The organism is Burkholderia sp. AU6039, assembly GCF_002223365.1.
GTDB lineage: Bacteria > Pseudomonadota > Gammaproteobacteria > Burkholderiales > Burkholderiaceae > Burkholderia.
Genome location: NZ_NKFK01000005.1, coordinates 223,629 through 685,001, shown reverse-complemented (window position 1 = coordinate 685,001; position 461,373 = coordinate 223,629). Strand labels below are relative to the sequence as shown.

General features: G+C 66.6%; 416 protein-coding genes, 2 pseudogenes and 2 riboswitches (1 of these 420 cut by a window edge). Of the genes and pseudogenes, 183 read left to right on the top strand and 235 right to left on the bottom strand.

All coding sequences use genetic code 11. From position 1 onward, the window contains the following. The 3 genes from CFB39_RS20880 to CFB39_RS20870 all read left to right on the top strand — a co-directional run. Window positions 1-1,073 carry the 3' portion of an FAD-containing oxidoreductase gene (locus CFB39_RS20880; RefSeq protein WP_089474278.1) on the top strand. The gene continues 307 nt to the left of window position 1, outside the view, so only the last 1,073 of its 1,380 coding nucleotides appear in the window; its start codon lies beyond the left edge, outside the window; its stop codon occupies window positions 1,071-1,073. A gap of 86 nt (window positions 1,074-1,159) precedes the next feature. Further along, entirely contained in the window at window positions 1,160-2,062 is a 903-nt protein-coding gene (locus tag CFB39_RS20875) for a LysR family transcriptional regulator (protein WP_089474277.1), read from the top strand. Between the two features lie 123 nt (window positions 2,063-2,185). Then, a complete protein-coding gene (locus tag CFB39_RS20870) occupies window positions 2,186-3,175 on the top strand; it encodes a zinc-dependent alcohol dehydrogenase family protein (RefSeq protein WP_089474276.1) in 990 nt (329 codons plus the stop codon). Window positions 3,176-3,235: 60 nt separating this feature from the next. Here CFB39_RS20870 and CFB39_RS20865 read toward each other — a convergent pair whose 3' ends face one another. After that, the gene (locus CFB39_RS20865) at window positions 3,236-4,129 is read right to left on the bottom strand and encodes an SDR family oxidoreductase (RefSeq protein WP_089474275.1); all 894 of its coding nucleotides are present in this window, start codon (window positions 4,127-4,129) and stop codon (window positions 3,236-3,238) included. A gap of 95 nt (window positions 4,130-4,224) precedes the next feature. On the opposite strand from CFB39_RS20865, the gene CFB39_RS20860 reads away from it, so the two are divergent. From CFB39_RS20860 to CFB39_RS20845, 4 genes are all read left to right on the top strand, one after another. After that, complete coding sequence (locus tag CFB39_RS20860) at window positions 4,225-5,082, top strand: helix-turn-helix transcriptional regulator (RefSeq protein ID WP_089474274.1); 858 nt, start codon at window positions 4,225-4,227, stop codon at window positions 5,080-5,082. A 195-nt stretch (window positions 5,083-5,277) separates the two neighbouring features. Beyond that, window positions 5,278-6,507, top strand: a complete 1,230-nt coding sequence (locus CFB39_RS20855; protein ID WP_089474273.1) for a cyanate transporter — start codon at window positions 5,278-5,280, stop codon at window positions 6,505-6,507. A gap of 142 nt (window positions 6,508-6,649) precedes the next feature. After that, the gene (locus tag CFB39_RS20850; RefSeq protein WP_089443156.1) at window positions 6,650-7,420 is read left to right on the top strand and encodes an ABC transporter substrate-binding protein; all 771 of its coding nucleotides are present in this window, start codon (window positions 6,650-6,652) and stop codon (window positions 7,418-7,420) included. Between the two features lie 275 nt (window positions 7,421-7,695). After that, window positions 7,696-8,184 carry a RidA family protein gene (locus CFB39_RS20845; protein ID WP_089443157.1) on the top strand — a complete coding sequence of 163 codons (489 nt, stop codon included), beginning with the start codon at window positions 7,696-7,698 and terminating at the stop codon, window positions 8,182-8,184. Window positions 8,185-8,238: 54 nt separating this feature from the next. Here CFB39_RS20845 and CFB39_RS20840 read toward each other — a convergent pair whose 3' ends face one another. Next, window positions 8,239-8,622: a hypothetical protein gene (locus tag CFB39_RS20840; RefSeq protein WP_089428203.1), complete on the bottom strand. Its 384-nt coding sequence runs from the start codon at window positions 8,620-8,622 to the stop codon at window positions 8,239-8,241. 203 nt (window positions 8,623-8,825) lie between these two features. On the opposite strand from CFB39_RS20840, the gene CFB39_RS20835 reads away from it, so the two are divergent. Beyond that, window positions 8,826-9,347, top strand: coding sequence for a GNAT family N-acetyltransferase (locus CFB39_RS20835; protein ID WP_089474272.1), 522 nt, complete (start codon window positions 8,826-8,828; stop codon window positions 9,345-9,347). 149 nt (window positions 9,348-9,496) lie between these two features. On the opposite strand, the gene CFB39_RS20830 is transcribed toward CFB39_RS20835, so the two are convergent. The 11 genes from CFB39_RS20830 to CFB39_RS20780 form a co-directional block, all read right to left on the bottom strand. After that, complete coding sequence (locus CFB39_RS20830; RefSeq protein WP_089474271.1) at window positions 9,497-9,961, bottom strand: Ivy family C-type lysozyme inhibitor; 465 nt, start codon at window positions 9,959-9,961, stop codon at window positions 9,497-9,499. A gap of 84 nt (window positions 9,962-10,045) precedes the next feature. Further along, window positions 10,046-11,518 carry an amidohydrolase family protein gene (locus CFB39_RS20825; protein ID WP_089474270.1) on the bottom strand — a complete coding sequence of 491 codons (1,473 nt, stop codon included), beginning with the start codon at window positions 11,516-11,518 and terminating at the stop codon, window positions 10,046-10,048. Window positions 11,519-11,574: 56 nt separating this feature from the next. After that, complete coding sequence (locus CFB39_RS20820) at window positions 11,575-13,053, bottom strand: sodium:solute symporter (protein WP_089474269.1); 1,479 nt, start codon at window positions 13,051-13,053, stop codon at window positions 11,575-11,577. Further along, window positions 13,050-13,271 carry a DUF3311 domain-containing protein gene (locus CFB39_RS20815; protein WP_089474268.1) on the bottom strand — a complete coding sequence of 74 codons (222 nt, stop codon included), beginning with the start codon at window positions 13,269-13,271 and terminating at the stop codon, window positions 13,050-13,052. Before CFB39_RS20815 ends, CFB39_RS20820 begins: the two co-directional genes overlap by 4 nt. 39 nt (window positions 13,272-13,310) lie before the next feature. Then, window positions 13,311-14,438, bottom strand: coding sequence for a porin (locus tag CFB39_RS20810; protein WP_144030337.1), 1,128 nt, complete (start codon window positions 14,436-14,438; stop codon window positions 13,311-13,313). Between the two features lie 371 nt (window positions 14,439-14,809). Beyond that, a complete protein-coding gene (locus CFB39_RS20805) occupies window positions 14,810-15,196 on the bottom strand; it encodes a BON domain-containing protein (protein WP_256991437.1) in 387 nt (128 codons plus the stop codon). A 39-nt stretch (window positions 15,197-15,235) separates the two neighbouring features. Continuing rightward, window positions 15,236-16,297: a porin gene (locus CFB39_RS20800; RefSeq protein ID WP_089474266.1), complete on the bottom strand. Its 1,062-nt coding sequence runs from the start codon at window positions 16,295-16,297 to the stop codon at window positions 15,236-15,238. A 125-nt stretch (window positions 16,298-16,422) separates the two neighbouring features. Next, window positions 16,423-17,721, bottom strand: a complete 1,299-nt coding sequence (locus CFB39_RS20795) for an MFS transporter (RefSeq protein ID WP_089474265.1) — start codon at window positions 17,719-17,721, stop codon at window positions 16,423-16,425. Between the two features lie 44 nt (window positions 17,722-17,765). Beyond that, on the bottom strand, window positions 17,766-18,911 hold the full coding sequence (locus CFB39_RS20790; protein WP_089474264.1) for a CaiB/BaiF CoA-transferase family protein: 1,146 nt from the start codon (window positions 18,909-18,911) through the stop codon (window positions 17,766-17,768). Continuing rightward, window positions 18,908-20,095: an acyl-CoA dehydrogenase family protein gene (locus CFB39_RS20785; RefSeq protein ID WP_089474263.1), complete on the bottom strand. Its 1,188-nt coding sequence runs from the start codon at window positions 20,093-20,095 to the stop codon at window positions 18,908-18,910. Before CFB39_RS20785 ends, CFB39_RS20790 begins: the two co-directional genes overlap by 4 nt. Before the next feature lie 11 nt (window positions 20,096-20,106). Next, entirely contained in the window at window positions 20,107-21,660 is a 1,554-nt protein-coding gene (locus tag CFB39_RS20780) for an AMP-binding protein (RefSeq protein ID WP_089474262.1), read from the bottom strand. A gap of 101 nt (window positions 21,661-21,761) precedes the next feature. Between CFB39_RS20780 and CFB39_RS20775 the strand changes: the two genes are divergently transcribed. Then, a complete protein-coding gene (locus tag CFB39_RS20775; RefSeq protein WP_089474261.1) occupies window positions 21,762-22,652 on the top strand; it encodes a LysR family transcriptional regulator in 891 nt (296 codons plus the stop codon). 144 nt (window positions 22,653-22,796) lie between these two features. After that, the gene (locus CFB39_RS20770; protein WP_089474260.1) at window positions 22,797-24,134 is read left to right on the top strand and encodes an MFS transporter; all 1,338 of its coding nucleotides are present in this window, start codon (window positions 22,797-22,799) and stop codon (window positions 24,132-24,134) included. 131 nt (window positions 24,135-24,265) lie between these two features. Here the strand turns inward: CFB39_RS20770 and CFB39_RS20765 are convergent, their stop codons facing one another. Beyond that, window positions 24,266-25,276, bottom strand: a complete 1,011-nt coding sequence (locus CFB39_RS20765; protein ID WP_089474259.1) for a 3-hydroxybutyryl-CoA dehydrogenase — start codon at window positions 25,274-25,276, stop codon at window positions 24,266-24,268. Then, the gene (locus CFB39_RS20760; protein ID WP_089474258.1) at window positions 25,273-26,388 is read right to left on the bottom strand and encodes an NAD/NADP-dependent octopine/nopaline dehydrogenase family protein; all 1,116 of its coding nucleotides are present in this window, start codon (window positions 26,386-26,388) and stop codon (window positions 25,273-25,275) included. Before CFB39_RS20760 ends, CFB39_RS20765 begins: the two co-directional genes overlap by 4 nt. 150 nt (window positions 26,389-26,538) lie before the next feature. Between CFB39_RS20760 and CFB39_RS20755 the strand changes: the two genes are divergently transcribed. Both CFB39_RS20755 and CFB39_RS20750 read left to right on the top strand, forming a co-directional pair. Further along, on the top strand, window positions 26,539-27,513 hold the full coding sequence (locus CFB39_RS20755) for an AraC family transcriptional regulator (RefSeq protein ID WP_089474257.1): 975 nt from the start codon (window positions 26,539-26,541) through the stop codon (window positions 27,511-27,513). After that, a complete protein-coding gene (locus CFB39_RS20750) occupies window positions 27,510-28,544 on the top strand; it encodes a LysR family transcriptional regulator (protein ID WP_089474256.1) in 1,035 nt (344 codons plus the stop codon). Before CFB39_RS20755 ends, CFB39_RS20750 begins: the two co-directional genes overlap by 4 nt. 44 nt (window positions 28,545-28,588) lie before the next feature. Here CFB39_RS20750 and CFB39_RS20745 read toward each other — a convergent pair whose 3' ends face one another. Next, complete coding sequence (locus CFB39_RS20745) at window positions 28,589-29,707, bottom strand: porin (RefSeq protein WP_089474255.1); 1,119 nt, start codon at window positions 29,705-29,707, stop codon at window positions 28,589-28,591. Between the two features lie 410 nt (window positions 29,708-30,117). Here CFB39_RS20745 and CFB39_RS20740 point away from each other — a divergent pair, with 410 nt between their 5' ends. Then, window positions 30,118-31,512, top strand: a complete 1,395-nt coding sequence (locus CFB39_RS20740) for an MFS transporter (protein ID WP_089474254.1) — start codon at window positions 30,118-30,120, stop codon at window positions 31,510-31,512. Between the two features lie 157 nt (window positions 31,513-31,669). Beyond that, window positions 31,670-32,662, top strand: coding sequence for a PDR/VanB family oxidoreductase (locus tag CFB39_RS20735; protein WP_089474253.1), 993 nt, complete (start codon window positions 31,670-31,672; stop codon window positions 32,660-32,662). Between the two features lie 265 nt (window positions 32,663-32,927). Here the strand turns inward: CFB39_RS20735 and CFB39_RS20730 are convergent, their stop codons facing one another. From CFB39_RS20730 to CFB39_RS20705, 6 genes are all read right to left on the bottom strand, one after another. Next, on the bottom strand, window positions 32,928-33,848 hold the full coding sequence (locus CFB39_RS20730; RefSeq protein WP_089474252.1) for a LysR family transcriptional regulator: 921 nt from the start codon (window positions 33,846-33,848) through the stop codon (window positions 32,928-32,930). A gap of 86 nt (window positions 33,849-33,934) precedes the next feature. After that, a complete protein-coding gene (locus tag CFB39_RS20725; RefSeq protein ID WP_089474251.1) occupies window positions 33,935-34,855 on the bottom strand; it encodes a LysR family transcriptional regulator in 921 nt (306 codons plus the stop codon). Window positions 34,856-34,922: 67 nt separating this feature from the next. Then, window positions 34,923-35,633, bottom strand: a complete 711-nt coding sequence (locus CFB39_RS20720) for an ethyl tert-butyl ether degradation protein EthD (protein ID WP_089474250.1) — start codon at window positions 35,631-35,633, stop codon at window positions 34,923-34,925. Window positions 35,634-35,636: 3 nt separating this feature from the next. Next, window positions 35,637-36,164, bottom strand: a complete 528-nt coding sequence (locus tag CFB39_RS20715) for a flavin reductase (protein WP_089474249.1) — start codon at window positions 36,162-36,164, stop codon at window positions 35,637-35,639. Window positions 36,165-36,202: 38 nt separating this feature from the next. Then, window positions 36,203-37,396, bottom strand: coding sequence for an acyl-CoA dehydrogenase family protein (locus tag CFB39_RS20710; RefSeq protein WP_256991436.1), 1,194 nt, complete (start codon window positions 37,394-37,396; stop codon window positions 36,203-36,205). Between the two features lie 49 nt (window positions 37,397-37,445). Beyond that, window positions 37,446-38,780 (bottom strand): MFS transporter, encoded by a 1,335-nt coding sequence (locus CFB39_RS20705; protein ID WP_089474248.1) that lies wholly within the window; start codon window positions 38,778-38,780, stop codon window positions 37,446-37,448. Window positions 38,781-39,104: 324 nt separating this feature from the next. Between CFB39_RS20705 and CFB39_RS20700 the strand changes: the two genes are divergently transcribed. The 3 genes from CFB39_RS20700 (at window position 39,105) to CFB39_RS20690 (ending at window position 41,456) form a co-directional block, all read left to right on the top strand. After that, on the top strand, window positions 39,105-40,388 hold the full coding sequence (locus CFB39_RS20700; RefSeq protein ID WP_089474247.1) for a Rieske 2Fe-2S domain-containing protein: 1,284 nt from the start codon (window positions 39,105-39,107) through the stop codon (window positions 40,386-40,388). Next, window positions 40,385-40,888 (top strand): aromatic-ring-hydroxylating dioxygenase subunit beta, encoded by a 504-nt coding sequence (locus CFB39_RS20695; RefSeq protein WP_089474246.1) that lies wholly within the window; start codon window positions 40,385-40,387, stop codon window positions 40,886-40,888. The genes CFB39_RS20700 and CFB39_RS20695 overlap by 4 nt, the downstream gene beginning before the upstream one ends. A gap of 181 nt (window positions 40,889-41,069) precedes the next feature. Then, entirely contained in the window at window positions 41,070-41,456 is a 387-nt protein-coding gene (locus tag CFB39_RS20690) for a tautomerase family protein (protein WP_089474245.1), read from the top strand. Between the two features lie 59 nt (window positions 41,457-41,515). On the opposite strand, the gene CFB39_RS20685 is transcribed toward CFB39_RS20690, so the two are convergent. Further along, window positions 41,516-43,099, bottom strand: a complete 1,584-nt coding sequence (locus tag CFB39_RS20685) for a sensor histidine kinase (protein WP_089474244.1) — start codon at window positions 43,097-43,099, stop codon at window positions 41,516-41,518. 144 nt (window positions 43,100-43,243) lie between these two features. Between CFB39_RS20685 and CFB39_RS20680 the strand changes: the two genes are divergently transcribed. The 5 genes from CFB39_RS20680 to CFB39_RS20660 all read left to right on the top strand — a co-directional run bounded on the left by CFB39_RS20680 (window position 43,244) and on the right by CFB39_RS20660 (window position 47,405). After that, window positions 43,244-44,437, top strand: coding sequence for an acyl-CoA dehydrogenase family protein (locus tag CFB39_RS20680; protein ID WP_089474243.1), 1,194 nt, complete (start codon window positions 43,244-43,246; stop codon window positions 44,435-44,437). A 94-nt stretch (window positions 44,438-44,531) separates the two neighbouring features. Beyond that, on the top strand, window positions 44,532-44,909 hold the full coding sequence (locus CFB39_RS20675; protein ID WP_069259244.1) for a hypothetical protein: 378 nt from the start codon (window positions 44,532-44,534) through the stop codon (window positions 44,907-44,909). Window positions 44,910-44,917: 8 nt separating this feature from the next. Then, a complete protein-coding gene (locus tag CFB39_RS20670; protein WP_089474242.1) occupies window positions 44,918-45,439 on the top strand; it encodes a nuclear transport factor 2 family protein in 522 nt (173 codons plus the stop codon). Between the two features lie 38 nt (window positions 45,440-45,477). Next, a complete protein-coding gene (locus tag CFB39_RS20665) occupies window positions 45,478-46,602 on the top strand; it encodes an amidase (RefSeq protein ID WP_089474241.1) in 1,125 nt (374 codons plus the stop codon). 59 nt (window positions 46,603-46,661) lie between these two features. Further along, window positions 46,662-47,405: an SDR family NAD(P)-dependent oxidoreductase gene (locus tag CFB39_RS20660; protein WP_089475616.1), complete on the top strand. Its 744-nt coding sequence runs from the start codon at window positions 46,662-46,664 to the stop codon at window positions 47,403-47,405. Between the two features lie 45 nt (window positions 47,406-47,450). Here the strand turns inward: CFB39_RS20660 and CFB39_RS20655 are convergent, their stop codons facing one another. Beyond that, complete coding sequence (locus CFB39_RS20655; RefSeq protein ID WP_011356098.1) at window positions 47,451-48,083, bottom strand: response regulator transcription factor; 633 nt, start codon at window positions 48,081-48,083, stop codon at window positions 47,451-47,453. A 352-nt stretch (window positions 48,084-48,435) separates the two neighbouring features. Between CFB39_RS20655 and hpaC the strand changes: the two genes are divergently transcribed. Further along, the gene (gene hpaC, locus CFB39_RS20650; protein WP_089475615.1) at window positions 48,436-48,981 is read left to right on the top strand and encodes a 4-hydroxyphenylacetate 3-monooxygenase, reductase component; all 546 of its coding nucleotides are present in this window, start codon (window positions 48,436-48,438) and stop codon (window positions 48,979-48,981) included. A gap of 20 nt (window positions 48,982-49,001) precedes the next feature. Here hpaC and CFB39_RS20645 read toward each other — a convergent pair whose 3' ends face one another. Next, on the bottom strand, window positions 49,002-50,270 hold the full coding sequence (locus CFB39_RS20645; protein WP_089474240.1) for a YbfB/YjiJ family MFS transporter: 1,269 nt from the start codon (window positions 50,268-50,270) through the stop codon (window positions 49,002-49,004). Between the two features lie 226 nt (window positions 50,271-50,496). Beyond that, entirely contained in the window at window positions 50,497-51,042 is a 546-nt protein-coding gene (locus CFB39_RS20640; RefSeq protein ID WP_089474239.1) for an alpha/beta hydrolase, read from the bottom strand. 118 nt (window positions 51,043-51,160) lie between these two features. On the opposite strand from CFB39_RS20640, the gene CFB39_RS20635 reads away from it, so the two are divergent. The 3 genes from CFB39_RS20635 (at window position 51,161) to CFB39_RS20630 (ending at window position 53,116) form a co-directional block, all read left to right on the top strand. Further along, window positions 51,161-51,616 (top strand): Lrp/AsnC family transcriptional regulator, encoded by a 456-nt coding sequence (locus tag CFB39_RS20635; RefSeq protein ID WP_089432202.1) that lies wholly within the window; start codon window positions 51,161-51,163, stop codon window positions 51,614-51,616. 365 nt (window positions 51,617-51,981) lie between these two features. Beyond that, window positions 51,982-52,104, top strand: a complete 123-nt coding sequence (locus tag CFB39_RS40885) for a hypothetical protein (protein ID WP_006766865.1) — start codon at window positions 51,982-51,984, stop codon at window positions 52,102-52,104. Between the two features lie 58 nt (window positions 52,105-52,162). Continuing rightward, a complete protein-coding gene (locus tag CFB39_RS20630) occupies window positions 52,163-53,116 on the top strand; it encodes a leucyl aminopeptidase (protein WP_089474238.1) in 954 nt (317 codons plus the stop codon). 16 nt (window positions 53,117-53,132) lie between these two features. Here CFB39_RS20630 and CFB39_RS20625 read toward each other — a convergent pair whose 3' ends face one another. After that, window positions 53,133-53,642, bottom strand: coding sequence for a GNAT family N-acetyltransferase (locus CFB39_RS20625; protein ID WP_089474237.1), 510 nt, complete (start codon window positions 53,640-53,642; stop codon window positions 53,133-53,135). A 55-nt stretch (window positions 53,643-53,697) separates the two neighbouring features. Next, entirely contained in the window at window positions 53,698-54,729 is a 1,032-nt protein-coding gene (locus CFB39_RS20620) for an AraC family transcriptional regulator (RefSeq protein WP_089474236.1), read from the bottom strand. 145 nt (window positions 54,730-54,874) lie between these two features. On the opposite strand from CFB39_RS20620, the gene CFB39_RS40295 reads away from it, so the two are divergent. The 5 genes from CFB39_RS40295 to CFB39_RS20600 all read left to right on the top strand — a co-directional run bounded on the left by CFB39_RS40295 (window position 54,875) and on the right by CFB39_RS20600 (window position 60,452). Beyond that, window positions 54,875-55,039: a hypothetical protein gene (locus CFB39_RS40295; RefSeq protein ID WP_179257712.1), complete on the top strand. Its 165-nt coding sequence runs from the start codon at window positions 54,875-54,877 to the stop codon at window positions 55,037-55,039. Window positions 55,040-55,065: 26 nt separating this feature from the next. Continuing rightward, complete coding sequence (locus CFB39_RS20615) at window positions 55,066-56,781, top strand: GMC family oxidoreductase (RefSeq protein WP_089474235.1); 1,716 nt, start codon at window positions 55,066-55,068, stop codon at window positions 56,779-56,781. Next, entirely contained in the window at window positions 56,768-59,218 is a 2,451-nt protein-coding gene (locus tag CFB39_RS20610) for an alpha/beta hydrolase fold domain-containing protein (protein WP_089474234.1), read from the top strand. Before CFB39_RS20615 ends, CFB39_RS20610 begins: the two co-directional genes overlap by 14 nt. A gap of 211 nt (window positions 59,219-59,429) precedes the next feature. Beyond that, complete coding sequence (locus CFB39_RS20605; RefSeq protein WP_089474233.1) at window positions 59,430-59,984, top strand: protein tyrosine phosphatase; 555 nt, start codon at window positions 59,430-59,432, stop codon at window positions 59,982-59,984. Window positions 59,985-60,122: 138 nt separating this feature from the next. Further along, complete coding sequence (locus CFB39_RS20600) at window positions 60,123-60,452, top strand: DNA-binding protein (RefSeq protein WP_089474232.1); 330 nt, start codon at window positions 60,123-60,125, stop codon at window positions 60,450-60,452. A gap of 16 nt (window positions 60,453-60,468) precedes the next feature. On the opposite strand, the gene CFB39_RS20595 is transcribed toward CFB39_RS20600, so the two are convergent. Together CFB39_RS20595 and CFB39_RS20590 are read right to left on the bottom strand one after the other, a co-directional pair. Further along, on the bottom strand, window positions 60,469-62,487 hold the full coding sequence (locus tag CFB39_RS20595) for a VTT domain-containing protein (RefSeq protein WP_089474231.1): 2,019 nt from the start codon (window positions 62,485-62,487) through the stop codon (window positions 60,469-60,471). A 102-nt stretch (window positions 62,488-62,589) separates the two neighbouring features. Continuing rightward, a complete protein-coding gene (locus CFB39_RS20590) occupies window positions 62,590-63,042 on the bottom strand; it encodes a hypothetical protein (RefSeq protein ID WP_089474230.1) in 453 nt (150 codons plus the stop codon). 322 nt (window positions 63,043-63,364) lie between these two features. Between CFB39_RS20590 and CFB39_RS20580 the strand changes: the two genes are divergently transcribed. The 3 genes from CFB39_RS20580 (at window position 63,365) to CFB39_RS20570 (ending at window position 66,607) form a co-directional block, all read left to right on the top strand. Continuing rightward, complete coding sequence (locus tag CFB39_RS20580; protein WP_089474229.1) at window positions 63,365-64,009, top strand: response regulator transcription factor; 645 nt, start codon at window positions 63,365-63,367, stop codon at window positions 64,007-64,009. Continuing rightward, on the top strand, window positions 64,006-65,808 hold the full coding sequence (locus CFB39_RS20575; protein ID WP_089474228.1) for a sensor histidine kinase: 1,803 nt from the start codon (window positions 64,006-64,008) through the stop codon (window positions 65,806-65,808). The genes CFB39_RS20580 and CFB39_RS20575 overlap by 4 nt, the downstream gene beginning before the upstream one ends. 118 nt (window positions 65,809-65,926) lie before the next feature. Then, window positions 65,927-66,607, top strand: coding sequence for a hypothetical protein (locus CFB39_RS20570; protein ID WP_144030291.1), 681 nt, complete (start codon window positions 65,927-65,929; stop codon window positions 66,605-66,607). 12 nt (window positions 66,608-66,619) lie between these two features. On the opposite strand, the gene CFB39_RS20565 is transcribed toward CFB39_RS20570, so the two are convergent. Together CFB39_RS20565 and CFB39_RS20560 are read right to left on the bottom strand one after the other, a co-directional pair. Next, window positions 66,620-67,930, bottom strand: coding sequence for an MFS transporter (locus CFB39_RS20565; protein ID WP_089474226.1), 1,311 nt, complete (start codon window positions 67,928-67,930; stop codon window positions 66,620-66,622). 100 nt (window positions 67,931-68,030) lie between these two features. Continuing rightward, on the bottom strand, window positions 68,031-69,047 hold the full coding sequence (locus CFB39_RS20560) for an ABC transporter substrate-binding protein (protein ID WP_089474225.1): 1,017 nt from the start codon (window positions 69,045-69,047) through the stop codon (window positions 68,031-68,033). A 271-nt stretch (window positions 69,048-69,318) separates the two neighbouring features. Between CFB39_RS20560 and CFB39_RS20555 the strand changes: the two genes are divergently transcribed. Further along, window positions 69,319-69,984 carry a response regulator transcription factor gene (locus tag CFB39_RS20555; RefSeq protein ID WP_069250848.1) on the top strand — a complete coding sequence of 222 codons (666 nt, stop codon included), beginning with the start codon at window positions 69,319-69,321 and terminating at the stop codon, window positions 69,982-69,984. Then, the gene (locus CFB39_RS20550) at window positions 69,971-71,392 is read left to right on the top strand and encodes a sensor histidine kinase (RefSeq protein WP_089474224.1); all 1,422 of its coding nucleotides are present in this window, start codon (window positions 69,971-69,973) and stop codon (window positions 71,390-71,392) included. Before CFB39_RS20555 ends, CFB39_RS20550 begins: the two co-directional genes overlap by 14 nt. Before the next feature lie 43 nt (window positions 71,393-71,435). Here CFB39_RS20550 and CFB39_RS20545 read toward each other — a convergent pair whose 3' ends face one another. The 5 genes from CFB39_RS20545 to CFB39_RS20525 form a co-directional block, all read right to left on the bottom strand. Next, entirely contained in the window at window positions 71,436-71,882 is a 447-nt protein-coding gene (locus CFB39_RS20545) for a hypothetical protein (RefSeq protein WP_089474223.1), read from the bottom strand. A 95-nt stretch (window positions 71,883-71,977) separates the two neighbouring features. Continuing rightward, on the bottom strand, window positions 71,978-72,742 hold the full coding sequence (locus CFB39_RS20540; protein WP_089474222.1) for an ABC transporter ATP-binding protein: 765 nt from the start codon (window positions 72,740-72,742) through the stop codon (window positions 71,978-71,980). After that, entirely contained in the window at window positions 72,739-73,596 is an 858-nt protein-coding gene (locus CFB39_RS20535; RefSeq protein WP_089474221.1) for an ABC transporter ATP-binding protein, read from the bottom strand. The genes CFB39_RS20540 and CFB39_RS20535 overlap by 4 nt, the downstream gene beginning before the upstream one ends. 11 nt (window positions 73,597-73,607) lie before the next feature. Further along, complete coding sequence (locus CFB39_RS20530; RefSeq protein WP_089474220.1) at window positions 73,608-75,419, bottom strand: ABC transporter permease; 1,812 nt, start codon at window positions 75,417-75,419, stop codon at window positions 73,608-73,610. A gap of 40 nt (window positions 75,420-75,459) precedes the next feature. Continuing rightward, the gene (locus CFB39_RS20525) at window positions 75,460-76,653 is read right to left on the bottom strand and encodes an ABC transporter substrate-binding protein (RefSeq protein ID WP_089474219.1); all 1,194 of its coding nucleotides are present in this window, start codon (window positions 76,651-76,653) and stop codon (window positions 75,460-75,462) included. A 354-nt stretch (window positions 76,654-77,007) separates the two neighbouring features. Here CFB39_RS20525 and CFB39_RS20515 point away from each other — a divergent pair, with 354 nt between their 5' ends. The 4 genes from CFB39_RS20515 to CFB39_RS20500 are packed head-to-tail and all read left to right on the top strand — an operon-like array spanning window position 77,008 to window position 80,617. Further along, window positions 77,008-78,024, top strand: coding sequence for a LysR family transcriptional regulator (locus CFB39_RS20515; RefSeq protein ID WP_089474218.1), 1,017 nt, complete (start codon window positions 77,008-77,010; stop codon window positions 78,022-78,024). Further along, on the top strand, window positions 78,021-79,451 hold the full coding sequence (locus CFB39_RS20510) for an NAD(P)-binding domain-containing protein (protein WP_089474217.1): 1,431 nt from the start codon (window positions 78,021-78,023) through the stop codon (window positions 79,449-79,451). Before CFB39_RS20515 ends, CFB39_RS20510 begins: the two co-directional genes overlap by 4 nt. A gap of 45 nt (window positions 79,452-79,496) precedes the next feature. Continuing rightward, complete coding sequence (locus tag CFB39_RS20505; protein ID WP_089474216.1) at window positions 79,497-80,027, top strand: CMD domain-containing protein; 531 nt, start codon at window positions 79,497-79,499, stop codon at window positions 80,025-80,027. After that, window positions 80,024-80,617, top strand: a complete 594-nt coding sequence (locus CFB39_RS20500) for a peroxidase-related enzyme (RefSeq protein ID WP_089474215.1) — start codon at window positions 80,024-80,026, stop codon at window positions 80,615-80,617. Before CFB39_RS20505 ends, CFB39_RS20500 begins: the two co-directional genes overlap by 4 nt. A 45-nt stretch (window positions 80,618-80,662) precedes the next feature. Here CFB39_RS20500 and CFB39_RS20495 read toward each other — a convergent pair whose 3' ends face one another. Then, window positions 80,663-81,094 carry an Lrp/AsnC family transcriptional regulator gene (locus CFB39_RS20495; RefSeq protein WP_089474214.1) on the bottom strand — a complete coding sequence of 144 codons (432 nt, stop codon included), beginning with the start codon at window positions 81,092-81,094 and terminating at the stop codon, window positions 80,663-80,665. A 346-nt stretch (window positions 81,095-81,440) separates the two neighbouring features. Here CFB39_RS20495 and CFB39_RS20490 point away from each other — a divergent pair, with 346 nt between their 5' ends. Next, window positions 81,441-82,520 carry an ornithine cyclodeaminase gene (locus CFB39_RS20490; protein WP_089443214.1) on the top strand — a complete coding sequence of 360 codons (1,080 nt, stop codon included), beginning with the start codon at window positions 81,441-81,443 and terminating at the stop codon, window positions 82,518-82,520. Between the two features lie 59 nt (window positions 82,521-82,579). Next, entirely contained in the window at window positions 82,580-83,593 is a 1,014-nt protein-coding gene (gene ctlX, locus CFB39_RS20485; RefSeq protein ID WP_089474213.1) for a citrulline utilization hydrolase CtlX, read from the top strand. 250 nt (window positions 83,594-83,843) lie between these two features. Here ctlX and CFB39_RS20480 read toward each other — a convergent pair whose 3' ends face one another. The 6 genes from CFB39_RS20480 to CFB39_RS20455 all read right to left on the bottom strand — a co-directional run bounded on the left by CFB39_RS20480 (window position 83,844) and on the right by CFB39_RS20455 (window position 90,780). Continuing rightward, a complete protein-coding gene (locus tag CFB39_RS20480) occupies window positions 83,844-84,350 on the bottom strand; it encodes a GNAT family N-acetyltransferase (protein WP_089474212.1) in 507 nt (168 codons plus the stop codon). Next, complete coding sequence (locus tag CFB39_RS20475) at window positions 84,347-84,652, bottom strand: DUF1778 domain-containing protein (RefSeq protein ID WP_089443216.1); 306 nt, start codon at window positions 84,650-84,652, stop codon at window positions 84,347-84,349. Before CFB39_RS20475 ends, CFB39_RS20480 begins: the two co-directional genes overlap by 4 nt. A gap of 253 nt (window positions 84,653-84,905) precedes the next feature. Continuing rightward, window positions 84,906-87,650, bottom strand: a complete 2,745-nt coding sequence (locus tag CFB39_RS20470; RefSeq protein ID WP_089474211.1) for an Hsp70 family protein — start codon at window positions 87,648-87,650, stop codon at window positions 84,906-84,908. Window positions 87,651-87,655: 5 nt separating this feature from the next. Further along, on the bottom strand, window positions 87,656-89,497 hold the full coding sequence (locus tag CFB39_RS20465; RefSeq protein WP_089457644.1) for an Hsp70 family protein: 1,842 nt from the start codon (window positions 89,495-89,497) through the stop codon (window positions 87,656-87,658). Then, complete coding sequence (locus CFB39_RS20460; protein ID WP_089474210.1) at window positions 89,494-90,087, bottom strand: DUF2760 domain-containing protein; 594 nt, start codon at window positions 90,085-90,087, stop codon at window positions 89,494-89,496. Before CFB39_RS20460 ends, CFB39_RS20465 begins: the two co-directional genes overlap by 4 nt. A gap of 252 nt (window positions 90,088-90,339) precedes the next feature. Beyond that, a complete protein-coding gene (locus tag CFB39_RS20455; RefSeq protein WP_089474209.1) occupies window positions 90,340-90,780 on the bottom strand; it encodes an Rrf2 family transcriptional regulator in 441 nt (146 codons plus the stop codon). 161 nt (window positions 90,781-90,941) lie between these two features. On the opposite strand from CFB39_RS20455, the gene CFB39_RS20450 reads away from it, so the two are divergent. From CFB39_RS20450 to CFB39_RS20430, 5 genes are all read left to right on the top strand, one after another. Continuing rightward, entirely contained in the window at window positions 90,942-91,856 is a 915-nt protein-coding gene (locus tag CFB39_RS20450) for an NAD(P)/FAD-dependent oxidoreductase (RefSeq protein ID WP_089474208.1), read from the top strand. Between the two features lie 147 nt (window positions 91,857-92,003). Beyond that, window positions 92,004-92,930 (top strand): LysR substrate-binding domain-containing protein, encoded by a 927-nt coding sequence (locus CFB39_RS20445; protein WP_089443222.1) that lies wholly within the window; start codon window positions 92,004-92,006, stop codon window positions 92,928-92,930. 128 nt (window positions 92,931-93,058) lie between these two features. Then, a complete protein-coding gene (locus tag CFB39_RS20440; protein WP_089474207.1) occupies window positions 93,059-94,189 on the top strand; it encodes a DSD1 family PLP-dependent enzyme in 1,131 nt (376 codons plus the stop codon). A 109-nt stretch (window positions 94,190-94,298) separates the two neighbouring features. Then, window positions 94,299-95,270 carry an ornithine cyclodeaminase family protein gene (locus CFB39_RS20435; protein WP_089474206.1) on the top strand — a complete coding sequence of 324 codons (972 nt, stop codon included), beginning with the start codon at window positions 94,299-94,301 and terminating at the stop codon, window positions 95,268-95,270. 22 nt (window positions 95,271-95,292) lie between these two features. Next, window positions 95,293-96,015, top strand: coding sequence for an HAD family hydrolase (locus CFB39_RS20430; protein ID WP_089474205.1), 723 nt, complete (start codon window positions 95,293-95,295; stop codon window positions 96,013-96,015). Between the two features lie 128 nt (window positions 96,016-96,143). Here CFB39_RS20430 and CFB39_RS20425 read toward each other — a convergent pair whose 3' ends face one another. Then, entirely contained in the window at window positions 96,144-96,761 is a 618-nt protein-coding gene (locus CFB39_RS20425) for a glutathione S-transferase family protein (RefSeq protein WP_069250828.1), read from the bottom strand. 88 nt (window positions 96,762-96,849) lie between these two features. After that, on the bottom strand, window positions 96,850-97,218 hold the full coding sequence (locus tag CFB39_RS20420) for a hypothetical protein (protein ID WP_089428263.1): 369 nt from the start codon (window positions 97,216-97,218) through the stop codon (window positions 96,850-96,852). An 80-nt stretch (window positions 97,219-97,298) separates the two neighbouring features. Here CFB39_RS20420 and CFB39_RS20415 point away from each other — a divergent pair, with 80 nt between their 5' ends. Next, the gene (locus tag CFB39_RS20415; protein WP_089474204.1) at window positions 97,299-97,766 is read left to right on the top strand and encodes a MarR family winged helix-turn-helix transcriptional regulator; all 468 of its coding nucleotides are present in this window, start codon (window positions 97,299-97,301) and stop codon (window positions 97,764-97,766) included. 36 nt (window positions 97,767-97,802) lie between these two features. On the opposite strand, the gene CFB39_RS20410 is transcribed toward CFB39_RS20415, so the two are convergent. Next, complete coding sequence (locus CFB39_RS20410) at window positions 97,803-98,396, bottom strand: TetR/AcrR family transcriptional regulator (protein WP_069250827.1); 594 nt, start codon at window positions 98,394-98,396, stop codon at window positions 97,803-97,805. A 117-nt stretch (window positions 98,397-98,513) separates the two neighbouring features. On the opposite strand from CFB39_RS20410, the gene CFB39_RS20405 reads away from it, so the two are divergent. The 4 genes from CFB39_RS20405 to CFB39_RS20390 all read left to right on the top strand — a co-directional run bounded on the left by CFB39_RS20405 (window position 98,514) and on the right by CFB39_RS20390 (window position 101,916). After that, on the top strand, window positions 98,514-99,572 hold the full coding sequence (locus tag CFB39_RS20405; protein ID WP_089474203.1) for a trans-acting enoyl reductase family protein: 1,059 nt from the start codon (window positions 98,514-98,516) through the stop codon (window positions 99,570-99,572). Further along, window positions 99,569-100,330 (top strand): isocitrate lyase/phosphoenolpyruvate mutase family protein, encoded by a 762-nt coding sequence (locus tag CFB39_RS20400; RefSeq protein WP_089474202.1) that lies wholly within the window; start codon window positions 99,569-99,571, stop codon window positions 100,328-100,330. Before CFB39_RS20405 ends, CFB39_RS20400 begins: the two co-directional genes overlap by 4 nt. A 134-nt stretch (window positions 100,331-100,464) precedes the next feature. Continuing rightward, window positions 100,465-101,022 (top strand): carboxymuconolactone decarboxylase family protein, encoded by a 558-nt coding sequence (locus CFB39_RS20395; RefSeq protein ID WP_089474201.1) that lies wholly within the window; start codon window positions 100,465-100,467, stop codon window positions 101,020-101,022. Between the two features lie 48 nt (window positions 101,023-101,070). Beyond that, window positions 101,071-101,916: a helix-turn-helix domain-containing protein gene (locus tag CFB39_RS20390; RefSeq protein WP_089474200.1), complete on the top strand. Its 846-nt coding sequence runs from the start codon at window positions 101,071-101,073 to the stop codon at window positions 101,914-101,916. 30 nt (window positions 101,917-101,946) lie between these two features. Here the strand turns inward: CFB39_RS20390 and CFB39_RS20385 are convergent, their stop codons facing one another. Beyond that, window positions 101,947-103,158 (bottom strand): MFS transporter, encoded by a 1,212-nt coding sequence (locus tag CFB39_RS20385; RefSeq protein ID WP_089428270.1) that lies wholly within the window; start codon window positions 103,156-103,158, stop codon window positions 101,947-101,949. Window positions 103,159-103,228: 70 nt separating this feature from the next. Here CFB39_RS20385 and CFB39_RS20380 point away from each other — a divergent pair, with 70 nt between their 5' ends. Continuing rightward, complete coding sequence (locus CFB39_RS20380; protein WP_089474199.1) at window positions 103,229-104,278, top strand: AraC family transcriptional regulator; 1,050 nt, start codon at window positions 103,229-103,231, stop codon at window positions 104,276-104,278. A gap of 93 nt (window positions 104,279-104,371) precedes the next feature. Here the strand turns inward: CFB39_RS20380 and CFB39_RS40290 are convergent, their stop codons facing one another. Both CFB39_RS40290 and CFB39_RS20375 read right to left on the bottom strand, forming a co-directional pair. Then, entirely contained in the window at window positions 104,372-104,539 is a 168-nt protein-coding gene (locus CFB39_RS40290; protein ID WP_174976067.1) for a hypothetical protein, read from the bottom strand. Window positions 104,540-104,595: 56 nt separating this feature from the next. Continuing rightward, on the bottom strand, window positions 104,596-106,503 hold the full coding sequence (locus CFB39_RS20375) for a DUF3857 domain-containing protein (RefSeq protein ID WP_089475614.1): 1,908 nt from the start codon (window positions 106,501-106,503) through the stop codon (window positions 104,596-104,598). Window positions 106,504-106,868: 365 nt separating this feature from the next. Here CFB39_RS20375 and CFB39_RS20370 point away from each other — a divergent pair, with 365 nt between their 5' ends. Then, window positions 106,869-107,054 carry a hypothetical protein gene (locus CFB39_RS20370; RefSeq protein ID WP_089474198.1) on the top strand — a complete coding sequence of 62 codons (186 nt, stop codon included), beginning with the start codon at window positions 106,869-106,871 and terminating at the stop codon, window positions 107,052-107,054. 221 nt (window positions 107,055-107,275) lie between these two features. Here CFB39_RS20370 and CFB39_RS20365 read toward each other — a convergent pair whose 3' ends face one another. Next, entirely contained in the window at window positions 107,276-109,246 is a 1,971-nt protein-coding gene (locus CFB39_RS20365; RefSeq protein ID WP_089474197.1) for an APC family permease, read from the bottom strand. Between the two features lie 476 nt (window positions 109,247-109,722). Here CFB39_RS20365 and CFB39_RS20360 point away from each other — a divergent pair, with 476 nt between their 5' ends. Then, window positions 109,723-110,586 carry a crotonase/enoyl-CoA hydratase family protein gene (locus tag CFB39_RS20360; RefSeq protein ID WP_089474196.1) on the top strand — a complete coding sequence of 288 codons (864 nt, stop codon included), beginning with the start codon at window positions 109,723-109,725 and terminating at the stop codon, window positions 110,584-110,586. A gap of 48 nt (window positions 110,587-110,634) precedes the next feature. Here CFB39_RS20360 and pdeR read toward each other — a convergent pair whose 3' ends face one another. The 4 genes from pdeR to CFB39_RS20340 form a co-directional block, all read right to left on the bottom strand. After that, a complete protein-coding gene (gene pdeR / locus CFB39_RS20355; RefSeq protein ID WP_089428273.1) occupies window positions 110,635-112,638 on the bottom strand; it encodes a cyclic di-GMP phosphodiesterase in 2,004 nt (667 codons plus the stop codon). Window positions 112,639-113,202: 564 nt separating this feature from the next. Then, a complete protein-coding gene (locus CFB39_RS20350; RefSeq protein WP_089474195.1) occupies window positions 113,203-116,853 on the bottom strand; it encodes a hydantoinase B/oxoprolinase family protein in 3,651 nt (1,216 codons plus the stop codon). 120 nt (window positions 116,854-116,973) lie between these two features. Next, entirely contained in the window at window positions 116,974-118,272 is a 1,299-nt protein-coding gene (locus CFB39_RS20345) for an MFS transporter (protein WP_069250815.1), read from the bottom strand. An 83-nt stretch (window positions 118,273-118,355) separates the two neighbouring features. Beyond that, window positions 118,356-119,129, bottom strand: coding sequence for a putative hydro-lyase (locus tag CFB39_RS20340; protein ID WP_089474194.1), 774 nt, complete (start codon window positions 119,127-119,129; stop codon window positions 118,356-118,358). Window positions 119,130-119,335: 206 nt separating this feature from the next. On the opposite strand from CFB39_RS20340, the gene CFB39_RS20330 reads away from it, so the two are divergent. The 5 genes from CFB39_RS20330 (at window position 119,336) to CFB39_RS20310 (ending at window position 125,706) form a co-directional block, all read left to right on the top strand. Beyond that, window positions 119,336-120,268: a LysR family transcriptional regulator gene (locus CFB39_RS20330; protein ID WP_089428277.1), complete on the top strand. Its 933-nt coding sequence runs from the start codon at window positions 119,336-119,338 to the stop codon at window positions 120,266-120,268. Window positions 120,269-120,422: 154 nt separating this feature from the next. Next, entirely contained in the window at window positions 120,423-120,692 is a 270-nt protein-coding gene (locus tag CFB39_RS20325) for a PAAR domain-containing protein (protein ID WP_089475613.1), read from the top strand. Continuing rightward, the gene (locus CFB39_RS20320) at window positions 120,693-124,547 is read left to right on the top strand and encodes a type VI secretion system Vgr family protein (protein ID WP_089474192.1); all 3,855 of its coding nucleotides are present in this window, start codon (window positions 120,693-120,695) and stop codon (window positions 124,545-124,547) included. Beyond that, on the top strand, window positions 124,513-125,409 hold the full coding sequence (locus CFB39_RS20315) for a hypothetical protein (protein ID WP_256991435.1): 897 nt from the start codon (window positions 124,513-124,515) through the stop codon (window positions 125,407-125,409). Before CFB39_RS20320 ends, CFB39_RS20315 begins: the two co-directional genes overlap by 35 nt. Before the next feature lie 78 nt (window positions 125,410-125,487). Continuing rightward, window positions 125,488-125,706: a hypothetical protein gene (locus CFB39_RS20310; protein WP_144030290.1), complete on the top strand. Its 219-nt coding sequence runs from the start codon at window positions 125,488-125,490 to the stop codon at window positions 125,704-125,706. A 233-nt stretch (window positions 125,707-125,939) separates the two neighbouring features. Here CFB39_RS20310 and CFB39_RS20305 read toward each other — a convergent pair whose 3' ends face one another. The 6 genes from CFB39_RS20305 to CFB39_RS20280 all read right to left on the bottom strand — a co-directional run bounded on the left by CFB39_RS20305 (window position 125,940) and on the right by CFB39_RS20280 (window position 133,040). Next, window positions 125,940-127,640, bottom strand: a complete 1,701-nt coding sequence (locus CFB39_RS20305) for a hypothetical protein (protein WP_089474190.1) — start codon at window positions 127,638-127,640, stop codon at window positions 125,940-125,942. Between the two features lie 197 nt (window positions 127,641-127,837). Further along, complete coding sequence (locus CFB39_RS20300) at window positions 127,838-128,164, bottom strand: antibiotic biosynthesis monooxygenase (protein ID WP_089474189.1); 327 nt, start codon at window positions 128,162-128,164, stop codon at window positions 127,838-127,840. A 65-nt stretch (window positions 128,165-128,229) separates the two neighbouring features. Then, the gene (locus tag CFB39_RS20295) at window positions 128,230-129,216 is read right to left on the bottom strand and encodes a YkgJ family cysteine cluster protein (protein ID WP_089474188.1); all 987 of its coding nucleotides are present in this window, start codon (window positions 129,214-129,216) and stop codon (window positions 128,230-128,232) included. Then, window positions 129,210-130,019, bottom strand: coding sequence for a MetQ/NlpA family lipoprotein (locus tag CFB39_RS20290; RefSeq protein ID WP_089474187.1), 810 nt, complete (start codon window positions 130,017-130,019; stop codon window positions 129,210-129,212). Before CFB39_RS20290 ends, CFB39_RS20295 begins: the two co-directional genes overlap by 7 nt. Further along, a complete protein-coding gene (locus CFB39_RS20285) occupies window positions 130,016-131,065 on the bottom strand; it encodes a formylglycine-generating enzyme family protein (protein ID WP_089474186.1) in 1,050 nt (349 codons plus the stop codon). Before CFB39_RS20285 ends, CFB39_RS20290 begins: the two co-directional genes overlap by 4 nt. A 16-nt stretch (window positions 131,066-131,081) precedes the next feature. Beyond that, complete coding sequence (locus CFB39_RS20280) at window positions 131,082-133,040, bottom strand: arylsulfatase (protein ID WP_089474185.1); 1,959 nt, start codon at window positions 133,038-133,040, stop codon at window positions 131,082-131,084. A gap of 613 nt (window positions 133,041-133,653) precedes the next feature. Here CFB39_RS20280 and CFB39_RS20275 point away from each other — a divergent pair. The 6 genes from CFB39_RS20275 (at window position 133,654) to csgH (ending at window position 138,137) form a co-directional block, all read left to right on the top strand. Further along, window positions 133,654-134,235, top strand: a complete 582-nt coding sequence (locus tag CFB39_RS20275) for a CsgE family curli-type amyloid fiber assembly protein (protein WP_179257711.1) — start codon at window positions 133,654-133,656, stop codon at window positions 134,233-134,235. A 30-nt stretch (window positions 134,236-134,265) separates the two neighbouring features. Continuing rightward, window positions 134,266-134,703, top strand: coding sequence for a curli assembly protein CsgF (locus CFB39_RS20270; protein ID WP_089474183.1), 438 nt, complete (start codon window positions 134,266-134,268; stop codon window positions 134,701-134,703). Between the two features lie 77 nt (window positions 134,704-134,780). Further along, window positions 134,781-135,665 carry a CsgG/HfaB family protein gene (locus tag CFB39_RS20265; RefSeq protein ID WP_256991434.1) on the top strand — a complete coding sequence of 295 codons (885 nt, stop codon included), beginning with the start codon at window positions 134,781-134,783 and terminating at the stop codon, window positions 135,663-135,665. A 31-nt stretch (window positions 135,666-135,696) separates the two neighbouring features. Next, complete coding sequence (locus CFB39_RS20260; protein WP_144030289.1) at window positions 135,697-136,236, top strand: hypothetical protein; 540 nt, start codon at window positions 135,697-135,699, stop codon at window positions 136,234-136,236. 132 nt (window positions 136,237-136,368) lie between these two features. Further along, entirely contained in the window at window positions 136,369-137,745 is a 1,377-nt protein-coding gene (locus tag CFB39_RS20255; protein ID WP_089474180.1) for a hypothetical protein, read from the top strand. Between the two features lie 71 nt (window positions 137,746-137,816). Next, entirely contained in the window at window positions 137,817-138,137 is a 321-nt protein-coding gene (gene csgH / locus CFB39_RS20250; RefSeq protein ID WP_089474179.1) for a curli-like amyloid fiber formation chaperone CsgH, read from the top strand. 45 nt (window positions 138,138-138,182) lie between these two features. Here csgH and CFB39_RS20245 read toward each other — a convergent pair whose 3' ends face one another. Further along, the gene (locus CFB39_RS20245; RefSeq protein ID WP_089428290.1) at window positions 138,183-139,094 is read right to left on the bottom strand and encodes a LysR family transcriptional regulator; all 912 of its coding nucleotides are present in this window, start codon (window positions 139,092-139,094) and stop codon (window positions 138,183-138,185) included. Between the two features lie 126 nt (window positions 139,095-139,220). On the opposite strand from CFB39_RS20245, the gene CFB39_RS20240 reads away from it, so the two are divergent. After that, window positions 139,221-140,240: an NAD(P)-dependent alcohol dehydrogenase gene (locus CFB39_RS20240; protein ID WP_089474178.1), complete on the top strand. Its 1,020-nt coding sequence runs from the start codon at window positions 139,221-139,223 to the stop codon at window positions 140,238-140,240. Between the two features lie 53 nt (window positions 140,241-140,293). Here CFB39_RS20240 and CFB39_RS20235 read toward each other — a convergent pair whose 3' ends face one another. Genes CFB39_RS20235 through CFB39_RS20225 form a run of 3 tightly spaced genes read right to left on the bottom strand, consistent with a single transcriptional unit; the run spans window position 140,294 to window position 143,497 of the window. Then, window positions 140,294-141,484: a porin gene (locus tag CFB39_RS20235; protein ID WP_089474177.1), complete on the bottom strand. Its 1,191-nt coding sequence runs from the start codon at window positions 141,482-141,484 to the stop codon at window positions 140,294-140,296. Between the two features lie 52 nt (window positions 141,485-141,536). Then, entirely contained in the window at window positions 141,537-142,325 is a 789-nt protein-coding gene (locus CFB39_RS20230) for an ABC transporter substrate-binding protein (protein ID WP_089457612.1), read from the bottom strand. 50 nt (window positions 142,326-142,375) lie between these two features. Continuing rightward, on the bottom strand, window positions 142,376-143,497 hold the full coding sequence (locus tag CFB39_RS20225; protein ID WP_089475612.1) for a M20 aminoacylase family protein: 1,122 nt from the start codon (window positions 143,495-143,497) through the stop codon (window positions 142,376-142,378). A 184-nt stretch (window positions 143,498-143,681) separates the two neighbouring features. On the opposite strand from CFB39_RS20225, the gene CFB39_RS20220 reads away from it, so the two are divergent. Next, on the top strand, window positions 143,682-144,641 hold the full coding sequence (locus tag CFB39_RS20220; protein WP_089474176.1) for a LysR substrate-binding domain-containing protein: 960 nt from the start codon (window positions 143,682-143,684) through the stop codon (window positions 144,639-144,641). Window positions 144,642-144,686: 45 nt separating this feature from the next. Here CFB39_RS20220 and CFB39_RS20215 read toward each other — a convergent pair whose 3' ends face one another. From CFB39_RS20215 to CFB39_RS20180, 8 genes are all read right to left on the bottom strand, one after another. Then, on the bottom strand, window positions 144,687-146,999 hold the full coding sequence (locus tag CFB39_RS20215; RefSeq protein WP_089474175.1) for a TonB-dependent receptor: 2,313 nt from the start codon (window positions 146,997-146,999) through the stop codon (window positions 144,687-144,689). Between the two features lie 192 nt (window positions 147,000-147,191). Then, window positions 147,192-148,409, bottom strand: coding sequence for an MFS transporter (locus tag CFB39_RS20210; RefSeq protein WP_089474174.1), 1,218 nt, complete (start codon window positions 148,407-148,409; stop codon window positions 147,192-147,194). Further along, window positions 148,406-149,482 carry an ABC transporter substrate-binding protein gene (locus CFB39_RS20205; RefSeq protein ID WP_089474173.1) on the bottom strand — a complete coding sequence of 359 codons (1,077 nt, stop codon included), beginning with the start codon at window positions 149,480-149,482 and terminating at the stop codon, window positions 148,406-148,408. Before CFB39_RS20205 ends, CFB39_RS20210 begins: the two co-directional genes overlap by 4 nt. A gap of 34 nt (window positions 149,483-149,516) precedes the next feature. After that, a complete protein-coding gene (locus CFB39_RS20200) occupies window positions 149,517-149,927 on the bottom strand; it encodes a biopolymer transporter ExbD (RefSeq protein ID WP_089474172.1) in 411 nt (136 codons plus the stop codon). After that, the gene (locus tag CFB39_RS20195) at window positions 149,927-150,643 is read right to left on the bottom strand and encodes a MotA/TolQ/ExbB proton channel family protein (RefSeq protein WP_089428299.1); all 717 of its coding nucleotides are present in this window, start codon (window positions 150,641-150,643) and stop codon (window positions 149,927-149,929) included. The genes CFB39_RS20200 and CFB39_RS20195 overlap by 1 nt, the downstream gene beginning before the upstream one ends. A 41-nt stretch (window positions 150,644-150,684) precedes the next feature. Next, the gene (locus CFB39_RS20190; RefSeq protein WP_089474171.1) at window positions 150,685-151,494 is read right to left on the bottom strand and encodes an energy transducer TonB; all 810 of its coding nucleotides are present in this window, start codon (window positions 151,492-151,494) and stop codon (window positions 150,685-150,687) included. Window positions 151,495-151,527: 33 nt separating this feature from the next. Next, window positions 151,528-152,574, bottom strand: a complete 1,047-nt coding sequence (locus tag CFB39_RS20185; protein ID WP_089432154.1) for an ABC transporter substrate-binding protein — start codon at window positions 152,572-152,574, stop codon at window positions 151,528-151,530. Between the two features lie 50 nt (window positions 152,575-152,624). After that, the gene (locus CFB39_RS20180; RefSeq protein ID WP_089474170.1) at window positions 152,625-153,797 is read right to left on the bottom strand and encodes an LLM class flavin-dependent oxidoreductase; all 1,173 of its coding nucleotides are present in this window, start codon (window positions 153,795-153,797) and stop codon (window positions 152,625-152,627) included. A gap of 455 nt (window positions 153,798-154,252) precedes the next feature. Here CFB39_RS20180 and CFB39_RS20175 point away from each other — a divergent pair, with 455 nt between their 5' ends. The 4 genes from CFB39_RS20175 to CFB39_RS20160 are packed head-to-tail and all read left to right on the top strand — an operon-like array spanning window position 154,253 to window position 158,087. Next, window positions 154,253-155,329 (top strand): ABC transporter substrate-binding protein, encoded by a 1,077-nt coding sequence (locus CFB39_RS20175; protein WP_089457604.1) that lies wholly within the window; start codon window positions 154,253-154,255, stop codon window positions 155,327-155,329. 31 nt (window positions 155,330-155,360) lie between these two features. After that, a complete protein-coding gene (locus CFB39_RS20170; RefSeq protein WP_089474169.1) occupies window positions 155,361-156,467 on the top strand; it encodes a PhnD/SsuA/transferrin family substrate-binding protein in 1,107 nt (368 codons plus the stop codon). Further along, on the top strand, window positions 156,467-157,282 hold the full coding sequence (locus tag CFB39_RS20165; RefSeq protein ID WP_089474168.1) for an ABC transporter permease: 816 nt from the start codon (window positions 156,467-156,469) through the stop codon (window positions 157,280-157,282). The genes CFB39_RS20170 and CFB39_RS20165 overlap by 1 nt, the downstream gene beginning before the upstream one ends. A 16-nt stretch (window positions 157,283-157,298) precedes the next feature. Continuing rightward, complete coding sequence (locus CFB39_RS20160; protein WP_089474167.1) at window positions 157,299-158,087, top strand: ABC transporter permease; 789 nt, start codon at window positions 157,299-157,301, stop codon at window positions 158,085-158,087. Here CFB39_RS20160 and CFB39_RS20155 read toward each other — a convergent pair. After that, complete coding sequence (locus CFB39_RS20155; RefSeq protein ID WP_089474166.1) at window positions 158,078-159,202, bottom strand: sigma-54-dependent Fis family transcriptional regulator; 1,125 nt, start codon at window positions 159,200-159,202, stop codon at window positions 158,078-158,080. The two genes, CFB39_RS20160 and CFB39_RS20155, sit on opposite strands and share 10 nt — an antisense overlap. 120 nt (window positions 159,203-159,322) lie before the next feature. Continuing rightward, on the bottom strand, window positions 159,323-160,003 hold the full coding sequence (locus tag CFB39_RS20150) for a class II aldolase/adducin family protein (protein WP_071333159.1): 681 nt from the start codon (window positions 160,001-160,003) through the stop codon (window positions 159,323-159,325). 388 nt (window positions 160,004-160,391) lie between these two features. Between CFB39_RS20150 and CFB39_RS20145 the strand changes: the two genes are divergently transcribed. The 7 genes from CFB39_RS20145 to CFB39_RS20115 all read left to right on the top strand — a co-directional run bounded on the left by CFB39_RS20145 (window position 160,392) and on the right by CFB39_RS20115 (window position 166,538). Continuing rightward, entirely contained in the window at window positions 160,392-161,675 is a 1,284-nt protein-coding gene (locus CFB39_RS20145) for an alpha/beta fold hydrolase (protein WP_089474165.1), read from the top strand. Between the two features lie 143 nt (window positions 161,676-161,818). Then, the gene (locus CFB39_RS20140) at window positions 161,819-162,109 is read left to right on the top strand and encodes a co-chaperone GroES (protein ID WP_011694564.1); all 291 of its coding nucleotides are present in this window, start codon (window positions 161,819-161,821) and stop codon (window positions 162,107-162,109) included. 12 nt (window positions 162,110-162,121) lie between these two features. After that, on the top strand, window positions 162,122-163,762 hold the full coding sequence (gene groL / locus CFB39_RS20135) for a chaperonin GroEL (RefSeq protein ID WP_039354347.1): 1,641 nt from the start codon (window positions 162,122-162,124) through the stop codon (window positions 163,760-163,762). A 531-nt stretch (window positions 163,763-164,293) separates the two neighbouring features. After that, on the top strand, window positions 164,294-164,665 hold the full coding sequence (locus tag CFB39_RS20130; protein WP_089474164.1) for a DUF6697 family protein: 372 nt from the start codon (window positions 164,294-164,296) through the stop codon (window positions 164,663-164,665). Between the two features lie 58 nt (window positions 164,666-164,723). Further along, window positions 164,724-164,942: a hypothetical protein gene (locus tag CFB39_RS20125; protein WP_230624101.1), complete on the top strand. Its 219-nt coding sequence runs from the start codon at window positions 164,724-164,726 to the stop codon at window positions 164,940-164,942. Window positions 164,943-165,074: 132 nt separating this feature from the next. Further along, complete coding sequence (locus CFB39_RS20120; protein WP_089474163.1) at window positions 165,075-165,596, top strand: PTS sugar transporter subunit IIA; 522 nt, start codon at window positions 165,075-165,077, stop codon at window positions 165,594-165,596. Between the two features lie 48 nt (window positions 165,597-165,644). Beyond that, a complete protein-coding gene (locus CFB39_RS20115) occupies window positions 165,645-166,538 on the top strand; it encodes an acetylglutamate kinase (RefSeq protein WP_089474162.1) in 894 nt (297 codons plus the stop codon). 60 nt (window positions 166,539-166,598) lie between these two features. Here the strand turns inward: CFB39_RS20115 and CFB39_RS20110 are convergent, their stop codons facing one another. The 5 genes from CFB39_RS20110 to CFB39_RS20090 form a co-directional block, all read right to left on the bottom strand. Then, a complete protein-coding gene (locus CFB39_RS20110) occupies window positions 166,599-168,599 on the bottom strand; it encodes a family 2A encapsulin nanocompartment cargo protein cysteine desulfurase (RefSeq protein ID WP_089474161.1) in 2,001 nt (666 codons plus the stop codon). Then, entirely contained in the window at window positions 168,574-169,506 is a 933-nt protein-coding gene (locus CFB39_RS20105; protein ID WP_006479760.1) for a family 2A encapsulin nanocompartment shell protein, read from the bottom strand. The genes CFB39_RS20110 and CFB39_RS20105 overlap by 26 nt, the downstream gene beginning before the upstream one ends. Before the next feature lie 138 nt (window positions 169,507-169,644). After that, window positions 169,645-169,866 carry a helix-turn-helix domain-containing protein gene (locus tag CFB39_RS20100; RefSeq protein ID WP_011356215.1) on the bottom strand — a complete coding sequence of 74 codons (222 nt, stop codon included), beginning with the start codon at window positions 169,864-169,866 and terminating at the stop codon, window positions 169,645-169,647. Window positions 169,867-169,874: 8 nt separating this feature from the next. Further along, complete coding sequence (gene epsC, locus CFB39_RS20095; protein ID WP_089474160.1) at window positions 169,875-170,813, bottom strand: serine O-acetyltransferase EpsC; 939 nt, start codon at window positions 170,811-170,813, stop codon at window positions 169,875-169,877. A 28-nt stretch (window positions 170,814-170,841) separates the two neighbouring features. Beyond that, the gene (locus tag CFB39_RS20090; RefSeq protein ID WP_089474159.1) at window positions 170,842-171,312 is read right to left on the bottom strand and encodes a rhodanese-like domain-containing protein; all 471 of its coding nucleotides are present in this window, start codon (window positions 171,310-171,312) and stop codon (window positions 170,842-170,844) included. Window positions 171,313-171,784: 472 nt separating this feature from the next. Between CFB39_RS20090 and CFB39_RS20085 the strand changes: the two genes are divergently transcribed. Next, window positions 171,785-172,885 (top strand): AAA family ATPase, encoded by a 1,101-nt coding sequence (locus CFB39_RS20085; protein ID WP_089474158.1) that lies wholly within the window; start codon window positions 171,785-171,787, stop codon window positions 172,883-172,885. Continuing rightward, entirely contained in the window at window positions 172,875-175,088 is a 2,214-nt protein-coding gene (locus tag CFB39_RS20080) for a S8 family peptidase (RefSeq protein WP_089474157.1), read from the top strand. Before CFB39_RS20085 ends, CFB39_RS20080 begins: the two co-directional genes overlap by 11 nt. Before the next feature lie 186 nt (window positions 175,089-175,274). Here CFB39_RS20080 and CFB39_RS20075 read toward each other — a convergent pair whose 3' ends face one another. The 10 genes from CFB39_RS20075 to fabI all read right to left on the bottom strand — a co-directional run bounded on the left by CFB39_RS20075 (window position 175,275) and on the right by fabI (window position 185,773). Then, window positions 175,275-176,675: an amidase family protein gene (locus tag CFB39_RS20075; protein ID WP_089432145.1), complete on the bottom strand. Its 1,401-nt coding sequence runs from the start codon at window positions 176,673-176,675 to the stop codon at window positions 175,275-175,277. A 76-nt stretch (window positions 176,676-176,751) separates the two neighbouring features. Beyond that, window positions 176,752-177,543, bottom strand: a complete 792-nt coding sequence (locus tag CFB39_RS20070) for an alpha/beta fold hydrolase (RefSeq protein WP_089474156.1) — start codon at window positions 177,541-177,543, stop codon at window positions 176,752-176,754. Window positions 177,544-177,627: 84 nt separating this feature from the next. Beyond that, entirely contained in the window at window positions 177,628-177,972 is a 345-nt protein-coding gene (locus CFB39_RS20065) for a DUF4148 domain-containing protein (protein WP_089474155.1), read from the bottom strand. Between the two features lie 301 nt (window positions 177,973-178,273). Beyond that, complete coding sequence (locus CFB39_RS20060) at window positions 178,274-178,816, bottom strand: cytochrome P460 family protein (protein WP_089474154.1); 543 nt, start codon at window positions 178,814-178,816, stop codon at window positions 178,274-178,276. After that, window positions 178,816-179,859: an alpha/beta fold hydrolase gene (locus CFB39_RS20055; protein ID WP_089474153.1), complete on the bottom strand. Its 1,044-nt coding sequence runs from the start codon at window positions 179,857-179,859 to the stop codon at window positions 178,816-178,818. The genes CFB39_RS20060 and CFB39_RS20055 overlap by 1 nt, the downstream gene beginning before the upstream one ends. A gap of 270 nt (window positions 179,860-180,129) precedes the next feature. Next, window positions 180,130-180,384, bottom strand: a complete 255-nt coding sequence (locus CFB39_RS20050; protein WP_089428318.1) for a hypothetical protein — start codon at window positions 180,382-180,384, stop codon at window positions 180,130-180,132. 28 nt (window positions 180,385-180,412) lie between these two features. Next, window positions 180,413-181,591 (bottom strand): acetate/propionate family kinase, encoded by a 1,179-nt coding sequence (locus CFB39_RS20045; RefSeq protein ID WP_089474152.1) that lies wholly within the window; start codon window positions 181,589-181,591, stop codon window positions 180,413-180,415. Window positions 181,592-181,595: 4 nt separating this feature from the next. After that, window positions 181,596-182,534, bottom strand: a complete 939-nt coding sequence (locus CFB39_RS20040; protein WP_089474151.1) for a phosphate acetyltransferase — start codon at window positions 182,532-182,534, stop codon at window positions 181,596-181,598. Window positions 182,535-182,553: 19 nt separating this feature from the next. Beyond that, the gene (locus CFB39_RS20035; RefSeq protein ID WP_089474150.1) at window positions 182,554-184,902 is read right to left on the bottom strand and encodes a DUF3141 domain-containing protein; all 2,349 of its coding nucleotides are present in this window, start codon (window positions 184,900-184,902) and stop codon (window positions 182,554-182,556) included. A gap of 61 nt (window positions 184,903-184,963) precedes the next feature. Continuing rightward, window positions 184,964-185,773 (bottom strand): enoyl-ACP reductase FabI, encoded by an 810-nt coding sequence (fabI, locus tag CFB39_RS20030; RefSeq protein WP_373452740.1) that lies wholly within the window; start codon window positions 185,771-185,773, stop codon window positions 184,964-184,966. Window positions 185,774-186,191: 418 nt separating this feature from the next. Between fabI and CFB39_RS20025 the strand changes: the two genes are divergently transcribed. Next, window positions 186,192-186,698 carry an RICIN domain-containing protein gene (locus tag CFB39_RS20025; RefSeq protein WP_144030288.1) on the top strand — a complete coding sequence of 169 codons (507 nt, stop codon included), beginning with the start codon at window positions 186,192-186,194 and terminating at the stop codon, window positions 186,696-186,698. 185 nt (window positions 186,699-186,883) lie between these two features. Here CFB39_RS20025 and CFB39_RS20020 read toward each other — a convergent pair whose 3' ends face one another. Together CFB39_RS20020 and CFB39_RS20015 are read right to left on the bottom strand one after the other, a co-directional pair. Further along, window positions 186,884-188,161: an epoxide hydrolase family protein gene (locus CFB39_RS20020; RefSeq protein ID WP_089428323.1), complete on the bottom strand. Its 1,278-nt coding sequence runs from the start codon at window positions 188,159-188,161 to the stop codon at window positions 186,884-186,886. A gap of 205 nt (window positions 188,162-188,366) precedes the next feature. Further along, window positions 188,367-189,071, bottom strand: a complete 705-nt coding sequence (locus CFB39_RS20015; RefSeq protein ID WP_039354670.1) for an SDR family oxidoreductase — start codon at window positions 189,069-189,071, stop codon at window positions 188,367-188,369. A 134-nt stretch (window positions 189,072-189,205) separates the two neighbouring features. Between CFB39_RS20015 and gcvA the strand changes: the two genes are divergently transcribed. After that, window positions 189,206-190,099 carry a transcriptional regulator GcvA gene (gene gcvA / locus CFB39_RS20010; protein ID WP_039354300.1) on the top strand — a complete coding sequence of 298 codons (894 nt, stop codon included), beginning with the start codon at window positions 189,206-189,208 and terminating at the stop codon, window positions 190,097-190,099. Between the two features lie 16 nt (window positions 190,100-190,115). Here the strand turns inward: gcvA and CFB39_RS20005 are convergent, their stop codons facing one another. The 6 genes from CFB39_RS20005 to CFB39_RS19980 all read right to left on the bottom strand — a co-directional run bounded on the left by CFB39_RS20005 (window position 190,116) and on the right by CFB39_RS19980 (window position 195,559). Further along, window positions 190,116-190,712: a pyridoxamine 5'-phosphate oxidase family protein gene (locus CFB39_RS20005; RefSeq protein WP_089474148.1), complete on the bottom strand. Its 597-nt coding sequence runs from the start codon at window positions 190,710-190,712 to the stop codon at window positions 190,116-190,118. Window positions 190,713-190,807: 95 nt separating this feature from the next. Next, window positions 190,808-190,999, bottom strand: a complete 192-nt coding sequence (locus CFB39_RS20000; RefSeq protein WP_089474147.1) for a hypothetical protein — start codon at window positions 190,997-190,999, stop codon at window positions 190,808-190,810. Window positions 191,000-191,011: 12 nt separating this feature from the next. Beyond that, on the bottom strand, window positions 191,012-192,211 hold the full coding sequence (locus CFB39_RS19995) for a PLP-dependent aminotransferase family protein (RefSeq protein WP_089474146.1): 1,200 nt from the start codon (window positions 192,209-192,211) through the stop codon (window positions 191,012-191,014). A 320-nt stretch (window positions 192,212-192,531) separates the two neighbouring features. Beyond that, window positions 192,532-193,500: a hypothetical protein gene (locus tag CFB39_RS19990; protein WP_089474145.1), complete on the bottom strand. Its 969-nt coding sequence runs from the start codon at window positions 193,498-193,500 to the stop codon at window positions 192,532-192,534. Window positions 193,501-193,606: 106 nt separating this feature from the next. Beyond that, window positions 193,607-195,250, bottom strand: coding sequence for a DUF2334 domain-containing protein (locus tag CFB39_RS19985; RefSeq protein ID WP_089474144.1), 1,644 nt, complete (start codon window positions 195,248-195,250; stop codon window positions 193,607-193,609). A gap of 12 nt (window positions 195,251-195,262) precedes the next feature. Continuing rightward, on the bottom strand, window positions 195,263-195,559 hold the full coding sequence (locus CFB39_RS19980; RefSeq protein WP_175238053.1) for a hypothetical protein: 297 nt from the start codon (window positions 195,557-195,559) through the stop codon (window positions 195,263-195,265). Window positions 195,560-196,438: 879 nt separating this feature from the next. Here CFB39_RS19980 and CFB39_RS19975 point away from each other — a divergent pair. Next, window positions 196,439-198,493, top strand: a complete 2,055-nt coding sequence (locus CFB39_RS19975) for a glycosyl transferase family protein (RefSeq protein ID WP_256991433.1) — start codon at window positions 196,439-196,441, stop codon at window positions 198,491-198,493. After that, complete coding sequence (locus CFB39_RS19970) at window positions 198,490-200,184, top strand: bacteriophage N4 adsorption protein A (protein WP_089474142.1); 1,695 nt, start codon at window positions 198,490-198,492, stop codon at window positions 200,182-200,184. The genes CFB39_RS19975 and CFB39_RS19970 overlap by 4 nt, the downstream gene beginning before the upstream one ends. Window positions 200,185-200,223: 39 nt before the next feature. On the opposite strand, the gene CFB39_RS19965 is transcribed toward CFB39_RS19970, so the two are convergent. Both CFB39_RS19965 and CFB39_RS19960 read right to left on the bottom strand, forming a co-directional pair. Further along, complete coding sequence (locus tag CFB39_RS19965) at window positions 200,224-201,156, bottom strand: hypothetical protein (RefSeq protein ID WP_373452747.1); 933 nt, start codon at window positions 201,154-201,156, stop codon at window positions 200,224-200,226. A 452-nt stretch (window positions 201,157-201,608) separates the two neighbouring features. After that, the gene (locus CFB39_RS19960; protein ID WP_089474140.1) at window positions 201,609-203,909 is read right to left on the bottom strand and encodes an NADP-dependent malic enzyme; all 2,301 of its coding nucleotides are present in this window, start codon (window positions 203,907-203,909) and stop codon (window positions 201,609-201,611) included. 136 nt (window positions 203,910-204,045) lie between these two features. On the opposite strand from CFB39_RS19960, the gene CFB39_RS19955 reads away from it, so the two are divergent. After that, window positions 204,046-205,017, top strand: a complete 972-nt coding sequence (locus CFB39_RS19955) for a LysR substrate-binding domain-containing protein (RefSeq protein ID WP_089447068.1) — start codon at window positions 204,046-204,048, stop codon at window positions 205,015-205,017. A 95-nt stretch (window positions 205,018-205,112) separates the two neighbouring features. Here CFB39_RS19955 and CFB39_RS19950 read toward each other — a convergent pair whose 3' ends face one another. The 4 genes from CFB39_RS19950 to CFB39_RS19935 form a co-directional block, all read right to left on the bottom strand. Beyond that, window positions 205,113-205,790, bottom strand: a complete 678-nt coding sequence (locus tag CFB39_RS19950) for a hypothetical protein (protein ID WP_089474139.1) — start codon at window positions 205,788-205,790, stop codon at window positions 205,113-205,115. Window positions 205,791-205,894: 104 nt separating this feature from the next. Then, complete coding sequence (locus CFB39_RS19945; RefSeq protein WP_089428337.1) at window positions 205,895-206,389, bottom strand: GNAT family N-acetyltransferase; 495 nt, start codon at window positions 206,387-206,389, stop codon at window positions 205,895-205,897. Between the two features lie 331 nt (window positions 206,390-206,720). Continuing rightward, window positions 206,721-206,927 carry a hypothetical protein gene (locus tag CFB39_RS19940; protein ID WP_089474138.1) on the bottom strand — a complete coding sequence of 69 codons (207 nt, stop codon included), beginning with the start codon at window positions 206,925-206,927 and terminating at the stop codon, window positions 206,721-206,723. 75 nt (window positions 206,928-207,002) lie between these two features. Beyond that, a complete protein-coding gene (locus CFB39_RS19935) occupies window positions 207,003-207,377 on the bottom strand; it encodes a VOC family protein (protein WP_089474137.1) in 375 nt (124 codons plus the stop codon). 514 nt (window positions 207,378-207,891) lie between these two features. Between CFB39_RS19935 and CFB39_RS19930 the strand changes: the two genes are divergently transcribed. Then, window positions 207,892-208,350: a GNAT family N-acetyltransferase gene (locus CFB39_RS19930; RefSeq protein WP_089474136.1), complete on the top strand. Its 459-nt coding sequence runs from the start codon at window positions 207,892-207,894 to the stop codon at window positions 208,348-208,350. A 124-nt stretch (window positions 208,351-208,474) separates the two neighbouring features. Here CFB39_RS19930 and CFB39_RS19925 read toward each other — a convergent pair whose 3' ends face one another. Together CFB39_RS19925 and CFB39_RS19920 are read right to left on the bottom strand one after the other, a co-directional pair. Next, entirely contained in the window at window positions 208,475-210,514 is a 2,040-nt protein-coding gene (locus CFB39_RS19925; protein WP_256991432.1) for an SMI1/KNR4 family protein, read from the bottom strand. A 60-nt stretch (window positions 210,515-210,574) separates the two neighbouring features. Further along, window positions 210,575-211,678 carry a NucA/NucB deoxyribonuclease domain-containing protein gene (locus CFB39_RS19920; protein ID WP_256991431.1) on the bottom strand — a complete coding sequence of 368 codons (1,104 nt, stop codon included), beginning with the start codon at window positions 211,676-211,678 and terminating at the stop codon, window positions 210,575-210,577. 462 nt (window positions 211,679-212,140) lie between these two features. Between CFB39_RS19920 and CFB39_RS19915 the strand changes: the two genes are divergently transcribed. Then, window positions 212,141-213,370 carry a M23 family metallopeptidase gene (locus tag CFB39_RS19915; RefSeq protein WP_089474134.1) on the top strand — a complete coding sequence of 410 codons (1,230 nt, stop codon included), beginning with the start codon at window positions 212,141-212,143 and terminating at the stop codon, window positions 213,368-213,370. Window positions 213,371-213,616: 246 nt separating this feature from the next. Here CFB39_RS19915 and CFB39_RS19910 read toward each other — a convergent pair whose 3' ends face one another. Further along, the gene (locus tag CFB39_RS19910; protein WP_089474133.1) at window positions 213,617-214,744 is read right to left on the bottom strand and encodes an aminotransferase class V-fold PLP-dependent enzyme; all 1,128 of its coding nucleotides are present in this window, start codon (window positions 214,742-214,744) and stop codon (window positions 213,617-213,619) included. Between the two features lie 364 nt (window positions 214,745-215,108). Here CFB39_RS19910 and CFB39_RS19905 point away from each other — a divergent pair, with 364 nt between their 5' ends. Then, complete coding sequence (locus CFB39_RS19905) at window positions 215,109-216,290, top strand: serine hydrolase (protein WP_089474132.1); 1,182 nt, start codon at window positions 215,109-215,111, stop codon at window positions 216,288-216,290. Between the two features lie 118 nt (window positions 216,291-216,408). Here the strand turns inward: CFB39_RS19905 and CFB39_RS19900 are convergent, their stop codons facing one another. The 5 genes from CFB39_RS19900 to CFB39_RS19880 form a co-directional block, all read right to left on the bottom strand. Next, window positions 216,409-217,581: an FAD-binding oxidoreductase gene (locus CFB39_RS19900; protein WP_089474131.1), complete on the bottom strand. Its 1,173-nt coding sequence runs from the start codon at window positions 217,579-217,581 to the stop codon at window positions 216,409-216,411. Next, complete coding sequence (locus CFB39_RS19895) at window positions 217,578-217,778, bottom strand: hypothetical protein (protein WP_089474130.1); 201 nt, start codon at window positions 217,776-217,778, stop codon at window positions 217,578-217,580. Before CFB39_RS19895 ends, CFB39_RS19900 begins: the two co-directional genes overlap by 4 nt. Beyond that, window positions 217,775-218,926: a branched-chain amino acid ABC transporter substrate-binding protein gene (locus CFB39_RS19890; protein WP_089474129.1), complete on the bottom strand. Its 1,152-nt coding sequence runs from the start codon at window positions 218,924-218,926 to the stop codon at window positions 217,775-217,777. The genes CFB39_RS19895 and CFB39_RS19890 overlap by 4 nt, the downstream gene beginning before the upstream one ends. A gap of 419 nt (window positions 218,927-219,345) precedes the next feature. After that, window positions 219,346-219,537 (bottom strand): CsbD family protein, encoded by a 192-nt coding sequence (locus CFB39_RS19885; protein ID WP_089428345.1) that lies wholly within the window; start codon window positions 219,535-219,537, stop codon window positions 219,346-219,348. Window positions 219,538-219,678: 141 nt separating this feature from the next. After that, the gene (locus CFB39_RS19880) at window positions 219,679-221,211 is read right to left on the bottom strand and encodes a helix-turn-helix transcriptional regulator (protein ID WP_089432129.1); all 1,533 of its coding nucleotides are present in this window, start codon (window positions 221,209-221,211) and stop codon (window positions 219,679-219,681) included. 371 nt (window positions 221,212-221,582) lie between these two features. Between CFB39_RS19880 and CFB39_RS40285 the strand changes: the two genes are divergently transcribed. From CFB39_RS40285 to CFB39_RS19855, 6 genes are all read left to right on the top strand, one after another. After that, window positions 221,583-221,747 (top strand): hypothetical protein, encoded by a 165-nt coding sequence (locus CFB39_RS40285; protein WP_174975033.1) that lies wholly within the window; start codon window positions 221,583-221,585, stop codon window positions 221,745-221,747. 62 nt (window positions 221,748-221,809) lie between these two features. Beyond that, window positions 221,810-222,160 carry a BON domain-containing protein gene (locus CFB39_RS19875; protein WP_089428347.1) on the top strand — a complete coding sequence of 117 codons (351 nt, stop codon included), beginning with the start codon at window positions 221,810-221,812 and terminating at the stop codon, window positions 222,158-222,160. A gap of 56 nt (window positions 222,161-222,216) precedes the next feature. Then, a complete protein-coding gene (locus tag CFB39_RS19870) occupies window positions 222,217-222,414 on the top strand; it encodes a CsbD family protein (RefSeq protein WP_009694074.1) in 198 nt (65 codons plus the stop codon). Between the two features lie 214 nt (window positions 222,415-222,628). After that, window positions 222,629-222,850: a hypothetical protein gene (locus tag CFB39_RS19865; RefSeq protein WP_089428348.1), complete on the top strand. Its 222-nt coding sequence runs from the start codon at window positions 222,629-222,631 to the stop codon at window positions 222,848-222,850. Between the two features lie 128 nt (window positions 222,851-222,978). Beyond that, a complete protein-coding gene (locus CFB39_RS19860; RefSeq protein WP_089428349.1) occupies window positions 222,979-223,233 on the top strand; it encodes a GlsB/YeaQ/YmgE family stress response membrane protein in 255 nt (84 codons plus the stop codon). 343 nt (window positions 223,234-223,576) lie between these two features. Then, window positions 223,577-225,085, top strand: coding sequence for a DKNYY domain-containing protein (locus CFB39_RS19855; RefSeq protein ID WP_089474128.1), 1,509 nt, complete (start codon window positions 223,577-223,579; stop codon window positions 225,083-225,085). 138 nt (window positions 225,086-225,223) lie between these two features. On the opposite strand, the gene CFB39_RS19850 is transcribed toward CFB39_RS19855, so the two are convergent. Beyond that, window positions 225,224-226,252: a DUF1338 domain-containing protein gene (locus tag CFB39_RS19850; RefSeq protein WP_089463203.1), complete on the bottom strand. Its 1,029-nt coding sequence runs from the start codon at window positions 226,250-226,252 to the stop codon at window positions 225,224-225,226. 226 nt (window positions 226,253-226,478) lie between these two features. Here CFB39_RS19850 and CFB39_RS19845 point away from each other — a divergent pair, with 226 nt between their 5' ends. After that, window positions 226,479-227,426 (top strand): LysR family transcriptional regulator, encoded by a 948-nt coding sequence (locus CFB39_RS19845; RefSeq protein ID WP_089474127.1) that lies wholly within the window; start codon window positions 226,479-226,481, stop codon window positions 227,424-227,426. A 19-nt stretch (window positions 227,427-227,445) separates the two neighbouring features. On the opposite strand, the gene CFB39_RS19840 is transcribed toward CFB39_RS19845, so the two are convergent. Both CFB39_RS19840 and CFB39_RS19835 read right to left on the bottom strand, forming a co-directional pair. Further along, window positions 227,446-227,940 carry a hypothetical protein gene (locus tag CFB39_RS19840; RefSeq protein ID WP_256991430.1) on the bottom strand — a complete coding sequence of 165 codons (495 nt, stop codon included), beginning with the start codon at window positions 227,938-227,940 and terminating at the stop codon, window positions 227,446-227,448. A 66-nt stretch (window positions 227,941-228,006) separates the two neighbouring features. Beyond that, window positions 228,007-230,136: a TonB-dependent siderophore receptor gene (locus tag CFB39_RS19835; RefSeq protein ID WP_089474126.1), complete on the bottom strand. Its 2,130-nt coding sequence runs from the start codon at window positions 230,134-230,136 to the stop codon at window positions 228,007-228,009. Between the two features lie 931 nt (window positions 230,137-231,067). On the opposite strand from CFB39_RS19835, the gene CFB39_RS19830 reads away from it, so the two are divergent. After that, window positions 231,068-232,696, top strand: a complete 1,629-nt coding sequence (locus tag CFB39_RS19830) for an NADP-dependent glyceraldehyde-3-phosphate dehydrogenase (RefSeq protein WP_089474125.1) — start codon at window positions 231,068-231,070, stop codon at window positions 232,694-232,696. An 87-nt stretch (window positions 232,697-232,783) separates the two neighbouring features. Here the strand turns inward: CFB39_RS19830 and CFB39_RS19825 are convergent, their stop codons facing one another. The 3 genes from CFB39_RS19825 to CFB39_RS19815 form a co-directional block, all read right to left on the bottom strand. Beyond that, on the bottom strand, window positions 232,784-233,980 hold the full coding sequence (locus CFB39_RS19825) for a T6SS immunity protein Tli4 family protein (RefSeq protein WP_256991428.1): 1,197 nt from the start codon (window positions 233,978-233,980) through the stop codon (window positions 232,784-232,786). 111 nt (window positions 233,981-234,091) lie between these two features. After that, window positions 234,092-235,258 (bottom strand): Xaa-Pro peptidase family protein, encoded by a 1,167-nt coding sequence (locus tag CFB39_RS19820; protein WP_089474123.1) that lies wholly within the window; start codon window positions 235,256-235,258, stop codon window positions 234,092-234,094. A gap of 128 nt (window positions 235,259-235,386) precedes the next feature. Continuing rightward, window positions 235,387-236,715, bottom strand: coding sequence for an MFS transporter (locus CFB39_RS19815; protein ID WP_089474122.1), 1,329 nt, complete (start codon window positions 236,713-236,715; stop codon window positions 235,387-235,389). A 271-nt stretch (window positions 236,716-236,986) separates the two neighbouring features. On the opposite strand from CFB39_RS19815, the gene CFB39_RS19810 reads away from it, so the two are divergent. Next, the gene (locus tag CFB39_RS19810; protein WP_089474121.1) at window positions 236,987-237,961 is read left to right on the top strand and encodes a LysR family transcriptional regulator; all 975 of its coding nucleotides are present in this window, start codon (window positions 236,987-236,989) and stop codon (window positions 237,959-237,961) included. Window positions 237,962-237,979: 18 nt separating this feature from the next. Here CFB39_RS19810 and CFB39_RS19805 read toward each other — a convergent pair whose 3' ends face one another. Next, window positions 237,980-238,612 (bottom strand): LysE family translocator, encoded by a 633-nt coding sequence (locus CFB39_RS19805; RefSeq protein ID WP_089474120.1) that lies wholly within the window; start codon window positions 238,610-238,612, stop codon window positions 237,980-237,982. A gap of 592 nt (window positions 238,613-239,204) precedes the next feature. Between CFB39_RS19805 and CFB39_RS19800 the strand changes: the two genes are divergently transcribed. The 6 genes from CFB39_RS19800 (at window position 239,205) to CFB39_RS19775 (ending at window position 246,830) form a co-directional block, all read left to right on the top strand. Continuing rightward, window positions 239,205-239,528 (top strand): hypothetical protein, encoded by a 324-nt coding sequence (locus tag CFB39_RS19800; RefSeq protein WP_021162626.1) that lies wholly within the window; start codon window positions 239,205-239,207, stop codon window positions 239,526-239,528. A 230-nt stretch (window positions 239,529-239,758) separates the two neighbouring features. After that, window positions 239,759-240,244 carry a hypothetical protein gene (locus CFB39_RS19795; protein ID WP_089474119.1) on the top strand — a complete coding sequence of 162 codons (486 nt, stop codon included), beginning with the start codon at window positions 239,759-239,761 and terminating at the stop codon, window positions 240,242-240,244. A gap of 242 nt (window positions 240,245-240,486) precedes the next feature. Beyond that, entirely contained in the window at window positions 240,487-241,950 is a 1,464-nt protein-coding gene (locus CFB39_RS19790) for a PepSY domain-containing protein (protein WP_089474118.1), read from the top strand. Then, a complete protein-coding gene (locus tag CFB39_RS19785; protein WP_144030285.1) occupies window positions 241,928-242,371 on the top strand; it encodes a DUF2946 domain-containing protein in 444 nt (147 codons plus the stop codon). The genes CFB39_RS19790 and CFB39_RS19785 overlap by 23 nt, the downstream gene beginning before the upstream one ends. Window positions 242,372-242,544: 173 nt before the next feature. After that, complete coding sequence (locus CFB39_RS19780) at window positions 242,545-244,659, top strand: TonB-dependent receptor domain-containing protein (RefSeq protein WP_089474117.1); 2,115 nt, start codon at window positions 242,545-242,547, stop codon at window positions 244,657-244,659. 53 nt (window positions 244,660-244,712) lie between these two features. Further along, window positions 244,713-246,830, top strand: a complete 2,118-nt coding sequence (locus tag CFB39_RS19775; protein WP_089474116.1) for a TonB-dependent siderophore receptor — start codon at window positions 244,713-244,715, stop codon at window positions 246,828-246,830. Window positions 246,831-247,002: 172 nt separating this feature from the next. On the opposite strand, the gene CFB39_RS19770 is transcribed toward CFB39_RS19775, so the two are convergent. Next, entirely contained in the window at window positions 247,003-248,247 is a 1,245-nt protein-coding gene (locus CFB39_RS19770; RefSeq protein ID WP_089474115.1) for an NADH:flavin oxidoreductase/NADH oxidase family protein, read from the bottom strand. A 77-nt stretch (window positions 248,248-248,324) separates the two neighbouring features. On the opposite strand from CFB39_RS19770, the gene CFB39_RS19765 reads away from it, so the two are divergent. The 3 genes from CFB39_RS19765 to CFB39_RS19755 all read left to right on the top strand — a co-directional run bounded on the left by CFB39_RS19765 (window position 248,325) and on the right by CFB39_RS19755 (window position 250,144). Beyond that, the gene (locus tag CFB39_RS19765) at window positions 248,325-248,795 is read left to right on the top strand and encodes a MerR family transcriptional regulator (protein WP_089474114.1); all 471 of its coding nucleotides are present in this window, start codon (window positions 248,325-248,327) and stop codon (window positions 248,793-248,795) included. Between the two features lie 104 nt (window positions 248,796-248,899). Continuing rightward, the gene (locus CFB39_RS19760; RefSeq protein ID WP_089474113.1) at window positions 248,900-249,604 is read left to right on the top strand and encodes a hypothetical protein; all 705 of its coding nucleotides are present in this window, start codon (window positions 248,900-248,902) and stop codon (window positions 249,602-249,604) included. 219 nt (window positions 249,605-249,823) lie between these two features. After that, on the top strand, window positions 249,824-250,144 hold the full coding sequence (locus CFB39_RS19755) for a DUF1330 domain-containing protein (protein ID WP_089474112.1): 321 nt from the start codon (window positions 249,824-249,826) through the stop codon (window positions 250,142-250,144). A 19-nt stretch (window positions 250,145-250,163) separates the two neighbouring features. Here CFB39_RS19755 and CFB39_RS19750 read toward each other — a convergent pair whose 3' ends face one another. Continuing rightward, on the bottom strand, window positions 250,164-251,000 hold the full coding sequence (locus CFB39_RS19750; RefSeq protein ID WP_089474111.1) for an NAD(P)-dependent oxidoreductase: 837 nt from the start codon (window positions 250,998-251,000) through the stop codon (window positions 250,164-250,166). A 120-nt stretch (window positions 251,001-251,120) separates the two neighbouring features. On the opposite strand from CFB39_RS19750, the gene CFB39_RS19745 reads away from it, so the two are divergent. Further along, window positions 251,121-252,173 carry an RNA-guided endonuclease TnpB family protein gene (locus CFB39_RS19745; RefSeq protein ID WP_089475607.1) on the top strand — a complete coding sequence of 351 codons (1,053 nt, stop codon included), beginning with the start codon at window positions 251,121-251,123 and terminating at the stop codon, window positions 252,171-252,173. Window positions 252,174-252,289: 116 nt separating this feature from the next. After that, complete coding sequence (locus CFB39_RS19740) at window positions 252,290-253,393, top strand: LacI family DNA-binding transcriptional regulator (RefSeq protein ID WP_089474110.1); 1,104 nt, start codon at window positions 252,290-252,292, stop codon at window positions 253,391-253,393. Between the two features lie 86 nt (window positions 253,394-253,479). On the opposite strand, the gene CFB39_RS19735 is transcribed toward CFB39_RS19740, so the two are convergent. Further along, on the bottom strand, window positions 253,480-254,772 hold the full coding sequence (locus tag CFB39_RS19735) for an MFS transporter (RefSeq protein WP_069252842.1): 1,293 nt from the start codon (window positions 254,770-254,772) through the stop codon (window positions 253,480-253,482). Between the two features lie 322 nt (window positions 254,773-255,094). Between CFB39_RS19735 and CFB39_RS19730 the strand changes: the two genes are divergently transcribed. Continuing rightward, entirely contained in the window at window positions 255,095-256,573 is a 1,479-nt protein-coding gene (locus tag CFB39_RS19730) for a bifunctional transcriptional activator/DNA repair enzyme AdaA (protein WP_089474109.1), read from the top strand. Continuing rightward, entirely contained in the window at window positions 256,570-257,103 is a 534-nt protein-coding gene (locus CFB39_RS19725) for a methylated-DNA--[protein]-cysteine S-methyltransferase (protein WP_089474108.1), read from the top strand. The genes CFB39_RS19730 and CFB39_RS19725 overlap by 4 nt, the downstream gene beginning before the upstream one ends. A gap of 19 nt (window positions 257,104-257,122) precedes the next feature. On the opposite strand, the gene CFB39_RS19720 is transcribed toward CFB39_RS19725, so the two are convergent. Next, window positions 257,123-257,941: a helix-turn-helix domain-containing protein gene (locus CFB39_RS19720; RefSeq protein WP_089474107.1), complete on the bottom strand. Its 819-nt coding sequence runs from the start codon at window positions 257,939-257,941 to the stop codon at window positions 257,123-257,125. A 77-nt stretch (window positions 257,942-258,018) separates the two neighbouring features. Here CFB39_RS19720 and panB point away from each other — a divergent pair, with 77 nt between their 5' ends. Continuing rightward, entirely contained in the window at window positions 258,019-258,876 is an 858-nt protein-coding gene (panB, locus tag CFB39_RS19715) for a 3-methyl-2-oxobutanoate hydroxymethyltransferase (protein WP_089474106.1), read from the top strand. 59 nt (window positions 258,877-258,935) lie between these two features. Here the strand turns inward: panB and CFB39_RS19710 are convergent, their stop codons facing one another. Continuing rightward, window positions 258,936-259,427, bottom strand: coding sequence for an Lrp/AsnC family transcriptional regulator (locus tag CFB39_RS19710; protein ID WP_021160045.1), 492 nt, complete (start codon window positions 259,425-259,427; stop codon window positions 258,936-258,938). A 156-nt stretch (window positions 259,428-259,583) separates the two neighbouring features. Between CFB39_RS19710 and glmS the strand changes: the two genes are divergently transcribed. Then, window positions 259,584-261,413 (top strand): glutamine--fructose-6-phosphate transaminase (isomerizing), encoded by a 1,830-nt coding sequence (gene glmS / locus CFB39_RS19705; RefSeq protein ID WP_089474105.1) that lies wholly within the window; start codon window positions 259,584-259,586, stop codon window positions 261,411-261,413. A 618-nt stretch (window positions 261,414-262,031) separates the two neighbouring features. On the opposite strand, the gene CFB39_RS19695 is transcribed toward glmS, so the two are convergent. After that, window positions 262,032-262,844 (bottom strand): hypothetical protein, encoded by an 813-nt coding sequence (locus tag CFB39_RS19695; protein WP_089474103.1) that lies wholly within the window; start codon window positions 262,842-262,844, stop codon window positions 262,032-262,034. 253 nt (window positions 262,845-263,097) lie between these two features. Between CFB39_RS19695 and CFB39_RS39515 the strand changes: the two genes are divergently transcribed. Together CFB39_RS39515 and CFB39_RS19690 are read left to right on the top strand one after the other, a co-directional pair. After that, window positions 263,098-263,415: a hypothetical protein gene (locus CFB39_RS39515; RefSeq protein ID WP_144030284.1), complete on the top strand. Its 318-nt coding sequence runs from the start codon at window positions 263,098-263,100 to the stop codon at window positions 263,413-263,415. After that, complete coding sequence (locus CFB39_RS19690) at window positions 263,402-264,664, top strand: hypothetical protein (protein ID WP_089474102.1); 1,263 nt, start codon at window positions 263,402-263,404, stop codon at window positions 264,662-264,664. The genes CFB39_RS39515 and CFB39_RS19690 overlap by 14 nt, the downstream gene beginning before the upstream one ends. Window positions 264,665-265,194: 530 nt before the next feature. On the opposite strand, the gene CFB39_RS40280 is transcribed toward CFB39_RS19690, so the two are convergent. The 4 genes from CFB39_RS40280 to CFB39_RS19660 all read right to left on the bottom strand — a co-directional run bounded on the left by CFB39_RS40280 (window position 265,195) and on the right by CFB39_RS19660 (window position 267,893). Next, the gene (locus CFB39_RS40280) at window positions 265,195-265,581 is read right to left on the bottom strand and encodes a hypothetical protein (protein WP_179257710.1); all 387 of its coding nucleotides are present in this window, start codon (window positions 265,579-265,581) and stop codon (window positions 265,195-265,197) included. A 42-nt stretch (window positions 265,582-265,623) separates the two neighbouring features. Further along, a riboswitch (SAM-I-IV-variant riboswitch) is annotated at window positions 265,624-265,727 on the bottom strand. Window positions 265,728-265,978: 251 nt separating this feature from the next. Continuing rightward, window positions 265,979-267,067, bottom strand: a complete 1,089-nt coding sequence (locus CFB39_RS39510) for a hypothetical protein (RefSeq protein ID WP_144030283.1) — start codon at window positions 267,065-267,067, stop codon at window positions 265,979-265,981. Window positions 267,068-267,277: 210 nt separating this feature from the next. Continuing rightward, window positions 267,278-267,700, bottom strand: coding sequence for a hypothetical protein (locus tag CFB39_RS19665; protein WP_089474098.1), 423 nt, complete (start codon window positions 267,698-267,700; stop codon window positions 267,278-267,280). 13 nt (window positions 267,701-267,713) lie between these two features. Then, the gene (locus CFB39_RS19660) at window positions 267,714-267,893 is read right to left on the bottom strand and encodes a hypothetical protein (RefSeq protein ID WP_089428376.1); all 180 of its coding nucleotides are present in this window, start codon (window positions 267,891-267,893) and stop codon (window positions 267,714-267,716) included. A 226-nt stretch (window positions 267,894-268,119) separates the two neighbouring features. Between CFB39_RS19660 and CFB39_RS19655 the strand changes: the two genes are divergently transcribed. Then, a complete protein-coding gene (locus CFB39_RS19655; protein WP_306426928.1) occupies window positions 268,120-269,322 on the top strand; it encodes a YafY family protein in 1,203 nt (400 codons plus the stop codon). 93 nt (window positions 269,323-269,415) lie between these two features. Here the strand turns inward: CFB39_RS19655 and CFB39_RS19650 are convergent, their stop codons facing one another. The 3 genes from CFB39_RS19650 to CFB39_RS19645 form a co-directional block, all read right to left on the bottom strand. Continuing rightward, entirely contained in the window at window positions 269,416-270,306 is an 891-nt protein-coding gene (locus CFB39_RS19650; RefSeq protein ID WP_089474096.1) for a hypothetical protein, read from the bottom strand. A gap of 122 nt (window positions 270,307-270,428) precedes the next feature. Further along, on the bottom strand, window positions 270,429-270,593 hold the full coding sequence (locus tag CFB39_RS40275; protein WP_179257709.1) for a hypothetical protein: 165 nt from the start codon (window positions 270,591-270,593) through the stop codon (window positions 270,429-270,431). Window positions 270,594-270,625: 32 nt separating this feature from the next. After that, window positions 270,626-271,663: a hypothetical protein gene (locus CFB39_RS19645; RefSeq protein ID WP_218829809.1), complete on the bottom strand. Its 1,038-nt coding sequence runs from the start codon at window positions 271,661-271,663 to the stop codon at window positions 270,626-270,628. Between the two features lie 12 nt (window positions 271,664-271,675). Here CFB39_RS19645 and CFB39_RS40590 point away from each other — a divergent pair, with 12 nt between their 5' ends. Next, window positions 271,676-272,053: a hypothetical protein gene (locus CFB39_RS40590; RefSeq protein ID WP_218828880.1), complete on the top strand. Its 378-nt coding sequence runs from the start codon at window positions 271,676-271,678 to the stop codon at window positions 272,051-272,053. 65 nt (window positions 272,054-272,118) lie between these two features. Here CFB39_RS40590 and CFB39_RS19640 read toward each other — a convergent pair whose 3' ends face one another. After that, window positions 272,119-272,979, bottom strand: coding sequence for a hypothetical protein (locus CFB39_RS19640; RefSeq protein ID WP_089474095.1), 861 nt, complete (start codon window positions 272,977-272,979; stop codon window positions 272,119-272,121). A gap of 375 nt (window positions 272,980-273,354) precedes the next feature. Here CFB39_RS19640 and CFB39_RS19635 point away from each other — a divergent pair, with 375 nt between their 5' ends. Both CFB39_RS19635 and CFB39_RS19630 read left to right on the top strand, forming a co-directional pair. After that, window positions 273,355-274,263, top strand: coding sequence for a 5'-nucleotidase (locus tag CFB39_RS19635; protein WP_089474094.1), 909 nt, complete (start codon window positions 273,355-273,357; stop codon window positions 274,261-274,263). Between the two features lie 16 nt (window positions 274,264-274,279). Beyond that, window positions 274,280-274,666, top strand: a complete 387-nt coding sequence (locus CFB39_RS19630) for a hypothetical protein (RefSeq protein WP_144030282.1) — start codon at window positions 274,280-274,282, stop codon at window positions 274,664-274,666. Between the two features lie 31 nt (window positions 274,667-274,697). On the opposite strand, the gene CFB39_RS19625 is transcribed toward CFB39_RS19630, so the two are convergent. The 11 genes from CFB39_RS19625 to CFB39_RS40875 form a co-directional block, all read right to left on the bottom strand. Then, window positions 274,698-275,786: a porin gene (locus tag CFB39_RS19625; RefSeq protein ID WP_089474092.1), complete on the bottom strand. Its 1,089-nt coding sequence runs from the start codon at window positions 275,784-275,786 to the stop codon at window positions 274,698-274,700. A 196-nt stretch (window positions 275,787-275,982) separates the two neighbouring features. Further along, window positions 275,983-276,318, bottom strand: a complete 336-nt coding sequence (locus CFB39_RS19620; RefSeq protein ID WP_089474091.1) for a Rieske 2Fe-2S domain-containing protein — start codon at window positions 276,316-276,318, stop codon at window positions 275,983-275,985. 3 nt (window positions 276,319-276,321) lie between these two features. Next, the gene (locus CFB39_RS19615; RefSeq protein WP_046549162.1) at window positions 276,322-276,633 is read right to left on the bottom strand and encodes a YciI family protein; all 312 of its coding nucleotides are present in this window, start codon (window positions 276,631-276,633) and stop codon (window positions 276,322-276,324) included. Between the two features lie 5 nt (window positions 276,634-276,638). Next, window positions 276,639-276,782, bottom strand: a complete 144-nt coding sequence (locus CFB39_RS40270) for a hypothetical protein (protein ID WP_175239312.1) — start codon at window positions 276,780-276,782, stop codon at window positions 276,639-276,641. A 28-nt stretch (window positions 276,783-276,810) separates the two neighbouring features. Continuing rightward, a complete protein-coding gene (locus CFB39_RS19610; protein WP_089474090.1) occupies window positions 276,811-277,878 on the bottom strand; it encodes a maleylacetate reductase in 1,068 nt (355 codons plus the stop codon). An 8-nt stretch (window positions 277,879-277,886) separates the two neighbouring features. Continuing rightward, window positions 277,887-279,353, bottom strand: a complete 1,467-nt coding sequence (locus tag CFB39_RS19605) for an aldehyde dehydrogenase family protein (protein ID WP_089474089.1) — start codon at window positions 279,351-279,353, stop codon at window positions 277,887-277,889. A 51-nt stretch (window positions 279,354-279,404) separates the two neighbouring features. Continuing rightward, entirely contained in the window at window positions 279,405-280,424 is a 1,020-nt protein-coding gene (locus tag CFB39_RS19600; RefSeq protein ID WP_089474088.1) for a hydroxyquinol 1,2-dioxygenase, read from the bottom strand. A 38-nt stretch (window positions 280,425-280,462) separates the two neighbouring features. Then, the gene (locus tag CFB39_RS19595) at window positions 280,463-280,957 is read right to left on the bottom strand and encodes a hydroxyquinol 1,2-dioxygenase (protein ID WP_089474087.1); all 495 of its coding nucleotides are present in this window, start codon (window positions 280,955-280,957) and stop codon (window positions 280,463-280,465) included. A gap of 115 nt (window positions 280,958-281,072) precedes the next feature. After that, window positions 281,073-282,002 carry a LysR family transcriptional regulator gene (locus CFB39_RS19590; protein WP_089474086.1) on the bottom strand — a complete coding sequence of 310 codons (930 nt, stop codon included), beginning with the start codon at window positions 282,000-282,002 and terminating at the stop codon, window positions 281,073-281,075. A gap of 147 nt (window positions 282,003-282,149) precedes the next feature. Continuing rightward, window positions 282,150-283,406, bottom strand: a complete 1,257-nt coding sequence (locus CFB39_RS19585; protein ID WP_089474085.1) for an MFS transporter — start codon at window positions 283,404-283,406, stop codon at window positions 282,150-282,152. A 615-nt stretch (window positions 283,407-284,021) separates the two neighbouring features. Further along, window positions 284,022-284,399, bottom strand: a complete 378-nt coding sequence (locus tag CFB39_RS40875; RefSeq protein WP_256991486.1) for a hypothetical protein — start codon at window positions 284,397-284,399, stop codon at window positions 284,022-284,024. Here CFB39_RS40875 and CFB39_RS19580 point away from each other — a divergent pair. From CFB39_RS19580 to CFB39_RS19560, 5 genes are all read left to right on the top strand, one after another. Continuing rightward, the gene (locus CFB39_RS19580) at window positions 284,295-286,982 is read left to right on the top strand and encodes a type VI secretion system Vgr family protein (protein WP_256991477.1); all 2,688 of its coding nucleotides are present in this window, start codon (window positions 284,295-284,297) and stop codon (window positions 286,980-286,982) included. The two genes, CFB39_RS40875 and CFB39_RS19580, sit on opposite strands and share 105 nt — an antisense overlap. Window positions 286,983-287,001: 19 nt before the next feature. After that, window positions 287,002-289,314 carry a hypothetical protein gene (locus tag CFB39_RS19575; RefSeq protein WP_089474083.1) on the top strand — a complete coding sequence of 771 codons (2,313 nt, stop codon included), beginning with the start codon at window positions 287,002-287,004 and terminating at the stop codon, window positions 289,312-289,314. Further along, window positions 289,311-290,792 (top strand): virulence factor, encoded by a 1,482-nt coding sequence (locus CFB39_RS19570; RefSeq protein ID WP_256991427.1) that lies wholly within the window; start codon window positions 289,311-289,313, stop codon window positions 290,790-290,792. The genes CFB39_RS19575 and CFB39_RS19570 overlap by 4 nt, the downstream gene beginning before the upstream one ends. Before the next feature lie 79 nt (window positions 290,793-290,871). Next, window positions 290,872-291,129: a PAAR domain-containing protein gene (locus tag CFB39_RS19565; protein ID WP_089474081.1), complete on the top strand. Its 258-nt coding sequence runs from the start codon at window positions 290,872-290,874 to the stop codon at window positions 291,127-291,129. Between the two features lie 18 nt (window positions 291,130-291,147). Continuing rightward, entirely contained in the window at window positions 291,148-291,462 is a 315-nt protein-coding gene (locus CFB39_RS19560; RefSeq protein ID WP_089475604.1) for a TrfB-related DNA-binding protein, read from the top strand. An 18-nt stretch (window positions 291,463-291,480) separates the two neighbouring features. On the opposite strand, the gene CFB39_RS19555 is transcribed toward CFB39_RS19560, so the two are convergent. Next, window positions 291,481-292,104, bottom strand: a complete 624-nt coding sequence (locus tag CFB39_RS19555; RefSeq protein WP_256991426.1) for an NIPSNAP family protein — start codon at window positions 292,102-292,104, stop codon at window positions 291,481-291,483. Window positions 292,105-292,294: 190 nt separating this feature from the next. Here CFB39_RS19555 and CFB39_RS19550 point away from each other — a divergent pair, with 190 nt between their 5' ends. Next, the gene (locus CFB39_RS19550) at window positions 292,295-293,791 is read left to right on the top strand and encodes an aminotransferase class V-fold PLP-dependent enzyme (RefSeq protein WP_089474080.1); all 1,497 of its coding nucleotides are present in this window, start codon (window positions 292,295-292,297) and stop codon (window positions 293,789-293,791) included. A gap of 135 nt (window positions 293,792-293,926) precedes the next feature. On the opposite strand, the gene CFB39_RS19545 is transcribed toward CFB39_RS19550, so the two are convergent. Continuing rightward, on the bottom strand, window positions 293,927-295,030 hold the full coding sequence (locus CFB39_RS19545; RefSeq protein WP_089474079.1) for a DJ-1/PfpI family protein: 1,104 nt from the start codon (window positions 295,028-295,030) through the stop codon (window positions 293,927-293,929). An 88-nt stretch (window positions 295,031-295,118) separates the two neighbouring features. Here CFB39_RS19545 and CFB39_RS19540 point away from each other — a divergent pair, with 88 nt between their 5' ends. Both CFB39_RS19540 and CFB39_RS19535 read left to right on the top strand, forming a co-directional pair. Continuing rightward, window positions 295,119-296,129 carry a GlxA family transcriptional regulator gene (locus CFB39_RS19540; RefSeq protein WP_089474078.1) on the top strand — a complete coding sequence of 337 codons (1,011 nt, stop codon included), beginning with the start codon at window positions 295,119-295,121 and terminating at the stop codon, window positions 296,127-296,129. 349 nt (window positions 296,130-296,478) lie between these two features. After that, a complete protein-coding gene (locus CFB39_RS19535; RefSeq protein ID WP_089474077.1) occupies window positions 296,479-298,011 on the top strand; it encodes an amino acid permease in 1,533 nt (510 codons plus the stop codon). Between the two features lie 129 nt (window positions 298,012-298,140). Here the strand turns inward: CFB39_RS19535 and CFB39_RS19530 are convergent, their stop codons facing one another. Together CFB39_RS19530 and CFB39_RS19525 are read right to left on the bottom strand one after the other, a co-directional pair. Beyond that, complete coding sequence (locus CFB39_RS19530) at window positions 298,141-298,920, bottom strand: SDR family NAD(P)-dependent oxidoreductase (protein ID WP_089474076.1); 780 nt, start codon at window positions 298,918-298,920, stop codon at window positions 298,141-298,143. A 33-nt stretch (window positions 298,921-298,953) separates the two neighbouring features. Next, window positions 298,954-300,201 (bottom strand): D-arabinono-1,4-lactone oxidase, encoded by a 1,248-nt coding sequence (locus CFB39_RS19525; RefSeq protein ID WP_089474075.1) that lies wholly within the window; start codon window positions 300,199-300,201, stop codon window positions 298,954-298,956. A 175-nt stretch (window positions 300,202-300,376) separates the two neighbouring features. On the opposite strand from CFB39_RS19525, the gene CFB39_RS19520 reads away from it, so the two are divergent. Further along, window positions 300,377-301,381 carry a helix-turn-helix domain-containing protein gene (locus CFB39_RS19520; protein WP_089474074.1) on the top strand — a complete coding sequence of 335 codons (1,005 nt, stop codon included), beginning with the start codon at window positions 300,377-300,379 and terminating at the stop codon, window positions 301,379-301,381. 80 nt (window positions 301,382-301,461) lie between these two features. Here CFB39_RS19520 and CFB39_RS19515 read toward each other — a convergent pair whose 3' ends face one another. Both CFB39_RS19515 and CFB39_RS19510 read right to left on the bottom strand, forming a co-directional pair. Next, the gene (locus CFB39_RS19515) at window positions 301,462-301,893 is read right to left on the bottom strand and encodes a 2-oxoglutarate dehydrogenase (RefSeq protein WP_089474073.1); all 432 of its coding nucleotides are present in this window, start codon (window positions 301,891-301,893) and stop codon (window positions 301,462-301,464) included. Window positions 301,894-301,946: 53 nt separating this feature from the next. Then, window positions 301,947-303,791 carry a peptidase S10 gene (locus CFB39_RS19510; protein ID WP_089474072.1) on the bottom strand — a complete coding sequence of 615 codons (1,845 nt, stop codon included), beginning with the start codon at window positions 303,789-303,791 and terminating at the stop codon, window positions 301,947-301,949. A gap of 234 nt (window positions 303,792-304,025) precedes the next feature. Here CFB39_RS19510 and CFB39_RS19500 point away from each other — a divergent pair, with 234 nt between their 5' ends. Further along, complete coding sequence (locus CFB39_RS19500; protein ID WP_256991425.1) at window positions 304,026-304,256, top strand: hypothetical protein; 231 nt, start codon at window positions 304,026-304,028, stop codon at window positions 304,254-304,256. A gap of 245 nt (window positions 304,257-304,501) precedes the next feature. On the opposite strand, the gene CFB39_RS19495 is transcribed toward CFB39_RS19500, so the two are convergent. The 8 genes from CFB39_RS19495 to CFB39_RS19460 all read right to left on the bottom strand — a co-directional run bounded on the left by CFB39_RS19495 (window position 304,502) and on the right by CFB39_RS19460 (window position 311,974). Beyond that, a complete protein-coding gene (locus CFB39_RS19495; protein WP_089474071.1) occupies window positions 304,502-306,316 on the bottom strand; it encodes an ExeM/NucH family extracellular endonuclease in 1,815 nt (604 codons plus the stop codon). 220 nt (window positions 306,317-306,536) lie between these two features. Further along, complete coding sequence (locus CFB39_RS19490; protein WP_089474070.1) at window positions 306,537-307,478, bottom strand: CopD family protein; 942 nt, start codon at window positions 307,476-307,478, stop codon at window positions 306,537-306,539. Beyond that, entirely contained in the window at window positions 307,475-307,855 is a 381-nt protein-coding gene (copC, locus tag CFB39_RS19485) for a copper homeostasis periplasmic binding protein CopC (RefSeq protein WP_089475602.1), read from the bottom strand. Before copC ends, CFB39_RS19490 begins: the two co-directional genes overlap by 4 nt. Before the next feature lie 14 nt (window positions 307,856-307,869). Then, complete coding sequence (locus CFB39_RS19480) at window positions 307,870-308,217, bottom strand: copper-binding protein (protein ID WP_089474069.1); 348 nt, start codon at window positions 308,215-308,217, stop codon at window positions 307,870-307,872. Window positions 308,218-308,284: 67 nt separating this feature from the next. Beyond that, complete coding sequence (locus tag CFB39_RS19475) at window positions 308,285-309,580, bottom strand: multicopper oxidase family protein (RefSeq protein ID WP_089474068.1); 1,296 nt, start codon at window positions 309,578-309,580, stop codon at window positions 308,285-308,287. Between the two features lies 1 nt (window position 309,581). Beyond that, window positions 309,582-311,078 carry a TolC family protein gene (locus tag CFB39_RS19470; protein WP_089474067.1) on the bottom strand — a complete coding sequence of 499 codons (1,497 nt, stop codon included), beginning with the start codon at window positions 311,076-311,078 and terminating at the stop codon, window positions 309,582-309,584. Further along, on the bottom strand, window positions 311,075-311,356 hold the full coding sequence (locus CFB39_RS19465) for a hypothetical protein (RefSeq protein ID WP_089474066.1): 282 nt from the start codon (window positions 311,354-311,356) through the stop codon (window positions 311,075-311,077). The genes CFB39_RS19470 and CFB39_RS19465 overlap by 4 nt, the downstream gene beginning before the upstream one ends. 90 nt (window positions 311,357-311,446) lie before the next feature. Continuing rightward, window positions 311,447-311,974 carry a DUF2946 family protein gene (locus CFB39_RS19460; protein ID WP_256991424.1) on the bottom strand — a complete coding sequence of 176 codons (528 nt, stop codon included), beginning with the start codon at window positions 311,972-311,974 and terminating at the stop codon, window positions 311,447-311,449. Between the two features lie 115 nt (window positions 311,975-312,089). Here CFB39_RS19460 and CFB39_RS19455 point away from each other — a divergent pair, with 115 nt between their 5' ends. Together CFB39_RS19455 and CFB39_RS19450 are read left to right on the top strand one after the other, a co-directional pair. Then, window positions 312,090-312,761 carry a heavy metal response regulator transcription factor gene (locus tag CFB39_RS19455; protein ID WP_089474064.1) on the top strand — a complete coding sequence of 224 codons (672 nt, stop codon included), beginning with the start codon at window positions 312,090-312,092 and terminating at the stop codon, window positions 312,759-312,761. Further along, on the top strand, window positions 312,758-314,167 hold the full coding sequence (locus CFB39_RS19450; protein ID WP_089474063.1) for a heavy metal sensor histidine kinase: 1,410 nt from the start codon (window positions 312,758-312,760) through the stop codon (window positions 314,165-314,167). The genes CFB39_RS19455 and CFB39_RS19450 overlap by 4 nt, the downstream gene beginning before the upstream one ends. Before the next feature lie 82 nt (window positions 314,168-314,249). Here the strand turns inward: CFB39_RS19450 and CFB39_RS19445 are convergent, their stop codons facing one another. The 5 genes from CFB39_RS19445 to CFB39_RS19425 form a co-directional block, all read right to left on the bottom strand. Continuing rightward, window positions 314,250-314,435: a DUF1289 domain-containing protein gene (locus CFB39_RS19445; protein ID WP_089474062.1), complete on the bottom strand. Its 186-nt coding sequence runs from the start codon at window positions 314,433-314,435 to the stop codon at window positions 314,250-314,252. Window positions 314,436-314,437: 2 nt separating this feature from the next. Continuing rightward, entirely contained in the window at window positions 314,438-315,451 is a 1,014-nt protein-coding gene (dmeF, locus tag CFB39_RS19440; protein ID WP_089474061.1) for a CDF family Co(II)/Ni(II) efflux transporter DmeF, read from the bottom strand. A gap of 12 nt (window positions 315,452-315,463) precedes the next feature. Further along, a complete protein-coding gene (locus tag CFB39_RS19435; protein ID WP_089428418.1) occupies window positions 315,464-315,739 on the bottom strand; it encodes a metal/formaldehyde-sensitive transcriptional repressor in 276 nt (91 codons plus the stop codon). Between the two features lie 459 nt (window positions 315,740-316,198). Then, complete coding sequence (locus CFB39_RS19430; protein ID WP_089474060.1) at window positions 316,199-316,879, bottom strand: hypothetical protein; 681 nt, start codon at window positions 316,877-316,879, stop codon at window positions 316,199-316,201. Continuing rightward, the gene (locus CFB39_RS19425) at window positions 316,852-318,096 is read right to left on the bottom strand and encodes a DUF6402 family protein (RefSeq protein ID WP_089474059.1); all 1,245 of its coding nucleotides are present in this window, start codon (window positions 318,094-318,096) and stop codon (window positions 316,852-316,854) included. The genes CFB39_RS19430 and CFB39_RS19425 overlap by 28 nt, the downstream gene beginning before the upstream one ends. 556 nt (window positions 318,097-318,652) lie before the next feature. Further along, window positions 318,653-318,827: riboswitch (yybP-ykoY riboswitch) on the top strand. A gap of 74 nt (window positions 318,828-318,901) precedes the next feature. Here CFB39_RS19425 and CFB39_RS19415 point away from each other — a divergent pair. Continuing rightward, complete coding sequence (locus tag CFB39_RS19415) at window positions 318,902-319,912, top strand: sodium:calcium antiporter (protein WP_089474057.1); 1,011 nt, start codon at window positions 318,902-318,904, stop codon at window positions 319,910-319,912. Window positions 319,913-319,993: 81 nt separating this feature from the next. Here CFB39_RS19415 and arsH read toward each other — a convergent pair whose 3' ends face one another. From arsH to CFB39_RS19365, 10 genes are all read right to left on the bottom strand, one after another. After that, window positions 319,994-320,731, bottom strand: a complete 738-nt coding sequence (gene arsH, locus CFB39_RS19410; RefSeq protein WP_144030281.1) for an arsenical resistance protein ArsH — start codon at window positions 320,729-320,731, stop codon at window positions 319,994-319,996. Next, on the bottom strand, window positions 320,709-321,131 hold the full coding sequence (gene arsC / locus CFB39_RS19405; RefSeq protein WP_089474055.1) for an arsenate reductase (glutaredoxin): 423 nt from the start codon (window positions 321,129-321,131) through the stop codon (window positions 320,709-320,711). The genes arsH and arsC overlap by 23 nt, the downstream gene beginning before the upstream one ends. 20 nt (window positions 321,132-321,151) lie before the next feature. Beyond that, a complete protein-coding gene (gene arsB, locus CFB39_RS19400) occupies window positions 321,152-322,222 on the bottom strand; it encodes an ACR3 family arsenite efflux transporter (protein ID WP_089474054.1) in 1,071 nt (356 codons plus the stop codon). Then, window positions 322,219-322,551, bottom strand: a complete 333-nt coding sequence (locus tag CFB39_RS19395) for a helix-turn-helix transcriptional regulator (protein ID WP_089474053.1) — start codon at window positions 322,549-322,551, stop codon at window positions 322,219-322,221. The genes arsB and CFB39_RS19395 overlap by 4 nt, the downstream gene beginning before the upstream one ends. 194 nt (window positions 322,552-322,745) lie before the next feature. Then, the gene (locus CFB39_RS19390; protein ID WP_089474052.1) at window positions 322,746-323,117 is read right to left on the bottom strand and encodes a copper-binding protein; all 372 of its coding nucleotides are present in this window, start codon (window positions 323,115-323,117) and stop codon (window positions 322,746-322,748) included. Continuing rightward, entirely contained in the window at window positions 323,114-326,320 is a 3,207-nt protein-coding gene (locus CFB39_RS19385; RefSeq protein ID WP_089474051.1) for an efflux RND transporter permease subunit, read from the bottom strand. Before CFB39_RS19385 ends, CFB39_RS19390 begins: the two co-directional genes overlap by 4 nt. Next, on the bottom strand, window positions 326,317-327,846 hold the full coding sequence (locus CFB39_RS19380; RefSeq protein WP_089474050.1) for an efflux RND transporter periplasmic adaptor subunit: 1,530 nt from the start codon (window positions 327,844-327,846) through the stop codon (window positions 326,317-326,319). Before CFB39_RS19380 ends, CFB39_RS19385 begins: the two co-directional genes overlap by 4 nt. An 11-nt stretch (window positions 327,847-327,857) precedes the next feature. Continuing rightward, entirely contained in the window at window positions 327,858-329,150 is a 1,293-nt protein-coding gene (locus tag CFB39_RS19375) for a TolC family protein (RefSeq protein ID WP_089474049.1), read from the bottom strand. Between the two features lie 92 nt (window positions 329,151-329,242). Next, window positions 329,243-329,626, bottom strand: a complete 384-nt coding sequence (locus tag CFB39_RS19370) for a hypothetical protein (protein WP_089474048.1) — start codon at window positions 329,624-329,626, stop codon at window positions 329,243-329,245. Between the two features lie 87 nt (window positions 329,627-329,713). Continuing rightward, window positions 329,714-330,346 (bottom strand): glutathione binding-like protein, encoded by a 633-nt coding sequence (locus CFB39_RS19365; protein WP_089474047.1) that lies wholly within the window; start codon window positions 330,344-330,346, stop codon window positions 329,714-329,716. Window positions 330,347-330,482: 136 nt separating this feature from the next. Between CFB39_RS19365 and CFB39_RS19360 the strand changes: the two genes are divergently transcribed. The 4 genes from CFB39_RS19360 (at window position 330,483) to CFB39_RS19345 (ending at window position 333,748) form a co-directional block, all read left to right on the top strand. After that, window positions 330,483-330,875 carry a helix-turn-helix domain-containing protein gene (locus CFB39_RS19360; protein ID WP_089474046.1) on the top strand — a complete coding sequence of 131 codons (393 nt, stop codon included), beginning with the start codon at window positions 330,483-330,485 and terminating at the stop codon, window positions 330,873-330,875. Between the two features lie 31 nt (window positions 330,876-330,906). Beyond that, window positions 330,907-331,275, top strand: coding sequence for a hypothetical protein (locus CFB39_RS19355; protein ID WP_089428430.1), 369 nt, complete (start codon window positions 330,907-330,909; stop codon window positions 331,273-331,275). A gap of 47 nt (window positions 331,276-331,322) precedes the next feature. Then, window positions 331,323-332,180, top strand: a complete 858-nt coding sequence (locus tag CFB39_RS19350; RefSeq protein ID WP_089474045.1) for a hypothetical protein — start codon at window positions 331,323-331,325, stop codon at window positions 332,178-332,180. Window positions 332,181-332,362: 182 nt separating this feature from the next. Further along, entirely contained in the window at window positions 332,363-333,748 is a 1,386-nt protein-coding gene (locus CFB39_RS19345) for an MFS transporter (protein WP_089474044.1), read from the top strand. 77 nt (window positions 333,749-333,825) lie between these two features. Here the strand turns inward: CFB39_RS19345 and CFB39_RS19340 are convergent, their stop codons facing one another. The 4 genes from CFB39_RS19340 to CFB39_RS19325 form a co-directional block, all read right to left on the bottom strand. After that, on the bottom strand, window positions 333,826-334,902 hold the full coding sequence (locus CFB39_RS19340) for a C45 family peptidase (RefSeq protein WP_089475601.1): 1,077 nt from the start codon (window positions 334,900-334,902) through the stop codon (window positions 333,826-333,828). A 67-nt stretch (window positions 334,903-334,969) separates the two neighbouring features. Beyond that, entirely contained in the window at window positions 334,970-336,550 is a 1,581-nt protein-coding gene (locus CFB39_RS19335; RefSeq protein WP_089474043.1) for a DUF3138 family protein, read from the bottom strand. Window positions 336,551-336,648: 98 nt separating this feature from the next. Next, on the bottom strand, window positions 336,649-337,764 hold the full coding sequence (locus CFB39_RS19330; protein WP_089474042.1) for a polyamine ABC transporter substrate-binding protein: 1,116 nt from the start codon (window positions 337,762-337,764) through the stop codon (window positions 336,649-336,651). Window positions 337,765-337,987: 223 nt separating this feature from the next. Beyond that, window positions 337,988-339,721 (bottom strand): amidohydrolase, encoded by a 1,734-nt coding sequence (locus CFB39_RS19325; RefSeq protein WP_089474041.1) that lies wholly within the window; start codon window positions 339,719-339,721, stop codon window positions 337,988-337,990. A 238-nt stretch (window positions 339,722-339,959) separates the two neighbouring features. Here CFB39_RS19325 and CFB39_RS19320 point away from each other — a divergent pair, with 238 nt between their 5' ends. Beyond that, window positions 339,960-340,790 (top strand): helix-turn-helix transcriptional regulator, encoded by an 831-nt coding sequence (locus CFB39_RS19320; RefSeq protein WP_089474040.1) that lies wholly within the window; start codon window positions 339,960-339,962, stop codon window positions 340,788-340,790. A gap of 175 nt (window positions 340,791-340,965) precedes the next feature. Here the strand turns inward: CFB39_RS19320 and CFB39_RS19315 are convergent, their stop codons facing one another. The 4 genes from CFB39_RS19315 to CFB39_RS19300 all read right to left on the bottom strand — a co-directional run bounded on the left by CFB39_RS19315 (window position 340,966) and on the right by CFB39_RS19300 (window position 345,201). Further along, window positions 340,966-341,886, bottom strand: a complete 921-nt coding sequence (locus tag CFB39_RS19315) for a LysR family transcriptional regulator (RefSeq protein WP_039353976.1) — start codon at window positions 341,884-341,886, stop codon at window positions 340,966-340,968. Window positions 341,887-342,019: 133 nt separating this feature from the next. Beyond that, window positions 342,020-343,210 carry an MFS transporter gene (locus CFB39_RS19310; protein WP_089474039.1) on the bottom strand — a complete coding sequence of 397 codons (1,191 nt, stop codon included), beginning with the start codon at window positions 343,208-343,210 and terminating at the stop codon, window positions 342,020-342,022. A 103-nt stretch (window positions 343,211-343,313) separates the two neighbouring features. Next, window positions 343,314-344,771 (bottom strand): FAD-binding oxidoreductase, encoded by a 1,458-nt coding sequence (locus CFB39_RS19305; RefSeq protein ID WP_089474038.1) that lies wholly within the window; start codon window positions 344,769-344,771, stop codon window positions 343,314-343,316. 85 nt (window positions 344,772-344,856) lie between these two features. Further along, window positions 344,857-345,201 carry a cupin domain-containing protein gene (locus CFB39_RS19300; protein ID WP_089474037.1) on the bottom strand — a complete coding sequence of 115 codons (345 nt, stop codon included), beginning with the start codon at window positions 345,199-345,201 and terminating at the stop codon, window positions 344,857-344,859. Between the two features lie 198 nt (window positions 345,202-345,399). Here CFB39_RS19300 and CFB39_RS19295 point away from each other — a divergent pair, with 198 nt between their 5' ends. The 3 genes from CFB39_RS19295 (at window position 345,400) to CFB39_RS19285 (ending at window position 348,905) form a co-directional block, all read left to right on the top strand. Continuing rightward, window positions 345,400-346,284, top strand: a complete 885-nt coding sequence (locus CFB39_RS19295) for a helix-turn-helix transcriptional regulator (RefSeq protein ID WP_089474036.1) — start codon at window positions 345,400-345,402, stop codon at window positions 346,282-346,284. Window positions 346,285-346,450: 166 nt separating this feature from the next. After that, the gene (gene speB / locus CFB39_RS19290) at window positions 346,451-347,401 is read left to right on the top strand and encodes an agmatinase (RefSeq protein WP_089428442.1); all 951 of its coding nucleotides are present in this window, start codon (window positions 346,451-346,453) and stop codon (window positions 347,399-347,401) included. Window positions 347,402-347,423: 22 nt separating this feature from the next. Beyond that, the gene (locus tag CFB39_RS19285; RefSeq protein WP_089474035.1) at window positions 347,424-348,905 is read left to right on the top strand and encodes an aldehyde dehydrogenase family protein; all 1,482 of its coding nucleotides are present in this window, start codon (window positions 347,424-347,426) and stop codon (window positions 348,903-348,905) included. 141 nt (window positions 348,906-349,046) lie between these two features. Here the strand turns inward: CFB39_RS19285 and CFB39_RS19280 are convergent, their stop codons facing one another. Next, complete coding sequence (locus tag CFB39_RS19280; protein WP_218829808.1) at window positions 349,047-349,973, bottom strand: patatin-like phospholipase family protein; 927 nt, start codon at window positions 349,971-349,973, stop codon at window positions 349,047-349,049. A 416-nt stretch (window positions 349,974-350,389) separates the two neighbouring features. Here CFB39_RS19280 and motA point away from each other — a divergent pair, with 416 nt between their 5' ends. From motA to CFB39_RS19260, 4 genes are all read left to right on the top strand, one after another. Then, the gene (gene motA / locus CFB39_RS19275; protein ID WP_089474033.1) at window positions 350,390-351,259 is read left to right on the top strand and encodes a flagellar motor stator protein MotA; all 870 of its coding nucleotides are present in this window, start codon (window positions 350,390-350,392) and stop codon (window positions 351,257-351,259) included. Window positions 351,260-351,269: 10 nt separating this feature from the next. Continuing rightward, window positions 351,270-352,232 carry a flagellar motor protein MotB gene (motB, locus tag CFB39_RS19270; protein ID WP_089474032.1) on the top strand — a complete coding sequence of 321 codons (963 nt, stop codon included), beginning with the start codon at window positions 351,270-351,272 and terminating at the stop codon, window positions 352,230-352,232. 234 nt (window positions 352,233-352,466) lie between these two features. Beyond that, a complete protein-coding gene (locus CFB39_RS19265) occupies window positions 352,467-353,024 on the top strand; it encodes a hypothetical protein (protein WP_089474031.1) in 558 nt (185 codons plus the stop codon). A 120-nt stretch (window positions 353,025-353,144) separates the two neighbouring features. Next, window positions 353,145-354,491, top strand: a complete 1,347-nt coding sequence (locus CFB39_RS19260) for a DUF2325 domain-containing protein (RefSeq protein ID WP_089474030.1) — start codon at window positions 353,145-353,147, stop codon at window positions 354,489-354,491. A 74-nt stretch (window positions 354,492-354,565) separates the two neighbouring features. On the opposite strand, the gene CFB39_RS19255 is transcribed toward CFB39_RS19260, so the two are convergent. The 4 genes from CFB39_RS19255 to CFB39_RS19240 all read right to left on the bottom strand — a co-directional run bounded on the left by CFB39_RS19255 (window position 354,566) and on the right by CFB39_RS19240 (window position 357,118). Then, window positions 354,566-354,889, bottom strand: a complete 324-nt coding sequence (locus tag CFB39_RS19255; protein WP_034188511.1) for a winged helix-turn-helix domain-containing protein — start codon at window positions 354,887-354,889, stop codon at window positions 354,566-354,568. 105 nt (window positions 354,890-354,994) lie between these two features. Further along, window positions 354,995-355,486 (bottom strand): molybdopterin-dependent oxidoreductase, encoded by a 492-nt coding sequence (locus CFB39_RS19250; RefSeq protein WP_089428448.1) that lies wholly within the window; start codon window positions 355,484-355,486, stop codon window positions 354,995-354,997. Between the two features lie 140 nt (window positions 355,487-355,626). Further along, a complete protein-coding gene (locus CFB39_RS19245) occupies window positions 355,627-356,394 on the bottom strand; it encodes a DeoR/GlpR family DNA-binding transcription regulator (protein WP_089474029.1) in 768 nt (255 codons plus the stop codon). A 43-nt stretch (window positions 356,395-356,437) separates the two neighbouring features. Beyond that, on the bottom strand, window positions 356,438-357,118 hold the full coding sequence (locus CFB39_RS19240; protein ID WP_089474028.1) for an MgtC/SapB family protein: 681 nt from the start codon (window positions 357,116-357,118) through the stop codon (window positions 356,438-356,440). A 268-nt stretch (window positions 357,119-357,386) separates the two neighbouring features. Here CFB39_RS19240 and CFB39_RS19235 point away from each other — a divergent pair, with 268 nt between their 5' ends. From CFB39_RS19235 to CFB39_RS19220, 4 genes are all read left to right on the top strand, one after another. Beyond that, window positions 357,387-358,331, top strand: coding sequence for a choline ABC transporter substrate-binding protein (locus CFB39_RS19235; RefSeq protein ID WP_089474027.1), 945 nt, complete (start codon window positions 357,387-357,389; stop codon window positions 358,329-358,331). A gap of 23 nt (window positions 358,332-358,354) precedes the next feature. After that, entirely contained in the window at window positions 358,355-359,035 is a 681-nt protein-coding gene (locus CFB39_RS19230; protein ID WP_089474026.1) for an HAD family phosphatase, read from the top strand. A 169-nt stretch (window positions 359,036-359,204) separates the two neighbouring features. Next, window positions 359,205-359,342: a hypothetical protein gene (locus CFB39_RS40870; RefSeq protein WP_256991423.1), complete on the top strand. Its 138-nt coding sequence runs from the start codon at window positions 359,205-359,207 to the stop codon at window positions 359,340-359,342. A gap of 44 nt (window positions 359,343-359,386) precedes the next feature. After that, a complete protein-coding gene (locus CFB39_RS19220; protein ID WP_089474024.1) occupies window positions 359,387-361,837 on the top strand; it encodes a phosphocholine-specific phospholipase C in 2,451 nt (816 codons plus the stop codon). Window positions 361,838-361,986: 149 nt separating this feature from the next. Here the strand turns inward: CFB39_RS19220 and CFB39_RS19215 are convergent, their stop codons facing one another. Then, window positions 361,987-363,150, bottom strand: a complete 1,164-nt coding sequence (locus tag CFB39_RS19215; protein ID WP_089474023.1) for a porin — start codon at window positions 363,148-363,150, stop codon at window positions 361,987-361,989. Between the two features lie 749 nt (window positions 363,151-363,899). Here CFB39_RS19215 and CFB39_RS19210 point away from each other — a divergent pair. After that, complete coding sequence (locus CFB39_RS19210) at window positions 363,900-364,490, top strand: GNAT family N-acetyltransferase (protein WP_089474022.1); 591 nt, start codon at window positions 363,900-363,902, stop codon at window positions 364,488-364,490. Between the two features lie 40 nt (window positions 364,491-364,530). On the opposite strand, the gene tam is transcribed toward CFB39_RS19210, so the two are convergent. Then, on the bottom strand, window positions 364,531-365,316 hold the full coding sequence (gene tam / locus CFB39_RS19205) for a trans-aconitate 2-methyltransferase (RefSeq protein ID WP_089475600.1): 786 nt from the start codon (window positions 365,314-365,316) through the stop codon (window positions 364,531-364,533). A 145-nt stretch (window positions 365,317-365,461) separates the two neighbouring features. On the opposite strand from tam, the gene CFB39_RS19200 reads away from it, so the two are divergent. Together CFB39_RS19200 and CFB39_RS19195 are read left to right on the top strand one after the other, a co-directional pair. Continuing rightward, the gene (locus CFB39_RS19200; protein ID WP_089474021.1) at window positions 365,462-366,352 is read left to right on the top strand and encodes a LysR family transcriptional regulator; all 891 of its coding nucleotides are present in this window, start codon (window positions 365,462-365,464) and stop codon (window positions 366,350-366,352) included. 146 nt (window positions 366,353-366,498) lie between these two features. Further along, window positions 366,499-367,782: a cystathionine gamma-synthase family protein gene (locus CFB39_RS19195; RefSeq protein WP_089474020.1), complete on the top strand. Its 1,284-nt coding sequence runs from the start codon at window positions 366,499-366,501 to the stop codon at window positions 367,780-367,782. 138 nt (window positions 367,783-367,920) lie between these two features. Here the strand turns inward: CFB39_RS19195 and CFB39_RS19190 are convergent, their stop codons facing one another. The 8 genes from CFB39_RS19190 to CFB39_RS19160 all read right to left on the bottom strand — a co-directional run bounded on the left by CFB39_RS19190 (window position 367,921) and on the right by CFB39_RS19160 (window position 373,726). Continuing rightward, a complete protein-coding gene (locus CFB39_RS19190) occupies window positions 367,921-368,355 on the bottom strand; it encodes a GNAT family N-acetyltransferase (RefSeq protein WP_089474019.1) in 435 nt (144 codons plus the stop codon). A 172-nt stretch (window positions 368,356-368,527) separates the two neighbouring features. Beyond that, window positions 368,528-369,367, bottom strand: a complete 840-nt coding sequence (locus tag CFB39_RS19185; protein WP_089473679.1) for an ABC transporter permease subunit — start codon at window positions 369,365-369,367, stop codon at window positions 368,528-368,530. Beyond that, on the bottom strand, window positions 369,364-370,350 hold the full coding sequence (locus tag CFB39_RS19180) for an ABC transporter permease subunit (RefSeq protein ID WP_089473678.1): 987 nt from the start codon (window positions 370,348-370,350) through the stop codon (window positions 369,364-369,366). Before CFB39_RS19180 ends, CFB39_RS19185 begins: the two co-directional genes overlap by 4 nt. 10 nt (window positions 370,351-370,360) lie before the next feature. After that, complete coding sequence (locus CFB39_RS19175; protein ID WP_244115294.1) at window positions 370,361-371,461, bottom strand: ABC transporter ATP-binding protein; 1,101 nt, start codon at window positions 371,459-371,461, stop codon at window positions 370,361-370,363. 84 nt (window positions 371,462-371,545) lie between these two features. Further along, a complete protein-coding gene (locus tag CFB39_RS39500) occupies window positions 371,546-371,731 on the bottom strand; it encodes a hypothetical protein (RefSeq protein ID WP_144030279.1) in 186 nt (61 codons plus the stop codon). Between the two features lie 253 nt (window positions 371,732-371,984). Beyond that, the gene (locus CFB39_RS19170) at window positions 371,985-372,452 is read right to left on the bottom strand and encodes a nucleoside deaminase (protein ID WP_089428463.1); all 468 of its coding nucleotides are present in this window, start codon (window positions 372,450-372,452) and stop codon (window positions 371,985-371,987) included. 107 nt (window positions 372,453-372,559) lie between these two features. Continuing rightward, window positions 372,560-373,030, bottom strand: coding sequence for a cyanase (gene cynS, locus CFB39_RS19165; protein ID WP_089428464.1), 471 nt, complete (start codon window positions 373,028-373,030; stop codon window positions 372,560-372,562). Between the two features lie 36 nt (window positions 373,031-373,066). Beyond that, window positions 373,067-373,726: a carbonic anhydrase gene (locus tag CFB39_RS19160; protein WP_089474017.1), complete on the bottom strand. Its 660-nt coding sequence runs from the start codon at window positions 373,724-373,726 to the stop codon at window positions 373,067-373,069. Between the two features lie 113 nt (window positions 373,727-373,839). Between CFB39_RS19160 and cynR the strand changes: the two genes are divergently transcribed. Then, entirely contained in the window at window positions 373,840-374,736 is an 897-nt protein-coding gene (cynR, locus tag CFB39_RS19155; protein ID WP_089474016.1) for a transcriptional regulator CynR, read from the top strand. Window positions 374,737-374,811: 75 nt separating this feature from the next. Here cynR and CFB39_RS19150 read toward each other — a convergent pair whose 3' ends face one another. Together CFB39_RS19150 and CFB39_RS19145 are read right to left on the bottom strand one after the other, a co-directional pair. After that, window positions 374,812-375,015 carry a hypothetical protein gene (locus tag CFB39_RS19150; RefSeq protein WP_089429190.1) on the bottom strand — a complete coding sequence of 68 codons (204 nt, stop codon included), beginning with the start codon at window positions 375,013-375,015 and terminating at the stop codon, window positions 374,812-374,814. A gap of 34 nt (window positions 375,016-375,049) precedes the next feature. Beyond that, a complete protein-coding gene (locus tag CFB39_RS19145; RefSeq protein ID WP_089457473.1) occupies window positions 375,050-376,369 on the bottom strand; it encodes a DUF3422 family protein in 1,320 nt (439 codons plus the stop codon). A gap of 161 nt (window positions 376,370-376,530) precedes the next feature. On the opposite strand from CFB39_RS19145, the gene CFB39_RS19140 reads away from it, so the two are divergent. Beyond that, window positions 376,531-377,406 (top strand): LysR family transcriptional regulator, encoded by an 876-nt coding sequence (locus CFB39_RS19140; RefSeq protein ID WP_089428468.1) that lies wholly within the window; start codon window positions 376,531-376,533, stop codon window positions 377,404-377,406. Here CFB39_RS19140 and CFB39_RS19135 read toward each other — a convergent pair whose 3' ends face one another. The 3 genes from CFB39_RS19135 to CFB39_RS19125 form a co-directional block, all read right to left on the bottom strand. Continuing rightward, a complete protein-coding gene (locus CFB39_RS19135; protein WP_089474015.1) occupies window positions 377,407-377,967 on the bottom strand; it encodes a hypothetical protein in 561 nt (186 codons plus the stop codon). Between the two features lie 141 nt (window positions 377,968-378,108). Beyond that, complete coding sequence (locus tag CFB39_RS19130) at window positions 378,109-378,459, bottom strand: hypothetical protein (protein ID WP_089474014.1); 351 nt, start codon at window positions 378,457-378,459, stop codon at window positions 378,109-378,111. 224 nt (window positions 378,460-378,683) lie between these two features. Beyond that, on the bottom strand, window positions 378,684-379,604 hold the full coding sequence (locus CFB39_RS19125) for a LysR family transcriptional regulator (RefSeq protein WP_089474013.1): 921 nt from the start codon (window positions 379,602-379,604) through the stop codon (window positions 378,684-378,686). Between the two features lie 325 nt (window positions 379,605-379,929). Here CFB39_RS19125 and fae point away from each other — a divergent pair, with 325 nt between their 5' ends. From fae to CFB39_RS19105, 4 genes are all read left to right on the top strand, one after another. Next, window positions 379,930-380,454 carry a formaldehyde-activating enzyme gene (fae, locus tag CFB39_RS19120; RefSeq protein WP_011356415.1) on the top strand — a complete coding sequence of 175 codons (525 nt, stop codon included), beginning with the start codon at window positions 379,930-379,932 and terminating at the stop codon, window positions 380,452-380,454. 48 nt (window positions 380,455-380,502) lie between these two features. Continuing rightward, complete coding sequence (locus tag CFB39_RS19115; protein ID WP_089474012.1) at window positions 380,503-381,525, top strand: aldo/keto reductase; 1,023 nt, start codon at window positions 380,503-380,505, stop codon at window positions 381,523-381,525. Window positions 381,526-381,578: 53 nt separating this feature from the next. Continuing rightward, a complete protein-coding gene (locus CFB39_RS19110; RefSeq protein ID WP_089474011.1) occupies window positions 381,579-383,030 on the top strand; it encodes an NAD-dependent succinate-semialdehyde dehydrogenase in 1,452 nt (483 codons plus the stop codon). A 167-nt stretch (window positions 383,031-383,197) separates the two neighbouring features. Further along, window positions 383,198-384,532, top strand: coding sequence for an MFS transporter (locus tag CFB39_RS19105; RefSeq protein WP_256991475.1), 1,335 nt, complete (start codon window positions 383,198-383,200; stop codon window positions 384,530-384,532). Between the two features lie 161 nt (window positions 384,533-384,693). Here the strand turns inward: CFB39_RS19105 and CFB39_RS19100 are convergent, their stop codons facing one another. Together CFB39_RS19100 and CFB39_RS19095 are read right to left on the bottom strand one after the other, a co-directional pair. Next, entirely contained in the window at window positions 384,694-384,987 is a 294-nt protein-coding gene (locus CFB39_RS19100; protein WP_373452739.1) for a type II toxin-antitoxin system RelE/ParE family toxin, read from the bottom strand. 2 nt (window positions 384,988-384,989) lie between these two features. Beyond that, entirely contained in the window at window positions 384,990-385,247 is a 258-nt protein-coding gene (locus tag CFB39_RS19095; protein ID WP_089474009.1) for a type II toxin-antitoxin system ParD family antitoxin, read from the bottom strand. A gap of 230 nt (window positions 385,248-385,477) precedes the next feature. Between CFB39_RS19095 and CFB39_RS19090 the strand changes: the two genes are divergently transcribed. The 3 genes from CFB39_RS19090 (at window position 385,478) to CFB39_RS19080 (ending at window position 387,381) form a co-directional block, all read left to right on the top strand. Beyond that, window positions 385,478-386,197: a hypothetical protein gene (locus CFB39_RS19090; RefSeq protein ID WP_089474008.1), complete on the top strand. Its 720-nt coding sequence runs from the start codon at window positions 385,478-385,480 to the stop codon at window positions 386,195-386,197. Between the two features lie 75 nt (window positions 386,198-386,272). Further along, window positions 386,273-387,031 (top strand): hypothetical protein, encoded by a 759-nt coding sequence (locus CFB39_RS19085; RefSeq protein ID WP_179250208.1) that lies wholly within the window; start codon window positions 386,273-386,275, stop codon window positions 387,029-387,031. Beyond that, window positions 387,028-387,381: a hypothetical protein gene (locus tag CFB39_RS19080; RefSeq protein WP_089443491.1), complete on the top strand. Its 354-nt coding sequence runs from the start codon at window positions 387,028-387,030 to the stop codon at window positions 387,379-387,381. Before CFB39_RS19085 ends, CFB39_RS19080 begins: the two co-directional genes overlap by 4 nt. Before the next feature lie 170 nt (window positions 387,382-387,551). On the opposite strand, the gene CFB39_RS19075 is transcribed toward CFB39_RS19080, so the two are convergent. Then, entirely contained in the window at window positions 387,552-388,427 is an 876-nt protein-coding gene (locus CFB39_RS19075) for a LysR substrate-binding domain-containing protein (protein ID WP_089474007.1), read from the bottom strand. Between the two features lie 211 nt (window positions 388,428-388,638). Between CFB39_RS19075 and CFB39_RS19070 the strand changes: the two genes are divergently transcribed. From CFB39_RS19070 to CFB39_RS19040, 7 genes are all read left to right on the top strand, one after another. Further along, complete coding sequence (locus tag CFB39_RS19070) at window positions 388,639-389,577, top strand: LysR substrate-binding domain-containing protein (protein ID WP_011356424.1); 939 nt, start codon at window positions 388,639-388,641, stop codon at window positions 389,575-389,577. Window positions 389,578-389,890: 313 nt separating this feature from the next. Further along, window positions 389,891-391,315, top strand: a complete 1,425-nt coding sequence (aldA, locus tag CFB39_RS19065; RefSeq protein ID WP_089474006.1) for an aldehyde dehydrogenase — start codon at window positions 389,891-389,893, stop codon at window positions 391,313-391,315. Window positions 391,316-391,445: 130 nt separating this feature from the next. After that, window positions 391,446-392,777: a nitrate/nitrite transporter gene (locus CFB39_RS19060; protein ID WP_179257707.1), complete on the top strand. Its 1,332-nt coding sequence runs from the start codon at window positions 391,446-391,448 to the stop codon at window positions 392,775-392,777. Then, window positions 392,774-393,991: a mandelate racemase/muconate lactonizing enzyme family protein gene (locus tag CFB39_RS19055; RefSeq protein ID WP_089474004.1), complete on the top strand. Its 1,218-nt coding sequence runs from the start codon at window positions 392,774-392,776 to the stop codon at window positions 393,989-393,991. The genes CFB39_RS19060 and CFB39_RS19055 overlap by 4 nt, the downstream gene beginning before the upstream one ends. 15 nt (window positions 393,992-394,006) lie before the next feature. Next, entirely contained in the window at window positions 394,007-395,674 is a 1,668-nt protein-coding gene (locus CFB39_RS19050) for a GMC family oxidoreductase (protein ID WP_089474003.1), read from the top strand. 34 nt (window positions 395,675-395,708) lie between these two features. Next, on the top strand, window positions 395,709-396,341 hold the full coding sequence (locus tag CFB39_RS19045) for a class I SAM-dependent methyltransferase (RefSeq protein WP_179257706.1): 633 nt from the start codon (window positions 395,709-395,711) through the stop codon (window positions 396,339-396,341). 373 nt (window positions 396,342-396,714) lie between these two features. Then, a complete protein-coding gene (locus CFB39_RS19040; RefSeq protein WP_089475598.1) occupies window positions 396,715-397,647 on the top strand; it encodes an MBL fold metallo-hydrolase in 933 nt (310 codons plus the stop codon). Window positions 397,648-397,800: 153 nt separating this feature from the next. Here the strand turns inward: CFB39_RS19040 and CFB39_RS19035 are convergent, their stop codons facing one another. The 3 genes from CFB39_RS19035 to CFB39_RS19025 form a co-directional block, all read right to left on the bottom strand. Further along, window positions 397,801-398,622, bottom strand: a complete 822-nt coding sequence (locus tag CFB39_RS19035) for a glycine betaine/L-proline ABC transporter ATP-binding protein (RefSeq protein WP_089474001.1) — start codon at window positions 398,620-398,622, stop codon at window positions 397,801-397,803. A gap of 14 nt (window positions 398,623-398,636) precedes the next feature. Continuing rightward, entirely contained in the window at window positions 398,637-399,602 is a 966-nt protein-coding gene (locus CFB39_RS19030) for a proline/glycine betaine ABC transporter permease (RefSeq protein WP_089474000.1), read from the bottom strand. A gap of 69 nt (window positions 399,603-399,671) precedes the next feature. Further along, a complete protein-coding gene (locus CFB39_RS19025) occupies window positions 399,672-400,709 on the bottom strand; it encodes an ABC transporter substrate-binding protein (protein WP_069250603.1) in 1,038 nt (345 codons plus the stop codon). A 569-nt stretch (window positions 400,710-401,278) separates the two neighbouring features. Between CFB39_RS19025 and CFB39_RS19020 the strand changes: the two genes are divergently transcribed. The 3 genes from CFB39_RS19020 to CFB39_RS19010 all read left to right on the top strand — a co-directional run bounded on the left by CFB39_RS19020 (window position 401,279) and on the right by CFB39_RS19010 (window position 404,702). Further along, window positions 401,279-402,430, top strand: coding sequence for a porin (locus CFB39_RS19020; RefSeq protein ID WP_089473999.1), 1,152 nt, complete (start codon window positions 401,279-401,281; stop codon window positions 402,428-402,430). 326 nt (window positions 402,431-402,756) lie between these two features. Next, entirely contained in the window at window positions 402,757-403,566 is an 810-nt protein-coding gene (gene blaOXA / locus CFB39_RS19015) for an OXA-1043 family class D beta-lactamase (RefSeq protein WP_089473998.1), read from the top strand. Continuing rightward, a complete protein-coding gene (locus tag CFB39_RS19010) occupies window positions 403,563-404,702 on the top strand; it encodes an acyltransferase (protein ID WP_089473997.1) in 1,140 nt (379 codons plus the stop codon). Before blaOXA ends, CFB39_RS19010 begins: the two co-directional genes overlap by 4 nt. Before the next feature lie 124 nt (window positions 404,703-404,826). On the opposite strand, the gene CFB39_RS19005 is transcribed toward CFB39_RS19010, so the two are convergent. The 7 genes from CFB39_RS19005 to CFB39_RS18975 all read right to left on the bottom strand — a co-directional run bounded on the left by CFB39_RS19005 (window position 404,827) and on the right by CFB39_RS18975 (window position 412,558). Beyond that, the gene (locus CFB39_RS19005) at window positions 404,827-405,567 is read right to left on the bottom strand and encodes a hypothetical protein (RefSeq protein WP_089473996.1); all 741 of its coding nucleotides are present in this window, start codon (window positions 405,565-405,567) and stop codon (window positions 404,827-404,829) included. 33 nt (window positions 405,568-405,600) lie between these two features. Further along, window positions 405,601-406,992: an alkaline phosphatase gene (locus tag CFB39_RS19000; RefSeq protein ID WP_089473995.1), complete on the bottom strand. Its 1,392-nt coding sequence runs from the start codon at window positions 406,990-406,992 to the stop codon at window positions 405,601-405,603. 32 nt (window positions 406,993-407,024) lie between these two features. Then, window positions 407,025-408,458 (bottom strand): alkaline phosphatase, encoded by a 1,434-nt coding sequence (locus CFB39_RS18995; protein WP_089473994.1) that lies wholly within the window; start codon window positions 408,456-408,458, stop codon window positions 407,025-407,027. Between the two features lie 154 nt (window positions 408,459-408,612). Then, window positions 408,613-409,203: a class I SAM-dependent methyltransferase gene (locus tag CFB39_RS18990; protein ID WP_089473993.1), complete on the bottom strand. Its 591-nt coding sequence runs from the start codon at window positions 409,201-409,203 to the stop codon at window positions 408,613-408,615. Window positions 409,204-409,545: 342 nt separating this feature from the next. Continuing rightward, window positions 409,546-409,986: a GNAT family N-acetyltransferase gene (locus CFB39_RS18985; RefSeq protein ID WP_089473992.1), complete on the bottom strand. Its 441-nt coding sequence runs from the start codon at window positions 409,984-409,986 to the stop codon at window positions 409,546-409,548. 105 nt (window positions 409,987-410,091) lie between these two features. Further along, window positions 410,092-411,813 (bottom strand): ubiquinone-dependent pyruvate dehydrogenase, encoded by a 1,722-nt coding sequence (gene poxB, locus CFB39_RS18980; RefSeq protein WP_089473991.1) that lies wholly within the window; start codon window positions 411,811-411,813, stop codon window positions 410,092-410,094. Between the two features lie 244 nt (window positions 411,814-412,057). Continuing rightward, window positions 412,058-412,558, bottom strand: coding sequence for an Lrp/AsnC family transcriptional regulator (locus CFB39_RS18975; protein WP_089473990.1), 501 nt, complete (start codon window positions 412,556-412,558; stop codon window positions 412,058-412,060). 197 nt (window positions 412,559-412,755) lie between these two features. Here CFB39_RS18975 and CFB39_RS18970 point away from each other — a divergent pair, with 197 nt between their 5' ends. Further along, entirely contained in the window at window positions 412,756-413,772 is a 1,017-nt protein-coding gene (locus CFB39_RS18970) for a 1-aminocyclopropane-1-carboxylate deaminase (protein WP_089473989.1), read from the top strand. Window positions 413,773-413,848: 76 nt separating this feature from the next. Here the strand turns inward: CFB39_RS18970 and CFB39_RS18965 are convergent, their stop codons facing one another. The 8 genes from CFB39_RS18965 to CFB39_RS18930 form a co-directional block, all read right to left on the bottom strand. After that, window positions 413,849-414,988, bottom strand: a complete 1,140-nt coding sequence (locus CFB39_RS18965; RefSeq protein ID WP_179257705.1) for a polysaccharide pyruvyl transferase family protein — start codon at window positions 414,986-414,988, stop codon at window positions 413,849-413,851. Beyond that, a complete protein-coding gene (locus CFB39_RS18960; protein ID WP_179257704.1) occupies window positions 414,985-416,115 on the bottom strand; it encodes a glycosyltransferase in 1,131 nt (376 codons plus the stop codon). The genes CFB39_RS18965 and CFB39_RS18960 overlap by 4 nt, the downstream gene beginning before the upstream one ends. A gap of 46 nt (window positions 416,116-416,161) precedes the next feature. Further along, window positions 416,162-417,205: an EpsG family protein gene (locus tag CFB39_RS18955; protein ID WP_144030278.1), complete on the bottom strand. Its 1,044-nt coding sequence runs from the start codon at window positions 417,203-417,205 to the stop codon at window positions 416,162-416,164. A gap of 31 nt (window positions 417,206-417,236) precedes the next feature. Next, window positions 417,237-419,393 carry a glycosyltransferase gene (locus CFB39_RS18950; protein WP_089473985.1) on the bottom strand — a complete coding sequence of 719 codons (2,157 nt, stop codon included), beginning with the start codon at window positions 419,391-419,393 and terminating at the stop codon, window positions 417,237-417,239. After that, entirely contained in the window at window positions 419,390-421,615 is a 2,226-nt protein-coding gene (locus CFB39_RS18945; RefSeq protein WP_179257703.1) for a polysaccharide biosynthesis tyrosine autokinase, read from the bottom strand. The genes CFB39_RS18950 and CFB39_RS18945 overlap by 4 nt, the downstream gene beginning before the upstream one ends. Next, a complete protein-coding gene (locus tag CFB39_RS18940; protein ID WP_089473983.1) occupies window positions 421,612-422,073 on the bottom strand; it encodes a low molecular weight protein-tyrosine-phosphatase in 462 nt (153 codons plus the stop codon). Before CFB39_RS18940 ends, CFB39_RS18945 begins: the two co-directional genes overlap by 4 nt. Before the next feature lie 52 nt (window positions 422,074-422,125). Next, the gene (locus CFB39_RS18935; protein ID WP_256991422.1) at window positions 422,126-423,193 is read right to left on the bottom strand and encodes a polysaccharide biosynthesis/export family protein; all 1,068 of its coding nucleotides are present in this window, start codon (window positions 423,191-423,193) and stop codon (window positions 422,126-422,128) included. Between the two features lie 118 nt (window positions 423,194-423,311). Beyond that, window positions 423,312-424,730 (bottom strand): undecaprenyl-phosphate glucose phosphotransferase, encoded by a 1,419-nt coding sequence (locus CFB39_RS18930; RefSeq protein WP_089473981.1) that lies wholly within the window; start codon window positions 424,728-424,730, stop codon window positions 423,312-423,314. An 864-nt stretch (window positions 424,731-425,594) separates the two neighbouring features. Here CFB39_RS18930 and CFB39_RS18925 point away from each other — a divergent pair. From CFB39_RS18925 to CFB39_RS18885, 11 genes and pseudogenes are all read left to right on the top strand, one after another. Continuing rightward, window positions 425,595-427,289: a ShlB/FhaC/HecB family hemolysin secretion/activation protein gene (locus CFB39_RS18925; RefSeq protein ID WP_256991421.1), complete on the top strand. Its 1,695-nt coding sequence runs from the start codon at window positions 425,595-425,597 to the stop codon at window positions 427,287-427,289. A 172-nt stretch (window positions 427,290-427,461) separates the two neighbouring features. Continuing rightward, window positions 427,462-430,401 carry a GLUG motif-containing protein gene (locus CFB39_RS18920; protein WP_089473979.1) on the top strand — a complete coding sequence of 980 codons (2,940 nt, stop codon included), beginning with the start codon at window positions 427,462-427,464 and terminating at the stop codon, window positions 430,399-430,401. Between the two features lie 262 nt (window positions 430,402-430,663). After that, complete coding sequence (locus tag CFB39_RS18915) at window positions 430,664-434,062, top strand: filamentous hemagglutinin N-terminal domain-containing protein (RefSeq protein WP_089473978.1); 3,399 nt, start codon at window positions 430,664-430,666, stop codon at window positions 434,060-434,062. A 381-nt stretch (window positions 434,063-434,443) separates the two neighbouring features. After that, window positions 434,444-434,539: pseudogene (locus CFB39_RS41270) on the top strand (1-aminocyclopropane-1-carboxylate deaminase); the annotation flags it as partial. Window positions 434,540-434,977: 438 nt separating this feature from the next. After that, window positions 434,978-435,988, top strand: coding sequence for a fimbrial protein (locus CFB39_RS18910; protein ID WP_089473977.1), 1,011 nt, complete (start codon window positions 434,978-434,980; stop codon window positions 435,986-435,988). Window positions 435,989-436,241: 253 nt separating this feature from the next. Beyond that, complete coding sequence (locus CFB39_RS40265) at window positions 436,242-436,469, top strand: hypothetical protein (protein ID WP_179257702.1); 228 nt, start codon at window positions 436,242-436,244, stop codon at window positions 436,467-436,469. Further along, entirely contained in the window at window positions 436,466-436,765 is a 300-nt protein-coding gene (locus CFB39_RS40260; RefSeq protein ID WP_179257701.1) for a POTRA domain-containing protein, read from the top strand. Before CFB39_RS40265 ends, CFB39_RS40260 begins: the two co-directional genes overlap by 4 nt. Before the next feature lie 342 nt (window positions 436,766-437,107). Continuing rightward, the gene (locus CFB39_RS18900) at window positions 437,108-437,704 is read left to right on the top strand and encodes a fimbrial protein (protein ID WP_256991420.1); all 597 of its coding nucleotides are present in this window, start codon (window positions 437,108-437,110) and stop codon (window positions 437,702-437,704) included. Between the two features lie 60 nt (window positions 437,705-437,764). Next, window positions 437,765-438,484 carry a molecular chaperone gene (locus tag CFB39_RS18895; protein WP_089473975.1) on the top strand — a complete coding sequence of 240 codons (720 nt, stop codon included), beginning with the start codon at window positions 437,765-437,767 and terminating at the stop codon, window positions 438,482-438,484. A gap of 115 nt (window positions 438,485-438,599) precedes the next feature. Continuing rightward, window positions 438,600-441,089: a fimbria/pilus outer membrane usher protein gene (locus CFB39_RS18890; protein WP_218829807.1), complete on the top strand. Its 2,490-nt coding sequence runs from the start codon at window positions 438,600-438,602 to the stop codon at window positions 441,087-441,089. 75 nt (window positions 441,090-441,164) lie between these two features. Beyond that, complete coding sequence (locus CFB39_RS18885; RefSeq protein WP_144030277.1) at window positions 441,165-442,175, top strand: fimbrial protein; 1,011 nt, start codon at window positions 441,165-441,167, stop codon at window positions 442,173-442,175. 197 nt (window positions 442,176-442,372) lie between these two features. Here CFB39_RS18885 and CFB39_RS18880 read toward each other — a convergent pair whose 3' ends face one another. Further along, window positions 442,373-442,843: an Hpt domain-containing protein gene (locus CFB39_RS18880; protein WP_144030276.1), complete on the bottom strand. Its 471-nt coding sequence runs from the start codon at window positions 442,841-442,843 to the stop codon at window positions 442,373-442,375. Between CFB39_RS18880 and CFB39_RS18875 the strand changes: the two are divergent. Continuing rightward, a pseudogene (locus CFB39_RS18875) lies at window positions 442,806-443,075 on the top strand (1-aminocyclopropane-1-carboxylate deaminase); the annotation flags it as partial. The gene CFB39_RS18880 and the pseudogene CFB39_RS18875 overlap by 38 nt on opposite strands. A 190-nt stretch (window positions 443,076-443,265) precedes the next feature. On the opposite strand, the gene CFB39_RS18870 reads toward CFB39_RS18875, so the two are convergent. From CFB39_RS18870 to CFB39_RS18815, 12 genes are all read right to left on the bottom strand, one after another. Further along, on the bottom strand, window positions 443,266-444,405 hold the full coding sequence (locus CFB39_RS18870) for a fimbrial protein (RefSeq protein WP_179257700.1): 1,140 nt from the start codon (window positions 444,403-444,405) through the stop codon (window positions 443,266-443,268). Between the two features lie 86 nt (window positions 444,406-444,491). Further along, window positions 444,492-445,613, bottom strand: coding sequence for a fimbrial protein (locus tag CFB39_RS18865; protein ID WP_089473971.1), 1,122 nt, complete (start codon window positions 445,611-445,613; stop codon window positions 444,492-444,494). A gap of 25 nt (window positions 445,614-445,638) precedes the next feature. Beyond that, entirely contained in the window at window positions 445,639-448,308 is a 2,670-nt protein-coding gene (locus tag CFB39_RS18860; RefSeq protein ID WP_089475595.1) for a fimbria/pilus outer membrane usher protein, read from the bottom strand. Window positions 448,309-448,396: 88 nt separating this feature from the next. After that, complete coding sequence (locus tag CFB39_RS18855) at window positions 448,397-449,137, bottom strand: molecular chaperone (protein WP_373452738.1); 741 nt, start codon at window positions 449,135-449,137, stop codon at window positions 448,397-448,399. Window positions 449,138-449,251: 114 nt separating this feature from the next. Beyond that, window positions 449,252-449,836: a fimbrial protein gene (locus CFB39_RS18850; protein WP_089475593.1), complete on the bottom strand. Its 585-nt coding sequence runs from the start codon at window positions 449,834-449,836 to the stop codon at window positions 449,252-449,254. Window positions 449,837-450,407: 571 nt separating this feature from the next. Next, window positions 450,408-453,419, bottom strand: a complete 3,012-nt coding sequence (locus CFB39_RS18845) for a hybrid sensor histidine kinase/response regulator (protein WP_089473970.1) — start codon at window positions 453,417-453,419, stop codon at window positions 450,408-450,410. Between the two features lie 123 nt (window positions 453,420-453,542). Continuing rightward, the gene (locus CFB39_RS18840) at window positions 453,543-454,217 is read right to left on the bottom strand and encodes a response regulator (protein ID WP_089473969.1); all 675 of its coding nucleotides are present in this window, start codon (window positions 454,215-454,217) and stop codon (window positions 453,543-453,545) included. A gap of 450 nt (window positions 454,218-454,667) precedes the next feature. After that, window positions 454,668-454,853: a hypothetical protein gene (locus CFB39_RS18835; protein WP_179257699.1), complete on the bottom strand. Its 186-nt coding sequence runs from the start codon at window positions 454,851-454,853 to the stop codon at window positions 454,668-454,670. A 118-nt stretch (window positions 454,854-454,971) separates the two neighbouring features. Then, on the bottom strand, window positions 454,972-458,031 hold the full coding sequence (locus tag CFB39_RS18830; protein ID WP_256991419.1) for an ATP-binding protein: 3,060 nt from the start codon (window positions 458,029-458,031) through the stop codon (window positions 454,972-454,974). A 338-nt stretch (window positions 458,032-458,369) separates the two neighbouring features. Beyond that, the gene (locus CFB39_RS18825) at window positions 458,370-459,407 is read right to left on the bottom strand and encodes a hypothetical protein (protein ID WP_089473966.1); all 1,038 of its coding nucleotides are present in this window, start codon (window positions 459,405-459,407) and stop codon (window positions 458,370-458,372) included. A gap of 122 nt (window positions 459,408-459,529) precedes the next feature. Beyond that, entirely contained in the window at window positions 459,530-460,357 is an 828-nt protein-coding gene (locus CFB39_RS18820; RefSeq protein ID WP_089457441.1) for a hypothetical protein, read from the bottom strand. Window positions 460,358-460,478: 121 nt separating this feature from the next. Beyond that, complete coding sequence (locus CFB39_RS18815) at window positions 460,479-461,066, bottom strand: tetratricopeptide repeat protein (protein ID WP_089473965.1); 588 nt, start codon at window positions 461,064-461,066, stop codon at window positions 460,479-460,481. Window positions 461,067-461,373: the final 307 nt, after the last annotated feature.

The following is a 461,373-nucleotide window of genomic DNA, read 5'->3' as shown; positions in this document are numbered from 1 at the left end:
TGCGCGGCCTCGCGAACACGACCGTGTTTCAGGGTCACGCCCGCTTCGAGCAGGCCAACACGGTGCGCGTGGGCGACGACGTGCTCGAGGCGGAACGCATCTTCATCAACGTCGGCGGGCGCGCGCAGGTGCCGGCCATGCCGGGCCTCGACACGGTGCCCTACCTGACCAACTCGACGATGATGGACGTCGACTTCCTGCCCGAGCATCTCGTGATCGTCGGCGGCAGCTACATCGGGCTCGAGTTCGGCCAGATGTATCGCCGCTTCGGCTCGAAGGTCACGATCGTCGAGCAGGGTTCGCGCCTGATCCGGCGCGAGGACGAGGACGTGTCGCAGGCAGTGCGCGAGATTCTCGAAAACGAAGGGATCGACGTGCAGCTCGACGCGACCTGCCTGAGCGCGCGGCGCGACGGCAGCGGCATCGCGGTCGGCCTCGACTGCGCGGGCGGCGGCCGCGAGGTCGCGGGCTCGCACCTGCTGCTCGCGGTCGGACGCGTGCCGAACACCGACGATCTCGGGCTCGACCGCGCGGGCGTCTCGACCGACGCGCGCGGCTACATCGAGGTCGACGAACAATTGCGCACGAACGTGCCCGGCATCTGGGCGCTCGGCGACTGCAACGGGCGCGGCGCGTTCACGCACACCGCATACAACGACTACGAGATCGTCGCGGCCAACCTGCTCGACAACGATCCGCGCAAGGTGTCCGATCGCATCGCGGCATACGCGCTGTACGTCGATCCGCCGCTCGGCCGCGTCGGCATGACGCTCGCGCAAGCGAAGCAGACCGGCCGCCGGCTGCTCGTCGGCACGCGCCCGATGACGCGCGTCGGCCGCGCGGTGGAAAAAGGCGAGAGCCTGGGTTTCATGAAGGTGATCGTCGACGCGGACAGCCACGCGATCCTCGGCGCGTCGATCCTCGGCGTGACGGGCGACGAAGTCGTGCACGGGATGCTCGACGTGATGGCCGCCGGCGCGCCGTACACGACGATCAGCCGTGCGATGCATATCCACCCGACCGTGTCGGAGCTCGTGCCGACGCTGCTGCAGGATCTGCATCCGGTCGAATGACGAGCGGCGGGCGGCTGCGCATCGGCGTCGCACGGGGGGCGAGCGGTATGCGAAGATGGCCGCTCGCCACGACATCCGGGAGCGCCATGGACCGCCTGCAAGCGATGCAGATCTACGTACAGATCGTCGAACGCGGCAACTTCACGCAGGCCGCCGACGCGCTGCAACTGCATCGGCCGGCCGTGACGAAAGCCGTGCAGCAGCTCGAGCAGGAACTCGGCGTCCGGCTGCTGAACCGCAGCACGCGCCGCGTCAGCGTGACCGCCGAAGGCGAGGCATTCCATGCGCGCTGCGTGCAGTTGCTCGGCAGCATCGACGACGCGTTCGCGTCGTTCCCGAAGCAGCGCGCGATCCCGAAAGGCCGGTTGCGCATCGACATCGCGCTCGCGCTGGCGAAGACGGTCGTGATTCCGGCGTTGCCCGATTTCCAGCAACGCTATCCGCAGATCGAGCTCGTGCTCGGCGCGAGCGACCAGCCGGCCGACCTGATCGGAGAAGGCATCGACTGCGTCGTGCGGGTCGGCAAGCTGAAGGATTCGAGCATGGTCGCGCGCACGGTCGGCGCGGTGCCGATGGTCACGTGCGCGTCGCCCGGCTACATCGCCCGCCACGGCTTGCCGCGCACGCTCGACGACCTTCGTGCGCATCGCGCCGTCAACTTCTTTACCGGCAGCAATCGCAAGGTGCTCGAATGGACGTTCCGCCCGCACGGCGAAACCGTCGCGGTGAAGCTCACGAGCAGCCTGCTGACCGACAACTCGGAAGCGCTGCTGTCCTGCGGGCTGGCCGGCCTCGGCATCGTGCATGCGTTGCGGCCCGCGCTGCAGCCGAGCATCGACTCGGGCCAGCTGATCGAGCTGCTGCCCGGCGTGCCGGCCGAGCCGAAGCCGGTGTCGGTGCTGTACCCGAACCGCGCGCATCTGCCCGACAAGGTGCGCGCGTTCATCGACTGGCTGACCGAGCTGTTTGCGCGGCGTTATCCGGCGTAGAACAGGTGTGCGCCGATTGTCATTCGTCGAATAACAATCAATGATCCCGCCGCGCGTTTCTCCGGCGCGGATACCCGCCTACAGTGCTTCTTCATCGACACCCGTTCATTGAAGGAGCCACCCATGTCCCGTATCGTTCGTTTCCACCGCGTCGGCGGCCCCGAGGTCCTGCAGATCGACACCGTCGACGTACCGGCACCCGGCCCCGACGACATCCAGCTGCGCGTGAAGGCGATCGGCCTCAATCGCGCGGAAGTCATGTACCGCAGCGGCGAATACACGTTCATGCCGCGCTTTCCCGCGGCGCTCGGCTACGAGGCGTCGGGGATCGTCGCGGCGGTCGGCCGCAACGTGACGGCGTTCGCCGAAGGCGATGCGGTGAGCGTCGTGCCGTCGTTCTCGTTCGCCGACTACGGGATGTACGGCGAGGTCGTCAACGTGCCCGCGCATGCGGTGGTCAGGCATCCGGCGAGCCTGTCGTTCGAGGAAGCGGCCGCGACGTGGATGATGTTCGTCACGGCGTGGGGCGCGCTGATCGAACTGGGCGGGCTGCAGCGCGGCGACGCGGTGCTGATCGGCGCCGCGTCGAGCAGCGTCGGGCAGGCGGCGATCCAGATCGCGAACCACGTCGGCGCGGTGCCGATCGCGCTGACGCGCGGCGAATCGAAACGCCAGGCACTGCTCGACGCGGGCGCGAAGCACGTGATCGTCGGCAGCCCTGCGGACCTGCCGCAGCAGGTGGCGGACCTCACCGGAGGCACCGGCGCGCGCCTCGTGTTCGATCCGGTCGGCGGCCCTGATGCCGCGAACCTGCTGCGCGCGCTGGCCACGAACGGCACGTTCTTCCAGTACGGTGCGCTCGACACGCGCGACATCCCGGTTCCGGTGATGGACCTGCTCGCACGCCACCTGACGCTGCGCGGCTACGAGCTGTTCGAGATCACCGGCGACGCGCAGAGGCTCGAACGCGCGACGCGCTTCATCGTGGACGGGCTCGCGGCCGGCACGCTGAAGCCGCTGATCGATCGCACGTTCGCATTCGACGACATCGTGGAAGCGCATCGCTACATGGAGGCCGGTGCGCAGGTCGGGAAGATCGTCGTCACGGTCTGAACGGTGCGAGGCGGGCGGGCCGCTTGTCTGTCAACAGCGGCACACCCGCCCGCCCCCCGTTCAGCTTTCGAAATACCGCGGCCGGTCGATATCGGCCAGCAACCCCGGCTGCGTCGGCGCCCAGTCGAGCGATGCACGCGTGCGCTCGCTCGTGGCCGGCGCATCCATCCCCGCGAACATCGCGAACCAGCCGAAGTGTTCGCCGGCTTCCGCCGCCGTTTTCGCGACGACCGGCACGTTCAGCCGCCGGCCGATCACTTCCGCGATGTCCCTGAACCGCACGCCGGTATCGTCGACCGCGTGATAGCGCGCGCCGGGTGCGCCGCGTTCGATCGCGAGCCGATAGACGCGCGCCGCGTCGAGCCGGTGCACGGCGGGCCAGCGGTTGTCGCCTTCGCCGATGTAGGCCGACGCGCCCTTCTCCCGCGCGAACGCGATCAGGCGCGGCACGAAAGCGTGATCGCCGTCGCCGTGCACGGACGGCGGCAGGCGCACGACCGATGCATGCACGCCGCGCGCCTCCAGCGCGACCGCGGTCGCTTCGGACGCCCGCGGGTAGGTCGACGACACCGGCACGTGCGGATCGTCCTCCGTCGCCGCGCGCCCGGGTGCGACGAGCGCGAGGCCCGACGTGACGACCAGCGGCCGCGCCGAGCCCGCGAGCGCCGCACCGATCGTCTCGATCGCGCGCCGGTCGAGCTCGCAGTTCTGCGCGAAGCGCGAGAAGTCGTGATTGAATCCCGTATGGATCACCGCGTCTGCGGCTTCGGCGCCGCGCGTGAGGCTGTCGAGATCCTCCAGCGACCCGCGATGGACATCGGCGCCGGCCGCCGCGACCGACGACGCGGCCGCATCGGACCGCGCGAGGCCGAGCACCGAGTGCCCGGCAGCAATGAGTTCGGCCACGACGGCCGCGCCGACGAAGCCCGACGCTCCAGTAACAAAGACACGCATGTTCAACACCTCCGGATGGCAGGGAGGCTTACTATCTGTCGATCGCCGTGCACGGTGAAGTCGTGACGGTTTACCGGTAAACGAACTAACAGGCTATGGCTGACGCCCCCGACAACCTGCTCGGCGCCTACCTTCGGGCCCGCCGCGAGAAACTCGACCCGGCCGCGCTCGGCCTGCCGGCCACGCGCCGCCGCACGCCGGGCCTGCGGCGCGAGGAAGTCGCCGAGCGTGCGCACGTGAGCACCGCGTGGTACACGTGGCTCGAACAGGGGCGCGGCGGGGCGCCGTCGGCCGACGTGCTCGACCGGCTCGCCCGCGCGCTGCTGATGAACGACGCCGAGCGCGAGCACCTGTTCCTGATCGGCGTCGGCCACCTGCCGGAAGTGCGCTATCACGCAGCCGACCATGTGTCGCCGCGCGTGCAGCACGTGCTCGATTCGCTCGACGCGAGCCCGGCGATCGTGCGCTCGGCGACGTGGGACGTCGTCGCGTGGAACGACGCGGCAGCCGCGACGCTGACCGACTACACGACGCTGTCGCCGCAACGGCGCAACATCCTGCGGCTCATCTTCGTCGATCCGCACGTGCGCGGCGTGCAGGCGAACTGGGAACGCGTCGCGCGGTTCGCGGTGGGCGCGTTTCGCGCCGACGTCGCGCGCGGCGGTGCGACGCAGGCCGTTCAGGCATTCGTCGACGAGATGCGCGCGGCGAGCGCGGAGTTCGACGCGCTGTGGCGCGACCACGATGTCCGCTCGCACGAAGAAGGGACCAAGGAGATCCACCATCCTGTCGTCGGGCGCATCGCGCTCGAATACTCGGCGTTCGCGGTGAGCGGCCGGCCCGACCAGACGCTCGTGATCTTTACGCCGGAAACGGCGGCCGATCGCGCGCTCGTCCGGTCGCTGGTGGCCGCGCGCGCGCAAGCGCTGGCCGAGCAGATGCCCGTCGCATGACGGCGCGCGTTTCATCCGATGAATGAGCTTTCACGCCGTATCGCCGGTCGCCCCATCCGGCCCCGTCGCCCCGCTCCGCCCCATCGCATTCCGCACTGATTCCCAGTCGAATATTTAATTTTCACCTGGCGTAGCGCGCGCTTACCCTTTCGGCATCGCATCACAGGGCCACCGGCCCCTCCCTGGAGCATCCCGATGTCCGAACCCGGCACCGCGCAAGCCGTCCACCGCCCGCATGCGGCTTCCGTGTCCCATGGCGCGCTCGCGCTGCTGGTGCTGGCCGGCCTCAACCTGCGGCCGTTCCTGACCGCGTTCGGCCCCGTGCTCGACGTCGTGCGCGCCGACACGGGCCTCGGCTTTCGCGCGGCCGCGCTGCTGACCACGCTGCCGTTCGTGCTGATGGGGGTCGTCGCCGGAGTCGGCGTCGGGCTCGCGCGGCGCGTGGGCGAGCAGCGCGCGCTGAGCGTCGCGCTGGCGCTGATCGCGGCCGGCTGCACGGCGCGCCTGTGGAGCGACGGCAGCGCGGGCCTGATCGGCACCGCGATCGTCGCGGGCGCCGGCGTCGCCGTGATCCAGGCGCTCGTGCCCGGCCTCGCGAAACGCTGGTTCGTCAACCGGCTGCCGCTCGCGATGGGCCTCTACTCGGCCGCGCTGGTCGGCGGCGGCGCGTTCGGCGCGGTCGCGAGCCCGTGGCTCGCCGCGCATGGCGGCTGGCATCTCGCGCTCGCCGTGTGGGCCGTGCCCGCGCTCGTCACGCTCGCGCTCTGGCGGGCGAAGGCGCCGCGCGACGCCGTGCGCGCGACGGCCGTGTCGGCTCCGCTCACCGCGTTCATCCGCATTCCGCGCGCGTGGCAGCTCGCGCTGTTCTTCGGGCTCAGCAACAGCGGCTACGCGAGCCTCGTCGCGTGGCTGCCCGCGTTCTACCGCGGCATCGGCATGCGTCCGCAAGCGAGCGGCAACCTGCTCGCGTGGATGGCACTGTTCCAGGCGATCGGCGCGCTCGCGATGCCGATGCTCGCAAAACGCTCGCCCGACCGCCGCGCCGTGCTGTGGCTCACGCTCGCGCTGCAGGCAGTCGGCTTCATCGGGTTCGCGACGCTGCCCGCGCACGCGCCGTGGCTCTGGGTCGCGAGCGTCGGCCTCGGTCTCGGCGGCTTCTTCTCGATGAGCCTGATCGTCACGCTCGACCACCTGCCCGATGCGCGGCTCGCCGGCGCGCTCGCCGCGTTCGTGCAGGGCATCGGCTTCCTGACCGTCGCGGCCAGCCCCTGGCTGATCGGCTGGCTGCGCGATGCAGGCGGCGGCTTCGCGATCGCGTGGTGGATGCATCTCGGCGTGATCGCCGCGATGGCCGCGCTGAACGCCGCGTTCGCGCCCGCCGGCTACCGGCACTGCATGGTGCGCGTCACCGGCGCCGCCCGCTAACGCCCCCTTCGAATCCGGACGTTCGCCGGCCGCTGCCGGCGCAACGTCCCGCCGCCCGCGCATGGCCGGACGCGGGCAGTCACGCCCGACGGCCGCTGGTTCGCTTCAAAACAAACACACTCAATCGGTATTGGAGACAGACATGAAAAAACTCGTCCTGGCCGTTGCGCTCGCGCTGACGGCCGGCGCCGCCGCCGCGAAAGACCCGGCAGTGCTGCGCCTCGGCGTCGACCCCAGCTATGCGCCGTTCGAATCGCTCGCGCCCGACGGCAAGCTCGTCGGCTTCGACATCGATCTCGGCAATGCGATCTGCGAGCGGATGAAGGTGCGCTGTGTGTGGGTCGAGAACGCGTTCGACGGGATGATCCCCGCGCTGAAGGCGCGCAAGTTCGACGGCGTGCTGTCGTCGATGAGCGTGACCGAGAAGCGCCTCGCGCAGATCGCATTCACGGACAAGATCGACAACGTGCCGCCCCGGCTCGTCGCGCGGCGCGGCTCGAACCTGCAGCCGACGCCCGAATCGCTGCAGGGCAAGAGCGTCGGCGTCGAGCAGGGTTCGACGCAGGAAACCTATGCACGCACGTACTGGGAGCCGAAGGGCGTGATCGTCCGCACGTACCAGACGCAGGATCTCGTCTACCAGGACCTGCTGTCGGGGCGGCTCGACGCGTCGCTGCAATCGTCGGTGCAGGCCGACCTCGGTTTCCTGAAAACCGCGAAGGGCGCGAACTTCGAATTCGCGGGGCCGCCGCTGCATGATCCGAAGACGCTCGGCGTGGGTTCGGCGATCGGCGTGCGCAAGGATGACGACGCGCTGCGCACGCAGATCAACCAGGCGCTGGCGAGCCTGATCCAGGACGGGACGTACCAGCGGATCGCGAAGAAGTATTTTTCGTTCGACATCTACAACTGACGGGAACGAACGAGGCAACGCGAAGGGGTGTCGTACACGAATGCACGACGCCCCTGCATAATTTCCTCGACCCGTCGATGCCGATCGCCAGCCGCCTTTCGTAGGACAAACGGAGCACCGGCCGCCCCCTTCTCCCGGTACGGCACCCTCCCGCGCGGGAAACCTAACCCTTTGTACTTCGATTTCCTAAACTGTCTGGAGGAGATCACGATCCGCTGTCTCGCAGCGTGCCCACTGCCGGATCGCGCACTGGACCGATCCCGGGAGAGAACACGATGCGAACGCCCTTCCTTGTTGCCGGACTCGTCGGATCCGGCCTCCTTCTGGACGGCTGCGCGACACCGATGGGTCAGCAAGCCGCTTCCGCTCGGACACCGCTGGAATATGTGCAGCCCCCCGATCAGTACGTGATCCCCGTACCACTCGCCCCGGCCATCAAAGCCGGCAATCTTGTGTTCGTTTCGGGGATTCCCGCTTATGACCGAAACGGCAAGCTCGCCGTCGGCGATTTCACCAGGCAGATGACCCAGGCGATGGAGAACGTCACGGGCATCCTCAAGGCCGCAGGCACAGGATGGGACCGCGTGGTGAAGGTGGATGTGATGCTGGTGCGCCGGGAAGACTTCAAGGAGATGAACCGCATTTACGCGGGATACTTCCAGGCCGGGAAATTCCCGACCCGAAGTACCGCCATCGTGGCGTCATTGCCGAATCCCGACTTTCTCGTCGAAATCGACTGTATCGCCGTGCTCGACAAGCCATGACGCCTGTCGCGAGCGATCGCGACAGGCACGACCCGTCAGCGTCGTACGGAGCGACTACGCCGCTCGCTGCAACAGATCGGTGGCGAACGACTTCGCGTGCGCGACGGCTTCCTGCGCGTCGCCGAACACACCGAGTTCATCCCAGTGTTCTTCGGCCGCGTACGTTCCCTTCACGGCGAGCGCCCGCTGAACACTCAACTGCGCGGCGTATTTGCCGTCCTGCAACGGCCGGGCCGTTGCCACCACCTTGTGCGGCGGGCTGGCTCGCTCCGGCTGAACCAGTTCGACGGCGCCGCCGGCCACGTCGACATACATCAACTCGTTCCGGGTGTTGCAGTCCGGGCAGTAGAAGCACCACCCCGCGTCCTCTTGATGGGGCCTGACCTGCCCGCGAGCCAGCACGGCGCGGCATGCAACGTTTTCGCAGATGAACGGCATGGCAGTCTCCGAAGTTGTTTGTCGGAAATCCTAGCATGTCCGTCGGCCGTCAACCACCGGCATCGGCAGGATTGCCTTGCGGTTGATCAGGTCCGGGCTTATACGCCCTTGATACGGCTTACACGCAGGTCGACCCGGCGCTCGCAAGCCTCGCGTCAGCCGGGATAAACTGTCTGCCCGATCCACGAACCCGGCCATCCTCCATGTTGATCCGCGTTGCCACGCCGTCCGATGCCATCCCGCTTGCCGAACTGAAGCGCGACACGTTTCGCGAAACCTTTCTGCAAGACGGATTCAATATCGACTACCCGCCGCACGATCTGGCTGCGTACGAGACCCAGGCCTACTCGGTGGAAACGGTCACGGGCCAGCTCAACGATCCCCAGTGCCGCACGTGGGTCGCCGAAAGCGACGACGGCCGGCTGGTGGGGTATGCGCACGCGGGGCCGTGCAAGCTCCCGCACCCGGAGGTTACCGACGGTGCGGGGGAAATCCATCAGATCTACCTTCGGCGCGGCACGCAAGGGACCGGCGCCGGGCGCGCGTTGTTCGATTCCGCACTGGACTATCTGGCCACGGAACGCCCCGGCCCGGTGTGGCTTGGCGTGTGGTCCGGCAACGCGAAGGCCATCGCCTTCTACGAGAAGGCCGGTTTCAGCAAGGTCGGCACGTACGATTTCAAGGTCGGGGAAGCGACTGACCTGGAGTTCATCTACCGTCGCTGACTTTCGCAGCGGCATGCCGGCCAAGCCGCGCCGGCGAAAGAAAAGGGGCGTCGCGCATGATCGCGCGGCGCCCCTGTTTCACTTCGGCCGGCCGGCCCGTTCGGGCAGCGACGGCGATTGATGCGTGAACGGCCGTCAATCGGCCCGCGTCACTTGTAATTGAACGCGTCCGGGTGGTTCTCGAGGCTGCCCGTCAGCGCCGCATACAGAATCGTCCGTCCGTCGATCGATTCGCTACCGCCGCCGATATTGAGCCATGTCAGCTTCTCGGCGCCCTCCTTCGGGCCTGCGACGGACAGCACCCCGTACATGACCTTCTTCTGCGGGTCGTACAGCACCGCGATGCGCTCCGACCCGCAGTTGTGCGGCTTGCAGGCCGTCATCACATAGACGTCGTGCCCGCCGAACACGACGGTGGTTCCCGGGGATTCGGTGCCTTTTGTCACCCATGCCGGCACCGCGTGACCTTTCTTCATCGCGGCGAACGCGTCGCTCGCCGCGCGATCGCCGGGGATGGCGCTCATCGTCCAGGTTTTCGTCGGCGTGGGGCCCGCGGCCCATGCGGCCTGGGCGAGGATCAGCGCGGCAGCGGCGAGGGGAATCCTGACGTTCATTTATCCATACTCCTGTCAATGTGGCGATTGCTTAGTCGCCGCAACACCGACAAGAGTTCGTCACGTCGTGTCAATTTTTGTCAGTCAATAGTGACTCCGCCTCCACAATGTCTTCGGCTCGTCGAGCAGGTGACGCAACCCGCTGCGCTCGATCGTGCGTTCCGCGACTTCGTTCACCCGTTCGAGCACCGCGCCTTCGTCCACCGACAACACCTTCCGATCCTCCATCAGCACCCTTCCGCCGACCATCGTCATGCACACGTCGGCCGCGTTCGCGAAGCACGTCACGCGATACACCGGCATGTTCATCGGCATCATGTGCGGCCGGAACAGGTCGATGAGGATGACGTCGGCGAGCTTGCCGGCTTCGAGCGAACCGACTTCGTGAGCGACCGACAGCGCCTTCGCCGCGTCGATCGTCACCATCTCCAGCACCTTGCCGTGCGGCAGCACGTCCGGGTCGCGGAAATGCCGGCGGTGGTAATGCATGCACTGCCACATGTGGCGGAACATGTCGTAGCCGCGATCGGGCGCCGCGCCGTCCGACGCGATCGCCACCGTCACGCCCGCATCGATCAGCTCGGGCACCGGGCAGCGCCCGATGATCGACATGATCGCGCTCGGGTTGTGGACGATCGCGGTGCCCGTCTCGACGCATGCCGCGATGTCGTCGTCGGTCAGGTCGATGCTGTGCGACATGAACGACGTCGGGCCGAGCAAGCCGAGCTCGCGATGCGCGAACGCGAGCGTGCCCGCGCGGTGGCCGTCCTGCGTGAACGTCAGCCCGCGCTCGCGCGCCAGCGCGCCGTAACGGGCGGCCTGGTCGCGGAAGTCGCGTTCGTGCCGCGCGAGTTCGGGGTCGTGCTCGGGCCCGTACACGGGCAGCGTGAGCGCGATGCGGATCCGGCCGTCGGCATCGCCGTGGCATTCGTCGATGATGCTTTGGCACACTGCGTACATCGTGTCGAAGCCGATGTCGCGCGTGTCGCTGCCGTCCGGCGTGTGGCGCGTGTAAGCACGCGGCGCCGGTGGCCGCGACGGGCCGACCGCGACGATCGAGCGCGTGCCGGTGCGCACGACCGCATCGCAATGGCGCCGTGCATAGACCGGATCGTCGACGCGCATGATCGAGTTGCCGCCGCCGAGCAGCGACACGCCCGTCGTCACGCCGGCCTTCAGCCGTTCGAGCGCGGCAAGGTGCGATTCGGTTTCCCAGAACGCCTCGTCGGACGCACGCGTGTAGATCGTCTCGGCCGCGGCCGACCATGCGTCGCCGTCCGCGCCGCCGATCGTGCGCAGCATCGCGTGGCCCGCATGCGCATGCGCATCGATCAGGCCCGGCAGCACGGCCTTGCGGCGCGCGTCGATCGTGCGTGCGGCGCAGTAGCGGGCCTGCAGTTCGTCGGTGCCGCCCACGGCGACGATACGATCGCCTTTCACGGCAACCGCGCCATGCTCGATCACACGCCGCCGCGGGTCCATCGTGATCACGCAGCCATTCGCGATCAGCGTGTCGATCGCTTCGCGGTTGTCCGCTCGGTTGTCCTCGGTCGTCATCGCACAATGTCCTGTTGTCGTTCGATTGATTTCATTGCCGTCCAGTCGCCCCGTCATCACGCGGAACCGACCGGCGTAGCAACCCGCGCCTTCAGCCTGCGCTGCCCCGCGCTGATCACGACGAACACCACCGCATTCACCGCAAGCGCGACGAGCCCGGGGTTGATCGACGTCAGCGTGTTCGACGCGCGCGGGAACAGCGACGCGAGCGTCACGCCATAGTAGTTCGTCATCGCGATCACGATCGCGCCGGCGGCGATCCCCGCGAATGCACCTTCGCGCGTGCCGAACGGCCGCTTCAGGAAGCTCGATGCGAGCATCGGCACGAGCTGCGTGAGCAGGCTCGACGAGAAGATCGCGAGCGTGACGAACGTCGCGCCGCCGCGCAGCACGAAGTAGACGACCACCAGCGTGAAGATCGGCAGCGCGATCCGCGCGACGCGCGTCACCTCGCGGTCGGTCGCGTTCGGCGCGAAACCTTCGCGGTAGATGTTGCGCGCGATCGTCGTCGACGCGTTCAGCATGATCAGCGAACCCGGCACCAGCGCGGTCAACAGGCCCGTGCCGCCGACGATGCCGACGAACCACGCCGGGAACGTCTGCTTCACGAGCCGCAGCAGCGCGAGATCGGCCTGCGCGCCTTCGAGCCCGTGCACGGTCATCACGGCCGCGAAGCCGACGAGGAACAGGAACGCGATCAGCACCTGGTACAGCGGCATCAGGATCACGTTGCGGCGCAGCGCGCGCTCGTCCTTCGCGACGTAGATCGCGGTGAAGCCGTGCGGATACAGGTAGTAGCCGAGCGACGTGAGCAGGATCGTCGAGTTGTACCAGCTCAGGTTGAAGCCGTGCTCGGGCATGCGCAGCAGTTCGGGATGCGCGGCGTCGAGCTTCGCGAACATCGCGCCGAGGCCGCCGTAGTAATGCATCGGCAGGTACAGGCCGAGGAAGATCGCGATCGCGAGGATCAGCACGTCCTTGAAGATCGCGATGCTCGCCGAACCGTGGATGCCCGACACGACCATGTACACGGCCATCAGCGTCGCGGCGATCCAGATCGCGGCCGCTTGCGGAATCAGCCCGTACGACATCTCCGACACGATCACGCCGAGCCCGCGCAACTGGATCATCAGCAGCGACACCATCGCGAACACCGCGACGACCGACACCAGCACGCCGATCGCGCGGCTGTCGTACTTCGCCGCGAAGTAGTCGGCGAACGACACGAGCCCGCGCGCCTTCGCGTAACGCCAGACGGCCGGCAGCATCCAGTAGCCGATCACGAACGCGAGGCAGCCGTACGACAGGATGTAGAACGCGGGCACGCCCTTGCTGTAGGTCCAGCCGCTCGCGCCAAGGAACGAGAACGTCGAGAACGCCTCGCCGGCCATCAGCAGGAACGTGAGCAGCGAGCCGAAGCCGCGACCGCCGACCGCCCACTGCTCGAGCGTGAGCTTGCGGCCGCGGCGCGCCATCACGCCGATCGCGAGCGCGAACACGGCGAACGCCGCGATGATGAGGATCGATGCGTTCATCGCGCTTCTCCCGAGCGGCCGGCGCGGGCCGCGTCGCGCTCGTCGCGCTCGTCGAGATGAAACAGGATCGCGAGGATCGCGGCGGTGGCCGCCATCCAGGCCAGGTTCCACACGAGCAGGAACGGCAGCCCGAACAGCAGCGGCCGCACCTCGGCGAGCGAGCCGCCCGCATACATTCCGACGAACGGCAACGCCGCCAGCAACAGTTTGAGTTTCATGAGTGCCTCCTCCGGAAGACGCGCGTATGCGTCAGAACATCAGAACTTCTGGCGGATGCCGACCACCACCGCCACCTGGGACGTCGTCGACGACGCGCTGTCGGTGCCGTCGATCCACGCCCGGCCGACACCCGACGACGCCTTCTGGTAGAAGCCGTTCACGTACACGTCGGTGCGCTTGGACAGCAGGTACTGGACGCCGGCCGATACCTGGTGGTAGTGGCCGCTGTCGCTGGCGCGCGCGACCTGCGTATAGGTGTAGCCGGCGGCGGCCATCAGCGCCGGCGTGATCAGGTAGCGCAGGCTGCCTTCGTAGTTGTTGAAGCGCAGCGCGCCGCCCGTCGCCTGCCCGAAGTTCGAGCCCGTGTACAGCAGGCCGAGCGTGGCCGGCCCGATCGCGTAGCTGCCGCCCGCGCCCCAGATCTGCTGGCGGAGCGCGTTCCCGAGGCTCGCGCCGAACACCGATTCCGACGCCGGATAGTAGTTGTCCGAAGCAACGGCGCCGCTCGTGCTGACAGCGGGATGGTTCACGCGCGCATACGCGGCGCCCGCGTTGAGCGGCCCGTTCACGTACGTGACGCCCGCGCTCCAGCTGTTGTCGTTCGCGAAGCCGGTCGAGTTGGAGAAGCCGTACACGAGATTCGCCTGCAGGCCCGCGAGCGTCGGCGACACGTACTTCACCGCGTTGTTGGTGCGGAACGTGTTGTTGATGTCGTCGTTGTCGAACGGGTGCGTCGAGTACTGCGCGAGGAAACTGCTCATCTGCAGCGAGCCGAGGATGTCCTGCGTCGAGTTGTACTGGCGGCCGAGCGTCACCGCGCCCCAGTTCGCGCCGCTCAGCCCGACCCACGCCGACCGCCCGAACATCCGGCCGCCCTGCCCGAGCGTGCCGTTCGCGACGTTGAAGCCGTTCTCGAGACGGAAGTTCGCCTTCAGACCGCCGCCGAGATCCTCGGTGCCGATCAAGCCCCAGCGCGGGCCCGATTCGTTGCCGCCGGTGAATTGCCACAATGCGTGGCCCTTCGCGTTGTTCGTGTAAGTCACGCCCGCGTCGACGATCCCGTACAGCGTCACCGTCGACTGCGCGTGCGCGGCGCCGGCAAACAGCATGGCCACGGCCGCGCCCACGCGTGCGGCGCCCGTCTTCCCACCCTTCATTCGCACCATCTCCGTCTTCTCCGCTCCAAACCTGTTCATCGATGTGTTGTGTTTTTTTGATCCTGCCCATACGCGCCGATCGGGTTGTATAGACAGTCGCTGGATGGTATCCAGCCGCAATCACATCAAGAAATGAAATGTTCAACTGGGCGGCAGTTGAAAATCGAATGGCGGGGAGATGAGCGGGGAGGTTGCGCCGCTGCAAGAAAAACGAAAGCGCGCGAGTCCGCTGGACATGGCGCGCTTTGCTCAGACGTGAATGGCTCGCGTAAGCAAGCTGACGAAACGGCGACGCGTGATGCGTCCATACGGTTTTCCCGGATAGCCCGTGCGGTGCGCGCAACGGAATGCGCTCGGGCCGTGAGCCCGAGCCGTGCGCGTCACAACGGCTGGCTATCGATCCGCAGCAGGTTCACGACCGACACGACGCCGTCGACGCGCCGCGCCGCCTCGGCCGCGAGCGCCACCTGGCCCGTGTCGGACACCGACCCGGCGAGCGTCACGACACCGTCGCGCACGCGCACGAGCACGCGCGTCGCATTCAGCCCCTGCGTGCGGGCCAGCGCCGCGCTCACGCGCCGCATCAGCTTGCGGTCGGCCGCCTTGCGCTGCCTGGCGACCGATGCCGCCGCCGGCGCGGCAGCGGCAACCGGCGCGGATGACGGCACGGCTGCCGCGTCCGATTGCGCCAGCGCCGGCGTCAGTGCGGTACAGCACGCCGCGATCGCCAGCACGGTGCGAGCAACCGACTTCATCAGGATTTTCATGAGGATTCCTTTTTTCGTAGAATGAGAAAAACGCCGCGTTCAGAAGCGCGTCATCATCCCGAGCGTCACGCCGGTCGTTGCGCTCGCGCCTGGCCGCAAACCCAACGCGGCGCGCGTCACGGGGTCGCGCATATAGGCGCCTGTCATACCGTTGCGATCGAGTTCGACATACAGTTCGGTGCGCTTCGACAGGAAGTACTCGGCAACCGCGTAGACCGTCAGCTTGTTGCCGTCCGCACGCGGGACGTTGCCGATGCGGCGCGCGATGTCGTAGAAGCCGGCTGCGGAAAACTGCAGGCGCGGCGTCGGCTGCACGAGCAGCGCGAGCGACGGAATATCGTCGTGTCGCGTCGGCGCGCCGGCGCCGTGCGCGGTCACGGTCAGCGACGCGTAGCTCGCGTACAGGCGTGCGGGGCCGAACTGCAGCGTGCCGCCCGTCTGGATCGTCTGCGCGGATTGCGTGCCGTCGGCGCTGTACGTCTTCGAATAGGACGCGCCGCCCATCACGTTCGCAAACGAATACATCGCCGCCGCCGAAAAGTTCGTGCCGGCACGCGTATTGCCCGCGACACCACCCGGCGAATAGCTCGCGCCGAACCGCAGGCCGCCCGCCTGGCCGAGATACTTGATCGTGTTGTTGAAGCGCGAATCGAGCGTGAAGAAGTTGCCCGCGAACTGCACGCCCGGCTCGACCGCCAGCGATTGCCCGCGCCCGCCGAGCGGATCGAGTGCGATGCCGAGATCCTCGGCCGCATTGAACTGGCGGCCGAACGTGAATCGCCCGAACGCGCCCGACACGCCGACATAGGCCGCCTGCGAGAACAGCGTGCCCGGCGTCTTCAACGCGCCGGTGCCGGTGTTGTACGCACCGTCGAGCACGAACAGCGCGGTCGTGCCGCCGCCCAGATCCTCCTTGCCGCGAATCCCGAACTCGTTGCCGGCAATGATGTTGGTGCCGTTGAAGCCAACCTGGCTGCCGCCCTGTTGCCCGTTGACCCATCGCACGCCGCCACCGACCTGGCCGAACAGCGTCACGCTCGACTGCGCGTGCGCGGTCCCCCACAGCGCGCCGATCAGCGCCGCCGCGATCATCTTCTTCATGTCTCCTCCTGCCGCGTCGTCGCGCGGCGTTTCGTGGTGCTGCTTCCCGTCGAAAGGCGCCGCGGCCCGGCTGGCGGGCCGTACGCCGAATGCGATGCAATGCGATGCGACTTGCGCGCCATGCGCTAGCGGCCGCACGCGCCGACCGTCGGCACGGCACGCTCCGTGTCGCCCGCGAGGCGCCGCAGCGAACGCTGCGGATCGAGGCACCAGGCGCCGAGCACGCCGCACGCGATCAGCACGACGCCGCACACGACGCCCGCCTGTTCGAAGCCGCGCGCGACCGACGCGCCGCTCGCCTCGATCAGCATCCCGGTGACGACCGGCGCGCCGAGGCCCGCGAGCGACGCGAAGCCGTTGCTGAGCGCCAGCACGCCGCCGCGCTGCGCGTCCGGCGTCACCTCGGCGAGCATCGCGGGGCCGATCGAGTACATCGTCAGCGTCAGGCCGCTGCCGAGCGTCAGCAGCACGAGCTTCGCCGCGCGCGGCAGCTCCGGCACCGGCAGCATGGCCAGCATCGCGCCGGCGATGGCGAGCGTGACCGCGATGAACGTGCCGCGTCCGTGCCGCGACGGCATGCCGCGCGCGAGCAAGGTTTGCGACAGCCAGGCCAGCGCGAGACTGAGCGGCGACGTGACCGCGACGAACAGCGCGAACATGCGCCCCGCCTCGTGCGGCCCGAAGCCGAGCCCGAGCTGCAGGTAGGTCGGCATCCACGTGAGCGTCATCGCGAGAATCCAGTTCGCCGCGAAATGGCCGAGGAAGTTGCCGAGCACCGTGCGGTCGGTCAGCAGCCGCCCGTACGGCACACGCTCGCCGCCGGTCGCGCGCGGGCCGCGCGACAGCGTGCCCTCCTCGCCGAGCACCGCCCACGCGATGCACCACACGGCCCCGAGCACCGCCAGCACCGCGAAGTTCGCGCGCCAGCCCCAGTGCGACGTGACGACCGGAATCGCGAGCCCCGCGATCAGCAGGCCGAGCGCGCTGCCCTGGTGCAGCAGCGCGACCGGGAGATTGCGCCGCGTATCGGGAAACCATTTGTAGATCGCGTGCGTCGCGACCGGCGATGCGGGCCCTTCGCCGATGCCGAGCAGCACGCGGCACGCAATGACGACCCAGATCGAGCTCGCGGCGAGCATCGGCAGCTGCAGCAGCGCCCACGCGGCCGCCATCGCGAACAGCAGCCATTTCGCGGGCCAGCGGTTCGCGGCGATACCGCCCGCGACCGCCGCGACCGCGAACAGCCAGTTGAGGCTGCCGCCGATCACGCCGAACTGCGTCGGGCTCAGATGCAGGTCGCGCATCATCGGCACCGACACGAGGCCGAGCACGACCTTGTCGAGAAAATTCACCAGCATCATCAGCGCGAGCATCGTCGCGATGGACCACGCCCGTCCGGGGCGGTACTGCGCACCATTCGTCATGGCTGTCTCCTGTTTATTGGTCGTCGGCGGCCGGCGGCGTCGCGCTATCCGCCGCCGTGCTCGCCGGGCGCCGGCACCCGGTCGTCACCGTCCGGCAGGCCGAGCGAGAACTTCACCGGAAAGCGCACCGCGAGCGACCGGTCGGCCGCCACCTCGCGGGCGACGCCGCGCTCGCGCACGTGCGGATCGTCGAACACCGCGCCCGCGTCGGGCACGCGCGACACCGGCAGCCCGAGCGCGCCGAGCACGCGCATCCAGTCGTCCTGCGTGCGGGTCGCGAAGGTCGCGCGCAGCAGCGCGCCCAGCGCGTGCCGATGCTGCTGCCGGCCCGCGCGCTGCGCGAAACGCGGTTCGCGCAGCGCCGGATACGCGTCGCCGAGCGCATCGGCGAACACGGCCCAGAACTTGTCCTCGAGCGTCGCGAGCACGATGTGCCGGCCGTCGGCGGTCTCGAACAGGTCGTTGTCGGGCATCACCCAGCGCGCCGTGTCGTGCGTATCGCGGCCGGTGCGCAGCGCCCACGCGGCCGGCGCGGTCCACGCGAAGATCGCGTCGTGGATCGACACGTCGAGATGCTGGCCGACACCGCTCGCGCGGGCGCTCATCACGGCGACCGCCAGCGCGAGCGCGGCGTGCAGCGCGGCCGCGTGATCGGCCAGCCGCACGCGTGGCCGCGAGACGGTGTCATGCAACTGCGCGGGCACCGACCAGTAACCGGCGTCGGCCAGGAAGTTCAGGTCGTGGCCGGGACGGTGCGCATACGGGCCGTCCTGCCCGTAGCCGGTGATCGAACACAGCACGACGCGCGGGTTCGCATGCGCCAGCACGTCGTAGCCGAGCCCGAGCCGCGCCATCACGCCGGGCCGGTTGCCTTCGACCACCGCATCGGCGTCGCGCACGAGATCGAGAAAGCGTGCGCGGCCGTCGGGCGTCTTCAGGTCGAGCACGATCGAGCGCTTGCCGCGGTTGAACTGCGCGAACGTGTCGGCGCCGAACTGGCGCAACGCGTCGCCGCCCGGCGGCTCGACCTTGATCACGTCGGCGCCGAGCTGGCGCAGCAACGCGCACGCATGCGGGCCGGGCAGCAGCTGGCCGGCATCGACGATCCGCACGCCGCGCAGGCACGACCAGGCGGGGCCATCGCCATCGGCGGCAGGCCACGCGCCACGTGCGTCGTCGCGGGCCGTCATGCAGCGCCTCCCGCGCCGGCCGGCTCGAGAATCGCCTTCGCGATCGTGTTGCGCTGGATCTCGCAGGTGCCCGTCAGGATCCGGAACATCCGCAGCTTGCGGAACGTCTGCTCGACCGGATGGCCGCGCGTGACGCCGACGTTGCCGTGGATCTGCACGGCCTTGTCCGCGACCTCGAAGCAGCGCTCCGACACGTAGAGCTTGCAGGCGGCGGCCGTCATCCGCAGGTCGGCGCCCGCATCGGCGAGCGCGGCCGTATGCGCGATCATGCTTTCGCATGCCCACAGCGCGGCGGCCATGTCGGCGAGCATGTGCTGGATCGCCTGGAACCGCGCGATCGGGCCGCCGAACTGCCGGCGCGTGCGTGCGTAATCGAGCGACGCCCGGTACGCCGACATCGCGAGGCCAAGCATCGTCGGGCAATGCAGCAGCCGGTTCACGTTGATGCGCGACATGCCGAGCCGGAAGCCGTTGCCGAGCCCGCCGAACACGTTCTCGCGCGGTACGCGCACGTCGACGAAGCGGAGGTCCGCATCGATGTGCTGCCCGGACATCGGCACGTATTCGTGCTCGACGCTCACGCCGGGCAGGTCGAGATCGACCAGCACGGCCGTGATCTGCGGCGGCGTCGCGGACGCATCGGTCACGCACATCACGATCGCGAAATCCGCGAACGGCGCGCCGCTGATGTAGTGCTTCGTGCCGTTGATCACGAGCGCATCGCCGTCCTCGACCGCCGTGGTGCGGATGCTCATCGCGTCCGAGCCCGAGTGCGGTTCGGTCAGCGCGAAGCACGTCGATTTCTCGCCACGCATCACCGGCTTGAAATAGCGATCGAGCTGCGCGGGCGTCGCGTACTTCAGCATGTTGCCGACGCGCGGCGGCCCGCCGAGTTCGCCGAGCACGTGCGGCGCGAGCGCCGCGCCGCTCGCGGCGAGGTCGGCCTTCAGCGCGCACACCTCGGCGATCGACAGCCCCTGCCCGCCGATCTCGACGGGCAGGCTCGCCGTATAGAAGCCGAGCGCGGCCGAGCGTTGCCAGACGCGGCGCAGCACGTCGCGCGGCCACACGTCTTCCGAGTCGAGCCGCAGCTCGCGCTCGATCGGGCGCAGTTCGTCGTCGACGAAGCGCAGCACGGCCGCGCGCAGCGCGACGAATTCAGGGCGTTGCAGATGATCGAACATGGCGGATTCCTTCAGTTGACGCGGCGCGCGACACCGCGCCAGTACTGCTCGCGCACGAGCTTGCGGGCGATCTTGCCGTTCGCGTTCTTCGGCAGCTCGGCGACGAAATCGATGGAGCGCGGCAGCTTGTAGTCGGCCAGCTGCGCGCGGCAGTGCGCGACGAGATCGTTCGCGTGCGCGTCACGGCCGGCACGCAGCACGACCACGGCCTTCACGGCCTCGCCCCACTTGTCGTCGGGCACGCCGACCACGCAGGCCTCGAGCACGCCTTCGTGGCGGTACAGCGCCGCTTCGACTTCGGTCGGATACACGTTGAAGCCGCCCGAGATGATCATGTCGTGCTTGCGGTCGACCAGATAGATGAAGCCGTCGCGATCGGTGCGCGCGAGGTCGCCCGTGTGCAGCCAGCCGTCGACCAGCACCTCGCGCGTCAGCTCCGGCGCATTCCAGTAGCCCTGGAACACGTCCGCGCCGCGAATCACGATCTCGCCGATCGTGTCGCCTTCGACTTCGCGCCCGTCGGCATCGACCACCCGCACCTCGGTTTCGCCGAGCGGCCGGCCGCACGACGCGAGCCGCTCGCGGTCGTGCAGCAGCGCGTGCGCGTGATCGGCGATGCCGAGCCGCGTGACGCCCGACGTCGATTCGCTCGCGCCATAGCCTTGCGACAGCACGGGACCGATGCGCGCCCACGCTTCCTCGATGCGCGCCGGCGCCATCGGCGCCGCGCCGTAGCCGAGCACCTTCAGGCTGCGCAGGTCGGCCTGCGCGAGCTCGGGCGCGTTCAGCAGCATGTTGACCATCGCCGGCACCATGAACGTGTGCGTGATGCGCTGGCGCGCGATGTCGGCGAGGAAATGCGCGGGCTCGAACGCGTCGAACAGCGCGAGCGTCGCGCCGCAGAACAGGTACGGCTGCATCAGCATCCCGGACGCATGCGTGATCGGGCCGATCAGCGCGAGCCGGTCGCCGGGCTGCGCGGGGCGATCCATCCCCAGCACGATCTTGCGCAGCGACGCGAGCCGGTTGCCGTAGCTCTGCATCGCGGCCTTGATGCGCCCCGTCGAGCCGGACGAGAAATGCAGCACGGCGAGGTCGTCCGGCGCCGGCAGATGGTCGGGCGGCGTATCGCTGCCCTTCGCGACCAGCGTGTCGTAGTCGAGATAGCCGGCCACCGCACCGCCGATCGACACGAACCGCTCGACCGACGAAAAGCCCGGCGAATCGGGTGTGTAATCCGTGTAGCCGCGCCCGCCGATGAACGCGGCGGGCGCGCAGTTGCCGACGACGTCGGCCGCCTCGGCCGCCGTGAAGCGCGGATTCAGCGCGGCTTTCACGAGGCCGGCCTTGTACAGCGCGCATTCGATCTCGACGAGTTCGATGCAGTTGCGCGCCTGCACGGCGATGCGGGTGCCGGGTGCGAAGCCGAGGCCGCGCAGCGCGTTGGCGAGCCGGGTCGAGCGCTCGTCGAGCTGGCGGTACGTGACGGCGCGGTCGCGGTGGATCACGGCGGGCTGGCTGCCCCAGTAGCGGGCCGCGCGCCGCAGGAAGTAGGCGAAGCTCAAAACGATTCTCCTGGTCGAACAGTGCCGCCAGTCTGTAAGATGCCCAGGCATCACCACAATGCATCACCGGATATAAAGTCATAACCGACAGGAATCCCACGATGGACACGCGCGATCTGGAGTACCTGCTGGCCGTCGAGCGGCACGGCAGCATCGGCAAGGCCGCCGAGGCGCTGGGGCTGTCGCAGCCGGCGCTCACGAAAGCCGTGCAGCGGCTGGAAGGGCAAGTCGGCGTGACGCTGTTCGAGCGCACCGCGAACGGGATGACGCCGACGCCGGCCGGCGCACGCTTCGTCGCGCGCGCGCAGCGGATCGCGCTCGAGTTCGATGACGCGATGCAGGAGATGCGCGCGATCCGCGGCGGCGAACAGGGCGTGGTGCGGATCGGCTACTCGCCGACCGTGCCCAATGCGTTCGTGCTCGGGGCGTGCCGGCAACTGATCCGCGAACGGCCGGCCGCGCGGCTGCGGCTGCGCTGCCGGCTCGCGCGCGAACTGCTCGACCTGCTCGCGGCCGGCGAGCTCGATCTCGTCGTCGCGCCCGAACCGCAGCAGCCGGACGCGGGCCTCGACACCATCGCGCTGTTCGACGACCGGCTGACCGTGCTCGCCGACGCCGCGCACCCGCTGCAGCGCAAGCGCGGGCTCACGCTCGCGGATCTCGCCGATCAGGAATGGCTGCTGCCGGAAGCGACGATTCCCGTGCGGCACCGGATCGACGACGCGTTCCGCGCACGCGGCCTGCCCGCGCCGCGCCTGCGCATCGAGACCGATTTCGGCAATACGTCGCTGCTGCAGCTGTTGCGCGGCACGCGGCTGCTGTGTGTCGGCGGCACGGACGCGCTCGACCAGATGAGCGGGTTGCGCGCGCTCGACCTGCGGGCCGGCGAGCTCGACCTGGACCGCCGCATCGGCGCGATGCACCGGGCCGGCGCGTACGTGCCGCCGCTGGCGCAGCGGATGATCGCGCTGCTGCGGGAAGGCGTGGGGTAGGCGCGGGGACGCGCCGCGACCATCATCAGCGGGAGTGATGTCACTCCCCTTTTTCTGCGGATTTGACCGGGGGCACGGTGCCGACAACACTAGCCCGCAGTGCTGCACAGACGGCACGCGCCCGCCTCCCCTTCAGAGTCCGCCATGGTCCCGACCGACATCATGCAATCCCCGAGCGCCGCCCGGCCGCTCGCCGACCGGCAACTGCGCCGAATCGTCATCGCCTCCGTCGCCGGCAACGCGATGGAGTGGTACGACTTTTTCGTGTACGGCACGGCCGCGGCGCTCGTGTTCGGCCATGTGTTCTTCCCGCCCGGCGCATCGGCGCTCACGGGCAGCCTCGCCGCGTTCGCGGCCTTCGCGCTGGGCTTCGTCGCGCGGCCGCTCGGCGGGATCGTGTTCGGCCACGTCGGCGATCGCTACGGGCGCAAGGCGTCGCTCGTGTGGACGCTGCTGATCATGGGCGCATCGACATTCGCGATCGGCCTGCTGCCGACCTATGCGCAGATCGGCGTGTGGGCGCCGGCCGCGCTCGTCGTGCTGCGCCTGCTGCAAGGCATCGCGTCCGGCGGCGAATGGGGCGGCGGCGTGCTGATGATCAGCGAGAACGCGCCGCCGGAACAGCGCGGCTACTACGCCGCATGGAGCCAGCTCGGCGTGGGCGGCGGTTTCGTGCTGTCGTCGGCCGCGTTTCTCGCCGCGCAGGCGCTGCCGGACGACGCGTTCCGCACGTGGGGCTGGCGGCTGCCGTTCCTCGCGAGCGTCGTGATCTTCGCGATCGGCATCTACATCCGCCGTCATCTGCCGGAAAGCCGCGACTTCGAGCAGGCCGGCAAGCGCGGCGCGCACACGCACCTGCCGATCGTCGAATGCATCCGGCGCCATCCGAAGGAAATCCTGCTCGCGATGGGGCTGCGCGTGGCCGAGAACGGCGGCGCTTATATCTTCCTCGCGTTCTCGCTCGTCTACGGCAAATACGTCGGCATCCCGAACGGCGTGATGCTGACCGGCGTGATGATCGCGATGATCGTCGAGATGGGCGCGATGCTCGCGTGGGGCAAGCTGTCCGACCGGATCGGCCGCAAGCCCGTGTACCTGATCGGCGCGCTGAGCCTCGTCGCGTGCGCGTTCCCGTTCTTCTGGCTGCTCGACACGCGCGTGACGCCGCTCGTGTGGCTCGCGCTCACGGTCGGCACCGCCGTAAGTCACGGCGCGATGATCGGCACGCTGCCCGCGCTCGTCGGCGAGCTGTTCAGCACCGAGGTGCGGTACTCCGGCGTCGCGCTCGGGCATGAAGTCGCGTCGATCTTCGCGGGCGGGATGTCGCCGCTGATCGCGACCGCGCTGCTCGCGCGCTATCAGGCGTCGTGGCCGGTGTCGCTGTTCCTCATTGCGCTCGGCCTCGTGACCGTCGCGACGCTGTGCGTGATGCGCGAGACGCGCGTCGCGCCCGACGCCGGCACGCGCGGCGATACGGTGTGAGCGTGCCGCACGCGTCGGCCGCATCCGCTTCCGTTCCCGTGCGCTTGACCGCGGGTGTCGGACACACCGGCTCACGGTGCCCCGTGCGCGCTTTCGTGGCACCGCGAGCGCACGCGGCCGGGTCGTCCGGGCTACTCGCGCGGGTCACGCCGCGCGCCGTCGAACACCGGCGCCAATCCCAGGTGATCGAGCAGCCGCGCGAATTCGCCGAGCCGCTGCCGCATGTACGCGGGCACGTCCACGTCCGCATAGTCGTGGAAGCCGCCCCCCGTGCGCACGCCATCACGCCCGGTTTCCATGTTGCGCACGACGCTCGCGGCCGGCGCGAAGCGCGGGCCGATCTCGCCGGCCAGATACGTCGACGCGTAGTACAGGATGTCGCAGCCACCCCAGTCGATGAATTCGAGCAGCCCGAGCACCGCGAAGCGCGGGCCGAAACCCGTGCGGATGGCCGTGTCGATATCCTCCGCGCTTGCGACACCCTCCTCGACCATCCGCGCCGCCTCGTTCATCGCGAGCGCCTGGATGCGCGGCACGATGTAGCCGGGCGCCGGCCCGCAGATCACCGGCTTCTTGCCGACACGTTCGAGCAGCGCGGCGAGCGCATCGACCACCGACTGGCCCGTTGCGTCGCTGCGGCTGATCTCGACGAGCGGCATCAGCAATGCAGGGTTCAGCCAGTGCGCGTTCAGCATCCGTTCGGGGTGTGCGACATGGCGTTGCAATTCCGTGACGACGAACGTCGACGTGGTCGATGCAATCGTTGCGCGTGCATCGACATGCTCGCCGAGCCAGCGCAACGCGTCGGCCTTCGCGTCGAGCACTTCGGGCAGCGCCTCGAACACGACCTCTGCATCACTCACGGCTTCGGCCGCGCCATCCCTGGAAACGATCTCGATGCGTGCGACGACCGCATCGGCCTGCGCGGCATCGATGCGTCCGAGCGCAACCTGCGCATGCAGTGGCCTGGCGATCTCGTCACGCGTACGATCGTCGAAGGCGCGTTGGCCAGCCGCATCGCGCCGCTTGAAGTCGATCAGCGTCACGTCGATTCCGGCAAAGGCAAACACGAGCGCGATCCCCTGCCCCATGCGTCCCGCGCCGAGCACGTGTACACGCGCCACATCGGCGGCCGCGCTCATGCTGATACTCCCGCGACTCCGTTGTCGAGCAGCGCACGCATCGCGTCCTTCGACAGCGCCGCGATCCCGAGCCGCTCCAGCGTGCGCCCTTCCGCATACAGGTCGCGCACCGCCACCGCGCTCGCGATGCTCAGCAGCCCCTGCGCGACCGGCGTCGGCACGCCGGCCCAGCGCCCGCACGACACGATGAACGACAGCCCGAGCCGGGTATCCTCGAGCATGTAGCGATGGGCACGCAGATCGATCTTCTCGCGCCAGTCGCCGCTATCGGTCAGCTTGCCGTGCGCGCCGCGCCCATACATCCATTCGTCGCCATCGGCCGCGTAGTGATCCGCGAGCGGGAAATGCGGCGCGCGGTAGCCGAGCGCTTCGCGCACCGCGATGCGTTCGGCATCCAGCGCGTTCGTCACGCGGCGGATCGACGGCTGCGTGCCTTCGTTGTGGATGTCCCATGCGTCGAAGTGTTCGAGCGGCCCGGCGTTCATCAGGATCAGCGGCGGATGGATCACGGGCCCCGCATTCATCAACGCACCGGACAACGCATCCTCGACCGGCTCGACCGACGGATAGCCCGCACGCAGCACGTCGAACGCCCAGCCGGCCGCATTCGCGGGAAATACGCCGGTCGGCAAGCGTGTCGCATACGCGCTGATCACGACGTCGTTGTCGCCATGCTTGCGCACCAGGTACGGCAGCGTGCCCGTCTCGGCGAATGCGACGCGCGAACGGTTGCCGGCATCGGCCGCCGCCTGCGCGAACACGACGCTGCCGAACGTGCCGGGCGGCAGGAACACGACCTGGCCGTCCTCCAGCAGCGGCGCGACCTGCGCGGCGAGCGCGTCATGCGACGTAGCCGGCAGCGGCACCACGACGAGTTGCGCACCGCGCAGCGCGGCCGCGAGCTCGCCGGTCAGGCGGATCGCACCCGGCGCGTCGCCGAGCGGCACCGCGCGCGTGCCGCGATAGTCGGTCACGTTCAGCACGCCAAGCTCGCGCAGCCGCGCGTGCGGCTCGCGGTCGCGCCGCCACCACGTCACGTCGTGGCCCTTTTCGAGCAGGTCGATCGCCGCCGCATGGCAGCCGTGGCCGCCGCCCAGAACACATACCTTCATCGTCTTCTCCCGGTGATTGAGTGTTTCCGAGACTACGCGGCCGCCCCCGCCGCGTCGCTTCAAAACGCGCAACGGCACGCCCGTTCGCGCAACGCAATCGCGGCGATGCGCATGCCGCCGCGCCCGCCGCATCCGCTACGAGGCCCGTGAATGGATATCGCCCTGTCACGCCATGCGCCGAACCGGCTCGGCACGCTGCACGCCCCCGACGAAGTCGAACGCGCGGTCGCCCACCGGCTCGGGCCGCACCGGATGGCCGCGCGCGGCCGTGATCCGTTTCATGCGGAGTTGTACGAAGTGCCGCTGCATCACGGCGCGCTGCTTGAACTCTGCTACGGCCGCGAAACGCGCATCGACTTCGGCGACGATGCCGAGCACTTCCTGTTCAGGCTGACGCTCGCCGGCGCATGCGAGCTGCAGGCCGGCAGCGTCGTCGCGCGCGCCGGCCCCGGCGAGCTGACCGTGTCGTCACCGGCGCTCGCGAGCCGCCTGAGCACGAGCCCCGATTGCCGCAACCTCGTGCTGCGGCTCGAACGCGGCGCGCTCGAGCGCAAGTTGCAGGACATGCTGCAGGCCACGCTCACGCGGCCGCTGCAGTTCGATCTCGCGGCCGGTGGCACCGGCGCGGGCGCCGCGCTGCTGCTGCCGACCTTCGAATACCTGTGCCGGCTCGGCGCGCAGCCGGGCCTCGGCACGGCCGCAGCGACCTTCGGCGCCGATCTCACGACGTGGCTGATGTCGCTGCTGCTCACGCACCTGCCGCATTCGTACAGCGACGCGCTCACGCGCGGCACGCCGCCGCTACCGGCGCACTTGCGGCGCGCGTGCGATCACGTCAACGCGCACCTCGGCGAACCGCTCGCACTCGCCGCGCTGGCGGCCGTCGCGGGCGTCGCGCCGCGCACGCTGCAGCACGCGTTCCGCGCGTTCCTGCACACCACGCCGGCCGCGTACGTGCGCGAATGCCGGCTCGCCGCCGTGCACGCGGCGCTGCAACGCGGCGACGCGCGCAGCGTGACCGACGTGCTGATTGCGCACGGCATCCATGGCTTCGGCCATTTCGCGAAGGCGTATGCGCGGCGTTACGGCCACGCGCCTTCCGTCACCGCGAGGCAACCCCGATGACGCACTCCGCACCTGGCCGCCCGGCGGCCCCGGCCCGCACCGAACCCGCACCGCACGACAACGATGCATCCGAACTGCGCGTGCAGGATCTCGATCTCAACTTGCTGAAGACGTTTCGCGCCGTATACGAGGAGCGGCACGTCGGCCGCGCGGCGCTGCGGCTCGGCGTCACGCAGCCGTCCGTCAGCTACGCGCTCGGCCGGCTGCGGCTGATGTTCCGCGACGCGCTGTTCGTGCGCACCGGCACCGGCGTCGAGCCCACGCCGCGCGCGCAGCGGCTCGCGCTGTCGGTCGACAAGGCGCTCGCGATCCTGCAGGACGTGCTCGACGAAGGCTCGCGCTTCACGCCCGACAGCACGCAACGCGTGTTCCGCCTGCACATGAGCGATTTCGCGGCGAGCGCGTTCCTGCCGACGCTGCTCGCGGCCTTCGACCGCCGCGCGCCGGGCGCGGTGATCGAGACGCTGCACGTCGACGAATGCCAGCTCAATGTCGCACTCGAATCGGGGCGTATCGACTTCGCGCTCGGGCATTTCGCCGATGCATCGAGCCACTTCCAGCGCACCGCGCTGCTGCACGAGCGCTGCGTGCTGCTGATGCCGCGTCGCACCGCGCAGCGCGTCGCGCTATCCGACGACTACGTGCTCGACGGCGACGCGCCCGACACGCTGCGCTTCGTCGCGGTCACGTCGCATCCGCAATCGATGCAGTTGCTGGAGCGGCACGGGCTGATGCCGCGCGTGCGCGCGGCGCTCCCCGATTTCATGGTGGTGCCCGCGCTGCTGCAGGACGGCGACTATGCGCTGATCCTGCCGGAGACGATCGCGATCACGTTCGCCGCGCGGCAGCCGTGCGCGCTGTACGAGATCGCCGGTGCGAGCGAATGGGCCGTCAACGCGTACTGGCACCGGCGCTTCGACGCCGACCCCGGCCATCGCTGGCTGCGTGCGCTGCTGCTCGAACTGTTCAACATCGGCGAGCTGGCGCCGTTCGACGCATGGCTCGCGCCGCAGCCCCCCGCCTGCGCGTAGCGGCGCAAGCGGGAAGGCACGCGGTTCCGGAGCGACCGAAACGCTCAGAACGACGTAAGGATGCCCGCGACGATCGAACTCGCGGTCGCGCCCGGCTTGGCGACCGCGACCCCGCCACCCGCCGCGCCGTTCACGACGAAGCGTGCATGCGCGCCGTTGCGCACCATCGCGGCACCCGTGTACAGCACCGTGCGCTTCGACAGCGGATAGTCGAAGCGGATGCCATACGAATCGGCGTTGCCGTCGCTGTCCGCGACCTTGCGGTAGTGGCCGACGCTCAGCAACAGCGACGCACGCCCGATCGGCACCGTCGCGCTCAGCTCCATGATGTCGCTGTGCGGATACGCGCTCTGGCTGTCGATCGCGGTCGCGACGTCGGGGCCGCCGCGATGACGCATGTACAGCGCGGCCACCTTCACGACGCTGAAATCGTACGAAATCGCGCCGAGCGTGTAGTTGCCGTTCGCGGCCGGGCTCGTGCCGCCGAGCGCGGACGCCGCCACCGGGCTGAACTTCTGCTGCATGGTGTCGACGTCGACCGACAGGCCGCCGCGCACGTAGTTGAGTCCCACGCCGTACGTATCGCCGAGCGTCGACGGCTGCCCGGCCGCGCCGTTGGTGCCGCGGGCGGCCATCGCGCGCAGCATGAAGCCCGCATGGCGCGGCGACGTGTAGCGCATCGAGTTGCGCACGCGCAGGAACGCGGGCCCCACGAAGTTGTTCGTCGCATTGCCCCACGCGAGCCCCGCGCCGAGGCCCGGCAGGCTGTACGTGACGAGCGTCGTGTGCAGGATCGTGTAAAGCTCGCCGAACTGCACGCCACCGAACGGCCCCGTGATGCCGACCCACGCTTCGCGGCCGAACAGTGCGCTGCTGTTCGACAGTGCGCCGCTTCCCGCATTGAAGCCGTCTTCCAGCTTGAAGATCGTCGCGTAGCCGCCGCCGAGATCCTCGACACCCTTCAGCCCCCACTGCGACGCCCACTGGTTGCCGCTGCCCATGCGCGTCACGTGGTTCGGCCCGGCGTTCGCGTATTCGATCGCGGTGTCGATGCGGCCGTAGAGCGTCACGCTCGATTGCGCGAAGGCGGGCAGCGCCGCGCAGGCAAGCAGCGCGGCAAGCGGTACGGCAAGCCGGTCGGCCCGCCCGTTCGGTTGGTTCATCGTCGTCGTCCCGTAGAGTTTGCGGCGCCGGTCGGCGTTGCGCCGTGTGGTGTGAAGCGCGTTCGCCGCGAAGGGCCAACGCTGCCGATCAAAAACGGGCCGAGTCTAGGAACGACAATTTCGGACGTCGACGCAATGCGCTCTATAACGCTTATAGATGCGCCGCATGATGCACGTGCGCCCCGCCGCAGGCGCGCTGCGCGGCGGCCGGCGCGCGCGACCCTGGTGTTTTCTTTATCCGGGTCGGTAAATGCCCGCGTGGCGCGGCTGTCACTCCGGCTATGGCGGCTGAATTTGGCCGACTACGCTGCGTCTCCGATACGTGCCCCCGCACGCTTTCGCGCCGCGACGGCGCCCGGCCCGCCAGGCCGCTGCCGCGCGTTTCCATCGCCCGCTCCTGGAGAATCCGCATGTCCGCATCCACGGCCCGCGCTGCCGGCAAGCGCTATACGTACGAATGGTATGTCGTCGTCATCTGCATGCTCGCGTACGTCTTCTCGTTCGTCGACCGCCAGGTCCTCGTGCTGATGATCGAGCCGATCAAGCGCGACCTGCACCTGTCCGACACGCAGTTCAGCCTGCTCAACGGCTTCGCGTTCTCGCTGTTCTATGCGGTGATGGGGCTGCCCGTCGCGTATCTCGCCGACCGCTATGCGCGGCCGCGGATCATTTCGCTCGGCATCGCGCTGTGGAGCGTCGCGACCGCCGCGTGCGGGCTCAGCCAGCATTTCGTGCAGATGTTCATCGCGCGGATGGGCGTGGGTGTGGGCGAAGCCGCGCTGTCGCCCGGCGCGTACTCGATGCTCGCCGACTACTTCCCGAAGGAGAAGCTCGGGCGCGCGATCGCCGTGTACTCGCTCGGCTCGTTCATCGGCGGCGGCGTCGCGTTCCTGATCGGCGGCTACGTGATCGCGCTGCTCAAGCATGCGAGCGCGTTCACGCTGCCGGTGGTCGGGCAGGTGCATGCGTGGCAGGTCACGTTCCTGATCGTCGGGCTGCCGGGGATCCTCGTCGCACTGCTGTTCGCCGCGACCGTGCGCGACCCGCAGCGCAAGGGGCTCGCGCAGGATCGCTCGGGCGCCGTGCGACGCGTGTCGATGCGCGATTCGCTGCGCTTCGTCGGCACGCATCGCGCAACTTTCTCGTGCCACTACCTCGGCTTCTCGTTCTACGCGATGACGCTGTACTGCCTGCTGAGCTGGACGCCCGCGTTCTATATCCGCCACTTCGGGATGACGGCCGTCGAAGCCGGCTACACGCTCGGCATCGTGCTGCTGGTCGCGAACACGGCCGGCGTGTTCTGCGGTGGCTGGCTCAACGACTGGCTGCTGCGGCGCGGCCGCGAGGATGCGCCGATGCGCGCCGGTGCGATCGGCGCCGCGTGCATGGTAATCCCCGCGACGCTGTTCACGCAGCTCGACTCGCTGCCCGCGTCGCTCGCGATGCTCGTGGTCGCGATGTTCTTCGCGTCGTTCCCGATGCCAACGTCCACCGCCGCGATGCAGACGCTCGCGCCGAACCAGATGCGCGCGCAGATCTCCGCGCTGTTCCTGCTCGTGTCGAACCTGATCGCGCTCGGGATCGGCACGACCGTCGTCGCGCTGTTCACCGACCGCGTGTTCGGCGCGCCGGCGGCGGTCGGTCATTCGATGTCGATCGTCAACGTCGCGGCGGCCACGCTGGCTGCGCTGCTGCTCGCCGCCGGGTGCCGGCACTATCGCCGCAGCCTCGATCGCGAACGCGGCCTTGCGTCCGCCGCCGCGCCGCACGCGGCCGAAGCGGGCAACGCGATCGCCGCGCGCTGAACGCCGGCGCAATCGCGCCGCCCGACCATCATCCATCTCACTGATTCTGATATCGCTTTTTAATCGATTTGATTTATGCGATGCCCATCCCTATTCTCGATCGCATGACGGCGCGGTGTCTGCCGCGCCGCGTTCCCCCTACCCCATGGATTGACCCATGCAAGCGAACCGCCACCAAGTCCGGATCGACGCGCTGATCGACGCGGCGCAGGACATCCGCTGTTTCCGGGTGTCGCGCGTCGACGGCCAGCCGTTCGACGCGTACGAACCAGGCGCCCATATCGATGTGACCGCGCCGTCAGGCATCACGCGGCAGTACTCGCTGTGCGGTAACCCCGACGAGCGCGGCAGCTACCTGTTCGCGGTGAAGAAGGAAGCGCAGTCGCGCGGCGGCTCGCGTTCGCTGCACGACGACGTGCAAGTCGGCGCCGAGCTGTCGATCGGCGCGCCGCGCAACCTGTTTCGTCTGACGGATGACGCGAGCGAGCACGTGCTGATCGCGGCCGGCATCGGCATCACGCCGCTGCTGTCGATGGCGTATGCGCTGCACCGGCGCGGCGCGCGCTATCGGCTGCACTACTTCGCGCGCAGCCGCGAGCATGCGGCCTTCGTCGACGAACTGTCGGCCGAGCCGTTCGCGTCGCACGTGACGTTCCACTACGGCGTCGAGCCCGCCGCGCTCGCGGCCGAGCTGAACCGCTGCGTCGAATCGGTCGACGCGCACGCACACGTCTATACATGCGGCCCGGGGCCGTTCATGGATGCGGTCGTCGCGGCGGCCGCGACGCGCTTGCCGGAAGATTCGATCCATCTCGAACGCTTCGCGGCGGAACCGGCCGCCGCCGATGCGGGCAATGCCGATGCCGGCGCCGGCCCGGCCGCCGACGGTTTCGAAGTGCGCCTGCAGCGCAGCGGGCAATCGGTACGCGTCACGCCCGACACGTCGATCGTCGACGCACTCGCACGCATCGGCATCGAGGTCGACACGTCATGCGGCGAAGGCGTGTGCGGCACCTGCATGGTGCCCGTGATCGACGGCGAGCCCGACCATCGCGACCATTGCCTCAGCAAGGCCGAGCGCGCGAGCAACACGGTGATCTGCTGCTGCGTGTCGCGTGCGCGCTCCGCGGTGCTCGTGCTCGATCTCTGATGCGCGCGGTTCGGGCGGCGTCCGTCAAGGACTTCGCGCGCGCTCGAACGGCTCGATGCATTCGGCCAGCCACGCGCGCCTCCAACGCACTGCCCGCGCTCTCGTGGATCACACGTCGCCGACGCGCTCGACGAGCTCGACGCGCTCGACCAGCGGCGTGCGCATCCGCGCGCTGCCCTCGTCCTCATGCGTCACGCGTCGTCGCGCGATCCGATCCGCTCGGCAAGCAACGCGAACAACTGTGCGTTGCTGGCGCCCTCATCGATCACACGTCATCGAACCGCTCGACAAGCTCGGCCAGCAGCGTGCGCATCCACGCGTTGCCTTCGTCTTCATGGAAATGCTCGTGCCAGTGCATCGTCACCGGCGCGGGCGGCAGCGTGACGGGCAGCTCGTACAGCCGGAACGCATTGTCGCGGTTCAGGATCTGCGCGAGCCGCTTCGGCAGCGTCGCATACAGATCGGTGACCGACAGCACGCTCGGCAGCGCGACGAAGTGCGGCACTTCGAGCGCGATGTTGCGGCCCACGCCCTGCGCGCGCAACGCATCGTCGAGCGCGTGGTGGCTGTGCTCGACCGATTTCACGTTGATGTGCGCGGCGCGCACGAATTGCTCGAGGCTCAGCGCGGCACCGCTCGGCACCCCGCGCCGGCGGCCCGTCATGCACACGTAGGTTTCCTCGAACAGCGTCTGGTGACGCGTGCGCGGCATCAGCTCCGGCAGGTTGCCGATCGCGAAATCCAGCCGGCTCGCGCGCAACGCTTCCTCGATTTCCTCCACCGGCAGCGGCTGCACGCTCAGCGTCACGCGCGGCGCGCGCTCGCGCAGCGCCTGGCAGATCGCCGGCAGGTACGCCATCTCGCCCGCGTCCGACAGCGACAGCCGGAACGTGCGCGTGCTGGTGGCCGGATCGAAGCGCTCCGCATAACGCAATGCCACGCGCACCATGTCGAGCGCCTTGCCGACGATGCCCGCGAGTTCGAGCGCGACCGGTGTCGGCTGCATGCCCGCGCGCGTGCGCACGAACAGCGGATCGTCGAACAGCGTGCGCAACCGGCCGAGCGAATAGCTGACGGCCGGCTGCGACAGCGCGAGCCGCTCGCCGGCCTTCGTCAGGCTGCGTTCCTCGACGATCGCCTGGAATACGCGCAACAGGTTCAGATCGAGATGATCGACCGATGTCATGACCGCCTCCACTATTCGTCGAATTGATGCGTGAACGCATTCTAAATCAGTGGAGCGGATTTTTATGCAGGCGAGCGGAATCGCCGTCAGGCATCCGGACGATGGAACATCTCGTAGATCACGGCGCGCAGCCATGCGATGCCCGGGTCCGTCGAGAACTGCACGTGCGTGTGCATCTGGATCTCGATCGGCGGCAGCACGAACGGCAGCGGAAAGATCCGGAACGCGCGGCCGCGGTTGAAACGCTCGGCGACACTGCGCGGAAACAGGATCGCCAGGTCGGTGTGCTGCACGATCTCGGGGGCGACGATGAAGTGCGGCAGCCGCAGCACGACGGTGCGCTCGACGTGCAGTTCATCGAGCCACTTCTCGACCATCCGGTGGCCGGTCGCGTTGCTGCTGGCATAGACATAGCGCAGCGCGGCCAGGTCTTCCTGCGTCGGCGCGCGCTTGCGCAGCGGATGGCCGGCCCGCACCATGCAGACGTGCTCGTCCGAGAACAGCGTTTCGCTCACGCAGCCGGGCCCCGGATCGGGCACGTAGCCGAGCGCAAGGTCGATCTCGCCGCTGCGCATCGCGGCGCCGACCGCGTCGACTGCCGCGCTCGTGATGTCGACGCGAATGCCCGGCGCGATTTCCGCGAGCCTCGCCAGCAGCGGCGGCAGGAAATAGAACTCCGACATGTCCGACATCGAGATGCGGAAGGTACGGCTCGCGGTGGCTGGATCGAAATGCGCGACCTGCTGCACCGCGAGATCGATGATGCCGAATGCGCGTGTGAGTGGGCCGTGCAACTGGCGCGCCGCGTCGGTCGGCGCCATGCCGGACGGCGTGCGCACGAACAGCGGATCGTCGAACAGGTTGCGCAGGCGCCGCAGTGCGTGACTGACGGCCGGCTGCGTGAGCCCGAGCCGCTCGCCGGCCGCGGTCAGGCTGCGCAGTTCCGAGATCGCGAGAAACACCCGCAGCAGGTTGAGGTCGGTGACGACCGGATGGGATTTGGTCATGGCGCTCGCAAGTCGCGGCGAAGGCGCGTCGGCACGACGGACAAGCGGTCGCGCGACGCGGCGCAGACTACTCGGCCGATGTTATCTCAAAACTTTCGCTGGTCATCGGGAAATGCGGCGTGGCGCCCGTGAACGACGGCAGCGCATCGAAATCCTCGCGCATGCGCAGCCGAACCGGCGACGCAAGCGCGTGCGCCAGCGCACCGGCATCGTCGAACACGACCTTGTTGCGCTGCATCGCGTCCGCGCGCGGCACCGGCAGCGCGGTCCGGTAGTCGACGCGCGTATAGATCTCGATCGCGCGAATGCCCGGCAATTGCGCCATCAGCGGCGGATGATGATCGAGGTAGTGCGACAGCCATGCGTTCGGGTCCGCGGCTTCGCCGTCGTAGCTGACGAGGTAGGTGCAGCTTCGCGCGGCCGCGCCCGGGCCGGCCAACGGGATCCGGCGCACGGCCATTGCCTGCTGGACGACGCGCCGGCCGGCCGCCTGCCATCGCGCGACGCAGGCGTGTGCGGCGCCTGTCGGCGCCAGCATTGCTTCAAGCGCATCGAGCTCGGAGAAATAGCATTGCAGCACGCATCCCGGCGACGGCGGACGCGCCACCGGGTCGGCGCGATCGGCGCCCAGCGCGACGGGCCGATGCACGACCAGCCGCGCCAGCCCGCGCACCGCGCCCAGCGCCGCCCATGCGTCGTCGGCAGCGTGCGCAAAGGCGTCGGCATCGGCGTCATCGTCGTCGCCACGATCGGCGATCAGGAACAGGCAGACCTCCATCCGTCACCCCGCCTGCGCAGCCAGCGGATGCGCGAGCCGATGGAACGCGCGGCCGAAATAGATGAGCCCGTCGGCTGCCGCATGCAGCGCGATGTGGTCGACCTCGACGAACATCACCGAATGCGAGCCGACCGGCTTGCTGTCGATGATGCGTCCTTCGAGGCTGACGTTCGCATCGGCCAAAACCGGCACGCCGGTCTTGCCGTCCAGCCAGCGCGTCTCGTCGAAGCGGGCATCGCCCGGCGCCGGCGTCATGCCGGCGAACGTCCGCGCCACCTCCTGGCACGCGTGCGGCAACAGGTTGATCGCGACCCGTCCGTTGCCGCACATGATGTCGTGCGCGCGGCTGCCGCGGTTGATGCACACCAGCATCGTCGGCGGCGTATCGGTCACGGAACAGACCGCACTCGCCGTGATGCCCCAGCGGCCGTGTGCGCCGTCGGTGGTAATGACATTGACGCCGGCCGGCAGGCGCGACATCGCCTCGCGGAAATCCTGCCGGACGTCGTGGTCGATCGTTGCATCGTTCATGGAAAACTCCTGCTGCGAAAAATCGGCATGGCGGCCGGTCACGGATACGGCGTCACGGGTGCGATACCGGCAAACACGGCGCCGGATCCGTCGTAGGTCGCCTCGCCGAGAAACGCGTGTTGCGTGACCACGATCGAATCGCGCACCAGTTGCTGCAAGCGGTTCTCGCGATAGATCGCCGCCGTGCCCGCGAGCTGGTACGCCTGCATCACGACCTTCGCGCACACCTGCGCGGCATGCGTCGCGCTCAGCCGCAGCAGGTTGGCCTGCTGCGGCGACACCGGCCGGCCGGCGGCCAGCGACGCCCACGCCGCTTCCGCCGTCTCGTAGAAAAACGCCCGCGCGCTGCGCCAGTCGGCCTCCGCCTTCGCCAGGCCCTCGCGGTAATACGGCCGGTCGGCAAGGCGCGGTGCGCCGGTCGTCGTCTTCGTCGCGCCCGACATCGCGGTGAGCAGGTCGAGCGCGGCGCGCGCGATGCCGACGTTCACGGCCGCATGTACCTGCGCCTGGTACGCCACCGCCGGATAGCGGTACAGCGGCTCATCGACGGTCGGCTCGCCGCCGCGCACGAACGTCCACGCTTCGTCGACGAACCGGTCGTTCAGCGCGAGGTCGTGACTGCCGGTTCCCTGCATGCCGACCACGCGCCAGTTCTCGACGATCTCGACCTCGTCGGCACGAAACACGGCCGTGAACGGCTTGCCCGGCGCGCCGCCGTCGGCCGGCGCACCGCCGATGCCGACGCCGATCCAGTCCGCCCCCTTGCAGCCGCTCGCAAACCGCCAGCGCCCCGTCACGCGGTAGCCGCCCGGCACGCGCCGGGCCGGCTGCAACGGGTAGAGGCCGCCCGCGAACACCTGGTCGGGGCCGTCCGCATAGATCGTGCGTTGCGTATCGAGCGGCAGCGCGGCGAGATAGGTATTGGCCGAGCCGAACGCCGCCACCCACGCGGCCGACCCGTCGGCGATCGCGATCCGTTCGAGCATCGCGAGGAACGCGTGCGGCGGCAGTGCATCGCCGCCGAAGCGGGCCGGCGTGCCGGCGCGGAAGATGCCCGCGCGCTTCATCATCGCGATCACGTCGCGCGGCACGTGCGACAGCCGGTCGAACTCGTCGCGCCTGCGTTCGACTTCGGCGATCACCGTATCGAGCGACAACGGCGACCGGTCGGCAGGTGGCAGCGGAACAGGCGCGCCGGACACGGCGGCGCGGAGGGCGGATTGGGCTTGCATGGTGACGTCCTGAAAGGGCGAAGGGTCTGGAAGAAAAGCGGCGTGACGGTCAGCGCGATCGGGCCGCATCGCGCATCGCCTTCGGATAGGTTTCCGGCGCGATGCAGGTCGCGACGACCGTGATCGCACCGAGGATCACGAGATAGATCACGATCGGCGTCGCGCTGCGGTAGTGCGCCAGCAGCGCGGTCGCGATCACCGGCGACAGTCCGCCGCCGAGCACCGATGCGATCTCGCGGCCGATGCCGAGCCCCGAAAAGCGCAGGTGCACGGGCAGCAGTTCGCTGATGAACGCGGGCTGCGCGCCTTCGAGGATGCCGATCGCGACGCTGTTGGCCAGGATCAGCGCGACGATCACGTGCGAGAACCGGCCCGACTGCAGCAGCGTGAAATACGGATAGGCGATCAGCACGACGGCGACGGCGCCGAGCATGTAGACGGGCTTGCGGCCGATCCGGTCGGTCAGGCGGCCCGCGAGCAGCGTCACCGGAATCATCAGCAGCATCGAGATCACGACCCCGCTCAGCAGCCACGATGCGTCGAGGCCGATGAACTTCCCGTAGGCCAGCGAGAACGCGAAGAACACGTACGACACAGCGCCTTCACCGAAACGCAGGCCGAATACGGTCAGCACGGCGCGCGGGCATTCGCGCAGCACGTCGACGAGCGGCGTCGCGCTGGCCTTCTGTTTCGAACGCGCTTCGGCGAATGCCGCGCTTTCGCCGATCGAGCGGCGCATCCACAGACCGAACCCGACCAGCACGATGCTCGCGAGGAACGGGATGCGCCAGCCCCAGCGCGCGATGTCGGCGGCCGGCAACTGCTGCACGAGCAGGAATGCGGCGGTCGACAATACGAAGCCGAATGCAGCGCCGCACGGGCTCCATGCGGCCAGCGCACCGCGCCGGTCGGCCGGCGCGTTCTCGTGGATCAGCAGGATGCTGCCGCTCCACTCGCCGCCCGCGGCGAGCCCCTGCAGCACGCGCAACAGCACGAGCGCGACCGGCGCGGCGATGCCGATCTCGCGATAGGTCGGCAACAACCCCATCCCGACCGTCGCCGTGCCCATCGTCAACATGGTCAGCATCATCACGGTCTTGCGGCCGTAGCGATCGCCGATGTGCCCGCACAGCAGGCCGCCGATCGGGCGTGCGATGAAGCCGACCGTGAAGCCACCGAACGCCGCGATCGTGCCGGTCAGCGGATCGCTGCCGACCGGGAAGAACAGCTTGCCGAACAGCAGCGCGGCGGCCGTCCCGTACAGGAAGAAGTCGTACCACTCGAGTGCCTGCCCAAGCACGGCCGTGATGACCGCACGTCGGACCGCACTCGTGCTGCGGGAGACGGGCAACGTAACCGCTGACAGGGGTGCTGGTGAGTTCATGGGGAGTCGGGAATAAGTTCAGTTGTCCTGCCTTCCAGGTATCTGGCGGCAGGTCCTGGATCGCGTTCTTGCGCTGCGTGAAACCAACGATAAGAGCGCAGCCGGGCCCGGTCAAATTCCCGCCAAAAATGGTGCCCATGAATCACATGCATGGGCGCGGCGCGTCGCGAGTCTCCCGTCTAATTATCAATCAAGCTTATTTGAATGCCTTTTTTAGATCAATTTGACGGATTAAAACGTGACGGCGAAACTGGCCCCGCTACCTGCACGGGGTCCGCCCGACCGGGCCTTGCACTTCCTCGCGACTCTTTCCCCACGACAACGATGAGCGACATTTCCTACCAGACGATCGACACCAGCGCGTTGCATGGCCTCGCGCAACCCGACCGCATCGCGCCCGCGATGTATCACGATCCCGCGCTGTTCGAAGCCGAGCTCGACCGCATCTTCTACCGCACCTGGATCTGGGTCGCGCACGAAAGCGAGCTGCCGAACCCGGGCGACTTCATCACGACGACGATCGGCCGCCAGCCGGTGATCGTCGTGCGCGACAAGACCGGCGAGATCAACGTGCTGCAGAACCGCTGCCGCCATCGCGGCGCGACCGTGTGCGAATCGCACAAGGGCAACGCGAAGGGCTTCACGTGCCCGTATCACAGCTGGTCGTACGCGCTCGACGGCACGCTGCGCGCGCTGCCGTACGGCGACGGCTACGAAGGCGTGTGCGAGAAAGGCGACCTGCCGCTCGTGAAGCTGCGCGTCGGCGTGTACCAGGGGCTGATCTTCGCGAGCTTCAACGACGCGATCGAACCGCTCGAGGATTTCCTCGGCGGCGCGAAGCCGTGGATCGACCTGTTCATGAAACAGGGCGCCGGCTACCCGATCAAGGCGAACGGCGAGCACAAGTTCAGGTTCAAGGGCAACTGGAAGATCCAGCTCGAGAACACGACCGACCTCTATCACTTCCCGGTCGTGCACAAGTCGTGGATGAAGTCGATCGACGACGAGACGGCCGCCGCGATCACGAGCTTCATGACGAGCGAGGACGCGTTCTGCCGCGGGCTCGGCAACGGCCACAGCCTCGCGGTGCTGATGCCCGAACTGATCGACCTCGACGAAGACGACGGCGCGCCGCTGCCCGAGCGCTTCGCTCCGCTCGCGGCCAAGCTCGCCGAGCGCCACACGCCGGAGGAAGTGCGCCGCATCGTGCGCTCGCTGATGGGCGTCGGCTTCAACCTGAACCTGTTCCCGAACCTCGCGCTGTCGATGGCGTTCTTCCGCGTGCTGCGGCCGATCTCCGCGAACGAAACCGAGATCCGCCACGTCGCGCTCGCGATGGACGGCGGCCCCGACGAAGCGAATCGCGAGCGGCTGCGCATTCACGAACACTTCCAGGGCCCGTTCGGTTTCGGCAGCCCCGACGACGCGGAAGCATGGGAGCGCGTACAGCGCGGCGCGCATGCGGGCCCCGACGTGCCGATCCTCGTGAATCGCGGGCTGAACCGTGAGACGACCGCCGCGAACGGCGAAAAGACCGCGCATGCAACCGATGAGACCGGCATGCGCGAGGCCTACCAGCAATGGCGCACGATGATGGAGCAACAATGATGGACGACCGCAACGCCCTCTTTTCCGAGCAGACCTTCGCCCGCGCGGTCGAATTCGTGTGGCGCGAAGCCGAGATGCTCGACCGCCGCGACTATCGCGCGTGGCTCGACCTGTGGGAGCCGGCCGGCCACTACGTGGTGCCGATCGATCCCGACACGACCGACTTCGCCGCGACGCTGAACTACGTGTTCGACGACCACGACATGCGCGAGAAGCGCGTGCAGCGGATGGTGTCCGGCTATTCGGCGTCGGCGACCGACGCGGCGCGCACGGTGCGGACCGTGTCGCGCTTCACGCTGGAAAGTGGCAGCGCCGATACCGTCGAGCTGAAATCGGCGCAGGTCGTCGTCGCGTACAAGCGCGGCGTCGCGACGCTGTTCGCGGCCGATGTCACCCACAAGCTGCACGTCGATGCGGAAGGCGAGATAAGGATCGCCGAGAAGGTCGTGCGCCTGATCGATTCGACCGAAGCGCTCAGCGCGATCGGCTTCCTGCTGTGAGCGGCCGCCGGTTCGCCGTCGCCAACGCAACGGTGAGCCGGTCACCTTCACCTTTAAGCGACCACCGGTTCGCCCGTCGCCGGCGCAACGGTGAGCCGGTCACCTTCACCTTTAAGCGGCCACCGGTTCGCCCGTCGCCGGCGCAACGGTGAGCCGGTCACCTTCACCTTTCCCGACGACCATGCCCACACTCGAAGTTTTCCTGCCGGCCGGCCATGACGACGCCCGCAAGGCCGAACTGATCGCACGGCTGACCGGTGCGACCGTCGAATCGATCGGCGCACCGATCGAATCGGTGCGCGTGCTGCTGACCGAATTGCCCGCGACGCACATCGGCCTCGGCGGCCGCAGCGCCGCCGACGGTGCACCGCCGTCGCTGCCCGTGATCGTCGCGATCCTGATCGCCGGCCGCACCGACGAGCAGAAGCGCGCGCTGATCGCTGCGTTGTCGGAGACAAGCGCCAGCGTGCTCGGCGCACCGCTGCAAGCCACCCGCGTGATGATCAAGGACATTCCGAACACCGATTTCGGCATCGGCGGGCAAACCGCACGGGCGCTCGGGCGCTGATCATGCGCTGCGCGCATGCCTGCCCGCTCATGCAACGCGGCCGCCGGGCGGCCGCGGCATCAAGCATTCCCCGGCGACGATGTGCCCGCCCGAGCCTTCGTCCCGGCGAGCGGCAGCGTCACGCGGCAGTCGAGCCCGCCGCCATCGGCCGGGCTGGCAGCGATCCGGCCACCGTGGCGCGTCACGATGCTCTTGCACAGCGACAGCCCGATTCCGTTTCCACCGGCCTTCGACGACGAAAAGCCGTCGAACAGCCGGTCGTGCGCATCGGCCGCGATACCCGGGCCGTTGTCGATCGCGCGCAGCTCGGCATGCCCGTCGACGTTCGCAGTGCCGAGCGTCAGCGTGCGCGACACCCGCTCGCAACCGGCGAACGCCTCGATCGCGTTGAACGCGAGATTCAGGATCACCTGCCCGATCAGCACGCGCTCGCAGCAGATCGGCAGCGGCGCGTCGGCCTGCACGATCGTGACCGTCACGCCGGCTTCCTTCGCGCGCAGCTCGATGAAATACGCGACGTCCGCGAGGATGTCGCGCAGGTCGGCGAGCGCGACGACCGGTTCGCGCTTCACGATGAACTCGCGCACGCTCTTGATGATCAGCGCCGCATGCTCGGCCTGCCGGTCCGCGCTGCGCAGCCCCCAGATCGCATCGTCGATCGCGCCGCGCCCGTTCAGCCGCTGCACCGCGCCTTCGATGAAATTGCGCACGGCCGCGAGCGGCTGGCTCAACTCGTGCGCGATCACGCTCGCCATCTCGCCCATCGCGTTGTAACGGCCCGCGTGTTCGAGCATGCGTGCTTCCGCGCGGCGCGCATCCTCGATCGCGACTTCGTCGCTCACGTCGCGGAACTGCACGAGCAGCCCGTCGAGATCGTCCTCGATCTCGACCTGCCGGCACAGGATGCGCAGCCAGCACGACGAGCCGTCGCGCCGCACGATCCGGTAGCGCTGCGGCGCGGACGGATACGCGGACGGCGCATCGCGCAGCTGCGCGACGAGCCGGTCGCGGTCGGCCTCGGAGCAGTAGTCGAGCACCTCGCCGAGCGCTTCGTCGGGTGCGAGCCCGAGCACGCGGCGGCCCGACTCGCTGATGAACTGCACGCCGCCGTGCGGCGTGACGACCGCGATGCCTTCGTCGAGGTCCTGCATGAATTCGCGCAGCCGCGCCTCGTAGCGGCGCAACTGCTGGCGCACCGCCTCTTCCGCGCTGATGTCGCGGAACTGCACCATCACGACGTCGCGCCCGCGCAGCGGCACGTAGGTGGCGGTCGCCTCGGACAACATGTCGACGCCCGTGCGCGACCGGTAGCACCACTCGTACACCTGCGGCCCGTCGACGAGCGCGCGATCCCACGCGCTCACCGCGATCTCGCGTTGATATTTCGGTTCGGGACGCGTCATGTCCGGCGCCTTCAGCGGCAGCAGCTCCTCGACGGAAAAACCGAGCGCGATGCACGCGGCGCGGTTCGCCCACACGATCGCCTTGGTGTGCGCGTCGTGCAGCAGCACGCAGGTCGTCAGCGCGTCGAGCAGCCGGTGGAAATCGTCTTCGTCGGGGAAACTCATGATCGGCTTCGGATGGGGTCGCGCGGCGTCGCGCGGCCGGAAACCCAACATAGCACCGGCGCGCGCCGCCCGCATCTGAAGATTTCTTTAGTGCGGCACGGAACGTCACCAGTCGCACGGCTTGTCGTCCCAATTGCTGCGTGTTTTCGGCGTTTCTAGACTGGTTGCATCGTCGTGACCACCCCGCATTCGAACCCCAATCCGCCCCAGGAGACAGCCATGCCCCACGCCGCCCTCGCCCTCGACACCGCACCGAGCGCTCCCCACGCGGCCAGCGAACCGGCCGCCCGGCTGTCGCCGCTCGACGCCGTGATCGAGACGGTCGCCGCGCGCCGCGAAGAATTCGACCGCCTGTCGCACGTGCCGCGCGACGTGATCGCGCTGTTCAAGCAGGCCGGCATCTATCGCGCGGGCACGCCGCGCCGGTTCGGCGGCGACGCGCTCGCGCCGACCGCGTTCCTCGACATGATCGAGCGGATCGCGACCGCCGACGGCTCGGCCGCATGGGTCGCGAGCTTCGGCTCCGCGAACGTGTATCTCGCCGCGCTGCCGCTCGACACCCAGGCCGAGCTGTATGCGAGCGGCCCCGACCAGGTGTTCGCGGGCGGTTTGTTCCCGGTGCAGCCGGCCCAGCCCGCGCCGGGCGGCTGGCGCGTGAACGGCACGTGGAAGTTCGCGAGCGGCTGCAAGGGGGCCGACTGGCTCGGCGTCGGCATCGCCGTGCCGGGCGCGCAGGACGCCGCGCCGAACAAGCCGCGCACGGCCGTGTTCCGTGCAGCCGACGTCGAGATCGTCGAGAACTGGAGCGTGGTCGGCATGCAGGGCACCGGCAGCCACGACCTGCGCGTGGACGACCGCTTCGTGCCCGAAGCGTGGACCTTCGTGCGCGGCGGCGAGCCGACCGTCGACGAGCCGCTGTACCGCTATCCGACCGTCGCGTATGCGGCGCAGGTGCTGGCCGTCGTGAACCTCGGCCTCGCACGCGCGGCGCTCGACGTCGTGAACCGCATGTCGGGCGGCCGGCAGACGACAACCGGCGCACCGCGCCTCGCCGATCGCGCGTACTACCGCATCGAACTCGCGAAGGCCGAAGCGCAACTGCGCTCGGCGCGCGCGTTCTTCTACGACGCAACCGACGGCGTATGGCAATCGATCCTCGCCGGCAACCCGGTGACGCCCGACCAGGTCAGCCTTCTGCGCCTCGCGGCCACGCAGATCGCACGCGAAGGCGCGAGCGTCGTCGAACGCGCGTACCGCCTCGGCGGCACGGCGGCGATCTATCGCACGCACCCGCTGCAGCGGCTGCTGCGCGACGCGATGGTCGTCACGCAGCACGCGTTTCTCGGCGAAGGCAACTTCGACGGCGCCGGCGCGGTATTCACCGGCGTCGCGCCGTTTCCCGGCTATCTGTAACCGGCATCGACCGAATTGTTTTGAACGCGCATGACGCCGAAGCGCCGTCGCCGGCCGGTTCATGCGCCCCACCGATTCCTCTGGAGAACCTGATATGTCCGATTCGAATCCGCTGCCGCTGCGCGTCCTGTTCTGCTGCGGCGTGTCGCAAAACTTCTTCGACCTGCCGCGCGAGAAGATCGGCGAAGTGTGGCAGGCGTACGGCGCGATGCTCGCCGCCGTCGAAGCGATGCCCGGCGTGCGCGTGCTCGGCGTGATGGACGACGACCGCCTCGTGGTCGGCCAGGCCGACGGCGCGCCGTGGACCTTCTACATCATGGCCGACGTCGCCGACTTCGACACGACGGTCGCCGTGTGCAACCTGTATCGCACGACGCCGGTCGGCGAATACAACCTGTGGCGCTACGGCAAGATCGAGGCGCGCGTCGGCCGGGCGCTGACGGTGCCGTCAGCCGCGAAGCCCGCGGCGTGAGGCGCGCGATGACCGACCTGTCTCCCGGCCTGATCGATACGCTTGCGCAGCGCGTGGCGGCGCTCGACGCCGAGCGCGCGGTGCGCGCGACAATGACGCGCTACATGGCGCTGTGCGACGTGCCCGAGGATGCCGGCGACGGCCCGTCGCTCGCCGGGCTGTTCACGCCCGATGCCGTGTGGGAAGGCATCGGCCCGCAGTATGCGAAAAAGTTCGGCCGCCTCGAAGGCACGGCCGCGATCGTCGCGATGCTGGGCCGCTACCTGCCGCCCGATCCGCACTTCTCGGCGAACCTGCACTTCCTGACGTCGGAGTCGATCGAGATCGGTGCCGGCAACACGAGCGCGCGTGGCCGCTGGATCATGCTGCAGGCGTCGCGCTACACGGACGGCTCGGCCGAACTGATCGCCGCGCGGCTGACCGTCGATTTCGCGCCGGCCGCTAACGGCTCTGCGTGGCTGATCCGCCATTTCCGCACCGAGCGCGTGCTCGACGGCCCCTGGCCGCTCGCCGCCGCGCCACGGCCCTGATTCCTGCTCCTTTTCACCGCTTGCTCACGATACCGACCATGACAGGCTTCATCGACACCTTCACGCTCGGCGGCCCCGGCCCCACGATCGCGATCAAGGACACGATCGACATCGCGGGCTATCCGACCCGTGCGGCGAGCCGTGCGCTCGCCGACGCACCGCCGGCCACGCAACACGCGGACGTCGTCCGCCTGCTGCTCGACGCGGGCTGGCAGATCGCCGGCAAGGCGAACATGCACGAGCTCGCATTCGGCATGACCGGCATCAACGACTACACGGGCACGCCCGTCAATCCGCAGGATGCGACGCGCATTCCGGGCGGCTCGTCGAGCGGTTCCGCTTCGCTCGTCGGGCTCGGCACGGTCGATGCGGCGCTCGGCACCGACACGGGCGGCTCGATTCGCGGGCCGGCGGCCTGCTGCGGCGTGGCCGGGCTGAAGCCGACGTTCGGCCGCGTATCGCGGCGCGGCGTCGCGCCCGCCGACACCACGCTCGATTGCGTCGGGCCGTTCGCACGCGATATCCGCACGCTGGTTGCGGTGATGGCCGCGATCGCACCGGGCTTCGATCGTGCGCAAGCCGCGGCCTCCGTGGCAGGCTGCACGGTCGCGCACGTCACGGTCGACGCCGACGCGGCCATCGCCGCCGCGCTCGATGCGGCCGTACGCGCGTCGGGCCTGCGCTCGCACGCGGTCGTGCTCGACGACATGCCGGCGTCGTTCGCCGCCGGGCTCACCGTGATCAACGCGGAAACCTCGCGCGCGTTCGGCCATCTCGTCGAAACCGGCAAGCTCGGCGCCGACCTCGATGCGCGATTGCGTGCGGCCGCAACGACTACGCCCGCGGCATTGAAAGAAGCCGAAGCCGTACGCGCATGCTTCACCGCACAGATCGACGCAGCGCTCGAACACGCGGACGTGCTCGTGCTGCCGACGTTGCCCGCGCTGCCGATCACGCTGCAGCAGGCGCGCGATGGCGTATCGGTGATCGCGATGTCGTCGCTGATCCGGCCGTTCAACCTGAGCGGCCATCCGGCACTCAGCCTGCCGCTGCCGCTCGCTGGTTCGCCGCTGAAGGCCGGCCTGCAGATCGTCGGCCGCAAGGGTGCGGACGAACACGTCTGTGCGATTGCGGCACACTTCGAAACGGCACTCGCCGCATGAACCACGATGCGGGCGCGACATCGACGGATGCGCGCTCGCGAACCACGGAATCACACACCATGTCAGACCGAGTCGTCCTCGTCACCGGTGCCGCGCGCGGGCTCGGCACCGTCATCGCCGAACGCTTTCATGCGGCCGGCTACCGCGTCGCGCTGGCCGATATCGCCGCCGACGCCATCCAGGCGCATGCGCGCGAACTCGACCCGAGCGGCGAACGCGCGATCGCGCTGCCGCTCGACGTCACGTCGAAACGCGATTTCGAAGCCGCGCGCGATGCGCTCGTCGCGCGCTGGGGCACGATCGACGTGCTCGTGAACAATGCGGGCGCATCGAAGGTCGTGCCCGCGATGGAGATCACGGCCGAGCAGTTCGACCAGGTGATCGACGTGAACCTGCGCAGCGTGCTGTTCGGCTGCCAGGTATTCGGCCGGTACTTCGCGGAACGCGGCGCGGGCCGTATCGTCAACATCGCGTCGCTTGCCGGGCAGAACGGCGGCTCGGCGACGGGCGCGCACTACGCGGCCGCGAAAGGCGGCACGCTGACGCTGACCAAGGTGTTCGCGCGCGATCTCGCCGCGCAGGGCGTGACCGTCAACGCGATCTCGCCCGGCCCGCTCGATTTGCCGATCGTGTATGAAAGCGTCGCACCGGAGAAGCTGCGCCAGGTACTCGCGAGCCTGCCGGGCGGCAAGCTCGGGTCGGCCGGTTTCGTGGCGGATGCCGCCGTGCTGCTCGCGTCGGGCGACGCGCATTTCGCGAATGGCGCGTGCTGGGACATCAACGGCGGGTTGTACATGCGCTGAGCGTCGAGCGCTGCGTGCAGCGCTTCGTCGAATCGCGGCGAGCCCCTATCGCGACGCTTCCCCGTCGTCGCCCCACACGACCATCACGTCGCGCACGAGCGCGGCGATCGACGTCGCGCCGAGCTTCTCCTTGATGCTCGCGCGATGCACGTCGACGGTCTTCACGCTGATCGACAGATCCGACGCGATCTGCTTGCTGCCCTTGCCGTCCACCACGCCGCGCAGCACTTCCTTCTCGCGCGCGGTCAGCGCATCGAGCCGCTGGCGCAGCTCGCGGTGACGCTGGCTCACCGCATGCCGCTGCTGCGCGAGCCGCAGCGCGCGTTGCACGCGCTCGAGCATCTGCTGCGAGTTGTACGGTTTCTCGACGAAATCGATCGCGCCGTTCTGCAGCGCACGCACGGACATCGGGATATCGCCGTGCCCGCTGACGAAGATCACCGGCAGCGTCGCGCCGCGCGCGTTCAGTTCCGCCTGCACGTCGAAGCCGCTCTTCTCCGGCATCCGCACGTCGAGCACCAGGCACGCAGGGAGGTTCACGTCGAAGCGCGCGAGAAAATCGGTGGCGTTCGCGAACCCTTCGGACGCGATGCCGACCGATTCGAGCAGCCACGCGAGCGACGTCCGCATGCCGTTGTCGTCGTCGACGATGTATACGATCGGTGCGGGTGACGTCATCGCGGGTGTCTCACTGAATATCGGTATCGGTATCGCACGCGCCGCATACGGGGCCGGTTCCGGCTCGTCGCGCGCGTCGTTCGCTGGGGGTGTGCGGCACATCATAACGAGCCGAAAACCCGCTGAAAACCCCTTCACGTGCCGCATGAACATGCAATCGCGCTTTTTTTCGCGCGGTGCGGCGCGCATCTAGGTAGAACCTTTAGACGCGTTGGCGAGAACGCCATCTCCATCGTCAATCGTGCGAATGGTCGCCGGCATTTTCGCGTCGTACGCTTGGGTCATCATCGGCGATCCGGCGCTGCACCGGCAGTGCCACGCGATCGCCGCGTTCGTCCAATCAGGAGCGCCCATGTCTTCCACGACCGATATCCAGCGACCGGCACGCGTCGAGCCGACCGACGCGCAGAAGGCCTTCCGGCAAGCGATGGCCCACCTCGGCGCGGCCGTCAACGTGATCACCACCGCCGGGCCGCACGGCCGCTGCGGGATCACCGCGAGTGCCGTGTGCTCCGTCACCGACACGCCGCCGACGCTGCTCGTGTGCCTCAACCGGTCGAGCGCGATGCGTGCGACGTTCGAGCGCAACCGCCACGTTTGCATCAACGTGCTGCCGGCCGAACACGAGCTACTCGCGCGGCATTTCGCGGGGCTCACCGACCTGCCGATGGAGCGCCGTTTCGACCTGCCCGTGTGGGATCGCGGCGAGCAGGACGTGCCCGTGCTGCGCGACGCGCTCGCGAGCCTGCAGGGCACGATCGCCGACATGAAGGAAGTCGGCTCGCATTCGGTGATGTTCATCGAGGCGACGTCGATCCGCGTGCGCGACGACGGCGACAGCCTGATCTACTTCAGCCGTGCGTTTCATCGCGTGTCGCGCACGGCGTGCGTGCGGTGAATGGCGCGTGTCGCGCGTGATTACGCGGCGGCCCGCAACGCGCGCTGCCCGGCCGCGAGCGCGGCGCCCGCGAACAGCGTCAGCGCCGAATATACGAGCCCGCGCGCGAGCCCGGCACTATCCGACACCCAGCCGATCGCGACCGGCCCGGCGATCTGCCCGAACGCAAAGACCGTCGTGAACGCGCTGATCCCCTTCGCCCAGCCGTCCGGCGGCAGGTTGTGGCGCACGAACGCCGTCGTCGATGCGACCGCCGACAGGAACGTCGCGCCGAACAGCACACCCGACGCGAACGCGGCCACCGGATGCACGAACATCGCCGGCATCAGCGTCGCGATGCCGAGCAGCGCGTTGAGCACGGCGAGCGCCTGGCCGCCGCGCATCCGGTCGAGCAGCCCCGACCACAGCCGCGCCGACACGACGGTCGCCACGCCGAGCATCACGTAGAACGCGGCGACCACCGTGCCGCTCATCCCCGCGCCGCGCAGCAGCGCGACGATGAACGTCATGTAGCCGATGTAACCGACGCCGAACAGGCCGTAGCCGGCCAGCGCGAGCGCGAAGCGGGCGGGGCTCGCGGTCGCGGCCGCCGTCGCACCGTCACCCGGTGCGCTCGGTGCCGCGTGCACGCGCTCGATGCGGCGCGCGGCCGACACGGCCACCACCGAGAACAGCACGCACGCGAACGCGAGCGCGAACCACGCGGGTTGCCAGCCGTGTGCGCCGTGTGAGAGCGTCGCCGGCACGAGCAGTGACGATGCGACGATGCCCCATCCCGTGCCACCGTAATAGAGGCCGAGCAGCAACCCTGCATCGCGTGGCGACGCCGATGCGAGCCGCGCGGCCAGCACGCCGCCGCTGATGAAGATCAGCGCGCTGCCGACGCCGGTCGCGAGCCGCAGCACGAGCAGCGCATGCATGCCGGACGTGAGCCCACATGCGGCCATCAACAGCGCAGTCAGCACGCATCCGGCCGCCAGCAGCGAGCCCGTGCGCCAGCGCCGCGACAGCCACGGAAACGCGAGTGCGCCGACCAGGTAGCCGGCCGCGTTCGCCGTGTTCAGCGCGCCGGCCTGCGCGAACGTCCAGCCGAGATCGGCCTTCATCGGCGGCAGCAGCAGCGCATACGAAAAGCGCGCGAGGCCGAGCGCGATCGCGCTGCCGAACGACAGGCAGATCGCGAGCCGCCACGCGGCGATGCGATCGGGGTCACGTTCCGGGAAGGGGCTGGTCGCGCCGGTGCCAGGCCGTGACGGGCCGGCCTGCTCCGGTTGCGGCGCTGCGCGCATCGCATGTCTCCTTGGTCGTTCGAAGCCGCGGCCAGTCGTGACGGCGGAACCGGTGTTCCGCACGCGCCCATCCCGACTGTCGAGGCTTCCGATTCTGTCGGACGATCATACTTGAGCCGTCGCGGGCCGGCATGCGTTGTCGATAGCAGCCCGGCCGCGGCAGGCGGATCGTCCATGCATCGCCCGCCGCAAGCCATCGCGAAAGTACGTCGGCTGCCTGCCCGCGCTACCCCCGCAATCCCGCCATGAAAGCCGTGAACAACGCGCGTCCCTCGGGCCATTCCGCCAATCCCGCTTCCGTATTCAGATGGCCGCGCGGGCCGAGCAGCAACGGCGTCGCGCCGCGCGCTTGCGCCCATGCAATGCCGCGCCCGGCCGGGTCGTACCCGTCATCCGAACTGGCGATCGCCAGCACCGGCAAGCCGCCGAAATCGCCCGCCGGCACATCCGCGAACGCACGGGCCGCAACCGGAAAACGCGGGCCGCCCGGATCGGGCACCGCCACGAGCCACGCACCGCGCACGACGCGCGTCGACGCCGCCCGCCAGTGCGCGAACAGCAGGCACCCCAGTGAATGACAGATCACCACCGGCGGCGTCGCGGCTTGCGCAACGGCTTCATCGAGCGCCGCCATCCAGTCGCGCAGGTCGGGCGCATCCCATGACGCAGGCGCCATGCGCACGGCGCCCGCAAGCGCGGCCTCCCAGTGGCTCTGCCAATGATCCGGTCCCGAGTTGCCGATCCCCGGCACGATCACGATCGTCTGGCCCATCTCCGTCTCCATGAATTAAGCGAGCTCGCAGTCTGGCTTGCCGGAAACCGGCCGGGAATGGCAAATCATCGGATATTGAGACAATATGCCGATGAATTAACGGAGCGGGAAAGCGGACATGTCGAACGGAGAGCTCGATCGCCTGGATCTGTCGATCCTCGAGGCGCTTCAGGACAATGCACGGATGCCGCTGTCAGAAGTGGGCCGCCGCATCGGCCTGTCGCAGCCGGCTACGTCGGAGCGCGTCAAGCGGCTGGAAGAGCGCGGCATCATCGCGGGCTACGGCGCGCGGATCGACCCGGCCGCGCTGGGGCTGGGGATGATGGCCATCATCCGGTTGAAGACGACGCACGAACACATCAAGCCCGCGCTGCGTGCGTTCGCGGAGATGCCGCACGTCATCGAGGTCCACCGGATGACCGGCGAGGATTGCTTCCTGCTGAAAGTCCTGGTGCCGACACCGGGACAACTCGAAACCATCATCGACGCGATCGCCCGCTTCGGCGCGGTCACGACGTCGCTGGTGCTGCGGTCCGAGCCGGCCAAACCGCTCGGCAAGGCGCTGCTCGGTTGACACGCGCAGCGGGCCGCTGACGCGCCGCCGATGACCGGCGACGCGTTCGCGCGCAGGCAGCGTTGCGGCGATAGAATTCCCAATGAAAAATCGCCGAATGCAATACAACGCTCGGGATTCCCGTCATTGAAAAAATGACATCGAATCCGTCATTCGCTTTATCCGTGCTTTACGTCACGCGCCCCGCCAATCCCCCGTGTTTAGCACGCTTCGGCTAAAAACCTTGCAACGCATTGCATTCGTAAAATCATCAGACTAATATCAACGCCACTCGTCGCGCATTCACGAAATACGTGATGAGGAGTGGCAACTTTTTAGCCGCGCTTTCATGTTGAATCACTCATGTTCACCACAGGAGAATTGACATGCAGGACACCCAGCAGATCGAATTGCTTGACTGGATGCAGGAAGACACGCACCCCGAGGCCGTCGACATGATGGTCGAGGACGCCGTGGTGCCGTTCGGCACCGCGCTCTGGCCGGTCTGAGCGGGCCACCCGTTCTCGCGGAAGGGCCGCGGCCCTTCCGCCGCTTCCGGAGACACGCATGCTGAACCTGCATCGCGCGCTGGGCTTCCACCCCGCGCTGCGCGACAAGCTGGCGCGCGGCGAGTCGGGAAAACTGCTGGTCGGCCATGACACCCGCAACCGCGACATCGCGTTGCGCGCGTTTTCCGCCCTGCCCGATTCGCTCGACGCGACCACCCTCTGCCTCGAAAGCACCCCACCCGCCGATATCGCCGCCGCGCTCGATCGCGCCGATCTGTTCGTGCTGCTGTACGACTCGTCGTGCCTGCCGACGCCGTCGCCGAGCGGGCCGCCGTTCCTTGCCGCGATCCGCCCCGCGATCGTCGAGCACTGGAGCAAGTCGGTGCTGTTCAAGGATTACGGCCCGCATCTCGACGAGGCGTTCGCCGAATCGCTCGACGACATCGCGGCACGCAACGGCCGGCTGATCGACGCGGCCGCACGCGCATCGCGGATCCGCTTCATCGACGAAGCCGGCAACACGCTGACGGGCTCGCTCGCGCCGGACCAGAAATGGACGAGCGTGGACGGCATGGGCAACCTCGACGTCGTGCCCGGCGAGATCGCGACGCACGTCACCGACCTCAACGGCTCGGTCGTCTTCAGCGGCACGTTTCTCGGCACCGTGCCGTTCGCGATCAAGTACAAGGTGGCCGAGCAGCTCGCCACGCTGCAGGTCGAGAACAGCACGATCGTCGGGTTCGACACGGACAACGAAGGTTTCCGGCGCGACTTCTCGACCTATCTCGACCGGCATCCGAATCATCGACGAATCGAGGAGTTCGGCATCGGCACGAACCTCGGCATTCGCGGGCTGTACGGCCGCAACGCGGGGTTCGAGGAACGCCATCCGGGCCTGCACCTCGGGCTCGGCGGCGGCGAAAACGGCAGCCACCATCTCGACCTGATCTTCGCGCGCGGCACGCTCGCGCTCGACGACCGGATCGTGTTCGACGGCGCGTTCGCCGTCTGACGAAGCGGCTGCGTGCTCAGGCTTCGGCGGCCGCCGTGTCGCCGAGCCACTTGTACATCACGAGGCTGTCGACGAAGCCGAGCCGCGCGTGACGATACGCACGCGGCAGCCGGCCGACGATTTCAAACCCCAGCTTCTGCCACAGCGCGACCGCCACTTCGTTGGTCGACACCACCGAGTTGAACTGCATCGCGAGGAAACCGCGCTCGCGTGCGACCTGCTGCGAGTGCTCGCACATCAGGCGCGCGACGCCGCGGCCGCGGGCGGCCTCGCTCACCATGTAGCCGCAGTTGCTCACGTGATCGCCGGGGCCGCCCGCGTTCGCCTTCAGGTAGTACGAGCCCAGGACCACGCCGTCCTCTTCGGCGATCCACGTGCACAGCGGCGCATCGAGCCACAGTGCGCGCGCCGCTTCCTGTGTCGGCGCCGGATCGAATGCATAGGTTTCCTGAGCGGCGACGATCGCGCGATAGATCGGCCAGAAGCGCGGGAAATCGTCGTCGGTCATCGGGCGAATCGTGATCATGCGAAGTCTCTCGTGATGGGAATGTCGGCAGGCATGCCAGCGATCGTACCGTGATTCAGGAACGGCTGCCGTCCCGTTGCGCCGCGCTGCGATACGCGCCCGGCGGCACGCCGTACCAGCGCTTGAACGCCTGCGAGAAACTCGACAGGTCGCTGAAACCGAGCCGCTCGGCCACTTCCGCAAGCGACAGGCGCGCGTCGCCGAGCAGCGTCTCGGCCATCGCGCCACGCGCCTGCGCGAGCAGTGCGCGGAACGTCGTGCCCTCCTCCTGCAGCCGGCGCTTGAGCGTGCGCGGGCTCGTGTTCATCAGCCGCGCCATGTCCTCGAGCGAGAACGGCGCGGGGCCGGGCGTCGCGCTCAGGTACTGGCGCACCATCTCCGACGTGCCCACGCGCGCACGCCGCGCTTCGAGCAGCTGGCCACACATCTGCTCGCACATCGACACCGTCAGCGGATTCGCGTGCGGCAGCAGCCGGTCGAGAAACGCGCGGTCGAAAGCGAGGCTGTTCGCGCGCGCCGAGAACGCGGGCTCGATGCCGGCGATGCGCGGCACCGGCAGGGTCGGCGTGCGCGCCGCCTGCACCGTGAAGCGCGACAACGCGAATGTGTCGTCGCCGATTTCCTGCAGCAGCACGGCCGCGGCCGTCATGTCGCGCTCGACCAGGAACCGGCTCAGCGTGCCGTCGAGTTCCGGTGCGCCGAAATTGAGCACGCACGTGCCGCCTTCCTCGCGGTACGTGATCACCGTGAACGCATAGGTGAGCGGCAGGAAGCGCAGCGCCAGCGCGAGCGCGTCGCGTGCGGTCGCGCTCGCGATCAGCCCGTAGCCCCACACCCCGTACGCGGAGAAGTGATAGCGCTGGCCGACCTCGAACCCGAGGCCCGGCGCGCGCCCGAGCGCGCGCAACAGGTTGCCGGTCAGCCGCAGTTCCTGCGCGGCCGTCACCTCGACCTTCGGATCGTCGAGCTGCGCGTTGGCGAGCCCGGTGCCGGCCAGCAGCGTCGTGTGCGGCACGCCGCGTTCGTCGCCGAAATCGACCAGCAGCCGGGCGCTGGCCGGACTCCGGGTGAAATCCCAGAAGCTCATGCGGAGAAACCCTCGAAGCGCCGATTTGGCCCAAATACTAAAACAATTGTCCCGAAGCAGCATTGGTGTTTTCCCATGCGGCCAGCACCATCGGCGTCATCCAGTCGTCATCCGAACGACGCCATCGCCCTCCGGAGGAGACACCATGCGACCGAGTCGCCCGACCGATCCCGCAGCCCGCTTCGCATGCCGGCGCGACGCTTTCGTCGCGTTCCTCGCGTTCGCCGCGTTTGGCCGCGCCCCCGCCCCGCCGCTCGCGCCTCGCCTGCCGCACACCGGCCGCTCGTGCACGCTGCCGCGCCCCGCTTGATCCATCGACCCTCAGAGGACCAATCCATGAGCAAGACTTTCGACTACATCGTCGTGGGCGGCGGTTCGGGCGGCAGCGTCGTCGCCGGGCGGCTGACCGAGGACCCGGCCGTGACCGTCTGCGTACTCGAGGCCGGCGGCCGCGGCGACGGCACGCTCGTCAACGTGCCGACCGGCGCGGTCGCGATGATGCCGACCCGCATCAACAACTGGGCCTTCGACACGGTGCCACAGCCGGGCCTCGGCGGGCGCATCGGCTACCAGCCGCGCGGCAAGGTGCTGGGCGGCTCCTCGGCCATCAACGCGATGGTCTATATCCGCGGCCATCGCGTCGACTACGACGGCTGGGCCGCGCTCGGCAACGAAGGCTGGAGCTACGACGACGTGCTGCCGTACTTCCGCCTGAGCGAGCACAACGAGCGCTTCGACGATGCGTGGCACGGCCGCGACGGCCCGCTGTGGGTGAGCGACCTGCGCACCGGCAACCCGTTCCATGCGCGCTACCTGGAAGCCGCGCGGCAGGCCGGCCTGCCGCTCACCGACGATTTCAACGGCGCGCAGCAGGAAGGCATCGGCCTCTACCAGGTCACGCAGAAGCACGGCGAACGGTGGAGCGCCGCGCGCGCATACCTGCTGCCGCACGTCGGCCGCCGCGACAACCTGACGGTCGAGACGCACGCGCAGGTGCTGCGCATCCTGTTCGACGGCACGCGCGCGATCGGCGTCGAGGTGCGGCAGCGTGGCGAGGTCCGCACGCTGCGCGCGCGGCGTGAAGTCGTACTCGCGGCCGGCGCGCTGCAAACACCGCAGTTGCTGATGCTGTCGGGCGTCGGCCCAGGCCGTGAACTCCAGCAACAGGGCATCGCCGTGCATGCCGACCTGCCCGGCGTCGGCCGCAACCTGCAGGATCATCCGGATTTCATCTTCGGCTACCGCACGCGCAGCGTCGACACGATGGGCGTGTCCGTGGGCGGCGGCCTGCGCATGCTGCGCGAGCTGGCGCGTTTTCGCCGCGAACGGCGCGGCATGCTGACGTCGAATTTCGCGGAAGGCGGCGGCTTCCTGAAGACGCGCGCCGAGCTCGACGCGCCGGACATCCAGTTGCACTTCGTCGTCGCGCTCGTCGACGATCATGCGCGCAAGCTGCACGCCGGCCACGGGCTGTCGTGCCACGTATGCCTGCTGCGGCCGCGCAGCCGCGGCTCGGTCACGCTGAACAGCGCCGATCCGCTCGCGGCGCCGCGCATCGATCCCGCGTTCTTCGACGACCCGCGCGATCTCGACGACATGGTCGCGGGCTTCCGCCTCACACGACGGCTGATGGAAGCGCCGGCACTCGCCGGCTGGACCACGCGCGACCTGTTCACCGCGAACGTCGACACCGACGATGAAATCCGCGACGTGCTGCGGCGGCGCACCGACACCGTGTATCACCCGGTCGGCACATGCCGGATGGGGCACGACGCGCTCGCCGTCGTCGATCCGCAACTGCGCGTGCACGGCCTGCAGGGGCTGCGCATCGTCGATGCGTCGGTGATGCCGACCCTCATCGGCGGCAACACCAACGCGCCGACGATCATGATCGCCGAGAAGGCCGTCGACCTGATGCGGGGCGTGTGCCGAACGTCCGCACAACCGCAACGCGAAACCGTCAGGATGACGACGGATATCGACACGGTTCCTGCCGCGAGTGCCGCGCACGATGCCATCCAGCCCGAGGAAACCCGCCATGTTGTCGCCTGATACTTCTCGCACCGCCGACTCCGCCGCACCGCTTGCGGCGATCATCATCGGCGCCGGCTTCGCCGGCATCGGCATGGCGATCGCGCTGCAACGCGCCGGCATCCACGACTTCACGATCGTCGAACGCTCGCACGACGTGGGCGGCGTGTGGCGCGACAACCGCTACCCGGGCGCCGCCTGCGACGTGCCCTCGCACCTGTACTCGTTCTCGTTCGAGCCCAATCCGGCGTGGTCGCGCGTGTTCGCGCCGCAGCCCGAAATCCATGCGTACCTGCAGCATTGCGCGCGCAAGTACGGCCTCGCGCGCTACCTGCGCTTCGGCGCCGAGGTCGCGCACGCCCGCTACGACGAAGCCGCCGCGCTGTGGCGCGTCACGCTCGCCGACGGCACGACGCTCAGCGCCGCCGTGCTCGTCAGCGGCACCGGGCAGTTGAGCCGCCCGGCGATGCCCGACCTGCCCGGCATCGACACGTTTCGCGGCCGCGCGTTCCACTCCGCGCACTGGGATCACGACTATTCGCTCGCTGGCAAGCGCGTGGCGGTCGTGGGCACCGGCGCGTCGGCGATCCAGTTCGTCCCGGCGATCGCGGGCGACGTGAAGCAGTTGGTCGTATTCCAGCGTTCGCCGGCCTATGTGATGCCGCGCCCCGACCGCGCGTACCGCCCGTGGGAGAAAGCGCTGTTCCGCCGGTTGCCGTGGGCGATGAAGCTGCATCGCGCATCGATCTACCTGCGCTACGAATCGCGCGCGATCGCGTTCACGCGTCTGCACAAGCTGATGAAGGTCGCGGTCGGCCGGCCGTTCCACACACTGCTTGCACGCGACGTGCCGGACCCCGCGCTGCGTGCGCGGCTCACGCCCGACTACCCGATCGGCTGCAAGCGCATCCTGCTGTCGAGCGACTACCTTGCCGCGATGAGCCGCGACAACGTCGAACTCGTCACGCAGCGGATCCGGCGCGTCACGGAGGACGGCATCGAGACCGCCGACGGCGTGCACCATCCGGTCGATGCGATCATCTACGGCACCGGGTTCGCGGCGACCGAGTTCCTGTCGCCGATGCGCATCACCGGCCGCGACGGGCTCGACCTGAACGACGCATGGCGACGCGGCGCGCAGGCGTATCTCGGGCTCACCGTGCCCGGCTTTCCGAACTTCTTCATGCTGTACGGCCCGAACACCAACCTCGGCCACAACTCGATCGTCTATATGCTCGAAAGCCAGATCGCGCACGTGATGCGTTGCCTGCGCATGATGCGGCGCGACGGCGCGCGCGAGATCGACGTCGACGCGCGCCGCTACCGGCGCTTCAACGTGCATGTGCAACAGCGGCTCGAAGGCTCGGTGTGGAACAGCTGCAAGAGCTGGTACGTCGATGCGTCGGGCCACAACAGCACGAACTGGCCGGGCTTCACGCTGACCTACCGGTGGATCACGCGCCTCACCGGGATGGGCGCTTACCGCTTCACGCATCCGTTGCCGGAGTCGGCCGCACCGGCGCGCGACGTGGTGGTCGCGCCGCCCGCCGGCCGGCTGGAGGCACTGACCGCCGCATCGCTGCGCGGCTTCCTGCGCGTCGCGTTCCGGCCGCTGATCGGGCCGCCGTTCGGCGCGCGCATGCAACGCCGCGTCGTCGCGCTGCTGTCGCCGCTGATGCCGGGTACGGGCGGCACGCTGCGCTACCGCACGTCCGCGCATCGCGTGCCGGTCGAAGTCGTGGCGCCGAAACGCGGCGACACGGGCGGCGCGATCCTCTATCTGCACGGCGGTGCGTTCTGTCTCGGCGGGCCGCATACGCATCGCGGCGTGACGACGCGGCTGGCGAACGAGGCCGCCCTGCCGGTGTGGGTGCCCGATTACCGGCTGGCGCCCGAGCATCCGAGCCCGGCCGCGCTCGACGATGCGCTGGCCGTCTACGACGCGATGCGCGCGCAGGGCCATGCGCCGCACCGGATCGTGATCGCCGGCGATTCGGCGGGCGGTGCGCTGGCGCTGGCACTGGCCATCGCGCTGCGCGAGCGCGGCGAGCCGGCCGCCGCCGCGCTGCTGCTGATCTCGCCGGTGACCGATCCCGCGCTCGGCGGCGCGACGCTGGCTTCGCGCCGTCATGACGATCCGATGATCCGTCGCGGCTGGCTCGAACAAGGGTTGCGCTGGTATCACGGCGCCGGTTCGATTGCCGCCCGCGGCCCGCTCGACACCGACCTGCGCGGCCTGCCGCCGATGCTCGTCCAGGCCGGCGACCAGGAGGTGCTGCTGTCGGATGCGCAGCGGCTTGCCCGTCATGCGCAGGCCTGCGGCGTGCCGTGCCGGCTGGAGGTTCATGCGGCGCGCTGGCATGTGTTTCATCTGCAGGCGTTTTACCTGCGGTCGGCACGGGATGCATTGCGGACGCTGGCGGGGTTTGCGGCGCAACGGGTGGCGATGAAGGCGTGACGACGAAGCAGTCACGCGCCGCGATCGAGGCCGTGGTTCGCGGCCTCCCCGGTCGGGTGCGCGGTGCATGCGCCGTCACCGGACCCGCTTGCCGCGAAGCGACGTCGTCTTGCAAAAACCGGCCGTTTATTTTTTTCCGTCGCATGCGGCCGTCATGATCTCCCGCAAGCCCCGGCGCGCCGCCGGGGTTCCCCACCCTCGCGGAGACATCATGAAAAGAAGGCACACCCTCAACACGCTTGCACTGCTCTGTTGCGTCGGCATCCAGTGCGCGACGTCGGCGTTCGCCGACGAGCCGAAGAAGGTGGCGTTCGTCGACACCGGCAACACCGGGCGCAGCGTGATGGCCGAAGCGATCGCCGGCCAGTTGATCGCGCAACGCCACGCGCACATCGCGGTGATTTCACGTGCGGTCGACGAAGATCCGTATGACGAAAAGCCCGAAGAAAACGGCGTGATCCTGATGAAGCGCCGCGGCATCGACACGTCCGCGCACCGTTCGGTGCAGTTGAACGCGAACGACATCAAGCATTCCGATGTAATCCTGACGATGACCGACAAACACAAGGAGAAGGTGCTCGCGCTCTATCCGTCGGCCGCCGGCAAGGTGTTCACGCTGGCCGAGTATGCGTCCGGGAAGCACGTCGACGTGCCCGATGCGTGGGGCAAGCCGATCGATTTCTACGAATCGGTCACGGCGCAGCTCGATACGTACATCCCGGCGGCGCTCGACAAGATCGCGACGGCCGCGCCGGCGAAGCAGTAACGTCAGGAGGCCTGTCGGCTCGCCAGGCGCGACGCGCCGGCACCGACAGGTTTGCTGCTCGCACACCTCCTCCCCCCCTCTTTTTGTAACTTATAAGCTACAATTGCGACCAAGGTCGAACTGGACACGGAGGTAAGCATGAAGCAGGTCAAATCTGCGGTATCGCACCACGACGCGGAAGTCGCCGAACTCGGCGCCGACCGCGAACTCGCGGTGGCCTGTCTGCGTGTCGCAATGGAGTCGCTCGACGATCCCGACAACCGCGCGGCCGGCCTGCTCGCGCTGCGTACGGTCGCGGAAGCGTACGGCGGGCTCGGCGCCGTCGCGGCCGAAGCCGGCATCAGCCGCGAATCGCTGTATCGCACGCTCTCCCCAAACGGCAACCCGACACTGAAAACCCTGCTCGCCGTGCTCAAGACCGTCGGCCTGCGCCTGTCCGTCGTCCCTGCACAGCAGGTGCACGCATAAGCGGCACACCGCCCGCTCACGGCCGCACCATCCACACCAGCAGCATCTCCGCCGGCGCGTTCGCCATCCCCGCCGGCGGATGCTCGATCGCCGGCTCGACCGACAGCGCCTTCGCCATCGTCGCCGCATCGTCGATCGTCGTCGTGCGCACGATCGTCATCAGTCGCGCCGGCCGGTGCAGCGTCTCGCGATACAGCGCGCCGTACCACAACGGCCGCATGCCGAGCGCGTCCTGCAACACGTACGGATAACGCCACAGCCGCAGCACGAGTCGGCTTTCCGGCTGTCCCGGATCGACGCGCACGAACACGCGGCGCGTACTTTCGCCGTGCGTGTAGCGCGGCAGCACCGGCAGCGCCTCGGCCGGCGCCTGCGGCAGCAGCCAGCGCAGCGCGGTGGCCGGCGACCACGGCGTCGCGCGCTGCCAGCCGGCCTGCGCGAGATGCCGGTCGAGCGTGTCCGACGTCGCGCTCCATTGCAGCGGCAGATATTCCTCGCGGTCGCCGCCGATCTCGGTGCGCCGCACCGGCACGCGCTGCCACCCGCCGCGCAGCCACTGGTCGACGGTCATCGCGACCACGTCGCCGACATGCGGGCGCGCCGCGCGGTCGAGCTGCCATTGCGCGGGAACCGTCCATACCCCGGCCGTCGCGAGCACCACCGTCACCGCGACGAGCGCGCCCCTCGGCTGCACGTGCTCGCGCACGCGCCAGTACGCATAGGCGCCGGCCAGCAACGCGAACCAGGCGAGCCCGAGACTCCAGCCGCCCAGCAGGCCCGACAGCCACGTGTCGCCCACATACAGCCGCGCGAAGCCGCCGAGCACGATCCACAACACCACCGCCGTCACGACCGGAATCCGCCACCGCGCGGGCCGGTCGCGCGCGAGCACCCAGCCGAGGCCGCTGCTCGCGAGAATCGCGAACGCCGCTTCGGCATCGGGCAGCGGCACGTGCGGCGCACCGGGCGGCAAGCTCGCGGGCGTCGCGCCGGGTATGCCCGCGCCGAACACCGGCCCGAGCACGACGGCGACGCCGACCGTCACGAGCCACCACGCGGCCGTCAGCCAGCAGCGATGGATCATCAGCCAGACGAGAAACGCGGCCGCGACGATCAGCCCGGTATCGTGCCCGTGCAGCACGGCAAGCGCGCGCATCGTGGCGTCCACCGGCGGCGTGCGCAGGTTCTGCAGGAACGCATACAGCGCGATGTCCGCGTGCATCAGCGGATCGTTCGCGACGACATCCTGTACAAGGCCCGCGAACAGCCACACGCAGCCGATGAACAGCAGCGCGAGCACGGGCACCGCGCCGGGCAGGCCGCGCACATACGCGATCGTGCCGTGCAGCCGCGCACCGAAGCGCGGCCAGCGGCGCGCGCAGGCGTGCAAGCCGTCGACGAGCGCACGGCGCAACAGCGGCCAGCCGCGCCGCAACGCGACCCGCACGCCGATCCACACGAGCGCGACGAGCGCCGCGACCACCAGCAGGATCACGGCGACCCGCACGCTGATCGCCGCGGCCAGCGCGGCCGACGCGCCGAACAGGATGCCCGGCGCGACGTGCACGGGCGCCCAGATGAGCGCCGAGACGACGTTGACCGGATAGAACGACCGGCGCGGCAGCGTCGCGCAGCCGACCACGACCGGCACGACCGCGCGCACCGGCGCAAGAAAACGCGCGAGCACGATGCTCTTCATGCCATGGCGCAGCACGAACTCCTCGCCGCGCGCGAAGGCGGCCGCATAGCCGAAGCGCGCCCATGCGTTGCGGATCACGCCGCGGTAGTGCCGCCCGAGTTCATAGCTGATCCCGTCGCCGATCACGGCGCCGACCGCCGCGACACCGATGGTCGTCCAGGCGTCGAGCGCGCCCGCGCCGATCAGCGCACCGGCCGCGAACATCACGGCGCCGGCCGGCACGACCGTGCCGATCAGCGCGATCGCCTCGGCGCAGGCCGCCATGAACACGATCGCGAGCACGAGCAGCGGATGTGCGCCGATCGCGCCGATCCATGCGTGGATCGTGTCGCTCATCGCACGCGCCTCGGCGGAGCGACCCGGTGTGCGGACACCGGGCCGGTGATGGCATGGGGAATGTTCATCGGGCGGTGCGCGCGGTCGCGCCGGCGGGGCGGGTCAATCGAACTCGTGCTGCCGCGCGTCGGCCTCGAGCGGCGCGTCGTGGTAGCCGACCGTCGCGATCTCCTGCAGATAGCGCGCGAGAAACGCGCCGATCGAGCCGGCAGCCTCGTACTGATGCACGTGGCGCAACTCGTGGGTCAGCAGGCGGCGCGTGTCCTGCCCGCGCAGCACGTACACCGCATGGCCAAGCGTGAGCCCGATCGTCCCCGGCGCCAGGAGCCCCGAGTCGCGGGCGATCGCGGCCAGCGACGGCACCTCGGGGAACGGCATGCGGTCGACGGTCACCACGCGGACCCGCTCGGGCTGCGCGACGCCCACCGTGCGCGCGTCGTCGGCCTGCTCGGGCGTCAGCGGCGCCCCCTGCGCGATCCCGCGCGCCGCCTCGGCTTCCGCCCATGCAACGGCAGCGGGCAGTGCGGACGGCAGGATATCGGCAAGATCGATCATCGCGGGGCTCCTCGGGGGGGTGTAGTGGCATCGGGCACCAGTTTAGTCCCGAATCGGAACGGTTCGCGGGGTAGCGCGCGACACGACGGGCCGCCTCTTCACCGTCTCAATAATAATCAGGGAATACCCTGATTTCCGCCGGCTCCGCCGCCTGCCTTTTCCCTGGGATTGTTTCGTTTCAGTACACATTCCACGTTCGGCTATCTCGAAAATTTCCCGGATGTGTACCGTTTTCGGATTCGGCGGAATATATTGATCAGAAGAACAGCCGCGGCGACACCCGGACAGCAGGGCGCGGCGTCATCCCGAAGAGGATCGCTAGATGATCAGGGTAATTCTGGCTGACGATCACGCAGTCATGCGGGACGGACTGCGTTACATCCTGGAAACGGCCGGCGGTTTCGAAATCGTCGGCGAGGCGAGCGACGGCTCGGCCACGCTTGCGCTGGTCGAGCGCGGCGCCGCCGACGTGCTGCTGCTCGACCTGTCAATGCCCGCGCCGACCGGCATCGAGCTGATCCGGCTGGTGAAACGCCACGCGCCGTCGCTGCGCACGCTGGTGCTGACGATGCATGCGGAGGCGCAGTACGCGGCGCGGGCGTTCAAGGCCGGCGCAACCGGCTACCTGACGAAGGACAGCGCGACCGCCGAGCTCGTCGAGGCGGTCGGCAAGGTGGCCGCGGGCGGCGTCTACGTGAGCCCGTCGGCGGCCGAGAGCCTCGCGCTCACGCTGCGCACGCCGGCCGCCGCGCTGCCGCACGAACGGCTGTCCGCGCGCGAGTTCGACGTGATGCGCCGCATCGTCGCCGGCCAGACCGTCACGCAGATCGCGACCGAACTCGCGCTCAGCGCAAAGACGGTCAGCACCTACAAGACCCGGATCCTCGAGAAGATGGAACTGCCGCACGAAGCCGCGCTGGTCCGCTACGCGGTGCGCCACGAACTCGACCCCGGCGGCGACGCATGACCGCCGCCTTCCGCTTCCCGCCCTCATCCCCGCCCCCGCCCGCGGACGACGACGAACCGGACGCGTCGCGCCTGTTCATGTCGTCGCTGCCGCCGGGCCGGCGCGAACGGCGGTTCGCACTCGCGACCGTCCTCATCTCCGCCGTGATCTTCGCCGCGCTTGCACCGTTCGCGGGCAGGCCGCTTGCGCCGGGCTGGGCGTTCATCCCCGTGTACCAGTCGGCAATCGTCGTCAACGACATGGTGACCGCCGGCCTGCTGCTCGGCCAGTACGCGATCCTGCGCCAGCGGCCGCTGCTCGTGCTCGCGGGCGGCTACCTGTTCACGGGTTTCATGGCCGGCACCCACATGCTGACCTTTCCCGGGCTGTTCGCACCGACCGGCCTGCTCGGCGGCGGCGACCAGACCACCGCCTGGCTGTACCTGTTCTGGCACGGCGGCTTTCCGCTGGCGGTCGCCGCGTACGCGCTGCTGCGCGCGAAGTCGCGTGCGCCGGGGCCGATCCCGGCCCCGCAGCGCCGCGCGGCGATTCCGATCGTGCTGTGCATCGCGGCCGCGATCGGCGCGACCGTCGCGCTCGCGCTGCTCGCGACGGCCGGCCACGACCTGCTGCCGCGCATCATGAACGGCAACCGGATGGCCGCGACGATGACGAACGCGATCACGATCGTCTGGGGGCTGAACCTGGTCGCACTGATGCTGATGTGGCGGCGGCGGCGGCGCCATTCCGTGCTCGACCTGTGGGTGATGACGGTGCTCGTCGCGTGGCTGTTCGACATCGCGCTGTCGTCGATGCTGAATCACGGGCGCTACGACCTCGGCTTCTACGCGGGGCGCGCGTACGGCCTCGTCGCGTCCGGCGTCGTGCTGTTCGCGATGCTGTTCGAGAACGGCCGGCTGCATGCGCAGACGGTGCGCGCGCTGGCCGGCGCGCGCTACCAGCATCTGCTCGTCGTGCAGAAGAGCGCGCAGCTGAACGACGCGAACGAACGGCTCGAACAACGCGTCGCCGCGCGCACCGCGCAACTGAGCGCGTCGAACCGCGACCTGCGGCGCGAAGTCGAGGACCGCGTGCGTGCCGAGCGGGCGTTGCAGGCGTCGCGCGAGGAGCTGCGCGAGATCGCCGCGATCAGCGCGAGCGCACGCGAAGCCGAGCAGCGCCGCATCGCACGCGAGCTGCACGACGAACTCGCGCAGACGCTCGCGACGCTGAAGAACGATCTCGAATGGCTGATCGACCGCGTGCCGCAGGACGATGCGCAGTTGGCGCGCAAGATCGCGGCGATGCACGCGCTGGCGCGCGGCGCGGTGGCCGCGACGCGCCGCATCGCGTCGGACCTGCGCCCGCTGATGCTCGACGATCTCGGCTTCGCCGCGGCGATGCAGTGGCTCGTGGAGGATTTCCGGCACCGTCACGGCATCGAGTGCACGCTGCATGTCGAGCCGCCCGAGCTGCAGCTCGACGAGCCTTACGCGACGGCGGTGTTCCGCATCGCGCAGGAAGCGCTCGCGAACGTCGCGCGGCACGCGGCCGCGTCGCATGCGACAGTCGAACTCGTGCATGCGAGCCATGCGATCGAGCTGACGATTCGCGACGACGGCGCGGGGTTCGATCCCGGCGTGCCGCGCAAGTCGGGATCGTTCGGGCTGGTCGGGTTACGCGAGCGCGCGTATCTCGTCGGCGGCACGCTGCGGATCGCGACGACGCTCGGCGAAGGGACGACGGTCGAGGTGGAGATTCCGCTGGCGCCTGCGCAAGTGACGGTCGCGCATGGTGGGGTTGGGGGCGCGCGCGGGTAGATGAACCCCGCGCGCCGCGCGCGGTGACAGCATCGGCGTAACGCTACAATCCCTGGCCATCACCGTCCCTCGTCCTTGCGCGCTGATGCGCCAGCCGATCGCATTCCGCCTATTCACGATGAAATCCATCCTGAGCTATCCGCTCTTCTTTCTCGCCGCCCTGGCCGGCTGGCTGGCCGTATCGCTGCTGTGCTGGCCCGTCCTGCTCGCCCTTCAGGCCCTGACGACGGCCGTGTTCATCCCGCATCCGGCCGGCAGCTACATCGGGCTCGGGTTCGTGTCGACCGCGCGGTTCCTGGATTTTCCGTCGACCTTCGTCGGCGCCTACTCGGTGCCGTTCATGAACGTGCCGCTCGGGTTCATCGCGATCGCCTGGTGGTTCGGCACGGTGCTCATCGTGCAACCCACCTACGCGCGCTACCGCGTCATGGTGCGCGGCCGCCCGTCGGCACGGGCCGTCCTGTGGCGCGGCGCCCGCTCGTGGCTGATCTTCACGGCGGTGCTCCTCGTCATCGCAACGCCTTTCCTGCGGCGCTACGAGATCGTCACACCCGATCACCTCTACGTCCGACACCTGTTCGACTGGCACGAGCGCGCGTATCCGCTCGCGTCGCTGAAGGAGATCCACGTGGACGATCCCGGTACCAGCCGCGGCATCGTCACGTGGGACTTCATTTTCGACGGCGACAACCGCTTCACGACGACCGCCCCCGACATCCACGCGCTCAAATACCTGCTGTCGAACACGCACGCTACAGCCAACTTCACGTTCGTCGGGAACGAGTTGATGAAGCGATAACACCACGCCCCCTCACGCGCGCGCCGCCACCATCCCCCGCTCCGAGCGCGTCCACGCGACCAGCGCGCCGATCCCGAGCAACGCGAGACACACGATCGGCACGATCATCGGGCCGAACGCGGTGCCCGTCACCTTGCCGGCAAACGGCATCAGGTTCTGGCTGAAGAAGCCGCCGAGGTTGCCGATCGAGTTGATCGCCGCGACGCTCGCCGCCGCCCGCGCGCCGGTGAAGTAGCGCGGCGGCATCGACCAGAAGCACGGATACAGCAGCGGGATGCATGCGCCACCGAGCACCAGCGCGATGAAGCGCAGCGGCGTCGACGGCAGCACGAGGCTCAGCAGGAAGCCGAGCGCACCGAGCGCCGCGACGATCGCGATCGTGCGCAGGATGCTCTTCGCGCGGCGCAGCTTCGCCGGCAGCCACAACAGCAGCAGCACCGCGAGCGCCCACGGCAGCATGCTCAGGAAGCCGTTCATGCTGCTCGACACGCCGAACGATTTCACGAGCGTCGGCAGCCAGTACGTCACGCCGTACAGCGACGTCGACATCAGCATGTAGGTCGCCGCGAACAGCATCACGCGCGGATCGAGCAGCGCCTTCCACGGCTGCCCATGCTCGGCCTTCGCGGGCTTCTCGCGTTCGAGCGCGGCCTCGACGATCTGCTTCTCGCGGTCGTCGAGGAAACGTGCGTCGCGCACCGACGCGGGCAGCACGCGGAACACGACGACCGCGACGATCACCGCCGGGATGCCCGTCGCCACGAACACCCACTGCCAGCCCGCCAGCCCCCATACGCCGTTCAGGCTCAGCAGCACGCCGCCGACCAGCGAGCCGAGCATGTTCGCGAGCGCGCTGCCGAGCGTGAAGATGCCGAGCACCTTCGCGCGGTAGCTCTGCGGGAACCACAGCGTCAGGTAGTAGATCACGCCCGGATAGAAACCGGCCTCGGCGATACCGAGCACGAAGCGCAGCCCGCAGAACGCGGGCATCGACGTCGTGAAGCCCATCAGCACGGTGATGAGCCCCCACGTCAGCATGATCCGCGCGAGCCACACGCGTGCGCCGTAGCGATGCAGCGCGAGCGTGCTCGGCACCTCGAACAGCAGGTAGCCGATGAAGAACAGCGACGACGCGAGCCCGAACGCGGCTTCCGTCATCCCGAGGCTGTGCACCATCTGCAGCTTCGCGAAGCCGACGTTCTGCCGGTCGATGAACGCGATCAGGAACATCACGACGAGGATGGGCATCAGGCGCCGCGCCATCTTCGACATGATGCGCTGCTCTTCGGCGGACGCGGGGTCCAGGGTTTCGGTGGCGTTCACTTGAGGCTCCTTGCGTGAAACGGTTGCATAGCGGTTGAATCGGCGCTGCGCGCGACAAGCGCGCAGGCACGAGGTATTTCGATGAAAGGGTGCGGCGGCATCAACCCGATCGATAGTCGTCGAGCATCGGCGCGAACATCTCGTGCCACGCCCGCGGCTTCGCCTTGATCGTGCCGGCGAGGTACAGGAATTCGACGTAGTCCATCAGCTGGTTCGGCAGCACCGAGAAGCGCGTGTCCGGCGCGGCGAGCATCCGCATCACGTCGTCGTGCGACACGCCGACGCCCGACGACGCCGCATAGAGCGCGGCCGCCGCGCGCGGGTCCTGCGCGATCTGGCGGTTCGCTTCGTCGAGCGCGCCGAGAAACGCGCTGGCCAGCGCGGGCTCCGTGTCGACGAGCCGCTTCGGTGCGAACACGACGTCGAGCGTCAGCGGGCCGAGCACGTCGACCGAATTCACGACGCGGTGAATGCCCGGCTGCCGCAGCTCGAGCGTCGAGAACGGCGGCGACGTGAAGTGCGCGGTGACGCCGTTCTCGCGGCGAATCAGCGCCTGCATCGCCTGCGGATGCGGCAGGTTCACGGTGATCGAATCGAGCTGCGCGAAATGCTTCGGGCCGAGCTGCCGGCTCGCGACCATCTGCAGCACCACCGCCGACAGCGACGTGCGGATGCCCGGCACCGCGATCCGGTCGGCCGGCGTGAAGTCGCGCAGCGACACGAGGCCCGGCCGGTTCGCGTTCAGCGACAGCGACGTGGTCGACAGCCCGCTGATGCCGATCACCTCGACGTTCGGAATGCCGCGCGCCCGCGCCCACAGCTCGATGAAACCCGGCGCGCCGGCCCCGGCGAAATCGAGCGTGCCGGCCATCATCGCGTCGTTGACGGAATTGCCGCCGTCGAGCAACACCCAGTCGACCGCGACGTCGCGCACGCCGTGGCGTGCCGCGTGCCGCTCGAACAGCCGCTGCTTCTCCATCACGAGAAGCGGCAGGTACAGCACGCCATAGCCTTTGGAAATCCGCACTGTGCGCGGCTTCGCGCGCACGAGCGCAGGCGCGGCGAGCACGCCGAGGCCGGCGGCGATCAACGCGCGGCGGCGCGGCGACGTCGTCATGCGCCGGCCTTCCCTGCACGAGCGGCACGAGCGGCAAACGCCGGGCGGTCGGGGCCCGCTTCGCCGCACCGGCGAGCGCCGGCCGGCGACGCGCCGAACCGCGCGTTCGTCGCACCCGTTTGCTGCTGCATGTTGCCGTCTCCTGTGGTTCTGGTATTAATGGCCGTCCTTGCATCGTCCGGCTCGACACAGGTTATCGACCGAGTCTGAGAAAATGCTGACATCCCGGCCCCGGGAAAACCCCTAACCCACCCACCTGCGAAACGGCACCATGCGCATTCTCGTCGTGGAGGACGATGCCGAAATCGGCGCCGCGATCCGCAGCCGCCTGGCGCGGCTCGGCCACGCCGTCGATCTCGAAACCGACGGCGCGACCGCGCACGGGCTGCTGCGCGTCGAGCGCTTCGACCTCGTCGTGCTCGACGCGAACCTGCCCGGCATGGACGGCTTCACGGTGCTGCGCCACCTGCGCGCATCGGGCAGCACGACGCCCGTGCTGCTCGTCACCGCGCGCTCGGCGATCGACGACCGCGTAAGCGGCCTCGGCCTCGGCGCCGACGACTACCTGGTGAAACCGTTCGACTACCGCGAGCTCGATGCGCGCGTGCAGGCGCTCCTGCGCCGCAACAGCGGCCACGCGAACGACGTGCTGACGCTCGGCGGCCTCGTGATCGACCGCAGCAGCCGCCTCGCGGAACTCGACGGCCAGCCGCTGTCGCTGTCGCGCCAGGAATTCGCGCTGCTCGAGATCCTTGCCAGCCGCCCGCAGCGGATCTTCTCGAAGGATGAACTGCTGAACCAGCTGTTCAGCTTCGGCAACGAGCCGACCACGAACGCGGTCGAGCAATACGTGACCCGTGTGCGCAAGAAACTGCAGGGCAGCTCGGTCGAGATCCGCACCGCGCGCGGGATGGGGTATCAGATTGCGGCGCACTGACTGGTTCCCGAAGACGCTGTTCGGACGCACGCTGCTCTTCATCGCGCTCGTCGTCGCGACCGGCGCGCTCGCGCTCGCGGCGATCGCGCGCTACTACGCGGGCGTCGCGGCCGAACGCGCGTACGACCAGTTGCTTGCGGGCGCATCGATCCAGGTCGCGGAAAACCTCTACGTGCAGGGCGGCGTGCTCGCGCTGAATCCGCCGGTGGCCGCGCTGTCGACGCTGTCGCGCTACGACCTCGTCTACTACAAGGTGGTCGATTCGCGCGGCATCGTCGTGGCCGGCTACAACGATCTCGCGAGCCCCGCGACGCTCGCCGCCGCGAAACAGGGCCCCGCGTTCGCGAACGGCCTGTACCAGGGGCACCGGATCCGCACCGCGACCATCGCGCGCTACATGCCCGAGGAAAGCACGCCGGGCTGGGCGCTCGTGACGGTCGCGCAAACCACCAACGCGCGCCAGCAGCTCACGAACGACATGAGTTTCAAGGTGTGGACGCTGATCCTGCTGATGAGCGTGCTCGCGATCGGCGCGAGCGGCCTCGCGATCCGGCGCGGCCTGCGTCCGCTCGCGCAGATCGGCACGATCATCGCCGCGCGCGACCCGGCCGACCTGCGGCCAGTGGCCGTCGACACGCCGAGCGAGATCGACGCGATCATCGGGTCGATCAACGGGCTGATGCACCGCCTCGCCGAGCGGATCAACGCGATGCAGCGCTTCATCGCCGATGCCGCGCACCAGATGCGCACGCCGCTCGCGCGGCTCGACGCGCAGATCGAGCTGCTCGACGGCGAATCCGATCCCGCGCGTCACGCAGCGCGGCTCGATGCGCTGCGTGCGACCTCGTCGGACGTCGGCCGGCTCACCGGCCAGCTCCTCAATCATGCGATGGTGATCCATCGCACCGAGGCCGTGCCGCTGCAACCCGTCGAACTCGTCGCGCTCGCGAAGGACGTGCTCGGCCGCGCGATTCCGCTCGCGGGTGAGCGCGATGTCGCCGTCGCGTTCGCGAGCGACGCGCCGCTCGCGTGGATCGACGGCGACGCGATCAGCCTGCAGGAAGCGCTGTCGAACGTGCTGCACAACGCGCTGCTGCATGGGCATGCGGACGACATCGTCGTGTCGGTCGCGACGCAGGGCAACGCGGACGATGCGGTGACGCTGACCGTCACCGACAACGGTCGCGGGATTCCGCGCGAGCACTGGGACGCCGCGCTGCAGCCGTTCGTGCGGATCGCGCCGGACGGCAGCGAGCGGCGCACGGGGTCGGGCCTCGGGCTTGCGATCGTGCAGGAAGTGATGAAGGCGCACGGCGGGCGCGTCGGGTTTGCGTTTCCCGAGGCGGGCGGGTTTGCGGTAGTGCTGACGTTTCCGCGCGCGGCGGGGAGCGGCGAGGAGGAGGCATGAACCGACGGACCCGGGCCGGTTCATGCACATGCGAGGCAGGCGCTCAATCGTCGCTGTCGTCATCGAAGCGGTTGCGCTCCGCATGCCGCGCGACCAGCCGGTCCAGCTCGTCATACTGACGATCGCAGAATAGCCGGCACAACGTATCGACATCCGCGCGCGTGTCGACGTCGATCGTATCGACATGCTGCTCCAGCTTGCCCTTGCCGATCCCGAACAGCCCCTTTTTCATCCTCATCGAGACGGCATTCAGCTGGAAGCCGCCCGCGTGCGCATCGCTCAGCGCGGTCACCCACAACTCCCGCTGATCGTCGACATGCTGCAGCACGAGGGCCGGCAACGGGCCGTCCTGCGTGTTGTCCCATTCGGCATGCTGCGCCGCCCACGGGAACGCGTCGAACGCCTGCGTGAACGACGGATAATCCGTCGCGCCCTGCGGATCCAGTTGCTCGAATGCGTAGCCGACTTTCTGAACGGAATAGGTCAACATGGTGCGGCGCTCCCGGTGGCGGTGATGGCGACTGAGCGCCAATCTACCTGACAATCCGGCGTCTATCACCGTTTTTTGCCCCGCCGCCCCGCCCGCTACGCCGCCACCGCCTCCCCGCCGAGATACGCATCGCGCACACGCTCGTCGTCGAGCAGCGTCTTCGCGGGCCCTTCGAGCACGACGCGTCCCGTCTGCAGCACGTATCCGTAATGCGCGATCTCCAGCGCGAGGCTCGCGTTCTGTTCGACCATGAACACGGTCACGCCCTGCCGGTTGATCGCGTCGATCAGCTCGAGCACCTTGTCGACATAGAGCGGCGACAGCCCCATCGTCGGCTCGTCCATGCAGATCAGCTTCGGCCGCGCCATCAGCGCCCGCGCCATCGCGAGCATCTGCTGCTCGCCGCCCGACAGCGTGCCCGCGCGCTGCGTCAGCCGTTCGCGCACACGCGGAAACAGGTCGAGCACGCGCTCGTAGTCCTCCGCCACCGCAGCACGGTCGCCACGCGTGTACGCGCCCATCAGCAGGTTCTCGCGCACGCTCATGTCGCCGAACAGCCGCCGCGCCTCGGGCACGGCCGCGATCCCGCGCCGCACGCGCTGCGGCGTGGCGAGCGCCGTCACGTCGTCGCCGTCGAAGCGCACGACGCCGCGGCGCGGCCGCATCAGCCCGAGGATCAGCTTCATCGTCGTCGACTTGCCGCTCGCGTTGCCGCCGAGCAGGCTGACGATCTGCCCGCGGCCCACTTCGAAGTTCACGTCGAAATGCACCTGCACCGGCCCGTAGAACGTGTCCAGGTGTTCGAGTTTCAGCAGCGCATCGGTCATGGTCGTGTCGGGTCCGGAAGAAAGTGCCGTCATGCGGCCGCCTGTGCCGTGCGGTCGGCCGGCGCGCCGCCCGCATGCCGGCGGCCGAGGTACGCCTCGATCACGCGTGGATCGTGCCGCACGTCGCGCGGCGCGCCTTCGGCGATCTTCACGCCGTTGTCGAGCACCATCACGCGGTCGGACACGCGCATCACGAGTTCGAGCTTGTGCTCGATCAGCAGGATCGTCAGGCCGCGCGCCTTCAGCGACTGGATCAGCTGCAGCATCTCGGCCGTCTCCGTCTCGTTCATCCCGGCGGTCGGCTCGTCGAGCAGCAGCAGGCGCGGGTGCAGCGCAAGCGCGCGGCCGATCTCCACGCGCCGCCGGTTCGCATACGACAGGCTGTGCGCCGGATGATCGATGCGCGGCGTCAGCCGCTCGCCGAACCCGGCGACGATCGCGCGCGCCTCGTCGCGCAGCGCGGCTTCCTCGCGCCGCACCGCCGCGGGCCGCACGAGCGCGCGCAGCACCTCGGCCGCCGCACCCAGCGCGGGCCAGCCCGGCCGGGCCGCGCGCAGCCGCGCATGCGCACCGATCAGCACGTTGTCGAGCACGCTCAGGTTGCCGAACACGCGTCCGTGCTGGAACGTGCGCGCGATGCCGAGCGTCGCGAGGCGTTCGGGCGCGGTGCCCGTGATGTCGCGGCCGTCGAACGTCACGCGGCCGGCATCGGGCCGGTCGGCGCCCGCGATCAGGTTGAACAGCGTCGACTTGCCCGCGCCGTTCGGCCCGATCACGCTCAGCAGTTCGCCTTCGGCGAGTGACAGGCTCGCGCCGTCGAGCGCGGTCACACCGTCGAAGCGGCGCGTCAGGCCCTGCACGTCGAGCAAGGGTGGATGGGTGGTCATCGCGTTCCTCCTCACACCGTGCCGAGCAGGCCCTGCGGCCGGAACCGGACGAGCAGCAACAGCACGAGGCCGTAGATCAGCATCCGGTAGTCGGCCGCCCAGCGGAACAGCTCGGGCAGCCCGATCAGCGCGATCGCGCCGGCGATGCCGCCGAGCACGTTGCCGAGCCCGCCGAGGATCACCATCGTCAATGCGAGGATCGACACCTGCGAATCGAAGGTCTGGTGATTGATGTAGCTGTACAGGTGCGCGGCGATCCCGCCGCTCACGCCGGCCGCGACGCCGCCGACCGCGAACGCGATCGCCTTGTAGCGGTTCGGTGCGATGCCGTGCGCACGCGCGGCGACGTCGTCCTCGCGCACCGCGCGCAGCGTGCGGCCGAGATGCGAGCGCAGCAGCCGCACCTGCACGAGCGCGAACCCGACGAGCACCGCGAACGTGAACCAGTACGCCGCACGTGCGGTCGTCGCCCACGGCAGCGGCGCGATGCCGGTGATGCCGAGCGGGCCGCGCGTGAGGCCGTCCCAGTTCAGGATCACGAGGCTCACCACTTCGCCGATGCCGAGCGTCGCGATCGACACGTAGTGCCCGCGCAGCCGGAACGCCGGATACACGAGCAGCGTGCCGAGCACGGCGGTGATCACGCCCGCGCACGGGATCGTCACGGCCGGCGACCAGCCGAGATCCGACGACAGCAGCGCCGACGCATACGCGCCGATCACGAGCAGCGCCGCGTGGCCGAGCGAGATCTGCCCGACCGTGCCCGCCACCAGCGTGAGACTCAGCGCGAGCAGCCCGTACAGCCACGCGTTGGTCAGCGTCTGCAGCACGTATGGCGACGCGCCGAGCCACGGCAGCACGGCCGCCGCCACGATCAGCGCAACGAGGACCGGACGCGGCACGCGCACGGCCTTCGCGGCCGCGAGGAAGGTGCCCGTCATCGGCTCGGGCGGCAGCGCGCGGTTCGCGCTGAACAGCCCGTTCGGCCGCCACACGAGGAACACGATCAGCAGCCCGAACGCGAACAGGTCGCGATAGCTTGTGCCGAACAGCGCGACGCCGTAGCTTTCGACGAGACCGAGCAGCAGGCTGCCCGCGATCGCGCCCGGCACGTTGCCGAGCCCGCCGATCAGCAGCGCGACCACGCCCTTCAGCGTGGCCTGGAAGCCCATCGCCGGATCGATGCTGTTGTAGTACATGCCGACCAGCAGCCCGCTCACGCCGCCGAGCGCGCACGCGATCGCGAACACGGTCTGGTTGACGCGGTCGACGTCGACGCCCATCTGCAGCGCCGCGTCGCGATCCTGCGCGGTCGCGCGCACCGCCCAGCCGAGCCGTGTGAAGCGCAGGAAGCCGTACAGCAGCGCGGCCGCCGCGATGCCGATGCCCGCGATCAGCAGGTCGAGCGAGCCGAGCGTCGCGCCGGCGATCCGCAGATGCCAGTCGGGCAGCGGCGTCGGCACCGCGCGCGGGTCGGCGCCGAACGCGAGCTGCGCGAGCTGGTCGAGGATGAAGCTGATGCCGATCGTCGCGAGCAGCGGCGCGATGCGTGCCGCGTGGCGCAGCGGCCGCAAGCCGATCCGTTCGATCGCGATGCCGAGCGCACCGCAGCCGACGACGACCGCCGCCAGCGCCGCCGGCAGCGGCAGCCCGAAGCGCGTCAGGCACAGCCAGCCGATGAACGCGCCGACCATGTAGACCGAGCCGTGCGCGAAGTTGATCAGGTGCGACACGCCGAAGATCAGCGCGAGTCCGACCGCGAGCAGCGCGTAGATGTTGCCGACGATGAGGCCGTTGAGCGTGTAGTCGAGCCAGGAAGCCATCACGATGCGTCCGTTACATGCATGCTGTTCAGGGCCGGGCTCAACGCGCGGCGAGCTGCGGTTTCGCGCCGTCCCACAGCGCCCACTGCCCTTGCTTCACGACCAGATACACGGTGCGTGCGCCCGCGACGCGACGCGTCTGCGGATCGAAGCGCACCTTGCCGAAGATCACGCTCGGCACGTCGCTGATTTTTGCGAAGCCGTCGTGCGCGGCCTGGCGCGTCGTGCCGTAGCGGCGCAGCACTTCCGCCGACAGGATCAGCGCATCGTATGCACGCGCGACGAACGAATCGGGATCGGCGTGGAATTTCGCGCGATAGCGCTGCACGAACGCCTGCACCTCGGGGCGCGGTTCGGCCGGGAAGAAGTTCGATTCGGTATAGACGCCGTCGACGGCCGTGCCACCCAGTTCGAGGAACTTCGGCGAGTACACGGAGCCGACCGCCGCGATCGGCAGCGTGAGCCCCGATGTACGCGCCTGGCGCACGATCTGCGCACCGTCCGCGTAGTAAGAGATCAGCACGATCGAATCGGGCTTCGATTCGCCGATGCGCACGAGCGTCGAGCGGAAATCCTTCTCCGCCGGCTGATAGCCTTCGGCCGCGACGACCTGCGCGCCGAGCCCGGCCACCGCCTTCGCGAAGATGTCCTTGCTGGTGCGGCCCCAGTCGGTGTTCAGGTACAGCACCGCGATCCGCTTGAAGCCGAGCTCCTTCACCGCGTAGCGCGCGAGCAGCGGCTGCTCCTCGGCCTGGCTCAGCGCGGTGCTCCACAGATAGTCGCCGCCCTTCGTGAAGTCCGGATGCGAGTTCGTGAAGCCGAACTGGATCAGCTGCCCGCGCTGGTAGATCGGCGATGCGGCCATCGACGTCGCGCTGGAGAAGTCGCCCAGCTCGATCGCGATGCGCGGATCGGCGACGAACTTCTGCGCGATCGCCACGGCCTGGCGCGGGTCGCTGCGACTGTCCTGGAAGTCGACCGCGAGCGGACGGCCGTGAATGCCGCCGCTGCCGTTGATCTCGTCGAGCGCGAGATCGAAGCCGCGCTTCCATTGTTCGCCGTACTGCGCATCCTGCCCCGTCAGCGGCCCGCTCACGCCGATCACCACCGGCTCGCCCGACACGCCCGCCGCGAGCGCGCCGCCCGTCGACAAGCCCCATGCGGCAGCGAGCGCCGCCACCGTGCCCAGCACGCGCCGCCATGCGCCGCGTGCGTCGTTCCCCGAAACGTTCATGCGTCCCCCAGCCTCAGTCAGTCGAAAAGAGTGAGGGCATGTAACCACCCGGTTCAGGACGATCCAACGAAGTTTTGCGCATATCGATATCGTGCGCGGCGCGAAGGAGTGATGCTGGCGAGCGGCCATCCTCACTCCCCGCCTCGCGCGATGTATCCGCATGCAACGCATCACGTTGATTCGATTGGCGTTTCGTTCACGGCGCCGATCGCAACCTACGCTCAGGCACGCACCACCGGCCGTCGCAACGATCGGGCCCTTCGCAGTTTTCGCGCTGTCGATAGCAAAAATCATTATATGAATCACGCATGCTCACACTTCTACAATGCGCAAATCGCATCATCGGAAGGTGTCATGGAGCTGCATCAACTCGAAGCCTTTTCCGCGGTCATGTCGGCCGGCAGCGTGACCGGCGCGGGCGAACTGCTCGGCCGCTCGCAGCCGGCCGTCACGCGGCAGATCCAGGAGCTCGAAGCCGATCTCGGCTACGCGCTGTTCGACCGGCACGGCCCGCGCGTCACGCCGACGCGGCGCGCATTCCTGCTCTACGAGGAAGTCGAACGCTCGCTGGTCGGCCTGCGCGCGATCGAGGCGCGCGCCCGGGCGCTCGGCGATGAAAGCGCCGAGCCCGTGCGCATCGCGGCCACACCTTCGCTCGCGGCCACGCTCGTGCCGGCCGCGCTCGCCGCGCTGCCCGACGGCGCGCAGGCGCCCCACTACCAGTTGCGCAGCGAATCGGCCGAGCATGTCGTGCACGAGGTGCTGGCCGGCACGGCCGATGTCGGCGTCGTCACGCTGCCGATGGCGCACGCGGGGCTCGACGTGCACTGGATCGCGCAGACGCCTTGCGTGGCCGTGCTGCCGGCCGGCGACCCGCTCGCGGCGCAGCCGCGCATCGCGCTGCGCGATCTCGCCCGCCGCCGCATCGTGACGGTCGCGAACCGCCACCGGCTGCGCCAGCGGATCGATGCGGCCTTCGCGACCGCGCGGGTCGATGCACGCGTGTTCATCGAAACCAACGCGTCGCTGAATGCGGTGATGGCCGCGCGTGCAGGCATCGGGATCGGCATCGTCGATCCGGCAACAGGCGTGGCACTGCCGGTGGAGGGCGTCGTCGCGCGCCCGCTCGACGTCGACATCCCGTTCGCGTTCGGCATCGCGACGCCCGCCGGCAAAGCACGCACGTCAGCGGTCGATGCGCTGCTCGACGCGCTGCACCGTACGACGCGCGCGCTGCTCGACGACGTGATCTTTCACGACGCCGCCGCGCACGACGAATTGCTGCGCGGCGACCGGCTGCGCGCCGAGCGTGCGCCGCGTGGGGCAACCCGCACGACGCGTGCACGCCGGACCCGCCCGGAGGCCGCATGACGACGACCGATCCATTGCAGGCACTCGAAGCCCGGCTCGCGCAAGACCTGCGCTGGCTCGACCTGCCCGCGCCGTCTTGGGTGCCGCCGCGCGAGGCCGACGGCACACGCGTGCTCGACGTCGCGATCGTCGGCGGCGGCATGGCCGGGCTCGCGGCGTCCGCCGAACTGCGCCTGCTCGGCATCGACAACCAGTGCGTGATCGACCGCGCGCCGGCCGGCTACGAAGGCCCGTGGGTCACGTTCGCGCGGATGGACACGCTGCGCTCGCCGAAGCAGCTCGCGGGCCCCGCGCTCGGCCTGCCCGCGCTGACGTTCCGCGCGTGGTTCGAAGCGCAATACGGCCGCGACGCATGGGACGCGCTCTACAAGATTCCGCGCACGCAATGGATGGACTACCTGCGCTGGTACCGGCGCGTGCTCGACCTGCAGGTGCGCAACGACACCACGCTCGTCGCGCTGCGCCCGCGCGACGACGGCCTGCTCGCGCTCGACGTGCGCGGCAACGGCGAAGCGCAGACGCTGCTCGCGCGGCACGTGGTGCTCGCCACCGGCCGCGACGGGCTTGGCGGCCCCTACGTACCGCCCGTCGCGCAACGCACGCCGCGCACGCGCTGGGCCCATTCGTCCGAGCCGATCGATTTCGCGGCGCTCGCGGGCAAGCGGGTCGGCGTGGTCGGCGCGGGCGCGTCCGCGTTCGACAACGCGGGCACCGCGCTCGAAGCCGGCGCCGCGCGCGTCGACCTGTTCTTCCGCCGCACGGACATCCCGCGCATCAACAAGCTGACCGGCATCGGCAGCCCGGGGCTCGTGCATGGGTACGCCGATCTCGACGACGCGACGAAATGGCGCTTCATGCACTACGCGCTGACGTCGCAGACGCCGCCGCCGCGCGACAGCGTGCTGCGCGTGTCGCGTCACGAACACGCGCACTTTCATGCGGGCAGCCCGATCGAGACGCTCGCGGAACATGCGGACGGACTCGACGTGACGACGCCGCGCGGACGCTACACGGTCGACTTCCTGATCTTCGCGACCGGTTTTCATTCGGACTGGACGACGCGCGCGGAATTCGCGTCGTTCGGCGCGCAGGTGCGGCGCTGGAAGGATCGCTATCGACCGGAGCCGGGCATGTGGATCGACGAGCTCGCCGAATCGCCCGATCTCGGCCCCGCGTTCGCGTTCCAGGAGCGCGAGCCCGGCGCATGTGCGGCCATCACGCGAATTCACTGCTTCAACCATGCGGCGAGCCTGAGCCACGGCAAGCTGTCCGGCGATATCCCGGCCATCAGCGCGGGCGCCAGGCGGCTCGCGCACGGGATTGCGAGCCGGCTGTTCGACGCGGACCGCGATCGCCACTACGACGCGCTCGTCGCGTATGCCAACGCCGAACTGCAAGGCGACGAATGGCGCGACGCCGACGCATGAGCGCGCGTTCATCGATCACATTGACGACGAAGGGAACCCGAAACGATGACTGAATCCATCACGCCGGCCGATGCGCCGGACACGATCGATGCGGTGGCCGGCCTGCGCGATGGCGACGCCGTCGCCGCGCTGCGTCGCGCACGCGACAAGGTGCTGCTCCATACGCGGCTGAGCGAAGCGGCGCTGTTCGATCCCGCGTTGCCCGATCTTTCGTTGATCGAACGACTGCACGCGGCGCGGTATGTCGCAGAACAATCGAACGCTCGCGTGCTGGCCGACACCTATCGCGCACGACTGATCGACGCAGGCGGCACGCTCGACGATATCGCACGTGCGGACGCTGATGCATTCGACACCTTGCCCCGCCGCATCGGCGCGATCCTCGCGCATGCACGCCTGCTGACGCGCGCGCCGGTCGATGCACGTCCGTCCGATCTCGACGCGCTGAAGTCGGCCGGACTCACGACGCCCGCGATCGTCGCGCTGTCGCAGCTCGTGGCGTTCGTCGCGTATCAGTTGCGCGTCGCGGTGGCCGCGCAGGCGCTTCAGGCACGTGCCGCAGCGGAGGCCGCATGACGACGACCACGCACGGCTTCACGTCCGACACGCTCGGCTGGCGCGCCTGGCTCGACACCGTTTCGCTCGATGCCGCGACGCCCGACCAGCTGGCCGTGCTCGAAGCGAGCCACCCGCAAGCGAAGACGTCCGACTATTACCTGCTGCTCGTCCATCTTCCCGAGATCCTGCGGCAGCGCTCGGGCGTATTCAACGCGATCATGTACGGCCCCGGCGGGTTGTCGCGCGCGGAGCGTGAACTGGCGAGCACGGCCGTGTCGCGCGTGAACGGCTGCGTGTACTGCGCGTCCGTGCATGCGCAGCGCTTTACCCAGCTCGCGAAGCGCACCGACGCGATCGAGCAGGTGTTCGACGATCCGGTGACGGCCGGCACGACGGCGCGCGAACGCGCGATCATTCGCTATGCGATCGCGCTGACGGAGCGGCCCGATACGGTCGACGCGAGCGATATCGCCGCGCTGGAAGCCGAAGGGCTGACGCATGAGGAGATTCTCGACCTGTCGCACGCGGTCGCGATCTTCGCGTGGGCGAACCGGTTGATGCTGACGCTAGGTGAGCCGGTATTTCCGGAATCGGCGACCAGCGCCTGACGCCTGAGCAAACCTGAGCGCTGACGCCGGCGCCGCCTGCCCGCGTCACGCCTTGTGCGTCGACAGCAAAATGCTCGTCTCGGTACTCGCGATTCCGTCGATTAGCCGGATCGCGCCGAGCACGCGATCGAAGTGCTCGAGCGAATCGGCATGCAGTTCGGCGACGAGATCCCAGCGCCCGTTGGTGCTGTGGATCGACGCGACGTTCGGATGCCCGCGCAGCACCTTCACCACTTCCGCGCCGCGATTGCCCTGCACGGCGATCGACATCAGCGCGCGGATCCGGTGCCGTTCGGCCGCCGGCTTGAGCCGCACCGTATAGCCGACGATCACGCCGTGCTTCTCCAGCCGCGTCAGCCGGTTCTGCACGGTTGCGCGCGCGACGCGCAATTCCTTCGCCAGCGCGACGACGGGCAGTCGCGCGTTGTCGCGCAGCAGCGCGATGAGCTGCCGGTCGACGTCGTCGAGCGTGATCATGAACGAGCCTTCCTGTTGAACGTGAACCGGCCGCCAGCGTGCCGGAGCCTTCGCCTATCGACCAGTGCAACTTGGTCAAACTGCCATATCTGGCCAGCAATTTGCAAAGTCTATCGATAAATCTGCCACTTTTGCCGTCTTTTTGTTGGCTCGACTCGCCGAAATAATGACGCTATCGACCCGCGAGATGTGCCGCACCGCCGCTTCCAGCAAGCCGGGACGCGCGCCGAAGCACCGCGCGGTCGACCAGAACGCCAGGGACACCCGTACCGGCACTGAGCATTTGCAAAGCATGGGACCCGAGTAAGCGCTAAAGCGCTAACTCGGGTCGACAGGAGACAAACGCATGACCCGCTTCCTCGACGTTCCCGCCACCGCCCGACTGATCGCCCAGACCGGCGTCACGACGTTCCTCCGCGAGCTCGTCGACACGCTGCGCGCCGATTACCTGCACTGGGCCGACTTCGACAAGTCGCCGCGCGTCGCGTGCCACTCGCGCGACGGCGTGATCGAACTGATGCCCGTCGCGAACGCGTCGCTGTTCGCGTTCAAGTACGTGAACGGCCACCCCGTCAACGCCGCGCGCGGAATGCACACGGTGATGGCATTCGGCGCGCTCGCCGAAGTCGATACCGGCTACCCGCTGCTGCTCGCCGAACTCACGCTGACCACCGCGCTGCGCACGGCGGCGACGTCCGTGCTCGCCGCGCAAGCCCTCGCCCGCCCCGATTCACGCACGATGGCGCTGATCGGCAACGGCGCGCAGAGCGAATTCCAGGCGATCGCGTTCCACACGCTGCTCGGCATCGACGAAATCCGCGTGTTCGACGTCGATCCGCACGCGACCGACAAGCTCGTGCAGAACCTCGCCGCCTACCCGGCGCTGCGCGTGGTGCGCGCCGCGTCGACCGCCGACGCCGTGCGCGGCGCCGACATCGTGACGACCGTCACCGCCGACAAGGCCTACGCGACGATCGTCACGGCCGACATGATCGAACCCGGCATGCACCTGAACGCCGTGGGCGGCGATTGCCCGGGCAAGACCGAACTCGAGGCCGGTGTGCTGCAGGCGGGCCGCGTGTTCGTCGAATTCGAGCCGCAGTCGCGCATCGAGGGCGAGATCCAGCAGATGCCGGCCGACTTCCCCGTCACCGAGCTGTGGCGCGTGCTGCAGGGCGAGACGACCGGCCGCGAACGCGCGGATGAAGTCACGGTGTTCGACTCGGTCGGCTTCGCGCTCGAGGACTACTCGGCGCTGCGCTACCTGTATGCGCTCGCGCAGCAGCACAACGCGGGCGTCGAGATCGCGCTGATTCCGCCGGCCGTCGACCCGAAGAACCTGTTCGCGCTGATCGACGACCCGGCCGCGATCGCGCAGGGTCACGCGGCGTACGTGACCGAAGCCGTCGCCGCGTTCGCGCGCTGACCGTCATCCCCGGGCGGCCCGCGCGCCGCCCGGCCCGTTGCCTTTCGTTCCTGCCTTCCATGAATCTCGTATCGATCCAGGCACCGGCCGCCGTCGTGATGATCCGGCCGCACCGCTTCCTGCCGAACCCGCAGACCGCGGCCGACAACGCGTTCCAGCGCGCGGCGACCGGCGGTGGCACACCAGACGCATCGTCGGTATCGGCCGCCGCGCGCGACGAAGTCACGGCCGCCGCGCGGACGCTCGCCGATGCGGGCGTGCGCGTGCACGTGTTCGACGACCACGGCGAGCGCGACACGCCCGACTCCGTGTTCCCGAACAACTGGTTCTCGACGCATCCGGGCGGCCACGTCGCGCTCTTTCCGATGTTCAGCGCGAACCGGCGCCGTGAGCGGCGCGCGGACGTGATCGAGATGCTGAAGGCCGAGTACCGCGTGCAGGACGTGATCGACTACTCGGGCCTCGAATACGACGACGTGTTCCTCGAAGGCACCGGTGCGATGGTGCTCGACCACGTCGCGCGGATCGCGTACACCGCGCGTTCGCGCCGTGCCGATCCGGTCGCGCTCGAACGCTTCTGCACGCACTTCAATTTCGAGCCGATCTGCTTCGATACGGCCGATGCCGACGGGCGGCCGATCTATCACACGAACGTGATGATGAGCGTCGCGACCGAGTTCGCGATGGTCGGCCTCGAACTCATTGCCGACAGCCGCCGTCGTGAAGAAATCGCGCAACGGCTCGCCGAGACGGGCCGCACGGTGATCGCGCTCGATGCCTCGCAGATCGCGAATTTCGCGGGCAATACGCTGGAATTGTCGGGCAAGGAAGGGCGTGTGCTCGCGCTGTCGCGGCGCGCGTACGACTGCCTCACGCCGGTGCAGCGCGCGACGATCGAGCGTTCGGCACGGCTGCTGCCGCTCGATGTGCCGACGATCGAACTGGCCGGCGGATCGGTGCGCTGCATGCTGGCGGGGATTCATCTGGCGCGGCGGGCGGCCATTCAGAACGCACCGGACGTGCCTGCAATCGAATTGGCCAAACCGCAGCGTGCGCGGGAACCGCAGGCCTGACATCGAGAGGCGAAAAGCCCGCAACGTTCGTTGTTTGATACGCCAGCGCGGAGCAGTTTCGGTACGGCTGCCACCGAGCGCAGCAAACGGCGCTGCCACGGGTACCGACACGCAAGTCTGGGCGGCCGTCGCGGTCAGTTGGTAGAGCAGGTGGACATATCAGGCTCCGTCCTCGGCAGGCGTCATGTCGATCAGCCGGAGCACGCTAGTACGCAATGCCATGGTCGGTCGGGACATGTTCGATGCGCGCTCACGTCAACGACGCGCGCAAATCGGTCAGTGTGATCATGACTGTCATAGGGTCAAGCGGCGACGGCTCGAATCCGACCTGCAGATAGAAGCGCTGCGCGTCGGCCGACAGTGCATGTGCGAGCAGCCCGCGAATCCCGATGGTGTCCGCCGCCTGCATGACCCGTAGCCCGGCGTCACGCAACAGCCCGCGGCCCAGTCCGCGGCCCTGCCAGGCCCGGTCTACCACGAGCCTGGCCAACACGACGACCGGTACGGGGTCCGGCATGTTGCGGCGAAACCGTCCGGGCGCGGCCGCGACATCCACCGCACCCGACGCTAGCGCGTAGTAGGCAACGACGCGCTGGTCATCACACACCACAAAGGTACGTGACGCGCCGCTCACGTGGTTACGCAGGGCTCTCCGCTTGAGCCAATCGTCCAGGTTCGGCTCACCCGAATCGAAGGCGTCCAGGGCGCCCGCCTGCGCATGTTCGAGCGTAATCGGGGTGGGCGCGCGCAGCGTCATGCGACGGGGTCGGCCGAGCCGTCCCACGGCGCGGGCGTCCGCATCGTGCGCCGCAACTGGGGATTCGGCGCCGGTGGCGCGTCGAGCCGCGCGACGAACGCGGCGTACGCGTCGGGACTGGCGCGCACCAGCGTCGCCTCGAGCAGGGTTTCCTCAGCGGCCGCGCGGGCGGCGGACAGGATGAAGTCGGTGCGGTTCTGCCCGCGTGCGGCGGCCGCGCGATCGATCAGGTCGCGTTCGTCAGGCTGCACGCGCAAGTTCAGGGTGTCGCGCTTGGTCGGGGGGCTATGGGTAGCGGACATGGAGGAGCCTCCGGTCAACAAGAGTTCTTGGATACCCATATCGTACTGACATTGTCAGTACAATTCCACCGACTATCAACGTCCAGAACACCGGCCGGAGGCATACAAGGCGGGAACAGAATCCGTCTGCGACTATCGCGCCCTGTTCAGGCGCATAGTCGGCTAGCGGCTAGGCGGTCGGATCCGCCCAACGAAGTTGCTTGCATCTCCACTACCCGCTCCGAACGGTGCCTAAACGCGGGGCAGTACGCGCTCACCCCGCCAGCAGCTTCAACCCCGCCGGCAGCGTTTCACCGAACACGCGCACCGTGTCGGCTTCGTCGAACGCGATCGCCTCGCGCACCATGTCGATCCACGCCGCCGATGCATTCGCGGCCGACAGGCGCTTGATCACGGCCTCGCGCGTGTCGTCGGGCAGGTCGCGCGAACGGTCTCCGGTCATCCGCGCGATCTGCGCGGCCGCGAACGCCGCCGGCTCGACCTGTTTCCAGTCGAGCGCGAACAGCGCATCGAGCCAGCCGGTGGCGACGTCCGCCGGCACGACGCTGTGCGCGCTGCCGTAGAACGGCCGACGCGCACCGATGCGTCCGAGTGCCCACGCGCACAGCGTGCGCTCGGCCGGCTTCTGCAATTGCGCGATCAGCCGCTCGGCCAGCTCGACCTTGCGTTCGACGGGCAGCCGTTCGAGCGACGCGGACAACCGCGTCATGTCGGCCGGCCCGACCTTGCCCGGATCGAACGGCAGCTTGCGCCGCTTGTCGTCGGTCGGTTCGAGAAACGCGATCGCGTCGCGCACCTGCGTCTGCGCGTCGTCGTCGAGGCCGCCGGCCACGCGCCGCCACAACGTCCACCACTCCGACCACACCTGAGCGTCGGTCACATACTGAATCCCGTCGTCGAACAACGGCCACAGCTGCTCGATGCGCCATGCATCGAGCGGATGCCCGAAGCCCGGACGCAGGCAATAGCCGGCCAGGTTCAGCCACGCACGTTCGTGATCGGCCGAGCGCCGGCGGCGCCGCGCGCGTGCCAGCAACGCGTCGAACAATTCACGCGCGAGCGCGACGTCCCAGTCTTCACGCGCACCGAGCACCTGCTCGAGCTGCGCGCGCAGCCGGCGCGTATCTTTCGGCGTGACACCGGCGGCCTTGCTGCCGAACGAGCGCTCGATCAGTTCGAGCGCCTGGTCGAGCCGCGGATGGCGCGCGAGCGCAGCGTCGTCGCCGTACGCGGGCGCATCGCCGCGCAACTGGAATTCGAGCCGCCAGCGGCGCGACGCATCGTCGGTCGCGATGCAGTGCATTTCGAGCGTGCCGACTTCCGTCAGCGACGCGGTGAGCTTCACCGGCGTTTCGCGCGCATCACCGCCCGCTTTCGCGTCGACGACCGTCGCGATCGGCGGCAGCCGCACGAAATCGCCGCCATCGAGATCGACGAGATCGCCGGGCCGATACGCGGTGTCGGCCACCGTGGATACGAGGTGGAAACGCACCGGCTGCCCGAGTTGCAGCGCGAACATGCGATCGTCGAGCCGGATCTCGTGGCCCTCCTCCGTGCCGCGCGGCAGCAGGCACACGCCACGCGCGGCCGCGCCTTCGACGCCATCGTCGAGCACGAGGAAATAGCTGCGCGCGGAACCGCCACCGATGCGCGGCGCATGCCCGGCGCGCGCGAGCCCGTAGGCCACCGCGCCGCGCGCGACCGCGACGTCCGGATGCGCGTTGTGCAGCACGTCGAGCGGCGCACCGCGCCACGCGCCGAGCGTCTGCGCGAGACGGCCGGCGAGCGCGCCCGCGCGGAACACGCCGCCGTTGAGCAGCAGCGTGTCGGGCAGCGGGCCTTCCGCATGACGGTTCAGGAACGCGGCGACGTGCCGCGTGACGGCCGCGTCGCTCGCATACGGCAGCCCGAATTCAACGATCGCGGCACGCGCACGGCGCGGCAGTTCGCCGGCTTCGACCTGCGGGAAGAAACCGTCGACGACGATCTGCTCGACTTCCTGCCGCGTCAGCTCGGCCGAACGCGCGCCACCGACGAGCTTGCTGCCCGCGCCGAGCAGCGTGACGTTGACGGACTCGGGGGCATCGTCGCCGAGCAGCCGCTCCTTCGCGGCACGGCAACGCTCGACGAGCTGCGACAGGCTCGCGGCGGACAGCCGCGTGCCGGGCTCGGTCAGCCGCGACTCGACCAGGCGCGCGAGCGCGAGGTCCATGTTGTCGCCGCCGAGCATCAGGTGGTTGCCGACGCCGACGCGCGTGAACGTCGGCTCGCCGTCGCCGCCCGGCGCGACATCGACGAGCGTCAAGTCGGTCGTGCCGCCGCCGACGTCGCAGATCAGCACGCGGCGCGCAGCGGCAAACGTCTCGCGCAGCGTGTCGCGCTGCCCGTACAGCCAGTCGTAGAACGCGGCCTGCGGCTCTTCCAGCAGCCGCAGCGCGGGCAGCTTCGCACGTCGCGCGGCCTCGACCGTCAGCGCACGCGCGCCATCGTCGAACGATGCGGGCACCGTCAGGATCACGTCCTGCTTCGCGAGCGGTGCATCGGGAAAGCGGGCGTCCCACGCGTCACGCACATGCGCGAGATAGCTCGCGCTCGCATCGACCGGCGACACCTTGTCGACGCCATCGGCCGCGCCCCACGGCAGGATCGCCGCGAGCCGGTCGACCGACGCGTGCGACAGCCAGCTCTTCGCGCTCGTCACGAGCCGGCCCGGTACCTGCGCGCCGAGCGTGCGCGCGTAGCGGCCGATTACGGCCGGCGTCGCACCGGCCGCGCTCGCTTTCTGCTGGGCCGCCCACGGCAGCCGCAGCGTGTCCGGCGGCAGCTCGCCCGCCGCCGGGTGATAGCGCACCGACGGCAGCAGCGGCTGCGCGGCCACCGCGCCGGGGCCGACCAGCTGCTCGACGTCGAACACGCGGATCGCGTCGGAACCGGCCTCGACGTACGCGACGACCGTATTGCTCGTGCCGAGGTCGATCCCGACCGTATAGCGCTTCATCGCGCTCAGGCGGCGCCGCGCACGTCGAACTCGACCTTCCAGCGCTCGTCCGTACCGCTCGGGATCGCCTCGAGTTCGAGCGTGCCGGCTTCGGTCACGCGCGCATGCAGCTTCACGGGCACGACTTCGCCGACGGTGCGGCCTTCGGCGGGCAGCGTCGCCTGGATTTCTTCCAGCTCCTGCAGCTCCTCCGGCGACCAGTAGTCGAGCAGCGTGCCGACCTGGTCCTGGCGGCGCACCGACGAACCGAAGAAGCGGAACTGCACCGGTTCGCCGACGACGAGGCCGAACTCCTGCGGCGGCAGTGCCGCGTCCGAGCCTTCCTCCATCCCGAACGGCGCGACGCACAGCGCCTGCACCGGCGGTTCGAGCCCCGGCACGGCCGGCATCGCCGATTCGATCGCGACGTAGTACGCACGCGCCGTGCCGCCGCGAATGCGCACGCCACGGCCGCGCTTCACGTAGCCGTAGTACGCGGCGCCGCGCGCGACCGCGAGATCGAGATCCGCGCCTTCGAGCAGGCGCGCGGGCGGCGCACCTTCGGCGGCGAGCCAGCTGTTGAGCGTATCGAGCACGCGCTGCGTGAGCAGCGCCGACTTGAACACGCCGCCGTTGAACAGCACGGCGGTCGGATGCAGGAACGTCGCGCCTTGCGGCAGCGTGCGCTGCACGCCTTCGAGCGAGTCGAGCGCCGCGACCTGGCGGCCGAGGAACGCCGCGAGATGGCGCGTGATGCCGGCGTCCTGCGCATACGGCAGGCCGAGCTGCGTCAGGCCGACGCGCGCGCGGCTCACCGGGCGCGCGGCCGCGTCGACTTGCGGGAAGAAGCCTTCGAGGATCGTCTGCGTGAGTTCCGCGCGCGTCAGCTCCGTGCGGATCGAGCCGCCGATCAGCTTCGAGCCGCGGCTCGGCACGACGAGCGGCACCGCGTCGGTCGTCGGGTCGGACAGCAGCGTTTCCTTCGCGGAACGGCATGCGTACGTGAGCGCGCGCAGTTGCCACGGATCGGCCTGCGTGCCCTGCTGCGCGAGCTTGCGCGCGACGACATGCGCGAGCGCGAGGTCCATGTTGTCGCCGCCGAGCAGGATGTGCTCGCCGACCGCCACGCGATGCAGTTCGAGATTGCCGTCGCGCTCGACCACCGCAATCAGCGACAGGTCGGTCGTGCCGCCGCCGACGTCGACGCACAGGATCAGGTCGCCGACCTGCACCTGCTTGCGCCAGCCGCCCTGGCTCTTCTGGATCCAGCTGTACAGCGCGGCCTGCGGCTCCTCGAGCAGCGTCATCCGCGAGTAGCCGGCGGCGCGGGCGGCCTCGGCCGTCAGCTCGCGCGCGGCCGGGTCGAACGACGCGGGGATCGTGACCGTCACGTCCTGGTCGGCGAACGGCGCGTCGGGATGCGCGTGGTCCCATGCTTCGCGCAGGTGCGTCAGGTAGCGGATCGAGCTTTCGAGCGGCGACACGCGCGCCACTTCCGGCGGCGCATCGCTCGGCAGGATCGCCGCGCGGCGATCGACGCCCGGATGGCACAGCCAGCTCTTCGCGCTCGACACGAGGCGGATCGGCGTGCCGGCGCCGCGCGTGCGCGCCATCTCGCCGACCGCGAAGCCGCGCGAGGCCGTCCACGGCAGCGTCAGGTCGCCCTGCGTGAGTTCGCTCTCATGCGGCAGGTAGAGGAACGACGGCAGCAGGTCGCGCGACTCCAGCGCGCCGGGCGCGGTGAGCTGCGCGATCGGCAGCACCTGCTGCGTGATGGTTTCGCCGTCGCTCGCGGCGCTGTCGACGTACGACAGCGCGCAGTGGGTGGTACCGAGATCGATACCGATCGAATAGCGCGGATCGCTCACAGTTCCACCTCCGCCGGTGCGATGACCGACGCGTCATGGCTGCCCGTCAGCTTCGGCAGGCGCACGTCGGCGACCCGCCAGCCGCGATGGCTGACGGTGCCCGTGAATGGCGCGGCGCCGACCACGTTGCCGGTCACGCGCACGGCCGTCGCGTCGAAGCCGGCCGGCAGCGTCACGCGGCTGCCTTCGGCTTCGTCGCGCACCGGCACGATCGTGAAGTGTTCGCGCAGCGCGGCACGGCAGCCGTCGTGCACGAGGCGCGCGGCCGCGCCGATGTCGGCGTCCGCGTAGCCGGCGATGTCTTCCTCGACGAAGTCGATGAAGCGCGCATCGCGCTGCAGCAGGCCGAGCAGTTGCAGCGCAGCCTGCGGGCTCGCTTCGCGCAGTTCGGGCGCCGGCGCCTTCACGGGCGCGGCGGCAGGCGCCGGGGCCGGCGCGGGAGCCGCGGCGGGGGCCGGCGCGACCGGTGCCGGGGCGCCATCGCGCACGCGCAGCACGCCGGCCGCGAACTCGCGGTTGCCGAGCACGGAGAAAAACGTGCCGACGGCCAGCGACAGCCGGCCGAAGAAGGACAGGTTGGATTCGGGCATGGGGTCTGGACTCCTGTGGGCTCGCGACATGGCGAGCGTTTCTTGCCTGGGCGCCCGGCGACGGCGTGCGGATGGCGCACCGCCGCCGCCCGGCGCGTGATTCGGTCGCGCCCTCGCGGGTGCGGAAAACCCGTATTTTGCCCTGTGGCGGGCGAACCGGGCAGAAGTTGGGGGACAGAACATCGCGGTGCAGCGTTTTCGGCCGCGTCGGCGTGCGCTTTGCGCGACGCCCGGCCGCGATGCTGCGGCGCGTCAGCGCGGCTTGCGCCGCTTCGCGTGTTTCGCCTCGAAATCGCGCGACAGCATGCCGAGCGTGACTTCGCCGAAGCGGGCGAGCAGCGTCGTCTCGGCCTCCTTCAGCGTGGCCGACAGGTGCGCGTTGACGGCCTGCTCGACCAGGCATTCGGCCTCGTCGTCGGTCACCAGATCGGAGAACAGCGGCGGCTCGCCCACCGCGCGATAGACGTCGAGCAGCGTGATGTCGTCGAGCGCGACGCTCAGCACCCAGCCGCCGCCATGCCCCTTCTCCGACTGCACGTAGCCGCAGTCGCGCAAGCCGCCGAGCAGGCGCCGCACGACGACCGGGTTCGTGCCCAGCATCGTCGCGATCGCGTCGGACGTCATCGGGCCGTCGGCCTGATCCATGTGGATCAGCGCATGCAGCATCCGCGACAAGCGGCTATCGGTTCTCACGAGCGGCGCTCTCCTCTCTCGAAACTTTTGAAGTTGCGTGAATGATACCATCGCCCTATCATGCAACTTCTCGTGTTTCGTGAGTTGGGTTGAGTTGAGTCGAGACGACCACCATCGGAGCACGTCCGTCATTCACGCAGGTTCAGGAAAGGAGTCGGTGCATGCAGGACCATCATGAAGTGATCGTGATCGGCGGCAGCTTTGCGGGGCTGTCGGCCGCGATGCAGCTTGCGCGGGCGCGCCGCCGCGTGCTCGTGATCGATGCCGGCCGGCCGCGCAACCGCTTTGCCGCGCACGCGCACGGTTTTTTCGGGCAGGACGGCAAGCCGCCCGCGCAGATCGTCGAGGAAGCCGCCGCGCAGCTCGCCGCGTACCCCACCGTGCAGCGGATCGCGGGAGACGTGCGCACGGCCGAGCGCGATGCGGACGGCCGCTTCCACGTGACGCTCGCCGACGGCAGCCGTGCGAGCGCCGACCGGTTGATCCTCGCGACCGGTATCCGCGACGAACTGCCCGCGCTGCCGGGGCTTGCGGAACGCTGGGGGGTGAGCGTGCTGCATTGTCCGTACTGCCATGGATACGAGGTGAGCGGCCAGCGGCTCGGCGTGCTCGCCACGCATCCGCTGTCGGTGCATCAGGCGATCCTGATTCCGGATTGGGGCCCGACGACGTGGTTCACGCAGGGTGTAGTCGAGGCGAACGAAGAAGAAGCCGCGTTGCTCGATGCGCGCGGCGTGCGCATCGAACGGTCGCCGGTCGTGGAAATCCTCGGCGATACGCCGCGGATCGATGCGTTGCGGCTCGCCGACGGGCAGGTCGTGCCGATCGATGCGCTGTTCGTCGGCGCGCACACGGCGATGGCGAGCGATCTCGCGCAGCAGCTCGGCTGTGCATTCGACGACGGGCCGCTCGGCCCGGTCGTGCGCGTCGATGCAATGAAGCAGACGAGCGTCGCCGGCGTGTTCGCGGCCGGCGACGCGTCGACGCCGATGACCAACGCAACGTTCGCATCGGCGTCGGGCGTGATGGCCGGGGTCGCCGCGCACCGGTCGCTGATTGTCGGGCTCGGCCGGTAACGGTGCGTGGCGTCGCGGGCCGTGTGATTCGAAGCGGCCGGGCAATCCGATTCGATGCGCGACCGACGCGATCCACCGCCGCATCGATGGATTCGCGTCGCGATGTGCGGTTTAATGCTCGGCACACCCAGCATTAAGAGACACGAAATGCTCGACCTCGACGACCTTCGACTCGTCCGCGCGATCGGAACATCACGCTCGCTGGCCGCGGCGGCGCGATTGCTCGATCTCACGCCGCCCGCGGTCACGATCCGCCTGCAGCGGATGGAAGCGCGACTGAACGCCCGGCTCGCCGTGCGGCAGCCGAAAGGGATCGCGTTGACCGACGAAGGGCAGCGTCTGTACCAGGAAGCCGTCGACATCCTCGAGCGCGTGGAGGCGCTGCCGGTCAGCATCTCGGGCGACCACGGCGACGTGCGCGGCACGCTGCGCGTCGTCGCCCCCCTCGGCTTCGGCCGCAAGTACGTCGCGCGGATCGTGCGCGACGTGCAGCGCGCGCATCCGAAGCTCGACATCGCGCTCCACCTGTCGGAGAGCCCGTTGACCAGCGCGCCGGGCGCCGACGTGGTCGTTCACGTCGGCAGCCTCAAGTCGTCGTCGTGGATCGGGTATCCGCTCGCGCCGAATGACCGCTTTCTGTGCGCGAGCCCCGCCTATGCGCGCCGTATCAAGGAATTGAACCATCCGTCCGACCTGGCCCGCTACGACTGCCTGTGCCTGCGCGAGAACGACGAGGACATCCCGCGCTGGCGCTTCTCGCAAGGCGGCGACGTGAAGGGCGAACCGCGCCGGTCCGCCGTGATCCGCGTCAGCGGCGCGCTGTCGTCGAACGACGGCACCGTCATCACGGAATGGGCGCTGGCGGGGCTCGGGATCGTCGAGCGCTCCGAGTGGGACGTCGCGCCGCTGCTGGCGAACGGCAAGCTCGTGCGGTTGCTGCCCGACTGGCATCTGCCGCCCGCCCCCGTGACGGCGCTGCTGCCGTCGCGCACCGGCCGTTCCGCGCGGCAACGGGTGTTCCTCGAAGCCGCGACACGGTTTCTCAGCCCGCCGCCGTGGCGCGGCAATGCGTGAGCCGCGCCACGGTCCACGCGGTCTTGTCGATTAAACAGTCTTTAATGGCGGATTAGCAGCGCGTTAAACCCGAGACTCATCGACAGCCATACAGTGTCCACATCGGCAACCCTCCGAGGCAACGCATCGTGGACCTTCAAACCCTCAACACCCCGGCCGCCCTGATCGACGTCGGCCGCATGCAACACAACATCGGCCGCATGCAGGCCCATCTGGACGCACTCGGCGTCAGGTTCCGGCCGCACGTCAAGACCACCAAATGCACACAGGTCGTCGATGCCCAGATCGCGGCTGGCGCGCAGGGCATCACGGTGTCGACGCTCAAGGAAGCCGAACAGTTTTTCGCGCACGGTATCCGGGACATCGTCTACGCCGTCGGCATGGTGCCCGCGAAGCTGGGCCAGGCGCTCGCGCTGCGCCGGCAGGGCTGCGACCTGAAGCTGGTCGCCGACAGCCTGTCGGCCGCGCACGCGATCGCCGAATTCGGGCGCGCGCACGACGAGCGCTTCGACGTGTGGATCGAGGTCGACGTCGATGGTCACCGCTCGGGGATTCCGCCCGACGCCGACCTGCTGATCGACGTGGGCCGCGCACTGGTCGACGGCGGGATGGTGCTCGGCGGGGTGTTGGCACACGCGGGCTCCAGCTACGAATACAACACGCCCGACGCGCTGGCGGCGATCGCCGAGCAGGAACGCAGCCGCACCGTGCAAGCCGCGGAGCGCCTTCGGGCTGCCGGGCTGCCTTGCCCGGTCGTGAGCATCGGCTCGACCCCCACCGCCCTCACGGCGAAACATCTCGAAGGCGTGACCGAAGTGCGCGCCGGCGTGTACGTGATGTTCGACCTCGTGATGCACAACATCGGCGTGTGCGACCTGTCCGACATCGCGCTGTCGGTGCTGACCACCGTCATCGGGCACCAGGAAGAGAAAGGCTGGGCGATCGTCGACGCCGGCTGGATGGCGATGAGCCGCGACCGCGGCACGCAGCGCCAGGCGCACGATTTCGGCTACGGGCAAGTTTGCACCGAACACGGCGACGTGCTCGGCGACTACGTGATGAGCGCCGCCAACCAGGAGCACGGGATCGTGTCGCGGGCAGGCACGCCCGACGCCGGCATCGCGCAACGGTTTCCGATCGGCACCCGCCTGCGCATCCTGCCGAATCACGCGTGCGCCACCGGTGCGCAACATCCCGAATATCAAGCGATCGGCGAAGAAGGCGGCGCGCAAACGTGGCCGCGCTTCTACGGGTGGTGAGCAAAACCGCGCGCCCGTGCCGCCCCGTCGATTCATTGACTATTTGTCCAAATCTGGACAAAATTTAAACCACCCCGATATGCGTGGCGCCGAAAGCGCTTGCCCGAACATGCCGACCGACGACCGACTCCTGCTTCTCGACCGCGATACCGTCGCGCCCGCCCTCCAGGCCGCGCAAGTGACGGCGGCCGTTCGCGAAGCCTTCGTGCTGCACAGTCAACGGGCCGGACGCGTGTTCCCGGTAGTGCGCGAGAAACTGCACACCGGCGGCGTGTTCGGCATCAAGTCGGGCGATGTCGCGAATCAGGACCTGCTCGGTTTCAAGGCGGCCGGATTCTGGCCCGGCAACCGCGGGCTCGGCGGCGAACCGCATCAGGCCACCGTCGCGCTGTTCGACCCGGCTACGGGCCGCCCGCTGTGCATCATGGACGGCAATGCGATCACCACCGCGCGAACCGGCGCCGCCGGCGGCCTCGGTCTGCAACTGCTCGCGCGACGCGACAGCACGCGAATCTGCGTGTTCGGCACCGGCGTGCAGGCGCGTGTCCAGCTCGACTATGCACTCGGGCTGCTGCCGCAACGGTGCACCGTGCAGTACGTGAGCGCCAGCGGCGAGCCCGACCCGGCGTTCGAATCGGCCTTCCGGGAACGATGCACGATCGGCGTGGCGCGCGAGCGGAACGACGCGGTGGCCAATAGCGACGTGGTGATCACGGCAACGCCGGGCGGCGGCCCGCTGTTCGATGCGGATGCGGTGCAGCCGGGCACCCACCTGACCTGCGTGGGCGCCGATACCGCCGGCAAGCGCGAGCTGCCGGCAGGCGTGCTGGACCGCGCGCGGGTTTTCGTGGACGATCACGACCAGGCGCGCAGCATCGGCGAGTGCCAGTGGGCGCCCGATTTGCCACGCACGGAAATCGGTGACATCCTCGCGGGAACCGCGACGGTCGACCGCGCGCCGCACGAGATCACCGTCTTCGACATGACCGGGCTCGCGCTGCAGGACCTGACCGTCGCACGCTTCCTGTATCGGCAGGCCCTCGAAAACGGCACCGGAATCTCCATTCCGTGGCCCTGGTAAACGAAACTCCCCGTCAAGCTCCATGCGTCTCACCCAAGTTTCCGCCCTCTCGTTCGACCTGGACGACACCCTGTGGCCGTTCGGGCCATCCGTCGTACGGGCCGAAGGGGAGCTTCGCACGTGGCTGATCGAGCATGCGCCCGGTACCGAGCGTGTGCTGCCCACGCAGCAGGCGCTCAGCGACTTGCGTGAGGAATACGAACGATTGTGCCCCGACCTCGCCGGCGACTTCCGCGCGATGAGAATCGGCTCGATCCGGCTTGCGCTGGAGCGCGCGAACGAAGATGTCGCGCTCACCGACCGTGCGTACGCAGCCTTCTATGCCGCGCGCAACCGGGTTGAATTCTATGAAGATGCGTTGCCGGCGCTCGCGTGGTTGAGCGCGCGGTTTCCGTTGATCGCGGTGACCAACGGCAACGCGGATCTGCGACTGACCGGCGGCGGCGAATTCTTTCGTGCGACGCTCAGTGGGCAGGCGTTCGGGGTCGCGAAGCCGGAGCCCGGGATCTTCCATGCGGCGGCGGAGGCGCTCGATGTGCGGCCGGCGGAATTGCTGCATGTCGGCGACGATTACCACCTCGATATCGTCGGCGCATTGAACGCGGGGCTTCAGGCCGCGTGGGTGGTGCGCGATACGCATCCGGAAGCGGAGCGTGTGCAGCAGCAGGCCGCGACGCCGCACGTCACGCTCAGCGACCTGTCGATGCTGTGTCGCATGCTCGGCGGGCCTGACGACGTGGCGTGAGCACCTGCGTGCGCCGCGTTCGCGACGCACGCTTCATCATCCTGAAACGCGGCAAGACTGCCGCTCGCCGACCGCACCAACGTAACGGCCGGCCGTGCCGATCCAACGCATGACCGGCCGCGGCCCGTTCACGCCGCCTTGCGCGCGTCCGCGATCCGCTGCGGTGCCTTCGGCCGCGCATACAGCCGTTCGAGATACGCACGCAACTGCGGAAACGGTTCGATCAGGTTGCACTCGCCGGCCCAGTCGATCAGGTAAGCCGTCACGCAATCGGCCACCGTCAGCGTGTCGCCGACGATGAATTCGCGCCCTTCGAGATGCTTGTCGAGGATCGCCGCCATCGTCCTGAAATCCTCGCGCGCCAGTTCGATGTCGGCCGGCGAACGCTTCTCCGGCGGATAGATGAACGAGTGCCGCGTGATCCGCCACAGCGGCTGCTCGAGCTCCGTCACCGCGAACATGACCCACCGGTAAGCCTCGGCCCGCAGCGCCGGATCGACCGGCAGCAGCGCCTTCTCCGGGTACTTGTCCGCGAGATACAGCACGATCGCGGCCGATTCGGGAATCACGAGGTCGCCGTCCACCAGCACGGGCACCTTGCCGGCCGGATTGAGGCGCAGGAATTCGGGCCGCTTGTGTTCGCCCTGGAGCAGGTTCACCGAGATGAACTCGAAATCGGCATCCAGTTCCTTCAGCCCCCACAGCGCGCGTTGCGAGCGGGTGCCGGCAAATCCGTAAAGCTTCATCGCCAGTCTCCATCCAGAATGTCGGGAAAACGTCCACCTGCCGGCCACGGCGCATCGCCGATACACGGCGCCGGGCCTCGCGCGTCGTTCACGCGCCGGGAATCGCCAGCACCGGCATCACATCGATCGCCACGCCCGGGAACAGCGTGAAATGCGGATGGCCTTCGAACAGCGCGGCCGCGGCTTCGTGCGAGGCCGCCCGCACGACGGTGAAGCCGCTCATCGCGTTCGCCGTGTCCTTGACACCGGCGGCATCGATGGTCTTCGTCTTGCCGAGCGGGCCGCCCATCTCGACGATCGCGTCGCGATGCCGGTCGACCCACGCATGCCATGCGGCGATGCCGTCGCGCTCGCGCGTGCGCCGCTCCTCGTCCGGCAGCGCCATCCACGCCTTCATCGCCGGGCTCTCCTTCGTCCCGAGAAATACCGCGAGATACAACTGCTGTTGAGCACTCATGTGTCCCCTCCGGTGACGGACGCGACGGGCTGCCGCGCCTCGACCTTGACAAGATAGGTTGATATCAACACAATTGCAACATGGCACGAAAAGAAAAGCTCCCCTTCGAAACGACGCTGATGGTGCGCGATTGCTGCCTGTGCCTGCACATGCAGCGCGCGGCGCGCAATCTTGCGCGGATCTTCGACGATGTGCTGCGCCCGCTGGATCTCACCAACGGCCAGTTTTCGCTGCTGATGTCGCTGAACCGGCCCCAGCCGGCGCCGATGAAATCGGTCGCGTCGCTGCTCGCGATGGACCGCACCACGCTCACGGCCGCGCTCAAGCCGCTCGAGCGGCGCGGCCTGGTCACGATCAGCCAGGATCCGGACGACCGGCGCAGCCGCCTGCTCGAACTGACGCCGGCCGGCCAGGACCTGCTCGCCGCGGCGTTTCCGCTGTGGCAGCAGACGCATGCCGAGATCGAACGGCCGTTCGCGCCGGGAGAAGTCGATCAGTTGCGCGGCCAGTTGCGCGCGCTGTCGGTCGATCCGGCCGCGCGCGATTGAGCCGGACCGGCGCGCGGATCGCCGCGGCCGGGCGGCTTACTTGCGGCCCTTCTTCGGCAACAGCAGTTGCGCGAATTCCTGCAGGAAAGCCACGGGCCCATGCGCATGCAACGCCTGCCCGCTGCTCAGCGCGCCGTCGATCACGGTCGCAAGCCGCAGCGCGAAGGTTTCCGGCTCGTCGACACCCATCGCATCCGCCAGCTCGGTCAGCCGGCGCCGCAATTCCTGCTTGTGCGCGACGGCCACCTTGCGGGCCGGATGGTTGCCGTCCGCGTATTCGGCGGCGATGTTGATCTGCGGGCAGCCGCGATAGCCGGGGCGCGCAATGCGCTCGCCGATCCATTGCAGCTGCGCATCCAGTTCCTCGCGCGGCGTGCGCCGGTATTGCGCGGCCACCGCATCCCAATGCGCCCAGAAATCGGCGTCCTCGCGCAGCAGGAACGCTTCGATCAGGTCGTCCTTCGTCGTGAAGTAACGATAGAGGCTCGTCTTCGCCACGCCCGCCTGCGCGACGATCAGGTCCACGCCGACCGCGCGCGTACCCTCCCGGTAGAACAGCTCGCTGGCCGTCTGCAGAATGCGTTCGCGCGTATCGGGCGCGTTCCCTGGTGTGCCTGTTTCCTTTTTCATCTCGACCCGGCCGTGCTGGCCGCCCCTACCGCAACAGTGAGCCGATCATAGCACCGCGTGCTTGACGACGCTACAGGTCTGTACTATAAAACAGACCGTTCTGTATCGGAGTGGATCATGGATGATCGAATGACGGTTGCAGTCTATGGCGCCACGGGTCATACCGGGCGGTTCGTCGTCGCGGAACTGGCGCGGCGCGGCGTGCGCGCGATCCGCATCGGGCGCGACGCCGCGCGGCTCGCGGAGGACGGCGGCGATACGGCGCTCGCGCTCGCGCTCGCGCGCGTCGCCACGATCGACGATCCGGCCGCGCTCGACGCCGCGTTGCGCGGCGCGGATGCGGTGATCAACTGCGCGGGCCCGTACCTGGATACCGCGCTGCCGCTGGCCGATGCGGCGCTGCGGGCCGGCATCCCCTATCTCGACCTGACCGCCGAGCAGCCGTCGGTGCTGGCGCTGGCCGAGCACTGCGATGCGCGGGCGCGCGCCGCGGGCGTGACCCTCGTGCCGGCCGCGGCGTTCTACGGCGGCCTGGCCGACCTGCTCGTCACGGCCGTCGTGGACCCGCACCAGCCGATCGAGCGCGTCGATATCGCAACCGGCCTCGACCGCTGGCACCCGACGCGCGGCACGCGCGTGACGGGCGAACGCAATCGCGCGGTGCGGCTCGTGCAGAAGGACGGCAAGCCGACGCCGGTGCCGTCGACCGCACGCGAACGCGCATGGCCGTTTCCGCCGCCGATCGGCCGCGTCGACGTGACGCTGCTGCCGTTTTCGGAAGTGATGACACTGTCGCGTCACCTGCGCATCGATACGATTGAATCGTGGCTCGCCACCGTCGCGCTGCGCGACGTGCGCGATGCCGCCACGCCGCCGCCCGAGCCGACCGACGCGCTGGGCCGCTCGGCGCAGCAGTTCGCGATGGACGCGATCGTCGTGCAGGGCGGCACGACGCACCGCGCGACGGCGTCCGGGCAGGACATCTACGCGGTCAGCGCACCGATCATCGTCGAGGCAGCCGTGCGCCTGATCGCGGGCGACACCGGGGTGTCGGGCGGCGTGCGCAGTCTCGGCGAGCTGTTCGACGCACGCGATTTCCTCGCGGCGCTCGAATCGGTGGCAGTATCGTTCGGCACGACAACCGATCCGGTTTTCAACCAGGAGACGCAAGCATGAGCAGCAATGAGAAAGGCGCATATTTCCGTTCGCTTCACCGTGCGGGCCAGCCGCTGGCGCTGTTCAACGTGTGGGACGCCGGCAGCGCGCGCACGGCGGCCGATGCGGGCGCCGTCGCACTGGCGACCGGCAGCTGGTCGGTCGCGGCGGCCAACGGTTTCGGCGACGGCGAGCAGATGCCGCGCGCGCTGATGATGGACGTGCTCGAGCGGATCACGCGCGCGACCGACCTGCCCGTCACCGTCGATCTCGAAAGCGGGTACGGCGAGCGGCCGGAAGATGTCGCCGAAACGATCGCGCTCAGCATCAAGGCCGGCGCGATCGGCTGCAACCTCGAGGACAGCTTCCCGGCGACAGGCGAATTGCGTGACGTCGACGCAGCGGCGGCTCGTCTCGCGGCAGCACGGCAGGCTGCCGATCGCGCGGGCACCGACTACTTCATCAACGCGCGCACCGACGTGTTCTTCACGGCGCCGGCCGACACGCACGACGAGCGCCTGCTCGACGCCACGCTGGCCCGCGCACGCGCGTATGCCGCGGCCGGTGCCGATGGGCTGTTCGTGCCGGGGCTGGGCTCGCCTGCGCTCATTCGCGCGCTGACGGCCGCGTCGCCGCTGCCGGTGAACGTGATGCGCGTCACGGAAACGCCGACGCTCGCCGACTTCGCGGAATACGGCGTGGCCCGCATCAGCCACGGGCCGTATCCGTACCTGCAGGCGATGAAGACGCTGGCGGAGATGGTCAGGCAAGGCGGCTGACAGCTTCGCGGAGCGGTCAGCCTCGCGCGCCCATCGAACGATTACATCGCATGTAATTGGCGCACGACACGGCCGCTCCTACGCTTCGGGTGTCGCGCCGCCATTCCGGCGGCGCTCACCACCCCGGAGACACCATGTCCGCCTACCCGCTTCACACCATCGACTCGGCACCGGCCGCCTCAAAGCCCGTCCTCCAGCAGCTCCAGCAAACCTTCGGCATCGTCCCGAACATCGCGGCGGCCATGGCCGCGTCGCCGGTGCTGATCAACGGCTTCATCGGCCTGTTCGAGCGCGTGCACGCGAGCAGCCTCACCGAGCCGCAGATCCAGACGCTCCTGCTCACCAACGCGGTCACGAACGCGAGCGAATGGCCGGTCGCGTTCCATACCGCGCTGGCGCTGAAACAGGGTGTGACCCACGCCGACGTCGACGCGATCCGCCGCGGCGCCCTGCCCGGCGACCCGACACTGGCCGCGCTGTCGGCCACCGCACGCAAGCTGATCGACACCCGCGGCCGCCTGCCCGAGGCCGACCGGCAGGCGTTCCTCGACGCCGGCTTCAGCGCCGAACAGTTGCTGGAAGTGATCGCGGTGGTCGCCGCATCGACGATCACGAACTACGTCGGCAGCGTGACGCAGCCCGCGCTCGAAGCGCCGTTCGACGCATTCGCATGGCAGGCGAACGCCGCGTGAGTCCGATATAGTCGATCGCGTCGCTCACGGAGCGCCCAGGGAGGCACGATGAACGCCAGCCGTCGCGAACCGCACGCGCCGCCGCACGAACTCGGCCAGTTGCTGCGCTACTGGCGCGACGTGCGCGGCGTGAGCCAGCTCGACCTGTCGCTCGACGCGGGCATCTCGCAGCGCCAGATCAGCTTCATCGAAAGCGGACGCAGCGTGCCGGGCCGCGACACGCTGCTGACGCTCGCGCAAACGCTGGACGTGCCGCTGCGCGAGCGCAACGCGCTGCTGCTCGCGGCCGGGTATGCACCGGTGTATTCGGAAGCGCCGTGGGATGCGCAGGAGATGCAGGGCGTGATCGGCGCGCTCGAACGCGTCGTGCGCCAGCACGATCCGTTTCCGGCGATCGTGATGGATCGCCACTGGAACGTGCTGATGACCAACGACGCGGCGCCGCGCTTCTTTGGCTGCTTCATCGACCTGGCCGCGCGCGACGGCCCGCGCAACCTGCTGCGCCTGATGTTCGATCCGCAGGGGATGCGGCCGTTCCTGGCCGACTGGGAGACGGTGTCGCGCAGCCTGCTGCAGCGCGTGCATCGCGAAGCGGTCGGCCGCGTGATCGACGACGACACGCGGCAGTTGCTCGACGACCTGCTCGCGAGCCCCGATGCGCCGCGCGACTGGAAAACGCCGCCGGCGCCGGCCGCCGCCCCGTCGCTGCCGGTCATCCCGATCGGCTTCGTGCATGAAGGCGTCGTGCTGCGTTACTTCTCGCTGGTCACGACGGTAGGGACGCCGCAAAGCGCCGCCGCGCAGGAGTTGCGCATGGAATGCATGTTCCCCGCCGACGACGCGACCGAAGCGCGTCACCGGCAGTTGCTCGACACGCACGCCCCGGTGCGCTGAGCGGCGGGCCGGGCGGCCCGCCGGTGCCGGTCATTCCGCCAGCGCGGACACCACGCCGACCCGCTTCGGCACGCCGGTCACGATCGTCGCGACCGCGACGGCCAGCACGACGGCCGCGGCCACGAACACGCCGGCCGCGCCGTTCGCGTCGAACACGACGCCGCCGGCCGCCGCGCCCGTCGCGATCGCGAGCTGGATCGCCGCGACGATCAGGCCGCCGGCGCTCTCGGCCTCATCGGGCACGGTGCGCGTGACCCACGTCGACCACGCGACGGGCACGCCGCCGAACGCCATCCCCCACAACGCGACGAGCACCGCGTCGATCATCGGCGCGCGGCCGAGTGCGACGAGCGCGACGCCGAGCACGACCATCAGCGCGGGCATCCCGATCAGCATCGGCCGCAACCGGTGTTCGAGCACGCGGCCCGCGAGCGACGTGCCGACGAAGTTCGCGATGCCGTAGCCGAGCAGGATCGCCGACAACCCGTTCACGCCGACACCCGCGACCTGTTCGAGGAACGGCCGCAGGTACGTGAAGAACGCGAAGTGCCCGGTGAACACGAGGATCGTCGCGAACATGCCGAGGCCGACGGTCGGCCGGCGCAGCACGTCGATCAGCGTGCGCAGCCGCGTCGTGCCGCTCGGCGGCATCGACGGCAGCGTGAGGATCTGCGACACGAACGCGATGCCGCCGAGCGCGGCCGCGATCAGGAACACGTTGCGCCAGCCGATCAGGTGACCGAAGTAGCTGCCCATCGGCGCGGACGCGATCGTCGCGACCGCCACGCCGCTGAAGATGATCGACAGCGCACGCGGCACCATCGCCGTCGGCACGAGCCGCATCGCGGTAGCAGTGGCCATCGTCCAGAAGCCGCCGAGCGCGATGCCGAGCACGACGCGGCCGACCAGCAGCATTGCCAGGTTCGGCGCGAACGCGACCGCCAGGTTCGACGCGACGAGCAGCACCGAGAACACGAGCAGCACGCGCCGACGGTCGATCGTGCGCGTCAGCGCCGAGATCAGCAGGCTCGTGACGAGCGCGACCGTCGCGGTGGCCGTGACGGCCTGCCCGGCCACGCCTTCGGTCACGCCGAGGCTGTCGGCCATCGGCGTCAGCAGGCTGGCCGGCAGGAATTCGGCCGTGACGAGCCCGAACACGCCGAGCGTCATCGCGAATACCGCGCCCCAGGCCGGTTCGCGGGGGGCCGCCGTCGAGGCGGCCGTGGAGGTTCCGGGATTCATGCGTGGTTCCGTGTCGGTTAGGGAAAGTACTGATGAGGGCGTATCGTAAGGAACCACGTCAGGACGGTCTATGACATACAATCCGTTCTTGTTGATCGTTCGTCCGAATCTCGCCATGTCCGAGCCCCTGCTTCCGCCCATCCCCGACGTGCACGACCTCGTCAGCGAGCTGCTGCTGGGGATGCGCCTGAGCGGCGTCCAGTACCGCCGCATCCAGGTCGCACGGCCGTTCGGGCTGAATTTCGGCCACGTGACGGGCCGCGCGCAGTTCCATTTCGTCGGGCGCGGGCCCGTGCTGCTGCGCGACGCGTCGGGCGCCACGATGCGGCTCGAGGCCGGCGACGCGATCCTGCTGCCGCACGGCGGCATGCACGCGCTGGTGTCGGACCCCGATGCACCGTGCCGCGAGATCAACGGCTTCGAGGTCGCGAAGATCTGCGATACGGTCGCGTCGGTGGCGTCGGCCGGCGTGTCGCCCGCCCGTTGCGCGACGACCGAGCCGGGTGCCGGCGATGCGCTGATCTTCAGCGCGTGCATGGAGCTCGATCTCGGCGGCATGCAGCCGCTGGTCGGCACGATGCCCGAGTTCATGCACGTCGGCACGCTGCTCGCGCGCTATCCGGAAATCCGCCCGATGCTCGATGCAATGGAGCGCGAAGCGTGCTCGGCGCGCGCGGGTTTCGCGGGCATCCTCGCGCGGCTCGCGGATGTGGTCGCGGCGTTCATCGTGCGCGGCTGGGTCGAATGCGGATGCGGTGATGCGACGGGCTGGGTACAGGCGCTGCGCGAACCGAAGCTCGGCCGCGCGATCGTCGCGCTGCATCGCGATCCGGGCCGCAACTGGAGCGTGGCGGAACTCGCGACCGAAGCGGGCGTATCGCGTTCGGTGTTCGCCGAACGCTTTCTCGCGGCCACCGGGATGACGCCGGTGCGCTACCTGACCGAGCTGCGGATGCGGCTCGCCGCGCAATGGATCACGCGCGACCACGAGACGATCGAGGCCGTCGCTTACCGGCTGGGCTACGGCTCGCTCGCCGCGTTCAGCCGCGCGTTCAAGCGCGTGGTGGGCAAGCCGCCGGGCGCCGTGCGCGCGGATGGCGAGGTGCGCGTCGAAGCGTAGTGCATGACGTGGCGCGCGTCACGCCTCACGCGTGATGCCGGCCGCGCCGCCAGGCGTCGCCCCAATGGCCCTCACACGTGATGGCAGCGTCGTTCAGTCGCTGCGCGCTTCCAGCTTGTCGATCAGCGCCGTCGCGCACTGCACGGCAAGCGCCGCGCACTGCTCCACGTCCACGACCGCACCGCTCGCCACGGTGCCTTGCACGATCCGGCCCAGCAATTCCTTCGAGAGATCGGCGATCTCGTGATCCCGTTCCGTCATGATGTTCCTCCTGCGCATCGACCGATCGCATCAATGCGTTCACCTTCCCTGCCCGTTCAACGCCCTTTCGCCCGCACGACGATCTGCGCCTGCGTGTCGCGTTCGATCCGCTCGAGCGACGCGCGCAGCGCCGTGAATTCGTCCGCCGTACACACCTGACGGCCGAAATCCGCCGTCATGCGCCGCGTGACCTGCACGACACGCGCGGCCGCGTCGAATACGTAATGCGACGTGAAGTCGACGAAGCGGTCGTGCACGGCCGTATCGGCCGGCAGATCGGTCACCGCGACGTCCGCCGGCAGCGCGATCTGGCCGGTCTCGTCGAACGTGCCGCCGATGCAGCCCCACGGCTGCGTGCGCACGGGCTCGGCGAGCCAGTTCTCGACCTGCGTCGCGATGCCGCCCGTCAGGCTCGACAGCGCGGGCAACGCGGTCGTGCCGTCGGGCCACACGAAATGATCGAGCGTGCCCGACATCGTCACGTCGAACGGGCCGTCGGTCACGCGCCGGTCGCTGGTCGACAGCTGCGCGCGGCCGCGCAGGCCGCTTTGCCGCAGCCGGTTGTTCGCGAGCTGGGTGACGGCGTCGGGCGTCGCGCGGCGAAACAGGTTGCGTTCGAGTTCGGCCGTCCAGCCGTCGTCCTCGGTGTGCGCGTGAAAACGCGCGGCGCCCGGCCCCGCGGCGTCGATCTCGACCCGCGCGATGCGGCCGCGCGGTTGCGTGGCCGGCGTGCGCGACAGCACGCCCGTGTCGACCAGCAGCGCGGGACGGTCCATCACGATCGGCGGCAGATAGCCGAATGCGATGCCGGCCGTCGTCGTGTCCGCATAGCGCGCGAGATCGGGCAGCCACGTGATCGCGTGATTGATCGCCCCGCCGCCGTAACCGGGCACCGACGGCAGCGTGTAGACGGACCCGAGATTGAGCAGCACCGGCTCGCTGCGGATGCCGACCGCCGCGAGCAGCGCGCCGAACAGCGCGACATGATCCTTGCAGTCGCCGTAGCGGTTGCGCAGGATGTCGGTGACGCGATGCGGGGCGGCGGCCGTTTCGCCGAGAAACAGCCCGACGTAGCGGATGTTCGCCTGCACCCAGTCGTACAGGATGCGCGCCTGGCCGTGCGGATCGGCGACACCCGCGGTGAGCGTGCGCGCCAGCTGCGCGACGGCCGGATCGTCCGCGCCCGGATCGACGGCCGCGTTGCGGTAGCGCGCGGCGAACGCCGCGTAGTCGGGCAGCGTCGACACGACGAGCCGGTCGCCGTAGGTCGCATAGCCGACCGCGCCGCTTTCGATGCGGTCGTACGGGCCGTGCCGGTAGTCGAATTCGTAGCGCGTGCGGCCGTTCGCGGTGACCGGCGGCAGCGCGACGTAGCCGTGCGCATCCGCGTACAGCGGCATGTCGGCCGGCACGTCGAAGATCAGCCGCTGGCGGTCGACCGGCTCGCGCGACGGCTCCACGGTATAGCCGAAGTAGCCGCGGTTGACCGGCTTCGTGCGGGTCTTGCGGAACGCCACGCGCGTACTCGACCCGGCTTCGACGCCGGGAAACACGACGGTGCGCAGCAGCCCGTCCTGGAACGTCGGCGCGCCGGCCGAGCGCGGTTCCTGCACGTCGCGGATGCTATCCGCGCCGACCGGATGCGCGACGCCGTCGCGGTCGATCGTCTCGGCCGCGAGCAGGTCCACCTTCTCGAGATTCCTGTCGAACCACACGTAGCGCTGCGCGATGGCATCGATGCCGTTCGCGTCGTTCGCGCGCAGCGTCGAATCGTCGTGCTCGTCGAGCGAGCCGTCGTGCTGGATCACGAATTCGTGGACGTCGCTGACGACCGTGACGGGCGCGCCGCCAGCCGTGTCGATCGTGTTGCCGTGGTCGCGCACATCAGCCATGGCCGCACCGGGGCCGAGCGCGATGGCGCAGGCGAGTAGCCGGCCGGTCCATCGGATAGGAAAAAGCACCACGTCGAAGCTCTCCGCGCGTTCGTCGCCGGGCGCCAGGGCCGCGCGCCGGCGCGAATGGTTCGATCCGCGTGACGCGCACATGACAACCCACGCCGCGTGCCCGTCGTGCGAACCAGTGTGGGTGACGTGCCGGCGAGCGTCAAGCCGCGCAGCGGCGAGCCGGCTGCGCGATGCGGCGAGCTCGCCGGGCGTGCAGCGCCGGCTTCGCCACGCCGATGCGCCGCCCCCGTGCATCCTGTCCCGAGCTGGAGCGCCTTTTTTGCATCACGTCGCAACCTATAATTCATTCAGGTCATCCCTGCATGCAACGTCGACGAAACGACGCTCTGCCGGACACGACGTGCCGACGTGGGGAAGGAGGCATCATGGCGATCATCAATAGCGATTTCGAAATGGGTTACCTCGTGATCGCGTTCACGCTGCTGGGCCTGATCCTGTTCGGCGCACTGCTGACGGCGCTGCATCTGCGGTGGCATCCGAGACTGATCGGCGCCGCGATCGGTGCGTTGCTCGGCATCGCGCTGATCGAAGCGATACCGATGCTGACGTGAGTACGGCCCGGCGCCCCTTCGTCCGGTCACGCGCCGCGCGGGGTCGGAACGACCGGCGCCTGCCGCAGAAGCCGTCGTAGCTTCGCCGCACCGGAAATCGGCCGGCGCGATGCGCGCCCGCACACCCCACATCACGATAGCGGGTGCGGCACAGGGCCGAAACGTGATCCGCATCGTCATTGCGCCTGGTCGTCACCTGGCGCGGAACACGACGTGCGCCGCTACCCGACGTTCATCGGCAACAGCACCATCTGCTTGCCCTCGACGTGCAGCCGCGCCTGCAGCTCCACGGGCGTCTGGTTGTGCAGCCAGGCCGTGAGGAAATTCACGCGCCGGAAGATCAGCTTGCTCGCGAAGCACACGGCGTTCGGGTATTCGTCGAGCGTCGATGAAGCCAGGTTCATGAACTCGACGACGGGATTCGTGCCGAACGCGATCCGGTAGTCGGCCGCGATGCCGTTGCGGCGGCAGTGCGCGACATAGTAGTCGAGCGCTTCGGTGATCGTGTGCCGCAGCCGCTCGAGGTGTTCGTGACCGTCGTACGCCTTCGCGTCGACTTCGCCGACCGCGAGGAAGATCACGTTGCGGAAATGCCCCGGAAACAGCCGGTTGACCCACAGCAGCGCGTGCATGCTCGCGCCGCGATGCTTGCCCACCAGCAGCACCGCCGTCGGCTGCGACGGGTCGGGCTTGCCCGGCGCGGTGGCCTCGTCGACTTCGGGCGGCTTGCCCGAGAACAATTCGTCCTCCTTCGCGAGCTGCGCGCGCGTATAGGCGTAGTGGCGGTTGATCATGAAGCACAGCGCGATCACCGCGCTCGTCACGAGCACCGTGAGCCAGCCGCCCGCCGTGAACTTCTCGATCAACGTGATGACGAGCACGGTTGCCGTCACGCTCAGCCCGAGCGCCGACAGGAAGAAGTGCTTGAACCAGCCCGGCTCGCGGCGATGGCGCCACCAGTACGTGCACAGCCCGAGCAACGACAGGCTGAACGTGAGGAACACGTTGATGCTGTACAGCACGACGAGCACGTCGACGCTGCCGTGCGTCCACAGGAGGATCAGCAGGCTCGACAGCCCGACGACGATGATGCCGTTCTGCCGCACGAGGCGCCCCGACAGGTCGCGGAAATGGCGCGGCACCCACGAATCCGACGCCATGTTCGACAGCACGGCCGGGCCGTCGAGGAAGCCGGTCTGCGCGCCGACCATCAGCAGCCCGGCCTCGAACGCGAGCACGGCCGCGAGCAATGCGTGGCGCGCGAAGGCCGAGCCGAGCCCGAGATGGTCGATCACGCTGCCGAACACGACCGCGTTGAGCGTCTGGCCTTCGACGGGCCGGGCGTGCCACAGCATGTACAGCAGGATGATGCCGCCGGCCGTGAACGCGAGCGACGTCGACATGTACCACATGGTCACCTTGCCGTTCGGCACGCGCGGATCGGCGAGCATGTTCACGTTGTTCGACACGGCCTCGAGGCCCGTGTAGGTGCCGCCGCCGAGCGAGAACGCGCGCATCAGCAGCGCGAGCATCACGAACAGGCCGAGCGATTGCGACATCCCGTGCGCTTCGTGCACGGCGTCCGGCACGATCATCGCGAGGTTGCTGCCGTGCACGGCGAACCCATAGACGATCAGCGCGAAGTGCAGGATCACGAAGCCGATGAAGATCGGCAGCAGCACCATGATCGATTCGCGCATCCCGCGGAAGTTGAGCCCCGTCATCAGCACGATCAGCACGATCTCGGTCGTGAGCTTGAACGCCTGCGCGCTGACCGGCAGCAGGCTGAAGAACGCGTCGACGCCGCTCGCGAGCGACGTCGCGACGGTCAGCACGTAGTCGACCAGCAACGCGGCACCCGACACGAGCCCCGGCTTCGAGCCGAGCAGCGACGTCGCGACGCGGTAGCCGCCGCCGCCCGTCGGGAACAGCTCGATCACCTGGTTGTAGCCGAGCGCGATGATGAACACGGTCGCCGCCGTCGCGAGCGCGAGGAACAGCGCGAGCGGCGTGTGGTGCGCCAGCGCGAGGAACGCTTCTTCCGGGCCGTAGCACGACGACGACAGGCCGTCGGCGCCGAGCCCGACCCAGGCCAGCAGCGGCGTCACGGCGATCGCATGCCGCGTGCGCGGATCGAGCGGGTCGAGCGGCTTTCCGACGAGCAACTGCCACACTTTCTGGAACGTGGTCATGGTCCCCTCCCGCACGCCCGGTGCCACGCGCGGCGTGATCCTTTAAAGCTAATCGACGCACGGGCGCGGCGCCAGTCCGCATCTTCCATAGGGACCGCACGGCGGCCCGGCACCGCTTTCAGCATGTAAGCGGACAACGCCGGCGGCCACGCGCCGGATCGGCCGTTTACACGCATCCGCGCGACACGGCGAACCTGCCCGGCTACCGTTCAGGCCGCCTTCACACGCCTGCCGGCTCCGCCCGACGCGCCGCCCACCTTGGCCCGATAGCGGCCGGCCGTGCCCGCCGCCCCCTTCCCCACCCGCACCGATGCGACCGGCGCCCGCGTCCCGGTCGTGCGTGGTTCCTCGCAATTCGACTTTTGTGCGCGCGCAACAATGGCGATGCCTCGCGCCCGGCGCCCTGCAGGACACTCGCCTCCCGCTCGGCACCGGGCGCGATGGTCTTCAAAAACCACATCTCACGAGGACATACCATGCAACTCCAATCCCATCCCGCGTGCCGCCCGTTTTATGAAGCCGGCGAACTCACGCAACTGACTGCCTTTTATGAAGAGGGACGTAATGTCATGTGGATGATGCTGCGATCGGAGCCGCGGCCGTGCTTCAACCAGCAACTCGTTACCGACATCATCCATCTCGCACGCGTCGCACGCGATTCGGGCCTGCCGTTCGACTTCTGGGTGACGGGCTCGCTCGTCCCCGAGCTGTTCAACGTCGGCGGCGACCTGAGCTTTTTCGTCGACGCGATCCGCAGCGGCAAGCGTGACCTGCTGATGGCCTACGCACGCTCGTGCATCGACGGCGTGTACGAGATCTACACGGGCTTCGGCACCGGGGCGATCTCGATCGCGATGGTCGAGGGCAGCGCGCTCGGCGGTGGCTTCGAGGCCGCGCTCGCGCATCACTACGTGCTCGCGCAGAAGGGCGTGAAGCTCGGGTTTCCCGAGATCGCGTTCAACCTGTTCCCGGGCATGGGCGGCTATTCGCTCGTCGCGCGCAAGGCCGATCGGGGCGTTGCGGAGCAACTGATCTCGACCGGTGAAGCGCACGCCGCCGAGTGGTACGAGGATCGCGGGCTGGTCGACCAGACGTTCGACGCGGGTGACGCGTATCTCGCGACGCGCACCTTCATCGACGTGACCAAGCCGAAGCTGAACGGCGTGCGCGCGATGCTGCGCGCACGCGAGCGGGTGTTCCAGCTGACGCGCTCCGAGCTGATGGACATCACGGAAGCCTGGGTGCATGCGGCGTTCACGATCGAGCCGAAGGACCTCGCGTACATGGAACGCCTCGTGATGCTGCAGAACCGGCGCGTGTCGAAGCTGCGCACGGTGTAATGCGACGGGCGCCGCCGCTGGCCGGCGGCGCCTGTTCGTGAACGAAGCTCAGGCGATCAGCCTGAGCTTCCTCGTCTCCGCGAGCCACGCCTCGAACGCCTGGGCCGGCATCGGGCGGGCGTAGTAGTAGCCTTGCGCATGATCGACGTCGAGCTGCTTGAGGAATTCGGCTTCCGCATGCGTTTCGACGCCTTCGGCGACCACCGCGAAATTCAGCGCCTTCGCGAGCGACACGACCGAGCGCACCAGCGCCTGCGAGCGCGGATTGCGGTCGATGCCCGTGATGAAGCTGCGGTCGAGCTTGATCGCGTCGAGCGGCAGGCGCGACAACTGCGACAGCGACGAATAGCCGGTGCCGAAATCGTCGAGATGGATCTCCGCGCCGAGCTGGCGGAACTGTCGCATCAGCCCGTTGGCCGCATCCTCGTCCTCGATGAAGCAGCTCTCGGTCAGCTCGATGTCGAGCAGGCCGGGCTTGAGCCCCGCGGCGTCGAGGATCGACGCCAGCTGATGCACGATGTTCATGTCCTGCAGCTGCCGGGCGGACACGTTCACCGCGATCCGGATGCCGAGCCCCTTCGCCTTCCAGGCGGCGGCCTGCGCGGCCGCGGTACGCATCACCCAGCGCCCGAGCGGCGCGATCAGGCCCGACTCCTCCGCGAAGCGGATGAACTCGACCGGCGCGACGAGCCCGCGATCGGGCGACTGCCAGCGGATCAGCGCCTCGACACCGTGCACGTCGCCGGTCGCGATATCGACGACCGGCTGGTAATGCAGCACGAACTGCTCCTCTTCGAGCGCCTTGCGCAGGTTCGTGTCGAGCCACATGTACTTCGCGACCTTCTGGTTCATCTCCAGCGAGAACACGCGATACGTATGCTTGCCCTCCTCCTTCGCGACGTACATCGCGGTATCCGCGCTGCGGATCAGCGTCTCGAGCGAATCGCCGTGCTGCGGATGCATCGCGATGCCGATCGAGCAGCTCGTGTAGACCTCCATCAGCCCGAGATGAATCGGCGTGCGCAGCCGTTCGAGAATGATCTGCGCGGTCGCTTCGAGCAGCGGCCGCGTGCCGTGCTCGAACAGCACGAGGAATTCGTCGCCGCCGAGCCGCGCGAGCGTCGCGCCGGACGGCAGGCAGCCGCTGATGATCGCCGACACGTCCTGCAGCAGCCGGTCGCCGGTGATGTGCCCGTAGTGATCGTTGACGCGCTTGAAGTTGTCGAGATCGAGGAACAGGATGCCGACCTGCCCGCGCGTCGCGGCGGTCTCGGCGGCGATCGCCGCGTGGATGCGCTCGCTGATCGCATGGCGATTCGGCAGGCCGGTCAGCACGTCGGTGTTCGCGAGCTCGATGAGCCGCTGCTGCGCGCTGCGCTCCTCGGTGATGTCGATGCCCGAGCAGATCAGGAACTGCTCGTCGACGCCGCTGCCGCTCTGCACGAACTTGTTGCGGAACTGGAACAGGCGCGGCCCGTTGACCGTGTTGATGTAGCGCTCGACCGCGAACGAATGGTTGCTCGCGAAAAATCCCGTGATGTTGCTGCGCGACTGCGCGCCCTGCTCGGGGGTCATGAACAGCTCGAACGCGCTGCGGCCGATCACGTCGACCTCGCGCTTGCCCGTCACTTCCTCGCACAGGCGGTTGAAGCGCTGCACCATCCCGTTGCGGTCGAGGATCACCACGAGCGAATTCACTTCGGACACGACCTGCTCGGCGAACGCGAGCCCGTGCGCGAGATCGCCCGCGACGGACTCGGCATCGGAATAGGCGGACGCCGTGCCGGCCCAGTTGGTCGTGTCGACCTTCCGGCCGACGAGATGGAGCTTGACCGGTTCGCCGAACAGCGCGATGTCGAGCACCAGGTGCGACGTGACACCGGTCAGCGCGCGGATGCACGCGGCCTGTTCGACCGTCAGCGCGACGGCGACGTTGGTCAGGCCGCGGACGGCCGCCAGTTCGAGTGCGTTGCTGTCGCTGCCGAGACGCCAGCAGGGGCTGCGCGTACCGACGTGCGCCTCGAGCACCGCGCTATCGTTTTCGTCATCCATGGAGACGCCCCGATCCAGAAAAAACGCACAGTGTAGACGGAGGCGAGCCGGCCGGCCGCCGTGCCGGGGCGCGCGTGATGCGCGTCCGGCAAGGCGGCCGTGAGTGCCGTGATGATGGGCCTCGTCCCGTACTTGTTTCCCGCTAATGCGACCCGGCGTTCGCGCGTCATGCGCGCAGGTGCTGCCTAACGAATGATGAGAGCCATCTTATCAAATGACGATCAGGATTGGCACTCACATTTAGAGCAGAGTGTCAAGGAATTGGGACTCGATTGGCAAGCCGGATTTTTCATGATGGGCAGGCGGCTCAATCGCGGTTGCGGCGGTGCGCAACGGGTTCGGCGAGTCGGGCCGAGCGCCCCGCCAGGCGGGCGTTTGCGGCTGATTTCAGGATTCGGCGGCAATGCTTTGGCCCGCGCCTGGCGGCGGGGTCGGATCGCCCTCCGGCGACCCGACTTTCCGTCGAATTTGATTCCTTTCGTGCGTCAATGCGCAGCTTTATTCCACAGTCCGTTGCAATGCCGCTCGAGCACCGGCGCGGCACGCCGGCACCGGCTACCCGGCTCAGCCCGCCGCGCCGTATCCGCCGCCGCCCGGCGTTTCGACGACGAATACATCGCCCGGCGCCATCTGCGCGCGGCCGATATGGTCGAGCGCCTCGACCGTGCCGTCCGCGCGCTCGATCGTGTTGCGGCCGAGCGCGCCGGCCTCGCCGCCCGCCGCGCCGAACGGTGCGTGGATCCGGTTGTTCGACAGGATCGACGCGGTCATCGGCTCGAGGAAGCGAATCCGCCGCACCGCGCCGTCGCCGCCGCGCCAGCGCCCGCCGCCGCCCGACCCGGCGCGGATCCGGTGCGAGTCGAGCCGCACCGGGTAGCGCCATTCGAGCACCTCCGGATCGGTGAGCCGCGAGTTCGTCATGTGCGTCTGCACCGCGCCGACGCCCGCGAACCCGTCGCCGGCGCCGCTGCCGCCCGCAATCGTCTCGTAGTACTGGTAGCGATCGTTGCCGAATGTGAAGTTGTTCATCGTTCCCTGGCTCGACGCGACGCAGCCGAGCGCGCCGTACAGCGCGTTGGTGATCGCCGACGACGTCTCGACGTTGCCCGACACGACCGCCGCCGGATACTCGGGGTTCAGCATCGAGCGGGCGGGCACGATCACCGTGAGCGGCTTCAGGCAGCCGGCGTTCAGCGGGATGTCGTCGCCGACCAGCGTGCGGAACACGTACAGCACGGCGGCCATGCACACGGCCTTCGGCGCGTTGAAGTTGTTGTCGAGCTGCGCGGACGTGCCCGTGAAATCGATTTCCGCGCGCCGCGCCGCCCGGTCGACGCGGATCGCGACGCGAATCTCCGCGCCGTTGTCGAGCGGGTAGCGGTACGCGCCGTCCTGCAGCGCGCCGATCACGCGCCGCACGGCTTCTTCCGCGTTGTCCTGCACGTGCCCCATGAACGCGAGCACGACGTCGCGGCCGAACTGCGCGACCATCCGGCGCAGCTCGTCGACGCCCTTCTGGTTCGCGGCGACCTGCGCGCGCAGGTCGGCCATGTTCTGCTCGACGTTGCGTGCCGGGTAGCGGCCCGACGCGAGCAACGCGCGGGTTTGCGCATCGCGCAGCGTGCCGGCCGACACGAGCTGCCAGTTGTCGATCAGCACGCCCTCCTCGTCGATGTGGGTCGAATCGGGCGGCATCGAGCCCGGCGTCGTGCCGCCGATGTCCGCGTGGTGGCCGCGCGAGCCGACGTAGAACAGCGGCGCGTCCGACCCGTCCGCGAACACCGGCGTGATGACCGTCACGTCCGGCAGGTGCGTGCCGCCGTGATACGGGTCGTTCAGCATGAACACGTCGCCGTCGCGCATGCGGCCGCGGTTGCGCTCGATCACCGTGCGGATGCTCTCGCCCATCGAGCCGAGGTGCACGGGCATGTGCGGCGCGTTCGCGATCAGGTTGCCGTCGCCGTCGAAGATCGCGCACGAGAAGTCGAGGCGCTCCTTGATGTTCACCGAGTACGCGGTGTTCTGCAGCCGCAGCCCCATCTGCTCGGCGATCGACATGAACAGGTTGTTGAAGATCTCGAGCCGCACCGGGTCGGCATCGGTGCCGAGCGAGCGGCGCGTCGGCAGCGGCGTCGTGCGCGCCAGCACGAGGTTGCCCTGCGCGGTCATCTGCGCGCGCCAGCCGGGCTCGACGACGGTCGTGCCGTTCTGCTCCGCGACGATCGCCGGGCCGTCGATCGCGTCGCCGGCCAGCAGCGTGTCGCGCACGTAGAGCGCCGCGTCGTGCCATTGGCCGCCGGAATGGAAGCGCACCGCGGAATGGGCGCGCGGCGCGGCATCGTCGCCGTTGCCCGCGTGACGCGGCGCGAGCGGTGCGATCTCCACCGGCGCGTCGGAGCGGCCGATCGCCTCGACCGACGCGAGCTCGGCGACGAGCGGCGTGCCGGGCATCAGGAACGCGTAGCGCTGCCGGTAGGCGGCCTCGAACGCTTGCTGCATCTCGGCGACGCTGCCGGCCGGCACGTCGAGCGCCGAATCGGTGCCCTGGTAGCGCAGGTGCACGCGCCGCTCGGTCGCGATTCGCTCCGGCGGCACGCCCTGCTCGAGCAGCGCGCCGACGGCCTCGTCGGCCAGCCGGTCGAGCGCGCCATTCAGCGCCGGCAATGAATCGTCGGACAACACGGCCTCGACCGCACGCTCGCGCATCGCGGTCTGGTCGGCGAGGCCCATCCCGTATGCGGACAGCACGCCCGCGAGCGGATGCGCGAACACCTGCGTCATGCCGAGCGCATCGGCGACGCCGCACGCGTGCTGGCCGCCCGCGCCGCCGAACGTCGTCAGCACGTAGCGCGACACGTCGTGGCCGCGCTGCACGGAAATCTTCTTGATCGCGTTCGCCATGCTGCCGATCGCGATTTCCAGGAAGCCTTCGGCGAGCGCCTCGGGCGTCTCGCGCCGCCCGGTCGCCGCGTGGATCTCGTCGGCGAGCGCGGCAAACTTCGCGACCACGCCGTCGCGGTCGAGCGGTTCGTCCGCGTGCGGGCCGAACACGCGCGGGAAATGATCGGGCTGGATCTTGCCGAGCATCACGTTGCAGTCGGTCACCGTCAGCGGGCCGCCGCGCCGGTACGCCGCCGGCCCCGGGTTCGCGCCGGCCGACTCGGGCCCGACGCGCAGCCGCGCGCCGTCGAAGCCGAGCACCGAGCCGCCGCCCGCGGCCACCGTATGGATGCTCATCATCGGCGCGCGCATCCGCACGCCGGCCACCTGCGTCTCGAACACGCGCTCGAACTCGCCGTGATAGTGCGACACGTCGGTCGACGTGCCGCCCATGTCGAAGCCGATCACGCGCTCGAAGCCGGCCGCCTGCGCGGCGCGCACCATCCCGACGATGCCGCCGGCCGGGCCCGACAGGATCGCGTCCTTGCCCTGGAACGCGTCGGCGCGCGTCAGCCCGCCGCTGCTCTGCATGAACTGCAGGTTCACGCCCGGCATCTCGTGCGCGACCTGCTCGACATAGCGGCGCAGGATCGGCGACAGGTACGCGTCGACCACCGTCGTATCGCCGCGCGACACCATCTTCATCAGCGGCGACACCTCGTGCGACACCGACACCTGCGTGAAGCCGATGCGGCGCGCCAGGTCCGCCAGCGCGCGTTCGTGCGCGGTGTAGCGATAGCCGTGGATCAGCACGATCGCGAGCGCGCGCACGCCCGAGTCGAACACGCGGCGCAGCGACGCCTCGGCGCCCTGCGCATCGAACGGCACGACGATGTCGCCGTGCGCGCCGATGCGCTCGTCGATCTCGACGACGGTCTCGTACAGTGCATCCGGCAGCACGATGTCGAGATCGAACAGGCGCGGCCGGTTCTGGTACGCGATGCGCAGCACGTCGCGAAAGCCGCGCGTCGTCACGAGCGCGGTGCGTTCGCCCTTGCGTTCGAGCAGCGCGTTGGTCGCGACCGTCGTGCCCATCTTCACCATGTCGACGCGCTCGGGCGTGATCGGCTCGCCGGCCGCGAGGCCGAGCAGGTGGCGAATGCCGGCCACGGCCGCGTCGCGGTACTGCTCGGGGTTCTCCGACAGCAGCTTGTGCGTGACGAGCGTGCCGTCGGGCCGGCGCGCGACGATGTCGGTGAAAGTGCCGCCGCGGTCGATCCAGAATTGCCAGCGTGCGGCGTCGGACGGAACGGAGGAAAGGTGTCGGTCGGTCATGATGTCGGGTCGATGCGTCGTGGAATCGAGGGATGAGCGCCGCCGCACGGCGCGCGTCGCGCGCCGTGTCACGGGGTCGGTCAAAGGGGAAGAAAAGCGAAGGGCGGGCTGCCCCGCCGCTTACGCGGCGTCGAGTTCGCGGCCGCGGGTCTCGGGCAGCGTCAGCGCGGCGACGATCACCACGCCGTACGCGGCGACCGCGAAGATGCCGATGCTCGTGCCGAGCCCGTATTGCTTGGACAGCGCGCCGATCAGGAACGGGAACAGCGCACCGATCGCGCGGCCCACGTTGTAGCAGAAGCCCTGGCCGGAGCCGCGCACGCGGGTCGGGAACAGTTCGGTGAGGAACGCGCCCATCCCCGAGAAGATGCCCGATGCGAAGAAGCCGAGCGGGAAGCCGAGCCACAGCATCGACGCGTTGGTCAGGTTCAGCGACGTGTACGCGAACGCGATCACCATCGAGCCGACCGCGAACAGGATGAAGTTCGGCTTGCGGCCCAGGCGGTCGGTCAGGTACGCGCTCGTCAGGTAGCCGACCCACGAGCCGAAGATGATCATCGCGAGATAGCCGCCGGTGCCCATCACCGTGAGGTGACGCTCGGTCTTCAGGAAGGTCGGCAGCCACGTCGTGATCGCGTAGTAGCCGCCCTGCGCGCCGGTGGTCAGCAGCGCCGCGCGCAGCGTCGTCGTGATCAGCTTCGGCGCGAAGATCTCGGTGAGGCGCGGCGCATCGGCCACTTTCGCCTGCGCGGCCTTCTCCTTCTCGTAGACGTCCGGCTCCTTCACGTAGCGACGGATCGCGACGACCAGCAGCGCGGGCGCGAGGCCGACCAGGAACAGCGCGCGCCACGCCTGCTCGGCCGGCAGCACCGAGAACAGCAGCGCATACAGCAGCGCGCACAGCCCCCAGCCGATCGCCCAGCCCGACTGGACGAGGCCGACCGCCCTGCCGCGGTCGCGCGCGCGGATCACTTCGCCGATCAGCACCGCGCCGGCCGTCCATTCGCCGCCGAAGCCGAAGCCCATCAGCGCGCGCGCCGCGAGCAGCTGGTGGTAGTTCTGCGCGAGCCCGCACAGCGCGGTGAACACGGCGAACCACAGCACGGTGAGCTGCAGCGTGCGCACGCGGCCGATCCGGTCGGACAGGATGCCGGCGATCCAGCCGCCGGCCGCCGACGCGAGCAGCGTGATCGTGCCGATGAAGCCCGCGTCGGCGAGCGAGATGCCCCAGGTCGCGACGAGCGTCGGGATCACGAACGACAGCATCTGCGTGTCCATCCCGTCGAGCATGTAGCCGACCTTGCAGCTCCAGAACGCGCGGCGCTCGCGCGGCTGCGCGTCCCCGTACCACGAGAACAGGCCGTTACGCTCGGGGCTCGCGGGCTCCGCGGCGTGCGCCGCGAGGGTCTTGCTTTCCATGGTGGTACTCCTGTCGTTATGCGCCGTCGAATGATTGTCGCGCGTGCGGCGTGCCGTGCGGGTCGGGTCGTCGTCGTCCGGGCTCAGAACACGGCCAGCGACGCGTTCGTGATGTCGGTCATCAGCATGTGGCCGGGCGTATGCGCGATCGCGATCGGCAGCTTCGCGTCCATCAGCGCGGTTTGCGGCGTCACGCCGCACGCCCAGAACACCGGCAGCTCGCCGTCGCGGATCGTCACCGCGTCGCCGAATTCGGGGGCGTTCAGGTCGGTGATGCCCAGTTCGCGCGGATCGCCGAGATGGATCGGCGCGCCGTGCACGCCCGGAAACCGGCTGGTGATCTGCACCGCCCGAATCGCGTCGGCGCCGCGCATCGGCCGCATCGACACGACGAGCTGGCCGCCGAAGATCCCCGCGCGGCGATTCGGAATCGACGTGCGGTACATCGGCACGTTGCGCCCCTCCTCCACATGGCGCAGGCCGATGCCTTCGCGCGCCAGCATGTCCTCGAACGAGAACGAGCAGCCGATCGCGAACACGACGAAATCGTCGCGCCACAGCGCTTCCAGCGACTCGACGCGTTCGGTCAGGCGGCCGTCGCGGTAGACGTTGTAGCTCGGCACGTCGGTGCGGATGTCGAGATCCTCGCCGAGCACGTCGACCCGGAACGCGCCCGGTTCGCCGACGCCCAGCAGCGGGCAGGCTTTCGGGTTCGCCTGGCAGAAGCGCAGGAAATCGTGCGCGAACGCGTCGGGCAGGATCGCGAGGTTCGCTTGCGCGTACGGGCCGCAGTGGCCGGCGGTCGGGCCGCGGAACGCGCCGTGGCGCACGGACTGGCGGAATTCGGAAGGGGTCATGAGGTTCTGTCGCGGATCGGTGTGACGTCGGGATGACGGTGCCGTGTCATCGGATACAGCGAAGAGTAGAAAAGAAAAAATTTTGTCGCCAACGAGTTTTTTTGCGCTTCGTGTATAGAATTTCTTAACGGATCTTGGGGTTTTCCCCGGCTCCGTTCACTTTTCCTCACCGGCAAAGTGCGCGCTCACCCTCCCGTCCGACCGCCATGAACACGCGTTTTCTCGAAACCTTCGTCACGCTCGCGAAGCTGCGCAACTTCCGCACGACGGCCGCCGCGCTGCACGCGACGCCGGCCGCGATCTCGCAGCGCCTGAAGGCGCTCGAGGACGAACTTCAGACGGTACTCGTCGACCGCGACAGCCGCGAATTCCGGCTCACGCCGAACGGCGAATACCTGCTCGGCTATGCGAAGGCCGTGGTCGAGGCGACGCAGGAGCTGCAGGCCGCGGCCTCCGGCGAGCGCGCGCTGCGCGGCAAGCTGCGGCTCGGGGTGATCGAGACCGTCGTGCACAGCTGGCTGCCGCACTACATGCGGCGGCTGGCGGCCGACTATCCGCAGCTCGAGATCGACCTGACCGTCGACGTCAGCGTCGTGCTGCAGCGCCGGCTGATGGCCGGCGAACTCGACCTGATCATCCGCGTGGAAGGCAGCGACGAGGCGTCGGTCGTGTGCGATGCGCTCGCGAACTACCCGGTGCGCTGGATCGCGCGCGCGGGGCTGCTGCCGAACACGCGCACCGGGCTCGCCAGGCAGGTGCTGCGGCAGCCGATTCTCACCTACGGGCGCGGTACGGCGCCGCATCGTGCGCTGGAGGACATCGTCCGCACGCTCGCGCATGCGCACGGCGTGCCGCTGTCGGACACGCGCATCACCGGCTCGCCGTCGATCTCGGTGATCGTGCAGCTCGTGCGCGACGGGTTTGGCGTGGCGGCGATTCCGGTGCTGTTCGTCGATGCGTTGATCGAAAGCGGTGAAGTCGTCGAGTTGCCGCTGCAGCCGTCGCCGCCGTCGATCGTCGTGTCGATGTCGCGGCGGGCCGATGCGCCGCGGTTCGTGCATGGCGCGTCGATTGCCGCGCGGGCGGCGTGTCATGAGTATTGCGAGAAGAGCAAGCGGTTGCTGGTTGAGGCGCTTTGAGGCGGTGTGCGTACCGCCATTCAACGGTAGCGCGCAAACAGAAAACTCATTTTTCTTTAACGAAAGTCAAAGTCCGAAAAATCGTATTCATCCCATAGTCGGCTTCGAATTTCCGCGTTATCAATCTCGCTCCACGTGATAGATGAGATCGATGATGAAGAATGCACGAGGCCGCGAAATGGTCCGCCTGGGTGACTCAACCGACCACGGCGGCGAAGTCGTCGAATGTGCGCATGACCTGAAACATCTCGGAATTGGCGTAGCGCTTGATGGCCACGGCGTCCATTGTCCGAAATGCGGTGGCGTTTTTCCGTTGCTGGCGAGTGGCCGGCGCACGCATCACGGCCGGCGCGTGGGCTATCACGGCGACAAGACCGGGTGCGGTGCGACCATCATTGGTCAGCGGACGACAGGGGCAGCGTAAATGGCGCTTTTTGCTCAGGCTCGCACGCTGTCGATCGCGGGTGCGTCATTGCCGACCTATGGCGTGGATGCGCTGCCGGTATTCATCCCGGTGCGCCTGCAAGGCACCGAAACCATCGGCCGCCTCGACGAATGCCGCTACCTCGTCACACTGCGCACCGACGACGCCTATGCTATTTCGCCGAGCCGCACGGCCGATCTCGATCTGGACAAGATAGTCGGCACGGAAGTCACCGTGTCGATCCTGCTCGAAGGCAAAGGTCGGTTCATGCCGGGGCTGGCGGGTAACACCGGGCGCGGCAACATTGGGGCGGGTACGCGCGAGATCACCGGATTGGTCGAAGTGGCACGGCTTGCCGGTCAGGATCGTGACGCGATCCTGTACGAACTCGAACTGCGGCCATGGCTCTATCGCGCGACCCTCACGCAGGATTGCCGGCTGTTTCAGGATATGACCGTCGTTGAAATCACCGACGCGGTGCTTTCGAAATATCCCTACCCCGTCGACAAGCGTCTGGGCGCATTCAGGGGCGTCTATCCCAAACGCGACGTGCAGCGCCAGGCGTTTGAATCGGACTGGGCGTTCCTGCAACGGCTCTGGGAGGAATGGGGCATCTGGTGGTGGTTCGAACATGATGACGGCCATCACCGTCTGGTCTTGTGCGACACGATGGGCGGACACCAACCGCACGGCGAGGCTTACGAGACCTTGCGCTATCTGCCACCCGGCGGTCAGCGCATCGACGAGGAACACATTCATACGCTGTCCGTAACCAGTCGATTGACGGCAGGATCCGTGAGCGTGACGGATTACGACTACACGCGGCCACGCGCGAGGCTGGACACTACCGTGGAAGACCCTCGTCCGACGGCCAGCTCGGATGGCGAGATTTATGACTGGGGAGACTACAGTCAGCCGCTCGCCGGCGCGCAAGGACTGACGGGCCAGCCAAACGATACGGAGTGGGAGGCGCGGCACTTCGCGCGTGTGCGGCTTGAGGCGCAGCGCTGTGCCGGGCGACGGGCGAACGGTAAAGGAAGTCTGCGCGGCCTCACGGTCGGCCACACCTTCACGCTCATCGGCCATCCGCAGCAGGCGGCGAATCGCGAGTATGTGGTTGTGACCTGCACGCTCGATATCGAGGAAGTCGCAGGGCGAGCCGGCGGCGCGCGGACCTATCGCGCCGACGCGCAATTCGAACTGCTGCCGACGAACGAGCTGTTCCGGCTCGAGCGCAGCGTACGCAAGCCCATTATGGGCGGCCCCGAGAAAGCGATTGTCGTCGGCCCCGCCGGACAGGAAATCTGGACGGATCAATACGGCCGCGTGAAGGTGCAATTCGCATGGGACCGGCAGGGCAAGCACGACGAGAATTCGGGCATCTGGCTGCGTGTGCTGTCGCCTTGGCAAGGCGCGGACATGGGTGCGACGTTCATTCCGCGCATCGGTCATGAAGTGGCGGTGTCGCACTACTACGGCGATCCGGACTTGCCGGTGATCATCGGGAGCGCCGTCAATGCGTTCCGCCAGCCTGCACTGGACCAACCGCACAACCACGCGGTGTCGGTCATTCGTGGCAGGGAGCTCCATGGCACGGCATCCGGCCATCTGGCGATCGACGATACGCGGGAACAAATCCAGACGCAGCTTGCCAGCGACGCGGGCATGTCGATGCTGAGCCTCGGCAACCTTCGGCGAATGACGCGCAAGACGGGGCGCGCCGATGCTCGCGGCAGAGGCTTCGATCTTCGGACCGATGACTGGGGCGTTGTCCGGGCATTGAAGGGCATGCTCTTCTCGGCAGACGGACAACCAGGTGGCCCAGGCCATGCGAAGGACGCCAAGGAGGCGGTGGGCCGGCTGACGCAGGCGCGCGAGCTGCAAGAAAGCCTTACGAATTTGGCGCAGCAGCACGACGCACAACAACGTGGTGCAGACCAGAGCGATGTAACCCGTGCGATCAAGGCGCGTTGCGATGCGATTCGGGGAACACCGTCCGGTACGGTGGACGAATTCCCGGAGCTGACGGAACCCGACATTGTGATGACCGGGCCGGCAGGGATTAGTCTTGCGTCCGAGCGTAGCACCCATATCGCGAGCGCAGAGGATGTGGCGGTGACGACCGGCCGGCATGTCGGGTTCGCCGTGGGGCGTTCGCTGTTCGCGAGCGTGTCGAATGCGTTTTCGCTGTTCGTGCAAAAGGCCGGCATCGCGCTGGTCGCCGCAGCGGGGAAAGTGCGGATCGACGCGCGGACCGATGGTGTTGACGTGAGCGCCAGGAAGGCAATCCAGATCACGAGCACGGCCGACAGTATCCACCTGCACGCGGCAGAGGAAATCGTGCTGCACGCGGGCAGTACGGAGGTTCGCATCAGCGATCAGGGGTATGTGGTGCGAACGGCCGGCGAACATACGATCTATGCCGGCAGTCATCAGACAGACGAAGGCCAGGTGCGACCCATGCGCCTGCCGGTCACACCCGACAATCCGGGGCAGTACGCGGCGCACTTCGTGCTGTTGGAGCATGACAGCGGATTTGCGCTGCCGAACCAGCCGTACCGGGTCACGCTCGACAACGGACGCGTGATGGAGGGCGTGAGTAACGAGCTGGGCGAAACGGACGTGGTGACGAGCCACGATATCGCGTTCGGCACGGTGGAGCTGCTGGCGGCGAGCGATCCGGACAAGGTGATTGCGGTGAATCGGGCCGCCATCGTGCGCGAGAACACGACGCCCTACACCGCGCAAGCGCCGAACGCCGACAAACGCACCACGACGATCAAGGGCAAGAAGGTCAGCACCCCCGAACAGGGGGCGACGTCCGAGCGTCAGCCGGCCGCGTTCGCGACCTGCGATCCGCTGAACTTCGGGTTGCGCTTCCATCACTTCATCGACGGGGCTAAACAGGGTGATGCACCTCCTGACATGCCGGTGCGCCGGGATGTCGAGTATCCGGTGGCGAAGGCCTATGCGGTAGCGATCAAGAAGGCACTCAACGGGATCGAGTGGGGCAGGTTCGATACGTTAAGCGGCGAGATATCCGATAAGGCAAAGGAAAGCATCGCGCTCGCGGTTGGCAATGTATTGAATACCGCCCTTGCCGCTGGGCCGTTTGGCTTGCCAAGTGGTTCTTCAGGGGACCCGATGAATTCAAATGGGGCGACTCCCAAGATCGATATTGTTAATTCAACGGAAGGTTTTGCCAAATACAACATGCGCTCGGACGTAAGCGCGTCGTTCTCCATACCAAAGTGGACAATCATCATTCAAGAAACCGAGATACTGAAGATCATCACATCATCAAACAATGCAGCGGCCTTGAATGGCAACCTGAAGGCATTCGCCGACTTGCTTTATCACGAAGCACGACACTGCCAGCAGGCATTCTGGATGATGGCTTTGCTTAATCAGCACAGCGACGATTATTCTTTGTTTCAGAAAATAAATGCCGTTTATCAACAATACATCCACGAAGATATTTACGCGATTGCAAAGAAAACTCAAATCCCAAGCGATGCACGGGTTGCCACCGGACTTCATCGCATGTTGATTTTCCACTATTACTGGATGATTTCGTATCTGCAGAATCAGACGGGCGGATCCTATCTGAAGCCCGACGTGCCAATTGCACAGGCTGAGGTGTGCAAGCTGTTGAGAGTGTCGCCAGAAACAGCGGCCAAGATGGTGAGATTCGAAGAGGGATACCGGAGCCAGTTACATGAAGAAGATGCTTATGCGTGTGCGGAAGTGGTGCAAGCCTATTGGGACCGCCGTGATCGTGCTTTCGTGCGCAACCCCGGCACGTGCACAGGAGGATACGATGCTTCACTTAACGCCGTTGGGGGAGGGATTTGAAATGCACACGACAGCCGAGGAGCAGCGCGTCGCGCTGCGCACCATCCTTAAAACAGCAATGTCGATCCTGCGCGATGATGCGCCATACGATCCGAAGAATATTATCTTTGGGACAAACTACACAACGTGGACGCATCCTCCCGCAAAAGGATTTCTTTATAAATACGCAAATCGTGCGCTGCACGGGACGAAGATTGAATTTTCCACAGGCGACGACCCGGAGGACTACAGCGATAATCGCGACAAGGTAAAAATTGTTCCGGCCGGAGTAAGGATTATCTTCGACGCAAGGGTTGCTGGTTTGTCGGCTACGGAAATGAAATCGCTTCTTCAGTTGGAGGACTACTGGGTCGACGGAGAGGGAACTCGTCGATACGGGAACGAGATGATGGTACACGATCCGAATATGCCGAATTTGCGATCCTTCCGCTACCGCTCAAAAGACATTCCGGGAAGCAAGTTTCCCGTGAATGTGAATCTATTTTACGTAAATTCGCTAGACGGATCATCTCCGCCCTTCCTTGATGAAGTGAGAATTCGCCGCACATACAAAATCTTGACGCCCGAGGAACGCAGGCAACGTCGCCTTGAAGAGCGGCAGGCGAAACGTCAGAAATACGGCGAAATGAACCTGTGCACTGGCATGTTGTGTCCCGAGACCGGGTTGTGGGAGGGATTCTCCACGGTTTCCAGCCACTCATTGGTGGTCTACAAGGGGCGAGCATTCCCCAACGGTCCGCACGTTGATGCCTTGGGAGGAACGCGAACAACGGCGGCCTACCGAGCACGTGCCGGGCCGCTGGATGTGGCTGCGAGAGCCGCACGATCATCCGGTATGGTGGATGCACGACCCGGAATTTAATCAAGCGTGACCCGGAAAGACGAAAGCCCATAAGCAAAAAGATGGTGAGATTCGAAGAGGGATACCGGAGCCAGTTACATGAAGAAGATGCTTATGCGTGTCCGGAAGCGGTTCAAGCCTATTGGGACCGCCCTGATCGTGCTTTCGTGCGTAACCCCTCATGCGATCAGGAAAGGTCAGAAATTTCCCGATGTCCGCAAGCTCACCCCTCGGGAGCAAGCAGAACGAAACCAGTACACGAACCTGTTTGAGCCGGGTCGGTGGATGTGGTTCGAGGAATATCAGGAACGATCGTAAGACCCATCCGATTGAGTTCGTACTGGCAAGCCCATACCGGTGGTACGCGAAAGCCCGACGGGCGATTTGCACTGGTACGAAGAAGTACCTAGCCCCCGTCCCTCTTAAGACCTGGAGCGCACGAGGCAAACCCGCGCGCCCAGCGACGGGCAAACCCAACCAACTAAACGCGGCCGCCGCCATCCGGCAGCCGCGTTCGCCTTCAACCCCGGCCTCAACCGAGCCCCGTTACCTCAGCGCCACCGCCCCGTATCCGTCCCCGGCGCGAACTCGATCCCCCGCAGCACTTCCGCGAACTTCGCAGTCCGCAGCACCGCGAATTGCTCATGCGCAGCCGTGGCCGCACTCGTGTTCTTCAACACGTCACGCACCGCCACCAGCCGGTTCGGATCCGCACCGACGTCGCCGTTGCCGCTGACGGTCGACGTAATCGCCCAGATCGTCACCGTGCCGTCGCGCTCGACGCGGCCCGTCAGGTTGCGCAGGCCGGCCGTCGCCGGTGCCCACGGCAGGCCCGTGGCCGAATTGTTGCCCGCCGGATAGCCGGCGACCGAATACGGCTGACCGAGATTCAACCCGTTCTGCAGCGTATAGGCGAGCTTCCACTGCTTCGTACCCGCGTCGTAGACCCACTTCTGCAGGCCCGCCGTCTTCTGCGCAGCGGCATGCGTGTACAGGTCCGCGCCGCCCGTGTAGCCGTCGCCCTCGTCCGCGACATACAGCGTGTTCGCGTCGGCGAACCAGATCCCGAACGGATAGGCAAGCGTCGTCGCGGTCTTGTTCGGCGTGCTCGGGAAGCCGGCCAGCACGCACATGGTGTTCGGCAGGCCAGCCGTCTGCAGCGTGGCGGCGTTGTACGCGAGCGGCGCGGTCGGCAGCACGGCCTTCGGTGACGGCACGCCGACGCCCGACGGGCACGCGGTGCCGGTCGTATCGACGAAGTACACCGTGTTCACGCCGTTGCCGCCGCTGCCCTTCGTGTAGTACACGACGTTGTCGTGCACCGCGATGCCGCGGAAGTTGTCGTCCTTGCCGATCTTGTCGGCCTTCGCGCCGAGTTCCGTGACCGAGAAGCTCGCGAGCGGCGTCGGCACGCCCGGATCCTGCTGCGCTTCGTGATGCGTCGCCCCGTCGATGAGCTGCGCGCCCGCGCCGAGGATCACGTTGTCCGGCTGCGGGTTCGCGCCGTTGCCGGCGTTGCCCGACGTGTAGTAGATCTCGCGGCCGTCGCGATTGTTCAGGATCGCCGCGCGGCCGTTGTTGCCGCTGTACGCGTTCGTCTCGGTGAAGCGGAAATGCCCGTGGCGATCGACGCGCGCGATCGCGCGATAGAAGTTCTGCCCGTCCGGGTTGGTTGTATCGACCGCCAGCGGCGTGTTCGAGTTCGACACGTCGACCGCATTGACCGGCGCGACGTAGCCCATGAACGTCAGATAGCGGCCGTCGAGCGACAGGTGCAGGCCGAGTTCCGACTTCGAGCTGAAGCTCGTCACCAGCTGGTCGTGCGCGAAGCCTTTCTGCAGGCTGTTCGGCACTTCGAGCGTGCTGACGACACCGCCGGCCGGCGTGATCTGGTCGAGGAAGATGCGCGACGTGATGCCGAAGCTGCCGTCGTAGCGGTCGTTGTTCCACACGGTCGGATAGGTGCCGTCGTTCGGCGCGCCGGATGCCGCGCCGCAACCGCCGGTGGTCTTCGCGCAGTTCGGCGGCAGGATCGCGCCGGGCTGGACGTTGCTCGACACGTTGTCGTACACGCTGCGGCTGACGACCAGGAAGCCGGGCACGAAACCCGGCACGAAACGGCTGTCGCCGTCGTCGTCATGCGGGGCAGCATGTGCGCCGATGCTCGCGGCAATCAGCGTCAGTGCGAAGACGGGAACGGCACGATCGCGCAGCGCGCGGCGGCGCTTCGCGGACAAGGCGAGATTCGGCATGGACAAGGCTCCGTACGACATCGAGTGAGGACGTTGTGGGTGGACAGACTGACGACGTGAAGCCCCGCCACCTTAGCCATGCTTGATGAAGAATTGATTGCACGCGATCCCGCGGAAACCCGCGAGAAAACACGGGCTGCCGAGTGCGGCGCCTTGTTATTGATCCGTAATGCGAAAGAAATGAATCAGACAGCCAGTCAGGCGGATTGGCCCGCATGCGGCTGCGCGAGCTTGCCGTCGCCATACTCGCGCAACACTTTCGAAATCACGACGCGATAGCCGTCCAGCCAGCGCGCCTGTTTCGTCTTCGCCTCGAGATGCGCCGGGTGCTGCATCAGCTGCTGCAGCGCCGCCTCCGACTCCCAGTAATAGACGTTCTGGATCAGCCCCGATTCGGCGTTCTCCCACGTCTCCTCGCCGAGATAGCCGGGCGTTGCGCGCGCCATGTCGGCGATCTGCCGGTCGAGACGGTGGAATTCGTCGTCGTATTGCCCGGCACGGAAAATGAAGGTCGACGCGTACATGCCCGCTCCATCGAAAGCGATTGAAAGAGCGCCGATTGTAAGGCACGTGCGGCTGGCCGCTGTCATTACGTGGCGAGCGTATCGAGGTCGGGCCGGTCGGCGAGCCACGCGTCGATGTGCGGTGCGTCCTCACGGATCCCGGCCGCGGGCGCCGGCATCGCGGCCAGGGCGTGCCGTGCCCGTTCAAGCGCCTGCGCGAAGCCGCGCAACTCGCGCGTCGCGGGCCGGTCGTCGGCATGCCGGCGCGCGAGTGCTGCTTCGATGTTCAACCCGATCAACGCGAGTTGCGCGTCGATGAACGCGAGGCAGCGTGTGCGGCAATGCGCCGATATCGATGCGACGGCCAGCAGGACCGGCACGATCGACACGGTCAGGTAGCCGCCGGGCGCAAGCCGCGACAGTGCATGCCGCACATCCTGCCCGCCATCGGTCAACGATGCGAACACGGCATCCCGCCACACCGCGCGCTCGAACACCAGCGCATCGCGATACGCGTCGAGCGCCGCACGGTCCGCGACCTGCCCGGCCGTCACCAGTGGAATCGGGAATGACGATTCAACAGAAGATTGCGTGCTCGCCGCTTCGATGATGCAGTTCGCGCCAAGCCATCCCGCATCGTCGCGGCGTGCGGCCAGCACGCGGGACTGCAAGCGGTCGGGCAGCATCGGATCGAGCGGCACCGCGCGGCAGATCGACGGCTTGTCCGCATGCACGCTGCAGCGTCCGTCGTCGGCCAGCGCCGCGCAACGGCCGAGCGACGGATAGTCGTAGCCCTGCAGCGTCAGCGCGATCCATTCGCTCGCCGCGCCGCCGCTGCGATGAAACAACCGCGCCGACAGCGCATCGGACGCCGCGACGTCCTCCGCATCGAGCGTGTGCTCGCGACCGCCCGCACGCCAGCGCTCGCCGGTTCGACGCGTCGGCACGCGACGGATCGTCAGCGCACCGACGAAGCGATGCCCGTGCCGGAACAGTTCGCGCAACGACAGCGTCGGCGCGCTGTTGCAGCAGCGTCCGCATGCGTTGCACGCGAGCAGGTACGTGTCTACCACGGCCGCCGCACCGAATCCTGGTAGCGCGTGAGGATGAAGCGCGCGACGTCGTCCGAGTGATACGCGGCGACGAGCTGCGTGACCCACGGCTTCGCGCGATCGGCATCGCGCACCGTCAGCACGTTCGCATACGGCGAGCGCGCATCCTCGATGCTGATGCTGTCGCGTGCGGGCTGCAGCCCGGCACGCGCGGCATCGTCGCTGTCGATCGCGACGAACGCGGCCGTGTCGAGCGCGGCATAAAGGCGATCGCGGCGCAGTGCGACGAGCTTCAGCCCGAGCCGGTTGCCGGTCACGTCGCGCAGCGTCGCACGCAGGCCGGCCCGCTCGCGCAGCGTCACCAGCGTGTCGTTCTGCAGCAGCACGAGCGCGCGCGCCATCCCGCGCGGATCGGCGGGAATCGCGACCGTCGCGCCGGGCTGCAGTTCGTTCAGGTTCTTCAGCTTGCGCGAATAAAGCGCCATCGGCAGCGTGACGGTCGGCGCGACTTCGGTCAGCGCGTAGCGCTTCTGTGCGCGCGTCGCGGCAAGCTGTTGTGCATCCTCGAAGCTGGCTGCGTCGATCCGGCCGTCGGCCAGCGCCGCATCGATGCGCGATGCATCGTCGAATTCGACCACGTCGATGCCGAATCCTCGCGACGCGGCGACCCGCTTCACTTCGTCCAGGATCTGCGCATGCACACCGCGCGTCACGCCGACGCGTACCGCCGGTGCGGCCGATTCGGCGGCCACGGTCAAACCCGAATGAACGATTGCGCACGCAACCATCAGCCACGCGCCCACGTCATGCACGACCCGCCTCATGTTGCATCCCTCAGAATCGTGCGAAACCCGATATGCGACGCGCCGAGATCGGCTTCCTGCTGTTCGCGCGACGACGCGCGATAGCGCACGCAGTAGTCGCGCGAGCACAGGAACGAGCCGCCCTTGATGACCATCGGCGTATCGTGCCGGCGCGTCGGCGGCGCGACGGCCGCCGTGTCGCCGTTCGTATGCGGCTGGTGCGGGCCCGTGTACGTGTCCTTGGTCCATTCCCATGCGTTGCCGATCATGTCGTAGAGCCGGAACCCGTTCGCCGCGTAGCAGCCGACGGGCGCGAGCCCCGCATGGCCGTCCTCGGCCGTGTCGAGCACCGGGAACACGCCCTGCCAGTAGTTCGCGGCCGGCTTGCCCTGCGCATCGCGCGGCGCCGCGTCGAGCGCTGCGTCGTCGCGGCCGGCCTTGCCCGCGTATTCCCACTCGGCTTCGGTCGGCAGGTCGCGGCCGAGCCAGCGCGCATACGCGAGCGCATCGCGCTGCGTGACGAGCGTGACGGGCAGGTTGCCGAGCCCGTCGATGCCGCTGCCCGGCCCGTGCGGATGACGCCACGACGCGCCCTTCACCCACGACCACCAGGCAAGATCGCGCGTGTTCATCTCGTCGCGCGTCGGCACGTGGAACACGGCCGCCCCGTCCTGCTGCTCGGCCTCGGTCACGTAGCCGGTCGCCTGCACGAACGCGGCGAACTGCGCGATCGTCACGTCGGTCTGGTCGATCCAGAACCCGCCGACCCGCGTGCGGCCGTCGCCCGCCGGGCGCTCGTCCGCATAGCCGCGCGTGCTGCCGAACACGAACGCGCCGCCGCGCAGGTGCACCATTCCGGCCTTCGGGTCGTCGCGCCATCCGGCCGGCAGCCCCGAATAGCGCGCGCACTGTCGCTCCGAGCCGAGCGGCGCGAGCGCGCGGCCGCGATTCGCGTCGTCGAAGGCGCCGCCCGCCGGTGCGACGGGATTCGCATAGCCGGCCGCGAACGCGGCGGCGAACAGCGTGCCGGCCAGCGCCGCGCCGATCGTCCAGAACCGGAACCGCATCGTGTCGCCCCCGGCTTCAGTAGTAGCCGCGCGGACGCAGCGGTTCGACACCGCCGACGTTGCTCATGTAGCTCTTCCACTGGTCGACGAGCGTGCTGATCACCGACGGGTTCTGCGCGGACACGTCGGTCGTCTCGCCGCGATCCGCCGCGAGGTCGTACAGCTGCCAGTGACCGTCGAGCGGCCCGAGCGGCGGCTCGGTCCACAACGCCTTCCAGCGGCCGTCGGCGCTGCGCAGGTACGCGCGGCCGTATGCTTCGTCGCCGAACGGCGCGGTATGCACCTCGCCCGTCGCCGTGCCCGTCAGCACCGGCAGCAGCGACTGGCCGGTGACCGGATACACGTAGCGGTTGTTGTAGATCACCTTGCCCTTGTTCTGGTCGACGCCCGTCAGCGTGTTGACGAGCGGCGGCGCCGGCTGCGACGGCGGCGTGACGCCCGCGACCGCGAGGAACGTCGCCGTGTTGTCGGTCACGTGCGTGAACGCGCGCAGCGTCGGCAACGGCTGCGTCTGGCCCGGCAGGCGCACGATCGTCGGCGTCGAGACGCCGCCTTCGGCCGAATAGCCCTTCGTGAGCCGGAACGGCGACGCGCTCACTTCGGCCCAGCGCAACCCGTACTGCAGGCGCTGCGCGTTCTGCTTGCCGTTGTCGGTGCCGAGCGTCGAATAGATCGGGTCCTGACCGTTCGCGGTGTCGGTCGCCGTCGGGTCGGCGCCCGAATCGATCGGCCAGCCTTCCGCGCCGTTGTCCGACTGGAACATGATGAACGTATTGTCGTATTCGCCGATGTCCTTCAGGTGCTGGATCAGCAGGCCGATGTTGTAGTCGAGGTTCTCGACCATCCCCGCATAGATCTCCATGTAGCGCGCCTGAGCCTTGCGCTCGGCCGGCGACAGGCTCGGCCACAGCTTGTCGACCTTGCCGGGGCCGTAGTCGCTGTAGCCGTCCGCGGCCGAATGCACCGCGCTGATGTATTTCGCGGCGGCCGTGCCGTTGTTCGCGGTCGCGGGCGACGCAGCCGTGGTTTCAGGCAGGCCGTCGAACGGCTTGAAATCGGCGGGGATCAGGCCGAGCGCCTTCTGCCGCGCGATCCGCGCGTTGCGGATCGCGTCGTAGCCGGCGTCATAGACGCCCGCGTACTTGTGCAGCCATGGCTCGGGCACCTGCAGCGGCCAGTGCGGCGACGTGTAGGCCGCGTACGCGAAGAACGGCTTGCCGTCGCGCTGGTTCGAATCGATGTACGAGATCAGCTTCTGCGTATAGAAATCGGTCGAATAGAACACGGCGGGGCTGCCGCCCGTGCCGCCCGGCTGCCCGGGCTGGCCAGGCTGCACGTAGCGGCCGTCTTCCGTGTAGTTCGACGAGCCGGCCGGCTCGTGCGCGAAGTGATTCGTCGCCGCGCCGCCGAGCAGCACGTAGCTGCGCTCGAAGCCCCACTGGTCGGGCGTCTGCCCGCTGCCCGTCGCGCTGCCGACGATCCCCGAGCCGATATGCCACTTGCCCGCGATGTACGTGTGGTAGCCGGCATCCTTCAATAGTTGTGCGAACGACAGGGCACGGTCGTTCAGGTAGCCCTCGTAGCCGGGCAGCCCGCGCCGTTCATCGGTCGGCACGCCCATCGTGCCTTCGCCGACGAGATGGTGGTCGGTGCCGGACACCAGCATCGCGCGCGTGATCGCGCAGACGGTGCCCGTGTGATGGTTCGACAGGATGCGGCCCGACGCGACGAGCGCGTCGAGGTTCGGCGTGTTGATCTCGCCGCCGAATGCATGGATGTCGGAATAGCCGAGATCGTCGGCCATGATGTACAGGATGTTCGGGCGTTTCGCGGCCAGCGGCGGCGGGTTGTTCGTCTGGGACGACGGCGTATCGCTGTCGACGCCGCCGCACGACGCGAGCGACAGCGCGCCGGCAATCGCGGCGCAGACGACACGGAAACGAAAGGCATGCAACGGCGACGCGGACTTTTTCATTGTTCTGGAACGCTCGATCTACGGGATCGGCGATCTTAGCGTCGCGTGCGCGGCAACCAAAGTCCGATTCGTCACATGCTAACGGGGTGGCGGAATATGCGCGCAAACAGAATACCCGCCATCAGCGCGCACACATGTGCGCGTGCGCGATGCGCGCCGACACCGGCGCGCGGGCATCGTCGCGAGCATCGGAACCTGCGTTTTCATCGGACGATTCCATGTGCGTAACGGGACGTTACGTCGTGTCGTTACGGCCGAACCCGTAGCAACACGTTACGTTTTCTCCGCGTCAGCATCGCGAGGAATTTCCAAATCACGATTTTCATTAAATATCGTCTGATTAAACTGTAATGCTCCATTTATAAAAGAAAGCTTGTAAATGAATATCGAACTCGCAAACGTTTTACGTGACGAGAATATGCGATTCAAAAATTAGACGAATAACGACTTAAACAAATATACCGTTTAAAACAGCGGCGGGCATGCCTCTTGCTGACTCCCCCCACCATGTGCCGCGTTCGACCAGGAACGAATAACCCGAAAATCGGGCGGGGCCTTATTTCGTACAAATGATTCCGGGGTCGGGGAAATGGTATCGAGCGCAAGCAGGCGATTGGCCTGGGGGGCCGTGACGTGCCTGTCGCTATTCGCGACGGCGCGCGCGCAGGCACAAGACACCGTCGACGCACCGCCTTCCGCGGCGGTGAACGGCGGGCATCCGATTGCGCCGCCGTCGACGCTGCTGAACGCCGAACGCGTCCTTGAAGCACCGCAGCCCGCGCCCGGCGCGGGCCCGGCCGCGGCGAAGCCGGCCACCGGCGCCGCGTCGGCCGGCGCCCGGGCCGCCGCGCGCCACGCCCTTCCCGAAGACCAGCTCGGCGGCACGGTCACGACCGATGCCGTGACGCTCGCCGGCCGCGATTTCTATACCTACTTCTCGCAGACGTGGTCGGAAATCCCGCTGAGCGAGCGCTACATGGTCGCCATTCACGAACGTCCGTCCGGGCGTTACGGCAGCCTGATCTGGGTCGAATTCCAGCAAAAGCGCGTATTCCAGACCTTCCTGCCGATCGCACGCGCAAACGTCAAGGCCGTGGCCGAAAGCGCCGCCGGTATTTCCTTTCAAACCGTCATTCAGGACGATCTGTCGAATTTGCTGTTTCCCGATTCGGATCTGGCCAAAGACGAGATTTAGTCGATTAATCAAAAACAGGGGTGAGGGAAAATGAATCGAATCAGATTGAGCGTGATCGCGCTGGTCGCGATGACCGCGGTGTCGCCGTATGCGTGGTCGTCGACGCTGGTTTATCAGCCGAACAACCCGAATTTCGGCGGCAACCCGGCAAACGGCCCCAATCTGCTCAACGAGGCCAACGCGCAGAACAAGCACACGGATCCGTCGCTGTCGGCGTATTCATCGCCGACGTCCACGTCGTCGCTCGACCAGTTCAATGCGCAGCTGCAGCAGGCAATCCTGTCGCGCGTCGCCGGCTCGGTGACGAACTCGATCGTCGGCACCAACGGCGAACTCAAGCCGGGGACGATCAGCACGGGCAACTTCACGATCGTCGTGAGTGCGGCCGGCAACGGCAACCTGCAAGTGACGACCACCGACAAGACGACGGGTGCGACCTCGACGTTCATCGTCAGCAACGGCCAATAAATCAAAAAACGACTGAGCGAATCATGAAAACAAATGCTGAACGCACACGCTTGAACACGGGGACGACACGGATCGCCATGGGCGCGCTGTTGCTGCTGTCGCTGGTCGGCTGCGTCACGCGGCCGATGCCGGCCTTGAGCAACGCGACGCTGACGCCGCCGACGCGCACCACGCGCGACCTCACGCACCTGCCGCCGCCGAAGGGCAAGATCGTCGCGGCCGTGTACGGCTTTCGCGATCTGACCGGGCAGTACAAGGCATCGCCGGACAGCTCCTTCTCGTCGCAGGTCACGCAGGGCGGCGCGTCGTTCCTCGTCAAGGCGATGCGCGACTCCGGCTGGTTCACGCCGGTGGAACGCGAGAACCTGCAGGACCTGCTGACCGAACGCAAGATCATGCGCGCCACCGACGGCACGGATGCGAAGAAGGCGCAGAACGATGCGATGGCGCCGCTGATGCCCGCGAACATCGTGCTCGAGGGCGGCATCGTCGGCTACGACACGAACGTCCGGACCGGCGGGGCCGGCGTCGCCTACCTCGGGATCAGCGGGTCGACGCAATACCGGATCGACCAGGTCACGGTCAACCTGCGCGCGATCGACATCCGCACGGGCCAGGTGCTCAACAGCGTGTCGACGACCAAGACCGTCTACTCGTATCAGGTCGACACGGGCATCTATCGCTTCGTCGGCTTCAAGGACCTGCTGCAGGCGGAAGCCGGGCTGACACGTAACGAACCCGCGCAGATCTGCGTGAACGAAGCGATCGAATCGGCGCTCACGCACCTGATCGTCCAGGGGGTCGCGAACCAGACCTGGGTGCTGAAGAACGACCAGGACTGGTACGACCCGACGATGCAGCGGTATCTGCAGGAAGACCGGAAATACGCGCAGGACATGGAAGACGCGAACACCGCGTACGACCCGCAGAAGATCGATCGCCAGGGCGCGTCCACTCATTAACCGGCCCACGCCGGCCAGCGGAGAACACATGATGAATCGACACCATGATCGGAACGGGCGCGCCCGCGTGGCGCGGCAGGCGCTCGCGACCGTGTGGGCAGCAGCCGCCATGCAGGCGGCGTTTGCGGCACCCGTGCCGCTCAACGATCTCGGCCCGCCCGAACCGGCATTCGACTACAGCGGCAACATCGTCGCGGTCCGCCAGAGCGGTGTCGGCAATGCCGCGTCGCTGGACCAGGCCGGCCACAACGGTGCGCTGATCTGGCAGGCCGGCGACGGCAACGCGATCGTCGCGCGGCAGGCCGGTGCGCAGAACTGGATCGCGGCGTCGCAGGCCGGCTTGGGCAACAGGTTGAATGCGACGCAGCGCGGCAACGGCAACACGTTGCAGGTGCAACAGAACGGCGCCGGCAATTCGGTCGACTCGACGCAGGTCGGCACGTCGCTGTCGGCGCGCGTCACGCAGAACGGCAGCAACAACGCGGTGAACCTCGTGCAGGGCGGATCGAACACCGGCATCCAGGTGATCCAGACCGGCAACGGTGCGCGCGCCACGGTGCTGACGCGGTAACGGTTATGCAGTTTGCAGGTGCTTTGCTTCAAGTGGTGTGAGGTGCGGGACGTGAGAGCGTCCTCAATTGGCGGGGGTGCCGGCAAAAGATCCACTTTTCCGGCGAATTTTCTTTCGAATCAGGAGCAACAAATGAAGGTGACCAAGTCTGCAATCGCAATCGCAGTGCTGATGCTCGCATCGGCTGCCGCACAGGCCGATTCGTCGGGTAACACCGTGAACATCGGTCAAACCGGCAACTTCAACTCGGCAACCGTCGAACAGACGGCGACGAACGGTGATGCGGTGTCGATCAACCAGTCGGCAGCCGGCAACGATCCCCGCTACGGGTTCGTCGCCAACGTGACGACGCAGGGCGGCAACGGCGACACGACCGTGATCCAGCAGAACTCCTGGTGGGCGCAGCCGTATTCGAGCGTGAACGTGTCGCAGACGGGCACGTCGAACGAGCGGAACTATGTGACGCAGTCCGGCGGCGGAGACTTCTCGGCGACCATCACGCAGACGACGTCGGCCTACACGGGCGGCCCGCAATACGACACCAACACGATCAACCAGTACAGCTACATCGACAGCGCGTCGATTTCGCAACAAGGCGGCGGCTGGAACAACGTGACGATCAACCAGGGCACGCCGAGCCAGTCGGCGATCGGCAACAACGCGACCGTCGCGCAGACGGACACGGTCGGCAACACCGTCGGCATCGCGCAGACCGGCAACAACGGCACCGCGAACGTCCAGACGACCTGGGGCGGCGGAAACGCGACGTCGATCACGCAAACGGGCGGCACGACCAACGCCAGCGTGACGCAGTTCGCCGAGGCTGGCGACCAGGTCACGACGACCCAGAGCGGCACCGAAACCGCCACCGTGAACTCGTCGTTCGGCGGCGGCAACACGACGACGATTTCGCAATCGGGCGGCGTGAGCGGCAACAACGCCACGGTGCACCAGCTCGCGGCGGCCGGCAACGCGACGTCGATCACGCAGACCGCCGACGGCAACAACGCAACCGTCAATCAGTGGTTCGAGTTCGGCGACAACGCGACGATCAACCAGTCGGCCGCGTCGAACAACGCGACGATCACGCAGCAGTACGGCTACGGCAACGGCGCGTCCATCACGCAAACGGCCGCGTTCAACACGGCGTCGATCACGCAGAGCAGCTCGGCCGGTTCGACGGCATCCATCACGCAGGCGTCGGCGGACAACCTGGCGTCGGTGACGCAGTCGGCCGCATCGGGCTCGTCGGTGACGGTGAGCCAGTCGGGCGACATCGGCAACTACGCCAATGCGTCGCAGACGGGTGCGGATGACGTGCTGAGCCTGTCGCAGGCCGGCGGCTTCAACATCATCAACGCGTCGCAAGTGTCGGGCACGGGCAACCAGGGCTACGTGACGCAGATCGGCTACAACAACAACGCCACGCTGGTACAGCAAGGCAACGCGAACTACGCGAGCATCAACCAGAACGGTTTCAACAACACCGTTTCGCTCAAGCAGCACTAAGCACCGCCGGTGTAACGAAAAGGCCGGACGGTTACCCGTTCGGCCTTTTTTTCATTCGACAGGGGACGATCATGGTTGGCATTCACGATCTCAACGCCTATTTCGACATCGCCGCCAGTGCCGGCGGCGTGAACATCGTGCCGCACGTGCGGGCGGCCGCGCCGGTCGACGTGTCGTACAGCCTGCGCATCACCAGGACCGGCGGCGCCGGCTCGGCCTCGCTGACGCGCTCCGGCGAATCGCGACTCGCCGGCGGCGAGGATCAGCCGCTGGCGACGCTGCGGCTGAGCGTCGAATCGGGCGACATCTGCCAGGCGACGCTGGTCCTGCACGTCAATGGCGAGCACGCGGAGTATTCGGTGGACTGCAATCCGCACCGGGCCACGAATTGAGCCGGTGCGGCGCGGGCCTGTCGCGATCGCCGCACCGCGCCGGCCTCAATCATCCGACGCCAGCATGCGCGGTATCTCGTCGACGAGCGCATCGATGACGACGCGCACCTTCGACGGCACCTGGCGCGAGGCCGGCCGCACCGCGAACACTTCGGCGCCCGACACGCTGTTGCTGTCCATCACGAGCGCGAGGCGGCCGTCGCGCAGGTAAGGCGCCATCAGCCAGCACGGCAGCCACGCGAGGCCCGCGCCGGCGGCGGCCGCATCGGCGATCGCCTGCAGGTCGTCGAGCCGCAGGCGGCCGGCCGGACGATGGTCGTGCACCGCACCGTCCGCGCCGAGAACCCGCCACGGCGTCGGTTGCCCGCCGCGCGAATACGCGATGCCGACGTGCGACGCGAGCGCGTCGAGCCCCGCCGGCCGGCCATGACGGTCGAGATACGCGGGCGACGCGCAGATCCCCATGCGCTGCACGCCGAGCTTGCGGCCGACCAGCGCACTCGTATCGGCCAGCTCGCCGATGCGCACCGCGATGTCGAAGCCGTCATTGACCAGGTCGGCCACGCGGTCGCTGAACGACACGTCGATCTCGAGCCGCGGATGGCGCTCGACGAGGCGCCGCATCACGGGCGCCACGCACTGCCGCCCGAACAGCACGGGCACGCTGACGCGCAGCCGCCCCGCCGGCTCGCGCTGCCCCGCGTCGAGCGCGGCCTCCGTCTCGCCGAGTTCGGCCAGCAGCCGCCGGCACTGCTCGTAATAGACGAGCCCCTCGTCGGTCAGGCCGAGCTGGCGGGTCGTGCGCTGCAGGAGCCGCGCGCCGAGGCGGCGCTCGAGCCGCGCGACGACCTTCGCGACAGCCGAGCGCGTGACACCGAGCCGCAGCGCGGCCGCCGCGAAGCTGCCCGACTCCACCACGTCGACAAATTCGGCCACGCCTCTCAGCCGCTCGTCCATGCCATTCCGCTCCGGTTGGGTCACAGGGTTGTGTCCGCACAGGCGACAGTCGTCGGCCGAATTCTCGCCAATGCGTCCCCGTGCGCAACACTATGATAGTCCGCTCTATCTCGAAAAGGAGTCGACATGCACGCATGGCAAGTGAAACCGGGCGACGGCGCGGCCGGGCTTCGGCGCATCGACGCGACACGCCGCGCGGTCGGGCCGACCGACGTCGTCGTGAAGATCCACTCCGCCGGCCTGAACTACCGCGACCTGATGTTCGCGCGCGGCGACTATCTCGGCATCGGCACGGACGCGCTGATCCCGGTGGCCGACGGCGCCGGCGAAATCATCGAAACCGGCCGCGACGTCACGCGCTTCAAGCCGGGCGATCGCGTGATCAACACGTACTTCCCGCACTGGATCGACGGGCCGCCCACGCCGCGGAAAGTCTCGGGGTCGCCCGGCGCGCAATTCGACGGCGTGCTGGCCGAACATTTCGTGTCCGACGAAGCCGCGCTGGTCGCGATTCCCGCGCATCTGAACTACGACGAGGCAGCGACGCTGTCGTGCGCCGGGATTACCGCGTGGAACGCGCTGTTCGCCGACGGCGACCTGCGGCCCGGCGCGACCGTCGTGCTGCTCGGCACCGGCGGCGTGTCGATCGTCGCGCTGCAGCTCGCGCATGCGGCGGGGCTGCGCACCATCGTCACGTCGTCGAGCGATGCGAAGCTCGAGCGCGCCCGCGCACTCGGTGCGGACGCAACCATCAACTATCGCGCGACGCCCGAATGGCAGCACGACGTGCTGCGACTCACCGGCGGCGCGGGGGCGGATCTGGTCGTCGAAGTCGGCGGCAAGGACACGCTGCCGCGCTCGGTCGCCGCGACGAAGCTGGGCGGCATCGTGTCGGTGATCGGCGGCCTCAGCAGCTTCGCCGGCCCCGAACTCGGGCTGCTGTCGCTGATCGGCGGGATCCGGCAGTTGCACGGGATCATGGTCGGCAGCCGCGCGATGCTCGACGACGTCGTGCGGCTCGTCGACGCGAAGCAGATCCGGCCGGTGGTCGATCGCGTGTTCGGCTTCGACGAAGCACCGCAGGCTTATGCATATCTGCAGTCGGGGCAGCACTTCGGGAAGGTCGTGATCCGCGTCGCGCCGTAAGCGCGTCGAGGCGGCGGGTCGCTCGGCCCGCCGCCTCTTCCGTCATCGCGCCATCAGAACTTGTGACGGATCCCCGCGTGAACCATCAGCTGCTTCGAGGTCGACGACAGGTCCGCCGCGCCGGGAACATAGGCCTGGTCGAGCGACGAGCCCGTCGCATCGCCCGCGATCCGCTGGTACGCGCCCATCAGGTACACGTCCGTGCGCTTCGACAGGTTGTAGTCGGCCATCAGCCCGAGCGAATGGATCTTCGGCTTCGCGCTGCCCGTCGTCGCGTCGTAGCGCACCGTCGTGTACACGTACTGCGCGCCGACGAACAACGCCGGCGTGAACTGGTATTTGCCGTTCACCTCGAAGTTCTGGTACTTGATCGACGACACCGTGCCCCCCGCGAGCGGGCCGGTCACCGGCTCGATCGTCTCGTCGCCGAACAGGTAGCCGACGTTCGCGCTCGGCCGCGTGACGTTGCTGTTCGTGTACGCGAACCCGACCGTCGCGGGCCCCGCCGTGTAGTTGATGCCGGCACCGAAGATCCGCAGCCGCGCCGACGCAAAGTTCGCATCGGCGCCGACCGATCCCGAGCCTGCGATCGCACCGCCCGACGTCGCGCCCGGGTTGTCCGCATTCAGGAACGCCGCGCCGACCAGCAAGCCGCCCTGCTCATACTGCGCGCCGACGCTCCACTGCCGGTTGTTCGCGAAGCCCGTGTCGTTGCTGAAGCTGTATGTGCCGCCGAACGAGAAGCCGGCGAAATCCGGGCTCGCATACTTCACCGTGTTGTTCACGCGGAACGTGTTACCGGTGTTGTCGTTGTCGAGCGGATGCGAGAACGGGTAGACGCCCCAGCTGCCGTTCGCGGTCGTCGGCGCGAGATAGTCGACCACCGCATCGTATTGCCGGCCGAGCGTCAGCGTGCCGAACCGCGGGCTGCCGAGCCCGACGTACGCCTGCCGCCCGAACATGCGGCCGCCTTGCGCGAGCGTGCCGTTGTTCACGTTGAAGCCGCTCTCGAGCTGGAACAGCGCGCTGTAGCCGCCGCCCAGATCCTCGGTGCCTTTCAGCCCCCAGCGGCTGCCTTGCGCGAAGCCGCTTGCCATCTGCCATGCAGCGTGGCCGCCGACGTTGTTCGTGTAGTCGATACCCGCATCGACCAGGCCGTACAACGTGACGCTGCCCTGCGCGAATGCGAGCGCGGGCGCCGCACACAGCGCCGGAACCGCGACGAAAGCCAATCTCCAGTTCATTCGTTTTCCTCATTTATCGTGTCGTGACTGCCCGTTTTCCGGGCGTCGCCGCTTACTTCGCGCCGTAGATGTCGAAGTCGAAGTACTTCTTGTTGATCCGCTGGTACGTGCCGTTCGCGAGGATCGTCGCAAGTGCGTGGTTGAAGGCGTCGCGCAGGTCGTTGTCCTGCTTGCGCAGCCCGAGCCCGTCGCCCTGCCCGAAGTACTTCACGTCGTCGATCGCCGCGCCGACGAACGCGAAATCCTTGCCCTGCGGCTTCTTCAGGAAACCGTCGCTCGCCGCGATCGATGCCTGGAACGCCGCGTCGAGCCGGCCCGTCACGAGATCGGCATAGACCTGGTCCTGGTTCTGGTACGACACGACCTGCACGCCGGCCGGCTGCCAGTTCGCAACCGCGTAGTCGGCCTGCGCGGAACCCTGCTCGACGCCCACGCGCTTGCCCTTCAGCGCGTCGGCCGTCGGCAGCAGCGGCGAGCCCTTGCGCGCGACGAGGCGCGCCGGTGCATTCGAGATCCGGTTCGTGAACGCGATCTGCTGCTGCCGCTTCGGCGTGATCGTCATCGACGACGCGATCACGTCGAACTTGCGCGCGAGCAGCCCCGGTATCATCCCGTCGAAACTCGACTCGACCCACACGCAGCGCGCATGCAGCTCCGCGCACAACGCGTTCGTGATGTCGATCCCGAAACCCGTCAGCGTGCCGTCGGGCAGCTTGTATTCGAGCGGCGGATAAGTCGGATCGACCGCGAGGCGGATCTCCTTGCCCGCCCAGTCGCCCGCATGCGCCGCCCCTGCCGCCAGCGCCACCGCGAGCGCCGCCATCCGTTTCCACTGCTTCATTACCAGTCTCCTTCCTTGTGTGAATCGTCAGTCAAAATCGTGCGGGCCCATCACGCGAGGTAGCGCTCCGCCAGTGCAATCCAGTAGCTCGCGCCGGTGGCGAGGCACGCGTCGTTGAAGTCGTAGCCCGGGTGGTGGAGCCCGCATCCGGCGGCGCCGTCGCCGTTGCCGATCGACAGGTAGCTGCCGGGGCACGCGTCCAGCATGAACGCGAAATCCTCGCTGGCCGCGATCGGCCGCAGATGCGGGATCAGCGCGCCGTCGCCGCCCCATTCGCGGGCGACGTCGCGGGCAAACGCGGTTTCCGCGGCGTGATTGACGAGCACCGGGTACGCGTGCCGGTAGTCGATCTCGGCGCTCGCGCCATAGCTGGCGGCCTGCCCGTGCACGATCTCGCGAATGCGCCGTTCAAGCAGCGCCCGCACGTCCGGCGACAGCGCACGCACGCTGAGTGCCAGATCCGCCTGCGGCGGAATCACGTTCGATGCGGCGCCCGCATGGATCGAGCCGGCCGTCACGATCGCCATCTCCTGCGGGTTCACGTTGCGCGACACGACGGTCTGCAGCGCCATCACGATCGACGCGCACACGACCACCGGATCGATCGTCGTATGCGGCGCCGCGCCATGCCCGCCGTGCCCGGTCACACGCACCTGCACCTCGTCGGCCGAGGCCATCGCCGGGCCGTCGCAGAAGCCGAGCACGCCGGCCGGCAGGCCCGGCACGTTGTGCATCGCGAACACCGCATCGCACGGAAACTGGTCGAACAGCCCGTCGTCGATCATCCGCTTCGCGCCGCCGAGCCCTTCCTCGGCCGGCTGGAAAATCAGGTTCAGCGTGCCCGTGAAGCGTTCCCGCCCGGCCAGGCAGCGCGCCGCCGCGAGCAGCATCGCCGTATGACCGTCGTGGCCGCACGCGTGCATCACGCCGTCGCACCGGCTCGCGTGCGGCAGCCCGGTCGCCTCGCGGATCGGCAGCGCGTCCATGTCCGCGCGCAGCCCGAGCCGCTTGCCGGGGCCGCGCGTCAACGTGCCGACCACGCCCGTGCCGCCGAGCCCGCGCGTCACCCGATAACCCCACGTTGTCAGCAACCCGGCGACCAGATCGCTCGTCGCGTGTTCCTCGAAGCCAAGCTCCGGATGCGCGTGCAGCCGGTGGCGCAGCGCAATCATCTCCGCCTCGATGGCTGCCATTTCCGGATGGATAGGTGTGTGGTCCAACCCCGATTCTCCTCGATGCGTTCCGGTTGCCGATCGCCCGAATGACCGACCGTGCCCGCATCGTAGGCAGCGAAAATCCCGGCGAACAGCCGCGGTTTCGTTATGATGACAACCTTTCGTTGTCGGGTATCGCACCATGAGCACGATCAAGCTGCATCAGTTGCAGGCGCTCGTCGCGAGCGCGGAGGCCGGCAGCATCCGCGGCGCGGCGCGCACGCTCGGGCTGTCGCAGGCGGCCGTCACGCGCGCGCTGCGCGAGCTGGAGGCCAGCGAACGCCTGCCGCTGCTGGTCCGCGCGCCGGAGGGGATCGGCTTCACCGAATACGGCAAGACGCTGCTCACGCACGCGAAGCTCGTGCTGAAGCAGCTCGAACACGCGCAGAGCGATCTCGAGCGCATGCGCGGCCGCGTCGAGGGCCGGCTGAGCCTCGGCGTGACGCCGTGGCTGACGATGACCTTCCTCGCGGAAGCGGTGCTGCGTTTTCGTGAGCAGATGCCGGACGTGCGCCTCGAGCTCTACGAAGCGCTGATGGCCGTCGCGCAGCCGCTGTTGCGCGACGGCAGCATGGACTTCGCGCTCGGGCACGTGCAACCGGGCGGTACGCCGGAATTCGCGTTCGAGCCGATGCTGCGCTACGAGACCGCGGTGATGGTGCGCGCCGGCCATCCGCTCGAGCACGCGCGGTCGATCCACGACCTGCTCGACCACGACTGGGTGCTGAATTTCGCGGCCGACGGCCAGGCCGCGCTCGTCGATTACCTGTTCACGCGCCACGGCGCCAAAATCGACGAGCGGCGCATCGTGCGTGCGCAGTCGGTGGCGATGCTGCAGACGATGCTCGAGCAGGCCGACATGTGCACGTGGTGCCCGACGATCCTCGCGGCCGTGCCGTCGTTCGGCGAACGGATGCGTGCGTTGCAGCTGAAGGAGACCTTCGAGCCGCGCGACCTCGGGATCGTCACGCGGCGCAGCAGCACGCTCGGCGACGCCGCGCGCTGCTTCATCGACTGCCTGCTGCACGTGATCCGCCGGCATGCGCGCTCGGCACGCAAGGCGGATCTCGCGCTGTTCAGGACGCTGTCGCTGCTGATCTGACGCGCGGCAGGCGCGGCTCGCCGCCGCGCCGCCGCATGTTGCCCGTCAGATCTTCGCCGTCAGCGTGATCCCGACCGTGCGCGGATCGCCGTACAGCGCCGGATACGCGCCATACGACGGCAGCAGCTCGAGCTTCTTGTAGACCTTGTTGGTCAGGTTCGTCACGTAGCCCGTCACGATGTACTTCTGGTTCGGCGTCGTGTAGGACACGTGCGCGTTCAGCACCGTGTAGCCGCCCTGCCAGAGTTGCGGCATCGTCTGCCGCGTCGCGCTGAAGTACTCGCGGCTGCGGTAATTCACGTCGCCGCCGGCCGTCAGCGTGCCGAACGACACCGGCACGCGATAGTCGAAGCCCGCGTTGATCGTCGTATGCGGCGAACGCGCGAACGAATTGCCGACGGCGGTCGGCACGTAGCGGAACTCCGTGTAGCGCGTGTTCAGCATCCCGAGGTTCGCGAACAGGTAGAGGCTGTTGACCGGCTGCGCCTTCAGCTCCAGCTCGAAGCCGTCCGCGCGCCCCTGCCCCGCATTCGACAGCGTCGACACCGGCGGCCCGCCGAACGGGTTCGGCGCCAGCGCGAACACCTGGATGTCGCGATAGTCGTAGTGGAACACGCTCGCGTTGACGATCAGCCGCTTGTCGAACCACTCGCTCTTGATGCCGACCTCGTAATCGGTCAGGTACTCCGGCGACACGGTCGACACCGTGCTCTGCGTATACGCGTTGCCGTTGTAGCCGCCCGAGCGGAAGCCGCGCGCATAGCGGAAATACGCGCGCACGTTGCTGCTGAGCGCATATTCGGGCGTGAGGTCCCAGGTCGGCGCGCGCCACGTGTTCGTCTGGTTCTGCCGCGCGCTGACCGCCAGCGGCGACGACACCGACGACGGATCCCACCAGCTTCCCGGATTGCTGAACGTCACGTTGCCGGTGCCCTGCAGCCCGGTCAGGTTGATGTTCTTGCGCTCGATCGTGTAACGCAGCCCGCCCGTCACGTTGAAGCGGTCGGTGAAGCGGTACTTCACGCTGCCGAAGATCGCCGCGCTCTGCGTGTGCTGCGTGAGGTCGGTCAGGTGGTAGAACGCGGGCGACGGCGAGCCCGGCAGGCCGCCGCCGGCGCCCTGCTCGGCCAGTTGCTCGGTGAACAGGTGCGTGCCGACGAGCCAGCTGAACCGGTCGTTCTGCGGCGATTCGAGCCGGAATTCCTGCGAGAACTGGCGGCTCGACAGGCGATCGTGCGAGCGTGCGACGTCGAGCGCGGAATAGTCCTCGTCGTCCTGGTACCAGCGATGCAGCCCTTCGAACGCGGTGATCGACGTCAGCGTCACTGCCGGGTTGATGCGCCAGTGCGCGGTGAGCGACGTGCCCCAGGTCGAGATGTGATCGCTCGACGGCGCGTTGAGCGATACCGTGTACGGATCGCTCGACCCGACGAAGCCGAACTGGTTCGCGCCGCCCGGCCCCGCACCCTGCGCGTGCCACGCATTGCCGCCGCCCGTGTAGTTGCGGCCGTGGATGTTGAACAGGAAATCGGTATCCGAGGTCGGCACGGCCAGCACCTGGAAGCGCACCGCATTGTCGTGGAAGCCGCCGAAGCGCCCTTGCTGCACCGTGTTCGTGTAGAAGCTGTCGGCGTTCTCGTGATACACCGACACGCGCGCGGCCAGCACGTCGTTCTTGCCGATCGGCCCGCCGATCGCGGCCTCCGCGAGCCGGCTGTTGTACTGGCCGAGCCCGATCTTGCCGTAGCCGCTCACGTCGAAGGTCGGCTTCTGCGACGTGATGCTGAGCGCGCCGCCGACGGTATTCTTGCCCCACAGCGTGCCCTGCGGGCCGCGCAGCACTTCGATGCGATCGAGGTCGAACAGCGGGAAGCCCTGCCCGAACACGCTGTTGATGTAGACGTCGTCGAAGTACACGCCGATCGGGCTCAGCGACAGGTCCGACGGATCGTTGCTGCCGACGCCGCGCAGGAACCAGCGCGGCCGCTCGCGGCCTTCGGTCGACTGGCCGGTGAAGTTCGGCACATATTTCGTGACGTCGTTCACCACGCGCAGCTCGTTGTTCTTGATCGTGTCCCCGCTCAGCGCGCTCACCGCGACCGGCACGTCCTGGATGCTCTCCTTGCGCCGGCGCGCGGTCACCGTCACCGTGCCGAGATTCGTTTCGCGTGCGGCCGTGCCGCGGGTCGCACGGGCGGCCTTCGGCGCTGCCGCGGCGGCATCGTCCGCGCCCTGTTGCGCCGGCTTCGCGTCCGGCGCCGCCGTCACCGCGCCATCTTCCGCCCAGGCGGGCAACGATACGGCTGCACCCGTCAGCAGCCCCCCCAGCGCGGTGACGATTAGTTTTTTCCTGAACATCGATGAGTCATCCTGTTTGATCGGTTGAACGCACGTGCGTGCGCGACGCACGGGTGATCTATTGCAATTCGGATGCCAGCATCGAGAGGCCCGTCGCACGGGGCTTCCGGCATGCAGGTGGCGCAGGTGTTGCTGCATGCGCATCTGTGACGGGAAGCAAACTGCTTGTCACGCAACACCCGATGAGGGTCGTCAGGAGAGCTTTGCAGTCATGGGCCGCGATGCGTCGCGCCGCTTCGTTGCGACGCGTAATGCGAACGTAACGAGCACGACGACGGGCAGCCAGCACAGAAACACGCCCGGCAACCCGACAACCGGCACGAGCGCGCTGCCGGCCAGCGGGCCGCAGAACGCGCCCGTCATCGACGCGAGGTTGTAGAGGCTCGACACCTGGCTCTTGTCGGCCGGGTGACGGCCGAGACGCTGCATGTTGACGAGATGCAGCAGCGACGACCCGGCGCACAGCGCGGCGAGCCCCACGCCGACGACCCATGCGTCATGGGCGAGACCCAGCGCGAGCAATCCGGCCACGGCGCCGGCAAGACTGAGCGCGTGGCAGCGGCGCGCGGTCATCCGCTGCGCGACATGCCCGAGCCCGAACAGCGCGATCACCGCGACGACGCCCTGCAGCGTCAGCAGCGCGACGGCTTTCGTTTGCGACAGCCCGAGCGACTGGATCGCCAGCACCACCGTATACGCACCGGCGAGCGAACGGGTCGCGCTGTTCACGGCTTCCAGCACGAGCTGCTCGCGCACGTCGTGACTCCACGCGAGCGCCAGCAACGCGCGCAGGCCACCGGGTTCAGGCGGCACACCGCGCGCCGCGGGCTCCGCATCGCCGAGCAGCGTCCGGCTGAACAGCGCCATGCCCGCGAAACTCGCCGATGCCGCGCAGAACGTCGCGACCGCGCCATGCGCGCCGAGCAGCCCGCTCGCGAGCCACGGCCCGACCATGCCGGACCCGACCGACATCGCCGCACGGTACCAGCCGGCGCGTGCGAGGCCGATCTGCGCGAGACGCGCGAGGAACACGCCGTTGATCGACACGATCCGGAACGGGATGCACAGCCCGATCAACACTTGCGTGAGCGCGATCAGCGACCATGCGCCGGTAAACGGCACGACGAGATTGAGCAGCATCGGCCCCATGCTCGCGACGAAGTACACGCGCCGCGCGCCGTAGCGGGCGACGAGCAGCCCGGCCGGCAGCGTCATCAGCGCGATGCCGAGCGGCTCCATCGCCGCGATGATCCCGAGCCGTGCGCTGTCGACGCCGAGCGCGAGCGCGTACAGCGTCGTCGCGAGCTGCGCCATGCTGATCGTCGTGCCGCTCGCGAGCGCCAGCAGCATGAAGCCGCCGGTGAAGCGCTCGCGCCGCCATGCGTCGGCGACGCGTGCCGATGCGCTCACCGCGCGGCGTCGCGAGACCGCGTCGCGATGCCGTCGAGCGCGCGCCGGTCGATCCACGCGCGCACGTCGAAGTCGGCCGGCAGGAAGCGCCATTCGACGAGGAAGCGCTTGAAATCGTCGAGCGCGGCGATCGACGCTTCGTCGAGATCCGTGCGCAGCCGCCGGTGCACGTCCGCGCCGTACGCGAGCCTCAGCCAGTCATGGCCCGATCCCGTCTCGCGGCCGAGATAGCCGAGCACGTCCTGCTCGTGCTCGCGCGCCCAGCCTTCGACACCGGTCACGCGCGCGAGGAAGCGGCTGACGATGTCGGGATGCCGGTCGAGCGTCGACGCATTGACGGTCAGCGGCCGCGGCGACCCGTTGTTGATGCGGATCTGCGGATCGGGATGAAAACCGATGTCGACGACCGCCTGCGCGCCGATCAGGTGCGCGGTTTCGAGCCCGAGCGAGCCCTTCACGTAGATCGCGTCGACCTCGCCGCGCACGAGCGCGGCCGCTTCGGCCGCGTAGAGCCGGCGGCTCGACAGGCTCGCGGGATGGCTGAAGGCCGCGTCGCGCGTCGCCGGTGTCGACACCGGTGCGCGCAGGTTCGACGCGGGCACGTCGACCCATTCGACGTCGGCGGGGCCGAGCCCGTCGAGCGACAGCGCGCTGACGAAGCCGCGCAGCGCTGCCGCGCGGAAGATGTCGATGCGCTCGCCGTCGCGGCGCGGCAGGCCGATGCGGCGCCCGCGCAGGTCCTTCGGCCGCTTCAGGCCGCTTTCCGGCAGCGCGACGATCGCCTGCGCCTCGTCGACCCAGGTCAGCGCGACCACGCGCGTGTCGGCGCCGGCCGCGCGCGCCCACAGCGCGGGAATGCTGCCGCCCTGCCGGAATGCGTTGTCGAGCGAATGATCGACGTGCGCGTGATGCAGTGCCGCGTGCTGGCTCTCCTGCAACGCGCGCACGGTGATGCCGTCGCCGGCGAATTCGCTGTCGAGCCAGCCGAGATGCGCGGCGATGCCGAGCGGCGTCGGCACCGGACAGCGTGTGTACCAGATCGACTGGACGTTGGAGGAAGCCGTGATGCTCATGGATGCGTTCTTGGACAGAGTCGTGAACCGCGCGTCAGCCGCGCGGCGCGGTGAGCACCGACAGCCGCGTGATGCCCACATGCTCGATCGCGGCCATCAGCTTCGCGACCGTGCCGTACGGCACGTGCTCGTCAGCCTGCAGGTCGAGCGCGACGTCGGGCCGGCCGGCCTTCAGCGCGGCCAGCTCGGCCGGCACGGCGGCGAGCGCGACCGCCCGCTTGTCGAGATACACGACGCCCTTGTCGTCGACGCTCACGGTGACGTTCGGCTTGCGATCGGCCGGCGCCGTGGCGACGGTGTTCGGCAGATTCACGTGCACCGCGTTGTTCAGCAGCGGGGCCGTGACGATGAAGGCGACGAGCAGCACGAGCATCACGTCGACGAGCGGCGTGATGTTGATTTCGCTGAGCACGTCGTCGTTGTCGGAGGAATAGGAGAAGGCCATTATGCGAAGGCCTCCTGACGGGTGTCGCCGGCACGGCGTGCCGGCGCGGGCGCGGCGGCGGCGGCCGGCACGCGGAAGCCGGCCTTCTGCGCGAGCGTGACGAAATCGGTGGCGAACGCGTCGAGGTCGGCCGACGCGGCCTTCACGCGGCGCACGAAGAAGTTGTACGCGAGCACGGCTGGCACGGCGACAGCGATGCCGATCCCGGTCGCGACGAGCGCCTCGCCGATCGGCCCGGCCACGACGTCGATGCTCGCCGACGCGCTGTGCGTGATCGCGGTCAGCGCATGGATGATGCCGAATACGGTGCCGAACAGGCCGACGAACGGCGCGGTGCTGCCGATCGACGCGAGCACCGCCAGCCCCGCCTCCTCGCGCCGGCGCGCGTTGTGGATCTGCTGCCGGAGATGCCGTTCGAGCAGGTCGTGGCGGCTCCAGCTGTGTTCGAGGTCATGCGCGCTGCTCTCGTCGGCGCGCCGCAGCGCGTCGAAGCCCGTCGCGGCGAGTTCGCCCACCGGGCTGTTCGCGCCGTCGAGCGCGGCCGCCTCGTGGAAGCTGTTCGCCGCCCAGAACGCGCTGACGTAGCGCCGGTTGCGCGCGCTCGCCCGCAGGCTCTGGATCGCCTTCACGACGATCAGCGTCCACGTGACGACGGAGAAGACGACGAGCAGCCAGAGCGCGCCCTGGACGATGAAGGTGGTCGGAATACCGTTCATGATGTGAGTTCCTTTGAAAATGTGGCGGGCTGCCCGGCGGGTCAGCCCAGCTTGAAATCGATCGGCACGTTGACCCAGCCGTCGACCGCTTCGTCGCCGCGCTTCGCGGGCACGAACGTCCAGCGCTTCACGGCGGCCACCGCCGCCGTGTCGAGCATGCGGCGGCCACTGCTCGTGCGGACCTCGACGGAATCGGGTGAGCCGTTCGCGAGCACGTGCACGCGCAGCACGACGCGCCCTTCCCAGCCCTGGTCCTGCGCGAACGCCGGATAGTCGGGCGCCGGGTTGCGCAGGTACGCCGCGTCGCCGATCGGTGCGGTTTCGCGCACCGGTGCGGCAGGCGCGGCCGGCGCGGGAGCCGGCGTGGCGGGCGCGGCGGCGGCCGGTGCCGCCGTCGCGGGGGCCGCCTCGCGGGTGACTTGCGGCGCGGCAGCGGGCGCAGGCGCCGGATGCGCGACGACCGCACGCGGCTTCGGCGGGGTCGGCGCCTGCTTCAGCGGCTTCGGCGGCACTGCCGGCGGCGGCGGATGCGCGGCCTGCGGCAACGGTTCGGGCGGCCGCATCAGTTCGACCGTCATCGGCTGCGGCCGCGGCGGCTGCACGGGCGGCGCGGCAGGTGTGCGCGCGGCCAGCAACGCGACACCTGCATGCAGCGCCGTGACGGCGAGCGCAATCGCACCCGTGACGCGCCACGCGCCCGGCTTCGCCTTCGGCGCATCCGGCCGTGCCGACGGCGAAGCGGATGGCGGCCGCACCGCCGCCGCCGTCCTGCCCGTATCCGCACGCGGCGCAGCACGCGCCGCATGCCGGCGCGCCGGCGGCACGCCGTATTCGATCGTCAGACCTGTCATGCTCGACTCCTTGCAATGACGCGCCGCGGCGCGCTATGCGACCCACGCATGGCGTTGCCGGTCGATGCGCGTGAACGGCGCCGGGTCGATCCACGCGCGCGCATCGAAATCCTGTTCGAGAAAGCCCCATTCGACGAGGAAATCCTTGAACGCGACCAGCCCGTCGATCGACGTCTGCGCGAGCCCCGTCTCCAGATGGCGGTGCACGTCCGCGCCGTACGCATAGCGCACCCACTCGTCGGATGCGCGCGTCTCGCGGCCGATATACGCAACCGTCTCCGCCGGATGGCGCGCGGCCCAGTCGCCCGCTCCCACCACCACCGACAGGAAGCGGCTCACGAGATCGGGGCGCGCGTCGATCAGCGCGCGGTCGACGGTCAGCGTGCGCGGCGTGCCGTTGCCGATCCGCACGAGCGGATCGGGGTGCGCGCCGAGATCGATGACGACCTGCGCATCGATCAGATGCACGGTCTCGAGCCCTTCGACGCCTTTCACGAACACCGCGTCGACTTCGCCACGCACGAGCGCCGCGATCTCGATCCCGTACTCGTGCGGGCCGCGCGCAAACGATGCGGGCCCGGTGCGACGTTCACGTTCGTCGGGCAGGTCGACCCATTCGGCGTCGCCGTGCCCGAGCCCTTCCAGTTCGAGCGCGCTCAGGAAGCCTTTCAGCGCGGCCGCCCGCCAGAAGTCGATGCTGATCGGATGGCGCGGCAACCCGAGCCGCCGGCCGCGCAGATCGCGCACCGAGCGAATGCCGCGATCGGGCAGCGTGACGATCGCCTGGAATTCGTTGGTCCACGACAGGCCGATCACGCGCGTATCGGCGCCGCGTGCCCGCGCCCACAGCGCCGGAATGTTGCCGCCCTGCCGGAACGAGTGCGGCAGGCTGTGATCGAAATGCGATTCGCGCTTGCCGGCATCGGCCGTCTCCTGCAGCGAATTCAGCGTGATGCCGTCCGGCCCGAACTCCTCGTCGAACCAGCCGCGGTGCACGGCGATGCCGAGCGCGGTCGGCACCGGGCAGCGCGTGTACCAGAGTGCGTCGCAGGCCGTGGCCTGCGCAGCGAGTGTCGTCATGGTGGATGTCCTTGTCGATGTCGTTGGATGGCGCGGCAATGCCGTCGCGTTCATGCGCCGGCCACGCGCAGCGCCGCCTGCGTGCCGCGCGCGTTCAGCGCACCGTCGACGAGCGGCAGCACTTCCTCGCCCACGCGGTACGCCTCCTCGAGATGCGGGTTGCTGGCGAGAATGAACGTCGACACACCGATGTCGACGTATTCCGCGAGCCGCTCGGCCACCTGCTCGTGGCTGCCGACGATCACGCAGCCGGGGCCGCCGCGAATCTGCGACATCCCGGCCCACAGGTTCGGGCCGACGATCAGGTCGTCGAAGTGCTGCGTGTTGCCCTGGTGCAGCGCGAACTGGCGTTTCGCGCCGACCGACTCCGACGATTCGCCGCGCCCGCCGAAGCCGCCGCGCGTCACGTCGCCCACCGTCGCGAACATCTGCCGCAACTCGGCCCACGCCTGCTCCTCGGTCTCGCGCGCCAGGATGTCGATGCGCATGCCGAAGCGCAGGTCGCGCTCGGCGTTCTGGCGGTCAAGCGCGCGGCGCGCCGCATCGATCACTTCCTTCTGCTTCGCGAGCGGCTCGCCCCAGCTCAGGTGCACGTCGCCGTGCTTCGCGGCGACCGCGAGCGCGGCGTCGCTCGCGCCGGCCAGGTAGATGCGCGGCGGCTTCTGGCCGCTCAGCGGCGGCAGCAGGCCGCCGGCTTCGACGCGGTAGAAGCGGCCGTCGAACGTGAACGGTTCGCCGGCCGCGACGCCCTTCACGACATCGAGGAATTCGTCGGTGCGCGCATAGCGGCTGTCGTGATCGATGAAGTCGCCGTACGCACGCTGGTCGGGGCCGCCGCCGCCCGTGACGACGTTCCACTCGACGCGCCCGCGGCTGATCCGCTGCAGGCTCGCGGCCATCTGCGCCGCATAGACCGGATGCACGAAATGCGGCTGCAGCGCGATCAGGAGCCGCAACCGGCGCGTCTCGCGCGCCAGCGCGGCCGCCACGACCCACGGTTCCTCGGTGAAGCGAAAGATCGGAATCAGCGCGCCGTGGAAGCCGGCGATATCGGCCGCGCGCGCGACCTGCGACAGATAGTCGATGTAGCCGAAATCGTCGTCGTCGACTTTCGGCGCGACGCGCGATGCGCGCTGGCGGTTCCATTCGCCGCGCGTATGCAGGTCGTGTGCGCGCCGGCCGTCGCCATGCATCGGCAGGCGCCACAGAAATTCAACAGCCATCGGAGTTCTCCTGGTCGGGCCATTCGGATTGCGTGCGGCATCGGCGTGCCGCGCGAGTGCTGCGCTGTAAAGCACGCGGTGTGCCAACGCGCTCGCCGCTGCGCGAACGTGGTCGCCGGCGATCCCGCGCCGTGCCTTGCATACCGGGCGTCAGCGGCAATCGGATCGCAGCCGCTCGCAGTCGCCCATGCCGTCACGACACGCCCGTCTCGCGCTGCTGCACCGCCCCCACTGCTGCTGCGCGTGCAACAGCAACCGACGCGACTGTTGCTGGCGCAACAGGCCCTGCATCGGTACGCGCACCGCTCCTCCCGCGCGATGCCCGCGCCGCGTGCGGCCGCGCCGTTTCCATTCACTGGCCCGGAACTTGCAACGTTGACCGGCCCGCGCGTGCGACACCGACACCGTGCGCGACCGGGCTTCAACCATGCTTACGCAGAGAGGGAATCTCACCCATGACAGACAGGCCCGATTCGTCATCGGACAAGCAGCAGACGTTCTGGTACGCCCGGTCGCCCGTGCCGACCCCGCTCGGCATCGCCGTGCATCTCGGCTGGCTCAACGGCGAGACGTCGGCCGACGGCGTCGCGATCCGCTCGCCGCGCGGCGCCACGCGGCACGACGTGTCGTCGATCAGCGATCACACGCTCGCGCAGTCGTTCCGCCAGGGCGGCAGCATCCCCGCGATGTGGGCGCGCTCGAACGGCGCGAACACGCGCGTGATCGGGCTGTCGTGGGTCGACGAATCGCAGTTGATCCTCGCGCGGCCCGAGTCGGGCATCCGCTCGGTGAAGGCCTTGCGCGGGCGCCGCATCGCGATCCCGAGCCGCCCCGACGACCGCATCGACATCTTTCGCGCGTCGGCGCTGCGCGGCTTCGTCAACGCGTTGAGCCTCGACGGGCTGACCACGCGCGACGTCGAACTCGTCGACGTGCGCGCCCGCACGCTGCAGGCCGTCGGGCCGGCGCGCGCGGCGGACCTGTTCGCGTCGCCACACGGTTTCTCGAGCCGCGCGCTGTACGCGGCCGAAGCCGGCGCGCTGCTGCGCGGCGAGGTCGACGCGATCTACGTGAAGGGCTCGACCGGCCTCGAGATCGCGCAGCTGATCGGCGCGCACGTCGTGATCGACATCGGCTTTCATCCGGAGCGAGCGATCCGCAACAACAACGGCACGCCGCGCCCGTTGACCGTCAACGCGGACGTGCTCGCGAATCATCCGGACATCGTCGCCGGCTTCCTGAAGCTCGTGGTCGCGGCCGGCGACTGGGCCGGCACGCATCCCGACGAAACCGCGCTCTACGTGGCCGGCGAAACCGCGTCGTCGATCGACTGGGTCCGCGCCGCGTACGGCAACCAGCTGCACCGGCACCTCGGCGTCAATCTCGACGACGAATCGGTTGCCGCGCTCGACGACTTCAAGACGTTCCTGCACGACCACGGCTTTCTCGAAGCCGACTTCGACGTCGCCGACTGGATCGACCCGCGGCCGCTCGCCGACGTGCTGCGGCCGTCGCTGCAGAAGCGCGCGTGAGCCCCTTTTCCGCCTACCGTTCCGAACCATCATGAAACACACGCTCTCCCTCGCCGCGCTGCGCCGCCCGCTGCGCGCGCTGTTCGCCGCGCTGCCGTTCGTCGCGGCATCGCTCGCCGCACCGGCCGCGCATGCGGACGACGCGCCCAAGGTCGTGCGAATCGCCGCCGTCGCCTATTCGAGCGGCGGCAAGACGCAGTACGCGGGCGCGTCGGCACTGATCGACGCCGACAAGTCGCTCGAGAAGGCGCTCGCCGCGCGGCACGTGAAGCTGCAATGGGTGCCCGTGTCGACCGCGGCGGTCGGCACGCTCGTGAACGAAGCGTTCACGAACGGCAGCATCGATTTCGCCGGCTACGGCGACCTGCCGTCGGTCGTCGTCAACGCGTCGGGCACCCATACGCGGCTGATCGTGCCGGGCGGTGTCGGCAGCAACACGTATCTCGTCGTGCCGGCCGGCTCGACCGCGAAGTCGATCGTCGACCTGAAAGGCAAGCGCATCGCGCTCAATCGCGGCCGGCCGTGGGAAGTCCCGTTCAGCAAGCTGCTCGCCGAGAACGGGCTGAAGCTGTCCGACTTCAAGATCTACAACCTCGACCCGCAGGCCGGCGCGGCGGCCGTCGCGGCCGGCCGCGTCGACGGCTTCTTCACGCTGTCCGACGCGTATTCGCTCGTCGACAAGAACGTCGGCAAGATCATCTGGTCGACCAAGACCGCGCCCGACGACTGGAAGATGCGCGCGGAACTGTGGGCGTCCGACGATTTCGTGCGGCGCTACCCGGACATCACGCAGCTCGTCGCGACCGCCTACGTGCGTGCCGCGCACTGGATCTCGCAGCCGCAGAACCGCGACGCGTACGTGAAGATCCTGAGCGCGTCCGGCCAGCCGGAAAGCATCGTGCGCCGCGAATACGCGGATGAGGCGACACCGTGGAAGGACCAATGGGCGCCGCTCTTCACGCCCGCGCTGACCGGCCACTACCGCGACGTCATCGCGTACAGCCGCCAGGCCGGCCTGACGTCCACGCCGGTCGACGTGAACGCGCTGCTCGCGCCGACGTTCGTGTCGACCGCGCTCAAGCAGCTCGGGCTCGACGGCTACTGGCGCACCGACGCGGCGCGCGTCGCGAGCCGCTGATGCCGATGCATGCCCTCGCGTCGACCGGCGCACGCGCGCTCCGCCTGCCCGGACTCGCACGGCTCGGCGGCATCGCGCTGTGGTGGGCCACGCCCGTCGCATTCGTCGCGCTGTGGTGGCTCGCGAGCGCGCAGCGCTGGTTTCCGCCGCAGCTCGTCGTACCGCCCGAGCGGCTTGCGGCAACGCTGCGCACGCTGCTCGACACCGGCGAACTGCGCGACAACCTGCTGATCACGCTGCATCGCCTCGCGCTCGGCTTCGCGATCGGCGCGACCGGCGGTGCCGCGTTCGGCATCCTGCTGGCGCGCAGCCGGTTGTTCGCCGATTACCTGCGGCCGACGTTCGACCTGCTGCGGCAAGTGCCGACGCTCACGCTGATTCCGCTGCTGATCCTGTTGATCGGCGTCGACGAGCCGCTGAAGCTCGTCGTCGTCGGCAAGGCCGTGTTCTTTCCGGTCGCGCTGGCCGCGTACACCGGCGTGCACGACGCGCCGCGCGATCTCGTCGAGATGGCGCGGCACTATGGGCTCGGCCGCTTCGCGCTGCTGCGCGACGTGCTGCTGCCGGCCGCGTTGCCGCCGCTGCTGACCGGCGTGCGGATCGCGCTCGCGCGCGCGTGGCTCGCGCTCGTCGCGGTCGAGCTGCTCAGCGCCGACAGCGGAATCGGCCAGATGATGGAACTGGCGCGGCAGATGCTGCGCCTCGACGTCGTGCTCATCGACGTCGCGGTGATCGGGCTGATCGGCTTCGCGATCGACCGGTCGATCGCGCTCGTGCAACGCTACGCATTGCGCTGGCAGACGCCCGCGCGCTGAACGAACAGGTATCCGAATGACCCGCGCCATCCCCTCATTCTCGTTCGCCGCGCTGCGCCGTCGTGCGCGCGGCCTCGTCGTGCCGGCCCTGCTGGTCGCCGCCTGGCAATCCGCGTCGTCCGGTGACGCGGCCCATCAATACGCGTTCGTGCCGTTGCAGCAGGTGGACGCCGCGCTCGTCGAACTCGCGCGCAGCGGCGAACTCGCCACCGATCTCGGCGCGAGCCTGCGCCGCACGACGCTCGGCCTCGCGGCCGGCGTCGCGTTCGGGCTCGTGTTCGGCGCGGCGATGGCGCGCTCGACGCTCGCGCGCAAGCTCGGCGAGCCGGCGTTCCAGGCGCTGCGCTATGTGCCGCTGCTCGGGCTGATTCCGCTGCTGAGCCTGTGGGCCGGCACCGGCGAATTCGCGAAGGTGTTCATCATCGCGCTCGCCGCGTTCTACCCGATGACCACCGCCAGCTTCGACGGGCTGCGCCGCGTCGATCCGCGCTACGTCGAACTCGCGCAGTCGTATCGCCTGACGCGCATCGGCCTGTGGCGCGACGTGCTGATTCCGGGCGCGCTGCCCGACCTGTTCGCGGGCGTGCTGCAGGCCGTGCCGTTCGCATGGATCACCGCGACCAGCAGCGAGCTGCTGTTCAACGCGGGTGCGGGTGTCGGCAGCCTGATGCAGAACGCGCAGGCCGGCGCACGTGCCGACGTGTTGCTGGTCTGCGTGCTGGGCGTGACGGCGCTTGCCGTCGGCATGAGTGCGCTATGCGAGCGAATCGCGCAGCGCGCGCTGCGCTGGCGCGATCACGCCTGACGGCGCAGCCGCGCGTCGGCGTCGGCGTCGCCCGCGTCGCGCGGCTTCAGGATGCCGAGCTGCGCGAGCCGCGCGCGCACGATGTTGCGCGACTGGTCGAGCAGGCGCGACATGCGCAGCTGGTTGTGGTCGCTGTAGTCGAACACGCTGCGGTAGACGGTGTCCTCGATGTGCTGCCACAGCGCCGGCGTGCCGAGATCCAGCAGTTCGATCACCGCGTGGCGCAGCGCATCGGTCGCCTCGGCCACGTCGCGCGCACGGCGCGGTGGTGCCGCCGCCGTGCTGCGCGGATCACCGGCATCGGGCGCCAGCGACAGCGCGGAAAACTGCAGGTCGCCTACATCGATCGCGCCGCCCGCGCAGATCAGCACCGCGTGGTGGATCACGTTCTCGAGTTCGCGGATGTTGCCGGGCCATGCGTGCGCATGCAGCCGGGCGCGCGCGGCGTCCGTCAGCGTCGGCGCGGCCACGCGCAGCCGCTTCGCGTAGGTGTCGATGAAGTGCTCGATCAGCGGCGCGATGTCGCCGGGCCGCTCGCGCAGCGGCAACAGGCTCAGCTTCACGACGTTGAGCCGGTAGTACAGATCCTCGCGGAAATTGCCCGCGCGCACCGCGGCTTCGAGATTCACGTTGGTGGCCGCGACGAGCCGCACGTCGATCTTCACGGTCTTGCGCGAGCCGACCGGCGTCACCTCGCGCTCCTGCAGCACGCGCAGCAGCTTCACCTGCGCGGACAGCGGCAGGTCGCCCACCTCGTCGAGAAACAGCGTGCCGCGATTCGCGGATTCGAACCAGCCGGGCTGGCTGTTGATCGCGCCGGTGAACGCGCCGCGCTCGTGGCCGAACAGCTCGCTCTCGATCAGCGTCTCGGAGAACGCGCCGCAGTTGACCGCGACGAACGGGCCGTCGTGGCGCTCGCTCAGCGAGTGCACGAGGCGCGCGATCAGCTCCTTGCCGGTGCCGCTCTCGCCGGTGACGAGCACGGTCGCGTCGCTGGGCGCGACGAGCTGGATGCGCTCGAGCAGCACCCGCGATTTGGGATCGTCGAACGTCAGCGCCTTCGCACGAATCGTGATCGCATGCGAAGTCGGGTCCGGCAAGCTGAAGATGGCCATGGCACGACCGGCGTGTTGAACGGGGAAGGCTCGACGATAGCAAGGCGCGCGCCGGCCACGAACCAATTCATCGAGCTATCGGTATGACGACGGCCGGATTGCGCCGGCCGCGGCACGAGGTCACGCGAGACCGGTCATCTTCCATTGCTGCTCGAGCGCGCCCGGCCCGAACTCGAGCGAGCCGCCGAGCGGTTCCGCGAGCGCCTGGAAATACGCGGCTTCCTCGAGAATCAGGATGTACTTCGACACGTCGAGGATCGATTTGCCCCAGAACGTCGCACCGCCATTCGCCTCGATGATCGCCGGCACCTCGGGGTCGCGGCGGATCGTGTCCACGATGAAGCGCGGCTCGCCGGGGCGACGATCGACGTACACCGGAATCTCGCGGGCGCGCGTGTAGCGCGCGGCCGGCGCATAGCGGATCGGCAGCGGGCGATGCGCGCTCGCCCACGCACCGAGGTACGGGCCATGCACGTGGATCACGACGCCGACTTCCGGCGCCTCGCGGAACACGTCCGCATAGCGCGGCCCGTTGCCGCCCGCGCGCGCGTCGCCGTGCAGCACGTCGCCGTCGAACGTCACGACGACGGGCTGGATCTCCTGCGACGCGGCCCACGGGCTCGGCGCCGACAGCGCGACGATGAGTTCCGTGCCCGGCACGCGCTGGAACGCCTGGAACGTGTTGGTCGCGGACAGCGTGCGCGTGTCCTTCAGCACGCGCTCGGCCTGCGTGAATTCGCGCGTGGCGCGCTCGACGAATGCCACGAGTTCGCCGCTGTCGATGGTTGAGGTGACTGGCATGAGGACGGGTTCCTTGATCGGATGGACGGATGGGCTCGCGTCGCGATGTCGTAACACCGCGACGCACGGCCACTGGATCAGCAGCATTCGTGCCAGCCGGGCAGGCATGCGCCGAAGGCCCGTGCCACGGTGCGTGTGCGCCTGGCACGACGCGCGCCGTGCGATCCACGCGTGCGCCTCTGTTGCGGGAGCAACAGCCTGCCGGCCCGGATTGCTGCGCGACGCGCAGCCGCCGAAAGCGTGCGCGGCTCGCCGTACGGCGCAGCGGCCCGTCGTGTCTCGCGCCACGCGCCCAACGGCTGCGCTGGTTCGAAACTTGCGTCGTGGTCGGCCCGCGCCACACGCTGTCCGGCGCGCCCGATCCGACTTCACCGACACCCATCCGACCATGACGCTCCTCCCCCTGCGCGGCTACGCCGCACGCACGCTGCTGGCTTCGGCGCTCGCCGTCTCGTCTCTCCTCTCGCATGCAGCTTCCCCCGGCCGCGTGCCTGCGCCCGATCCGTTGCAAGGCGACGGCCGCGTGTCCGCGTTCTACACATGGGACCGCGACATTCCGGCGACGCCCGGCGTGCTGTTGCGCACCGAGCCGCTGCCGGCGACGCTCGGGCTCGCGAGCGCCGGCCGCCAGCTGCGCATCCTGTATGCATCGACCGACGGCGTCGGCGGCCGCACGCCGATCGCCGTGTCGGGCGCGCTGTTCGTGCCGCGCGGCACGCCGCCGGCCGGCGGCTGGCCGATCGTCGCGTGGGCGCACGGCACGTTCGGGATGGCCGACATCTGCGCGCCGTCGTGGTTCGGCCGCTCGTATCGCGACGTGCGCTACCTGAACGCGTGGCTTCAGCAAGGGTTCGCGGTCGTCGCGACCGACTACCAGGGGCTCGGCACGCCCGGCCCGAATCCGCAGCTCAACAACCGCTCGAACAGCTACACGCTGCTCGACAGCGTGCGCGCGGTGCTCCGCGGCGTGCCGGGCCTCGCGAACGAGGTCGTGCTCGTCGGCCAGTCGCAAGGCGGCTCGGCCGTGTTCGCGGCGGCCGGCTACGCACCCACCTATGCGCCCGAACTCGCGATCCGCGCGACCGTTGCCACCGGCACGATCTACAACGCGTCGCCCGCCACGCTCGCGTCGCTGCCGAAGTTCGAGAGCGCGTACCGGCGCGATCCCGAGCGCGTCGATCCGACGCTCGCGTACCAGTTCTATTCGGTGCTCTCCGCGCAGCAGATCGACCCGTCGCTGCGCGCGGACGACGTGCTGACCGACCAGGCATTGCCGATCCTCGAACAGTCGCGCATCAGTTGCCTTGCATCGCTCGAGGACGACGCGGCGCTCGCGCACCTCACGCACGCGAACACCGTGAAGCCCGGCGGCGATGCACGGCTGAAGGCCTGGTGGGACGAATACCTGAAATACCCGACGCTGAAGATCGCCACGCCCGTCTTCATCGGCGCGGGCGCGGACGACGGGCTCGCGCCGCTCGAACTCGCGCTTGCGAAGGATGCGTGCACGGCCGGCACGACGGTCGAGGCGCACCTGTATGCGGGCCGCGAACACAACGGCACCGTGAACGCGTCGCTCGCCGATTCGATTCCGTTCGTGAAGCGCGTGCTCGCCGGCGAGACGATCCGCCCGGTCTGCACACCCGCCGCCCAGCAGGCCGTTTCGCAATAGCGGAGGCAACGTGCTTTTGCACGACGGCGCGAATGCATTTCGGAATCCGTTATTGGATCGCGCCGCCGCGCATTTTTATACTCGTCAGCACTCTCTGTTAAAGAGTGCCAGCCCAATTCAACAGATCAGCACAGGACGAACCAATGAGCCTACGCCCCTTGCACGACCGCGTGATCGTGAAACGACTCGACCAGGAAACCACCACCGCATCGGGCATCGTGATCCCCGACAGCGCGGCGGAAAAGCCCGACCAGGGTGAAGTGATCGCCGTCGGCCCCGGCCGCAAGGATACGGACGGCCAGCGCATCGTGCCCGACCTGCAGGTCGGCGAGCGCGTGCTGTTCGGCAAGTACGCGGGCCAGGCCGTCAAGGTGGACGGCAACGAGTTTCTCGTGCTGCGCGAAGAAGACATCGTCGCGGTCGTCAATCAATAACGGAGCGCAATCATGGCAGCGAAGGAAATCATTTTCAGCGACGTCGCACGGGCGAAGCTGACGGAAGGCGTGAACATTCTCGCGAACGCGGTAAAGGTCACGCTCGGGCCGAAGGGCCGCAACGTCGTGCTCGAACGCAGCTTCGGCGCGCCGGTCGTCACGAAGGACGGCGTATCGGTCGCGAAGGAAATCGAACTCGCGGACAAGCTGCAGAACATCGGCGCGCAGCTCGTGAAGGAAGTCGCGTCGCGCACGAGCGACGCCGCCGGCGACGGCACCACGACGGCCACCGTGCTCGCGCAGGCAATCGTGCGTGAAGGCCAGAAATACGTCGCGGCCGGGCTCAACCCGCTCGACCTGAAGCGCGGCATCGACAAGGCCGTCGCGGCGGCCGTCGACGAGCTGAAGAAGATCAGCCGCCCGACCACCACGAGCAAGGAGATCGCGCAGGTCGCGACGATCTCCGCGAACGGTGAGGAATCGATCGGCCAGCGCATTGCGGAAGCGATCGACCGTGTCGGCAAGGAAGGCGTGATCACCGTCGAGGACGGCAAGTCGCTCGCGGACGAGCTCGACGTGGTCGAAGGGCTGCAGTTCGATCGCGGCTACCTGTCGCCGTACTTCATCAACAACCCGGACAAGCAGATCGCCGAGATCGAAAGCCCGTACATCCTGCTGCACGACAAGAAGATCTCGAACATCCGCGACCTGCTGCCGGTGCTCGAACAGGTCGCGAAGTCGGGCCGGCCGCTGCTGATCATCGCGGAAGACGTCGAAGGCGAAGCGCTCGCGACGCTGGTCGTGAACAACATCCGCGGCATCCTGAAGACGGTCGCCGTGAAGGCGCCGGGCTTCGGCGACCGCCGCAAGGCGCTGCTCGAGGACATCGCGATCCTCACCGGCGGGCAGGTGATCGCCGAGGAAACGGGCCTCACGCTCGAGAAGGCGACGCTGGCCGAACTCGGCCAGGCGAAGCGCATCGAGGTCGGCAAGGAAAACACGACCGTGATCGACGGCGCGGGCGATGCGAAGAACATCGAGGCGCGCGTGAAGCAGATCCGCGTGCAGATCGACGAAGCCACGTCGGACTACGACCGTGAAAAACTGCAGGAACGTGTCGCGAAGCTCGCGGGCGGCGTGGCGGTGATCAAGGTCGGCGGGGCCACCGAGATCGAAGTGAAGGAGAAGAAGGACCGCGTCGACGACGCGCTGCACGCGACGCGCGCGGCCGTCGAGGAAGGCATCGTGCCGGGCGGCGGCGTCGCGCTGATCCGCGTGCGGCAGGCGATCCGCGAGCTGCAGGGCGTGAACGCCGACCAGAACGCGGGCATCAAGATCGTGCTGCGCGCGCTCGAGGAACCGCTGCGCCAGATCGTCACGAACGCGGGCGAGGAAGCGAGCGTCGTCGTCGCGAAGGTGGCCGAAGGCTCGGGCAACTTCGGGTACAACGCGCAGACGGGTGAATACGGCGACCTCGTCGAATCGGGCGTGCTCGATCCGACCAAGGTCACGCGCACGGCGCTGCAGAACGCGGCGTCGGTTGCGGGGCTGCTGTTGACGACCGATGCGACCGTGTTCGAGGCGCCGAAGGACGCGGCACCGGCGGCGGCGCCGGGCGGCCCGGGTGCGGGTGGGCCGGGGTTTGATTTCTGACGACCCGACGCGTATGCCGGTTCGCCGGCATACGCGCCGTCCTGAATCAATCGGAAACGCGTGGCGACGATAGTCGTCACGCGTTTTTTTGCCTGGTGCGCCGGACCGCACGGACTACACAACCTTTACGACCTTTTTACTTGCGCCCGCGCATGCGTTCACTAGAATGTGTTCGCAATCCATCCCTCACCGAGTAGGCACATGCGCATCCGAAGTCCTCGCCCGCCGAGTTGCTTTTCTGCCTGACCGGCAGGACGCCTGCGTCTCTTTTCCCGAGCCACCGTCCTGCCAGCAGGCGGACGGTGCGCGCCGTAGTCCTTCCCGTGCACGCTTGAACACGACGTCGATGCGTTAGCCGCGCATCGCGCGATGCAAGCGTGTTCGCGCGGAAACTCCCGCCTCACGACGCGCCATCGATCCGCCGCCCCGGCAACGATCGATTGGCATGCCTGCATCATAAATGTCGATCCGATCGCATTGCTTTGCATACCTGATTTAACCAACGGATAGTCCCGATACCGGAGCCCGATCATGTTCGAGATCGACAAGCAGTACACCCGCGAATTCATCCACACCGCGTGCGGCGGCAGCAAACAGGCATTCCTGCCGACGAAGAACGGCAAGGTCGTGGCCGCCTGCCTGCGCACGGACCTCAACCCGCACGCGCCCGACGTGATCCTCTGCGACGGCAGAGCATCCGCGCGGGCGGCCGGCAGGACGCTCGCCGCGCAACGCGATGCGATTCCGGTGTTCATCCGCATCGCCACCGACGCGTACCGCTTCGTCGGCCAGTACGTCGTCAGCGAATCACTCACCGCTCCGCTCGACTGCGCGCCTTACGTGCGCAACAGCAGCTTCACGCCCGGGCAGATCTCGCGCGTGCTCAAGCTCAAGCGTTGTTGACCCGCCTGGCGGGCGCGTCGCGCGCCCAGCCCCGGCCATCTTTCATACAGGAGCCATCATGCTTGGCCTGACGTTCTGGAAACACGTGATCGGTACGCGGACCGATGCAATCCGCGATGACAGGGCGGCTGCACACGACCGGCACCGACGGGTGTCGAGAACGCTCGTGCTGACCAGCGCCGCGGTGGCGTTCGCGGCGATCGCGTTCGGTGCGCCGGTGGTCGGCATTTCGGTGTTTCTGCTGACGACGCTGCCGTTCGTGCTGTCGGGTACCTGAAGCGCTACGTTTCGGGCCCGGTTCCACCGGCAATCGATACACAATTTTAATGCCGGGCCCGCTCGTATCTGACACCGTCTTTACGCGGTTTTGTCTAGGATTTCCCTGTCATCCCGACACGGAGAGATCCGCATGCAAACGCAGCAGGCCGCCGCCGGCGGCCAACCCGACCTTCCCTACCGACGCGGCGGCGCACCGTTCGCGACCCGGCTGGCCGACGCCTGCCCGCCGGACCACATCCTGCTCGACGTACCGGTCGAAAGCGCGATCCAGTTGTTCGACCTCGTCGCGCGCTATGTCGAGCGCAGCAGCGGCGTATCCGCGGAACGGATCAGGACCGAACTGACGAAGCGCGAGCAACTCGGCTCGACCGGCCTCGGCCAGGGCGTCGCAATTCCGCATGCGCGCGTCGCCGGTCTTCGCTCGGCCATCGCGCTGTTCGTCCGCGCGCAGTATCCGTTCACCTTCAACGCGCCAGACCGCAAGCCCGTGCGCGAGTTCATCGTGCTGGTCCTGCCGCAGGAAGACAACCGCGCACATCTCGAACTGCTCGCCGACGCGGCGCGGTGTTTCAGCGAACGCCCGTTCCGGCAGGCATCGCGCGACGCGCTGACGCCCGGCGAGATTCACCAGCTGATGCAACGCACGCCCTGATGCCGCACCCTGCGGCGACAGACACGCCCTTCATCCATTCGAAATCCCATGTTCCCAGACCCTGAAAGTCCCACCCTGACGTCGCGCCGCGTAGCCGGCCTGGCGCGTTCGCTGCCGTTCATGCAGGCCCTGCACGGGCAGACCGTCGTGATCGTCGATGGCGGCGCCGCGAGCGATGCGCGCGCCCGCCAGGCATTCGCGCAGGATGTCGCGCTGCTCGCGCTCACCGGCGTTCGACCGATCGTCGTCCAGGGTGTGCCGGCCGCGGCCGGCACGCAATCGATCCACGCCGTTCACGCGGCGATGGCGGGCGTCAATCATGAACTGGTGCGCCTGATCGGCAGTCACGGCGCCAAGGCGATCGGCATCGACGGGCACGACGGCGGCCTGCTGGTGGCGAGCGCGGATTCCGACCGCGTCGGCACAAGCGCGGTCGCACGGTTCGACGGCACCGCGTTCAACGCGTTTCTCGAGAACGGGCTGGTGCCCGTCGTGATGCCGGTCGCCCCGGACGACGCAGGCCACGATCACCTGCTGCGCGCGGAACGGCTCGGCAGCCTCTTCGCGCAGCGCACCGGCGCCGTCACGCTGGTGATGATGGTCGACGGCACGCTGCTGCGCGAACTTGGCGAACTCGCGGGGCTGTACGGCATCACGGAACTCGAGCACTGGCTCGCCGAGCACCCGGCGGCCACGGCGGCGCCTTGCGTACGGGACGCGCTCGATGCGCTTGCGCACGGCGTGCAGAACGTCCATCTCGCCGATATCGGGCAACCCGAATCGCTGATCGACGAACTGTTGACGGAGGAAGGATCGGGGGTCGTGTTCTGCCGTCGCGGCAACACCGACCTGCTGTCGGAAACCCGCCGCTACTTCGCGGATTCGGCGAGCGTGCTGCGCGACGGCTTCAGCGTCGAGCAGAAGCAGGTCGTGCGGTTCTGACTTTCTGGTAGCGATAAAGCGCTTGCGGCGACCCACCCGGGCCGCCGCAAGCGAATGGCGTCAGCGCCGCGTCGCAAGCCGCCGCACGACGCTCACCAGCGCATCGACTTCGTCGCACGTGTTGTAGAACGCGAGCGACGGCCGCACCGTGGCCTCGAGCCCGAAGCGCCGCAGGATCGGCTGCGCGCAGTGATGCCCCGAGCGCACCGCGATGCCCTCCTCGTTCAGCGCCTGCCCGACTTCCTCGGTCTCATAGCCCTTCAGCACGAACGACAGCACGCTCGCCTTGTCGCGGGCCGTGCCGACGAGCCGCACGCCCGGCACCGGCGCGAGCACGCTCGTTGCATACGCAAGCAGGTCGTGCTCGTAGCGCGCGATGTTCTCGATGCCGACCCGGTTCACGTAGTCGAGCGCGGCGCCCAGCCCCACCGCATCCGCGATGTTGCCGGTGCCGGCCTCGAACCGGTTCGGCGGCGGCTGGAACACCGTGCGCTCGAACGTCACGTCCGCGATCATGTTGCCGCCGCCCTGCCACGGCGGCATGTCGTCGAGGATCGCGCGCTTGCCGTACACGACGCCGATCCCGGTCGGCCCGTAGATCTTGTGCCCGGAGAACACGAAGAAATCCGCATCGAGCGCCTGCACGTCCACGCGCATGTGCGAGATCGACTGCGCGCCGTCGACGAGCGCCTTCGCGCCCGCACGATGCGCGAGCTCGACGATCTCCTTCACCGGCACGACCGTGCCGAGCGCGTTCGACACCTGCGTGACGGACACGATCTTCGTGCGGTCGTTGAGCAGCTTCCGGTATTCGTCGAGCAGCACCTGCCCCGAATCGTCGACCGGAATCACGCGCAGCTTCGCGCCCTTGAGCGCAGCAAGCTGCTGCCACGGCACGATGTTCGCGTGGTGCTCGAGATGCGACACGATGATCTCGTCGCCTTCGCCGACGTTCTGCACGCCCCACGTCTTCGCGATCAGGTTGATCGCCTCGGTCGTGCCGCGCACGAACACGATCTCGTCGGGCGACGATGCGCCGATGAAACGCTGCACCGTTTCCCGCGCATGCTCGTACGCGTCCGTCGCGCGGCCGGCCAATGCATGCGCGGCGCGGTGGATGTTCGAGTTCTCGTGCGCATAGAAATACGCGAGACGGTCGATCACGGCCTGCGGCTTGTGGGTCGTCGCTGCATTGTCGAACCACACGAGCTGCTTGCCGTTCACGCGCTCCTGCAGGATCGGGAAATCGCGGCGGATCGCATTCACGTCGAACGGGGGATGCGCGCCGCGATACAGCTGGCCTTGCGGCTCCGCCGCGTGCGTGTCGTCGATGAAGTAGCGCGGCACGTCGGCGCCCGACGCACGCGACACCGGCACGTCGCGATGCACGGCGAGCAGTTCGCGCAGCGCGTCGTCGCCCGGCAGCCCGAACGCTTCCGGCGAAGCAAGGCCGTTCGACGGCACGACGATGTCCTGCGGCGTCGCCTGCCAGCCCTGCAGCGAGCCGTCGGTGAAGTAGTACGGCGAGGCCTTCGCCGCGCCTTCCGATACCGGCGCGTTCACTTGCGGCACGCCGAGCGCCGCGCCGCCAACGCGCGGTTCGAGCGCGGGCGCGATCGACACGACGTTGTCGGGCAGCCCGTTCTGCGCGGCCGCATGCGGCGCGAGCGCGGGGGCGCGGTTGCCGAGCGACAGCACGTGCGTCGGCGCGGACGGCGCGAGGTTCGCACCGGGCACTTTCCCTTGCGGGAGCGCGAGACCGGGCACGCCGGTGCCCGCACCGCCCGGGCCCGCGAGCGGCGAACCGCCGGGTACCGGGTTGCTCACCGACGCCAGGATCGGCGCGGCGGCCGGCAACGCGGACGGCACGCCGCCCACCGCACCGCTGCCCGCCGACAGCCCGGGCGCGGTGGCCTGCCCGGGCGGCGTCGCGAAGAACTCGGACGCGAGCCGCGCAAGCGTCGCCGGGTCGGGCAAGCCGGCCGGCAGCGGCGCGTGCGGCAGCGCGTGCGCGTCGCCGCCGGCCAGGCCGGGATTAACGGTAGGTGTCGGGATAGTCATGGAACTTGGCGATTTCGACGTCATCGAGGACAGCCAGCGCATCCGGCGAATGGACCGCGAGCGAGCAATACAGCGAGATCAGGTACGACGCGATCGCCTGGTTGTTGATCCCCATGAAGCGCACCGACAGGCCCGGGCCCTGCTCGCCCGCGACGCCCGGCTGATAGAGGCCGACCACCCCCTGGCGCTTGTCGCCGACGCGCAGCAGCAGGATCTTGGTCTTGCCGTCCGCGACCGGCACCTTGTCCGACGGGATCAGCGGGATGCCGCGCCACGTGAGGAACTGCGAACCGAACAGGCTGACCGTCGGCGGCGGCACACCGCGCCGCGTGCATTCTCGGCCGAACGCGGCGATCGCGAGCGGGTGCGTGAGGAAGAACGCGGGCTCCTTCCACACCTTGGTCAGCAGCTCGTCGAGATCGTCCGGCGTCGGCGCGCCCGTCAGCGGGAAGATCCGCTGCTCGTCGGTCACGTTGGCCAGCAGCCCGTAGTCGGGGTTGTTGATCAGCTGGCTTTCCTGCAGCTCCTTGATCGTCTCGATCGTCAGGCGCAGCTGTTCCTTGATCTGGTCGTGAGGACTGCTGTAAAGATCGGAGATCCGCGTATGCACGTCGAGCACCGTGCTCACCGCGTTCAGGAAATACTCGCGCGGCTGTTCCTCGTACGGCACGAAGGTCTGCGGCAGCACGCTTTCGTCCTCGAGCTGCGTGCACGCGGCGCGCACGGCTTCCGGGTTCTTCACCTGGTTCAGCCGATAGATGCCGGCCTCGACCGGCACCCATTGCAGCAGGTGGGTCAGCCAGCGCGGCGTGATCGTGGACAGCTGGGGGACGGTCTTGGTAGCGTTCGCTAGTTGGCGGGCGGCGTGATCGCTCAGCGCGGCCGTGCCGCTTGCAACGGTCGACATGTGTGGCTCCGGGTTCTTTAGATGAAAAACGGGATTGCTTATGACGCTCGGTGATTATCGGAAGCACGCACCTGCCGGCTCAACATGCTATAGCCGTCAGGTCGCGTGCAACCGAAAGGGAAATGAAACGAGGCAGCCTCAGGTGACGTACGCGCCCGGCAGCAGTGTCGAGATCGACACGTCGAACGCGCGCGCGATCTTGTCGGCGGTGACGATCGACGCGATCGCCTCGCCGCGCTCGATCTCGCCGACATACGAGCGGTTCAGCCCCGCATGCTCGGCCAGCTGCTCCTGCGACCACGTGCGCGCTTCGCGCAGCTTGCGCACGTTGGCGCCGAAGTGATGGATGAGGTCACTCATCGCGCCTCCTAGGCGACGCGCGCCGCCGCGCGCGGCGCGGTGTTCGCTTCGCTGCGCAGCACGGCCTGCGTGATGTTCGCGCCGGCCGGCACGTCCTGCGTGAGCCATACGTTGCCGCCGATCACCGCACCGCGTCCGATCGTCACGCGGCCGAGGATCGTTGCGCCCGCATAGATCACCACGTCGTCCTCGACGATCGGATGGCGGGCGTGCCCCTTCTCCAGATGGCCGTCCGCATCGCGCGGAAAGCGCTTCGCGCCGAGCGTGACGGCCTGGTACACGCGCACGCGCTCGCCGATGATCGCCGTCTCGCCGATCACGACACCCGTGCCGTGGTCGATGAAGAAGCCCGCGCCGATGCGCGCGCCCGGATGAATGTCGATACCCGTTTCCGCGTGCGCCTGCTCGGCGATGATCCGCGCGAGCAGCGGCAGGCCGAGCCCGTACAGCTCGTGCGCGAGCCGGTGATGGATCATCGCGAGGATGCCCGGGTAGCACAGCAGCACCTCGTCGACGCTGCCGGCCGCCGGATCGCCATGGAACGCGGCCAGCACGTCGCTGTCGAGCAGCCGGCGAATCTCGGGCAAGCGCGCGGCGAATGCCTGCACGGCGCTCGACGCCACGTCATCCACGTTATCGACCGGTTCGTCGGCATTGCGCTGTCGCGCCGCGTAGCGCAATTCCAGCTTCACCTGTGCGAGCAGCGCATTCAGCGACGCGTCGAGCGCATGGGCCACGTGGAAGTTCTCGCTCTCCTGGCGCAGGTCGGGCGGCCCGAGCCGCATCGGAAACAGCACGCCTTTCAGCGCGCCGATGATCTGCGCGAGCGCCTCGCGTGCCGGCAGGTCGCGCCCGCCCGGTTCCAGCGAGCGCCGCTGCTTCTCGCGCCATGCACGGCGCACGCTTTGCAGCGATTGAACGATGTCGTCGATGTCGAATGCGGCCATGCTGCTTTCTCCCCGTAACGGCCGTGAATCAGTCCTGCGCCCACGGCAGGCCGCGAAAACGCCAGCCATTGCTGCCGCCGCGATGCTGCCGTTCGTCGAGGTCGCCCTCGAACCCTTCGAGCACGTTGAATACCTGCGTAAAGCCCCCCTTCGTCGCGGCCTCGGCCGCCTGCGCCGAGCGGTTGCCGCTGCGGCACAACAGCAACACGACGGCCGTCTTGCCGGTCTTCGCTTCCAGTTCGCGCACGAAGCGCGGGTTGCGCGTCAGGCTCGTGCCCGTTGCCCACGGCACATGCAGCGACTCCGGCACGTGGCCGACGAATTTCCGTTCCTCGGCGGTGCGTACGTCCACCAGCAATGCGTCGCCGGCGGTGAACAGCGCCCACGCCACTTCCGGCGCGACGCCGCCCGCATAGGGCGTGCCGGCCGCCGTAGCCGCCGCGCGCGCGTCTTCGAGCGCCTGTTGCGCAGCGGTTCGTTCTTCCAATGCAACCGTCATGACACTTCCTTGTTTTCGTTGATTCGTATGATCAAAGACACCGGGAATGCGGCCGTTGCAGCTTGCGTGCTGTCTATAGCCGTCAGCGCCACTATGCGAGCGAGGAAGAGCAAGCAGAACCAATAAAAATTCATTTCCTAATCAGCGGCACGGGGAATGCAATAGCAGACGTGCGCTATCGGGGCGGGGCCGGGGGTCCGTTCCATCAAATGCCGGGACTATCCCGGTATTTGGATCGCAGCCCTAGGCTCTACGGATGACGTTGCCCCTCGACTCAGTCGAACGCGGCTAAGCGTGTCTGCACCATATGATCAGAGGTGTCGCAGCCCTTCATGGCTTGTGGTGCCCGCACCTCTGCTCCGACGCGCTCCCAAGGCAAGAGATGTCGGTTAGTTGCGTTGGTAAATTTTGTGGTACACCACACGCCGATAATGTACCATTCCACAAAAACACCATCATTTTTGGCATTGAAATGGTACACATCGAAGAGAATGATCTTCTTAGCCTTATGCAACAAGGGCTAAGGGGGAATGCGCAAGGGTTCGCCTTGATATCGCGAAAAATTGTCAGCAGTCTGCGACGAAGACAACCTGACGAGGCTGCGCGGCTCGCAGAAGTTCTGTCCTCAGACTCTGCAACGCGCGGCAGCGTCATTCAGCCGCCGCCTGTAGATAGCGACAGCCGTCGCCAATTGCTCCGGGAGGTGCAGGCTGTGGTTCTTGCCGAAGAACCAATTTGGCCGCAACAGATTGAAGCTTCACTAAACGGAGTCATCCGAGAGAGAAAGGAAGCAGCCAAGTTGATCGCAGCAGGTCTCGAACCGATACATGCTCTGCTTTTCAAAGGACCGCCGGGAGCCGGCAAGACGCTGGCTGCTCATTGGTTAGGTCGCGAATTGAAGCTACCGGTCTTGACCCTCGACCTTGCCACGGTGATGTCTAGTCTGCTCGGCAAGACCGGTACAAATATCAAGTCGGTCATTGACTACGCACGCAGCTTTCCTTGTATTTTGTTGTTAGATGAATTTGACGCCGTCGCGAAGAAGCGCGACGACGACAAAGATGTCGGAGAATTAAAGCGCCTCGTAACCGTGCTTCTTCAAGCGATAGACGATTGGCCGTCGACTTCGGTCCTAGTTGCAGCAACAAATCATCCGGAAATTCTGGACCCCGCTGTCTGGAGACGATTCGATTTGGTCATGGACTTCGGCACACCTGACGTCGACACGATTAGGCAATTCTTTCGATCAGAGGGAATCAGGGAAGTTATCGCGGATGAACTGGCTCCAATCGTTTTGGGGTACTCCTTCGCTGATATTCGACGGCTGGTGGATGCCGCGAGAAAGCAAGCTATTCTCGACAACATTTCGGCCAATGAGGCGATTGTGAATATCGCATTGCAATCGCTCTTAGTCTCAGGGCGACTGGACGGCGAAGCCAGAAAGCTGCAAATTATTCAGCTTGCTATACAAGGTTACTCGCAACGAAAGATTGCCGAAGCGGTTGGCGTTTCCCATCCGACAGTCGGTCGCATTTTGAAGGCGTTGAAACAGGAAAAGATCAATGACGACTAAGAAAAATATTTTGCTGGGAGGCGGCGAGGCACTTGAATCGACGAGTGCCATCGACCGAGGGCCGAATAATAAGACATGGCCGTATGACATCGGCGAAGTACGCAGTGCAGTTCAAGCTCCGCTGGAGTTCATCCGTAAGTCGCTGGAGGTGCTTAGAAGCGACGCCAAGCCGCGCCAGGAAGGGGTTTTTGAATTGATTCTCCATCCAGCGTTTCTTGGGAGATCCTATTATCCAACCAAGGCACTGAGAAGAAGCGGGCTCCGTGACGTGGGAAGCAAAGAGGTAGAAATCGTCCCCCGCAAATCGACACGGACGGTACGCCAGGGCAACAAGCAAGCAACGGCATCACTGTTCGTCGCCGGAGACGTGCGTGGCATTGATCGCTTCAAGGATCTCTTGTTCGCAGAGAAGCCACCCAAAGGAGTCGCTACCGACCTGCTTAAGATTGAAACTGTTCGGTGGATAACCCCGGACGAGAAGTTGCGCGGCGCGATCCCGCAGGATGCGAGCTCGCACGCGTTCGAGGTTGCACTTCATGCTGGCGCAGACGAGGAGGATATCGTCGTAGCCTTTGCCGATTTTGCCAACGAACTGTCTGCGAGCGTTGATCTTGCCCGCCGAATTCGTGTCGGCGGCCTCACATTCTTGCCGGTGACGGCGACTTGCGATGTGCTCAAAGCGCTTGCTGAATTCTCGTTCCTTCGGGTCGCGCGGCCAATGTCAAAGATTCGTGAGGCGTTACCGAATATACCTAGACAGACCGTTCTGATGCCGCCGCCAGCCTTTCCTGAAGCACCCGCACTTGACATATCAAGACGGGCTGCCATCTTCGATGGCGGGCTCGGCACATCCGATCTCGCGACATGGGCAAACGAGATCGTCTACGACGAAACACAAAGCACACACGGATCCCTCCTACTGCATGGTAGCGAAGTGACATCAACATTTCTATTTGGTCGTCCCGTTAGCGGGAAAGGATTACCTCGGCCATACATGAATGTCGATCACTTCCGAGTGCTGTCCCCTTCGTCCGGCAGAGATCCTGATCTATTCGACGTTCTTCACCGAATTAAAGCTGCCCTAGAGACCGGCAAATATAAGTTTGCGAATTTCAGCATCGGACCGCGCATGCCAATCGCGGATGACGAGGTTCATGCGTGGACGGCCACAATCGATCAGCTATGTGCCCGACACGGAATTTTTGCGACTGTCGCTGTCGGCAACGATGGGGACGTCGAGGGCGCCAACCGTATCCAGCCGCCAAGTGACATGGTGAACGCGATTGCTGTTGGGGCAGCAGACTCTCCAGGTCCGAAATGGGGGCGAGCACCTTATAGTTGCGTTGGACCCGGCCGAAGCCCGGGATTCGTAAAGCCTGACGGCATTGCGTTCGGAGGCACCAGCAAACATCCGCTCCTTGTCTACAGTCCGATTCTGAATTCAGTCGTGGGTGTACAGGGCACGAGCTACGCATCTCCTTTGACTCTCCGGACCGCTGCGGGGACGGCGGTGTCTACCGCGTACGAAATGACAGCGACGGCACTCAAAGCACTAATGATCCACTGGGCAGAACGCCGCCCGCGTTCTGCGCGTGAGGAAGTGGGCTGGGGCCGCTTCGTAGAAGACCCTATGCGCCTTCTGGAGTGCGACGACGATTCAGCCACAATCATTTTCCAAGGCACTCTCGCGAAGAATCAATATCGGCGCTGCCCCGTACCCTTTCCGAATGTGATACTTCCGGACTCTGTCACGATCTCGGCGACACTTTGCATTCAATCTCATACCGATCCCGAGCATGCACTTAACTACACTCGCTCCGGTATGAGCGTTAAGTTTCGGAAGCAACAGGGAATCGGAGATAAGACCGCTTCGGATTTTTTCGGCTTCCGCTCCCAGTACTACCCCTCCGAACGCGAGCAACGAGATAGTGCCCATAAGTGGGAAACGACATTGCACCGGAAGAAGACGTTTGAAGACCCAACGAGTCTTGCCGACCCGGTATTCGACATCGAATATCACGCTCGCAACGCCAGCCGCAGTGTCCCAGCATCGTCGGCACCCGATGTGAAATATGCCTTGGTCGTTACCGTGACGGCCAAAGGCGTGCCGAACGTGTATGACTTGATCCGCCAGCGCTACCCAGTCCTTGTCCCCGTTCAGCTACAGGTGGATCTCGACGTGGGCACGAGCCTTGGATCATAGATGCCCGAAACCGAAAGCTTTTGAAAATAGAACGAGATAGCGAACGGTGCGCCACGCGGCGGACTGTATGTCATCTTGGTATTCGAAACGTAATTGTGCGTCGTCTGGAACGGCGCACGCATGATCGATCGTTGAAGATCAGCCGATCGGCGCGCGCATCGCCGACACACCACGCCCATCACCACATCACACCACCGGATCCACCGGCGCGACCGGCACGCCGCGCGCTTCGATATCGCGCCCCGCGAGCAGGCACAGATCCTCGCGATGATGCGCGGCAACCACCTGCACGCCGACCGGCACGCCATTCACGAGCGCCGTGGTCACGGCCAACCCCGGCAGCCCCATCGCCGGCAACGCGCGCAACGTGAGCTGCGCCTCCCACACGCGATCGAACCCGTCCTGCCCCTGGCGGTCGAGATCGTCCGGGAACGGCAGTTCCGACGACACCGGCAGCAGCAGCACCGCATACTCGTCGAGAAACAGCCGCCACTGCCGCGTCAACGTCGTGCGCCGGACGAGCGCGCGGCTGATCACGTCGGCCGGCAGGTCACGCACCTTGCCGCGCACGGCCTCGACCACGGCAGCCGCCCCCGGATCGCCGTCTTTCACGACCGCGTTCGTCAAAGCGTCGAATCCGTCGCCGAGCCAGAGCTGCTCCTGCAACAGTGCCGCCTCGCGCATCGGCGGTGTGTCGTCGATCTCGTCGACGGTCCAGCCGGCATCGATCAACCGCCGCGCGGCATCGCGCAATGCGGCCTCGACCTCGGGCACGACCTGCAAGCCGCCGGGCCGCACGCACAGTGCCGCGCGCTTCGGCACCTCGCGCCCGTCGAACGGCACCGCCACGTGCCACGGATCGCGCGGGTCCGGTGCGGCGAACGCACGCAACGCGAGCGAGAGATCGTCGATCGTGCGTGCAATCGGCCCCGCCGTCGACATCAGCTGCGCGCCGATCGCCCGCTCGGGCGACGACGCGTTGAACGCCGGCACGCGACCGAGCGACGGACGAATGCCATGCACGCCACAGGCGTAGGCCGGGTAACGCACCGAGCCGCCGATGTCGGTACCGACGGCAAGCGGGCCGATCCCGGCGGCCACGGCTGCCGCCGCACCGCCACTCGATCCGCCCGGCGTCAGCGACGGGTTGCGCGGATTGCGCGTGTGGCCATGCACGAGATTCGACGTGAACCAGCGCAACGCGAACGTCGGCGAATTGGTGCGGCCGAGCAGGATCCCGCCGGCCTTTCTGATGTTGCCGACCACCGGGCTGTCGGCGTGCGCGATCAGGTTCTCCTGCAGGCGCGTGCCGTTGGTCGTCGCGAATTCCGCCTGGTCGACGTTGATCTTCACGGTGACGGGCACGCCCGCGAGCGGCCCCGGATCGTCGCCGCGCGCGATCGCGCGATCGACTTCGTCGGCTTGCCGCCGGACATCGTCGGGCCGGTGCTCGATCACCGCGTTGATCGCCGGATTCACCGCCTCGAGACGGTCGAGCACCGCATCCGCCACTTCTCGCGCGGACACGTCACGATGCCGCACGCGCTTCGCGAGTTCGGTTGCGGGCAGTTGCCAGAGTTCCGTCATGACTTCTCCTTGTGGAAGGACATCACACTCACTCATGGCGCCGCACTTTCCTGCGAAAGCGCGGCGCCGCGTTCACTCACTGCGTATCCTGCTTCGCGCGCTCGGCCGCCGCGATGATCGCGTCGGCCACGGCCTTCGGCTGGCTCAGCATCGCCACATGGCTGCCGTTCACGCGCGTGACCGTCGCGCCGATCCGCTTCGCCATCGCTTCCTGCAGCGTCGGGTCGATCATCTTGTCCTGCGTCGCGACGACGAACGTCGACGGCTTCGCATGCCACGCGGCCTGCGTGACCTTCTCCGAGAGGCAACCGCCATACCACGGCCCCTGGGTCGCCGCAACGATGCGCTGCTGCGCGGGCGGCAGGTCGGGTGCGAAATCCTGCGCGATCGCCTTGTCCGACAGCGTCGCGAAACCGCCCGCGTCCTTGCGCAGCTCACCGGCCCACGCGGGCGCCGGCAGCCCCTGCGTGACGTCGGCGATCGACTGGCCGTTGTCGGGCGCGAACGCGGCGACGTACACGAGCGACTTCACCTTGTCGTCGTTGCCCGCCTCGCTGATCACGACGCCGGCCCACGAATGGCCGACCAGCACGACCGGCCCCTTCTGCGCGTCGACGGTACGCTTCGTCGCGGCTGCATCGTCGGCGAGCGAGCTCAGCGGATTCTGCACCGACACCACGTGCAGCCCGCGCGCCTCGAGCAGCGGAATCACGCGGTTCCAGCTCGACCCGTCGGCAAACGCGCCGTGCACGAGCACGACGTTCGTCCCCTTCAGATCTTCTTTCGGCGCGGCCTGCGCCGCCACCGCACCGAACAGTCCGCCGATCACCGCGGCGGATATCAGAACGCGTTTCATCGAACCGGCCATCGTCATGCTCCTTGCTCTGTTGTGTTTTTCACATGTAGTGCTGCAGTGGTGGCCGCGCCCGCCTGAGGCAAGCGCGGCAGCCAATCACGAATGCGCGTACAGGTCGTCGGCGGCATTCCGTGCGGAGCGCGACTGGGACGCGTCGTGATGGCCGGCCGGCGTCGACGCATCGGCCACATTGTCGCCTTGCGACTTCGACGGGCCGTTCTGGTCGGAACGCGCGACCTGCTGCGCGGCGACGGCGTTCTCCGCGGCCGCGATATCGTTCGGGTAGTTCGCTTCGCTGCTGGCCGGGCTGTAGCCGGCCTTCTCCAGGCGGACGAGATCGGCGCGTACGTCGGCGCGCGTGAGGCCGTGGCCGGTATCGGCGAACGACAAGGCGGGGATGGCGGCGAGGACGGCAACGGCGAGGATTCGAGCGGCTTTCATGAGGGTTCTCCTTGAGAGAGGTAGGTCAGTCGATCATTCGGCATCCGATCCAGATCGTCTGGCATCGAACGTTTCCTGCATGTCGACAGTAGAACCCGCGCACGTATCTGCGATGTTTCCGAAACCGGGGCTTTCTGCATGCCAGTTTTTCAGGAACGGCCGCAGATACAGTGCGATACAAACCGGGCTGCCGCATCGTTCACGGCCCGTCTGCTGACGCGATCCCCTCAAGCCCATTCACCATGAAAAAAGGCGTGCCATACACGGCACGCCTTCGGTCGAATCCATCAAACCACGCACGTCACGGCGCAAGCCGCGTGAACACGTAGTCGTGGTTCTTCACACGCGCCTGGTGGCACGCAAAGCACGTCTGATGCTGGCCGATATCGGCCGGCACGCCGTTGATGAAGCGCCCGAAGCCCCAGCCGCCCGTCGATGCATAGCGGCGCGAGTCCTTCACCATCACCTGCACGGTCGTCGCCTGGCCCGGCACCGTCGCACTCGGGAGCTCGTCGGACTGCTTGCGCTTGTACGCGAGCTTCACGAGGATCGTGCCGTCCGGGAACGGCAGCGTCGCCTGTTCGAGCGCACGGATCGCGACGGGGTTGCCGAGCACCACATGGAGTTCATCGAGTGGCGCGGCTTCCTCGGCCGGCGCGACCATTTCCCACTTCCGGTAGCCGGGCGGGATCGTCACGCCATAGATCGGTGAAGCGGCGGCAGCCGGCTTCGGCTGCTCCGCGAATGCGGCCGGACCGCTGGCCGACCACGCGCCGGCCAGCAGCACGCCCGCGACGACCGTGCGTCGCATGATGCGGCGCATCACACCCACGCGCGCCCGCATCACAGATGCTCCACTTGCAGGATCGCATCGGCGAACGCCTGCGGCGCTTCCTGCGGCAGGTTGTGGCCGATGCCGCCGGTGATCGTGCGGTGCTGGTACTTGCCGGTGAACTTCTTCGCGTAGGCGGCCGGCGCGGGATGCGGCGCGCCGTTCGCGTCGCCTTCCATCGTGATCGTCGGCACGGTGATCGCCGGCCCGGCCGCGAGGCGGCGCTCGATGTCGTCGTACTGCGCTTCGCCCTTCGCGAGCCCGAGGCGCCAGCGATAGTTGTGAATCACGACGGCGACGTGATCGGGGTTCTGGAACGACGCGGCCGTGCGCGCATAGGTTTCGTCGGAGAACTGCCATTTCGGCGACGCGAGCTGCCAGATCAGCTTGTTGAACGCATCGCGGTTCTGCGTGTAGCCGAGTTCGCCGCGCTCGGTCGTGAAATAGAACTGATACCACCACTGGAGCTCGGCCTGCGGCGGCAGCGGCGCGGCGTTCGCCGCCTGGCTGCCGATCAGGTAGCCGCTCACCGACACCAGCGCCTTCACGCGCTGCGGCCACAGCGCCGCGATCACGTCGGCCGTGCGTGCGCCCCAGTCGTAGCCGCCGAACACCGCGCGGTCGATCTTCAGCGCATCCATCAGCGCGACGATGTCGACGGCCGTCACGGCCTGCTGGCCGTTGCGCACCGTGTCGGCCGAACGGAACGTCGTCGACCCGTAGCCGCGCAGGTACGGCACGATCACGCGATAGCCGGCCGCGACGAGCAGCGGCGCGACTTCCGCGTAGCTGTAGATGTCGTACGGCCAGCCGTGCAGCAGGAACACGACCGGGCCGTTCTTCGGCCCGAGGTCCGCATACCCGACGTTGAGCACGCCCGCGTCGATCTGGTGAATCGTGCCCAGCGACGCGACGCCGGCCGTGCGCTTTGCGGGCGCGGCATCGGGCGCCGACTGCGCATGCGCGAGGGCGCTGAAGCCGAGGTCGGCGAGGCTCAGGCTTGCCAGCGTCGTACCGAGGATCAGGCGGCGGCGGGTATTCACGGTTTCAGGCATGACTCGTTCTCCAGTGTCGATCGCTAAGGAAGGGGGACCACGGCGCGCAGGGGCGCTCGGGAATCCGCGTTCGCGGCGGCGGCGCTGGCACTGCGCTGCCGTGTGAATCGCTTCACCGGATTTATATCCGATCCATCCAGAGGCTTTGTATCCCAACGTATCTGTGCGTGAACACGACACACGGCGATTCAAAAATCGTGCTGGAGAGGCGTGTTGACAGGGGAATCAGCCCGCATCCCCCCCTTCAACCACGCTGACATGAGAATCCGCTCATACCTTCCGATCCGGCAGGATATGCGCACGGATCGACCGTCCCCGCCACGACAGGTGATCGATCCGTGCGCGCAACGTGTAGAGCGCCACCGACGACAGCGTACTGAACCTGAGCAGCGCGATCGGATTACCGATCCCGGCCGGCACCCGCTCGATCGAATCGAACAGCGGGAATCCATACCGGGTCAGGAACGCGCCGACCTCGTCGTCGCGTGCGTGTTCTTCGACATTGACCAGCAACAGTTCGGCCATGACGGCTCCTTGCTTGATTCGACCGCACTCACCGGATCAGCCGGCGCGTATGGTGCGCGATCATCAGTTCTTCGTTGGTCGGGATCACCCACGCCGACACGCGACTCGACGCCGTCGTGAGCAGCGGCCCGCCGGTCTGGTTCGCGTCGACGTCGATCTCGACGCCGAGCCAGGCCGCACGGCGCATCACGCCTTCGCGAATCGCCGCCGCGTGCTCGCCGATCCCCGCCGTGAAGACGATCGCGTCGATGCCTTCCATGGCGGCGGCGAGCGATCCGAGTTCGCGCGCGATGCGATAGACGTACAGCTCGATCGCGAAGCGCGCATGCGGATCGTCGCTCGCGAGCAGCGTGCGCATGTCGCTCGAGATGCCGGACACGCCGAGCAACCCGGAGCGCCGATAGATCAGATCCTCGACGGCGCGCACGTCCATCCCGAGCGCTTCCATCAGGAAAAGCACGACGCCCGGGTCGAGGTTGCCGCTGCGCGTGCCCATCGGCAGCCCGTCGACGGCGGTGAACCCCATCGTGCTCGCGACGCTCTTGCCCGCCACGAGCGCGCACATGCTCGCGCCGTTGCCGAGGTGGGCGACGACCGTGCGCCCGCGCGCCGCCTGTGGCGCGACGTCGGGCAGCACGCTCGCGATGTACTCGTACGAGAGCCCGTGGAAGCCGTAGCGGCGCACGCCCCGGCTGGTGATCGACTCGGGCAGCGCGAACGCCTGGGTCACCGCGGGCTGCGTGCGGTGGAATGCCGTGTCGAAGCAGGCCACCTGCTCGATGCCGGGCTGCACCGTTTCGAGGATGCGAATCGGCGTCAGGTTGTGCGGTTGATGCAACGGCGCGAGCGGCGTGAGCTTGTCCAGCTCGGCCACGATCTCGGGCGTGACGCGCACCGGGCCGCTGAAGCGTTGGCCGCCATGCACGACGCGATGGCCCACCGCCGCGAGACGGTGCCCTTCCTGGTGAGCCTCCAGGAACGCGGCGATCTGCTCGAGCCCTTCGTGATGGCCGAACGTCTCGCCGCCGGCCCATTGCTGCTCGTGATGTTCCCCGTGATGGTCGACGGCGCTGAAGTGCGCGGCGGCCGTGTAAAGCCCATCGACCTGACCGTGCACGATCAGCCCGAGCGTGTCGCCCTGCACGTCGAATGCGGAAAACTTGATGCTCGACGAGCCGGCATTCAACACCAGAATCACGTCTGCCATGGCGTCACCCCGCGTGCGTGGCCGCTTCACGCTGCCCATTCGCGACGAGCATCGCGACCGCGCATGAAGCCAGCCGGGTGATCAACGAATCGGCGCGACTCGTCAGGATGATCGGCACGCGCGCGCCGAGCACGATCCCTGCGGCGTCCGCGCCGGCCAGGAACGACAGGCTCTTGGCGAGCATGTTGCCTGCTTCGAGGTCGGGCACCATCAGCACGTTCGCGTGCCCGGCCACCGGCGAATCGATCTGCTTGATGCGCGCAGCCTCGGGATCGATCGCGTTGTCGAGCGCGAGCGGGCCGTCGACGAGCGCGCCGGTAATCTGCCGCCGGTCCACCATCTTGCACAGCGCGGCGGCTTCGAGCGTCGACGGCACTTTCGGGTTGACCGTCTCCATCGCCGACAGGATCGCCACGCGCACCTGCGGAAAGGCCAGCGCATGCGCAAGATCGATCGCGTTCTGCAGGATGTCGACCTTTTCTTCGAGCGTCGGCGCGATATTGATCGCCGCGTCGGTCACGATCAGCGGATCGGCATGCGCGGGCACGTCCATGACGAAGCAATGGCTGATGCGCCGGCCGGTGCGCAATCCGGCATCGTGACGCACCACTTCGGCCATGAGCTCGTCGGTGTGCAGGCTGCCCTTCATCAGCGCGGCCGCCCGCCCGTCGCGGACGAGCCGCACCGCCGCGGCTGCCGACGCCTCGCTGTACGGCGCATCGACGATCTCGTGATCGATGATCGACAGCCCGCACGCCGCGGCGGTCGCTTCGATCCGGGCACGCGGGCCGACCAGGATCGGCTCGATCAGCCCCTTGCGCGCCGCCTCCAGCGCCCCTTCGAGCGAGCTTCGATCGCACGGGTGCGCGACGGCCGTCGGCATCGGCGCCAGCGTCCGGCAGTGTTCGATGAGGCGGAGATATTTCTCGTGTCTGTTTTCCATCGTGGTTCCTGGCTGTCCGTCACTGCACACGCTCGAGGGCCGCTACCGGCTCCTTGGCCGGCCGCTTCGCGGGCGGCGCGCCCAGCACCGCGCGGATGCGTTGCAGGGCCGCCCACTGTTGCTCGCTCACCGACGCGCTCTGCACGCGCGGATCGCCCAGCAGCTTGTCCAGCAACGTCAGCAGCCGCTGGCGATCCTCCGGCCGGACCAGCAGCGCCGGCAGCGTCGCGACGGCCTGCTGCGGCGCGTAGGTCGCGATGATTTCCTGCTCGCCGTAGATGCGCCGCCACTGGTCGGGCGGCAGGTCCGGCAGATACTCGGCGTAGGTTTCGGCGACTTCACGCTCGGTCGCCAGTTGCGCCAGCGGAAACGGCTCGCCGCTGCGTTCGAGCAGAAAGGCTGCGCGCGCAACCGCCTCGGTGTAGCCGCCCCGATCGATCGACGCGAGCGCGTCCTTCACGAACGGCAGGTCGCGAGGGTCCGTCGCCGCCGGCGACGCGGCATGACGGTCGCGATACTGCTCCGCGAAATGAAGCATGAAGGGCTGCGTGTACAGCGTGAAAAACAGCGACTCGGTGCCGGCATCGCGCATCGCGCGGAAAAAATCGAGCGATGCGCTGACGACGTCCGAGCCACGGCGTTCGAGCTTGCGCCACGGTTCGATATCGTCGGCCGGCTGGCGATGCGCGTTGACCGTGTCGGCAGCCGGCTTCAGCCAGCCAAGCCACGGGTTCAGATCGGAAAACGCCCAGCGCTGAAAGCGCAGCGGATGAAATTCCCGCAACACGCGCGCCGTGGTTTCGTTCGAGGCCTGCTGCACGAACGGCTGCATGAACAGTTCATAGGCGCGCTGCGTGAATTCGGACAACTCGGCGACCGCCTCGAACGCCTGTTCGTCCTTGCGCCCGAAGCGGTTGAAGTGTTGCGCGATCTCTTCGAGACGGTGCTCGGCAAACGTGACCTCGTAAGCAACCTTCCCGTCGGCGCCTTTCACTTCCTCGATCGACATCGCATAGAGGCCGGGCGGCAGCGTTTCGACGGCATCCAGCACGCTGACGATCTGTGCGTGCTCCTTCTTCGCGACCTTGCCCGACACGAAGATGCCCAGATGCCCGACATCCTCCTCCATCAACCCGATGATCACCTGCCCGCGCGACTTGATCTCCTCCGTGCTGCCGTAGATGTCCGCGACCCAGTTGAACGCCTGCTGCGGTGGCGTGATGTTGTCGCCCATCGACGCGAACAGGATGATCGGCGAGCGGATCTCGCGCAGGTCGAACGCCTTGCCCGTCCCGTCGCGCACCTCGCCGGACCAGAGCTTGTTGCCGATGAACAGGTTGCGCGTGATCCATTCGATCTCCTCGCGGTTCATCAGGTAGTAGCCGCCCCACCAGCGCTCGAACTCGAGGAAGCGCGGCGGCTCGGTGTCGATGTGGTCGTACACGTGGTAATACTTGTCCCACAACGTGTTCGCCGGGTTCAGGTTCTCGAAGTTCTGCACGAGATACGCGCCGTCGAACTTGCCGTTGCCGAGGTCCGACGAGAACGACGCGAGCCACGTGCCGCCGAGCAGCCCGCCGGCATAGCGCATCGGATTGTCGCCGGGCCCGTCGCTCCACGCGCCGCTCCAGTACGACATCGGCGCGCCGTTGATGACGATCGGGCCCGTATCGTCCGCCGACGAGCTCGCGAGCATCATCGCGGCCCAGCCGCCCTGGCAGTTGCCGACGATGGCCGGCTTGAGGCTGTCCGGATGCAGCGCCCGCACTTTGCGGACGAACGCCTGTTCCGCCGCACACACGTCGAGCAGCGTCTGGCCGGGCTCGGGTTCCTGGAAGAACACGACGAAGTACACCGGATGCCCGGCGCGCAATGCTACGCCGACCTGGGAATCGTCCTTGAAGCCGCCGATACCGGGGCCGTGCCCCGCGCGCGGATCGATGATCAGGTAGGGCCGCTTGGCGGCGTCGACGATCACGCCGTCCGGCGGCTGGATGTGGACGAGCGCGTAATTGACGGGCCGCTCGAACTGCCGGCCGTCGAGCACCACGTCGTAGTCGAAATGCAGCACCGGCTTGAGTCCCTGGGCCGCGCGCTCGACGTATTGCGTGCCGCGCTCGCGCAACGTGTCCCAGAACAGCAGCGAGCGCTGGACGGCGTCGACCGCGTAATGCCATGCGCTCAACGGCGAGAGCGGTGCGGCGAAAGGGGCGGCGCCCGGGTCGTGGCCGGAGCTGTCGCTCCCGTCGAATGCTTCGCTCAACCGCTTCCCGTACTGTTCCAGCGCGTGCTGCGTGCGCTTTTGCAGGACGTGGACAATCTCCGCGGCGATCTCGTGACTGCGCGCCAGTTGCGTGGCAGCATCCATAACACTGTTCTCCAGAGGGGCAAGGTGAATCCCGACGCATTCCGGGAGCGGCCGTCTCGCGTCAGCCGAGCACGTGCATTCCCGCGTCGACGTAGTGAATGCCGCCGGTCATCGCGCGTGCGGCATCGCTGGCAAGAAAGGTGCATAGCGCGCCGACGTCGTCGATGTCGAACGGCCGGCGCAATGGCGCGCGCCGTGCGGTGTCGTCGAGCAGGTGATCGAAGTTCGGCAGCCCGGAGGCCGCGCGCGTGGGCAATGCACCGGGCGACACCGCATGCACGCGGATGCCTGCCGGCCCCAGCTCGACGGCCAGATAGCGAACGGCAGCCTCCAGCGCCGCCTTGACCGGCCCCATCACGCCGTACTCGGCGATGACCTGGTCGGCGCCGATATAGGTCATTGCCATCAGGCTGCCACCGGAATCCATCAACGGCTCGGCAAGCTTCGCCATCCTGATGAACGAGTGGCAGGAGGTATCCATCGCGAGCGCGAACCCTTCCGGCGAACTGTCGACGACCCGCCCGTGCAGGTCGGCCCTCGGTGCATAGGCGACGGCATGCAGCAGAAAATCGAGGCGGCCCCACTGCTCGCCGATCGTGTCGAAAACGTCGCGCATCTGATCGGTCCGGCTGACATCGAGCGGCATCGCGATCGCCGGCTTCAGCTGCTCCAGCAGCGGCTCGACGTACGGCAACGCGCGGTCGGATTGCCAGGTCACGGCCAGTTCGGCCCCCGCTGCGTGAAAGGCGCGCGCACATCCCCAGGCGATGCTCTGCTCGTTCGCCAGGCCGACGACGATGCCTCTTTTGCCTTCAAGCGGCCGCATGCCATTGCCGGGCGCGCGCGACTCGCGCACGTCGTTATTCGTCATCGCGAAACCTCGGAACGTATTTTTTCATCGGGCGAAACTGCGAAAGGGCCGAATTGCCTTTGTGCCGCGAATCATTGTATTGAGGGTTTCAAACTACCAGATCATTCACGCGATATATTTTTGATTTTTATCAAAATCGCTTTCAAATCAGATAATTACGATGGAATGTTTCGATCCGGATGGATCGATTTCATCGATATGTCATTCAATCGTGGGCAATTCATCAGGCCAGCGTTGCAGGTCGACCCGTTCCCGACGCGGTAGCGGCCCTTCGTGTAATCGCATGTAATTGATTCAGCGATGTGGCGAGCCTAATGTTTGTCCCAGGCAGACGCCCATCATTAAACCTTGCCAATCAAGCGCCGACGATTTTTCGTCGAATATATGCAGATACATCAAGGGCAAGAATGATTTCCACGTGAGGCTGCTGTCGGGAAAGAAGCGTTCATTTATCGACTCATCCAATTACCGCTCAGAGGAAAAAATGGCAAAAATTTATTACTCGGCCGACAACAGCTGGCTCATCGGCGTCACCGATCGCGTCCAAGGCAACCGGTTGGTGCTCCTTCCCACCAGTACGGACAACCTGTATACCGAGTGGGACTTCCAACCGGATGGCGGAATCACGCTGCACAGCGACCCCACGCTCGCCATCGACTGCGGAACGGTATCCGCCGAGCAATACCTTTACCTGAACACTTACAAGAAAAACAACGCGTCGGCCTCTCAGCAATGGCAATTCGACCCGCAATCGGACGACGCGCAATCGGGCTACATCGAAAACGTGGGCAATTCGCAACTTGTCTTCGATCTCCAATGGAGAAACGTCGCGAAGGGCACGTACATCTGGACGTTCACGGCCAACGCATCGGATGCGGAGATCTGGAGCCCGGTTCCCGTCCCGCAGGATTCGTTCAAGAAGTGACCTGACCCGGGCTTCGATGGTGCGCCGATCGACTTGTTCGGCGCACCATCGTCACGGCCTGTAGGCACGACACACCGAACCGCAGGCAGCCGAGGTTGCCATCCGCGGGGGCGCGCTGAACCGCAAACAGAAAGGAACGCAGGCCGCATGACCGCGCCGGCCCGCGTTCGCCATTCCTTCCCCGCTTACACGCGCCGCAGCGGCCGGAATCCGGCACGCACTTCACGCGCAAATAGCTCCGGCTCCTCCCATGCCGCGAAATGCCCGCCCTTGTCGACTTCGTTGAAGTAGATCAGGTTGTGATAGCTGCGCTCGGCCCAGCTGCGCGGCGCCTGGTAGATCTCGCCCGGAAACACCGTGATCGCGGCCGGCAGCGAGATGTCCACCGCGTTGAAGTTGTTCGAGTGATCCTCCCAGTAGATCTGCGCGGCGGACGTCGCGGTGTTCGTCAGCCAGTACAACGAAATGTCGTCGAGAATCTCGTCGCGCGGAATCGAGCGTTCGGGCACGCCGCCGCTGTACGTCCATTGCGAAATCTTGTCGTACATCCATGCCGCCTGCCCCGACGGCGAATCGGCGAGCGCATAGCCGACCGTCTGCGGGCGCGTGACCATCATCGCCGAGTAGCCGCAGTTGTCACGATAGAACGTCGCGAGCTTCTCGTACGCGGCCTTTTCCTTCTGCGACAGCGAAGCCGGCGCGGGCGCATCGGTCGCGAGCAGCGTCGCGATATCCGGCGGCACCGTCGCCGGCATGTTCACGTGGATCCCGGCGAGGCCCTGCACGCGCTGCATCGCCATCCGGTGCGAGATCACCGAGCCGCAATCGCCGCCCTGCGACACGAAGCGCGTATAGCCGAGCCGCGCCATCAGCTCGCCCCATGCGCGCGCGATGTGATCGGAACCCCAGCCGGTTCGTGTCGGACGGCCCGAGAAGCCGAAGCCCGGCAACGACGGCACGACGACGTGAAACGCATCGTCCGCGCTCGCGCCGTGCGCGGTCGGATCGGTCAGCGGACCGATCGCCTTCAGCAACTCGAAGATCGAGCCCGGCCAGCCGTGCGTCATGATCATCGGCATCGCGTTCTCGTGTCGCGAGCGCACGTGAATGAAATGAATGTCGAGCCCGTCGATTTCCGTGATGAACATCGGGAAGCCGTTCAGGCGCGCCTCGCCCTTGCGCCAGTCGTAGTCGGTGCCCCAGTAACGCAGCAGCGCCTGCATGCGCGCGAGGCGCACGCCTTGCGATTCGTCGGCGACGGTCTCGCGCCCCGGCCAGCGCGTCGCGGCGATGCGGCGGCGCAGGTCGGCCACGGCGTCATCGGGAATGTGCGCGGTGAACGGGCGTATGCCGGTCGCGCCGGTCGCCGCATGCAGCGCGGTGGGCAACATCGCCGAGACCCCGGCGGCCACGGAGGTGGCCAGCAGGTGGCGACGCATCGGGGAAAACGGTGTGGAAGACATCGTTCGGCATCTCCTTTCGTGAAGTGGAAAGTGAACATGCCGCGCGCGGGAAACGCGCCCACGCTTTCAATCCGGCGCGCCCGCGTCACGCGGCGTCGCCCATTTGAAAGGTCTGATGTATCCGGTATTTGTCTGATTTGTACGCGTTTGTAGCGGCTGCGCGGCGAGCGGCCCGGCCCCTGCAGCCGCCCGCGCCGCGCGCCGCTCAGAGCGCCTTGACGATCGCGCCGTCGACGCGAATGTTCTGGCCGGTGATGTAGCCCGCCCCGTCCGACAGCAGGAACGCGACCGTCTTCGCGATCTCGCCGGTCTTGCCGAAGCGGCCGGCCGGAATGCGTGCGACGATCTCCGGCGTTTCCGGCCAGCTGTCGATGAAGCCCGGCAGCACCGCGTTCATCCGGATGTTCTCGGCCGCATAGCGTTCCGCGTAAAGCCGCGTCCACGCGCTCAGCGCCGCGCGCAGCGCCGACGAAACGGGCATCGGCTGCTCGGGCGCATCCGCCGCGAAACTCGAGATGTTGACCACCGCGCCGCCGCCCTGCTTCTGGAAGATCGGCGTCACGCGGCGCATCACGCGCACCACGTTCAGCAGGATCAGGTCGAGCCCCGCGTGCCAGTTGTCGTCGGTGATCGCCAGCAGCTCGCCCTTCGGCGGGTGCCCGGTGTTGTTCACGACCGCATCGATGCGGCCGTAGCGCGCGACCGTTTCCTGCACGAGCCGGTCGATGTCGGCTTCTTCCGTCACCGAGCCCTGGATGCCGAACCCGCCCAGTTCCTCGCCGAGCGCCACCGCGCTGCCCGACGGCGACATCAGCGCGACGCGATAGCCCGTCGCCGCCAGTTCGCGCGCGATCGCCGCGCCCATGCCCTTGCCCGCCGCCGTGATCAACGCTACTTTTTCTACAGTCACGATGTACTCCTCGTTCGAATCCTGCCGCCGCGCAGCCGCCGTTCGGCCCGCCATGGTGGTAATGTAGGCGCATCCCTCCCGACTGTCGAACCAGTATTTCTGCCTCCAGACGATAGTTTTTCTACAGCCTGACGATGCCGCCTCGCCCCTCCCGCCTGCCGCCGCTGAATGCGCTTCGTGCCTTCGAAGTGTCCGCGCGGCACCTCAATTTCCGCGCCGCCGCCGACGAGATCGGCGTCACGCAGGGCGCCGTCGCGCAGCAGGTGCGCCACCTCGAGGACGTGCTCGGCCTGAAGCTGTTCGAACGCCTGCCGCGCGGCCTCGCGCTGACGCATGACGGCGCCGCGTATTTCTCCGACGTGCAGCGCGCGCTGCATGCGATCGCCGACGCGACCGACAAGCTCGTCAAGCGCCGTGCCGCGCTGACGATCAGCACGACGCCGTCGTTCGCGTCGAAATGGCTGATCCCGCGGCTCGCGCAGTTCACCGACGCGCATCCCGACTACGACGTGCGCGTGATCGCCGATCCACAGATCGCGACGTTCCGGCACGACGGCGTCGATCTCGCGATCCGCTACGGCAAGCCGCCGTTCGGCAAGCATCTCGCCACGCATGCGCTGTTTCCGCTCGACGTGTGTGCCGTGTGCAGCCCCGCGCTGCTGGCCGCGCCCGCGTCGCCGCGCGCGCTCGCGGGTCACGTGCTGCTGCACGATGCGCACGACCTGTGGCCCGAGTTCCTCGCCGCGATGCCCGAGCCCGTCGACATCGATCCGCACAAGGGGCTGCGCTTCAACCAGACGTCGCTCGCGATCGATGCGGCCGTCGCCGGCCAGGGCATCGCGCTTGCCACCGATCCGCTGGTCGAGCGCGACATCGCCGCAGGCAGGCTGTGCAAGCCGTTCGACTTCGCGTTTCCGCTGTCGGTGGGGTTCTATCTCGTGTATCCGGCCGAGCGGCGCGACGACGATGCGATCGTCGTGATGCGCGAGTGGATGGCCACACAGGCCGTGTCGGACGGGCGCCCTTGAGCGGGCGTCGGCAGCGTCAGGGCGCGACCCAGCGGCCTTCGTAGCCGCGTTCGTGCAGATCGAATACCGCGCGACGATGGCCGGTGCGCGCGAGTTCGAGCCAGTCGATACGCGTCACGGTCACGTGGAGCAGGCAGAAGTTGTCGTAGCCGTCATCGGTTGATGCTGCACTCTGGCTCGCCGGGACATGCGCGGCTTCCGGCGACGCGACCGGCGTACCGGGCGGCAACGGTGCGCGATACAGCAGCAGCGTATGCGGACGGCTCGCTTGCCAGATCGCGCGCCGTTGCGCTTCGTCGTCGCAGATCGACGCCGCACCTTCCACGCGAATCTGCACGAGCGCATCGAGATCGTTGGCGACGAGCGCGATGCGCGGATCGCGGCGCAGCTCCGCGACCTTCTCCGAACGCGCATCGGTATGAAACGACAGCACGCGATCGGCGCGGCTCACCTGACGCAACACGATCGTGCGCACCTTCGGCGCGCCGTCGATGCCGAGCGTCGCGGCCTGCAGCATCGTGAACGGCGAGCGTTGCGCGCTCACGCCGGATTCGAGGCAGGACCACAGGCGCTCGTAGGTTTGCGCGAGTGATTCGGAAGTGGAGTCGGGCATGACGAAGCGGCGATCGTGCAGGTTGCGATCGCGCCAGCTTAACCGTTTGCAGCAGCGACGGCACGCGTGTGGCGCGCCGGCCGTCGCCGCGCGGCTCAGTTGTAGCCGAGCACGACCGGTGCCGCGTCGCCGAGGTCGGCCGCCGGCTCCGCGCCGAAGCGGCCGAGCACGTCGGCCACATACTGCGGCCCGGCGCTGATCTGCGACGACCGGTGTGCAACCGGCCGGTTATCGCTCGCGCCCGGCGCTGCGCCCATCGATACGGTGTCGTTGACGGTGATCGTCATGTTGGTGTCTCCTCACGCGGCCAGCGCCGCACCATACGCGCGCACGAGGCGCGCCACGCCTTCCCGGATCGCGTCGACGTCCGGCGCGGCGAACGACAGGCGCAGCGAGGCCGCGTCAACGTTGTCCGCGAAGAACGCCTTGCCCGGCACGAACACGACCTTGTTCGCGATCGCCTGTTGCAGCAGCACGTCCGACGACACCGCGCCGATCCGCGCCCACACGAACATCCCGCCTTCGGGACGATGGAATTCGATCGCATCGCCGAGGCCGTCGCGCAACGCGTCGCACATCGCGTCGCATTTGCGCTGGTACGCGGCCGTGATGCGCGGCAGATGGCGTTCGAGCGCACCGTCGGCCAGATACTCGGCGGCGGCCGCCTGGGTCCACGGCGTGCTGCACAGATCGACCGTCTGCTTCGCGATCACGCAGCGCCGCGCGATCTCGGCCGGCGCGATCGTCCAGCCCACGCGCAGCCCGGGCGCGACGATCTTCGACAGGCTCGCGAAATGCACGATCCAGTCGCGCGCGCCGTCCACTTCATCGGCGAGTGCGAGCATCGACGGCACGGCTTCGCCCGCGAAACGCAGGTCGCCGTATGGATCGTCCTCGATGATCAGGAAACGGTATTGCACCGCGAGACGCAGCAGCTTCAGCCGGCGCTCGCGCGTGAGCGTCGCGCCCGTCGGGTTCGCGAAGGTCGGGACCGTGTAGAGCAGTTTCGGCTGCGCGATCGCGCCGGACGCGAGCTGTTCGCCGAGACGATCGACGTCGAGGCCCGCGCCGTCGACCGGAATCGTCACGATGCGCGCCTGCTGCAGACGCATCGCCTGCAGCGTCGCCGGGTAAGCCGGTTGCTCGGTCAGCACGACGTCGCCGGGCGACACCATCACGCGCAGCAGCAGGTCGAGACCCTGCTGCGAACCGGTCGTGACGAGCAGTTCGGCCGCCGTGCACGTCACGCCGCGCCGCCCCATCAGCGCGATCAATTGCTGCTTCAGTTCGGCGAGGCCGTCGGTCGGGCCGTATTGCAGGCAGCGCACGGGCTGCGCGTACGCGCGCCCGGCGGCTGCGTTCAGGCCGTCGACGTCGAACAGGTCGCTGGCCGGATAACCGCCCGCGAAGGAAATCATGCCCGGTTCGGACAGGTACTTGAACAGTTCGCGGATCGGCGAGCCGGCGGGATTCTGGAATGAGGGAGTGAACGCGTACATGTCGTCGTGAGCTGGATGGCGCGGACGGCCGGGATAGCCGCCCGATACCGGCCACCGCGGCGCTTCTGGCGCCACGGCGGTGAAATCGAGCCACGATTGTCGATAGTCATTAAGGCCGCGGCAAACGATATCTATGCACTAGGTCTTGCGGTTTGGTCATCACATCGGGCGCTGGCGGGCGCAGCGAAACGCGCGGTCCGCCAGCGTTTCGACCCAGGGCTTGACGCACGTGTTGCCGGCGGAAAGCCAATCCGCCCGATTGTTTCGTTTCGCCGCGCGCTCACCCTGCCCGCCCAGCTTGTGGCCGGGACCCGGCCGAATCAGTGCGCCGGCCCCGCAGGCGCGGGCGGCGGCGGCTTGGGCTTCCACGTCGAGAGCGCGCGCGTGAGGTCGTCCGACACGTAGTGCGGACCGTCGAACAGATAGACCGAGTAGCCGCGATAGGCCACCAGTTGCTTGCTCAGCTCGTCGGCGCTGGCGGCGCGAAACCCGCCCCGCTCGGCGGGCCGGAACGCCTCGGCGATCACCCGCACGCGTTGCTTGCCCAGTTTTGAAACGAGTTCGTCGAGGTAGCTGCGCGCGACATACGGCTCGCGGGCATAGACGCCGCAGCCGTCCTGGAAGAACACGCCGACGTCCGCGGGCAGCCACGCCGCGAGCCAGTCCGCGAGCGTCTTTCCGCCGATGTTGGTCTGGTCGTACACGCTCACCCAGAGCGGACGCGGCAGCCGTTGCAGGATCGCGGCGAGCTTGGGCGCGTCCTGCCAGGTCGGATCGATCTCCACCGGAAAGTAATAACCGGTGACATGCAGCGGGATCGTTGCGTGCGCTACTTCGAGGGATTGATCGGCGAGCGTCGACAGATGGGTGCGCGCCCGTTTTTCGTCCTGGTAGCCGGCGAGGCCCAGGATCACGTTCCTCGCCCAGGGCTCACGACCGATACGCTCCCAGTCGGGAAGGTGCGCGGCAGGCTGGATGCGGGTGTTGGCGATGAACGCGGTATCGTCGACGACGGTCCATTGAATCAGCAGATCGTGGATGCCGAGGATCTGCCAGTTGCCGGCCGGATTGGTCGTCGTGTTGTCCACCTGCCAGGCGATGCCGTCGGCGTGCACGTCGTGCGCGGTCCAGCTGCAGGCGGCCACGACGAGCGATGCGCCGATCGCCGCGAGCGTCGCCGCGCGAGGCGAACGCGGCGCGGCGGCGAGCGAGCCCGGTTGCGTTGCGAGTCGAAGCCGGCCCATGCGTTGTTGAATCCTGCGCCAGGCCGGGATCCCATACGTGGTCATCGCTGGCTCTCCGGAAGCATGCCTGCGCGTCATCGTAGCCGATCAAATGCAAACGTGCGACCCGCGTTGCCAATGCGGGTCGCACGTTGCTGTCGCTACGCCTGCGTCACTTGGCCGTCGTGCCGTCCACCCACGTGTAGCCGAGATTCGTAATGCCGGTAATCATGCTCTGGAAGTCCTGATACGCCGGCAATCCGAGATCCGGTTCGAGCCAGTACGGATGGAAGAAGAAGGACGCGAAACCGTCCCGCACCGCCAGGCCATACTGCGCATTGGTCACGATTTGCTGCCACGTGTAGGTGATGCACGAGAACGGGTCGACGTTGCAGATGTTGTACTGCACGCTACCCAGGTTCTCCGGAATGATCCGCTGCCCGTAGTAATCAGCGTTGATGATGTACGGGAAAAACTGCCCGGCCGAAAAATCCTGGTTGGCGGCACCCGTGCCGAGTTGCGGTTTGGTCGCGGTGTAATACACGGCCCGCTGGAACGTGGTCGGGAACGTGAGGGCTGTCGCCGACGACGCAGCCGGGGACATCTGGTACTGCGGTGCGGCCCAGCCGACGATCTTGTAGCCGTTGAGCGTGAACTCGAGCAGGCCATCGGCCATTCTGCCTTCCGCCCATTGCACGGAATCCTCATCAACCGGCCGGTTCTGCACCGCGTACCAGAACTCGTAGTCGCTGCCGCTGACGGCATTCAACAGGTTCGGTGTCGAATCGTACTGGTGCGTATAGCCGTGCATCACGATCGAGCCGCCGCGCAACAGCGCATAATTCAGCGCCCGCTTGAGGCCCGTTGCCTGCGCCAGATGGATCGTCTCCGGCACACCGCCGTTGTAGTAGCCGTTCGGGTCCGTATACAACGGGATGGTGGCCATCGTGAACGGAATCCGCTTCGAGTACATGTAGTTCGTCAGCAGCTGCATCGAACTCGTCGTGGTATACGCGTCGAGGTCCTCCAGGCGGACGAGCGCACGATGATTCACCGGTGCATTGGTCTGCAGGATGTCGTGCAGGATGTCGCAGATCACCAGGTAGCGATCCGTCGGGCCGATATAGGAAAACGGCATGTCCGCGAAGTACCAGAAGTTGCCCGAGCGCATGACGTACGGTGCGGTTGCGCCGCTCTTGCTGTTCTTGATGGTGACGAGCGCCTGCGCCTTGGTGGCATCGACGACCTGGGTCAGTCCGACGTCCGGATCCGCATTGATCGTGCCGGACGACGCGTCATAGGCGTAGTACTTGACCATCGGCAGGTTCTTGTACGTGACCGTGTCGTAGAACCCGGGATTCGGATTGCTCGACGATGGCGTCGCGTTCATCCCGGCGAGGCCCAGGAAGCTGAACCCGTAGGTCTGGTTGAACGTGTAGGCCGTGTTCCATGCCAGTTGCCACAGGTTGTACTTGAACCAGACCACCGTCTTCTTGGTGGTCATCACGTCGCTCATGAACGCGGTCGGAATCGGGTTGTTGTAGTAGTTGCCGATATAGAACGTCGCGTCGTGATTCCCGACCATGCCGGCCGTGTAGTTCTGGATCGGAACCAGATCGACGGTCGTATTGAAGTGACCCAGCAGGTTTCTCAGCATGATGCTGTACATCAGGCCCAGCTTCGAAAACGGATCGTTGGCCGGATTGTCGTACAGGATGAGCGTATGGGCAGTGGTGGCCTGCGCGTGCGCGGTGCCCGGCAATGTCATTTGCGCGAGTCCCGCAAGCAGGGCGATGACGAGCAAGATCTTTTTCATGGCCGTTTCTCCCTATTCACGTTCCACATTGCCGTTGGATTTACTGACCGACTTCTTGCTGAACTTCGGGCGGCCCGTTTCCTTGTACGCCTTTTCCCAATCCTCGTCGGACATGCCGGCTTTCACGTTGACGTGCGCCGAGCCGTTCGGCAGCGGAGGCGGCTTGATCTTCTGTGCAGAGGAATTACTCGTCTGCTGCGCACCCACATCCTGAACGCCGACGGCGAAGACGAGCGTCGTGATCAATGCGACGATTGATCCGGCGGCGCTCAACCCGTTTCGAAAAGATTGATTGCGATGCGAAGGCATGATTTTCATCCTTTGATATGCGAAATAAGTTCATCTCGTCAGCGAAACGAGCACGTCGAATCACCATCCGGAATCGGGGCGCCATGTCGTGAAGATTTTGATGCGCAATTGAAACCAGACAAATAAATCCGGTAGGAGATGGTTTTACTTTCAAGCTAGAACCGTACCATCCGTCGCAAATGGGCATAGCGCCAAGGCGACGAAATTGGCGCATCGAGGCCGCTCGAAAATGCGTCGATAAAACGTTTCAGGCGTGCAACGCGGCGATGTCACGAATTTAATCGGACAAACACGCGAAACCCGCTCATGCGCCCCAAGTGAAACCTGTCGTGCCCCACGCTTCGCGGATCGCGATGCGACGATCGCCGTGGATGGCACGCTCGCACGCGCAACGACGCCTGGCGCGCTCGATTTTCGGTTCAACCTCCATTCATCCGGCCGATCACCGCAGGAATCGCATGACGATTTTCGAGGGCCGCCAGCCGCGCACGTGCCGAGGGTCCGAAAACGATGTGTCATCCGGTCGATCTACGGCGTGTTTCAGCACTGAAACATTTGGCTCGGATTCGGCGGGCCGATCCTGTGCGGCGGTTCGCGACGCCCGCAACGTCAAGGGTCGCGCGGCGATGGCGCACGACTTGCTACATGAGCACTGTGTTGCGAAGTCGATGCGCGGGGAGCCATGCGCGCGCGCCGGGCGGAGAGCGGCTGCGAGCGTTGAAGGATGCAGTGACGGAGGCAGGCAGGCGGAAATGGGCTGTCCAAAAGTCATCCACGGAACACGTTGCATCGCTCGCGATGTGACGTGGCTGCATCGACGAAGCGCGCGCGGCGCGCGCTTTTTCGAGCGGCAGGCATTCGCGTGGCGCACACCACGCAGTGGACGTGACGGGGCGACGAGGGCGAATGAACGTTTCGTCTTGCGTCGGTACGAGGGGAAATAATCAAATAAAAGATAACAGCGCGGGAAAGATGATGGACAACATGGTTTGGAGTGCGTATTTATATGCGCTTAACATCGTCACCATTGTGACCGCAATCGTCATCCTGGTCAGCACACTGGATGACCTCACGCTGGATGCCTGCTATTGGTCCTTTGAGATCGGGCGCATCCTGCGCCGCGAAAAATCGCAAACGATCGATATCGGCATGCTGCGCGCGCTGGAAGAGCGGCATCTGGCGCTGATGGTGCCGGCGTGGAAAGAATATGACGTGATCGCCAAGATGATCGAAAACACGTTGGCGACGCTCGAGTACGAGCGCTACGTGATATTCGTCGGCACCTATCACAACGATGCCGAAACCACGGCCGAGGTCGAACGCATGGTCCGCCGGTATCCGGGCCGGGTCACGCGCGCGACCGTGATGAACGACGGGCCGACCTGCAAGGCGGACTGCCTGAACTGGATCGTCGAAGCCATCCTGCGTTACGAATCGGTCCATCACATCCAGTTCGCGGGCGTCGTCATGCACGACTGCGAGGACGTCATTCATCCGGTCGAGCTCAAGTACCTCAACCACGCGGTGGCGGACAGCGACCTGGTCCAGCTTCCCGTGCTGTCGTTGCCGCGGAAATGGAACGAGTTCGTCGCCGGCTGCTACCTCGACGACTTCAGCGAAACGCACCAGAAGGACGTGCCGGTGCGAGCCCGGCTGACCGGCGTCGTCCCGGGCGCGGGCGTGGCGTCGTGCTACAGCAGGCGCTCGATCGAAGCGGCGATGAAGGAACGCAACGGCTCTCCGTTCAACACCAGTTCGCTGACCGAGGATTACGACTTCAGCTTCCGGTTGAGAGACCTGGGGATGAAGGAAACCTTCGCGTGCATTCCGCTGACGGGGATCGCGCGCGATGACACCAACGAGCGCGCGCAGGGTGGCGTCGTCAGCCGAAACCTGCTGGCCACGCGCGAGTACTTTCCGAAAACATTCCGTACCGCGTACCGTCAGCGCACGCGCTGGATCCTCGGCATTGCGTTTCAGGGATGGGAGCAACTCGGCTGGAAAGGCAACCTGCTCACCCGATACATGTTCTTCCACGATCGCAAGGGCATCGTGACCTCGCTGTTTTCGGTCGTTGCCTATGGCGTGCTGCTCAACTTCCTGCTGCTGGGCGCGCTCCAGAGAGCCGGCCATGTCATCCCGAACGGCGCCTCGCTCGTCATGGCGGCCGACTGGGTCGCACCACTGCTGTGGATCAACACCGCGATGCTGTTTGCACGCGCCGGGCAGCGCTTCCATTTCGTCAGCAAGCTGAACGGCCCGACCCAGGGGCTGCTCTCGATTCCGCGGATGTTCGTCAACAACCTGATCAACTTCTACGCGGTGTGCCGCGCGTGGCGCATCTATATCCGCCACCTGGCGACCGGCAAGCCCATAGCATGGGACAAGACCAGTCATACCTATCTGTCGAACGAAGCGCTCGGGAAAGTGCGCCTGAAAGTCGGCGAGATCCTGGTCGGCTGGGGCGTGGTGACACTGGAGCAATTGCAGGCGAGCCTGGAGAAGCAGCTGACCTGCGGCAGACGGCTCGGGGAACTGCTGGTCGAAGGCTGCGCGATATCCGCCGAATCGCTCGCGGACGCGATCGCCGAGCAAGCCGAGCTGCCCCGGGTGAGCCTGGGCAACGTCGCGGTGGGCCACTTCGCGGATTCGCTCGCCTTCGAGCTGCAGTACGCGTATCGGGCCGTCCCGTTTTCAACGGCGGACGACGGCACGCTGAACATCGCGGTCGGGCGGCCGCTCACGCCGGACGAACAGGACGTCGTGCGGCGCGGCGCCCGGGCGAAGGTGGCCTATTTCATTGCCTGCGACACGGAGATTACCGCCGAGCTCGCCCGGCACTCGCGCTTCGTCGAACTCACGCGCCTGCGCGACGGCGACCCGGCCGCGCAGCAAGGCGCTCCCGCGCAGAAACCGTCGGGAGAACAGGCATGAAGCATTCGACACTCCCGATCGCGGCCAGCGTCAAGCGCTGCGCACGGTTGAGCGCACTGGCGATCGCCGTGTCGCTGGCCTGGCAGGCGCCGGCGTCCGCCGCGCAGCAACTGACGCCCAAGGCCTACAAGCTCGCCGACAGCGCCTACAAGGCAATCAATGCCGGCGACCTGCCCCTCGCGGAAGTGTATGCGTCGCGCGCCATCAAGCTTCAGCCCGGAAGCGAACAGCTCGGGCTGCTGCTCGTCGACGTATACAGACGGGAAGGAAAAGTCGACGAAGCGGATTCGATGGTGGAATCGCTGATCGTTCGTTTTCCGAAGAGTGCGGCGGTACGCGCGCAACATGGCTACCTGGCGCAGCGGCAGATGCGCTACGACGTTGCGTGCAGCGATTTCGCGGCCGCCGTCGCGACCGGGAAATGGAGCAAGGAACAGCAGCGCAACCTGCGTCTCGCCTGGTCGGACAGCGCGCTCGCGGCGAAGCTTCCGCATGAGGCCGGCATCGCGCTGGCGCCGCTGGCCGATGAAAAATCGGCCGTGGTCCAGGTGCGCATCGCGCAGATGAGCCTGCAGGCAGGCGACCGCGACACCGCCATCCGCATGGCCGACCTGGCGGCCAGCGACGCGACGACCGAAGGCGAGCGCAACATGGCCGCGTCGATCGCGGCGCAGGCGCGGCTGGACGATCAGGCCGCCGAGGCGCCGGTCGACAATACCGCGCAACAGAAGTTGCAGGATGCCTATGACCTGCTGCGCGACCACAAGGATCGCGAGGCGCTCGACGCATTCCAGGCGGGATTTTCCGGCGGTGCCGGCAATGCGATGAACTACGCGGACGCGGGCTACGCCGCCAAGCGGATCGGGCTGAACCAGGAGTCCATCGACCTGTTCGAGCACAGCCTCGACGCCGACGAAAACGAACACACCTTCGATGCGCAACACAAGTTCGGCTATCGGCGGGAGGTCGAGCAGCTTCAGCGCAGCTGGGGGTTCGTCCTGAGCGCGCCGTACCAGTCGGCCGCGTTCGGTCCACAAGGCACCATCAGCGTGTTGCAGCCGGGTGTGGAAGTGTATTGGCAGCCGCCGAAGATCGGCTATCAGAACGGCCGCATCTTCCAGTTCTTCGTGCGCGGCTACGGCACGGCCTACGACGGATCGGGCAACACGACCGGGCTGCCGACCGTGCAGGGTTCGGTGGGCGCGCGCTACAAGCCGCTGCCCGACCAGAACGTCGTGCTGACCGCCGAGCGGCTGTTCCACGTCGGCAGCCAGTCGATGACGGACTGGCTGATGCGCCTGGGTTATTCGTCGGAAGGCGGGACCGACCTGAGGGTCACCGAGCCGAGCTGGCGCAGCTGGCAGGCCTACGTTGAAGGCGCTTACTTCATCAGCGCGGGGCGATACATCATTTATTCGGAGTTGCGTTACGGGCACACCTGGCGTTTGCCGATGATCAGCGATCGGCTGACCATCTACCCGCACGCCGCGGTGGCCGGCGATCACGACAATCGGCAACCGGACAAGACGGCGATCGGTGCCGGGCCCGGCATCCAGTTTCGGTACTGGTTTCGCGAAGGCCGATATAGCGCGCCGGCAAGCTATCTGGATGTCACGGTGCAATACCGGTTCGGGTTGACGTCAGCGGCACGCGCACGTGGTCTCGTGGTACGCGCGACATTGTGGTTCTAACAGCGACGCTGACGCTTGCTCATGGATGGCGCTTTTCGCTTAGTTGGGCGCCTTGAGCGGAAGGATCGTTTGACGCAACAGCTGGAAGTACGAGCTCGTCGAATACGGAACCATCTGCTCGGCGTAGTTCCACCAGAAGAATCCGCCGATGAAACGCGGATCGGTCATGCTGTTGACCATCGGGTAGTACGTCTTGATCAGGTTCTGCTGCACCGACGCCGGCGCGGCGGTATCCGAGGTGCCGATTTCGCCGAAGCCGACCTTCGCGTTCGGGAAGATGCTTTCCAGCGCCGCGAAATCGTTCTTCCACGTCGGATTCAGCCCCGGGCAATCCTGGTACGGGTAGTAGCTGAACAGCGCGTAGTCGGCTTGCTGGCGGACCGTCGACGACAGGAAGGTGGTCGGCCACGTCTTCCAGTAATCCTGCGGCTTCTCCCAGCAGTTGGTGCCCTTGCTGTCGTCGTTGTAGTACAGCGTGATGGCCGTCTTGCCGCCGTTCGATTTGACGATCTGGTTGGCCGCCGCGACCATCTGGCCGATCTGCTGCTCTTGCGCGTTGACCACGCTGTTCGTCCCGCTCGGGTCGTTACGCAGCCATTCGCCGTTGATTTCGTTCGCGATCTCCCAGACGTCGACCGTGTTCTTCAACTGCGACACCAGTTCCTGCGTCCTGGCCTTGTACGTGGCGAGATCCGTCGGGAAATAGTAAGAATCGTAGACTTCGCCCATCACGTACGCGACGGCGTGCAGGCGCAGCAGCGGTGCGTAGTAGTCGGCGGCCGACGTACCCGGATCGAACACGACACGCACGGTGGGCTTGTACGGCAGGTTCTGCAGCGACGCGACGATCGCGTCCAGCTTGGTCAGGTCGTCGAGGGTCACGCCGTAGACGGGATTCTTCAGAGGTTCGACCTGGGCTTCAGCGGGCCGGGATAAAGGCAGGAGCCCGGCATAAGCGACGCATGCGGCGATGGCCGTGCGCGAGAGATTTTTCGTCAGTCTTTTCAAAACGCTTTCCGTCCTAAAGTAAGAAGAAGCGCGATTTTAGACGAAAATAAAAGGTAATTATCGGATGATATTGAAAGTGGCGAGCCCTAAAAAGATCGTTAGGATCGGTATCAAAAGTGGATGCGGCAGGATGTCGCGCCGGGCAAGTTGTTACGTGATACTTATTAAATGCACTGCAGCATCGGCGCGAGAAGCTGCTGCCGAAGGAAGTAGGCGGCGGGTGCGTCTCAGGGTAAAACCGAGGTGCGGGTGGCTGCGTGCAAACGATTGCCGACGCCCGAAGCTAGCCGCAGCCAGTCGCCCCTGACACACGCGGCTCAGCGACATGAACCACCCACACCCCTGTTCATTCAGGCGACCGGATAGCGGAACCCGCTACCACCCGGATTCCGCTACGCGGCGCCTTCGTTGCCTGCTCAGGCAGACGCGTTGCGATTCGCCTCGATCACCGTCAGCGCCGCCATGTTGACGATCCGGCGCACCGTCGCGCTCGACGTCAGGATGTTCACCGGCGCGTTGACGCCCAGCAGGAACGGCCCCACCGCCACGTTGCTGCCCGCCTCGGTCTTGAGCAGGTTGTACGCGATATTCCCCGCATCCACGTTCGGGCAAACCAGCAGGTTGGCAGCGCCCTTCAGCGGCGACATCGGCAGCAGCTTCGACCGCAAGCCCTCGTCGAGCGCGCAGTCGCCATGCATCTCGCCGTCCGCCTCGATATCCGGCGCCTGCTCCCGGACGATCTCCAGCGCCCGGCGCATCTTCACGCCCGACGCCGCGCTCCCCGACCCGAAGTTCGACCGCGACAGCAGCGCCGCTTTCGGCGTCAGGTTCAGCCATTCCATCTGGCGCGCCGCGGCGATCGTGAATTCCGCGATCTGCTCCGCGTCGGGGTTGTCGTTGACGTGCGTATCCACCAGCGCGACCGTCCGCTGGTCGAGCAACAGGATGTTCATCGCCGCATAGGTCGACGCCCCCGGCTTCTTCCCGATCACCTCGTCGACGAACCGCAGGTGGTTGTGATACTCGCCCACCGTCCCGCAGATCATCCCGTCCGCGTCGCCGAGCCGCACCATCATCGCGCCGATCAGCGTCAGGCGGCGCCGCATCTCGACCCGCGCCATCTCCTTCGAGATGCCATCCCGGCAGCGCAGCTCCCAGTACTTCGTCCAGTACTGCGGGAAACGCTCGTCATACTCGGGATTGGTCACCTCGACATCCTGGCCGAGCCGGATCCGCAGGCCGAATCGCTCGATGCGCGCCAGCAGTACCTCAGGGCGCCCGACCAGGATCGGCCGCGCCAGCTTCTCGTCGACGATCACCTGCACCGCGCGCAGCACGCGCTCGTCCTCGCCTTCGGTAAAGACGATCCGCGCCTTGCCGCCGTCGCGCACCAGCCGGCGCGCCGTCGCGAACAGCGGCTTCATGAATGCACCGGAGTGGTAGACGAATTGCTGCAGTTGCTCGACGTACGCGTCGAGATCGGTCAGCGGGCGCTTCGCCACGCCGCCGTCCATCGCCGCCTTGGCCACGGCCGGCGCGATACGGACGATCAGGCGCGGGTCGAACGGCTTCGGAATCAGGTATTGCGCGCCGAACGCCACGTCGTACGCCCCGTAGGCCGCCGCGACGACTTCGTTCTGCTCTTCCTCGGCCAGCCCCGCGATCGCGTGAACGGCGGCGATCTCCATTTCGCGGGTGATCGTCGTCGCGCCCACGTCCAGCGCGCCGCGGAAGATGTACGGGAAGCAGAGGACGTTGTTGACCTGGTTCGGGTAGTCCGAGCGGCCCGTCGCGATCACGACGTCGTCGCGCGTCGCATGCGCCAGTTCCGGGAATATTTCCGGCGTGGGGTTGGCCAGCGCGAGAATCAGCGGGCGCGGCGCCATCGCCTTCAGCATCTCGGCGCTCAGGATGCCGCCGACCGACAGGCCCAGGAACACGTCCGCGCCGCCGATCACGTCGGCCAGCTTGCGCGCGTCGGTGTCCTGCGCGAAGCGCGACTTCGCCGGGTCCATCAGCGTGGTGCGGCCGCGATAGACGACGCCCTCGATGTCGGTCACCCAGACGTTTTCAACCGGCAGCCCGAGGTCGACCAGCAGGTCCAGACAGGCCAGCGCCGCGGCGCCAGCCCCCGACGTCACGACCTTCACTTCCGAAATCGACTTCCCGACGACCTTCAACCCGTTGATGAACGCGGCGGAGACGGTGATGGCGGTGCCGTGCTGGTCGTCGTGGAAGACGGGGATCTTCATGCGGTCACGCAGCTTCTGCTCGACCGTGAAGCACTCGGGCGCCTTGATGTCCTCGAGGTTGATGCCGCCAAAGGTCGGCTCGAGGCCGGCAATGATGTCGACCAGCTTGTCCGGATCGGTTTCGTTGATCTCGATGTCGAAGACGTCGATCCCCGCGAACTTCTTGAACAGCACCGCCTTGCCTTCCATGACCGGCTTCGACGCGAGCGGGCCGATGTTGCCCAGGCCGAGCACGGCCGTGCCGTTCGTGATCACGCCCACCAGGTTGCCGCGGCTCGTGAACCGGTGCGCCTGCAGCGGATCGGCGGCGATGGCCTCGCACACGCCCGCCACGCCCGGCGTGTACGCCAGCGCGAGATCGCGCTGGGTCACGAGCGGCTTGCTGGCGACGACCGAGATCTTTCCCGGCGTCGGAAATTCGTGATAGTCGAATGCTGCCTGCTGCTGTGTCTCAGTCTGTTTCATGTTTTTCGATCCGGGCACGGGCGCCAGGCCAGTCCCGGCGCGATCCATGAAGGGGATTCTAGGGATCCGCCATAAGGTGTTGATTCTGTTTTAATATCGGTCCATCACTTTTTCATGATGGATACGTGACCAGTCAATGACTTTTGACGCAAACGACGTGGTCAGGCGGCTGGGCGCCCGCTTGAAGATGCGGCACCTGGTGCTGTTGCTGCAGATCCAGCAGCACGGGTCGCTGACGCGCGTCGCGGAGCACATGGCCAGCAGCCAGCCCGCCGTGACCAACGCGCTGTCCGAGCTGGAGAGCATGTTCGGCACGCCGCTGTTCGAGCGTTCGTCGCGCGGCATGCGGCCCACCGCGCTCGGCGCGGTCGTGCTCGAGCGGGCGAAGGCGATGATCAAGGATCTCGACCACCTCGCCCGCGAGATGGAGGCCGTCGCCGCCGGCCATGCGGCCCACCTGCACATCGGCGTGATTCCGTTCATTTCCGGGCAGATGCTGTCGGCGGCGCTCAAGCGGCTGCAAGCGCGCATGGAGCGGCGCCTGACCGTGACGATTCACGAGGGCACCAGCGATCAACTGCTGCTGCAGCTCAGGGATCACGGCGTCGACATCGTGATCGGGCGGGCTTCGTCGGCGATCGACCTGGGGCAGGTCTCCTTCGAAGTGCTGTACCAGCAGCAGCCGCGCATGATCGCGAGCCGGCGCCTTGCCGCGAAACTGGCCCGCACCGCGCTCGACTGGCACAAGCTGCACGCGCTCGACTGGATTCTCGGCGCGCCGCATACGCCGATGCGGGAACAGGTCACCGACCTGTTCCTGTCGGCCGGCATCGCGCCGCCCGTTCCGATCGTCGAGAGTTATTCATCCAAGCTGATCGGCGAGATGATCGCGTCGAGCGACGAGGCCGTGTCGATCGTGCCGGCCGATATCGCGGAAGAACTGGTGCGGATCGCCGGCGTGGCCATCGTGCCGTACACGCTGGTGTGGACGCTTCCGCCCATCGCGCTGTTTACCCGCGCCGCCGATTCGCGCTCGCCGGCGCGGGATCTGCTCGTCGAGGCGCTGCGTGGGGTGTGCAGGGAGACTTACGGGGACGCGCAGCGGTAGGGTTTCGCGAGCCACACCTGCGTTGAACGGCCCGCCGGCCCCGCCAAAACCCGTCGTGCGTCTCGACGGCTTCCCGGTGCGCCACCGGCCCCGGGCTACTTGCTGGCCGCGAGGCGCCGCAGAATTTCTGCACGCTCGGAAGTCAGCACATGGTCGGAGCCCTCGCCGCGGTCATAGCGTTTGGTCGTGCGGTAGGACAACCGCTTCTTGTACTGGTTGGTAGCGGGATCGAACACCCACGCATCGACGTCGAACAGGTGCGCTTCGAAATGACTCTCGTCCTTGCCCCACACATAATCGGCCCGAACGAACACCGGATAGGACGACACGTCCGGCACCTTCCACATCGCGCGGTCGGCCAGCTCCGTCTGGGTGACTTCCGGCATCAGGTTCTCGATCTTGCCGTTCGCGCCATAACGCAGGATCGCCACGCGCTCCAGCATCCCGCTGCCGCCGCCCGAGAACATTCCCGAGAAGAACACCCACGAGCCGCCCGACGCAATCGGCAGCCGCTCGGACCTTGGCGTCAGTCCGAACTGGTAAAGCTCCTTCGGCGAATTGGGCAGCGGCACGGGCGGCATCTCGAAGCATGGCGCATGGTCGGGGAGCACGCAGAGTTTCACGCCGGACAGCGGGAGGCCGTCGGCGTCCGTTCGGCCCTCCACCTGGGTGAAACGGGGGAAGGCGAGTTCGCTGGAAGCGGCTTGAACGCCGGTGACGCCAACGACGGAAAAGCCCAGGATCACCCCAAGCGTTTTACGGAACCCGCGCATGCACCTGCCCTCTTCTCTCATGTTTTGATAGGCGCGAATTGTCGATGATCCGGCCGGTTCTGTCGAATGAGCGTGCGTGACGTGGCGTGAGGTACAAGGGAGCGCTACTCAGCCGCCTTCTCGTACAGTGACCAGACGATCCCGTCTGATTTCGACCCGACGCGAATGAAGCCCAGCGACTCGTAGTAAGCGCAGAGCGTCACGTTCTCCACGGCGCAATCGAGTCGAACGAAACGCCGGTTCAAGCTGCTCACCTTGCGCCCGCACCAGTCGAGCATGAAGCTGCCGAGCCCTTGCCCGTTGAAACCTTCCCGCACGCACAGCCCGTGCACATAGCCAGCGATCGGTTCCTGCGGCCCCCAGTGCGTGTCCTCGTCGAAGGCGAGCGAGAACGTTCCGGCCAACGCGCCGCCCACTTCGACGACATACACGTCCTTTTGGGACACGTTGTTGCGTACCCACGCCTCGGAAAATCCGTCGCCTTCCTTGCCCCATACATGGTCGTCGTACGTGAGCTTCTTCGCGTGTGCGTCATTCCGGATCCGCGTCAGCACCGGTACGTCGTCTGCCGTTGCCCTGCGGATGCTTTTCGAGGTCATTGCTCGTTTCTCCGTTGCAGCGAGTCGGTGAAGGAACAACCGCGATTCACAGTTCACGGCTGCGTTGCCGGAAAAGTCCGGCATGCGGGTGCAAACCCGCCCGAAGCATTCGATGTGCCGCTACACAAAGCATCGCCTGCAATTTCATATCGACTGTCTCGGCCAGCCCTGACCGGATATTCACGCTCAATCAGCGCTCTTTCCGCCACGCGTTGACGCTCCGGGTACCGAGACCCGGCGCCTGCTCCTGACTGGCCGCACTCCGACGCGTACAACGTTCGCACGCCGGCAACGTTTTGCACGCCATGCGCCAGCGTGATTTTCCTGAACGCTAACCCAGGGACAAGTAAATGCCGGTGCCAGCATCAACGACGAACAGGAGCGCAATGACGAGGCAGACAACTTGCCAGACACCGCGCAGGCGAGTTGCCCCGACATACAATCCTGCCACGCCGACACAAAGCGTCACGGGCCAGTATTCCATGCCAGTTCCAAGCACAACGAGATAAAAAGGAAAATCAATGGTGATGTTACTCATCCCGGAATGCTCGGTTGCGTGCGTGGCGTATGCGTTCGCTCATGGTGTGAATGACATCGATCAGTCGCCGGAAGCTCACCCCTGCGCCTGATGGCACACCACCTCGATATTGTGCCCATCCGGCCCGATGACGAACGCCGCGTAGTAATTCGCGTGATAGTGCGGCCGCAGCCCCGGCGCGCCATGGTCCTTCCCGCCTGCCGCCAGCGCCGCGCGATAGAACGCGTCGACTTGCTGCCGGTTGTCGGCCACGAACGCGATGTGGAGATGCGCCGGTTTCTCCGACGTCTGGAACAGGCACAACGAAGGCTTGCCCGGCGGAGATATCTCGATGCCGTACGACGGCTCGCCCTCGCCCTGCACCACGACGCCAAGCGGCTCGAGTGCGCTCAGGAAAAATGCCTTGCTCGCTGCAAAGTCGGTCACGCCGAATTTGACATGGTCAAACATGACTCCCCCTCGGATAGATGGGTCTGCCGGCACCCGGATGGAACGTCGAAATCACCGCGATGTTGCCACACGCAGCCGTCGCCGGCATCCCCTGCGCGACCGAGCAAGAAAAGCCCGACACAGTCGGATCAACGAGCGGGATACTCACCCGTCATCGAGCAGTCACGGCGTGCGGCACAACGTCATTGTGATGCTGGCGACACCCGGCGATCGCGCACGAAGCTGTGACTGATCGTCGATCGACAGGCATGTCTGGAAGGATTCCGAACGAAAAGGTCACTGCGAAACAGGCGCATCGGACAGACGATACGGGAATGTCGGCGCCCGGGAATCCCGGAATGAAGCAGCGAACCGGTGACGGGATCTCGCTGCCGGTTCGCTGTACCGCACACTCGATACGTCGCACTGAACTTCCGGCCTCGCCGGTTTCAGCGGCATGCTTCCGCGATCTTGGAAGGTCGATTCCGTGCTGCTATCGTGGTGCACCTTTTGACGATTTCGGAGCGGGAGATACATGCCCTTGATCTTGCGTCGAGCGATTGCCGCTGATGCCGCAGAGGTGGCTGAAGTCTATCTACGGTCGCGCAACACGCTGGCATCGTACGCGCCGCTCGCGCATTCCGAAGCCGCCGTCCGCGATTGGGTGGCCAACATGCTTGTGCCGTCGGGCAACGTCACCGTTGCCGTGAACGATGACCGCATCGTCGGCATGGCCGCGCACGTTGTCACCGACGGCGTGGCGTGGCTCGACCAGTTGTATGTGTGCCCCGAATTCAAGCGACGAGGGATCGGGTCTTCCCTCCTGGAATCGGTGAAGTCGCAGACGGTTGGCAAGCTCCAGCTCCATACGTTCCAGATGAATCTCGATGCCGCTGCGTTTTATGAGCGGCATGGGTTCGTTGCGGTTGAATACAGCGATGGGAGCAGGAATGAGGAGGGCTGTCCCGATGTTTTGTATTGCTTGACGCGGTAGCGCACGAAACGCTGGTCCGTCCCGCGCAGCCAAGCGCTTGCCCAAGGGTCCACCGGCATTGCCCTGGGTGCACGCTCATCAACGTAGCGGCCAACACCCCGCCACCATCATGCTCGGCGCGTGCTCAGCCTGATCGTCCCTCGTCGGCGATGCGGGCAAGCCACTCCGAAAAGCCTCCCGCTATGCGCTCGCGTCGCGCGTCATCATGCCAGACCCGAATCACTTGTCCCGAGCAACCGTCTTCCGCGGGTTCGAGGTCGAGACACAGATGATTGCCGCTACCGTCATGCGTGAATGGAATCCACTTCAGGTTGTACCAGTCATCCCCGATGCCCGGATCCGGTTCCGATTCCATGCCGTCGAAATCGCCTCCGTCGACGAGACCTTTCCAGATACGCCATTGCGCGAGGATCTCGTGCGAGCTCAGCAGCGCATCACTTCCGGAGAATTCATCCCCCGAATCGGCCTGGCCATCGTGAATGCGCAGGCTGTCGACGAATGCGTCAGGCAGGCGTGTTCCCAGCGCAGTCTGCAAGGCCGCGATCTCGTCGTCGGACGCCGGCCCGTTGAGACCCCCCGGCAGACGTGACGCATCGGCGGCGAAGGCTGCCTCGAGCCGTTGCCATGTTTCGCGAAGATCGATGCTGCGTGCGTCGTCGATTTCGCGGGTCGTCGCGCGGGCGTCGACCACCGGCGACGGTGAGGCTGCCTCGGCGGATGTTTCCGCCACGGGGCGCGGCGGTTCACTGGCGAGGTCGCGGTCGAGACGCAGGAACAGCACGGACGAACCGGCCGCCATGGGACATTCCGCAGCGGGGATCGCGACGAGCACATCGGCACGAACGACGCCGCCGATCAGCCCGTCGCCTTCGGACGGCAGCAGGCGGACGACCGGGTTTCCGTCGACGCCGCGATGCAGATTGCCCCATCGCATCGCGTTCAGTTGACCATCGCGCTCGACGCCGTGGTCGACGATGCCGGACTCCCAATGAGGCCCCGGTGTTGCCGCGTGCTCGAGCAAATCGAGCACACGCGGCATGATCGCGTGCATCAGCATCGCCACGGCACCCGTGTGGCCCGACAGGTTGATCAGGGTGGCCTGATCGTAGCTGGTCAGGACCGTCATCCCGCTTTGCGTACCGTCCGGACGCGTGAACGGCAGCATGGTTTTCTTCGGCGGCGAGCGATTGTCGCTGCGTCCGAAGTTGAAGCGGTTGGCCGGCGTTTGCTTGATGTCGACCGTCGTTTCGTCGTAGGCGTACACCTGCTGCGTATTCAGCCCCAGATCCAGAAATGGCCGCACGGCAGGCAGCCCGGCCCCCACGATCAGGTCGTAACGCTGCGCGAGCTCGGCCAGTTTCTTCTTGAACGCGTATTCGTTCTGTTGCACCTCGAGCGGCGGCCGTGCCATGTCCGGCGGCTCGATGTACTCGACCGTAGCCACCTCGTATCCCCAGCGCCGCAGTACCGCACGGAGGTAGGGCCCGCTCGTGTCGGGGCGCCGCCAACCCTCGCGTGCGGTGCGGGGCGCGCACGGCTCATACCCGACGATCACCACGCCGATGCGCGGCCGTTTCGTCACCTCGATGTCGCGTATGCCTGCGGCCGTCAGCGCGATCTGCCGTTCGGCCGTTATCCGGCTGCCCTTGGGCAGGAGCAGGCTGCCTTGCCGACATTCGCTGCCCGGTGCGATCACATGTTGGCCGGCGGATCGCGGCGCGTGCAGCAGCAAAAAAGATCGAGCGCCACGGTACGAAACCTCGAGGTCGCTTTTCGGGACGACGGTGTCGGCATGTTCCGGCAGCGGGAAATACGGTGGGACATCGACCGCGCACTGCGCGCCGATTGCGCGAGCCGCCGGACTGCCGGCCGGCGAGGCCAGCGCGCGCCGGCTGAACTGGAATTCGAGTTCGACCGGTGCATCGTGCGCCGCATGCACGGTATCGAATGCGCGTAACGCATAGCCTTCGACCGCCGCGAGCGCAACGGGCGGAACATTCTCGAGGGCGAAAACGTCCGCCGCCGTCACGCGCGTCAGCGCATCCTCGACCGGAATAGTCTCGGATTGCATCGCGCCCGGCACGGACCGTCGACAGAGATCGTAGGGCTGTTTGAGCCAGAAGGGGAAGTTCTCGTGATTGCTCATGGTGCCTGGAGTGGTCATGCCGTGGTTCGAGGGATGCCTGCGAACCACGGCAAAAATGCGGTTTTCGTCGCCCGCGGCTCAACGTTTTGCGGCAGGCTGCGAAGAACCGACGTCGACATAAAACGCCTCCTGGTCGATCACGCGCTGGTTCAAATAGAAACTTCCGAGGAAAGCGCCTGCGCGCCGATTATCGCTCGCATCGATACGCTTGACCGATACTTCCGGTTCTCGTGATGCGCCTTGCTCCGTCGACGCAAACGGATACTCGTCGCAATCGCAATCGCTCGGCGTTTCGTCCGGATCACCCGTGAATGTGCACTGGCCAGTGACCGGGCCGAATTTCTCGATGCATTGCGCCTTGGAATCGCTCCGGTTGGCCCGCCGCCATGCTGCGTCGCGCGTGCGTGTCAGCGGCCTGGCTTCAAAGGCCGGAAAGATCGTGCCGTCGCCCTTCGGTACGAACTTTCCGGGACGCCCGGCGGCTTGCGCCTCGCGTATGTGGATTGCGGATTCGTTGACGTCGGGATTCGTGTCGACGATGGTACGCAGGACGGCCGGTGCGTCCGCGTAGATGCATCCTTGCGAGTTGCTCTTGACGAGCGCGACGTCGCATCGAATGTTGGGAATATAGCCGGCGCCCGCGTAGGGATTCATGCTTGCGCCGTTCTCGAACGAGTCTCCCGATTTCGCCACCCGGTACTCGAGCGTCGGACTGAACCTGAGCGGATTACCGGATCCCATGTTGGGCGTGATCATCACCGATAGCTCGTTGGACAGCCCGCCAAGGGCAAGCGGCACGCCGGCATTGGGCGCAACCGTACAATCCGCGCCGCATTCGACGATCGGCTTGATCATCAGGCCGGGCGGATTGCCGGACAGGACGCGCGTGCGGAAGCGGAACGTCACCGGCCATGCGAGCTGGTTCGACGGATTGTCGGAATACGCATAGGCATCAATCGCCACCCGGCCGATTTCATTGTTCTGGCCGTCTGTCGCGACATAGACGAGCGGTTCGGTTTTCTGGCAGTAACTGGTCCGGCTCAACAGCGAATCCTTGCTCGTTTCGGTCCGGACGGTCGTGCAGACGGGGGAAACGTCCGTCGCACTTTCCGCATGGGCGGGCATCGCCGTCGCAAGCACGATCGCACCGGCAAACAGCCGGCCAAACAGCATTCGATACATCACATCCCCTCCTGAAAATTCATCAATCGAAATGATTTATTTTGTCGCGACTCAATTTAAATCTCGATCCGATTGAAATCAAACTGTTATATTTGTCAGGAAGATGTAACTTATATCAACAAGACCACCTCACGATCGTTTCTTTTCCATAAATAATCCAGTCCAATTCACCGGCCATTGAATCCTGTGTCGATCAAAGCAACTCACGACGCGGTTCGCCACAATGCTGGGCATGGACGGCGCTTCGAGGCCATCCCGCAAGGTGATTCCAGATCAATCGACTCCGGTTTACCGAGTGGTCAATTCACTTTGAAACTATCGCGTCAACAATTACATCCGAAGCATCCAATTTAAAAACGCATCCACGTATATTTCATTTTCCTTGCAATGACTGGCGAATGATGTAGGCTTGCCGGCGCCGTCATGAACTTCTTGCCAACTCTCTTCGCGGTGCAATTGACCATGCGCAATTTATTAAGTCGTTCTGCCTCGAATTCGATTCAATACTCCATTGGAATCCTGCTGATTGCGGCCAGCCTTGCCGAAGTCGCGCATGCGGCCCCAATCGAGACGTCGTTGCAACGCTCGATCGGGCAGGCGCTTCAATCCCGATCGGGTGGGACGTTGAAGCTGCCGGCCCGGTCGGACGACAGCCTGGTCGAGGCCATCAAAACCGACGACGTTTCCGGATGGGTATTTGGCACTGCGACACACATCCTGCGCGAGGATGAATCCGGTGATCCCGTCACGAAGCTGTTCATCGCGCACAACGTGAATGGCCGATGGATCTCGGGTGTGGAGGGCAGCAGCGAGTTTGGAGCATTGCTCGATGCGGCGCCACCCACGCTGCTCGCGGCCGACGAACGGAAAAATCTGGCGTCGAGACGCGCATCGCTCGCACCAAGGTCGGCTGCATTGCCGCAACCGGGCCTTGCGTTGCCGTGGGAACCGAATGCCGGGTGGTATTGGACGGGCGGTGCACACGGCTGGTCCGGACAAAGCAGGCCGTATAACTCCCTCGACTTCTCGGGTGGCAACGGCCGCGTGCTGGCGGCGCGAGACGGCTATCTTTACAAGAGCTGCGAGCGCGGCGGCAGCGCCATCGTGAAGGTGGTTCACGACAATGGCTATGCGACGACCTATTACCACATGGTCCAGCTGACGTCGCTGAACAGCGGTACGCGTGTTCGCCAGGGGGAGTATCTCGGCAGCGTCGGAAACGGCCTGCCGTGCGGCGGACAAACGACGGGGCCGCATGTTCACTTTTCATTGAGCAAGGATGGCAATGACGTGTCCGTCAATGGCATGACGATCGGCGGCTGGCAATTCTTCGAAGGCACTTCGCCGTATTCCGGATACGCGGTTCGCAATCAGCGGCGCGTCTCCCCTCAGGCATGGCTGGTCAACTACGGGAGCGCGGATTCCGGCGATCCGTCCACGCCCGTCAGCGCGCGTGTACAGGCACCGGGTCCGGCGAATCTGCGCAGCGCGCCTTCATTGTCGGCGCCGGTCGTCGGTTCGCTCGAGAATGGGCGCACCGTGCAGCTCGCGTGCCACCAGTACGGCGACTCCGTGAACGGCAACTGGGGCGCCACACGGCTTTGGTACCGACTGGACTCGAATCAATGGATCTCCGACGGGTTCGTCTACACGGGCAGCAATGACCCGGTGGTGCCGGAATGCGTGAATTAGCGCGGGCGCACCGCGACAGGAAACACGATGCCCCACATGTCGAGATTTTCCGGACCGAAACCGATCCATCTTTGCGGTCACGTCGGACGCTCCCGAACCGGAAGCTTTGACCACGCTCCATCTGTTTCCAACCCACTGCGACTCGACCCGAACGCGCACGTCAGACAAGACCATCAATCCAGCAAGGCAGTGGGCCGCAGGCGCGCACGCCCACTGCCAATTGCCTCGCCCAATCCGCAAAGCGTCTTAAATGATCCGCTCCAACGCATCCGCAAACCGCCCAACCGCCCCATCGACATCATGCAGCTTGTCGAGCCCGAACAACCCCAGCCGGAAGGTCTTGAAATCCTCCGGCTCGTCGCACATCAGCGGCACACCCGCCGCGATCTGCAACCCGACGTCGGCAAACTTCTTCCCGGTTCGAATCCCGTCGTCGTCCGTATAACTGACCACGACACCCGGCGCTTCGAACCCTTCCGCCGCCACGCTCCGGAAACCCTTCTCGGCCAGCAACGCGCGAATCCGCTTGCCCAGCTCGAGCTGCTCCGCTTTCACCTTGTCGAAGCCGTACGCCTCGGTTTCCTTCATCACGTCGCGCAGCGTCGTGAGACTGTCCGTAGGCATCGTCGCGTGGTACGCGAACCCGCCACCTTCATACGCTTCCATGATCTGCAGCCACTTGCGCAGATCGCACGCGAAGCTGGTGCTGGTCGTGCCATCGATGCGTTCGCGGGCCAGTTCGCCGAGCATCACCATCGCGCAGCACGGCGACGCGCTCCAGCCCTTCTGCGGCGCGCTGATCAGGATGTCGACGCCGCTCGCCTGCATGTCGACCCACACCGTGCCGGACGCGATGCAATCCAGCACGAACATGCCGCCGACCGCGTGCACGGCGTCGGACACCGCGCGCAGATACCCATCGGGCAACATCATCCCGGACGCGGTTTCGACGTGCGGCGCAAACACCAGATCCGGCTTGTGTTCGTTGATCGCGGCAACCACTTCGTCGATCGGCGCCGGCGCATAGGCGGCCTGCCGTCCCGCTTCGACCGGGCGCGCCTTCAGCACCGTCGTTTCGGACGGAATGCTGCCCATGTCGAAAATCTGCGACCAGCGGAAGCTGAACCAGCCGTTGCGGATGACGAGGCACTTCTTGTTGGTGGCGAACTGCCGCGCGACGGCTTCCATGCCGAACGTCCCGCTGCCGGGGACGATCACGACGGACTTCGCGTTGTAGACCTTCTTCAGCGTGCCGGAGATGTCGCGCATGACACCCTGAAAGCGCTGCGACATATGGTTGACCGAGCGATCGGTGTACACCACCGAATATTCGAGGAGCCCCTCGCGGTCAACATCGGGAAGTAATCCTGGCATGCTCGCCTCCGGTGAAAGATGAACGATGGAATCTGGGCGAGCAGTGTCCGTGATGCGATACCGCGCTGCACCCATGCAATTGCGTTATTTTCTCGACGAAAGCAGATTCTAACGAAGGCCGCGTGCCGCTTGGGGCATATTTTGTCGGCTGTCCGGCGCAGGCGTGACGGCGCGCCGCCGCCGGCCGACGCGCCGCGCTGCAACGGAGCCGCGGCGGCCCCGGCTGAAGCGCCCGCCCCGTGGCCGTCCATGCCGATCGTTGCAGCGCACGACGCCCACGAAGCCCTGTTCCATGTACGGATAAATGGCCCGTCCGCCGCGTGCCGCCTACCATGTGGGCTCTTCCTTCACGACAGAGTCTTCGATGATCCCCCACCGAGCATCATCACAGCAGCCGTCGGCCGATCCCGCGCTCGCCGAGCGCGTCGATGCGGTACTGTCCCGCCAACTCGACACGCAACGCCTCGTCGGCGTGGTCGTCCTGGTCGCACGCGACGGCGAGCTCGTCTATCGCCGCGCGGCCGGGTTCGCCGACCGCGAAGCACGCACGCCGATGCAGGAAGACACGCTGTTCAGGCTCGCGTCGGTGACGAAGCCGATCGTCTCGGCAGCGGCCATGGCGCTCGTTGCCCGGCACAAGCTGTCGCTCGACGACGACGTCACGAAGTGGCTGCCCGAGTTCCGCCCGGCGCTGCGTGACGGCAGCGTGCCGGTGATCAAGGTGCGCCACCTGCTCACGCATTCGGCCGGCCTCGGCTATCGCTACGCGGAAGCCGACGCGGCCGGCCCGTATGCACGCGCGGGCGTCTCCGACGGGCTCGATGGCGCCTCGATCACGCTCGCCGAGAACATGCGCAGGATCGCGAGCGTGCCGTTGCAGTACGCACCCGGCGCCGGCTGGAACTATTCGCTCTCCATCGACGTGGTCGGCGCGGTGATCGAGGCCGTCACCGGACAGCCGCTCGCCGATGCGGTCGATGCGCTGGTGCTCCGCCCGCTCGGCACCCGCGACACGGGATTCGTCGCACGCGATGCCGCGCGGCTCGCGACGCCTTACGTCAACGACACGCCGCAGCCGCACCGGCTCGCCGAGAACGAAGCCGTGCCCATCTACGAAGGCTCCGTCGGCGTGACGTACTCGCCGTCGCGCGCGCTCGACAAGGAGGCGTTCGCATCGGGCGGCGCCGGGATGGTCGGCACCGCCGGTGACGTGCTGAACGTACTGGACACGCTGCGCGCGGGTGGCGGCGCCATTCTGCCGGCCGAGCTGGTCGACGAGATGGGCCGCATCCACACCGGCAACCTCCAGTTGCCCGACCTGCCCGGCGCGGGTTACGGGATCGGGTTTTCCGTGTTGCGCGACCCGCGCGCGGCGCTGTCGCCGGAGTCGCCGGGCACGTGGCGCTGGGGCGGCGTCTACGGTCATTCGTGGTTCGTCGACCGCGCGCGCGGGCTCACCGTCGTGTCGCTGTCGAACACGCTTTACGAAGGGATGAACGGCCCGTACACGCTCGATCTGCGCGACGCGGTCTACGGCGTCGGTTGACACACGCAGACCCGCGCCATGTCATTGCGCGCGCAACAAAAAAGGCCCGACACGGTCGGGCCAATGAGGTGAGACACAAGGAGAATCCCGCCCACCACACCGGGCGGGTCACGCCGCGCTACACGACGTTCTTTTCGACGATCGGCCGGTTCTCCAGCACGCGCGCCCAGCCGAGCGTCGACAGGTCGAGCGTGTCGTAACGCCCGCCCAGAATGAGTTCACTGACGCCGCGCCCCGTCGCCGGCCCCTGCTGCAGCCCGTGGCCGCTGTAGCCGTTCGCGAACACGACGTTGTCGAGGTCCGGGTGATACCCGATGATCGCGTTGTGGTCGAACACGTTGTACTCGTAGTACCCGGACCAGCAGTTCTCCACGCGCAGCGCTTCGAACTCAGGCACGCGGTTCGCGAGCGTCGGCCAGATCACCTCGTCGAACAGGTCGTGGTCGACTTCGTCGAGCGGCAGGTCGTCCGGGTCGCGGTCCGGGCTCGGCGACGTCCCGCAGATATACGTGCGCCCTTCCGGCCGGAAATACACGCCGGTCGGATCGATCAGCAGCGGGCAATCCGTGAGCTTCGCCGGCGACGACACGTTGAAGATGCTGCGGCGCCGCGCATACACGGGGATGTCGATGCCCATCATCGACGACAGCGTGCGCGTCCATGCGCCGGCCGCGTTCACGAGCGTGTCGCACGCATAGCGTTCGCCGTCGGCCGTGACCACGTGCGTCACCTTGCGGCCGTCGCGCACCACGTCCTTCACGTCGGACGGCACATAGCGTGCACCGAGCGCCTGCGCCTTCTTGCGCAGCGCCTGCACGAGCCCGTAGCCGTCGAACCAGCCTTCGCCGCTCACGCCATACGCACCCGACACGAGATCGTCGACGTTCAGCCACGGGAACTTCGCGCGCAGCGCATCGCGATCCATCAGCCGGATGTCCGCGCCGAGGCTCGTCTGCAGCGCGTGGTTCTCGCGCAGCGTCGCGTCGCCGGCCGGCGTCGCGAGGAACAGGTAGCCGCCTTCGTGCAGGTCGATCGACGGCTGGTGGCCGTCCACTTCGAGGCGTTCGCCGATCGTGCGCAGGAAGTCGATGCCGAACAGCGACATCTCGATCGACAGCGGCGTCGAGAACTGCTGGCGAATCGACGCGGCCGACAACGCCGACGACGATCGCGCATAGGTGGGGTCGCGCTCGATCACGGTCACGGAAACCGTGGGATCGGTGGCGCGCACGAAATAGGCGATCGAGCTGCCGATCACACCACCGCCGACGATGACGACTTGAGAACTCACGACTGACTCCAGTTGCACAGATTGGGCGCGGCCAGCCGGCCGCGCCCGTGGGTTGTTCGTGCCGCTTCACGCGCGGCGTCGCGCGGGCAGACCGGTGCGGCTGCCACGCCGGCGTGCGCCGCGATCGCCACCGATCGCTGATGGCATTTCAGCACGTCCGGCGTCGCCGCGAAAGTCCGCGCGCGGGTGGCGTTCAATCAGCCGATTTCGTCGTGACGGGCTGCCACGCGGCGTTCTTCACCTCATACAGCGTCGAACTCGGGTTCTTCAGGTCGCCCGTGTTCGTGAACGCGATCGTGCCCGTGATGCCGTCGTAGCGCGTGCCCTTCAGCGCGCCGTTGAAATCGGCCGGCTTCGTCGAGTTCGCCTTCTGCATCGCGTTGATCGCGATCCACGTCGCGTCGTACGCGAACGGCGCGTACGCGAGCATGTCGATGCCGTACTTCTGCTTGAATTTCGTTTCGAATTCCTTGCCCTTCGCGAGACGCGCGAGCGGCTGCCCGTATTCCCACACGGACGCACCTTCCGCCGCATTGCCGGCCAGCTTGATGAAGTTCGCGTTCATCACGCCGCCGCCCGCGAGGAACTGCGCGCGGATGCCGAGCTGGCGCATGCGCTTCACGAGCATCGCGGCCTGTGCGTCGAGCCCGCCGAAGAACACGAGATCGGCGTTGGTGCTCTTGATCTTCGTGAGCTGCGCGCTGAAGTCCACCGCCTTGTCGTTCGTGAATTCGCGCGCGACGATCGTGCCGCCGTTCGCCTTCACCGACTTCTCGAATTCGTCGGCTTCGCCCTGGCCGAATGCGGTGCGGTCGTCGATGATCGCGATGCGTTTCGCCTTGGTCACGCTCGCCGCATACGCGCCTGCGTTGCCGGCGTTCTGCGTGTCGGTCGCGATCACGCGGTACACGGTGCCGAGCCCGGCGCGCGTGATGTCGGGATTGGTCGCCGACGGCGTGATCATCGGAATGCCGGCCTTCGCGTAGATCTTCGACGCGGGCAGCGTCGTGCCCGAGTTGAAGTGGCCGATCACGACGGCCACCTGCGCGTCGGCGAGCTGCTGCGCGGCCTGCACGCCGGTGCGCGGATCGCTCTGGTCGTCCTGCGACGCGACGACGAACTTGACGGGCTTGCCGCCCACCGTCGTACGCGCGGCGTTCGCTTCGTCGACGGCCATGCGCACGCCGTTCTCGATGTCCTTGCCGTAGGCAGCGCCGCCGCCCGTCAGCGGGCCGGCCACGCCGACCTTGACGACCGTCTCCTGCGCGTGAACCGCGCCGGTCTGAAGCGCGAGGATCGCGGCGGTCAATGCGACGCCGGAAAGCGAACGAATGCGGAACGTCATGACAATCCTTGTTCTGGGGGCCGGGATGCAACGCGCGACTGCCGCGCGTCGGCAACCTCCCGCGTGCCGGTCATGTCGTCCGCCTGCGAGGCGTCTTGCAACGCCGCTACCGGCCGGTCGATCGCCGCGGCTCCGTCTCCGAAGAGCCTTTCATCGCGAAAGAGGTGAATGGATTGTGGATAGCCAATACCCGTGCAGCAAACGAAATATCGGAACTATGTTGTGAGGATTTGTCATCAAGTGCCGCGTACGCGGGCGGCCCGCGGCCTACGCCACGGTGGGCCGCGGGTAAATCATTACCGTGGAATGCCGCGCCGACGCCCTGCCATCAAGGCCGGCCGTGGTCATGCCGGCGACGCATCATCGTTGCGATGACGGCCCGGCCGGCCATCGCGACGCCCGCGGCGCCGCGTCATCGGTCAGTGCCGATCGGTGCCCGTCTGCTTGCGCACCGCATCGGCCGCCTCGCCGGCCTGCTCCTGCATCTTGCCGGCCTCTTGTTCAGCGACGCCTTCCGCTTCCGTCTCGCGGTCGCCCGTGACCTTGCCGAGCGCTTCCTTGACCGAACCCTTGACTTGTTTGAGCTTGCCTTCGATGCGATTCCTGTCCATGGTCGTCTCCTGCGATGGTTGGGGGAGAGCCGGCGGCGTGACGGCCCGCGTCGCACCGCCGAGTGGACAGGATCGCAAGCGGCGGCCGCGCGCGGCAGATGCGGATGCACCAGCGCGCCTGGTGCATTCGTACCGGCGGCGTCAGTCCTTGTCCTTCGCGCCGCCCTTCTCGCCACGCGCGCCGTTCGCATCGGCCGCGCCGACGATCCCGCGTTCGCGCGCCCACACGATCGCCTCGCCGCGGCTGTGCACGTCGAGCTTCGCGTAGATCGTCGCGACGTGATTGCGCACGGTGTTCGGCGCAAGCCCGAGGCGGCCGGCGATCTCCTTGTCGGCAAGACCGTGGCACAGCAGGTCGAACACGTCGCGCTCGCGTGCGGTCAGGTCCGACAGCTGGGCGCCCGCATCCGGCGCATTCGCGCGCCGCACGTTCGCGAGCTTCTCGATCAGCGTACGGCTGAACCACGATGCATCCTGCATCGCCGTTTCGATCGCGTAGACGAGCTCCATCTCCGTGCGCTTGCGGTCGCTGATGTCGAGCAGCGCGACGAGCAGGCAGTCGCGCCCGTGAATCGCGACGGGATCGGCCGACACGACGCAATCGCGCACGTCGCCCTCGCGCGTGCGGATCTGCACGTCGGCGTTGCGCACGTTGCCGTCGCGCGCGAGCCGGCCTTCGATGCGCTGCCACGCGCCGCGCTCGGCCCACAGCCCGATCTCGTCCGCGGATTTGCCGAGCAGGTCGTCCTGCGCATGGCCCGTCAGCGCGGCGAACGCGTCGTTCACGTCGAGCAATTCGAAGCGGTCGGCGGTGACGATCGCGGTGGCGACCGGCGCCATCCGGAACGCCGTCGCAAAGCGTTCCTCGCTCTGCCGCAACGCGCGCTCGGCCTGCTTGCGCGGCTCGAGATCCATGAACGTGAACAGCATGCACGCCTCGTCGTTCATGTCGATCGGCTGCCCGGCGACCACCACGGCCTTCGTGCTGCCGTCCGCGAGCTTCAGCACGGCCTCCATCTGCGGGATCGTCGCGCCTTCGCCGAGCCGCTCGATCGCGAGGTCGCGCCGGTCGGCCTGGTCGAGCACGTCGATCTCGTACACCGAGCGGCCGAGCACGTCGTCACGCGCGTGGCCGGTCAGGTCCAGAAAGCCCTGGTTGACCTTCACGTAGCGCAGGTCGTCGAGCCGGCAGATCACCGCCGGCGCCGGGTTCGCGTTGAAGGTGCGCTCGAAGCGCTCCTCGGCGCTCGCCCATTCGGTCGCGTCGTGCAGCACGAGCGCGAGGCAATCCGGTTCACCGGCCGCATTCGTCAGCACGAGGCTGCGGATGCGGTGAACCCAGCTCACGGTTTCGTCGGCGGCCGATTCGACTTCGACCGTCACGTCGCTGAACTCCTCGCCCGCGATCACGCGATCCATCGGATAGTGGCCGTCGCGCACCGGATGGTTGTTCCGGTAGCGCAGCCGGAAGCGCTCGCGGTAGTCGGTGACGGTCGCGCCGAGCGCCTTCAGCTCGGTCACGCCGTGCATCGCGAGCGCGGCTTCGTTCGCCCAGACGATCCGCTGGTCGGGCTCGACCAGGATCACGCCCTCGGTGAGCCCCGCGATGATCTGGTGCAGCTGGCGCCGATCGGTATGCGACTTCAGCGCCTGTTCGTTTACCTGTTCGTTCATCGAATGGTTGTCCCTGTCGTCAGCATGACTGCCGGCCCGGTTGCCGCTTCGTCGACACGCGCCGGCCGGCGCGTGTGGCGATGATCGCGTGCCGCACCGGTGCACGACAGACGCGGATGCACTATTCGTCATAGTACATGCGCACGGCCTGCCCCATCGTGCGGTGTCCCGCCTTTCCCCGAAGCATCCACCGCGCCTGCTTTCCGCACGTCCCGTGCCGACAGGCGCACCACCTCCCCCTTCTCGCCGCCCCGTGCAAACGCACTAGCCGATCAGGTGAATTTGCGCGATGTCGACGCACGTTTGCATCGGTACGCTGGTACTGCATCGGCGCTCATGCGCTGCCTTCCGAACCGCAGAGGAGAAGCACGATGAAGCTGCATCAGACACCCGATCCGACGCGGCCCGAACCGGCCCCGGACAATCCGCCCGAACCGCCGCCCGGCACCGATCCGCCGGTTCCGCTGCCGCCCGACGTGCCGCGCCCGGACATGCCGCCGCGCGAGCCCGGCTACGACACGCCGATCGCCCGTTGATCCGGGCACGCGCCATGCTCGGCAGTCAATCCATTCACCACGCCCATCGAAGGAGAACATCAATGAACAAGACCTCGCACCTTTCGACGCTGCTCGCCGCCAGCGCGGCCTTCCTGCTTTGCGCCGCACCGCTCACGAGTGCGCAGGCGCAAGCCTCGTCCACCGACAGCGGCATGACGGCCGAATCGAACCAGCCCGTCACCGACACGTGGATCACCACCAAGGTGAAAGGGGAACTCGCGACCACCGACGGCGTGAAGAGCACTGACATCAGCGTGAAGACGGTCGACGGTGTCGTCACGCTCACCGGCGTGCTGCCGTCGAAGGTCGCCGTGAAGAAGGCTATCGCCGTCACGCGCGCGATCAAGGGCGTGAAGCACGTCGACGCATCCGGCCTGAAGGCGAAGGCCTGACCTCCCGGCGCGGCATGCCGCCGCGCCTTTTATCCCTGCATGACAAGGAGCACATGATGAACGAGGACAAGATCAAGGGTCAGTGGAAGCAACTCTCGGGCAAGCTGAAGGCCAAGTGGGGCAAGTTGACCGACGACGACCTGAAGGTGGCCGACGGCAATCGCGAGTATCTGGCCGGCAAGATCCAGGAGCGCTACGGCATCGCACGCGATGAAGCCGAGAAGCAGTTGAAGGAATTCGACCGCGAGCTGTAACGCGATCGCGCTTCGATCGCGCTTCAATGTAACCGCCGCGGCGCCCACGGCGTCGCGGCCACCAGGACAACGACATGGGCAAATACCTGATCGCCTGGCTGCTCGGCGTGCCGGTCGGGCTGCTGGTGCTGTTCTTTCTGATCACGCACGTCTTCTGAGCGTGCCGGCTCGATCAGAGCCGATCAAAACAACTCGTTTTCAAGGGAGATGAACAATGAAATTGCTTTCGATCTCGGTCGCCTGCATCGCCTTGATGACCGCTTCGATCCCGGGATTTGCGGCAGGGTGCCTGAAGGGCGCGGCCGTGGGCGGGGTCGCCGGCCACGTCGCGGGGCACCACGGGGCAGTGGGTGCCGCCGCGGGTTGCGCGATCGGCCACCACCACGCGGCAAAGAAAGCCAAGGCGGCAAGCGCGGCAACGGCCGCGTCGCAATGAACGCGTCACGACGGGGCCGGCCGACGTTCTTCGAAACGGCCGGCATTGCGCCGCGTGCGCGATGCCACCGGTAAGGACATGACCACCCGATTTACAACAATTTCGCCAATCCAAGGGGAATATCGTTCATGGACATGCATGGCTTGATCATATGGCTGGTCATCGGCGCCATCGCCGGCTGGCTTGCGGGCGTACTCGTCAAGGGCGGCGGTTTCGGCCTGCTCATCGACATCGTTGTCGGGATTCTGGGCGCGGTGATCGGCGGCTGGCTCGCCGGACTGCTCGGTATCGGCTTCAGCGGGATTCTCGGCTCGATCGTCATCGCCCTCATCGGTGCGGTGATCCTCTTGCTCGTGATTCGCCTGTTCCGTCGCGCAACGTGACGGGTCATCGAGCGCGTCGGCGAAGCGCCCCGTCAAAAAACGCCGGCATGACAGGTTCAACGCCATGAGGGACGAGCCCGGCGTTCGACACCGGGCTCGCGACACTTAGTGCCCCTTGTAGAGTTTGGCCGCGGTTCGTGCATGGGCCGGCCAATCGGTCGCGGCCGACGCAGCCCCTGCTTTCCTTTCGTTACTTCGACGCGTTCGCCGTCATCTTGAAGATACCCTGCGCGTTACCCGCATCGAAACGCAGGTCGGTCACCCAGCGGCGCGCCGCCCGCATTCCCGCCCGCGTTCCACGGCATACTACGGCGACTGCCACGACGCCCGCGCGCCATCCGCCATGCCCCAGCCGCCCTTGCAGGACACCAACCATCCCGACTACGCGATCGCCGGCGACACCGTGATCCGCCGCGCGGACGGCCTGCCGCTGTGGGCCAAGGACGGCAAGCCGCTGCCGATCGAGCGTCCACAAGCGTTCCGCTGCATCGGCGGCCGCTGGTTCACCGACGGCGTACACGTAATCGTGCAAGGTCAACTCGGCAGCGCGACGGTGATGTTGTATTACTACCGGATCGAGGACGCCGATCTCGACACCTTCGAGATCCTGAACCAGCGCTACGCGCGCGATGCGCGGCAGGCGTACTACATCACGGGCCGGACGATCCGCACGCGCAGCCCGCACGCGTTCCGGCCGCTCGTCTACGAAACCTGGAACCGGCCGGCCGACGGTCGCGGCGTGACGTTCGAGATGTGCGAGCACGAGTACATCGCGACCGACGACGAATCGATCTACATGAACGGCCGGCGCATCAACGGCTCGCATGGCGCGAGTGCGATCGGCTTCTCGGGCGGCTATTTCGCCGATGCCGACCGCGTGTACTACTACGGCCGGCCGAAAGACATCGATCGCGCGAGCTTCCTGTGCGGCCCCGACGAGGCCGGCTACCTGAGATGCACCGACCGGATCGGCCCGATCGAATCCGGCGAACGGCAGACGGTGCAGGAGACGCGCATGTTCGACGACTGGCGCAGCTTCTTCACGATGCGCCCCGAACTGCGGGACTACTGGTGGCATCGGCAGCCACGGCCGGCGGCAGACACGACGGTGCAGTTCCGGGACGCGACGCTGACCGGCTTCGATCCCGCGTCCTTCGCCGCGCGCGAGACGCTGTTCGATTTCGGTTCGATCGAATGGCTGTGCGGCGACGCGCACGGCATTCATTGGGCGCACCGGACCTGTGCGGAAATGCCGATCGAGCTGACCCGCTTCTCGGACCAGCCGATCGATGCGCTGCGCGTGCTCGGCCCGCACTACTTCACCGATGGCGTCAATGTGTTCTACGCGTTCACGCCCGCCCAGCCGCAGCCGCTGCGCGGCGCCGATCCGGCCGCGTTCCGCGTGCTGTCGGGCGGCTGGGCGCGCGATGCGACGCGGGCGTTTCACCTCGGTGTCGTCAAGAAAGGCATCGACCCCGCTCGGCTGCATGTCGAGGGCAGCTACGCGTGGGACGGCGAGCGCCTGTTCTGCGACGGCAAGCCGCTGCAGGTCGACGTGCCGGCCAGCGCGTTCCAGGTGCTGCACCCGACTTTCCTGCGCGCCGGCGACAAGCTGTTCTTCGGGCGCCGGCCGGTATCGACGAAGCGCGTGCACCTACCGACGCTCGAATTCCTCGACGACGATTTCGCGCGCGACAGCAAGCACGCGTACATCGTCGGCTACGTGAGCCTCGTCGAGATCGACGGTGCCGATCCGGCCACGTTCCGCGTCGTTGAGCCGGGGACCGCGGAGGACGGCGCCCGTCGCTACGACGCGCGGACCTTGCGTGACGCGACGGCGCCGCGCGACTGACGCGCGCCGCCAAACGCAATCGGGCAGGACGCTGTCGCGCCCCGCCCGATCGATCATCATTTCCTTCAGCAGCGGCCCGCCGGCACCGGCACGGCGATCACGCCGCCGCCGCACGCACCGCTGGCCGCTTCACCGGCGTTACTTCGCCGCGTTCGCCGTCATCTTGAAGATGCCCTGCGCGTTGCCCGCATCGAAACGCAGGTCGGTCACCCAGCGGCGCGCCGCCTGGTCGAACGTGCGCTTGCGCGTGATGAACTCGTAGAACGAACCCGGCACGTTGCGCTTCACCGTGCCGCCGTCGCGCGTGCGGAATTCGCGTTCGACGGTATCCGCGCGATACGCGGTCTGGAACACGCGGCCCGAGCGCGAGCGCTCGACTTCCGGCTTCATCGGCCGGCCCTTCGCTTTCTCGTCGTCGGACAGCTTGAACACGTCGGCGACGCGGTCGGTCGCGTGGTTGAACGCATTGCCTTCGGTCGCGATCCACGCCATTTCCGCCGATTCGAGCAGCAGCGTCTCGTAGTCGAGTTCGTTCGGCAGGTCGTGCTGGCGTGCGAACGCGCCGACGATCTCCGGCAGCAGCGCATGCGCGGCCTCCAGCGGCAGCCAGCCTTCGCGCTCGACTTCCCACAGCAGCGCGACGGCCGCCGGCGACAGCGGATCGCGCGACGTGCTCACGACGTTCGTCACGGCCTGCTGGAATTCCTTCGAGAAACGTTCCGGATGCAGCTCGCTGACGAAGAACTGCGCGATTTCGTCCGGTGCGTCTTCATGCGCATACGCGCGGCCGGTCATGCCGAGCTTGTCGAGCGGGTAACGGCCGTTCAGGCGGAAGCCGAGCGGACGCAGGATGCGCGTGAACGCGGCCTCGCCCGGCGGCAGCGCGCCGGTGTGCGGCCAGCGCACCGTGCGCAGCGCGCCGTGGTCGAAATAGACCGAGCCGCCGCTTTCGACCGCTTCGGCCGTATACGCACGGCCGTTCGCCGAACGTTCGAGCAGCCCTTCGAACAGCGCCATGTTCATCGCCTGCGCGATTTCCGCGCGCGTCACGACGCCGTCTTCCCATTCTTCGAGGATGGCCGGCATGTTCAGGGTCGAGAACAGGGCGTCGGTCTTCGCCTGTCCCAGCAGCTTCGTCAGCAAGCTCTCGATATTCGGATTGCGCATCAGGATTCTCGTCTCGGGGGACCGCCGGCAAACGTGCCGGCAACTCGTCGGCCGGCCGCCCCACGGGCGCCTGACCTTGCGTGGAGAGCATTATTCAAAGGGTTGCAGCCGGGCGTAAAGCGAGATTAAATTGATATGTGATGAGTTTTTGGAATTATCAGCCGTTGCCCGGCCCCGCCGTCCGCCTTGTGCCGAATGGGCCTGATCGTCAGACGAATCGAACATCATGCGTAAATTCAAGATCCCCAACATGGGCGCGCTCGTGGCTTTCGAAGCCGCCGCGCGCCACGAAAGCTTCACGCACGCGGCCAAGGAGCTGTTCCTGACCGAAAGCGCGGTATCGCGCCAGATCGCGACGCTCGAAGCAAGCCTCGGCGTGCGGCTGTTCGCCCGCGTGAAGCAGCGCGTCGTGCTGACGCGCGCCGGCAAGCTGTACGGCACGCAGGTGCGCCGCGCGCTGGAGGCGCTCGACCGCGACACGCTGTCGATCATCGCGCACGGCAGCGGCGGCGGCTACCTGGAGCTGGCGGTGCTGCCGACCTTCGCGTCGCACTGGCTGATCCCGCGCATCAAGAGCTTCTACGACCGCACGCCCGACGTGCGCGTGAACATGGGCAGCCGCACCGACCTGTTCTCGTTCGAGGACACCCACTTCGAGGCCGCGATCCACTACGGCAAGCCGACCTGGCCCGGCACGTCGTCCGACTACCTGTTCGGCGAGGAAGTCGTGCCGATCTGCTCGCCGGCGCTGCTCGACGGGCCCGTGCACAGCGTCGAGGACCTGCTCGCCTACCCGCTGCTGCACTCGACGACGCGCCCCGGCGCGTGGGCGCAGTGGTTCGAGACGCACGGCGTCGAGGACATCCGCACGATGCAGGGCGTGCGCTACGAGCTGCACACGATGCTGATCAGCGCGGCCGCGGCCGGGCTCGGCATCGCGCTCGTGCCGAAGTTCTTCGTCGAGGAACAGTTGCAGCAGCTCGGGCTGGTGGTGCCGTGCGATGCGGCGACGGTCGGCGATTCCGCGTACTACCTCGTCTATCCGACGGAGTTCAGCCACAGCAAGCCGCTGGAGCTGTTTCGCGGCTGGCTGCTCGAGCAGGCGAGCGCGTATGCGGCGCCGGATGTCGACGCGGATGGCGGCGATCTGGTGGACGACGAGGACGTCGAGTAGCGGCGCGGTCGCGCCCGCCTCATGGCGCGGCGGCCTCGCACGCATGTCGCGTCGGCAGGCTGGCCTTCACGACCTTCACCAACCGCGCGTGATCGGGCTCTTCCAGCCCCGGGCACACGGTTTCCAGATCGCGAATCACGAGCGTCGCGTGCCCGTCGAAGCGGCATACACCTTCAGGTTGCGCGGCGGGCAGCCGCAGACTGCGCCGTGCATCGCGCTGGTTCGTGAACCGGATCACACCCGCGCGTTGCGAACGGTCCGGCAGGCGCCGCGCCGATGCGTCGTCCTCCTCGAACCACACGTCTTCCCCGCTCTCTTCGTCGCCGTAATCCACTACGTAACGGCCCGACAACGTGATCGCACGGCCGACGTACACCGAATGGCATTCGGGTTCGGCGTCGGCCGGGATCGTCTGCGCGTGCGCCGCGGCCGCGCCGCAAGCCAGCACCAACACGGCGCACAGCACGCGGGCGCGGCCGGTCAGGTTCGACACATCAATCGATTGGCGAATCATGGGCAATGAGGTGCGGGTCATCGTGACGACGACCCGCATTGTCACCCGGCGCCTGCATCACGTGCATTACATGTGCCACTTCACCGTGGCGGTCAGCGTGCGCGGATCGCCGGGCATGTTGTACAGGTCCGCATTGCCGTGCGCGGCGATTAAGTAGCGACGATTGAACAGGTTGTCGAGCGTGAGCGTCACGTCGACCTTCTTGCTGCGATAGCCGGCGCCCAGGTTGAACACGGTAAACGACGGCAGCGTGACGAGATCGCTCGCCGACGTGTAGCGCGCCGACTGGAACTGCATGCCGGCCGCCGCGTAGAAGCCGTACGGCAGCTCGCGCTTCACCCACAGGTTCGCGCTATGGCGCGGCATCAGCCCCGGCGTGTTGCTCGACACCGCGACGCCGGCCGCCGTCGATTGCGCGGAACCGTCGACCGTTCCGTTCAGGTACGCGTAGCCCGCATACACCGACCACTTCGGCGCGATCTCACCGGTAAAGCCAAGCTCCATCCCGTGCACGTGCTGCGTGCCGATCGGCAGCGCATAGCCGGGATTCGCCGGGTCGCCGATCTGCTGGTTGGTCTGGCGCATGTCGAACAGCGCGACGCTGGCCGTCGCCTTGCCGCCGAGGTCGAAGCGCGAGCCGACTTCATACGCGGTGGTCTTCTGCGGCGCGAGCGCGGCGCCATTCGAGAATGCGCCCGAGCTGATCAGCGTATCGGCCAGCGGCGAGAACGACTGGCTGAACGACCCGTACAGCGTCAGCCAGTCGAGCGGTTCGTAGATCAGGCCGACGCGCGGGCTCCACGCGTGATCGGTGCGGTCGAGGTTGACGTTCGACGACGTGTAGTCGTGGCGGATCTGGTTCAGGTAGTCGAAGCGCAGCCCCGCGAGCACCTTCCAGTGCTCGGTGAGCGAAATCAAATCCTGCGCGTACACGCCCGCGAGCCCGACGACGGTCGACGCGTTCGTCTTCGCCCGCGTGCCGGTCGGCACGCCGGGCAGCACCACCTGCTGCGGATTGAACAGATCGTAGGTCGCGACCTTCGACACGCTGTAGATCGTGTCGAACTTCTGCTGCTGCGACAGTTCGAGCCCATACAGCAGCTCGTGGCGCATGCCGAACAGCGACGTCTTCTGCGTGAGCTCGAACAGGCCGTCGATGCCGTGGTCGGTGCGCTGGCGCGTCGACTGGTCGAGCGTGACGACCGGATGCGCGGCCGTCTTGATCGGCTCGTACGTCACGTAGTTCTTGCGTTCGAGCGAGAAGTCGTACGCGCGGATCGCGCCATGGAACGACAGCGAATCGTTGAAGCGATGATCGAGCGACACCGTCGCGCTCTTCGCGGAGACATCGTTGTACGAGCTGTTCGCCGCGTCGGCCGAGCCGTAGAACGTGTTGATCGGCACGTCGACCGGCCGGCCGAGATACGCGGGCAGCCCCTGGTCGGACGTGCGGCGGTCGTGCAGGTAGTCGAATTCGACGTTCAGCACCGTGTCGCGGTCGAGCTTGAACTGCGCGGACGGCGCGATCGCCTGGCGGTTGAGCTGGAACTGATCGCGGAAGCTGTTCGAGTTCTCGGCCGCGCCGGTGATCCGGAAACGCGCCGCGTCGTTCGCATTCCAGCCGAGGTCGAATTCGCCGCGCCGCTCGCCGCGCGTGCCGAGCGTCACGCCCACGTCGCGCACCGGGTTCGCGTCCGGCCGCTTCAACACGCGATTCACGATGCCGCCCGCCGAGCCGCGCCCGTACAGCACGGCCGCCGGCCCTTTCAGCACTTCGACGTGATCGACGTTCGACAGGTCGCGATAGTAGAGCGCATCGTCGCGGATGCCGTCGACGTACTGGTCCGTGATGCTGTTGAAACCGCGGATCGTGATCTGGTCGCGCTGGCCGTCGCCGACCGAGAAGCCGACGCCCGGCACGTTGCGCAGCGCATCCTGCATCGACGTCGCGTTCTGGTCCTCGATCACCGCGTGCGGCACGACGTTCACCGTCTGCGGTACGTCCATCAGCGACATGTCGGTCTTGGTTGCGGCACGCGAGCGGCCGCCGTCGTACGACGCATGCTCGGCGGTCGCCTTGACCGAGATCGCGGGCAAGGTTGCCGCGGCGTCGCTCGCCTGTGCGAAGGAGGTGCGTGCGCCGGCCAGCGACGTGGCGATCAGCAGCGCATGGCAAGCGCTCTTGTTGAGTTTCATCGTTGAAGTAGAGGCTGAGGGAAAACGGCGAACGGAAACGCATCCGGCCAACGCGCGAACCACGCTGTGAATCGGGCTGGCGAAATCCTTTCCGTGAACAAGCAGCGGCGCGCAGGGATCGCCTCGTCGCGCCGACGGGCCGGTGAACGGCCGGCGGCGGGTGGCAGCCGGCCGGCAGAACCGGCACGAAAGAGGCCGTGACGCTCCGTCACGGCTCGTAACGGAGCGAAATATTAAACGAGAATGATTCGTGTTTTTAGTTAATTTTTAACGTGTCGCCTGCCCGCAACGTGCGTGCGCATCGCGCTCTGCATTCCTGACGAATGCCTTTCTATTCCGCGCTTTTATGCGACCCGGCCGTAATAAAGACGAAAGAAATGCTTCGGCCGCATCAGGCGATGACGGGCCAGGCAACAGGCGGGATTCGGGAGACGACGACGAAAGGACTGGAGAGGATCACGAAGCATCCGTCGAAGCGGACGGCGCGCATTCGAAGTCCGGTGCGCGCCGGACCGGGCAACCCCGACCCGGCGCTCCGGGCAGCCGACCTCGCATCGGCAGCGCGGCGGACCTTCTTCCGTTCTTCACTACATATGCTCTCAGGCTCGCTTCATTTTTTTCTTCGCCGCGCCGGGCCATTATCCGCTGAAACTGGCCCGTTTGAAACGTTTGCGAGCGCTGTTGGCGGCTTATACCAAGCATTCGGCAACAGTCTTTCTGAATGCTTACGATGCATGCGGCGCGATTCGGCAATTCTTGCATTCGCGCCGGCGTTCCTTTTTAATGGAACTGGTTCCAGTCGTTGAATCGGCCAGGGTCACGCGTGACGTGTCGTCGTCCGCGCGTCATGATGCCGATTCAGGATCGAGGATCTTCCGCTCAGGATTCGCATCGCCCGTCCTTCCCGGACACCCCGTCAAACGAGACCGTCATGCCCGATTCCGCCTCCCTGCAGCAGCTGTTTCCCGCCTTTCAGGACATCCCCGCCGAGTACCGGCTCGCTTCGCCGATTCACCAGCGCGTGTCGCTCGTCGACGGCGCGTTACGGCCGTGGGACGGCGCGACCAAGACCGTGCTGTCGCCCGTGTGCGTGCGACAGGCGGACGGCAGCGTCGAGCAGGTCGAGATCGGCAGCTACCCGGTGATGGGCGAAACGGAAAGCGACGCGGCGCTCGACGCCGCGGTGCGCGCGTACGACGCCGGCCGCGGCGAGTGGCCGACGATGAAGGTCGAGCAGCGCATCGCGTGCATGCAGGACTTCATCAAGCGGATGGTCGCGCAGCGCGAGCTGGTGGTGAACCTGATCATGTGGGAGATCGGCAAGAGCCTCGCCGATTCGCAGAAGGAGTTCGACCGCACCGTCACGTACATGACGCAGACGATCGACGCGCTGAAGGAGCTCGACAACGCGAATTCGCGCTTCGTGATCGCCGAAGGCACGATCGGCCAGATCCGCCGCACGCCGCTCGGCGTGGTGCTGTGCATGGGCCCGTACAACTACCCGCTGAACGAAACGTTCGCGACGCTGATCCCCGCGCTGCTGATGGGCAACACCGTGGTGTTCAAGCCGCCGCAGTACGGCACGCTGCTGTTCGAGCCGCTGCTCGAAGCGTTCCGCGACGCGTTCCCGAAGGGCGTGATCAACACGATCTACGCGCCGGGCGCGGTGGTCGTGCCGCACATGCTTGCGTCGGGCAAGATCAACGTGCTCGCGCTGATCGGGTCGAGCAAGGTGGCCGACCACCTGAAGAAGCAGCACCCGAAGTCGCACCGGCTGCGCGCGATCCTCGGCCTCGACGCAAAGAACGCGGCGATCGTGCTGCCCGACGCCGATCTCGACCTCACCGTGAAGGAATGCCTGCTCGGCGCGCTGTCGTTCAACGGCCAGCGCTGCACCGCGCTGAAGATGCTGCTCGTGCACCGCTCGATCGTCGACGAATTCCTGAAGCGCTTCACCGCCGCGCTCGAACAGCTGAAGATCGGCATGCCGTGGGAGAAAGGCGTCAGCATCACGCCGCTGCCGGGCATGCATCGCACGGCGTACATGACGGACGCGATCGACGACGCGAAGGCCAAGGGCGCGCGGGTCGTCAACCATTCGGGCGGCGAGTTCAGCAAGACGCTGTTCTATCCGGCTGTCGTGTACCCGGTGTCGGAAGGGATGAAGCTGTACCGCGAGGAACAGTTCGGGCCGATCATTCCGGTGGCGACGTTCGACGACGTGGACACCGCGCTCGACTACGTGACGACGTCGGATCACGGCCAGCAGGTCAGCATCTTCGGGTCCGATCCGGCGCAGATCGGCGCGCTGGTCGATCCGCTCGTGAACCAGGTGTGCCGCGTGAACATCAACTGCCAGTGCCAGCGCGGGCCGGACGTGTTCCCGTTCGCGGGCCGCAAGGATTCGGCGGAAGGCACGCTGTCGGTGAGCGACGCGCTGCGCGCGTTCTCGATCCGCTCGATGGTCGCGGCGAAGCAGACCGAAGGGAGCAAGCAGCTGCTCGATTCGATCGTGTCGGATCACCACTCGAAGTTCATCAATACGGGTTTTATTTTCTGAAGCCGCTCTGATTCGGGTGCCCTCCGCCGCGCGTCAGTGCGGCGGAGTCATCGGGTTGAGTGCGCACCCCACCTCGTCCGCCTCCGGTCAGATCGCACCAGGCCTCGCGCGCAGGCTGTTCAGCAGTGTGTCCCATACTTGCAACGCGCCCGCTTCGTCCACCGGCGAGGTGGCCTTTTCCGGTGGCAAGTCGTCGCGCGCGGGCGCGCCCAGCAGCAGTTCGACCGATGTATGCGGCTGCTCCACCGTCGCGGGATTCCCCGGCGCGAGCAAGTAGAAGCGATAGACGGTGACCGCGCCATCCCTGAGCGCAAACAGCACCTCCTCCGCGTCCATGCCGGCGACCTGCCGTTTGCCCTGGCGCAGAATGCTGTAGCGTCCCGGCATGCGATTGAGTGTCGCGCGCAGCGCGCGCAGATTGCGGGTGAGCGGTTGCTCCAGATCGACGTCCACCGCATCCCGCAGCTTGATCACGAGCAGCGCCGGGCGGCCCGGCATCAACGCGAACGACTGGCTCACTTCTTCCGAGTAAGTTGACGGGCCGGCGACGACCCCGCCATCGAAGCAAAAGCCGGATTCCGTCGGCACGGCCCAGTTGTCGCGCACCTTGATACGGCGGTAGGTATCGTCATAGATGCTTTCGGCCCGGTCCAGCACATCCGCACCGATCAAGCTCGTCGTCCGGACGAGCGTGCGGTTCGCGAACAGATAGCCTTCCGTATCGAACGGCAAGGCGACAGCTTTCACCACCGCATCGTTGAAGACGAAAACCCGTGAGTGCGGCACCGGAGAGAAGGCCTTTTCCAGCGACATGCGTCCCGTCTGCTCCTGCAGATCGACGGGATTCACCCGCTGTTTGGTGCGCAGTTCCTTCTCGCGCGCCGCGACTTTGGCGTCGTAGTCCTCCACTGACACATCGTGCGTCGTCACCAGCTTTTCGCCGCGGTACTCGTAATGCTCGTCCGAGATCTCGCTCGAGACGGGCCGGTCGAACATCAGGCGACCGATGCACCACGGACGCAATTCCGATAACAACGGATTGTTCATCCCGGGTTCCACGGCATACGCAAACGAGCAGGCACACAGCCCCGTCAGCAAGAGCAGCGAACGAACAAAACACGCCATCACGATCCTCCCCGCACATTGATATCTTTCATTGTCTGCACCCTGTTGCCGAGAAGCACCCGGCGCGTCCATGTTCGGCGTGAAGCAAGCCTCGACACCGATGTCTTTCGTGACTATAGGCGAGCCCATGACGTCCGGTATGAAATTCACCGGAATCATGGGGTGCAGATCGTGAAGTTCGTCGATGGACGCTTCAAGTTCGGAAGCGCGCCGCTCGCAAAAAAGCCGCTGCACCCACCCGTGCAGCGGCTTTTTAACGCCAGCGCGTCACTACGCCCGAACCGGGAACGTCAACGCGTCGAGTTCCAGCGGCCCACCGGTCAGCTGAACCGGGCCTTCATCGCCGATCAGCACCGTATCGGAATGACGGAAGCCGCCGACACCCTCGATATAGATGCCCGGCTCGATCGTCAGGCACATCCCCTTCTCGATGGGCCGGTCGTAGCCTTCGGCGAAGAACGGCGCCTCGTGCGCGGTGACGCCCATTCCGTGCCCGGTCCGGTGCAGCAGCCGGTCGCCCATTCCCGCGCGACGGAAATAGTCGTTGACCTTGCGATCGACGTCGCTCAGCAGCGCGCCCGGCATCGCCGCGTCGAACGCGAGCCGCCGCCCTTCCGACATCACGTCGAACGCGCGTCGCGCCGCGTCGGGCACGTGGCCAAGGAAGAAGGTCCGTTCGACTTCCGCGCCATAGCCGTTCATCACCGCATTGACGATCGACACGTGCGGGCCACCCTCCTCCATCCGCATGTCGATGTTGCTGAAGTTGTGCGGATCGTGCGACACGCTGCCCGGCTGGAACACCGCGCCGATGCGCGTCGCCAACGGGTTCAGCGTCGGATCGTCGGCCAGCAGCCGCTGCATGATGAAGCCGCGAATGCGCGACGACATCTCCGCCATCCCGAGGCCCGGGCGCGCTTCGTTCAGCAGCAGGTTGTGCGCGTCGGTCGCGATCCCGCACGCATACACGTGGCGGCCGATCTCGTAGTCGGACTTGATCATCCGCACGTCGTCGATGATGTCGATGCATACGCGCTCGCCCGGCGTCTGCGCATAGACCTGCAACGGACACACCGACTCGACGCCGACACGCTCGCCCGCCCCGAACAGCGCCTTGAACCGGTCGCTCCACTCGCGCCCGGCCGGCGCCGGAAATTCGAAATACGGAATCAGCTCGAGTTCGCCAATCGAGCGCGTCCGCACATGCGGCTGCTCGAGCTGCGGCACGACGAACTGCGGCGGGCCGCTGCGCGAAATGACCAGCACGAACGGCCGCTCGTGGACGATGTTCGCGAAGTTCGTCAGGTAGTAAATGTTGTCCGGCGAGAACACCACATAGCGATCGAGGCCGGCTTCCGCCATGCGGGCGCGCACGCGCTCGAGGCGTCCTTTGAGTTCCGCCTCGCTGGGCGGCGCAAACGTAGGGGTGAATTTCATGCGTGACTTCTCCTGTTGAGAGTGACGGGACGGCCGCATCGGTCGGCCATTGCGACGTCGCCATACCGCTTCACTTGATTCGTTATCCTGCATTTCAGCGATACGAATGGCGACCGAACCCGGTTCGCTTATTCGCTCGGCAAGCGTCGAAACCCGAGCAGCGCGACCAGGCTCACGACCGACATCGCGACGATGTACAGCGCCGGCGACGCCTTGTTGTGCGTGGTCGCGATCAGCCACGTGACGATCAATGGGGAAAAGCCGCCGAAGATCGTCGTCGGGATGTTGTACGACACCGCGAGCCCGGTGCTGCGCACCGCGGCCGGGAACGCGCGCGCGGCCAGCGCGGGCACCAGCCCGACGAGCACGCCCATCGGCGCGGCGGCGGCGGCCTGCATGATCAGCAGGTTGCGCAGCGAAGGGCTCGCGATCACCCACATGTAGAGCGGCAGCGTGATCGCGGACAGCACGACGATCGCGGCGGCGACCATCGCGACCGGACGGCGCCAGACGTCGCCGAGCAGGCCCGCGAGCGGCGCGATCGCGACCATCACGATGCCGGCGACCGTCGTGCTCATGAACGGCGCGGACATCGGCAACCCGAGCTGCTTCACCGCGAACGTCGGCATGTAGATCAGATACATGTAGAACGCGGCGGTACTGACGATCGTCACGCCGATCGCCGCGAGGAACGACGCGAGATGCTCGCCGAACAGGCGCTTGAGCACCTGCACGACCGGCAGCGCTTCGCCATGCACGAACGCATCGGTTTCCGACACGCTCCTGCGGATGTAGAAGCCGACCGGGCCGATCAGCAGGCCGACCACGAACGGCACGCGCCAGCCCCAGCTTTCGAGCTGATGCGGGCTGAGCGACGTCGTCAGGATCGTGCCGATCGTGCCGCCCAGCACGATGGCCAGCATCGTGCTCGCCATCTGCAGGCTCACGAAGAAGTTGCGCCGATGCGGCGGCGCCTTTTCCGCGAGGAACGCGACGGTGCTGCCGAATTCGCCCGATGCCGCGAAGCCCTGCACGAGCCGCGCCAGCACGAGGATCGTCGCGCCGAGCCAGCCGGCCTGCGCATACGGCGGCGCCACCGCGATCGCGGCCGTGCCGGCCAGCATCAGCCAGATCGTGACGGACATCGCCGCCTTGCGGCCGTACCGGTCGCCGTACAGCCCGAGCACGACACTGCCGAGCGGCCGCACGACGAACCCCACGCCGAAGGTCGCCGTCGCGAGCAACAGCGATCCGACCGGCCCGGCCACCGGGAAAAACAGCCTCGCGATCACGCTGGCGAAATAGCCGTAGATCACGAAGTCGAACCATTCGAGCGCGTTGCCTGCCGCGGCCGCCGCGACGTCGCGCAGCGTGCCTGCCCGCTCCGACGGCTGCGCCGCGGCCGAAAGGCGATCGAGCGCGAGGGCGCCCGCCGGATTCACTGCATCCTCTTTCATCGTCTGTCTCCTCCCGCTGCTGGCTGCAGTGGTTTCGTGCTCATGTTCGATGCGCACCGTTACCGCGTCCAACGGATTTCCGGAATATGATCATCACCAACGTGAATAACGGTGCGAGCGCGGCGCGCGATTTCGTCGCGGCGCCAGCCGGCGCTCTGCAAGGGCAAACGCGACCTTGCGCGAACGGCCCGCGGCCCGGACACTGGCCGCCACGACGTTCCGGCTCGCGACGTCACGCGCGGGATGCCGGCATCCGAATGGGAGATGTGCGATGAAGGATGTGTTCCGCCAGCTCGACCTCAACCTGCTGCGCGTGTTCGCGGCATTGATGGCCGAAGGCAACGTCACGCGCGCCGCCGAACGGCTGGCGCTTTCACAGTCGGCGGTCAGCAATGCGCTGCGCCGGCTGCGCGAGTCGCTCGACGACGTGCTGTTCGAGAAAACCGTCTCCGGTGTGCGGCCGACCGCGCGGGCGCGCGAGCTGTGGTCGGCGGTCCAGCCGCACTTCGACGCCTTGAAGCAGGCGATCTCGCCCGACCAGTTCGACCCGCAAGAACATCGGGGCACCTTCACGATCGCGATGTCGGACTACTCGGTCGAGCGCATCATGCCGCGCCTCGCGCAGTACATGGGCACGCATGCGCCATCGATGCGAATCGAGCTCACACCGTTCAGCGTCGCCGACCTGCCGGGCATGTTCGACCGTGGAGGCGTCGACCTCGCGATCGGCGGCTACCTGAACGACTCGAGCCCGAGCAGCGGCGTGCGCACGCACGAGATGTGGCCGATCCACTGGAGTTGCCTGATGCGCAAGGATCACCCGCTCGCGAAGGGGCCGCTCACGCTGAAGCGCTTTCTCGCGGCGCGGCATCTCGACGTCGGGTTTTCCGGCATGCGGGTGCCGGTGTACGACAGCCTGCTCTCCGCGCACGGCCTGCAGCGCAATCTCGTCCTCACGCTGAATGCGTACTCGCCCGCGCTGGCGATCATCCGGGAGTCGGATTTCATCGGCGTGCTGCCGACCACGCTGCTCGATCTGTCGATCCACGAGAAGGAACTGGTGTCGCGGCAACCGCCGGTGCGCATGCCCGCGCGGCCTTACTGCGTGATCTGGCATCAGCGTTGGGACAGCCATCCCGCGCACCGCTGGCTCCGGCAAACGATCGTGTCGTTGTTCACACGCCCGGCGGAGCAGCCGGGCGACGCCGTGCGTTCGCCCAAGCGACGCGCCACCCGCCAGAGCTAGACGCGCGGGCCTGCCGCGTCAGACGTTCGACACCAGCAGCCTGATCCCCGCCACGCCGAACACGACGGCAAGACACGCTTCCATCGCGCGCCGGCCGCGCACGTACAGCCGGCGCGCACCGTCCATCGAGAACACGAGCGCATAGCCGCCGAACACCAGGCACCCGATCACGATGCAGCCCGGCACGACGGCGCCGTGCGACGCGCCCGCGCCGTTCGACGACAGCGCGACGATCGACACCCACACGAGGATCGCTTTCGGATTGGTCAGGTGCAGCATCGCGCCGCGTACATAGAAGCGCGACAGCCGCTGCTCGCCCGCTGCATTCGTCGACGCCGCTGCCTTGCCCGACCATGCCGTGCGCCCCGACTTGAACGCGAGCCACAGCAGGTACAGCCCGCCGAACAGCTTGATCGCGACCAGCAGCTTCGACCACGCGAGCAGCGCGGCCGACACGCCGAGCGCCGCCACCGTCGCCCAGCACATCGACCCGGAAATGACGCCGAGTGCGAACGCGAGCGCCGCCTTGCGGCCCTGGTTCGCGGCGACCGACATGATCGCGAGATTGCTCGGCCCGGGGCTGGCCGTCCCGATGAAATAAGCCGTGTAGGCCAGCAGCAGGTTGGCCGAGAAGAAGGCGTGGACGCTCATGTCGAACCTCGCAGGGATGATCGGGGCATTGTTGGCAAACGCGCGCCGTCTGCCCATGGACAATTGGCCGACAATTCGCTGGGCCAGTTGGACGAGGCGCGCAACCGGATCGCCACGGGTAAATCCGTCTCGGATTTGAAACACCCGTCACATTCGCCGGTGGCTTTTGCCGCGCATGGCGGACCTCCTGTCCCCCCGCTTCCGCCGGCTCGAACGCTTGACAGGCGCAGGCGGCACGCGCGGGCCGGCCCGTTTCGTCAGACTGCCGGGGAACGCGCCACGCAATTTATCCCGGCGTTACGTTACATCCGTGAAGCATTTCGCGTCGGCGAGCCGCTCCGCGTACGCGATATGCATCGCGCCGCGCCGGTAGACCGCCTCCTCGGTCCCCTCAACCACCCAGTACCGGCGGGACTCGCCGCCCTCGTCGCGTCGCGGCTCAACAATACTCAACAATCGTCTCGCGCCGCTGGTACGAAACCTGCATCCCGTTCGGGTAACCACCGCGCCGATCACCGCGCGGACACGAACCCACCGTCGGGCGCATCCAGCGGACACGCCCGAACGATCCGAGCAAGTAACGAGGCCCTTCATGGATGCGCTGCCCAATTCGTCCGACACGTCGTTCCAGCTCTTTCTCGCGAAGCTGCTCGAACAGCCGTTGCCCGACTGGACCGAAAAACAGCAGATGGAACTCGAGATGGCACGCTCGTTGTCCACCGAGATGGTTCACCTCGCCGAGGACATGCGCGGCCGCACGCCCGATCTCGCGCGCTGCCTCGTGCTGCTCCGCTACGCGAAGGTGCTCGACTTCATGCTGACGTCGCTCGCCGCGCACCGCGACATTCATCCGCAGACGCTGCGCACGCTGTTCCGGCTCGCGAACCTGAAAGTCGACGATGCGTATCCGGCCTGAGCCGGCGCGCTGCATCGGCTGCCGCGGGCGTCACGTACGGCCGCGGCGGCCCTTCCCCGATTCGCGGCACACGCATGCCCGATGACCTCGCCGCATGATCTCCAGGAACCCGTCCGGTTCCGAATAGCCGCCGTGGGCCCGCCATCCGCTTCCAGCAGCGCGCCGGGCTGATGCCGTGCATCAGCGTGGCGGACGGCCCCGCCCCGCAAACGGAGGTACAATCGCGCGCCATGAACGCACTTCGCCGCTTCCTGCTCCGGCAAGGCGTCGCGCGACAGCTTCTGTGGGGGGTCCTCCTCGTGACGCTGCTGTCCCGCGCGCTGATGTCGGGCGCCGTGATGCTCGATCCGGACGGTCCGGATGCGGGCTCGGTGGTGCTGTGTTCGGGCCGCGGCCCGCTGATCGTCAACGTGGCCGCGCTGGCGGCCCGTTTCGATGCCGGCGCGCCGATCACACCGGCCAACGACGCGCTCGCGCTCGCCGATGCGCTCAAGCATGACGGCCATGCCGACAATGCGACCTCGTCCGGCAGCGGCGACAGCCTGTGCGCATTCGGCGCCGCGCTGTTCACCGCGCTGGCGTCGTTCGTGCTGCTGGTGCTGCTGTTTCCCGCCGCCGCGCCACGGCGCTTCCGGGTTTACTTCGACCGTATTCCCGTCGTGCGATCGATCCTCGACGATCGCCCACCCTCCCGCGCCCCTCCGCTGTTCTGCTGACGGTTCCGCCCCGCGGCTCGTGCACGTCGACGTGCGCGGGCCTGCATGCCGTTCGTCTCACACGACCTGATTCAAGCGTTCACCCGCCTGCCCGCCTCGCGCGGGCGACGCCGTCATGCGCCGCTTCCGCGCATGGCGTCGCGCCGCCCGTTTCGTCGATGCCGGCCGGCGGGCGCGACGCGCGTTGACGTCCGCCGGCCCGTGCCGGCGTGGCCGCTCAACGAACCCGAGGAGCTGACACCATGTCGACCACCGTCGAACGGGCGATCTCGCCCGCCCAATCCACCCACGCCGGCTACCGGACGCTCTGGCGCTGGCACTTCTATGCCGGCTTGTTCGTCATGCCGTTCCTGGTGGTCCTCGCGATCACCGGAACGCTCTATTGCTTCCAGCCGCAGATCGAGCCGCTGCTGTATCCGCACCGGCTCGTCGTCGAGCCGCGCGCCACGCCGCGGCTCGATGCCGACACACTGCTCGCGAGCGCACGCACCGCGATGCCGGCCGGCGCGACGCCGGTGTCCGTGCAGGTCTCGACCGCACCGGACCGCAGCGCCGAATACGTGTTCCGGCTGCGCGACGGCAGCCGCGAGAGCGTGTACGTGAACCCGTACGACGGCAGCGTGCTCGGCACGCTGAGCGTCGAGAACCGCTTCATGCAGATCGACCGGATGCTGCATCGCAAGCTGCTGCTCGGCAAGACGGGCGAGTTGCTGATGGAGCTCGCCGCGTGCTGGACCTTCGTGATGATCGGCACCGGCATCGCGCTGTGGTGGCCGCGCGGCGCGGCGCGCGTCGGGCAGGCGCTGCGCCCCGACCTGTCGCTGCGCGGCCGGCCGCTGTGGAAGAACATTCACGCGACGGCCGGCATCTGGCTCGCGGCCGGCACGGTCGCATTCATCCTGACCGGGCTGCCGTGGTCGGGCTCGTGGGGCAAGAACTTCAAGGCGCTGGCCGCGACCGTGAACCTCGGTGCGCCGGAAGGCGCATGGGGCGGCGGGTCGGTTCGCTCGACGCGCCCCGGTGCCGCCGCGGCGCCCGCACCTGCCCAGGCTGCCGCGCCGTCCGGCCATCACCACGAATCCGGCGAGTCGATGCCGGGGATGGTGATGGACGACCTGCCGTTGCCGCAAACGCCGTGGGCGGTCGGCAACGTGCCCGTCCCGCATTCGCCGTCGGCACCGACGCCGGCCCCGCTGCCGCTGGCCCGCGCGATCGCGATCGTCGCGGGCCTCGGCGTGACGAGCGGCTATACGCTCGCGCTGCCGTCCGGCGCGGATGGCGTGTTCACCGCGTCGTACTTCCCGGACGACCCGAAAGCCGAGCGGACGATCTACCTCGACCAGTACAGCGGGGCCGTGCTGAAGGACATCCGCTATGACGACTACGGTGCGGTATCGCGCGCCGTGTCGTACGGCACGTCGCTGCACATGGGCCGCTACTTCGGGCTCGCGAACCAGATCGTCTGCGCGGTGCTGTCGCTCGGGCTGGCCGCGATGGCCGTCACGGGCACCGTGATGTGGTGGAAGCGCCGTCCGGCTCGCAAGTTGGGCGCGCCGTCGCGCGAACGCGGCGCGCCGCCGATGCGCGGCTGGATCGCGGGGCTCGTGCTGCTCGGCATCGTCTTCCCGCTGATGGGCGCGACGATCGTTGCGGTCTGGTTGATCGACCGTCTGCTGTTCGGCCGTGCGGCACGCGCAGCGGCCTGATTCATCGCGCGCCGGCATACGCGGCGCGCCGACGCGACACGCCCGGGCCACCGCGTGGCTCGGGCTGTTCGCGCTCGTGCTCGCGCTCGTCGCGCCGCTGATCTCGCAACTGCGCGCTGCCGCACCCGATGACGGCCTGCCGGCCGCGCCGATCTGCTCGGCAACCGCCAACACGCTCGTGGCGCACGCGCAATCGCAGGCGTCGCCCGATTCGTCGTCCGATTCTCCATCGGACAGGCATTTCGACCGCTGCGGCTATTGCGGCCTGCTCGCCGGCCATCCGCCGCTGCAGTCCGCGGTGTTGCTCTCCGCCTCCCCGGCCGTGCGGCATGCGCCGCCCGCGCCGCCGATCCCCTCTGCCTGCCACCCGCCGAAGCGCTACGCGCTCGCCGCGCGCGGGCCGCCTTCCGACCGCGCCTGACGCACCTCGCGACCGCGCCGCCGCACACCGCACGGCGCCGCCCGCTTCGCCTGCCCGCCCTGCCGGCGCCCGATGCCGAACCCGCGCGCGTGACCACGCGCGGCGGCCGGCGCCGCGCATGGCGCGCATCGTGTTCGACTCATCATCGTCACCATAACCATACGTACAACGACATGTTTACCTCGACCCGTATTGCCGCCGCGCTGTCCGGCGCGATCTCCGTTCTCTTCGCGTCGGCCGCCTGCGCGCAAGGCGCCGACGCGCCCACCGATGCACCGGCCGCGTCGACGCTGCCCGCGATCAACGTCAACGCAACCCGCGAGATGGACTCGCTGACATCGCAATCGACCGGCCAGCTGAAGCGCACGCTCGAGCAGACGGTCGGCTCGGTGGGCTTCGTCGATGCCGACAGCTACCGGAACACCTACGCGTTCACGCTGCGCGACGTGCTGAAGGACGTGCCCGGCGTGTTCGTCGAGAACCGCTACGGCCAGGAACTGCGGCTGTCGATTCGCGGCTCGGGAATCGCCCGCTCGTACCACACGCGCGGCCTCGAGATCCTGCAGGACGGCATCCCGACCAACCTCGCGGACGGCAGCGGCGACTACTACCAGATCGATCCGCTCGCACTGCAGGCGGTGCAGGTCTACAAGGGCGGCAACGGCCTCGCGTATGGTGCGTCGACACTCGGCGGCGCGATCGATTTCATCACGCCGACCGCCCATACCGCCGACGCGCCGAACATCCTGCGCGTGGAAGGCGGCAGCTACGGCACGGTGCGCACCAGCGCGCAGGTCTCGCGCGTGCTCGGCCCGCTCGACTTCCTCGCGAACTTCAGCGTCAATCACGCGGACGGCTATCGCGATCATTCGAAGGGGCAATACGAGCAGTTCAACGCGAACGTCGGCTACCGGTTCAGCCCGACGGTCGAGACGCGCTTCTACGTCGGCGTGTACGTCGTCGACCAGTTGCTGCCCGGCACGCTGTCGCTGTCCGACGCGCTGAACAATCCGACCAAGGCCGCGCCGAACGCGATATCGGGCGACCAGGCGCGCAACACGCGCACCGAGCGGATCGCGAACCGCACGACGGTGAAGCTCGATTCGGGCGAGCTGCAGTTCGACACGTGGGCGATCCACAAGAGCCTCTATCACCCGATCTTCCAGGCGCTCGACCAGGACGGCTGGACCTACGGCTTCGCGCCGCGCTACACGGGCCACCTGACGCTCGGCGGGATGCGCAACGACCTGATCGTCGGCGCGCGCTTCTTCGGCGGCCGCACGCAGGCGAACCAGTACGTGAACGTCAACGGCAACAAGGGCGCGCAGACACTCGATTCGACGCAGACGGCCTTCAACTACGAGGCGTATGTCGAGAACCGGCTGTTCTTCGTGCCGACCGTCGCGCTGATGACGGGCGTGAAGGTTCTGCACTCGGTGCGCGAGTACATCGACAACGGCGGGCTGCCGCGCGACCCGAACACCAAGTCGACGAACGCGAGCTACAGCGGCGTCAATCCGAAGCTCGGGCTGCTGTGGCAGCCGGATGCGCACACCCAGGCCTACGTCGACATCACGCGCAGCCAGGACGTGCCCGACTTCACCGACCTCACGCAGACCTTCTCGAACACGACGCGCTTCACACCGCTCGCGGCGCAGCACGCGTGGACGATCGAGTTCGGCACGCGCGGCGCGCGCGAGCGCGTGAGCTGGGACGTGACCGCCTATCGCTCGCTCGTGCGCGACCAGCTGCTGCAGTACACGACGAACCCGGACGTGCCGGCGTCGACGTTCAACGCAAACAAGACGGTGCTGCAAGGGATCGAAGCCGGCGCGTCGGTCGAGCTGCTGCGCAACGTCACCGGGCGCGGCGCGGGCGACAAGGTCACGCTGTCGGGCATCTGGAACCTGAACGACTTCCGCTTCAAGAACGACCCGCAGTACGGCAACAACCGGATCGCCGGCGTGCCGCTGAACGTGCTGCGCGCGACGCTGGGCTACGCGCGGCCGAGCGGCTTCCACATCGCGGCGACGCTCGACTGGGTGCCGTCGGGCGCGTGGGCCGACGATGCGAACACGTTGCGCGTGCCGAGCTACACGTTGCTCGGGCTGCAGGCCGGCTACGACTTCCGCAATGGCCTCTCGCTGTTCGTCGACGCGCGCAACCTGACCAACAAGCGCTATGTGAGCGACATCAGCACGGTCGCCGATGCGCGCACCGCGAACACCGCGATCTTCTATCCGGGCGAAGGGCGCAGCGTGTTCGCCGGCATGCGGTACGCGTTCTGATGCCCGGCCTGACAAGAAACACCGCATTGAACAGATTCAAAGGATCTCGAAACATGAAGTTCAGATTGATGCTGCCCGCCGCCTTGCTCGCGGCCTTCTCGCCCGCCGGGCAAGCCCAGGAGAGCGATGCCGCGAGTGCCGGCGCCACGCTCGCACCGATTCGCGTCAGCGCCCAGAAGGCGACACCGCTCACGCAGCCGCTCGACACCGGCAGCCGTCTCGGCCTGACTTCGCTCGAAACGCCCGCGAGCGTCGAGCAGATCGATCGCAAGACGCTCGACACGCGCGGCGACAGCGCGATCGTCGACGCGGTGAGCCGCGCCGCCGGCATCAGCGCGTCGCCGCATCCCGGCAACGGCGGCTCGGAGCTCGGCGCGCGCGGCTTCGTCGGCGCGTCGTCGGTCACGCAGCTCTATGACGGCGTGCGCCCGTACGGCGCGATCGGCATCACGTTTCCGTTCGACACGTGGTCGGTCGACCATATCGACGTGCTGCGCGGGCCCGCTTCGGTGATCTACGGCGAAGGCGCGATCGGCGGGGTCGTCAACATCGTGCCGAAGAAGCCGACGCGTGGCGCGATCCAGAACGAGCTGCAGGTCGGCGGCGGCACCGAGGGCACGGCGCGGGTCGCGTTCGGCAGCGGCGGCGCGATCAACGACAAGCTGTCGTATCGCTTCGACATCAGCGGCAACCGTTCGTCGAACTGGGTCGACCGCGGCAATTCGCGCAACCTGTCGATCTCGGGCGCGCTGCGCTACGACGTGAGCGCCGACCTGTACGTGACGGCGTCGTACGCGCAGGGCTTCCAGCATCCGATGCAGTATTTCGGCGTGCCGCTCGTGAACGGCGCGCGCGATCGCGCGTTCGACAAGAAGAACTACAACGTCGGCGACAGCGACATCGCGTTCCGCGACAGCTGGGCGACGGTCGCGGCGAACTGGCAGCCGAGCGACAGCCTGAACGTGACCAGCACGCTGTACCGGATGAAGAGCAACCGTCACTGGAAGGATGCGGAGTACTACACGTACCTGCCGTCGACCGCGCAAGTGCGGCGCAGCAGCTTCACGGAAATCTTCCACGACCAGGAGCAGTACGGCAACGTGACGGCGGCCACCGTCACCACCGCGCTGCTCGGCATGCGCAACACGTTCTCGACGGGCTTCGAGTTCAATCACACGACGTTCCAGCACGACAACAACTCGCCGTATTCGGGCACGTCGACGGTCGATCCGTTCAACTTCGATCCGGGCAGCTTCATCAACACGGCCGGCACCTATCCGAAGTACCGCAGCCAGGCGAACCAGTACGCGCTGTTCGCCGAGAACCGGCTGGAGATCACGCCGCGCTGGTCGGTGATCGGCGGGCTGCGCTACGACCACGCAAGCGTGAACCGCGACGATCTCGTGAACGGCGGCGCATTCACGAAGGTGTTCGCGAACACCGGCTGGCGCATCGGCACCGTGTACGACGTGCAGCCCGGCCTCGCCGTATACGGCCAGTATTCGGTCGCGGCCGATCCGATCAGCTCGCTGCTGTCGCTGAATGCGTCGAAGGCGAACTTCACGCTCGCGACCGGCCGGCAGATCGAGATCGGCGTGAAGCAGTCGTTCCTCGGCGGCAAGGCGGAATGGACGCTGGCCGCGTACCGGATCGTCAAGAGCAATCTGCTGACGGCCGATCCGCTGAACCCGAACCAGTCGATCCAGATCGGCCAGCAGTCGTCGCGCGGGCTCGAGGCCACGGTCGGCGCGGAGATCGCGCAGGACTGGCGCGTCGACGCGAACGTGTCGATCCTGCGCGCGAAATACGACGACTTCCAGCAGACGTCCGGCGGCACGACGGTATCGCGCGCGGGCAACGTGCCGGTGTCGGTGCCGCAGCGGCTCGCGAACCTGTGGGTGAGCTGGCGCTTCGCGCCGGACTGGACGGGCATCGCGGGCGTCAAGTACGTCGGCAAGCGTTTCGCCGACACCGCGAACCAGCTCGTGATGCCGTCGTACACGACCGTCGACCTCGGCCTCGCGTGGAAGCCGCGCAAGGACACGACGATCACCGCACGCGCGTACAACGTGTTCAACCGGCGCTTCGTGCAGTCCGCGTACTACAACGAGACGCAATACCTGCTCGGCAACGACCGGCGGCTCGAAGTGGTGGCGAACTACCGGTTCTGATGCGGTGCGATGCGGTGCACCGCACCCGCCCGCCAGTGCGCATGCCCTGCCGCGGGGGCATGCATTGCGACCTCACCGCGAAGGCGCGGCCACTCACGCAACCGCATGAACGCCCCGGACCGGCGAACAGTGGCGGCCCGACGAATCCCTCGCCGGGTCGCATGACCGCGCGTCACGCACGCGTGCCCGCCGCGCGCCCCGCCATCCACTTCCGGTAGCGCCGCGTCTGGCACTGCGCGGCCAGTTGCTGCGTGACCAGCGCGCGCAGCGGCGACACCTGCGGGTGCGTGCGCCGGCCAACGCTCAGCCGCGCGAGCTGGAACTTGACGACCGCCATGTTGGCCAGCGCGCCCAGCGCCTTGTTCTTCCAGCGGATCGGTTCCAGCACCGGCGCGCTGTCCTTGCCGGCCCGCCAGTCGCGCGGCAGGTTCGGCTCGATCGACAGCGCGGTCGCGATGCCGACCATCGCCACGCCGCTGTCGACCACCTGCTCGGCCACCACGCGACGCCGGATGCCGCCCGTCACCATCAGCGGCATCCGCGCAACCGCCGTGATGTCGCGCGCGAACTCGAGGAAATACGCTTCGCGGGCCAGCGTGCGCCCGTCGCGTGCCTCGCCCTGCATCGCCGGCACTTCATAGCTGCCGCCCGACAGTTCGACGAGATCGACGCCGAGCGGATTCAGCAGTTCGACCACGCGCTTCGCATCGTCCGCGCTGAAGCCGCCGCGCTGGAAATCGGCCGAGTTCAGCTTGACCGCGACCGCGAATTGCGGCGACACCGTCGCGCGCACGTCCCGCACGATGTCGAGCAGCAGGCGTGCGCGATTCTCGATGCTGCCGCCCCACGGGTCCTGCCGGCGGTTCGTCAGCGGCGACAGGAACTGGCTCAGCAGATAGCCGTGCGCCGCATGGATCTCCACGCCGGTGAAGCCGCTCTGCTCCGCGAGTTGCGCGGCGCGCACGAAGCGCTGCTGCACGTCGGCGATATCGGCCGGCGTCATCTCCTTCGGCACCGGGAACTGCTTCGACAGCGCACCTAGCGCGAGCGGCACGGCCGACGGCGCGAGCGTCGTCTGGCCGAGCGCCGCCTGCATCTGGCGCCCCGGGTGATTGATCTGCATCCACACGTGCGCGCCGCCCGAGCGCGCCACCTGCGCCCAGCGGCGGAAGCGGTCGAGATGCGCATCGCTCTCGAGCACGACGCCATTCGGCCCCGTCATCGCGCGGCCGTCCACCATCACGTTGCCGGTCAGGATCAGGCCGACCTGGCCATCGGCCCACGCCTGGTACAGGCGCAGCAACGCGTCGGACGGTGCGTGGTTCGCATCGGCCATGTTCTCTTCCATCGCGGCCTTGGCCAGACGGTTCGGAATCACCGCCCCGTTGGGCAGTGTCAGCGGTGTAAACAGGTTCATGGAGGGCACCCTCGATTGACGATGCCCAACGATAACTTTAAAGTCAACTTTAAGGTCAAGCCCTTTTGGAGCACAGCATGAAAATCGGCGAACTGGCGAAAGCGAGCGGCCTCGCGGCGTCCCGTATCCGCTTCTACGAAGCGAGCGGGCTGCTCGAACCGGCCCGTCGGCAGGCCAACGGCTATCGGGAATACGGGTCGGAAGCGTTGACGCGGCTCGCGATCATCGACCGTGCGCAGCGCGCGGGTTTTGCGCTCGACGAGATCCGCGCGGTGTTGCCGCCCGATCTCGGCGCGTGGCCGCGCGACGAGCTGCTGGTCGCGCTGCGGCATAAGGTCGACGAAATCGTGCGGCTCGAACAGCGTCTCGCGCAGAACCGGCAACATCTGGAGGTGCTGATCGAGGAAATCGAGAACAAGCCGGAGGGCGAGGATTGCGCGGAAACCGCGCAACGGATGCTCGACCGGATGTGCGCGCAGGCCGACGAAGCGCCGGCGCCGGCACCGGTGCCCGCGCCGGTCCCGCGGCCGACACGCAAGCGCGCGTGACTGGTTAAACTGCGTCTCCTGACGAACAATCAACCTTCGCTGCGGCGAGACGGGTCGACGCGTGTGCGCCGGCTTCCGCGGCGCGACTTCAAGACCCGATCCGCATGACGATCCCCCGCACCGCAGGATTCCTCGTCGCCGCACTGCTGACGTTCGGCATCGGCGTCGGCAACGCTTGCGCCCGGACGTGCGCCGATACGCCTGCATCGTTCGCGTGCCCCGCCGCCCCCGACCTTCCGGACGAAATCGTCGCGCAACTGCCCGCCGGCTACGAAGCGATGGACGCCGCGTCAGGGCGACTGACCGACGGCCCCCCTATCGGCTATGTCGTCGTCGCGCATCAGCCCGACGACTCGATGCGCAAGGCGTCGCTGCGTCCGCTGATGATCTTCCTGCCGGGCAAGGACGGGCACTACCGGCTCGCGGCGCGCAACGATGCCGTGATCATGAAAGCCGACGAAGGCGGGATGGGCGACCCGTATCTCGATGGCGTCGCCGAGAACGCGCTCACGATCGAACCGCGCACCTTCACGATCGAACAGGGCGTATTCGCGGGCCACGATCACTGGCGCGACCGTGTCACGTTTCGCTACGACAACGCGCATCGCACGTGGGTGTTCCATCGCGAGGTGTTCCGGAACTGGCGCTTCAACGACGACCCAAACGGCGATGCGCTGAAAGCCGACCCGGTGCGCGTCACGCGCGCCAATGCGGCGAAAGCGGTCACGTTCGAAGCGTGGCGGCCGGGTTACTGGTGTGATTCGGCCGAGCGGCGAGGTAGCGATCCGGCTTGCAGCAAGACGCGTTGACGGTGACGCAGCGCCGCCGCGCCGCGACTGGCGATGCGTGCGGATAAGCGGTATGCACGGACGCTGCCGCGCCGCACGCGCAGTGTGTCTGCCGGCACGCGCCTGCCCCCTTCCGCAGCCGCGCGGATTTGCTTACGTCGCAGGTAATCGACGCGCGCCGCCCGCGCCGCGATCATGGCTCCATCGACGCACGAACCGCATCACGCCAAGGAGCCCGCCATGACCGCCTACGCCATCGCCCACCTGCACGACGTCGAGATGGGCGACGACATCGTCGAATACCTCGAACGCATCGACGGCACGCTCGCGCCGTTCAACGGCCACTTCGTGATTCACGGCGCGCGGCCGGAGGTACGTGAAGGCGTGTGGCGCGGCGACCTGATCGTGATCGCGTTTCCCGATCTGGACACGGCGCGCGCGTGGTACGAATCGGATGCGTACCGGCAGATCCAGCCGCTGCGCGCACGGCACGCGAGCGGCCCGCTGATCCTGATCGACGGCGTCGACGCGCGGCACAAGGCGACCGACATCCTGCGCTGAGCCGCGACGCCGGCGACGCTTACGACGCGTCGCGCTCCATCGGCTCGCCGACGACGAACCCGCCGCCCTGGAACCGCTGCGCGGGATCGTCGTAGTCGGCGGTCGGCGCCGTCACCGGGAACAGCCCGGCGAATTGCTCGGAGCTGTCGCGCGGGCGGAAGCCGAGGAAGCCGGCCTTCGTGTTGTCCCACCACTTCACCGGGTTGTCCGACGCGCCGTACACGATCGCGTGCCCGACGCGGTTCGTCAGCAGCGAGCAGCGCACGAGCTCGATGAAGTCGCGGTAGCTGAGGAACGTCACGAGCATGCGCGGATTCTTTGGCACTTCGAACGATGAGCCGATCCGCAGGCACACGGTCTCGATCCCGAAGCGGTCGAAGTAGTAGCGCGACAGCGATTCGCCGAAGCACTTCGTCACGCCGTACAGGCTGTCGGGCCGCAGCGGCGAATCGGCGTCGAGCACTTCCGTGACCGGATGGAAGCCGATCGCATGGTTCGAGCTCGCGAACACGACGCGCTTCACGCCGTGCTTGCGCGCGGCTTCGTACAGGTTGTACGTGCCGGTGATGTTCGCGCCGACGAGATCGTCGAACGGCGCATCGACCGAAATGCCGCCGAGGTGGACGATCGCGTCCACGCCGTCGACCAGCTGCATCACCGCGGCCCGGTCGGCCAGGTCGACGACGCGGGTTTCTTCATGCGCGGCCGCGTCGCCGAGCGTCGCGATGTCGCTGACGCGCACGACGTCGGCCCAGTCGGCGAGCGCGCCGCGCAACTGGCGGCCAAGGTTGCCGGCCGCGCCCGTCAGCAGCAGGCGCCCGAACGGTTTGCGCGCGCCGGTGGATGAGGCGTTCATCAGAATTTTCTCCGAGAGACTCCGCTCTTTTCCTCAAGGAAACTTCCTTGGGGACACGGGGCGGAGAGTGAAAGGAGTGCGCTTGACAGGCAGCTTCTTCCACGGGTTAGGATGGCCGGCATGATCCTTGTCTACCGTTACCGGGTGAAATCGCTCAACGGACTGCTTAACAAGCAGAGCCGTGCGGTGAACTACGTCTGGAACTTCTGCAACGACACGCAGAAGCACGCGCTCAAGTGGAACAAGAAGTGGCCCACGGGTTTTGATCTGAACGTGCTGACCACCGGCAGCAGCAAGGAGCTCGGCGTTCACTCCGGCACGGTCAACGCGACGTGTGAGCAATACGCGAAGTCGCGCAGTCAGCACCGTCGGCCCTACCTGCGCTATCGCGGCAGGAAATCGCTTGGCTGGGTGCCGCTGAAGGGCCGTGACCTGAAGCGGGAAGGCAACGCATTTCGCTTCGCCGGCAACAGCTTTCGCGTGTTCAATAGTCGGCCGCTTCCAGAAGGCAAGATCAAGGATGGGACCAATTTTGCGCAGGATGCGCGCGGCAACTGGTTCTTGAATATCGTGATCGAGATGCCCGAAGTTCAGGCCCGCCCAATCCGTTCCGGTGTCGGCATCGATCTCGGCCTGAAAGACTTCGCCACACTTTCGACCGGCGAGAAGCTGCCTAACGATCGATTCGGTCGACGAGCGGCGGAAAAGCTGGCGAAAGCGCAACGGGCGAGAAAGCACAAGCGGCATATCGCGAAGCTGCACGCCAAGGTCGCGAATGCCCGTGCCGATTTCCAGCACAAGCTTGCGCTCGATCTGGTGCGGCGCTTCGATTACATCGCGGTCGGCAACGTGTCGGCTGTCAAACTCGCCAGAACCAGGATGGCGAAGAGCGTCTACGACGCATCCTGGTCGTCCTTCCGAAACAAGCTCCGCTACAAAGCGATCGCGCACGGAGCCACGTTCGAGGAAGTCGACGAAAGCGGTTCTACCCAGTCCTGTTCGGCGTGCGGGTCGAAAGACAGCACGACGCGGCCGAAAGGTATCGCGGGGCTGCGAATAAGAGAGTGGGCCTGCAGTGACTGCGGTGTCGTGCATGATCGAGATACCAACGCTGCGTTGAACATTCTCCGATGCGGACGTGCATCGCCAGGTGTGGGAATCCTCCGCCTTTAGGCAGGCGGAGGAGGACGTCAATGAATCTCCTTGAATCTGACCTGGGCGCCGAGCTGGTATTTGACCAGAATCGGAAAACGTTTTCCAACTATACGCGGGCGCACCGCCGAACGTCAATGGTCGAACCCGCTCGCAGCCATCCGCACTTTCCCGATATCGGCGCGTGGCCGCGCGCGCCCTTTTTCTGCCACAATCCGGCCTTACGGAACGAAAACGTTACCCTTCGAATGAAAAAAGTTTCCCCGACGATCCGCGACGTAGCGGCGGAAGCCGGCGTGTCGGTCGCGACGGTATCGAAGTACGTGAACGGCACGCAGCGCTTCTCGCCGACCGTCGAGGCCCGGCTCAAGGAGGCGATCGAGCGGCTCGGCTACCGTTCGAACCCGCTCGCGCGCTCGATGATCACCGGCCGCACGCGCACGATCGGCCTCGTGATCCTCGACATCAGCAACCCGCACTTCACGAACGTGGTGAAAGGCGCGAACCGCGTCGCGCTGCAGCACGACTACACGCTGCTGCTCGTCGATACCGAGGAGAGCCAGGCACGCGAACGCTCGCTGATCGAGGCGCTCGCGCAGCGCGTCGACGGGCTGATCGTCAGCACGCGGATGCCGGATAACGAAGCCGGCTGGATGCTCGATCTCAACAAGCCGCTCGTACTGCTGCGTCGCAGCCCCGGTCTGCCGATTCCGAGCGTCGGCATCGACAACCGGCTGTCAACCTACATGCTCGCGCGCCACCTGCTCAATCTCGGCCATACGCGCATCGCGTATCTCGGCTTCGGCACCGCACGCGTGAACGACGAACGGATCCAGGGCGCGCGCGACTGTCTCGCGGAAGCCGGGCTCACGCTCGACGTGCACGATGCGCATGCGCCGACTGCCGAGGCCGGCGAGCGTGCGTGTTCACGCGTGATGCTCGGGCCGCAGCGCCCGCAGGCCGTGATCTGCTACAACGACCTGATCGCGCTCGGCTTCATGAAGGAGGCCACGTCGCTTGGCTTCCGGTTGCCGCAGGACGTGTCGGTCGCCGGCATCGACAACGTGCCGTACGGCGAATACGCGGCGCCCGCGCTGACCACCGTCGACATCCAGAGCGAGAACATGGGCGAGCTCGCGATGCAGAAGCTGATCGACGCGCTCGCGGGCCGCACCGATGCGAGCTATTCGACGTTCGAGCCGCGGCTGATCATGCGCGCGTCGACGGCCGCGGTCGGCTGAGTTTCCTGTTTCGCGCCTGCAAAAGAAAACGCGCCGCCCAAGGGCGGCGCGTTCGTTTGCGGTCACGCGGTCACGCGGTCACGCACTCATGCGTCGAGCTGCGCAGGCTTCATCTTCGGCGTGAGCATGTGCATCACGCCCAACGCGATCAGGTAGGCCGACGCGCCGATCGCGAACAGCACCCAGTAGTGGCCCGTGCGCTGCAGCACCTGGCCGATCACTTCCGAGAACAGCACGCCGCCGATCGAACCGGCCATCCCGCCGATGCCGACCACCGATGCCACCGCGCGGCGCGGGAACAGGTCGGACGCCGTCGTGAACAGGTTCGCCGACCAGCCCTGATGCGCGGCGGCGGCGAGGCCGACGATCAGCACCGCGGCCCACAGGCTCTGCACCTGCGACACGAACGCGATCGGCAGCACGCAGCATGCGCAGATCAGCATCGCCGTCTTGCGCGCGCCGTTCACGCTCCAGCCCGCGCGCAGCAGCATCGACGACAGCCAGCCGCCGCCGATGCTGCCGACCGTCGTCAGCGCATAGATGCAGACGAGCGGCAGGCCGATGTGCTGCATGTCCATCCCGCGCGATTCGTTGAGCCACTTCGGCAGCCAGAACAGGTAGAACCACCACACCGGGTCGGTCAGGAACTTGCCGATCAGGAACGCCCACGTCTCGCGCTTGCGGATCAGTTCGCCCCAGCGCGGCGCGCCGGCATTCGCATTCGCCGCGTCGAGCGCTTCCGCTTCGTCGCGCGGCTCGTCGTATTCGGCGGCGAGCGCGCGCGTATCGGCCTGGCGATAGAGCACGAGCCACACCGCGAGCCACACGATGCCGATCGCGCCGACGATCACGAACGCCGCGCGCCAGCCGTAGGCCACCGCGATCGCCGGGATGATCGCCGGTGCGAACACCGCGCCGATGTTCGCGCCCGAGTTGAAGATGCCGGTGGCGAGCGCGCGTTCGCGGCGCGGGAACCATTCGGCCGTCGTCTTGATCGCGGCCGGGAAGTTGCCGCCCTCGCCGATCCCGAGCAGCGCGCGCACGAACGCGAAGCCCATCACCGAGCCGACCGCCGCGTGCAGCATCGCGGCGATGCTCCACACCAGCATCGCCAGCGCGTACGAAATGCGCGTGCCGAGCCGGTCGACGATGCGCCCGAAGCCGAGCAGGCCCAGCGCATAGAACGCGGAAAACGCCATCACGATGCGGCCGTACTGCACCTGGCTCCAGCCGATGTCGTGCTGGAGCATCGGCGCGAGCAGGCCGAGGATCTGCCGATCCATGTAGTTGATGACGGTCGCGAAAAACAGCAGCGCACAGACGGTCCAGCGGTAGCGGCTGGCGGCAGCGCGCACGGCACCGACGACGGCAGATTGCATGAATGTCTCCGATGCGCGGTCGCGCCCGTCGCGCCGCACGATGTTCGTTGACCGGCGACCGGCGCCGGGGCGGACGGCGGCGCGCCTGTCGCGCACGGCCGATTCCGTCGATCAATCTGGAAAACGTTTTTCAAAGAATAGGACGTGCGCCCATGCCCTGTCAGTCGGGGATTTCGATGAGTCATCTCAAATTAGTCAACCGCAAAAGAGACGACTGTTTCACTACATGGCATTAACCGTTTTTCCCCGATTTTCCTGACCGGCGTGCGCGAGGGCGGCCACCGAGACACATGTCCGATTCCAGCCAGAATCGGCGGGCGGGATGGTTTACAGTCGTCTCATGCGCCTCGATCCCGATACCTGCTACGACGCCCTGCTTTCGCGGAACCGCCGCTTCGACGGCTGGTTCTTCGTCGGCGTCGCGACGACGGGCGTGTATTGCCGCCCCGTCTGCCCGGTGAAGCCGCCGAAAGCGCAGAACTGCAGCTACTACCCGAGCGCCGCAGCCGCCGAGAAAGCCGGCTTTCGACCCTGCATGCGCTGCCGCCCCGAGCTCGCGCCCGGCCACGGGCTGCTCGACCTGTCCGGCACGCTCGCCGACGCGGCCGCCACGCTGATCGAGGACGGTTTCCTGAACGCGCATTCCGTCGATGCGCTCGCACGGCGTGTCGGCGTGACCGAACGCCACCTGCGCCGGATCTTCGGCGCGCAGTTCGGTGTGTCGCCGGTTGAGTTCGCGCAGACGCACAGGTTGCTGATGGCCAAGCGGTTGCTGACCGATACCGCGCTGCCGGTGGCCGTCGTGGCGTCCACGGCCGGGTTCGGCAGCGTGCGGCGCTTCAACGACCTGTTCCTGCAGCGTTACGGCCTCAATCCGCTCCGGCTGCGCAAAGGGGCCCGCGCATCGGCCGATGGCGACATGACGTTCCCGCTGCCGTATCGCCCGCCGTTCGCGTGGGACGACCTGATGCGCTTTCTCGCGCAGCGGCAGATCGACGGTGCCGAGCGGATCGATGCGCAGGGGTATGCGCGTGTCGTTGAATTGCCGAACCCGAACGTCAACGGCGGTAGCGGGCGTATTGCCGGCTGGCTGTCCGTCGCGCATGTGCCGCAGCGCTTCGCGCTGGCCGTCACCGTGTCGCCCTCGCTGACGCCGGTCGTACCGGCCGTGCTCGCGCGCGTGCGGCGGCTGTTCGATCTCGACAGCCGCCCCGACGTGATCGACGCGCATCTCGGCGAACTCGCGAGCGGCTCGCCGGGCCTGCGTGTCCCCGGTGCGTTCGACGGCATCGAGATCGCGATCCGTGCGATTGCAGGCGAACGGCTTGCGGCGACGCCTGCGGGCGCGCCGGTGCTGGCGCGCCTCGCCGAACGTTTCGGCACATCGATCGAAGGCGCGCCGCCGGGCCTCATGCACGCGCTGCCCTCCGCCGCGACGCTGGCCGCCCTGCCGCCTTCCGCGCTTGAAACGATCGGCATCGCGCGCGAACCCGCACGGGCGATCGTGTCGCTCGCCCGCGCCGTCGACGACGGCACGCTCTCGCTCGAACCGATGGCGCCGCTCGACATGACGCTTGACGCATTGCGCGCGCTGCCCGGCTTCGACGAGCACGCGGTGCAGTACGTCGCGATGCGCGCGATGGCCTGGCCGAATGCGTTCCCGGCCGACGATGCGTGGCTGCCCGCGCGCACCGAACGCACCCGTGTGCCATCATCCGCGCCGCATGCGGCGCGCTGGGCGCCGTGGCGCGCGTATGCCGCACTGCACGTGTGGCGCCTTCATGGAGATGTGTCGCGATGACTCCCGCTCACCTGATTCCGAGCCCGCTGGGCGACATCGCCGTGCGCATCGAGGACGATGCGCTGACGGGCCTCTACTTCGTCGGCCAGAAATACTTCCCGCCGGTTGCGATCGTGAACGAGGCAGACGCGCTCGCGATGTCGCCGCTTGCGCGCAAGGTCGCGGAAGAAGTCGCCGAGTACTTCACCGGCATGCGCGAGACATTCTCCGTGCCGATTCACCTGCGAGGCACCGCGTTTCAACGACGGGTATGGAAGGAACTGCTCGCGATTCCGTTCGGCGAACTCGTGACGTACGGCGACATCACCGAGCGCGTCGGGTTGCCGATGAGCGGCGCGCGCGCCGTGGGCGGTGCGGTCGGCCGGAACCCGGTGTCGATCATGGTGCCGTGCCATCGCGTGGTTGGCGCGTCGGGCAGCCTGACCGGTTATGCGGGCGGCATCGATCGCAAGCGCGCGCTGCTGTCGCTCGAAGGCGCGGGGTTCGAGCGCGGCGCCCACCATCTGGTGCAGCAGGCGCTCGCGTTCTGAGAGGACGTGTGCGGCCGCGTCACGCGTTCAGCGCGGGCCGGCGCGCTTCACGCTTCGCATACGCGCCGGGCGTCAGCTGGAATTTCGCCTGGAACAGCGCGATGAACGACGACGTCGAGTCGTAGCCCAGTTGCGCGGCCACCGTGCCGATCGGCTCGCCCGCATCGAGCAGCGGCAGCGCCGCCAGCAGCCGCACCGCCTGCCGCCATTCGGTAAACGACAGCCCCGTGTCCTGCCGGAAGAGGCGCGACAGCGTGCGTCGCGTCGCGCCGACCTGATGCCCCCATTCGTCGAGATTGCGCGTATCGCCCGGATCCGCATGCAACGCACGCGCGATTTTCAGCAGACGCGGATCGCGCGGCAGCGGCACCGTCAGCGGCGCCTGCCGCATGCGTGCGATCCGGTCCGCGATCAGGCAGACGAGCGCACCGTCCGGCCCCGTCTCGTCGTAGTTCACCGGCAATTCCGCCGTGGCGAGCACCAGCTCGCGCAGCAGCGGCGTCATGCAGAGGATCGCGCAATCGTCGTGCACGTCGTCACGCGCGATCGCCGCGTCGAGATACAGGCTGTGGAACGCGACGCAATCGCGCGTCGACACCGCATGCGGCACGTGCGGCGGAATCCACATCGCATAGTGCGGCGGCAGCAGGTGCCGGCCCGACGGCGTCGATACCTCGAGCACGCCGCTCGTCGCATACATCAACTGTGCCCACGGATGACTGTGCGCGTCGATGCTCACGTTGCCGGGAATCCCGAACGCACGCACATACAGCGGCCTCGGCAGGCACGCCATCCGCGGCACCGCGTAAGGGTCACCCGATTGTCCCGCCAGCACCATAAGACGTCCTCCCAAGGTCATTGCACGAACGAGCGCGATGCTACCGTGGCGGCTCTTCTTTCACACGGCTTCCGTTCATGAGCGCTCATACCCGCACCACCCGCAAGACCGTCACCGCGATCCGTTCGACCAAGGGCATCGGCCGCCTCGTGTCGCTGACCGCGTATTCCGCGCCGATGGCGAAGCTCGTCGACGAGGTGGCCGACGTGATCATCGTCGGCGACTCCGTCGGCATGGTGCTGTACGGGATGCCCGATACGCTGCGCGTCACGCTCGACATGATGATTGCACACGGTGCGGCCGTCGTGCGCGGCGCCGCGCAGGCATGTGTCGTCGTCGACCTGCCGTTCTCGACGTACCAGGAATCGCCCGCGCAGGCGTATCGCTCCGCCGCGCGCCTGCTCGCCGAAACCGGCGCGCAGGGCGTGAAGCTCGAAGGCGGCAGCGAGATGGGCGACACGATCCGCTTCCTGACCGAACGCGGTATCCCGGTGATGGCGCACGTCGGCCTCATGCCGCAGCAAGCCAACGCGACGGGCGGCTTCCGCGCGCAGGGGATGGACCCGCGCTCGGCCGCGCAGGTGTTCGATGCCGCGTGTTCGGCGGAACGGGCCGGCGCGTTCTGTGTCGTCATCGAAGGGACGGCAGAAGCGCTCGCGCGCCATATCACCGACACGCTGACGATCCCGACGATCGGCATCGGCGCATCGCCCGCATGCGACGGACAGGTGCTCGTGACCGAGGACATGATCGGCGCATTCGATGCGTACACGCCGCGCTTCGTGAAGCGCTATGCCGATGCGAATGCGGTGATGCGCGATGCGATGCGTCAGTACGCGCATGACGTGCGGCAGCGTGTGTTTCCGGAACCAGCGCATTGCTTTGGGTATGGCAAGCCGCTGCAACTGGTGGGCGCGGATGATGCTGCTGCGTGATGACGTGATGACATCGCGCAGGCATTCGTGAACGCATCGCGGATGATCGCGCGATCACCTCACGCGCGCTTGCGCATCGCGTGCGTGACCCGAGCGTTCGCTTCGAACTTCGCGCGATGCGTCGAGAAGAACGTCCGCACGTTGCGGACGTTCGATGCGCCGGTGAACAGCCGTCGCGCGAATTCGTCGTATTCGGCGACGTCGGCCAGATCGGCCACCACCACGAAATCCGGCCCCGGCGACACGCGATAGCACTGCGTGACGGCCGGCTCCGCGCATACGTACGCTTCGAACGCGTCGTAGTCTTCGGCCGTCTGCCGGTCGAGGCTGATCTCGATCAGCGCGGTGACGGCCGTGCCGATCGCCACCGGGTCGAGCACCGCGACCTGCCGACGAATCACGCCGGCTTCCGTCAGCCGGCGCACGCGGCGCATGCAGGTGGGCGGCGACGACAGCGCCCGCTCGGCCAGTTGCAGGTTCGACACCGACGCGTCGTCCTGCAGGATCGCGAGGATGCGCAGGTCGAGATCGTCGAGGGTGATGCCGGCCATCGGCGGCTCCTTCCGGTCAGGGCGTGAAATTTAATTTCAACATGATAGACGATCTGCCATTCATTTCATTTGCTATTGTATTTTGAAATTTAATTCCATTTGGCTGGCCCTACCATCGCTCTCACTGATCCAGACAGGACATTTACGGAGCGCGATATGTGTGGAATTGTCGGGGCGGTCGCCCAGCGGGACATCCTGCCGAACCTGGTCGACGGCCTGAAGCGGCTCGAATACCGCGGCTACGATTCGTGCGGCGTCGTGGTGTACCGCGACCGGGCGCTGGCGCGCGCCCGCAGCGTCGATCGTGTGGCCAACCTGCAGCGCGAGATCGCCGAGCATGCGCTGTCGGGTTACACCGGCATCGCGCATACGCGCTGGGCTACGCACGGCGCGCCCGTCACGCTCAATGCGCATCCGCACTTCTCGCCGAGCGACGCCAATGCGCGCATCGCGCTGTCGCACAACGGGATCATCGAGAACTGCGATCAACTGCGTGCGGAACTGCAGGCGCACGGCTACGTGTTCGCGAGCCAGACCGACAGCGAAGCGATCGCGCACTTGATCGATCATCTGTACGACGGCGACCTGTTCGATGCGGTGCGGCGTGCTGTTGCGCGACTGCGCGGCAGTTATGCAATCGCGGTGATGTGCCGCGACGAGCCGCACCGGATCGTCGGCGCGCGTGATGGCATGCCGCTCGTGGTTGGCGTCGGCGAAGGCGAGAATTTTCTGGCGTCGGATGCGATTGCGCTGTCGGGGATTACCGATCGCATCGCTTACCTCGAGAACGGTGACGTTGCCGATATCCAGTTGCATCGCTACTGGATCGTCGATGCGGCCGGCCAGCGTGTCGAGCGCGCGGTGCAGCGAGTCGCCGCGCATAGCGGGGCGGCCGATCTCGGGTCGTATCGCTACTACATGCAGAAGGAGATTTTCGAGCAACCGCAGGCGGTGGCCGATACGTTGCTCGATGTGTCTTCGATCATGCCGGAGTTGTTTGGTGATGGTGCTTGGCGGGTTTTCAACGACGTCGATTCGGTGTTGTTGCTCGCGTGTGGCGGTAGTTATCACGCGGCGCTCACGGCGAAGTACTGGATCGAGAGCATCGCGAAGCTGCCGGCCAGCGTGGAAATTGCCAGCGAGTTTCGGTATCGCGATAGTGTGCCGAATCCGCGAACGCTCGTTGTCGCGGTGTCGCAGAGTGGTGAGACGGCTGATGTGCTCGGGGCGGTGCATGTCGCGAAGCGCAGCGGGATGATGCATACGCTCGCGATCTGCAATGTCGCCACGAGCGCGTTGATGCGGGAATGTGCGCTGCAGTTTGTCACGCGTGCAGGCGTTGAAATCGGCGTGGCTTCGACGAAGGCTTTTACGACGCAGCTCGTTGCGTTGTTTCTGCTGACGTTGTCGCTTGCGCAGGTGCGTGGGCGGTTGAGCGACGACGAGGAGAAGGAGCATCTGCGTGCGCTAAGACATCTGCCGGATGCGCTGTCGAAAGTGCTCGCGCTCGAACCGCAAATCATGGCCTGGTCGGAGCTGCTCGCACGACGCGACAACATGCTGTTTCTCGGGCGGGGGATGCATTATCCGATCGCGCTGGAAGGCGCGCTGAAGATGAAGGAGATTTCGTATATTCATGCGGAGGCTTATCCGGCGGGGGAGCTTAAGCATGGGCCGTTGGCGTTGGTGAGTAACGAAATGCCGGTGATTGCGGTCGCGCCGAACGACATGCTGCTTGAGAAGCTACGCTCGAACATGCATGAGGTCAGTGCGCGGAATGGACGGCTCTTTGTGTTCGCGGATGTGGACTGTGGACTCGTGCCGAGTGAAGGGATCGAGGTGATTCGGCTCAACGAATACTACGGGCCGCTGTCGCCGATTCTGCATACGGTGCCGATGCAATTGCTTGCGTATCACGCCGCGCTCGCGCGAGGGACGGATATTGATAAGCCGAGGAATCTGGCGAAGTCGGTGACGGTGGAGTGAGGGTGGACCTATCCGGGGCCTAAGGGCCCTGAGTCTCCCAGTACATACCTCCGGCATATTTCACAGCCTCGGATTTCGTCAGACAGAACTCCTCGAACACGGTAGACGAGTCGATAGCCTGACGAGCAGCATTGTCCGAGAGGGGCAGGTAGTTGAGCATTAGCCGTAGATATCTGTTTTTTGCAAAATAAACGGCCAATCTTTATAAATCAATAGCTTACGATGATTCCAAGAGGTGTTCTGGCCGCTTGGCCACTGAGAAACTTCGGAAAGCTCACCGGGGGTCCCCGTCCGCGCTAGACGGAACGTTCGAACGGTTGAACTAGCACGTCGCTGTACAGAAAAACAGGCTGTATGCACGACACGTACATCCCGCATCGCCTTATGTGACAAGGGCCTCGCGGTGCCGCACTTTCCACAAAAAGTACAGAAAATCCAGGGCCTGACCGGTGTGGGCCGATGGCCTCATGCAATCGGTATCGACAGATCACCCGCTCCGGCGTCACGCCCACATCGCTGGAAAAGCGCCGCTGCAGCGTGCGCACGCTCAACCCCGCACGCTCGAAACGTTCCGTTGCGGCGCCCCGTTACCGACCAAAGCCTCGCACACGCAACCCGCTATTTCGACAGACTCAGCTTCTTCAACAACACCGCACCACTCGCCCGGCTCACGAGCGAAATGGATTCGACATCGAGGTACAACCTCGAAGTTCTCGTCGTGATGTCGGTCGGCTCGTCGTTGTTCGGCTCGGCGTGCTCGATATGTTCGGTCAGGTACGGCCGGACCAGGCGCCCGGAAAGAGCCAACACGAATCCGCCCTGCGCTTGCGCGTACGCAGCGGGTGACAGCCTCACGCTGCCGCGCACGGTGGACTTCCCGCCTTTTCCGGGATCGAGCTCGATGATGTCGATCTGCTGGATATAGCCTTTTGCCTTCGCCTCGGGTGCGATCACGAGCCCTTGCCCTCGCGGCCCGGTAATGACCTTTCTGAGCAGGATGCCGGTCCGGCCTTCGCCGTCGGCGTCGACCAGGTCGACGTTCACCTTCAACAGATGCTTCTGCGACTGATATCGCAGCCCGTACGAAACCGGCACCAAGAAGGTGACCTCACGATCCAGGTTGACCGCGGCCAGGTCGGCGTTCTGGCCGTGCTTGTCGGCCACGCCGGGGATCAGGCCGCGGACGCGATCGCTCAGGGACGGGGACGCGCTTTTGACGTGCAGCTTCTCCAGTGCTTCCCGAATCGCAACCGGATCGTCGCCGACGATCGGCCGCGTAAGCGACGTGTTGGCCGAAACGGCAGGCGCGACGCTCGCCGTTTCGTTGACATGGTCGGCCGCTGCACTCGCCGCGACCGGGACCAGCATGATCGCCACGGCGACGACGCACGCGACATTCCGACGGCCCAACATGGATCTCCGGTGAAACACGACACACTCCTGATTTTCTGGCGAATCGGTCGACGATGAGATCGGCAGGATCAAACGATCGGTAACGCTCCAACCGTTCGTATTCACCGATCGCCTGCGCGACCCATCATAGGTTCATTGTCAGTTCGGCGGCAGGCCGGTGCGCCACACTATCGTATTGCCCAGACTACAACAATCCCCGACACGCGAGCAGCAGCGCGACGGGCGGGGGCAGTGACATTCAGTTGCCCGTCGCCGACCCACCCCGCACGAAATGATGCTCCACCTTCGTGCGCAGTACGCCATCGAGCGCGGCCAGCCGCTCGCGCAGTCGAACCGCTTGCCCTTCCGTCATTTCCCCGAGAACGATCTTTTGCTCGAGAACGTCACCACAGCGGGTGATGGCCCAACGGTCGCATCAAGCTCGTACCCGGTGTTTTATCGGGGACATTCCCGCCTTGTACACCACGTTGTTTCCCGTCATTGCGATTTCTTAACCAAAATCGCCAATTTCCATGCTCTTGGTATTCAAAACATAGATAATCTATTGCGTACCATATTAGAAGACAGGAACACGTATGGCATTGTTTGAAATCGCTGGCGATGGCTTGAAACCTATTCCTTTAAACACCTTCGGAAACTTGGGGTTATACGAAAGAGCCGATATTCAACGCGCCGTCCGAGCACATATCGAGGCCATCACTCCTGGTGTTCGGACCAAAGTCCTCGCTGAAGAATTTGGTGATTGGGCTGGCGCAAATCGCCGAATCGATTTGTTGTGCGTGGACGAAAACGCAAATCTGGTCGTGGTTGAGCTGAAGCGTGACGACGGCGCCCATATGGATCTTCAGGCCTTGCGGTACGCCGCGATGATCTCGACGATGCGCTTCGATCAAGCAGTGGCTGCTCACCGAAAGTACCTGACTGACAACGACTCCAGCGAAGACCCCGAGCAAGCGATTCGCGAATTCCTGGAAGTGGATGAAGGTCCAGTCGTATTCACGGATAAGGTGCGTATCGTGCTGGCGTCGGCCAACTTCTCCTCCGAACTGACGACCGCTGTCCTCTGGCTGAACAAACAGGGCAATCTGGACATCCGGTGTGTCCAGATGCGCCCCCATGCCGTTGACTCTCGCGTCTTGCTGGACATCCAACAAGTCATACCGCTTCCGCAGACTGCTCAATACACGGTTGCTCTGCGCGAAAAGTCTATTGAACAAGACAGCGTGCGGGTCACGAACCGGGACACGACCCGATACGATTTGACCATCGGAGACGCGTTTTATCCCAATCTTCCAAAGCGCCGACTGATACTTGCGCTAGTGCGCGAGGCCATCAAGCAAGGGCGTTCACCTGATCAAATCTGTGAAGCAATCACCTGGCGAAAGCGCGACCTCTTCATATCAACACCGGGCCACGCGGATGAAGCCGCGTTCCAAGCATTGTTTCCAGAAAAGAAGCTTCGATATTTCTTCGGACCCGACGAGATGTTCTTCATCGACGGGACGACCTATGTTTTGTCTCGGGCTTGGGCCGACCGCACACTCGAGGCCGCTGAGAAAATCAGGCAGCTTTTGCGGAATCCCGGAGAGGTTTCCTGGGAACCTGCGTCTTCTGCAGGAGGAGAAGAGGAGGAAGCAGTGTATGACGGATACGTAGTCAGACGGCTGGGGAGCGGCGCCATTGAACTCGAGCGGGATGGTCGACCCGTGTCCCCAGCGAGGCCCGTGCTTCAAAAACTGGCGCAAAAGCTAGACATCTCGACACTACATGAAAGCGGGACCGAGGCGAACACTCAGCAACTCGGCAAGCGAATCATCGCCGCCCTTCAGTCAGCATAATTCCCCGGCAGCGCGCCAGCATGTAACGCTGGATGGCGCGGCCTTGAACGAGTGTTCACCTGGTGCAGAAGCGTGCAGATGTCTTCGTACGAAGATGGCCATTTGCCGCTCCTGCCCCGCGAGGCTATTCAAAGATTCGCGGTAGCTACGCCCTAGGAGTATCGTGGTGTGCTGGTCTCGCTTCTGATGCGCAATCCGACTCATCGGAAGCGGCTACTAGCGCCCTAAACGTGCAATGGAGGTGGCGATGAGCAAAGGGACAGGCGGTAGCCAAGGTGGTGCGCGCAGCAACTCGGGCAGTGCATCGAAGGGCTCCTCCAGTGGGGCCAAATCGACTCAGAGCGGCGGCCGGTCGGGCAGTGGCACTTCCGGTGGAAACTGGCCGAGTACGACCGGGAATCCGTCCGGCGGTGGGCGCGGCAACGCTGCGCCTCGCGGGAGTCGCTGACGCGTGGCTTGCCGAGGCAACATCCCCAACGGTATTGACGGCGACTATCCGACGAGTTTTGAAGATGCGCCTGACGCCCACTTCAACGCAACGGACAACAGGCATTTGTCCGTTGCTTGAGACTGTCGAGAGTATTGTCGGAGGCGGCCGCCCCACCCCGCACGAAATGATGCTCCACCCTCGTGCGCAGTACGCCCTCGAGCGCGGCCAGTCGCTCGCGCAGCCGCACCGCCTGCCCTTCCGTCATTTCCCCGAGAACGATCTTTTGCTCGAGAACGTCACCACAGCGGGTGATGGCCCAACGGTCGACCGTGGCGGTTTCACCTTCGAGCACGGCAGCCGCGGTCGAGACGATGCCCGGATTCCGTCTCGACACGAGATGAACCGTATGCGTCAGCGTGAAACCAGGAAGGAAGTGTGACCAGTCTTCACAGACTGTCGGACAGGAGGCAGAGGTAGCTTGACGCATGGTTGCTCCGGATGAGTGGTTATCGAACCGGTGCCAGCCATGCTGCTCCCGTTTCGTTGCCGTAAATCGGCCGCATCGCCTCAGAGGCGTCCACCTTGCCCGGGAGGGCAGGTTGGCGTCGGAGAATCCGACTCTGGATGCTTGACTTCTCACGTTCGACATTCCGAACGTTGGTTCATTATACCGAAAATCCGATATCAGGCAAGGCGTGCCCGGAGAGCGACATTTTGGCCGGACGGCGCCACCGATCCAGCCCGCGCACCGGTGGCGCCCGTAGACGTTCAAATTGCGGGCGCCCAGCAGACGCTGCGTGAAGGAAATGGTGAGGTAGCAACCTTAATTATTCTCACCGCACGCCGACGTGCGCGGTGAGACGAGTGGGGTCTCCATCAAGTCCTTACGGACAGGCCCGACTTTGGCTATCGCATCGCCACCGGACATCGTAGCCAATCATGAACAGCGCTTTCTCCGCCAGCAGGAATTCGGACTTGCCGACGATCCGGTCGATGCAGTAAGCGCCCAGACGTGCGAATCTCGCCCGCTCGACGTTGGTCAGGCTGTGCAAGTTCGGCAACGTGAGATGCGCGCATGACGCGTCGCGGCGGCGCTTCGATTCCCGGCTTGACGGGAAACGGAACGCATCCGGCAGTGCGTGGGAAACGCGGCGTGCGATGAGGCCAAGCGCCCCCGTGACACGACCGTCGAAAATGAGCACGTCTTGCGTGGGCGCGAACCATCCTGCAGAAAAATCCATTGCCGCGGCCGCAAAGATTTTCGTCGTCCCGGACGTCATCGGAATGCCACCCTCCGAAAACACCGGATCGAGACTCGACGTCGACGTTGCGCGCAGCGCGCGCGTCGCGATGCGAATGCTCGATATCAGGTTTCCCCGTTGCGTTTGTTCGTCGAGCCAGTCGACGCGAGCAGCATGCGGACGGCCGCGAACGCCTCCCCAATCCAGAATCTTCCGGCACACCACATTCGTTGTCACTTCATTTCCGGCGCGCATCGCGCCTTGGAGCGCGGCGCTCAACTGTTCGAACGTCCCAGCGGGATGGTTCGGCCACGAGTAGCGATGTCCGGCCTCCTGCAAACTCGAACACCACCACGTGACCGCGCCGCTGCTCTGACGTCGCCACGGCTCCCAGACGCGCGCCCCCTTCCCCCTGGTAGTGGTTTTGTAGCAGTGGAAATGGCCCGCGTTTCCGCAGTGGCCGGGGCCGCTGCTGGCAGGCTCGTCGACATCGGTGCCGAGCCAAAGTTTTCTGACGGCATCGACGTATGCGGCGGAGAGTTCCGGCCGCGCTTCCTCTTGATTCAAGTCCGGACCATCGACGACTGCAGCCCACTTGTCTCGATACGGCATCAACCCTTCGATCGGCTGCCAGTCGACGATCGCCTCGCTCCGCGCAATGTCGTCGAGGCCCTTATTCGCTTCAGGGCCCTTCCATCGAGATTCGAGTTGCTTCAGTTCTTCCAGATTCACATGCCCCCCGTAAAAACAGCACATGCGTCATTTCAATACCCGTTCACGTGAACACCGGGACCATATTGAAGCGATCGTCGTAGAGAAATGGCGAGCCGATGCAAAATGCCATCGGGCAATGCGGCAGCGCAGAAAAGACAAAGAGCGCACAAGCGCCCTTCACTGTCGACCGCAAGCCCGACTTCGCGTTATCGAAGCAACTGCATCCCGTTAGTCATGAAACGCACTGGATGGGCGGGAACTGCGCAAGCTTTCGATCTGGCTCTCCAGTTCTTCACGCCTGTAATCGTCCTCGGGAAGTTCCTTGAGCTTCAATTCCAGATCGGAAATTTTCCAGTCGACATCGCGAATCTTTTCGTGGCGCTCACGTACCTGCCGGCCATTCTCGGAAAGCTCCTCGGCGCGCGCGATCTGCTCCGACGACATGTTTTCCCGATTCTTATCGAGATGCTCTTCCGCCCGCTTCCCTGCCTGGGAAACCATTCCCGGCACAACCTCGGTCACCGCGAATTTCCCGACGTTGAACAACCCTTTCCCGAGCAGCTTCAAACCGGCAGTAGCACGATCCCCGCCGCTCCGGTAGCTGCCTGTCAGTTCCTTCCAGTCGTCGCCCAGACCAAAGTACTTACCCATGTCGCGTCTCCCGTTACCGGATCTCGATCAAGTTGAATTCGTAACCGCTGGAGAATTTGCTCGAGTGCTGGCTGCGCGCCTTGCCTTCGGCCTGCTTCATGGCCATGAAATCCGATTCGGCCTTGACCATGACGGTATATCGGCTGGCGCTCGAACCTTTGCGCAATTCGTAGGATACGGTGTAGTTCTTCATTTGACTCTCCTTGAATCGAGTGATCAGACACGATGCTTCAATACATAAATAACTATCGACAATCAGCACCGCAACTTTAGTGAGCGGTTCGCAAATTCCCGAACTTTCTGCGTCACAAAGGACCCGCAGACGCTTGCGGCCCTTTCAACCTTCCGCGCAATGCATCGCCCGATCGCAATCCCGACACCAAACTGCCGAACAGTATCGATGTGCATCGGAACAATTTGTGTCCCGATCGTACGTAGAATCCGATTCTTCTTTAGCATCGACGTCATCGCGCGCAATCGCATCGACGGTGCGCGGAGAAATCGACCAAAAAAGCGTGATCGAGGGACCAGTGACAACATCATTAGACGAAGCAATTCTGCGCATCCTGCCGACCCACCGCGATGCGACGGACTGGATTTCCACGTCTGAAGTCCGGCAACAGCTCGAAGAGCGAGGACACCGCACGAAATACCCGAAGAAGGTCTTGCGGGAACTGATGAAGCTGGAGAAGGACAAGGTCGTCATCTCGACCTCTCGTGGACGCGAATTGCTCTGGCAGCGCAAGCCGTGGCTGCAAGGCACGCGCGACAGCCCGAGTCTCATGGGCGCGGCCGAGGCCGTTGCGTTCCACATCCTCCAGCGCTTCGCGGGGACCAAGCTCCCGGCCGCGGTGACCAAGGATCTCGAACCGCTCTTCGCCGCAGCCGACGTACGGCTGTCGCAGGAGAAGGCCGACAGCCGGATCTACCAGGCGTGGCCCGACAAGGTCGATTCGGTCGACGGCAACTTCACCCTCATCCGCCCCAACCTGAGTGAAGAGATCTTCCAGGTCATTGCGACCGCAACGTTCTTCGAGCGCGAAGTGCTCGTCAAGTATCGCCCGGCCGGCAAGCCCGACACGGAAGACCTGAAGCCGAAGATCCTGTGGCCGCTCGCCCTGGTGGAGTCGGCCGGCGTGATGTACATGGTGGCGCAGGATCCGTCATTCGAGCCACGCAAGGACAAGCCGAGAATCCAGTGGCTTCGCAGTCTGTTCCGGCTGGACCGGATCGTGTCGGCGAGCGAATCCGGCAAGACGTTCAACTATCCTGGCGATTTTCATCTGCGCACCTATATCGATGGAGAGCAGGCTTTCAACTTCCTGACCGAGCCGGCCATTCACCTGAGCATCGCGTTCGACGGCAGCGCCGGCAACCATCTCAAGGAAACGCCGATGGCCAGGGACCAGAAGCTGGAAACCCTGCCCGATGGAAGACTGAAAGTGAGCGGCACCGTCATTCCGAGCCTGAAGCTGCGCTGGTGGCTCCGCTCCTTCGGGGCGAATGCGGAAATCCTCGCGCCGGCGTCCCTGCGCGACGAATTCGCACGCGAGTACGAACGGCTTGCCGCACGATACGGCGCAGCCCGAACCACGCAAGCGTGTCCACCGATGACGTCGTGACCCCGACAGAAGGATCGACCGTCAACCGAGGGTCGGCAAAAGCCGCCCTCTCCTTCGTCTAACGCGCGCCGGCACGACCGGCCGAATTCGACGTCAGTACGTTTTGATGCGCTTGATCTTGGGAAGCAAGGGTATCGCGTACGTACCGATATCCGGCACCGGCGGCATCGACGGCATCTTTTCCGACGAAGCCGCCGGGCCGACGACGTCGAGCGCGCCGCCGTTCTGCACCTTGTGGTACGCCTTCTCCCGGATGTAGGCCACCTGGACCACACACGGGACGGAGACGCGATAGGCGGGCCCCGCCAGCGCCACCGCACCGAACACCAGCCCGAGCGGGGCAACGACACTCGCGGCAGCAGCCACGGCGCCGGATGCGAGCATGGTCGACGCCGCGCCGGCTTTGCCCGCGATGGCAAGCCCCCGGCCGAGAACGGTCGCAGCCGTCGACTCGGCGACGAACGCCGCCACCTTCACCCGGATGTCGCCGTGAGCGGGCGCTTCGCGCAACGCGGCGGCAATCTCCGCGCGCCCGAAATCGGCCAGCGCGCCGAGGCCGACATCCGACAGGATGGTTCGGCGCATGTCGCCGGTCATCGCATCGAGCGCATTCAGAAACAGCTTGCGAAGCATCTGCGTCTCGACAGAAAGCGCCGACTCCCAGCTTTCCACATCGATCTTCAGGTGCTTCGCCACGTCGACGACGAGTTCCTGGTACGACACGCCTTCGCCGCCGCGCATGGCATTGGCGATGCTGTTGCCGCCAAACAGGCGGATTTCGCTCGCGATGTCGTTGCGGTCGACGTGCCCGAATACGCCCGATTCGCAACAGGCCGTCAACTGCGCGAGCCGCGTGCCCGACAGCGCACTGCGGCCCTTCCCCTTGTCGGTCAGGTGCTCGGCCAGGATGGCGAGATCGTCGTCGTCCGCCACTTGCAGCAGCGCGCTCAGGCTCCACCATTTCTCAACAAATTCGTAGGTCATGTTCTTTTCGTTTTCTTGTGTCGCCGGGGACGACAGATCCATTCGTCGGCCGAACACGGGCCGCTGCCCGAGTCCGGATCGTTCAATCGCTGCTTCGATGTGCGCCGTGTGCCCACCGGGCATTACGCAGCCGCGGGCTCGTCCTTGAACATTTCGATCACCATCGCAATCAACGCGGCGATCAGAAAGCAGATGAAGGTAGCCGCCAGCGCCGTGCCGAGGAGGGTCCCCAGAATCTCGAGGCATCCATTGAGCGCCGTCATCAGTGCAATCCAGAAAATCGTCATGTCAAGCGTTCCTCAGTGGTTGTCGACGCGGCTTACCGCCCCGTCATGAAAGCGTCCAGGTCGGCGTCGCCCTTGATCAGCAGCGATTCGCTCACGCCGTGTGCACGGGCAAGCGTCAGGCTCGACTCGAGCAGACGCACGTTGGCCTTGAGGTCGAACGCCGCCGTGGTGAGCTCGCCCAGCCGCTCGAATTCCGCTTCGAGGAACGCAAGGATCTTGCGGACTTCGGCATCGAGCGCAGCCACGATGCGTTTCGTACGCTCGGCGAGCCTGTCGGTCACTTCGCGCGCCTTCTTCCCGATGAAGGTCGACAGGAACTTGCCCGCGATGGAACCCAGGACGGCGCCCAGCACCGGCACCGGAATCAACGCCTGACCGGCTGCCGTGCACAGCCCCACGATCGCCGCGTCGCTGCAAACGAACATCCCATTGTCGATGAGCGCATCGACCGAAATCTTCCCCGACCGATAGTCGGCCACGAGCACCGCCATCCCTTTGGCGGCGCTGACGAAAGCCCCCGCAAAAGGCGCGGACATCTCGGCGCAGTTCGTCAGCGCGTAGATGGCCCCGCCGGCAATGGCGCCACCGGCCGCCCCCTTTGCGGTGGACAGGCCGACCTCCGCCCAGTCTTCGGCGTTGAAGTCGCCGGCGAAAATGTTCTTCCCGTCCCGATACTTCTGCCACAGCTTCGTGGTCAGGCTGACCGCCGCGCCAACCGCCGCCGCGCCGCCTGCTGCCTTCAACCCTTCGGCGACGGAAGGCTCGTGTTCGATGCGGATCTGGTCCTTGAGCGTCTCGTTCTGCTGCTTGAGATCCTGTTCATGGCCGTTGACCGTTTCGTCGACCTTGCCGAGCTGAACTTCACTGTAGGTCGATACCGACGGCTGCACGACCGCCGAAAACGGCTTGCCGCTCGCCAGTTCGATTTGCGCGACCTTCTCCTGAATCGCACGGATCGTCTTGTCGCTCAGTTCGCCGGTATTGCCCTTCAGCACCTCGAGAATCTGCGCGTGCTGGTCCTTCGGAATGTGATAGACGCCGTCGGTCGCGAAATCCTTGTACTTGCCCATATGCTCGAGCACATGCGTCAGCCCCTTGCTCGAACCGTTGATGAACTTCGACTGAAAGTCGATGCCGTCGATTCGATAGTCCATCGGCGCCGTTCGCCCGACACCCTCGAAGGTCGCGCCGGGTGCGACCTGCGCGAGGAAATCGCGGGCGCGGCGAACCGCGACTTCGACCTGCTCCGCGATCTCGCCGTGCTTCGTGTCCATCCGGCCGAGAATCTTCCCGGGTTCACCGATGAATTCGCGCAACGTGTTCATTGCGTCCATCGCGCTGTCGAACGCGCGATCCTGCGCCGACTGCAATGCCGCTTCGGCGGCCACGCGCGCACTGTTGATCGCATCAACCACGACACCCGCGGCCTGGTCGGCCAGGCTCGACGTGCGAGGGAATGAAGCGGCCTCGGGCAACGCGTCGCTCCCGCCAAGGTCCGCTGACGATTGAGTTGTCATGTTCGGGCTCAGGCTGCCTCGGCCAGGATGGTTTTGTTCAACAGCGCGGACAGTGCGCGAACGTGATTGATGAGGGCGCCCAGCGCATCCTTGCTTTCCGCCGAAAACTGGCCGTAGTCGGTCGGCGCGGTTTGCTTCAGCGCGGCAAGCAAGGATTTCATGCCGGCCGAATGGGTCAGCGTCAGCGTCTTGAGCCCGTCGATTTCGCCTGCGGCCATCCGGAGCGACGCGATCCCTTTCTCGATCGGGATACGCCGCTGGTGTGCTTCCTCCGCGGCCTTCGCATTGGCGCGCCACATGAACACGCCGCCGCCCACGACGGCCGCGCCGGCCAGCGTCCAGCCCACCGGGCCGGCCAGCGCGAGCAGCGCGCCGCCCGCGGACATCCCGCCGCCGCCCGCCGCCAGCGCGCCGCCACCCAGCCACGCCAGCGCGGCGTTGGTCGCCGCGGCGCCGGAGAGCGATGCGATTGCCGTGCCCGTCGACGCCGTGCCGAACGTGGTCGCGATGGCCATCGCCGCCGTCGGCGCCAGCAACGCGGTCGATGCGCCGGCGGCCACACCCACGCCCGTCGCCGCGCCGCCCGTCACGTTGATGTCGTGCATTTGCCGGTCGACTTCGGTCACCACGCCTTCGAAGGTCCGGTATTCGACCTTGTATTCAGCAAACGCGCGATCGAACTCCTTCGGCGTCGATGCCAGGCTGTTGACGTAGGCCTCGACTTCGCCGATCAGCAGTTCACTGCTCTCGCGCCGCAGCATGTAAAGCTCCGTCGCGAGCGCCTGCACCGCACCTTGGCGCTTGTCGTATTCCTTGGCTGCTGCCTCGAGCTGGCTGCGTGCGGTCGCTGCCGCCTCTCTGTTAAGCATGTCAATCTCCGGTCTGTATCGTCATTCCAACGCCACCCGTTCACGTCGGGCATGCGTCGGGCCGCAACGGCGGCTGTGGGGGCATGCGCATCTCGCGCCTGAAGCCGAGAAATATTCCATCGACTTAACGGCGCCAACAGCAGCCAACTTTAGGTTCGCAGCCGCCTCTTTGATCGATGCGTCAGGCCGGATAGTGATGTTCGTTCGGGACAATTCATGTCCCGAACGAACATGCTGCGAAAGACCGCGCTTCAGACGCGCGTCGGATGATGCCGCGTAGAACACTTTCGACCACGCGACACGATTCCGCGGGACTATCAGGACACGATTTGTCCCAGGTGTGCCGCATCCTCGCCTGCAGTCATTGGAGAGCCCATGAATTCAGGCATGAAAATCACCGTTGCGGTTTCCGCGCGGGCACTGTTCGATTTCGACGCGGAGCATCTCGTGTATCGGGACGATGATCCGTCGGCTTACCGAGCGCTGCAGGCGTCGAGGCTCGACGTGCCGGCCGGCCCCGGTGTCGCGTTCCCGCTGGTGCGCAAGCTGCTGGCATTCAATCGCGACGACGAGGCAACCGTTGACGTCGCGATTCTGTCGCGCAACGACCCCGCGACCGGCCTCCGGGTGTTTGCGTCGGCGCGGCATCACGGGCTGGCGATTCACCGGGCGATCTTCACCGGCGGTGCGCAGCCTCATCGCTACCTCGCACCGCTGGGCGCCAACCTGTTCCTTTCGACGCATGCCGGGGATGTCGAGAACGCGATGGCCGCCGGGTTCCCGGCGGCCTGCCTGTATCCGGCGCCCGCCTCTGCCGGCTGCACGCACGACGACGAATTGCGCATCGCCTTCGACGGGGATGCCGTCCTCTTCAGCGATGAAGCGGAGCGCGTGTTCCAACGGCGTCGGCTGTCCGCATTCAACGACCATGAAACGCGTCATGCGCACGCGCCGCTGCAGCCTGGCCCGCTCAAGCCGTTCCTCGTTGCCCTGTGTGCGCTGCGCGGCATGCGCGCATCCGGCATCAACGTGCGCACCGCGCTGGTGACCGCACGCAGCGCCCCGGCACACGAGCGCGCCATTCGCACGCTGATCGCGTGGGGTATCACGGTCGATGAAGCGATGTTCCTCGGCGGCAGGAACAAGGCTGGCTTCCTCGCGGAATTTCGCCCCGACATCTTCTTCGACGATCACGTCCGCAACTGTGAATCAGCCGCACACCGGGTCGCGACCGGCCACGTGCCATACGGCATCAACAACGAATCCGGGCTGATTCTTCATTGAACGAGCGAATTTGCAGATGAATCGAGAACTCGAAAACAAGCTGGTCGACACTTACCCCACCATCTATCAGGCGCTGGCGCCCCGGTTCTCCGGGAGTTGCCTGTTCGAATGCGACGACGGCTGGTACGCGATCATCGACCAGCTGTCGTGCCGGCTCGAAGCGCAAGCCCGCAAGTCGCTGCTGCTCGTGCTCGAAGTGAAGGAGAAGCTCGGCGGCCTGCGTTTCCGCGTGCGCGGCAACGTGACCCGCGAAGTGGACGGCTGGCTCGCCTCCGCGGCGAACCTGAGCCAGTGCATGTGCGAGCGTTGCGGCGATCCGGCCACGTTGCGCGGCCATACGGATGGCCGCGTTCGCACACTCTGCCCGTCATGCGCCGCGACGATGCGCTATCTGCTGGAATAGCGCGGCGCGTGATTCGGTCCGGATCGGCTCGTCAAAACACCGTATGCAACCCCACCCGCGCCACCGTCTGGCTCGCGGAACTCGATGCCCCGTTCGGGTCCAGCACGCCATTGACCTGCGCGTTCGCGCCGTTGTTCGCACGCTGATAATCCGCCGACACATACACCATCGTCCGCTTCGAGAACAGGTACTGAAGCGCCACGCTGACCTGATGCGCGTGGTTGTTGTTCACCGCTTCATTACCTTTCATGTACATGTACTTCGCACCCAGCACGACATCCGGCCTGACGTGCCACAGCCCGCCCGCTTCGGCCATCCACACGCCGGCATCGTTGAACGAGTTGTGTACGGTGGTCATCAGCGCGTTCGCTGTGACGACACCGAAGTCGTAATGCATCCCCACGCCCCAGTTGCGCACGCTGGTGGACGGCACGCCGGGCGCGGGGCCGTACTTCTCGTTCGTGTAGGCCGCGCCCACCCCGAACGGCCCCATCTCGTAGTTCACCCCGGCGCTGACCGCATTGTCCGCCCCGACCGACCCGGCCACCCCACCAAACGCATACATCGCACCACCGGAAAATCCCGAGACCGTCGGCGAACTGTACTTGACGGAATTCGCGATTGGTTTGCTACCCGCAGTGCGATCCCAATCGAATGCACCGGTCGGATTGTCCGGAAGCGCGAGACGTTGAAACGGGCCATTACGAAAACCGTACAACCCCGAGATATCCCGTGAAATCGCGTTGTTCTTCGAAAACAGCGAATCCACCATGAAGTCATACTGATTGCCCAGCGTGATACTGCCGAACCGGTTGCTTTCGAGGCCCACGTACGCATTGCGCCCAAAAATCCCTGTGCCGATGATCGCGCCGTTCGCCATCGAGAACTGGTTCACCAGCGCGAAGATCGCGCGATATCCGCCCCCGAGGTCTTCCGTGCCGCGAAAGCCGAAGAGGTTGGGCGCGAATATGCCGTCGTCAAATTTGACGTTCTTTCCGCCACCTTCGTTGCTGACATAAGAGACGCCCGCGTCGATCAACCCGAACATCGTCACGCTGCTCTGTGCCCATGCGCCCTGCGCCACGGCGAGAATCGCCACTGCTCCAAACCTGAGTTTCATTCCGTCTCCGTCTTTTTATGAAAAAGCGAGGCCACCACCTGCTACGTGGCAGGTGCTCGCTCGTTGCTGCACAAGGAATCGCCGTCATTCAGGTATCGATTACCAGACACCTGAAATATGATTAGCTTTACTGATCGATAAACACGATGGCCGTCGCATTGAACGGCCCTGGCCGCCCTTCATCAAAACACCGGAATCAAGCGCCTCGATAGACGACCCACGCGGCGGCATCCACCTCCACCACCACGGCCTCCAGCGCCCATCCCGAGCACGGCCCGTCGATACACACGCCATCGTCGAACCGGAACAGCGCACTGTGATGGGCGCACATCAGCACCTGCGACCGGTAGCAGGAAACGCTACCCGGCACGAAATCGAGCGGCACCGAAAAGTGCGGGCAACGATTCACATAAGCCCACACCTGCTCACCGCGTCTCACGACGATCACGGGGCGCCCGATGCATGCTTCGTCGACGACCCGCGCGCCGCCGTCTGGCACGTCGGAAAACCGGCAGAGTTGTCGTGCGTCCATGATTCACACTCTCTGCTCGGGGTTGCCGAGGCTCCAGTCCCACGGCCGAACCTCCACGTGCGAGAACAACCCTTCCTTCACATACGGATCGTTGCCGATGAACTGCATCACCGCCTGAATGTCGTCCGCCTCCACGACGAGCAGCGTGCCGTTCATCGCGTCGCCGTGCGGGTCGAGCGTCGGGCCGCCGAGCCGCACCACCACGCCGTGCTGGTCGGCCGAGCGCAGGTACGTCCGGTGAATCGGCCGCACGCGATCGCGCACGTCGCGCATGCCCGGCTGGTCCGTCGCAAACACCGCAAAAAATCTTGCCATGGCGGTCAGCTCCGATTGACGACGAACGCATGGAGAAGCCGCACGAGGCGCTGCATCGGCGCACGCAAGCGCGGGCTCGGCATGCCGTCGAAGCGGGCGACAACCGGCTCGGCCAGCGTGGTGTCACCGTCATGGTGGTCAAGGCTCATGGTTGTCTCCGTTGGCGCATCCGGCCTTTCATTGCGGCGCGCGCCCTTCCCATGCGCGCTGAAGCAGCGCGCGAATCGCGTCGCGCTCGATCGGCCGCGGATTCGCATACGGGTTGCGGCACGCGAGATCGGCCGCTTCGTCGAGGCCGGCCTCCGACATTCCGATATCGGCGAGCGCCGGCGCGATGCCGAGCCGCGCGTTCAGCGCGAACAGCAGCGGGCCGGCTTCGGCCGCGTCGTTCCCGCCCAGCGCGCGCGCCACGCGGCGCAGCGCATCGGGCGCGGCAGCGTGGTTGTAGTGCGCGGTATGCGGCAGCATCGCCGCATGGGTCTGCGCGTGCGGCAGGTTGAAGGTGCCGCCGAGCGTGTGGCACAGCTTGTGATGCAGCGCCATGCCGACTGCGCCCAGGCAGGTTCCCGCAAGCCACGCGCCGTACAGCGCGCGGCTACGCGCGTCGCGGTTCGCCGGATCGCGCACGACCACGGGCAGCGCTTCGCCGAGCGCGCGGATCGATTCTTCCGCCATCAGGCTGATCACCGGGTTCGCGTCTTCCGCGTACAGCGCCTCGACGGCATGCGCCATCGCATTGATGCCCGATGCCGCGGAAATGTCCGGCGGCAGCGACAACGTCAGCGACGGGTCGTAGAGCACCGTCCGCGGCAGCACGCGCGCGTCGCGCCCGGTGCGCTTCAGCCGGCCTTCCGTGAGCCCGAAGATCGGCGTCATCTCCGAGCCGGCGTACGTCGTCGGCACGGCCAGGATCGGCAGCACCGATTCGAGCGCAATCGCCTTGCCCAGCCCGATCGTCGACCCGCCGCCAATCGCGACGCAACAGTCCGCTTCCAGCTCGGCAGCCATCTCGCGCGCCGCATGCGCGACCTCGATCGGCACGTGCATGACCGCCTGCGCACAGATGCCGGCCGCGCGCTCGCCCAGGATCGCTTCCACGCGCTCGGCGAGCGGCCGCTGCTCGGGCGTGGACAGGATCAGCGCGCGGCGGGCGCCGAGCGTCGACAGCTCGTCCGGCAGCCTGTCGAGCGCGCCCCATTCGAATACCACGCGGGACGGGGTGCCCTGATAGACGAAGCGATCCATGGCGAACCTCAGCGCTTGAAGTGCGGCGGCACGTTGCCGTCGACGTTGACCCACACCGACCGCGCCTCGGTGTAGTCGTGCATCGCCTCGAAGCCCATCTCGCGGCCGTAGCCCGACTGGCCGACGCCGCCGAACGGGCTGCCCGGATTGACGCGCTTGTAGCAGTTGATCCAGCACATGCCCGCGTTGATCTGCGACGCCATCTTGTGTGCGCGGGACAGATCCTTCGTCCACAGGCCGCTGCCCAGCCCGTATTCGGTTGCGTTCGCGATGGCCAGCGCTTCGTCGTCGCTGCCGAAGCGCAGCACCGTGACGAACGGGCCGAACACTTCTTCCTGCGCGATACGGTCGGCCGCACTCCTGGCCTCGATGACCGTCGGGCGCACGTAGTAGCCGTTGGCGAGCGCGGGGTCCTGCGGCGCGCTGCCGCCGGTGAGCACACGGCCGCCCTGCTCGCGCGCGACATCGACGAACGCCAGCACGCGATCGAGGTGCTGCTTCGACGTCAGCGGTCCCATCTCGGTGTTCGCATCGAGCGGGTTGCCGATCCGGATCGACGATGCGAGCGCCACGAAGCGCTCGAGGAACGCATCGGCGATGCGCTCGTGCAGCACGAGACGCGAGCCGGCGATGCACGCCTGCCCCTGGTTGTGGAAGGTCGCCCACGCGGCGCCGTTGATGGCCGCGTCGAGATCGGCATCGTCGAACACGATGTTGGCGCCCTTGCCGCCCAGTTCGAGCTGCACGCGCTTCAGGTTGCCCTGCGACGCTTCGACGATCCGGCGGCCGGTGGCCGTCGATCCCGTGAACGCGATCTTGCCGACGCCCGGATGTTCGGCGAGCCGCTGGCCGGCCGTATGCCCATAGCCGGGGACGATGTTGACGACGCCCGCCGGAAACCCGACCTCGGCCATCAGCTCGACGATGCGCAGCGTCGACAGCGGGGTGATTTCCGACGGCTTGAGCACTACCGTGTTGCCGGCCGCGAGCGCCGGGCCCATCTTCCAGCTCGTGAACATCAGCGGAAAATTCCACGGCACGATCTGGCCGACGACACCGATCGGCGCGCGCTGCACGTAGTTCAGGAAGCCCGTCTCGACAGGAATCACGGAGCCTTGCAGCTTGTCGGCCATGCCGCCGAAGTAGCGGAAGCACGCGGCCGTGCGCGGCACGTCGAGCGCACGCGAATCGCGGATCGGGTGGCCGGTGTCCAGCGATTCGAGTTGCGCCAGCTCCTCCGCGTTGGCCTCGATCGCATCAGCCAGGCGCAGCAACAACCGGCCGCGTTCGGCGGCCGGCAGCGCCGACCATTTGGGGAACGCGCGCGTCGCGGCTTCGACGGCCAGGTCGACGTCCGCCGCGGCGGCGGCCGCGATCTTCGTGATGACGGAGCCGTCGTGCGGGTTCAGCACGTCGATCGTGCCGCGGTCGACGGCGTCAACGAAGCGCCCGTCGATGAAGAGTTGGGTTTGCATGAATCGTCCTCGGTGTATGGCGTGAAGCGCAAGCGGAAACCGGCGCGCCGCTCAGAACGCGATCGGATACGGCGCGAGCTCGCCGCTCTCATAGCGCTGCGGCAGGTTCGGTGTCGCGTTTTCCCAGACCAGCAGCATCGACCGCTTCGTGGAATAGCCCTGATGCCGGATATCGGCAGGCATCGCGCAGATGTCGCCGGCACGCATCGTCACGCGGGCGCGCGGCGCGCCGGTGTTCTTGTCGCCGATGTCCCACACGATTTCGTCGGACAGTTGCAGGAACCATTCAACGCGGTCGTTGCCATGAAACACCGGCAGGATGAATTCCTCGGTGGTCGGGCAGAACAGGCTGCGCCCGCACACCGACGTGACCGACGGATTCCACGTCACGTCCGAACGCGACAGGTACTTGAACAGGTTGAATGCGTGCAGCTCGCCTTCGAAGCCCGGCTCGACGTGCACTTCCGGTTCGTCCTGCGCGACGTCGAGGAACGCGCGGTTGACCGGCAGGTCGTCACGCAGCGGCGAATCGCCTTCGAGGCCCGGCATGCGGCGCGTCGCGATCCGCGTGCGCTCGATCGCCGAGCCGTTCTCGCCGTGCTTGCGCCCGAACGCCGTGCCGGTTTCCTCGGGCGCCGCGAACGGATCGAAGCCTTCGTTCGTCCAGTCGTGCAGCATCGCCTTGAAGGTCGCCATGATCGTGGGCGTGTCGAAGGTCTCGGTGTAGTCCACGCCGGCGTCCTTCAGGATGCCGTTGAAGGTGCCTGCGTACATGTCCACCTTGCCGTAGTGGTTGCGCGTGCCGAACACGTGGTCGAAGTTCACCCAGCCGTAAAAGAAGCCCCATGCCACGTCGCGCATCATCGCGCGCAGGAACGCGTCCGCCGGCATCGCGTGCGTGCGGGTCTGGCCTTTCGCGGGCCAGCTGATCTTCACGAAATATTCGTCGCGCTGGAATTCGAATGCGCCGAGCTGGAAGCGGCGGTAGCCGGTGACGGCATCGGGTTCGGTGGCTTGCACCAGATCGGCGGCGAAGCCTGCGGACGTGTCGAGGGTGTCGAGAGTGGCCATAACGTGTCTCCTGGAAGTGTCGAATGAGGTCGGACGAATCAGTGCAGGCAGATGTCGGCCCACTTCTCCACGGACAGCTCGCCCAGGATGGTCTGCACGAGTGCGACGCCCGGCTTGCCGGCGGTGAAGCGGTATGCACAGCCGGCCGGCAGCAGCGCCTGATGGCCCTGGCGCAATACGACGTAGCCCATCTTGCGGCCGGCCGGCTGCGTGCCGGCGTTCACGGTGCCGCGGCCCGATTGCGGCGGCGTATCGAGCTTGATGAATTCGATCCGGACTTCGCCATCCATCTGGATCACGAACTCATCGTGCGCGCATGCGAACCACGGCGACTGGCCGTCGGTCCGCAGCACTTCGATCACGTATTCGAGGTTCTTGCCGGCGACGACCTTTTCATAAGGGGCCGACTTCGATGCGACCTCGAAGACATTCGAGAACGCGTAGTGTTGAGCGCTGCCGCTCGTGATTTCGATCTCGCCCTTCCGGTAATCGTTGAGCGAGCCAAAGACGGTGTGGAATGCCGTGTCGGTCATTTCTGTCTCCTGAGTTGAACCGCTTGTTGGATTCCACTCTAGGGGCAAGCACCCACCGCAACAAGGCACGGGACGGCGACTACGGCATTTGCGTTTCGCGAATAATCCGCGCGCTTCAACGCACCCAGCCACGCTCCAGAAGGGGACGATCCCACGGCGATTCGTCGCCGATGGTTTCCGCGAGGAACTCGACCAGCGCCTTCACTTTCAACGCCTGTCGCTGCGTTGCGGGATAAACCGCGGCAAAGCTCAGCGGCGAGAGCTGAAAGTCGGTCAGGATCGGCACCAGCCGGCCCGCGACGAGCGCCTCGCTCGCCACGAGCGTCGGCAGGCACACGACGCCGCCGCCGGACAGCGCGTACTCGCGCAGCAGGTGCACGGAGTTCGAGCGGATCATGCCCGGCAACTCCATTTCGACGACCTCGTCGCCGCGCGTCATCGTCCAGCGGTTGCGCGACGGATAGCCCGAATAGAGCGCGGTGGTGTGCTGCAGCAGGTCGCGCGGATGTTGTGGCGCACCATGCGCGTCGAGGTACGCTGGCGACGCGCAGAAGAGGCGCCTGACGGTGAACAGCCGCCGTTCGATCAGCGACTCGGAGATCGGCGGAAAGATCTGGAACGCGATGTCGAACCCTTCTTCGACAGGGTCCACGACACGGTCATTGACGATGACGTCGAGCTGGATGCCCGGGTAGCGCCGGTTGAACTCCACCAGCGGCGCGCCGAAGTGATCGAGCGCGAAACCGGGCAGCATCTGGATGCGCAGCCGCCCGGTCGGGGTCGCGCGCAGCTCGCGCATCTGGTCGGTCAGCTCGTTGACACGCCCCACCACGTCCGCGCATTCGCGATAAAACGCCTCACCCACGTCGGACAGGCGCACGTGGCGCGTGCTGCGATGGAACAGCGGCGCGTTGACGAACTTCTCGAGCTGCTGGATGCGGTTCGTCACGACCGAGCTGGTCACGCCAAGCTGCCGCGCCGCCTCGGCGAAGCTGCTCGCCTCCGCCACCCGGACGAATGCCTCGATGCTCAGGAACCGGTCCATACCGCGCCCTTTTTCGACAGCGAAACCGGCAGTCTACCCGTGCGGATCACGGGCTGTGTCATGCGGGAGGCGTCACTCTGTCACCCAATCGATGTCAATCGTCGATGACGCCGGCCCGTGCATGCGCCGCCCTGCCGCTGTATTGCCTTACCGCGATTGCTCGCCCGCCGCCAGTTCCGGTTGCACGGCCGCCAACCGACGCTGCAGCACGGCCGGTGCGGTTTCCTTCAGCAGCAGGCTGACCACGATGCCCAGCATGACCGCGCACATCGGCAGCCACAGAATGTTCTGGATGCCAAAGTGTGCGGCGACGTAGCCGCCCATCGCCGGCGCGATGCCGCCGCCGAAGATCTCGCCGACCCCGACCACCACGCCGATCGACGTCGACACGAGCCCGATGGGCGCGGCCTCGGTCGCCACCGGGCCGGACAGCAGCGACACCAGCCCGAGCGTGAAGAACGACGCGACGAACAGCACCCCGAACAATGCGAGCGGCTGCGGGCCGAGGCCGCGGAAGATATAGAGCATCACGGCCGTCCCGGCGAAGCCGACGATGCTCGCGAGGCGGCGGCCGACCAGGTCGGACAGCCCCGGCAACCCGAATTGCCCGAGAAAACCGCCGAAACCGATCGCAGACACGACGAGGCCCATCTTCTGCGTGCCGAGCGCCAGGTAGTCGGTCAGGTACAGCGGCAACAGCGCGCCGAGCACGAATACGCCGGTCATCGCGCAGCACAAGGCGGCCATCGCCACGAGGATGTTGCGGCTCTTGAGCACATGGCCGAGCGACGCCGGCGCATGCTCCGACGCGACGGCCTTCGTGACCTTCGGCTCGCGGATCACGAAGAACATGATCGCGCCGAGGATCAGGCCGGGCACGGCGACGAGCGCAAAGACCCAGCGCCACGACACGAAGCCGAGCAGTTGCGTCGCGATGATCGGCGACAGCGCGAGCCCGAACAGCGCGAAGCCGCTTTGCTGCAGGCCGAGGTTCAGCCCGCGCCGCCGCGGATGCGATGCATCGGCCGTCGCGGCAAAACTCGTCGGGCAGAACGAGCCCTCCGCGACACCCATCAGGCCGCGAATCGCCATCAGCCCGAGCAGGCCGCCCGCCAGCCCCGAGAAGCCCGACAGCAGCGAGAACGCGATGATGGCCGGAATCAGCACCTTGCGGCGGCCGATCTTGTCGGAGATGCCGCCCATCAGCGCCGCGAAGATCCCCCACGACAGGCCGAGCACGCCGATGCAGTTGCCGACGTCCTGCGCGTTCAGGTTGAGGTCCTTCATGATCGAAGGGAACAGCGGCGCGATCAGCCAGCGATCGAGGCCGACCAGCCCGAAGCCGAGCGCCAGCAGCGTGACCGCCTTCCATTCGTATGAGGTATCCCACTCGTTTGCTTTCATGTCCGTCTCCGTGGACACAGGTTCGCCTGCGCGTGCCGCAGCGCCAGCGCATGAGCCCGGTCCGATGTCTTTTGTGTGCGACGCGAATCGCGAGGAAGTGCCGGCTGGCGTTCGGGTGCCACGCGTTGGGTTCAATCAGCCGACGTCACCACGATAGGTGCACGGCCGCCAATCGGGTATGGAACAACCGACGAACGCGCCATTCGCGAAATGCAAATAATCCCGGGGGGTGCCGGAAATGGTCGACGGGGAAACGCGAAGAGCGCGGGCGCGGCATCGAAGTGACGCTCGCTCGGGCGTCACGGGGGAATTCCCTCATGGACATCGGGGCATCCACGCAAGGCGCCATTCACGCCATGCATGCACAGAAGTCGACAGCCGGGTAGCGGGGGGCGAAAAACGGGGGCAAACCAAGATGCACCGGACGAGCACCGGCGCAATCCTGTTCACCTCCCTTTCCGACACCGCAATGCGCCGCAGTTCGTCCAGACATGGGATGGATCTTATTCTTCACACCTTTCATTCAATTTATTTCGATGAAAAATAAATCAATATCCGTCGACTCAACAATAAATTCTCATTCAAAACATTCACCCTCATTACCAAACACAAATTTCAATCCATCGAAAAGAATGTCAAATACAGTCTCCCCGAAATAGAAAAACCATCTCTAAATATCAAATCATTTATCGCGACAAATAAGTTTGATACCCTCCATCGCAAATTTTCCAGAACCTTATTTTTATTTACCTCAAAGCTCAATTCGAACCAATCCGAATTGAGAACGAAAATAACGAGATTGCGGTGATGTCGATAGAAAGTACATTCCGAAATTTTGCGCCCGGTCTGATGGGCGGCAACCAGCGGCCTGTCGATCTCTATTTCGGGCTGGCGCAACGCACGGTCGGCCATCTGCTGGCGCTCCATCACGCCGATATTCGCGAAGGGTTGATATCGGGGATCGACGGGCAACTGACCTGCGTGTCCACTCACGCTCATCTGTCGCCCGCGCTGTTTCTCGGTCTACCCGTGTCGGTCCGGCTGACGACCGATCGCGGCGGTATTCGAGCGATCAACGCGATCGTGCGCGACGTGCGGACCGGCCAATCCGACGGTGAACTGACCGTGTACCAGTTGCACGTGTGCGACGCCCTGTCGCTGATGGACCGCCGCACCAACGCCCGCCTGTTCCGATCGTGCAACGTGATCGACATTCTGGCGACGCTGATGAATGAGTGGAAACATCGCAGCCCCGCACTCGCGCAGGCATTCGATTTCGATCTGTCGGCATTGCGGGCCGAACGCTATCCGGTGCGCGAACTGACACGGCAGGTGAACGAGTCCGACGCGCGCTTCATCCGGCGTCTGTTGCGTCGGGACGGCATCACGGTATTTGCGAAGGCGGGACCGATCGGCGGGGCGAGCGGCATGCCCGACGAACGCCCGGTCCACACCCTCCTGTTTTGCGATGATCCCTATCGCCTGACGGAAGCGCCGGCCGGCACCGTCCGCGTCCATCCGCGCGATGCCGGAGTCGAACCACGCGACACGGTAACGCTCTTTGCATGCTGCCAAAGCCTGTCGCCCGGCCAAGTCAGCCGTCCGTCGTGGGATTACAAGAAAGCCCGCGTAGACGAATCCACGAGTGTCACCGACATCGATCAGGGCGAGTCGGGAAACGACCTCGCGCACCTGCTGACCGACGTCGCGATCGACATTCCGCACGTCGGCGATTCGTGGAGCGATCACGATCGCCTCACGCACGACCGGATGCTCGCGCATCAGTTCGAAGCCGTCCGCCATGAAGGCATCAGCAGCGTGCGCGACCTGCCGGTCGGTCACTGGTTCACGTTGACCGGCGACCCCGAGCTGGATATGAAGCCCGCCGATCATCGGCAGTTTGTCGTCACGTCGGTTCGGCACGATATCTGGAACAACCTGCCGAAGATCCTGGCAGGTCGCGTGAACGGGCTGTTCACGGCAAGCCGTCACCTGGCGCAAGTCGTTCCGCCGGCGCCGGCCGATGCATCGGGACGAACGGACACGCGCTATGAGAACAGCTTCACGTGCGTGCGACGCGGCGTGCCGCTCACGCCTTCCTACGATCCGCGAATCGATGTGCCGCCGGTTCACCTGCTCACCGGCACGATCGTCGGCACACAAGGAGAGGAAGTGTTTTGCGATGAGGCCGGCCGCGTGCGCGTGCAGATTCACGGCTACGACCCGGTCGATCACGCCCACGCGCAAGGCGCCGGAACGACCGGCCTGGCCGGCGACAGCGCGCCGATTCGCGTCGGAGCAAGTCTCGCGGGGAAATACTTCGGCGCGCTTTTCCTGCCTCGGGTCGGCATGGAGGTTTTGCTGGGCAGCCTGTCGGGCGATCCGGACCGTCTGGTGATCATCGGAATCCTGAGCAACGGCGCGAACCCGCCCGCGACCTTCAGCGATACCGGTTCGCTACCGGGCAACCGTTACTTGTCCGGGATCAAGACCAAGGAAATCAACGGACATCGGTACAACCAGCTTCGCCTGGACGATACGCCGTCGCAGATTTCGGCGCAGTTGGCGAGCGAACATGCGCATACCCAATTGAATCTCGGCTATCTGACGCAGCCCCGTCGTGATGGACACGGGAGCGACCGGGGGGAAGGCGCGGAACTGCGGACCGACGCCGCTGCGGCGTTGCGCGCCGCCCAGGGCATGCTGTTGACGACCTATGCGCGGTCGCACGCGACCGGCGGTCAACTCGATCGCGATGAGCTGATTCGCTTGCTCGACCAATGCACGGAGCTGTTCAAGTCGCTCGGCGATCATGCCGGCCAGCATGGCGGTCGCGCCGCCGACACGGCCGGCCAGGACAACCTCGCCAACGCGTTCCGTCACTGGAAACCCGGCGGATCGGAAGCGGGCGCGGCAAGTGACGCCTCCGCATTCATGGCGTTCGGCGCGCACGCAGGGTCGCTGAACGTCACGCCGAAAACGCACGTCATGTATGCGGGCGAGAACATCGATCAGATCGCGCAGCAACACATGCAGATCACGAGCGGCGAGCGGATCAATCTGCATGCCGGGCATGGCATCGCGATGTTCGCGCACGGCAACGGCGTATCGGCGATCGCGCATCGGGGGAAAGTCGCCCTTCAATCGCAGAACGACGACACGCAAATCGAGGCCGGCAAAAACATCCGGTTGACTGCCGCCGACGGCAAGCTCGCCGGCACGGCAAGCGACGAAGTCGTATTCGTCACGTCCGGCGGCGCGTATCTCAAGCTGCATGGCGGCGATATCGAACTGGGATGCCCCGGCAAGTTCACCGTGAAATCGAACGGTCATGCATGGGATGGCCCCGCCAGCATGAGCGTCGACTTGCCGACGTTCGATCAACGTCCGCTCGGCCGCGTCCCGAAGCTGGTCCGCCCAACGGACGGTCACGCGGCACCCGGGTTCGAAGGACAGATTCGAAAGGCATCGGGAACGCTGTCGGATTTGACGACCGACATGGCCGGGGAACTGCCGGAGGTCGATACCGACCGGTTCGAGAAGCTGGCGGTTCAGTTCACCAAGAAGAATGTTTAACGCAAGCGCAGGACTCCGTATGACTGATTCATCTCTCGATCCTCGACCGGCTGCGGACGTCCGCACCAACGAGCATGCCGCGAAGACCGACGTGCCCGACGCGGTTGCGCCGCGCCCGGAGCCGCCGCAGATCGTCGTCGGCCGGAGCGAAGGGGTCGCGATGTGGACGAAAGACACTCGGCTGATCTGCATCAAACAACTTCCGTTGCCCGGTATCGTCATCTTCGTGCATGGGGTGAACTCAGAAGGCGAATGGTTCGAGGCCGCCGAGCAGGGGCTGTGCGATGGCTTGAACCGCCGGCTCGGACGGCTGGACGATCAACTCAAGTATCGCGGTATCGAGGCCGGGCAACTGGTGCCTGCGAAGTACACGGAAAGCGTGACGCCGGACGGTTTTTTGAATCCGAAGCTTTGGTCCGGCAACTACATCAAATCCGACCCGTCCTTCTCTCCCGTCATTCATTTCCGATGGGGCTATCGGGCGACCGCCGCTGAGCTGAAAGAGTATGGCGACAAGATCTTTCTGAACGAGAAGGACTACTGGGGCGGCGGCCCGTTCACGAACGGTTGCGCGAGCCTGCCCGATCTCTGGCACGGCGGCCTCGACGACCGCGCGGCCGGGTGGTTGACCGTCCAGGGGATCAACCCGACCAATCGACCGCTGTATCGCGCGCCGCCCCGCGCATATGGCGTGCTCGCAGCGTTGCGCCTTGCGAGGTTGATCGAGTCGATTCGCCGCATGCAGGCCGACGTGCCGATCACCGTCGTGTGCCATAGCCAGGGCAACATCGTGGGCCTTACCGCGGCTTTCTTCGGCGATGCACTACCCGACGTCGAAGATCCGTGGGGACGTAGCGGGCGTTGCGTGGCGGATGCCTACGTGCTGGCGAATGCACCGTACAGCCTTGCGCGCGCAGACGGCCCGAATCCATCCGATACGTTCATGGATACCTGGTCGCAACGCGCGACCAGGGACGGTGGCGGCCGTCGCGGGCGGCAGACCTACACCGCCCGCACGAAAACGTTCGGCAAGTTTCTGTCGATCGTCGGTACGCGGAAGGCCTATGAACTTTCCGCAGACAAGATCGATGAAGACATGGCGAACGAACGGGTATCACCGACCAGCAAGCGGTCGTATGCCGCACACGAGGATCGGGTACGCCACGGCCTGAACGGATCGACGTATGGTCGCGTCACCGCGTATTGCTGTCCACACGACCAAGTGATTTCGGCGGTCACGGTTCAAGGCATCGGCTGGCGCGGCATCGACGAGAACGAGCTGAACGATATCGGCGTCCCCGGCGTGCTGACGCAGCGCGTCTTTGCCTCCGGCTTCCACGTCGGCGTGCAGGAGCAATATCGGTATTGGGAAGATGACTGGCGGCATGGCAAAAAGGGAACGACGTCGGGATTCTGGTATCCGCCTTCGCCACCTGCCAAATTCAACCTCATCGGTGCACTCAAGGGAAACGAGTCCGTGTTCGGGATAGCGGCCACGCTTGCATCCGCGCCGATCATGTTTTTCGTGACCCAGATCAGCTCGGCATTGAATATGTTCCGCGTGAACGCCATTCCGCCGGAGGGCTGGACCGTGGTGGCGGACGCGCCGGCACTCGACGAACCGTTCCCGCCGAAGGCGTTTCGGTTCGGCAAGCCCATCGAAACGAAGGACGGCAATGCGACAAGCGACTTCAACGAAGGCAACGATCCGCCGGCCGCATGGCGCGACGCAAGCAAGAGCGAGGCAGACAAGCGCGCGGACGATCCCTACGATCAGTACACGGCAAAGAACAAGGACAGCGTCGCGCAAGGTACGGCGGAGAGCGAAGCCGGACAGCGTTACGAGGACCGCGCGTTGATGCGGATGGAGGCGCGGAGAACGCTGAATACGGAATGGCTCGACGGTGATGGCCACGTGATCGGTGAGGACGGCAAGAGCGAAATGCCGGAGGGCTACAAGGAATGGCGCGATAAACAGATTGTCGATTGGCTCGATCGCGGCTCGACCAACAGCCCGACGAATCACTCCACGACGATGACCAATCCGAAGCATGCCGAAAAGGCGCTTGCGTACGATGTGGCGATTGGGGTTTGCTATTTGATGCCCGAGCAAATGAAAGCGCTACGGATTGAGGCGGATTGGCGGATGGGAGACGGTATTCCCAAAAATAGCCAAAACAAGAGATACGCCGAGTACTTTATGCGCGGAGAGCTTGACGGGCTTCCGATGCATGAATGGGTACATGCGGAGAGCAGTGAAGGCAAGATGCCGGGCACGATCACGGATGAACGAGAAGGTCAGTTCTATCTGAAGGTCGGGGGAGCGATATGAAGACACTGATCGGTACATGGCCACGACGTGTCGCCGTTGCGGTCGCAGCATGGATGATCGCGGCCGTGCTCATGGCCTCATTGATGGCGCACATAGAACAACCGGACCCGATTCAACTTGAAATAGGAGATTGGATGAAACGATTTGTAGTCGTACCCAGCTTGGCTGCGCTCATGGTGCTCCTGTTCACCACGGCCACGATACGGTCAGCGCACGCGGCACCCGCTACGGAACCAGTAACGCATGCAGGGCCATCCGCGGAAGAAGCGGCGAAGCCGTTCGTCGCGCAGGTTGTGGGTTTGATCTGGTTGAATCCGTTGCAACGCATGGACTATCCAACCGAATGGCAATTGCTGTGGACGCAAGGACTCGCGTCCCCGAACAAGAACGACGACATGGTGCGGACCGATCCGAAGTCCTTTACGACGCTCCAGTCGGTAGCAGGTATTGCATACGGAAACGAAGGCACAGAAACATTCGAAGGTTTCTATAGCAAGTACATGACCAAGTTCCCGCTGCTGCTTCACTCGCGCTATGCGAGCAATGCGAAATACTTCTACACGGTCAAACCTGACGATAAGAAGAGCTGGCGTGAGCTGGCTGGCATCCGTGTCGAACTTGCAATTCCGGAGCGACTCGACGCAGCCGAATCGCAAAGCTATTTGCAGGACTCTATTCGACGGACGTTTTCGATCGGGAATACGCATTTTCCAACGATGTGGAGTAAGAGCACGCTCCCCGACGTACAAATCACGCAAGGCGGCTCCAACGCCGGCTTCACATCTCTGAACAAAGCCTTCGACTACTTGCAGGCGAACCCCGACAAGAGCGTCTGGGTAGTGAACTGGGACGCACCCAACTTCCCGCCCACAGATGCACAGATCAACGAGAACCTTGTCGTGCTGTTCCTCGCCGGCCCAACCTTCAACACCGAGCGTGAACCCCTCGCCTGGATCAGCAAGGCCGCGACCGGTAACACGCTCGATTTTCCGAAGAAGGCCGGCACGACGCGCACCGTGCAGGCGTGGAAGGCGACCATAGACCAAGCGGCGCGCAACGCCGGCATCGCGGTTCCGGATCTCAAGTACATCGTCCACGACGCAGGTGCAGGCAGCGATACCGCATCGTCACGCGTCGCCGCGCTCGCACAAACCTTGACGGAAACCCTTCCCGAATACGACCACCAGAAGCAGACATTCAACACAGCCGCCCTACTCGGTGATATGGGAACCGGCAGCGCATTGACCGACGTCGCGCTCGCCATCGGCCGGATCAATCACTTCGGCGGCAACGCACTCGTCGCCGGCACGACCGATCCGGATCACCCGGTCGCGGTCGTTGTCCGGCCACCGTCGACACTCACGCCGATCGATCCCGACAAGGACTGGTTCCGCGCACGCGGCGGCAACAACGCCTACCTGCCGTGGTGGGGACGTCGACACGATACGAATTACGGCATGCAAGGCTATTCATGGTGATGCACACCGGCGCGGCAGATTGCTTCATCCGAGCGTGATCGCCGCGTCAGACCTCAAACCATTTGGAGGACGGAATCCCATGCGGGGAATTATCCGGGTAGAAGATACGCACACCCACGGCGGCCGGGTCGAATCCGGCGCCCGAAAAAGCACGGTGATGGGGCGCGCGGTCGCCCGTAGCGGCGACCCATGCTCGTGTCCGATTCATGGCGCTTGCGAGATTGCCGAGGGCGACACCGCATTCAAGGTCGAAGGTCGAGACGCTGCCTTCGATGGTCACAAGACGTCATGCGGCGCGACCTTGATTTCTTCACTTCACACTTCCGGGCGAGTTTGAATGCAGAAGACCCGACGCATGACTGCCGAACAGTTCCGCCTGTTGCGCGTGCAAAATACACGAATCAAGCCTTTGAACCAATGGGCCCTGCACGAGATTTTCGTCAAGGGCCGATCGCAGCGGGCCGTGGCGGCGGAAGTCGGCATGACGTGTTCCGCGATGTCGCAGCTTGTACGGAAGGTGTGGCAGCGGTATCTGGAGCTGCCGGGAAACTGCACGCGCCTCACCACCCTCACGATCACGATCCCGGCCAGATATGAGTCCGCACTCCAGGCATGGGTGCGGGATGCCTATCGATTGGCGGTTCAGAACGAACAAGATTCGGCAACCTGATCGGCAATTCACCGAAGCTCAACCCAGCGGAGACCATGCCTCCGGCATGCAAATCGTCGACGTAGCCCGCTCGATCTGCTGCGGTCCGCCCTTGGGCGGCCAAAGCCCTTCGGCATAGTGGCGCGCGCGCAATGCCATGCGCTCCTCCAGGCTCGAGAACCCCCAGATATGGGCGATGCGAGGCGGGCCGTCGATCGCGTACATGTTCGCGACGAGATGCGACGTATAGGCTTGCGCGGGGCCGACGGCCTGCCCCCACGCGGCGATCGTCGGCGCGATCCCGGCCGGTTTGAGCCAATAGCGGCGAAATTCGTAGAACCTGCCGAGCGTCGACGGCTCGATCGCAGGCAGGAACGGAAACAGTTCGTAGGTTTCCATGCTGAGACCCACGTGGTCACGGTCGATATTGAACGGCCCGCCGCTCATCAACGCACGACGGCGCTCCTGTTGCAGCTCGGCGATTTCATCGAAGCCGCGCAGCACGACGATCTGCCCCAATTCGCCGATTTCCGAACGCCATGCGCCAAGCAGACGCCCCGCGGCCCCCGGATCCGATACCCATCGGTGTGCGCCGGCGGAAACGGCATCCTGCTCCAGCAGCAAACACGACAACGTCGTCAGTTCATACTGCATCGCGATCATCCCTCGCAAAATGGGCAGCGGGCACGCAAATCGCACTCGCCCGCCGCCAGAAAAATAAATTCCCCCAATCCACAATTAGATAAAACGTTATTCCATATCAAGCGCAATCACCAGCCAACTTTGGATCCTTTTTCCCTTCTGTCCCCCGTATCATTTCTTCCATTCCGAAAGAAACGAGCATGAGAAGGACATGAGCGACACCACCACGCTGCACTACCTCGACTACGCCGCCACGACGCCCGCCGATCCGCGCGTGATCGAAGCGATGACGGCCTGCCTCGGCTTCGACGGCATCTTCGGCAACCCGGCATCGAGCTCGCATGCCGCCGGCCGGCTCGCGAAAGACAAGGTCGAGCAGGCCCGCGCGCAAGTCGCCGCGCTGATCGGCGCGGACGCCGACGAGATCGTCTGGACCTCGGGCGCCACCGAATCGAACAACCTCGCACTGAAGGGCTATGCGGAAAACGCGACCGGCAAGCGCCACCTGATCACGAGCCGCATCGAGCACAAGGCCATTCTCGACACGATGGCGAACCTGGCGAAGCACGGCTCGACGGTCACGTTCCTGACGCCCACGCGCGACGGCGAGATCACCGCCGACGCAGTCGCTGCCGCCATCGGCCCCGATACGGGCCTCGTGTCGCTGATGCTCGTGAACAACGAACTCGGCACGCTGACCGATATTGGCGCAATCTCGCGCATCGTGCATGACGCGGGCGCGCTGCTCCATGTCGACGCCGCGCAGGCGCTCGGCAAGACGCCGATCGACGTGCGCGCGCTCGGCATCGACATGCTGTCGATGTCCGCGCACAAGGTGTACGGCCCGAAGGGGATCGGCGCGCTGTTCGTGCGCCGCGACATCGCGGACCAGATCGCCCCGCAGATTCACGGCGGCGGGCATGAGCGCGGCTTGCGTTCGGGTACGCTCGCGACGCATCAGATCGTTGGCATGGGCGTGGCATGCGAACTGGCCGCTGCGAAGCTCGACGGCGAAGCCGCTCGAATCGCGGCGCTCGGCGCGCGCCTGACGGACGCGCTGGTCGCACTCGGCGATGTCACGCAGAACGCGGCCGCCGCGCGCCGCATCCCGCACACGCTGAGCCTGACAGTGAATGCGCCGGGCTTCTTCCCGTTCATGCTCGGCGAAGCGCTGGCCGTGTCGTCGACGTCCGCCTGCAACTCGACCAGCGGCGCACCGTCCCACGTGCTGACCGCGATCGGCCTCGATGCGGAAACGGCCGGCCGCACCGTGCGCGTGAGCTTCGGCCGCTTTACGACGGAGCAGGATGTCGATTTCGCGATCGCCTGTTTCCGCCACGCGATCGAACAGTGTCGCGCGACGGCGGCGAACGGCTTCTCCGCGTCGCGGCAGATCACGCCGGCCGACCTGAAGGCGATCCGCAATGCGGGCTTCCGCTCGGTCATCTGCAACCGGCCGGACGGCGAAGGCGACGCCCATCCGGCGTTCGACGAAATCGCCGCAGCGGCCCGCGAACTGGGCCTCGAAGCACGCTACCTGCCGGTCGAGCGCGACGGCATCGGCGATGCGGAAATCGATGCCTTCGGTGCACTGGTCGACACGCTGCAGAAGCCGGTGCTCGCGTACTGCCGCAGCGGCAGCCGCTCCGGCATGCTGTGGAGTCGGCTGTCCGCCCGGAGGACGGCCGAAGCTCCGGCCTCTGTCTGATCGATCAGGAACATCGCCCCGCCAGCGCGTGAGCGGCACAGCGTTCGCGAGGAGATCGACATGAAACGGCCGTGCCTCTACATTTCCGCTGCCCGGCGCCGGTGAATTCCGTTACAAGCGCAGCACGCACAACGGCTACTGCTTCGGATACTCCAGTTGCAGCGCGACCCAGCCAGACGTCGCATCGCCGTAGCGTGCCGCGATGTCGCCGAGCACACCGGGCAGCACCGCTTCCCCGCGCCGGTCAGCCGGCACCGTCATGCGCGCGTGCCGCGCATTCGCCGGCTGCGCCAGCAACCGCAGCCCGTGCCTCGACTCGACCACGCGCGCGTCTGCCGTCGCGACGACGTCACTGCGCCAGGTCCGCGCCCACGCGTCGGCGGTCAACGCAACCGGTAGCTCGTCGAACCCGGTTTCGACCGGAAGATCGAACGTCTCGTGCCGCCAGAACGCGACGCGGTTCGTCAACGCAACCGCCACCGCACGCGCCGTCAACGCGAACCGGCTGCCGTCGTGAACGTCACTCCATGCGTGCGCGCCGACGCGCCGCGCCGTCTCGCGCGCCGCTGCCGGCCCGGCCAGCGCACTCACCAACGCCAGCGAAGCGGGAATCGACGCCGACACGCCGGTCGTCGTCATGACGTTGCCGTCCATCACATAGCGGCGATCGTCGACCCACGTCGTATCGGTGAAGCGGCGCCGCAAACTGTCGCGCGAATACCAGTGGGACGTCGCCGTACGATGCCGCAGCACGCCGGCGTTCGCGAGCACTTCCGCGCCCTCGCAGATCGCCACCATCGTCGCGCCGGCGGCGGCCTGCTTGCGTAACCACGCCAGCACGGCGGGGCTGTCCGCGCGATGCAGCGCGGGCACGATCACCACGTCGGCCCCCGCAGCGGTCGCGGCATCGAACCGGTCGAACGTCGTATCGGCCAGCATGCGCAGCGCGGGCATCAGTTCGACCTCGCCTTCATCGGCCGATACGGCGACGACATCGACCGCCCCGGACGTCTTCAGCAGCGTGTACGGCACGATGAAATCGGTCGTCTCCGTTCCGGCGTTGTCCGCGACGATCGCCACGAGCGGCCGCGTGCGGCCCGCCTTCGGCGCGCCGATCGTCAGCGTTTGGGCGACCGGTCGTGCGTCCTCCGCCTTCACCGGCTCATGCCACCCCGCTGCACTTGCGCCCAGCATCGCGCAAACGAGCAGCACCGCCCCGCCTGTCTTCCGTCCCCGCATCGTTCACCCGCTTCCGTCGATTGCATGTCCGGAAAATTACAAGGATCATGCTCGCGGTCACAAGGACAACTCCACCGCACTTTCCGCCATGTCCCCGTCAACCTGTTCGGCACGCGACATCGTCGTCGTCGGCTTCGAAGGCGTCCAGTCGCTCGACATCACGGGCCCGATGGAAGTGTTCGCGGTCGCGAACCGTCATCTTCCCGACCATGCCGCGCCGTACCGGCTCACGCTCGCGTCGCAACACGGCGGCGACATCGTCACGCACGCGGGCCTGCGCCTCGCCGGCACGGCCGCGCTCGCGGCGCTGCCCGAGCGGATCGACACGCTCATCGTCGCCGGCGGCGATGAAGCGGCGCTGCGCCACGCCGCGTCGGAAGCCGGCGTGCTGCCGTGGCTGCGCACGCAGGTCGCCGGTACGCGGCGCATCGCGAGCATCTGCACGGGCGCGTTCGTGCTGGCGGCGGGCGGATGGCTGGACGGCCGGCGCGCGACCACGCACTGGAACCAGTGCGCGATGCTGCAGGCGCTCCGTCCCGACGCGCGGATCGAACCGGACGCGATCTACGTCAGCGATCCCCCCTTCCATACGTCGGCCGGCGTGACGGCCGGCATCGATCTGTGTCTCGCACTCGTCGAGGCGGATTGCGGCGCGCCGACCGCGCTCGCGGTCGCACGCGAACTCGTGCTGTTCATGCACCGGCCCGGCGGACAGGCGCAGTTCAGCGTCGGGCTCGGCTCGCTGGCCAACGCGACGCCGCGCATGCGCGCGCTGCTCGCCGAGATCGCCGACGATCCGGCCGGCGATCTCGGCGTCGCCGCGCTGGCCGCGCGGATGCACATGAGCGAACGCTCGTTTGCGCGCAATTTCCTGAAGGAGACCGGACGATCGCCCGCGCAGTTCGTGCTGGCCGCACGCGTCGAGCGCGCGAAGGCGCTGCTGGAGCGGGCCGACTGGCCGCTCGAACGCATCGCCGAGCGGTCGGGATTCGGCAGCGTCGACGCGTTGCAGCGCGCGTTCGCGAAGCAGGTCGGCGTCTCCCCGCGCGACTATCGCGCCCGGTTCGGACCGCGACACGGCACGCCGAAAACCGAATAGGCCGTCGCCGGTTCCCGCTTGCGTCCGGGGCCGCTTGCCTGGCGGCGATCCGGCGATCGCCCGCCACCGCCGCCACCGTCGCCGCGCCTCCGTCACGCTCCCGCTCCTCCCGGCGACGAAACGGGCCGATACGCCCTGTTCCGGTGCATCCCTCGGGATTTTCACTCCATTGCCGAAATCTGATAGAGCCGGGAAATTTGATTTCATACCGTTCACGCATCGGACTGGCATGCGATGGCCGCTCGACACGGCATCGCGAGCCGCCGACGAATCCCAGGAGCGGGCCAGGTTCCTTGGCCCGGGCGGCGATGACGGTCCTGCCACGCAGGACATTCGTGACGGAGCGACCATGGATGCAAAACGCCAGCCTGATTCAGGCACCGACAGTGACGTAAGCCTGCTGCACAAGATGGGCTATGCGCAGGAACTGTCGAGACGGATGAGCGGTTTCTCGAACTTCGCGGTGTCGTTCTCGGTGATCTGCATCCTGTCGGGCGGCATTACCGCGTTCCAGCTCGCGTTTTCGGCCACCGGCGGCGCGTCGATCGGCCTCGGCTGGCCATTGGGCTCGCTGTTCGCGCTAATTGTCGCGGTGTCGATGTCGCAGATCGCGTCCGCGTTTCCGACGGCCGGCGGCCTCTATCACTGGGGCGCGATCCTCGGCGGGAAGAAATGGGGGTGGATGACCGCGTGGCTCAACCTGATCGGCCTGATCTTCGTGATCGCCGCGATCAATTTCGGCACCTACGATCCGTTCTTCAAGACGCTGATCGCGCCGATGTTCGGCGTCAGCCCGGACAGCCTGACCTGGTGGCATCAGACGGCGTTCATCGCGTTCATCACGATCTCGCAGGCGATCCTGAATGCGCGCGGCATCAGGATCGCGAGCAAGATCACCGACCTGTCGGGCTACCTCATCTTCGTGGTGACGATTGCGCTCGTGGTGTCGCTGCTGGTCTACTCGCCGGTCGCGTTCGACGCGCATCGGCTCGTGACGTTCACCAATTTCACCGGCGTCGATGGCGGCGCATGGCCGAAGCAGGCCACGCCGCTCGCGTTCCTGTCCGGCCTGCTGCTCGTGACCTACACGATCACCGGCTTCGACGCTTCCGCGCACACGTCGGAAGAGACGCATGACGCGGCCAAAAACGTGCCGCGCGGCATCATCGGGTCGGTGTTCTGGTCCGCGGTGTTCGGCTACGTGATGGTGTGCGCGTTCGTGCTGGTGATGCCCGACCTGACCGCCAGCATGAAGCAGGGCACCGGCTTTTTCGAAGCGATTCTCGCGCCGATTCCGAAGGCGTTGCGCGTCACCCTCGAACTCGCGATGTTCTTCATCAACTACGTGTGCGGGCTCGCGGCGATCATGTCGACGTCGCGGATGGTGTATGCGTTCGCACGCGACGGCGGGCTGCCGGCGTCGAAGCTGCTGCGCAGCGTGAGCCCGACGCACCGGACGCCCGGCCCGGCGATCTGGACGTGCGCGGTGCTCGCGATCGTCGTCACGCTGTACGGCGACGCATTCTCGGTGCTGAGTGCCGGCAGCGCGGTGTTCCTGTTCATCTCGTATGCGATGCCGATCGGCTCCGGGATGCTGGCCGAAGGCCGCTCGTGGACCGACAAGGGCCCGTTTCAACTGGGAATCTGGTCGAAGCCGTGTGCGCTGCTCGCGCTGGTCGGCGCGTGCGTGCTCGCGTATGTCGGCATCCAGCCGCCGAACGAGAAGGTGCTGTACGTGCTCGTCGGTTTCGTCGTGGTGCTGATGGTGATCTGGTATGGCTTCGGCGTGCGAAACACGTTCGCGGGGCCGCCGGTGTTGAAGGACACGCGCAATCTCGAGCGCATCCGCGAACTCGAGGCGAACGTCGATCCGTCTGTCTGAAGCGGATTCGAAGCAGGTTGAAAAAAAACCGACTCGCTGGCTTCGTGCCGCGAGTCGGTTTTTTCATGTCCACGCGTAACGACGAGATTCAACCGCCTTGCAGCGGTTGAATCTGGCGAGCATCCGCGATCAGACGGCGGAGAAACAGTTGTCGACGAACAGGTGCGTGCCGTTGACGAAACTCGACTCGTCGGACGCGAGGAACAGCGCGGCGGCCGCGACTTCCGACGGCTCGCACAGCCGGCCTTGCTGCACCGCGATCGCCGCCTCGGTCGCGTCGACGCCCATCGCCTGCAGGTCCTTCAGTTCGCGCATCCCGTGCGGCGTGCGGATGAACCCCGGCGCGAGCGCGTTGCAACGAATGCCGCGGTCGCGATACTCGACCGCGATCGCCCGCGCGAACATGTGGCACGCGCCCTTGGTCGCGTCATACAGCACTTCGCCCGGCGTCGCGCACACCGCCGAAATCGACGACGTGCAGACGATGCTGCCGCGCCCCTTCTCCAGCATCTGCGGCAGCACCGCCTTCGTCATCAGGAACATGCTCTTCACGTTCACGCCCATCAGCCAGTCCCACTCCGATTCCTCGATGTCGAGGAACGGTTTGACGATCAGCGTGCCGGCGTGATTGAACAGGATGTCCGCATTGCCGTACTGCTCCCGCGCGGCGCGCACGGCCCGTTGGACTTCCGCCTGTTTCGACACGTCGGCGCCCAGGCCGATCGCTTGCAGGCCCGCATCGCGCAGCCGCGACGCGAGCGTGTCGGCGGCGTCGCCATCGCGGTCGATGATCGCGACCTTCGCGCCCTGAGCGGCGAACAGTTCGGACGCCGCGCCGCCGCAGCCGCCGGCGCCGCCGCTCACGATCGCGACCTTGCCGGCCAGGCGGCCGTCAATCTTGACATTCATGTTGCGTGCTCCATTCTGGTTCGTTCGGTCTGCTCAACTGAACAGCGTCCGCAGGTGATCGTTGAGGAAATAGCCTTCGGGGTCCACGCTGCGTCGCAGTGCGCGGAACGCCTCGGCCTTGGGGAACCAGCGATCGACGTCCTCGCGGTTCGTGAAATGCAGCTTGCCCCAGTGCGGCCGCGAGCCGTAGTCGCGCAGGATCGTGTCGACGTCCTTCAGGAACGGCCAGTAGTCGACGCCGTTCGGGCCGCCCGAGCATGAAATCGTGACGCTGTCCTGGTGGTTGAACGGGCTGATCCACGCCGGATCGCCCTTCGTGAAGCGGTACTCGACCGGGAAAATGCAGTCGCGGTGTTTCGTGAGGATCAGCTCGCGCACGCGGCGCAGCGCTTCCTTGCCGTGCTGCGCGGGCACCGCGTACTCGAGCTCGTGGAAGTTCGGCACGTAGTGGATCGCGTACACCTCCGAGCTGTAGGCAATCTTCTCGTGCTCGCCTTCATGGAGCGTGCGCGCGTCGGTGATATCCATCACCTTGATCTCGCACACGTCGTAGTCCTTCTTCGAATTCGACACCTTCGTGGTGTCGGGCAGGCAGTAAAGCTCGCGGCTGGCCGACGTCGGGCACCAGAAGAAACCGAAATGCCGGTGCTTCGCGGCCAGGTCGTCGTATTGCTCCATCAGCGCGTCGAAGTCCTCGCGCCACACGCGGTCGTGCAGCCAGAACGCATCGGTCACCTGCAGCGTGATCTCCGACACGACGCCGAACATCCCGATGTTCACCTGCGTTGCATGGAGCAGGTCGAGGTCCTGCCGGTCACTCACTTTCATGATCGAGCCGTCCGGGCGCACGATGCGCATTCCGACGACCTGCGACGACAGGTTGCCCAGCGTCGTCCCCGTGCCGTGCGTGCCGGTGGCCAGCGCGCCGGCAATCGCCTGCGAATCGATGTCGCCCTGGTTGACGAGCGACAGGCCGAGTGCCTTCAGGTGGCGCGTCACTGCATTGATTTTGGTGCCGGCCTTCACGGTCACGCGCTTGCGCGCTTCGTCGACATCCACGATGCCCTGGTAGTCCTGCAGCGACAGCAGCAGGCCGCTGGTGGCCACGACGGGCGTGAACGAGTGCCCCGACCCCGCGCACCGCACGTGCTTGCCTTGCCGCGTCGCGGCATGCACGAGTGCCGCGATCTCGGCCTCGCTGGTGGGCGACGCCAGGTGCGCGGCCACGCACGACTGATTGCCGACCCAGTTTCTCCAGAATCCGCCACGGGGAAGTTCCATCACGTCTCTCCAGCGTCGTATGGGTGCCAACGGTAAGGTACCGAAAGGTTTTCCACTATCGGATTTCGGCAAGTCAGGGTTTTGACGAGACGATGCCCGTCCGGCGCTTTTTGACCGGCGCGACAAGCGGCTACAATGAATCGATCCGGCCCGCCCGTTCCCGCCTCCGCCCCCGATGACGCCGCCTGCCCACCCGAGCGATTTCTCCGGCGATCCGCTGTTCGCGCGAACGGTCGCGTTCTGCGCGTTCACCGACGTGGAGGAACAGGCGCGCGCGTTCGACGGCTGGAACATGAACTACACGCAGATCTCCGGTGGGCGATTTCACGGCTCGTCGTCGATCGTGTCGCTGGGTGGCATCAAGCTGCTTGTCGAGGATCTCGACAAGGTCATCCTGCAGCAAGGCGCGGTGCCGACGGAGCGGATCGCCGTGGCCGTGCCGCTGGAGCTGGAAGGGCATGCGCGCCTGTGCGGCGAAAAGAGCGGGCGCGACAGCCTGCACGTGTTCTCGAGCCAGCCGGCCTTCGAGTTCTATTCGCCCGACCGCCATCTGCTCGTGAACGTCGAGATCGAGCCGGAGAAGCTGTCGACGCAGGCGCTGCGCACGGTGGCCGCGTCACTGCGCGCCCAAACCCATGCGCCGGTGATCCCGATGGCGACCGGTGTGGCCGATCATCTGCGCGACCTGCTGCGCCAGACACTGGCCGCCGCCGTAAAAACCACCCGCATCGACGACGTGACGACGCAGGACAGGATCGAACTGCTCGAACGCACCGTGCTGTACGCGATCTCGGAAGTGATGACGGCCGCAACGCAAGAGGCCGGCGCACGGATCGTGCGCACGACGAAGTACTGGTCGCTGGTCAATGCGGTGCGGGAGCGGCTGCAGGATGCATCGACCTGCCCGCTGTCGATCGCCGAGCTGTGCGTGGAGCTCGGCGTCAGCCGGCGCACCGCGCAATACGCGTTCCAGGACACGTTGAACCTGAACCCGATCGCGTACCTGCGGGCCGTGCGGCTGAACCACGTGCGCCGCGAGCTGCGGCTCGGCGACTCCGTGACGACCGCGGCCACCAAGTGGGGCTTCTGGCACCTGAGCAGTTTTGCGCAGGACTATCGCGCGATGTTCGGCGAACTGCCGTCGGCCACCGCGAAGCGCTACGCGCGCCAGGCGCTCTAGCGCCTGTCGTTCACGCTGTCGTTCATCGTCCGGCGGCCGGTGCGCAGGCGTCCGCACCGGCCACCGCCCTGCCTGCTACGTCACTCGTCCTGCTGTTCCTGCTGCGCCTGCACCTGCCGCTGCTGGATGAACTGCCGCACATCGCTCATCGTCACGCGGCCGGTGTGCTTCGCATCGATCTCGTCGAAGTGCTTCGACACGAAGCCGAGACCACTGCTCTGCGCCTGCGCCTTCGTCACGGCCGCGCCGTTGCTCAGCACCGTATTGGCGCCGAGCCGCGCATCGACACGCTGCTGCGCCTGCTGCTGCAGCGTCGCACCGGTCGACGGCAACACCGGCGCTGCTTTCGTGGCGGGAAAGAACGGACCGTCGACACCGCGCCCACCGTGCGGCAGCTTCACCGGCGCCACCGCCTGCGGCGGCAACGCGTAGGCACTGCTCATCACGGCACCGAGGACGACCAACGGAGACAACCACCGCATCAATTTGATTAGGGACATGATCACTCGCATTCAATGGATGAATAGAGGGTTCCTTTGACAAGGAGTCCGTCGCTCAGGCTCGCTCACGGGGCCGCCGCCAGCGTCGTCCCGGCGGTCGCGCCCGGGACGCTGCCGGTCGGCACGCTCGGCGGGTTTTCATCCGGCCACGGCGGCGGCAGCATGTGCAGCGTCAGCGCCGTCGGAATCCGCGCCCCCTTGTAGAACGTCTTCAGGTCCCGCTTCATCTGCGGACGGGCGACGTCGTCCAGGTAGATCATGTGGCCGCCCTGGAAGAAGTTCACCTGCAGTTTCGGATTGAAGCCCTTCACCGTCTGCAGCCGCGCGAGTTGCTTCTCGGTGTTGAAGAACGGTGTCGCGAGATCGTGGAAGCCGTTCTCCGCGAGCACGCGAAGCTTCGGGTTGAGCTGCAGCGCACCGAGCAGATCGGGAATCGTGTCGGGCATCGGCTGGCCGTCGTGCGTGAAGTCCCAGACGCCGATGATGTTGTCGTTCAGCGGCAGGTACGTCGCGTTCGGTGCGGTGTAGCCGAGGTAATCCGGCATCTGCGTCGCGAGCGCGTTCGTGAACGGCTGCGAGATCAGGATGTCGGACGGGTCGCCGTCGTTCTGCAGGCGCGGATCGGAATTCGGCAACGACACGCGTCCGTCATACCGGCCGATCGTCGTCCCGGGCAGCAGGCTCGTGCCGAACGGATTCGCGTTGAAATAGCCGCGCAGCGCCTGTTGCGTGAGGCTCGACGGGATCGACCACAGCTTGAGCGTCGCATCGCTCGGGAACACCGGCGTGCCGAGCGCATCCGGAATGCCGAGCTGGCTCAACACCCACGACTGCGAGTACTTCTGCAGCTGGTTGTAGATCAGCGTCGTGAACAGTTCCGTCTGCAGTGCGTACAGACCGGGGTTCACCGGTGCCGGCGACACCTGGTTGAAGTACGCCGCGACCGCCGCATAGCCCGGCAGGTAGCCGGCCACGGTATCGGTTTCCAGCAGCAGCCCCTCCGTCGACTGCGTGATCGCCACGGCTTCCACCGCATCCGCGAAGTAGTTCAGGATCGCCGACTGCAGCACGATGCCCGTCAGGTGCACGCCGGCCGATTCGAGCGCCAGCGCGAGCATGTCGGTACGCGGCGTGCCGTACGATTCGCCGTACAGGTAGATCGGCGACGTGCCGCGGCTGTTGACGTTCAGGTAGCGCTGGATGAAGTCGCGCATGATGTTCACGTCCGCATCCGAACCCCAGTACTTCTGGTTGGTGTTCGGCAACACGGCTTCCGAGAGCCCGGTGCCGGGCGGGTCGATGAACACGAGGTCGGTGGTGTCGATCAGGCTTTCGGCGTTGTCGACGAGCGGATAGTTCGGCCAGTTGCTGCCGAACAGCGGATCGGGCGTGGCCACGCGGGTCGGTGCGAACGAGCCGAGCCGCAGCCAGATCGACGACGAGCCCGGGCCGCCGTTATAGACGAACGTGACGGGGCGCGGCTTGCCGTTCGTGCTCGGCGCGGTGTACGCGACATACGACATCGACGCTTCCGGGTTGCCGTTCGCGTCCTGCGCGGTCAGGTGGCCGGTGGTGGTCGTGTAGTTGACGGTCGTGCCGCCGTTTTTCCACTGGTAATGCATGACGGCGGTTTTCTCGGACACCTGCCCGGGGGCGAGGCCGTCGGTCGCATTCATCGAATACGCGACCGGGTCGACGTACGGCTGGTTGGCCGGCGTCTGCCCGGCCGCCTGTTGCGCGCTGGCCTGCTGGCTGGCGGTGGCCTGCGCGAGGCTCGACGCACCGACGGACGACGAATCGTCGCCGCCGCATGCCGCGAGCGCCAGTGTCATGACGGTCAATGCACCTAGCCCGGCCAACCGGCCGTGACGGCCACGGCGGCTGCCGGTACAGCTCCTGTCTGGTTTCATCTCTGTCCTTTGATTCGGATACCGTTTCACACAGGCCGCCAACGCCTGCGAAACGCGCAGGCGAACCCGCCACTCGCGTTGCACGGTCGGCAGTCGGCGGTTGGGGATTGGACTTCCAAGAGACTGAACTTGATACAGACACAGCAAACTGCTGGCGAGAATGGTGCTCGGACGCCCCCTGCAGTTTGGACAACTTTTATATGACCCAAATTTACGACAACACAAAAATAGGCGGTGCTGCGCCGCGTTGTCAAAGATCATTCGGATATTAAAAAACCCGCAATGATGCTAACGGCGGACAGTGTCTGGCAATTGAAAGAAAACAGGATTATTCGTGCATTGCGCGTTCTATCGACAATAATCCGCCGAATCTGCCGCTTTTATCGCACGACCGTCAATCCTTTACCGGCGTTGATGTTGCGCCTCGAAAGCCTTCAGATCACCGGAATTATTCTTTCATTTTAATTATCCGTGATCGATTAATTCGGCGCGACGGCATGCATACGCCGCCATTCGATGATTCAAGTCACTTCAGCCATTCTTCAATCGATGCGCTTATCCGCACCGCGTCATCCATAAAATACCGATCTCTCCATTCCTCGAAAATTCGGCGGAATTATTTACCCTTTCTATTGCTGGCCTTCCAGCAGGGAAGAAGCGCGGCGTGCAACCTCGCCGCACGCCGCGCTTCTTCCACATTCAATCCGCCATTACTTCCCGCCGCCCGGCAGCGCGATATCGATCAGCACCGGGTCGTGATCCGACGAGCGATACGCATCCGGCGCGTAGAACGTCTTCTGCTGCTCGGCCGACTTGTACGCGAGCGTGTACTGCAGCGCGAGCGGCTCGTCCGCGTTGATGTGCCATTCGTGCACGGCCTTCACGTGCGATGCGAGCGGCAGCGTCGCGAGCGCGTGATCGAGGTATCCGGCTTCGCCGTTGTACACGTAGCTGTACGCGTTCGCGCCGATCCAGCGCGCGACGAGGTTGCGGTAGCCGCGCGATTCGAGCGTGCGGATCGGGTCTTCGTACGTGTAGCTGTTGAAGTCGCCGATCAGCAGCACGCCCTGGCCTGCGACGCCCGTCGGGTTGCCGGCGAGCCAGTCGGCCACCTTCGCCGCCGCGCGCGTGCGCGTCGGGTTCCAGCAGCCCTGGCCGTCACCCTGGTCGAGATCGTCGTTCGCGGCGTCCGGGCAGTTCTTCGACTTCAGGTGGTTCACGGCCACCGTCAGCGACTGCTTGTTGCCGTTGATCAGCCGGAATGACTGCGCGAGCGGCTGGCGGTTCTTGTCGTCGATCGCGAGCGTCGCCGCGCGGCCGACCGGTTCGACCTTGCGGCTGTCGTAGATCATCGCGACCGTGATCGCATCGCCGCCGAGGCGCGACACGCCCGGATCGACGACGCGCCACTGGGTGCCGAGCTTCGCCGCGAGCTGGCGCACCGCGCTCAGTTCGCCGTAGCCGTTGTTCTGGATTTCCATCAGGCCGATCACGTCGGCGTCGATCGCCTTCAGCGCGCTGACGATCTTCGCTTCCTGGCGCTGGAATTCCTGGAAGTTCTTCGCACCGCGATTGTTCGGATCGTCGAAGCCGCCGCCGAGACCGTTGCCGTTGAAGTAGTTCAGCACGTTGAACGACGCCACGCGCAGGTTCGATTTCGGATCGCGCGCCGGTGCGTTGGTGCGCGGGTTCGTGCGGGCTTCGAATGCCGGCACGGCGGCGCCCGGCAGCGGCTGCACGCGCCATGCGCCGTAGCGCACTTCGAGCACGCCTTCGACGTCGCGCACCGTGTAGCCCGCGCGCAGCGTGTTCGCGGCAGACAGGCCCGGCGCCGGGTACGGCACGGTCGCGGGGTTCTGCTTGTTCGAGCCGTCGTCGAGGATCAGGCGGTTGCGTGCGTTCGCCTCGATCTGCGTCTGCGCCTGCGCGGGCGGCACGACGCTCGTCGGCGTGCGCAGGCGGCCGTTGCTGAGCATCACGCTGCCGTAGCGGCCAAGCTCGTAGTTGTCGGTGACGTTCAGCGTCTGCGGCAGGCGCACCCGCATCCCTTCATACGCGGCGAACGCGTTCGGGCTGTCGACCGGCAGCGTGAGCGTCGCGGGCGTGACGGTCTGGTTGTTCGCGCACACCGCGATCGTGCCCGACTGCGTGAGCTGCGTCTGGCCATACTTCTCCTCGACCTTGCCCGTCACGTGCACGAGGTCGCCCGCTTGCGCCCGCACTTTCGGCGCGTAGACGAACAGGCCTTCGGACACGCCCGGCTGGTTGCGGCGTTGCGCGTCGGCCTGCTGGACGAAGAAGCCGCCGAAGCCGTCCGTGCCGCCGAAATCGGCGGTGACGACCGCTTCGATCGACACGTTCTGGCCGGCGAGCGGCGACGGCGCGCCCGGACCCTGGATATCGGCGATCGGCGTCGTGCTGCCGCCGCAGTTCGGGCTGACGGGCGCGGCCGTGGCGGCGAAAACCGGCGCGGCGAGCGTCGGAAGCAGCAATAGCGGGGTGAAGAGGCGGATTGTCGAGCGCATGACGGGGAATCCCGGTTGTGAGGGTGGCGAAAGCTTAGCGGCGCTCAATGACAGTTTTTGGTAATCGGAAGACAGTCGGATGTAATTGTCGTTATCACGCCGCGATCGCCGTCGAGCGTGCGTTTACGCCGGAAAAAGCGGGGAAATCGTCTGATGAAAATCCACCGTGACCGTGACGATTACCCCGCGTGGTCTTGCTGCGCGGCTCCGCGCCGCCACGCTACACCGTGCCCGGCAACGCGCTCGACACGAGCACGGCCGCGACCATCAGCACGCCGCCCAGCACGACCGCCTCGATCCGCAATACTGTGCCGAATCGTTTCAACGAACTGGCCGGCATCGAGGCGGCCGGATCCTTCAACGCGGCCAGCAACGTGGGCATCCCGAAGAAGCGGTTGTGTCCGCCGAGCGCCGCCGCGATCAGCACGAGCGCGAGCTTCAGCAGCAGGATCTGCCCGTACGTCGATGCGAGCAGATTGGCGGGCGTATCGACGCCGCGCCAGCCGTTGTACGCACCGGTCGCGAACAGCACGATCAATGCGTAGGTCGACGCATCGGACAGCGACTGCACGAACGATGCGCCGGTCGTGCGTTCACTCGCGGGCATCGCTGCAAGCCTCGGCATCACGCCGAATGCCGTCACGAGCACGAGCCCGACCCATGCGCTGATCGCCAGCAGATGCAGCCAGTCGATCCACACCGGCACGCTGAACAATCCGGCATCCACCGGATGCCCGCCGTTGCTGCGCGCGAGCGCGACGCAGGCAAGCGCGGCCCACATCGCGAACGGCAAGCGCGACGCGTTCGCGCGCCGGACGAACGACAGCACCACGACGATGAGCATGAACACCGCGCCGGCCAGCCACGCATGACCGAAGCCGGTGCCCGCGAGCATCGCGCAGACGGCCGGCCCCGCTTCGAGCAACGACACCTCGCTCATCAGCGCGCAGTGCGCCCAGAATGCGGTGATGCTTGCGAGCAGCGAGATGACAGACGCGATGCGCAGTGTCGCGACGAGCCGCCGACCGATGCCGTGCTGCCACGCCGACGCGCCGCGCGCGAGCCAGTGGCGGCCGAGCAGCGCGCCGACGACGACGGCGAACCCGGCGTTCTGGATCGCCACCGATACGAGCCGCAGGAGACCGATGACGTCGTCGTTCACCCCTTCACCCTGAACGTATAAGTGCCTTTCGTGCGATGCGCGTCGGCCGTCATCGCCACCCACTGCACCGTGTACGCGCCGGGCGCGAGCTTCGGCATCGCGACGCTCATCACGCGCGGGTTCGCCGCATCGACCTTCGCCTTGTCCTGCGTGACGGCGTTGCCGTTCGCATCCGACACCTTCACCGAGCTGAACGCCGGTTCGAGGTCTTCGTTGAACGTGAGCCGCACCGTGTCAGGCGCGGTGTCGACCGTGCTGCCTGTCGCCGGCGCGGCGCTTTCCAGCTTGCCGTGCGCGGATGCCGCGATCGGTGCGGCGGCGAGCATCGCGCCGGTCGCGACGATCGCGGTCAGCCGCGTGAGGGTCGTGATCTTCATCTGCACGCTCCGCGTCACGGCTTCTTCAGCTCGACGACGGTCAGCGCGCCGTCCACGTCTTGCGCGACGAAGTCGATCTTGTCGCCCGCTTTCACCTGCGACAGCATCGCCGGGTCCTTCACCTTGAACACCATCGTCATCGCGTCCATCCCGAGGTTGTCCAGCGGGCCGTGCTTGATCGTCAGCTTGCCGGCAGCCGTGTCGACCTTGCGGATTTCGCCGTGCGACATGCCCGGCGTCGCCGCGGCTGCCTGCTTCGCGCCGCCGCTCATGTCCATGCCGGCCATGTCGCCGGCCGCGTACGATGCGCCGGAAAACACCAGTGCACACCCCATTGCCATCAAAACCAGTCCCTTCTTCATCGTGTCGACTCCCAGTGAATGAAATGAAACCGGCGGCCGCATGCACGCAGCCGCCGCATGCTGCTGCTCAGCCGTCCGGCAGTTCGCCGGTGTACTCGTATGCGACGGTGCCCTTCGGATGTTTGAACCAGCCCGGATCGCGATAGTCGTGGCGGCCGAGCCCCTGCCGCACCTTGCAGACCGTGAACATGCCGCCCATCTCCAGCGGCCCGAACGGGCCCGTGCCCGTCATCATCGGCAGCGTGTTGTCGGGCAGCGGCATCTCCATGCCGCCCATCGCGCCGCCGGTGCTGCCCATCGCCATGTAGTCGGGCACGAGCTTGCCGATGCGCTGCGCGAGATCCTTCTGCGGCACGCCGATCAGGTTCGGCACCTGGTGGCCCATCGCATTCATCGTGTGATGCGACTTGTGGCAATGGAATGCCCAGTCGCCCGGGCGATCGGCGGTGAACTCGATCGCGCGCATCTGGCCCACCGCGACATCGGCCGTCACTTCCGGCCAGCGCGCGGCCGGCGGAATCCAGCCGCCGTCGGTGCCCGCGACTTCGAAGCTGTAGCCGTGCAGGTGAATCGGGTGGTTCGTCATCGTCAGGTTGCCGAAGCGAATCCGCACGCGGTCGCCCGCGCGCACCGGCAGCGGATCGATGCCCGGGAACACGCGCGAGTTGAAGGTCCACATGTTGAAGTCCGTCATCTCGTTCACGCGCGGCGTGTAGCTGCCCGGATCGATGTCGTACGCGGCGAGCAGGAACACGAAATCGCGATCGACCGGCATCGTGCCGCGATCCTTCGGGTGCACGATGAACATGCCCATCATCCCCATCGCCATCTGCACCATCTCGTCGGCGTGCGGGTGATACATGAACGTGCCGTGCGCTTCCAGCTGGAACTCGTAGACGAAGGTCTTGCCGGGCGGGATATGCGGCTGCGTGAGGCCGCCGACGCCGTCCATCCCGTTCGGCAGCCGCAGCCCGTGCCAGTGGATCGTCGTGTGCTCGGGCAGCCGGTTGGTCACGAAGATGCGCACCTTGTCGCCTTCGACGGCCTCGATCGTCGGGCCCGGCGACTGGCCGTTGTAGCCCCACAGGTTCGCGTTCATGCCGGGCGCCATCTCGCGCACGACGGGCTCGGCCGTCAGGTGAAATTCCTTCCAGCCGTTCTTCATCCGCCACGGCAGCGTCCAGCCGTTCAGCGTCGCGACGGGCGTGTACGGGCGGCCGTTCGGCGGCACGAGCGGCGGCTGTGTGGCCGTTTTCGCCATCGTGGGCGCTTCGGGCAGCGACGCGGCGCCGGCCTTGCTGACCATCGCGGCGCCCAGCAGCGCGGCGCCCGAGCCGCTGAGAAATTGTCGACGGGACACCATGTCAATGACCTTCCGGATGCGGTTGCGTCGCGGGCGCCGGTTGCGCCGCGGATGAAGAAGCCGGCTGCGGCGCAGCGTCGGCGTGTGAAGGGGATGCGGGTTCGACGGATAGCGTCACGCGCGGCGTGGCGCCGTCGGACGGCAGCCGGCCTCCGACGGCCATCTGCAGATCGGTTTCGGCGAGCCAGTAATCCTTCAGCGCATCGATGTAGCCGTTGACCGCGCCGACCTGCTCGCGCGCATCGGTCAGCAGCTCGAACACGCTCGCGAGCATCCCGTTGTAGCGCAGCAGCAGTTCGTCGGAGATCGTCTTGCGCAACGGCACGACTTCGTCGCGATAGTGGGTCGCGACGTCGTAGCTCGTCACGTACGCCGCATACGATTCGCGCACTTCGGAGCGTGCGTCGATGGCCGTTTTCGCGAGCCGGTTCGCCGATTGCATGTAGACGGCCTCGGCCCGCGCGACCTTCGCGCCGCCCCAGTCGAACAGCGGAATCTCGACGCTGATCTCGTAGCCGTGCTCGTGACCCTTGCCGGTCTCGTAGTCGTTCACGTAGCCGAGGTCGACCGCATTGACGAAGCGCGTCGCCTTGCTCAGGCCGAGCGACGACGCGACACCCTGCGTCTGCAACTTCGCGGCCTGGATGTCGAGGCGGTTGCTCATCGCGAACCGTTCGAGATCGGGCAGGTTCGGCCGCGCTTTCGGCAGATCGGGCAAGCGCTCGGGCAGCGCGTAACGCGTGCGTTCGCCCCACAGGCCCATCGCACGCGTGAGCTTCTCGCGCGCGGCGACGGCCTGCTGGCGCGCCTTCGCGTGCTGCGCAACCGCATCGGCATGGAACGCCTGTTCACGCGCGTAATCGAGGCGGCTGAAGTTGCCGGCCTGCCGCATGCGCTGCGCGAGTTCGGCGGCCGCGCTCGCGGCATCGCGCACCTGCTGCGCATAGTTCGCGGCCTGCTCGGCCGCGACGGCCTCGACGTACGCACGGCGTGCGTCGGCCGCGACCTTCAGCATCGCGTCGGCGGTTTCGAGCTTGGTCTGCTCGAAGCGGCGGCGTTCGATGTTCGTCGCGAGCGGCATCGTCAGCAGCGCGAACACGTTCGCCGAGAACGTGCGGCCGAGCGTCAGCTCGCCGTCGCCGGCACGGGTGCGGCTGAACGCGAAGCGCGGGTTCGGCAGCCGGCCAGCCTGGACGAGGTCTGCTTCCGACAGCCCCAGTTCCGCATACGAAGCCTGCAGGCCACGGTTGTTCAGCAGCGCGACCTGCACCGCGTCGTCCATCGACAGCGGCTTCGCAAGCAGCTCCTTCGTACGCTTGTCGACGGCTTCGCGATCGGCGTCGGTCCTGACCACGACCGCGTCTTTCCCGATGCGTTCCGACGCGGCGGACGACACCGCGTCGAAACCACCGTCCTTCGAAAACGTCGTGCAGCCGGCGAGGAAGGCGAGCACGGCCGCGGCCGCGCCGATCCTCGGCGATATCGCAAGCATCGTCATTGCGCGGTGCCTCCGTGCTTCGAATGCGCGGCGCCGCTTCCGGCCGCGCCGCCCGTCGCACGTCCTTTCGCGGGCCGTGCCATCACGTCGCGGTTCAGTTGTTTCCAGCCCGGGCCTTCGTCGTCCCGATACGGCCGGTAGCCGTCGAATGCGGATGTCACGGTGATATCCGGCACGGCCACGGTGGCATCCGCTGGATCAGGCAGCGGGGTTTGCGCTGGTGCGAGCGACGGCACGAGGGCCACCGCGCTCAACAGCGCCGCAGTAATGGATCGCATGAATGGGTCTCGTCATGAGTCGTCCGGCGGTCGTGATGCCGCCGCCGGAACGGATTGCAGAGCGCGGCAGGTCGAAGCCGCGGGCGGGGTCTAGACGAGATGCCCGCGTGGCGGCCTGTCGATGCCGCCAGTCAGGAACGACACGACGACCGGCGTCGGAGCGAAGGAAACGCGCGCGATACCGATACCCGACGCAACGGACATCGCGGGAAGATCCGCCATGCCAGCGCCGAGGCAGCAGGACCCGCATGCGGAACATGGCTGCGCATGTCGCGCATGATCGCCGTGCGCGTGCTCGTCTTCATGCTGGCCACCATGCGCGCTCGGCATCGCACGCGGCGCGACCGCGTCATCGGTGCTTGCTCCGTCCCCCGCGTGCGGCATGGCCACGACCGCCCCCGCGCACGCCATCGACACAGCCGCGAACGACTGGATCGGCAGGCTCAGCGCCAGCAGCACGACGACGAGGAATTTGCGCCAGTACGACATGGATGCGAAATCACGCAGGCAACGACCGGATGGGCCGGCGCAGCGCCGCGACGGCGCGCTCCGGGGACACGACGGCCGCAGCTTATCGCCGCCGCGGTGACGACGACATGGCCGAAACATGACCGGCATTTCATGACAATTCCGTCATCCGGCGGTCACCCTTCGCGCACGCACGGCGCCGTAAGCTCACGCGTTACACTGACCGGCTGGAATCACGGATGACTCACGGACAGCCTGCCTCACCATGCGAATACTGATAGTCGAAGACGAACCCAAGATGGCGTCGTACCTCCGCAAGGGGCTGATGGAGGCAAGCTACACGGTCGACGTCGCGGAAAACGGCAAGGACGGGCTGTTCCTCGCGCTGCACGAGGAGTTCGATCTCGTCGTGCTCGACGTGATGCTGCCGGAAATGGATGGCTTCGAGGTGCTCAAGCGGCTGCGCGCGCAGAAGCAGACGCCCGTGCTGCTGCTGACGGCGCGCGAGGCGATCGAGGACAAGGTCGCCGGGCTCGAGCTGGGCGCCGACGACTACCTGCTCAAGCCGTTCGCGTATGCCGAGTTCCTCGCGCGCATCCGCTCGCTGCTGCGGCGCGCGCCGCGCAACGTGCGCGACATCCTGCAGGTCGCCGATCTCGAAGTCGACCTGATCCGCCGCCGCGTGCGGCGCGCCGATACCCGCATCGACCTGACCGCGCAGGAATTCGCGCTGCTGCAGTTGCTCGCCGAACGCGAGGGGGAAGTGCTGACGCGCACCTTCATCACGTCGCAGATCTGGGACATGAATTTCGACAGCGACACGAACGTCGTCGATGCGGCGATCAAGCGCCTGCGCGCGAAGGTCGACAACGCGTATGAGAAGAAGCTGATCCACACGATCCGCGGGATGGGCTACGTGCTCGAGGATCGCGCGTGACGCGCCGCCCTGGCGCGTATTCGCTGCTGCAGCGGCTGACGCTCGCGTTCGCCGTCGTCGCCGCGCTCGTGTTCGCGCTGACCGGCGCGTACCTGTATCGCTCGCTGTCCGCCGAGCTGACGCGGCGCGACGACATCGAGATTTCCGGCAAGCTCAACCAGTTCCTGCAACTGGCGCACGCGAGCGGATCGATCGCCGCGCTGCGTGCCGATCCGGCCGTGTTTCACGAGGTGCTGCTGTCGCACCCGGGCGTGTATCTCGGCATCTACGATGCGCAGGACCACGCGCTCGTCGAGCATTCCGACGAGGCCGGCAATACGCTGGCGTCGGTGATCGCGGCCCCGCATCCGGCCAGCCGAGCCGGCGTGCCGTTCACCTGTTCGCCGCCCGGCATCGGCACGTCGCGTTGCGTCTACGCACGCGAAACGCTGCCGTCCGGCGACACGATCCGGGTCGCGCTCGCGCGCACGGCGACCGATCGCCAGTCGCTGCTCGAAAGCTATCGCGTCGACATCTGGCTCGCGGCGGCCGTGGGCGCGCTGCTGGTCGGCGCGCTCGGCTATGCGGTTGCGTCGCGCGGCCTGCGCCCGGTCGAGAGCCTCGGCCGGCAGACGTCGCGCATCGAGGCCCACAACCTGAACGCACGGCTCGACGCGCGCGGCGGCCCGGTCGAGCTGCGTGAACTCGCGACGTCGGTCAACCGGATGCTCGACCGCCTCGAACGCGCGTTCGTGCGGCTGTCGCAGTTCTCGTCCGATCTCGCGCACGACATGCGCACACCGCTCGCCAACGTGATCAGCGCGTCGCAGGTCACGCTGTCGCGCGCGCGCACGACCGAGGAATACGAAGCGCTGATCGACTCGAACATCGAGGAATGCGAACGGTTGCAGCGGATGATCGAGAACATGCTGTTTCTCGCGCGCACCGATAACGCCCGGCAGCACCTGAAGACCACCGAGCTCGATGCAGGCAGCGAGCTACGCCGGCTCGCATCGTATTTCCAGGCGCTGGCCGACGAAGCCGGCGTGCGCATCGACGTGCACGGCGAAGCGCCGGTCGTCGCCGATGCGACGCTATTTCGGCGTGCCGTCAGCAACCTTACGTCAAACGCGCTCGAACATGCGGAAGCCGCGTCGACGATCGAGCTCGCGGTGTCGGCGCAAGGCCGCTACGCGGTCGTCGAAGTCACGAATCGCGGCGCCGCGATTCCGCCCGAACAGGTCGACAAGATCTTCGAGCGCTTCTACCGGATCGATTCGTCGCGGCACGGCGCGGCGCGCAACGCGGGGCTCGGGCTCGCGATCGTGAAGTCGATCATGGAACTGCATCGCGGCAAGGTCGAGGTCGCGAGCCGCGACGGGCGCACGACATTCGCGCTTTATTTTCCGCGCGGCACGGAAGGGTAAGCCGTTCGTCTCGCGTTTCGCATCGGCATGACGACCGGTGCAACGCCGAACGAAGCGCGACGACCACCACCGCTCGACGCCGTCACTCCCCCGGCTCGCGCCGGATCTTCGCGTGGCGGCGATTGCGGTCGTTCAGTATCTGGTGCCGGCGATGGTCGGTCAGTTTCTTCCAGTCACGTGCCTCGTCGCGCGTCCTCAAACAACCCACGCAGAATCCGGTGCGGCCATCGAACGCGCACAGCTCGATACACGGCGATTTCACGGCCACGATCAGGCCGCCTTCGCAGGCGTCATCACTTCGACGGTCACGTGAGACACGCCGTCGAAACCTTCGACCAGTGCATGGTAAAAGCGCGCGTCGCGCGCCGCATCGATGGTCTCGACCGACACGATCGCACTCATATGGCCGGGGCCGACACGCCACACGTGAAGATCGTTGACCTTGTCGCCGAGCGCCTCGATCGCATGACGTACGCGCTCCGCCAGCTTGCGGTCGACGTTGACGTCGAGCAGGATGCCGCCCGTATCGCGCATCAGCCCGTACGACCAGTTCGCGATGACGAGTGCGCCGATGATGCCCGCGACGGGGTCCATCCAGACCCAGCCGAACGCGCGTGCGAGCAGCAGGCCGACGATGGCCAGCACCGACACGGCCGCGTCGGCGATCACGTGGACGTAGGCCGACCGGATGTTGTGGTCGCGATGGGCGGCCGCGTGCGAACCGTGATCGTGATGCGCGTGGTGGTCATCGTCGTGATCATGGTCGTGGTCGTGGTCGTGGTCGTGGTGGTGACCATGTCCGTGGCCATGCGCATGGTGATGGTCGCCGCTCAGCAACCACACGCTGGCGAGGTTCACCGCGAGCCCCAGCACGGCAATCGGAATCGCCTCGCCGAAGTGAATGGGAACGGGTGCCAGCAAACGTGCAATGGCCTCGTAGCCGATCAGGATCGCGATCATCGCGAGCACGATCGCGCTCGTGAACCCGGCCAGGTCGCCCAGCTTGCCGGTGCCGAACACGAAGCGCGGATCGTCGGCATGCCTGCGCGCATAGGTATAGGCCAGTGCGGCGATCAGCATCGCGCCTGCGTGCGTCGACATGTGCAGCCCGTCGGCGACGAGCGCCAGCGAACCGAACAGCGTACCGCCGACGATCTCGGCCACCATCATCGCCGAGCATAGACCGATCACCATCCACGTCCGCCGCTCGTTCTGCTCGTGCGCAGCGCCGAGGAAAATATGGTCGTGCCCCGCGCCGAACGCGTCATTCGTGAAATTGCCCATGTTCCGCCCCGATTACTTGAAATAGCTGTGCACCACGTCGATCAGCTGCTCGGTCGCGCTGCCTTCGTGCTCATCCGGTCCATGTGCATCGACCATGTGCTCGCGGATGTGGTCCTCCAGCACGACGGCCAACAGCCCGTTCATCGCGCCGCGACAACTCGTGATCAATTGCAGCACCTCGTTGCAGCCGCGCTCATCCCCGAGCGCGCGCTCGATCGCCTCGACCTGGCCCTTGATACGGCGCACGCGGTTCAGCAGCTTCTGTTTTTCACGAACGGTATGGCTCATCGATGACGGGACTCCTGGATAGGGAGGGGGAGTATATCTCCAGGAGGTTTCCCCTATAGAGGCGAGGGGTATTTCGCCTTCGACAGGCTTTCATCTCAGGTACACGTTTGACAGGGAGGTCCACTCCGTATCTTTCCGTGCCGGCCCACTTGTCTCAAGCGCCGTCCGTCTATACCGAGCCTATCTTTCGCAATGCCCGGGCTGCTGACGAACCTGCACCAGGGCGCATCCCGTAGACCATCGAGTTAAGGGGGAAAGGGTCATGGATTGACGCGAGTTGTGCGCCTCCAGGGCTGTGAAGTGGGAAGCGTTCACGCACTTCACATCGGTGCACAATGCCGATGGACCGCTGTGGGTTCCTGCCCGCATAGGGTTGTTGGATCATGTGCGGGCCAGACAACATAAGGTGTTGTCACTGAATCCCTTGCGCAGGGACTGCGATGCGTTTCAGCGCTCGGATCAGCGCATCGAAATCGGAATTCTCGCCGCGACCCAATCCATCGTGGAAGGCGGCATCGAGATCGTCCGTGTGCTGTCGTACGCATCCGATGCGTCGAAGTAGATCAGCTTTCCGTCATGGATCTCGATCGGATCATTTCCGGGCCGGCCGCTCCAAAAGACGAAAAATAGCCGGGTCGCGAGGGTCGACCCGTGCGCATCGGCCACGACGATTTTGACCTGCTCGTTCTGATCAGCAAAAAGGCCATTGCCGCTGCGGCCACTGCCGCAGATGTTGACGATATAGGTTGTGCCATCGATCTGCTTGACGCCACCGTTCAGCTTGGCGTTGTAGTTGAATCGCTGGCAATCGGTGTCGTCGGTCGTGATCCCGCGAAAGTTGACGAGATAGAAGAACACCAGGAAGCTCAGCGTGACGACCGCCAGTCCTACGCGTTTCATTCGGCTGAAGTGGTCGATATTTCTAACAAACCAGTAGAAGTAGAGCACGAAGATGATCGACGTGATGGCGAAGATCATGCCCTTCGCATTCTTGAGCGAGAAAAGCGTGATCGCGTTCCGCGTGTGGGCCGGCAGGAACATCCACGCAATGGCGACAACCAGGCACAAGACGACAACGGTCAAGACCACTTTGAAAACGGTGGAGATCGCCTTCATTGCTCGGCCGGGATGGTTCTGCATACGGTATCGAATTTCAGAATGATCGGCTTGTTCAGCTTGATGAGTTTGGGGCGACTGTAGACCATGAAGTCGCCACCACGATTATGCGCCGACCTCCAGTCGCGGTACGTCTTGTTATGAACAGGCCAGTAGACATCCTTCGCCAGGAACTTCCGAAAGAGGCTTGTGCGTTTGTCGATCGGCTTGTCGACCTCTTCGCCCGTGGGGAGGTAGCGCCATTCTTCGATAGTCGAGTTCCCGACGTTCAAGTTGCTGCCTTTGAAAAAATCGTTGACTGCCGCGGCGTAGGACAGAACCATCCCGTTCTTGTTCCAGTGGCCGAGGTATTGGCTCTTGGAAAGCGAATCGTCGTTGAACGAGTAGCTGTCTTTGATGTAGACATAGACGTGGGTAATCTGTGCGACAGGCTCGAGACAGAATATCTTGTTCTTGCCTTCGTATTGATAAAAGCGTTCGCCAGTTACGGCAGCCTTCCCTACGGCAGCGTAGAAATTGAAGTTCGCCAGGGCGCCGGTCAAATCGGTCATCGCGGTACCGTCAAGCGTGTCGAGGGATGAGACGGGCTGGTACTGGAATCCCCAGGCGATGTGAAACTGGAGCGGGTCCTTCAGAAACGGTGAGGTGTCGATAGCGATACCTGCTGCATTCAATTGCCCGGCCGAAAAACTCCGCTCGACCACGGGCGCCAGGACTTTCGTGACTGCTCGTGCGGCATTCGGTGTGTAAATCGCTTGCCGGACAAGTTGATTGAATCGCTCGGTTGCACCGCGAAATTTCAGCGCCCAATCCAGGGAAACCGTCGTGTCATCGATCGGCTGTACAGAATTGAGGTCGTCGTCATAGACGTGTCTTGGGCGCGCAAACCATTCTCGCGCGAGCTTGGCCGAGATTGGCCAGCCCATCTTGTCCATCGCTTTGGGGATGTCCTGAAGATCGAACTTGGGCAGTTTGTCGGCTTGCTCCGCGTCTCGAGGCTTGTCGCTCGGTTGCGGTTTGGTGGGCGCTGGCGCAGGAGTGGACGTGTGATGCGCTTTGACCGGAACGGGTGTCTTGGGCGGCGATGGTGGCTCGTTCGGCGCACGCCTGTCGAACGAGATTGTTTGCTGCGTGTCGATGGGAACGCATCCGACCACGCCAGCGCGACATTTCCACCGTTTGCCGCGATAGAAGACTCCAGATTCCAGCTGGTAATACGGGACTTTTTTGACGTCGAGCATAACGCTTGAATAGTGATTCGCAAGAGAACCGGTCTCAGCGTAATCAAAACCCCGACAATTCCAACCACAAACCCAACGGCAATAATGAGGATGACTTGCCAGATCAAGCCAAACCTACGTGGGTCGTAGAGGCACGAGCAGTTTTCCGGCGGCACGATTGTTACGGAAGGTTTCGTGGCCAGACAGCCCGACATTGGGTCCTCGAGTTCCGCAGCCTCTTGTCTATCCATTTTGGCAACCGTGTCAGCATCCACGAGTGCCTGGCGCGTGGAATGAACAGATTCGCCTCGGCGAGCCGCGGTGGTACGTGTATCGCATCCCGCCACGAACGCTCTTGACGGAATTGCACTCCGGTCACACGAAGATGGTCGACAACCGTTCGTCAATACCATCTCAGATCGTCAGTCCATGCCCATCGCTCAGGCATGATTAGCCTGCCGCCCCTCAAAGGACAGATGCAGCACATCACCGACGAGAGGCGCGCGTACTGCTGCGACGGGTTCTGCCGGGAATTTGAGATGAAGGATTGCCGAAAGCAATTCGCTCGGCTAGACTGCCTTTCGTCTTTGGGGAGTAGCCTGCTTTCCGTCCCCGGAAAGCGATCGTGTCAACACACTCGGCCTGCAGCCGTGGCACGATCAGCCTGATTGGCCTGGCGAGACCATGGGCGCATCGCGTCGTTCCTGGTCGGACGTCGGCGGATGCGCCATGGTTTGTCAGCGTCCGACCACGGAGTCCCCATGTCCCACACCGCCCTCTCCCCGCGTTTCGCCGCCGTCCGCGCGCATGCCTGCGGAGGTGCCGCATGACTCTCATGTTTGTCGAACTGGCGTTCATGCTGGTCGTCATCCTCATCGCCGCCGAGGTCTTCACCAATGCGCTCGAACATCTCGGCGAACGCCTGAAGATTTCCGAAGGCGTCACCGGTTCGCTGTTCGCGGCCGTCGGCACCGCGTTGCCCGAAACGATGGTGCCGCTGCTCGCGCTCGCCGGCGGCACGGCGAACCAGGCCGTGAACGAGGAAATCGGCGTCGGCGCGATTCTCGGCGCGCCGCTGATGCTCGCGACGCTCACCACCTTCCTGATGACGCTCGCCGTGATCCGCTCGCGCGGGCTGCGCGGCACGATCGCGCCCGAACGCACGGGCTTCGTGCGCGACATGAACTACTTTCTCGCCGCGTTCTCGCTGGCCACCGCCGCGATGTTCGTCCCGCATCACAACGGGGCCGTGCGTGCGTTGCTCGCGGCGATGCTGGTCGGCATCTACGTGATGTATGTCGTGATGACGTTCCGCGCGTCGAGCCAGCTCGTCGATGCCGGGCACGGCACCGAGGCGCCGCACACGATGTTCCTGTCACGCCTGGGTGTGCCGACCAACCTCGCGACGATCGCGCTGCAACTGCTCCTCGGCGTCGCGCTGCTGGTCGGCGGGGCGAAGGGTTTCATTCACGGCGTGGAAGGCGTGTCGCACGCGCTGGGCATATCGGCGCTGCTGCTGTCGCTGATCATCGTGCCGATCGCGACGGAACTGCCGGAGAAGGTCAACAGCGTGCTGTGGATCCGCCGCAGGAAGGACACGCTCGCGTTCGGCAACATCACCGGCGCGATGGTGTTCCAGGGCACGCTGCTGCCGGCGATCGGCATCATGCTGACGCCGTGGGAGCCGCGCCCCGAAGTGCTGACCGGCGTGATCATCACGCTCGCGGCGGCGGCATGGCTGCGCGTCAATGCACGCACGCGCGGGCTCGCGATCTGGGCGTTGCTCGCGAACGGCGCGGGGTATGCGGGGTATCTGTTCCTGACGCTGGCGCGCTGAAATGACTCAATGGACGCGCCGGGCGCGATCCTGCTGCCCGGCGCGAACGAAGCCTCGTCGCGCCGGCGGCCCGCAAGCGATTCAGATGCGCGTCTGGTTCACACGTTGCGACAGTTGCTCGGCGCTTTCCTTGCGTTCGCTATAGCGGTCAGTCAGATACACGCCGACGTCGCGCGTCAGCAGCGTGAATTTGACCAGTTCCTCCATGACGTCGACGACCCGGTCGAAATACGCGGACGGCTTCATCCGGTCGTCGTCGCCGAATTCCATGAACGCCTTCGCGACGGACGACTGGTTCGGGATGGTCAGCATGCGCATCCAGCGCCCGAGCACGCGCATCTGGTTGACCGCATTGAACGACTGCGATCCGCCGCTGACCTGCATGACCGCCAGCGTCTTGCCTTGCGTCGGCCGCACCGCGCCGACCGACAATGGAATCCAGTCGATCTGCGATTTCATCACGCCGGTCATCGCGCCGTGCCGCTCGGGGGAGGACCACACCATGCCCTCCGACCATTGCACGAGCTCGCGCAACTCGGCCACCTTCGGGTGGTCGTCGGGCGCATCGTCAGGCAGCGGCAAGCCGGCCGGATTGAAGATCCTGGCTTCGGCGCCCATCGCCGTCAGCAACCGCGCCGCCTCCTCGACCAGCAACCGGCTGAACGAGCGCGTGCGCAATGACCCGTAGAGCAACACGATTCGAGGCGGATGCGTCGACGGCTGCGCGGGCTGCAGCCGGCTCGCGTCCGGTACGCTAAAAAGCGTGGCATCGAGTTGCGGCAGATCGTTCAGTCGCTCAGACACGCTTGCCCTCCGCATCGATCACGATTTCGCCGTCTTCCTTCGCAAACGGCCCCTTCTGCGGATCGGGCAGGATGTCGAGCACCTGCTCGGACGGACGGCACAGCCGCGTGCCGAGCGGGGTGACGACGATCGGGCGATTGATCAGGATCGGGTGAGCAACCATGAAGCAGATCAGGTCGTCGTCGCTCCACTTCGGATTGTCGAGATCGAGCGCTTCATACGGTGTCCCCTTGCGCCGCAGCACGTCGCGCACGGGCATGCCCATCGCCGCGATCAGCGCGCGCAGCTCTGCCTGGCTCGGCGGCGCTTCGAGGTAAAGCACGACGCGCGGCTCGACGCCGGCGTTGCGAATCATCGCCAGCGTGTTGCGCGACGTGCCGCAATCGGGGTTGTGATAGATCGTGATGTCGGTCATTTCCGGATTCCTGAATGGTTTCACGCGCACTCGTACCAGCGCTTCGAACGGTTGACGACGCGCACGACGAGCAGCATCACCGGCACTTCGATGAGCACGCCGACGACGGTCGCGAGCGCGGCGCCCGAGTGGAAGCCGAACAGGCTGATCGCGGCGGCCACGGCCAGCTCGAAGAAATTGGACGCACCGATCAACGCCGACGGACACGCGATGCTGTGTTTCTCGCCGACGAGACGATTGAGCCCATAGGCGAGCGCTGCGTTGAAGAACACCTGGATCAGGATCGGCACCGCGAGCAGCGCGATCACCAGCGGCTGCTTCAGGATAGCCTCGCCCTGGAACGCGAACAGCAGCACCAGCGTGGCCAGCAGCGCGGCGATGGACCACGGGCCGATCTTCGCCATCGCGCGGTCGAACGCCGCCGGCCCCTTCGCGAGCAGCAGCCTGCGCCATACTTGCGCGAGGATCACCGGGATGACGATATAGAGCACGACCGACGTGAGCAGCGTCGCCCACGGCACCGTGATCGCGGACATCCCCAGCAGCAGGCCGACCAGCGGCGCGAACGCGATCACCATGATGCTGTCGTTCAGCGCGACCTGCGACAGCGTGAACAGCGGATCGCCGCCCGTCAGCCGGCTCCACACGAACACCATCGCCGTGCACGGCGCGGCGGCCAGCAGGATCAGGCCGGCGATATAGCTGTCGATCTGGTCGGCGGGCAGCATCGGCGCGAACAGCTGCCGGACGAACAGCCAGCCGAGCAGCGCCATCGAAAACGGCTTGACGAGCCAGTTCACGACGAGCGTGACGCCGATCCCCCGCACATGCTGCCGAACCTCATGCAACGCGCCGAAATCGACCTTGACCAGCATCGGCACGATCATCACCCAGATCAGCAGCCCGACGGGCAGGTTGACCTGCGCGTATTCCATGCGGCCGATGTGCTGAAAGAGCCCGGGCAGCGCCTGGCCCAGCGCGATGCCGAGCACGATGCACAGCGCCACCCACACGCTCAGGTAGCGCTCGAAGAAGCCGATGACGGGCGGGGCCGCCACGGCTTGCGGTTGTGCAACGTCCGAGCCGGTCATGCATCGCCTCCGCAGCAATCGGGCGCCGTCGGAACGCCGCAGGCCGCGCCGGCGCAGCAGTTCTCGGTCAGGAACCCGATGAGCCCGCTCATCGATTCGAAATTCGCCGCGTAATAGATGAACCGGCCGTCCTGGCGCGCGGTGACCAGGTCAGCATGCGACAGATCCTTCAGATGAAACGACAGGCTCGATGGCGACAGCCCGATCTGCTGGGCGATCGCACCAGCCGGCAGCCCTTCGGGCCCGGCCACGACCAGCACGCGAAAGATGGCCAGGCGCGCTTCATGAGCAAGCGCGCCCAGGGCGCGCACGACGAGATTGGAGTCCATGGCGCGAAGGATAGCGCCATCATTTCAATATTTCAAGCATTGTTGAAATGAAGGTGCAGATCCCGTGCGTGGCCGCTCCCCAGCCCTTCGCGCACCGTCAAACCCGGCCGCACGCGCGGCTTCCGGCCCGACGCGCACGGCACCGGTGCAGCCGCCCGCCTCACGGACGGGCGACGCACCGGCATGCGCTCAGGTCAGGACGCCTTCACCAGCTTGACGATCGTCAGCGTGCCGTCGACCTTCTCGATCCGCACCTTGACCTTGTCGCCCGCATGGGCGTGCTCGAGCATCGCCGCGTCCTTCGCCTTGAACGCCATCGTCATCGGCGGCATCCCGACGTTCTCGAGCGCGCCGTGCTTCAGCGTGATCTTGCCGGTCGCGGCATCGACCTTCTTCACTTCGGCGTCGGTCAGCGCGGCATTCGATTCGGCCATGCCGCCCGACGACATCTTCATGCCGGACATGTCCATGCCGGCCATGTCGCCGGCTGCAAAGGCGGGGGTGACGAGCGTGCCGACAGCAAGTACGGCGGCAGCAGCAACGGTAACAGTGATCAACTTCTTCATCGGGATTCTCCGGTTGGGATGGATGGCACGTTCGTGCCGTGAGGAACTGCTTCGGAATGCCACGCATGGCCCATGCTTCGCGCACGACGGCGCTGCAGCAGGAGCCATGCGGCGGGAATGACGAACATCGACAGCAGCGGCGCCGTGACCATGCCGCCGACCATCGGCGCGGCGATGCGCTGCATGACTTCGGAACCGGCGCCGTGCCCGACCATGATCGGCACGAGGCCGGCGAGCACGACCGCCACCGTCATCGCCTTGGGGCGCACGCGCAGCACCGCGCCTTCGCGGATCGCGTCGAGCAGCAGCGCATCGGTCAGCGGTTCGCCGGCATCGAGCCGGCGCTGCAGCGCGCCCTTCAGGTACAGCAGCATCACGACGCCGAATTCGGCGGCCACGCCCGCGAGCGCGATGAAGCCCACCGACGTCGCGACGGACACCGCGTGGCCGAGCGCCCACACGAGCCAGAAGCCGCCGACCAGCGCGAACGGCACCGTCGACATCAGCAGCAGCGCATCGGCCGTCGAGCCGAACGTGAGGAACAGCAGCACGAAGATCACCACGAGCGTCACCGGCACGACGGTGCGCAGCCTGGCCGCCGCGCGTTCGAGATACTCGAACTGCCCCGACCACGCGATCGAATAGCCGGGCGGCAACGCGACCTGCTGCGCAACAGCCTGCTGCATCGCGCGGACGGCGGTGCTCAGGTCGACCCCGCGGAGATCGACGTACACGTAACCGGACAGTCGTGCGTTCTCGCTGCGGATCATCGGCGGGCCGTCGGCGATCGCGATGCGCGCGACGTCGCCCAGGCGGATCCGCGCGCCGCGCGCGGTGACGACCGGAAGCTGCCGCAGGTTCTCGACCGAATCGCGCACCTCGCGCGGGTAGCGGAGGTTGATCGGAAAGCGCTCGCGCCCCGCGATCACTTCGCCGACGTCGTCGCCGCCGACCGCCGTCGACACGACCGACTGGAGGTCGGCCACCGACAGCCCGTAGCGCGCGGCCGCGAGCCGGTCGATGTCGACGTCGATATAGCGGCCGCCGTTCAGCCGTTCCGCGAGCGCGGACGTCACGCCCGGCACGGGCTTCACGGCCGCCTCGACCTGCTTCGCGATCGCGTCGATGCCGGCCAGGTCCGGCCCGGAAATCTTCACGCCGACCGGCGTCTTGATCCCGGTGGACAGCATGTCGAGCCGGTTGCGGATCGGCGGCACCCACACGTTCGACAGCCCCGGCACCTTCACCGTGCGATCGAGTTCGTCGACGAGCTTCTCCGGCGTCATGCCGGGCCGCCAGGCGCTGCGCGGCTTGAAGCGGATCGTCGTCTCGAACATCTCGAGCGGCGCGGGATCGGTCGCGGTATCGGCGCGGCCCGATTTGCCGAACACCGTGTCGACCTCGGGCACGGTCTCGATCAGCCGGTCGGTCTGCTGCAACAGCTCGCTCGCCTTGTCGGCGGAGATGCCGGGCAGCGCGGTCGGCATGTACAGCAGGTCGCCTTCGTCGAGCGGCGGCATGAATTCGCCGCCGAGCCGCGACAGCGGCACGGCCGTCAGCACGAGCGCGACGACCGCGATGCCGATCGCGACCCACGGGCGCCTGAGCGTCGCTTCGAGCAGCGGACGGTACGCGCGAATCAGCACGCGGTTGATGGGGTTCGCGTGCTCGTGCGGAATGCGGCCGCGCACGAGATAGCCCATCAGCACCGGCACCAGCGTCACCGACAGGCCGGCGGCCGCGGCAATCGTGTAGGTCTTCGTGAACGCCAGCGGCGCGAACAGCTTGCCTTCCTGCCCTTCCAGCGAAAACACCGGGATGAACGACAGCGTGATGATCAGCAGCGAGAAGAACAGTGCGGGCCCGACCTCCGCGGCCGACGCCGCGACGAGTTCCCAGCGTCTGGCCGGCGTGATCGGCTCGCCGGGATGCGCGTGGTCGTATGCTTCGAGATGCTTGTGCGCGTTCTCGATCATCACGATCGCCGCGTCGATCATCGCGCCGATCGCGATCGCGATCCCGCCGAGCGACATCAGGTTCGCGTTCACGCCCTGGTAGCGCATCACGATGAACGCGGCCAGCACGCCGAGCGGCAGCGACAGGATCGCGACGAACGCGCTGCGCAGGTGGAACAGGAACACCGCGCAGACGATGCCGACGATCACGAACTCCTCGATCAGCTTGTCCTTCAGGTTGCCCACCGCGCGCGCGATCAGCTGCGAGCGATCGTAGGTCGTGACGATCTCGACGCCGGGCGGCAGCGAACGCTTCAGGTCGGCGAGCTTCGCCTTGACCGCATCGATCGTGGTCAGCGCGTTCTTGCCCGAGCGCATCACGACGACGCCGCCCGTCACCTCACCCTGCCCGTTCAGCTCCGCGATCCCGCGCCGCATCGCCGGGCCGACCTGGATGCGTGCGACGTCGCCGAGCAGCACCGGCGTGCCGGCGTCGTTCGTGCGCAGCACCACGTGCCGGAAATCGTCGAGCGTGCGCAGGTAGCCGGTCGAGCGCACCATGTACTCCGACTCGGCCAGCTCGACGACCGAACCGCCGGACGCCTGGTTCGCGTTGCCGAGCGCGCTCGCGACTTCCGCCTGCGTGATGCCGTATGCGCGCAGCTTGTCGGGATCGAGCACGACCTGGTACTGCTGCACCATGCCGCCGATGCTCGCGACTTCCGACACATCGGGCACCGCCTTCAGCTCGAACTTCAGGAACCAGTCGTTGAGCGCGCGCAGTTGCCCGAGATCGTGACGGCCGGTGCGATCGACGAGCGCGTACTCGTATACCCAGCCGACGCCGGTCGCATCGGGCCCGAGCGACACCGTCGCGCCGGCTGGCAGCCGGCTCTGCACCTGGCTCAGGTATTCGAGCACGCGCGAACGCGCCCAGTACCGATCGGTGCGGTCGTCGAACAGCACGTAGACGAACGCGTCGCCGAACGACGAATACGCACGGACGGTTTTCGCCCCGGGCACGCCGAGCAGCGTGGTCGTCAATGGATAGGTCACCTGATCCTCGACGATCTGCGGCGCCTTGCCCGGATACGACGCCTTCACGATCACCTGTGTGTCCGACAGGTCGGGCAATGCATCGAGCGGCGTCTGCCGCAGCGAATGAACACCCCATGCGGCAATCAGCACGGTGGCGAGCAGCACGAGGAAGCGGTTGTGGACGGACCAGCGAATGACGTGCGCGATCATCGTTCGCCTCCCTTCGGTTCGACCTTCGTCAGCCGGTAACCGTCGTCGCCCTGCGTGAACGCGAAGCGCACCGTCTGGCCCGGCTTCACGTCCGGGAACGCGGTGGCCGACGGCTTGCCGAACGCCATCGTCATCGCGCCCCAGCCGAGCGCCGGAACGGGCTGATGCGAGAACGTGATGTCGTCGGCCGTGACCTGTTCGACCTTGCCGGTGGTTTCGTAGACCGGTGCCGCTGCTGTCGGCGTCGACGCGGGCATCGCCGCTGCCCCGCTCGCGCCGGTGCCGCTTTCCAGCCGCGGCAACACGCTTTTCAGGCTCGCCTCGGAATCGATCAGGAACTGCCCCGATGCGACGACCGTGTCGCCTTCGTTCAGCCCGCCGAGCACTTCGGTGTCGCTGCCGACGTCGTTGCCCACCGTCACCGTCACGGGCTGGAGCCGGCCGTCGCGATGCTTCACGATGACGATCGAGCGCTTGCCGGTCGCGATCACCGCTTCGGACGGCACGAGCAGGCGCGACACGCTCTGCCGCGCGGCGACCCGCACGCGCATCAGCATGCCGGGCGTGAGCTTCAGCGCCGCGTTGTCGATCTCCACGCGCGCCTGCAGCGTGCGGCTGCTCGCGCTGATGCCGGGCAGCACTTCGCGGATGCGTCCGGTGAAATGCTGTGTTGGGTCGCCCGCGAACGTCGCATCGACCGCCATCCCCGGCTGCACGGTCAGCGCAAGCGCTTCCGGCACCTCGACGATGAGCCACAGCGTCGACAGCCCGGCGATCTTCGCGAGCGTCTGACCGGGCGCGACCATCGCGCCGTCGCGCACGTTCAGCTCGCTGACGACGCCGGTTTCCGGCGCGGTCAGCACGACGTGCGTCTGCACGCGGCCGGTGCGATCGAGGCGCGCGATCATGCCGTCGGGAATCGACAGCGCCCGCATCCGTGCACGCGATGCATCGAGCAGGCTGCCGTCCATCCCGCCGCGCTTGAGCGCGAGGTATTCCTCCTGCGGCGCGAGCCAGTCGGGCACGAACAGCGATGCGACTGGTGCGCCCTTCGCGATGCGCTGCATCGGTGCGCGCGCATGGAGATGGTCGATGTAGCCGGTCACGCGCGACTGGACGACGTCCGCGCGCGATTCGTCGAACTGCGTGGTGCCCACCGCATCGAATCCGGCCGCCGTCTGTTGCCAGCGCACGGTCGCATAGCGGATGCCGAGGTTCTGCTGCAGGCCCGGATCGATCCGGATGCCGGACGCGCCGCCGCCTTCGTCCGCGTAGACGGGTTGCAGTTGCATGTCCATGAAGGGCGACTTGCCCGGTTTGTCGAAATGCTGGTTCGGCACCATCGGGTCGTGCCAGTAGAGCACCTTTCGGCCGCTCGTCGAACCGGGCTTGCCGGTCGAGGCCGACGCGGCGGCGTCAGTCGCGGCGCTTGCCGCATGGCGTGCGCCCACGAAATAGCCCGTGCCGAGCAGCGCGGCACCGGCGAACGCCAGCACGGCCGCGCGGGCCCATGTTTGCTTCGTCATGTCGTTCTCCTTTATTGCGCGGCGGCCAGCGTCGACGGCACGACCTGGTATTCGAGCTGCGCCCAGGTCTGCGACACCTCGCGCCGGAGATCGAGCACCTGCAATTGCGCATCCAGTTGCGCGCGGCGCGCGGCGAACGTATCGGCGAGCGAGCCTGTGCCGGCACGGTAGGCCGCGTTCGCCAGTTGCACGCGCTGGTCGGCGGCGGGCAGCAATGCGTCGCCGAGATTCGCGATGCGCGCACGACCGCTCGCGAGCGTCGCGGACTGCGTGCGGATATCGGCCTGCACCTGGCGCAGCGTGTCCTCGTACATCAGGCGCGCCTTCGTCGCGAGCGCGGCTTTTTCGGCGACGTCGCGGTTCTGGCGGTTCTTGCGATTGAGCGGCAGCGGGATCGTCACGCCGACGGACACCATGTTCGAATACGCGCCGCCACGCTGCTGGTACGCGACTTCCCAGGTCCAGTTCGGGCTGCGTTCGCTGTCCGCGACGGCCGTATCGGCTTCGGCCACCGCGATATCGTCGGCGGCGGTGATCAGCGCCGGTTGCGACAGCCGCAACTCGTCCGGCGGCAACGACGACACGAACGATTCCGGCGCGGGCGGCGTGCCCGCAACGTCGTCGACCGGCACGGCGGTCCAGCGCGACAGCGCGATGAGCGCGGTCTGGTAGACCTGCCGCGCTTTCAGCAGTTGATCCTGCGTCTGCGCGAGCATGGCCCGCGCCTGGACGACGTCGGCCGCACTCGCCTTCGCGCCGCGATACGACGCCTTCGTCGCTTCAAGCTCATGGTTCATGTGATCGAGCAGCGCCTGCTGCAGCGCGAGCGCCTGCTTCGCGTAGACGGCGGTCAGCCAGGCCGTCGCGGTTTGCTGGCGCACGCTCGCGAGCTGTGCGAGATAGCCGGCGCGCTCGCGCCCGACCTGCTCGTTGGCGAGCGCCGAGCGCAGGCGCCGCTTGTCGCCGGACACCCACTCCTGCTCGATGCCGATGCGGCGCATCGTCATGAAGTCCTGGCCGACGGTGAAGCGCTGGCCGCCGTTGACCGGCAGGTTGTCGATGCCGGCCTTGAGCATCGGGTCGGGCAGCTGGCCGGCCTTCACGGCCGCCTCCGCGCTCGCGCGCACCGACGCCTGCGCGGCCTGCATCGAAGCGGAATGATCGGTGGCGGACTGCAGCGCGGCGTCCAGCGTGACAGGCGATGGCTGCGCATGAACGGCGCCCGCCACCAGCAGCGCCGCCCAAAGCATGGGCGCGCGCCGACGTGCACGCCGCGCAAGCGGCATGCCGGGATGGAATGACATGGTTGAACCCCAACGGCGGAACCCCATAGGGATTCCACGTCCTGATACAGGACGAACCTCACCGCGAATGCGGCGAACCTATCGGATCGGGATCAGCTGATGCGTGGAGGGCGCCACAATCCGTTCGGATCGCGGACCGGGAGGATTTGCGCGTAGTGGAACGCGACGGTGCTGGCAAATGCCGCGGGGCGACTGACTTCGGCGCGAGCGGCCGGATGATAGAGACTGCCGAACTGGCATTGCGCCGTCAGCTTGCAGGCCGTGCCCTTCGCTTTCGCGTGGGCCTTGCCGGCGGACGACGACTGCATTGAATCGCAGCCCGGCATGTCGGCGGACATGCCGGCGTCCATGTCCATCGACATCGACATGCCCTGCTGCATCATCGGACATTCCCCGGCCAGGCCGCTGGCTGCCAGCCCGCTGATGGGCAGCACCGCGCAGAGCAGCAGCAGGATGAGCGTCCGGAGGAATTTCATGGCGGGGATTATAGCGCGGGGTTTTGCTGTGTGGCAGCGCGTCGATGAAGCGTAACGACGTGCCGACTCCGCGACCGCCGTCGCCTGCTACCGCGCGAGCCCGTCGGCCTCCAGCACCGCCTGCACCGCCGGCCGCGCCCGCACCCGCTCGTACCACGCACGCAGATGCGCATAGCGGGTCAGGTCGATATCCGCGTGGTACACCGACCGCAGCCATTCCGCCTTGCCCCAGCCGGTCAGCGCGAACAGGTATGCATCGGCGAGCGTGAACGAGTCGCCCATCAAGAACGTATTGCCGTCTAGCTGGCGATCGATCCAGGCAAAGCGGCTGTCGAGCTTCGTTCTCGCCGGGTCGACGTATTTGCCCGCCTGCACCGCGTACAGCAGCGGAATGAAGCCCTTGTGGATTTCCGCCGTGAGAAAGTTCAGCCACTCCATCAGCCAATAGCGCGCGAGCGTGCCGTAGGCGGGCGCAAGCGCCGCCTGCGGACACAGATCCGCGAGATACTGCGCGATCACCGGCCCTTCGCGCAGCCGCGTGCCGTCGTCGAGTTCGAGTAGCGGCACGTAGCCGAGTTCGCTCACATCGTAGTAATTGCGCCCGTCTTCAATGACATGCTTGCGCGCGTCGACCTTGATGACTTCCGCGTCGATGCCGCCTTCGCGCAGCACGATGCAGATGGCCTGCGAACAGCTGCCGGGAGCGTGATAGAGCTTCATGCGTGTCCTTCGTGGGTTGTCCATGTATCGATTCGCCGCGACGCGGGCGCTAATATCTCGCATCGGCGCGAGGCTGAGAAGACGGCAGTCGTTTGTGCCGTAGTCACAAAAAATTTACCGACCAGGATTCGCCACGATGAAAACGAGTGCGACCGGATGTTCCGTTGAAGAAGCGATGCGCCTGCTCGGCGGCCGCTGGCGGCTGCTGCTGGTGTCGTATCTGCTCGACGGGCCGCGACGCTTCAGCGACCTGCGGCGCGACATGCCCGGCATCTCCCAGCGCATGCTGACGCTCGACCTGCGCGCACTCGAAGACGCCGGGCTCGTGCGGCGCACCGTCTATCCGGAAGTGCCGGTGCGGGTCGAGTACGATCTGACCGCCGACGGCGACCGGCTGCGGCCCGTCGTCGAAGTCATGCGCGAATTCGGGTTGTGGCTGAAAGCGCGCGATGCCGATGCGTCGTGCGATATCGGTGTCGCGCCCGATGCGGCAACCGCCATCGAAACAGCACACCATTCCACCCGATAACCCCGACTCCCATACGCAGGAACCCACACTCATGGAACTTCACGCCACCATCGGCGCGGCGACGTCCGATCTCGACGACGACGAAAGCTTCGCCAACATCTACTGCCACGACGCCGAGCAGGACTATTGCTTCGCGCTGTCGCGCTTTCCGGACGACGCGCTGATCGAAGTGATGGTGCGCGACCAGGTCAACGCGCGCGTCAAGGATCTGTCGGTGCGCCTGACGGACGACACGATCGACGTCGAGATCGAACCCGCGCTCGCCGCGCGGCTCGACGGCCAGACGCGCTACGTAATCCATCTCGCGCCCGGCCAATACGACCCGGTCACGCTGCGCGCCGCGCTGAAGGAGATCTTCGTCGGCAAGAACGGCTTTCAGGACGACAGCACGCGCGGCTAGGCCGTCGTCAGCCGGTTCATCCTCGACTTTCGCTCTTACGCCTGCTCATGACGCGCTTCCCGCTTCCCAGTCTTGCCGCGACCGCGCTGCTGCTCGCCGCGTGCGTATCGCTTGCGCCTGCCGCGCACGCAGCCAAGCCGCTGCTCACGTTCAAGGTCGACGACACCGTCACGGCTCGCGTCGAACGCGCGGACAGCGCGCACATCACCGTGCGCTTCCTGCCGAGCGGCAAGACGCAAACGCTCGACGTGATCGCTGCCGACGAGGAAGGTCACTATCACCTCTCGTCGGACGACTACAACTTCGACGGCCACCGCGATCTCGCCATGCACGCGACGCTCGGCATGGTCAACGACAGCTACGGCATCTACCTGTACGACCCCGCACGCCAGCAGTTCGAACCGCTGCGCATGCCGGCGAGCAATATGCGGCATGGCAACTGCGACGACCTGGTCAACGTGGTCGCGAAGCCGAAGGAACGCACGCTGTACAGCTCCTGCCGCGGCGGCCCGATCTGGTACACCGATGCGTACCGCTACGATGCGCGCGGCAAGCTGTATCTGTACCAGTCCAGCGAAGCGATCCCCGACGACCTGCGCGACCTGCTCGACACCGATTCCGGCCCGTCGTCGATGCTGCTGACCTACGACGCGCAAGGCAAGCGCGTATCGCGCCGCCCGGACGCGTACGGCGGCGGCACCGTCACGTTCAAGGTGCGCCCGGCGCGCCTGCCGCTGCACGATACGATGAACGATGCACCCACGCGCCGCTACGTCGTCGCGGGCGACACGGTCGAGCTGATCGACACGAGCGCCGATTTCCAGTGGCTGAAGGTGCGGTATCGCAACCCGCAAGCGGGCACGGTGCAGGGCTGGGTCAGCGCAAAGGAAGCGATGGCCAACTGATGCACGCGGCGGCGTGATCGCCGCTCATTCCCACATATTGAGCGCGTCACGTCCCATTAATAGGGATGCCTGTCCAAATGTTGACGTGCTTCCTGCCACGGCTCTAACGTTCGCCCCAACGCCATTCGATTCGGCCGCCCCGTTCGCGGGCGACGGCCGGGCACCGAACACAGGAGACAACCGTGGCCCATTCCGCGTCGCGCACCCACGCCCACCCGCCGGAACAACCGCCCGCGCGCGCCGGCATCGCATCCGAACCCGCCGCCCGTTCGGCCGCGGCACCCACCACGCCACCGAGCCGCAAGCGGCTGCTGATCCTCGCGTTGCTGTTCGTGACCGTCGTGATCAACTATCTCGACCGCAGCAACCTGTCGATCGCCGCGCCCGCGCTGTTCAAGGAGCTGAACATCGATCCGGTGCGCGCGGGCCTCGTGTTCTCCGCGTTCGGCTGGACCTACGCGCTGATGCAGGTCCCGGGCGGCTGGCTCGTCGACAAGGTGTCGCCGCGCGTGCTGTATGCGGGTGCGCTCGCGCTATGGTCGGCCGCGACGCTGCTGCTCGGCTTCGCGGGCTCGTTCGTCGGGCTGATCGTGCTGCGCCTCGCGGTCGGCGCACTCGAAGCGCCCGCCTATCCGATCAACAACCGCGTGGTGACGACCTGGTTCCCGACCCGCGAACGCGCGAGCGCGATCGGCGGCTACACGTCGGGCCAGTTCGTCGGCCTCGCGTTCCTCACGCCGGTGCTCGCGTGGCTGCAGGTGCATCTCGGCTGGCACATGGTGTTCGTCGCAACCGGCCTCGCGGGCATCGTGTGGGCCGCGATCTGGTATGCGGTGTATCGCGAGCCGCGCGCGTTTCGTGGCGTCAACGCGGCCGAGATCGCGCTGATCCGCGACGGCGGCGGGCTCGTCGATCTCGAGGATCGCGTCGCGGCACGCACCGAACGCGCGCCGTCGACGTGGCGTGACCTCGGCGTCGTGCTCGGCCGGCGCAAGCTGTGGGGCATCTATCTCGGCCAGTTCGCGCTGAACTCGACGCTGTGGTTCTTCCTCACGTGGTTCCCGACCTACCTCGTCAAGTATCGCGGCATGGACTTCATTAAATCGGGCTTCCTCGCGTCGCTGCCGTTCCTCGCCGCGTTCGTCGGCGTGCTGTGCTCGGGCGTGCTGTCGGACTGGCTGATGCGCCGCGGCGCATCGCAGGGCTTCGCGCGCAAGCTGCCGATCATCTCGGGGCTGCTGATCTCGACCTGCATCATCGGCGCGAACTACGTGACGTCGACCGGCTGGGTGATCGCGTTCATGACGATCGCGTTCTTCGGCAACGGCTTCGCGTCGATCACGTGGTCGCTCGTGTCGGGGCTCGCGCCCGCGCGGCTGCTCGGCCTCACGGGCGGCGTGTTCAACCTGATCGGCAACCTGTCCGCGATCGCGACGCCGATCGTGATCGGGCTGCTGGTGGACGGCGCCGACTTCTCGCGCGCGATCACCTACATCGCCGCGATGGCGCTTGCCGGCAGCCTGTCGTACGGGCTGCTCGTTGGCAAGGTCGAGCGCATCGACGCATAAGCGTCACGAGGGCGGCACGCACGTGCCGCCCGGTCTTACCGCTACCGCTGACCACGCGTCGTGCGTCGTACGTCACGTCAGAACCGCCGAGCCCCATCCCGCGCGAGGTCATGCGGATTGCCCGCCACGTAGTCGAGCGCGCACGCATCGGTGTCGATGCCGACGGTCAGCAGCGTTTCCCAGCGCTCGGTGTCGGGCATCGACAGGTCCGGATGGAAACACACGACGGCCTGGTCGCCGGCCGCCCCGCACATCGCCGCCGCGCGCTCGCGCACATCGGCGCTCGTCATCCCGTTCACGACGTCATTCAGGTGCGCGAAACGCTCGCGCGTGGTCGAGCTGTCGGGCATGCACTCGCCGCCGCTCAACGCGCGATCGAGGAAGTGGTTCGTATGCAGCAGCCAGCCGTCCGGACGCGGCATCACCACACCCACGCCTGACGGGCTCAGCTCGATGCTCGCCGCACGCGGGTTCGCGTCGTGCCGCGTGAACACGGTCAGCACCGTCGACGCGCTCACGCGTGCGGTGCGCGCGATGTCGATCGCCTCCTGCACCGTCGTCGTGTCTTCGAGCAGGCGCCGCGCGATCGCATGCACGGGCACGCCGGCGCTGTCGTTGTCGCTCGCGTGATGCAGGATGTTGAAGTGCAGCCCGAGCCCCGCGCTGTTTACACCGAGCTTCGCCAGCATCCCGAATTCGGAGAACAGCTTGATGGTGCGGCCGTGCGGCGTCGTGATCTGCATCAGCAGCCCCTGCGGCGCGAGGCTGTCGTGCCAGTCCCACGTCTGCAGCGTGCGCGGCGCGTGCGGGCCGGCTGGGGCATGGACGGTCGTCGAGCACTCGCCTTCGGCCAATGCGGGTGCGGTGGCGAGAATCTCGGTGCGTGCATTCAGGCACGCGAGCTGCCAGCGCGGCAGGTCGACGCCGTCGGCGATCGCCTCGACTTCGGCGGCGAGGCGCGAGCACCACGCGCCGAGCGTGGCGAGACTCGCTTCGCCGATCTCCCGTGCGCGCTGCGGCGCGATGCCGAGCTTCGGGAAGAACGCGAGATACAGCGCGACCGTCTCGCGGATCGCCGGCGCGAAGCGCTCGCCGATCAGGCGGCCGCGCTCGCGCGGATCGGTGATGTCGGTCACGAAAGTGTGCAGCTTCAAGATCAAATCTCCTGGGTTGAATGCGCCGGGCCCGCGCGGCCCGGCGCGTGATACATCGTGCAGCGGGTCAGAACGAGTAGATGAACTGCATCCCGGCCAGGTCGTTGCTGCGCGCGTACGTGCCGTTGCTCTTCAGGAACACCGGATGGTTCGCCGCGTCGTGGCGGTATTCGAGCTTCACGGTGATCTGCTGCGTCGGATAGAACAACAGGTCGGCCGTGATCGCATAACGCTGCGCGCCCTTGCACTCGGTGCCGTTCGTCGACGAAGCCTGGAAGCACGCCGGATCGATGCCGAAACCGCTCGACCCGTTCACCGACGGGTTGCCGCCCGCGAGCCCGTACTGGATGTTGGTGCCGCCGCCGCCGTTCGACGTGTTGTTCAGGTAGTCGAAGCGCAGCGTCGCGCCCATGCGGCCGACCCACGACGTCGTCCACTTCGTGTGGCCGAGCAGCGACATCCCGTACCAGCGCGCGGTGCCGCCGTTCCATGCGCCCTTCTGCAGCTCGCCGTAGTCGACCTGCGCGTTGACCTGCGTCTTGTCGTGCGTATAGGTCACGTCGGCTTCCACGTACTTGTAGAGGCCGGTCGGCGACGCGCCGTTGCACTGGTAGCCGTAGCCGCCCGGCTGCGCGCACGGCGAGAACAGCGACTGCCGGCCGAGCATCCCGGAGAGGCCGAAGTCGAAGGCGGTCGACGTCGCGTTGTCGAAGCGCGCGGTGATCGTCGGCGTCCAGTTGGTCTTCGTCGTGTTGTTCGCCGCGTTCGCGATCGCGCCGGCGGTGCGCAGCACCTCGTTGCCGATTACGACCTGCCAGAAGCGCGTCATCGCCGCGTTGGAGCCCTTCAGCCCGACGCCGATCAGGTTGCCCGGCTCGCTGAAGTCGTACAGCAGCCCGTGCGTGAGCGTCAGCATCTGCGTCGACGGCTGCACCTCGTAGCCGGCGAGGCTCGGCATCATCCCGATCTCGAAGGTACGCGTCGTGCTGAGCGGCACGGTGACCACCGCCTGCGTGACGATGTTGTTGCCGATGCCGCCGTGCGCGTTGCTGAACACGTTGCCGAAGCCGCGGTTCGGCTGGATCACGACCTCCGCCGCCGGTGCCATCGGGCCGACGCCGAAGGTCTTCTTGATGTCGAGGTAGACGTCGCCGATCGTGCTGTTGAAGTAGTCGTACGCGCCCGGGTCATGGTTCAGGAACTGGAAGCCGGACGTGCGCTGCGCGCGGTTGAACAGGTACACGGGATCGACGTAGCCGGTGATGCTCAGGCCCGCGAGCGGGCCGGTGGTCGCCGCTTCCTGCAGCGAGTCGACCTTCAGCGACGCGTTCGCGATCTGCTCGCGCATCTGCTGCAGGTCGTCGTTCGTGAACGCCGGCGCCGCATCCGCGGCCGGTGCGGCGGCGGCCGCCGTGTTGATCGTGCCGATCTTCGCGCCGCCCGAGGCGGCGGTGGCGGTCGTTGCCGCGCCGGCCGGCTTCGCCGCCAGCATGCTCGCGCGCAGCTCGTTCACCTGCTGCTGCAGCGCGGTGACCTGCGCCTGCAGCGCCTTCATCCTGCTCGCGTCGGTCGCCTGCGGCGTGTGCGCGAATGCCGCGGTGGCGTCGAGCGCCAGCAGGCACAGCGCCGTCATGTGTGTGATTTTCATGGTGTGGGTGGTCGTCGGGACGCGCGCGCCCCCGCCCGCCGCGATGAGCGGCGGGGCGCGCGAAAGGTAGTCGGGAGTGGGGAGAAGCGGCGGCCGGCTTACTCGGTCTTCAGCTTCGTCCAGAGACGGTTCTGCAGACGCATCAGCTCAGGCGGAACCGGCTTGCTGAGGCTCAGCTTGCGGATCACGTCGGCGGGCGGGAACACGGCCGGATCGCTCGTCACGTCGGCGCGCACCAGGTGCTTCGACGACGACACGGCCGACGGATACGACGTGTCGTTGGTCAGGTTCGCGCTCTCCTTCTCCGACAGCACGAAGTTGACGAACTTCAGCGCCGCGTCCGGATGCGGCGCATCCTTCGGCACCGCCATCATGTCGAACCACATCGCGCTGCCCTCGGTCGGGATCACGTACTTGATGTGATACGGTTTCTTCGCGGACGCGGCCGCGATCCGCGCGGAGTTCACGTCGCCCGACCAGCCGAGCGCGAGGCAGATGTCGCCGCCCGCGAGGTCGTTGATGTAGCTGCTCGAATTGAACTGCGTGATGTACGGCCGCACCGTCTTCAGCAGCTCGTATGCGGCCTGGTAGTCGGCCGGGTTCGTCGTGTTCGGATCCTTCTTCAGGTAGACGAACGCCATCCCGAACGCATCGACCGGCGAATCGAGCACCGAAATGCCGCAGTGCTTCAGCTTCTGCGCGTACTTCGGGTCGAACAGCAGCGCCCAGCTGTCGAGCGGCGCGTCGTTGCCGAGCGCGGCCTTCACCTTCTCGACGTTCATCCCGAGCCCGTCGGTACCCCACGTCCACGGAATGCCGAACTGGTTGCCCGGATCGTCCTTCGCGAGCACCTTCATGATTTCCGGATCGAGCAGCCCGTAGTTCGGCACCTGGCTCTTGTCGATCTTGCGGTAGATGCCGGCCTGCAGCTGCCGCGCCCAGAAGATGTCGGACGGCACGACGACGTCATACCCCGACGTGCCCGACAGCAGCTTCGCCTGCAGCGTCTCGTTCGAATCGAACTCCTGGTAGACGACCTTGATGCCGGTCGCCTTCTCGAAGTTCGCGATCGTCGCCTTGCCGATCGAGTTGCCCCAGTTGTACACGTTGACGACGTCCGCCGCGTGCGCCGCCGGCACGCCGGCCCACAGCGCACCGCCCAGCGCGAGCGCCGCGCATGCCGTTTTCAGATGCTTGCTCCAATCCCCTGCCATGGTTTCCTCCGTCGATGTCATGATCCGCTCGCGATGAACGGTGTGTGCTTCGGTCCGGAAAAATGTAGCCAGAGGAAATTGGCCGGTCTGCCCTGCCGTTAGGGGGACACGCCGCACAATCGGGGCACCCGGTTCCGGGCGGATGCCCCGATCGTCCCGACCAGGAAGCGAATTGAAAGCTTCCTTCGCCGCGTCGTCACGCCAATCAAAAACCGAAAACCGCTCAGGATGCCTGCACGCCCGTGCGCACGCCGAAGTCCTCGCCTACGTGCGTGACGCGGCCGTCCATCATCGTCAGCGCGACGTCGATGCGGCCGATGTCGTACTGGCCGACCTCGAACAGGTCGTTCTCCAGCACGACGAGATCCGCGCGCTTGCCGGGCGTGAGCGAGCCGACCTCGTGCTCCATCCCGAGCTGGTACGCACCGTGGATCGTGTACGCGGCGATCAGTTGCGGAATGCTCAGGCGCTCGGCGATGTCCGGAAACACCGGCGCATCGGGCTCGCCCGCGAGCTGACGCGTATGGCCCGACTCGATGTGCTCGAGCGGTTTGTGCTGGCAGCGGCACTGGCACGCGAGGCCGTCCATGCCGATCGACACCGTCACGCCCTCGTCGAGGAACGTGCGGAACTTGTACATGTTGCTCCAGCGTTCGTGGCCGTAGTGGTCACGCAGTTGCTCGGTGTACGCGTCGACCACGCCCCACTGCAGCTGCGTGTTCGCCATCACGCCCGCGCGGCGGAAGCGCGGAATGTCGTCCGGATGCGTGAGGAACGCATGCGTGATCACATGGCGGCGGTCGCGCGGCGGGTTCGTGCGGTTGACCGCGTCGAAGCCGTCGAGCGCCATCCGCACCGCCGCGTCGCCGACGCAGTGGACCATCACGTTCGCGTTCACGCGATCGGCTTCGACCAGGTAGTGGTTGAACGTGTCGGCCGGCATCGTCGGCGCGCCGCAGGTGTCGGGGCGGTCCGCGTACGGTTCGAGCAGGTACGCGGTGTGGTTCGCTTCCGTGCCGTCGAGGAACAGCTTCAGCGCGCGCGCCTTCACGAGCGGCGAATCGTACTGCTCGCGATATTTGACGAGCGTGCCGACCGGATCGTCGATCTCGCCGATCACCGCGACGCTGCCCACCACGCGCAGCTTCAGGTCGCCCGCGCGCTCCATCGTCTGCAGCGTCTCGTACAGCAGCGACTGGTCGCCGCTCGCGTCGAAGAAGCCCGCGTCGAACACGGTCGTCACGCCGGCCGCGCACAGCTTCTTCTGCCACGGCGGGATCGACTTCAGGTACAGGTCGATGCCGGTCGGCAGCAGGCCGGCCGCGCTGATCCGTTGCATCAGCAACGAATACGCGGCGCCGTCGACGATCAGGCCGGTCGGCTCGCCGGTCACCGCGTCCTTCTCGAACCAGCTCGCGCCTTCCTGCACGGGCGGCGTCGACGCGTCGATGCCGGCGATCTCCAGCGCCTTCGAGTTCACCCACATCGAATGGAAATCGGTCGACAGCAGGCACACGGGGCGATCCGCGCAGATCGCGTCGAGCGTCTCCTTGCGCAGCAGCGCCGGCGGAATCGTCGCCTGCACCCAGCCCATTCCGGTGATCGCCGGCTCGTCCGGATGCGACTCGACGTACTCACGCAGCGCGGCGAGCACCTTCTGCGGATCCTCGTAGTTCACGAACGCCTGGAACGCGAACGCGGTCGTCTCGAAGTGCCAGTGCGATTCGACGAAGCCCGGCAACACGAGCCGGCCGGCCGCGTCGACGACCTTCGTATCCGCGCCGACGTACGCCTGCACGGCCGCCGTGTCGCCGACGTGGACGATCCGGCCGTCGCGCACGGCGACCGCCTGTGCCCACGGCTTGTGCGGATCGACGGTATAGACCTTCGCATTGGTCAGTACGAAATCCGCCGGCGTTGAATCGTTGACGGCGGCGCGCGTCGGTTGCATCTGCATGGCCTGTCCTTTCTGTTGATCAGGTTTTCGAAGTGCTTTCACTATAGGCAGACGATTCGTGGCGGTATGCCCCCCCGCCGCCGGGGCTTGGACGAATTGCGGCCGCCGCGGGCACGGTCTTGTCATCGTTTTGGGGACAACGCACGAAATTGGTGGGGTTGATTCGGTGAATTCCCGGCTGACGCGCGTATATCGTTCGCGTAACGTCGCACTGTCCCCTGACCGCCCACGCCCGACCATGCGACTTCTCCAGCCCGACCCGGCCGCCCGCGGCCACTACCTGATCGGTGTGCGCCCCGACACGCTCGGCGCGACGCTGCGCGCGGTCGGCACGCCGGATTTCGTCGGCGCGGTCACGGAGTTCGTCAACGACAGCATCGACGCCGACGCCGTCCACCTCGAACGCTGGCGCGCGGATACGGGCAGCACGTCGGGCTTCGTCGTCGAATGGATCGGCAGCGGCAGCCTGCGCTTCGCGGCCGATACGCTGCGCGTGATGGATGTCTATTACCAGGACTACTGCCAGCTCGATCCGCTGGTCGCGCCGCTGCGCGGCAAGGCCGGCACGCTGCTGGTGCAGCGCCACGTGGAAGGGATCGCGCACGGCGAATTCCGCCGCCGGATCTTCGATGAGCCCGGCATCGAGCAGGAATGCATGCTCGTGCACGGCAACGCGCACCTGCAATACGCACTCGGGCTGGCGCGCACCGTCGGCCGGCCCGCGTTCACGATGGACGAGCTGTTCCACTTCCGGCAGATGGTCGACCTGCTGTTCCCGATGTTCGAGCTGCATGCGCGCACCTGCGCGGCGCGGCGCGTGGCGTCGGGGACGGTGAACACCGCGTCGCAGGCGAGCTTCGACGCGCGCCTGGAACGGCAGGACGTGCAGCTGTCGCGCCGCGAGCACGAGATCTGCCGGCTGATGCTGTGCGGGCGCTCGGTGCCCGAGGCCGCGCAGCAGCTCGACGTGAAGCTGTCGACGGCGGAGTCGTACGTAAAGCGCGCGTTCGCGAAGCTCGGCGTGCGCACGCGCCGCGAGCTGTTCGACTGGGTGCTGGTCGACTGCTGAACGCGCGCCGCGGGCTAGGGCCTGTTCACGCTAATAACGGGCTTGCGCTGGCCACCAGAAGGGCCGAGCGCAAGGATTGCGACGAAGCGAATACTCGACGTATTCGCGAGGAGCATGACGCGGCGATCGGCCCTTCTGGTGGCCAGCCCCACGAATGAATTTTCTCGAACAGGCCCTAAGCGGCCAGCGCGGCCGCCTTGATGTTGAACGCGCGCAGCAGGTCCTCGCAGAACGCGTCGACGATCGGCTTGTCGCTCGCGCTGCGCTTCATCGCGAGATGCAGCGGCACGTCGAAGCTGAACGTCGTGCGGCCCACCGCCTTCACGAGCCCGCGCTGCTCGAACGGCTCCGCATAATGCGCGGGCAGGTAGCCGAGATGGCCACCCGACAGGATCAGGATCGTCGCGGCCTCGATGCTGTCCGCGCTCGCGGTCACGCGCCGCTCGGGCAGCGGGTACTGTTCCTCCGGCACCGGGTACGTACGCCATACCCAGTCGTGAAGCTGCAGGTCGTCGGCGGTCACGGGCCGCGATGCATGGAACAGCGGATGCCCGCGCCCGCAGTAGATCACCTGCTGCTCGGTGAACAGCGGCGTGTAGAGCAGCCCCGGCACGCGATGCCAGAAATAGCCGATCGCGAGATCGAGCTGGTTGTTGACGAGGCTCTCCTCCAGCTCCTGCGGCGACGCGACCTTCATCGCGAACGTGACCGCCTGGTCGCGCTTGCGGAATGCGCCGATCGCATCGGCCACGCGGGCGTTCTCGACGAGCGGCGCCTGGCCGATCAGGCCGATCGACAGCGTGCCGACCAGCTTGCGATCGATGTCGCGCACCCGTGCGACGAATTCGGAGGTGGCCGCGACGAGCGTGCGCGCGGTGGCCGCGAAGCGCTCGCCCTTCGACGTCAGGCGAAAGCCGCCGCGCCCGCGATCGCACAGCTTGAAGCCGACGCGCGCTTCGAGCGCCGACAGCTGCGTGCTGATGGTCGACTGCCGCACGCCGAGCGACGCCTCGGCGGCCGTGATGCCGCGTGCGTCGACGACGGCCAGAAAGACCCGGATGAGCCGGAGATCGAGATCGGAAGTATTCGAGAACATGCTTCAAGCCGCTGCGCGTGTGCGCGTTACCCGGCCGGCTGGCACGACGCGCCTCGCACGTCACGCTCGCCGCCTGCGCCGATGAACCGAACCGGACGCGCGCCGCCATCGGCAGCGGTACGCGTCGCCACCGTCATTCAGATGCCACCGCGAGCGCGCGTTCCATCCCGAACACGGCCGGCCGCAGCCGCCGGTAGCAGAGGAACGCCACCGCGCACAGCACGATCGCCGCGATCAGCGCCGACTGCGTGCCCGCGCGCTCGATCAGCGAGCCGCCCGCGACCGAGCCGACGCCATAGCCGAGCGCGACGCAACCCGGCGACAACGCGGCCGACTTGCCGACCAGGTCGTACTGCGGAATCGTCGCGTAGATCAGCAATGCGCCACCGGTCCAGCAGCCGATGAAGACGATCGCGCCGAGCGTGAACGTCGCGGCCGAGGCCGGCAGCGCGAGCAGCACGGCCGCGACCGCGCAGCCGCCGAGGTTCACGAGTGCCCAGCGGCGCAGGCCCGCGCCCGCGCCGAGCTTCGGCATCGCCGCGCAGATCACGAGGCTCGCGATGTTCGCGGCACCGAGCACCAGCGACACCGACTGGCCGCTCAGGCCCGCCGCGGTGCCGATCTTCTCGAGGAAGGTCCACACGACGCCGACGCCGCCATACAGCGCGAGCTGCGCGCACAGCACGAGCATCGCGCCGTTGCGGTCGATGCGGCCGGCGACGCCGTCCGGTGCCGGTGCGGCCAGCGTCTCACCGCGGCGAAACAGCGGCGTCGCGAGCACGAACACGCCGAGCACGCACGCGACGAACCCGAACACGCCGTGCGCGCCCCAGGTGTCGCTCAGCATCGGGAAGATAAAGGCGAGCAGCACCATGCTCCACGTCACCTGCCCCATCAGCATGATCCCGAGATTGCGTTCCGGCGCGCGCGAATACGACAGGTAGCGCAGCGCGATGCCGTTCAGCCCGCCCGAGCCGACGCCCGCGATGAACTGCAGCGCCGAATACGCCACCAGCCCGTGCGTCGCGAGCGTGCCGAGGTTCGCGCCGGCCGCGAGCGTCACCGCGCCCGCGAGCACCCATCGCACCGGCTGGCGGCCGAGCACGAACGCGACGAGCAGCGTGCCCGTCGATTCGCCGAGCACCTCGATGAAGCTCGACAGCCCGAGCGCCGCTTCGCCGAAGCCCCAATGACGCTCGACCTGCCCGACGATCGCGGGCAGGCCGAGGAAGACCGTCGGCCCGAGCATCCCGAGCAGCAGCATCACGACGACGAACAGCGCGCTTTCCTGCCGTGCTTCATCCTGCAGGTTGACTACATTCATCTGGTGTCTCTCTCCGTGTCCGCGGCGCGGACCGTGTCCTCTGGGGATCGTCTTTTTTGTGTCGCGACGGCGGCGGCCCGGCGCGGGGCCGCCCTGCCGTCGCCTACATCGGGAAGCCCATCGCCTTGATGCCGCTGATCCATGCGCGCTTCCAGCCGCCCTCCGCATCCGCGCCGTCGAACGCATGGAACGTGATCTTCGCGGCGACCCAGCGCATCGGCTCGGGCGGGATATAGCTCGGGCTCTGGTTCGCGATGTCGAGCTTGCGCTCGGGGCTGTCGCGGTCGAACAGGATGTTCAGCCCCATGAACGCGCCGAACCGGCTCGCCGCGACGCCGAAGCCCGTATAGCCGGCGACGAACACGGCCTTGTCGCCGAGGTAGCGCTTCGCGAATACCGAGCCGCGCGAGCAGTAGTCGATCGGGCCGCCCCACGCGTGCGAGAAGCGCACATCGCACAGCTGCGGGAACGTGCGGTAGAACGCTTCCGCGAGCCGGTAGTAGGTTTCGCGCTGGCCGTCCTGGTGCGGCTCCGGGTCGCCGTCGAAGTGATAGCTCACCAGCCCGCCGAAGATGATGTTGTTGTGCTTCGTCAGCCGGAAATAGTTGAGCTGCGTGCGCGTGTCGTACACGCCCTGGCGATTCTTCCAGCCGATGCGCGCGAGCTGCTCGTCGGTGAGCGGCTCGGTCGCGAGCACGTGGTCGCGCACCTGCATCACGCGGCGGTTGATGTCGGGAATCCCGACCTTCGCTGTGCCGCTGCCGAACACCACGCGCGGTGCGCGCACGCTGCCCATCGGCGTCGTCACGAACACCGTGCTGCCTTCGTCGGTCACGGTCACGAGCGGCGTGTGCTCGTAGAGCTTCACGCCGAGCGTCAGCGCCGCGCGCTTCAGCCCCCACGCGAGTTTCGCCGGGTGCACGATGCCGCTGCGGTTGCGCGACCACAGCGCACCCGCGAACAGCGGCGAATTCAGTTGTTCGAGCGTTTCCTCGCGGTTCAGCAGCACGACGTTGTGGCCGTATTCGCGATGCAGGTCGTAGTCGCCCTTCAGGTGCGCGATGTGCTCGGGATCGACCGCGACCGTCATCTCGCCGTTCCACTCGATATCGGCGTCGATGTCGTAGCGCTTCAGCGTATCCTCGAAACCGTCGAGGTTGTGATGGCCGAATGCCTCGAGCTGCGCGATGTCGTTCGGGAACACGCGCACCGCATTCGGCAGCCCATGCATCACCGACGTCGAGATGATCCCGCCCGCGCGGCCCGACGCGCCGTGCGCCACCTTGCCGGCCTCGATCAGCACCACGTTCAGGTGCGGCATCTGTTCCTTCGCCTGCACGGCCGCCCACAGCCCCGTGAAGCCGCCGCCGACGATCAGCAGGTCGGCCGTCGCGTCGCCGACGAGTTCCGGCTCGGTGGCCGGCGCGGCCGGGTTGTCGAGCCAGTACGGGAACAGCTTCGTATTCGCGAGCGCCGCCTCGACGCCCAGTGCGACCGGCGCGCCACGCATCGCGTGCGCCTGCTCCGGTGCAGTCTCTCTTGTCTTGACTTCCATTTCCATGATCCCAGCCATCACACGCGAACAGCGAAACCGCCGCCGGGCGCGCGTCACACGGACGACGACACCGCGGCGGCGGCTTCGGACATCACGACTTCTCGAGCAGCACGTAGAACTTCTTCGCGTCCTCGATCGTCTCCCAGCGGCCCGCGAAGCCGGCCGGCAGCAGGTAGCCCTGGCCCGGCGCGAATTCCTTGCGGTTGCCTTCGACGTCGGTCAGCGCGATCCGGCCCTCGACGAGCCACACGGCTTCGTCGGCCGCGGTTTCCGGAAACGCCACCGAGCCGACTTTCCCTTCCCACCAGCCGATGATGTAGTTGCCGCTCTTGCCTTCCGCCGCGCGCCAGTCGCTTTCGTCCATGCCGAAGTCGAGCTTCGTGAATTCGCCGATGCCTGCGCCGAGCGGCAGGATGTCCTTGATCAGTTTGGTCATGTGAATCTTTCGTCTCTTGATTGAAAAAAGCAGAGACAAAGTTACTCATTTACACTGCCCCGGTATGCCCCCCTCCGGGGGGGACAAGCGGTGTTTTCCGGGGCAAACGGGTCGGCAGGACAACCGACGGTGTTTCCCCTTAATGACGTTTTCGGTTGCGAACGCTACAATCCGCCGGCTTCTGACCCGGGGAACCGCATGCTGCTCAACGTGAACCCCTTCCACCGCGACAACGACCGTTTCAACGTGTCGTTCAAGGCGCTGGGCGAGCTGATCGAGACGGTCGGCACGCCGCACTTCGTGCCGCGCCTCACGCAACTGCTCAATGAAGTCGTGCCGCTCGACGTCGCGCACGTCGAGCGCTCGCGCGTCGACGGCTCGATGCCCACCGGCTATCGATGCGAATGGATCGGCAGCAGCGGCATCGATACCGAATCCACCGAAATCTCCGACGTGATGACGCTCTACTACGAGCGCTTTCTCGACAGCGACCCGCTGTTCGCGGGGCTGCGCGGCAAGACGGGCACGATGCTGGTGGTGCGCGACATCGCGGCGATCCCGCCGGGTGAATTCCGCCAGCGGCTGTTCGACGACGTGCGTATCGGGCACGAATGCGTGCTCGCGCGCGGCACGCGCTATTCGCAGCATTCGATCGCGCTGGAGCGCGGCCGCGACCGGCCGCCGTTCACGCTCGCCGAGATGAACCGCTTTCGCAGCATCAGCGACATGCTGTTCCCGCTGCTCGAACTGCATGCGTCGACCACGGCCGTGCGGCGGCTCGCACACCCGACACCCGATGTCCATCCGCTCGCGCAATTCGATGCGCGGATCGCGGCCGACGGCGTGAAGCTGTCGAAGCGCGAATACGAAACCTGCAAGCACCTGCTCTCCGGCAAGACCGTGCCGGAGACGGCCGAGATCCTCGGCGTGCGGGTCGCGTCGGCCGAGTCGTACGTGAAGCGCGCATTCGCGAAGCTCGGCGTGCGCACCAAACGCGAGCTTGCCGCGTGGGGTTCAGCCTCCACCGCGTTCCCGTCTACCGGATCGCACGACGGCGCCGCGCCGACCGCCATCTCAAGCTGACACACCCGGCCGCACTGCGCGGCCGCGTTCGGTTGCGCCGCGTCGATGCGGTAGCGCCACTTGCATCGAAGCCCGTCGATGTAAACGTTGCGACTTCAAAATCTTCGCGCGCGTGTTCTCCTCTACCATCGGCCGATCGCTTGACCTCAAATAAAGGAGACGGCCCATGCCCCGCGAACTGAATCAACCGATGGGCGGCAACGAGATGCCGCGCTTTGGCGGCATCGCCACGATGATGCGGCTGCCGCAAGCCGCGACGACCGACGGCCTCGACGTGTGCTTCGTCGGCGTGCCGCTCGACCTCGGCACGTCGAACCGCTCGGGCTCGCGCTTCGGCCCGCGCCAGATCCGCACCGAATCCGTGCTGCTGCGCCCGTACAACATGGCCACGCGCGCGGCGCCGTTCGATTCGCTGCAGGTGGCCGACATCGGCGACGTCGCGACCAACCCGTACGACCTGAAGGACTCGGTGCGCCGCATCGAGGAGGCATACGACGAGATCGTCGCGAACGGCTGCCGGCCGATCACGCTCGGCGGCGACCACACGATCGCGTGGCCGATCCTGCGCGCGCTGCATAAAAAGTACGGCAAGGTCGCCGTCGTGCACGTCGACGCGCACGCGGACGTGAACGACACGATGTTCGGCGAGAAGATCGCGCACGGCACGCCGTTCCGCCGCGCGGTGGAAGACGGGCTGCTGCAATGCGACAAGGTCACGCAGATCGGCCTGCGCGGCACCGGCTACCACGCGGACGATTTCGACTGGTGCCGCCAGCAGGGCTTCACCGTCGTGCAGGCCGAGGAATGCTGGAACCAGTCGCTCGCGCCGCTGATGGCGCAGGTGCGCGAACGCGTCGGCGACACGCCGGTCTACCTGAGCTTCGACATCGACGGCCTCGATCCGTCGTTCGCGCCCGGCACCGGCACGCCGGAAATCGGCGGCCTCACCGTGCAGCAGGGCCTCGAGATCGTGCGCGGGATGAAGGGCCTGAACATCGTCGGCGCGGACCTCGTCGAAGTCGCGCCGCCATACGATCCGACCGGCACCACCGCGCTCACCGGCGCGAACCTCGCGTTCGAGATGCTCTGCGTGATGCCGGGCGTCGCCTACCGCTAACCCGACCGACAGGATGACCTTCATGTCCACCGCCGAGCTTTCCCGTTCCACCGCCACGTTCGTGCTGCCCGCCGCGCACATCGCCGGCCAGCCCGTGCGCACGCCTGCCGACGCGCCCGGCGCGCCGATCTTCGACGCATCGACGGGTGCCGCGATCGGCTGGCAGGAGTTCGCCACGGCCGCGCACGTCGACGCCGCGGTGCGCGCCGCGCGCGACGCGTTCGCCGGCTGGCGCGATACGCCGCCGGCCGAGCGCGGCCGGATTCTCGCGACGATCGCCGAGCGCGTCGAGGCGTCGCGCGATCGTCTTGCCGCGCTGCAGATGCAGGTGAGCGGCAAGCCGCCGTTCGAAGCCGACGCCGATGTCGGCGACGTCGCCGCCACGTTCGCGTATTACGCGAAGCTGTGCGAGGACCCGGCGCTGTTCACGGCCGAACCGGTCGCACTGCCGAGCGACGCCGTCACCGCCGAGCGCTTCCACGATTCTGTCGGCGTCGCGGCGCTCGTCATGCCGTGGAACTTCCCGATGGTCACGACCGCGTGGAAGCTCGCGCCCGCGCTCGCCGCCGGCTGCGCGGTCGTGCTGAAGCCGTCCGAACTCACGTCGCCGACCGAGCACGCGCTGCTCGACCTCGTCGCCGAAGCCGGCGTGCCGGCCGGCGTGGTCAACCTCGTGAACGGCGGCGCCGAGGTCGGCGCGGCGCTGACCGCGCATCCGCTGATCGACAAGATCTCGTTTACCGGCAGCACCGCGGCCGGCCGCAAGGTCATGCAGGCCGCCGCCGTCGACATGAAGCGCGTGACGCTCGAACTCGGCGGCAAGTCGTCGCTGATCGTGCGCGACGACGCCGACCTCGACGTCGCCGTGTCGCTCGCGGTCGCGGGCGCCTTCACGAACGCGGGCCAGATGTGCTCGGCCACCGCGCGCATCCTCGTGCACGACAGCGTGTACCGCAGCTTCATGGCCGCGTTCGAGACCGCCGTGCGCGCGCTCGTCGTCGCGCCGCCGGCCGCGGAACACGTCGCGATGGGGCCGCTGATCTCGGCCGCGCAGCGTACGCGCGTCGAAGCGATGCTCCAGCACGGCATCGAGGCGGGCGCACGCGTCGCCTTCAGCGGCCGCGTGGCGGATGCCGGCGGCGACGGCTTCTTCATGGCGCCCGTCGTGATCGCCGAGCCGGCCGCCGACAACCCGCTGTGGACCGACGAAGTGTTCGGCCCCGTCGCGTGCGTGAAATCGTTCCGCACCGACGACGAAGCGATCGCGCTCGCGAACGACACGCGCTACGGGCTCGTCGCGACCGTCGTGACGCGCGATGCGGCTATCGCGAAGCAATTCCAGCAGCGCGTGCGCGCGGGGCTCGTGTGGATCAACGCGCCGCAGCTCATCTACCCGCACGTATGCTGGGGCGGGTTCGGGCTCAGCGGAATCGGGCGCGAACTCGGCGTGGCGGGGCTGCGCAGCTATCAGGAACTGCGCCACGCGATGCGCGCGATCGACTGACCAGTGGGGCCTTCAAGGCCGTTGGCGGCACCGTGTCTCGCGGCACGGTGCCGTCTTTTTTACCGATTCATGGAACGAGGCCCAGGCAGCCCGGCAACCGGCGTTCGACGGCCCTGCGGCTGCACGGTGCATGAGCAACGATCAATACGAAAGCACCGCAGCATGATCGTGTTCGCGCAACTGGCCTGGAATCGCACACGCCGCGAGCCCGCCCTCCTCGATCCACGCGCGGGTGCGTGCCGCGGCCTTGTCGATCAGTTGCGCACACTGCGAGTAGTCATAGGACGACACCTCGAGCGGACAGAGCGGCGGCACGACATGAATGTGCGCGCGCGCCCCGTATAGCTCCAGATCGCGCACCAGTTGCCGCGCGATCACGAGCGTCAGCGCGTGCGTCGCATGCGCGATCGGGCTGCGTGGCGGGACGCGCAACGCGCAGGCGAACCCGGCCGGCAGCACGACGATCCGCCTGGCGCCGAGCGCGATCGCGACCGAGATCGGCGTGTTGTTCGCGACGCCGCCGTCGACGAGTTCCATGCCGTCGATGCTGACCGACGGAAACACGCCGGGAATCGCCGCGCTGGCCAGCACCGCATCCACGACCGGGCCGGCCGACAGCACGACTTCGCGGCCGCTCAGCACGTCGGTCGCGACGATGTGGAGCGGCAACGCGGCCTGCTCGATCCGGCGATACGGCAGGTTGTTTTCCAGCAACAGGCGCAGCGCGTCGGCCTCGACCAGATGCGGCCGGTTGCGCAGCAGCATCGCGATGAGGCCGCGCATCGAGAACGGCATCACGTCCTGGCGGCGGATCCTGCACCACAGTGCTTCAAGCATCGCGACGCCGTCCGCATCCGGCCGGCCGGCGAAATAGGCGGCATTGATCGCGCCCGCCGACGCGCCGATCACGCAATCGGGCCGTTCGCCGCTCGCGACCAGTTCGCGAAGCATGCCGACCTCGATCGCACCCAGGCTGCCGCCGCCGGCGAACACGAAGGCGGTCGAGGGAATGGAAGCGGACGTCACGGTGCGCCCTCCTGCGGTTGGCTGCGATAGCGCTTTCGCCATGATGGATCGTGCGGCGTCTCGGTTGTCCTGATGAAAACCCTGCCGTTCAACCGGCGATGCGCGCCACGTTCCCCGGCATCCCGCGCCATCCTTTTTCGGAGAGGGCTGCATCACTCCCGCCCCGTTTCCCGCTCACATCCGCCCGGTCGTTCACGCGACGGCCGTGCATTTTTTGACTTCGATCAATAAAGTTGCGCACATCGGCACGCGCAAACGTGTGCAGCTCATGCGCCACACGGGATCCGTGCAATCACGGGTTCAGTTGTCCAGACGATCGCCGTTATTGCATCAACACCCGCCGATCGACGTCGTCTTGCAACGAACCGGCGCCATCGCGGGCATGGAGCGGGACAGCCGGGCGCCCCGCTCGCTATTGAACAACGGATGCAGCAGCGCAAGTCGCGGACGAGGTAATCATGTTTGTAGCCATCGGGTGGATCGTCGTGATCGGGTCGGTGATCGGCAGTTTTGTCGGTGTGGGTGGCCATGTGCCGGCCCTTCTCCAACCGTTCGAGCTGCTATGCATTTTCGGCGCCGCGCTGGGTGCGTTCGTCGTCAGCAATCCGGTCACGACGCTGAAGAAGACGCTCAAGACCCTGCCGACCTGTTTCAAGGGCGGCGGCTATACGAAGCAGCAATACGTCGAACTGATCGCGCTGCTGTACGAGCTGCTGCAGAAGGCGCGCCGGGACGGCATGATGGCGCTCGAGGCCGACGTCGATGCGCCCGAGCAAAGCCCGCTGTTCCAGAAGTACTCGCACGTGCTCGAAGACCATCACCTGCTCGACTTCATCGTCGACTACCTGCGGATGATGTCGAGCGGCAACGTGAACGTGCTGGAGATGCAGGACCTGATGGACGAGGAACTGCATACGCACCATGCGGAGGCGTCGGTCGCGGCCAATGCGATCCAGAAGATGGCGGACGGCCTGCCGGCGTTCGGCATCGTCGCCGCGGTGATGGGGGTCGTGCACACGATGGGCTCGGTCGGCGCGCCGCCCGCCGTGCTCGGCAAGATGATCGCCGGCGCGCTCGTCGGCACCTTCCTCGGCATCCTGCTCGCGTATGGCTTCGTCGGCCCGCTCGCGGATCTGCTCAACGCGAAGGGCCGCGCCGCGGCCAAGCCGTTCCAGTGCGTGAAGGCCGTGCTGCTCGCGTCGATGAGCGGCTACGCGCCGCCGGTGGCGGTGGAATTCGGCCGCAAGGTGCTGTTCACCGCCGATCGCCCGAGCTTCAAGGAGCTCGACGAGGCCGTCCGCGCGACGAAGTCGCCCAAGGCCGCGTAACGGAGGCGCCATGGCCGACAGTCGCTCCAACCCGTCGAAACCGTCCGTCGCGGCATCGCTCGTCGTCGTGCGCCGCAAGAAAGGCGAGGACCACGACGCCCATCACGGCGGCGCCTGGAAAATCGCGTACGCCGATTTCGTCACGGCGATGATGGCGTTCTTCCTGCTGATGTGGCTGCTCGGCTCGGTCTCCAAGTACGACAAGCAGGGCATCGAGGACTACTTCAACACACCGCTGTCGACGCTGCTGTCCGGCGGGCAGAATGCGCAGGCGCCGCGTCCGAGCGTGGTCCAAGGGGGCGGCCGCGACATGTCCGACCCGACGCCGGCGATCAACGCGAAAGCGCAACCGGTGCCGGCCAGCTCGCCCGCCGCACTCGCCAGCATCGTCGATACGCAAAAGCTCGAACGCCTGAAGGCGAAGCTGACCGCGGCGATTGCACAAAGCCCGTCGTTGCGCGCGTACCAGGACCAGATCCGGATCGCGATCACCAACGAGGGCTTGCGCATCGAGATCGTCGATTCGCTGAAGCGCCCGATGTTCGCGTCGGGTAGCGCGCAACCCGAAAACTATGCCACCGCGATCCTCACCCAGATCGGGTCGGCACTCGACGATGTCGACAACCGCGTGTCGATCGCGGGGCATACCGACTCGACGCCGTATCCCGACGGCTCCACGGGCTATTCGAACTGGGAGCTGTCCAGCGATCGCGCGAACGCGGCGCGGCGCGCGCTGGTCGCGGGCGGGTTGCGGGAAGACAAGCTGCTCCAGGTGCGCGGGCTCGCGGATGCCCTGCCGCTCGACAAGAATGTGGCGGACGAGCCGATCAATCGCCGCATCAGCATCCTCGTGATGAACAATGCCGCCGAGCAGGCGTTCTTTCGCGACGGTGGCCGGGCGACCGTGGATCAGACGGCGGGTGCGCGGGCTGTGGTGTTGCCGGCGGCGGTGGCGGTGGCACGGCAGCATTAGGCACGTTCGCTGCTTTGGGCCGGATAGGGGGTTCTGTCACTCGCCGATCCTCCTGCCCGGCGGCAGGTCCCTCCGCGTCATGGCCGCGTCCGGTACGGCCGTGAGCGATATCGACTGACCAGTCGGCCGCTCCGGCCGTTGACGGCACCGTGTCTCCTCCACGGTGCCGTCTTTTTCTGCGCACTCGATATATTCCGTAGAATATATCGACACCAGCACCTTCGGAGACTCGCCATGCCCCGCACGCCGACGGATCGCGCCCCGCAGCGCGCCGCACGGGAACAGCCGCTCGCGCGCAAGATCCACGCGCTCAGGCCGCTGTCGAGCGACGCGCGCGCACAGCAGGTCACGGATGTCGTCGACGCGTTCCGGCGCCTGCGCGGCAGCGTCGTGCGCTTCATCCGGATGTTCTCGGCGGCGCACGCTGAAGGCTGGCCGGACGATGCGCTGTCCGCGATGGGCTTTCGGGAACTGCTGTCGACGCTCGAAGACGCCGCCCGCGCCGCCCGCTTCACGCGCCTGCCCGAACTCGAACGGGTGATCGGCCACGCGCGCCGCCTCGAACGCACGCGCGACGACGTGTTTTCCGACTCGTTCAGCAACGACCCGGCCGCGATGCGCGACGCGGTCGCCGCGCTGGAGCGTGTCGACGTGCTGTTCGTCGGGCTGTGCGTCGAGTACGTGATGGCACGTCACGCGCCGCCATCGCTCCCCGTTTCGCCCGAAGCACCGGCACCGGCCCCAGCCCCCGCCGCACTGCCGCTCACCGACGATTCGACCGCGCTCTGCTGACCGCGCCGCGCGGCCTTGCTCCGTGATTTCCCCGGAATTTCCAGCGTTATATTCCGTGGTATATTTCGCAAATCTTTCGCGCATCCGTCCCCGGCCCGATCAGGCCGGACAGAGGTCAACATGCACGCTCCGCCTTTTCGCCTTGCCCGCACGGCGGATCTTTCGACGCCCGGCGGTACCCTGCCCGCGGCAACCGGCACGCGGATCGATGCATGCTGCGCGCCGTCGCGCGCGCAACTGACCGAGCTGAAGCGCCGCGCGCGCCTGTCCGAACTCGATGCGAACCTGCACTGCTCGATCATCGGCACCTGCCTGACCACGCACGAACTGCGCAGGCTCGTGCCGAAGTTCACCGACCTCGATCGCCAGCGCGCGACCGACCTCGAGATCCATCACGCGGCCGTCGAACTCGCCATCGACGGCACGGCCGGCGCGAAGGCGTTGCACAAGGCGCTCGACGAGCGCTACGCCGGAGCGATCCGCGCGTTCGACAGCGTGAAGGATGCGGACGAACTCCTCGCGCGCTGGAAGGAAGCGCTGAAGAGCGGCGACATTCCACCCGCGTACTGGGCGCTGATGACGCATCCGCGCACGACGATGGGCGTGCGCCAGGCCGCGTTCGGCGACCTGCACATGCTGTCGCACCTGGTCGGCGCGGCCAATCGTGCCGATATCCGGCGGCTGGTCGCGCTGGAGGAAGAGAATGCGGCGCTGCACGCGAAGATCGAACGGCAGCAGGTGCGCCTGCACGAAATGAGCGCGCAGCGCGACGCGGCGCTGCAGGAACGCGATGCCCTCGCCGCGCGCCAGAACGCGCAGCCGCTGGCGGCGGAAAGCGTCCTGCGCGACGAAGTGCACGAACTGCGCGAAGCACTGGCCGCGCGTGACGAACGGCTCGCGCTGCACACGAGCCGCCGCGAGGCAGCCGAGCAGCGGATCGCCGCGGAACAGGCGAGCGCCCGCGCGATGCGTGCGCGGCTCGACGAACTGATGGCGATGGTGAAGACGCTGCGCGCCGAAGCGAGCGCGATCGAACGGGCGGTGCAGGCGTCCGCGGACGATCCGGCCGAGCGCGCGGCCGATCCGCTGTCGATCCTTCTGGGTACGCGTCTGGTGTACGTCGGCGGGCGTCCCGGCTCGAATCGCGCGATCAAGCGGATCGTCGAAGCGGCGGGCGGCGAGGTGACGCTGCACGACGGCGGCATCGAGGATCGCAAGGGCCTGCTGGCGGCGGCGCTACCGGGCGCGCGGATGGTCGTGTTCCCGGTCGACTGTATCGACCACGATTCGATGAACCTGCTCAAGCGCATCTGCGAACGCCACCACATCGCGTACTACCCGCTGCGCACGGCGAGCGTCGCCAGTTTCGTCGAGCTGATCGGGCGGCTCGATGCGCAGGCGCGCGACGTGATGGCACCGGATGCCGCCACGGGCGACGCGTCGCGCTTTTGCCTGCGGCACGGCTAGGCTCTGATTCGCTTCGCCGCATGGGTGGCCCTTCAGGCTGCCCGTGAAAGCCGGTTGTCAGCGTCCGCGCACCTTCAGCGCCGGACCATTTTCGTGAGCGCGGCGATGTCGTCGGCGCAAGCCGCGTAAGCGCGCGCCTCGATCCCGCGATAGAGGCGGATGATCTCCTCGCCGACCGGCGTGAGCACGCTGCCGCCGCCGCTCTGGCCGCCATGTTCGGACACCGTCGCCGGCGATTTCAGCGAGCGGTTCAGTTCGTCCATCAGCAACCACGCACGCCGGTACGACATCTTCAGGCTGCGCGCCGCCGCCGAAATCGACCCGTGCTCGCGCACGGCTTCGAGCAGCGCGACCTTGCCCGGCCCGAGCGCGATCGTGTCGGCTTGCTGGATACGCATCCTGAACCGCACCTCAGGCTTGGGGTGTGCCGGTGTCTTCATGTTGTCCCGCCCTTTGAACGATGCGGGCAAGCATACACGATGGCCGGTGCGGCAGGCGCCGGTTCAGACCTCGAGCACGCGCGCGACGATGCCGGCCAGCCGCTTCACGTGGCGCGGTGCGGGCAGGCGGTCGGCGCCCGAGAACAGCAGCGGCGCGCCGTCGTCGATCGACAGCGGCGCGTCACCGCATTCGAACGCGACGATCACGTGTTCGCCGACGGGCGTGTTGAACAGTTCGTGCCAAGAGAACGTGACCGCGTAGCCGTCGTGCGCATGCGCGATGAACACCATGCGCTTGAAGTCGCCCGGCGCGTCGTTGCGCAGTCCGGCCGCGTCGAGCAGATCCTTCAGCCGCGCGCCGCGATACGGCGCGACCGAGCGGATGAAGCGGTTCGTCGTGAAGCAGCGCAAGTCGAACGGCTCGGCCGTCGCGCTCGCGTGCCGGCGCAGGTCGTCGAGCGTCACCGTCATCGGCCGCTCGAATGCGCCCGTCAGCGCGATCGAGCCTGCCTCCGCCTGATGCGCCGAAGGCGCCGCCGTCCCTGCCATCTCCATCGCCCGCCTCCATGACGGCCCGTCGGTGGACAGGCCTGCGTTGTATCGGCGGATATATTACGCCGCTAAAAAGCCGGCCGACAGAAGGTGCGCCGCATGGGCGGCATAACGGCGGCCGATCGCGCCCGCACTGCGTGGCGCTACGCCAGCACGACGTGCTTGATGACCTTCTTGAGGCCTTTGTAGCTGTCGACCGATTCCGCCTTCGCATCCGTCACCAGTGTGCCGATCCGCGCCGGCTCGCAGAAGCTGATCCGGCTGTTCGTGCCGAGCTTGCTGAAATCGGCCAGGATCGCGACGTCCGCCGCGTTGCTGACCATCGCGCGCGCCACTTCGGTTTCCATCCGGTCGTAGTTGGTCGCACCGCGCACGGCATCGACGCCCACCGGTGACAGCAGCGCGAGATCGGCGCGGTAGCGGAAGATCTCGGCGACCGTGCCGTCGCCGACGGTCGCGGCCGCGCGGCTGCCGATCATCCCGCCGAGCAGGATCGTTTCGTTCCTCGCCTGCGCCGGGTCGCTCGACCGCATCTTCAGCGCGACGTCGATCGAGTTCGTGACGATCGTGAGGCCCGACAGCTTCGCCAGTTCCTCGGCCAGCAGCGTCGTGGTCGTGCCCGCATCGATGAACAGCGTCTGCGAGCCCGCGACCAGCCTGGCCGCCGCGCGGGCGATCGCCAGCTTCGCCTTCACGTGCGTCTGCGCGCGCTCGGCGATCGGCGCTTCGTCGCCCACCTGCACCGCACCGCCGTGTACGCGCTTCAATTCACCGAGCGCCTCGAGGTCGACGAGATCGCGCCGCACGGTTTCCCGCGACACGTTCAGGTCGGCCATGATCCGGTCGGTGGAAACGCGTTGCATCTTCGATAACAGAAGCCGGATCCTCTGGTATCGCTCTTCTTGCCACATGGAATGTCCTCGGAATGAGCGTCAATGTTATTCGAACGGCGGGCTATGCAGCGCTCTCCTCCATCTTTTTGATGCCGACGAGGGTCTGCAAGGATTGACGGACCGCCTGGAACTCGCGGCTCGTCATCTTTGAAAACACCACGTGGATGCGGTCGTCGTCCGGCTCGGCGTCGTCCTGCTCGATGATGAACTGGACGATGCGCGCCTGGTCGATGCCGGGCATCGCCTGCAGCGACGTCAGCTTCACCGCGCCGCGGCGCGCGAGGATGCGCACGCCCCAGCGCTGCCGCGCGGCGAAGAAGCGCTTCTCGATCGGCTTCAGGCCGGCCAGGATCGCGAGCACGATCGCCGTCGCGGCGATCGCGGCGACATACATGCCGCCGCCCACGGCGAGCCCGACCGCCGCCACGACCCACAGGCTCGCCGCGGTCGTCAGGCCGCGGATGATCTCGCCGCGCAGCATGATCGACCCGGCGCCGAGGAAGCCGATGCCCGACACCACCTGCGCGGCGACGCGCGACGGGTCCAGCGACACGTTCTTCGCGTCCTGGATATCCGCGAAACCGAACGCCGACACGACCATCACGAGCGCGGCGCCCACCGCCACCAGCATGTGCGTGCGCAATCCGGCGGCCCACGACAGGCGCTCGCGCTCGATGCCGACGATGCTGCCGAGCAATGCCGCCAGCAACAGGCGGGACACGATTTCCAGCTGACTGATCATGCGAAGTCTCCTTGCTTTGCCTGGTCTACCTGATGAAACGCGGCCCGCCTGGGCCGCCGCCCGACTCTTCCTGCCCTCGCTCGCCCGTGGCCAACCTCGGCAACCGGCGAGTTGTATTTTTGTGCGTTCTTGCGATTTTGTGGTTTCTAATATACGGTACGCAAAACTACAAAGCCAGACCCAGGTTCGCTTGTTTCATCCGATCGGCACGATCAATCGTCAGACCATTCAGGCAACACGATCCGGAACACTTGCTTAGGAGACCAACATGATGAAGAAGGCATGGATGCTGGCGGCCACACTGCTCGCGGCGCTGGCGACGGCCCCCGGTCACGCGTCGGAAAGCGACGTCTGCAGGAAGGTGACGCTCGGCGATGTCGGCTGGAGCGATATCGCCGCTACCACCGGCGTCGCGATGATGCTGCTCGACGGGCTCGGCTACGAGGCGACCAAGACGATCGCGTCGCCGCCGATCGTGCTGGCCGGCGTGAAGAAGGCGCAGATCGACGCGTTCCTCGGCTACTGGGATCCGAGCATGACGCCCACGGTGAAGCCGTTCGTCGATGCCGGCGCCGTCCATCAGTTGCCGCAGCCGAATCTGATCGGCGCGCGCTACACGCTGGCCGTGCCGCAATACGCGTCGGACAAGGGCCTCAAGAGTTTTGCCGACATTGCCAAATTCCGCGACCAGCTCGACGGCAAGATCTACGGGATCGGCGCCGGCAACAACGGCAACGCGCTGGTCCAGCGGATGATCGACAAGAACGAGTTCGGGCTCGGTGGCTTCAGGCTGGTCGAATCGAGCGAGGCCGGAATGCTCGTGCAGGTCACGCGCGCGGTGCAGGAGCACCGGATGATCGTGTTCCTTGCATGGGAGCCGCATCCGATGAACATCAACTTCAAGATCGCCTATCTCGACGGCGGCGACAGCGTATTCGGCCCGAACTACGGCTCCGCGAAGGTCTACACGCTCGTCACGCCCGGCTACCTCGAACGCTGCCCGAACGTCGGCCGGCTGCTGACCAACCTGAAGTTCACGACCGACGAGGAGAACCAGTTGATGGTGCCGATCATGAATCACGCCGATCCGGTCGCCGTGGCGAAGGAATGGGTGAAGAAGAACCCCGGCGTGCTGTCGAAGTGGCTCGACGGCGTCACGACCATCGACGGCAAGAGCGCGAAGGACGCGATCGAGAAGCGCATCGGCACATGACCACGCAACACAAGGAATCCTCCATGCACAAGAATCTCGCGCTGTTCGACCTCGACCACACGCTGCTGCCGCTCGACAGCGACCAGGCCTGGAGCCGCTTCATCACGCGGGTCGGCTGGCGGGAAGACGACGCGCACGTGGCGCTGATCGACGAGCACTACGCTCACTATGCGGCGGGCACGCTCGACATGGACGCGTATCTCGCCGTGACGCTCGCACCGCTCACCCGCTATCCGCGCAAGGTGCTCGAACGCTGGCATGCGCGGTTCATGGACGAAGTGATCCGCCCGGCGATTACGCCGCAGGCGCGCGAGCTGGTCGACCGGCATCGCGAGAACGGCGATCTCTGCTGCATCGTGACGGCGACCAACGTGTTCGTCACGCGGCCGATCGCGGCGGAATTCGGCATAGAGCACCTGCTCGGCATCGAGCTCGATACCGACGACGGCACGCCAGGCGGTGCGTTCACCGGGCGCAGCACGGGCGTGCCGAGCTTCCGCGAAGGCAAGATCGTGCGCACCACCGCGTGGCTGGCATCCCTTGGCTACGCGCCGTCTGATTTCGAACGCACCTACTTCTATAGCGACTCGATCAACGACGTGCCGCTGCTGGATTACGTCACGCATCCGGTCGCCACCAATCCCGACTCCAGGCTGTTGCACGTGGCCGGCACGCGCGGGTGGCCTGTCATGAAGTTGTTCTGATTCGGGCGATATCCTCTGCTGTCCATTTTTCATGTCTGGAGGGGTAATGAAATACGGAGCACGCAGCAACAGTCTCGATCATTCAGGAATCCGACTCGAATCGGATCGAAAGCCTGTCGTCAATTCGCGTCAACCGGAAAGCCGCTTTCCGCACTGGCGCGGCGTTTTCATGATCGCACTCCTGTGCACGCTGGCCGCCTGCGGTGACGGCGACTCGGGCACGCCAGCCGGCATGGCGGCCGCGCGCGCGGCCGCACCGGGCTCGGCGTCCACGCCCGTCCTGCACTGCGCGAGCGCGTGCCACTGACCGACGCCGGCCCCCGGGCCAGCCATCCAAGACAGAGAGCGATCATGCAAAACAAACCCACAACCCGACGTCAATTCATTGCCGATGCGCTGAAGCTCGCCGGCGCCACCGCGATCACGGGCATGCTGCCCGAAAGCATCGCGCGCGCGCAGGCGATTCCGGCGGCCACCGTGACCGGCACGATCCAGGACGTGAAGCACGTCGTGATCCTGATGCAGGAAAACCGCTCGTTCGACCACTACCTCGGCACGCTGGGCGGTGCACGCGGCTTCGGCGATCCGCGGCCGGTCGTGATTTCGAGCGGCTATCCGGTGTGGCGACAGCCCTGGATGCTGTCCTACGTGTTCCCGTTCAACCCGTCCCCGCCCTTCGGCACGGCGAATGGCGACACCTACTACGGCGACCTCCCGCACGACTGGGGCACCACGCACAGCGCCTGGAACAACGGCCGCTATGACAACTGGACCGCCGCGAAGACCAGCGGCACGATGTACTACTTCACGCAGAACGACATTCCGTTCTACTACGCGCTGGCGAGCGCGTTCACGGTGTGCGACGCGTACCACTGCTCGATGCTCGGCCCGACGGACCCGAACCGCCTGTATCTGTGGACCGGGTGCTGCGGCAACGTCACCGGCTATTCGCCGTACACGACCAACACGATGACGGGCACCGGCTGGACCACGATGCCGGAGCGCCTGAACACGGCGGGCGTCACGTGGAAGTTCTACCAGGACAAGGGCAACGGCCTGGATGCCGGCCTTGGCTACGGCGAATACAACGGCTCGAAAAGCGATCTCTGGTGGAACGGCAATTACGGCGACAACGTCATCCTGAACTTCAAGCAGTACCAGAACCTCGGTGCGAGCGATCCGCTCGCGCCGGCGCTCAACGGCACGCAGATCGACCCGTCAGGCGGCGGCAAGGAATACGACACGAACCTCTTCAGCCAGCTGCGGGCCGACGTCGCCAACGGCACGCTGCCGCAGGTGTCGTGGATCGCCGCCCCCTACGCGTACTGCGAACATCCGTCGTGGGCCGCGAGCGGCGGCGAATGGTACGTGAGCAACGTCCTCAATGCGCTGACGTCGAATCCGGCGGTGTGGGCCAGCACGGTGCTGCTCGTCATGTACGACGAGAACGATGGCCTGTTCGATCACATGCCGCCGGCCGTCCCGGCCAGCGCCGCTGCCGGCACCGGGCAGTCGACGGTGTCGACGGCCGCCGAATTCGTCGCGAGCAGCGGCGCCGCATCGGACGGCTCGGCCAGCGGCGACGTGCCGATCGGGCTCGGCCCGCGCGTGCCGATGTTCGTGATCTCGCCGTGGTCGAAGGGCGGCAAGGTCAACTCGCAGGTGTTCGATCACACCTCGGTGATCCGCTTTCTGGAAGCGCGCTTCGGGCTGCAGGAGACCAACATCACGCCGTGGCGACGCACGGTGTGCGGCGACCTGACGTCGGCCTTCGATTTCTCGAACGCCGATCAGGCGGTGCCCGCGATCCAGCCGCCCGCGAGCAACATGAACCCGAACGGCCCGGCCGTCCCGATCCCCTACCCGACCACCACCGCGGTGCCGGCGCAGGCCACCGGTCGCAGCACCGCCTGCCCCCTGCCCTACGAGTTCTTCGTGCAAGGCAAGGTCAACCGCGTCGGCCGCGCGCTCGCGCTGACGATGACCAACACCGGCACCGCGGGCGTGCACCTGCAGGCATGGGTCGACGGCACGAGCACGATCCCCCGTCACTACACGATCGCGGCCGGCGCGAGCCAGTGCACGACCCTGTCGGATTCGCTCGCGCTGAACAGCGGCGGCGGCTACGACTACTCGGTCTACGGCCCGAACGGCTTCCTGCAGACGTTCCGCGGCAGCATCGGTTCGTCCGGCAACACGGGATCGACCGCCGAAATCAGCCTGTGCTACGACGTGGCGAACGGCAACGTGCAGATCACGCTCGACAATTCGGCGGGGACCAGCGCGACGACGTTCCAGCTCACCGACAACGCCTACGGGATGAACACGCGGCAGTCGTACACCGTCGCCGGCGGCGCGACGCAGGCCGTCACGTGGTACGGCGACGGCGGCTGGTATGACGCCAGCATCCGCGACGCGAACGATCCGAACTTCCTGCGCCGGGTGGCCGGCTGCGTGCAGACGCAATCCGGCACGCTGCTCACGGATTCGGCGATCGGCAATACCAGCAAGAAGTTCGTCGCGGCACTCGCGTCACAGGGCTCGACGTACGGCACGCTGCGGTTCGACTACGTCGCGCCGCCGTGGAGCCACAGCCCGAAGAACTGGGTGGGCATCTTCGCGCATGGCGCGCAGCCGACCAAGGGCAGCTACAAGTCGTGGGCGTACCTGCCGAAGAGCTGCGGCTCGCTGCTGTTCTCGTCCACGGCGAACAGTTCGCTGGCGTCGGGGCAGTACGATGCGTGGTTCCTGTTCGACGACGGCTACACGCCGCTCGCGGGCCCCGTCACGATCAACATCTGACGGTATGGCCAGCCGGTGTCGGCCGCCCGCATCGGGCCGACACGCATTCGGGCGCGACGTACCCCGTCGCGCCCGAATGCTTTTTCAGCCACGCGGCACGCGCTAGACGAGCCGATCCTCGTGGAACGCGCCGAACGGCCGTACGGATATCAGAACTTGTGACGCAGGCCGATCCGCGTGACGAACTGCGTGTTCGCGCCCGCGTTGCCGATGAACGACCCCGACGAGCCGATCTCGGCCTGCACCGGCACCACGCGGCCGTTGATCGTGTTGCTGCCCGACGCCTTCTGGTAGGCCGCGCTCACGTACACGTCCGTGCGCTTCGACAGCGCATAGTCGAGCGCGGCGTTGACCTGGTGCCACTTGCCGTCGAAGCGGCCGTCGAGCTTCGAGAACGTATAGCCGAGACCGCCGCTCAGGGCCGGCGTGAACGCATAGCGGCCGCCGATTTCGTAGTTGTTCAGCTTCGACGTCTCGCCCGACAGCGGCACGAACTTCGTGTGCGTCCAGTTCGCCCACACGAGGGCCGCCGCGATCGCATAGCGCGCGCCGACGCCGACCGTCTCGAGGTCGCGCAACCCTTGCGTGTTGATGTTCGCGATGCTCACGCCGAACGCGGGCTGCGCGCCGTTCGGGAAACGGATGTTCGTGTACGCAGCGCCGATGCCGAACGGCCCTTGCGCGTAGTTCGCGCCGAAGCTGTACGCGCTCGACGAACCCTGCGAACCGTTCGCGCCGGTCGTGGTCGGCGTGCCCGCGAACTGCGTCGAGTTCGAGAAGCCGTACATCGCACCGAACGTGAGGCCCGCGAAGTTCGCGCTCTGGAACTTCACCGCGTTGTTGATGCGGCTCGACGTCAGCTGGTCGAGATCGTTGATGTGATACGCGTAGTTGCCGGCGGGCGTCTGGCTGCCCATCGAATAGTTCGCGCCGATGTAGTCGGTCGAGAACGAGTACTGGCGGCCGAACGTCAGCGAGCCGATGCCGTTTTTCGACAGGCCGACGAATGCCTGCCGGCCGAAGATCGCGCCGCCCTGGCCGATCGAGCCGTCGCCGCTGCTGAAGCCGTTCTCCAGCACGAACAGCGCCTTCAACCCGCCGCCGAGATCCTCGGTGCCGCGGATGCCCCAGCGGCTGCCCGACGCGACGCCGTCACCGTACTTGACGAGCTTGTCGTGCCCGCCCGTCGTCGCGACCTTGTTCGAATACGTGATACCCGCATCGATCAACCCGTAGAGCGTGACGCTGCTTTGCGCGTGCGCGGCGGTGCCGAACATCCCGAGTGCGGCCGCGGCCACGATGGTCTTTTTCATGCTCACTTCCTTTTTGTTGTTGACGCGCGCACCTGCGTCGCAGCGTGACGCGCGGCGTGTTGACGAAGAACCGGCTGATGAACGAGCGCAAGCCACCGGATCGCCGCACGCAGCACCACCTCATGCGCGTGCACGATGTTTCGTTTCGATGCCAGTGTGGGCTTGCGGAAGCGGCATGCCGTAGGGCGGCCGCTCGTGTTGCAGCGTCGACAAGCGTGCGCACCGGTTGCGCATGCCGCGACGACGCGTTGCTCCGGCGATGCAGGTCAGCATCTCTTCCGGCTTTCGTGGAGCGGGTGGACGACGTGGCGCCTGACGACGCCACGACCTTCGATATATTTCGCGAAATATATCGAGTTGTCACGCAACCGTAAACAGTTATTCGGGTTCCTGTCGTCTTTCATCCACATGCGATCGACGGCCATGCAGATCGAAGACGCGACACGCGACGGCCGTCATCGCAGCGATGCGAGTACAGGGCCACCGCCGAAATCCAGCATAATCGGGCGAGTGAACGAGCGCCTCGGCGAGCGCGCGAACCTCGCACACGTTTGCGCGTCCGTCAGGTTCGGCGCTCGACCGCATTCCGTCGCCTCGGACGCAGCCGGTCTGTGCCGGTCTCGCGCGCGGCGAATTGTGCAGGTGCATGAAAGCGAAGCCAGAACACACTCCATGCGGCGCATATCATGGCGCCGACAATCGCATCACGGACACCACCACGCATCCCGCAGAAGACAGGACACCGACACATGGACCGAGCCGAGCACATCAGCATCGAACAGACGAGCGGGCTGCCCGCCGACGAGCTGGACCGATGCGACTTCTCGTTCGACATCGCCTGGGAATTGAACGCGCCGTATCAGGACTTGCTCGATCTTCGCGCGCTGCCGACGCGGCGCAAGAATTACGGCTTCGATCCGGCCGGCTGGGCGGACGAGGCGTCCGGCAAGACGGCGCTCTTTCGCGCGACGGCCGGCGGCCGGCTCGCCGGGTTCGTGGCCATCGGCCAGAGCTGGAACGGGATGGCGGCGATCGCGGAGCTGGCCGTCGACCGCCCGTGCCGGCGGCAAGGCATCGGCCAGTTGCTGCTGGCGACCGCCGAATCGTGGGCGCGCGGCCACGGGTTCGGCTTCATGCGGCTGGAAACGCAGTCGAACAACGTCGCCGCGTGCAGCACGTATGCCCGCTCAGGCTTCGTGCTGGGCGGACACGATCGTCTGCTGTACGCGGACGACGAGAACGACGGCGAAGTGGCGCTGTTCTGGTACAAGGACCTGCGCGACGGGCAGACCGCACGCATCCGCACGGTCGACCCGGAATCGGTGCGGCCGGTGCGCTGACGCACGGCCGCCCGTGCGTCATGGCCGAATCAGTGTCGCGTTACGTGCGCGTCGCGACGATGAACAGGCGCGGGAACGGCAGCAGCACGGTGCCGTCGGCGAGCGCCGGATAGCCGCCCGGGCCGGCGAGCGCATCGCGATACTGCGCGAGAAACGCCGCGCGCTCGCCGTCGTCGAGCGCCGCGAGGAACGGCCGCAGCGCGCTGCCCTTGAACCACTCCACGACCGCGTCGGCACCGCCGCGCAGCGGGTGGTAGTAAGTCGTGCGCCATACGTCCACCCGCGAGCACAGCGGCGACAGCAGCGCGTGGTAGTCACGCGCATCGAACCGCTCGGTACGTGCCGCACCCTTCAGCTTGTCCGCCCACGGCCCGGCCGCGGCGACCTCGCGCATCAGCCGGTGCGCGGGTTCGTCGAGGTTGTCGGGCATCTGCACCGCAAGATGGCCGCCCGATGCGAGCCGGCCGACGAGTGCCGGAAACAGCGTGTCGTGCGCGGGCACCCATTGCAGCACCGCATTCGCGAGAATCAGGTCATAGCCGCCCGGATCGTCCCAGGTGGAAATATCCACGACATCGAAACGCAGGTCCGGCAGGCGCGTGCGCGCGGCGTCGATCATGTCCGCCGATGCATCGATCCCGTGGACGGTTGCGTCCGGCGCACGCGCGATCAGCGCCTCGGTCGAATTGCCTGGCCCGCAGCCGATGTCGATCGCGGTATGGATCGGCGTGTTCGGCACGGCGGCCAGCAGGTCGCGGATCGGCCGGGTGCGTTCGTCCTCGAATTGCACGTACTGGGCCGCGTATCGATCGAGTGGGGTCGTCATGTCGTTCTCCTGGTCGGCGTGGTCGGCGTGGACGGCGTTGCATTCGATGCGAACGGGATGCCGGTGGCCGTCGATGCACCGCATTCTGCGATCGTCACCGAGTTCAGTAAAATGAATTTAATATCGTGATTGATTCAAATCTCTAATGAAAATCGATACGCTCGGTGTCCAGGCCTTCGTCGCCATCGCCGACGGCGGCAGCTTCCGGCAGGCGGCCGACACGCTGCACGTCACGCAGACAGCCATCACGCAGCGGCTGCGCAAGCTCGAAACCTTCCTCGGCGTCGCGCTCGTCGAGCGCACCACGCGCCGCACCACGCTCACCGAAATCGGCCGGCGTTTCCTGCCGCAAGCGCGCCGGTTGCTGAACGAACTGTCCGATGCACTCACCGAAATCCGCGAAACCGGCCTGAGCCAGCGCGGCGACGTCACGATCGCATGCGTGCCAACGGTCGGCGTGCAATACCTGCCGCGCATCCTGCGCGCGTTCTCCGCGCACCGGCCGCACGATCGCGTGAAGATCCTCGATCATGCGTCGGCGTCGGTGCTGCAGGCCGTGCTGCATCGCGAGGCCGAGTTCGGCATCGGCATCGCCGGCGACCAGCATCCCGAGCTGGTCAACGTGCCGCTGACGAGCGACCCCTATGTGCTGGTGTGCCGCGACGATCATCCGCTCGCGAAGCGGCGGCGCATTCGCTGGGCCGCGCTGCAGCCGCATCCGCTGATCTTCGCCGGTGAAGTGAGCGGCAATCGCGGGCTACTCGACGGCGCGCTGAAAACGAGCGGCGTGTCGCTGCATTCGTTCTACGAAGTGCAGCGCAGCTCGACGGCGCTCGGCCTCGTCGCGGAAGGGCTCGGCGCGGCCGTGGTGCCAAAGCTCGCGATCCAGAAGAACGCGTATCCGATGATCCGCACGATCGAGCTCGTCGAGCCGGCGATATCGCGCACGCTCGTGCTCGTCACGCGCAAGCGCGCGCAACTGTCGCCGGCCGCGCGTGCGTTGTACGACATGATCGTCGAACAGGCGACACCCTGACGACTGTGTCAGGGGGGCCTCACCAAGCAGCGCCTTCGGGGTAGTATCGCCACACGCGGTCGCAATGGCCGGTGCCTACCCGGCGCCGCGCGCGTCATGCCACCGCTGCAACGGCCGTTCCTCACCACCCCTGCACGGAGCACTGCATGGCCTATCGCAACTACCACAAGCGCAAGATTGCAGACCGGGAACTTCATCCCGAAACCCAGATGATGTCGTACGGCTACGATCCGTTCCTGTCGGAAGGATCGGTGAAGCCGCCCGTGTTCCTCACGTCGACGTTCGCGTTCCGCACGGCCGAGGACGGCGCCGAATTCTTCGACGTCGTGGCCGGGCGCAAGCCTTCACCGGAAGGCGAAGGCGCGGGCCTCGTCTACAGCCGTTTCAATCACCCGAACCTGGAGATCGTCGAGGATCGCCTCGCCCTGCTCGACGATTCCGAAGCCGCCGTCGTGACGTCGAGCGGCATGTCGGCCATCGCCGCGATCCTGCTGACCTTCCTGCGGCCGGGCGACTGCGTCGTCCAGTCCGTGCCGCTGTACGGCGGCACCGAAACGCTGATCTCGAAGTTCCTGCCCGAGTGGGGCATTCGCTCCGAAGTGATCGCCGACGGGCTGTCCCCCCACGCGATCCGCGCCGCGCTCGAAGCGGCCGCGCAAAAGGGCCACGTGCGGATGTGCTACATCGAAACGCCCGCGAACCCGACCAACGCGCTGTTCGACCTCGAAGGGCTGCGCGGCGAGATCGACGCGTTCGAGGCACGCCACGGCTATCGCCCGCTGTCGGTCTGCGACAACACGTTGCTCGGCCCGCTGTACCAGAAGCCGTCGCGGCAGGGCATCGACCTGAGCGTGTACTCGCTGACGAAGTACATCGGCGGGCATAGCGACCTCGTCGCCGGCGGCGTCACGGGCGCTCGCGCGCTGATCACGAAGATTCGCTCGGTCCGCAGCACGCTCGGCTCGCAGCTCGACCCGCATTCGTCGTGGATGATCACGCGCTCGATGGAAACGCTCGTGCTGCGCATGCAGCAGGCCGCCCGCAGCGGCAGCGCCGTCGCCCGCTGGCTCGCCGACAATCCGCATCGGCCGGTGCGCGTGCTGCACCCGGAACTCATCGACGATCCGGCGTATCAGGCCGTCTATCAGCGCCAGTGCAGCGGGCCGGGTTCCACGTTCGCGTTCATCCTCGACGGCGGCCGCGAGCAGGCGTTCCGGTTCATCAACCACCTGACGCTCTTCAAGTCGGCGGTCAGTCTCGGCGGCACGGAGTCGCTGATCTGCCATCCGGCGTCGACCACGCATTCGGGCGTGCCGGCCGACGCGCGTGCGGCGGCGGGGGTGTCGGAAGGGTTGATTCGCGTGTCGGTCGGGCTCGAACATCCGGACGACCTGATCGCCGACCTGTCGTACGCGCTGGAGCATTGCTGACCGGCGTGGCATGCGCCCCGTGGCGGTTCGCACGGGGTGAAGCCGGTGGGCACGGTGCAGGGATTCAGCGACGCCGCCCGCGCGCGGTTGCCGGCATTCGCGCCACGCCATCGTGCTTGCCGCACAACGCGAGCCGGCTCAAAGCACCTTCACCATGAACACGCGCGACGTCCCTTCCGGCTCGCACGGCACTTCGCCGAACGCTTCGTAGCCCTGCTTCCGGTAGAAATCCGGTGCCTGGAACGAGATCGTGTAGAGCACCGCACGCGCGCATCCCCGTCGTTTCGCTTCCGCCTCGGCCTCGCGCAGCAGCCGGCTGCCGAACCCGCCGCCGCGCAGCGATTCGGGCAGGTAGAACAGATCGATGAAGAAGAGGCCGAGCGACGTGCGCCCCGTGAGGCCACCGATGATCTCGCCGGTCGCGGGATCGGTGACATACACGTCGAGCGTGGCCGCGTCGGCGCGCCCCGTCATCGCGTGATTGAATTCGCCGAGCTTGCCGCTGATGAAGTCGTGTGCGGCCGGCTGTTCGGTGTCGGTGAGCCGGATGGAAACGTCGGGTTGCGTTGTCATGGGGCAGGTTCGGTCGAAGAGAGACACCGCCGGGCATGCAACGCCCCGCGCGGGAATCGTACGACTATAGCGCGGCGGCGCGCATGCCGTGCTGGCTCACCCGCCGCCTTCGTCACCCGTCGTCACGCATCACGTGGCCGGCCGCGTTCATGCCCTTGCCCCACCCCTGCCCTCACGCCACCGCGAACGCCGCCTTCATGTCGGCGATGCGGCGACGCTCACGCGCGATCATCATCCGGTTCACGACGATCACGCCGATCGTCACCGCCGTGATGAACAGCGTCGCCAGCGCGTTCATCTCCGGGTTCAGCCCCAGCCGCACGCGCGAGAACACCACCAGCGGCAGCGTCGTCGAGCCCGGCCCGGACAGGAACGCCGACAGCACCAGGTCGTCGATCGACAGCGTGAACGACAGTAGCCACCCCGACAGCAGCGCCTGCGAGATCAACGGCAGCGTCACCACGAAGAACACCTTCAGCGGCGTCGCGCCGAGATCGAGCGCCGCCTCTTCCAGCGACTTGTTCATCTCCTTCACGCGCGACTGCACGATGATCGCCACGTACGACACGCACAGCATCACGTGGCCGATCCAGATCGTCACCATCCCGCGCCCCTTCGGCCAGCCGAACATCTGCTCCAGCGCAACGAACAGCAACAGCAGCGAGATGCCCTGGATCACTTCCGGGATCACCAGCGGCGCGTTGATCATCCCCGTGTACAGCGTGAAGCCCTTGAAGCGGCCGAAGCGCGCAAGCACGAAGCCCGCCCACGTGCCGATCACGACCGACGCGGTCGCCGTCAAGAGACCGATCTTCAGCGACAGCCACGCGGCGCTCAGCAGCTCGTCGTCGTCCAGCAGCGCCGAGTACCACTTCAGCGAGAAGCCCGACCACACCGTCACCAGCTTCGACTCGTTGAACGAGTACACGACCAGGCTGATGATCGGGATGTACAGGAACAGGAAACCGAAGGCGAGAACGCCCGTCGACAGCGGTTTGCTCGGCTTGATCATTTCGCGTCCTCCAGTTCCTTGACCTGGTAGTACTGGAACAGCGCCATCGGCACCAGCAACAGCAGCACCATCGCGACCGTCACCGCGGACGCCATCGGCCAGTCCATGTTGTTGAAGAATTCATCCCACATCACGCGGCCGATCATCAGCGTGTCGGCGCCGCCGAGCAGCTCCGGAATCACGTACTCGCCCACCGCCGGGATGAACACCAGCAGGCTGCCGGCGATGATCCCGTTCTTCGACAGCGGCAGCGTGATCCGCGTGAACGCGACCCACGGCTTGGCGCCGAGGTCGTACGCGGCTTCGAGCAGCGTGAGGTCCATCTTCACGAGGTGCGCGTACAGCGGCATCACCATGAACGGCAGGTACGAATAGACCATCCCGATGTAGACACCTGCATCGCTGTGATAGAGGCGCAGCGGCGTGTGGATGATGCCGAGCGCGATCAGCGTGTGGTTCAGGAGCCCGTCGTCCTTCAGGATGCCGATCCACGCGTACACGCGGATCAGGAACGACGTCCAGAACGGCAGCATCACGGCCATCATCAGCACGTTGCGGCGGTTCGGCTCCGAGCGCGCGATGTAGTACGCCATCGGGTAACCGATCAGCAGGCACAGCACCGTCGAGACAGCGGCCATCTTCAGCGAGCTGAGGTAGGTCGCGATGTACAGGTCGTCCTGCAGCAGGAACGCGTAGTGCGACAGCTGCAGCGCGAAGTGCACGACGCCGTCCTTGATCTCGACGAGCGACGTGTACGGCGGGATGCCCATCACCTGGTCGGCGAAGCTGATCTTCAGCACCAGCACGAACGGCAGCGCGAAGAACACGGCCAGCCACACGAACGGCACGCCGATCGCGACGCTGCGGCCCGACGGCAGGAAGCGCGCCAGCGCGGCAAGGCGGCCGCGGCGCTTGTACGCCTGGGGCGCGGCGGTCGTACCGGTCGACACCGGAGCGGAGGGCGTGGAAGCAGAGGTTCTCATCGTGGCGTCCTCACTGCGTCAGCACGACGCCGCTGGCCGGCGACCACGACACGAACACGTCGTCGTTCCACGCCGGTGCGTTGTCGTTCATCAGGTGCGAGCTCGACAGGTTCGACACGACCGTCTTGCCGCTCGGCAAGCGCACGTGGTACAGCGAGTAGCTGCCCATGTACGCGATGTCGGTCACGACGCCGCGCGCCCAGTTGTGTTTCGAGCCCGGTTTTTCGCGCGACACGTGAATGCGTTCCGGGCGCACCGAGATGCCGACCGGCATCCCGAGCGGGCCTGTGACGCCGTGGCTCACGTACATGCGCGCTTCGAGGTCGTCGCTCTCGACGAAGATGTGGTCGGGTTCGTCTTCGACCACGCGCCCTTCGAACAGGTTGGTCGAGCCGATGAACTCGGCCGAGAAGCGGCTGTTCGGAAACTCGTACACCTCGCCCGGCGCGCCGATCTGCACGATCTTGCCTTCGCTCATCACCGCGAGGCGGCTGGCCATCGTCATCGCCTCTTCCTGGTCGTGCGTGACCATCACGCAGGTCACGTCGACCTTCTCGATGATGTTCACGAGTTCGAGCTGGGTCTTCTGGCGGATCTTCTTGTCGAGCGCGGACATCGGCTCGTCGAGCAAGAGCAGCTTCGGGCGCTTGACCAGCGAGCGCGCGAGCGCGACGCGCTGCTGCTGCCCGCCGGAGAGCTGGTGCGGCTTGCGCTGCGCGTACTTGCTCATCTGCACGAGCGCGAGCGCATCGGCCACGCGTTCCTTGATCTCGTTCTTTGGCGTGCCTTCCTGCTTCAGGCCGAACGCGACGTTCGATTCGACCGTCATGTGCGGGAACAGCGCGTACGACTGGAACATCATGTTCACCGGGCGGCGGTACGGCGGCAGCGAAGCAAGGTCCTCGCCGTCGACGAAGATCTTGCCGGAGGTGGCCGTCTCGAGCCCGGCGAGCATGCGCAGCAACGTCGACTTGCCGCAGCCGGAGCTGCCGAGCAGCGCGAACAGCTCGTTCTTCGCGATCGTCAGGTTCACGTTGTCGACGGCGGTGCTGTCGCCGAATTTCTTCACGACGTTTTCGATGCGTACGAAGGCGTCGTTCGGCTTGAGCATGTCCGTCGTCGGGCGATGCAGCGCATCAGGTGTACTGAATGAATCCCGTTTCATGATGGTCCGTTGTAAGCAGGTAAGCGAATCTCAGGCGTCAGGCGCGACCGGCCGGGCAGCCGCACCGTGCTGGCGGAGAGGAATCGAGCGATTCCTCGTCCGGAACGTATGGCGCAACGAAACAGGGGTGGGGAAACGCACGGCGATCGGCGGCCATCCGTGGCGACCGACCGAGGTCGCTGCGCAGGCTGTCATGAAGATTTCATCGGTTTTCATCGGGCTTTCCGCACGTTTCTGTCGTCTCCAGTGCGAATTTTTAAACGCGTCAAAAACCTTTTGGATCGCGGATTTCCGTTCCGGACATTGAACGGGATCGATGTTTGGCGAGGCAGGAAAACGGGGGCACGAGCCGGCCCCGTGCGGCAGCGCGGGCGCCCGGCGGCATGGGCGCCGCCGGGTGAAACGGAGGGTCGGGAAAACGAGCAGCCGGGCGGCTGCCAGGCGCGGCCGGTGCGCCGCGCGTGTTACATCACTTCGCGTTCAGTTCCTTCCAGCGCCGGTAGACGTTGATCGCGTCGCCGTGCTTCTGCTGCACCATCGGCAACCGGCGCTCGTCGATCGGCTTCGCATATTCGGCGTAGAACGTGTCGAGCTCGAAATACTTGCGGTCGTCGCGGTAGAACGGCGCGTAGTCCTCGCGCGTCGTGATGTAGACCACGCGCTTCGGGCTGCAGTAGTACAGCGAACCGAGGCACATCGGGCAAGGGCTTGCGAGAATGTAGATCTCGCAGTCGCTCAGGTGCTCGGTGCCGAGCGTGCGGCACGCATCGCGCACCGCGAGGATCTCGGCGTGCGCGGTCGGGTCACTGGTTTGCGCGACGAGGTTCGGGCTTTCCGCGACGATCTCGCCGTCGCGGACGATCACCGTCGCGAACGGGCGGCCACCCTCTTCCACGTTCTTCATCGCGAGATCGATCGTGCGTTTCACAAAATCCATGGCTGCGTCCTCGTTGAAACGGAATGGCGGGAACGCGCGCCGGCCGGCGGCCTACGCACATCGGGCAGGAACCTGCGCGGCACCGCTGCCGCGGCGCCGCGCCGGCGTCAGAACGGCTTGGTCGGCAGGTACTTGCCGTCGAGCGTGATCACCGCGCGCGAACCGCCTTCGGGATCGTCGACCTTCTTCACGTCGAGCCGGAAATTGATCGCGCTGATGATGCCGTCGCCGAACTTCTCGTGGACCAGCGCCTTCAGCGTCGTGCCGTACACCTGCAGCATTTCGTAGAACCGGTAAATGGTCGGGTCGGTCGGCACGCGATCGTCGATGCTGCCGCGCAGCGGGATCATCTGCAGCAGCAGCACCGCATCGTCGTCGAGGCCGAGCTTGTCGGCAACGCTGCGTGCGGCTTGCGCCGGCAGCGCGTGCTGGCCGAGCAGCGCGGCCGTCACGAACGCTTCGCTCAGGCCCGTGCCTTCGGTGAGCTGCGCGAACGACAGGTTCTTGCGCGCCTTCGCGAGCACGATGGTTTCGGCAAGTGCGTGGCGGGCGGTCTGGCTGTGCTGGGACTGGATCATGGCAATTCCTCGTGGTGGGGTGGGAGCAATCCGGATTCAGGCCGCGACGGCGAGCGTCGCGGGCGTGGCGCGGACCTCGGGGTGGTCCGCCAGGGAAACGAACCGGCCGGTCGCGCCGTCGTAGGCGTCGATGCAGCCCGATTCGATGTCGTAGACCCAGCCGTGCAGCGCGAGGCGCCCTTCTTCGAGCGCGAGCCGCACGGCGGGGTGCGTCTTCAGGTTGGCCAGTTGCGCGACGACGTTCTCGCGCACCATCGAGTCGATCCGCTCGCGTTCGCTGCGATGCGGGCGCGCCTCGTTCACGACCCGTGCCGAATCGGCGTAGCGCAGCCAGTGGCCGACGGCCGGCATGTGATCCAGGCACTGGCAGGTGGCGATCGCGGACATCGCGCCGCAATCGGAATGGCCGCAGATCACGACGTCGGTCACGCGCAGCGCGGCCACCGCGTATTCGACCGATGCCGATACGCCGCCCGGCTCGGGGCCGTATGACGGCACGATGTTGCCGGCATTGCGGATCACGAACAGGTCGCCCGGTTCGCGCTGCGTGACGAGTTCGGGCACGAGCCGGCTGTCCGAGCACGAGATGAACAGCGCCCGTGGGTTCTGGCTGCGCGCGAGATCGCGGAACAGTGCGGCGCGCTCCGGATAGGCGTCGCGCTGGAACTTCAGGAAGCCTTCGATGATGTCCTTCATCGTGTGTTCTCCGGTGCAGGTGGAATCGATGAAGGGCAGGTTACGCCGGACTTCCAATAACGTAAAAGACTGATTTATGATCTTCCCGATAAGCAGGACTTATAGGAACCGCCATGCTGCTGCGCCATATCCACTACTTCCTCGCCGTCGCCGAGCACCGCAGCTTCACGCGCGCGGCCGCCGCACTGCACGTGTCGCAGCCCGCGCTGTCCCAGCAGATCCGCCAGCTCGAGGAGACGCTCGGCGCGCAGCTGTTCGACCGCACCGGGCGCGTGACGCGGCTGACCGACGCCGGCGACGTGTATTTCCGCTATGCGCGGCAGGCGCTGCACGATCTCGCGGAAGGCCGGCGCGCGATTCACGACGTGCAGGACCTGAGCCGCGGCTCGCTGCGGATCGCGGTCACGCCGACTTTCACGAGCTATCTCGTCGGGCCGCTCGTCGAGGCGTTTCACGGCCGCTATCCGGACGTGTCGCTGTCGGTGCGCGAGATGTCGCAGGAACGCATCGAGGCGCTGCTCGTCGACGACGAGCTCGATGTCGGCATCGCGTTCGAGGATGTGCAGACGGCGGATATCGAAGCACAAACGCTGCTGGTCGAAACGCTCGCGCTCGTCGTGAACCGCGAGCATGCGCTCGCCGGCAAACGCAAGGCCGGCGTGCGCGCGCTGCATGACGCGCCGCTGGTGCTGCTCACGGCCGAGTTCGCGACACGCGTGCAGATCGACCGCTATTTCCGCGAGCAAGACGTGCGGCCGCGCGTGTTGATGGAAGCGAATTCACTGGGGGCGGTGATCGAGATCGTGCGCCGCACGAACCTGGCGACGCTGCTGCCGGCGACGATCGCGACCGGCCATGACGATCTGGTCGCCATCGCGCTCGATCCGGCCGTCCTGCGGCGCACGGCCGTGCTGCTGCAGCGCAAGGGGGCGTACCGAAGCGCGGCCGCGCGCGCGTTCGTCGAACTGGCGCTGGCGCGGCAGGCGGGGAAACGGGAAAAAAGAAAGTGAACCGCGCCCGGCACGTCTCGAGACGTGCCGGGTCATGAAGGCCGGCTTTGCCCCGGACCGGGGCAAGCCATCGCGTCAGTTGTACCCGAGAATCGCCACCGCCGCGACGTCCGGCCGATCGATCGTATTCCCGACGAGCGACGTCATCGGCTCCTGCAGCACGGCCTGATACGACGTCACGCGCGGCTCGTCCGGCGCGCCCGGCTCACCCGGTGCCGGTTCGTCGAACGCGGCATCGAAACCGCTGTAAAAGCCCGCTTGTGTCTGCGAAAAAGTCATCTCCATTCCTTTCATCGATTGTGTTTTAGATGTTCTAACCAGCCTGCTTCAACGCCGCGGCATGCACCGGCGCGCCGTCATGCGCAGCCTCCGATCGCGCCAGCTGCGCGCGCGTGCGCCGCGTGATGTGAATCACCGCGAACACGACCGGCGCGATCAGCAAGCCTTCCGCCAGTTCCGGATCGACCGGCAGGTTCATCACGTGCAGCGCCTTGAACGCCGCCGTCGCGAGCGACAGCACGTAGTACGAAATGGCGGCCACCGACAGCCCTTCGACCGCGTGCTGCAAATGAAGCTGATTGCGCGCGGTGCGCTCCATGCCCGCCAGCAGGCGCGTCACGTCCTTTTCCTGGGCAAGGTTCACGCGCGTGCGCAGCAGGTCGACCGCCCGCGCGATCCGCGCGGCGATCTGCTCGTGGCGCGCCCAGACGCTGCGGCAGGTTTCCATCGCGGGCGCGAAGCGGCGCTCCATGAATTCGGCGATCGTCGGCATCCCTTCGATGCGCTCCTCGCGCAGCTCGTGGATGCGTGCCAGCACGAGCTTTTCGTACGCCCGCGAGGCGCTGAAACGCGCGCCCGATCCCGACAGCGATTCGACCCGCACCGCGAGATGCGTGAGCTTGACGAGCAGCGCCGTATCGTCGCCGTCCGCGCCGCTCGCGTCCATCCGCTGCATCAATGCGTGCAGCGCCGCGTGGATCTCGTCGAGCTCGCGGCTCATCCGGCGCGCGACGGGCAGCGCGAGCAGCGCCATCATCCGGTACGTTTCGATTTCATACAGGCGCTGCAGCAGCCGGCCGCCCTGCTCCTCGCGGAAATCCTCGTCGACCACGAGAAAGCGCATGAAGCCGTCGTCGCGCACGTGCCAGTCGCAGAACACCTTGCCGCCGCCGAGCACGTTGCTGCCGACGAGCGCGGGCCCGTCGATCCAGCGGCGCAGGTCGCCGCACACGAGCCGCGCGGCGTCGCCCGACAGCAGCTCCATGCGCACCGCGACGAAGCGGATGCCGGCCAGCCGCGCGAACCACGCGGCCGGAATGCCTTCGATCGCGAGATCGTCGAAATAGCCGGTGTCGCGACGTGGCGCGACGAACGTGAAGGTCGAGAATTCGGTGTGGCGTTCCCACTTCAGGTGCCAGCCGCTCGGCGACTGCACCGCGTAGTGCGTCGCGCCTTCGTGCGGCGCGGCGATGCCGGTGTCGCGGCACAGCGCGTGCAGCAGCGTTTCGTGGATGTCGGGCTGGCCGTCCGCGTAGATCGCGTAATGCGTGAGCGACACGGCTTCGGCGAGCCGCAGGAACGGCCGGGCATGCAATTCCGCGGCCAGTGCGGCGCGCAACGGATGGTCCATCATCGAGACACCACGCTTTCCTGTTCAGTGCTGCACGCCGGCTCGGCCGGCCCGAACGCCGCGCCACCCTCGGGTGAAACGTCAGCGTGATCGCACTATGGCAGACACACAGCAACAATAAAAACGCATAATGCTGATCGTTACGTTCAGTTTTCCTTATACCTATGAAGATGCTCGATCACGACGTGCTGGCCACCGTCGTCGCCGTCGCGGAAACCGGCAACATGACCCGCGCCGCCGAGGCCGTGAACCGCTCGCAGTCGGCCGTGAGCATGCAGATCAAGAGCCTGGAAGACGCGATCGGCCGGCCGCTGTTCGTGCGCAAGCCGCGCAGCATCGTGCTGACGCGCGAAGGCGAGGTGCTGCTGGGATTCGCCAGACGAATGCTGGCGCTGCGCGACGAGGCCTGGGCGGCCGTGGTGCGGCCGGAAGTGACCGGCAAGGTCGTGATCGGCGTGCCGGACGACTATGCGTCGTCGCTGCTGCCGTCGGTCCTGAAGAAATTCTCGGCGACCTACCCGAAGGTCGAGATCCAGGTGATGGGGCTGCCGAGCAGCGCACTCGCGCCGCTGATCAAGGACGGCACCGTCGATCTCGTGTGCGGCACGCGCATCAAGGGGCTGTCCGGCGACTTCATCCGCCACGAGCCGATGGCGTGGGCCGCGATGACGAACGGGCCGCGCGTGTGGGAAGAACGGCCGCTGCCGATCGCGGTGTTCATGCCGGGGAGCGTCGCGCGCGAGAACGCGATCCGCAGCCTGGAACGCGCGAAGGTGCCGTACCGCACGTCCTATGAAAGCCCGAGCCTGCTCGGGCTGCTCAGCATGGTCGAGGCCGGCCTGGCCGTCGCGCCGCTCGCGCGCTGCGCGATTCCCGCGCAGCTTTCGATGCTCGGCCGCTCGCACGGGCTGCCCGACCTGCCGCCGCTCGAGCTGATCCTCGCGCGCAGCACCAAGTCGAAGCGGCCGCCGTGCGACTTTCTCGCGGAACAGCTGATGGAAGACCTGCAGCGGCAGACCGGGCAGACCGGCGAAGCCTGATCAGCGCGTCGCGCCGAACCCGGCCGCGCCCAGCGCCGCGTTGACGTTCGCGGCGACCGTATCGACGAGCGCCTCGAGTGTGTCGCCGCGCACGTGCCGGTGTTCCGGCGCGACGTGCTCCTTGCGTTGCCAGCCCCACTGCGCGCCCGCCGCGACCGACAGCGTCGCGCCGAACGCGTTGCCGTGGCGAAGGCCGAAGGTGCTCACGCGCCGCCCGGCCACATAGTCCTGTTCGGGCAAATAAAGCCGGATCTCGACCGCGACCTGGTCGCGGTCGTTGACGCGCGCGGCCGGGCTGACCGTCGACGCGAACGTCTTGCCGATCCGCCAGCTCACGCAGGTTTCCCACGCCGCGAGCGGCCCGCCGGCCGCGTCGACCCGTTCGGTGTCGACCGACCACTGATGCCGGTCGGGCACGACGATCGCCTGGTGCAGCAGCACTTCGGCCACGCGTACCGTCGTCACGAGCTGACGCGCGAGCTGCTGGCCCGACGGCAACGACGCCGTCCGTACGCGGCGGCTCTCCGGCCGCGCGACAGGTACTGCTTCCATGAGGTGCATGACCCCTCCGTATTCAGGATCGGCGCCGCGCACGCGGTGTCGCGCGCGTGTCCGCCGTCGGTCGACGGACAGCACGGCGACCGGCAATCGGGCGGCGCATCGGACCAGCCATCCACGAGCGAGCAATAACCGTTCCCTGCTTCACCGCGCGTTCGGCCCGATGCGCAGGCGGCGCGCGACCGGCCCGATCACCGCATCGGCCTGCTGCGCGATCAGCATGTGCAGCGTGAAATCCAGGTCTTCCGGCGCGATGTCGAAGTGCACGTGAACCACGTCGCGCACGGCGCGCGCGCTGACGACGTACACGCCGAGCGGGGAATGCAGCAGCGCCGCGAGGCGGGCGTGCGCGTGCTCGCCGGAGTCGGCCGTCAGCGTGACGGGCAACTGCAGGCGCGGGCGCGGCGGCGGGAACGGAATGACGTTGTCGGGTGTGCCGGCGCGCAACGGGCGGCCGGCGACATGGAAGGCGGGAACGGGATGAATGAAGGTCATGGAGCGGACGGAAGCCGTCTCGGCTGTTCGACACATCCGCAGCTTAGAAGAGACGACATAAACGTCGTGCAAAAAAACGCTGCGGCAGTGCAAAAAACGGCATAGGGGACACAACACGCCACCGGCCGGCGGCTGACCGCACGATCGTCATGGGTGCGTGGTGGTCGCGCCCCACGGCGCGCGTCGACCTCGCCTGCGCCGCGTTCGCCCGCCGGTTCGTCCCGTTACGCGGCAAACGCCTCGAGCGACGCGCGCCGCCGCTCGTCGACCATCGATTCGATCAGCGACACCAGATCGTCGGTCAGCGGATCGCAGATGCCCGGCGAGCGATGCAGTTCGAGGTCGGCCGCCGGCAGCGACGGAAAGCCGTCCGCCTCGTCGAGCACGCGCCAGTTCCCGGGCAGCGTGCAGCGGTCGATCATCGTCACGGCCGCGCCGTGGTTCACCGCGATCTTGATGCCGGTCGGGCTCTGGCTCGTGTAGACGACGTGAAACGACCGGTCGGCCGTCGCGAGCGCCTGCAGCCCGCGCTGCCGGTAGCAGCACGTTTCCGGGAACAGCGCGAGCGGCACCGACGCATGGCGGTCGAGCGCGAAATCGCGGTGCGCGGCCCACACGACGTCGTGCCGGCCGAGCACCCGCCCGCCCGCGCCGGGCCCGTGCCGCACGACGAGCGCCACGTCGAGCTCGCCGGCCTGCAGCCGGTCGAGCAGTTCGAGCGACATCCGGCAATGCACGTGCAGGCGCGCGCCCGGCCGCATCGCATAGAACGACTTCAGCAGGTCGGGCAGCCACAGCTCCGCGTAGTCCTCGGGCAGCCCGAAGCGCACGACGCCGCGGTCGCTGCTCGCCTGCTTCAGCGCGAGGATCGCGTCGTTCTGCACCTGGATGATCCGGCGCGCATGGATCAGGAAATTCTCGCCGTCGCGCGACAGCTCGAGCCGCCGGCTGTTGCGCATGAACAGGTGCGTGTCGAGCCGCTCCTCGAGCGTGCGGATGCGCAGGCTGATCGTCGATTGCGTGCGATGCAGTTGCCGGGCCGCCGCGGTGAAGCCACCGCTTTCGACGACCGCGACGAATGCCCGGATCAGTTCCGGATCCAGCGAACTGAGCTTCGACCAATCGGGCTTTTGAATGGCAGCCATCGAAATTACTCGCTTTCGAAAAAAGAAGGGAAGACGAAAGATAGGGCTCGGAGTACGCCGATTGTTGTCCGGATGAGCTCGGCCCTCCAACCCCTGCCCGGGTATGACAAACCCGGAGCCGGTACGCGCATGCCCACCCGCCGATCCCGCCCCGCCGGTCGCTACGACCACGGCCGAGGCCCGCCCGGCGGGCATGCGCGGGCCGGCTTCAGGGCTTTCCCGGAGACGACGAAAACTCATGGCCCGATCAGAAAACATCGATTCACCGGCCGCCTCACGGCCCACCAAAATCGCCTCACCCCCACCTCATCGACGAGACACCGCAATGACCGCATCCCAACCCAGGCAGCTTTACATCGGCGAAGGCTTCGAAGGCCCCGGCGTCAACCTCGCGCACATCAACGTGCTGGTCGGCCCGCGCAATGGCCCGGCGGGCCAGGCGTTCGCCACCGCGCTCGCGACGCCGTCGGCCGGCCATGCGCCGTTCGTCGTGATCGCGCAGCCGGGCGTGCCGACCAAGCCGCTCACGCTGTACGTGAACAAGGCGCAGATCGCCAGCGATTTCCACGGCAACGCCACGTGGGGCGCGTCGCAGGCCGGCATCGCGAAGGCCGTGGCCGAAGCGCTCGAGAACGGCACGCTGCCGCCCGAAGCGGAGAACGACTGGGTCGTCGTGTCGGCGAACTGGGTGAACCCGCAGACCGACGATCTCGACGCCGTGTTCGAGAACAACTACCGCGCGTGCCGCAACGCGATCGTCGCGGCAATGGAAGGGCTGCCGCATCGCGACGCGGTGTTCGCCGCCGCCCGCGACGTGTCGAACCCGTTCTACACCCCGAAGAAAAACTGACGACGACAAGCGGCCGACGCGCGACGGACGGCCGCATCTGGAGGAAACATGGAATACGTCCGCCTCGGCCAGTCCGGCCTGAAGGTGTCCCGCCTGTGTCTCGGCACGATGAACATGGGCACCCCCGAATGGAAGCCCTGGATCTTCGACGAAGCGCAGAGCGAGCCGATCGTGCGCCGCGCGCTCGACGCCGGCGTCAACTTCATCGATCTCGCGGATTTCTATTCGACGGGCGTCGGCGAGGAAGTGGTCGGCCGCATCCTGAAGCGCAACGCGCGCCGCGAAGAGCTCGTCGTGACGACCAAGGTCGGCTACGACATGGGCAGCTATCCGAACGCGGGCGGCCATTCGCGCAAGCACGTGCTCGACGGCATCGACGGGTCGTTGAAGCGCCTCGGGATGGATTACGTCGACATCTTCATGCTGCACTTCTTCGACGTGAACACGCCCGTCGAGGAAACGATGAGCACGCTGCACGACATCGTGCGGGCGGGCAAGGCGCGCTATATCGGCGTGTCGACGATGTACACGTGGCAGTTCGCGAAGATCATGCAGGCCTGCGAACGAAACGGCTGGGACAAGCCGATCAACATGCAGCTGCAGCTGAACCTCGCGTATCGCGAGGAAGAGCGCGAGATGGTGCCGTACTGCATCGACCAGGGCGTCGGCGTATCGGTGTTCAGTCCGCTCGCGCGCGGCCTGCTCACCTGCGAGCCGCAATCGACGCGCAACCAGACCGACTTCTTCACCGCGCAGATGTACGGCGATGCGTCATCGCTCGCGATCGCGGCATCCGTCGCGAAGGTCGCGAAGCGCCGCGGCGTGCCGCCCGCGCAGATCGCGCAGGCATGGGTGCTGAGCCGCCCCGGTATCGCGAGCATGCTGGTCGGCGCGGATTCCGTCGCGCAGTTCGACAGCGCGCTCGGCGCACTCGAAACGCAGCTCACCGACGAAGAGCTGCACGAGCTGGAACGCAACTACACGCCGTGCGACCTGATCAACGACTACACGGCCGGCAAGCGCATCGCGCGCGAATCGCGTCCGGCGCAGGGCAGCTTCGCGACGGAATGAAGCACTGATGCACTGAAGCACGAAGCTCCGAGGCACTGAAGGAACGACACACGATGAACGAATTTCTGAGGACCGGCCATTTCATCGGCGGTGAATGGCACGAATCGCATGGCGCGAGCGACGCAACCTATCCGGTGCTGAACCCGGCGACCGGCGAGACGATCGCAAAGGTCGCGAAAGGCGGCGCCGACGACACGCAACGCGCGATCGATGCGGCGGCACACGCATTTCCCGCCTGGCGCGCGCTGACCGCAAAGGAACGCGGCGCCCGCGTGAAGCGCTGGGGCGAGCTGATGCTCGAAAACCGCGACGCGCTCGCCGAGCTGCTGACGCGCGAGCAAGGCAAGCCGCTCGCGGAAGCGCGTGGCGAAGTCGCGTATGCGGCGAGCTTTCTCGAATGGTTCGCGGAAGAAGCGAAGCGCATGTACGGCGACGTGATCCCGAGCCCGAAGCCGAATGCGCAGATCATCGTCACGCGCGAGCCGGTCGGTGTCGTCGCGGCGATCACGCCGTGGAATTTCCCGCTGGCGATGATCACGCGCAAGGCCGGCCCCGCGCTCGCGGCCGGCTGCACGATGGTGCTGAAGCCGTCCGAGGAGACGCCGCTATCGGCGTTCGCGCTCGCGGTGCTCGCCGAGCGCGCGGGCGTGCCGGCCGGCGTGTTCAACGTGGTGTCGGGCGACGCGGTCGCGATCGGCGAAACGCTGACGAGTTCGTCCGTCGTGCGCAAGCTGTCGTTCACGGGCTCGACGCGGGTCGGCAAGCTGCTCGCGAAGCAGTCGGCCGACACGCTGAAGAAGCTGTCGCTCGAACTCGGCGGCAACGCACCGTTCATCGTGTTCGACGATGCCGATCTCGATGCGGCGGTCGAAGGCGCGATCGCATCGAAGTTCCGCAACACGGGCCAGACCTGCGTGTGCGTGAACCGTTTCCTTGTGCAGGACGGCGTGTACGACGCATTCACGCGCAAGCTCGCGGAAGCCGTGCGCAAGCTGCGCGTCGGCAACGCGCTCACGGGTGAAGTCGACCAGGGGCCGCTGATCAACGAAGCGGCGCTCGGCAAGGTCGAGCGGCATGTGGCCGACGCCACCGCGAAGGGCGCGCACGCGCTCACCGGCGGCAAGCGTCACGCGCTCGGCGGCACGTTCTACGAGCCGACCGTGCTGACCGGCATGACGGCCGACATGCTGATCGCCGAAGAGGAAACCTTCGGCCCCGTCGCCGGCTGCTTCCGCTTCGCGACCGAGGAAGAGGCCGTGGCCGCGGCCAACGACACGCCGTTCGGGCTGTCCGCGTACTTCTACACGCGCGACCTCGGCCGTGCGTGGCGCGTGTCGGGTGCGCTGGAGAGCGGGATGGTCGGCGTCAACGACGGGATCATCTCGACCGAAGTCGCGCCGTTCGGCGGCGTCAAGCAATCGGGGCTCGGCCGCGAAGGTTCGAAGTACGGCCTCGACGAGTACGTGGAACTCAAGTACACGCTGATGGCCGGCCTCGGCCGCTGACCCCCGGCCGCTCCCCGCGGTCGACCCGCGCCGCGCGCCGTCCGGCCGCGCGGCGCCCTGCACGGCACACGCGGCGGCGCTCCGCCCGCGCGCGCCGCGGCGTGCCCGATAACAATCCAGGAGGCAGCTTGACTCAAGCCAACGTTCAATCCGGCACCGCACGCGCGTTGCCGCTGTCGCGTGGCGCCGATGCGCCGCACCGCCCCGTCGCGCTCGACGACGTGCCGCTCAACCGCTTCCACGTGAAGATCGCCGGCCTGACGTTCGGCGCGCATTTCACCGAGGGCTACACGCTCGGCACGATCGGCTATGCACTGGCCGCGCTCGGCAGGCAGATGCCGATCGATGCGTTCTGGATGGGGATGATCGGCAGCTCGGCGCTGATCGGCATCTTCTTCGGCAGCCTCGTGTTCGGCTGGCTGTCCGACCGGATGGGCCGGCAGAAGATCTTCCTGACGAGCTTCGTGATCATCACGGCGGCCGCGTTCGCACAATGCTTCGTCACGTCGCCGCTCGAACTGTGCGTGCTGCGCGTGCTGATCGGCTTCGGGATGGGCGGCGACTTCACGGTCGGCCACGCGATCCTCGCCGAATTCTCGCCGCGCAAGCATCGCGGTGCGCTGCTCGGTTCGTTCAGCGTGATCTGGACGATCGGCTATGTCGCCGCGAACGTGCTCGGCCTCGCGTACAGCGACGTCACGCCCGACGCGTGGCGCTGGCTGCTCGCGTCGGCGGCGTTGCCCGCGCTGATCGTGCTGGTGCTGCGGATCGGCACGCCCGAATCGCCGCGCTGGCTGCTCGGCAAGGGCCGGGAGAAGGAAGCACGTGCGATCGTCGCGAAGCATTTCGGGCCGCACGTGATGCTCGATGGTTCGACCGAGCCGCATGCGCACGGCGGCTTCGCGCGGCTGTTCCAGCGTGACCTGGTCCGCCGCACGATGTTCAACTGCGCGTTCTTCGTGTGCCTCGTGATTCCGTATTTCGCGATCTACACGTTCCTGCCGACGATCCTGAAGACGATCGGCCTCGCTGAAGGTTTCGGCGCCGACCTGCTGCTGAACGGCTTCCTGGTGCTGGGCGCGCTGATCGGCATCTGGCTGACGATCCGGCTGTCGCGGCGCGGCTTCCTGATCGGCTCGTTCGCGGTGACGTGCGCGTCGCTCGTCGCGCTGGCGGTGCTGCCGTCGTCGGCGGCCCTCGCGATGATCGTCGCGTTCGCGATCTTCACGCTGACGATGTCGGCGTTCAGCAACCTCGTCGGCGTGTTTCCGCCCGAGTGCTTCCCGACCGAAGTGCGCGCGAGCGGCGTGGGGCTCGCGATCGCGTGCAGCCGGCTCGGTTCGGCGATCGGCACGTTCCTGCTGCCGGTCGGCATCGCCACGCTCGGCTTTCACGCGACGATGTTCGCGTTGGCGGGCGTGCTGCTGGTGGGGATGATCGTGTCGATCGCGTGGGCGCCGGAGACGAAGCACCTGACGCTGGAGGAGGCGTCGGGGCATTGATGAGGGCGGCGGGCTGCGTGGCCGCCTGCTTCATCGCGCTCGATCGAGGCTTTCGTATCGACACGCCGCTGATACGCTGCGGCGATGCTGCGCTCGATTCGAACGAACCCGGCCGTGGCCGGGTTCGTTCATTTGAGACGCGATGCGATGCGCACGTTCGTTCAGAACAGGATCGATGCGTAGTCCCGCGCGCCGTGCAGGACGTGAAGAATGTCGATCCGCGCAGGCGAATCGCCGACGACCCGATAGAAGATCTGGTAGTTGCCGTACGCGCGGTGCCGCACGCCGTGACGCTCGTAGCGCGGCACCAGCGGAAACGCCAGCGGCATCGCGGCCAGGCTCAGGCATTTATCGCGAACCTCCCGCACGAACGTTACGGCGCGTTGCGGGTTGTCGCGTGCAATGTAATCGGCGATCGCTTCGAGTTCGGCAATCGCAAAGTCGGACAGGCGCACGGTCAGGCCTGCCGATCCGCCTGGGCCCGATACTTCGCCTCGAGACGATCGAAGACTTCCGCCGCATCGGCGCCGCGTCCGGTTTCCGCATCGGACAGGCTGCGCGCGATCACCGCGTCCAGCGCGTTCAGCTGTGCCTCGCGATCCTGGATGAGGCGTACACCTTCGCGAAGCACTTCGCTCTTGGATCCGTAGCGGCCTGATTCGACCAGCTTCGCGACGTAAGCCTCCAGTTGCTGCCCGAGTTCCGCACTGATCATGTCGACCTCCCGACCGGATTGAATTCGATCCATCGAGCGTATCGCGCCTATCAACTATTATCAAGAAGAGGGTCTCCCAAAGATCGGCGCGAATGCTTTCGACGTGCCGATCGGGACGGATGAACGGAACCGGACACGCTTCAGGCAGGCTGCTCTGGCGCCGGACCTTCATCCGGTTTTCGTGCGCACTCGTGTAGCCTTACCGGACCCTCACCGTGCGAGCAGCGATCATGATTGAAGACATCGTCACGCCACAACCTGGCCTGAAGGTCTACCCGCCAGACGCCGACGTCTTTGCCGAGCCCCATGCCGCACTCGCGCGCCACCTGCATCCGCTGGTGTCGATCGACCTGTCGACGGTCAATCCGTCGTGGGAGGGCTGGATCCACCTGCTCAGCCCCGTCGAGCCGTACGACGGGCTCGTCGGGCAGGATACGGCCGCATATCACAACGACTATCTGCGCGCGAACTGGATCGGGTTCCGGCTCGACGAGAACAACCGCTACACGCTGCTCGGCGACCCGCGCTACTTCTATCTGGAAAACCCGCCCGGCGCGCACGACGCGGGCTATCGCGCGGAACTGGAGGCGCACTACGCCGAGCAGCAGGCCAGCATCGAAACCGCGCGCAAGCGGTTCGCCGAATACGGCGTGCTCTACTCGTCCAACCAGTACGCGCCGGACGAGCGCGATTTCAGCCGGGAAAAGCCGTGCAACCTGATCGACCAGCTCGGCGGATCGGTCGGCTGGGGCAACTGGTCGGGCGCGTCGGATTTTCCGGTCGACGACCGCAATCCCGACGACATCCGGCCGATCGGCCCGGACGGTGCGCGCTTTCGCTTCGTCGCCCGCGTCACCGGCTGGGAATACCGCGCGATGGGCGCGGACTCGATTCTCCTGTTTTACGAGCCGGCCAGCCGCGTGGCGCTGCTGACGTTCGACTGGTCGTAGGGCGGGCGGGACGGGCGGTCGCGCCGCCTCGTGATTGGCCGTTTGGCGGACTCTGCCCGCCGGATTCGCGCCGATATGCTGGGTGCTTTCCATTCATTGCCGGAAGCCATGCCCGCTCAACCTGTCGATCTCGGTCATGTCCTGCCCTATGAAACGTCGTACTTCGACGATCGGCTCGAGGTCGATCGAAACGATCTCGATATTTCCGCGTTGCTCGGGGTGAGCGGCAACGTCCCCGACGAACTGCTCGTTGCGTTGTGCGGCGCGCCTGCCGGATCGGACATTCAAGCCTATCTCGACAGCACGGACAGGCTGACGTTCGCCGTCACGCATCCGACATTGATCCGATCGGAGAATCGCGTCTCCGTGCTTCAAACCCGGGACTCGTCCGTACTCGAATTGGGATCCATCGATCTTGTCGATAACGCTGTCGCCGGACTCGGTGCAGCGATGCTATGGCGAATCGTTAGAGCGTGCGATAGGTTGAAGATTGCCCGGATCAGCGCGTTCGGGATAGGCGGTCGCAAAGCCGCGCCGGAACCCGGCGGGCCGCGGCTCTCCGGATACTACGCATGGCCCAGGTTCGGTTTCGATGCGCCCATTCCGGATCGGCACGGTGACGAGGCTGCGCTGTTCCAGTATTTCCCCGGATATCCGGTCGGGCTGGCCGACCGGTCGCTTCGGTCGCTACGTGCACTCTACGCAACGCGATTCGGGCGGGACTTCTGGCGCGTCGCCGGGTCGCATCGCTGGATGACATTCGAGGTTGCCCCGCATGCCCATTCAGTGCTGACGCTGCAGCAATACCTGATCGAAAAAGGAATTTACGAATGACCCTAAAGCACCATCCGATCACGGGCTTCCGTTCCGCGAAGCAAATAGCCAGGCGCAGCCGCACGACGAACGAGAATCGCCCCATTCGTCTTTCGGAAATCCGGCTGCTCATCGGCGAACTCGTCGCGAACGCACGCCATCAGGGTCAAGCGCCGGCGGCGCTGACATCTGCCGCCGAATACCCCGCGCAACCGGCCGGCAAGCCGGTATCACCGCCACAAAGAAAAGTCTTCGACGTCGGACCGATCGATCACTCGAAGAGCACGTTGCAGATCATCTCGATGGCCGATGCCGAAGCCCGCTGTCGCCGGGAAACACTCATGCACTTCGGACAGGATCCCGACCTGTAACCCGCGGCAATGGAGCGCAACCGCACGGCTCGCTTCAACGACGATCTAGCCAGTCTTCAGCTCGTAACGATCTTTGACAGACATCCAGGCAGGAAACACGACACGACCGGCGCGGACTGATCCGATTGTTTCCACGGAAAGATCAGCCGCGTCTCAGCAACGAGGCCGCCCTACCCCCTTCTCCCCGCCTGCTCCCGCAACCACGCAGCAAACGCGACCACCGGCTCGACCGCCACACTCTCCGGCTCGACATCAAGCCAATACCCGAACGGCCCGATCGGCTGCACCGGCGACAGCCGCACGAGGCTGCCCTCGCCGATCTCCTCCTCGATCATGTTGAGGTCGACCACCGCGAGCCCCGCGCCCTTGCGCGCCGCGCGGATCGCCTGTTCGAGCGTCGAAAACTCGATGCCGTCGCCGATCCGCGCCGGCGGCACGCCCGCCTGCTCGCACCAGTCGGCCCACAGCGTCAGGCGCTTGCCTTCGTGCAGCACATGCAGCGACGGCAACCGGCCGAGCAGCACGTCGAGCGCATCGCCGCGATAGCGCGGCGCGCCGACGAGCGCATGCCGCTCCATCATCAGCAGCTCCGACTGCATCCCGGCGCGCGCCGCGCGCCCGAAGCGGATGTGGCAATGGCAATCGTCATCCGGCTCCGTGCGGATCGACAGCTCGACGTCGGGCAGCGCCTCCGCGAGCGTACCGAGCCGCGGCGAAAACCACTGCGTCGCGAACGTCGGCGGCAGCGACACCGTCAGCCGCCGTTTCGCCCCCGGCCGCGTGGCGGCGATTTCGCCGACGCCCCGTTCGATCGTGTCGAACGCCTGCCCGATGAACGGCAGCAAGCGCTCGCCGGCATCGGTCAGGCGCACGCCCTTGTGATCGCGCTCGAACAGCCGCGTGCCGAGCGCTTCCTCGAGCAGCCGGATCTGCCGGCTCACCGCCCCTTGCGTCACGCACAGCGAAACCGCCGCGCGGTTGAAGCTCAGGTGACGCGCGGTCTCCTCGAAAAATCGCAATGCGATCAACGATGGCAGGCGTCGCATGATGTGTGTCCCCTTCGTTCGTATCGTTCGTGTCGTTGCCGGCCGGCAGCGCCGGCCCTCCTGCGGGCAGCCTTGTCGCGACAAGGCACGCCAGCCGCAATCCCAAAAACCCCGCGGCCGCCGTCGCCGCCATTCAGCGTCGCCGCGCCCGCGCCACCCGCCTACAATAAGCATCCCGCACCCCACACGACACCGCCCCGTGAGACGCAAGATGCCGGCGCTGAATGCGCTGAAAGCCTTCGAGATGGCCGGCCGCACCGGCAGCTTCACGCGCGCGGCCGAACTGCTCAACGTGACGCAGAGCGCGGTGAGCCGCCAGGTTCGCCAGCTCGAGGGCCAGCTCGGCGAAACCTTGCTCGAGCGCCGCCATCACCAGCTCGAACTGACCGCGGCCGGCCGCGTGCTGCTGCGCGCGCTGCAGCAGTCGTTCGACAAGATCGAGTTGACCGTGCGCAGCCTGCAGGAGAAAACCCACCTGAACCGCCTGCGCGCGAACGTACCGCCCACCTTCGCCGCGCGCTGGCTGATGCCGCGCCTCGGCCGGCTGCGCGACGCGCATCCCGAATTCGAGCTGAGCCTCACGACCCGCATCCACGACAGCCTCGGCGAATCGCGCGTGCTCGACTGCGCGATCCGGTTCGGCGACGGCGAATGGGACGGCTTCGACAACGCGCTGCTGATGCAGGAGCAGCATATCGCCGTCTGCGCGCCCGCGCTGTATGCGCGGCTGCGGCAGGACGGCGCGCCGATCGACCTGAACCGCTTCACGCTGCTGCACGTGCTCGCCACCGACGACCAGCGCTACCTGACCTGGCAGCACTGGCTGAAAGCAGCCGGCATCGCCGACGTCGACACGCGCGGCGGCTACGAGTTCGACCTGCTCGACCATGCGATCCGCGCGGCGATCGACGGTCTCGGCATCACGATCGCCGACCGCCACATGGTCGCGCGCGAACTCGCGACCGGGCAACTGATGCAGGTGCTCAACGTGCACGTCGACGGCCACCAGTCGTACTGGTTCGTCACGCGGCCCGAGCAGACGAACCTGCCGCACATCGTCCAGTTCCGCGACTGGCTGCAGCAGGAAGTGTGGCTCGCGAAGCGCCATCTCGAACCGTCGTCGCCGCTGCCGCAAGTGCCGCTGGCCTAGCACGCGTCCCTCCCCGACCACCCTCCACCAACCGCCGCGGGCGACACCTTACCGGCTTCCACGCCCGTCCGCACTCGGACCAGTCGGAAAATACGACAGCCCTCCGCCCGCTCCCCCACGGGCCCACGCCACGGCAGCCTTGCCGGACGGGCGACTCCAGCCGATTCGCCGAGTAACGTGCGTTTTTCTCATGTTCGACGCGAAAATAAGTCGTTTGTCGTGCGCTAAACGCATGAACAGAATGGCCGCTATCCCGTGCCACGCGTGTCGCCACTCGAAGCGATCCGCCTGCATTCATCGGAGGAGTCACTTCATGCGCACCGAACGCAACTACGTGAACGGCCGTTTCGTCGCCCCGGAAAGCGACACGTTCATCGTCGTCCACAATCCCGCCACCGAAGCGCCGTTCGCGCGCGTGCCGGCCGCGACACCGGCCGACGCGCTCGCCGCCGTCGACGCCGCGGCCGCCGCGCAGAAGGCGTGGCGCACGCTGCCGAGCGCCGAACGCGCCACGTACCTGCACCGCTTCGCCGACGCATTGACCGCACGCGCACCCGAGATCGGCGCGGCGCTCGCGCAGGAATCCGGCAAGAGCGTCGAGGACGCGTCGAACGAAGCCGTCTACGCGGGCCAGATCACGCGCTACCACGCCGAGTGGGCGCGCCGGATCGAGGGCGAGATCATCCCGAGCGACACGCCCGACGAGAACCTGTTCCTGCAGCGCGAGCCGATCGGCGTGGTCGCCTGCCTGATCCCGTTCAACTACCCGGTCTACACGCTGCTGCGCAAGGTCGCGCCCGCGCTGATTGCCGGCAACACCGTGGTCGTGCGGCCGAGCAACCACACGCCGGTGTCCGCGTTCGAGATCGCGAAAGCCGCCGACGATGCGGGCTTCCCGCCGGGCGTCGTCAACATCCTGACGATGGATCACGCGACGGCCGAAGCGCTGTGCACGCATCCGGCCGTCGGCATGATCACGCTGACGGGCAGCGTGAACGCCGGCCGCAAGGTGCTCGACTACTGCAAGGCGAACATCGCGAAGCCGTCGCTCGAACTCGGCGGCAAGACGCCCGCGATCATCGAGCCCGACGCCGACCTCGAACGCGCGGCCGCCGCGCTCGTCGCGTCGAAGACGACGCACTGCGGCCAGCTCTGCACGGCGATCGAACGCGTGTACGTGCACGACAGCGTGCACGACCGCTTCGTCGCGCTGCTGAAGGAGAAGATGGCGGTCGTGCGCATCGGCGACCGTGCGGAAGACCCCACGCGGATGGGTCCGCTCGTCAGCGCATCGGCGCGCGCGCACATCCACGGGATGGTCGAACGCGCGATCGCAGCCGGCGCGACGCTCGAAACCGGCGGTGCGATTCCGGCCGGCCCCGGCTTCTTCTACCCGGCCACGCTGCTCACCGGCGTGCGGCAGGACATGGAGATCGTGCAGGAGGAAACCTTCGGCCCGATCATGCCCGTGCTGCGCTACACGACGATCGACGAAGCGATCGGGTTCGCGAACGACCACCAGTTCGGCCTGTCGTCGGTGCTCTACACCGAGCGCTACCGCACCGCGATGACCGTCGCGAACGCGATCGAAGCCGGCGAGCTGTACGTGAACCGCACGCCGGCCGATCCGTACCAGGGCTTCCACGCCGGCTGGAAGCGCTCTGGCCTCGGCGGCGACGACGGCAAGCACGGGATGCTCGAATTCACGCAGACGCGCCTCGTCGTCATGAAGTACTGACGCCGTCACGCCGACGCACCGTTTCCGGCGCGCGCACTCAAACACCACGCCGCGCGCCGCCCCTGACCCAACCAGAACATAAAAAATCTGCAGGCCTCCGCCTCAAGGATGCCTGATGGAGGAAGACATCATGCCGACCCAACCGTCGACACCCGCCGCATCGCTCGCGTTGCAGGACAAAGCGCTCGACGCCCACGCGTCGCAGCATTCCCGCGCGCAACGCTACCTGCAACTGCTGCTGCTCGTGATCGCCGCGGGCGCGATCTACCCGATGCTGTATCTGCGGCAGGTGTACCAGCCGACGATGCTGCAGTTCTTCCGTATCGACGACGTGCAGCTCGGCTACCTGTATTCGTCGCTCGGCACGATCTTCCTGATCAGCTATTTGCCGAGCGGCTGGCTGGCCGACCGCCTGTCGCCGCGCTGGCTGATCTGCTTCTCGCTGCTCGCCACCGGCGCGCTCGGGCTCGTCTACGCGACCGGGCCGTCGTTCGACCTGCTGGTGCTGATCTTCGGCGGCTGGGGGCTGACCACCGGCCTCACGTTCTGGGCCGCCGTGATCAAGCGCGTGAACATGATCGCGGGCCCCGACGAACAGGGCCGCTTCTTCGGCCTGCTCGACGGCGGCCGCGGCCTCGTCGAGGCACTGCTCGCGACGATCGCGATCACGCTGTTCGCATACGTCACGCAGGCACGCGGCGGCACTGACGCAGCCGGCTTCAAGCTCGTCGTCCACCTGTACGCGTTCTTCTGCATCGCGCTCGGCGTGTTGCTCGCGCTGGTGAAGGATCCGTCGAGCACGGGCGACCGTGCAGCGGCCACGAAGCGCGCCCGGGGCAACGTGCTGACCGACCTGAAGACGCTCGCGGCGATCCCCGAGCTGTGGCTCGTCGCCGCGATCGTGTTCTGCGGCTACCAGGTGTTCTGGGCGACCTACAGCTTCTCCGCGTACCTGCACGAAGGCAACTTCGGGCTCAGCGCGACGGCGGCCGGCTTCATCACGACGCTCAAGCTGTGGATGCGCCCCGTCGGCGGCATCGGCGGCGGCTTCCTCGGCGACCGCGTATCGAAGGTGTCCGTGCTGTTCTGGGCGCTGGTGCTCGCCGCGCTGTCGCTGGTCGGGCTGATCGCCGCACCGGCACACAGCCCGCAGGCGATGCTCGTCGTGCTCGTGCTGTTCATCGGCATCCTCACCTACGCGATCCGCGGCCTGTACTGGTCGCTGCTCGACGACTGCAAGGTGCCGACGCATTGCGCGGGCCTCGCGATCGGCCTGATCTCGGTGCTCGGCTATTCGCCCGACGTGTTCGTGCCGCTGATCAACGGCTACGTGACGCAGACCTACCCGGGCGCGCACGGCTACCAGCTCTATTTCGGCTATATCGCGGCCATCGCGCTCTGCGGCGCGGGCGCCGCCGCATTCCTCAAGTACCGCCTCAATCGCACCCAGGAGTCCGCATGAAGATCGTTTCGCTCGAAACCCATATCGTCGCCGTGCCGCCGCCGCATGTCGGCGGGATGTACTGGATCTTCGTGAAGCTGAAGACGGACGACGGCATCGAAGGCGTCGGCGAGATCTACTCGGCGACGTTCGGCCCGAAGGCAATGGCGCCGATCATCGACGACGTGTTCGAACGCCATCTGCTGAACCGCGATCCGCACCACGTCGAGCGGCTGTTCCGCCAGGCGTATTCGAGCGGCTTCACGCAGCGGCCCGATCTCACGATGATGGGCGTCGTCAGCGGCCTCGAGATGGCGTGCTGGGACATCATCGGCAAGGCTGCGGCCAAGCCCGTGTACGAACTGCTCGGCGGCCGGATCCACGAGCGGCTGCGCTCGTACACGTACCTGTACCCGAAGAACGCGAAGGGCGAATACGACTACGACGATCCCGACCTCGCCGCCGAATGCGCGGCGGAGAACGTGAAGCTCGGCTTCACGGCCGTCAAGTTCGACCCCGCCGGCCCGTACACCGCTTACTCGGGCCATCAGCTGTCGCTCGAAGTGCTCGATCGCTGCGAACTGTTCTGCCGCCGCGTGCGCGAAGCCGTCGGCAACAAGGCCGACCTGCTGTTCGGCACGCACGGGCAGATGGTGCCGTCGTCGGCGATCCGGCTCGCGAAGCGGCTCGAGAAATACGACCCGCTGTGGTTCGAGGAGCCGGTTCCCCCCGGCCAGGAAGAAGCGATCGCGCAAGTCGCGCAGCACACGTCGATTCCGATCGCGACCGGCGAGCGCCTGACGACCAAGTACGAATTCCACAAGCTGCTGCAAGCCGGTGGCGCATCGATCCTGCAACTGAACGTCGCGCGCGTGGGCGGCCTGCTCGAAGCGAAGAAGATCGCGACGCTCGCCGAAGTGCACTACGCGCAGATCGCGCCGCACCTGTACAACGGCCCGGTAGGCGCGGCCGCGAGCATCCAGCTCGCGACCTGCACGCCGAACTTCCTGATCCAGGAAAGCATCATGACGTGGGGCGGCTTCCACGCGGAAGTCGTGAAGACGCCGATCCGCTGGGAAGACGGCTACATCATCCCGTCGAACGAACCGGGCCTCGGTATCGAGCTCGACATGGACGTCGTGAAGCGCCACACGCCGTACACCGGCGAACGGCTTCACCTGCAGATGGGCGAACACCCCGTCGACGTGAAGGATCTCGCCCCCGCGAAGGGCTGAGCGCAAAGGACAGACATGAGCTACGACTACATCATCGTCGGCGCGGGCTCGGCCGGCTGCATCCTCGCGAACCGCCTGAGCGAATCGGGCCGGCACTCGGTGCTGCTGCTGGAAGCCGGCGAGCGCGACGCGTCGTTCTGGTTCAAGGTGCCGGTCGGCTTCACGAAGACCTACTACAACCGCCGCTACAACTGGATGTACTACAGCGAGCCCGAGGCGCAGCTCGCCGACCGCAAGCTGTACTGCCCGCGCGGCAAGGTGGTCGGCGGATCGGGCTCGATCAACGCGATGGTCTACGTGCGCGGCCAGCGCAGCGACTACGACGACTGGGCAAACGCCGGCAACCCGGGCTGGGCGTACGACGACGTGCTGCCGTACTTCCGCAAGCTCGAAACCCACGCGGCCGGCGCGACCGATCCGCAGCATCATGGCTCGACCGGGCCGATCCACATCACGTCGATGAAGGCCGACGTGCATCCGATCGTCCACGAATTCCTGAAGGGCTGCGGGCAACTGAACCTGCCGCGCACCGACGATTTCAACGGCGCGCGGTTCGAAGGCGCGGGCATCTACGACCTGAACACGAAGCACGGCGAGCGCTGCTCCAGCAGCTTCGCGTACCTGCGCCCCGCGCTGGGCCGCGCGAACCTCACGCTGCGCTCGGGCGTGCTCGTGCGGCGCGTGACGTTCGACGGCACGCGTGCGACCGGCGTGGTCATCGCGGGCGAACACGGCGACGAGACGCTCGTCGCCGCGCGCGAGGTGATCCTCGCGGCCGGCGCGGTCGATACGCCGAAGCTGCTGCAACTGTCGGGCGTCGGCGATCCGTCGCTGCTCGCGCGCCGGCGCGTGCCGCTCGTGCATGCGCTGCCGGCGGTCGGCCGCAACCTGCAGGACCACCTGTGCGTGAGCTTCTACTTCAAGGCGAACCGGCCGACGCTGAACGACGAGATGGGCACGCTCATCGGCAAGATGAAGATCGGCTTGCGCTACCTGCTGACGAAGCGCGGCCCGCTCGCGATGAGCGTGAACCAGGCGGGCGGCTTCTTCCGCGGCACGGACGATACGCCGGAGCCGAACCTCCAGCTCTACTTCAACCCGTTGTCGTACCGGATCCCGAAGAGCGATCGCGCGAGCATCAAGCCCGAGCCTTATTCGGGTTTCCTGATCGCGTTCAACCCGTGCCGGCCGACGAGCCGCGGCACGATCGAGATCGCGTCGAACCGCGCGGAAGATGCCGCGAAGATCCACATCAACGCGCTCACCACGCAGAAGGATCTCGACGAAGCCGTGCAGGGCAGCAAGGTGATCCGTGCGCTGATGCGCGCGCCGGCGCTGAAGTCGATGACCGTCGAGGAGATCTCGCCGGGGCCGCAGGTGGATTCCGACGAAGCGATGCTGCAGTACTTCCGCGAGCAGTCGGGCTCGATCTATCACCTGTGCGGCTCGTGCGCGATGGGGCCGGACGCGGCGACGTCGGTGGTCGATGCGTCGTTGCGCGTGCACGGGCTGCAGGCGCTGCGGATCGTCGATGCGTCGGTGTTTCCGAACATCACGTCGGGCAACATCAACGCGCCGACGATGATGGTCGCGGAGAAAGGCGCGGACCTGATCCTGGCGGATGCGCTGCGCGGCGACAGGACGGGCACGCAGGCCGGCGAACGGGAAACCGTCGCACACTGAAATGGTGGCCGCCGTGTTTTCCCGGGTGCCGCGCATGCGGCACGCCGTTTGCTCGCGGGCAAACCGGAAGGAGAACGCCACGACCACTCATCTCGGGCAACCCGGCCGGCCGCGCGGCCTCGTCGGATGGATCGTCGGCCGCATCATGCGCCGCCACAACCGGCCGGACAACGTGTGGACGCTGTCGCTGCTCGCGATCGGCGACGGCGAGCGGGCACTCGAAGTCGGGTTCGGCCCCGGCGATGCGATCAGGCTCGCCGCTGAAGCCGCCCCATCCTGCCGCATCGCCGGGGTCGATCATTCCGCGACCATGCTGGCCGCCGCCAGGCAGCTGAATCGCGCGTTCATCGAGCAAGGCCGCGTACGGCTCTCGCTCGGCTCCGTCGACGCGCTTCCGTTCGCGGACGACGCGTTCGACAAGGTCTTCTCGATCAACTGCATCTACTTCTGGCGCGACCCGGCGCTCGGCCTGGGTGAATTGCGCCGCGTCGTCAGAAACGGGGGCATCGCCGCGCTCACCGTACGCGACATCGAGCGTGCGCCGTACGATGCGTACCGGCCCGACACACTGGCTCGCCTCATGACCGAAGCCGGCTTCGCGTCGGTTGTCATCCATCGCAACGGGATACCGTCGCATCCGCTCGCTTGCGTGCTCGGCACGAAGTAGCGGCCGCACGTCGAAACCGGCGACGCTCGCCGCACGCCGGCGAAGCGCATGCGCGTCCGGCCCGATCACCACCGGCGCAGCGTGCAGCCGCCCTGCAACCGTCTGCGGACAGGAAGCGTCGCGGTCGTTGAACGGCGCGTCGACCCATCCTTCCCTCGCCTGGCCCGTCGCTTCCCGCCCGTCGTCGATTGTTGCCGGTCGAACAACATGATGTGTGCGCTCCCGGTGCTTCCGCCTTTCATCCCCCTGACTACAATCCTTCTCACGCCCGGTTGAAAGGCGAGCGAAGCGAAACGCGCGAAATTCGTGGTCGTGCTCGTGAAACGCACCCTGCAGTGCGACTAACCCCACTTGATGAATAGGACTATTGATGATGAGCGAAACCACCCGCAATGTTCAGCCGGTTATCTCCGACCTCGGCAAGAAAGGTTCAGGCGAACTCGTGCCGTCCCGCTACGCCGTCCGCGTGGGTGACGTCGACGTCGTGCTGATCAGCGACGGCATTCTGCCGCTGCCGACCTCCACCATGTCCACCAACGTGAGCGAAGCGGACCGCAACGCCTGGTTCGACGGCCGTTTCCTCCAACGCGACATGTTCGACTGGGCGCTGAACATCGCGCTCGTGCGCAGCGGCGAACGCCTGATCCTGATCGACTCCGGCGTGGGCGACGGCTTCGAATACTTCACGCGCGCCGGGAAGTCGGTGATGCGTCTGGAATCGGCCGGCATCGATTTGTCGGCGCTCACCGATATCGTGATTACCCATATGCACATGGATCACGTCGGCGGGCTGAATGTCGACGGCGTCAAGGCCAAGCTGCGCCCGGACGTGCGCATTCACGTGTCGGCCGCGGAAGTGGCGTTCTGGAAAAATCCGGACTTCAGCAAGACGGTGATGCCGGAAACGGTGCCGCCGGCCCTGCGCAAGGCGGCCGAGAAGTTCGTGACGCTCTACGGCGAAAACATCGTCCAGTTCGACCAGACCGTGGAAGTCGCCGCAGGCGTGTCGGCGCGCGTGACGGGCGGGCACACGCCCGGGCACTGCGTCGTGGACATCGCATCGAACGGCGAGAAGCTGACGTTCGCGGGCGATGCGATCTTCGAAGTCAACTTCGATCATCCCGAGTGGCAAAACGGCTTCGAGCACGATCCTGAAACGGCTGCCGCCGTGCGTATCGCACTGTTCAATGAAGCCGCCGAGACCGGCGCGCTGCTGGCCGCCGCGCACGTCGCGTTTCCGTCCATCGGCCATATCGCCAGGAACGGCGACGGATTCCGGTTCGTGCCGGTTCTGTGGGATTACTGATTACCGGTCACGGATCGGTGTTCGACGATCGCGACGAGACCGCCGCGTGTCCACGAGACTCGCGGCGGTTTTTCGTGGGCGATCGCGTGTCGTCGCCATGGCGCCGGAAAAAAGCACGCCGCCTGTCGCGGCGTGCCGTCCTTCATGCCCCAGTCAATTCACGCTCGTACGCTTCTCCACGAACCGCCTCACATAATCATCCGCCGGCCGCGACAGGATATCGTCCGGCGTCCCGACCTGCACGAGCGTGCCGTCACGCAGAATCGCGATCCGGTCGCCGATGCGCAGCGCTTCGTCCAGATCGTGCGTGATGAACACGATCGTCTTCGCGAGCGTCGCCTGCAGTTCGAGCAACTGATCCTGCATCTCGGTACGAATCAACGGATCAAGCGCGGAAAACGCCTCGTCCATCAGCAACACGTCGGTATCGGCCGCCAGCGCGCGCGCGAGCCCGACGCGCTGCCGCATCCCGCCCGACAGCTCGTCCGGATAGTGATCGCCATAGCCGTCGAGCCCGACCTTCGTCAGCCAGTTGCGCGCGGCCTCGGCCGCATCGTGCCGCTTCTCGCCGCGCGTGCGCAGCGCATACGCGGCGTTGTCGAGCACGGTCTGGTGCGGCAGCAGCCCGAAGTTCTGGAACACCATGCTGACCTTGAAGCGGCGCAGCTCGCGCAACCCGTGCGCGTCGAGCTTGATCACGTCGCGGCCGTCGATCACGATCTCGCCGGCCGTCGGCTCGATCAGCCGGTTGAAGTGCCGCACGAGCGTCGATTTCCCGGAACCCGACAGCCCCATGATCACGAAGATCTCGCCCGACTCGATGCCGAGGCTCACGTCGTTGAGCCCGACGTTGCAGCCCGTTTCGGCCAGCACCTCGGCCTTGCGCCTGCCCGAGCGCAGCAGGTCGAGCACGCGCGCATGCGCGGCCTGCGGCCCGAACAGCTTGTACACGTGTTTGACGTCGATGGTCGCCATGTCTGTCTCCGTTCCTATGCCCGCGACGACTGCGTCGCCTGATTCGAATCGACGCCCGTCGACTGCGCCTTGCGCGGCAGCCGGTACGGCACGCGCGACGCGCCCTTCTGCCGGCGCTGCTGCGCGAGCCGCCGCCGGGCGCGACGCTCCTGGCCGAAGCCCTGGCTGATCCGGTCGATCACGATCGCGAGAATCACGATCGCGAGGCCCGCCTGCGTCCCCTTGCCGACGTCGAGCGTCTGGATGCCCGCGAGCACGTCCTCGCCGAGCCCGCGCGAGCCGATCATCGACGCGATCACGACCATCGACAGCGCCATCATCGTCGTCTGGTTGATGCCGGCCATGATGCTCGGCCGCGCGAGCGGCAACTGCACGTTGACGAGCAATTGCCAGCGCGTCGTGCCGAATGCGCGCGCGGCTTCCGTCACGTCCGGATCGACCTGGCGGATGCCGAGATCGGTCAGGCGGATCAGCGGCGGCAGCGCATAGATGATCGTCGCGAGGATCGCGGGCACCTTGCCGAGGCCGAACAGCATCAGCACCGGGATCAGGTACACGAAGCTCGGCAATGTCTGCATCACGTCGAGCACCGGCAGCAGCATCCGCCGCAGCCACGCGCTGCGCGACGCGAGGATGCCGACCGGCACGCCGATCGCGACCGACAGCACCGTCGCGACGAGCATCAGCGCGAGCGTCTGCATCAGCTTGTCCCACAGGCCGAAGCAGCCGATCGCGTAAAGCAGCAGCATGAAGAGCGCGCCGAGGCCGATGCGGCGCGTCGCGTTCCACGCGATCGCGCCGACGACCAGCAGCACGAGCCACGGCGGCGCCACGCGCAGCGCGCCTTCGAGCGGCACGAGCAGGTAGCGCAGCACCAGTACGCTGAAGTGATGGAAGCCGTCGCCGTATTGCGCGACGAACGTCTCGAGCGCGCCGTTCACCCAGTCGGCGATCGACAGGTGCAGAAAGAAGCCGTTCATTTGATTCTCCGTCGCGCCGCGAAGGCGCGTGACGGCGGCGGCGGGCGCGGGCCCGCCGCCGCGCGCAGGTTACGCGCCCTTCAGGCTGCCGGCGATCTTCTGCGCGACGTCGGCCGGCACCCACTGCTTCCACATGTCCTGGCGGGTCTTCAGGAACTGCGTGGCCATCGCCGCGCCGTCGATCTTCTTCGTGGTCATCTCGAGGATCGTCTGGTTCAGGAAGTCCATCGGGAAACGCACCTTGCCGAACACGCCGACGAGATCGGGGTTCGCATCGGCGAACGGCTTCGACACGCCGACCGTCAGCCGCGACACCATGTACGACGACGCGCACTGGTGCGTGCTGCTCTCGTCGCGCAACGTCTTCCAGCAGGCTTCGTTATAGGCCGGCATCTTCAGCGCGGTGAACTTGTATTTCGCCATCAGCGCGGCCGGGCCCCAGTAATAGAACACGATCGGCGCGCCGCGCTGGTACGCGGACGCGATCGCCGCGTCGAGCGCCGCGCCGGTGCCCGGGTGGAAGTTCGTGTACGACTGGTCGAGCTTCAGCACGCGCAAGAGGCGCGTGTTCACGCGCTCGCAGTCCCAGCCAGTCGGGCAGTTCAGGAAGCGGCCCTTGTCCGGCTCCTCCTCGTCGGCGAACACCTGCTTGTACTTCGGCAGATCGTCGACCGACACGAGCCCCGGCGCGACCGGCTTGATGTTGCGCGCCGGATCGCCCTTCACCACGTAGTCGGGCACGAACCAGCCTTCCGTCGTGCCGCCCGGCAGCGTGTCGCCGATCAGCTTCACGGCGCCCGACGAGACGGCCTTCGCGGTGATCTCGCTGCGGCCCGTCCACTGCTCGGCCCAGATCTGCAGGTCGTTGCGCGCGAGCGCCGTTTCGGTGGCGGCCGTGCTGCCCGGCACGACGTCCGTCTTGCAGCCGTAGCCCTTCTCCATGATCTGCCGCAGCACTTCGGTCGCGAACGACCCGCTTTCCCACGTGATGCCCGCGAAATGGACCGTCTTGCCGTCGGTGCACGCGCCGCCGGCCGCGTGGGCGGCAGGCGCGGACAGGATCGCCGCGGCGGCGAGAAGGACCGTCTTCAGTCGTCGAATCTGCATGGTGGGTCGTCTCCAAATCGAATCTGTTGTTTGTGCGTCGCGGCATGCGCGGCGACCGGCGAAGCGTGAACGTATCCACGTCCGGTCAGCCTGCATGTTTCCGCCGCCAATTTGTTTAGGGAAACGAGTAATTCCGATGATTGCAATCGGCGGCGTCGATCGATCTTCGGATGCGCTGTCAGGCCCGCCGGACGGGCCTCGCGGCCGATTTTCCGAGCCCGTTCAAGACCCGGCGCGGGCCGCGCCGCCCCCGCGTTCGGCCGTTGCGCGGCCGGCGTTGCAGCGCGGCACGCCACGCCCCGTTTCGACTGTCGAAACGGCCTGTCGCGACCCCATTGGCGAACCCGATCCCATCCATCGAAATTACTCGCTTTCGGTTCCTTGCCGGCTTGGGAAGAATGCGCGGTGTCATCGGAGGAGACACGACCCGACGCTCCCGGTTGCCGCGCCGCCGCGCCATGCGCGACCCGGCGCCGCGCGCGCTGCATCGGGTCGCCCCGGATGACGGGGCGCGCCACGCCGGGCGCGCTCACGACAACCGATACCAGCTGGATATCCCGGAGATCTCAATGAAAAAGACCCTGACGGCGCTCGCCGTAACGGCAACCTTCGCGGCCCCCGTGTTCGCGCAAAGCAGCGTCACGCTGTACGGCGTGATCGACGAAGGCCTGAACTACACGAACAACGTCGGCACCGGCCACGTCTACGAGATGGCGAGCGGCTACGCGCAGGGCAGCCGCTGGGGCCTGAAGGGCAGCGAGGATCTCGGCGGCGGCATGAAGGCGATCTTCCAGCTCGAAAACGGCTTCGACGTGAACAGCGGCCGGCTCAACCAGGGCGGCCGCATGTTCGGCCGCCAGGCCTACGTCGGCCTGAGCCAGGCGCAGTACGGCACGCTGACGTTCGGCCGCCAGTACGACTCCGTCGTCGACTATCTCGCGCCGACCACGGCCAACGGCAACTGGGGCGGCTACCTGCTCGCGCACCCGTTCGACAACGACAACACCGACAACTCGTTCCGCCTCGACAACACGGTGAAGTACGCGAGCCCGAACTTCGGCGGCTTCCAGTTCGGCGGCGCATACAGCTTCAGCAACAGCACGAGCTTCTCGGACAACCGCGCGTACAGCTTCGGCGCGCAGTACCAGAACAACGGCCTGCTGATCGGCGCCGCGTACCTGCAGGCGAACCATCCGGGCAACGGCTCGGCCGGCGCGATCACCGCGAACGACGCGAGCTACATCGCCGAGCGCATGCGCGTGTTCGGCGCGGGCATCAACTACACGTTCGGCCAGGCGACGGTCGGCTTCGCGTACACGAACTCGAACTACAAGAACCCGACCGGCAACGGCTACCTCGGCACGCCGGGCGCGATCATCGCCCCGGGCGCGACGGTCAGCGCGATCAAGTACCAGAACTTCGAGGTGAACGGCTCGTACCAGATCACGCCGGCGTTCATGGTCGGGGCGCAGTACGTGCTGTCGCTCGAGAAGTACGACGCATCGACCGGCAACGCGAAGCCGAAGATCCATTCGGCCGGGCTGATGGCCGACTACAACCTGTCGAAGCGCACCGACGTGTACGTGCAGGCCGCGTACCAGCACATCGCCGGCGACAAGACGAACTCGATCCTCGACAACGCGTTCATCCCCGGTACCGACGCGCCGTCGTCGACGTCGAACCAGGTGGCCGTGCGCGTCGCGCTGCGCCACAAGTTCTGATGTAACGCGGTTCTCCGTTCTTCACGCGACACCCGCGCGGGTCTGCCCGAGGTGTCTTTGCCCGCCCGCAAGCGCAAGCCTGCCGGCGGGTTTTTTCATGGGCGCCGTCACGCGTGACCCGCCGATGTTGCCGGAATCGGCAAAAAGCGCCCGCTCGTCCCGTCAACCGTGACAGGTCAACGAACAACCATCCGCCGATACACTGTGGACCTCCGCGACGGCCGCCATCCCCACGATCCCCGATGCCGGCCGCCGCCTTCCTTGCGCACGGCCCGCCGCTATCCGCCCGCACCGCGCGCTTGCCGCCCATCCCCGAGGAGTGTCACTTGAAGCACTGGCGCCGCGCGCTGTTCACCTTCGCCGCCGGCCTCCTGGCCGCCGCGACTTCCGATGCCCGCCCGATCTGCACCGTCGTCGCCGACGCCGCCACCGGCCAGATGCTCGTGCAGCAAGGCGACTGCGCGACCCGCGTGACGCCGGCGTCGACGTTCAAGGTCGCCATCAGCCTGATGGGCTTCGATGCGGGCGTCCTGAAGGACGCACACACCCCGACGCTCGACTTCCACGCCGGCTACCCCGATTGGGGCGGCGCACCGTGGCGCGAGCCGACCGACCCGGCGCGCTGGATGAAGCTGTCGATCTTCTGGTACTCGCAGCAAGTCACGCAGGCGCTCGGGCAGGCGCGCTTCCAGCAGTACACGACCGCCTTCGGCTACGGCAACGAAGACGCGACCAGTCCAGCGGGCGAACTGAACGGTGTGATGGGCGCATGGGTCAACGCGTCGCTGCGCATCTCGCCGCTCGAGCAGGTCGCCTTCATGCGCAAGATCGCGAACCGGACGCTGCCCGTCAGCGCGCACGCGTACGACATGACCGAGCGCATCACGCTGATCGACACGCGGCCCGACGGCTGGATCGTGCATGGCAAGACGGGCACCGGATCGCCGGGGCGCAAGTACGATGCGTCGCACGCGTACGGCTGGTTCGTCGGCTGGGCGGCCAAGGGGCCGCGCAAGGTCGCGTTCGCGTACCTGATCCAGGACGACGAGCGGCAGACGCCGAACGCCGGCCTGCGCGCACGCGATACGTTCCTGGCGACGCTGCCGGCCCTCGCCGAACCGGGCAGGCCGCAATGAGCACCGGCCCGCGCAACGCGCGGATCGACCTGCTGCGCGGCGTGTCGATCGTGCTCGTCCTGCTGCATCACTTCAATATCCCCTACTCGCTGCGCGACACGTCGCTCGCACGCGTATTCCGCTGGGATGCCGTGCATGCGATCGCGCGCAACGGCAACTACGGCGTGACGATGTTCTTCGTGATCTCCGGCTACCTGATCACGTCGAATGCGCGCCGCCGCTGGGGCAGCCTCGGCGCGGTCGACGTGCGTGCGTTCTACGTGTCGCGACTCGCGCGCATCGTCCCGTGCCTGGTCCTGCTGCTCGCGCTCGTCAACGGCCTCGCGGCGGCCGGCGTGCCGATCTTCCAGAACCATGCGCCGGAGGGCATCGCCGTGTCGTTCTGGCTCGTGAACCTCGCGTCGCTGACGTTCTGGATGAACGTGCTGATCGGCGCGTACGGGTGGGTCAACTACGCGCTCGGCGTGCTGTGGTCGCTGTCGGTCGAAGAGGTGTTCTACCTGTCGTTTCCGCTGCTGTGCATCGCGTTGCGCCGCGATGCGCGGCTCGTCGCGTTCTGGGTGGCCATCGCCGCGATCGGGCCCGTGTACCGCTTCACGCATGCCGGTGATGAAGGCGGGTTCCTCTACGCGTACTTCGCGTCGTTCGACGGGATCGCGATCGGCTGCTGCACCGCGCTGCTGGCCGAGCGCGTGAACGGGCGGCGGCTGGCCGCGCCGCTCGTGCAGTGGCTCGTCGCAGCGGCGATGGCCACGCTTTATCTGGCGTGGCCGATCGCTGAAAGCCATGTCGCCGGCGTCACCGCGATGGCGCTCGGCACGGCCGTGCTGCTGATCGGCGCGCACGTCAACGGCGAGCGCGTGCACGGCCGCCTGCTCGCACCGCTGGGCCGGGCCGGCAAGCTGAGCTACGAGCTGTACCTGTTCCACCTGATCGTGCTCGGCGGGCTGCGCACGGTATGGCCGCCGTCGGCCACGCACGGCGACACGAAGCTGCTGTTGCTGATTGCATATCTGGTGTTGTCGGCGGCACTGAGCGCGGCGATCGCGCGCGGCTATGCGACACCGCTCGACCGTTTCATCAAGCGCGTCGCGTCGCGGCCTTCAACGCGCGTGCCGGACGGCGCGCGCTTCTAGCGTGTCATCGGCCATCGCTGCCGGGTCGCCGGGAGAAAAAAATCGGCCAGGGCCCGGCCGCATCGCTTGACGATACCGGCCGGCCTGACCGCAAGCCCCGCGTACAGACGGTCGACCTCGTCGATCAGTCGAGATAATCCGCGTATTCCTTGCGCGTATAGCTGGCGAGCGCCTGCCACGGCAACGTCTCGCGCCGCGCGGCCGCCGCCGGTGTCAGCGTCAGCTTGCGCACCACGCGGCCGTCGGCGCTCCGGTACTCGACCGACAGCGGCGCCTGCAGCGTCTCGCTCCACAGGATCCGGTTCACGCCGCGCGCGCCGGGCGTGTCGACCGCCTGCTCGTACCAGCGGGTGCCGGGTACGTCGCCGCGCTTCGCCGCCGCGAGCCGCTTCAACTGCGACGGCGGCGTGACGTAGTACGCGTTGTCCCACGAGCCGTCGAAGCCCGTGGTTTCGTACTCGGCCGGCGGCACGCTGACGACCGTCCGGTTCGCCGCGTCCACGTACTCGATGCGCGCCGTCTTGCCGTCGTACGTCACGTGCCGTGCGGCTGCCTGGAAGTTGAAGTGCTTGTGGCCCGCGTGGGCGGCGGCCGGCTGCATGCCGGCGCGAACGCCCGCGTCGTGGTCATGGTCGTGATCGTGATCGTTACGGTGACCACCCGCCGCCGCGACGGGCAGCACGCGTTCGACCCACACGTGCCCGTCACGGCGCACCATCCGTTCGCGATACATCGTCGTGCGCGTCACGCCGTCGGCCGACACCGTGCGGCTCTCGTGCAGCAGCACGGCGTCGAGATCGGCCGCTGCAACGGCTGGCAGCGCAACCCACCCGCAGGCGAGCACGCAGAGAAGCTGACGTTTCATCGGGCGTTCCCGTTCCTCATGCAGTCAACGGATTCAGAAACCGAACGCCGAGCGCACGAGACCGAACACCTTCGTGTTGTCGATCGTGCCCTTGAACGCCTTCGCGTCCGCGCCATCGGCGAACAGCATCACGTCGCCGCCGCCGTGCGTCTCCGAGCCCGCGCTGCCCATCCGTACACCGACTTCCTGCAGATACGCCTCGTTCGTCGCGGTGGCCGAATCGACCGACGCGCGCACGTTCGGCCGGTTCGCGCCGTTGCCGAACACGAGCGTCGTGTAGGTGTTGCCGTCGGCGTCCTTGCTCGGCTGGCCGTCGCGATAGTTGCGGCTGATGTCGAGAATCGGGTTGCCGCGCTTCGAATAGCCGTTGATCGTCATCGTGTGGTCGTGGTCGGCCGTCACGACGATCAGCGTGTTCGACAGGTCGACCTTCGACAGCGCGACGCGGATCGCTTCGTCGAACGCCGCCGTGTCCTCCAGCGCACGCTTCGCGTTGGTGCCGTGCAGCGCGTGATCGATCCGGCCGCCCTCGACCATCAGGAAATAGCCGTTCGAATTCTTCGACAGCACGTCGATCGCCTTCGACGTCATCTCGGCAAGGCTCGGCTGCGTCGGCCCTTCGCCCTTGCCCGCGACGCGGTCGAGTTCGTACTCGAGGTGGCTCGTCGAACTGAAGAGACCGACCAGCTTGCCGTTGCCGGCCTGCGCGAGCTGATCGCGGGTCGCGACGACCGTGTAGCCCTTCGCCTTCATCTCGCCCAGCAGGTTGCGCCCGTCCGCGCGGCCGCGCTTGTTCGCCACCGGATCGAACGGCGTCCAGTGGTTGCGGCCGCCGCCCATCAGCACGTCGACGCCGTCGCCGAGCGCCGCGTTGTAGCCTGCCCCGCCCGGCGCCGCCTGCGCGGCGATGTCGTACTGCGCGTCGCGATGGCAGATGTGCGAATAGGTCGCGGCGGGCGTCGCGTGCGTGAGTTCGGTCGTCGTGATCGCACCCACCGCCTTGCCGCGCGCCTTCGCGAGTTCCAGCAGTGTCGCGACCGGCTGGCCGTTGCCCGGCGCGCAGTTGTTGACGGTCTTGTTGCCGTTGGCGTCGCTGCCCGGCGCGACCGCGCGCGTGTCCGACGACATCGACAGCACTTCGTTGTTCATCTTCACGCCGGTCATGTACGCGGCCATCGACGGTGCGCTGTCGGTCGTCTGCGCGTCGTTCGAGAAGGTCTTGACGCGCGCGGTGCGGGCCAGCTTCTCCATCGTCAGTTGTCCCGACTCACCGACCTTGTAGATCCGGCTCGCCGTCACGGTCGTCGGCCCCATGCCGTCGCCGAGAAAGAAAATCACGTTCTTCGCCTGGCCGGCGGCGTGCGCCGCGCCGCACGCGAAACCCGCGACGGCCAGCGCCGCCGCGATGCACTTGATGGTCGACATCCTGTATTCCCCTGTACCCGTATGGTCGGCGCTCACAGCTGCACCGCGTTGCGCACCAGCTCGAAGACCTTGTTGTTCTCGATCACGCCGTGGAACGCATCCGCGCCGCGGCCGATCGCCCCGAGGAACACATCGGTGCCGCCGTGCGTCTCGCTGCCCTTGTCCATGCGCACGACCGCCTCCTGGCGATAGTCGTCGGCGCCCGTCACCGCGTCGGTGAGCGTGGTGCCCGCGCGGCTGCCCTGCACGCGGTTCTCGCCGTTGCCGAAGCCGATGATCGTGTACGGCGCGCCGTCCGCATCCTTCGCGACCGCGCCGCTCTGGTAGCTGCGCAGCACGCCGAGCACGCCGGGCTTGCCCGCCTCGGTCTTGCCCGTGCGCGCCGCATAGCCGTTCAGCACCAGCGTGTGATCGTGATCGGCCGTGACGACGATCAGCGTGTTCTTCAGGTCGGGATCGGTCTTGCGCACCTTGTCGATCGTGGCCTTGATCGCGTTGTCGAACGCGACCGTGTCCTGCAGCGCGCGCTTCGCATTGGTGTCGTGCAGCGCGTGGTCGATCCGTCCGCCTTCGACCATCAGGAAATAGCCGTTCGGGTTCTTCTGCAGCACGTCGAGCGCGCGCGTCGCCATGTCGGCGAGGCTCGGCTCCTTGGTTGCACCGCGATCGAGGTCGTAGCTCATGTGGCTCGACGCGAACAGGCCGACCAGCTTGCCGCCCTTCGTCGCGTCGGCGGCCAGCAGGTCGTCGCGGTTCTGCGCGACCGCATAGCCCTTCGCCTTCAGCTCGTTGACCAGGTTGCGGCCGTCGGTGCGCTTGCCGCCGCCGTCTTTCGGCACGAAGAATTGCGTGCCGCCGCCGAGCACGACGTCGACGCCGTCGCCCAGCGCGCCGTTGTAGCCCGCACCGCCCGGCACGAGCTGCGCGGCGATGTCGTTCTCGGCGTCGCGATGGCACACGTGCGCATACGTCGCCGCGGGCGTGGCGTGCGTGACGCGCGTGGTCGTCACGACACCGGTGGCCAGCCCCTGCGCCTTCGCGATCTCGAGCAGCGTCGCAGCCGATTTGCCGTTGTTCGCGCCGCAGTTGCCGGTGAGGCTCGCGGTCGGCTCGATCGCCTTCGTGTCGGGCGACATCGAGATCACTTCGTTGTTGGTCTTGACGCCGGTCATGTACGCCGACATCGACGGTGCGCTGTCCGTCACCTGCGCATCGTTGGAATAGGTCTTCACGAACGCGGTTTCGGGCAGCGTGTCGATCGTGAGCGCGCCGTCTTCACCGACCGCGTAGATGCGCGCGGCCGTCAGCGTCGTGATCCCCATGCCGTCGCCGAGGAAAAAGATCACGTTGCGCGCGGCCGCCTGCACGGGGCCGGGCGCCGTGCTGGTCGGGCCGTCGTCGCTGCCGCATCCGGCCAGTGCAAAGGCGCCCGCGCACAGCAGCGCCGCCAGTTTGATTCGATTCATGTTGCCCGCTCCCCCCGCCATTGATGCTTTCGAAATGAAAGGCGATGGTAGGAACCTGATGTGACGGCAATATGAATGGAAATTGGAAGGATTAGAAGGATTTATGAAAGGCGAGAGCGAGGCGCCACGATCGAGCGCCCCTTGTGAGGCGACGTCATTCCGCGTGTTCGGCGGCGACGCTGCGCACGGTCACGATGCGCGCGGGCGGTATGTTTGCCCACACGATTCGGCTGTCGCAGGCAACAAATGCCGAGTCGCCGAGCGGATGACGGCCGGGCGGCCGCAGGTCGTACGTGAACTGGATCATCACACCGTCGGCCGACAGCACGCGATGGCACTGGTCGATGATGGCCGCCACGTCCTGGCGCGGCAGCGTGCGCAGCGGCAGGCACGACACGATCGCGTCGACGCGTGCATCGGTCGGCAGCAGCCGCTCGAGCTGCCGCGCATCGCCCGACACGATCGTGATGCCCGGAAAGCGTCGCCGCAGATGCTGGACGAACGCCGGCGATCGCTCGACCACGACGAGCCGCCGCGGCGCGACACCGCGTTCGAGCAACGCCGCCGTGATCGCGCCGGTGCCGCCGCCGAGTTCGACGACCAGCCCGTCGCCGTCCGGCACCGCATCGGCCATTTCGCGCGCCAGCTGCCGCGAACTCGGGCACAACGCGCCCACCGCGGCCGGACGGCCGACCCACTCGCGCACGAACAGTGCCGAGACACGCCACGCGTTCGGCCACATCATGCGCAGGCCTCCAGCGGTTGCACCGTCGGCCGCGACGTGCCGATGGCTTCGTGGAACAGGGCTACGGCGACACGGGGGTTGGGCATGCGCATCCTCCTGGACGAAGCGGTCCGTCGCAGGAAGCGCGACGTTCAAATCGATTCTAGGAAACGCAAACTTAAGACGACGTGAAGATTGTCCCTGATTCCGCTGATCAATTCGCGCCAGATCGGCCGGCGTGTGTCCGTTCAGCGGTCGATGCGCGGCTGGAAATGCGCGGGACAGCGAGCGCCGACGATTCTGCTCTGCTGCAGTGCGGTATCGATCGCGGCGAGATCGTCGACCGTCAGCATGCCCGTTCGCTCAGCGCGTCGCGCGCATCAGGATGTTCGCGAACGGCAGGCCTTCGTCGTCCTCGTCGCGCCGCGAAATTTCGTCGAAGCCGAGCCGTGCATAGAACGCGCGGGCATCGCGATTGTCGGCATACACCTCCAGATCGAGCGTGCCCTTGAGCGCGAGCGCATGCTCGACCAGCGCGCGGCCGATCCCGTGGCCGTGCAACGCCGGCGCGACGAACAATCCGCCGATTGAACCATCGAGCAGACCGATGAAGCCGACCGGTTCACCGGCCCGGCACGCGACCCAGGTTTCCGCCTCGGGTAGATATACCGCTTCGATCAGCGTGCGCTGCTCGCGCAGCCGCGCCTCGCCGAGAAACGGATGCGCGAGCAGCGATGCGTCGAACCAGATGGCCGACAGCGTGTGCAGGTCGGATGCCTCGTAGGCGCGAATCTCGATTGCCATGTTCTTGTGTTGTTCAACGCGTAGCGCACCGACGAACGTACCCCGGCACGTTCATCGATGCGTTACGCCGCGCGCGCTGCCCGCTGCATCGCGCGCGGCACCGCATTACCGCAGGTTGGTTCTCGCCAGCTCGACGATCTCGTCGCCGCGACCGCTGAGGATCGCGCGCAGCATGAACAGGCTGAAGCCCTTCGCATGCGCGAGTTCGATCTTCGGCGGCATCGCGAGCTCGTACTTCGACGTGACCACGTCGACGACCGCCGGCCCGTCATGCGCGAACGCCATGCGCAGCGCTTCCTCGACGTTCTCCGAATGTTCGACGCGCACGCTGAAGATGCCCGCGCCCTTCGCGATCGCCGCGAAGTCGGTCGGGCTCAGGTCGACGTTCGTGTCGAGATAGCCGGCCGCCTTCAGCTCCATCGACACGAAGCCGAGCAGGCTGTTGTTGTACACGACGATCTTGATCGGCAGCTTGAGCTGGCGTGCGGTCAGCAGATCGCCGAGCAGCATCGACAGCCCGCCGTCGCCCGACAACGACACCACCTGCCGCCCCGGATGCGCACCCTGCGCGCCGAGCGCCTGCGGCATCGCATTCGCCATCGAGCCGTGATTGAATGAGCCGTGTAGTTGCCGCTTGCCGTTCATCGTCAGGTAGCGCGCGGCCCACAGCGTCGGCGTGCCGACGTCGGCCGTGAAGATCGCGTCTTCCGCCGCGACTTCGTCGACGATCTTCGTCAGGTATTGCGGGTGAATCGCGCGGCCCGGCGGCTCGGCCACCGCGAGATCGTCGAGCCCCTTGCGCGCCGCCGCGTAGTGCTTCAGCGCGTTCTCGAGGAAACGCCGCTGCGTCTTGCGCGTCAAGCGCGGCAGCAGCGCCGCGATCGTTTCCTTCACGGTGCCGACGAGGCCGAGCGCGAGCGGCGCGCGATGGCCGAGTTGCGAGCCCTTCCAGTCGATCTGCGCAATCTTCGCGTTCGACGGATAGAACGGCCGGTACGGGAAATCCGTGCCGAGCATCAGCAGCGTGTCGCACGATTCCATCGCGTGATAGCCCGAGCTGAAGCCGATCAGCCCCGTCATCCCGACGTCGAACGGGTTATCCCATTCGACGAACTGCTTGCCGCGCAGCGCATGCACGACCGGCGCGCCGAGCGTGTCGGCCAGCGCGACCACCTCGTCGTGCGCGCCTTGCGTGCCGCTACCGCACAGCAGCGTGACCGCGTCGGACGCATTGAGCAGCGCCGCGAGCCGGTCGAGATCGGCATCGGCCGGCAGGATCGACGGCGGCGCCGCTTCGCTCCACGCCGGCGCCTCTTCCGGGCCGTCGCCGAGCGCGATGTCGCCCGGCAGCACGATCACGGCAACGCCGCGCTCGTCGATCGCGGTGCGCATCGCGCGGGCGAGCACGCGCGGGAACTGCGACGCGTTCGTCACGAGCTCCGCGAAGTGGCTGCATTCGCGGAACAGCTCCTGCGGATGGGTTTCCTGGAAGTAGCCGAGGCCGATCTCGGTCGACGGAATGTGCGCGGCGATCGCGAGCACCGGCTGGTGATTGCGGTGGCAGTCGTACAGCCCGTTGATCAGGTGCAGGTTGCCGGGGCCGCAGCTGCCCGCGCACACCGCGAGCCGCCCGGTCGACGCGGCATCAGCGCCGGCCGCGAACGCGGCGCTTTCCTCGTGCCGCGTATGCATCCAGCGGATCGAGCCGATCTGGCTCAGGCTGAACGACAGGCCGTTCAGGCTGTCGCCCGTCACGCCCCAGATGCGCTCGACGCCGGCTGCCGCCAGCGTCTTCGCCAGATATTCCGCCATCGTCTGTTTTGCCATGCTGTCCTCGCTCGTTGATGGGTCGTCACACGAATGAATCGGCTGCGGTGCCCGCCTTCGCCACCGAACGCGACGAGCATACGCGATCGCTTCGCACCGCGTCGTGAAGGTGCGACGCGCCGGCGCGCGGGTCGTTCGGTCCCTTTCGGCGGTGTCGGGCGACTGTCGCCGTTTCGTCGGCAAATGGACGAGCCGACGGGGATGCCAGGCGCCAGTCCAGCGCGCATTCGTGGAACACGCGTGCCTACAACGGCAGCGCATGCGTCGACAGAATCTCCTTGAGCACCATGAACGAGCGCACCTGCCGCACCCCCGGCAGATACAGCAGCTGTTCGGCGTGCAGCCGGTTGAAGCTGTCGTTGTCTCGTGTGCGCACCAGCATGAAGTAGTCGAATTCGCCGGTCACGACGTGACACTCGACGCACCCCGACACTTTCTGCGCGGCCTTCTCGAACGCGGCGAACGCTTCGGGCGTCGAGCGATCCAGCACGAAACCGATCACGACCAGCATCCCCGCACCGAGCGGCTTCGGGTCGAGCAGCGCGACGATGCCGCGGATCAGCCCCATTTCCTTCAACCGCTCGACGCGCCGCAGGCACGCCGGCGCGCTCAGCTTCACCTTCGCCGCGAGGCTCACGTTGGAGATCGACGCGTCCTGCTGCAGTTGGCGAAGGATCGCGCGGTCGATCCGGTCGAGCGCCGGAGCGATGTCAGCGGGCGATGCGCTGTCTCGATCTAATTTCATTGCGTCATCCTCCTTCTTCACGAATCGAAATTGCTTATCGCGTTCTCATATCGTCGATAACGTAGGCCGTCGCAATTGATTTCGCAAGCTCATTTCTCGCGCTTCTGCCTAACATTTTTCTGGTCGGAACACGGCCTCCCGGCCGCGCCCGCACGATTCCGTTTCCCGCCCTGTCCACCGCTTTCCGGAGCCCGCCGATGAACCTGCAACGTTTCCCCCGTTATCCGCTCACGTTCGGCCCGACACCGATCCAGCCGCTCAAGCGCCTGAGCGAACACCTCGGCGGCAAGGTCGAGCTGTATGCAAAGCGCGAGGACTGCAACAGCGGCCTCGCGTTCGGCGGCAACAAGACACGCAAGCTCGAATACCTCGTCCCGGATGTGCTCGCGCAGGGCGCGGATACGCTCGTGTCGATCGGCGGCGTGCAGTCGAACCAGACGCGCCAGGTCGCAGCCGTCGCCGCGCATCTCGGGATGAAATGCGTGCTCGTGCAGGAGCACTGGGTCAACTATGAAGATCCGGTGTACGACCGGGTCGGCAACATCCAGCTGTCGCGCATGATGGGCGCGGACGTGCGGCTCGTGTCCGACGGCTTCGACATCGGCATCCGCCGCAGCTGGGAAGAAGCGATGGAGCGCGTGCGACAGGCGGGCGGCAAGCCTTACCCGATTCCGGCCGGCTGCTCGGAGCACCCGCTCGGCGGGCTCGGCTTCGTCGGCTTCGCGGAAGAAGTGCGGGCGCAGGAGGCGCAACTCGGCTTCAAGTTCGACTACATCGTCGTGTGCTCGGTGACGGGCAGCACGCAGGCGGGGATGGTTGTCGGCTTCGCGGCCGACGGGCGCGCCGACCGCGTGATCGGGATCGACGCGTCGGCCACGCCCGAGCGCACGCACGAGCAGATCACGCGTATCGCGCGGCACACCGCCGAACTCGTCGATCTGGGCCGGCCGATCACTGAAGCGGACGTGGTGCTCGACACGCGCTACGCCGGCCCCGAATACGGGCTGCCGAACGATGGCACGCTCGAGGCGATTCGACTGTGTGCGCGGCTAGAGGGCATGTTGACTGATCCGGTATACGAAGGGAAGTCGATGCACGGGATGATCGACAAGGTACGGCGTGGGGAATTCGAGCCGGGGTCGAAGGTGCTGTATGCGCATCTCGGCGGCGTGCCGGCGTTGAGCGCGTATAGCGAGATTTTCCGGAACGGGTGACGGGCACCGGAGGAGCGATGCCGGATCGGCAGGGGCAAATCATGCCTCTGCCGACCTCGGGAAACCCGACGCATCGTCAGTCGTTCAACCCAGCCACGGTACGAATGAAACCGGTAAATACGCGACGGTACCGCTCCGCACGCCGATAACACGCTTCGCCGACGCCATCGCTCGACGCCCCCATCAGCGCATGAACCGCAGCCACGCAATCATCCGGGGCCGGCATTGGATCGCGCGGCCCCGGCAATCGACGGTCGTCCAGAAAATCCGCGCATTTGCGCTGATAGCAGAACAGCAATACCGGTACGCCGTAAACGTGCCCCGAAATCGCCCCATGCAACTTTGATGTCACGATGCACGACGCCGATGCAAGGACGTCGATGATCGACTCGATCGAATCGGCAAAGCGGACGTCATCGAATTGCATCGTCTGCGGCGTGTAGCGCTGGCGTATCGCGTCGGCCACCCGCGCACTGTCATCATCCAGCGCGACGAAGCGCACACGGTCGAAACGACCGCTCCGATCAGCGTCGCGCAAGATAGCCACCGCATGCTCGACATACCCTATCAGATGCACGGCAACGATCAGCGTGCGCGACTCGCCGACGCACGAAGGCCGGTAGAGCGCCGGCAACGCGAACGCAAGGTCGCCAAGCAGCACCGCAGGATGCCTGACCACGGAATCGCGTAGTTCCTTCAGCGATGCCGCGTCGCGCACTGCAAGCGCGTCGAGCCGCGCCGCGAGGTCGAGAAACTGCCGGCGCCGCCCGCTGTCTTCGAACGGCCCCAGCGAGACACCAAGCGCAGCGACCGGCTTGCGCAACAGCGCTCCTCCGAAGACGATCAGGCGCGCGAATGCCAGCGACGCATGCGCGCCGAACAACGAGCCGCCGCCGAATGCCGCGACATCTGCCCGCACCATGGCCGCACAATACGTCGCGAAGCGCGCAATCGTTCCGATCAGGCCACCGTGCCCGAAGTAGCGCGAAAACGAACTCCATCGCCATGCCGCGCTTAGTTCGGGCTGAACCGGTGCGCCGACGAGCATCGGTTGTACGCCGCCCGCGCGCTCGGCCATCCGTTGCAACACATAGCCGAACAGGTCGTCACCGAAATTGCGGCGTCCGTAAAAACCGAAGAATGCGATCCGCACCGCACGCCGCCGTGTCGCAGGAACTCGCGTGTCCATTTGCGTGAATTGCGACGTTTCGCTCATGGCGTTTCCTCGCGCCATCCCCGACGCAACGGCGCACGCGACGCGCGGCGCCCACCCGCGGCGTCGTAGAGTGCGTCGAATCCCCGCACGAACCGTGCCGCGCCAAAGCGCAAGAACGTGCGTGCGCGAGCCGCTTCGCCCATACGCCGCCGCAATGCGGCGTCCTGCAACAGCAGTTCCGTGTAATGCAGCAATTCGTCATCGTTGTCGACAAGGAACCCGGTCACGCCATGTTCGACGATGTCCCGATTGCCGACGATGCGGCTCGCCACGGCTGGCAACCCCATCGCTTGCGCCTCGATCAACGCGATCGGCATGCCCTCCCACAGCGACGGCAGGACATACACATCGCTGCGCGCCAGCGCATCGCGCATCGCATCCGGCGCAATCCAGCCAGACTGCTCGACAGGAGCATCGGCAAGCCACCGGCGAACCTGATCGGCAGCGCCGTCTCCAAGCCACGTGCATCGCACGTCATGCCGGCCGGCGAGCGATTTAGCAAGCTGTGCGAATCTCCAGGGCGCCTTCTGAAAAGCGACGCGGCCGGACGTGCAGACTACGGCGGTGCGGCGCTCGGGAACGTCGCCTGCTTCGCCGAAGCGGCTCAGGTCAATCGCATTGTCGACGACGTGAACGCGCTTGCGCGACAACAGCATCGCTGCGTAACGCGCCTCGCTGCGCGAGCACGCAACCAGTGGACCGCCGATGGCGTGCAGGATCCGCTCGATCCCGATCAGCAGCCGCACCCGCCGGCTCGAAATGTCTCGCCGCAGAAACGCGAACCCATGCGGCGAGTACAGGGTTCGATTTGCACTACCAAGCAGACGTGCAGCCATTCGGCCAAGCGCTCCGGCCTTCGACGAATGAAGGTGGATCACGTCGGCACGCAAGCGCCTCAGGCAAATTGCGACCCGAAGCAGCGCGAGCACGTCGCGGGGGCCGATCGAGGTCGACATCGGCAGCACGCGACGCTCGACCCGGGAATCGAACCACGTATCGAGCACATCGGACGACGGCGTATCCGGTCGGACCGAATGCACGACGATCACCTGATCGCCGGACGCGGCCTGTGCGTTTGCGAGAAGCGCAATGCAATGGAGCACGCCACCGCCGAGCGCCTCCGTCATGTGCACGATTCTTCTGGGAGAGGATTTCATTGGTCAGCTCTTCTGTTTATGGGTAGATCGCTTCGAGTGCCGGCATCACGCGATACGGCAAAAACGGAGATGCGCCGCGTCCGGCTTCGTCGAGCATGTTGTTGGATCGGCCCGCCAGCGCGACGAGCCCGATGAGGAGAAGGCACGTGGCAAGTGCCTGCGACATGCGGCCGTTCGCGGGCCGGTACTGACGCAACATCACCACGGCCATCAGGAATGTGAGCAGCAACTGGAAGCGGATACCCGCATAGCTGAGCCGCGTGAGTCCGTAGAACGCCACTTCCAGCCCGACCAGCAGCCAGAAACCCGTTCTGGGCACGGTGAACTCGGCGCGAAAGCGCCATAGCGTGGCAAGCATTGCCGTCTGCAACAGCACGAACAGCAGGCCCGATGACGCATTCGGTGCAGTCATCCCCGCATACAGATCGGTCTTGTCGCCGAGATAGGCCGGCATCGCGAGTGCAGCCACGAATGCACACAGAACGCCGAACATCAGCACCGGGCCCTGCCCGCGGCGCGTTACCGCGGGAAACAGGACGAAGAGCAGGATCGACGAGTAATGCGTGCCTGTGCCCAGCAGGGTGAAGGCGACATAGCGCCAAGGCCGAGCGTGTGCCGGTATGCGCGTCGCGAGCAGGAAAAGCGCGGCCGCGAGCCCGAACCGCATCACGTTCATTGACAGTTCGTAGAACATGCCCGGCACGATCAGCAGACCACCAAACCACGCGCCGTATCGTGCGCCTCCGAGCGCCCAAAGCATGGTCAACGCAATCAGCAGCGAGACGCCGTTGACGACAAACCGAGGATCGGGCCAGATGGACCAGAGCAACCCGGTCAGTGCCAGGAAGATCGGCTCTGATCCGTAGCCGACGCCCGCTTCCAGTCCGGAAAAGGCGGTGTAGTAAGCTGCGGTGTCGGTACCGGCGTGCCCGCGCAGCGCGACGAGCGCGACCATCGGCAATGCGGCGGCCAGCAGCACCGTCCGGCTCGTACCGCCATAGGTCGCGCACAGTGCAATGCCGAAATAGAAGATCGCAAGCGGAACGAGATAGTGGATCATCGAACGCTCCGCTTCGACAACATGCGCCAAGTCATACGAACCTGCCCGACAACGCGCATCGCCTCAGGTACTTCGCGAAGCTCAGCACCGCATAGACACACCACTCACCGACACCGATCGCGCCGACTCGGCGGAAGTGTCGATAGTTGTGCTGCTCGCCCTGCTGGATCTTCCACAGCTGGCCGCTCAGGCCGCCTGCGCCAAATTGCGCCTTATAGACATGCGACAGCGGCATATCGAACAGATAGGCGCCACCGCGCTCGACCAGCACGAGCTGCAGCAGCATGAAATAGTCTTCGGCGTGACGCTTGCGCTCGTCGAAACGGGCCGCGATATCGGCGCGCACCATCACGCTCGATGGCGTGAAGCGGTTCGAGAACAGGACGTCTCGGCGCGATACCCGCACGGGCGCGCGATACGCCGCACGATCGGCAGGCAGCGCTGCGCCCTCATCGAGCTGCTGCACCGGATGGCCCGTGATCGCCGCTTCCGGACAAGCATCCATCCAGCCGCACTGGCGCGCGGTCTTGTCGGGATGCCACGTATCGTCGGCATCGAGGAACGCGACAAAACGCTGCGTCGCGAAACGCCAGCCGATATTGCGTGCAACACCCGGACCGCCGTTGCGCGGCAGCGCGATCACGCGAACCCATTCGTCGCCGTATTTCGAACGCAGGCTGTCGATACAGGCAAGCGTGTCGTCGGGGCTCGCATCGTCAACCAGGATCAGCTCGGCGGGCCGCCACGTCTGCGCGTGGACCGACGCCACGGCCCGCTCGAGCGTCGCGACGCTGCGATGGCACGGCACGATCACGCTGACCGGCGCGACCGGCGGCCGTGCAGATTCGGGCGACGCGCCGCACGTCCCGACCGGCGTCCCAACGGATCCGGTCGGGACGTACGGCGACTGCGCAAAAGCCAGGCAACGCCGTCCCGCCGCTAGCGCCAGCACACACCAGAGCGCCTCGCCCGCGATCGCCGCAGCCACGGCACCGGCCAATCCCCAGACCGGCATCAGGCACGCACCGAGCCCGATGTTGACGACGAGCGCGGCGAACGCACACCGATTCCGAATCGCGATGAAATCGCGCGTGGTCATCACCGACGATGCACTGGTCGTCACGAACCGAAGCGGTGCGCAAAGCGCCATCCATTGCACGAGCGGGACGACGTCGCGATAGCGCTCACCGAATGCGAGCGGAACGACGACGGGCGCCAGCACGGCGAGCACCGCGCCCACTGCCACGCCGGCCAGCGCCATCCAGCGATTGCCAGCACGAAACGCATGCCGCAGGCGCGCCGGGTCCATCGCCGCCCAACGGTGCAGGCGTGGCATCAGCAGTTTCTGGAACAGCACGGCGGGCAGCAGGTAGACCGCGGCCATCGTCGTGACAACGACGTTGTACGCGCTCACGTCGCGTGGCCCGAGCACGACAGCCGCGACAATCAGGCCGCCCTGCGCATAGGCGAAATACAACAGGCTCGCGATGCCGAACGGAAATGCCTGCCGCGCAATCTGTGCGACACCGGGTGCCGGTTCGACCGGCGCGCTCGTCTCCGTCCCGCCACCGTGTCCGTCGAGCACGGCCCGCTCGTTGCGCAGCACGCGAATCGATCGCCACGCGCCGAACGCCATGCAGAGGGCAATCGCGCCGAAAGCGATAGCGACGGGCATCGCGCCCGCATGCAGCCAGCCGGCCAGCAGCGCGACGCCGAGCCTTACCGCATGCTGGACGAGCTGCCATGCGCTCACCCATGCAAACCGGCCTTCGAGCTGATATCGCGCGCCGCACAGCTCGATTGCACTCTGGCCGAGCAAGGCCGGCAGCATCCACAGCAACAGGTTTGCCGTGCCGCTTTCGTGAACGCCAATGCACGCCCACGCAGCGACCGCTGCCGTGGTCATGGCCGCAGTGATGCAGATGAAACGCAGCGATGCAGGTACCCAGCGGGCGGCGCGCGCACCTTCCATCCCGTATGCGCGCAGCCAGAATGCCGGCACGCCGAACCCGATCGCCGGCGCGGCAATCGTCACGACGGCCAGGGCCGTCGAGAAGTGACCGTACGTTTCGACATCCCATGTGCGCGCGAGCACGGCCTGCACCGCGAATGCCAGCATCGCCGCACCGCCCGCGCTCAGCACGAGCAGCGCGAGCGCCGTCGCATCCCGTCGCGCTGCGCCGCTCATGACCGAACCTCCTGCACGGTCTCTGCATCGCGGCCCTTCGAGGCACCATACCGATAGGTCGCGTATTTCATGCCGTAGCGGAACCGGCCGGCATGCGGATCAATGCCGTTATGGATCACGCCGTTCACCTCGACACCGACGTGGCGCAAGCGACGTGCTGCCTCCTGCAATTCGCCACGCTCGGTACGCCCGGCGCGGGCGACCACGTACACATTGCCGGCGGCAAACGGCGCCAGCAGCGTCGCGTCGGTCACCAGCAGCAGCGGCGGGCTGTCGATCACGACGACGTCATAGCGGCCCGCCAGTTCGGCCATGACGGCCGGCAGCGTCCCGGCATTGAGCAGGTCGGCTGCATTGCGCCGGCCTACGCCGGACGCCATGAAGTCGAGATTGGAATGATCCGTCGCACGAATCGCGTCATCGACCGGCGAATCGCCCGCGAGCACGTCGGCAAAACTGGCCTGCGCGGCGCCGAACATCGCGTCGAGCCGGCCGCGCCGCAAGTCGCCGTCGACGAGCAGCACGCGCTGGCCAACCGCCGCGGTCACCAGCGCGAGATTGGCCGACACGAACGACTTGCCGACGCCAGGCGTGGGCCCCGTGACCAGCACGACGTTGTTGCCCGACCTGCGCATCGCAAACTGCAAGGTGACCCGAAGGCTGCGCAATGCCTCGATCGCCGGATCGTCGGGATCGCGGCTTGCGAGTGGCCGCAAGTCGATGCCGCGAGCGGCGCGCCAGCCGCGTCTCCCACTCACGCGCGGCACGGCGGCCACTACCCGCAAGCCGGTTGCGTCCTCGAGTTCCGCCGGATCGGAAGGTGCCCGGCACAGCAGCCCGCGCACGTAGGCAGCCGCCATCGCGAGCAGCGCGCCCAACAGGCAGGCGCCCGCGATGCCGAGTACCCGCCGGAAGCGGATCGGTCGCTGCGGTTCCTCGGCCAGGTCCAGCACGCGGACGTTGCCGATCCGGCTCGCCCGCAGCAGCTTCAGCTGCTCGATGTTGTCGAGCAGGCCGACGTAGAGCTGGCTATTCACCTTCACGTCGCGCTCGAGCCGCACGAGCTCGCCTTGCCGCTTCGGCAGTTGCGCGATCCGGGTGCCGATTTCATTTGCTTGCGCGCCGAGCACGGCGATCTGCTGGTCGAGCGACACGACGGATTCATGTTCCGCCGTGAAGCGGCTCAACAGTTCGGCACGCTTCTGGCGCAACTGCACGCGCTGCGTCTCGTTGTCGGCCGCTGCCTGCAGGATCGCCTGCGCATCGCCCGCGACGTCGACCGATCCCAGCTTGCTGCGCAAAGCCGCGAGCCGCGCCTCGGAATCGTCGAGCGTGCGCCGCAGTTCCGGAAGCTGGCGTTCGAGAAAATCGAGCGATCGCGCAGCCTCGGCGGCCTTGCGCGCGGCATTCTGCTCGACGTAGAACCCGGCGATTTCGTTGAGCGTCGCCGTGATCCGGCGTGCGTCCGCGCCCCTCAGCCTGACACTCAGCACGTTCGAATCCTTGCCCGCCTCAGCCACGCTCAACGCGTCCTGCAAGCGCACGATCGCGTCGAGCCGCGCATGCCGGACAAGCTCGAAGCGCGTGCCGGGGGCTCCTTCAATCGCATCGATCTTCAATGCGATCGGCCCGCTCGCGCCGCCGAATCGCATGTGCTGCCCGACCTCGCCGGTCACTTGCCCTTCGAGCCCCGGCCCCGACAGCGCATAACGTCCTCCCGGCAGCACGACGAGGTCGTACCGGTTGCCTTCGAACCGGGACGGCACGTCGAACAGGTCGATCGCAACATGCGCGTCACCCCACGCATAGCCGCCCCATCCGGCCCCGCCCGACGACGCTCCATCCGCCATCATTCTCGCCAGCGCATCGCCGACCACCGGGAAACGCATCGGTCGCGCATCGATGAACAGACGCTGCCGGTCGACGGCACGCGCGACGACGAAGCGGGATCCGAGCACGCGCTTTTCCGTCTCGGCGGAGGTCTTGATGCCGAACATCGACGACAGGTCGCCGAACGCCGAACGCGCCATCGAATCCGTGCTGCTATCCTCGACCTGAACGAGAATGTCGGCCTGATAAACCGGTGCCGACAGCACGGCCCAGCCGACACCCGCGATCGTGACCGACGCGAAGACTGCCGCCATCGTCCGGCGATGCATCAGGAACGTATCGAGCAACGCGGCGAAATCGAACCCGACTTCCGGTGCAGTGGCCCTCGTCATTGCCATCCTCCCGCACGGCGTCGGCCCGCATAGCCGAGATGGGCGATCCAGTCGGCCAGGCCGGACGCGAGCAACGCGTAGCACGCGTCGAAGCGCTCGCGCGATTCGCCGACGGGGTCGAACACGTCGACACGATCGAACTCACGGACGAGAAACACCTTGCCGCGCGCGAACGGATGACGCGCTTCTAGCTCGCGGCGTTGTGCCACGGTCATCACGAGAATCAGGTCGGCGACCCGGCACATCGCGTCCGACAGGCGCACCGCGCGATGGCCGGACAGATCGATGCCATGCGATCGCAGCACCGCGACTGCTTCCGGCGCGGCCGGATGGCCGACCGGCGCATCGAGGCCGGCCGACGTCACCGCCACCTCGGGCAGCAAGCGGGCGAACAGGCCGGCGGCCATCGGGCTGCGGCACAGATTGCCGGTGCAGACAAATAGAACGTGAGCGATCATGAATTAGGAATGCGTAGTAGATGTCATGAAATTTGCACGGCATCACCGTGCGTCACTTCGTGACCAGTCCGGCCGTCAGGCCGGCATTGATGGCGGGCAGCAACAGGTTCAGCACGCGGCTCGCACGCACCAGGTTGTTCGCGTCGACGTAGACGACATCCTTCGGCTGCAGGTCGAACTCCTTCGCGACGAGCATCGAGACCGGTGACGTGCCATCGAGATGGAACACCTGCGGCTGCTCGTCGAGCGAGCCGCGGACCACATACATCTGCGCGGCATCTGCGGAGCCGGGATTCAGGCCCCCGGCCTGCACCAGCGCGTCGGCGAGCGTGATGCGCCCGTTTCGATCCGGCGTTGCGGCGACCGGCTTGCCGACCTCGCCAATCACGTAGACGAAGCTGTCGTTGCGCGACGCAACGCGCAGCAGGTCTCCCGGCTTCAACGCAACACGCGCGGCACCGGCATGCCCGGCCGCCGGTTGCGTCAGGTCGAGCGTGTACGACGTGCCCGCGCGGATCAACTCAATCCTGCTGCGATCGGCCGAATCGCTCAAACCGCCGGCGCGACCGATCGCGTCGTAAAGCGTCGTCGGCACGTCGTTCAGCGACAGCACGCCCGGATTGCGCACCTCACCCTCGACGAACACCTGGCGCGACCGGAACGACGCTACGCCGAGCGTGATTTGCGGATCGCGAAAGTAGCGGGACAACGCAGCCGCGACGCGTTCTCGAGCCTGCTCCGGCCGCAATCCAGCGACCTCGATCCGTCCTGCATATGGGAACGACAGTGCGCCGTCCTGATCGACGACGAAGCCAGCGACCGGATCGGCATCGCGCAGGGCGCCAGGTTGCTGCGGCCCCTGCGCGGCAGCCAGTTCGGGATGGTTCCAGACGACGATCCGCAGCACGTCACCGGGACCGATCGTGTAGGGCGCAGCCGTTCCGGCGAGCGAGCGCGACACGTCGACCGACGCCTGCGCAGCGTGACCACGCATCTGCCGGACGCGACCGAGATCGAGTTCGACGATCGGTGCATGCCGATCCGTTTGCGCGCCATTGCTGTCCGTGTCGACATAGGGCACCTGCGGATTCTGCGCATCGGCCGGTGCCGTCATTCGCATGCCAGGCGCGTAGGCGCAACCTGCCAGCACGGCACCCGTCAGCCATGCGACCGCGCAACGAGCTATCGGCCGGACACGGGCGACCAGCACGACGCGCGTGCATGCAGAAAGAGTTCGATCAGTACGCATTGCCGTGTGCCTTTACGTTAAGCAGCGTGGCCAGCACGATGCGCACATCGAACGCGATCGACCAGTTCCGCAGGTAATACAAGTCATGCTCGATCCGTCGCTGCATTTTTTCGATGCGATCGGTCTCGCCTCGCAGGCCGTTGACTTGTGCCCAACCGGTGATACCGGGCTTGACCCGATAGCGCTGGATATAGCCATCGACGAGGTCCTGATAAAAGACGTCGTGCTCCACCGCATGCGGTCGCGGGCCGACCACCGACATATCGCCCCTCAGCACGTTGAAGAACTGCGGAAGTTCGTCCAGACTCGTTCGTCGCAGCCACGCGCCGACGCGTGTCACGCGCGGATCGCCTCGCGTCGCCTGCCGGATTTCTCCCGGAGCGCCCGCGTCGTGCACGCGCATCGTTCTGAACTTGTAGATCGTGAATGGCCGCCCGTAAGCGCCCATCCGCTGTTGCCGGAACAGCACCGGGCCGGGCGACGACAGCTTGACCGCGATCGCGACAACAGCCATCAGCGGCGCAACCGCGAGCAACGCGAAACAGGCGAAGGTGCGATCGAAGATCGCCTTGCCGGCCAGCGCCTGGGGCGACAGCGGTCGCACGACCAGATCGAGCGCAGGCGCAAAAGTGAGATTCGTCCGGTACGAACCGAACGGCGCCATCTCCGTCAGATCCGGTACGAAACGGATGTCCACGAGATCCTTGCTGAATGCGCGAACGATCGCGCCAACGCTATCGGCCGCCGAAAGGGGCAACACGATCCAGACTTCCTCGACGCGCTCGCGACGGACGCACTCGACGAAGCTCGTCAGATCACGGTGAACGCTCGCAATGCCGGCATCGACCACGGGCGCCAGTGCCCTGTCGAATATCGCGGCAACGCGCACTCGCGAATTTGGATCCTGTTCGGCGCGCAGTGCGTATTCGAATCCATGCTCGCCCTGCCCGACGACGGCAACAGGTCGACGCATTGCACGCGACGACGCTGCGCGTCGGCAGAGCCAGCGCTGTATGCTGAATGACGTTGCATACCCGATCGCAGCAAGGACGAACCAGCCCACCACCCAGCCAGGCATGGGCATGGACATGCGCTGCCCGCCGATCCACGCCGCGAAGGCTGCACCACCGGCCAGCACGACCAACAACCCCGTAGCCGCCAACCGCACGCGAAACCGCTTCACGCGGTGCGTGGGTTCGCCACGCAAGAATTCCGACGAGAACAGGATCAGCATGAACGGCATCAACAGCGCGAACAGCATCGCATCGGACTTCGAGTACGACGAGCCATCGGTCCATTGCTTAGCCGCCGCGGCGGCGGCCGCGAGCAGACACACCTCTATCAGCCGACACCAGATGGCTCTTCCGCTGACGAATCGGGTACTCCGAGCATGATCGAACGAACGCATAAGACCTGGTCGATTCTCCATAGAAGCGGATCGACGGCACCGGCACGGACAATTCCACGCGTCACACCGTCGTGGCCTACGAACGGCCTTCATTCACAGGAAAACCACTCCCACTATTTAGGATGACGTATTTACATCGTTTCAAAGAGTCACCAATCAACATCAAACATCATCAGATAATCGATCTAGATAGCGAGACTCAGAGATTCGAAATGACCCACCATGGTGGCCCCGTCATTAAACTCGTTGCCCATCACCACGGTGAAGTACGAATACTGCCACCGTGGGCGCACTCGAAAAATCGGACAGATACTAAATTGTTTGATTCATGAACTTGTCTTGTCCCAATCCATGGAAAACCAATCTTGCCTACTCAACGGCAAGTTAATCGTCAAGCATCTGGAGATGTAAGCGACGCAGGAGACCCTCTTCTTCGGTCTACTTCGGGATCGCTGCATCGCATCGAAAATCCGGTTTGATCGCGAACGCTTGCAGCTTCCCGTTGCAATGGACTCCGCGCACAGCCCGGCACTCAGGAATTGGCCGAGTGGCATTTTCGAGAAACGCCATCTATCGAGAAACACGCACTATCAGTACACGTCAGTTAAAAATCTGACGGAACCGAATAATCGGCCTGCATCACTCGTACTTGTTCCATATTCATCCCGGGAACCATTTCGTAACATCGTCGGCGTTCCAAACGGCCGGGCGAGAGACCACGCATCGGCCGACAGGCCCATCCGTTCGAGGTCGAAAATTCGCTCTGTCCGTTCCCTGATCGCCGTGACCGGGCCTCCCCCGGCGCCGGCGCAAGCACCCACTTCTCCCCACACCACACCAGTGTCCCTGCGCCGTGTCCGGCCGTTGCGCCAATCCGGGCACACTGCCGGAAAGCTGGCCGGCCCATTCCGCGTCGCGTGCCTGACCGGCCTCGCGCTGTCGCTTCACGGTGTCGCGCATGCGCAAGTCCAGATCCCGAACGCAGGGCAGTCGCTACGCGACGTCGAGACGGTCCGCCCGGCACTGCCCGCCCCCGCCGCGCCCGACCTTGCGATTCCCGCACCGGGCAACGAATCCGCGCCCGCTACGACTGACGGCCCACGCATATCAGTCAGCGCGTTCGACATCGAAGGCAACCACGCGATCGACGCCGCACCGCTACACGCATTGCTTGCCGATCTCGTCGGCCGCGAGCTCGACTTCGCCGCGCTGAACGAAGCGGCCGGCCGGATCACCGCCTATTACCGCGAGCGTGGCTACGTGCTGGCCCGCGCCTACCTGCCGCATCAGGACATCGAGAACGGCGTCGTCCGCATCGCCGTCGTCGAAGGCCGCTACGGGCACATCGAACTGCACAACCGCTCGCGCATACTCGACAGCGTGCTGCGCCAGCCGCTCGGCGCCGTGCAGGCAGGCGACATCGTGCGCGGCGCGGATCTCGAACGCGCGCTGACCCTGCTCGACGAACTGCCCGGCGTCGCCGCGAAAGGCACGCTGCGTGCCGGCCAGGAACCCGGCACGACCGACCTGCTGATCGATGCCGAGCGCGGCCCGCTCGCCACCGGCTCAATCGAACTCGACAACTTCGGCGATCCGGTCACGGGCCGCTATCGCGCCACCGGGGCCGTGACGGTCAACTCGCCGCTGCGGCTCGGCGATCAACTCTCGCTGCGCGGCCTCACCAGCAATACGAACCAGCAGTACTACCGCGCGATGTACCAGGTACCGGTCGGTCCCGCGTCGACGCGGATCGGCGTCGCCTTCTCCGACATGGGCTACCGGCTCGGCAAGGAAATGCGCCCGCTCGGCTATCACGGCCGCGCGAGCGTGCGCAGCGCGTTCGTCACGCAGCCGCTGCTGCGCAGCCGGCGCGCGAGCGCCAGCGCGCAGGTGATCTACGAGAACAAGCACCTGCGCGACGACTACGGCGTGTTCGAGCGCGTCAGCGACAAGCGCGTGGACCTGTGGTCATTCGCCGTCACGGCCAACAGCAATGACGACCGGTTCGGCGGCGGCCGCAACGTGTTCTCGGCCACGCTCGGTATCGGCCGGATGAGCGGTAACGATCCGCTCGGCATGAACCGGTATTCACACACGCTCGGCAGCTTCGCGAAGCTCAACGTGAATGCGATGCGGCTGCAGGCGCTCGGCTCGCGGCTGCAGTTCTACACGCAATTCAGCGCCCAGCTCGCGTCGCGCAATCTCGACTCCTCGGAAAAATTCAGCCTCGGCGGCCCGTACGGCGTGCGCGCCTACGCACTCGGCGCGGGCAGCGGCGACCAGGGCTGGCAGGCGAGCGCCGAGCTGCGCTATCTCGTCGCGCCCGGCTGGCAGGTCAGCACGTTCGTCGACACGGGCCGGATGCAGATCAACAAACAGCCGTGGATACGCGACGAGCTCAACACGCTGCAGCTGTCCGGCACGAGGGTCGGCGCGAGCTGGTACGGCGCCAGCCGGCAGATCAGCGTCACCGCCGCGTGGCCGCTCGGCAATGCGAACCGCACGCAGTCGATCACGCGCGCGCCGAGCGTCTGGTTGCAGGCTGCTCAGTATTTCTGAGCGGCTGGCGATGTGGTCCGGCGGCGGCTTCGCGTCAGCCGGACCGCACCGGCGGGCAGCGTCACTGCCCGCATCCGAAGGGGCGGATCCCTCCGCCCATTTGCTTCGATTCGTCGCGCACACGGGCCGTGTCGTGCCGGCGAAGCGAACCAACCACGAGGAAACAACAACGATGAACAAGACCTACGCATTGGTATGGAACGGCGCACAGCGCTGCTGGAGCGCGGTCGGGGAAACCGCGCGCCGTCGCGGCAAGGCGAGCGGCGGCAAGCGCGCCGCCATCACCGCCGTGTCGCTGATCGGTTTCACCGCGCTGCCCGCGGTCGCGCTGCCGTCCGGCGAAGCGATCCTGTCCGGCAAGGCCGACATCCTGCGCACCGAAGACGGCCGCGCGATGACCATCAATCAGCACACCGACAAGCTCATCACCAACTGGCAGGACTTCAGCGTCGGCGGCGGCGAGCGCGTATCGTTCCATCAGCCGGACAGCCAGTCCCTCGCACTCAACCGTGTGATCGGCACGAACGGCAGCCGCATCGACGGCCAGATCTCTGCCAACGGCCGCGTGTTCCTCGTCAACCCGAACGGTGTGCTGTTCGGCTCCGGTGCACAGGTCAACGTCGGCGGGCTCGTCGCGTCCACGCAAAACCTGTCGGATGCCGACTTCCTCGCCGGCAACTACCGTTTCTCCGGCTCCTCGACGCAATCCGTCATCAACAACGGCACGATCACCGCCGCCGACGGCGGCAGCGTCGCGCTGCTCGGTGCGCGCGTGGCCAACAACGGGGTGATCCAGGCGAAGATGGGCCGTGTTGCGCTCGGCGCGGGCAACGCGTTCACCGTCAACTTCGACGGTAGCGGCCTGCTGAACCTTCAGATCGACGGCGGTGCGGTCGATGCACAGGCCTCCAACGGCGGCCTGCTGAAGGCCGACGGCGGCGAAGTGCTGATGACCGCGCGAGCGGCCGGCAACCTGCTCGACGCGGTGGTCAACAACACCGGCAAGATCGAGGCCAGCGGTCTGAACGCACGCGGCGGCAAAATCACGCTCGACGGCGGCACGGTGAACGTTGGCGGCACGCTCGACGCGAGCGCGGCCGAGGCCGGTGCGCCGGCCGGTTCGGTCATCACGCGCGGCGAGCGCGTGAACGTCGCCACCGACACGACGGTGGATACCCGTGCGGGCAACACCGCCGGCACCTGGACGATCGAGGCGGCCAACGCTGGCGTCGGTGGCGATGCCGGCTCGATCGGCGCGGACACGCTGTCACGCAATCTCGGCACGACGAACGTCGCGCTGACCAACACCCGCCACGACCTGACGGTCGACGGCCCGGTCACGTGGGCCAGCGACAACGCGCTGACGCTCACGTCGAATGCCGGCAACGTGAACCTGAACAAGACGCTGTCGGCCTCGGGCAATCGCGCGCAGCTGCTCGTCAACGCCGCGAACCGGATCAACGTGAGCGACGCCGTGAAACTCATGGGCCGCAACGCGCATCTCGAGCTGAATTCGAAGAACGGCCATGTGTTCACGAACGACAAGGCCGTCGTCACGCTGTCGGGCGACAACGCGTCGTACCGCTCGAACGGCGAGGACTACAAGGTGCTGCACACGCTCGCCGACCTGCGCAACGTCGACGCGAATCTGCGTGGCCGCTACGTGCTCGGCAACCAGATCGACGGCGTGAACGCCGGCTTTACGTCCATCGGCGGCACCGTCGGCGTCTTCACGGGCACGTTCGACGGCCTCGGCAATACGATCCGCCGCCTGAACATCAGCAATCCCGGCAGCCAGGTAATCGGCCTGTTCGGGTGGAACGCGGGGTCGATCGGCAACCTGAAGCTCGATGCGCTCACCGTCAGCAGCGCTTCGGCGTCCTACAACCCGGTCATGGGCGGGCTCGTCGGCATCAACTACACCGGCCGGATCCACAACGTTGCGGCCACGAACATGAACGTCGTCCACAACGGCTCGGGCCTCGGCTGGGTGGGCGGAGTCGTCGGCCGGAACATCTCCGGCACGATCGACAACGCCCGCTTCAGCGGCCGGTTTGCCGGCATGCGCGACACGGTGAGCCTCGGCGGCATCGCCGGCAGCAACGAAGGCGTACTCGCGACGATCGAGAACAGCCGCGCGGACGTCGACATCACGATTGCCCGTGCCAAGGGTATCGCCCCGCATGTCCAGAGCGTCGGCACGCTGGTCGGCCGGAACAGCGGGACCATCGCGAATTCGTCCGGCCGCGGCCGCATCGTGGCCGGCGACGCCATGAACGTCGGCGGGCTCGTCGGCGCGAACGACGGCGGCACGCTGCGCAACGTGTCGGTTGACGTGACCCTCTCGGCAGGCAAGGACAGCAACGTCGGCGGGCTCGTCGGCCGGACCGTCGGCGGCACGATCGAGCATGCGCGGTCGAGCGGCATCATCACCGCGCTGAATGCCGCGGCAGTGGGCGGCCTCGTCGGCCGCAACGAACACGGTCGAATCGACGACGCGTCGTCGTACACCACCGTCCAGGCCGGCACGTCGGCCTACGCAGGCGGGCTCGTCGGCTTCAACTCGGGCGACCTGTCGAACGTCTCGGCAAGCGGCCAGGTCGTCGCGCGCGGCCCGGGATCCGTCGGCGGCCTGGTCGGCTACAACACCGGCACGATCGAACACGCATCGAGCAGCGGCGACGTCTCCGCAGGACCCGAAGCAAACGTGGGAGGGCTGGTCGGCACGAACGCCCGTGGCGGCGTGGTCCGCCACGCGTCGACCACGAGTCGCGTCCAGGCATTCCACGCCAACCTCGGCGGCCTCGTCGGGGTCAATGAGGCAGGCGGACTGATCGAGCACGCCAAGGCATCGGGGTTCGTCAACGGCGGCGGGGCCGCATTTTTTGGTGGCCTCGTCGCGATCAATGACGGAACGATCCGCTCGTCGGCCTCGCATACGACGTTCGATGCCAACGCATCGATCCATTCCCCGTTCGTTGGCGGACTGGTCGGGCTGAACACGGGCTCGATCGAATCGAGCGCCACCTTCGGCCCCGCGAAGCAATTCAACACGGTCGGCCTCAACCTCGGCACGGTCGATGGCGATTCGCGCCCGGGTCCGATCTGGTAAGCCCGCCTTGCCTGCGTCAACACCCGACAGCGGATGACCAGACAAGCCACCGCTTCGCGACTTCGCAATGCGGTGGTTTGCCCGGGGGCGTGAGCGAAGGCGATGAACGTCGGCTTTGCCTCGCCTCGTCTCTCTCGCCGCCTCGCGTCGCTTCTTCGAAGCGACACGCAGGCGTGCGCTCCATCCCGAGCCGTATCACGTATTTCTCCCGTGCTCGGGAATCTTTCTGGCTGGAAATCAGCTCAACCATGAGGCAACAACCATGAACAAGACCTACGCATTGGTATGGAACGGCGCACAACGCTGCTGGACCGCCGTCGGGGAAACCGCGCGCCGTCGCGGCAAGTCGGCCGGCGGCAAGCACGCGACCGTCGCCGCCGTCTCGCTGCTCGGTTTAGCCGCGCTGCCCGCCTTCGCGCTGCCGTCCGGCGAATCGATCCTGTCCGGCAAGGCCGATATCGTGCGCACCGACGACGGCCGCACGATGAACATCAACCAGCACACCGACAAGCTCATCACCAACTGGCAGGACTTCAGCGTCGGCGGCGGCGAGCGTGTGTCGTTCCATCAGCCGGACAGCCAGTCCCTCGCGCTCAACCGGGTGATCGGCACCAACGGCAGCCGCATCGACGGCCAGATCTCCGCCAACGGCCGCGTGTTCCTCGTCAACCCGAACGGCGTGCTGTTCGGCTCCGGCGCACAGGTCAACGTCGGCGGGCTCGTCGCGTCCACGCAGAACCTGTCGGATGCCGATTTCCTCGCGGGCAACTACCGCTTCTCCGGCAACTCCACCGCATCGATCGTCAACGACGGCCACATCACCGCCGGCGACGGCGGCAGTGTCGCGCTGCTCGGTGCGCGCGTCGCCAACAACGGTGTGATCCAGGCGAAGATGGGCCGTGTTGCGCTCGGTGCGGGCAATGCGTTCACCGTCAACTTCGACGGCAGCGGCCTGCTGAACCTGCAAGTGAACAGCGGTGCCGTCGATGCACAAGCCTCCAACGGCGGCTTGCTGAAGGCCGACGGCGGTGAAGTGCTGATGACCGCGCGCGCGGCCGGCAACCTGCTCGACGCCGTGGTCAACAACACCGGCACGATCGAGGCACGCGGCCTGAATGCGCGCGGCGGCAAAATCACGCTCGACGGCGGCACCGTGAACGTAGCCGGCAAGCTCGACGCGAGCGCGAGCGAGGCCAATACGCCGGCCGGGTCGGTGATCACGCGTGGCGAGCGCGTGAACGTCGCGAACGACACGACGGTGGATACCCGTGCGGGCAACACGGCCGGCACCTGGACCATCGAGGCCGCCAACGCCAGCGTCGGCGGCGATGGCGGCTCGATCGGCGCTGACACGCTGTCGCGCAATCTCGGCACGACCAACGTCGCACTGACCAACACCCGCAACGACCTGACGGTCGACGGCCCGGTTACGTGGACCAGCGACAACGCGCTGACGCTGACCGCAAAGAACGGCAACGTGAACCTGAATCAGGCGATTTCGGCCAGCGGCACGAATGCAAGCCTGCTGCTGAACGCTGCGAATCGGATCAACGTGAACGATGCCGTGAAGCTCACCGGCCGCAACGCGCATCTCGAGCTGAATTCGAAGAACGGCCATCTGTTCACGAACGACAAGGCCGTCGTTACGCTGTCGGGCGACAACGCGTCGTACCGCTCGAACGGCGAGGACTACAAGGTCCTGCATACGCTCGCCGACCTGCGCAACGTCGATGCGAACCTGGGCGGCCGCTACGTGCTCGGCAACCAGATCGACGGCGCGAACGCCGACTTCCGCAGTATCGGCGGCGACTATTCCGCGTTCTCGGGCAAGTTCGACGGCCTCGGCAACACGATCAGCCGCCTGAACATCACCAATCCGTACAGCGGCATGGTCGGCCTCTTCTCGATGAACATCGGGCGCATCGCGAACCTGTCATTGCGGGACATCACGGCGACCGCGCTGACCGCGCGCTACGGCATGCCGGTCTCCATCGGCGCGCTGGCCGGCTGGAACTTCGGCGAAATCTCGAACGTGTCGGCGCAGAACGTCAACGTCGCGGCCAACGGCGTCGCGTACATCGGCGGCCTGGTCGGTTCGAACTACGGCGGCAAGATCGATCGCGCACGCGTGAGCGGCAAGGTCGAAGGCGATCGGGACACCCTCGCGATTGGCGGGCTGGTCGGTGAAAACGTCTCGTTTGTGGGGCCGTCGGCGGCAAAGATCAGCAACAGCTACGCGAACGTCCGTGTGGTCGCCGCACGCAGCAACGGCATCGGTGGCCTCGTCGGGATCAACAATGGCGTCATCGTGAATTCGTCAAGCGCGGGCAGCGTGATCGCCAACGGCAATTTCGGCAATGCCGGTGGTCTGGTCGGCGTCAACCAGCAAGGCGGTGTCATCAGCGGTTCGTCGTCGTCCGCCATCGTGACGGCCGGTCACCACACCAACGCCGGCGGCCTCGTCGGTCTCAACGACGGCGATATCGACACGTCCCGCGCTGACGGCGACGTCGTAGCGGGCGATTCCAGCTCGGCAGGCGGGCTCGTCGGCCAGAACCGCGGCCACATCACGGATTCGCTGGCGAACGGCAACGTGAAGACGGGCACATCGACCCGCGCAGGCGGTCTGGTCGGCCTGAACGAAGGGGCCATCGCGCGCGCGACGGCCCAGGGCCACGTGCTGGCCGGGACGAACAGCGCGGCGGGCGGCCTCGTCGGTCAGAATACCGGGACCGGCGACATCCAGGCGTCGATCGCGCGCGGCAACGTGCAGGTCAACGGCAAAGGCACGCTGGGCGGGCTCGTCGGCATCAACGAAGGGTTCGTCGATGCATCCATCGCCGAAGGCACGGTGACCGCCGGCAACGACAGCGTCGCGGGCGGCCTCGTCGGCGAAAACGCCGGCAAGATCGCCAAATCCAGCGCATCCGGCAAGGTCGTGGCCGGCAACGGCGGCGTCGTGGGCGGTCTGGCGGGCAGCAACACCGGCACGGTCGTCTCGTCGCGCGCGACAGGCGACGTGCTGGCCGGCGCCGAAAGCGCCGCAGGCGGCTTCGTGGGGGTCAACAAGGGAACCGTCGACAGCTCGGCTGCAACCGGCAGCGTCACGGCCGGTGCACGCAGTCATGCCGGCGGCCTGATCGGTCGCAACACGGGCACCGTGCTGGCATCGAACGCGTCCGGCAACGTGAAGGCCGGCGCGCAATCCGACGTCGGCGGCCTGATCGGTCGCAGCGAAGAGGGCCGCGTCGCGAAGTCGCTCGCATCGGGCGACGTGGAAGCCGGCGACAACAGCGCGGCAGGTGGCCTGATCGGCCGTGTCGGCGGCACCGTCGACGCGTCGCGTGCCACCGGTTCGGTTCATGCCGGCGCTTACAGCCAGGTGGGCGGCCTCGTCGGCATCAACGGCGGCAGCATCAGCAAGTCATCCTCGAGCGGCATCGTCTCCGGCGGTCGTTATGCGATTCTGGGCGGGCTCGCCGGCGTCAACCTCGGCAGCATCGACCGTTCGACGACGGAGAGCCACATCGCGTTCACGAGCGGCTATAACCAGAACTACGGCGCGCTTGCCGGGATCAACTACGGGACGCTGAGCCGCAATCACGCAAGCGATAGTGGCGTGGCACTGGTGGGCAGCAACCTCGGCGTGTTGAAGGACTAAGCGGGAAGGAAGGAGGCCGGCGTCGTGCATGACGACGACGTTTCGGCCTCCATCTCGACCCGCAGGCGGATCCGGCGTCGTCCGGATCCGGTTACGCAATGGCGTGACCGGTCACCCGATGCTGCGAACCAACATGGAAAGGGGGAACAGCGAAAAACGACTTCACTGGCAATCGATCACGAGCAAGTCGATCCAGGCAGGTCAGCGGCAGTTGCCATCCCGCGATCAAGTTTCGTCGTGTGAAGTCGAACCGGCCGGCGAAGCCGTTCGTCGACGCGAAGGGAAATTGAAGCTGTTGCGACCAGCGCAAGCACGATCGGCCTTACGCCGTCGCTGTATGCCTTTACGCATGCACAAGTCCGGGTGCCCGATGCCAGCCGTCATGGACTGTCGAACAACAGCACGCTCGAAGCAACTCGACAGCGCGCGCGGCTCGAAGGCGAGCTGACTGATCCGGTCTACGCAGGCAAGTCGATAGTTGACGAGTTTCGTTCGCCGGTGGGCATCGCTCTTCGAGCTTGGCCAAATTCCAAAGAGAAAAAATAGGACACGACATGGACGATCTATATCGAAATTAGTAATCGTACTAAATACAAAGTCAGGCAACAAAAATAACATTGCCCCTCAAAACAAGCGGTTGACTCAAATCCCAACACCGACAACTCAAAGCACTGCGCGATACGAGCCATCGTGGCGAGCTACGCATGGCCAACCCATTTCGCGTCGGTGAGCAGCCAAGGAGCATCAAAATACCCACATGACGTTACTCCAGACTCAGTTCGTCCTGGATTTGATCGAGCATCGACGTGATTTGGCTGAACCGTGCTGGGGGTATGTGACTCCGCTCAAATATGACCGCCCTCGAACAATACAGAACGCCCACACTGACCAAGTGAAGGATGCTAGCTACTTGCCATGACACTCATCAAATTCAGCCTGATACTTCTGGCGTCGACCTTGCCGCTCAGTGCGTTGGCAAAATGTACCGCCGTCACAACGGACGGCCGCGACTACTATATCGTCAAGGTACGAGGGTTCGAGCCTCCGCCGTTCAGTCCGGGTGACATCCCGATCGGCGGCGTCATTTATGAAGCGACAGCCACTGGGCTGACGTTTACCAATGCGGTCTATCCGTGGAGCCCTGAATACAAGTGCCCTGAAGGCATGCTCACCTATAACAACGGCGTTGGCACACTAGGCCCCAACAATGTCTATCCGACAGGCATCCCGAATGTCGGGATCCGAATCATTGACTATGCGAAGCGCCCCTTTCCATTCAGAGAAGGTTCCTGGGTCACCTACGATGGGTACTGGAACACGAGCTACGCTCCGACGATTCAATTGATCAAGACGGGAAACGTCACGGAAGGCGGTGTTTTGAGCGGCGCATACGCTCGCTATCAAAACATGAATGCCTCTGGCCAGATTCTTGTCGAGTACCAATATTCCAAGCCCGTCCTCGTCACCCCCAAGGTTCCGACCTGCACCGTCACGACGCCGCGCATCCCCGTCCAGATGGGGTCGACGCTCGCCACGACCACCTTCAAGGGAGTCGGCACGACGGCGCCGCCGTTGAACTTTTCGATCGGTCTTTCCTGCTCCGGAGGCGACACCGGAACGTCGGCCAACGCGTACGTCACACTGACCGACACCACCAAGCCCGGCAATCGATCCACGACGCTTTCGCTATCGTCGGATTCGGACGCTGCCGGCGTAGGCATTCAGATCCTGAAGGATGACGTCGTACTCGGCTACGGCCCCGACTCCTCTGCCCTCGACAACCCGAATCGATGGTGGGCCGGCCGCGTCAGACAGGGCGAGGCGGGCATGACCATTCCGCTTCAGGCACGTTACGTACAAACCGAGCAACGCATCAAGGCGGGTATCGCGAATGCCTACGCGTCGTTTACGATGAGCTATCAGTAGAACGGAACGGCCGTCAGACAATGGCGCGTTGTCGTGCGATCGATGACACGACAACTGCGCTCACCCGCATCCTCCGACTGAAGACGATCACTCACATCCCGGCACCGGCAGCCGAGTTCGGTACTGTCACTCTCCATTGACGGTACGGTGGCCCCGTACCATGCCAACCGGATATGCGCCACGCCCACTTGCCGGTATCGCCCCGTCACTTCCCCGCGTCGCGCTCGCACAAGTACCGAGCGCCGGACAGTCGTTGCGCGACGTCGAAGCCGCCCGCCCGGAATTACCAGCACCGACGACACCCGATCTCGCAATTTCGGGGCAAAGCGATGCACCCGTTCCCACGTCGGCAGTCAGCCCGCGCATCGCGGTCAACTCATTCGACATCGACGGCAACCACTCGATCGACGCCGCGCAATTGCGTGCCTTGCTGACCGACCTGGTCGACCGCAATCTCGACTTCTCGACTTCGCCGCATTGAAAGAGGCCGCCGACCGGATCACCGCCTGTTACCTCGAACGCGGCCACGTCTTCGCGCACGCGTACCTGCCGCGGCAGGACATCACGGCGACGGCGCTGACCCCGCGCCATGGCATGCCGGTCTCCACCGGCGCGCTGGCGCGCTGGAACTTCGGCGAGATCTCGAACGTGACGGCGCAGAACGTCAACGTCGCGGCCAACGGCGTCGCGTACATCGGCGGCAGCATCAGCAAGTCGTTCTCGAGCAGCACCCTCTCCGGCGGCCGCGATTCGAACCTCGGCGTTCTGAAGGACTAAGCGCCGAGATAAACAGGACCGGCGTTGTGCGATACGACGCCGGCCCTCGTCGCCACCATCACGGTATATCGAAACAGGCACCGCCTGCCCCGGGGCCATCGACATCGATACATCCTTGTTTGATCGAGCGATCGACTTCGGCGCCCACTCAATCGTCAAATCCATTTAAAGATCAATCCATTGCAGTCGGTTTAAAACATCCATTAATCAATTTTCGTACTAGTAAATCAAAAATAAAAAAATAAATCGTACACGTCCCAAAGACCAATTCCCTCCCCAAAAAATATCATTTAGTCCGCTCTGACAAGAGTTCATCCCAACCCCGAATCAACGGAGAAAATCGTGACTTTCAGCAAGCACATCCTGGCACTCACCGCCATCGCAGCAACGTTCGCAGCCGGTTCCGCCATGGCGGCCGACGGCACCATCTCGTTCACCGGCAAGATCACGGCAGCATCGTGCTCGATCACGGGCGGCTCCGGCGCCAACGTGTCGGGCGGCAAGGGCGATCAAAACATCGCCGTCAACCTCGGCACCGTGAGCTCGGACTCGATCCCCGACGCGCAAAGCACCAACATCGCGGCAGGCACGTCGATCAACCTGAATCTCGACTGCGGCAACACCGCGCAAGACCTGACCACGGTCAAGGTCAAGTTCGACCCGATTTCGGGTTCCGGCGTCGACGCCAAGAACAACATGCTGCTGAAGGTTACGGGCGGCGCAGAAGGCGTTGGCATCGGCATGTACGACACCAGCAACAAGCTGTTGAACCTGGCGGCCAACGAGACGTTCGACGCACTGCTGGTCAAGGGCGGCACGGCTGAAGCACCGGTCTACACCGCATCGCTGAACATGCGTGCCGGTTACGTCAAGAACGGCGCCACGTTCAAGTCGGGCGCCGCGAACGGCACGCTGCCGTTCACGCTGACGTACGAGTAAATCCCTCCATCCGGTGGCGGCGCGGTGTGTTGCCCGCCACCCTTCACGCTCCAATCAAACATGAAAAGATCGATCATCGCCGCACTGATCGCGGCTGGCTCGCTTTTGTCTGCTTCGATGCCGTCCCATGCCGGCATTTCCCTGTCCGCTACGCGCGTTGTCTATGCACAGAAGGACAAGGAAGGTGCGGTGACGGTCAAGAATCAGTCCAGCGACGACGTGATGATTCAGTCGTGGCTGGAAAGTCAGAGCGACAAGCAGGACGACCTGCCGTTCGCCATCACGCCTTCGCTCAGTCGCCTCAATGGCGGCAAACAACAAATCCTGCGCATCTTCTACGCCGGGCAGGGCCTGCCGGTCGACCGGGAGTCCGTGTTCTGGCTAAACGTTCAGGAAATCCCGCAAAAAGCGAAGGACGACAACACGCTGCAGATCGCGGTACGACAGCGCATCAAGCTGTTCTACCGCCCCACCGAGCTGGCCGGGAAGCCCGCAGAGGCAGCGAAACAGCTCCAGTGGCGCTGGACCGTCGAAGGCGGGAAAACACAGCTCGAAGCGGTCAACGACAGCCCGTACTTCGTGTCGCTGGCCAAGGCGAGCGTGCATATCGGTACACGAACTTACGCGGTCACCACCGAAATGGTCCCGCCAAAATCGAGCAAACGCATGGCGATCAAGGAATTTTCCGGCCACGCGCCGGCATCGGGCACCCGGGTTGAATTCGATTCGATCAACGACTTCGGTGCCTCCGACAGCAATCAAGCGGAAATCGCCAGATAGCAGCCAATCGGAATCGGCGTCACCCGGCAATCCAAATGTTCAATACGTTGTACTAATTTAATAGGGCGAGCATTTCTGAGGGCTTGGCAGAGTAGGAAAGGCACGCATTCTGGGCATGAATACTACCGTTAAGAAAATCGTCGAAGCCTGCCGGGAAGCTTCCTGCCTGATGGCGATCGGGATGCTGGTCGCCCCCGCCGCGTCGCAAGCAGCAGAGTTCAATGATCAGTTCCTGAAGAAAGGCGATGCGCCAGTCGAGCTCAAGTATTTCGAGCGTGGTAGCGCCGTACCGCCGGGCACCTATGACGTCGACGTATCGCTGAATCAGCGCCGCGCCACGCGGCGCTCCATCGTCTTTACTGCCGATGCATCGGGTGAAGTGCGGCCGGTCATCACGTTCGGCCTGATCCGCGATCTGGGCGTCGACATCGCACGCCTCGAGCGCGAAGGCAAACTCGAAACCGGCCTCGCAGACAACACGCCGCTCGATCTCGGCAAAATCGCCGATGGCGGCTCGGCGAGCTTTGACGTAGGCACGCTCGCGCTCGACATCAGTCTCCCGCAAGCGTATGTGCCCGGCGAGGCACGCGGTTACGTCGATCCGTCGCTGTGGGACGACGGCGTCACCGCCGCGTACACCAACTACCAGGCGAACTTCAGCCACGATACCGATACCGGCTACCGCAGCGATTACTACTATCTCGGGTTACGCAACGGGATCAACATCGCCGGCTGGCGCCTGCGCAACGAGTCTTCGCTGACAGGACGCAACGGCTCGCCTACCCGCTTTACGACGAATCGTAGCTACGTCGAACGCGACCTGCGCGGCATCAAGGGCACGCTGGCGGTGGGCGAGGTGTATTCGTCTGGCGAAATTTTCGATAGCGTCCGCTTCCTCGGTGTCCAGGTCAACTCCGATACCGGCATGCTGCCCGACAACGAAGTCGGTTATGCCCCGGTCGTGCGCGGTATCGCGCAAAGCAACGCGGTAGTCGAGGTTCGCCAGAACGGCTACGTGATCTACTCGACGACGGTCACGCCCGGCGCATTCGAGTTCAAGGACATCTATCCGAGCGGCTCGAACGGCGACCTCGAAATCAGGATCACCGAGGCCGACGGCAGCATTCGCACCTATCGGCAAGCATATTCGTACCTGCCCGTGATGATTCGTCGCGGCACGATGCGCTATGCATTCTCAGCCGGCCAGTATCGCGGCTACGGTCAAACGCGCCCGAAATTCGCGCAGGGCACGCTCGTTTACGGCGTCTCCGACAACCTGACCGGTTATGGGGGCCTGCTCGGCGCGCAAAACTACGCGGCGATCGCGCTCGGCGTCGGTTACAACTCGCGGTTCGGCGGCCTGTCGTTCGACATCACGCACAGCCAGTCGACCACACCTGGCCGCAAGTCGAGCGGCCAGAGCTTCCGGTTCCTCTACTCGAAGACGCTGAAGGCGACCGATACGACGTTCACGATGGTCGGGTATCGCTACTCGACCGATGGCTATCGCACCTTGAGCCAGCACGTCGACGATCTCGACCAGCGGCAAGGCCAGGGCCTGAGTCGGCAGAAAAGCCGGATCGACCTGAACATCAACCAGTCGCTCGGTCGTCAGGGGTCGTTGTACGCGAGCATCGGCGAGACGAGCTACTGGAACCGCGGCGGCACGAGTCGCAACATCCAGCTCGGCTACAGCGGCGCACTGAAGAATCTCAGTTATAGCGTCGCTGTCGCACGCACGAAGGAAAGCGGGCCGTTCGGGCGATCCGACACGCAGTTCACCGCATCGGTCAGCATCCCCATCGGCGGTGGCGCACGCTCGCATCGCGCCTATGCGAACGCCGTCACGTCGACGCAGGGCAACACGAGCGTTCAGGCAGGCGTGTCCGGCTTCCTGAACGACAGCAACACGGTGAACTACTCGGTTCAGGCGGACTACAACAAGGATTCCGGTGGATCGGGCGGCGTCGGACTCGGCTGGGATACGCCGTCGACAAAGCTGAGTTCCAACTACAACCAGTCGGGCCACAGCCGCCACGTCGACGTCGGTGCCACCGGCTCGATCGTCGCGCATCGCGGCGGCATCACGCTCGGCCAGCCGGTCGGCGAAACGTTCGCTATCGCGGAAGTGCCTGGCGTGCGCGGCGCGCAGTTCGACTCATCATCGAGCGTCAGCACCGATCGGCGCGGTTACGCGGTGCTGCCCTACATGCAGCCGTACCGCTACAACTGGGTCAGCATTGATACTGCGAGCCTTGGGCCCGATACGGATCTGATCGACAACTCGAAGCCGGTGGTTCCGACCCGCGGCGCGATCGTCAAGACCCGCTTCTCGGCTGAAACGGGCCGCCGTATCCAGTTCGACGTCACGACCAGCGACGGCGGCAAGGTGCCGTTCGGCGCAACGGCCTACGACGAGAATGGCAAGGTGCTCGGCATGGTCGACAACGCGTCGCGCGTGCTCGTGTTCGGTGTCAAGGATCAAGGGCGCCTGTCGATCCAGTGGAGTCAAGGCAAGTGCGAGGGCGACTATGCATTGCCGCCGCGAAACACCGTGCAATCGTACGAGCGTGTTTCGATGAGTTGCCGGATGGCAGGACGCTGATTGCTGACGAATCGGCCTGAGCGACGGAGCAATCCGGCGCTGACAATCACATGGAACATTTGTTAGGAAATCATCATGCGTCAATTCATCCTGGCAGCGACCCTGTTCGGCGCGGCCGCCTCTCCGGCAATGAGTGCCGCCAGCAGCTGCTATATCACGGACAATAACGGAACCAACCTCGGCCAGAAGCCCATTGTCTTTACAATCAACGGCTACGCAACCCCCGAGTTCAATCCGTCGGTTCCTAAAGGCACGGTTCTCGACTCACGACAAATCAGCGTAGCAGGTGGAAACTATACAGCGTGGTGCAGCGTCAAGAATGTGCTCAACGGTCGACTGGGTGCCACGGCCGAACCGGTGTACAACACGTATCCGACCACGGTCGCGGGCGTAGGAGTACGCATCCGCTTTGCATCCTCCGCCTCGTGGTGGCCGTCCTCCTTCAACGCCAGCGTCCAGTGGATCAAGATAGACGCAGAGCCGCTCGTCGTCGAATTCGTCAAGACCGGCCCCATTACGAGCCAGGGCCGACTCCAGGGAGAAATCGGCGGAACCTGGATCCAGGATGGCGCATTTCAGTTCATTTCGTATCGCATCAACGGCTCGATATCCATCACGCCGAAGGTACCCACTTGCTCGGTCGCAACGAAGAAAATCGACGTTCAGCTCAGCCCGTCCGGCAACGGCTTTACGACACGCGACTTCAACGGCGTTGGCAGCACCACGCCCGAGCGGGATTTCAGCATCAAGCTGGATTGCGCCGGAGGAGACGACGGCACGTCGACGAATGCCCATGTCACGCTCACGGATAACTCGAATCCCGGCAACCGGTCGAACGAGCTGTCACTTTCGCCAGATTCCGACGCAGCGGGGTTCGCGGTCCAGGTATTGAAGAACGGTACGGTGTTGAGCTTCGGTCCCGACTCCAGTGCTGCCGGTAACCCGAATCAATGGAAAGCCGGTACCATTCCGCAAGGCATGGGAAGCTTCACCATTCCGCTGACAGCACGGTACATCCAGACTGCAGCCAAAGTGAAGGGCGGTATCGCTAACGCGGTCGCGACGTTCACGATGAGCTACCAGTAACGATCGACACGGTTGCGCCGCAGTCTCCTTTCCGGGCAGACGCTCCGTGTATCGGGAACAGTACGGCTCACGCCCATGCATCGTTACGGCACGATGTCGGTGCCCTCCTTCCGCGCCCCAACCCAAACCGCCGCCTCCGCTCGGAGGCCGCGCCGCTTCTCAAGCTGGTGCGAGCACGTCAGCGATCCGCTGACGCATCAGTCCTGAAGCCGCGACAGCGCACGGTCGATCGCGTCCTGGAAAGCGGGCCAAAGATCGTTTAGCGCCACCGCGCCACGTTCGATCACCGCAGCTTCCACGCGCGCACAGGCGTCGCGCGCTTCGGTGTCTCCAGCCAACGCAAACCCACCGCGCATCGAATGCAGTTCGACTTTCATCGAATCGACATCGCCGATCGATCGAGCTACGGCTAGCACGGACATCGATTCCAGCGTCGCCACGCACAATGTCCGCCGGATCTCTTCAGTCACGACCGACACTGCCAGCCCCCCGCGCGAATCGCTCCCGGTCCCATCTCGCGCGACAGCAGCATCGACATGCCGCCGCAGTACCTTATTGAGCACGTCGACCGACGACGGCTTGAGCTGATTCCACGACAGCACGCGGCGTAATGCCCAGCCCGTCGAGTTCGGCCACCCGATCACTGACGCGGACGTCGTACTCGACACGCGTTACGTCGACCACGAATACGGGCTGCCGAATGACGGCATACCCGAAGCGATTCGCCTGAAAGCGCGGCTTGAGGGGATGCTGACCGATCCCGTCTACGAAGGGAAATCGATGCTCGGGATGCTGGACAATGTGCGGTGCGGCGAATTCGAACCGGGGTCGACGGTGCTGTATGCGCTTCTCGGTGGCATACCGGCGTTGAGCGCGTACCACGAGATCTTCAGGAACGGGGCCGGGATGGCGATGCCCCGCCGACACGCAGTGGGCGACGTTCCGGCCTGCACCGACTGTGTCGCGTGCAGCGATATGATGAGCGGCATCGCCTGCGGCGCACCCCGACTCGAAACCGTCGGCCCATCGCAGATGCGTGTGTTTCGGGTTCGAAAGCTCGACGACTGAAAAGCACGCGGGAAGTCGGCTTTTATTGATAAGAGAACGTAATCGTGCTTATCGCGAAAACCGATCCTGCCGTGATCTTGGGAGCGGTTCTGACATACTTGGCGACGAACGGCAACGTCAAGCCTCCACCGGCGACCGGCGACGTCCCGGCATACCATTGGTTCACGGTTCCATTGGCGGGCGAGTCGGGCCCGAACTTCACCGGCGCCGGTTCGTTCGGCCGGGTAATCTGGATACCGACGCCACTGGCAGTCGATTGGCGTGCCGCGCTCAACATGTCGCTGGTGTTCGTCGGGTTAGACGCATCGGTCATTGTTGCGTGTACCTTCACGTCGCGATCGCAATCCAATTGCAGGGCGAATGACGTGGCGCCGTTCCGGGCCACCGCACCGATACTGTCCGGAAAACTGGTCGTCACAATGCGAGGCAGCACAACATCCTGCGGCGTACCACTTGCCAGCTTGCACGTTCGCTGCGCGACCTTGATGCTGGCGATCTGCCACGAAAGAGAATTGGAGGTCTGCAGGTTTCCTCTCCCCGCGCCATAAATCGCAAATCTTCCACCAAAGCGCTGTTCCGGTACGGAGTACGAACCGGATTTCAAGCGCCCCGTATAAACAACGATGACCCGCATTTCAAAGAAGAAAGTCGCGGAGTTGTCTCTCGTGGTCGCAAGGGGAGTCGACATGGTGTTGACCGGCACCCACTTCCTGTCACTTGCCGGCGTACCCGCTCTGACTTCGAGCGCATATCCGATCCCTTGCACACCGCTATCGAAAACGTAATAGCTCGCACCATTCGCCTGATAGGTCACGCCGGGCAGCGGCGTCCGAGTCACTTCGTACGCAATGCGCCTGCCGGCGCTATCGATACACTCGGGGGTCTGATCCAGGGGAATCACCTTCCCATCCCCGGTCGTGGCCGTTGCAGTGCTCGAGAGCATCGTGCCCGGTGCAAGCGCGTCCATTGCAGCCGTGATGTTCTGCGCCGGAACTGGCGTGACGGTCCAATTGCCGCCCCAAGAGCTCCAGCAGGTCGAGATCGCATGCGCCTCGCTCGAAAAAAAAACGAACCATACCAGGCATAGCGCACCCAGGCACTGCGCCATCAACTTCCGCGTCATGACGGAAAGAGGTGAATAATCGCGACGGGTCAGTTGCATAGCAGCTCCTTTTAACATCCGACTTGCAGGCCCCAACGTCAAAGTCGATGGTCAGGCAGTTGCCGCCCTGCGCGATCATGCCGGCATCATTGATAGTCCATCAGTACTTGTAGCGCGCCGAACACCCTTCCCGGCGTAATTTTCGAGCCCGTCTGCATGTATGTGGCCGTCAACGGTACGGAAAATGAGCCTCCAGTCGCCGTGCTGTATTCCGACAGCCTGATCGAGTTATTAAACGTTACGGGTGTACTGCTTTTTTGATCGATGATCTGGATAGCGACGCCGCTCGCTGTCGATGCTTGGCCAAGCGGCAACGTGCCGCTGATCGACGGCAAGGGTGCGCCAACCGGTACGTAGGAGTAGCCAACACGATTAAATCCCGCGGGACAATTTTTGAACTGCAAATTGAAACTTCGAACTCCACTTACGCCCGACGTCGTGCCAACCCCTTTGAATGCCGAATTTGATACGCCCGGCAACACAACGGTCTGATCGGGCGTCTGACAGGTGCCGGCAACCAGCTGAACCTTGGCGGACAGCGCAATCGCCAGCTTCGTGTACGTGCTCGCGCAGTAACCGGAGACCTGCCGGTCACAAATATAGAAGTAGGCCGGATTGGTTCCGCCCTGGCCACCCGCCAGGTTGCCGGGCTGCAAAGGTAGCCCATCCCGGATTAATTGCACTTCGAGCGGTTGCCTGCTGACGATCGTCTTTCCGGTGACATTCATCCGTATCTGCGGCTCGCCGTTGATCAACAACCGTGCGGATATGCCCGACACATTCGTCGGAACGTCGGGACCGTCGCTCATCGTTCCGCCCCCGTATGTCCACAACGATACGGCATTGATCGAGCAAGTTGCCGCACCGCACATCTGCTGCATCGACACGTAATCCCGAGCCAGAATCGTTCCGGCGGGCGTCGTACTCGGCAACGTGATGGCCGAGCCGAATTTGGTCACTGACTGGTCGATCGCGTAACCGGAAGATGACCATGACGCCCCCATTGCAATCATGGCTGAAATGAAAAGCCTTCTGGCTCCAATCCGGTTGATCAACATTTCCTTGATCCTGGTCACTCTCTTCATCCCCATTTGCCTGTCACCCTTCACAATTTCCGGGCCGCACCCGCCTTGCGACACCTTGTCCGCACACGCAGCCGCCGTTGCCTTCATGTTGCACGCGCTCTCGATGAGCTCCAGCGTGGCCACGTTGTCCTAATCACGCTCGGACACGTCACGTGGCCGGCTGCGTGACCACCTTCGATACGGGCGGAGCATATTGAGCGACGCTACCCGCCACGCACGGCAATTCGAGGCTTTGAAGCGGCTGATAACCGGATGCCCGCTTGCGCACCGGCAGCGAATACGCGATCTTGCAAATGCCCTTGCCGCCTTCCTTCTCCCACTGCACGTTCAGCTCACCCTGCTCGGCAAGGCCACGCGCCAGCAGCTTGCCGCCCTGACCGATCACGCCGACATCCTTGCCGGCACCGTCCGTGACGACCGCGCCGAACGGCACCGGCGCGCCATCGGCCTGCCGTGCGCGAATCACCGCCGAGCGGCCGTAATCGGTCTTGAAGACCAGCATCGGCACCGCGCCCGACAACGGCGCGACGCGCTGGCTCGTTTCCTTCAATTCGACGTCGGTCGACAGCCCCTTCGGATCAAGCGACACGTCGTTCATCGAGAATGGCGACAGGTACGGCACGATCGCGTAGCCGTTGCCGTCCACGCGCACGCCCGATGCATTGGTGATGCGTGCACCCTCCGCATGCTTCGCCTCGACGATCGCGAACGTCTCCGACAACGGCTGCGACAGCGTGACGCCGCCGCGATGCGCGACGATCGCGCCGCGCGTACCGACCGAGTACTGCTGGTAGTCCTTGCTCGCGCTGACGCTACCGCTCAGCTCTGCTTTCGACCCGCGATACATCATGTTCGCGCCGCCAGTCGTCTGCGCATTGCCCGATCCGGCGCCGTGGTTGACGTTGACGCCGTATGACAGGTTGCTGTCCGCGCCGAGCGAACCGGACAGGTTCGTCGACACTTGGGTCGAACCGCTCGAATCGTGGTTGAAGTTCGTCGACAACGTCGCCGGCTGCTTACTGCCGAGCGGGATCGAGAGCCCTGCATAGATCAGCGTGCTCGACTTGCCCCACGCGTCGCGTTGCCGCGATGCCGACACGGTGTACGAGAGGTTGCGGAACGAGTTGTTGTAACCGACCGTGAAATCGGTATCCGTACCCGTGCGATTCCAGTACGTCGAGGTCGACCCAGTGATGTTGAGGTTGCCGCCTTTCTCGCCAAGCTGCTGGCTCATCGTCAGCGACGCACGATTGCGCGTGCGATAGAGTGCCTGCGACGTGACCTGGCCCTTCGCCAGGTCGCGCGCGCTCATCGCGTCGTTCAAACCAAAAAAGCCGTTCGTCGAATAGCGGTAAGCGGCAATCGCGACGTTCGTGCCGGTCGCCGCCACCGTCTTCGCATAACTGATCCGGAAGCTCTGTCCCGAATGAGTCTGCTCGTTCGGAATCTTCGTCGTCGCGTGCGTCACGTCGACGCCGAACGCGCCCCATGACGTGTTCAGCACCGCGCCGGCCATCGCAGACAGGTAATCCTGCGCCACCGTCACGCCGCCAAAACCCGTCAGCATATTCGTGAAGCCGCGCTGCCAGGTCGCCTGCGTGAAGAACGGTTTCGTGTTGGTCAGGTTGCGTACGGTGCCGACCGTGAAGCTGTAACGGTTCTGCCCCGGGCGCAGCGACATCGGTACCGACGCGTACGGTACCGAGAACGTCCGCACGGAGCCGTCCGCTTCCGTCACCGCAACGTGCAGGTCGCCGCCGTATCCGGTCGGATACAGGTCGTCGATCACGAATGCGCCGGGCGCGACCGTCGTCTCGTACAGCTTCACGCCATTTTGCGTAATCGTCACCTTCGCGTTGGTGTTCGCGACACCCCGCACGACGGGCGCGTAGCCGCGCTGAGATTCCGGCAACATCCGGTCGTCGGTATACACGCGCACACCGCGGAACGACGTCGAATCGAACAGGTCGCCGGTCGTGTACGTATCGCCGACGACGAGTTGCGACGACCACGCGGCGAGATCGCGCTGCACATACGTCGACACGTTCTGGTACTTGCGTTGACCACGGTCGTCCCAGTTGAACGAGCCGTTGTGCCGGAAATGCCAGCGCTGATAATTGAACCCGCCGTCGACCCCGACGTAACCCTGTGTACTGCCCTTCTGGCCGCTGGCACGCGAGTGGTACGCATTGACGTTGTACCCGAGCATGGCGACGGGCACGCCCTCGCTCCACTGATCGGGGCTGACGTAGCCGCGCGCCGTACGCCGCAGCGAAATCTGCGGAATACTCAGGTCCAGTCGCAGATTGTTGAAGTCGAAGCTGACGGACGCCTCGGGGATCACCTGGCCGATGCGCAAGCTGGTGCCGGGCTGGTCGAGCGCCGCACGGACATCCGCGGGCAGGCGCGTCAGGTCGACGCCGATGCGGTTCAGCAGCGCCTTGTCGAAATACGGCTGCGCATCGACCGTATTCGGCGCGGACTTGAACGGCAGCTCGGCGCGCCCGACCCAGTTGCCGTCGATGTAGATGTCCGGGCTGTACGCCCCGGCGCGGACCACGTTGCCGCGCTGATAGCGCGACACGTCGATCGCGCCGCCGCCGTTGTGCAGGAAGCCGCCCTCGAATTCGACCTGCGCGAACTCGGTCTGCGCGACCTGCATCGTCCCGGCGTCGGCGAGCTGCATCGTCACGCCTTCATCGGCCTGGGCCGCGTGCGACACTTCCTGCCAACCAGCCATGATCGTGAGAAGCAATGCGCAAATGGGCTTCAGCCTTGGCCTGCTCTCTGCCTGCACACTTGTGTTTTGCCGCTCCATCATTCGTCCGCTCTCGTAGATTGCTTTGTTTGATTACGTGAATTGCGCAGGCCGACCCCGGCCACAAGGACGGCACGCCCGCTCTGCGTTATTTCGAAACCTGTGCTTCGTGGCCGTGATTGCTGCCCCAATCGTCGACACTGCTGTACAGGACCGTTCCGCCGGCGAGATCCGTGCGGGCCACGCTCTTGAGCGGGAACGTCGCGGATTCGCCCGGACGCACATAGCCGAGCTCGGCTTCAAAGGTCTTGCCGGCGGACTTCAGCGCGATACCGGAGAGGTTGACGACGTACGCCGTCTCATTAGTCGCCTTCAGCACGGTGCGCTGCTCGCTGTCGGTTGCGAGGGTCCATTTGAGTTTCCCCGGCGCGTCCAGCGGGTTACCCGGTAGCCCGTCGGGGCGATACATGAGCTTGACCCGCGTGCGAAACGCGAACTGCAGGCGATTGACGTCGTCGTTCGACGACGCCTTGGGCGGCACGTCGAGCACGTTCAGCCAGAACAGCGATTCCCTGTCCGCCGGCAGCGGCTCGCCCGAATAAATGAGGCGCAGCGTCTGGCCCTTGCCCGGCTCGACGCGGAAAACCGTCGGCGTAATCACGAACGGAACGTCGATCGTGTCGGGCGCCGCGCGTTCGTCGCCCTTGTCGATCCATACCTGGACCAGGGCCGGCTGCTTGCCGTCGTTGGTGAGCTGGACCGTGACTTCCTTCTCGCTGCCGGCAAAGATGACGCGCGTGCCCGACAACGTCACACTCGCCTGAACGCTCGCGCAGAACAGCATGGACATCAGGATCAGCAAGATCCCATACGGACGGTTCATCTTCATCTCATCTCCAGTTATTTGCAGTCCGAATTAAAATCAGGTCGTATCGATTTTGAATAGACTCAGGTGCCGGCCGCCTTCCGGCAGCCGGCACGCCTCACTCGGCGTACCGAGTGCTTACGGGTACATCAGCGAGTACGTGACGAACGAGTCCATCTTGCCGCCCTTGACCTCGGCGCCCGTCCCGACATACTGAGCCGCGAATTGCAGCGTCGCGGTACCCGAGCCGCCCTCGGCCGTATCGATATCGACGGTCTGCACCTTCTGTGCCGAGCTTTCCGCGCCGATCATGATCGGTTCGTACTTGTCGTTCAGGATGCCGATTTCGACACCGCTTGCCACACCGTTGGTACCGGCACCGGTCGGCTTCAGACGGCCGGACGCGAGGTTCACGTTCGGGCCCGGCTCGAACGCCACCGACACCTTCTTCACCGGCGCGGGAATCACATTGCCCTCGCCGTCCTTCGAGTCCGTCGTACAACCCGACAGCGTCAGCGTGAACGGCGTACGACCTGCCGTGGAACCTTGGGCGGTCAGCTGGCTGGACGCTGCCTGCGGCATATTCACCGTCAGATCTTTCGTGCCGTTGTTGATCTGGCAGGTCGATGCAACCACCGAGCCCGAGAAGTTGATGGTGCCGTCGGATGCCATTGCGGCACCCGCTGCCAACGCAAGCGCTGCCGCGACGGTGATTTTCGTCATGTTGATTGCCATACATTTTCTCCGTTTTAAATCAGATAAATAACTCCTCACCAGAGTCGAATTAATCATATCCTTCAACAAAGTCCTAATCCATAAAACAAGTCCTATATAAATCCAAAAATCTCTAGTACTTGTACTAAATTTATTTGACCATTTTTGTCTATTTCTGCTGACTCGTCCGCAGAGCGTCGCGTACGCTCCGCAGCGCGATCGAAACAACGCGCTCCGGTGCTCGCGGCGTCACCGGGGTCGTTGCAAAAAAATGGAAAACGCTCAAGATGCGTCGGCAGTGCCGAGCTACCGTGGAATAGATCGGGACGAGGCCCGGTTCAGTGTGATCGCCGATGGAGACGGTGGGTGCTTCCAGGAGATCAACTGGAATCAGATTAATTCGATCGACTCGAACATTAATCACATAGATCGCGTGCGGAACACCACGTTAACGTGGCCGCCCCCTATGCAATACATTCTTTTTCTTTAAATAAAATCAACCGTCACCCGATTTCGCTGTGGCTATTTTTAATCCTCGACCGGGCTGTATCGCGGCGATACGTGACGTCACCCCGCCACCTCAGCGATCGATTCGCTCGAGCGCCTGCTCCATCGTGTACCGAAACGCCTCCCAGCGCGATTCGAACGCCACCGCGCCGCCCGTGTTCACCACCGTCTCCATCTCCGCGCATGCGTCACGCGCGCCGTTGTCGCCGGCCAGCGCGAAACCGCCACGCATCGAATGCAGTTCCACGCGGAGCGAATCCGTATCGCTACCGGACACGGCCGCTTCGATCGCGGCCAGTGAGCGCAGCGTGGCCTCACGCAAAGTCCGCCGGATTTCATCGGTCATCGCCGGCACGGCCTCGCGCGCCGCCGATTGCGTTGCGTCGACGGCTATTCCGCCGTGACCGCCGTGCCGGCGCAGCACCGCATCAAGACTGTCAATCGACAGCGGCTTGAGCACGACCTCGGCCACACCGACCTGCACGCAGCGGTGCCGATCCTCGTCGGTCGCATGCGCGGTCATCGCGATCACCGGCACCTTTGCACCCTGCTCGCGCAGAAAATTCGCCAATGCGAAGCCGTCGAGCTGCGGCATGCTCAGGTCGGTCAGCACGATGTCGAACGGATGCTCGAAGTACGTGCGCATCGCTTCGACGCCGTTCTCGACGATCGTCGCGTCATAGCCGAGCGCGTCGAGCTGGTCCCGCAGCAGCGCGCGACTCGCCGGGTGATCTTCCGCCACCAGCACGCGCAGTGGCGGCACGTCTTCATGCAGAGGTCGCGTTTGCCCGGCGTGCGTCGCATCCAGCTCGGTTTCGACGCCGCGCCAGCCAGCCGGTGCGTCGGACAGCGGCAGCGTCGCCACGAACGTCGAACCCTCGCCTACCCGGCTCTCGACCATCAGTTCACCTTGCATCAATCGCGCGATGCGACGGCACAGCGGCAATCCGAGCCCGGTGCCGCCGAATCGACGATAGATCGATGCATCAGCCTGCATGTAAACATCGAACAGCGTCGGCAATGCGTCATCGGGAATCCCCACGCCGGTATCGCGCACGGCGATCTCGACACATCCGACACCCGTGCCGCTGCGCGCGAGCCGTGCGTCGATCGTGATCGCGCCGCGCTCCGTGAACTTGATCGCATTGCCGACGAGGTTCGACACGAGCTGGCGCAAGCGCGTCGGATCGCCGACATACCCATCGGCCAGTTCAGCCGCGGCATCGCATTCGAGCGCCAGCCCCTTCGCTTCCGCGAGCGGCCGGAAAATCGCCGCGACGTCCTGCAGCACGCGTCGCAGGTCGAACGGGATGTGCTCGAGCGCCATCTGGTTCGATTCCACCTTCGACAGGTCGAGCACGTCGTTGATCACGTGCAGCAGCGTATCCGACGACGACACGATCGTCTTCAGGCGACGCCGCTCGACCGCCGGCAGTTCCGCGCGCTCCATCAGCTCCAGGTTGCCGACGATCGCGTTGAGCGGCGTGCGGATCTCGTGGCTCATCGTCGCGAGGAAGGTCGATTTCGCCTTGTTGGCGTCGTCCGCGGCCACGCGCGCTTCGCGCAGCTTGTCTTCGGTCAGCTTGCGGGCCGTCACGTCGGTGAGCGTGCACAGCAGCACCTCGACACCGCGGAACCTGGTGCGGACGATGTGCGCCGCGAGATACGTCGTGTCGTGACCGGCACGCTCGACCGCCAGCTCCTGCTGCATGACGAAGTGCCGGTCGCTCGCGCCAGCCGGCTGCCGTTCTCGATACGCCTGCCAGATGCGGTTGCCGAGCGGCAGACCAGATACACCTTTGTCGTACGCGAGCGCGGCGTCGTTGCGCACCATCGTGTCGCCGTCGGCCGCAGACAGCAGCAACAAGCCGGCGGGGGCCGTGCGGATCAAGGTGCGATTGAATGCCTCGCTCTCGATCAACCGGATCGCACGCCGGTTTGCCGGACGCAGCGCGCGGCGATCGAATGTCAGGATTGCGATCCACAGCATCGCAATCGCGAACAGCGCGGACGCGAGCGTGATGCCGATGTCGACAGCGGTCGCTCTCGCCACGCTGCGCCACGAAAACGTCGTCATCACGGTCAGGCGGGAATCGGGCACCGCGTCGCTGATGAGGAATCGCGTGCCGACCCGTCGCACGACGACCTGCCCACCGGATGAAGCGCGCGTGCCGTTCATCGCGCGTTCGATCATCGCGGGATCGCGCTGCCGCCCGAAAACGATCCTGCCGCGCGCGTCCACCACCGCCACGTCCTCGTCGTCTGACTGCGGCAACATGATGTCGTCGAGACGGAACAGGCCGTTGAACACGAACCATCCGAACGGACGACCAGCCGCATCGTCGAGCCGGCGCGCGAATCGCACGACGCTCCGCCCGATGATCGGATCGTAGCCACGATCGAGCATGAACGTGCGGCCCTGCATGGCCGGCTTCTGCGTCGACGCGCCAGTCGGCATCAACTTCGCGATCAGCGCCGGCAAGTCGGTATCGGACGGCAGCGCCTGCGCGCGCGCGACAATCCCCGCCCCAATGACACCGAGAAACGGACCATCGAGCCCGAGCAGGTAGCCGCCGATCGGCTCGGCGTTCGCCGGGCGCACCGGATATTGTGATTTCGGGTCGATTTGCCCGAGCATGGCGCCGAGATAGCGTGCATAGGACTCGGCCGGATGATTCGGCGTAATCTCGGCCACCGCGAAGAACGGCTTCCAGCCGGTTACATTGCTCGCGACCAGCCTGCCGTGTGCCGCCGCGAACGTCTCGAGCGCCTCCGGCGACGGCAGCGCGCCCTGGTTCCAGAGTTGCTCCGTCCGAGAGCCGAACGTCATCAGCGCCCGGTCCACCGCCTGCAGGTTCCCGTAGAACTCCGCCTCGCGCTGCAGAAACGTCGACTGCGCGCGCCCGAGGCTGTCATGCACGTCGAGCCGGATGACCAGCGCCGCGCAGATGACGACGAACGCCGTGACCGCGCCGCCGCCCCCATACAGCAACACCCGCTGCTGCCGCCGAACGCGCCTCGGGTCGAATGGCTTGCGGCCCATCGCCGCCGCGTGCGCGATCAGTCGTTTCAGTTTTGCAGGCATGGAGGGTGATCGGCGGCGCCGGACGGGAAAGTCATACTCGGGATGCGCGCGTTCGGCGCGCCACACTGGCGGATCGCCTTTCTTCGCGCGATACCTCCGGCGTGGCCACGTTCAGTGCGCCGGTTATTCGCCGGCGGCCGGCGCATCGGGCGCCGCAGCATCGGCCAGGTTGCCGTCGCTCGCATAGCGGATCAGGTCGGCGTCGCGCACGATGCCGAGCTTCTTCATCGCGCTCGTCTTCTGCGAACTGATCGTCTGCTTGCTGCGGTGGAGCTGCGTGGCGATCTCGCCGACCGTATAGCCGGCGCCGAACAGCCGCACCACCTCGATCTCGCGGGTCGTCAGCGGGCGGCTCGTCTCCGACGAGCCGGCCGACTCCAGCAGCTGCTTGATATGCGGCGACAGGTAATTGGCGCCGACGTATGCCGCGTGCACCGCGCCGACGAGGTGAGAAATCGCATCCGACTTGCTCAGGATGCAGCCGACGCCCTGCTTGCGGATCGCATGCAGCACGCTGGGGTTGTCGATCATCGTGATCGTCACGAGCTTCAGCGCCGGGTAGCGACGCTGCAGGAACGACAGCAGCACGAGCCCGTCGCCGAACTTGCCGCCGGGCATCACGTAGTCGACCACCAGCACGTCGCTCGGCTTCTCGTCGAGCGCCGCCACGAGATCGGTCGAATTGGACACGGAGCCGACGAGCCGGATCGTGCTGCTGTCGGCAAGCGCCTGTGACATGCCGATCGCGGCTGCTGGGTGGTCATCGGCCACCATCACACGCACAAAGAATTCATCCATCGTCCCATTTCTCCCCGAGGCTTTTGATCGCGCACTCACCGACAGCCGCAGGATGCGGGCAACCGTTCCGGTTCCGTTCCATCCAGCCGACGGGCCGTCGATTCGACCCGCCACATTCGACCCGTCGGAGAATGCAAGCGCGACTCGATTTTAAGATAAAACGTGGGTAAGACCGTAAGCATTGGCCGACAGGCAGAGGCAGACCGTATGTCGGGTCGCCCTGCGCCATGCCCAGCATGGGCGCGCCGGCCGAACGTGAGCAGGCGTTGCCGATCGGCATGCCCTTCCGGGCCGGCGCCACGCATGTGTACGAGACACGCGCCGACGCATGTAGTGGCTTCCCGGAACGCAGCGCCGGGCTCGTCCCGTCCCGCTCCCTATCCCATCGCAACCACTCGCGCAGCAGCGAGCCTGCCGCGCATCGACCGCTTGCCGGCATCCGGATCGTCGTTATGGTCGGTGGACACCTTCGCCCGATTCGCCCCGTTCCTCGAGCGTCTGCTTCCATTCGGTGATCGCGCGCCGCTTCTGCATCGGCGACATGATCAGGAATTCGTTCATCCTGCCGAGAAAATCCCGTCTGGATTTCTCGGGAAGCGTGGCGAAATCGAGCAACATCACGAAGACTTTCACCATGTAGCGCACGGTCTTCCCCTCTTCTCACCTGATTGATCTACGCCGCCGTAGCCCGTGCGACGCGCTGCCTTCCATCCTTCGGACCTCGTCGGGCCCGCCCACGACCATCGACACGCGTTCATGCCGTGCCACCGTGTGCGAAGTGCGCAACGTCCTGTTCTTGTGTCCCGACTCCCCGCTCCGGCGCACCGTGCCGTCGAGCGATGCCTGCCAGCACGCCGCGCAGGTGCGCGAGCGTCACCGGTTTCGTCAGCACGCAGTCGATTCCCGCGTCCGCATACTGCCGCCGGTCGGCGGGTGCGACATGCGACGTCACGACCACCACGTCACCGCCCATGCCGAGATCGCGCACGGCGTTCGCCAGCGCGCGGACCGACATGTCGGGCAGGCTCGCATCCACCAGCAGCACGTGCCACTCGCCGGTGGCCATCATGTCGAGCGCCGCGTCGGCCGAACCGGCCGTCCGGGCCTCGCAGCCCAGCACATGGAGCTGCTCCTGCATCAGCGTGCTGCTGACCGAATCGATGCCGGCGAGCACCACGCGACATGCACCCGGACGAGCGGTTTCCACGTGCGTGCTCGCCGTTCGCTGCGCGGCAAGGCCTGCGGTGTCGGGTATCGCTTGAGCGAGCGCGGCCTTGAAGCCACCCAGCGCATAACTCGACACGCGTATCGTCCTGCCCGCTCGATACGCTCGCGGCGGGCCGTCCGGCGTGGCAAGCACGACAGGGCAGTCGCTGCCCACGCTGTCGAGCTCCGCGCGCGGCCACGCATCCGACTCGCCGAACAGGACGATCGCGGCAGCCCGCGCATGACGGTCTGCCGGGATCAGCGCCGGGCGCTCGTACGCGTCGACGTCGAAACCCCATGCACGCAGATGCGGTAACGCAAAGCGCTGCCATTCCGTACGCCCGACGACGATCACCCGCGTGCGCACGCCGCGCGCGGAATGCGCGTCGAGCGGCACGACCGCCTCCCCGAGCGGCACCGTCAACGTGAAGCGGCTGCCGGTGCCCGGCACGCTCGCCACGTCGATCCGCCCGCCCATCGCGACCGCGAGGCGATCGCACAGCGCAAGCCCGAGCCCGGTGCCGCCATAGCGGCGCGTGATCGACGCATCGACCTGCGAGAACGCCTTGAACAGCTTGTGACGATCGGCGCCCGCGATGCCGATGCCGGTGTCCTCGACCGCGATCGACAGCTCGGCGTCGCCGCATCCGGCCGACGCAACCGACACGCGCACCAAGACGTGCCCGCTGGCGGTGAACTTGATCGCGTTGCTCAGCAGGTTGCCGAGCACCTGCCCGAGCCGGGTCGGGTCGCCGCGCATCCGCTGCGCATCGCTCGCGTCGATTTCGCAGAACAGCGACAGCCCCTTCGCCCTCGCGACCGGCGCGAACGCACCAAGCGTGCGCTCGATCACACCGATCACGTCGAACTCGATCGCTTCGACGGTCATCGCCCCCGCTTCGATCTTCGAGAAATCGAGGATGTCGCTGACGAGGCCGAGCAGCCCGGAAGCGGCCGCCCGCAGCGTCTGCACGCGACCGTGCTGCGACGCATCCAGCGCGGAGCGGTCGAGCAGTTCGAGATTGCCGAGGATCACGTTGAGCGGCGTGCGGATCTCGTGCGTGATCGCCGCCAGGAACGACGACTTGGCCGCGTTCGCCGAATCGGCCGCGCGCACCGCTTCCTCGAGTTGCTGAACGAGTTGCCGCCGAGCGGTGACGTCGGCGACCGCGACGATCAGCACGTCGATCTCCTGGTAGCGCGCGCCGCTGGCACTCACCTCGAGATGCAGCGGCGCCGCGCCGGCATCCGCATCGGCCAGTACGAAATCCGTCTGCATCGTGCCGCCGGCCGCGCCGCCTTCGACGAACGCGTCGTAGCGCGCCACCGCCTGCGCGGACAGCGCGCGATAGTCGCTGCCGAGCCGCGCAATCATCTCGGCCAGCGCGGGGCTGACGAGCATGAAGTGGCCATCGGCGCGCGAGATCAGGCCGAGCCCGATCGGCGCCGTCTCGATCACGCTGCGGCACAGCGCTTCGCTGTCGAACACGCGTTGCGAACGCGCATAGACGGACGCGAACACCCGGCGATGGAAGCGCACGAGCAAGATCCACATGATCGCGATGGTGAGCAGCGACGCGCCGAGCAGCAGGCTCGCCCGCCACGCGACGTTCGCGACGACGTCCGTCCACGGCAGCGCATACGCCAGCGTCCAGCCCGTTGCGTCGAGGGTGCCGTGGAAAATCACGAAGCCGTCGCGAAACGCAGCCTGCTCGGGCTTCGTGCGATCGCGCGACGCATCGAGCGCGACCAGGCGGCCGGTGCGTGCTGCGTCGCCGGCCACGCCGGGGCTCGCCGCGACGAGGTGGTTGTCGCCGGTCGTCACGAAGAACACGCCGTCGACCGGATGCTCGAGCTGCCACGACAGCAGGTGCTCGGGCGCATATTCGGTGACGAGCACCGCGAATGGTTTGCCGTCGACCTGCGCCTGCGCGGCGAGGCGGATGCGCGCGGCGCCCGACACCGGATCGGTGAACGGCGGCAGCCAGCGCACGTGCGGCCGGCCCGGGGGGCCCACCACCTGCGCCGGGTCGGCGCCGAAATCGATCCGCAGCGCATCCATCACGCGCGCGCGGCCTTCCGGTGTCGCGAGCGCGCCGCCGCCGGCGCCGGAATCCGGCACGAGCCCGAGCAGGCTCGTGCGCGTGCTGTAGTGATAGCCGGCGAGCGTCTGCCCGCGATTGATCGAACTCGCCGCGCAGATGCGCGCCAGCAGCACCGACAACGACAGGTAGCGGGCCACCTCGGCCCGGTCGGCGGGCTGCTCCGATACGCCGAACACGACGGACGGATAAGGCTTGATCGCGGTACGCTCGCCCGCTTCATAGAACGCGTCGACCACGCTGTCGGGCACCGGCCCGGTTTCCCGCCAGATCAGCTGCGCATTGGTCACGCCGTTGCGGAACGACGTCTCGCTCACCTTGATCTCGTTGAGCGTCTGCACCATGCCCGTCAGGAAGTTGTGCCGCTCGCCATCGAGATAGCCGTACACGATCGAACCCATCCCGAGCGCGCAGGCGATCAGGATCAGGATCGTGACGACGATCCCGCCGCCGAACACCGAGATGTTCTGATAGCGGCGAATGGATTGGAGCGGACTGTTTGGCATGTCGCAATGCGACGACGCCGGGGCGCCGGGACGCGTCTGCATCCGGCTCCGGCATCGCGGACGAAAGTGGCCCAGGGAATTGGAATGCCACGATCATGCCAAACGGTTTTCCTAAAATCAGTCCGGAATGAACGGTTTAGTACACGTCCAATATTATTTAATTCTTATTTGGAACTTGAACGAAATCCGCATCCCGATTCGGTCGGTGAGGGTCGGAACGACGTACGTGATCGCCGGGTCTGCGCCGGATGCAAAAAAGCAGGGGAGCGCCGTTCTCCGGCCCTCGCCCCGCTTCGAAAAAATGCCCGGCCGGCGGCTGTCGCAGCCGCGTCGTTCGCTCAGTTCTGCGTGAGCGGATTCAGCGTCGTGCACAGGAAGCCCGTGCAGTTCTTCGGCGTGAAATAGAACGACGCCATCGCGAGCGGCGGCGTGGTGCCGAGCGCCATGTCGCTCAGATACGCGCTGCCCTGCCCGCCGAACGTGTTCGACTGCTGGACGAAGCTCGCGCCGGTCGACTGGATCGCGGCCGACTGGTACGTGAAGGTCGGCGACTGCGTCTGGTCCTTCACGTAGACCCACGAAATCGCCGTGCCGAACGCCATCGCGCCCTTCGCGCGATACCCCTTCGCCCCTTCGCTGTTGGCCTGCGCGATGAAGTCGCTGACGGTCGACGCCGGCGCCAGCGCGTCGTACGTATAGGTCGCGCTCGACGCGTTGTTCTTCATGTAGATGTTCGCCTGCACCGATGCCACCACGATCGGCCCCAGGAACCAGTAGCCCGACTGGCCCTGGCCGTTCGCCTGCGTGAGGAACGCATTCGTGTCGGCCGGCAAGCTGGTCGTCGTGTACGTGTACGTGGCCGACGAGCCGCCGTCCTTGCGATAGAGATCGCCGTACGTGAGCGGCCCTTCGTAGCGGTAGCCGCTCGACCCTTGCGCATTGGCCGTGTTGACGAACGACGTCATGTCGGCTGGGGCGTTCTGCAGCTGGTACGTGTAGGTCTGCGCGGTGCCGTCGTTCACGAAGATCGATTGCGTCCCGCCGTTGCTCGCGCTGTAGTAGTAGTCGCCCAGATAGCGGTAGCCCTTCGCGCCTTCATTGTTGACCAGCGTCAGGAAGCTCGCCTTGTCGGCCGCGACGGGTTGCGCCTCGTAACGCCACGTCAACGTGCCGCCGCCCGAGCCACCGGAACCGCCCGAACCGCCCGAACCACCGCTGCCGCCGCTTCCCGTCCCGCCCGAGCCCGTGCCGCCGGTTCCACCGGTGCCGCCGTTGTTGCTCGTGCCCGATCCACCGGACGCCGCGGGCGAGGAATCGTCGCCGCCGCAAGCGGTCAGCGCCAGACAGGTCAATGCAATCAGAGCAACGGCTTTCATCGGGATCACCTCGGTGCAAAAAGGACGAACGAAGCCGGCACGCGCGGATCACGCCGCGCGCACGGACAGTCAAGCATCACGAATCAGGAATCGGCCGGCGGCGCACCGCCGGCCCGTGGACGTCAGTTGACCTGGAGCTGGCCACCGCGGCCGAGGCCGCCCTTGACGTCCTGCGCCTTGTAGCTGCGCAGCGCGACGACCATCTTGTTCCACGCATCGATGAACGCAACGACCGTCGCCTTGCCTTCCGGCGTCGTCGAGAAACCGGCGAGCCCACCACCTACGCCGCCGCCGAAGCCGCCCAGCGCTGCGCCGTAGTTCGTCGCCGTCGAGCTGCCTTCCGACGCCGCGATCTGCACCGCCGAGCGCACGTCGAACAGCGTCAGCGTCACGACCGACGCCTTCGTCTGCAGATGGCCCGCTACCGCGGCCACCGCGCTGTTGCCGATCAGCCCGCCGATCATGCTGCCGATGCCGCCGATCGGCGAATCGTTGATGACGATCTGCGGTTCCATGTAGTAGTCGGCCGCGACACGCTGGCCCTTCTGCTGCTTCGAGCCCGCGCGGTACTCGCCCGAGTTGCGCTGCAACTGCGTGATGCGCGACAGGCGCGCGTCGCTCTTCTGGTTGCCGATCGACGTGATCACGAAGCAGTTCGACTGCTGCACCGCCAGGCGCAGCAGCGGGTCGATGCTCGTCACCTTGGTCGCGCTGCCGAACGGGCCCCACCAGTCGGCGTTGCGGCCGTCATCGACGGCGATCGTGCCGAGCGGCGACGTGCAGCGCTGCAGCTGTGAATCGGCGCCGGCGCTCGCGCCGCCCGCGGCGGCACCGGTCACGCCCGCGTTCTGGCCGCCGGGCGTCACCACGCCGCCGCAGCCTGCCACGGACGCGCAAAGCGCTGCCACCAGCGCACCTTGAGTGAGACGTTGGGAAAGGTTGGTCTTCATGTTTTTGTCGATCGATTTAGAGTCGTTGTTCGGCTTATGTGTTCGTGCGAACTTCGATAAGCCCCCCGGCTGGCGCGCGATGGTGGTCTCCCCGCTACTGCCCCCGTTGCTTCAGCCCCGGTCAGTAGTACCAGTACGTCTGCTGCCAGACGCCGTAGTACGGATAGCCCGAGTACCAGTAGCCGTAATAGCGATCACGCCATTCCGTGCGCCATTTCCAGTCTTCTTCGTCTTCCTTCTTGGCCTTGCGCGCCAGATCGAGCAGCTTCTTCGACTCCTTGTCGCCGCGGCCGGCCGCGATCGACAGCCACTTCTCCGCTTCGCGCGCATCGGAGCCCATTTCCTCGAGGCCGAACAGGTAGAAACTGCCGAGCGCCTTCTGCGCCTGCAGGTCGCCACGCTCGGCGGCCTCGCGCATCCACTTGAGTGCCTGGTAGCTGTCCTGGCGCACGCCGTCACCGCGGAAATAGCGCAGGCCGAGGTCGTAGGCGGCCTTCGGCTGGGTCTTCGCGGTCTGCTTCAGCGCAGCGATGCGCGGGCTTTCCTGGTCTTCCGAATCGCCCCTCTTTTGATAGGAGACCTGATCTTTAGGACGGTCGGAACAGCCGGTGTCGTCGCAGATCCGCACCGTGTTGCTGGTGAGGGACGGATCCTGCGCGCACGCGGCCAATAGCAACAGCAGCCCCGATGCGATCAAACGGCGGTACATTGTTACTTTCCTCAGGTTTTATTGGCGCCGCAATTCTTCGAGCTATCCCACCCCCGTGAGCTCGCACCCGGCGGCGTGCGGCGCAACGGATACAATCCGCCGACGCCGACACGCACTCCAAGGCTCTCTCAGGTTCTCTCTTCGAATCGTTCCGTCACTGCTTCATTGCTGTCGCTTTTCGTTGTTCCGGCTGTCGCCGGCATCGATCTCCAAACATGACGCGACAAACAATAGTGACGTGGTGAGCAATAATAATGAAGAAAAATGGCATGTCAAGGTCATTCGCTTTTTCAAAGCTTGCATGACG

Coding starts and splice junctions, on each gene's coding strand:
- CFB39_RS18840 (WP_089473969.1), bottom strand. CDS start 454,217: ATGGATGAATTCTTTGTGCGTGTGATGGTGGCCGATGACCACCCAGCA.
- CFB39_RS20660 (WP_089475616.1), top strand. CDS start 46,662: ATGTCAGACCGAGTCGTCCTCGTCACCGGTGCCGCGCGCGGGCTCGGC.
- CFB39_RS20110 (WP_089474161.1), bottom strand. CDS start 168,599: ATGACTATCCCGACACCTACCGTTAATCCCGGCCTGGCCGGCGGCGAC.
- CFB39_RS20720 (WP_089474250.1), bottom strand. CDS start 35,633: ATGGAGGTCTGCCTGTTCCTGATCGCCGATCGTGGCGACGACGATGAC.
- CFB39_RS20810 (WP_144030337.1), bottom strand. CDS start 14,438: ATGGTGCGAATGAAGGGTGGGAAGACGGGCGCCGCACGCGTGGGCGCG.
- CFB39_RS19080 (WP_089443491.1), top strand. CDS start 387,028: ATGACCCTAAAGCACCATCCGATCACGGGCTTCCGTTCCGCGAAGCAA.
- CFB39_RS19125 (WP_089474013.1), bottom strand. CDS start 379,604: ATGGCTGCCATTCAAAAGCCCGATTGGTCGAAGCTCAGTTCGCTGGAT.
- CFB39_RS18845 (WP_089473970.1), bottom strand. CDS start 453,419: ATGCCTGCAAAACTGAAACGACTGATCGCGCACGCGGCGGCGATGGGC.
- CFB39_RS18885 (WP_144030277.1), top strand. CDS start 441,165: ATGCGTCAATTCATCCTGGCAGCGACCCTGTTCGGCGCGGCCGCCTCT.
- CFB39_RS39500 (WP_144030279.1), bottom strand. CDS start 371,731: ATGAAAACCGATGAAATCTTCATGACAGCCTGCGCAGCGACCTCGGTC.
- CFB39_RS19730 (WP_089474109.1), top strand. CDS start 255,095: ATGGTTTACAGTCGTCTCATGCGCCTCGATCCCGATACCTGCTACGAC.
- CFB39_RS19130 (WP_089474014.1), bottom strand. CDS start 378,459: ATGACCTTCATTCATCCCGTTCCCGCCTTCCATGTCGCCGGCCGCCCG.
- CFB39_RS20055 (WP_089474153.1), bottom strand. CDS start 179,859: ATGCCTGAAACCGTGAATACCCGCCGCCGCCTGATCCTCGGTACGACG.
- CFB39_RS19635 (WP_089474094.1), top strand. CDS start 273,355: ATGAATTCAGGCATGAAAATCACCGTTGCGGTTTCCGCGCGGGCACTG.
- CFB39_RS19365 (WP_089474047.1), bottom strand. CDS start 330,346: ATGAAGCTCTATCACGCTCCCGGCAGCTGTTCGCAGGCCATCTGCATC.
- CFB39_RS19355 (WP_089428430.1), top strand. CDS start 330,907: ATGGAACTTCACGCCACCATCGGCGCGGCGACGTCCGATCTCGACGAC.
- CFB39_RS19230 (WP_089474026.1), top strand. CDS start 358,355: ATGCACAAGAATCTCGCGCTGTTCGACCTCGACCACACGCTGCTGCCG.
- CFB39_RS20525 (WP_089474219.1), bottom strand. CDS start 76,653: ATGAACGTTTCGGGGAACGACGCACGCGGCGCATGGCGGCGCGTGCTG.
- CFB39_RS20835 (WP_089474272.1), top strand. CDS start 8,826: ATGTTGATCCGCGTTGCCACGCCGTCCGATGCCATCCCGCTTGCCGAA.
- arsB (WP_089474054.1), bottom strand. CDS start 322,222: ATGACCGGCTCGGACGTTGCACAACCGCAAGCCGTGGCGGCCCCGCCC.
- CFB39_RS20205 (WP_089474173.1), bottom strand. CDS start 149,482: ATGAGCATCACGGCTTCCTCCAACGTCCAGTCGATCTGGTACACACGC.
- CFB39_RS20645 (WP_089474240.1), bottom strand. CDS start 50,270: ATGCGCGCAGCGCCGCAACCGGAGCAGGCCGGCCCGTCACGGCCTGGC.
- CFB39_RS20350 (WP_089474195.1), bottom strand. CDS start 116,853: ATGACCGACCGACACCTTTCCTCCGTTCCGTCCGACGCCGCACGCTGG.
- poxB (WP_089473991.1), bottom strand. CDS start 411,813: ATGGCAAAACAGACGATGGCGGAATATCTGGCGAAGACGCTGGCGGCA.
- CFB39_RS20140 (WP_011694564.1), top strand. CDS start 161,819: ATGAGCCTACGCCCCTTGCACGACCGCGTGATCGTGAAACGACTCGAC.
- CFB39_RS20165 (WP_089474168.1), top strand. CDS start 156,467: ATGCCGATGCATGCCCTCGCGTCGACCGGCGCACGCGCGCTCCGCCTG.
- CFB39_RS19780 (WP_089474117.1), top strand. CDS start 242,545: ATGTTTACCTCGACCCGTATTGCCGCCGCGCTGTCCGGCGCGATCTCC.
- CFB39_RS19995 (WP_089474146.1), bottom strand. CDS start 192,211: ATGTACGCGTTCACTCCCTCATTCCAGAATCCCGCCGGCTCGCCGATC.
- CFB39_RS19885 (WP_089428345.1), bottom strand. CDS start 219,537: ATGGACAGGAATCGCATCGAAGGCAAGCTCAAACAAGTCAAGGGTTCG.
- CFB39_RS19255 (WP_034188511.1), bottom strand. CDS start 354,889: ATGCGTATCCAGCAAGCCGACACGATCGCGCTCGGGCCGGGCAAGGTC.
- CFB39_RS40885 (WP_006766865.1), top strand. CDS start 51,982: ATGCAGGACACCCAGCAGATCGAATTGCTTGACTGGATGCAGGAAGAC.
- CFB39_RS20840 (WP_089428203.1), bottom strand. CDS start 8,622: ATGCCGTTCATCTGCGAAAACGTTGCATGCCGCGCCGTGCTGGCTCGC.
- CFB39_RS19240 (WP_089474028.1), bottom strand. CDS start 357,118: ATGATCAGTCAGCTGGAAATCGTGTCCCGCCTGTTGCTGGCGGCATTG.
- CFB39_RS20100 (WP_011356215.1), bottom strand. CDS start 169,866: ATGAGTGACCTCATCCATCACTTCGGCGCCAACGTGCGCAAGCTGCGC.
- CFB39_RS19910 (WP_089474133.1), bottom strand. CDS start 214,744: ATGCCAGGATTACTTCCCGATGTTGACCGCGAGGGGCTCCTCGAATAT.
- CFB39_RS19935 (WP_089474137.1), bottom strand. CDS start 207,377: ATGTTTGACCATGTCAAATTCGGCGTGACCGACTTTGCAGCGAGCAAG.
- CFB39_RS18940 (WP_089473983.1), bottom strand. CDS start 422,073: ATGATCGCTCACGTTCTATTTGTCTGCACCGGCAATCTGTGCCGCAGC.
- CFB39_RS19470 (WP_089474067.1), bottom strand. CDS start 311,078: ATGACGATGCTTGCGATATCGCCGAGGATCGGCGCGGCCGCGGCCGTG.
- CFB39_RS18935 (WP_256991422.1), bottom strand. CDS start 423,193: ATGCGAATGACGGCACCGGCCGATGCGCAGAATCCGCAGGTGCCCTAT.
- CFB39_RS19930 (WP_089474136.1), top strand. CDS start 207,892: ATGCCCTTGATCTTGCGTCGAGCGATTGCCGCTGATGCCGCAGAGGTG.
- CFB39_RS19005 (WP_089473996.1), bottom strand. CDS start 405,567: ATGAAACGTCAGCTTCTCTGCGTGCTCGCCTGCGGGTGGGTTGCGCTG.
- CFB39_RS19250 (WP_089428448.1), bottom strand. CDS start 355,486: ATGGAGATGGCAGGGACGGCGGCGCCTTCGGCGCATCAGGCGGAGGCA.
- CFB39_RS19035 (WP_089474001.1), bottom strand. CDS start 398,622: ATGGCGACCATCGACGTCAAACACGTGTACAAGCTGTTCGGGCCGCAG.
- CFB39_RS19890 (WP_089474129.1), bottom strand. CDS start 218,926: ATGACGTTCCGCATTCGTTCGCTTTCCGGCGTCGCATTGACCGCCGCG.
- CFB39_RS19720 (WP_089474107.1), bottom strand. CDS start 257,941: ATGGTGCTGGCGGGACAATCGGGTGACCCTTACGCGGTGCCGCGGATG.
- CFB39_RS20325 (WP_089475613.1), top strand. CDS start 120,423: ATGAAGAATGCACGAGGCCGCGAAATGGTCCGCCTGGGTGACTCAACC.
- CFB39_RS20000 (WP_089474147.1), bottom strand. CDS start 190,999: ATGACGATCACCGTCAACGACACCGTATCGATGGGCGCAGCGCCGGGC.
- CFB39_RS20715 (WP_089474249.1), bottom strand. CDS start 36,164: ATGAACGATGCAACGATCGACCACGACGTCCGGCAGGATTTCCGCGAG.
- CFB39_RS19025 (WP_069250603.1), bottom strand. CDS start 400,709: ATGCAGATTCGACGACTGAAGACGGTCCTTCTCGCCGCCGCGGCGATC.
- CFB39_RS19830 (WP_089474125.1), top strand. CDS start 231,068: ATGCCCGATTCCGCCTCCCTGCAGCAGCTGTTTCCCGCCTTTCAGGAC.
- CFB39_RS20615 (WP_089474235.1), top strand. CDS start 55,066: ATGAGCAAGACTTTCGACTACATCGTCGTGGGCGGCGGTTCGGGCGGC.
- CFB39_RS20515 (WP_089474218.1), top strand. CDS start 77,008: ATGGAGCTGCATCAACTCGAAGCCTTTTCCGCGGTCATGTCGGCCGGC.
- CFB39_RS20545 (WP_089474223.1), bottom strand. CDS start 71,882: ATGTTGACCTATTCCGTTCAGAAAGTCGGCTACGCATTCGAGCAACTG.
- CFB39_RS19630 (WP_144030282.1), top strand. CDS start 274,280: ATGAATCGAGAACTCGAAAACAAGCTGGTCGACACTTACCCCACCATC.
- CFB39_RS20260 (WP_144030289.1), top strand. CDS start 135,697: ATGAATCGACACCATGATCGGAACGGGCGCGCCCGCGTGGCGCGGCAG.
- CFB39_RS20300 (WP_089474189.1), bottom strand. CDS start 128,164: ATGTACGCGTCGACCTTCATTTTCCGTGCCGGGCAATACGACGACGAA.
- gcvA (WP_039354300.1), top strand. CDS start 189,206: ATGCCGCCTCGCCCCTCCCGCCTGCCGCCGCTGAATGCGCTTCGTGCC.
- CFB39_RS18850 (WP_089475593.1), bottom strand. CDS start 449,836: ATGACGAAAATCACCGTCGCGGCAGCGCTTGCGTTGGCAGCGGGTGCC.
- CFB39_RS20460 (WP_089474210.1), bottom strand. CDS start 90,087: ATGCCCGAATCCAACCTGTCCTTCTTCGGCCGGCTGTCGCTGGCCGTC.
- CFB39_RS19865 (WP_089428348.1), top strand. CDS start 222,629: ATGAAATTGCTTTCGATCTCGGTCGCCTGCATCGCCTTGATGACCGCT.
- CFB39_RS18950 (WP_089473985.1), bottom strand. CDS start 419,393: ATGAGCGGCGCAGCGCGACGGGATGCGACGGCGCTCGCGCTGCTCGTG.
- CFB39_RS18920 (WP_089473979.1), top strand. CDS start 427,462: ATGAACAAGACCTACGCATTGGTATGGAACGGCGCACAGCGCTGCTGG.
- CFB39_RS19515 (WP_089474073.1), bottom strand. CDS start 301,893: ATGCGAGTGATCATGTCCCTAATCAAATTGATGCGGTGGTTGTCTCCG.
- CFB39_RS19305 (WP_089474038.1), bottom strand. CDS start 344,771: ATGGAAATGGAAGTCAAGACAAGAGAGACTGCACCGGAGCAGGCGCAC.
- CFB39_RS20760 (WP_089474258.1), bottom strand. CDS start 26,388: ATGAAGGTATGTGTTCTGGGCGGCGGCCACGGCTGCCATGCGGCGGCG.
- CFB39_RS20280 (WP_089474185.1), bottom strand. CDS start 133,040: ATGAAAAAGTCCGCGTCGCCGTTGCATGCCTTTCGTTTCCGTGTCGTC.
- CFB39_RS19535 (WP_089474077.1), top strand. CDS start 296,479: ATGGATGCAAAACGCCAGCCTGATTCAGGCACCGACAGTGACGTAAGC.
- CFB39_RS18820 (WP_089457441.1), bottom strand. CDS start 460,357: ATGAAGACCAACCTTTCCCAACGTCTCACTCAAGGTGCGCTGGTGGCA.
- CFB39_RS19550 (WP_089474080.1), top strand. CDS start 292,295: ATGAGCGACACCACCACGCTGCACTACCTCGACTACGCCGCCACGACG.
- CFB39_RS19980 (WP_175238053.1), bottom strand. CDS start 195,559: ATGCCTTCGCATCGCAATCAATCTTTTCGAAACGGGTTGAGCGCCGCC.
- CFB39_RS19350 (WP_089474045.1), top strand. CDS start 331,323: ATGACGCGCTTCCCGCTTCCCAGTCTTGCCGCGACCGCGCTGCTGCTC.
- csgH (WP_089474179.1), top strand. CDS start 137,817: ATGGTTGGCATTCACGATCTCAACGCCTATTTCGACATCGCCGCCAGT.
- CFB39_RS18830 (WP_256991419.1), bottom strand. CDS start 458,031: ATGCCAAACAGTCCGCTCCAATCCATTCGCCGCTATCAGAACATCTCG.
- CFB39_RS20530 (WP_089474220.1), bottom strand. CDS start 75,419: ATGGCTTCCTGGCTCGACTACACGCTCAACGGCCTCATCGTCGGCAAC.
- motA (WP_089474033.1), top strand. CDS start 350,390: ATGTTTGTAGCCATCGGGTGGATCGTCGTGATCGGGTCGGTGATCGGC.
- CFB39_RS40290 (WP_174976067.1), bottom strand. CDS start 104,539: ATGACGGAACGGGATCACGAGATCGCCGATCTCTCGAAGGAATTGCTG.
- CFB39_RS18965 (WP_179257705.1), bottom strand. CDS start 414,988: ATGAGCGAAACGTCGCAATTCACGCAAATGGACACGCGAGTTCCTGCG.
- CFB39_RS19480 (WP_089474069.1), bottom strand. CDS start 308,217: ATGAAGAAGGGACTGGTTTTGATGGCAATGGGGTGTGCACTGGTGTTT.
- cynS (WP_089428464.1), bottom strand. CDS start 373,030: ATGATCCAGTCCCAGCACAGCCAGACCGCCCGCCACGCACTTGCCGAA.
- CFB39_RS20630 (WP_089474238.1), top strand. CDS start 52,163: ATGCTGAACCTGCATCGCGCGCTGGGCTTCCACCCCGCGCTGCGCGAC.
- CFB39_RS19585 (WP_089474085.1), bottom strand. CDS start 283,406: ATGAAAGCAAACGAGTGGGATACCTCATACGAATGGAAGGCGGTCACG.
- glmS (WP_089474105.1), top strand. CDS start 259,584: ATGTGTGGAATTGTCGGGGCGGTCGCCCAGCGGGACATCCTGCCGAAC.
- CFB39_RS20605 (WP_089474233.1), top strand. CDS start 59,430: ATGAAAAGAAGGCACACCCTCAACACGCTTGCACTGCTCTGTTGCGTC.
- CFB39_RS20560 (WP_089474225.1), bottom strand. CDS start 69,047: ATGACGACGTCGCCGCGCCGCCGCGCGTTGATCGCCGCCGGCCTCGGC.
- CFB39_RS19565 (WP_089474081.1), top strand. CDS start 290,872: ATGCGGGGAATTATCCGGGTAGAAGATACGCACACCCACGGCGGCCGG.
- CFB39_RS20190 (WP_089474171.1), bottom strand. CDS start 151,494: ATGACAGGTCTGACGATCGAATACGGCGTGCCGCCGGCGCGCCGGCAT.
- CFB39_RS19960 (WP_089474140.1), bottom strand. CDS start 203,909: ATGAAACAGACTGAGACACAGCAGCAGGCAGCATTCGACTATCACGAA.
- CFB39_RS20850 (WP_089443156.1), top strand. CDS start 6,650: ATGAAAAAACTCGTCCTGGCCGTTGCGCTCGCGCTGACGGCCGGCGCC.
- CFB39_RS19425 (WP_089474059.1), bottom strand. CDS start 318,096: ATGCTCGACGTCAAAAAAGTCCCGTATTACCAGCTGGAATCTGGAGTC.
- fabI (WP_373452740.1), bottom strand. CDS start 185,773: ATGACGAATAACGACGTGCGCGAGTCGCGCGCGCCCGGCAATGGCATG.
- CFB39_RS19800 (WP_021162626.1), top strand. CDS start 239,205: ATGGATGCGCTGCCCAATTCGTCCGACACGTCGTTCCAGCTCTTTCTC.
- CFB39_RS20105 (WP_006479760.1), bottom strand. CDS start 169,506: ATGTCGACCGTTGCAAGCGGCACGGCCGCGCTGAGCGATCACGCCGCC.
- CFB39_RS19660 (WP_089428376.1), bottom strand. CDS start 267,893: ATGAAGAACTACACCGTATCCTACGAATTGCGCAAAGGTTCGAGCGCC.
- CFB39_RS18945 (WP_179257703.1), bottom strand. CDS start 421,615: ATGACGAGGGCCACTGCACCGGAAGTCGGGTTCGATTTCGCCGCGTTG.
- CFB39_RS19020 (WP_089473999.1), top strand. CDS start 401,279: ATGAAAAAGACCCTGACGGCGCTCGCCGTAACGGCAACCTTCGCGGCC.
- CFB39_RS20425 (WP_069250828.1), bottom strand. CDS start 96,761: ATGAAGCTTTACGGATTTGCCGGCACCCGCTCGCAACGCGCGCTGTGG.
- CFB39_RS19915 (WP_089474134.1), top strand. CDS start 212,141: ATGCGCAATTTATTAAGTCGTTCTGCCTCGAATTCGATTCAATACTCC.
- CFB39_RS20805 (WP_256991437.1), bottom strand. CDS start 15,196: ATGAAAATCCTGATGAAGTCGGTTGCTCGCACCGTGCTGGCGATCGCG.
- CFB39_RS20540 (WP_089474222.1), bottom strand. CDS start 72,742: ATGACGGCACTTTCTTCCGGACCCGACACGACCATGACCGATGCGCTG.
- CFB39_RS19520 (WP_089474074.1), top strand. CDS start 300,377: ATGACGCCGCCTGCCCACCCGAGCGATTTCTCCGGCGATCCGCTGTTC.
- CFB39_RS19395 (WP_089474053.1), bottom strand. CDS start 322,551: ATGGACTCCAATCTCGTCGTGCGCGCCCTGGGCGCGCTTGCTCATGAA.
- CFB39_RS20505 (WP_089474216.1), top strand. CDS start 79,497: ATGACTGAATCCATCACGCCGGCCGATGCGCCGGACACGATCGATGCG.
- CFB39_RS19175 (WP_244115294.1), bottom strand. CDS start 371,461: ATGCTCAAGCCGAACGACGCCTTCGTACGCATCGAAAACGTCGTGAAG.
- CFB39_RS18870 (WP_179257700.1), bottom strand. CDS start 444,405: ATGCAACTGACCCGTCGCGATTATTCACCTCTTTCCGTCATGACGCGG.
- CFB39_RS19600 (WP_089474088.1), bottom strand. CDS start 280,424: ATGGCCACTCTCGACACCCTCGACACGTCCGCAGGCTTCGCCGCCGAT.
- CFB39_RS18995 (WP_089473994.1), bottom strand. CDS start 408,458: ATGAATCGAATCAAACTGGCGGCGCTGCTGTGCGCGGGCGCCTTTGCA.
- CFB39_RS19415 (WP_089474057.1), top strand. CDS start 318,902: ATGACTCTCATGTTTGTCGAACTGGCGTTCATGCTGGTCGTCATCCTC.
- CFB39_RS20680 (WP_089474243.1), top strand. CDS start 43,244: ATGCCCCACGCCGCCCTCGCCCTCGACACCGCACCGAGCGCTCCCCAC.
- CFB39_RS19620 (WP_089474091.1), bottom strand. CDS start 276,318: ATGGACGCACGACAACTCTGCCGGTTTTCCGACGTGCCAGACGGCGGC.
- CFB39_RS20080 (WP_089474157.1), top strand. CDS start 172,875: ATGACGACTAAGAAAAATATTTTGCTGGGAGGCGGCGAGGCACTTGAA.
- CFB39_RS20255 (WP_089474180.1), top strand. CDS start 136,369: ATGAAGGTGACCAAGTCTGCAATCGCAATCGCAGTGCTGATGCTCGCA.
- CFB39_RS19575 (WP_089474083.1), top strand. CDS start 287,002: ATGACTGATTCATCTCTCGATCCTCGACCGGCTGCGGACGTCCGCACC.
- CFB39_RS20235 (WP_089474177.1), bottom strand. CDS start 141,484: ATGAACTGGAGATTGGCTTTCGTCGCGGTTCCGGCGCTGTGTGCGGCG.
- CFB39_RS20075 (WP_089432145.1), bottom strand. CDS start 176,675: ATGACGGAACTCTGGCAACTGCCCGCAACCGAACTCGCGAAGCGCGTG.
- CFB39_RS20370 (WP_089474198.1), top strand. CDS start 106,869: ATGGCGATCATCAATAGCGATTTCGAAATGGGTTACCTCGTGATCGCG.
- CFB39_RS20035 (WP_089474150.1), bottom strand. CDS start 184,902: ATGGATGCTGCCACGCAACTGGCGCGCAGTCACGAGATCGCCGCGGAG.
- CFB39_RS18975 (WP_089473990.1), bottom strand. CDS start 412,558: ATGAAATTAGATCGAGACAGCGCATCGCCCGCTGACATCGCTCCGGCG.
- CFB39_RS19320 (WP_089474040.1), top strand. CDS start 339,960: ATGCGACTTCTCCAGCCCGACCCGGCCGCCCGCGGCCACTACCTGATC.
- CFB39_RS19605 (WP_089474089.1), bottom strand. CDS start 279,353: ATGCAAACCCAACTCTTCATCGACGGGCGCTTCGTTGACGCCGTCGAC.
- CFB39_RS18960 (WP_179257704.1), bottom strand. CDS start 416,115: ATGACGGAGGCGCTCGGCGGTGGCGTGCTCCATTGCATTGCGCTTCTC.
- CFB39_RS19330 (WP_089474042.1), bottom strand. CDS start 337,764: ATGGCAGGGGATTGGAGCAAGCATCTGAAAACGGCATGCGCGGCGCTC.
- CFB39_RS20330 (WP_089428277.1), top strand. CDS start 119,336: ATGAACACGCGTTTTCTCGAAACCTTCGTCACGCTCGCGAAGCTGCGC.
- CFB39_RS19300 (WP_089474037.1), bottom strand. CDS start 345,201: ATGACCAAACTGATCAAGGACATCCTGCCGCTCGGCGCAGGCATCGGC.
- CFB39_RS20265 (WP_256991434.1), top strand. CDS start 134,781: ATGGGCGCGCTGTTGCTGCTGTCGCTGGTCGGCTGCGTCACGCGGCCG.
- CFB39_RS20640 (WP_089474239.1), bottom strand. CDS start 51,042: ATGGGCCAGACGATCGTGATCGTGCCGGGGATCGGCAACTCGGGACCG.
- CFB39_RS18985 (WP_089473992.1), bottom strand. CDS start 409,986: ATGGCAATCGAGATTCGCGCCTACGAGGCATCCGACCTGCACACGCTG.
- panB (WP_089474106.1), top strand. CDS start 258,019: ATGAGCGCTCATACCCGCACCACCCGCAAGACCGTCACCGCGATCCGT.
- CFB39_RS20180 (WP_089474170.1), bottom strand. CDS start 153,797: ATGGCTGTTGAATTTCTGTGGCGCCTGCCGATGCATGGCGACGGCCGG.
- CFB39_RS19790 (WP_089474118.1), top strand. CDS start 240,487: ATGTCGACCACCGTCGAACGGGCGATCTCGCCCGCCCAATCCACCCAC.
- CFB39_RS20225 (WP_089475612.1), bottom strand. CDS start 143,497: ATGATTGCGCTGCGCCACCGGCTGCACGCGCATCCGGAGCTTGGCTTC.
- CFB39_RS19860 (WP_089428349.1), top strand. CDS start 222,979: ATGGACATGCATGGCTTGATCATATGGCTGGTCATCGGCGCCATCGCC.
- tam (WP_089475600.1), bottom strand. CDS start 365,316: ATGACGACCCCACTCGATCGATACGCGGCCCAGTACGTGCAATTCGAG.
- CFB39_RS19280 (WP_218829808.1), bottom strand. CDS start 349,973: ATGGCGAAAGCGCTATCGCAGCCAACCGCAGGAGGGCGCACCGTGACG.
- CFB39_RS19650 (WP_089474096.1), bottom strand. CDS start 270,306: ATGACCTACGAATTTGTTGAGAAATGGTGGAGCCTGAGCGCGCTGCTG.
- CFB39_RS19370 (WP_089474048.1), bottom strand. CDS start 329,626: ATGAAATTCCTCCGGACGCTCATCCTGCTGCTGCTCTGCGCGGTGCTG.
- CFB39_RS20040 (WP_089474151.1), bottom strand. CDS start 182,534: ATGGAAAACAGACACGAGAAATATCTCCGCCTCATCGAACACTGCCGG.
- CFB39_RS20865 (WP_089474275.1), bottom strand. CDS start 4,129: ATGCGTGTCTTTGTTACTGGAGCGTCGGGCTTCGTCGGCGCGGCCGTC.
- CFB39_RS20320 (WP_089474192.1), top strand. CDS start 120,693: ATGGCGCTTTTTGCTCAGGCTCGCACGCTGTCGATCGCGGGTGCGTCA.
- CFB39_RS19115 (WP_089474012.1), top strand. CDS start 380,503: ATGGAATACGTCCGCCTCGGCCAGTCCGGCCTGAAGGTGTCCCGCCTG.
- fae (WP_011356415.1), top strand. CDS start 379,930: ATGACCGCATCCCAACCCAGGCAGCTTTACATCGGCGAAGGCTTCGAA.
- CFB39_RS19530 (WP_089474076.1), bottom strand. CDS start 298,920: ATGAATGTCAAGATTGACGGCCGCCTGGCCGGCAAGGTCGCGATCGTG.
- CFB39_RS19245 (WP_089474029.1), bottom strand. CDS start 356,394: ATGTGGCAAGAAGAGCGATACCAGAGGATCCGGCTTCTGTTATCGAAG.
- CFB39_RS20480 (WP_089474212.1), bottom strand. CDS start 84,350: ATGACGCTGCGCGCGCCCACCCCGATTACGCTCGAACATGCGCAGGCG.
- CFB39_RS18990 (WP_089473993.1), bottom strand. CDS start 409,203: ATGATGTGGCCGAACGCGTGGCGTGTCTCGGCACTGTTCGTGCGCGAG.
- CFB39_RS19570 (WP_256991427.1), top strand. CDS start 289,311: ATGAAGACACTGATCGGTACATGGCCACGACGTGTCGCCGTTGCGGTC.
- CFB39_RS19070 (WP_011356424.1), top strand. CDS start 388,639: ATGCCGGCGCTGAATGCGCTGAAAGCCTTCGAGATGGCCGGCCGCACC.
- CFB39_RS20470 (WP_089474211.1), bottom strand. CDS start 87,650: ATGAAGCGCTATACGGTCGGGATCGACCTCGGCACGAGCAATACGGTC.
- ctlX (WP_089474213.1), top strand. CDS start 82,580: ATGAATCTCGTATCGATCCAGGCACCGGCCGCCGTCGTGATGATCCGG.
- CFB39_RS20435 (WP_089474206.1), top strand. CDS start 94,299: ATGCCGACCGACGACCGACTCCTGCTTCTCGACCGCGATACCGTCGCG.
- CFB39_RS19285 (WP_089474035.1), top strand. CDS start 347,424: ATGTCCACCGCCGAGCTTTCCCGTTCCACCGCCACGTTCGTGCTGCCC.
- CFB39_RS19950 (WP_089474139.1), bottom strand. CDS start 205,790: ATGCGCGGGTTCCGTAAAACGCTTGGGGTGATCCTGGGCTTTTCCGTC.
- CFB39_RS19495 (WP_089474071.1), bottom strand. CDS start 306,316: ATGCGCTCGACAATCCGCCTCTTCACCCCGCTATTGCTGCTTCCGACG.
- CFB39_RS20160 (WP_089474167.1), top strand. CDS start 157,299: ATGACCCGCGCCATCCCCTCATTCTCGTTCGCCGCGCTGCGCCGTCGT.
- CFB39_RS20610 (WP_089474234.1), top strand. CDS start 56,768: ATGTTGTCGCCTGATACTTCTCGCACCGCCGACTCCGCCGCACCGCTT.
- CFB39_RS20870 (WP_089474276.1), top strand. CDS start 2,186: ATGTCCCGTATCGTTCGTTTCCACCGCGTCGGCGGCCCCGAGGTCCTG.
- CFB39_RS20730 (WP_089474252.1), bottom strand. CDS start 33,848: ATGACATCGGTCGATCATCTCGATCTGAACCTGTTGCGCGTATTCCAG.
- CFB39_RS20750 (WP_089474256.1), top strand. CDS start 27,510: ATGACGCACTCCGCACCTGGCCGCCCGGCGGCCCCGGCCCGCACCGAA.
- CFB39_RS20775 (WP_089474261.1), top strand. CDS start 21,762: ATGGACACGCGCGATCTGGAGTACCTGCTGGCCGTCGAGCGGCACGGC.
- CFB39_RS19390 (WP_089474052.1), bottom strand. CDS start 323,117: ATGAAGAAGTTGATCACTGTTACCGTTGCTGCTGCCGCCGTACTTGCT.
- groL (WP_039354347.1), top strand. CDS start 162,122: ATGGCAGCGAAGGAAATCATTTTCAGCGACGTCGCACGGGCGAAGCTG.
- CFB39_RS19615 (WP_046549162.1), bottom strand. CDS start 276,633: ATGGCAAGATTTTTTGCGGTGTTTGCGACGGACCAGCCGGGCATGCGC.
- epsC (WP_089474160.1), bottom strand. CDS start 170,813: ATGGCCGCATTCGACATCGACGACATCGTTCAATCGCTGCAAAGCGTG.
- CFB39_RS40280 (WP_179257710.1), bottom strand. CDS start 265,581: ATGCGTCAAGCTACCTCTGCCTCCTGTCCGACAGTCTGTGAAGACTGG.
- CFB39_RS18930 (WP_089473981.1), bottom strand. CDS start 424,730: ATGCGTTCGTTCGATCATGCTCGGAGTACCCGATTCGTCAGCGGAAGA.
- CFB39_RS19435 (WP_089428418.1), bottom strand. CDS start 315,739: ATGAGCCATACCGTTCGTGAAAAACAGAAGCTGCTGAACCGCGTGCGC.
- CFB39_RS20170 (WP_089474169.1), top strand. CDS start 155,361: ATGAAACACACGCTCTCCCTCGCCGCGCTGCGCCGCCCGCTGCGCGCG.
- CFB39_RS19590 (WP_089474086.1), bottom strand. CDS start 282,002: ATGGACCGGTTCCTGAGCATCGAGGCATTCGTCCGGGTGGCGGAGGCG.
- CFB39_RS18915 (WP_089473978.1), top strand. CDS start 430,664: ATGAACAAGACCTACGCATTGGTATGGAACGGCGCACAACGCTGCTGG.
- CFB39_RS19465 (WP_089474066.1), bottom strand. CDS start 311,356: ATGCGATCCATTACTGCGGCGCTGTTGAGCGCGGTGGCCCTCGTGCCG.
- CFB39_RS19925 (WP_256991432.1), bottom strand. CDS start 210,514: ATGACCACTCCAGGCACCATGAGCAATCACGAGAACTTCCCCTTCTGG.
- CFB39_RS19970 (WP_089474142.1), top strand. CDS start 198,490: ATGAAGCATTCGACACTCCCGATCGCGGCCAGCGTCAAGCGCTGCGCA.
- CFB39_RS19050 (WP_089474003.1), top strand. CDS start 394,007: ATGAGCTACGACTACATCATCGTCGGCGCGGGCTCGGCCGGCTGCATC.
- CFB39_RS20365 (WP_089474197.1), bottom strand. CDS start 109,246: ATGACCACGTTCCAGAAAGTGTGGCAGTTGCTCGTCGGAAAGCCGCTC.
- CFB39_RS19560 (WP_089475604.1), top strand. CDS start 291,148: ATGACTGCCGAACAGTTCCGCCTGTTGCGCGTGCAAAATACACGAATC.
- CFB39_RS20070 (WP_089474156.1), bottom strand. CDS start 177,543: ATGGCCGGTTCGATGAAACGCGTTCTGATATCCGCCGCGGTGATCGGC.
- CFB39_RS19295 (WP_089474036.1), top strand. CDS start 345,400: ATGCTGCTCAACGTGAACCCCTTCCACCGCGACAACGACCGTTTCAAC.
- CFB39_RS19850 (WP_089463203.1), bottom strand. CDS start 226,252: ATGCGCAATCCGAATATCGAGAGCTTGCTGACGAAGCTGCTGGGACAG.
- CFB39_RS19430 (WP_089474060.1), bottom strand. CDS start 316,879: ATGCAGAACCATCCCGGCCGAGCAATGAAGGCGATCTCCACCGTTTTC.
- CFB39_RS19460 (WP_256991424.1), bottom strand. CDS start 311,974: ATGCCGGTCATGTTTCGGCCATGTCGTCGTCACCGCGGCGGCGATAAG.
- CFB39_RS20285 (WP_089474186.1), bottom strand. CDS start 131,065: ATGCGGTTCCGGTTCTGGACGATCGGCGCGGCGCTGGCCGGCACGCTG.
- CFB39_RS20765 (WP_089474259.1), bottom strand. CDS start 25,276: ATGAGCGCGGCCGCCGATGTGGCGCGTGTACACGTGCTCGGCGCGGGA.
- CFB39_RS18910 (WP_089473977.1), top strand. CDS start 434,978: ATGACACTCATCAAATTCAGCCTGATACTTCTGGCGTCGACCTTGCCG.
- CFB39_RS19690 (WP_089474102.1), top strand. CDS start 263,402: ATGGCATTGTTTGAAATCGCTGGCGATGGCTTGAAACCTATTCCTTTA.
- CFB39_RS20745 (WP_089474255.1), bottom strand. CDS start 29,707: ATGAACCAACCGAACGGGCGGGCCGACCGGCTTGCCGTACCGCTTGCC.
- CFB39_RS19010 (WP_089473997.1), top strand. CDS start 403,563: ATGAGCACCGGCCCGCGCAACGCGCGGATCGACCTGCTGCGCGGCGTG.
- CFB39_RS20290 (WP_089474187.1), bottom strand. CDS start 130,019: ATGAGGCGGGTCGTGCATGACGTGGGCGCGTGGCTGATGGTTGCGTGC.
- CFB39_RS20220 (WP_089474176.1), top strand. CDS start 143,682: ATGAGCACGATCAAGCTGCATCAGTTGCAGGCGCTCGTCGCGAGCGCG.
- CFB39_RS20385 (WP_089428270.1), bottom strand. CDS start 103,158: ATGAATCCCGGAACCTCCACGGCCGCCTCGACGGCGGCCCCCCGCGAA.
- CFB39_RS20380 (WP_089474199.1), top strand. CDS start 103,229: ATGACATACAATCCGTTCTTGTTGATCGTTCGTCCGAATCTCGCCATG.
- CFB39_RS20795 (WP_089474265.1), bottom strand. CDS start 17,721: ATGACGAATGGTGCGCAGTACCGCCCCGGACGGGCGTGGTCCATCGCG.
- CFB39_RS20395 (WP_089474201.1), top strand. CDS start 100,465: ATGTCCGCCTACCCGCTTCACACCATCGACTCGGCACCGGCCGCCTCA.
- CFB39_RS20360 (WP_089474196.1), top strand. CDS start 109,723: ATGCAACTCCAATCCCATCCCGCGTGCCGCCCGTTTTATGAAGCCGGC.
- CFB39_RS19170 (WP_089428463.1), bottom strand. CDS start 372,452: ATGGATTTTGTGAAACGCACGATCGATCTCGCGATGAAGAACGTGGAA.
- CFB39_RS20155 (WP_089474166.1), bottom strand. CDS start 159,202: ATGGCCATCTTCAGCTTGCCGGACCCGACTTCGCATGCGATCACGATT.
- CFB39_RS19990 (WP_089474145.1), bottom strand. CDS start 193,500: ATGACCACGTATGGGATCCCGGCCTGGCGCAGGATTCAACAACGCATG.
- CFB39_RS19185 (WP_089473679.1), bottom strand. CDS start 369,367: ATGATCAAGCCGAGCAAACCGCTGTCGACGGGCGTTCTCGCCTTCGGT.
- CFB39_RS19180 (WP_089473678.1), bottom strand. CDS start 370,350: ATGAGAACCTCTGCTTCCACGCCCTCCGCTCCGGTGTCGACCGGTACG.
- CFB39_RS20500 (WP_089474215.1), top strand. CDS start 80,024: ATGACGACGACCACGCACGGCTTCACGTCCGACACGCTCGGCTGGCGC.
- CFB39_RS19095 (WP_089474009.1), bottom strand. CDS start 385,247: ATGATCAGTGCGGAACTCGGGCAGCAACTGGAGGCTTACGTCGCGAAG.
- dmeF (WP_089474061.1), bottom strand. CDS start 315,451: ATGGGCAATTTCACGAATGACGCGTTCGGCGCGGGGCACGACCATATT.
- CFB39_RS19750 (WP_089474111.1), bottom strand. CDS start 251,000: ATGAACGCCTCATCCACCGGCGCGCGCAAACCGTTCGGGCGCCTGCTG.
- CFB39_RS20145 (WP_089474165.1), top strand. CDS start 160,392: ATGACGCTCCTCCCCCTGCGCGGCTACGCCGCACGCACGCTGCTGGCT.
- CFB39_RS20800 (WP_089474266.1), bottom strand. CDS start 16,297: ATGAAGAAGATGATCGCGGCGGCGCTGATCGGCGCGCTGTGGGGGACC.
- CFB39_RS20620 (WP_089474236.1), bottom strand. CDS start 54,729: ATGAGCTTCTGGGATTTCACCCGGAGTCCGGCCAGCGCCCGGCTGCTG.
- CFB39_RS20590 (WP_089474230.1), bottom strand. CDS start 63,042: ATGATCGATCTTGCCGATATCCTGCCGTCCGCACTGCCCGCTGCCGTT.
- CFB39_RS18815 (WP_089473965.1), bottom strand. CDS start 461,066: ATGTACCGCCGTTTGATCGCATCGGGGCTGCTGTTGCTATTGGCCGCG.
- CFB39_RS19000 (WP_089473995.1), bottom strand. CDS start 406,992: ATGTCGACCATCAAGTGCATCGCGGCGGCGCTGGCCGTCGCGGGTTTC.
- CFB39_RS19525 (WP_089474075.1), bottom strand. CDS start 300,201: ATGGAACTTCCCCGTGGCGGATTCTGGAGAAACTGGGTCGGCAATCAG.
- CFB39_RS20130 (WP_089474164.1), top strand. CDS start 164,294: ATGTTCGAGATCGACAAGCAGTACACCCGCGAATTCATCCACACCGCG.
- CFB39_RS20045 (WP_089474152.1), bottom strand. CDS start 181,591: ATGGCAGACGTGATTCTGGTGTTGAATGCCGGCTCGTCGAGCATCAAG.
- CFB39_RS20430 (WP_089474205.1), top strand. CDS start 95,293: ATGCGTCTCACCCAAGTTTCCGCCCTCTCGTTCGACCTGGACGACACC.
- CFB39_RS19160 (WP_089474017.1), bottom strand. CDS start 373,726: ATGAAGGACATCATCGAAGGCTTCCTGAAGTTCCAGCGCGACGCCTAT.
- CFB39_RS18970 (WP_089473989.1), top strand. CDS start 412,756: ATGAACCTGCAACGTTTCCCCCGTTATCCGCTCACGTTCGGCCCGACA.
- CFB39_RS20785 (WP_089474263.1), bottom strand. CDS start 20,095: ATGTTCGATCATCTGCAACGCCCTGAATTCGTCGCGCTGCGCGCGGCC.
- CFB39_RS19880 (WP_089432129.1), bottom strand. CDS start 221,211: ATGAACGAACAGGTAAACGAACAGGCGCTGAAGTCGCATACCGATCGG.
- CFB39_RS20475 (WP_089443216.1), bottom strand. CDS start 84,652: ATGTCCGCTACCCATAGCCCCCCGACCAAGCGCGACACCCTGAACTTG.
- cynR (WP_089474016.1), top strand. CDS start 373,840: ATGCTGCTGCGCCATATCCACTACTTCCTCGCCGTCGCCGAGCACCGC.
- CFB39_RS20595 (WP_089474231.1), bottom strand. CDS start 62,487: ATGAGCGACACGATCCACGCATGGATCGGCGCGATCGGCGCACATCCG.
- CFB39_RS20655 (WP_011356098.1), bottom strand. CDS start 48,083: ATGACGTCACCCGCACCGATCGTATACATCGTCGACGACGACAACGGC.
- CFB39_RS19795 (WP_089474119.1), top strand. CDS start 239,759: ATGAACGCACTTCGCCGCTTCCTGCTCCGGCAAGGCGTCGCGCGACAG.
- pdeR (WP_089428273.1), bottom strand. CDS start 112,638: ATGGATGACGAAAACGATAGCGCGGTGCTCGAGGCGCACGTCGGTACG.
- copC (WP_089475602.1), bottom strand. CDS start 307,855: ATGAAGATCACGACCCTCACGCGGCTGACCGCGATCGTCGCGACCGGC.
- CFB39_RS19040 (WP_089475598.1), top strand. CDS start 396,715: ATGAGCGAAACCACCCGCAATGTTCAGCCGGTTATCTCCGACCTCGGC.
- CFB39_RS20815 (WP_089474268.1), bottom strand. CDS start 13,271: ATGAAACTCAAACTGTTGCTGGCGGCGTTGCCGTTCGTCGGAATGTAT.
- CFB39_RS19475 (WP_089474068.1), bottom strand. CDS start 309,580: ATGGTGTCCCGTCGACAATTTCTCAGCGGCTCGGGCGCCGCGCTGCTG.
- CFB39_RS20635 (WP_089432202.1), top strand. CDS start 51,161: ATGTCGAACGGAGAGCTCGATCGCCTGGATCTGTCGATCCTCGAGGCG.
- CFB39_RS19510 (WP_089474072.1), bottom strand. CDS start 303,791: ATGAAACCAGACAGGAGCTGTACCGGCAGCCGCCGTGGCCGTCACGGC.
- aldA (WP_089474006.1), top strand. CDS start 389,891: ATGCGCACCGAACGCAACTACGTGAACGGCCGTTTCGTCGCCCCGGAA.
- CFB39_RS19260 (WP_089474030.1), top strand. CDS start 353,145: ATGCACGCTCCGCCTTTTCGCCTTGCCCGCACGGCGGATCTTTCGACG.
- CFB39_RS20405 (WP_089474203.1), top strand. CDS start 98,514: ATGGATGATCGAATGACGGTTGCAGTCTATGGCGCCACGGGTCATACC.
- CFB39_RS19775 (WP_089474116.1), top strand. CDS start 244,713: ATGAAGTTCAGATTGATGCTGCCCGCCGCCTTGCTCGCGGCCTTCTCG.
- CFB39_RS18860 (WP_089475595.1), bottom strand. CDS start 448,308: ATGGAGCGGCAAAACACAAGTGTGCAGGCAGAGAGCAGGCCAAGGCTG.
- CFB39_RS20495 (WP_089474214.1), bottom strand. CDS start 81,094: ATGATCACGCTCGACGACGTCGACCGGCAGCTCATCGCGCTGCTGCGC.
- CFB39_RS19945 (WP_089428337.1), bottom strand. CDS start 206,389: ATGACCTCGAAAAGCATCCGCAGGGCAACGGCAGACGACGTACCGGTG.
- speB (WP_089428442.1), top strand. CDS start 346,451: ATGCCCCGCGAACTGAATCAACCGATGGGCGGCAACGAGATGCCGCGC.
- CFB39_RS20340 (WP_089474194.1), bottom strand. CDS start 119,129: ATGACCCCTTCCGAATTCCGCCAGTCCGTGCGCCACGGCGCGTTCCGC.
- CFB39_RS20705 (WP_089474248.1), bottom strand. CDS start 38,780: ATGAACTCACCAGCACCCCTGTCAGCGGTTACGTTGCCCGTCTCCCGC.
- CFB39_RS18890 (WP_218829807.1), top strand. CDS start 438,600: ATGAATACTACCGTTAAGAAAATCGTCGAAGCCTGCCGGGAAGCTTCC.
- CFB39_RS19030 (WP_089474000.1), bottom strand. CDS start 399,602: ATGAACGGCTTCTTTCTGCACCTGTCGATCGCCGACTGGGTGAACGGC.
- CFB39_RS19215 (WP_089474023.1), bottom strand. CDS start 363,150: ATGAAAAAGACCATCGTGGCCGCGGCCGCACTCGGGATGTTCGGCACC.
- CFB39_RS19555 (WP_256991426.1), bottom strand. CDS start 292,104: ATGATCGCGATGCAGTATGAACTGACGACGTTGTCGTGTTTGCTGCTG.
- CFB39_RS19195 (WP_089474020.1), top strand. CDS start 366,499: ATGGCCTATCGCAACTACCACAAGCGCAAGATTGCAGACCGGGAACTT.
- CFB39_RS19765 (WP_089474114.1), top strand. CDS start 248,325: ATGAAAATCGGCGAACTGGCGAAAGCGAGCGGCCTCGCGGCGTCCCGT.
- CFB39_RS20410 (WP_069250827.1), bottom strand. CDS start 98,396: ATGAAAAAGGAAACAGGCACACCAGGGAACGCGCCCGATACGCGCGAA.
- CFB39_RS20120 (WP_089474163.1), top strand. CDS start 165,075: ATGCAAACGCAGCAGGCCGCCGCCGGCGGCCAACCCGACCTTCCCTAC.
- CFB39_RS20065 (WP_089474155.1), bottom strand. CDS start 177,972: ATGAAAGCCGCTCGAATCCTCGCCGTTGCCGTCCTCGCCGCCATCCCC.
- CFB39_RS20310 (WP_144030290.1), top strand. CDS start 125,488: ATGAAGAAGATGCTTATGCGTGTCCGGAAGCGGTTCAAGCCTATTGGG.
- CFB39_RS40590 (WP_218828880.1), top strand. CDS start 271,676: ATGCGTCAGCCCCTTGCTCGAACCGTTGATGAACTTCGACTGAAAGTC.
- CFB39_RS20830 (WP_089474271.1), bottom strand. CDS start 9,961: ATGAACGTCAGGATTCCCCTCGCCGCTGCCGCGCTGATCCTCGCCCAG.
- CFB39_RS19200 (WP_089474021.1), top strand. CDS start 365,462: ATGAAAATCGATACGCTCGGTGTCCAGGCCTTCGTCGCCATCGCCGAC.
- CFB39_RS19455 (WP_089474064.1), top strand. CDS start 312,090: ATGCGAATACTGATAGTCGAAGACGAACCCAAGATGGCGTCGTACCTC.
- CFB39_RS19090 (WP_089474008.1), top strand. CDS start 385,478: ATGATTGAAGACATCGTCACGCCACAACCTGGCCTGAAGGTCTACCCG.
- CFB39_RS20825 (WP_089474270.1), bottom strand. CDS start 11,518: ATGACGACCGAGGACAACCGAGCGGACAACCGCGAAGCGATCGACACG.
- CFB39_RS19595 (WP_089474087.1), bottom strand. CDS start 280,957: ATGACCGACACGGCATTCCACACCGTCTTTGGCTCGCTCAACGATTAC.
- CFB39_RS20345 (WP_069250815.1), bottom strand. CDS start 118,272: ATGGAAAGCAAGACCCTCGCGGCGCACGCCGCGGAGCCCGCGAGCCCC.
- CFB39_RS19220 (WP_089474024.1), top strand. CDS start 359,387: ATGCAAAACAAACCCACAACCCGACGTCAATTCATTGCCGATGCGCTG.
- CFB39_RS20770 (WP_089474260.1), top strand. CDS start 22,797: ATGGTCCCGACCGACATCATGCAATCCCCGAGCGCCGCCCGGCCGCTC.
- CFB39_RS19610 (WP_089474090.1), bottom strand. CDS start 277,878: ATGGATCGCTTCGTCTATCAGGGCACCCCGTCCCGCGTGGTATTCGAA.
- CFB39_RS20790 (WP_089474264.1), bottom strand. CDS start 18,911: ATGACGGCCCGCGACGACGCACGTGGCGCGTGGCCTGCCGCCGATGGC.
- CFB39_RS20420 (WP_089428263.1), bottom strand. CDS start 97,218: ATGAGTGCTCAACAGCAGTTGTATCTCGCGGTATTTCTCGGGACGAAG.
- CFB39_RS19740 (WP_089474110.1), top strand. CDS start 252,290: ATGGTCGAACCCGCTCGCAGCCATCCGCACTTTCCCGATATCGGCGCG.
- CFB39_RS20400 (WP_089474202.1), top strand. CDS start 99,569: ATGAGCAGCAATGAGAAAGGCGCATATTTCCGTTCGCTTCACCGTGCG.
- CFB39_RS20445 (WP_089443222.1), top strand. CDS start 92,004: ATGCTCGACCTCGACGACCTTCGACTCGTCCGCGCGATCGGAACATCA.
- CFB39_RS20710 (WP_256991436.1), bottom strand. CDS start 37,396: ATGCAAGCCCAATCCGCCCTCCGCGCCGCCGTGTCCGGCGCGCCTGTT.
- CFB39_RS20195 (WP_089428299.1), bottom strand. CDS start 150,643: ATGAACGGTATTCCGACCACCTTCATCGTCCAGGGCGCGCTCTGGCTG.
- CFB39_RS20855 (WP_089474273.1), top strand. CDS start 5,278: ATGTCCGAACCCGGCACCGCGCAAGCCGTCCACCGCCCGCATGCGGCT.
- CFB39_RS19725 (WP_089474108.1), top strand. CDS start 256,570: ATGACTCCCGCTCACCTGATTCCGAGCCCGCTGGGCGACATCGCCGTG.
- CFB39_RS20150 (WP_071333159.1), bottom strand. CDS start 160,003: ATGCCAGTCACCTCAACCATCGACAGCGGCGAACTCGTGGCATTCGTC.
- CFB39_RS20740 (WP_089474254.1), top strand. CDS start 30,118: ATGTCCGCATCCACGGCCCGCGCTGCCGGCAAGCGCTATACGTACGAA.
- CFB39_RS19815 (WP_089474122.1), bottom strand. CDS start 236,715: ATGAAAGAGGATGCAGTGAATCCGGCGGGCGCCCTCGCGCTCGATCGC.
- CFB39_RS19315 (WP_039353976.1), bottom strand. CDS start 341,886: ATGTTCTCGAATACTTCCGATCTCGATCTCCGGCTCATCCGGGTCTTT.
- CFB39_RS19840 (WP_256991430.1), bottom strand. CDS start 227,940: ATGATTCGCCAATCGATTGATGTGTCGAACCTGACCGGCCGCGCCCGC.
- CFB39_RS19060 (WP_179257707.1), top strand. CDS start 391,446: ATGCCGACCCAACCGTCGACACCCGCCGCATCGCTCGCGTTGCAGGAC.
- CFB39_RS20755 (WP_089474257.1), top strand. CDS start 26,539: ATGGATATCGCCCTGTCACGCCATGCGCCGAACCGGCTCGGCACGCTG.
- CFB39_RS19640 (WP_089474095.1), bottom strand. CDS start 272,979: ATGCTTAACAGAGAGGCGGCAGCGACCGCACGCAGCCAGCTCGAGGCA.
- CFB39_RS18825 (WP_089473966.1), bottom strand. CDS start 459,407: ATGAAAGCCGTTGCTCTGATTGCATTGACCTGTCTGGCGCTGACCGCT.
- CFB39_RS18955 (WP_144030278.1), bottom strand. CDS start 417,205: ATGATCCACTATCTCGTTCCGCTTGCGATCTTCTATTTCGGCATTGCA.
- CFB39_RS20535 (WP_089474221.1), bottom strand. CDS start 73,596: ATGACCACCCATCCACCCTTGCTCGACGTGCAGGGCCTGACGCGCCGC.
- CFB39_RS20670 (WP_089474242.1), top strand. CDS start 44,918: ATGACCGACCTGTCTCCCGGCCTGATCGATACGCTTGCGCAGCGCGTG.
- CFB39_RS19190 (WP_089474019.1), bottom strand. CDS start 368,355: ATGACAACGCAACCCGACGTTTCCATCCGGCTCACCGACACCGAACAG.
- motB (WP_089474032.1), top strand. CDS start 351,270: ATGGCCGACAGTCGCTCCAACCCGTCGAAACCGTCCGTCGCGGCATCG.
- CFB39_RS20050 (WP_089428318.1), bottom strand. CDS start 180,384: ATGGCCGAACTGTTGCTGGTCAATGTCGAAGAACACGCACGCGACGAC.
- CFB39_RS19085 (WP_179250208.1), top strand. CDS start 386,273: ATGCTGGGTGCTTTCCATTCATTGCCGGAAGCCATGCCCGCTCAACCT.
- CFB39_RS20600 (WP_089474232.1), top strand. CDS start 60,123: ATGAAGCAGGTCAAATCTGCGGTATCGCACCACGACGCGGAAGTCGCC.
- CFB39_RS19075 (WP_089474007.1), bottom strand. CDS start 388,427: ATGCGACGCCTGCCATCGTTGATCGCATTGCGATTTTTCGAGGAGACC.
- CFB39_RS18895 (WP_089473975.1), top strand. CDS start 437,765: ATGAAAAGATCGATCATCGCCGCACTGATCGCGGCTGGCTCGCTTTTG.
- CFB39_RS20695 (WP_089474246.1), top strand. CDS start 40,385: ATGATGGACGACCGCAACGCCCTCTTTTCCGAGCAGACCTTCGCCCGC.
- CFB39_RS39515 (WP_144030284.1), top strand. CDS start 263,098: ATGATGCTCCACCTTCGTGCGCAGTACGCCATCGAGCGCGGCCAGCCG.
- CFB39_RS20725 (WP_089474251.1), bottom strand. CDS start 34,855: ATGACCAAATCCCATCCGGTCGTCACCGACCTCAACCTGCTGCGGGTG.
- CFB39_RS20510 (WP_089474217.1), top strand. CDS start 78,021: ATGACGACGACCGATCCATTGCAGGCACTCGAAGCCCGGCTCGCGCAA.
- CFB39_RS19665 (WP_089474098.1), bottom strand. CDS start 267,700: ATGGGTAAGTACTTTGGTCTGGGCGACGACTGGAAGGAACTGACAGGC.
- CFB39_RS20005 (WP_089474148.1), bottom strand. CDS start 190,712: ATGCCCGACTCCACTTCCGAATCACTCGCGCAAACCTACGAGCGCCTG.
- CFB39_RS20575 (WP_089474228.1), top strand. CDS start 64,006: ATGACCGCCGCCTTCCGCTTCCCGCCCTCATCCCCGCCCCCGCCCGCG.
- CFB39_RS20625 (WP_089474237.1), bottom strand. CDS start 53,642: ATGATCACGATTCGCCCGATGACCGACGACGATTTCCCGCGCTTCTGG.
- CFB39_RS19820 (WP_089474123.1), bottom strand. CDS start 235,258: ATGAAATTCACCCCTACGTTTGCGCCGCCCAGCGAGGCGGAACTCAAA.
- CFB39_RS19985 (WP_089474144.1), bottom strand. CDS start 195,250: ATGAAAAAGATCTTGCTCGTCATCGCCCTGCTTGCGGGACTCGCGCAA.
- CFB39_RS19210 (WP_089474022.1), top strand. CDS start 363,900: ATGGACCGAGCCGAGCACATCAGCATCGAACAGACGAGCGGGCTGCCC.
- CFB39_RS20845 (WP_089443157.1), top strand. CDS start 7,696: ATGCGAACGCCCTTCCTTGTTGCCGGACTCGTCGGATCCGGCCTCCTT.
- CFB39_RS20390 (WP_089474200.1), top strand. CDS start 101,071: ATGAACGCCAGCCGTCGCGAACCGCACGCGCCGCCGCACGAACTCGGC.
- CFB39_RS19385 (WP_089474051.1), bottom strand. CDS start 326,320: ATGATCGCGCACGTCATTCGCTGGTCCGTCCACAACCGCTTCCTCGTG.
- CFB39_RS20175 (WP_089457604.1), top strand. CDS start 154,253: ATGACAGACAGGCCCGATTCGTCATCGGACAAGCAGCAGACGTTCTGG.
- CFB39_RS20125 (WP_230624101.1), top strand. CDS start 164,724: ATGCTTGGCCTGACGTTCTGGAAACACGTGATCGGTACGCGGACCGAT.
- CFB39_RS19625 (WP_089474092.1), bottom strand. CDS start 275,786: ATGAAACTCAGGTTTGGAGCAGTGGCGATTCTCGCCGTGGCGCAGGGC.
- CFB39_RS19135 (WP_089474015.1), bottom strand. CDS start 377,967: ATGCACCTCATGGAAGCAGTACCTGTCGCGCGGCCGGAGAGCCGCCGC.
- CFB39_RS20570 (WP_144030291.1), top strand. CDS start 65,927: ATGAAATCCATCCTGAGCTATCCGCTCTTCTTTCTCGCCGCCCTGGCC.
- CFB39_RS20315 (WP_256991435.1), top strand. CDS start 124,513: ATGCTTCACTTAACGCCGTTGGGGGAGGGATTTGAAATGCACACGACA.
- CFB39_RS40870 (WP_256991423.1), top strand. CDS start 359,205: ATGATCGCACTCCTGTGCACGCTGGCCGCCTGCGGTGACGGCGACTCG.
- CFB39_RS19810 (WP_089474121.1), top strand. CDS start 236,987: ATGAAGGATGTGTTCCGCCAGCTCGACCTCAACCTGCTGCGCGTGTTC.
- CFB39_RS19325 (WP_089474041.1), bottom strand. CDS start 339,721: ATGCAGATGCAACCGACGCGCGCCGCCGTCAACGATTCAACGCCGGCG.
- CFB39_RS19145 (WP_089457473.1), bottom strand. CDS start 376,369: ATGATGGACCATCCGTTGCGCGCCGCACTGGCCGCGGAATTGCATGCC.
- CFB39_RS20185 (WP_089432154.1), bottom strand. CDS start 152,574: ATGACGACACTCGCTGCGCAGGCCACGGCCTGCGACGCACTCTGGTAC.
- CFB39_RS19875 (WP_089428347.1), top strand. CDS start 221,810: ATGAACAAGACCTCGCACCTTTCGACGCTGCTCGCCGCCAGCGCGGCC.
- CFB39_RS19335 (WP_089474043.1), bottom strand. CDS start 336,550: ATGAAAATCACACACATGACGGCGCTGTGCCTGCTGGCGCTCGACGCC.
- CFB39_RS19870 (WP_009694074.1), top strand. CDS start 222,217: ATGAACGAGGACAAGATCAAGGGTCAGTGGAAGCAACTCTCGGGCAAG.
- CFB39_RS18855 (WP_373452738.1), bottom strand. CDS start 449,137: ATGAAGATGAACCGTCCGTATGGGATCTTGCTGATCCTGATGTCCATG.
- CFB39_RS20875 (WP_089474277.1), top strand. CDS start 1,160: ATGGACCGCCTGCAAGCGATGCAGATCTACGTACAGATCGTCGAACGC.
- CFB39_RS19905 (WP_089474132.1), top strand. CDS start 215,109: ATGATCCCCCACCGAGCATCATCACAGCAGCCGTCGGCCGATCCCGCG.
- CFB39_RS19805 (WP_089474120.1), bottom strand. CDS start 238,612: ATGAGCGTCCACGCCTTCTTCTCGGCCAACCTGCTGCTGGCCTACACG.
- CFB39_RS20685 (WP_089474244.1), bottom strand. CDS start 43,099: ATGCGGGCGGCGCGCGCCGGTGCTATGTTGGGTTTCCGGCCGCGCGAC.
- CFB39_RS20020 (WP_089428323.1), bottom strand. CDS start 188,161: ATGTCTTCCACACCGTTTTCCCCGATGCGTCGCCACCTGCTGGCCACC.
- CFB39_RS19265 (WP_089474031.1), top strand. CDS start 352,467: ATGCCCCGCACGCCGACGGATCGCGCCCCGCAGCGCGCCGCACGGGAA.
- CFB39_RS20665 (WP_089474241.1), top strand. CDS start 45,478: ATGACAGGCTTCATCGACACCTTCACGCTCGGCGGCCCCGGCCCCACG.
- arsH (WP_144030281.1), bottom strand. CDS start 320,731: ATGCGGAGGGCAAGCGTGTCTGAGCGACTGAACGATCTGCCGCAACTC.
- CFB39_RS19845 (WP_089474127.1), top strand. CDS start 226,479: ATGCGTAAATTCAAGATCCCCAACATGGGCGCGCTCGTGGCTTTCGAA.
- CFB39_RS19835 (WP_089474126.1), bottom strand. CDS start 230,136: ATGAAACTCAACAAGAGCGCTTGCCATGCGCTGCTGATCGCCACGTCG.
- CFB39_RS19755 (WP_089474112.1), top strand. CDS start 249,824: ATGACCGCCTACGCCATCGCCCACCTGCACGACGTCGAGATGGGCGAC.
- CFB39_RS20735 (WP_089474253.1), top strand. CDS start 31,670: ATGCAAGCGAACCGCCACCAAGTCCGGATCGACGCGCTGATCGACGCG.
- CFB39_RS18835 (WP_179257699.1), bottom strand. CDS start 454,853: ATGGTGAAAGTCTTCGTGATGTTGCTCGATTTCGCCACGCTTCCCGAG.
- CFB39_RS40275 (WP_179257709.1), bottom strand. CDS start 270,593: ATGACGATTTTCTGGATTGCACTGATGACGGCGCTCAATGGATGCCTC.
- CFB39_RS20090 (WP_089474159.1), bottom strand. CDS start 171,312: ATGACGGTTGCATTGGAAGAACGAACCGCTGCGCAACAGGCGCTCGAA.
- CFB39_RS40270 (WP_175239312.1), bottom strand. CDS start 276,782: ATGAGCCTTGACCACCATGACGGTGACACCACGCTGGCCGAGCCGGTT.
- CFB39_RS19045 (WP_179257706.1), top strand. CDS start 395,709: ATGCGGCACGCCGTTTGCTCGCGGGCAAACCGGAAGGAGAACGCCACG.
- CFB39_RS20230 (WP_089457612.1), bottom strand. CDS start 142,325: ATGAAGCAGTGGAAACGGATGGCGGCGCTCGCGGTGGCGCTGGCGGCA.
- CFB39_RS19645 (WP_218829809.1), bottom strand. CDS start 271,663: ATGGGCAAGTACAAGGATTTCGCGACCGACGGCGTCTATCACATTCCG.
- CFB39_RS20270 (WP_089474183.1), top strand. CDS start 134,266: ATGAATCGAATCAGATTGAGCGTGATCGCGCTGGTCGCGATGACCGCG.
- CFB39_RS20555 (WP_069250848.1), top strand. CDS start 69,319: ATGCGCATTCTCGTCGTGGAGGACGATGCCGAAATCGGCGCCGCGATC.
- CFB39_RS20240 (WP_089474178.1), top strand. CDS start 139,221: ATGCACGCATGGCAAGTGAAACCGGGCGACGGCGCGGCCGGGCTTCGG.
- CFB39_RS19940 (WP_089474138.1), bottom strand. CDS start 206,927: ATGAGTAACATCACCATTGATTTTCCTTTTTATCTCGTTGTGCTTGGA.
- CFB39_RS19380 (WP_089474050.1), bottom strand. CDS start 327,846: ATGACGAAGCAAACATGGGCCCGCGCGGCCGTGCTGGCGTTCGCCGGT.
- CFB39_RS19735 (WP_069252842.1), bottom strand. CDS start 254,772: ATGCAATCTGCCGTCGTCGGTGCCGTGCGCGCTGCCGCCAGCCGCTAC.
- CFB39_RS19540 (WP_089474078.1), top strand. CDS start 295,119: ATGTCCCCGTCAACCTGTTCGGCACGCGACATCGTCGTCGTCGGCTTC.
- CFB39_RS20085 (WP_089474158.1), top strand. CDS start 171,785: ATGGTACACATCGAAGAGAATGATCTTCTTAGCCTTATGCAACAAGGG.
- CFB39_RS19310 (WP_089474039.1), bottom strand. CDS start 343,210: ATGAATGTAGTCAACCTGCAGGATGAAGCACGGCAGGAAAGCGCGCTG.
- CFB39_RS19760 (WP_089474113.1), top strand. CDS start 248,900: ATGACGATCCCCCGCACCGCAGGATTCCTCGTCGCCGCACTGCTGACG.
- CFB39_RS19920 (WP_256991431.1), bottom strand. CDS start 211,678: ATGTATCGAATGCTGTTTGGCCGGCTGTTTGCCGGTGCGATCGTGCTT.
- CFB39_RS20245 (WP_089428290.1), bottom strand. CDS start 139,094: ATGGACGAGCGGCTGAGAGGCGTGGCCGAATTTGTCGACGTGGTGGAG.
- CFB39_RS19955 (WP_089447068.1), top strand. CDS start 204,046: ATGACTTTTGACGCAAACGACGTGGTCAGGCGGCTGGGCGCCCGCTTG.
- CFB39_RS19235 (WP_089474027.1), top strand. CDS start 357,387: ATGATGAAGAAGGCATGGATGCTGGCGGCCACACTGCTCGCGGCGCTG.
- CFB39_RS20860 (WP_089474274.1), top strand. CDS start 4,225: ATGGCTGACGCCCCCGACAACCTGCTCGGCGCCTACCTTCGGGCCCGC.
- CFB39_RS19055 (WP_089474004.1), top strand. CDS start 392,774: ATGAAGATCGTTTCGCTCGAAACCCATATCGTCGCCGTGCCGCCGCCG.
- CFB39_RS19825 (WP_256991428.1), bottom strand. CDS start 233,980: ATGATTCCGGTGAATTTCATACCGGACGTCATGGGCTCGCCTATAGTC.
- CFB39_RS19545 (WP_089474079.1), bottom strand. CDS start 295,030: ATGCGGGGACGGAAGACAGGCGGGGCGGTGCTGCTCGTTTGCGCGATG.
- CFB39_RS19110 (WP_089474011.1), top strand. CDS start 381,579: ATGAACGAATTTCTGAGGACCGGCCATTTCATCGGCGGTGAATGGCAC.
- CFB39_RS20820 (WP_089474269.1), bottom strand. CDS start 13,053: ATGAACGCATCGATCCTCATCATCGCGGCGTTCGCCGTGTTCGCGCTC.
- CFB39_RS20305 (WP_089474190.1), bottom strand. CDS start 127,640: ATGCCGAATCTCGCCTTGTCCGCGAAGCGCCGCCGCGCGCTGCGCGAT.
- CFB39_RS20215 (WP_089474175.1), bottom strand. CDS start 146,999: ATGTTCAGGAAAAAACTAATCGTCACCGCGCTGGGGGGGCTGCTGACG.
- CFB39_RS19710 (WP_021160045.1), bottom strand. CDS start 259,427: ATGGCCGGCATCACCCTCGACGATCTCGACCTGCGCATCCTCGCGATC.
- CFB39_RS19745 (WP_089475607.1), top strand. CDS start 251,121: ATGATCCTTGTCTACCGTTACCGGGTGAAATCGCTCAACGGACTGCTT.
- CFB39_RS20200 (WP_089474172.1), bottom strand. CDS start 149,927: ATGGCCTTCTCCTATTCCTCCGACAACGACGACGTGCTCAGCGAAATC.
- CFB39_RS20490 (WP_089443214.1), top strand. CDS start 81,441: ATGACCCGCTTCCTCGACGTTCCCGCCACCGCCCGACTGATCGCCCAG.
- CFB39_RS19375 (WP_089474049.1), bottom strand. CDS start 329,150: ATGTCATTCCATCCCGGCATGCCGCTTGCGCGGCGTGCACGTCGGCGC.
- CFB39_RS20060 (WP_089474154.1), bottom strand. CDS start 178,816: ATGCGGGCGCGCGTGGGTGTGATGCGCCGCATCATGCGACGCACGGTC.
- CFB39_RS40285 (WP_174975033.1), top strand. CDS start 221,583: ATGAAGCTGCATCAGACACCCGATCCGACGCGGCCCGAACCGGCCCCG.
- CFB39_RS20450 (WP_089474208.1), top strand. CDS start 90,942: ATGCAGGACCATCATGAAGTGATCGTGATCGGCGGCAGCTTTGCGGGG.
- CFB39_RS20675 (WP_069259244.1), top strand. CDS start 44,532: ATGTCCGATTCGAATCCGCTGCCGCTGCGCGTCCTGTTCTGCTGCGGC.
- CFB39_RS19150 (WP_089429190.1), bottom strand. CDS start 375,015: ATGACTTTTTCGCAGACACAAGCGGGCTTTTACAGCGGTTTCGATGCC.
- CFB39_RS19855 (WP_089474128.1), top strand. CDS start 223,577: ATGCCCCAGCCGCCCTTGCAGGACACCAACCATCCCGACTACGCGATC.
- CFB39_RS20580 (WP_089474229.1), top strand. CDS start 63,365: ATGATCAGGGTAATTCTGGCTGACGATCACGCAGTCATGCGGGACGGA.
- CFB39_RS20690 (WP_089474245.1), top strand. CDS start 41,070: ATGCCCACACTCGAAGTTTTCCTGCCGGCCGGCCATGACGACGCCCGC.
- CFB39_RS40295 (WP_179257712.1), top strand. CDS start 54,875: ATGCGACCGAGTCGCCCGACCGATCCCGCAGCCCGCTTCGCATGCCGG.
- hpaC (WP_089475615.1), top strand. CDS start 48,436: ATGTCTTCCACGACCGATATCCAGCGACCGGCACGCGTCGAGCCGACC.
- CFB39_RS19140 (WP_089428468.1), top strand. CDS start 376,531: ATGAAGATGCTCGATCACGACGTGCTGGCCACCGTCGTCGCCGTCGCG.
- CFB39_RS20700 (WP_089474247.1), top strand. CDS start 39,105: ATGAGCGACATTTCCTACCAGACGATCGACACCAGCGCGTTGCATGGC.
- arsC (WP_089474055.1), bottom strand. CDS start 321,131: ATGACCGACATCACGATCTATCACAACCCCGATTGCGGCACGTCGCGC.
- CFB39_RS20115 (WP_089474162.1), top strand. CDS start 165,645: ATGTTCCCAGACCCTGAAAGTCCCACCCTGACGTCGCGCCGCGTAGCC.
- CFB39_RS19770 (WP_089474115.1), bottom strand. CDS start 248,247: ATGAACCTGTTTACACCGCTGACACTGCCCAACGGGGCGGTGATTCCG.
- CFB39_RS20415 (WP_089474204.1), top strand. CDS start 97,299: ATGGCACGAAAAGAAAAGCTCCCCTTCGAAACGACGCTGATGGTGCGC.
- CFB39_RS19360 (WP_089474046.1), top strand. CDS start 330,483: ATGAAAACGAGTGCGACCGGATGTTCCGTTGAAGAAGCGATGCGCCTG.